The sequence below is a fragment of the Rubrivivax gelatinosus IL144 genome (assembly GCF_000284255.1).
Lineage (GTDB): Bacteria > Pseudomonadota > Gammaproteobacteria > Burkholderiales > Burkholderiaceae_C > Rubrivivax > Rubrivivax gelatinosus_A.
Genome location: NC_017075.1, coordinates 664,123 through 1,107,576 on the forward strand (window position 1 = coordinate 664,123; position 443,454 = coordinate 1,107,576).

Consider the following 443,454-nt stretch of genomic DNA (forward strand, 5'->3'; position numbering starts at 1 on the left):
CACGGTCTCGCGCCGGCCGATGATCGAGCTGGCGCTGCGCCGCGTCGGCCTCGGGCGCCACTTCGCCGACGTCTTCTGCTTCACCGAGCTCGGCCACCGCAAGAACGAGCCCGAGTTCTGGGACGCCGTCGAACGCCGCCTGGGCGTGCCACGCGAGCGCATCGCGATGGTCGGCGACTCGCTGGAGCACGACGTGCGGGCGCCACGGCGCTTCGGCGTGCAGGCGGTGTGGCTGAACCCGGCCGGTGCAGCGGCGACCGACGGCGACGAGGTGCCGGCCGTCGCCGACCTGCCGGCGTTTGCGCGCTGGGTGATCCTGGCGTCCTGAACGCGGGGACCGATCGGATGGGCATCGGCTTCTGGTTACGGCGTTTCGGGTTCGCGTTCGTCGTTGCCGGGCTGATGCTGTTTCTGGTGCGGCTCGCCAGGGGCGAGGCCGCGGCGCAGGCGGCGGTTTACGCGCTGGCCTGGGGCGCCGTCGCCGCGGCGGTCTACGCCGGCGTCATCTGGCTGCGCTGGCGGCGCAACCCGGCCTGCTTCCGGCACCCCGAGGGGCGCGGATGACGCAGCACACGCCCCCCGCGCTCGAGGTCCGCCCCGCGCGGCCCGAAGACCGCGCGCTGGTCGAGGCGATGATGGTCCCGTACCTGCGCGGCTTCGGCGCCGAGGCGCCGTATCCGGGGTTGGAGCGCTACGGGTCCGATGCGCGCTGCACGGCCTTGCTGCTCTGGCTGGACGGCGCCGCGGGCGGCTTCGCGCTGCTGGAGCAGGTGGACGCCGGGACCACCGAGCTGGTGGAGTTCTACGTCGCCGCCCAGCACCGTCACCAGGGCTGCGGGCGCCGTGCGGCCGAGGCGGTCTTCGCGCTGCGGCCGGGCCGCTGGCGTGTCGGCGTGCGGCAGGACAACGGCCCGGCGCTCGTCTTCTGGCGCGCGGTGCTGGCCGGCAAGCCGGGGCTCACAGTACGCGAACATGCGCGGCCGCCGGCGTGGATCTACGAGTTCGACGCCTCGTTCTAGCCGGACTGCCACGATGGAACTCCTCACCTCCGACCACTTCGTCCGGCTTGCCAACCCCGGCGTCGAGTCCTGGCAGCTGCTGTCCCCGCACAACTCCGCGTCGACGCGGCTGACGATCACGCGCGTCGTGCTCGCGCCCGGCGCCGAGCAGCCGCGCCATGTCCACGCGGCGTCGGAGCAGGTCTGGGTGGCCGTCGCCGGCCAGGGCACGCTGCTGCTGGCCGACGGCGCCCTGGCGGGGTTCGCGGCGGGCCAGGTCGCACGCTTTGCCGATGGCGAGGTGCATGGCCTGCGCAACACGTGCGCCGAACCGTTCGTCTACCTGTCGGTCACCTCGCCGCCGCTCGATTTTTCCGATGCCTATCGCGAACGCGCCTGAGATGAAGACGCTGCCCGAACCCTTGGCTCTCGACACCATCACGCTGCGCCCCGCCGTGCTCGCCGACGCCCCGGCCGTCTTCGACGCCCACCGCGACTCCGTGCTGCATCTCTGTGCCCGCGCCTACACGCCGGCGCAGATGGCCATCTGGTTCGACGGCCGCACGGCCGGCATCCACCACCCGGCGATCGAGGCCGGCCAGATGACGCTGGCCGAGCGCGACGGCCGTGTGCTCGGCTTCTGCGCCGCGGTGCCCGGCGAGGTGACGCTGCTCTTCGTGCGCCCCGAGGCCGCCGGCAGCGGCCTGGGCAGCCGCCTGCTGCACGTCGCCGTGGCGCATGCGCGGCGCGGCCACGACGGGCCGGTGACGGTGGTCGCGACGCGCAACTCGCAGCGCTTCTACGAGCGCCACGGTTTCGCGGCCGTCGAGCACAGCTTCTTCGTGCGCGGCGCCTCCGACACACGCTTCGAGGTCGTCGTCATGCGCGGCGCGCCGCCGGCCGCGCAGATCGTGCCGCTGGCCGAACGGCCCGATCTGGTGCCGCTGATCCGCGGCTGGTTCGAGGCCGAGTGGCCCGCCTGGTACGGCCCCGGCGGCCCCGGCAACGCGCTGCACGACCTGCAGGCTTACGCGCAGCACGACGCGCTGCCGCTGGGCCTGGTGGCACGGCTGGACAACCATCCCTGCGGCTTCATGGCGCTCAAGCGCGAGGGGCTCGCATCGCTGCCGCATCTCGGCCCCTGGGTCGGCGCCGCGCTCGTGCTGCCGGGGCTGCGCCGCCTGGGCATCGGCCGCGCGCTGCTGCTCGAGCTGGAGCGCCGCGCCGCGGCGCTGGGCGAGACGCGTCTGTACTGCGCTACCGCCACGGCCGCCTCGCTGCTGGAGCGCTGCGGCTGGCGCCGGCTGGAGCGCGTCGAGCATGGTGGCCAGACGCTGGCGCTGTACGACAAGCCGCTCGGCGGCTGATCCCCCGGTCGCGCGCCCGGCGCTTCCGCGGCGCCGGCCGTCCCGCTAGGCTGCAGGCCGACTCCGCCGGAGCGCCACGATGCCGTGCAACCGACTGCCCGAACAGCTCGAGACCGAGCGCCTGCTGATCCGCGTGCCCCGCCGGGGCGACGGGCCGGTGTTCAACGAAGCCGTGCTCGAGTCGCTGCCGCTGCTCGCGCCCTGGCTGGGCTGGGTGACGCCGCCGCCGACGCTGGAGCAGTCCGAGGCCAGTTGCCGTCGCTTCCACGCGCGCTGGCTGCTCGACGAGAGCCTGGTGGTCTTCTTCTTCCTGAAGGACTCGGGCCGCCTGGTCGGCGGCAGCGGCCTGCACGACGCCGACTGGACGCTGCGCCGCTTCGAGATCGGCTATTGGTGCCGCGCGGGCCACGAGGGCCAGGGCCTGATGACCGAAGGCGTGCGCGCGCTGGCCGAACACGCGCTCGGCGAGCTCGGCGCCAACCGCGTCTTCATCACCTGCGACGAACGCAACGTGCGCAGCTGGAAGCTGGCCGAGCGCGCCGGCTTCCGCCACGAAGGCACGCTGGTCAACGAACGGCTGGACCTGCAGGGGCGCTTGCGCACGACGAGGGTCTACGCGCGCACGCCGGCCTAGCATCGGCAGGCTCACCCGCGCAGGGGAGGCTCGGCGGCGCCGGCGGACGGTGGGGGGGCGGCGGCGCCTAAGCTGCGGGCCCATGCCGGCCGCCGTCGCCGGCCGGAGTGCGAGGGCCCGGACGCGGCCCCGCCAGCAAGAACTCGAACGGCCGCCGTGTCGGCCAGGGGGAATGAATGCTGTCGAAGAAGATCCTGCCGTGGCTGGGGGCCGCGGCCGTGGCCGGTTGTGCGTCGACCGGGGAGCCGCCGTACGCGGAGATCACCGTGGACCGCGTGCAGCGTGCCGATCCGCAGGAGGAGGCCGTCACGTTCGTCCTCCTCGACGGCGAGCGCGTCCTCTTGAACAAGGACACGCTGACGACGCCGCCGGGCGTGCACATCCTGCTCGTGGAGTCGAAGCGGCGCGGGGGGCCGGCGAACCGCAAGCCGATGAGCCTGTACCTGAACACGCTGCCCTGCCGGCGCTACGTGGTGGCGGCTCGGCACGAGAGCATGACGGCGGTCCTGCCCTGGCAGCCGGAGGTCAAGCGCATCGAGACGATCCCGGAATGCCAGACTGCGCCGTCGCCCGGCGCGCCGCCGGCCGCGCCCGCCGCATCCGCAGCCGGCGGGTGAGCTGCCGCCCCGTCATCTTGAGCGAGGCATGACATGTTCTCCCACGTCTTCCTCGGCACCGCCGACTTCGAACGGGCGCTCGCCTTCTACGAGCCGCTGATGGCCGTGCTCGGTCTGGAGCGGCGCTTCGTCGAACACGAACGCCCCTGGGCCGGGTGGCAGGCGCCGGGTGTCGCGCGGCCGCTGTTCCTGCTCGGCCGGCCCTACGACGGCCAGCCGCACGCGCCGGGCAACGGGCAGATGGTGGCTTTCCTCGCCGCCGACCGGGCGACGGTGGACCGGGCGCACGCCGTCGCGCTGGCGCACGGCGGGAGCTGCGAAGGGCCGCCGGGGCTGCGGCCCGAGTACCACGCGCACTACTGGGGCGCCTACTTCCGCGACCCCGACGGCAACAAGCTCTGCGTGGCCTGCCACGCGCCGCCGGCGCCCTGAGGCTGCCTCAGGCGCCGCGTTTGCGCGTCTTGAAGCGTTCCACCGCGTCCCAGTGGTCCGGGTGCACCCAGGCGTGCACGAAGTGGCGCTGCTCGATCTCGCGCCGCTCGCGGTAGGACTCGCCGCGGCGCAGCGCACGCGTCTGCTCGACGGCGCCGACCAGCGCGGCGCGCGTCTGGCGCAGGATCGGGGCGATGAACTCGTCGACCGCCGCCGGCATCGCCGCGGCGTCGGGCACGACGAGGTCGGCCAGGCCCCAGGCCAGCGCGGTCTGCGCCGGCACCAGCTCGCAGCGCGCCATCATGCGCAGCGCGCGTGCCGGGCCGACCAGCGAGGCCAGGTCGGGGCCGCCGCCCCAGGCCGAGGTGATGGCCAGCTTGCCGTGGATGAAACCGATGTGCGTGCCTTCGCGCATCAGGCGGAAGTCGCAGGCCACGGCCAGCTCGCTGCCGCCGCCGATGGCGTCGCCGTTGAGCACCGCGACCACCGGCACCGGGCAGTCGCGCACCGTGTCCAGCACCGTGCGGCCGCGGTCGGACATCAGCCGCGCTTCGTCGTCGCTGCGCACCGACTCGAGTTCGTGCACGTCGCCGCCGGCGGCGAAATAACGTTCACCGGCACCGGTGACGAGCACGCAGCGCAGCGCGGGGTCGTGGGCGTGGCGCAGCAGCGCTTCGCGCAGCGCGGTGAGCACCGCCATCGACAAGGGGTTGTGGCGCTCCGGCCGGTCGACGGTCAGGCGCAGGATCGCGCCGTCGCGCTCGACACGCAGCGGGGAGGGTTCGGCCATCGTGAGGGTTCTCCGGGGTGACGGCCGTCCGCACGACGGCCGGGAGCCGGGATTGTCCTCCCGCGGCCGGCGGGCTCAGCCGGCGAACGTGATCGCCGCCTGGTAGGCGCCCAGCAGCACGGCGCTGACGGCCAGGTTGGCCAGCAGGTGGCGCTCGCCCTGGCCGACGTGGATGCCGACACGCGCGCTCAGCGCGCCCCACAGCGCGACGACCAGCAGCGCGCCGGCGTCGGCCCGCTCCATCGCCATGCCGGTGGCGTGGGCCAGGCCGACGAGCAGCAGCCACAGCCCGCTGCCCATCACGGCGGCGGCGGTCACTTCGTCGAAGCTGGGCTTGCGCAGGGGGATGCCGATGAACTTCATGGGAACGCCGCGGCCGAATCGATGAAACCGTCAGCGTAGCGGCCCTGCAGCGCGGCGAGGCTTGAAATAGGTCAAGCTCGGCCGCGCTGTTCTCCGGCTCAGGTGCCGCGCAGGTAGGGGTTGTGGCGGCGTTCGTCGCCGAACGTGCTCTCCGGCCCGTGGCCGGGCACGAAGACGGTGTCCTCGCCCATCGGCCACAGGCGCTGGACAATGCTGTCGATCAGCGTCTGGTGGTCGCCGCCGGGGAAGTCGGTGCGGCCGATGCTGCCGGCGAACAGCACGTCGCCGACGAAGGCACGTTTGGCTTCGGCGTTGTGGAAGACGACGTGCCCCGGCGTGTGGCCCGGGCAGTGGCGCACCGCCAGCGTCGTGCGGCCGACGGCGACGGTGTCGCCGTCCTTCAGCCAGCGCACCGGCATGAAGGGCTCGGCCTGCGGGAAGCCGAACATCGCCGCCTGCTGCACGAGGCCGTCGATCCAGAACTTGTCGCCTTCGTGCGGGCCGACGATGGGCAGCGCCAGTTCGCGCGCCAGGCGGCCGGCGCCGCCGGCATGGTCGATGTGGGCGTGCGTCAGCAGGATCAGCCGCGGCGCGACGTCGAGTTCCTCGATCGCCGCCAGGATGCGCGGCACGTCGCCGCCCGGGTCCAGCACCGCGGCTTCGCGCGTCTCGTCGCACCAGAGGATGCTGCAGTTCTGCTGGAAGGGCGTGACGGGGACGGTTCGGTACTGGAGCATCGTGACGAGAGATCGGTTCGAGGCGGCATCTTGCCATCGGTGCACCGCCGCCAGACCCTGCGGTCTCTCGCCCCGGCCCCTCCTGCGACGTACATTCCGCCTCTGCGTTGATACCGTGGCCGGTATATTCGGCGGCTATCCCCCGTTGCCGGAGACGCCCCGATGAAGACCGCCCACGACCTCGTCGTCGCCGCCAAGGCGCGCATCCGCGAGGTCTCGCCGGATGAAGCCGAAGCCGCGATCGCGAAGGCCGACGTGCTGCTCGACGTGCGCGAGGCCGAGGAGTTCGCGGCCGGCCATCTGCCCGGGGCGCTGCACGTCTCGCGCGGCCTGCTGGAGTTCAAGCTCGGCGGCACGCCGGCGCTGGCCGACCGTGGCCTGAAGGTGGTGCTGTACTGCAAGAGCAGCGGCCGCGCCGCGCTGGCCGCGGTGGCGATGCAGGAGATGGGCTATACCGACGTCGTCTCGATCGCCGGCGGCTACGACGCCTGGCTGGCCGCCGGCAAGCCGGTCGTGCGGCCCGAGGCGCCGGCCTTCGACTGATCAGCCGGCCAGCGCCGGCACGCCGACGTTGATCGCCAGCCCGCCGACGGCCAGCCAGACCAGCAGCAGCGCCGCCAGCGCCAGCGGCCGCGCGCCGGCTCGGCGCAGCGCCGAGACGTGCGTCGTCAGCCCCAGCGCGGCCATCGCCATCGCCAGCAGCGCGCCGTCGATCGCCAGCAGCGTGTCGACCAGCGCCGGCGGCAGCGCCAGCCACGGGTGCAGCAGCACGACGGCGACGAAACCCAGCGCGAACCACGGCACGGTGATGCGGCGCGCGCCGCCGGCGTCGTCGGCATCGCCGCGTGCGTCCCAGGCCGAGAGCAGCAGCAGGAAGGGCGCGAGCAGCATCACACGCGCCAGCTTGGCCACCACCGCAGCGTCGGCCGCGCTCTCGCCCAGCGGGCGCGCCGCGGCGACGACCTGCGCCACCTCGTGCAGCGTCGAGCCGACATAAAGCCCGAAACGCGAAGCCTCCAGCCCGAGCAGCGGATAGGCCAGCGGGTAGGCGAACATCGCCAGCGTGCCGAAGACGACGACGGTGGAGACCGCCACCGCCACCTCGTCGGCGCGGCCGCGCACCACCGGCGCGCAGGCCATCACCGCGGCAGCGCCGCAGATCGAGCTGCCGGCGCCGATCAGCACCGTCGTGCGGTGGTCCAGGCCGAAGACGCGCCGGCCCAGCGCATAGGCCAGCGCGAAGGTCGTGCCGACCATCAGCAGGTCGATGACGAGGCCGGTGGCGCCCAGCGCACCCAGGTCCGCCAGCCCCAGCCGCAGCCCGTAGAGCACGATGCCAAGGCGCAGCAGGCGCTGCTTGGCGAACTCGATGCCCGGCCCGGCGGCCGCCCTGCGTGCCGCCGGCGCGTGGCCGACGGCGATGCCGAGCATGATGGCCAGCGTCAACGCACCCAGGCCGTGGGCCGCGAAGCCCGGCAGGCCGGCCGCCGCCGTGGCCGCCGCGGCGATGGCGCCGGCCAGCGCCAGCCCGGGCAGCAGCCGGCGCATCGAAGCCAGGAGGAGGGAAGGGGACACGGCGCGCATCGTGCGCTGCGCCGCGTTATTAGAAAAACGAGTTATATGCGTATGATCGATCGACCCAGTAACTCGATCGATCCATGCGTTTCACGCTGCGCCAGCTGGAAGTGCTGCTCGCGGTGGCCGATTGCGGCAGCACCGCGGCGGCCGGCGAGCGTGTGGCCTTGTCGCAGTCGGCCACCAGCGCCGCGCTGGGCGAGCTGGAGTCGCTGCTCGGCGCCCGGCTCTTCGACCGTGTCGGCCGCCGGCTGCTGCTCAACGAACGCGGCCGCGCCGTGCTGCCCGAGCTGCGCGAGGCGCTGGACCGTCTGCGCCGGCTGGAACGCCAGTTCACCGGCGGCGAGGCCGAGCCGCCGCTGGCGCTGCGCCTGGGCGCCAGCCGCACCGTCGGCAACTACCTCGTGCCGCCGCTCTTGGCGCGGCTGCTGCGCCAGCGGCCCGACGCGCAGATCGAGCTGCACATCGACAACACACGCGCCATCGCCGCCGCCGCGGCGCGGCTGGAACTCGACGTCGCGCTGGTCGAAGGCCATTGCAGCGAACCCGAGCTCGCCGTCGAGCGCTGGTCCGAGGACCGGCTGCTGCTCGTCGCCGCCGCCGACGACCAGCTGGCCGCCCCCGGCCGGCGGCTGGACTGTGCCGAGCTGCGCGACGCACGCTGGCTGCTGCGCGAGCCGGGCTCGGGCACGCGCGAAGCCGTCGAGCAGGCGCTGCTGCCGCGGCTGGACCACTTCTCGCGCACGCTGCAGTTCGACAGCAACGAAGCGCTGCTGCAGGGCGTGGCCGCCGGTCTCGGCGTCAGCTGCCTGAGCGCCTGGGTCGTCGCCGACGCGCTGGCGCTGGGTCGCATCCGGCTGCTGGACTGCGGGCTGCCGGCCATCGTGCGGCCGCTGTACCTGGTGCACCACCGGGCGCGCACGCTGTCGCCGGGGCTGCGCGAACAGCTCGCGCCGCCGGCCTGATCAGTGCGGCGCGTCGCCGCGGCGCGCGCGGGCGGCGGCCAGCGCCGCGGCCAGGCGCGCTTCGGCGTCGGCCGCGTCCGCCGGCTTGGGCGGCGGCGCCTGGCGCGCGGCGTGCCGTGCGGCGACGATCGCGCTGACGACGATGACGGCGAACAGCGCCACCGACGCCGCGTTCAGCGCCGCACCCAGCGCGCGCAGGCCGGCGTCCTCGACGCCGCCGAAGAGCCGCAGCAGCAGCGACGCGTGCAGCGCGACGATCGGCGCATAGAAACGCGCGCCGAAACGCAGCTTGACCTTGGCGACTGCCGGCAGGATCACCGGCGCGTGGCCCATCACCATGCTGAAGACGAAACCCAGGCCCAGCGCGTGCAGCGCCATGTCGCGCCCGGGGCAGCCGAGTGCGGTGCCCATCCAGGCCAGGCCGCCGATCACCAGCCAGGCGTAGCCCGACAGCAGGCACAGCGCCATGTAGCGCGGCAGCCCGGGCGCGCGCACCGTGCGCCGCGCGACGTCGTAGAGCGCGAACCAGACGCCCAGCGCCATCAGCGCCAGGCCGTAGAGCACGCCGCCGGCCGCCGGCTGCCAGGCCGACAGCAGCGCGCCCGCCAGCAGCGCCGCGACGATGCCCAGCAGCGCCGGTTCGGCGGCCGGTTTGCGCGGCGCGAAACGCGTCATCTCCAGCCGCTCGGCCCCGACCGTCAGCACGAGGAAGACGAACCACCAGACGGGCGCGTCGGCGCCGCGGCCGGCGGCGAAGAGCGCGTTGCCGGCCAGCCAGGCCAGCGCGGCGAGCGCCAGCAGCCGTGTGTGCGTCATCGCCTGGCGCTGGAGCAGCAGCGCGTGCACGGCGACGAACACCGCCGCGCCGGCCAGCGACAGCGCCGCCGCCAGCCCGGTGGCTCCGCCCAGCAGCGCCAGCGCCCCGGCGCCCGACAAGGCCGGTGCCGCGAAAGCCCAGCGCACCCGCGCCGCGACCGCACGTTCGACGGCGATCACGGTGCCGAAGAAGCCCGACAGCATCAGCGCCGCGTGGAACACCGCCGCGCGGCCGAAGACCGCCGCACCGGCGTCGCTGCCCAGCAGCGCCTCGCCGACACCCACCCGCAGCAGCCCGCCGATCACCGCCGAGACGAGCACGGTGACGACGGCGGTGGCGACCAGCGGGCGCGCGTATTTCATCGCGGCCTCACCAACCCATGAATTTGCGGGCGGCCGGACTCATGCGCTCCGGCGTCCACTCCGGCGTCCAGGTCAGCTCCAGGTCCACCGCCCAGCCGGCCGGCAGCACCTGCATCAGCTCGCTCTCGACGTCGTCGGCGATCGAGTCGGCCAGCGGGCAGGCGGCCGAGGTCGTGGTCAGCAGGATCGCGGCGATGCGATCCTGCAGCCGCACACCGTAGACCAGGCCGACGTCGACGATGGTCAGCGCGATCTCCGGGTCGACGACCCGGGCCAGCGCGTTCAGCACCGGCTCGCGCCACTCGGGCGGGCCTTCGTAGGGAATGCGGGCGAAGGCCGCGGCACGGCTCTCGTTCATGCGCAGGCCTCCAGTTCGTTCGTCTCGCGCCGGCGCTGCGCCAGCAGCGGGCGCAGGCCGACGACGCTGCCGATGACGATCAGCGCCGGCGTGCGCACCTTCTGCTGCGCCGCCAGCATCGGCAGCGTCGTCACCGTGCCGGTGAGGCAGCGTTCGTCGGGCATCGTCGCGCGCTCGACGATCGCCGCCGGCGTGTCGGCCGCCAGCCCGTGCGCGACGAGCTCGCGGCAGATGACCGGCAGCGTGCCGACGCCCATGTAGATCACCAGCGTCTGCCGCGGCCGCGCCAGCGCCTCCCAGTCCAGGTCGACGGCCTGGCGGTCGCTGCGCAGATGGCCGGTGGCGAAGACCAGCGCGCCGGCATGGTCGCGGTGCGTCAGCGGAATGCCGGCGCTGGCGCCCGCGCCCTGCGCCGCGCTCAGGCCCGGGATGACGCTGAAAGGAACGCCGGCTTCGGCCAGCGCGATCGCCTCTTCGCCGCCGCGGCCGAAGATGTAGCCGTCGCCGCCCTTGAGCCGCACCAGCGATCGGCCGCTGCGCGCCAGGCGCAGCATCAGCTCGATGATCTGCTCCTGCGGCAGCGCGTGCCGCGAAGCCTGCTTGCCGACGTACAGCCGTTCGGCCGTGGCCGGCGCCAGCGCCAGGATCTCCTCGCTCACGAGGTGATCGTAGAGAACCAGCGATGAGCGCTGCAGCGCTTTCGCGGCCTTGATCGTCAGGAGTTCGGGGTCTCCGGGGCCTGCGCCCAGCAGCGTCACATGCCCGTAGCGCGACGGGTCGGCCAAGAGGTACGGCGTCTCAGGGAAAGCGTTCATGCCGAGCTCCTTGCCGGGTGCTGTGTCGTGTGATGCCATTGTCGAAATGCGGCGGCGGGAGCGTCCTTGAACCAGTTTAAGGACGCCCCGGCAGCCGCTGCGGACCATGCCTTCCCACGGACGCGGCCTTCCCGCGCCGAGACACGTCACCGGTCTTGCGGCCGGGGCGACCTGCTGAAGAGAGAGAAGGAGAGAACATGATCCGTACGACGACGGTCGCGGGCGCCGTGGCGCTGCTGGCGACCCTGTTGGCGTCTCCCGCTGTGCTGGCGCAGGGCGCCGCCTCCGACGCCGCCGAGACCCACGGCACCATGCCGCCGGCCCAGCAGAGCTACCAGGGCGCGCCGTCGCCGCTGGCCAACGAGCCGATGTACCAGAGCGCCAACCCCAAGGCGCCGAAGATGACGCAGGCCGAGTTCGAACTCGGCCGCAAGACGTATTTCGAGCGCTGCGCCGGCTGCCACGGCGTGCTGCGCAAGGGCGCCACCGGCAAGCCGCTGACGCCGGACATCACGCTCTCCAAGGGCACCGACTACCTGAAGGTGTTCATCTCCTACGGCAGCCCCGCCGGCATGCCGAACTGGCTGACCTCGGGCGAGCTCGACGAGAAGACCGTCGACATCATGGCCCGCTACATCCAGCAGGACCCGCCGCAGCCGCCCGAGTTCGGTCTCGCGCAGATGAAGCAGACCTGGAAGGTGCTCGTCCCGCCCGAGAAGCGGCCGACGCGCAAGATGAACAAGTTCAACATCGAGAACATCTTCTCGACGACGCTGCGCGACGCCGGCGAGATCGCGCTGATCGACGGCGACAGCAAGCAGATCATCAGCGTCATCAAGACCGGCTACGCGGTGCACATCTCGCGCACCTCGGCTTCGGGCCGCTACCTGTTCGTCATCGGCCGCGACGCCAAGATCAACATGATCGACCTCTGGATGGAGCATCCGGAGACGGTGGCCGAGATCCGCGTCGGCCTGGAGGCGCGTTCGGTCGAGACCTCCAAGTACAAGGGCTACGAGGACAAGCTGGCGATCGCCGGCACCTACTGGCCGCCGCAGTTCACGATCATGGACGGCGACACGCTGGAGCCGAAGAAGATCGTGGCCACGCGCGGCATGGTCGTCGGCACGCAGGAGTACCACCCGGAGCCGCGCGTCGCGTCGATCGTCGCCTCGCACTACAAACCCGAGTTCATCGTCAACGTCAAGGAGACGGGCAAGACCTTGATGGTCGACTACTCCAACCTCGACGCGCTGAAGATGACCGAGATCGGCTCGGCGCCCTTCCTGCACGACGGCGGCTGGGACGCGACCAAGCGCTACTTCTTCGTCGCCGCCAACCAGAGCAACAAGATCACCGTCATCGACGCCAAGGAAGACAAGCTGGCGGCCATCGTCGAGGTCGGCAAGATCCCGCACCCGGGCCGCGGCGCCAACTTCGTGCACCCGAAGTTCGGCCCCGTCTGGGCCACCGGCCACCTGGGCGACGAGACGATCTCGCTGATCGGCACCGACCCGGTCAAGCACAAGCAGTACGCCTTCAAGGAAGTCGCCAAGCTCACCGGCCAGGGCGGCGGCAACCTGTTCCTGAAGAGCCATCCGAAGTCGCAGCACCTGTACGTCGACACGCCGCTGAACCCCGACCCGGCGCTGTCGCAGTCGGTCGCGGTCTACGACGTGAAGAACCTCGACAAGGGCTTCACCGTGCTGCCGATCGCGCAGTGGGCGGGCCTGGGCGACGACGGCGCCAAGCGGGTCGTGCAGCCGGAGTTCAACAAGGCCGGTGACGAGGTCTGGTTCTCGGTCTGGTCGGCCAAGAACAAGCAGAGCGCGCTGGTCGTCGTCGACGACAAGACGCTGAAGCTCAAGGCCGTCATCAAGGACCCGCGGCTGATCACGCCCACCGGCCACTTCAACATCTTCAACACGCAACACGACATCTATTGATGTCGCGCACCGGGAGCGGCACCGGCGCCGCTCCCGGCTCCCCCGCCCCGAAAGGACTCCCATGAAGAAGACCCTGCTGGTCGCGCTCGGCCTCGCGTTCGCCTGCGCCGGTGCCCTGGCCGCACCCGAGGACGCGATCACCAAGGCCGGCTGCAACGCCTGCCACACCAAGGACAAGAAGCTCGTCGGCCCCTCGTTCAAGGAGATCGCGACCAAGTACAAGGGCCAGGACGTCAGCGCCAAGCTCTTCGACAAGGTGCGCAAGGGTGGCTCGGGCAGCTTCGGCCCGATCCCGATGTCGCCGAACCCGCCCGAGAAGATCTCCGACGGCGACCTCAAGGACGTCATCGCGTGGATCCTCAAGCAGTCCTGAGGCTGCGCCGGTTGGCGGCCGTCGTGCTGACGACGGCTGCCGCCACGGCCGCGGCTGCCGAACCTGCGTCCGAGCCAGATGCCCCACGGCAGCAGCAGCTCGTGCGTTTGGTCCGGCAGGACTGCGGCTCGTGCCACGGCATGCGGCTCGGCGGCGGCCTCGGCCCCGCGCTGACGCCGCAGGCCCTGGCCGACAAACCCGTCGACGGCCTGGCCGCGACGATCTTCCACGGACGCCCCGGCACGCCGATGCCGCCCTGGCGCGCGATGCTCGACGAGGGCGAGGCGCGCTGGATCGCCGAACGGCTGCTCGCAGGCTTCCCCGAACTGCCCGCCTCCCGATGAAACGCCGCGACCTGCTCGCCGCGCTCGCGCTGCCGCCGCTGGCCGCGCTCGTGCCCGGCTGCGCCCAGACGCCCGCCCTGCGCGGCACCGGCGACCTCGGCCTCGTCGTCGAACGTGCCGCCGGTTCCGTCGTCGTCGTCGACACCAGCGCCCGCGCCGTGCTCGGCCGCGTCGGCGGGCTCGGCGACCTGTCGCACGCCTCGGCGGTGTTCTCGCGCGACGGCCGCTACGCCTACGTCTTCGGCCGCGACGGCGGCCTCACCAAGGTCGACCTGCTCGAGCGCCGCATCGCCGGCCGCGTGATGCAGGCCGGCAACTCGATCGGCGGCGCGATCAGCGCCGACGGCACCCTGGTCGCGGCGCAGAACTACACGCCCGGCGGCATCAAGGTCTTCGACGCCGCGACGCTGGCGCTGGTCGCCGACGTGCCGGCCGAAGTCGCGCCCGGCCAGCGCTCGCGTGTCGTCGGCCTCGTCGACCTGCCGGGCCGGCGTTTCGCCTACAGCCTGTTCGACGCCGACGCGATCTGGATCACCGACTGCAGCGACCCCGCGGCGCCGAAGACGACCAAGCTCGGCGGCATCGGCCGCCAGCCCTACGACGCGCTGGTCACGCCCGACGGCCGCCACTACGTCGCCGGCCTGTTCGGCGAGGACGGCCTCGCGCTCGTCGACCTCTGGGCCGAGCCGCTGCGCGCGCGCAAGGTGCTGTCGGGCTACGGCCGCGGCCAGGAGCCGCTACCGGTCTACAAGATGCCGCATCTGCGCGGCTGGGCCGTCGCCGGGCGCCGCGCCTACCTGCCGGCCATCGGCCGCCACGAGGTGCTGGTCGTCGACACCGAGAGCTGGCAGGAAGTCGGCCGCATCGCGGTCGCCGGCCAGCCGGTGTTCGTGATGGCACGGCCCGACGGCCGCCAGGTCTGGGTCAACTTCGCCGTGCCCGACTACGACCGCGTGCAGGTCATCGACACGCTGACGCAGCAGGTCGTGCAAACGTTCTCGCCGGGCAAGGCGGTGCTGCACCTGGAGTTCACGCCTCGCGGCGACGCGGTCTGGATCAGCAGCCGCGACGACCACCGCGTCAGCGTCGTCGACACCGCCAGCTTCACGACGCTGGCGACGCTGGCCGTCGATTCGCCGAGCGGCATCTTCTTCACCTCGCGCGCCAACCGGCTGGGGATGTAGGCGATGGACAGCAGCGCCGAACTGCTCAACCCCTGGCAGCAGCGTTTCCCGCTCGAACGCACGCCCTTCGCCGCCATCGCCGCGGCCACCGGCCGCCCGGCGCCCGAGCTGCTGGCGGCCTTCCGCGAGGCGCAACGCAGCGGCGCGCTGTCGCGCATCGGCGGCATCTTCGGCGCCGGTGCCGGCGGTGCCGGGCTGCTGGTCGCGATGGCCGTGCCGCCGGCGCGGCTGGACACGGTGGCGGTGCGCGTCTCGGCCGAGCCGCAGGTCAACCACAACTACGAGCGCGAGCACACGCTGAACCTGTGGTTCGTCGTCAACGCCGCCGACGCCGCGGCGGTGGAACTCGTCGTCACGCGCCTGGAACACGCCACCGGCCTCGCGGCGCTGCGCCTGCCGCTCTTGCGCCCGTACCGCATCGACCTCGGCTTCGACCTGCGCGCGCGCACCGCGCCCGAGGCGATGGCGCCGCAGCGCCGCGCGCCGGCGGTGCCCGCCGCCGACCGACCGCTGGCCGCGCTGGTCGAGCAAGGCCTGCCGCTGGTGGCGCGGCCTTACGACCTCTGGGCGCGTGAACTCGGCCGCGAGCCCGAGGCCGTGCTCGCCACGCTGGGCGGCTGGCTGATCGACGGCACCCTGAAGCGTTTCGGCGCCATCGTGCGCCACCACGAACTCGGTTTCGCCGCCAACGCGATGGCCGTGTTCGACGTGCCCGACGGCGAGGTCGACGCGCGCGGCGACACGCTGGCGCAGGTGCCCGGCGTCACGCTGGCCTACCGCCGCGCGCGCGGCGAAGGCTGGCCTTTCAACCTGTACTGCATGGTGCACGGCCGCGACCGCGACGCGGTGCATGCCGTGCTCGAGCGCGCCGCCGTGGCCGCCGGGCTGCAGCAGGTCCCGCGTTCGGTGCTGTTCTCGTGCCGGCGTTTCAAACAGACCGGTGCCTCGCGTTTCGGCGCCCCCGTCCTGGAGTCCGCGCATGCTCACGCCTGAGGACCTGCGGCTGATCGACCGCTTGCACGGCGGCCTGCCGCTCAGCGACCGGCCCTTCGCCGAGCTCGCCGCCGAACTCGGCTGCAGCGAGTACACGCTGATCGAACGTGTGCACGGCTGGCTGACGGCCGGCGTGCTGACCCGTTTCGGCCCGCTGTTCCAGATCGAACGCGCCGGCGGGCGTTTCGTGCTCGCCGCGATCGCCGTGCCCGAGGAGCGTTTCGACGCCGTCGCTGCGATCGTCAACGCGCGGCCCGAGGTGGCGCACAACTACCGCCGCGAGCACGCGCTGAACATGTGGTTCGTCGTCGCCGCCGAGACACCGGCCGCGGCCGACGCGGCACTGGCGCGCATCGAAGCCGAGACCGGCCTGCCGGTGCTCGCCTTCCCGAAGGAGCGCGAGTTCTTCGTCGAGCTGCGCCTGCCGCTGGCCGACGCCGCCGCGGCGCTGGAGACCGAGGAGGCCGACGATGCCGCTTGACGCCTTCGACCGCGAGCTGATCGCCGCCACGCAGGGCGGGCTGCCGCTGGTGCCGCGGCCTTACGAAGCCGTCGGCGCGATGCTCGGCGTGCCGGGCGAACGTGTGCGCGAACGCCTGGCGCAGATGCTCGAGCAAGGCCTGGTGCGCCGCATCGGCGCCGTGCCCAACCACTACGCGCTGGGTTTCACCGCCAACGGCATGAGCGTCTGGGACGTCGCCGACGACCAGGTCGACGCGCTCGGCGAACGCATCGGCGCGCTGGCCGGCGTCAGCCACTGCTACCGCCGCCCGCGCCATCTGCCGGCCTGGCCCTACAACCTGTTCGCGATGCTTCACGGCCGCAGCCGCGCCGAAGTCGAGGCCCAGGCCCGCGAGGTCGAAACGCTGCTCGGCAGCGCCTGCCGCGGCCACGACATCCTCTATTCCACCGCGATCCTCAAGAAGACAGGCTTGCGCTTGTCGGGAGCCTGACCATGTTCCGCATCAGCCAGTACCTGCGTGAACTCGACGCCGCGATCCGCTCCGGCGCCTGGCCGGCGGTGCGCACGCCGCGCCCCTCGGGCCCGGTCGTCATCTGGAACCTGATCCGGCGCTGCAACCTGACCTGCAAACACTGCTACGCGCTGTCGGCCGACCACGACTACGCCGGCGAGCTCTCCAAGGCCGAGGTCGACACGGTGATGGACGACCTGAAGGCCTATCAGGTGCCGGTGCTGATCCTCTCCGGCGGCGAGCCGCTGATGCGCCCGGACCTGTTCGAGATCGCCGAGCGCGCCAAGGCCATGCGCTTCTACACCGGCCTGTCGACCAACGGCACGCTGATCGACGCCCACTGCGCCGACCGCATCGCCGCCACCGGCTTCGACTACGTCGGCATCAGCCTGGACGGGCTGAAGGCCACGCACGACAAGTTCCGCCGCCTGGACGGCGCCTTCGACCGCAGCCTGGCCGCGGTGCGCCTGCTGCGTGCACGCGGCGTCAAGGTCGGCCTGCGCTTCACGATGACGGCGCTGAACCAGCAGGACCTGCCGGCGCTGCTGGCGCTGATGCGCGAGGAGCAGGTCGACAAGTTCTATTTCTCGCACCTGAACTACGCCGGCCGCGGCAACATCCACCGCGGCAAGGACTCGCAGTTCGCCGCCACGCGCCAGGCGATGGAGCTGCTGTTCGAACGCGCCTGGCAGAGCGTGCAGGAAGGCCGCGAAGAGGACTACGTCACCGGCAACAACGACGCCGACGGTCCCTTCCTGCTGCAGTGGGTGGCGGCGCGCTGGCCCGAGTGGGCCGAGGCGCTGCGCGAGCGGCTCGTCGCCTGGGGCGGCAACTCCAGCGGCGTCAACATCGCCAACATCGACAACCTCGGCAACGTGCACCCCGACACGATGTGGTGGCACCACTCGCTGGGCAACGTGCGCGAGCGGCCGTTCTCGGCGATCTGGAGCGACACCTCCGACCCGCTGATGGCCGGCCTGAAGGCGCACCCGCGCCCGGTCGGCGGCCGCTGCGCCGGCTGCCGACACTTCGCGATCTGCGGCGGCAACACGCGCGTGCGCGCCCAGCAGCTCACCGGCGACGCCTGGGCCGAAGACCCCGGCTGCTACCTCGACGACGAGGAGATCGGCCTGGCCGCCGGTGCCGATGCGGCGCGTGTCGCGCTGGCACCCTTCGGCCGCCGGGAGAGCGAGCATGCGTAGACGCGCGCTGAAGCTGCTGCTGGCCGCGGCCGTCGTCTGGATCGGCTGGGACGTCGCGCACGCCCAGGCCGCCAGCGAGCCCGCCGCCGCGCTGGCCGCCCCGGTGCTGTACACGACGCACTGCGCCGCCTGCCACGGCGCCCAGCGCACCGGCGCCATGGGCCCGGCGCTGCTGCCCGAGAGCCTGGAGCGCCTGCGCCCGGCCGAAGCGCGCAAGGTCATCGCCCAGGGCCGGCCGGCGACGCAGATGGCAGGGTTCGCCGACAAGCTGAGCGCCGCCGAGATCGACGCGCTGGCCGCCTGGGTCTACCAGCCGGTGAACCCGGCGCCGGCCTGGAGCGAGGCCGACATCCGCGCCTCGCGCGAAGAGACGCCGGGCGCGGCCAAGCTGCCGGCCAAACCGGTGTGGCGTGCCGACCCGATGAACCTCTTCGTCGTCGTCGAAGGCGGCGACCACCATGTCTCGCTGGTCGACGGCGACCGTTTCGAAGTCATCCACCGCTTCGCCAGCCGCTACGCGCTGCACGGCGGGCCCAAGTTCACGCCCGACGGGCGCTACGTCTTCTTCGGCAGCCGCGACGGCTGGATCACCAAGTACGACCTCTGGAACCTGACGGTGGTGGCCGAGGTGCGTGCCGGGCTCAACATGCGCAACATCGCCGTCAGCGGCGACGGCCGCTGGGTGATGGCGGCCAACTACCTGCCCAAGACCGTCGCGCTGTTCGACGCCGAGCTGAAGCTGGTGAAGACGATCCCCGCCCAGACGCTGGACGGCAAACAAGCCTCACGTGTCTCGGCCGTCTACGACGCCGCGCCGCGCCACAGCTTCGTCGTCGCGATGAAGGACATTCCCGAGGTCTGGGAGATCAGCTACGACCCCAAGGCCGAGCCGATCCACGACGGCTACGTGCACGACTACAAGATGGGCGAGGCGATCGCGACGCCGGGCTTCCTGAACCCGCGCCGCACCGTGCTCGACGAGCCGCTGGACGACTTCTTCTTCGACCAGGGCTACCGCCACCTGCTCGGCGCCACGCGGCCCAAGGCCGACGGGCAGGGCGCCAGCGCGCAGGTCGTCAACCTCGACATCCGGCGCAAGGTGGCCGACCTGCCGATCGCCGGCATGCCGCACCTGGGCTCGGGCATCACCTTCGGATGGAACGGCACGACGGTGCTCGCCAGCCCCAACCTCAAGGGCGGCGCGATCGACGTCATCGACATGAAGACCTGGAAGCCGGTGAAGACGATTCCGACGCCGGGCCCGGGCTTCTTCATGCGCAGCCACGAGGCCACGCCCTACGCCTGGACCGACTCGATGATGAGCCCGACGGCCAAGGACACGCTGACGCTGATCGACAAGGCGACGCTCTCGCCGGTGGCGACGATCCGCGAGCCCGGCAAGACGCTGGCGCACGTCGAGTTCACCAAGGACGGCCGCTACGCGCTGGCCAGCGTCTGGGAGCTGGACGGCGCGCTCGTCGTCTACGACGCCAGGACGCTGAAGGAAGTGAAGCGATTGCCGATGAGCAAGCCGGTCGGCAAGTACAACGTCTGGAACAAGATCACGCGCTCGGAGGGCACTTCGCACTAAGCGCAAAGCCCGTCCGGCGGCCTGTTCTTGATCAAAGCCAAATTGACCGGACTCAATACGATAAGAGTTCCCATTTGCATCGAGCCCCGGCGACCGTCACGCCAGAGGGCCCGGAAAGGAACCGTCCAGATGATCAAGCCCCTGCTGGCCGCGCTCGGCCTCGCCGTCGTGTCCGCCTCCGCGCTCGCCGCGCCCGAGGACATCGTCAAGAAGTCCGGCTGCCTGGCCTGCCACCAGGTCGACAAGAAGGTCGTCGGCCCGTCCTACAAGGAAGTCGCGGCCAAGTACAAGGGCAAGAAGGCCGACGCCCAGCTCTTCGACAAGGTGCGCAAGGGCGGCGGCGGCGTCTGGGGCCCGATCCCGATGATTCCGCACACGCCGCAGCAGATCTCCGACGCCGACCTGAAGACCGTCATCACCTGGATCCTGGCCCAGTGAGGCCGGGGCGCCGCCACTGCGGGCGGCGCATGCAGGTTCAGATCGGCGCGTAGCCGCCCAGGCCGTCGGGCCAGGGCGTCAGCACCTCGTAGCCGTCGCGCGTGACGGCCACCATGTGCTCCCACTGCGCCGACAGCGAGCCGTCGCGCGTGACGACGGTCCAGCCGTCGCCCGCGTCGCGGATCGCGGCGCTGCCGGCGTTGAGCATCGGCTCGATCGTGAAGATCATGCCTTCGGTCAGCCGCAGCCCCTGGCCACGCTGGCCGAAGTGCGCGACGTGCGGGTCACCGTGGTAGACGGTGCCGATGCCGTGGCCGCCGTACTCGCGCACGACGCCGAAACCTTCGCGCCGCGCGACGGTCTGGATCGCGTGGCCGACGTCGCCCAGCGTCGCGCCCGGGCGCACGCGGCGGATGCCGGCGCGCATCGCCTCGTAGGTGGTGTCCACCAGCCGCCGCGCCAGCGGCGAGATCTCGCCGACGCAGTACATGCGGCTGCAGTCGCCGTACCAGCCGTCGTGGATCACGGCGACGTCGATGTTGACGATGTCGCCGTCCTTCAGCACCGTGGCCGGCGACGGGATCCCGTGGCAGACGACCTCGTTCACCGAGGCGCAGACCGTCTTCGGGAAGCCGTGGTAGCCGACGTTCGCCGGCACCGCCTTCAGCGTGCCGACGATGTAGTCGTGGCACAGCGCGTCCAGCGCCTCGGTGCTGACGCCGGCGCGAACGTGCGGCGCGATCATCGCCAGCACCGACGCGGCCATCTGCCCGGCGACACGCGCCTTGGCGATCTCGGCCGGGTTGCGGCGCGGGATCGGGCCCCTCATTGCACCCTCGCTTCGGGCGCCCCGGCCACCTTGGCCAGGTCCAGCCCGCCGGCCAGTTCGGCACGCACCAGCATCCGGCACAGCTCGCCGTGCGGCAGGTCGGGGTGCAGCTCGGCGAGCATGCCGATGCGCATCCAGTGTTCTGCCTGGGCGTTGATCGAGCGCGACAGCGCGTTGGCCGCGATGCGCAGGTTCTCGTGCATCGGCTCGGAGATTTTGACGATTCCCATGCCGGCATCGTATACGAAACGTATACGAAGCGTATCGTCAGGGGTTTCAGACGGGCGGCAACAGCCCGGGCCCGGCCGCCGGCGGCAGCCAGGCCGCGGCCGGCCAGTCGCGCTCCAGGCCGGCGTGCGGCGCCAGCCCGCAGGGCAGCGGCGCCAGCGGCAGCGCCTGCGCCAGCGCGCAGGCGGCGGCGAAGCCGGTGTCACCGTCGAAGGAGTGGGTGACGATCAGGCCGATGCCGGCCGCAGCCGCCGCGTCGGCCAGCGTCAGGCAGCGCGCCAGGCCCAGCAGCGCCGGTTTCAGCACCCAGGCCGCCGGGCGTCGATCGGCCGGCAGCGCCAGCAGCGCGGCGGCCCGCGCCGGGTCGGCCAGCGACTCGTCGGCGGCCCAGGGCAGCGGCAGCGGCGGCGGCACGCCCAGGCAGGGCTCCTCGACCAGCTCGACGCCGTGGCGCGCCAGCGCCGCCAGCCGCGCCGGCGCTTCGCCCGGCGCCAGCGCGCCGTTGGCGTCCAGCCGCAGCCGCACGCCCGGCGCCGCGGCCTGCACCGCGGCCAGCAGCGCGTCTTCGTCGGCGTCGCTGCGCCCGGGGATCGCGATCTTCAGCTTCAGCACGCGGTGGCCACGCGCCGCGGCGGCGGCGGCGACTGCCGGTGCACGTTCGTCGTCGGGCAGCAGCACGCTCACCGCCACCGGCTGCAGCGTGCGGCCGTCGGCCAGCCAGGCGGCGGCACTGCGGCCTTCGGCCTGCGCGGCGGCGTCGAGCAGCGCGCATTCGAGCGCGAAACGCGCCGAGGGTGTGCGCTCCAGCCGCGCCGCGTGCGGTGCCAGCGCCGCGTCCAGCCGCGCCGCTGGCGAGCCCTCGGCGGGCAGGTGCAGCTCCACGCCGGCCAGCGTCGTCAACGTGTCTTCGACGCCGTCGGCGTCGTCGTGGCTGAAGCCGGGCAGCGGCAGCGCCTCGCCGTGGCCGCTCACCGCGCCCGCCGCCAGGGCAATGCGCAGGGCGATCCGCGGCCGTGCCGTGCCGCGCACGACGACGGTGCCGCAATCGACACGCTCGGGCGCGCCCAGCCTCAACCGCAGCGACGCGGCGTTCATGCGCCCAGCCGCGCCAGCGCCGCGGCCACGGCCTGCGGCGCTTCGAGCAGCAGGTTGTGGCCGGCACCCGCAACGCGTTCGTGCGTCACCAGCGGTGGCCGCGCCAGGCCGGCGGCCAGCGTGTCGAAACGCGTGTCCTCGGCGCCGGTCAGCCACAGCAGGCGCTGGCCGGTCGTGGCGACCGCCGCGCGGTAGTCGGGCATCTGCGCCAGCCCAGCGACCTCGAAGGCCCAGGCCAGCGCCTCGGCGTCGTGCGCCAGCCGCGCTGCGCGTTGCGCGGCCTGCGCCGCGGGCGGCAGCGCCCGCTGGCTGGCGAACAGCGGCAGCGCTTCCCAGGCATCGACGAAAGCCGCCAGCCCGTCGCGGCGCAAGGCCGCGGCACGCGCCGCGTCCTGCGCCGCACGTTCGGCGCGTTCGGCCTCGCCGGCCAGGCCGACGTGGCCGCCGACCAGCAGTACCGCGCGCACGTGGCCGGGCCGCGCCATCGCTGCGCCCAGCGCCAGCCGCGCGCCCATCGAGTAGCCGGCGAGCAGCGCGCCGGCTGGCAGCGTGGCGGCGATGGCCTGCACCGCCTCGGCCCAGCTGCGTGGTTCGGGCGCCGCCGGTCCGTGGCCGGGCAGCCAGGGGCACCAGGCTTCGCCGTGGGCGGGCAGGGCGGCGAGCACGCCGTCCCAGGCGCCGGGGTGGCCGAGAAAACCGTGCAGCAGCACCAGCGGCGGCCCGTCGCCGCGTGCGGCGTGGCGGGTGCCGGGCGCGTTCACGCCTGCGACACCGCCGCGGCGCCGGCTTCGGCCATCGCCGACAGCAGCGCCGCGCGCGTGGCGCTGCCGCCGTCGGCGACACGCGCCTCGATCAGCATCGGCCGGTTGGCGGCCAGCGCGCAGGCCAGCGCGTCGCGCAGCGCCGCCGGCGAGGCCACCCGTTCGTAGCCCAGGTCGTAGGTGGCGGCCAGGCCTTCGAAGCCGCGGCCGTGGCCGGCGACGAACAGCGCTTCGCAGTCGTCGGCCAGCGCCGCGTCGCGCCCGATCGGCAGGCGCTCGAAGATGCGGCCGCCGTCGTTGTGCACGGCGACGATGGCCAGCGGCCCGCGCACCGCGGCCGCCGCGGCCAGGCCGCCGGCGTCGTGCAGCAGCGAGACGTCGCCCAGCAGCAGCGCCAGCGGGCCGTCGAGCACGCGCCGGGCACCTGCGGCGCCGGCCACCAGGCCGTCGATGCCGGCGGCGCCGCGCTGGTGCAGCACGGCCAGCGGCTGCGCGTCGGGGCGCAGGTCGTGGTCCAGGTCGCGCACCGGGTTGCTGTTGCCGACCATCAGCGTCGCGCCGGCCGGCAGCGCGGCGCGCAGCAGCGCCGGGATCTGGTGCTCGTGCAGCGGGCCCTCGTCGGCCGTGGCGGCGGCGTCGGCGCGCGCCGCCCAGGCGCCGGCTTCGGCGAACTGCCAGCGCTGCGCGTAGTAGGTGGCGGTCTCGCGTTCGGCGAGCAGCCGGGGTTCGGCTTCCAGGCGTTCGGCGGCGGCGTCCAGCAGCGCGGCCACCGGGCCGAGCAGCATCGCCGCGGCGCCGCCGGCCGGGTCGGCCGGGCGTTCGCCGGGCAGCACGATGCGTTCGGGCGCGTCGTGGCCGGCACACAGCGCCAGCCATTGCGCCGACACCGCCGGCGCGCCGATCTCCAGCGCCAGATCGGGCTTCAGCGAAGCGCGCACCGGGCGCGAGCGCAGCAGCGCGTCGAAAGCGCCCAGGCAGCGCGGCAGCGCCTCGTCGGGCAGGCCGAAACGCAGCTGGCTGGTGGCCTCGGCCAGCAGCACGTAGCCGCTGGCGGCGATGAAACGCGCGACCGCGCGGCGCAGCGCCGGCGCCTCGGCCGCGGGCAGCGGGCCGGCGACGACGACGCCCTTGGGCGCGGCCTTCACGCGTTCGACCAGCAGCGCCACCGCCTCGGGCGAAGGCGTCGCGGCCGGGGGCAGCAGCTGCGGCGCGCCGGCGCGCGACAGGCGCTCGACCAGCGGCCGCCAGGGCTCGCCGCCCGGGCCGGGCTGCGGCTCCAGCGGCTTGCGAAAGCGCGCGTTGACGTGCACCGCGCCGGCCAGCGGGTAGTGCGTGGCCAGCACCGCCTGCGCGGCGATGCGCGGCACGGCGCGCAGCGCCGCCGGATGCTCGTCGGGCAGGCCCAGGTCGTAGAAGGCGCGCACGTGGCGGCCGAAGAGGTGCAGCTGGTCCACCGTCTGCGAGGCCTGCGCGTCCTGCACCTCCCAGGGCCGGTCGGCGCTGAGCAGCAGCAGCGGGATGCCGGCTTCGCGCGCTTCCATCGCCGCCGGCAGCCAGTGGCCGGGCGCGGTGCCGCTGGTGGCCAGCACCACCGCCGGCCGGCCGGTGGCACGGGCCTGGCCGAGTGCGAAGAAGGCCGCCGTGCGTTCGTCGTGCAGCAGCGTGTGCGGCAGCGCGCGCGCCAGCGCCAGCGCCAGCGGCGTCGAGCGTGATCCGGGGCTGATGACGGCGTGGCCGATGCCGGCGTCGCGCAGCGCGCCGGCAAACAGCCGCGCCCAGGCGGTGTGAAGGTCGCTCATGGGCGCACCCCGCGGCCGTCCTGAGCGCTCATGCCGCGACGAAAGCGCGCCAGGCGTCGAGCACGCTGCCCTGTTTGGCGCGGGTCTCGGCCAGTTCGCGTTCGCCGTCGGAGCCGTCGACGATGCCTGCCCCGGCCGGCAGCACCGCCAGCCGGCCGGCGAGCAGCGCGCCGCGCAGGCCGACGACGGCGTGCGCCGTGCCGTCGGCCGACAGGCGCAGCACCGGGCCGGCGTACAGGCCGCGGGCTTCGCCTTCCAGCGCCGCCAAGAGCGTCGCGGCGCGATCGGCCGGCAGGCCGCAGACGGCGGGCGTCGGGTGCAGCGCGTGCACCAGCGCCAGCGCGTCGGGGGCGGCGCTCAGCGTCGCCTCGATCGGGGTGTGCAGATGCGCCAGGCCGCGCGTGCGGCGCAGGCCGGGCGCGCGTGTCGGCGGCAGCGCCTGCACCCAGGGCGCGATCGCGGCGCGCACGGCGTCGACGACGACGGCGTGTTCGTGGCGTTCCTTGGCGTCGGCGTAGAGCTCTTCGGCGCGCGACTCGGGCCGCGTGCCGGCCAGCGCCTCGGTGCGCAGCGTGCGGCCGTCCAGGCGCAGCAGCGTCTCGGGCGTCGCGCCCAGCCAGGCCTTGCCGCCGCGGCACCAGGCGTAGCGCACGGCGCCGCTCTGGTGCGCCGACAGGCGGCGCATCACCGCCGCGGCCGAGGGCACGGCGCCGAAGGCGATGCGGGCGCGCCGCGCCAGCACCACCTTGACCAGTTCGCCGGCACGGATGCGCGCCACCGCGTCGCCGACGGCGGCGGTGTAGCGCGCCGCGGTCTCGGCGTCGTCGAACTCCTCGAAGTCCGGCAGCGCCTGGCTCTCGGTCGGCGGCAGCGCCGCCAGCTCGCGGGCGACGCTGGCCAGACGGCTGCGCAGCGTGTCGGCTTCGGCGGCCGGCAGCGTCAGCCGCAGCCAGGCGCGGCCGCCGCGCTGCACGACCAGGCGCTCGGGCAGCACGACGCCGCCGGGCAGCAGGCCGGCCCAGAGTTCGTCGGGCGCCTCGTGCGGCGAGAACGGCAGCACGCCCAGCGCGGTGGGCGGCGGCGCGTCGGGGCTGACGTCGGCGACGCCGGCCCACAGCGCGTGGCCGTCGCCCGGGCGGCCGGTCAGCCAGCGCACCGCGCCGATGCCGACCCAGGACTCGCCGTTGGGCGCCATGAACGCCGCCGTCGGCTCGCCTTGCACGGCGAGCAGGCGCTCGGGCGGCAGCGGGGCGATCTCCAGCGCGGCGCTGCACAGACGCAGCGGATGGCCGGGGGGCAGGGCGAGGTTCATCGGGTTCGGAACGGACTGGCGGATCGAAGGCTCGGCGGGACGATACACGCTGCCCCGGGCCCGGCGCAGGGTTGCGGCTAGACCTAGGTCAAGAGAGCGTGACGATGAGCCGGATGTGCAGCCGCGGACGTGACGCAACCCTCACCGCCGGGCGCCCCACGCGCCGCAGTCGCGCTCGAGGCCGGCGGCGAGCGGCGGAGCCTATAGACTGGGTCGTAACAACAAGATTCGGTTCGTGAGGTGCACCGGCCGTCAGCGGTGCACCGGTCCAGGCGGCAGACCTTGCACCCCGTGTGCCGGTCCGGCCGCGCCGGGTCGGTCACAGGAGAGACGTCTGATGCGTATCGGCACGAGTCGCCGGGCCTCCGTCGCGGGGCCCTGGTGTTCCTTCCTCTTCCTGCAGGCCCTGGGCGCGACGCCGGCCCTGGCGGCGCCGCCCGATGCCGGCAGCCTGCTGCAGGACCTTCGCCCGGCTCCCGCCGCTGCGCGTCCCGGCAACGCGGGCCTTCCCACCATCGCCGAGCCCGCCGCGCGCCAGCGTGACGCCGGACCGGCGATCGCCGTCGGCGCCATCCGCATCACCGGCGCCAGCGCGCTGCCTCTGCCGGAACTGCAGGCGCTGGTGGCCGACGCCGCCGGCCGCACGCTGACGCTGGCCGAACTCGACGAGCTCGCACGCCGCATCACGCGCCGCTACCGCGAAGCCGGCTACCTGCTCGCCCGCGCCTACCTGCCGGCGCAGGAGATCCGCGACGGCGTCGTCGAGATCGCCGTGCTCGAAGGCCGCCTGGGCGCGCTGAACGTGCACAACCGCAGCGGCCTGGACGACGATCTCGTCGCCGCGCGCCTGGCCGACCTGCGCCCCGGCGAGGCGCTGGCCGGCCCGCGCCTGGAGCGCGACCTGCTGCTGCTGTCCGACCTGCCCGGCGTCGAGCTGCGTTCGACGCTGCGGCCCGGCGCCTCGGTCGGCACCACCGACCTGGACGTGCAGCTCGAGGCCGGCCGGCGCTGGGCCACCGACCTGCTGCTCGACAACCAGGGCAACCGCTACACCGGCGAGTGGCGCGCCGGCGCCAACGTCTCGGGCGGCAACCTCGCCGGCCTGGGCGATACGCTGGCGCTGCAGACCGTGGTCTCCAGCGGGCTGCGCCACGGCCGCGTGGCCTGGCAGCTGCCGGTGGGCGCCGCCGGCACGCAGCTGGGCGCCGCCTGGTCGGGCATGCGCTACCGGCTGGGCGACGACTTCTCGCCGCTGGACGCGCACGGCACGGCCGTCATCGGCAGCGCCTACCTGCTGCACCCGCTGCTGCGCAGCCGCCGCGCCGACCTGGGCCTGCAGGCGATGGTCGAGCACAAGCGGCTGCACGACGATCTGGACGCTGCCGACACGCGCTCGCGCAAGAGCATCGACCTGCTGACGCTCGGCGCCTCGGGCCAGCGCCAGGACGACTGGCTGGGCGGCGGCCGCTCTCAGGGCAGCGCCTCGCTGGCCGTCGGCCACCTGGGCCTGGACGCCGCCGCCGAAGCCGGCGACGCCGCCGGGCACCGTACCGCCGGCCGCTTCGTGCGCCTGAACCTCGCCGCCGCGCGCACGCAGGCGCTGGGCGCCGCCACCAGCCTGCGCGCCGACCTGCGCGCGCAGGCCGCCAACGGCAACCTCGACAGCGCGGAGAAGATGAGCCTGGGCGGCGCCCAGGCGGTGCGCGCCTACCCGCAGGGCGAAGCTTCGGCCGACGACGCCTGGCTGGCGACGCTGGAGCTGCGCCGGGTGCTCTGGGCCGGCTGGCAGGCCAGCGTCTTCTACGACCTCGCGCACGGCCGCACCCAGCACGACCCGATCGCCGCCGACGGCGACAACTCGCGCCGCCTGGCCGGTGGCGGCCTGGGGCTGGCCGGCAGCGTCGGCGACTTCAGCGTCCAGTTCAGCATCGCCTGGCGCGACGGCAGCGCGCCCACGTCCGACACCGACCGCCACCCGCGCGCCTGGATGCAGGCCGTCCAGCGTTTCTGAGGAGATCCGCATGAACCGTTGCCACGCCACGCGCTACAACGAATCGCTCGGCGCCTGGGTCGCCGTCTCGGAGAAGACGCGCGGCTGCGCCGGGCGCGCCACGGCGCGCACGCGGCGCCGCGCCGTCGCCGCGGCCGCCGCCGCGGCCCTGGCCGCCCCGGCTTTCGCGCTCGACGCCGGCACCTTGCCCACCGGTGGCCGCATCAGCGCTGGCGCCGGCAGCATCGGCACCGGCGGCAGCACGCTGACGGTCCAGCAGTCCGGTGGCAAGCTCGCCATCGACTGGCAGAGCTTCAGCATCGGCTCGGACGCGACGGTGCGCTTCGTGCAGCCCGACCGCTCGTCGGTCGCGCTGAACCGCGTGCTCGGCTCCGACCCGACCCAGGTCTACGGCCGCCTCGACGCCAACGGCCAGGTCTTCCTGCTCAACCCCAACGGCGTGCTGTTCGCCAAGAGCGCGCAGGTGCAGGTGGGCGGGCTGGTGGCGACGACGCTGTCGCTCGCCGACGACGACTTCCTCGCCGGGCGCTACCGCTTCGCCGGCAGCGCCGGCAGCGTCGTCAACGAAGGCAGCCTGGGCGCCGCCAGCGGCGGCTACGTCGCGCTGCTCGGCGGGCAGGTGTCCAACCGCGGCACGATCAGCGCCCGCCTGGGCACGGTGGCGCTGGCCGCCGGCCGCGACATCACGCTGGACTTCGCCGGCGACGGGCTGATCGGCGTCGTCGTCAACCAGGGCACGCTGCAGGCGCTGGCCGAGAACCGCCAGCTGATCGAAGCCGACGGCGGCACCGTGCTGATGACCGCCAAGACCGCCGACCGCCTGGTGCAGTCGGTGGTCAACAACGACGGCGTCATCGAGGCCCGCACCGTCGACGGCTCGTCCGGCACGATCAAGCTGATCGCCGACATGGACGGCGGCGTCGTCGCCGCCGGCGGCCGGCTGGACGCCTCGGCGCCCGACGGCGGCAACGGCGGCTTCATCGATACCAGCGCCGCGCAGGTGCTGCTGGCCGAGGGCCTGCAGGTGTCGACGCTCGCCGCCTCCGGCCGCACCGGCACCTGGCTGATCGATCCCTACGACATCACGATCTCGGCGTCGGGCAGCAATTCGGTGTCGGTCTCCGTCTCGGGCAACCCCTGGACCGTCTCGCCGACGGCCTCGGGCGCCAACATCAACAACAGCACGCTGAGCGCCTACCTGTCGTCCAGCAACGTCGCCCTGTCGACGGTGGGCGCCGGCAGCGACGCGGGCAACATCACCGTCAACGCGCCGGTCAGCTGGTCGGCCGCGACGACGCTGACGCTCAACGCCGACAGCAGCACCGGCGGTGTCTTCGTCAACGCCGCGATCAACGGCAGCAATGCCGGCAGCGGCCTGGTGCTGAACGCCGGCTCCGGCGGCGTGTCGCAAAGCAGCGGCGGCACCATCCGGGCGGGCACGCTGGCCGTCACCGCGGCCAGCGGCGGCTCGGTCGACCTCACGCACGCCGTCAACCAGGTGACGACGCTGGCCGCCTCCAGCGCCGCGGGCGACTTCGCCTTCGTCGGCTCCACGGCGCTGAACGTCACCGGCGCCGTGTCCAGCGGTGGCGACCTACGTCTGGCCACCACCTCCGGCAACCTACGCATCGGCGCCGCGCTCGACGGCGGGTCGAGCTCGTCGCTGTCGCTGCAGGCCGGCGCCGACCTCGTGCTCGCGCACGCGCTCGCCTGGGACGGCGACGCCGTCGTGCTGGACTTCGGCGGCAGCTTCGATCTGGCCCAGGGCGCGCGCCTGACACTGCCGCAGCGCAGCGCGACGCTGGCGGTCAACGGCACCGGCTACACCCTGGTGCACGACGTCGCCGAGCTGCAGGCCCTGGGCGCGGACACGCACTACGCGCTGGCCGAGGACATCGACGCCTCGGCCACCGCGGCCTGGAACGGCGGCGCCGGCTTCGTGCCGCTGGCCAGCTTCAGCGGCGACCTGCTCGGTCTCGGCCACGCCGTCGACCGCCTGACGATCCAGCGCCCGGGGACCGACTCGGTCGGGCTGTTCAGCCGGCTCGACGGCACGGCGAGCGACCTGACCCTGTCCAACGTGCGCATCGGCGGCCGCAGCCAGGTCGGTGCCGTCGCCGGCGAGCTGCATGGCTCGCTGCTGGGCGTCAACGTCACCGGCGAGCTGAGCGGCACCGGCAACACGGTCGGCGGCGTGGCCGGCAGCGCCGACGGCGCGACGCTGCAGCAGGTCGCGTCCACCGCCGGCGTGCAGGGCAGCACGGCCGTCGGCGGCCTGGTCGGCCGTGCCACGGGCACCGGCGTCAGCGACGCCTACGCCACCGGGGCCGTGCAGGCCGACGCCGGCAGCGCCGGCGGGCTGATCGGCGAGGTTACCGGCAGCAGCACGCTGACACGCGTCTACGCCAGTGGCCGCGTGCAGGGCAGCGCGGCCGGCGGGCTGGTGGGCACCGGCGCCGCCGACACGACGGCCGCCAACGCCTATTGGGACTCGGGCTCGACCGCCCAGTCCGCGAGCGGCGGTGATGCCGCGGTGAGCGGCGCCAGCGACATCCAGGCCCAGCACTACACTCAGGCCAGCTACGCCGGCTTCGACTTCACGAACACCTGGGTGATGCTGGCCGGCCAGACGCGGCCGATGCTGCGCAGCGAATACTCGACGGCGATCTTCACGCCGCACGCGCTGCAGCTGATGGTGCTGGACCGGTCGGCCAGCTACAGCCTCGGCACCGACCTGGACCTGAGCGCCACGCTGGGCGGCGGTGATGTCTGGGGCGCCTCGGGCTTCGTGCCGGTGGGCAGTTCCGGCGGCACGTTCAGCGGTCGCTTCGACGGCCAGGGGCACCGGATCAGCGGCCTGAACATCGAGCGCGCCGGCACCAACTACGTCGGCCTGTTCGGCTACACGCAGGGCGCGACGATCGCCGACGTGCATCTGGTCGGCGGCAGCGTCACCGGCAACGACGACGTCGGCGCGCTCGTCGGCTACATGTCCGGCGGCACGCTGACGGGCGCGTCGGCGCAGACCGACGTCGACGCCCGGAGCACCGGCGAGAGCAACGTCGGCGGCCTGGTCGGCGCCAACGACGGCGGCGCGATCACCGCGTCCTGGGCCGGTGGCGACGTCACCGGCGCCGGCTACCAGGCCGGCGGCCTGGTCGGCTACAACTTCAACGGCGGCAGCATCAGCCGTTCCTACGCCACCGGCGACGTCACCGGCACCGGCACGCTCAGCGGCATGGGCTACGTCGGCGGCCTCGTCGGGGCCAACGGCTACTTCGGCGACGGCGGCAGCATCAGCGGCTCCTACGCCACCGGCACCGTCACCGGCAGTGCCGGCCCGGTCGGCGGCTTCGTCGGCCACAACGAAGGCAGCATCACCGACTCGTATGCCACCGGCAACGTCGTCGGCCTGGGCTCGGCCAGCAACATCGGCGGCTTCGTCGGCGTCAACTTCGCCAACGGCACGATCACCGGCGCGTACTCGACCGGGCAGGTCAGCGGCACGACCAACGTCGGCGGTTTCGCCGGCTACAACAACAACACCGCCTCGGCGATCTCCAACGCCTACTGGGACACCCAGACCAGCGGCCGCGCCATTGGCATCGCCGGCGGCACGGGCGGCGCCACCGGGCGCACGACGGCGCAGCTGCGGGCCGGCCTGCCCAGCGGCTTCTCGAGCACCGACTGGCGCATCTACCAGGGCTACACCTATCCGCTGCTGCGCAGCTTCCTGACGCCCCTGACCGTCACCGCGAACAGCGGCACCCGAACCTACGACGGCACGACCACCGGCCTGGGCCTGAGTTATTCGACGGCCGTCGACAGCAGCCTGTTGCTGGGCCCGACCACCGGCACCCTCGTCAGCAAGAACGCCGGTACCCGCAGCGCGACGGCGGCCGGGCTCTACTCCGGCCAGCAGGGTTACGACATCACCGCCGTCGACGGCACCGTGATCGTGACCCAGGCCGCCGCCACCGTCACCGCCGACAGCGGCCGCGTGACCTACGACGGCAGCACGCAGAGCATCAGCGGCTTCAGCGCCACCGGCCTGGTCGGCAGCGACACCGCGGCGTCGCTGACCGGCGTCAGCGTCAGCGGCTCCGGCCGCAACGCCGGCACCTACACGACGCATGCGAGCGGCAGCGACGGCAACTACACGCTCAGCTTCGTCGATGGCACGCTGACGATCGACAAGGCGGCGGCCACCGTCACCGCCGACAGCGCCCGCGTGACCTACAACGGCGGCACGCAGGGCGTGACCGGCTTCGGCGTCAGCGGGCTGGTCGGCAGCGACACCGCGGCGTCGCTGACCGGCGTGAGCGTCAGCGGCTCCGGCCGCAACGCCGGCACCTACACGACGCATGCCAGCGGCAGCGACGGCAACTACACGCTCAGCTTCGTCGACGGCACGCTGACGATCGACAAGGCGGCGGCCACCGTCACCGCGGACAGCGCCCGCGTGACCTACAACGGCGGCACGCAGAGCGTGACCGGCTTCGGCGTCAGCGGGCTGGTCGGCAGCGACACCGCGGCGTCGCTGACCGGCGTGAGTGTCAGCGGCTCCGGCCGCAACGCCGGCACCTACACGACGCATGCCAGCGGCAGCGACGGCAACTACACGCTCAGCTTCGTCGACGGCACGCTGACCATCGACAAGGCGGCGGCCACCGTCACCGCGGACAGCGGCCGTGTGACCTACAACGGCAGCACGCAGAGCATCAGCGGCTTCAGCGCCACCGGCCTGGTCGGCAGCGACACCGCGGCGTCGCTGACCGGCGTGAGCGTCAGCGGCTCCGGCCGCAACGCCGGCACCTATGCGACGCATGCCAGCGGCAGCGACGGCAACTACACGCTCAGCTTCGTCGACGGCACGCTGACCATCGACAAGGCGGCTGCCACCGTCACCGCCGACAGCGGCCGCGTGACCTACAACGGCGGCACGCAGAGCGTCAGCGGCTTCAGCGCCACCGGCCTGGTCGGCGGCGAGACGGCCGCAGTGCTGACCGGCGTCAGCGCCGGCGGCTCCGGCCGCAACGCCGGCACCTATGCGACGCATGCCAGCGGCAGCGATGGCAACTACACGCTCAGCTTCGTCGACGGCACGCTGACCATCGACAAGGCGGCTGCCACCGTCACCGCCGACAGCGGCCGCGTGACCTACAACGGCGGCACGCAGAGCGTCAGCGGCTTCAGCGCCACCGGCCTGGTCGGCGGCGAGACGGCCGCGGTGCTGACCGGCGTCAGCGCCGGCGGCTCCGGCCGCAACGCGGGCACCTACACGACGCACGCCAGCGGCAGCGACGGCAACTACGACCTGAGCTTCGTCGACGGCACGCTGACCATCGACAAGGCGGCCCTCACCGTGACCGCGCTCGACGCCAGCAAGGCCGCCGACCTCGTCGCCTACCGCGGCGGCAACGGCGTCTCGTACACCGGCTTCGTCGGCGGCGAGGGCGCCGACGTCCTGGGCGGCACGCTGAGCTACGGCGGCAGCTCGCAGGGCGCGCTGCAGCCGGGCGTCTACACGATCAGCCCGGGCGGTCTGAGCGCCGCCAACTACACGCTGCGCTACGTCGACGGCACGCTGACGATCACCGCGGCGCCTCGGCCGGTGACGCCGGCCGACGCCGGTCTCGGCCCGGCCTACGCCGCCGTCCTGGCCTGGCTGCCCGACGGCGCGGCCCGCGTCGATGCGCAGGCCGAACGCGGCGCGGCGCCGGTCGAGGTGGTCGATGGCGGCATCCGCCTGCCGCCTGGCCTGGCCGGGTGCGACGCCGCCGGCGACTGCCGGCCCGCGGACTGACGACTCCGGGCGGCGCCCGCCGGTTCGGCCCGCGGGCCCGCCCGGCGGGTTCAACCGTGCACCCGCGGCCCCGATCGGCGGCGCGAAACCCGTACTAATCCCGCGGCGAAACCTGCGCTGCTGGGCAGAATCGGCCGTCCCCCGTCGCGACCACGTCGCCTTCTGCGAGGTTCCCCGCATGCGATGGCTTCGACAAGCGTCCTGGCTGCCGGGCACGATCCGCGGCCGGCTGCAACTGCTGGTGGTGGCCTGCGTCGTGCCGGGCTGGCTGCTGGCATTGGCCACCGCGTTCACCCACTACCAGCGTGCACACGACGCGATGGTGCGCGAGGCCGCGGCCTCGGCCACGCGGCTGGTGCGGGCGCTGGAGTCGGAGATCGACAAACACGCCGTGGCGCTGCAGATGCTCGCCACCTCGCCCTACCTGGACAGCGGCGACCTGCGCCGCTTCTACGACCAGGCGCTGCTGGCGCGCGATCAGACCGACGCGCTGACCATCGTGCTCTTCGACGCCGAGGAGAACCAGCTGCTCAACCTGCTGGTGCCCTACGGCGGCCGGCTGCCGGCGCGCCGGCCGCTGGACATGTTCCCGCCGCCGGCCGACGACGGCCGCGCGCAGGTGTCGGACCTGTTCCTCGGCGCCGTCACCGGCGTGCGGCGCGTGTCGGTGCGGGTGCCGGTGCAGCGCGACGGCCAGCGCCGCTACTGGCTGGTGATGGTGCTGTCGGTCGAGACGCTGGCCGACTTCCTGCGGCGCCAGGGGCTGCCGCCGCAGTGGATCTCCAGCGTCGTCGACCGCCAGGGCATCACCGCGGCGCGCACCCACAACGCCGAGCGTTTCGTCGGCACGCCGCTGGTGGCCGAGCTGCGCCAGCGCGTGATGACGCAAGACAGCAGCAGCGTCTTCGTCACCTCGCGCGACGGCATCGAGGTGCTGGCCAGCCACGCCCGCTCCCGGCGCTACCAGTGGTCGGTGACGATCGGCGCGCCGCGCGCCGCGCTCACCGTCGAGCTGCGGCAGAGCGTCGCCGTCTTCACCGCGGTGGCGGCGGCGCTGCTGGCCGCCGGGCTGGCGCTGGCCGCCTTGCTGGGGCGCAGCATCGCCGGCCCGATCCTGGCGCTGACCGGCCCGGCGCGGCAGATCGGCGCCGGCCGGCGCGTGCAGATCCCGCGGCCGGACATGCTGGAAGCGCGCGAGCTGGCCGACGCGCTGGCCAGCACCCAGGGCCTGCTCGACGAGCGCGAGCAGGCACGCGACCGCGCCGAGGCCGCCCTGCGCCGCAGCGAGGCCGACCTGCGCCTGGCCATCGAAGCCAGCCGCATGGGCACCTGGGACCTGGACCTGAACACCGGCGAGCTGCACCACTCGCTGCAGCACGACCGCTGCTTCGGCCACGACACCCCGATCGCCGACTGGTCGCTCGAGGCCTTGCGCGCCGTGCTGCACCCCGACGACCGCGAGCGCGTCTTCGCGGCCTCCGAAGCCGCCGCGCGCCACGGCCAGCCGCTGAGCCACGAGTTCCGCGTCCTCTGGCCCGACGGCAGCGAGCACTGGGTGGCCTCGCACAGCCTGGTGCTGCGCGACGAGTTCGGCCGCCCGCAGCGTGTGATCGGCCTGGTGGCCGACATCACCGAGCGCAAGCAGGGCGAGGCGCTGCGCCTGCGCAGCGTCGAGCTGGAGGCGCAGAACCGCGAGATCCAGGCCGCCAGCCGGCGCAAGCAGGAGTTCCTGGCCACCGTCTCGCACGAGCTGCGCACGCCGCTCAACGGCGTGATCGGCTTCGCCAACCTGCTGCTGCAGGGGCTGGTGCCGCCGGGCTCGCCGCGGCACCGGCAGTACCTGGAGCACATCGCACGCGGCGGCCAGCACCTGCTGCAGGTGGTCAACGACCTGCTGGACCTGTCGCGCATCGAAGCCGGCCGGCTGGAGTTCGCCGCCGCGGCGGTGGACCTGCCGGCGCTGGTGGACGAGGCGCTGGCCCTGGTGCGCGCCCAGGCCGAGGCCAAGCGCATCGAGCTGCACACCGAGCTGCAGCCGCTGCCCGACCTGTGGCTGGACCCGCTGCGCCTGAAGCAGGTGCTGCTGAACTTCGTCTCCAACGCCGTGAAGTTCACGCCCGAGGGCGGGCGCATCGACGTGCGCGCGCGGGCGCTGGACGCCGGGCGCTGGCGGCTGGAGGTGCAGGACACCGGCGTCGGCATCGACGAGCAGGACCAGCTGCGGCTCTTCGGCCGCTACGAGCAGGCCGCCGGCGCCGGCGAACGCGACAAGGGCACCGGCCTGGGCCTGGACGTGACGCGGCAGCTGGTGGAGCTGCAGGGCGGCCGCATCGGCGTGCACAGCGCGCCCGGCCAGGGCAGCGTCTTCTGGGCCGAGCTGCCGATGCGCAGCGAGACGGCGCGCGCCTGAGGCCGCGCCGCCCGCCCGCGCTTTACAGCCGGAAGACGCTGACCGCGCTGGCCAGCCGCGTCGACTGGTCCTTCAGGCTGCCGGCCGCCGAGGCCGCTTCTTCCACCAGCGCGGCGTTCTGCTGCGTCATCTGGTCGAGCTGCGAGACGCCGGCGTTGAGCTGGCTGATGCCGTCGCTCTGCTCGCGCGTCGCGTTGCCGATCTCGCCGATCAGCTGGTTGACGCGCTGCACGCTGGCCACCAGCTCGGTCATCGTGCTGCCGGCCTCCTGCACCATGCGCGAGCCGGTCTCGACGCTGTCGACGGCGCTGCCGATCAGGCCCTTGATCTCGCGCGCGGCCTGGGCCGAGCGCTGGGCCAGGCTGCGCACCTCGCCGGCCACGACGGCGAAGCCGCGGCCCTGTTCGCCGGCGCGGGCCGCCTCCACCGCGGCGTTGAGCGCCAGGATGTTGGTCTGGAAGGCGATGCCGTCGATGACGCCGATGATGTCGCTGATGCGGTGCGAGCTGGTGCTGATCTCGTCCATCGTCGACACCACCTGGCTCACCACCTCGCCGCCGCGCTGCGCCACGCTGGCCGCGGTGTTGGCCAGCCCGCTGGCGGTGCCGGCGGCGTCGGCCGTCTGGCGCACCGTGCTGGCCAGCTGGGTCATCGAGGCCGCGGCCTGCTGCAGGTTCGACGCCGTCTGCTCGGTGCGCGCGGACAGGTCCATGTTGCCGCTGGCGATCTCGCTGCTGGCGGTGCCGATGCTGTCGGTGGAGGCGCGCACCTCGCCGATCAGCCGGCGCAGCGAGCTCTGCATGCTCTGCAGCGAGCGCAGCAGCCGGCCGGTCTCGTCTTCGCCGCGCGGCGTGATCGGGCGGCTCAGGTCGAAGCTGGCGATCGTGTCGGCCACTTCGACGGCCTCGTTCAGCGGCACCGTGATCGAACGCGTCAGCCACAGCGCCAGCGCCGCGCCGACCACCAGCGCGCAGGTGCCGAAGACCACCAGCGCGATGCGCGCCGCGCGGTTGGCGTCGGCCGCCTTCACGGCCTCGGCGTCGAGTTCGTCGCGCTGCATCTGCACCAGCGCGCGGATCGCGTCCTGGAACTGCGCCGCCGCCGGCTGGAACTTGTTCTGGAAGATGTCGTGGGCCTTCTCGGCCTCACCGGCCTGGCGCGCCGCGTAGACCTCGTCGCGCGAGCCGAGATAGATCTTGCGGGTCGCCGCCAGTTTTTCGTAGAGCGCTTTCTCGGCCTCCGTCTTCATCATCGGCTCGAGTTTCTTCTGCAGCTCCGTCGACTGTTTCGTCGATTCCGCCGAGACGTCGGCGAAGAATTTCCCGAGATTCGCATCGCTGCTCACCGCGATCGCCGTCGTGCGGTTGACGCCGCCGCTGATGTTGCGATACCAGTCGGACGCGAGGCGCTCGGAGACGAGCGAGTCCTCCAGCATGTCCTGGTTGGCGGCGGCCGTGCGGCTGAGGGCCCAGTAGCCGAAGCCCGAGCCGACGAACGAGATCAGCAGGACCAGGGCCAGCACGGTGGAAAGGCGCCGGCCAATCGACTTGGCGCCTGAGAGAGTTTTCAACATCACACTTCCCGATGAGGAGAGGACGCCGCCTCCGTGCTGGCGGCAAATACGAGCTCGTCTTTTGTCATCGGCCGTCACTTCCCACACTTGAGCGTCATCTCCGGCGGTGCCCGAGAAATATCCCCTGGGCTCTCAAATTCACCGTCGGGGCTTCAGAGCGATATTGCCGGCCTTATCTGTCAATACTGCCAGAGATATCAATAAGACGGCTTGCTGCGCCGGCCGCCCGTCCTGCAAACTCGGCGTGCCATGCCGGCTGCCACCACCCCGCTCGACCGCCTGCTGCCCGGGGCCATCGCCCGCCACCGCCACCAGGGCGCCTACGCCGCGCTGGTGCTGGAAGGCCGCTACGTCGAAGCCGGCGAAGGCGGCCGCTGGCAGGTGGAGCCGGGCGACGTGCTGGTGCACCCGGCCTTCAGCATCCACGCCGACTGGGTGGGCCGCGGCGGCGCCCTGGTCGTCAACCTGCCGCTGCGCAGCGCCGGGCGGCTGCCGCCGGCCTTCCGCGCCCGCGACCCGCAAGCCCTGCTGGACCTGGCCGCCCGCGGCCAGGCCATTGAGCTGCCCGAGCACGCCGACGCGCTGCCGCCGCTGCAGCAGGACTGGCCCGACGCCCTGGCCGCCGCCTTGCGCGCCGACCCCGGCCTGCCGCTGAAGACCTGGAGCCGCCACGCCGGGCTGGCACCGGCCACGCTGAGCCGCGGGTTCGCCGCCGCCTACGGCGTGACGCCGGCGCGCTACCGCGCCGACCTGCGCCTGGCGCGCGCGCTGGAACGCCTGGCCGGGCCCGAGCCGCTGGCGCAGCTGGCGCTGGCGCTGGGCTATGCCGACCAGGCACACCTGAGCCGCGCCGTGCGTGCGGCCACCGGCATGACGCCGCGGCAGCTGCGCCAGTCAAATCCGTTCAAGACCCGGCCCGACGCCCAGCCCTAGCCTCCGGGCTTCGCTTCGCCCGTCGAGGGGGCCGCATGTCCAACCGTTTGCCGGGGCTCGTCGCCCTGTTCGTGGCCCTGGCGCCCGCCATCGTCGGGGCCGCCGCGCCGGCCGGCGCCACGCTGAGCGCGGCCCAGAACGCCGTGCTGCAGGCCGACGGCCCGCGGGCGCTGGCGCTGCTGGGCGCGCTGCACCCGGCCAGCGCGGCCGAGGCGCGCCAACGCGTCTGCATGGCCGCGCGGCTGCAGGACCGGCCGTCGTTCCCCGCGGCGCGAACCACCGGCCACCCGCTGCCCGACGCCGTGCTGCGCGCCTACCGCCACTACTGGCGCGAGGCGCTGGACCCGGCGCACCGGGCGGCCGCCGAGAAAGCGCTGTTCGCCGACCTGCGCCGCCTGACCGACCAGCCCGCCCAGGCCACGCGCGACGCGCTGCAGGACGCCGTGTCGGCCCGCCTGGCCGCGCTGGGCCTGCACAGCCGCCTGGGCCGCACCGCCGAGCTCTACGACCTGATGCTGTACTTCCGCGAAGACGAGCGCCGCTACCCCGTGCTGCTGCCCGACGGCCAGCGCGAGACCGTGCGCGTGTTCCTGATGCGCGACCTGGTGAGCGGCGGCTGGGCCCGGCACCTGAACTGCGGCGGCCCCGGCACCGGCGGCTTCGCCACCGACGAGGGCCTGTACGCCGTGGCCGACGCCTACGACCTGGACGACGAGTCCTTCCGCATCAACTTCCTGGCCCACGAGTCGCAGCACTACGCCGACTACAAGCGCCTGCCCGGGCTGCAGGGCCCGGAGCTGGAATACCGCGCCAAGCTGGTGGAACTGGCGCAGGCCGAGCAGACGCTGGCCAAGACCCTGCGCGCCTTCGTCGCCAACCAGGGCGACGACCGCGCCAACCCGCACGCCTGGGCCAACCGGCGCGTGCTGGCGGCCCTGGCGCAGCGGCTGAAGCTGGCGGAGCCGGAGCGGCTGGTGGACGCGGCGGCTGATGAGGTGCGGGCGGCGGCGAGGGCGGTGCTGGTGCAGGACAACGCGGAGCGGGGTATCCCGGCGCCAGTGCAGTAGCCTGTTGGCGCGGTGCCCGGCAGCGCTTAAGCCGGAATCGCTTGCGTCGGGCGCGCGGCGAACGGTTCCAGCCAGCCCTCGTCTTGCAGGCGCTGCCATGCGGCGGCGACATGCTCGCGCTTCATCAGGCGGCGCTTGCGATCGTTCCATGCCTGCACGGCGGCCAGCGCGTCATCGGGCGACGTGACGCCATCCTCGCGCGCTAGATGGCGGTGCGGTGGGAGGCCGTCAGCGTCGGCTCATCCCCACCCGCGTGGGGAACGCCTCCGGGGACACCCATGATCGAACTCCTCAGCCGGTTCATCCCCACCCGCGTGGGGAACGCTCGCTGCGGTCGTTATCCAGCAGCGCCAGGCGCGGTTCATTCCCACCCGCGTGGGGAACGCCAGTACTTGACGAAGTAGCGCCAGCCGCCGGTCGGTTCATCCCCACCCGCGTGGGGAACGCGAGCTGGGCAAGGTCGAACACGTGCGCTACGTCGGTTCATCCCCACCCGCGTGGGGAACGCTCGCTCATCGCGCAGTGCCGCCCTCCAGTCGTCGGTTCATCCCCACCCGCGTGGGGAACGCCTCGAAGGCCCGCAGGGCATGGGGAAGTCGACCGGTTCATCCCCACCCGCGTGGGGAACGCCTCAACGAGATGACCTCGATCGTGCGCGAGGCCGGTTCATCCCCACCTGCGTGGGGAACGCGTTCGTCGGCAAGCCGGAGCCCTACCGGAAGTCGGTTCATCCCCACCCGCGTGAGGAACGCCTGGCCAAGGACGGCATCCGCGTCACGCACATCGGTTCATCCCCACCCGCGTGGGGAACGCTGGCCGGAAAGCTGCGACATCGTGGTCGACAGCGGTTCATCCCCACCCGCGTGGGGAACGCCGCCGGAGGCCGTCCTTCAGCTCCATCCAGCCCGGTTCATCCCCACCCGCGTGGGGAACGCACAGCATCGCGCAGCGCCGCGCGAAGCAGGTCCGGTTCATCCCCACCCGCGTGGGGAACGCGCCTCGGCCAGGGTCTTGGCGGTCTGCGCGCGCGGTTCATCCCCACCCGCGTGGGGAACGCGTCGTGGGTGGCACCTCGGCGCCCGACAGCTACGGTTCATCCCCACCCGCGTGGGGAACGCATCTACGATCAGGCCGACAGCCTCACGATCGACGGTTCATCCCCACCCGCGTGGGGAACGCGGCGCGTCGAGCGGGCTGCTCTTCCCCGTGTCCGGTTCATCCCCACCCGCTTGGGGAACGCATCCCCAACACCAGCGCCGGCACGCGCCCGAACGGTTCATCCCCACCCGCGTGGGGAACGCGGCGAGCTTGGCTTCAGACCAGCGGCCGTCCACCGGTTCATCCCCACCCGCGTGGGGAACGCTACCTGTGCCCGGCCGGCGTGCCGACGATCGGCGGTTCATCCCCACCCGCGTGGGGAACGCGCCACGAAGCACGGGACCACCATCGAAGGCGGCGGTTCATCCCCACCCGCGTGGGGAACGCCCAGTCGCCGCAGCACCCCCTTGGCCAGCACCGCGGTTCATCCCCACCCGCGTGGGGAACGCTGGCCGACCGTGACCGTGACGCCAAGGCGCTGCGGTTCATCCCCACCCGCGTGGGGAACGCAGCGCCGCCCCCTTGTCGCCGGCTTTGAACTTCGGTTCATCCCCACCCGCGTGGGGAACGCGTGCGCGCGAAGCGTGCGCTCGGCCTGGCCGACGGTTCATCCCCACCCGCGTGGGGAACGCAGCATCAGCAGCAGGGCCTGGCTGTCCTCCAGCGGTTCATCCCCACCCGCGTGGGGAACGCTCGGCGTTGTCGGCGGCGACCTCGGTTTCCATCGGTTCATCCCCACCCGCGTGGGGAACGCGCGATCGCGGCCGTTGATCTGGCGAGCCATGGCGGTTCATCCCCACCCGCGTGGGGAACGCTGGGCTACATGAAGGACCGCATTGACGCCGAGCGGTTCATCCCCACCCGCGTGGGGAACGCGTCTCCGCAGGCTCGACCGTCGTCGGCACGATCGGTTCATCCCCACCCGCGTGGGGAACGCTGGTGCGCTATGCGGCCGAGCGCGGGATCTCGCGGTTCATCCCCACCCGCGTGGGGAACGCCGCCGGCAAACGGCGTCCGCAGCATCTTCGATCGGTTCATCCCCACCCGCGTGGGGAACGCATCGCGTGATCGCGCTCAGTCATCTCGTGTCCCGGTTCATCCCCACCCGCGTGGGGAACGCCGCCGGCTGGCGCGCCGGCCTGGCGCACGGGGCGGTTCATCCCCACCCGCGTGGGGAACGCGCCCGCAACCCGATGCGCAGCGTCGCGCCGGTCGGTTCATCCCCACCCGCGTGGGGAACGCCTGCCGACGCGCCCAATAGGCCCGCATCCGCTCGGTTCATCCCCACCCGCGTGGGGAACGCGGCGCCATCGGCCAGCACCCACACATCGCAGCCGGTTCATCCCCACCCGCGTGGGGAACGCCTCGCGCACCAGCGGATCACGCATCGGCGACGCGGTTCATCCCCACCCGCGTGGGGAACGCCCGCCTTGCAGGGCGTGGGGCAGGTTGCGCCACGGTTCATCCCCACCCGCGTGGGGAACGCGGCGGACAGCGTCCACATCTGCGACTGCTTCACGGTTCATCCCCACCCGCGTGGGGAACGCCAGCGCGGCAAGCGCCTCTGAGTTGAGGATCACGGTTCATCCCCACCCGCGTGGGGAACGCTTCAACCCGCAGTCGCCGCACATGACGTCAAGGCGGTTCATCCCCACCCGCGTGGGGAACGCGTGTCCCGTGAACTCGATCTCTACGTAGGCGACGGTTCATCCCCACCCGCGTGGGGAACGCCGCTCTAGTCAGCGTTGATGGGGCAACGCCAACGGTTCATCCCCACCCGCGTGGGGAACGCTGCGAAATGGGTTGTTGGGCGACACGCAAAACTGCCCCCCTGGCGTCATTGAGAACTGACCCCCTTCGCTGACGAAGGAGAGGTCGATGGAGGAAGTGTTCCAAGCTCAGCCGGTCCAACGAGGCCCGGGGAGCGACACGATGCTGGCGCCACAGGAGGTGCAGAAGATGCTGGCGCTGCAGGCGCTGGGATGGGGAGCCAAGCGCATCAGCCGGGAACTGGGCTGCAGCCGCAACACGGTGCGCGAGTACCTGCGGCAAGGCGGCTGGCGGCCGATGCGCACGACGCACCGCGAGAGCGTCCTGGAGCCGCACCGGCAGTGGCTGGCCGAGCGGCTGCGGCAGCACCGCGGCAACGCCGACGTCGTGCGCCAGGACCTGCAGCGAGAGCTGGGCATCCGCGTGAGCCTGCGCACCGTCCAGCGTGCCGTCGAGCCGCTGCGTCGGGAGTTGCGGGCCGAGAGCGTGGCCACAGTGCGCTACGAGACCGCGCCCGGCCAGCAACTGCAAATCGACTTCGGCAGCACGTCAGTCATCGTGGACGGCGAGCCGCTGCGCATCCACCTGTTCGTCGCCACGCTCGGCTACAGCCGGCGCTGTCACGTCGCCGTCTTCCTGCATGAGCGCCAGTCGTCGTGGCTGCACGGCCTGGAAGGCGCCTTCCGGCGCTTCGGCGGCGTGCCGCACGAAGTCCTGCTGGACAACGCCAAGCCGCTGGTCACCGAGCACAACGCGCAGACGCGCGAGGTGCGCTTCAACGACCGCTTCCACGCGTTCTGCCGTTACTGGGACTTCACGCCGCGGGCCTGCGCGCCGTATCGCGCGCGGACCAAGGGCAAGGACGAGCGTGGCGTCGGCTACGTCAAGCGCAACGCCATCGCCGGGCACCGCTTCGCCAGCGTCGAGGAACTGCAGGCGCACCTGGAGCGCTGGGTGCGCGAAGTCGCCGACGTGCGCATCCACGGCAGCACCGGCGAGCCGCCGCTGCAGCGCTTCGAGCGGCACGAGCGCGCCGCGTTGCGGCCGCTGCCGTCCAAGGCGCCGTTCCTGCAGGTGCGCGAGGTCACGCGGCGCGTGCACACCGACGCCTGTATCGAGCTGGACACCAACCGCTACAGCGTGCCGTGGCGGCTCATCGGCGAGACGGTCACCGTCGTCGTCGCCGAGCGTCAGGTGCGAGTGCTCTACGCCGGCCAGGAAGTGGCCTGCCACGCGCAGAGCGCGCTGCGGCGCTGCAGCGTCATCGAGCGCAGCCACCTGGTGGGCATCGTCGGCGGCCAGTTGGCCGGGATGACGTGGCTACCGAAGATGCCGCCGCCGATAGCCCCGGTGCCTGGCGAGTTGCAGCGCCCGCTCGATCAGTACGAGGCCGTCGCCGGAGGAAGCTGGTGATGGCCGCGTCGAAGAAGACCGAGGAACTCGACGCGCTCGAGCCCATGCTTACGCGGCTCAAGCTCACCGCCATCCGAGACCAGCTCGACACGCTGTTGGACCAGGCCGCGCGGGCCGAGCTGAACCTGCGCGAGGCGCTGTCGATGCTGTGCGCGGCCGAGGTCGCCCGCAAGGACGAGCGGCGCATCCAGATGGGCATGTCCATCGCCAAGTTCCCCTGCGTGCGCACGCTGGAGGGCTTCGAGTACGACGCGCAGCCGTCGGTGGACCCCAAGCAGATCCGCGAGCTGGCCACCTCGCGCTGGGTTGCCAACGGCGACAGCGTGCTGCTGCTCGGGCCGCCCGGCGTCGGCAAGACGCACCTGGCTGTCGCTCTCGGGCGCGAGGCCATCGTGCGCGGCTACAGCACGCTCTTCGTGCCAGCGACGAGCCTGGTGACGCAGCTGGTGCGGGCGCACGTCGAAGGCCGGCTGGAGGAGAAGCTCGTGCACTTCGCCAAGCCCAAGCTGCTGGTCGTCGACGAACTCGGCTACCTGCCGTTCGAGGCCAACGCCGCACACCTGTTCTTCCAGCTCGTAAGCCGCCGCTACGAGCGCGGCTCGATGCTCGTGACCAGCAACCGCTCGGTGGCCGAGTGGGGCGGCGTCTTCGGCGACGCCGTCGTCGCCACCGCCATCCTCGACCGGCTGCTGCACCACAGCCACGTCCTCACCATCCGCGGCGACAGCTACCGGCTGCGGACCAAGCGCCGCTCCGGCCTGGTTAACCAGGCCGGAGCGAACCCCGCAACAACCAACTGAACCACCACCCGGGGGTCACTTCTGGATGTCGCCGGGGGGTCAGTTCTCGATGTCGCTTGACATGGGTCGCCGATGAGTATTCGGAGACGGTTCATCCCCACCCGCGTGGGGAACGCCCGCGTGGTCAACTCATGCTCACCTTTGGTGCCGGTTCATCCCCACCCGCGTGGGGAACGCTCGGCATCAGTGAAGATGCCGTGCTCAAACGCCGGTTCATCCCCACCCGCGTGGGGAACGCGCTGATCACGGCGCGCGCGCGCGACCCATTCGCGGTTCATCCCCACCCGCGTGGGGAACGCGATCGCGCCCTCTTCATCGGTTGCATTGCCGCCGGTTCATCCCCACCCGCGTGGGGAACGCTGCGACGCTGCTCAACCTGAACGCCCTGCTGCCGGTTCATCCCCACCCGCGTGGGGAACGCGACGAGTGGACCGCGCGCCAGCCCTGGGAGAGCGGTTCATCCCCACCCGCGTGGGGAACGCCGCTGCTGTTCGGCGTCGGTGTAGCGGCTGGGCGGTTCATCCCCACCCGCGTGGGGAACGCACTTCCTCCAACCCGTTGAAAACAAACAGGCTTTTGGGCGCGTCCAACGCTACCGAGCTGAGGCGCCCATTTCCAGTTTTTTAAAGAGCCCCGGTCGCCGGTACTTCCGGCAGGAAGCTGACCAACTGGACACCATCGAAGTCCGTTGGCATCCGCCTATTGCGACCCAGTGTCGTGAACTCGAACCCCGCTTCGGCGCTGCTGCGCCAAACGAGCACGGCGTTGCCGTCTTCCAGCCCCTCCTCGACCTGCGCCCAGATGTGTTCGCGCACGCGCCGGCTGTAGTTGCCGACGTAGACCCCGGCACGAACTTCCAGCAGCCACACCGCAAGCCGGCCGCGAAGGCGCGGTGGCGCATTCTCAAGAACGATGACCAGCATCGCCGATGTTCTCCTCGTTCGGCAGAGCAGGGCCCACTGCGTCTGGCGGTGCCTCGGGCGGTGCAACTTCTCCTGCCGCCAGTACGTCCTCGATGTCGGGGATGATCCGCTCGAGCAGTTTGGTCTGTCGGAAGATGTCTCGGCACCCAAGACGTACGGCCCGTTCCGGGTTGCCGGCTGGCTTCGCGGCCGCCACCTTGAATGCAACTGGGACCACCGTCTCGAACTTGTAGATGTCGGCCACGTCGTAGACGAATGACAGTGGTTTTCCCGTGTGGATGAAGCCTACGGCGGGCGCGTAGCCGGCGGCCAGCACTGCGGCTTCAGCCACGCCGTACAGACATGAGGTGGCCGCCGATAGGCAGCGGTTGGCGATGTCAGCGCTGTTCCAGTCCTCGTGGTCGTAGTCGCGTCCTGACCACTGGAGGCCGAACTGCCGCGCAATCAACTGATACGTCTTGCGTACGCGCACGCCCTCGATGCCGCGCAACTGCTCAACGCTGCGGCGCGCCGGCGGCTCTTCGCCGAAACGCAGCGCGTACATCTTGCGGACGACCTTGAGCCGCAGCGTCTCGTCCAACGCGAGCATGGCCTGGTAAAGCAATCGGTCGGACCGGGCTCCACCCGGCTGCCCAGAGGAGTACAAGCGCACGCCGGCTTCACCGACCCAGACTAGCAAGGTGCCCACGCGGGCAGCCAGCGCTGCCGCGCGGTGAGACAGGCGTGTCCCCGGTTCCAGCATGATGCAGGCGACACCGCCCACCGGGATGTGGGTGCGCACGCCGGTGACGTCAACAACCACGAACGCACCGTCGACCACGTCGATCTCACCGCGCTCGATGAAGACGACCGAGATGCGCTCACGGATCGGAATCGGTTTGAGCGGCGGCAGCGGCGTGTTGTTCATCGGGGCTCACGCGGGCCCGAGAGACAACAGGCCGAGCCCCATTGCCTTGGCCGGACCGATGCCACCCGTCAGTGCCGCTTGGAGGGCTGGCGCATCGCTGACCTCCAGCACGCCATTGAAGAGCACGGTGTCGATGGTGATGCGTGCTCCACCGCTTCGCTGCCGCGTGTCGAGCCGCGCCTTGCAGGAGCAATCCGCGCCGTTGATCCGGAAGCCGTGGCGGTCACCTTGCCGCTGCAGCCATTCCAGTTGTTCGGCACTGTCGTGAAGTCCCCAGCGGCGTCCGTTGCGCTTGACGGCGGGATTCGCGCGCAACCGGAACCGGAAGGTCCGACCGGGCTGCACCACCGACTTCAAGTCGATGTGTTTCGTCTGCACCGGTTCCAACAGGTAGCCCGCGCGGGTGTCTATCGAATCCCACTGACCTGGCACGATGGACTGCACGAGGACGCTGGGAGCGGCGAGCGCGGCGGCGTCTTCCAGCCGCCACAGGAAACGTGCGACACCGCTCCCATCTTCCGTGACGAACGCCCGCGACAAGGTGCGGTGCATCTCATAGGCGTCTGCCAGGTCGCGACGGCCGTCCGTCTTCGTCGGGTCAGGCTTGAGCAGGCTCAGGTACATGGTCGAGGACTCCGGAACTGACGAAACGGGGACCGAATTGCCGGGTCGAGAACGGTGCAATCGGCTGGTCGTGGCGAAGCGAGCCGACACCGGGGGTTTCGAGCAGCAGGCGCACCGGCTGGGCAAGGTGTTCCCGGCGCGGTGCGGCCACCCTGGCTCGCTGGGCCAACGCCTCCTCGAGTGCGGCAGGCACGACGGCCTGCGTGGCATCGGTTACCAACGGCCGCGATGGCGGGAATGCCTTGCGGCCAAGCGCCAGCGGCCAGCGGGGCCGTGTCAACGCTTCGGCGATGCGGGCCAGCAACGCGCCGTCTTCCCCTTCCAGGCCGACGAGGAAGGCCGCATCGGCGAGGTAGAAGCGCGGGCTCACGACGGTGCGTTCCCGATCGGGCTTGCCGGTGCCGGCGATCAGCACGCCTTGGGCAGTCTGGTAGTCGCGCATCAGCATCCCCTCGCGGTCCACCCTGACGCCCATGCGCAGACGCACAAGGTCGTCCACGGGCTCACCGCGGTCGCGTCCCAAGGCTGCGCAAATGAGTCCCAGCACGCCGGACTTGGATGGTTCGAGCTGGCTGTCGCGTTCGTCAAAGCGGCTCGTCGTGCCCCAGGACTGCATCGGCGCAACAAGCTCCAGCAGCAGCGTAGGCATTTCAGCCCCTGACGCCGGCAAGGTGCTGGCGGGTGGCCTGCACCACCCATTCGGCGAGCGCCCCGACCGTGGGTGCTACGGTCGCCGTGTCCTGCGGCCACTCGCCGGTGAGATCCAGCACGGCCCAACGGTCCCTCGGGTCGCCATAGGCTCCGCCAAGCTGTCGTTCCAGCGCGGCAAGCGCCCGCACCGACTTGCTGGTGATGGCCAACTGCCGTTCGGGCCAGATCGGTGTCTCGAAGGCGTTCGCCAGGTTCAGCGGGGCGGCATGGCGCAGCGCAATGCCGATGAAACTGGGAGGGTTGTGCGCCGCGAAGGTGTTCTGCTTGCCCGTCGGAATCGCACGCGCGATCGATTCGGTGAATCCGGCCACGCCGGCCAGCACCAGATCGCCATCGCCCTGAAGATTGGTGGCGAGCTTGTCCAGGTCGAGCACCGCGTAGCGGTAGAAGGTCGCGGAGTTGAACTCGACCTGCCCGATCATGCCGGCACCGGTCTCGTCTGCTGTACCGAGATCGTCGACAGCAGTGAAATAGTCGAACTCGCGCTCGACGCGGTGGGTGCTAATGGCGTGCGCGACCTGGCACGCAGCGTCCTGGTTTGCGCTCGGCAGGTCAGCGAGCATGCGCCCGAACAGCGCGACGTCAACCGCCTTGCCACCGTCCAGCACCTGGGTCACGGCCTTCTTCACGCCGTCTGGTGCTGCAGCCTTGGCCTGCTTTTTCGTCTTTGCACCCTTGCCGTCATCGGTGGGCGGGGCGAGTTCGTCCCAGTGCGTGTCGATGACCTCGGCAAGGCCGGAAATCTCGCGAACGCCGAGAAACAGAGCGTATTGGGTCGCGCCCTCGGGCGTGATCTGTAGCCCGACCGATGCCAGTGCAGTCCGGATCCTCGCTTCCGCTTCTTCCGGAGTTCTTCCGCGTGCGGCCAGTTGCTGTTGCACCTGTGCCAGCAGCTTCTTCGTGCGTACGCCGCGTGCCTGCTCATCGATGCGATCTGCGGCGGCGGCGTCGAGCCGGATCGCTCGCTTGAAGCACTGGCTGCTGACGCGGGCTCGACGGTGGCCGCCGAAGACGGCGTCCTTCGGTGCGCCGGTGTCGTCCCGGTTGAGGTTCGACGGCGCGAAGTTCTGGATCAGGTGGTACTCGACGAAGAGGGTCATGGAAGCTCCTTGGGAGGGTCAGGATTGGTCGTCAGCGGCGTCGGTGCCGGGCTCCGAGGCGTGCTCGTGTGCTGCCACGCGATAGAAGGCCCGTGCCCACCGCTGGCGTGCGCGGTCGCGGCGCTCCTCGTTCCAGGGGTCGAGCAGGTCCCGCAGGTCGGCGAGCAACAAGACGTAGTCCAAGCCCACGCCGTCGGCGGCCAGCAGCGATATGGCCTGTCGCAGGTGATCTGCCAGCGCGTCCGGATCTGCGCCGAGCAATGCGATGAAGCGCTTCTCGATGCTCGGGCTGTCGCGCCGGATCAGTGTCTCGCCCAGCCCTGTGGCCAATGCGCGGCCCGACGCGTGCGCCGGGTGGAGCGCGAACAGCCCTGCACAGAGATACAGCGCACGTCGCGCCGCTTCCCGATCCTCACCCTGTGCGGCGAAGCGCTCGACCGCCGGATAGGCTGGCGGGTAGGTTCCAGGTGCGAAAGCGAGGCTGCGCCGCAGCGCTGCGATGGCGCCGCGGTCACGCAGGGCAAGAGACTGAAGGTGCTGGACGAATGCGTTCGCGTGCTCGCTCACGATCTGGCCTCCTCGGTGGGCTGGTTGTCGGCGGTGTCGGGCAGCGCGTCGGCAATCGATGCCAGCGCTTGCTGGTACTTCGGATGCGCCAGCGCTTCGGCGCGTAGTGCGGCGGCGGAGTGACCCAGCAGTGCCCGGGCGACGGGCCATGCGGTGGCGGCCGCATTGCGCAGCGTCGCGGTCCAGTCGTCCCGTGCCCGCTCGGTATCTCCTTCTCCGACGGCTTTCAACAGCAAGCCAAGACCGCGTTCTGCCGCCGCGAAGAACGTGGCCGGGAACGCGCTCGTCTCCAGGATCGAACGTGCCCGCGCCCGCGTCTCCTTCGACTTCGAATCAGGCAGGGCGGCCGCCAGCATGCTGATGGCGGTCAGACGAAGGCGCTGGTAGAAGTCGTCTGCGCGTTTCAGTTGGTCGGCGATGACCGCGGCGACGTCGGCTTTGCACAGGCCGGCAACCGGCAAGTGAACGTGCTCGACCCGCCAGCGCACCAACTTGGCTTGATCGGAACGCAAGCCCGCTACGAGAACCGGTACATCGCTGTCCCAGTCGCCACGGATCTCTTGCAGGTCGGCTGCCCAAGCTACCGCCGCTGCCGGCTTCGAGTTCGGTCCGGCCAGTTCAGGCAGCAGCGCCGCCAGGTCGCGCCACAGCGGGCGGCCATCGGCGAACGTCATGCGCACAGGCCCCGAGGACCCGCCGCGGAATGCCGCCATCGGGTCTGGCGCGTTGACATCCTCGAGCAAGGCCAGTCCGGCACCGAAACGAAGGTGCCGGACGTGAAGGCCCGAGTCCACCGGCTCGGGCTTGAGCAGGATCGAACGACTCAACCGCGTGTAGCGGTCGCACGGGCCGGTGCTCGGCTTGGCCATGCCGGTGAGCTCTGCGACGGTCGGCGGGCTGCACTCCCATGCTGGCCGATCGCTGTCAGGCGTCTCGGGCGCCGGGTGCAAGGACAAAACGAGAGTGCGGGCGAGGCTGTTGCCGACCGGCATGATTGCGGCCGTGTTGGCGAGTGGGCCGGCGTTGTCAGCGCTGCGGAAGACCTTGACCAGCCCTCCCGGGGTGAACTGCAGAAAGCCGAGCATCGTGCGCGCGGCGTCTGCCGCCGTGATCGCGGGTGCCGAGTCATCCAGCATGTGGTCGAACACGACTGGGGTGTTGCCGCAAGCGCGTCCCAACGCGATCTGCGTCCAAGGCTTGAACTTGTCCAGCGTCTCCTCAGCCTGTGCGAGTGCCGGCACCTGCATGAATGGGCGCTCACCGCCGAGCAGCCAGAAGTTCTCCCGCCATTGCTCCAGGTAGTGCTCCACAGCGGCTTGCGGGAGGCCGTCGTCGTACCAAACGGCCCGGTCGCGGTCGTTCCAGCGCCCGAACTGTTGTGTCACCGCCCGATGCAGGATGGCCAGCAGCAGCCGGTGGATGGCCACCAGTGAGGGCGGCGACGGCTCTGCGATGGCGACGATACGCCCGGCCTCGGCGAACACCTCGCGCAAGCCAACGGCGGAGCTGCGCCCGTCGGCGTAAAGCACCGGGATCCAAGGCTCGTCCAATAGGTTGAAGGCCGGAGATGCTGGTGTTGGGCAGTGCATGTTCATGCGGCGCTTTCCTTTGCGGAAGAGGTCGCAGGGCGCTCGTAGACGATGCCCAGGACCTTGTCGAACCGGACCACGACCCGCCCGACGGTGGCGACACCGCCGCGCAAGCACAGTGGCCGGACGTCTCGTAGCCAGGGGTGCTCCTGGAACCCGGCGGGCGGGTCGCTGGCCAGCAGTTCCTTGACGATCGCCTTACTGGACAGCCTGACCTGCCGTGACAGCAGCCGTTTGGCTAGTTCCGGCATGGGTTTGAGCCCGGGATCGAACGGGGCGTCGTCTGGCGCCACCCGCCAGCCGCCGTCGTCGACATGGATCGGAACCACGGTGACCGATGCGTCGCCGAGTCGGGTCTGGTTGGTCAGGCCCAGGCCGCTGCCTTCTTCGCTACCGGGCTTGCCGCTGTAGGCGTTCGTGACGGCTGCGTCTGAGCTGACGGCAGCGTTGCGGGCGAAGCTTGATTCGATCTGCTCGCGTGCCAACTGATCACCCCAGGCATCGCCTTCGATCAGGTCGGCGGCGCCTGTGGGCAGACCGGCGGGTAGCGGGGCGTCGCCGTAGACGGTCTGCACCAGTCGGTCTATGTCCCGGGGCAGACGCCATTCAGCCTCACGCGAGGCGAAGGCCCAGGTCCGGTACAGCGGGTAAGGCCCGTACAGCGAGCCCCAGCCGGTGCGTTCCAGGTCCGGCAGTCGGTGCGCCAAGAGGCCGGCAACGATCAGGCGCGCGTCGGCATGTGCCGGTGGCCGCGCGCGTTCATGCCGGTGCAGACGCCCCGCTCGCTGCAGAAGCAGGTCGACGGGGGCGAGATCACTGATGAGAAAGTCGAAGTCGATGTCCAGGCTCTGTTCGACGACCTGTGTCGCGACGAGCAAGGCGCCGTCCGGTCGCGCGGCCATCTTGCCGAAGGCCTGCATCACGGTCTGCTCGCGAGCCGCGCGTTCATCCGCCGGAAAGCGGGCGTGGAACAGCAGCAGGCGGACGGACTCAGGCAGGCGCTGCCGCAGCAGTTCGTGCAGTTGCTGGGCGCGAGCCACGGTGTTGACGATCACGGCGCCACAACCGCCACCGCCGGCTCGGCGGGCCGCCTCGTCAGCGATGGTCTCGATGTCCTCGCCGAGCGCCTCGATGAGGATCGGTGCCTGATCGCGCGAAGCGAAGTGGCGCCCGTCGAGACCGCTGTCACTGGCCGCCAGCAGGCGGGGATATGGCAAGACAGGCGCAGCCGAGGGGCTGACGCCCCAGCGGCGCAGCAGCGCTTCCCGACGCGCCGCAGGCAATGTGGCGCTCATCAGAACGACCGAACAACCGAGGGCCTTCAACCAACCGAGCAGCTCTTCGATTAGCCCGCCGGTATAGGTGTCGTAGGCGTGCACTTCGTCTAGCACCACGACACGGTTTGCCAGGCCCCACAGGCGAACGAAGTGATGTTTGACGTTGAGCGTCGCGAACAAAGCCTGATCTACGGTGCCGACGCCGTACGGCGACAGCAGGGGCCGACGTCGCTGCGAGAACCAGACCGACGAGCGCACATCGGCGGCGCCCTCACCGTGTATGCCCCGCAGTTCGACGAGACGGTCGTCGAGCAGGGCGCCGCCATGAGCCAACTGGATGTCGAGCGACGTTTCGCGTCCGAAAGCTCGCAAGAACTGCAGCGTGCGATCGAACATCGCATTGCCGGTCGCCTGTGTCGGCAAGGCGACGTAGAGGCCACGGTGCCCAACAGCGGCCTGCAGGCGTAGATGCGCGAGGAAGGCGAGTTCGGTTTTGCCTTCGCCCATCGGCGCCTCGACGAGCAGTAGTGCTGGCCCGTGAGTGCCTGCCAGCAGTTCGTCGGCAGCCGACTGCAGCGGTCGTGCGCTGATGTCGTCACGTCCGACGATTGCGCGAATCAACTCGTCGGTGGTGCTTGCGTGCCGAAGGAGCGGGAGGTGTCGCGGCCAGCCGATGGCATCTAGCGCAACCTCCGCGCAAACCAAGGCGGCCGCATGGTGTTCCTCGAGCGTCGCACCACGTTCCCCGAGTGGGAACCACTCGATGTTCGAGCCGATCCAGTCGGCGACGCTCACCAGTCCGGCAAGCCAGGCGCAGACGGCCAGAGGCGGTTCGTCTTCGGATTCGCGACGAGCCCCGCCTTGGATCGAGAGGGCCCCCAAGTAGGCCGACAGCAGTTCTCGTCGTGCCAGTTCCCAGGCCGGTGGTTCGCCGACGCGGCGCCCGCCACGGATCTGCTGAGCGTCGAAGAAGTGCCCGTGGTGTGCGCCCAGCACTCTTGCCAACCAGCGTTCGTGGCCAGGCCAAGTCTCCGCCAGTACGCGCAGCAGTTCGAATGTGCCGACGAGATCATGTCGATCCGCCGTGAGCGTCGAGCGGGGGAACGACAGCCCCGCAGCAACCAAGGCGTTGTAGCCCGTGGGCCACTTGCACTGGAAGCCCGGTATCGCCTTGCCGTAGTCATGGAGCCCGGCCCAAGCTGCGATGGTTCGCAGCGCCTGCTTTGTGTCCAGCCCCAGCGCGGCTGCGGTTCGGTCTAGCGCTGCCGGAGGCTCGCGTTCAAGGATGCGCTGCGCGACGGCCGCGACATCCAGCATGTGTGCCAGTAAGCCATGTCCTTGCGTGTCGCCGCTCTTGGCCCATATCGCTCGAACCTGTACTGCCAGCTCATCGAACCGCACCGCGTTCCTCCCTGGAGCGCTTGTTTGCGGCGCATTCTGCGGATCGAGTGGCTCACCAGGGGAGCCTTGAATCGGGGTGTGCGCGTCGGGGCTGATATGGATCAGTCTGCGTCCCGACCGACTCATGTGGTCGGCTGTGTCGGCCTCAGTAACTCGCTCACGTCCACCCCCAGTGCGGTGGCTAGTCTCTCTACGGTGGCGACAGAGACGTTTCGCTCTCCACGTTCAACCGCCCCGACGTAGGTGCGATGAAGATCCGCCAGTTCTGCAAGGCGTTCTTGCGACAAGCCACGGAGAACTCGTAGACGGCGGACGTGTCGCGCGATACGGCTACGAGCGTCTTCGCGCATCGTCTGTCCTTGGCGGATTTCGCGCGTGCGCATATCCGCGCTGAGGTGTTGATTGGGCTTGTCTATGCAGGCTTCCCTGCCTGGACCGTATGTGGTGTCAACAACTCGGTGATGCGGTCTCTGTACTGTGGCGCATCGTCATCGAGAAGAGCATTCAGGGCAGCACGAAGCCCGCTCTTGTTCGTACAAGCGACCATTGCGTCTACGACAACGGGAAGCGCGATGGCGATGGGCGGGCGTAGTAGTGGCGGAAGATCCCGCCCGGAAGCGTGTTTTTGCGCCTCCGACGACGCGGCAAATAGATGCGCCAACTCGTGGATACCGAACAAGCGCGCGAGCGTCCGCTCGGTAATCGGCCTGTCGCCCCGAAGCATTTGGCCTACGAATGCACCGTCTTGGTATCCGAGTCGACGCCCAAGACGTGCTTTGCCCCCGAGCGCTCGCTGTGCCTGTTCAAGCAGCGCACGCCGTTCCTCTGCCGAAATGCTCCATGTAGCCATGGCAAAGACGGTAGCTACAGCTAGAGTAGCTTCGGCTACTCATATGCTGTAGCATTGGCTATCGATGTGCTTTGTGAGCACGTCGCTCGGGAGACGGCTCGTAGCCAGAGTTTCTGAGCCGCGGTGCTGCTGGGGCAACGTGACAAGGAGGCGCAGTGAACCTTGACTTAGTCCCAGCGACCATTGGCAGGCTTGCGACTCATCTTGCTGATCCTTCGCGCGCCTCAACGTGTCCGCACGCGGCACCTGGACGCTGATTCGATGCTCAAGGACTGGCACCCCGTCCTCTCCCGCGTCCGCGCGGCGTTGCTGCGCCGTGGCCGCACGGAGCACGATGCCGACGACCTGGTGCAGGAGGCCTGGATGCGGCTGGCCCACTACCAGCGCGAGCAGGCGGTGGACAACCCCGAAGGCTTCTTGATGCGCGCGGCGCTCAACCTGTCGATCGACGCGCACCGCGCCCGCGCCTGCCGGGGCGAGGAAGTGCTGCTGGACGACGAGGTGCTGGTCGACGCCACGCCCGGCGCCGAGGCGGTGCTGCTCGCCAAGGAGCGCATGGCGCGCCTCGGTGCCGGTTTGGGACGGCTGAACGACAAGACTCGCGCTATCTTGCTCGCCCATCGGGTGGACGGCCTCAGCTACCAGGACATCGCACGGCAGCACGGGCTCAGCGTCAGCACGGTGGAAAAGCACATCGCCAAGGCCACGCTGCAACTCACCCGCTGGATGGAAGGTTGGTAGACATGAACCAGCGGCCGCCCGCCGGCGACGGCGCGGCACGGGGCAAGGCGACGGTGACACCCCAGGTCGCCGCCGAGGCGGCGGTGTGGGTGGCCCGCCTGCACGGGCCCGACCGCTCGCCGCGCATGGAACGTGAATTCCTGGCCTGGCAGGCGCAGTCGGCCGCGCACCGCGAGGCTTTCGAGCGCTGCACGCAGACCTGGCAGGACGTGGCCGGCGTGTCGCTGGCCAGCGCCTACGCCGCTGGTGACCAGCAGGCTGCACAGCGCGCCGGCTGGCCGCGCCGCGCCCTGGCCGTGGGCCTGGCCGGGCTGCTGGCGGGTGCCGGGGTGCTGCTGTGGCGCGGTGCCGCAGGCGACGACTACCGCACCGTGGTGGGTGAGCAGCGCCAGGTGCAGCTGGCCGACGGCACCCGCCTGGCCTTGAACACCGACACCGAGCTGCGCGTGGCGCTGGGCGACACGCAGCGCACCGTCACCGTGGCGCGTGGTGAAGCGCTGTTCGAGGTGGCGCCTGACGCGCGCCGGCCCTTCGTGGTGCGCGCTGCCGGCCGCGAGGTGGTGGCGCTGGGCACGGTGTTCACCGTGCGCGTGGGCGATGCCGCAGCACCGGCCGGCAGCGCCGTGGCGGTCACCTTGCTGGAGGGCCAGGTGGCGCTGCGGCCGGCGGCTGGTGTTGGCGGCGACGCGGCAGCGCCGCCGCTGCTGCTGCACCCCGGTGAGCGGGCGCGTTTTGGCGCAGGGGCCGGGCAGGGCACTGCGGCGCGGGTGGACCGGCCGCGGCTGGACCAGGTGGTCGCCTGGCGGCGCGCCGAGGCGGTGTTCGACGCCACGCCGCTGGCCGACGCGGTGGCCGAGATGAACCGCTACAGCCGAACGCCCATCGTGTTGGTCGACGCGCCGGCCCTGGCCACGCTGCGTGTCAGCGGCCTGTACCGCACCGGCGACAACGCCGCTTTCGCCCAGGCGGTGGCGGCTTTGCACGGGTTGCAGCTGCGCACTGCCGAAGGACGCCTGGAACTCGCCCTGCCTCCGTAGGAAAAGCACCTGTGCGTGCGCTCTGGACAGGCTCGTCATCCCGTTGTCCGCCACACGGCAACGCTAGAAGGGCACCAGATGGGCTTGAACGCCAACGCCGCCACGGGCTCCCGTGGCGCTGACCTGATCAAGAGCGCACTGGCCGTGCTGCTGGCCGTGTGCGGCCTGGCGGCGCAGGCCGGGCCACCGGCACAGCGCCATGCCGTCGAGCAGCCGGCCCAGGCGCTGGCCGACACGCTGCACGGCATCGCCCGGCAGACGGGCGTGTCGGTGCTGTTCGATCCGGCGGCCGTGGGCGGCCGCAGCGCGCGGCCGGTGTCGGGCCGGCTGTCGGCCGCCGAGGCCGTGGCGCTGGCGTTGGAAGGCTCGGGCCTGGTGGCCGAGGTGATGGCCGACGGCGCCATCGTCGTGCGGCTGGCGCCGCCACCGGCGGCGGCCTCGGGCCTGGCGCCGCGCAGCACCCACGCGCTGCTGACGGTGGCCGACGCGTCGGTGCCGGCCGCGTGGCCGGTGGCGGGTGAGGCCGCGGCCGACGAAGCGGGCGCGCGCGCAGCGGCCGGGGCCGATGGTGCGCAGAAGATCCAGATCACCGGCTCGCGCCTCAAGCGCATCGCGGCCGAAGGGCCGGCGCCGGTGAACGTCTACACGAAGGAGGACATCGAGCGCAGCGGCCAGCCGACGCTGGAGCGCTTTCTGGCCGGGCTGAACGAGGCCTCGGTGGCGCCGGGCGAAGGCGCGCAGGGGGCGACCACGGGGCAGGGCGCGGTGCAACTGCGCGGGCTGCCGCTGGGCTCGACGCTGGTGCTGATCAACGGGCGGCGCGCGCAGGCGGTGGGCTCGTCGTCGGCCAACTTCTTCAACCTCAGCCTGATCCCGCTGGCCGCGGTGGAGCGCGTGGAGGTGCTGCCGGTGGGCTCGTCGGCGGTGTACGGCGGCGACGCGCTGGCCGGCGTGGTGAACGTGATCCTGAAGAAGTCGATCGATGGCCTGTCGCTGGCCGCGCGGGCCGGCGCCGGCCAGGGCAGCAGCGACAGCAGCCTGTCGCTGGCGGCGGGCGGGCAGACGGAGCGTGCCTCTTATCTGCTGCTGGGTTCGTACAGCCGCAATACGCCGCTGACGATGGCCGAGCGCGGCTTCTTCCGCAGCGGCGACTACCGGCGCGACGGCGGCCCCGACACGCGCACGCGCGGCTGCACGCCGGGCACGGTGTCCAGCACGACCGGCGCGGCACTGCCCGGGCTGGGTTCGCCGGTGGCCGGCATCCCGCGCGTGCCGGCGGGGCAGCCACTGGTGCCGGGCGACTTCGCCGCGCTGGACGGGCAGCCCAACCTGTGCAACAGCCTGGCCAACGGCCACGGCTACGCGCTGGTGCATGGCGACGAGACCTGGGGCCTGCATGCGGTGGGCGAGTGGCGGCTGGGCGAGACCTGGGCCGCCTTCGGCGAGCTGACCCACACCCGCGACACGCTGCGCGCCGAGCAGACCGGCCTGGCGCTGAACAACGTGCTGGTGCCGGCCGGCAGCCCGTACAACCCCTTCGGCGAGGCGGTGCGCGTGACGGGCCGCCTGGGCCTGGACAACGGCGCCGAAGGCCTGGCGCGCGACACGCGTTTCACCCGTGCGCTGCTGGGCCTGCGTGGCGAGCTGGCCGCCGGCTGGGACCTGGAAGCCACGCTGTCGACCTCGCGCGACGACGGCGAGCGCCGCCTGCTGAACGGCAGCGTGAACGCCGCCGCGCTGGCAGCGGCCCTGGGCGCGACGACGCCCGACGCCGCGCTGAACCCCTTCACCACCGGCCCGGCTGCCAGTGCCGACGTGCTGCGCGGCATCTGGCAGGACAGCGTGCGCCAGAACCACGGTCGCAAGGACATGGCGGCAGCCTTCGTGCGCGGGCCGCTGGCCCAGCTGCCGGCCGGGCCGGTGGAGGCGCTGGCGGGCGTGGAGGCCGCACGCGACTGGTACGAGACCACGCTGTCGGGCGTGACCACCCGGGACAGCCGCAACGCCGCCGCCGTGTACGGCGAACTGCGCCTGCCGCTGCTGCGCGCCGGCGCCGAAGAAGGCCGCGGCTGGCCGCTGACGACGCTGACGCTGGCCGGCCGCCGCGACCGCTACAGCGACTTCGGCAGCGCCGGCACCTACCAGGCCGGCGTGGAGCTGCGGCCTGCGCGCAGCGTGCTGCTGCGGGCGTCGACGGCCACCTCCTTCAAGCCGCCGACGCTGCTGCAGACCAGCGTCGACGACACCAGCATCCCGGCCGAAGCCTTCGGCCTGGTGGACCCGGCGCGTGGCGGCGAGGCGATCACCGGCGCCGAGGTGCTGCGCACGTCCAACCCCGACCTGGGCCCCGAGAAGGGCCGGGCCTGGTCGCTGGGCGCGGTGTGGGAGCCCGACGGCAGCCTGGGAACCCGGCTGGCGGTGACGGCCTGGCGCGTGTCGATCGACGGCCTGATCGCGCTGCTGTGGCCGCAGGTGACGCTGGACTACGAGAGCCGCTTTCCCGGGCTGGTGACGCGCGGGCCCTCGGTCGGCGGCCAGCCGGGTGCGGTGACGCAGGTGCTGTACTCCGAAGTGAACTTCGGCCGCCTGGACACCGCCGGCGTCGACCTGGATGCGGCCTACGCCTGGCGTGCCGCCGGGGCCCGCTGGACGCTGGCCGGCAGCGCCACCCGCACCAGCCGCTACGACGTGGCCGTGGCACCCGGTGCGGCGGCCGAAGACCGCGTGAGCCGGCGCGCGCTGGACTACTGGGCCCCGCGCTGGAAGGGCCGGCTGTCCGCCGGGCTGGACACCGGCACCTGGGGCCTGGGGCTGACCGGGCGCTACCTGGGCAGCTACCGCGACACCGCCGGCGACGGCCGCCGCCTGGGCGACGACTGGCAGTTCGATCTGGCCGGCCGGGTGGACCTCAAGCGTCTCGGCTGGGCGCCGGCCAGCGCGAAAGCGGCATCGCTGGGGCTGGCCGTCACCAACCTGGGCGACCGGCAGCCCGAGTTCGTCGCCGCGGCGCCGTACTACGACGTCACCCAGGCCGACTGGCGCGGGCGCTACGCCAGCCTGCGGCTGTCGGTCGACTGGTAAGCCGGGGCGCCTTCGCCCCGACGGGCGCCCGCACGGGCGCCGCCGCCTGCTTCACACGAGGAGTCCCATGTCCCGTTCTTCCCCGGGGCGTCGCCTGCGTGCGGCGTCCCGTCGTCTGCTGCGTCTGCTGGCGCCTTTCGTCCTGCCGGTGCTCGTGTCGGCCCCCGCCCGCGCCGAGGGCTACGCGGGCGGCCCGACGGTGCAGGACGTCGTCGAGTTCACGCGCATCGTGCAGCCCTTCAACCACGACGCCGACACGCTGCGGCAGCAGGTCTCGCCCGACGGCCGCCAGGCCTTCATCGTGACGCGCCGGGCCCTGGTGGCGCGCGACGTGAACCGCTTCGAGATCCTGCTGCTGGACGTGGCGCCCGAGCGGCTGGCCGCGGCGGGGCGCGACGCGCGCCGCGACCCGCCGCGCGCGGCCTGGGTGCTGGACGCCCACGACGACGGCGACGACGCCGACCCGCCGCTGCAGGACGTGCGCTGGGCCGGCAACCGCACGTTGGTCTTCCGCGCCCGCGTTCAGGGGCAGCCGTTCCAGGCTTACGCGCTGGACGTCGGCACGCGGCGGCTGCAGCAGCTGACGTACGACGCCGACGGCGTGGCGAGCTTCGACCTGTCGGCCGACCGGCGGCGCGTGGTCTACCTGGCGCCGGTACCCACCCCGCCGCTGAAGCCCGGCGCGCACGGTGTTGTGGTCGGCAACCAGTCGTTCTGGAGCGTGATGTTCGGCCAGCACGACCGGCGTGCGCAGCAGCGGCGCTACCAGTACCGGCTGGCCGACGGCGGCGGGCCCGGGCGCGCGCTGGGCGAGCCCTTCGCCGAAAGCAGCAGCCGATATCCGCGGCCCAGCGTGTCGCCCGACGGCCGCTGGGCGCTGCTGCCGCGCTACGACGCCGAGCGCCAGCCGACCTGGGCGCTGCGCTACCCGCTGGTGGCCGACGCCGCTGCGCGCTACGGTGCCGGTGCGTTGCAGGACCCGCTGCAGTACTACTCGCGCCCGTACTCCTACGTCGCGCGACGGCTGGTGGCGGTGCGCCTGGACAACGGGCGCGAGCAGGCGGTGTTCGACGCGCCCGACGACACGCTCCCCGGCCTGAGCCAGCTGCGGCCCGACCGGCTGTGGCGTGCCGACGGTGCTTCTGTGGTGATCGCCGGCACGAACCTGCCGCCGCCGGCCGACGGCCAGCCGGCGAGCCCGGCACCGCACGTCGTCGAGTACTGGCCCGACTCGGGGCGCTGGCACGCGTTTGCCGAGCTGAAGAGCCGGCTGGTGGCGGCCTGGCCGGTGGCGGGCCGCAGCGACGTGGTCGAGCTGCTCGACGGCGCCACACGGCGGCGCTTCGCGCGCTCGCCGGACGGGCGCTGGCGCGAGCTGGACGCCGCGGCCGAAGCGGCGAGCGGCTGGACGCTGCGCATCGACGAGGCCTTGAACCAGCCGCCCGACGTCGTGGCCGTGGCGCCCGACGGCCGCACGGTGCGCCTGACCGAGCTGAACCCGCGTTACCAGCCGGTCGTGTGGGGCACGATGCGCCCGTACGCCTGGCGCGACACGAAGGGCCGGCCCTGGCAGGGCGGGCTGATGACGCCGGCCGGCCACGAACGCGGTGCGCGCCACGCGCTGGTCATCCAGACCTACGGCTTCTCGCCCGAGCGCTTCTACCTCGACGGGCCCAACCAGTTCAGCGGCTACACCAGCGGCTTCGCAGGGCGTGCCTTCCTGCGTGAGGGCCTGCTGGTGCTGGCGATGCCGTGGGCAGCGTCCAGCGGCGCGCCCGACAACGAGCACGAAGGCATCGCTGCCTTCGCCGACGGCGTGGCCGGCGCGGTGGAGCAGCTGGTGGCCGAAGGGCTGGTGGACCGCGAGCGCGTCGGCATCATCGGCTGGAGCGCGACCGGCGAACGCGTGCTGAACCTGCTGACCTTCTCCGACGCCCCGATGCGCGCGGCCAGCATCCTGGACGGCGACGCCAACACGCTGTTCTCGCTGACGGTGACCTACGCGGTGAAGGACGGCATCCTGCGCCGCAAGGAGCAGGCGAACCAGGGCGGCCCGTTCGGCGAGGCGCTGCAGCGCTGGGTGCGCAACGACCCGTCGCTGCACACCGACTGCATGCGCGCGGCGCTGCGCATCGAGAGCTACGGCCCGCTGGTGCAGAACAACTGGGACATCTACGCGCTGCTGCGCCGCCAGTACAAGCCGGCCGAGATGATCGTCATCCCCGGCGGCGCCCACGCGCTGTCGCGCCCGGCCGAACGCCTGCTGTCGCTGCAGGGGAACGTCGACTGGTTCCGCTTCTGGCTGCTGGGCGGCGAGCGCCAGGCCCCCGTGCTGCCCGGCGAGACGGCCGCCGACCTGCAGGCGCAGTACACGCGCTGGCGGCAGATGGCGGACCTCAAGCGAGCGGACGAGGCGCGGCCGCGGTGTGAGCGGGAGGGTGCTGGCGGTTAGCGCATGGCGAAGCCGACGTCCATTGCGCCAGCCAGGCCTCGATGCCCAGGTAGACGTGGAGCTGGCTCACGTGCGCGGCGAGCGTGGTGGGCCGGTCCGACAAGGCTTGTTCGAGCCGCGCACGGTCGAGCAGCCCGCGCCGCGCGAGTTCGCCGTCGAGCAGCAGCTCTTTCGCGAAGCCGAGGTTGCGCAGCAACACGGCTTGCAGAAGCTCTTCCATGCCGCCCTTGGCGCGGCGGGTGCGGATCTCGGGCGGCAGTTCGTCGGCGAAGGCGCGCCGCGCCAGGGCCCGGCCGCGGCCGCCATGTGTCAGCACCCAGGTCGGCAGGCGAAGACAGAGTTCGATCAAGGGCTGCGACAGCAGCGGGTTGACGAGCTCCGGTGCTGCCTGGCGCTGGAAGGGGTCATAGAACGGTGCGGGGTGCAGCAAGGCACGTGTCTGGACCTGTTTGCCGATGGGCAGCACTCTGCCGTCGCGCAGCGCGGGATGCAGGAACTGCTGCAGCCGCGTGCGGTCGTCCGGGACCGCCGGGCCCAGCAGTGGCGGCCGGGGATCGTCCAGGAGTCTGGTCGGCCGCAGCCGCTGCCTGAAGGCGTAGGCCATCGCGCTCCACACCGACACGCGGCCCAGCCGCGCGGCGTCCATGGCTGCCGCCGGGAAACCGAAGTCCAGGCCGCGGCAGTGCAGGTAGTCGGCGGCGGGCCAGGGACGGCCGAACTCGAAGAACAGCTGGTCGCCGCCAGCGCCGGTGAACAGTGCGCCGCTGCCGTATTCAGCGGCCAGTTCGGCATCGGCACGAGCGCTCAGTCTCCCGACGTAGTTGCCCGGTGTCGGCGTGCGTGCGATCGTCAGCAGGTCTTGAAGTCGGAAGTCCGTGTTGCGCTCGCGTTCGACCAGCGGAAAGCCGGCGCTGTTGGCGGCCAGGCGCGCATAGCGGCGTTCGTCGCCATCGGCGCCGGCCGAGTGGTAGTTCACGCAGGTCACGTGGGTGTGCGTCCGCCCCCGCGACAGGCAGCTCAGCAGGATCGATGAGTCGACGCCGCCGGACAGGCGGAACAGCACCCGGTCGTGGCACCCTGCCCAGGCGCTGGCGCAGGCCTGCACTGTTTCGCGCAGCGCGATGACGGCCATGTCCGGGCCGTGCGTGAGCGGCTGCCTGGCGAACGAGGTGGCATCCCAGAGCAACTCGCCTGCGCTTGCCGTGTGGGCGAGATCGATGGCCTCGCCCGGTGCGACCTGTTGCACGCCGAACAAGGCGGTGTCTCGTCCACCGGGTTCGCCGATCAGCAGTTGCGCAGCGACGGCGGGCCAGTTCACGGCGAAGCCGACGGTGGCGGGAAGCAGCGCCAGCGCGTCTTCGAGCCAGGAGCAGACGATCCACACCCCTTCATGCCGCAGCAGGTAGCAGGGCAGGGCGCCGCTGGGGTCGCGCAGCAGGCGCGTGCGTCCGCCTTCGGTGCAGAGGAAAGCGACGTAGCGTCCCCAGAAGTCCTGCACCAGTGCGCGGCCACCGCCATGCGCGATGCGGTCCGACTCGGCGGCGTCCAGTCCGCTGGACGGCAGCGGCGCTCCACCGCCATCGTCGCGGCGGAAGAGCGTGCCGATGACGACGCCCCGTCGTTCGCGCAGCAGGTGCACGCGCGTGTGCCCGGGGGGCGAACCCGTCACATGGACCTGCAGGCCGGGTTGCCTGTGCGCCGCCTGCCAATGCGGCGCAAGCGACTGGGCGAGTCGTGCTGCCGCATCGACCCGCGGCGGGCAGGTGGCGTCCCAGACGAATGCGACGTACCGGAACATCGTGCTGCGACGCTAGACCACGAGGATCGGACTGAACGCGCGCACGTGTTCGGCCTGGTCGTTCAGCACCAGCGAACCGCTCTGGACCCAGGAGTGCGCGGCGAACGGCCGCGTGCGCACGCCGACGACCCAGCGCGGGCAGTGACCCTCGCTGGCGAGGAAGAGCAGCAGCGCCAGCGAGTCGTAAAGGCATCGGTCCTGCGCCGCGAACGCCAGAGGCCGGAGCTTGTCGTAGCGGGCGACCGCATGGCGCAGTGCTTCGAAGTCACAGAGAGCCTTCGCGTTCGTTCCCCTGCGTGCGGTCGCGGCCTCGACGATCCAGAGCAGCGAGTGCCACCGTAGCCAGGCCGAGGCCGATCCGGCGGCGTGGATGAAGCGGCCAACGTCCTTGGTGCGCACGCTGACGATCGCGTCGTCCGTGTCGAGCGCCGAGCGAGGTTCCTCCAGCTCGACGATCGGGGCTGGCTCGACGAGATGCTCCACGAGCAGGCCGCGGGCCAGCAGCGGCCGAACCAGTGAGTAGATGGCGATCGAGGTCGGTGCCGTCTCGCCTTCCTTCCGCGTCGGGTTCGGCCATCCCGCGACCCCTCCGGCGAGAGCGGCGAGACGGTCGCCCGCAAGGCCGAGGTAGGTGCCGCTGCGCAGGTCCAGCAGGATGACTTGGCCGCCGGTCGCACAGGCGCGGACATGCGGCGCCAGGGACAGTGCGCGGGGCGAGGTTGGCGCGGGCTGAATCAAGATCGGCCTCGGGTGTAGACGGCGTGTCGTTGCCGACACGCCGCCAGACCGTGCGCGTTGTTCAGACGCGCTGCGGGAAGGCCGGGTTGTCTTCCGAGTTGATCAGGCTCGGCGCGCCCTGCGTCAGTTCCTTGGCGTCACCCAGGTCGACGATCTCCAGTTCCAGCTCTTCGTCCATGGCGAACTCCTTCATGGTTGGGACGGGAAGCCAGCGGCGATGTGCCGCCGGCTTGGAAAACTTAGACGGGGCCGTCGGCCGACGACAACGCCAACCCGCGATGTCCCGCCCTGTTCGGTCTGGTGCGGCCTAAGTGCCCGTGCTCGATGCCGAGAACGAACGCCGTCATGGTCGTTCGGTCGCCGGCGTAAAGCGGGGCACGGTTTCGCGGCCAGAGACCGAACGAGGCAGGCGTCATTCGGGTTCGTACGGTGTGGATCGTGTTTCCGGATCCGTCACGGAGTCATGGGGAGAGCCGTCTCGATCGCGGAGGCGCCCATCGCAGCGCCGGGCGCTTGCTGGCACATCTGCTGGCAGGCGGCGCTGGGGCGCAACCTCTTTCCTCACCGCAGCTTGTACGCACAAGTGCGCAATCGCCTGATCGAGGCGCACCGGACGACCGGCCGCGCCCTCGTCTATTTCCTGACGGCGCCTGCCGAGATCCATGTGGTCTCCACCGTGCGCCAGGGCGAAGTTCCGGCCTGCATTGCCCGAGCCGTCGGCAACATCGTGTCGCGTTGGGTGCGCGCCGCACATCCTGTGCGCAGCCCTGTGTTCGCCGGCCGGTATCGCGCCTTTCCGCTGGACTCGCCGCAAGCGCTGCGACAGACCATGCGCATGCTGGCCTGGCGGCCCGTGTTCCTCGGGCTGTGCAGGGCGCCGTCGCACCACGCGCAGTCCGCGTTGCGCTGCTTGCTGGGCAGGTCACGGGTTCAGGGCTTCGACGTGCATCCGGCGCTGCAGCTCTTCGCGCCGTCGCTGCCGAGTGCACGTATCGCGTTGCGGGACTGGATATCGCAACGCCCGGCAGCGCGCGAGATGGCGCGGTGGGAACTGGCGTGCGGCCTCAAGTTGGCGACTGGCGCAGTGGGGCCCGTTGCTTCAGTCGCGCGGGAGGTCCGCACGGAGGCAGCGGCGAGTCTCGTTGCTGCCGGCGGCGCCGACGGTATCGACGGTGCGCTGCGGTTGATCGAAGCCTGGGTAGCGTCACGGCTCGACCTGTCGGGCGCACTCGACCTGCATGCCGGTCGCAGCCCGTTGGCCGCCAGGGGGCGTGCGCTCGTTGCCTGTCTCGCTGTCCACTACCGCCTGTGTTCGGCGGCAGCGGTTGCGCGCCACTTCCGGCGGGCCAAGTCGACGCTGAGCGAGCAGATGGCGGCCAGCCGCGCCCGGGCGGCGGATCGCGCACTGCTGCAGACCTCCGCCCAGCGCATCGTTGACGAAGCGCTCGATTTGATGCGCACAAAAGGGGGACTGGCTGCAGCGGCCCGCACCGCGAATGGTTGACTTGCTCCTGCGTGGGTGCTTCGCCTGCCGTGCTGGCGGATCGGGGATGGCTGGACGCTGTGCTGACGCAAATCGCGCCGACGCATCGCCATCGTCGATGATGATGTGCCAATCGCACCGCGCGGCGCGTCGTGCAGAGCATCCAGCGTGCCTCGCAGAACGCCAATGAAGACCTACGACTTCCAGTCCTCCAACGCATTCGTCGAGCTCTTCGAAATACCGCCCTATCGCTCCGGCGCGCTGGAGGGCTTGTCTTTTGCGGTCAAGGACAACATCGACATCCGCGATCGATCGACCTCCTACGGCAGCAAGCCGTGGCGTGAAACGCATCCGCCGGCTGCCCATCACGCCGTGTGCGTGGAGCAGTTGCTGATGGCCGGGGCGCGCTGTGTCGGCAAGACCGTGGCCGACGAGCTGACCTACAGCCTGGATGGCGAGAACCACTTCTACGGCACGCCGGTGAACCCGCGGGCACCGGATCGGATTCCGGGGGGCTCCTCCAGTGGTTCGGCGTCGGCCGTCGCCTGCGGCCTGGTCGACTTTGCCCTGGGCACCGACTGCGGCGGGTCGATCCGGGTTCCGGCCAGCCTGTGTGGCGTCTACGGCATGCGGCCGAGCCTGCATCGCATATCCGAAGCCGGGGTTCTGCCTTTCGCGCCCAGTGTCAGCACCGTGGGGGTACTGGCGCGGACTCTCCCTGTTCTGCGCCAGGCGATGCGTGTGCTTCTTCGCAGCCAGGCGCAGGCGCTGCCGCCCGTCAGGAACATCTATTTGCTGCAGGACGCTTTCGAGATCGCCGATCCGGCCATCCGGGATGCGCTGTCGGGCTGCGTCGCGAGTTTCGACGGCCTGCCACACGTCACGGTCAAATCCATTTCGCTGCGCGAGATCACCGGATTGGACCTGAGTCTGAGGTCGTACAACGAGGACGCACTCCGGGTGCTCCAGACGGCAGAAATCGCCAACGCCCTTGGTGGCTGGATTCGGGCCAGCCAGCCGGAGCAGGGGCCCAACTTCCGGGCGGGCTATCGCAATGTCGAGAGTTTCGATCGCAGTGCGATGAGTGATGCCTTGAACTTGTGCGAGGCCCTCTTTGCACGGGTTGCGGCATTCACTCGGCCGGGCGATGTCTTCTGCTATCCGACGGTGCCCGTGCTCGCCCCGAAGAAAGGCGTGCTGACCGGCCGCAACCTGGATGCCGTGCTCGATTACTACGACCGCACCATGGCCGTCACCTCGTTTGCCGGTGTCGCGCGCCTGCCCGAGATCACCGTGCCACTGGCTCAGGTCGACGGTCTTCCGGTCGGGCTTTCGCTGGCCGCCGGGCACTATCAGGACGAGTTTCTCCTCGATGCCAGCCTGCGCTTGTGGGGTTAGCAACCAATGAAGTGAGGCTCGTGTTCTCGACTACATCGACCAGACCTGCTGATGGATATGGGTTTGCACGCCTCATGGCAGTTCGACTTTTGCAGGGCCTGGTCCAGCACCGCTTCTACTGTTGCAACCCTCAAAGGCACGAACGCGTTCGACGTGACGCGTCACCGGACCGGCGTTGCTTGCCAAGCCGTGGCGTGGCGAGTCGCCGGGAAGGCCACCAAGGCCCCGTGGAACGCTGGTCTGCGTAGGCCTGCATGACGTTGACCCCAAGCCACTTCGTTCCGGCCTCGCACTGGACATCGCACCCCGTCGAACGTGAACAAGTTACTTTCCGTCACAAGCGATTTGCGCGAAAGTATCATTTATATCAACGCGATCACTTGCCGGGCCCTCGAGCGCTCGGGCGACATCCATGAACACTCTTTCCATTGCGCGACGCTTGCTGCTGGCCTTCGGTGTGGTCGTCGTCGTCTTCCTGATCGTGGGCGCCACGTCTCTTTTCAGCAGCTTGCGTCTCGGCGAGGCCGAGAGCTGGAACCGCCATACCGTTGAGGTGATGGGGACCGGCGACCGCATGCTCGAGTCGATGATCAACATGGAGACGGGCGCGCGTGGTTTCCTGCTCTCCGGCGAGGACGCCTTCCTCGCGCCCTGGGTCCAGGGCCAGACGGCTTTCGACAAGGCCTGGAACGAGGCGCGTACCTTGACTGCCGACAACGCCGAGCAGCAGAAGCGGCTGGAGGCCATGAAGGCCGCCAGTGCCGGCTTCGCCTCCGTCGCGGCCGGCATGATCCAGATGCGTCGCGACGTGGGCGCGGGCAAGGTCGAGATGGCGCAGCTGATGCGCGAGTTCAAGGCCGGCAAGGACAAGGCGGCGATGGACAGCTTCCGTGGCCTGCAGGCGGAGTTTGTCGGCGCGGAGGAAGGCCTGCTGAAGAGCCGCGCGGAGGCGGCCGACAGCCTGCGCAGCCTCAACCGCTGGGTGATCGTCTTCGGCTCGCTGGCGGCGATCGTGATCGCGGTGGGCATGGGCGTGTGGGTCACGCGTTCGATCACGGGGCAACTCGGCGGCGAACCGCTTTACGCGGCCGGCGTTGTCCGCGAGATCGCTGCCGGCAACCTGGCGGTGGACGTTCAGGTCAGCGGCGGCAACCCGGCCAGCCTGCTGGCCGCGATGCGCGAGATGCGAGACGGCCTGGCGCAAGTGGTGGCCCGAGTGCGCCAGGGAGCGGAGTCGGTGTCGATGGCTAGCGGCGAGATCGCCGTCGGCAACACCGACCTGAGCCAGCGCACCGAAGAGCAGGCCAGCGCGTTGCAGCAGACGGCAGCCACGATGGAGCAACTGGGCGGCACGGTGCGCAACAACGCCGAGAACTCGCGCCAGGCTCACCAACTGGCGCAGGGCGCGGCCGCCATCGCGGAGCAAGGTGGCGACGTGGTGGGCCAGGTGGTCACCACCATGCAGGGCATCAGCGAAAGCAGCCGCCGCATCGGCGACATCATCGGCGTGATCGACGGCATCGCGTTCCAGACCAACATCCTGGCGCTCAACGCCGCGGTCGAGGCCGCGCGCGCCGGCGAGCAGGGCCGCGGCTTCGCGGTCGTTGCCGGCGAGGTGCGTACGCTGGCCCAGCGCAGCGCCGAAGCGGCCAAGGAGATCAAGAGCCTCATCGGACGCAACGTCGAGCAGGTCGAGCAAGGCACGGGCCTGGTCGACCGCGCAGGCAAGACCATGGGCGAACTCGTCGAGGCCGTGCGCCGGGTCAGCGGCATCATGACCGAGATCTCCGCGGCGACGAACGAGCAGACCAACGGCATCCAGCAGGTCGGCGATGCCATCGGCCAGATGGACCAGACCACGCAGCAGAACGCCGCGCTGGTGGAGCAGAGCGCCGCTGGCGCCGAGAGCCTGAAGACGCAGGCGATTCAGCTCGTCGAATCCGTCGCCGTCTTCAAGCTGACCGGGCAAGCGGCCTGAGCGCAGGAGGGGGCGCAACCATGGAAATGACCGTCGAAGCTCAGCGTATCGCTCGCCAGGAAGCACCGCGCCAGAGCGCACGCAGCGGCGAGTACCTCACGTTCCGGCTCGGCGGCGAGGAGTACGGGATCGACATCCTGCGTGTGCAGGAGATCCGCTCCTACGAACCGCCGACCCGCATCGCCAACTCGCCGCACTTCATCAAGGGCGTGGTGAACCTGCGCGGCGTGATCGTTCCGGTCGTGGACCTGAGGCTCAAGCTCGGCTGCGACAAGGCGGACTACAACGCTCTCACGGTCGTCATCGTGCTGACCGTGCGGGGTCGTGTGGTGGGGGCGGTGGTCGACTCGGTCTCCGACGTGCTGGAACTCGGGGCCGACAACCTGAGGCCGGCGCCCGAGATGGCTTCGAGCGTCGACAGTGGTTTCATCACCGGCATCGGCAGCGTGAAGAGCGCCGAGGCGGAACGCATGCTGATCCTGATGGACATCGAGGGTCTGATGTCGTCTGCCGACATGGGTTTGATGGACCTGAACTGAGTCCGCCCTGTGCGGCCGCCGGGGTGCTCCGCCCTCGGCAACATACCCGGCCTCGCGCTGGCCTGGTACCGCGCGCTGGCGCCGCCGTGGCTGCTTCCGGCCGGAGGCTGTCTCCCCGTTTCCTGCGCGCAGTGGACACCATCTGCGGTTTCCAGATACCCCAAACCCACCCCGGTATATCAAGCGTCAATCCCCCACTCCGATAAGAGACATCACAGAAACAGTCCAACAGAACATCCATCGGAGGCCCCCGTGCGCCTGAACAGATTGACCGTGCGTGCCAAGCTGAGCTTGGCCTTTGCCAGCCTGATCACCATGCTCGCGCTGGTGTCCGGTTTTGCCTTGAAGGCCCTGAACGACGAGAGCCAGCAGTTCACCGACTACGTCAGCGGCATCAATGCGCGGCTGCTGCTGTCCTACGAGGTCCGCACCAACGTCGAGGAACGCGCCATCGCCGCGCGTGACCTGGTCAACGCCAGTTCGGCGCGCGACCGCGAGGCGATCAAGAAGGACGTCGAGGGCCACCACGCCGAGGTGCAGGCCGGCGTCGAGAAGCTGGTGCGCATGGCGGCGGCGCCCGACGTCAGCACGAAGGCGCGGGAGATGATCACCAGGATCGCCGACATCGAGCAGAAGTACGCCCCGGTGGCGCTGAACATCGTCGGCCTGGCGGCACAGGGCCAGCGCGACGAGGCCGTGGCGCAGATGAACGCCGAGTGCCGCCCGCTGCTGGCCGCGCTGGTGGAGGCTTCGCATGAGTACCGCGACTACACCGACAGCCATTCCCACGAGTTGCTGGCCGCGGCGGACGCCAAGTTCCGCCACCAGCGCAGCCTGTTGATCGGCGGCTTCGTGCTCGCCGTCGTCGTGGCCATCGCCGCCGGCCTGCTGATCACGCGCAGCCTGACGCGTGCGCTGGGCGCCGAGCCCGACAGCCTGGGCGACATCGCCCGGCGCGTGGCCGCCGGCAACCTGGCCTCGGTGCCCGAGGCCGCGGGTGCCGCCCGCGGCAGCGTGCTGGCCTCGCTGGCCGAGATGCAGCAAAGCCTGGCGGGCATCGTCAGCCAGGTGCGTGCCGGCAGCGACGGCATCGCCACCGGCACGGCGCAGATCGCCACCGGCAACGCCGACCTCAGCCAACGCACGGAGGAGCAGGCCAGCAACCTGCAGCAGACGGCGGCGTCGATGGAGCAGCTGGCCGGGACCGTCAAAGCCAGCGCCGACGTCGCCCGCGAGGCCGACCGCCTGGCGTCGCAGGCGGCCGACTCGGCGCGCCAGGGCGGCGAGAAGGTGCGCCAGGTGGTGGGTGCGATGCACGACATCGCCCAGTCCTCGCGCCAGATCGCCGACATCATCGGCACGATCGACGGCATCGCCTTCCAGACCAACATCCTGGCGCTGAACGCCGCGGTCGAGGCGGCACGTGCCGGCGAGCAGGGCCGCGGCTTCGCCGTCGTGGCTGGCGAGGTGCGCACGCTGGCGCAGCGCAGCGCCGCCGCGGCGCGCGAGATCAAGACGCTGATCGCGGCCAGCAGCGAACGTGTCGAAGCCGGCACGCGCCAGGTCGACGATGCCGGCGCGGCGATCGGCGAGATCGTCGCCCAGGCGCAGCGCGTCAGCCAGATGATCAACGAGCTGACCGCCGCGGCGGCCGAGCAGTCGCAGGGCATAGGCCAGGTCGGCAGCGCGGTGCAGCAGCTCGACCAGGTGACGCAGCAGAACGCCGCGCTGGTTGAAGAGACAGCCGCCGCCGCCGACAGCCTGCGCGGGCAGGCCGAGCAGCTGAGCCGCGCGATGAGCCGCTTCCAGCTGGACGAGATGGCGTCGGCCTGACCCCGGCGTGACGCGAGAATGGCGCCATGCCGACGACCGGTGCCCTGCGCTTTACCGCCCCCGAACGCGAAGTCCTGCTCGCCACGCGCGGCGTCGGGCCCAAGGTCGTCGAGCGGCTGGAGCAGATGGGCCTGCACACCCTGGCCGCACTGGCCGATGCCGACGCACGCGACCTGCTGGAACAGGGTGCACGCCTGAGCGGCAGCAGCTGCTGGAAGAACAGCCCGCAGGCCAGGGCCGCGATCCAGGCGGCCATCGCCTCGGCACTGGCTCACGTCGACGGCACGCGCTGAGCCGGCGGCCGCCGTCCCGCGCGCCCGGCCCCCGGTTCGAGTGGCTCGCTGAACCTTTCTGCGCAAACCTGATAGCTGCTGCGCCCGGGTTGTGCGCAGTGGCCGAGGCCGGCGATATAAGCCGCGCAAACGAGCGGCGCGCCACTGCACTGGACGCGCAGCCGGTGACCAGCACGGCAGCCCCGCCCGTCGGGGTTGAATCACCACCATGCGACTGGAACCCTGCGGCCCGTGGCCATTGCCGCGTCCGTTCGACGCCCAGGCCCCGGCGCGGGCCGGGCGTCCCGTTTCATCGGTTGTCGCCGGCTGAGGTGCCTCCGGTACCTGGGCCGCGAGGATGTCTCGGGATAAACCCGATGGCACGCAGACGAGATTTCGATGAAACAGTTGCCGGTCGTCGCCGATGACGACATATCGAGAATGGCGCGGGCCGATCCGCTGGGCTCCCTGGGAAACTCGTCGGTTTGTTCCGACGACGGTCTGGAGGGGGCGAGGTGTTTCGCCGGACGCCGTCCAGTGCGATCACCATCACCGACATCAAAAAAATGCCGCGAATGAACGGCGTCGAGACCCTCCGAATGATCCGTGCGGAAACTCGGCAGCGCGCCCTGCTGGTTTTCGTGCAGTCCCGCCCGGGTTTCGACGGCAGGTGGCCGCAGGCCCGCGCTTGTGCTGCCATCGGCGGGTTGTGCCGGCCGGTTGATCCGGTGCTGCTGGAGGCCGCGCTGCGTGTCCCCGGCGAGCGCTGAGTGCCAGACGACGATGAGGTCGAACGATCCCGCCGTCTTCCGATTCGTCACCGATCATCCGGCCGTGGCTGAAGCCTTCTTCTCCGGGCCTTATGCCCCGGTCAAGGTGCTGGTGCCCGGGCGCCGGCTGCACCTGGACATCACGAGCGCGCTCGGCGCGGGGCTGGGGCTTTATCGCACGCGCAGTTCGACCGGCCTGCGCTTCCAGACCGACTCGCTGTTCGACGGCTACAACGTCGCGGTGGCGACGAGCGGCCGCCATTCGCTGATTTCCGGCGGCCGGGAGCGGCAGGCACGTGCCGACGCCGGCCTGGTGTCCGACGGCGCCGTGGTCGAGTCGGTGGACCTGGGGCCCGACCTGAACTTGCAGGGCCTGTCGATCACCTCCGACGTGCTGCACCAGTGCCTGGCCGAGCTGATCGACGCCCCGGTGCTGGCCCGCGTGCGTTTCCAGCCGGTGCTGGAGCCGGGCTCCACCACGATGCGCACGCTGCTGCTGCTGTGCGAGGCGATGAGCACCGGGCTGTCGGGCGACGCGCCGCTGCAGCAGTCGCCGGCGGCGCTGTCCAGCCTGCGCAGCACGATCGCGCATCTGGTGCTGACCGGCATCCCCAACAGCTACAGCGATCAGATCGCCGGCCGGCTGCCGCGCCAGCTGTCGCCGGCGCACGTGCGCCGCGCGATGGACTACATGCAGGCCAACGCCTCGCAGCCGCTGACGATCGCCGATGTCGCGCTGGCGGCGGGCGCTTCGGCGCGCTCGCTGCAGACGGCGTTCCGCCAGTTCCGCGGCTGCACGCCGTCGGAGTACCTGCGCCAGATCCGGCTGGAACGTGTGCGCGCCGACCTGCTCGACGGGAGCCAACCGCGCTCGGTGTCGCGCATCGCGATGCACTGGGGTTTCGCGCACATGGGCCAGTTCGCCGAGCGCTACCGCAGCGCCTACGGCGAGGCTCCCAGCGCCACGCTGGCGCGCCGCGGCCGCTGAGCTTTCTGCTGCGCCGCAGCACCGCCGCGGGCCCTCCGCTCGTGCGCCAAACCGACCACTCCGGTGCCCAAACCGCCGCTCCGAATTCGGCCCGGCGGCGCGTTTTCGCATTCCTAGACTGCCCCTCAACCGTGCTCACCTTGACCGATCACGGTGCATCGAAGAGGAGTAGCAACAATGTCCGCCACCAGCAGAATAGACGTAGGCGCCGTACGCGCCCCCGTCGCTGAATCATCCTGGACCGCTCACGATCGGACGTGGGTTTTGGGTCTGTTCGCCACGGCCATCGGCGCGGGGACCTTGTTCCTGCCGATCAACGCGGGCTTGGGCGGCATCTGGCCGTTGCTCGTGATGGCCCTGCTGGCTTTCCCGATGACGTATCTAGCGCACCGGGGGCTGATCCGCTTCATTCTCTCTTCGTCCAAACCCGGCAGCGACATCACCGAAGTCGTGACCGAGCATTTCGGCCCGCTCGCCGGCAAGCTCATCACGCTGCTCTATTTCTTCACGATCCTCCCGATCCTGCTGCTCTACGGCGTCGGTCTGACGAATACCGTCGAATCGTTCATGACGCACCAGCTGCACATGGAGGCATGGCCGCGGGTGATCCTGTCGTTCGTGCTCACCGCCGGGCTGATCGCCGTCGTCGCGCTCAGCGAGAAGATCGTCGTCAAGGTGATGGGCTGGCTCGTCTACCCGTTCATCTTCGTGCTGATGGGTCTGGCGCTGTTCCTCGTGCCCGAATGGAACGGGGCCGTGCTGCAAGGCGGCGTGCCCTCGATGGGCAAGTTCAGCGTCACGCTGTGGCTGAGCATCCCGGTGCTGGTGTTCTCGTTCAACCACTCGCCGGTGATCTCGCGCTTCGCCGTCGCGCAGCAGCAGGAATACGGCAAGGACGCCGTCGGCAAGGCCGACCAGATCGAGAAGTACGCCGCGCTGATGATGGTCGTCGTGGTGATGTTCTTCGTCTTCAGCTGCGTCTTCGCGCTGTCGCCGGCCGACCTGGCCGCCGCCAAGCAGCAGAACATCTCGATCCTGTCCTACATCGGCAACAAGTTCCAGAACCCCTGGGCCGCCGTGATCGCGCCGCTGGTCGCCTTCGTCGCGATGAGCAAGTCCTTCCTCGGCCACTACCTCGGCGCCCGTGAAGGCCTCAACGGCTTCATCACGCAGCAGATGCAGGCCCGCAACAAGGTCGCCAATCTCTCGAAGATCAACCGCGGCACGATGCTCTTCATGTTCCTGACGATCTGGGGCGTGGTGACCATCAACCCGAGCATCCTCGGCATGATCGAATCGCTGTGCGGCCCGATCATCGCGGCGCTGCTCTTCCTGATGCCGATGTACGCCATCCGCAAGGTCCCGGCGATGCGCAAGTACGCGAACAACCCGACCAACGTGATCGTGGTGTTCATCGGCGCCGTGGCGATGTCGGCGATCTTCTACTCGCTGATCGGTCTCTGACATCCGGTTTGCTGCCCGCCGGCCTCCGTCCCTGAACTTGGACGGGCGGCGGGGTCCGGCGGGCAGCGTCTTCCCAACAAGGGGAACTCACCATGATCAGCATGTTCCAGCTCTACAAGGTCGGCATCGGCCCCTCGAGCTCCCATACCCTCGGCCCGATGAACGCCGCGCGGCGTTTCGTCGACGACCTTCGCGCCCTGGGCAAGCTGGCGCAGGTCGGCTCGGTGGTGATCGACGTCTACGGCTCGCTGGCACTGACCGGCCTGGGCCACAAGACCGACGTGGCGCTGCTGCTCGGCCTGATGGGCGAGCTGCCCGACACGGTCGACGTCGGCGCGATCCCGGGCCTCGTCCAGAAGGTGCGCAGCACGCAGCGCATCCGCCTGGGAGCCGACGGCCCCGAAGTCGAGTTCGGCCGCACGGCGATGACCTTCCATCACTCCAGCCTGCCGCGCCACGAGAACGGCCTGACGATGAAGGCCTGGGCCGGCGATCGCCTGCTGCTGGAGAAGAACTACTACTCGATCGGTGGCGGCTTCGTCATCGAGGACGGCGCCGCGGCCAACGCCGACGACGCCGAGGCCGCCGCGCCGTACCCGTACAAGACCGCCGCCGAGCTGCTGGCGCACTGCCGCAGCACCGGGCTGTCGCTGTCGGGGCTGGTGCTGCAGAACGAGCTGCAGCTGCACAGCGAGCAGGAGGTCACGCGCTACTTCGCCAACATCTGGGCGCAGATGTCGCAGTGCATGGAGCGCGGCATGAAGACCGAAGGCGTGCTGCCGGGCCCGTTCCGCGTGCCGCGCCGCGCGGTGGCGCTGCACCGGCGCCTGGCCGCCGCGGGGACGCTGTCCAAGGACCCGATGAACATCATCGACTGGGTCAACATGTTCGCGCTCGCGGTGTCCGAGGAGAACGCCGCCGGCGGCCGCGTCGTCACCGCGCCGACCAACGGCGCCTGCGGCATCGTGCCGGCGGTGCTGGCCTATTACGACCACTTCATCAACCCGGTCGGCGAAGACGACTGCACGCGCTTCTTCCTCGCCTCGGCGGCGATCGGCGCGCTGTTCAAGACCAACGCGTCGATCTCCGGCGCCGAAGTCGGCTGCCAGGGCGAGGTCGGCGTGGCCTGCTCGATGGCCGCCGCCGGCCTGGCCGAGCTGCTGGGCGGCTCGCCCGAGCAGGTGTGCATCGCGGCGGAGATCGCGATGGAACACAACCTCGGCCTGACATGCGACCCGGTGGGCGGGCAGGTGCAGATCCCCTGCATCGAGCGCAACGCGATGGGCGCGGTGAAGGCGATCAACGCCGCGCGCATGGCGCTGGGCCGCACCAGCCAGCCGATCGTGCCGCTGGACAAGGTGATCGAGGTGATGTTCGAGGTCGGCAAGGACATGGACCCGAAGTACCGCGAAACGTCCTGCGGCGGGCTGGCGCTGAAGGTCTCGGCGCCGATCCCGATCGCGGTTGCCGAACCCGAGCAGGAGTGCATCCGCTGGGCGCCCTGAAAACGCCCCGCGCCGGGCCGCCCACCGCAAAATAGCGTGGTGGGCGGCCTGTCGCGTACCGACGCCCCGAGCAGTCAAGAGGTACGCAGTTGACCCTGAGTTCGATCGTCTCGCTGTCGCTGTCGTTGCTGCAGCAGATGTGCGTCTATCTGGTGGTGGCCTACGCCCTCAGCCGGACGCGTTTGTTCATCCCGCTGACGCGCGCGACGATTCGCTGGCCGCACCGCATCGCGTGCTACCTTATCTTCTCGGCCTTCTGCATCATGGGCACGCTGCTCGGGCTGCCGGTGGTGCGCGGCAACGCGATCGCCAACACGCCGGCGATCGGCGCGGTGCTCGGCGGCCTGCTGGGCGGCCCGATCGTCGGGCTGGGCGTCGGCATCACCGGCGGCCTGCACCGCTACACGCAGGGCGGCTCCTTCGGCCTGGCCGCGGGCCTGGACATCGTGATGCAGGGCCTGGCCGGCGGCCTGACCCACCGCTACCTGATCCGCCGCGGCAAGACGCGGCTGCTGTTCAGCCCGACGCTGGCCGGCGGGCTGACCTTCATCACCATCCTGATCGAGCTGGGCATCGACCTGGCGCTGTCGCGGCCCTTCGACGAGGCGCTGCAGATCGTCAAGCTGATCGCGCTGCCCGAGCTGATCGCCAACACCGGCGGCGCGGCGATCTTCGTGAAGATCCTGCTCGACCGGCGCGACAGCATCGACCGCCAGTCGCGCGCGTTCTCGGCCAAGGGCTGGACATCGCGGCGCACGTCGACGGCGTGCTGCGCGACGGCTTCGACCACGAGAACAGCATGCGCGTGGCGCGCATCATCTACGAGCAGACCGGCGTCGGCGCGGTGGCCATCACCGACCGCGAGAAGCTGCTGGCCTTCATCGGCATCGGCGACGACCACCACCTGCCGGGCACGCCGATCTCTTCGGAGCAGACCTTCCAGGCGATCCGCGGCAACGAGGTCATCTTCGCCGACGGCAACGAGGTGCCGTTCCAATGCTCGATCAGCCCGCACTGCAAGCTGGGCTCGGCGCTGGTGATCCCGCTGGTCGGCGAGGAGCGCCAGGTGATCGGCACGATCAAGCTCTACGAGCCCAAGACGCGCATCTTCTCGACGATCAACCGCACGCTGGGCGAAGGCATCGCCAAGCTGCTGTCCAGCCAGATCCTCGACGGCCGCTACGAGCGCCAGAAGAGCCTGCTGCTCGAAGCCGAGCTGAAGCTGCTGCACGCGCAGGTCAACCCGCACTTCCTGTTCAACACGCTCAACACGATCATCGCCATCACCCACGACGACCCGGCCAAGGCGCGTTCGGTGCTCACCGACCTGGCGGTGTTCCTGCGCAAGAACCTCAAGCGCCCGACCGAGGACGTCGTGCTGTCCGAGGAGATCGCGCACATCAAGGCCTACCTGGGCATCCAGCTGACGCGCTTCGAGGACCGGCTGTCGGTGGAGATCGACATCCCCGATCAGCTGATGGCGCTGCGCGTGCCGGCGTTCACGCTGCAGCCGCTGGTCGAGAACGCGATCAAGCACGGCACGGCGCAGATCATCGGCGTCGGGCGCGTGTCGATCCGCGCGCACCTGGACGGGCAGGCGGTTTGTCTGGTGGTCGAGGACAACGCCGGTCGCTACGATCCGAAGCCCGGTGGCGGCGGCCTCGGCATGAACATCGTCGACCGTCGCCTGAAGAACCGCTACGGCGAGGCCTACGGCGTCACGATGAGCTGCGAGCGCCAGGTGTCCACACGCGCGACCGTCCGCATCCCCCTGGAGGCCTTGAGCTGATGATCACCGCCCTCATCGTCGACGACGAGCCGTTCGCGCGCCGCGACCTGCGCCGCGCGCTGGAGCCGGCCAAGGACATCCAGATCCTGGGCGAATGCGGCAACGCGATCGACGCGCTGACGCGCATCCACATCGACAAGCCCGACGTCGTGTTCCTGGACATCCAGATGCCGCAGATCACCGGCATCGAGATGATCGGCATGCTCGACCCGGAAACGATGCCGCACATCGTCTTCCTCACCGCCTACGACGAGTACGCGGTGCGCGCGTTCGAGAAGAACGCCTTCGACTACATGCTCAAGCCCGTGACGGCCGACCGCCTGGAGCTGACGCTGGAACGGCTGCGCAACAGCTTCTTCAAGCACGACTTCAGCGTGCTGCCGGAGGTGAACCACCTGCGCCAGATCCCGTGCTACGGGCAGCACAGCGTGGTCTTCGTGCAGGCCACCGACGTCGAGTTCGTCGAGGCGCGCACCACCGGCATCTACGTCAGCGACCTCGACGGCCAGGAGCACCCGACGGCGCTGCGGCTGAACATCCTGCAGCAGCGCACCAACCTGCTGCGCTGCCACCGCCAGTACCTGGTCAACGTCGACCTCGTGCACAAGCTGCAGTACCTGGAAAGCGGCCTGGCCGAGTTCGTCACCCGCCGCGGCCGCGTGATCCCGATCAGCCGCCGGCTGCTGCCGGAGATCAAGGAGCGGCTGGGGATCAGCTGAGGGCGGGGCGGCCGTTCAGATCAGCTCGATCGCGCGCTGCAGCCGGGTGCTCGTCGCCACGAGGCCGCTGCGCACGAAGCGCTCGACGAAGACTTCGGCCGTCAGCGCCGGGTTGCGCATGCGGCGCCGCATGTCCTTCAGCGCGCTCAGCACTGCCAGTTCGTCGAGGTCCATCTGGGCGACGAGAAAGTCGTCCGGATGCACGGCCTCGAGGCCGTGGGGCGCCAGAGCGGTCGCCGGGAAGTCCTTCAGGTTGCACGTCACGATGCAGTCGGCATGTCCCGCGATGGCCGCCGCGAGCACGTGCACGTCTCCGCTGTCGGGCAGGCGCAGCGCCGGTTCCAGCCGGGCACAGGCACCGGCATCGACTTCCCAGTCCGGCGTCGCCTGGCGCATCAGGTCGCGCCGGCGTTCGAAGCTGCCCGGCGGCCGGCCTCGGTCCCGTTCCAGACTGCGCATCCATTCGGCTTCGATGGCCGACGTCCACTTGGCGGCGAACAGGCCGGCGACGGAGACGCTGATCAGCGCGTCGCAGACGACGATCGGATAGAGCACGCAGGCGTCCAGGAGGGCGGTGTAGCGTGCGTGTCCGGCCATGGCCTCTGCCCGGTGCTGCGGCGCTGCTCGTCAGTAGTTGAGCCCTTGCTCGCGCAGGTCGTCGGCCATCGCCTGCAAGGCTTGATGGCGTTGCGCCATCGTCTTCTCGCGGTAGCGCTGCAGGTCCTCGAACGCGATGCGCCGATGCGTGCCCACCATGCGGTGCGGCAGGCGGCCGGCTTCGATCTCCTTGATCAGGAAGGGCCGACTCACGTTCAGCAGGTTGGCGGCTTCGACGGTCGTCAGCTCCTGCCGGGCCGGCATCAGCGCAACCGGCTTGCCTTCGCTCAGGGCGCCGAGCAGGTCGGCGATCAGGCGCAGTGCCGCCGGCGGCACGCTGATCGCAGGTGTCACACCGTCGTCGCTCTCGACGGTGATCGCCGCGGCGCGGGAGTGGTCCAGCGTCGCCATCAGGCAGCGCTGCGCCGCCCGCGCCAACTCGGCCTCGGCGGGCGTCAGCGGGCGATGCAGCAGGCGCTCCTTGTCGAGGGTGGCGTTGGACATGGCGGCTCTCCTGCGGGAACGATGGTGATGCCGCCGACTGTACCGAATAAATGAAATAAGTGAATCGAATGCAATCAATGAAGCGACGGATTTGTCGCTCGCCGCGCTGGAACGCGGTCTGCCCTACTGCAGGTTGTGCCCCGCCAGCCGCTTCGGGTCGGGGATGCGGATCTCGCGCTTGTCGATGACGATCAGCCCGGCGGCTTCCAGCTCGTGCAGCACGCGCGAGAAGTACTCGGGCGTCAGCGACAGCCGCGAGGCGATCGTCGCCTTGCTGACCGGCAGGCTGACACGCAGGTCGCGGCGCTGGGCCTGGGCGGCCGGGGTGACGCCGGCGTCGGCCAGCGAGAAGGCCGCGGCGTCCTCGGCCTCTTCGGGCAGGGCGCGCAGCAGGTAGCCGATGACACGCTGCATGCCGCTGTGCAGCGAGTAGGCCTGCACGTCGTGCACCAGCCCGTGCAGCCGGCGCGAGATGCCCGCCAGCATGCGCAGCGCGAAACGCGAGTCGCGGTCGATCTCGGCCAGCACCGCGGCCTTGCCGACGCTCAGCACCAGCGTGTCGGTCAGCGCCTGGGCGTTGATGATGTAGGGCTTGCCGGTGAACATCAGCGCCTCGGCGAAGGTGTTGCCCGGGCCGACCAGCTCGATGACCTTCTCCTGCCCGGCCGGCGAGATGGCGAACAGCTTGACCTGTCCCATCACGGTGACGTGCAGCTCCTCGCAGGGTTCGCCGACGCGGAACACCGTGTCGCCGCGCGAGTGGCGCCGCAGCCGGCAGCCTTCGGCCAGGCGCTGCAGCTCCTCGGGGCTCATCTCCTGGAACAGCGGCAGCACCGCCAGGTAGCGCGGGATGTCGAAGCTCCTCGTCTCCATTCGTTCTCCTGAGGCCGGCAGGCGCGCCGGCGGCGCGGGGTCGGAACCGAGGATGCGCCCGATTCCGATGCGGGCCAACTATTGATTGACGTCAATTCTGGCAGTCGGGGCTCCCGCGCTCAACCACGGGTCATGCGTGCGTAGACGGCGGCCAGGCGCTGCACCAGGTCCTGCGGGCGGTGCACCAGCGCCCAGCCGTGCTGGCCGAAGAGCATCGGCAGGTAGTCGTGCGCGCTCTCGTCGATGGTGACGCAGAAAGGTTGCAGCCCGGCGTCGCGCGCCACCTGCACCGCGTGGCGCGTGTCCTCCAGGCCGTAGCGGCCTTCGTAGACGTCCAGGTCGTTGGGTTTGCCGTCGGTCAGGATCAGTAGCAGCCGCTGGCGCTCGGGGCGGGCGGCCAGGCGCTGCGTCGCCAGGCGCAGCGCGGCGCCCATGCGCGTGTAGTAGCCGGGCTTGATGGCGCCGATGCGCGCGCGTGCCGCGCCGTCCCAGGGTTCGCCGAAGCCTTTCAGGTGCTGGATGCGCACGTTCTGGCGCCGCACCGACGAGAAGCCCAGCATCTCGAAGGCGTCGCCGCTGGCCGCCAGCGCCTCGCCGAAGACCCAGAGCGCGTCGCGGATCACGTCGACGATGCGTGCGTCGTGGCCGGCCCAGGCGTCGGTGGACAGCGACAGGTCGGCCAGCAGCAGCGTCGCCAGGCTGCGCTCGCCGCGCACGCGGCGCTGCCAGACGGCGGGCTGCTCGTCGACGCTGCCGGCGTCGGCCAACACGCGGTGGCGCAGCCAGGCGTCGAGGTCGAGCTCGTCGCCGTCGGCCTGGGCACGTGCGCGCACCGGCGCGGCGCGCAGCACCTCCATGCGCCGGCGCACGCGGCGCGCCACCGCGCGCAGCGCCGGCGGCGGCTGCCAGGGCGGCGGCGCGGCGGCGACCAGCACCTGGGCGGCGCAGTGATCCGGGATCAGCAGCTGCTTGCGCCAGTCCCATTCGGGCAGGCGCACGCCGGGGCCCAGCGGGCGGTCGTCGGCGGCGGCACTGGGCAGGTCGAGGTCGAAGCGCACGCGCGACGCGGCGCGGCTGCCGTCGGGCGCGATGGCCAGCGTGTCCATGTCGTCGGCGGCGGCCAGCGCGTTGCCGTCGTCGTCATCGTCGCTGGCACGGTCGACACGCACGAACTCGCCCCAGGACAGGATCGACTCGGCGCGGAAGAACATCATCAGCGGCGCCTTGCCGCGTTCGTCCTGCACACGTTCGGCGTGGCGGCGGCGGTCGCTGGTGGTCGGCTTGGCGCGGGCGGCTTCGTCGTCGCCCGCTGGGGCCGGGTCCTGGCGCGCGGCGGCGACGGCGGCTTCGGCGGCGTCCAGCCACAGCCAGACCGGCGCGGCGTCGGTGGGTTTCAGCCCGGCGGGCAGGGCGAGCGGCTCGCCGCGCAGCGCGCGCTGCACGCTGGTTTCGGCCACCGCGGCGGCGCCCCGCAAGCTGCCCGGCGCCGGGCGCAGCGCCAGTTGCGCGGCGACCAGCTCGGCGTGCGTGGCACCCAGCCCGGGGAACTGCGCCAGCGCGGCGGCGGTGGCGTGCAGGTTGTCGGCCAGCCAGTCGCCGTTCGGCGTGTAGTGCGCGGCGAGCGCTGCCAGCCACAGGTACAGGCGGCGGTTGAGCGCGGCGTCGGCGAACACCGACACCTCGGGCGGCAACGACAGCGCCTCGGCGTCCAGGCGTGCGGTGGCGGCGTGCGTGCCGCTGCCGGCCACCCGCTGCAGCCAGCCGCGCGGGCCGCCGGCGCGTGTGGCCGCAGCCGACGCGAAACGCAGCCCGGGCGCGCCGCCGCCGGCGCGGAACATCAGCGTGATCGTGCGCTGCACCTCGGGCAGCGTGACGGCGGCGTCGGCGTGGCGGCGCTCGGCCGCGCGGCTGATGAAACGGTGCCAGTGCTGGCCCACCCACTCTTCCATCTCAGACCACCTCTTCGGGTTGGGGCGCGGGGCGCTCGGCGCGCAGTTCGGCGGCGCGCAGGCGCAGCGTCTCGCGCAGCGCGTCGGCGCCGGTGCGCCATTCGAGCAGCGGCTCGCGCGCCTGGGCGGCTTGCGACTGCTCGCACTGGTCCAGGCAGCGGCCGCACTGCACGCAGGAGAACATGCGGCGCTTGATGTCGCGCGGCTTCAGCCGCATCGGGCAGACGGTGTCGCAGGCGCTGCCGCCGGGGGCGGCTGCGGTGCTGCAGCTGCGGCAGTCGCGTGCACGGGCACGGTCGTAGGCGACGACCATCGCGCGCGGGTTGGCCATCCAGGCCAGGCTCTGGAACAGCCCGACGGCGCAGCCGAAGCGGCAGAACAGGTGGCGCGCGAAGACGAACTCGGCGGTGAACGCCGCCGTCGCGACGGCGAGGAAACGCGCCTGGTTGGGCGTGGACTCGCCGGCCAGCAGCCGGCCCCAGACCTCGGCCGGCGGCAGCAGGTACGACAGCAGCGTCACCGCCCACAGGAAGCCGAGCCCGGCGGCGAGCAGCACGAACGGCGGCCACCAGCGCCAGTCGCCGCGTGCGGCGGGCGGGGCGGCGTCCCACAGGCTCGCGCGGCCCAGCGCGCGGTGCATCAGCCGGTCCAGCGTCTCGACGGCGCTGAAGTGCGGGCACAGCCAGCCGCAGTACAGCCGGCCCCAGCGCCAGGCGACATAGAGGAAACCGACGGCCAGCACGATGGCCGGCACGAAGGCGCGCAGCAGGATGGCGAGCGCGACCTCGGTGGCGCCAATGCGCCCGGCCGTGAAGTCGGCGATGCCCAGCGTCCACGGCCGGCCCAGCAGCCAGAGCTGGGCCTCGTGCAGGTCCCAGCGCAGCAGGTCCAGCGCCGGCGCGCTGACGAACAGCGCCAGGAAAGCGGCCTGGAAGAGCCGGCGGCGGCGTTGCAGGGCGGCGGACACGGGGCGGGGCGCAATGGAGGCGGCCGCACCGAGGCGGCCGCGGGTTTCAGGTGCCGAGCACCGCGCCGACGACCTCGTCGAGCGCGGCAGCGGTGTCGGCGTCGTCGGTCAGCGCGTCGACGATCGCGGCGCGGCAGGCCGCGCGCAGCGGCACGCCGCCGGCGGCCAGGCGGGCGGCCATCACCAGCAGCCGGGTGCTGGCCGTCTCGTCGAGGTCGTGCTCGGTCAGGCGGCGCAGCGCCTGCGCCAGGCGCACCAGGCGCGCGGCCAGGTCCGGCGCGACGCCGGACTCCATCTCGACGATGCGCGTCTCCAGCACCGGCTCGGGGTAGCCCAGCGTCAGCGCGACGAAACGCTGGCGCGTGCTGGGCTTCAGGCTCTTCAGCAGGTTCTGGTAGCCCGGGTTGTACGAGACGACGAGCATGAATCCCGGCGGCGCGGCGAGCAGCTCGCCGGTGCGTTCGATCGGCAGCACGCGGCGGTCGTCGGCCAGCGGGTGCAGCACGACGGTGGTGTCCTTGCGCGCCTCGACGACCTCGTCGAGGTAGCAGATCGCGCCCTGGCGCACGGCGCGCGTCAGCGGGCCGTCGGCCCAGACAGTGCCCTGCGCGCCGATCAGGTGGCGGCCCACCAGGTCGGCGGCGGACAGGTCGTCGTGGCAGCTGACGGTGACCAGCGGGCGGCCCAGGCGGGCCGCCATGTGCTCGACGAAACGGGTCTTGCCGCAGCCGGTGGGGCCCTTCAGCAGCAGCGGCAGCCGCTGCCGCCAGGCCTGCTCGAACAGCGCCGCCTCGCCCGCCTGCTCGGCGTAGAAGGGCAGCGCAGCCCCGCCGGTGCGGCCGGCGTCGGGCTGGAACAGGTCCAGCCCGAGGGCGCCGCGTTCGCTCATGTCCATGGCAGCGGCTCCTTCAGCTCAGGCTTGCGCCAGCTTGGCCGACGGCACCGTGTCGGCCTTCACCGGCTCGCCACCGACGAAGAAGCTGGAGAAGTAGGTGAACTGGCCGAGCAGGAAGGTCACGCCGCCGGCGATGCGCACCCAGTAGAAGAAGCGCAGCTGGTCCTGGGTGGACATGAAGCTCATCGCGCCTTCGGTGGGCATGCGTTGCAGCCAGATCTGCAGGATGCCGGCGCCGGTGAGCGCCAGCACCATCACGCCCATGCCGATCGACATGATCCAGAAGCTCCACATCTCGACGGCCTGGGCGCGCTGGCTGTTGGCGATGCGCCCGCGCAGCGTCGGCATCGCGTAGCTGATCAGCGTGATGACCACCAGCACGTAGGCGCCGTAGAAGGCCAGGTGGCCGTGGGCGGCGGTGACCTGCGAGCCGTGGGTGTAGTAGTTCACCGGGCTCAGCGTGTGGATGAAGCCCCAGAGGCCGGCGCCCAGGAAGCCCATCACCGCGGTGCCCAGCGCCCACAGCACGGCGGCCTGGTTCGGGTGCTCGCGGCGGCGGCGCTGCACCATGTTGAACGCGAACACCGTCATCATGAAGAACGGGATCGGTTCCATCGCGCTGAACACGCTGCCGATCCACTGCCAGTAACCCGGCAGGCCGATGAAGTAGAAGTGGTGGCCGGTGCCCAGGATGCCGGTCATCAGCGCGAAGGCGATGATCACGTACAGCCACTTGTCGATGACCTCGCGGTCGACGCCGGTCGTCTTGACGAGCACGTAGGCCAGCAGCGAGCCGAGGATCAGCTCCCAGACGCCTTCGACCCACAGGTGGACGACGAACCACCAGTACATCTTGTCGCGCACCAGGTTGTGCGGGTTCACGAAGCTGAACAGGAAGAACACCGCCAGCCCGGCCAGGCCCAGCAGCAGCACCAGCGTGATGCTGGTCTTGCGGCCCCTCAGCACCGTCATGCCGATGTTGAACAGGAAGCCGAGCGCGACGACGACGATGCCGACCTTGGTCGGCAGCGGCTGCTCGAGGAACTCGCGGCCCATGGTCTGCAGCAGGTCGTTGCCCGTCAGCTCGGCGAGCTTGGCGTAGGGCACGGCGAGGTAGCCGACGATGGTCAGCGCGCCGGCGACGAGGAAGATCCAGAACAGCGCCAGCGCCAGCTTCGGGCTCCAGAGCTCGGTCTCCGACTCCTCGGGCACGATGTAGTAGGCCGCGCCCATGAAGCCGAACAGCAGCCACACGATCAGCAGGTTCGTGTGGACCATGCGGGCCTGGTTGAACGGGATGTAGGGGAACAGGAAGTCGCCGATGACGTACTGCAGCCCGAGGCCGATGCCGAACAGGATCTGCCCGGCGAACAGCAGCATCGCGGCGATGAAGTACGGCTTCGCGACGGCCTGCGAGCGGTACTTGAGGACTTGGTGGGTGTTCATGGAGGGTGCTCCGGCGCTCAGCCTTCGATGTTGGGAGGCCACTTCTCGGTGTTGATCTCGCCGGTCCACTTCAGGAACTGCACGAGATCGTCGAGTTGCTGCTCGTTGAGGTCGAACTGCGGCATCTGCCGGCGGCCGGGGATGTGCGTCGGCTGGGCCTTGATCCAGGCCTTGATGAACTCGCCGCCGCGGCGCTGGTAGACGTTGCCCAGCTCCGGCGCGAAATACGCGCCTTCGCCCAGCAGCGTGTGGCAGCCGATGCAGTTGCGGGTCTCCCAGATCTTCTTGCCGGCGATGACCTGAGGCGTGATCGCGCTGGCGTTGGAGCGTTGCGGGATGCGCTGCTCCGTGTGGAAGACGAGTGCGGCGAACAGCAGTGCGAAGAACACTGCGCCGCCGTAGAACATGTTGCGGGCCATCTGCTTGGTGAACCCGCCCCGGACTTGGCTCATGGAAAGCGCCTCCTTGACTTCGGTGCGCTTATCCTCCTTTTTTGCTCGGGTACTTTCCTTGAACCGGTTCAAGGATTCGACCGGAGGGCCCGGGGGAGCATCCCGACATGGCCCGCGAGCGGCGGGCTGCCCTGTCCCACGCCGAGAGAATCCGACGATGAGCTCTTCCGACAAGGTCCCGCACGCGGTGGCCGACCTGATCGCCTACATCCTGGTGCGCTTCCACGAGACGCACCGCAGCGAAGTCCCCGAGCTGGTCGCGCAGGCGCGCGTGCTGGCCGACGCCGGCGTGCTGCCCGAGCTGGCCGACCATCTGGAGCTGATGGGCGAGGCGCTCGAGGAGCACATGTTCAAGGAGGAGATGCGGCTGTTCCCGATGATGGAGCAGGGCGGCGGCACGCTGATCGACCTGCTGCTCGACGACCTGGAACGCGAGCACCGCGCGCACGAGGTCTCGATCGCGCGGCTCGAGGAGCTGCTGGCCCAGCTGCCGGCCACGCCCGGGGCCGCGCTGCTGGCGGCCGGCTGCCGCAAGTTCGTCGACGACCTGCTGCAGCACGTGGCGGCCGAGGACGGCGACCTGTTCCTGCGCTTCGGGCCGCGGCGCACGACGGCGGTGGGGCGCGTCGTGCAGCCCTGATCGGGGCAGGGTGGCCGCAAGTCCCCTGGCATTCGGCGCGGCGGCTGCTATTCTTATCTGTACATCTTGTACAGAATGCCTGTCATGCCCACGCAAGTCCCACACGACACGCTGCCGCCCGACCCGGTGTCGATCGCCGTCGAGACCGATGTGCAGGTGCTCACGTTCGAGATCGCCGGCGGCGAGATGACGCTGGACGTCGAGCCGGTGGCCGTGGCGTCGGCACGCGCCGACATGCCGGCGCTGATGCGGCGCTCGGCCGAAACCGGGCGCGGATTCCTGATCCGCAACGCACGCAACCCGGCGGCGGCGTCGGCGCTGCTGATCGATCCCGAGGTGCTCAAGCGCCGCATCGCCGAGGCGCGGCCGCCGCGCACGCTGGGCCAGCTGGTCGAAGGCCTGCCGTTCCGCGGCCTCGGCGCCAACCCGCTGCTGGACGTGCCGGCGCTGCCGGATGACGTCCTGCCCGAACTCGAGATCCCGGTGCGATGAACTGGCTGCTGCCCGCCCCGACGCTGGCGCAGCTCGTCGCCTCGGTGCCGACGGCGGCCCAGCGATGGGCGCACGGCGTCGATGCCCGCGCGCTGCGCGTCAGCGTGATCTCCGTGGCCCAGCTGCGCACCCGCATCCAGCTCGAACCGGCGCCGGCCACGCGGGCCCGGCTGGACGTCGACCTGACGACGCTGCTGGCGCAGATCGAGGCCGACTCGGGCATCGCGCCGCTGGCCTTCAGCGCCGAGCACGCGCTGCTCTGGAGCCATCTGTGCCTGGAGCCGACGCTGGCCGGCCTGGCGCAGACCGAGCGCCAGATCTACGCCACGGCGATGTACGAAGGCCTCACCGTCGTCGAGCCGGCGCGGCCGCAGCACGCGGCGCTGCAGGCGCTGGGTGTTCGCCTGCATGCACTCTGACCCCGAGACGTCGCAAGGCGAGGGCCTGGAACTGCCGGCGCCGCGCAGCAACGCCGCCGACGCCTACGCGCCGCTGCGCGTGCTGTCGCTGACCGGTGGCGGCTTCCGCGGCCTGTTCACGGCGCGCACGCTGGTCACGCTGTGCCGCCAGGCGCGCCGCGAGGGCCCGCTCGACGGCTGTTTCGACGTCTTCGCCGGCACCTCGATCGGTGGCCTGATGGCCTGTGCGCTGGCGGTCGGTGTGCCGCCGATGCGGGTGCTCGACGCCATCGACGCCCATGGCCCGCGCGTGTTCCGCAAGCCGGCCGGGGCTTCGATCCGGCGGCTCTTCTTCGGTGCGCTGTACGACGCCGACAACCTCGCCAAGGCGATCCGCGACTGCCTCGGCGCGCATGCGAACACCCGCCTGTCGGCACTGGAACGCGGCCTGCTGGTGCCGGCGGTCGACTGGCTTGCGGGCGAACTGCAGGTCTTCCGCAGCGCCTGGTTCGGCCGCGCCCGGACGTCGGACGCGACGCTGCTCGAGGTCTGCCTGGCGACGTCGGCGGCGCCGACCTACTTCGACGCCGCGCAGATCGACGGCAAGCCGATGCTCGACGGCGGCCTGGCCGCCAACAACCCCGACGCGCTGGCTCTGCTGGAGATCCTGCGCCGCTTCCCGGCTGCGGCGGCCAGGATCGAGATGCTGAGCCTGGGCACCGCGGGCTTCGCCGCCACGCGCCAGGCCTCGCAGGCGCGGCGGTCGGCGCTGGGCTGGGCGCCCGACCTGCCGAACTGCATGATCGACCTGCAGGAACGCAGCGCCGCCCGCCAGGCGCAGGCGCTGCTGGGCACTCGCTACCGCCGCATCAACCACCCGGGTGACGCGAGCGAGGCCTTCACGACGCTGGACACGGCCGACGCCGGCGCCCGCGACCGCCTGCTGCGTGCCGCCGACGAGGCGGCCGCCGCCGCGTACCGCCAGGACGGTGTCTTCGTCGACCGGATGCTGAGCGCCTCGCGCGCCTGAGGCGCGGCCATGAAAAAAGCGCCCCGCGGGGCGCTTTCGTCTGAGCGGGCCGCCTCAGCGGCGCAGCACGGCCATCGGGTCGCCCGGCAGGCGCGCGTGGCTGCGCAGGTCGGCGAGTTCGGTCGCCGACAGGCGCTCGGCGCCTTGCGGCACGTCGGGGCGGTGCAGCGCGAGTTCACGCATGCGCGTGGCCAGCGTCAGCGCGAAGGCGCGGGCGAAGACCTCGTCGCTGTCGCAGGCCTCGAACAGCGATTCCAGCGGCAGCGCGAGCAGTTCGATCGGCTCGCGGATCACCGCGGCTTCGGCCCAGCCGCCCGGCAGGTCGAGTGCGCCGGTGACGTCGAACCATTCGCCGGGGCCGATCAGGCGGCGCTCGATGAAGCCGCCGTCGGCGCCCAGGCGGCCCAGGCTGGCGCAGCCGTGGCGCACCAGCCACCACGACGGCTCCGGCCGGCGCGGCGAGCCGAGCGTGAAGCGCCCGGCCGGGCAACAGATCATGCGCGAGGCGTCGCTCAGGCGCACCAGCGTCGAGTCCGGCACCGGCATCGGCGCGAAGGCGATGCGCAGCAGGGCGACGTCGTCTTCGAATGTGCCCGTGACGAAGCTCGCGTGGGTGGGCTGCGACGCCGAATCCGCGTCCTGACCTGTCGTGTCGGTCGAACACTTCATCATGTTGGTCTCCTGCATCGTGAAACGCTGCACCGGGTGGTGGCGTGTAGGGACTCTGGCGACGCCGAGGCGTCAGGGATTTGTCCCAGCACAACCCGCCGCGAACCAGGACCCCGGGGTATCCCTCGATCAGCGTTTTTTGCGGATTCGAACAGTTTACCCATGATGCCGTTGCGGGCAAACGGCATGCCGGCGCTTGGTCTTTGCGGATCGTGGGAGCGGCCGCGGCGGGCCGAAGCGGCGCCTCAGCGGGCGCCGAGACCGGTGACGTAGATGCGCGCCGAACGCTCGACCAGGCGGTCGATGTCGAGCGCCACGTCGACCGCGGGATCGGTCTCCAGACGGCCGTCGACCAGCAGTTGCGCCAGCCCGTGCGCGAAGCCCCAGGCGGCCATCGCTTCGTCGGTCGCAGGGGCCGGCACGCCGAGCGCGACGAGCGCGCGGCGCAGCGTGTCGAGCACGCGGTGGCCGGCTTCGGCCAGCACCGGATGGTCGGCCTTGCGCACCTCCGGCCCCAGCATCAGCCGGTACACCGCCGGATGGGCGAGGGCGAAAGCGACGTAGGCGCGCGCCATCGCGACGAAGCCGGCCGCCGGATCGGCCGGCGCGGGCAGCGCGGCGAAGACCGCGCGCAGGCGGTCGAAGCCGCCGGCGGCGATGTCGGCCAGCAGCGCCTCGCGGCTGGCGTAGTGGCGGTAGGGCGCGGCGTGCGACACGCCGACGGCGCGCGCCACTTCGCGCAGGCTGACCTCGGCCGCGCCGCGTTCGACCAGCACGCGTTCGGCCGCCTCGCGCAGCGCTGCGCGCAGGTCGCCGTGGTGGTAGGCGCGGCGCGGCGGCTCGTCGGTCGGGGTGGCGGAGCGGTCCATGCCTCAGTATAAGTCCATGTTGACAGCGTAAACATCGCTGGATATGGTGAACCCAGGGTGCTCGCCGTCGGGCGCCGCCTTGTCCAGGATTTGTCCATCCGCCCCCCCCGCTGCACCAGGAGCCGCGCATGAGCGTCATCTCGCCCGTTCCGCCGACCACGCCCGCCGAAGCGCTGCCGGGACTGCTCGAACGCCTGCAGCGCGCGCAGCGTGCCGACATGCTGCCTTCGCGCGCCGTGCGGCTGGACCGCCTGCGCCGGCTGGAACAGCTGATCGACCGCCACGCCGACGCCTTCGCCGCGGCGATCGGCGACGACTTCGGCAACCGCTCGCCGATCGAGATCCGCATCACCGAGACGATGCTGCTGAAGGCCGGGCTGCGCCAGGCGCGCCGCCACCTCGCGCGCTGGATGAAGCCGCGCCGCGTCGGCACCTCGCCGGCCTTCTGGCCCGGGCGCTCCTGGCTGCTGCCGCAGCCGCTGGGCGTGGTCGGCATCGTCAGCCCCTGGAACTACCCGCTGCAGCTGGCGCTGGCGCCGCTGGTCGGCGCGCTGGCCGCCGGCAACCGGGCGATGATCAAGCCGTCGGAGCTGACGCCGCGCTTCTCGGCGGCGCTGCAGGCCGCGTTGGCCGAGCACTTCGAGCCCGACGAGGTGACGGTGGTCACCGGCGACGCGGCGATCGGCCGCGCCTTCGTCTCGCTGCCCTTCGACCACCTCGTCTTCACCGGCTCGACGGCCGTCGGCCGCGAGGTCGCGCAGGCCGCGGCGAAGAACCTGACGCCGGTGACGCTGGAGCTGGGCGGCAAGTCGCCGGCGATCGTCGACGCCTCGGCCAGGATCGCGCGTGCGGCCGAACGCATCGCCTTCGGCAAGCTGGTCAACGCCGGCCAGACCTGCATCGCGCCCGACTACGTGCTGGTGCCCAACGCCCAGCGCGAGCGCTTCGTCGCCGCGTTGCGTGCCGCGATGGCCCGGCTGTACCCGAGCTTTCGCGCCAACCCCGACTACACCAGCGTCGTCAGCGAGCGCCATTTCCGCCGCCTGCGCGAGCTAGTCGACGAGGCGCGCGAGCGCGGCGCCACGGTCATCGAGCTGGAGGCGCCGGGCGAAGGCATCGGCCGCGCCAGCCGCCAGCTGCCGCCGACGCTGCTGCTGGACGTCGACCCGGCGATGCGCGTGATGCAGGAGGAGATCTTCGGCCCGGTGCTGCCGATCGTCGGCTACGACACGCTCGACGAGGCCATCGCCTTCGTCAACGAGCGCGACCGGCCGCTGGCGCTGTACTGGTTCGGCAGCGACGCGGCCGCGCGGCGCAAGGTGCTCTCGCAGACGATCTCCGGCGGCGTGTCGCTCAACGAGACGCTGCTGCACGTCGCCCAGGAAGGGCTGCCCTTCGGCGGCGTCGGCGCCTCGGGCATGGGTGCGTACCACGGCGAAGCGGGCTTCCGCCAGTTCACCAAGGACAAGCCGGTGTTCGAGCAGTCGGCGTTGGCGGCCACCGGGCTGATCGCGCCGCCGTACAAGCCCTCGATCGGCCGGCTGCTCGACTGGATCGGCCGCATCGCCTGAAAGCGCCGAGCCCGGCGCAAGGCCGGGCTCGTGGCGTGGGCTGCGGCGCCGTTCAGGCGGCGACCGGGATCATCGGCGTGAACGGGTCCAGCTCATCCAGGGCCAGCTTGCAGGCGCGGCCGATCAGCACCGCGGCGGCGGCGTAGTAGCCGGTCGCGGCCTTGGCGGCGAGCTGCTCGCAGTGCGCCGGCACCCAGGCCAGCACGTGGCGCGACAGGAAGCGCAACTGCTGCGCTCGCCAGCGCTGCGCCGCGGCGGCGTCGCCGGCCGCCAGCGCCTCGCCTTCCAGGCGGCACAGATGGGCGACGAAACGCAGCTCGTTGCCGAGGTGGTCCGGCGCGCCGAGCGCGGCCATCGCCTCGTAGCCGGCTTCCCGGTACGAGCGCAGCACGTCGAGCACGCGGTCGCCGCCGGGCGCGGCGCCCAGTGCCGCCGATTCGCAGGGCGGGCTGAGCGTCTCGCCGTGCATCACCATCGACAGCAAGCGCGTGCGGTCGACCGCGAGCACCGTGGCGCCGCCCGGGTGGCGGCGCGACTTTCGCAGCGCCACCAGCAGGCCGCTCAGTTGCGGCGCCAGGGGGCGCCCGGCTTCGACGGTGGCCAACTCGGTGTCCAGTTCGTCCAGCCATTGCGGCGTCGGCCGCTCGATCACGACCCGCGCCAGCAGGGCCCACAGGGCCGCCCGCGTCGGGGCCTCGTCTCCGTTATGTACTTGCATCTCGCTCATGTCGCTTTCACCGTGGCGTGAAGGGAGGGCATCGGGCGTCGAGCAAGGGACGGCCCCGGACTCGCCTCGCGGCTGGAGCGAGGAAAGAGGGGCCGTGACCTTGATGGAGCGCAGAGTCATTGAATCGCGTTTCCCGGCGGTTGCGGGGGCGTCGACATGAGCCAGATCAAGCGGTGGCGACAGATCATCACCCGGGCCGACCGCTGTGCCTTGCGGCACTGCCGAGTCTGTCCCCCTGTCGCCTTGCCGCTGCTGGCCCGTGCCGCCCGCCGGTGCACCACCGGAGTGAATGATCGTGGCGGACAGCCCACCATGTGGGATGTCACCCCCTAGTAAATAGGGGGTTGCGCCCACGAACACCCTCAGGGTTCGCCCCAGGTGAACACCGCGTCGGCGCCGTGGCGCGCGGCGGCGATGCGGCGGGCGTTGGGCTCGTCGGTCTGCTCGACCCAGGCGGCGGCGGCTTCGGCGCTGCGGCCGAAGTGCCGATGGCGTGCCGCCAGGCGTTCGCGGCGCAGGCCGTCGTCGACCTGGACGTACCAGACCTCGTCGAGCAGCGGCCGCACGCCGGCCCAGGCGCCGTCGAGCAGCAGGTAGTTGCCTTCGGTGATCACCAGCGGCACGTCGGCCGCGACGGCGATCGCACCGGCGACCGGCTCGCCGATCTCGCGGCGGAACTCGGGCGCCCAGACCGTGGTGTCGGCCTCGCGCAGCCGCGCCAGCAGCGCGACGTAGCCGGCGGCGTCGAAGGTGTCGGGCGCACCTTTGCGGCCGCGGCGGCCCAGGCGCTCCAGTTCGGCGTTGGCGAGGTGGAAGCCGTCCATCGGCACGACGGCCGCCAGCGGCCCGAGCGCGGCGGCCAGCGCCGCCGCCAGCGTCGACTTGCCGGCGCCGGGCGGCCCGGTCAGCCCCAGCAGGCGGCGGCCGCCGCGAGCGGCGAGTGCGCGGGCGCGCGCGATCCAGGCTTCGGGCACGGCGGGATGGTCCACCGTGCGAGCTTAACGGCCGTTGCCGCGCTCAGACGGCGCGCATGCTGTAGCCGTTCTCGCACTCGGCGGTGATCGTGAAGCCCAGGCGCTCGTAGAGGCTCAACGCCGGGTTGGTCTTCAGCACCGACAGGCTGACGCGCGCGCCGTCGCGGCGGGCCTCGGCCAGCACCTCGGCGATCAGCCGGCTGCCGATGCCGGCGCGGCGGTACTGCGGCAGCAGCTGCACCTGCTGGATCGCCCAGTCGCGGCTGCCGCGGTGCACGCGCAGCAGGCCGCCGGGCAGGCCGTCGACCAGCACGATGGCGCCACCGTCGAGCAGGACGCGCAGCGCGGCCAGCGCCTCGCCGTCGGGTGGGGCGGCGTCCGGCCCGTGGCGCAGCAGCGCGAGCCAGGGCAGGTCCTGCTCGGTGGCCGGGCGGGTGGCGAGGAGCGGGGCACGATCGGGCATGGCGGAGCCGATTCTGGCGGCTGCGGGTTATCCCTCCGCTTGTGGAGACCGCGTAGTCGCCGGCAGCTGTCCGCTGCGTGACATCCTCGCTCTCCGACCCCCGGGCCGCGGGCTTACAGTGGCCGCATGGCCACCCGTCACCCGCACCGCGGCCGCCCCCGGCTGCTGCATTCGGCGCTGGAGGCGCGTGTGCTCGCCGAACTGGCCGTGCTGCCCTGGACGCTGCCGGCGCTGTCGCTGGCCGCGCCGCGCGGCGACGGCCACCCGGTGCTGCTGCTGCCGGGCTTCATGGGCAGCGAGTTCTCGCTGATCGGCCTGGAGCGGTTCCTGCGCCACCGCGGCTACGCCGTCGAGACCTGGGGCCTGGGGCGCAACGTCGGCTTCAACCCGCGGCATGCGACCGCGCTGGAACAGAAGATCCGCCACATGGCGCACCGCGCCGGGCGCCCGGTCAGCCTGGTCGGCTGGAGCCTGGGCGGCGTGTTCTCGGTCTACGGCGCGCACCAGGCGCCGGAGTGCGTGCGCCAGGTCATCACGCTGGGCAGCCCGGTCAGCGTCGATGCCGGGGGCAGCGCCTCGCCGCCGCTGGTCAAGGCGATGTACCGCCTGATCGCCCACCCGCACGGGCCCACCGCGCACACGATGCAGCCGCGGGCCAAGAAGCTGCGCGAGCGCGCGCCGCTGGCGGTGCCGGTGTCCTGCCTGTATTCGCTCAGCGACGGCGTCGTGCCGCCGCAGGAGGCGACGGTCGAGGGCGACCCGGCGCGGCACGAGAACATCCGCGTGCCGGGCAGCCACCTCGGGCTGGGTTTCAACCCGGTGGTGCTGTGGATCGTCGCGGACCGCCTCGCGCAGCCGGACGGCCAGTGGCGGCCGTTCGTGCCGCACGGGGCCTGGGGCCAGGCCTACCGGCTGCTGACGCACCGCGTGCTGCCGGTCTGAGCGCCACCGGCTCGGCCGCGGCCAGCGCCAGGTACTCCTGGAAGCTGTCGCGCACCGCCTGGGTGAAGGTCTCGGGGTCGGGTACGAGCTCGCGGCAGGAGGTCGGCGAGACGACGATGCGGCCGTCGTACTCGGTGATCGCGAACACCAGCCCCATGCCGTCGGCGATCGGCAGGATGGCCGAGAAGTAGGTCATGCGCGCGCCGCACAGGTACAGCGGCTGGCGCGGGCTGCCGACCGCGGTGACGGTGCAGCAGGCCGCCGGCCGGCGCAGTTCGTTGGGGCGCAGGCCGAGCCAGCGCGAGGCGAGCTTCATCGTCGCCGCGGGCACGTGTTCGGCGAGCTCGGTCAAGCCGCGTGCCGCCTGCGAGCGCAGCCCGGCGCGCGCGCTCGCCGTCTGGCGCTGGATGTGGCGCAGGCGGGCGACCGGGTCCTCGATCGTCGTGCCCAGGTTCACCAGCTGCCATGGCGGCTCCACCCCCGGCTCGGGTGCGGCGCCGGCGATCGGCGCGATCGCTTCCAGGTCGGCTTCGGGCAGCTCGCCGTTGGCGTCCAGGTAACGCCGCAGGCCGCCGGCGCAGACCGCCAGCACCGCGTCGGTGACGGTGGCGCGCGGCAGCAGCGTGCGGATGCGCTCGAACTCGGCGACCATGAAGCGGCGCGTGTCGAAGACGCGGTGCGGCGAGACCACCGAGTTGAAGCGTGTCGCGTGGTGCTGCTCGGGCGCGACGACGTCGGCGGCGAAGGTCCAGGCCACCGGCGCCAGCCGCAGCAGCGGCGCGGCCAGCGACAGCGGCGACAGCGCGGTGTGCAGCGCGCCGCGCGCCAGCAGCTTCAGCGCGCCGGGCGCACGTTCGGGGAACCAGGGCTCGGGCGGCTCGGCACGCGGCGGTTCGGCGACGAGGTCGTGCAGCGCCTCGACGATCTCGTGGCGCCCGGCGACGTCGACCGCGGCGTGGTGGATCTTGGTCAGCACCGCGAAGCTGCCGGCCGGCAGGTCGACGAAGCTGTCCAGGCCCTCGATGACGTAGAGCTCCCACAGCGGCCGGTTCAAGTCCAGCGCGCGGGCGTGGATGCGCGAGGCCTGGATGCAGAACTGGCGCCAGTCGCCCGGCTTGGGCAGCGCGATGTGGCGCACGTGGTACTCGAGGTCGAAGTGCTCGTCCTCCACCCAGTACGGGTAGTCCAGCTCCAGCGGCACGCGCAGCAGGCGCTGGCGGAACACCGGCGAGCGCTGCAGCCGCCCGGCGACGTGCGCCAGGATGCTCTTGAAGCGCACCGTGCCGCCCGGCGCGGTGCTCTGGTCGTAGATCTGGACGAAGGTGACGTTCGCGTTGGCGTGCGTCGTGTCGGCGTAGAGGAAGCTGGCTTCGTGACCGCTCAACTGGCGCATGGACCCTCCGCGAAAGATCAGGACACCGGCAGGGCGCGTGCCGCCGTGCCGGTCCGTTTGCGCGGCGGCTTCGGGCGGCTGGCGGCGACCAGCTCGTCCAGCGACTCCAGCAGCGCCGCCCTCAGTTCGCCGGCGTCGGCCACCGCGGCCTGCGCGGCGGTGAAGCCGAAGCCCAGTTCGCCGGCATAGCTCATCACCGTGATGTTCAGGCCGATGCCGTGCTCGACGATGGACAGCGGCCAGTAGCTCGTCATGCGCGCGCCGGCCAGGTACAGCGGCTCGCGCGGGCCGGGCACGTTCGAGATGACGACGTTGGCCAGCGGCGGCAGCGTGCCGGCCAGGCCCGAGGCGCCGTACAGCGAGGCCAGGCCCTGCAGCAGCCAGGGCGCGCCGAGCGAGGGGAAGTCGGTCGGGATCACGCCTCGTGCGCGTTTGGCGACCGACTTCACCGCCCCGGCGGCGTCGCGGATCGCCAGCAGGCGCTTGAGCGGGTTCGCGATATCGGTGTGCAGGTTGACGAGCGACAGCGTGGCCTTGGTCGTGAACTCCTGGTCGCCGCTGGCGCGCAGCGAGATCGGCATCGAGGCCAGCAGCGGCTTCTTCGGCACGCCGCCGTGCGCCGCCAGCCAGCGCCTGAGCATGCCGCTGCACAGCGCGAGCACGATGTCGTTGAGCTTGGCCTCGTGCGCCGCAGCCAGCGCCTTCAGCGTGTCCATCGGCAGCGACACCGCGGCGAAGCTGCGTTCGGCGCCGATCGGCACGTTGAGCGCCGTCTTCGGGCCGAAGCCCAGGTTCTCGCGCAGATGGCCGTTGGCCTTGCCGGCGCCGCCCTGCGCCTTGCCCGGGCTGCCGAACAGCGTGCCGATCAGCTGCAGCGCCTGCGGCAGCTGGCGCGCGAGCTTGACGTAGAGCCCGGCGTCGCGCGCCAGCGCCGTGGCGGCGAGTGCCAGCGTGCCGGGGTTCTCGGCGAGGCGCGCCTTGCCGCGCGGCCGCGGCGGCGGTTCAGGCGACGGATCGAACAGCGTCTGCGCCAGCAGCACGCCGGCCTTGCCGTCGAGCAGCGCGTGGTGCACCTGCACGTAGTAGCCGACTTCGCCCGAGGCCAGCCCTTCGAGCACCCAGATGCGCCACAGCGGCCGCTCGCGGTCCAGGCGCTCGGCGTGCAGCCGGGCGACCGCGGCTTCCAGCTCGGCCTGCGTGCCGGGCGCCGGCACGGCGACACGCTGCACGTGCCAGTCCAGGTCGACCGTGCCGTCTTCGACCCACACCGGGTTGGCGAACTGCAGCGGCATCGTCGCCAGCCGGCGCGTCAGCACCGGCGCCAGGTGCAGGCGCTGCTTCATCAGCCGCCGCACCGCGGTGGCGAAGTCGCCGCGCGCGCCCGGTGGCCGCACGAACAGGTGCAAGGAGCCGACGTGCATCGGCGTCTGCGTCGTCTCCAGGTGGAGGAAGGCCCCGTCCACCCCGCTCAAGGCTTGCATGCCCTTTTCTCGCTTTCGCGCCGTGGGGGCCGTGGGCGGCCCGGCGTCGCGCCAACGTAAGCGGGCGGGCGCGCACGCGACGCGCATCCAGATCAAGCTTTCGTCAAGTCGGACACGGATTCCGGGTGCGCGGTGCGGCAGCCCCCGCGATCGCGGGACCCCCGCTGCGCGGCCGGCTTCGGACAATCGCGAAATGTCACGAGATGTACGTCCGGTCGGAGTACGCCGGTTCCAGGGCGTGACCGTCTTCGACAACGGAGCGGACCGCCCCAGCGAGTTCGGCGACCCGAGCACGCGTCCCAGCCTCTGGGACGAGCCCTCGCGCCTGCCCGAGTCGGAGCAGGAGCCGCGCCGCCGTTCGCGCGCCAAACGTCGCGCCGGTGGCAGCCTGTGGCCGGTGATGCTTGTGGTCGTCGGCCTCGGCGTCGCCGGCGTCGCGCTGCTGGCGAAGTTCTTCAACCGCTGACGGCAGCGGTCTCGGCTTCGGCGGCGGCCGCCGCCGGCAGCACGATCGGCAGCGCGAGCGTGAAACGCGCACCGTGGCCGTGTTCCGACTCGACGCGCAGCGAGCCGCGCATCAGCTGCGCCAGCGCTCGCGACAGCGCCAGGCCCAGGCCGGTGCCGCCGTGTTCGTAGCTCACGCGTGCGCTGCCCTGGCGGAAACGTTCGAAGATCGTCTCGTGCAGCTCGGGCGCGATGCCCGGGCCGGTGTCCTCGACGTGCATCAGCACTTGGTCGCCGACGCGCTCGACCATCACGTCCACGCGCCCGGCCGGGGTGAACTTGAGGGCGTTGGACAGCAGGTTGTTGAGGATCTGCTTGACGCGCAGCCCGTCGGCGACGATGACCGGCGGCGCCTCGGGGTCGATCTCGACGGCCAGCGTCAGCCCCTTGCCGGCGGCCGTCAGCGCGTAGAAGTCGGCCGTGCCCTGGACCAGCGCACGCAGGTTCACCGGCTCCGGCGACAGCGTCATCGAGCCGGCCTCGACCTTGGCCAGGTCGAGGATCTCGCCGAGCAGCTGGTTGAGGTACTCGGCGCCCTTACGGATCAGCCCGGCCTGCTCGCGGAACTTCGGATTGTCCAGGCGGTGCTCCATCAGCTCGGCGAAGCCGCGGATGCTGGTCAGCGGCGTGCGCAGCTCGTGCGAGATCGCCGCCAGGAACTCGCTCTTGGCGTTGTTGGCGGCGTTGGCCTGGGCCTCGCTGGCGCGCAGCGCGGCGTTGTTGGCCTCCAACCGGCGCAGGCCGGCGACGAAGACCACCGCGCCGGCGGCGACGGCGCCGCTGAGCAGCAGCGTCAGCACGACGGCGATGTCGCGCGTGGTGCGCCAGCCGGTCAGCGCTTCCTCGCTGGCGGTGGCCACCAGCACGTACAGCGGGTAGTCGGCGATGCGGTGGTAGGCGGTGTAGCGCTCCAGGCCGTCGAGCGTGCTGACGCCGCTGAACGTGCCTTCGCGCTGCAGCTGCTGCTGGGCGAAGACGCCGTTGCGCTTGAGCGTCTGGCCGATCTGGTTGGCGCTGTCGCCGCCGATGACCCGGGCGCGGATGCTCAGGTCCTGGCCGACCAGCGTCACCGTGCCCAGCGACCCGATCGCCGCGCGCTGGTAGACGTCCTCGAAATAGCCCGGGTCCAGCGAGGCGACGACGACGCCGAGGATGTGGCCGTCGGCGGCGGTGATGCGGCGCGAGATCTGGATCGTCCAGCGCTTGGAGACCTTGCCCAGCACCGGCTTGCCGATCCACAGTGCGTCGGGGCTGGCCAGGCCGCTGCCGGGCGCCAGCGTCGTCGGCGCCAGGTGCACGCGCACGTGCTCGCGCTCGGACAGGTCGACGTGGCCGGTCTTGCTGCCGTCGGGGTCGAGGTTGCTGCCGATGAAGCGCCCGTCGGCGCCGACCAGCGACAGCTGCACGAGGATGTTGGGCACCAGCCCGGTCTCGTTGGCGTAGCGGCCCAGGTCCAGCGAGGCGCCGCCGCGGCGCGCGTAGTCGTCGCGCGCACGCACCGTCGCCTGGTCGACCGCGGCCAGCACACGCAGCGTCTGCTCCTCGAAGGCGCGGGCCAGGTTGGTGTTCTGGCGCAGTTCGCCGACGACGGCGTCGTTCCAGCGAATCCACAGCACCAGCACCACCGTGGCCCAGGCCAGCAGGATCAGCACCGCAGCGGCGCTGATCGCCAGCTTGCGCAGGCGCTGCTCGGCGCCGGGAGCCGCGGAGGCGGCGAAACGCTGCAGAGCGGTGGAGAGGGGCGACATGGGGGGTGGCTTGTCGAGTCGAGCAAATCTAGCATTTCTATCGCTATTCGCCCCGCCAATACGTCACGCCTGCGGCCGGAAACGACGACGGCCGCCCCGCGGGCGGCCGTCGTGACGCGAGCCAGCTTCAGCCGATGCGGATCGGCACGAAGATCGTCTCGCCGTCACGCTGCACCAGCAGCGCGACGTGGCGGGGCTTGCTCTTGAGCACCGCCTGCACCTGCTCGATCGACTGTACCGGCTGGCCGTTGATCGCCAGCAGCACGTCGCCGCGTTCGACGCCGGCACGAGCCGCCGGGCCGTCGACGTCCTGCACCAGCAGGCCGCCGTCGACGTGCACCTGCCGCTGCTCGTCGCGCGTCAGCGGACGCAGCGCCAGGCCGAGCTGCATGCCTTCGGGGCGCGACGGGTCGTCGGCGCTGGCCGTCGTCGCTTCGGCGCTGCCGAGCTTGACCTCCAGCTCGCGCCAGCTCTTATCGCGCCAGACCTTGAGCTTCACGCGTTCGCCCGGCGCCGACATGCCGATCAGCGTCGACAGGCTGCCGCTGCGTTCGACCGCCTGGCCGTTGACCTCGGTGATCACGTCGCCAGGCTTCAGCCCGCCCTTGGCCGCGGCGCTGCCGGGCTGGACCGCGGCGACCAGCGCGCCGTCGGGCCGCTCCAGGCCGAAGGACTCGGCCAGGCCCTGGTTCAGGTCCTGGATCGAGACCCCCAGCCGGGCGTGCTGGGCGCGGCCGGTGGCGACGATCTGGTCCTTGACCTTCAGCGCGACGTCGATCGGGATCGAGAACGACAGGCCCTGGAAGCCGCCGCTCTGCGAATAGATCTGCGCGTTGATGCCGACGACGGCGCCGCCGCCGTCGAGCAGCGGGCCGCCCGAGTTGCCGGGGTTGACCGCGGCGTCGGTCTGGATGAACGGCACGACGGCGTCGCCGGGCAGCGAGCGGCCCTTGGCGCTGACGATGCCGGTGGTCGCCGTCTGCTCGAAGCCGTAGGGCGCGCCGATGGCCATCACCGGGTCGCCGACTTCCAGCCGGCGCGGGTCGCCCAGACGCACCGTCGGCAGGCCCTTGGCATCGATGCGCAGCACGGCGATGTCGGTCACCGGGTCGCTGCCCAGCACCTTGGCCGAGAACTCGCGCCGGTCGCCGAGCTTGACGGTCACTTCCTTGGCTTCGCGCACGACGTGGGCGTTGGTCAGGATCAGGCCGTCGGCGGCGACGATGAAACCCGATCCCTGGCCGCGGAACGGCACCGAGGGGTTGGCGCCGCGGCCGCGCTGGCCGAAGCCCGGCATGCCGCGGAAGAACTGGAAGAACGGGTCGTTCTCCAGCCCTTCGGGCAGGCCCTGCTCCTCGGCGCTGGCCTTGTGCATGCCCTCGACGGTGATGCCGACGACGGCCGGGCCGGCCTGCTTGAAGATCGCCCGGTAGTCGGGCACCGTGCCCTGGGCCGGGATCGGGGCGACCGGCGCGGCCGTGGCGGCGGTGGTGGCCGCCGCGGCACCGGCCGTCGCGGCGGCGGTGCTGGAGCGGTCCAGACGCAGCCACGGGGGCAGGTCGAAAGCGCTGGCCGCACTCGCGCCGAGCACGCCACCGGCCAGCAGGGCGGCGGCCAAAGGCTTCATCTTCATCGTGTCCATGTCCTTTTCGCGGAGAACGGGCCCTGGTCGAAGCCCGATGGACGCCAGCTTGGGACCGGACGATGAGTGCAGCGTTAGCGCTGCGTGAAGCGAGGATTAAGCGGCCGCCGGGAAACGCACGCTGGCGCGCAGCCCGCCCTGCGGCGAGTCGCCCAGCGTGACCGTGGCGCCGTGGCGTGCGGCGATCGTGCGCACGATCGCCAGCCCCAGGCCGCTGCCTTCGCCGGCGCCGGGGTCGCGGCGGTAGAAGCGGTCGAAGACGCGCTCGCGTTCGGCCTCCGGGATGCCCGGGCCGGCGTCGTCGACGACGAGCAGCGGCGCGCCGGCGTCCAGCACCGCGCGCACCTCGACCCGTGCGCCGGGCGGCGAGTGGCGCACCGCGTTGTCGACGAGGTTGCGCACCAGCACCGCCAGCGAGCCGGCGTCGCCCTGCAGCGGCACCGGTTCGTCGGCCTGCAGCGCCAGTTCGCTGCCGCGCGACACGGCCAGCGGCACGGTCGCGGCCAGCGCGCTGCGCGCGGCTTCGGCGAGGTCGACACGCGCCGTCGGCAGCGGCGGCGCGCCGGGTTCGTTGCGCGCCAGCACGAGCAGCTGCTCGACCAGCCAGGCGCTGCGCTCGACACCTTCGGCCAGCGCACGCACGGCCTCGGCGCGCGTGGCCTCGTCCTCGGCGCGTTCGAGCAGGCGGATCTGCAGCTTCAGCGCCTGCAGCGGCGAGCGCAGCTCGTGCGCGGCGTCGGCGACAAAGGCGCGCTGGGTGTCCATCGCCTGCGCGAGCTGGCCGAGCAGGCCGTTGAGCGCGGCGACCAGCGGCGACAGCTCGTCGGGCAGCTTGGCGGTCGGCAGCGGCGAGAGCGACTGCGGCTCGCGTTCGCGCACCGCGCGCGCGACGCTGCGCAGCGGCCGCAGCACGCGCGTCGCCGCGGCCCAGGTCAAGAGCGCGATCAGCGGCGCGATGCCGACCAGCGGCGCGACGCTGCGCAGCGCCGCGCCGGCAGCCAGGCGCTGGCGGATCTGGCGCGGCTGGGCGACCTGGATCACGCGCTGGCCGCGCAGCACGGTGAAGGTGCGCCAGGTCTGCTTGCCGGCCGAGACGTCGGCGAAACCGAGCAGCGCCCGCGCCGGCAGCTCGTCGTGCGGGCGCGAGGCGTAGATCGTCTGGCCGTCGGCGCTCCAGATCTGGATCACGAAGTCCAGCTCGCGGTCGGCCAGCGCGCCGGCCTGGTCGGGCGCGATCTCGCCCTGGTCGCGCAGCGACAGCGCCATCTGGCGCAGCTGGTAGTCGAACAGCGCCTCTGTCTCGGCGAGCACGTTGTGATAGGTCACCGTGCCCATCACTCCCGCGGCGAAGGCGAGCATCGCCAGCAGCAGCGCGAGCACGCGCGCGCGGATCGAGTTCACAGGAAGTAGCCGACGCCGCGCATGTTGCGGATGAAGTCGGCGCCCAGCTTGCGCCGCAGCTGGTGGATGTAGACCGAGACGGCGTTGCTCTCGACCGCGTCGCCCCAGCCGTAGAGCCGGTCCTCGAGCTGGGCGCGCGAGAGCACCGCGCCGGGGCGCTGCATCAGCGCTTCCAGCACCGCGAACTCGCGCGCCGACAGCAGCACCGGCTCGCCGTTGAGCGTCACCTGGCGCGTCGCCGGGTCCAGCGTGACGCCGCCGTGCGTCAGCAGCGGGCCGGCACGGCCGCCGTGGCGGCGCGTGACGGCGCGGATGCGCGCCGTCAGCTCGTCGAACTCGAAGGGCTTGACGAGGTAGTCGTCGGCGCCGCCGTCCAGGCCGCGCACGCGGTCGCCGCTGGCGTCGCGTGCGGTCAGCACGATGACCGGCGTGGTGTCGGCGCGGCCGCGCAGTTCGCGCAGCACGTCCAGGCCGTCGGCCGGCGGTGCGCCGGGCGGGCCGCCGGGCGGCAGGCCCAGGTCCAGCAGCACGCAGTCGAAACGTTCGCTGGCCAGCGAGGCGCGCGCGGCGGCGACGTCGCGCACCCAGTCCACGGCATGGCCTTCGAGCCTGAGCGCGGCGCGCAGGCTCTCGCCGATCATCCGGTCATCTTCGACGAGCAGCAGTCGCATGCGCCGAGCATACGGCGCCGCGCGCGGCCCGCCGCTCAGCGCACGGTGACCGGCGCCGCCGCGGGCTCGGTGTCGGGGTCGGCCCAGATCCAGGCGCTGACGACCGCCAGCACGATCGTGGCGACGGTCAGCCAGCCGTCCCAGTGCGGACGAGATCCTTTGCGGTTCATCGGCGGCCTCCTTTCGGTGGCATGACTCGATGCGGGCGGGGGCCGCGGACCCGTTCGCGGCCACGGGCCCGACGACGACGATCTTGCATGCCTTGGCGATCAGGTGGGGACGATCCCCCCAGAGCAAAGCTCGTGCCGCCAGCGCCGTGCCGTGAACAAGGCCGCGGCGACCGTCTTCTTCGGCGCTTTCGGCGGCCGCCCGGCCGGGAGAATCGGCCACGATGGAGCCCGAACGCCGCGACGAATGGGCCGCCCGCGTGGTGGCCTGGCATCACCGCGACCCGCTGGCGCTGCGCGTGACGCCGCAGCAGGTGGGCGAGTTCGGCTGGGTGGACCTGCCGTTCGCCGGCGGTGCACGCCGTGCGCGCTGGCGCCCGGTGTTCACCGAGAAGGTGCTGGAGGCCGTCTCGGCGCGCCGCCTGGCCGCCTGGGCCCGCCGCCACGGCCAGGAATCCCGCCCGGAGGCCGACGGCCTGCCGCTGCACCAGGTGGCGATCGACCGCGCCCTGGTGCCCGAAGACGGCGTCGCCGTCGTGCTCTGGCTCGGCCAGGCGACGCTGCAGACGCCGGCCGGGCCGGTGCAGGTGCTGCTGGACAGCCGTCCCGGCGGCGCGGTGCTGGGACGCCGCCGTCGCAGCCGGCGCCGCGTCGCGGTGGCCGTGATCGCCCTGGCCGCCGTCGCCGCGCTGGCCGGCGCCTTCGCCTGGGTGGTGCAGCGTGGGCGTGGCGACGAGTTCGCGGCGCCGCCGGTGGCCGCCGCGTCGGCACCGGTGGCGGCGTCTGCTGCTTCGGGGGCGGCGTCGTCGGCTTCGGCGCCGGCGGCCGCTTCGGCCCCTGCGTCGGCCGCCGCTTCGGCAGCGTCCGCGCCGACCACGGCCTCGTCGGCCGCGGCTGCCTCTGCGGCGTCTTCCGCCTCCCCGGCCTCGGCCGCTGCGGCGGCTTCGTCGCCGCTCCCCAAGCTCTCGGTGGCTCCGCCGACGCCGATCATCACGCCGCGTGCGCTCGACGCCGACGGCCACCGGCTGCGCGAGCCGCCGGCCTTCCTGCTCGGCGACGACGAACGCCGCGCGGCGCGCCGCGCCGGCGAGGCCGCACGGGCCGCGTCGGCGGCGCGCCGCGCCGACCGCCACGAGATCGTCTACGCGCTCGTCACGCGTGCGTCGCGCACGCCGGCCGAGTCGCGCCTGCTCGGCCGAGACCTGGAGGCCGCGCTCGGTGCGCTCAAGGGCACGCCGCGCTGCCCGCGTGTCGAGGTCCTGCCGGCGGGCGACGACTGGCGCGCGGTGTGCTGGCCGCTGCTCAAGCGCGACGAGGCCCAGCGCCTGCGCGATCTGCTCGTCGAGCGCGGCCAGCGCGTCGAGATGATCGAGTTCTGAGCGCCTCCGCCGCAGCCTTCGCGCACGCGTACACGGATCCGCGCCCGGAATCCGTTACGCTACGGGGTGCCGATCTGACTGAAGTCAAGGCCGCCCGCTGCCGGGCGCGATGCAATGCCGCACGCCGGACGCCCGTCCCGCGTGCCTGACCGCGAGAACCCACGATGTTGATGCCCACCTCGGTCGACCAGACCGTCGAAATCCTGCGCGACAAGCTCGAGCGCAGCGTGCTGCGCCCGCTGAAGCTGGCCGGCCGCGAACTGCTGCCGATCGTGCAAGGCGGCATGGGCGTCGGCATCTCGGCGCACCGCCTGGCCGGCAGCGTGGCCTCGCTCGGCGCCGTCGGCACGCTCTCCTCGGTCGACCTGCGCCGCCATCACCCCGACCTGATGGAGCGCACCCAGCACTGCCACAAGGGGCTGAACGGCGAGGCCGACAAGAAGGCGATCAACGACGCCAACCTCGAGGCCATCGACCGCGAGATCCGTGCCGCGCGCGAGATCTCCCAGGGCCGCGGCCTGCTGGCGATCAACGTCATGCGCGCCGTCGGCGAATACGCGCCGTCGGTGGTGCGCGCGCTGCGCTCGGGCATCGACGCGGTCGTCGTCGGCGCCGGCCTGCCGCTGGACCTGCCGGACCTGGCCAAGGAACACCCGAAGACCGCGCTGATCCCGATCCTGTCGGACGCGCGCGGCGTGCAGCTGATCGTCAAGAAGTGGGAGCGCAAGCAGCGCCGCCCCGACGCCATCGTCATCGAGCACCCGCGGCTGGCCGCCGGCCACCTGGGCGCGGCGCGTGTCGAGGACCTGAACGACCCGCGCTTCGAGTTCGAGAACGTGATCCCGGCGACGCGCGAGTTCCTGCGCACCGCCGGCATGGAAGACGTGCCGGTGATCGCCGCCGGCGGCATCCGCACGCACGAGGACATCGCCCGCCTGCAGAACCTGGGCGCCGCCGCGGTGCAGCTGGGCACGCCCTTCGTCGCCACCGAGGAATGCGACGCCCACCCGGCGTTCAAGAAGGTGCTGGCCGAAGCGCGCGACGAAGACCTGGTCGAGTTCACCAGCGTCGCCGGCCTGCCGGCGCGTGCGGTCAAGACGCACTGGCTGAAGAACTACCTCAACGCCGAGCCCAAGCTGCAGGAGATCGCGCACAAGAAGCCGCGCTGCGTCGTGACCTTCGACTGCCTGGCCCAGTGCGGGCTGCGCGACGGCTTCAAGGGCTGGGGCCAGTTCTGCATCGACACCCAGCTCGCCGCCGCGGTGCGTGGCGACGTCATGAAGGGCCTGTTCTTCCGCGGCGTCGGCCAGATGCCGTTCGGCAACCGCATCGTCCAGGTGCGCGAGCTGCTGGAGAAGCTGCTGACGCCGGTGCAGATGCCGGTGCACGTCGGCGCCCACGCCGCCGCCTGAGGCTGCGTCGCCGGCGGGCGCGGGCCTTGCCGGCACCGACCCGATGTCCCTGGCCGCCGCCTACGCCGAGATCAAGCTGGCGCACCTCGCGCTCGTCGCGGCCAGCGGTTTGCTGTTCGCCGTGCGCGGCGCGGCGGTGCTCGCCGGCCAGCGCTGGGCGATGGTCAAGCCGCTGCGCGTGGCCAGCTATGTCATCGACACGCTGCTGCTGGCCGCCGGCGCCACCTTGTGGACGCTTCTTGCGCTGCAGCCGTTGCGCGACGCCTGGCTCGGGACCAAGCTCGTGCTGCTCGTCGTCTACGTCGTGCTCGGCTCGATCGCGCTCAAGCGGGGCCGCACGCCGGCGGCGCGGGCCGCCGCCTATGCCGCCGCGCTGACGGTGTTCCTCTACATGGTGTCGGTGGCGCGGGCGCACCATCCGCTGGGCGTGTTCGCCGCCTGGTGGAGCTGATCCGGGAGGCGCGATGGCCACGTTCCCGCTGCACGACGGCCCGAGTGCCGGTTTCGACGCTCCGTTCGAGATGCTCGAAGCCTGCCACGACCGCGTCGAACGCATGCTGTCGCTGCTGGAGCGCCTGCGTGCGCACCTCGAGCAGCGCGGCGGCGCCGTCGACGACCAGGCGCGCCACGCCGCACGCGACGTGATGCGCTACTTCGACCTCGCCGCGCCCAACCACCACGAGGACGAGGAACGCCACGTCTTCCCGGCGCTGCGCGAGCAGGGCGAGGCCGCGCTGGCCGACCGCCTGCAGGCCGAGCACGCCCAGATGGCGACCGCCTGGTACGCGCTAAAGCCGACGCTGGCCGCGGTCGCCGACGGCCACTGGGACGCGGCCGTCGTGCCGCAGTGGGAGGCCTTCGTCGCGATGTACCGGCGCCACGTCGCCGACGAAGACGAGCGCGCCTACCCGGCCGCCGCCGCGGCGATCGACGACCGCTGCCTGGTGCGCATGGCCGAGGAGATGGCGCACCGCCGCGGCCTGCGCTGACCCCCCAACGCAACGTGGCGTCACAACCCGTTTCCTGACCTGGGCCGGATGCGCGGCCCGGGGCCGGGCGCACAATGCCCGCAGGAGGTCGACGGCATGTCGTCAGGCAAGATTCTCGTGGCCCAGGGTGGGGGGCCGACCGCAGTCATCAACCAGTCGCTCGTCGGCGTCGTGCTCGAGGCGCGGCGCTTTCGCGACGTGCGCCTGGTCTACGGCGCGCGCCACGGCGTGCGCGGCATCGTCGACGAGGACTTCGTCGACCTGACGCAGGAAACCAGCCACAACCTCGAGCAGGTCGCCAACACGCCGTCGTCGGCGCTGGGCTCGACGCGCGACAAGCCCGACCTGAAGTACTGCCAGGAGATCTTCAAGGTCCTGCAGGCGCACGAGATCGAGCACTTCTTCTACATCGGCGGCAACGACTCGTCGGACACGGTGCGCATCGTCAGCGAGCAGGCGATCAAGGCCGGCTACCCGCTGCGCGCGATCCACATCCCGAAGACGATCGACAACGACCTCGTCGGCAGCGACCACACGCCCGGCTTCCCGAGCGCGGCGCGTTTCGTCGCCCAGGCCTTCGCCGGCGCCAACCTCGACAACGCGGCGCTGCCGGGCGTCTACGTCGGCGTCGTGATGGGCCGCCACGCCGGCTTCCTGACCGCCGCCAGCGCGCTGGGCAAGAAGTTCCCCGACGACGGCCCGCACCTGATCTACCTGCCCGAGCGTGTCTTCGACATCGGCCAGTTCCTGCGCGACGTGAAGACGATGTACGAGCGCCACGGCCGCTGCGTCATCGCCGTCAGCGAAGGCATCCACGACGCCTCGGGCACGCCGATCGTCGTGCAGCTGGCCAAGGCCGTCGAGCACGACGCGCACGGCAACGTGCAGCTCTCGGGCAACGGCGCGCTGGCCGACCTGCTGTGCGAGGAGATCAAGTCCAAGCTGAAGATCAAGCGCGTGCGCGGCGACACCTTCGGCTACCTGCAGAGGAGCTTCATCGGCTGCGTCAGCGACGTCGACCAGCGCGAGGCGCGCGAAGTCGGCGAGAAGGCCGTGCAGTTCGCGATGTGGGGCAAGAGCGACGGCTCGGTGGCGATCAAGCGCACCGGCTTCTACTCGGTCGACTACGAGCTGCTGCCGCTGGCCGCGGTGGCCGGCAAGACGCGCACGATGGACGACGAGTTCATCACCGCCGAAGGCACCGACGTCACCGACGCCTTCCGCATGTATCTGCGGCCGCTGCTGGGCTCGCGCATGCCCGATGCCTACCGGCTGCGGCCGGCTCCCGTTCCCAAGGTGCTGAGGACCCCATGAACGCGGCACTCGACCCGGTGCTGGCCCGGCAGAGCCAGCCTCTCGGTCCGGCGCTGCCGGGCGATCGTCTGGCTTTTCCCGGCGGCCTGGTCTGCTACACGATGGGCAGCGGCGCGCCGCTGCTGCTCGTGCACAGCGTCAACGCCGCGGCCTCGGCCGCCGAGCTGCGGCCGGTCTACGAGCACTACGCCACCTGGCGCACGGTGTTCGCGCTCGACCTGCCGGGTTTCGGCCTGTCCGAGCGCAGCGACCGCGAGTACACGCCGCGGCTGATGACCGACGCGCTGCACGAGGCGGCGGCGCAGATCCGCCAGCGCTGCGGCCCCGGGCCGCTGGACGCGGTCGGGCTGTCGCTGGGCTGCGAGTTCCTGGCGCGTGCGGCCTGCGAGCGGCCGCGCAACTGGGGCCGGCTGGCCCTGGTCAGCCCGACGGGCTTCCGCGGCAGCAAGCCGCTGCGCGGCGCGCCGGGCTCGACGCGTGCGATCCCCGGCCTGCACGCCGTGCTGTCGGTGCCGCTGTGGGCGCCGTTCCTGTTCGACAACCTGACGCGGCCCAAGGTCGTGCGCTACTTCCTCGAGAAGACCTGGGGCGGCCGTCAGATCGACGAGCAGGCCTGGGCCTACGCGGTGGAGACCGCGCGCGCGCCCGGTGCGCGGCACGCACCGCTGGCCTTCCTGTCGGGCGGGCTGTTCAGCGCCGACATCCTCGACGTCTACGACAAGCTGCGCCAGCCGGTGTGGATGTGCCACGGCGTGCGCGGCGACTTCACCGACTACCGCGCGAAGAAGGAAGTCGAGAAGAAGCCCAACTGGCGCTTCAACGTCTTCCAGACCGGCGCGCTGCCGTACTTCGAGCGGCCGCAGGAGTTCTTCGCCGTCTGCGACCGCTTCCTCACGCGCTGAGCCCCGGCGGCGGCCACGCGCCGCCGGCCGGGCGTCACCGCGTCACAGGGTCTTGGCCGCCATCTTGAAGTCGGGGTCCTCGGGGAAGGGCGAGATCGTGAAGCCGAGGCTTCGCATCAGCCTGAGCATGTTGGCGTTGTTGGCCAGGATCAGGCCCTCGATCTCGGCCAGCCCCTTGGCGCGCGCGAAGTCGACGATCGACAGCATCAGCCGCGAACCCAGCCCCTGGCCCTTGAACTCGTCGGCCACCGCCAGCGAGAACTCGCAGGTCGTCTGGTCGGGGTTGGTGATGTAGCGCGAGACGCCGATGATGCGTTCGCTCTCGTGGAAGCTGCCGTCCTCGGCGACGTGGCGCTCGTGCAGCACGGCGACCAGCGCCATCTCGCGGTCGTAGTCGATCAGCGTGTAGCGCGCCAGCATGCGCGCCGGCAGCTCGGGCATCGTGCTGGCGAAGCGGAAGTAGCGGCTCTCCTCGGACAGCCCGCGCACGAAGGACTGCAGCATGTCGGCGTCGTCCGGGCGGATCGGGCGGATCGTGTACAGCCCGCCGCCCTTCATCGGCCACTCGCGTTCCTGGCTCGACGGGTAGGGCAGGATCGCCAGGTGGTTGTAGCTGTGCGGCGCCGCCGCCGAGTGGTCGATGACGATGCGCGCGTCGACCGCGACCGCGCCGTTCTCGTCGACGATGATCGGGTTGATGTCCATCTCGCGCAGCTGCGGCAGCTCGCAGACCATCTCCGAGACGCGCAGCAGCACCTGCTCGAGCGCCTGGATGTCCGCCGGCAGCGCGCCGCGCCATTCGCCGAGCGACTCGGCGACGCGCGCCCGTTCGATCAGCCGGTGGGCCAGGAACTGGTTCAGCGGCGGCAGCTCCATCGTGCGGTCGGCGATCAGCTCGATCATCGTGCCGCCGGCGCCGAAGGTGATGACCGGGCCGAACGGGTCGTCGGTGGTCAGGCCGACGTAGACCTCGCGCGTCTTGCCGCGCGAGTTGCGCCCGGCCATCGGCTGCACCGTGATGCCGTTGATGCGCGCGCTGGGCATCGCCCGGCGCACCGCGTCCATCATGTCGTTGAAGCGGTCGCGCACCTGGGCGGCGCTGTGCACGTCCAGCGCCACGCCCTTGACGTCGCTCTTGTGCGAGATGTCGGGCGAGTCGATCTTCAGCGCCACCGGGTAGCCCAGCTGGCTGGCGATCAGCATCGCCTCGTTGGGCGTGCGCGCGAGCATCGTGCGCGTCACCGGGATGTGGAAGGCCGCCAGCAGCGCCTTGCTCTCCATCTCGGTCAGCACGCGGCGGCGCTCGGTCAGCACGCCTTCGATCAGCAGCCGCGCGCCTTCGGTGTCGGGGTCGGCCAGGTGCGACAGCGAGGCCGGTGTCTGCTGCAGCAGCTGCTGGTTGCGGTAGAAGCTCGCGATGCTGTGGAAGGCGTCGACCGCGGCTTCCGGCGTGCGGAAGGTCGGGATCAGCCGTCCGGCCAGGTACTCGCGCGCCGGGCGCACGACGGTGTCGCCCATCCAGCACGACAGCACCGGCTTGCCGCTGGGCGAGTAGGCCTCGCCGACGCCGTGGGCGATGGCCAGCGGGTCCTCGCCGGCCTTGGGCGAGTAGATCAGCAGGATGCCGTCGGCGCCGCGATCGGCCAGCGCCTGCTGCAGCGCTTCGCGGTAGCGCGCGCCGTCGGCGTCTTCACCCAGGTCGGCGACGCCGGTGACGTCCAGGCCGATCTCGTCGGCCCAGTCGGCGGCCAGCACGCCCGGGCCGCCGCCGTTGGTGATGATCGCCAGCCGCTTGCCCACCGGGCGGAAGCGCGAGGCCAGGCACTTGGCGGCCGAGAACAGCTGCACGAAGGTGCGCACGCGCACGACGCCGGCGCGGCGCAGCGCGGCGTCGAAGACGTCGTCGGCGCCGACGATCGAGGCCGAGTGCGTCAGCGCGGCGTGCGAGCCGGCCGGCTTGCGCCCGGCCTTCATCACGACCACCGGCTTGGCGTAGGCCGCCGCGCGCAGCGCGCTCATGAAGCGGCGTGCGTGGCGGATGCCTTCCATGTAGACCAGGATGCTCTGCGTCTGGCCGTCGTTGGCCAGGAAGTCCAGCGCCTGCGGCAGGTCGACGGCGGTGTTCGGGCCCAGCGAGATGACGTTGGAAAAGCCGATGCCGTTGTGCTGCGCCCAGTCGAGGATCGAGGCCGTCAGCGCGCCCGACTGCGAAATCAGCCCCAGCGGGCCGGGCGCGGCCAGCGGCCCCAGCGCGCTGGCGTTGAGCTTGAGCGCCGGGCGCTGGAAGCCCAGGCTGTTGGGGCCCAGCAGGTGCACGCCGTAGCGCCGCGCGACCTGGTGCAGCTCGGCGCAGGTTTCCAGCGGCAGGCCGCTGGAGACGATCAGCGCGGCGCGGCAGCGGATGCGGCCGACGATCTCCATCGCCGCCGGGATCTGCTCGGGCGGCAGCGCGATCAGCGCCAAGTCGGCGCGAGAGGCCGCCAGGTCGGCCAGCGTGCCGGTCATCGAGATGTCCAGCCAGGTGATCGGGCCGGCGTAGCCGCCGTCGATCAGCGAACGGCGCAGCGTGCGCGCCAGCGGCGTCGGGGCCTCGTCGCTGTCCGGGTCGCCGGCGAAGACGACGATCGATTTCGGCGCGAAGAGCGAGCTGAGGATGTGACGGTCCACGATGGAGCTTTCGTCGTCTTGGGTTAACCGCGGAGGATAGGCGAGGGGCTCGTTTCGCGGTCGTGCGCTCTACACGGTCGCGGTGGGCGTGTTGATCTTGCGCAAGCGCCGCGTGGCGCCGGCGTCAGGGCTCCAGCGTGCCGCGTGCGGCCTCGACGACGCAGTCGGTCAGGCGCTGCAGCGCCGGCAGTGCGATGCGCGTGTGCTGCCAGGCCAGCGGCACGTCGAGCGCGCTGCCGGGCACCAGTTCGACCAGGGTGCCGGCGGCCAGCAGCGCGCGCACCAGCGGCTCCGGATTCATGCCCCAGCCCAGGCCGGCGAGCGTCGCGTCGACGAAACCCTGGCTCGACGGCAGCCAGTGGCGCGGCATCTCGACGGCCTGACCGGCGGCGCGCTGCGCCCAGCGCTGCTGCAGCCGGTCCTTGCGGTCGAAGACCAGCGCCGGCGCGCGCGCCAGCGTCGCGGCGTCGACGCCGTCGGCGAAATGGCGCGCGACGTAGGCCGGGCTGGCCGTGGCGACGTAGCGCAGCCGGCCCAGCGGCACGCGCCGGCAGCCGGGCGCCGGCTGCTCGTCGGCGCTGACGGCGGCCAGCACCTCGCCGGCGTGCAGGCGCTCTGCGGTGTGGTCCTGGTCGTCGACGCCCAGGTCCAGCAGCACGCGCGGTTCGGCCTGCGCGAAAGCCGCCGCGGCGCCGACGAACCAGGTCGCCAGGCTGTCGGCGTTGACGGCCACCGGCAGCGTCGCCCAGCCGGCGTCGCTCTGCAGCGCCGGCAGCTCGGCGCGCAGCGCGCCTTCGAGCAGCGCCACCTGCTCGGCGTGGCGGCACAGCAGCCGGCCGGCCGCGGTGGCGCTGCAGGGCTGGCCGCGCACGACCAGCACCTGGCCCAGGCGCTCCTCGAGCAGGCGCACGCGCTGCGAGACCGCCGAGGCAGTGACGTGCAGCGTTCGCGCAGCGCGTTCGAAGCTGCCTTCGCGCACGACGGCGGCCAGGGCTTCGAGCAGGGCGTAATCGAGCATGAATGAAGCAACGCTAATGACGGTGCAGGACGTTTTAGCACCGCTTCGGCCCGGACGCGGCATGCTGGCGCATGTCTTCCGCCTGGATCACCGGTTTCTCCCTCAGCATGGCGCTGATCGTCGCGATCGGCGCGCAGAACGCCTTCGTGCTGCGCCAGGGCCTGCGCCGCGAGCACGTCGGGCCGGTCGTGCTGTTCTGCGCCGCGATGGACGCGCTGCTGATCGCCGCCGGCGTCGCCGGGCTGGGCGGCGTCGTCGGCGCCGCACCGACGCTGACGACGCTGCTCTCCTGGGGCGGCGCGGCTTTCCTCACGGTCTACGGGCTGCGCGCCTTGTGGCGGGCCCGCCGGCCGGGCGCGCTGGCCGCGGCCGCCGGCGAGGGCTTGAGCCGGCGCCAGGCGCTGGCCCAGGTGGCGGCCTTCACGCTGCTCAACCCGCACGTCTATCTGGACACGGTGCTGCTGGTCGGCTCGGTCGGCGCGCAGCAGGCGGCGGCCCTGCGCCCGGCTTTCGTCGTCGGTGCGGCGTCGGCCAGCGCGCTGTGGTTCTCGGGCCTGGGCTACGGCGCGCGGCTGCTGGCGCCGGTGTTCGCGCGGCCGGGCGCCTGGCAGGTGCTGGACCTCGTGATCGGCGTCACGATGCTGGCGCTGGCGGCGGCCCTGCTGCGCTGAGCAGGAAATCGTCTGCCGCCGCACAATGCGCCGACCCAACCGCAAGGAGGAGCGGCCATGAAAGGCGACGCCGTCGTACTCGAGCACCTGAACCGCCAGCTCAAGAACGAGCTCACCGCGATCAACCAGTACTTCCTGCACTACCGCATGCTGAAGAACTGGGGCTTCGTGCGCATGGCCAAACACGAGTACGAAGAGTCGATCGAGGAGATGAAGCACGCCGACAAGATCGTCGACCGCATCCTCGTGCTCGAAGGCCTGCCCAATCTGCAGGACCTGGGCAAGCTGCTGATCGGCGAGACCGTCGTCGAGATCGTCGAATGCGACCTGAAGCTCGAACTGGGCTCGCAGGCGCAGCTGAAGGAGGCGATCGCGCACTGCGAGTCGGTGCGCGACTACGTCAGCCGCGAGCTGCTCGAAGAACTGCTGGAAGACACCGAGGAGCACATCGACCACCTCGAGACCCAGCTCGAACTGGTCGGCAAGGTCGGCGAGCCGAACTACCTGCAGTCGCAGATGGGCGAAGCCTCCTGAGGGCGGCGACGCCGGCCGCTACACCCTGTTGCTCGCCCAAGTATTGAGATGGATTCGCATTTAGCTTACGATCCGGCGCATTCCGACTGGAGCGCGCCCATGATCGTCTGCCTCTGCCACCGCGTCTCGGACCGCGACATCGCCGCGGCCGTCGAGTCGGGCACGCGCTGCTTCGACGTGCTGCAGGACGATTTGCGCGTCGCCTCCTCCTGCGGCTGCTGCCACGACTGCGCCCGCGAGGTCTTCGACACCGCGCTCGCGCGCCACGCCGGCGCGACGTCGTCCGGGGCCGCCCAGGCTGCCTGACGCGGCGGCGGGTACGCCGCTTGCCCTCGCGCTCCGCCACGGCCGTCCGTGCCGTACTCAGGAGCGACGATGCAAACGAAGAACACGTCCCGGTTCACGATGACGGCCGCGAGCTTCGCGGCCGTCTGCTTTTTGGCGGCCTGCGGCGGCAGCGGCGGCGGTGATGATGACTCGCCGAGCAGCGCCGGCATCTCCAACGAAGTCGCCGAAGGCTATGCCGCCGACTCCGCTTCGATGCCGGTCGTCGCCGCCGACGGTGTCGACCTGGCGGTCGAGACCGTCGAAGCCGGGCTGAGTGGCGCGGCCGGTGTTGGCCAGGTGACGGCGCAGTCGGTCGACGGCAGCCGGGCCTGCGCCGGCGGCGGCACCGTGAGCTGGACCGTGACCTCGGCCAACCCTTCGGACGAAGGCAACGGCCAGCTCGACGCCGGCGAGGTGGTCGACGTCGACTATGCCGGGTGCATCGCCGCCGACGGCACGACGACGCTGGACGGCTCGCTGAAGCTGACCGTCGTCGCGCGCGACGCCACCTCCAGCGACCTGACGCTGCTGGTCAGCGGCCTGAAGCTGACCAAGCCGGCCGGCAGCTTCACCGTCGGCGGCGGCCTGCGCCTGCAGCGCGAGACGGTGGCCGTGGACGGCGGCGGCAGCGAGCGCCACCGCACGCTCAGCGCCGAGTCGATCGCGATGGTCACGATGATCGGCCAGCGCGAGTCGAACTACCGGCTGCGCGACGTCGACTGGACCATCGTCAAGACCTACGACGCCGGCGGCGCCTTCGTCTCGCGCACCCACGACGGCGAGCTGACGCTGGAAGCCGACAACCCGCGCCGGCCCGACGCCCAGCTCGCGATCGCCACCGACGGCGCGCTGACCGTCGGCAGCGACGGTTACGTCGCCGCCGGCCGTCTCGTCGCCACCAGCCTCGACAACCAGCTCACCGCGACTTGGGCCGACGCCAGCGTGACGATCACGCTGGACCTGGGCCGCGACGGCAGCATCGACCGGACCTGGACGATCACGCGCGATACCTGGCTCGGCCGCGTCGGCTGAAGCCCGCAGACCGCAGGTGGCGCAAAGCGCGCCGCCGGCCCGCGCGCCAGAATGGTGGCAGTGCGTCGACGGAGGAGACCCGGATGAAGACGTCCCTGCTGCTGCTGCCCGGCCTGCTGTGCGATGCCGAGCTCTGGCAGCCCCAGGTCGCTGCCTTGCCGGCGGCCTGCAGCGTCGCCGAGTACGGCGACGCGCGTTCGATCGCCGCGATGGCCGAAGCCGCGCTCGCCGCCGCGCCGCCCGGGCCGCTGGCCGTCGCCGGCCACTCGATGGGCGGGCGCGTCGCGCTGGAGATCTGCCGCCGCGCGCCGGAGCGCGTGCAGCGCCTGGCGCTGCTCAACACCGGCTGCCTGCCGCTGCCCGAAGGCGAGGCGGGAGCCGCCGAACGCGCCGGCCGCCTGCGTTTCCTCGAACTGGCGCGCCGCGACGGCATGCGCGCGATGGCGCTGGACTGGGTGCAGGGCACGGTGCACGAGAGCCGCCGCCCCGGCCCGGTGGTCGACACCGTCGTCGAGATGTTCGCGCGGCGCACGCCGGCGGTCTTCGAGGCCCAGATCGAGGCCCTGCTGACGCGCCCCGACTACTCGCCGCTGCTGCCGCAGCTGCGCTGCACGACGCTGCTGCTGACCGGCAGCGACGACCGCCTGACGCCGCCGGAGACGCACGCCGAGATGCGCAAGCGCATCCCGGGCGCCTCGCACGTCGTCATCGGCCGCTGCGGCCACATGGCGCCGCTGGAGTCGCCGGCGGCCGTCAACGCCGCGCTGGGCGCCTGGCTGGCGGCCTGATCCCCCGCAGGGCGCCCCCGCGAGCGCACGGGCGACAATCCCGCCCCTCTTGAAGGGCGCCGCGGCGCCCCCACTGTGCATCGCCGTGCCCGGCCTCGCCGGGCGGAGCCACTCTTTCGCCGCCAACACCATGGACAAGCAAACCCTGTCGTTCCAGGCCGAGGTCAAGCAGATCCTGCACCTCGTGACGCATTCGCTGTACTCGAACAAGGAGATCTTCCTGCGCGAGCTCGTGTCCAACGCGTCGGACGCCTGCGACAAGCTGCGCTTCGAGGCGCTGGACAAGGCCGAGCTGTACGAGGACGACCCCGACCTGGAGATCCGCGTCAGCTTCGATGCCGAGAAGAAGACGATCACCATCCACGACAACGGCATCGGCATGAGCGCCGACGAGGCCGTGCAGCACCTGGGCACGATCGCCAAGAGCGGCACGCGCGAGTTCATGGCCGCGCTCGAAGGCGAGCAGAAGAAGGACGCCAACCTGATCGGCCAGTTCGGCGTCGGCTTCTATTCGGGCTTCATCGTCGCCGACCGCATCACCGTCGAGACCCGCCGCGCCGGGCTGCCGGCCGAGCAGGGCGTGCGCTGGTCCAGCGAAGGCACCGGCGAGTTCGAGGTCGAGACCATCCACCGCCCCGAACGCGGCACCGATGTCATCCTGCACCTGCGCGACGGCGAGGACGAGTTCCTCGCGGCCTGGAAGCTGCGCAGCATCATCAGCAAGTACAGCGACCACATCTCGCTGCCGGTGCTGATGCCCAAGCAGCGCTGGGACGACGAGAAGAAGGAGCAGGTCACCACCGACGAGTGGGAGGCCGTCAACAAGGCCGCCGCGCTGTGGGCGCGCTCCAAGAGCGACGTCACCGACGCCGAGTACCAGGAGTTCTACAAGCAGATCTCCTACGACAGCGAGGCGCCGCTGGCGTACACGCACAACCGCGTCGAGGGCCGCACCGAGTACACGCAGCTGCTGTACGTGCCGGCCAAGGCGCCGTTCGACCTGTGGAACCGCGACAAGCGCGGCGGCGTGAAGCTCTACGTCAAGCGCGTCTTCATCATGGACGACGCCGAGGCGCTGATGCCGGTGTACCTGCGCTTCGTCAAGGGCGTGATCGACTCGGCCGATCTGCCGCTGAACGTCAGCCGTGAGCTGCTGCAGGAAAGCCGCGACGTCAAGGCGATCCGCGAAGGTAGCACCAAGCGCGTGCTGGCGATGCTGGAGGACGTGGCCGAGAACCAGAAGGACAAGTACGCCGAGTTCTGGGAGCAGTTCGGCGCCGTGCTGAAGGAAGGCATCGGCGAGGACCACGTCAACCAGGAGCGTCTGGCCAAGCTGCTGCGCTTCGCCTCGACGCAGGCCGATTCGGGCGTCGGCTTCGCCGACTACGTGGCGCGCATGAAGGAAGGCCAGGAGGCCATCTACTACATCACCGCCGAGACGCTGGCCGCCGCCAAGAGCAGCCCGCAGCTGGAGATCTTCCGCAAGAAGGGCATCGAGGTCCTGCTGCTGACCGACCGCGTCGACGAGTGGATGCTCTCGCACCTCTACGAGTTCGACGGCAAGCCGCTGCAGAGCGTCGCCAAGGGCGGCGTCGACCTGGGCAAGCTGCAGGACGAGGAAGAGAAGAAGGCGGCCGAAGCCACCGCCGAAGCGCTCAAGCCGGTGCTCGAGCGCCTGAAGGAGGCGCTGAAGGAGCGCGCCAAGGACGTGCGCACGACGACCCGCCTCGTCGACTCGCCGGCCTGCATCGTCGCCGACGACGGCGACATGAGCGCGCACCTGGCGCGCCTGCTCAAGCAGGCCGGCCAGACGGCGCCGAAGTCGCTGCCGATCCTGGAGATCAACGCCGAGCACCCACTGGTCAAGCGGCTGGACGGCGACGCGCGTTTCGACGATCTGGCGCAGATCCTCTTCGACCAGGCCCTTCTGGCCGAAGGCGGCCAGCTGGAAGACCCGGCGGCCTACGTGCAGCGCGTCAACCGCATGCTCGTCGCCTGAGCCTCCTGCCGCGCCCCGCACGGCCCGGTCAAGGCCAGGGCCTTGCCGTTGGCGCGGCTGCAACGTCCTCTCTGACCGAGTGTGACGGGCCGGCCCGGCCGGCCTAGCATCGTCGGCGGCCGGAACGGTGCACAGGCACGAATCCGGCGCCAATGGTCCGGGCCCAGCCCGGCAGGAGGAACAGAGATGACGACGAAGACGGTCGGGCGCGACGCCCGGGCCGCGGGGTTCGCCTGGCGTTTCGCGGGCGCGGCCCTGGTCACGGGTTCGCTGGCGGCCTGCGGCGGCGGCGGTGGTGGCGGTTCGCCCTACGGTGACGACGTGAAGGCGCCGCCGACGGCGGCCGCGACGTTCACCGCCACGTCCGGCAGCGCCATCGGCGGCGTGCAGTCGGCCGTGGCTGCGTCCGACCGTGCGATCGACTCCCAGGCGTCCCTGGTGGGGCTGGACGTGCTGCTCGGCGACGCCGGTGCCTCCGGCAAGGTCAGTGCGAAAAGCGCGGGCACGGTGCACGCGCAGGCTTCGGACACGGCCTCCTGCTACGAACTGTTCCAGGTCACGCCTTGCGCCGGCCAGGTGGTGGTCAGCACCAATGCCGACGCGAACAGCAACGTCATCGCCGCTGGCAAGTACATCGCGTTCGACTTCCAGCAGATCGCGTTCGGCAGCGGCAACGCAGCCGTGGCGATCGACGGCGGTCTGCGTGTCGACTTCGAGACGGCCGTGAACTTCGACGTCGGCTTGCGCCCCGGCGACTCGCTGCGCATCGCCTTCGACGGGCTTCGCGGCAACTCCGGCGGCGTCGCCTTCGGCCCGGTCGACTTCAGTGCCCGTCTGCAGTATTCGACGGCCGGTTTCCAGCTGACGGCCGACGGCGTGCGCTACACCGCCCTGGACATCGGCAGTTCCGGTGGCGCGTCGGTCATCAGCAGCGGCGCAGCGCGCCTCGAGCATCCGGCCCAGCCCGGCACCTACGTCGACGTCGACTTCGCCAACTGGCAGCGCCTGAACGGCCGGCCGGTGAGCGGCAGCAGTGCGACGGTGTCCGCCGGCGTCTGGACGGTTCAGGTCACGGTCACCGCCACGACGACGACGACGGTCACCTACCGTGCCGTCGTCAGCGAATCGGGCGCGACGCGTGGCACCTACCTGATTCGCGCCACCTACCAGTCGACGACGGGCGGCACGCCGAGCTACGCCGAACTGCCTCCGACCTGAGCGGCCGCGGCCGAGCCAGCGGCCACGCGCCGCGGGTTGGGCCGGCGAGCCGGCTCAGCCCATCGCCTCGAGCTGCTCGCGCAACTGCGTCGTCTGCTGCGACCAGTAGGCCGAGCTGCCGAAGTAGGGGAAGTTGATCGGGAAGCTGGGGTCGCTCCAGCGCTCGGCCAGCCAGGCCGCGTGGCGCACCATGCGCAGCGTGCGCAGCGGCTCGATCAGCACCCGTTCGCGGTCGTCGAACTCGCTGAACTCCTCGTAACCTGCGATCAGCGTGTCGAGCTGGCGGGCGATCGTCGAGCGGTCGCCCGAGACCAGCATCCACAAGTCCTGCACCGCCGGGCCCTGCATCGCGTCGTCGAGGTCGACGACGTGCGGGCTGCCGTCGCGCCAGAGCACGTTGCCCGGGTGGCAGTCGCCGTGCAGGCGCAGCGTGGCCAGCGGCTGCGCAGCGTCGAAGGCGGCCTCGACGGCCGCGAGCGCCTGCTCGCAGCTGGCCTGCCAGGCGGGCAACTGGTCGGCGGGCACGAAGCCGCCCTCGACCAGCAGCGCCAGCGCCCGCCGGCCGTCGGCGCGTGCGTCCAGCCGGTGGCGGTGTTCGAACGGGCAGCGGCGGCCGACGGCATGCAGCCGGCCGATGAACCGCCCGATGCGGCGCAGCGTCTCGGGGTCGTCGAGCTCGGGCTCGCGCCCGGCGCAGCGCGCCGACACCGACCAGCGGTGCGCGCCCTGCAGCGCCAGCGTCGGCGGCGTGCCGGCCAGCGCCACGCCGTCCTCGGCGCCGGTCAGCACCAGCGGCGGCACGACCGGCACTTCGGCGGCCGCGAGTTCGAGCGCGAAGGCGTGTTCCTCGAGTATCTGCGCGTCGCTCCAGCGCCCCGGGCGGTAGAACTTGGCGACGACCGCGCTGCCGTCTTCCAGGAAGAGCTGGTAGACGCGGTTCTCGTAGGAGTTGAGCTGCAGGATGCGGCCGTCGCCGCGCAGGCCGACGGCGTCCAGCGCGTCGAGGACCTGCTGCGGCGTCAGGTCGGCATATCCGGGGCGTGGGTTCATCAGTGGCGCCGCGGTGGCGTGCCGCGGCCGCGCAGGTCGGACGCACGGCGCGTCGGCGTCACCCAGGGCGGCACCGGCGGTGACGGGGCGACCGCGGCCGGCTCGGGTTCGGTCGGCAGCTCGCCGACCCAGGAGTTCTCGACCAGCGGCGCCGGTGCGGTCTCGACCCAGACGTGACGCTCGCGCCGGCGCGACGGCGGTGGCGGGAGCTCCGCGGCGCGTTCGCGTGCCGCCGGCGTGGCGTCGAGCAGGCGCATCAGTTCCTCGGCATCGGGCATCGCGTCGGGGCTGCAGCGCAGGTAGCGCACGCGGCAGCCGGCCAGCACCTCGGCCTTGAAGCGGCGCTGCTCGGCGACGGCCGGGTCTTCGCTGCGTTCGAGGTCGATCGCACCGAGCACGCGGCCGCTCGGGCTGCAGACGAGGAAGGCGACGTCCAAGGTCGCCAGGCGTGACAGGAAAGGCCGGGCGCGCTCGTTGTCCAGGGCGCGGCAGAAACGCCGCAGCGGCACGCGTGCCAGCACCAGCAGTTCGGGCAGCGCGGCACGCAGCTCGCGGTGCACGCGCCGTTCGACGGCGTCGAACACCGGGCGGGCGGCGAACACCCCTTCGGGCGTCGGCGCGGGTTCGGGCCGCGTGCGCCTGTGAACGAACCACAGCGCCGCCGCGCCACCGAGCAGGGCGAAGGCGATGGAGCTGAGGATCCAGGGCAGGGCGGGCGGCATCTCGGAGGGCACCGCCGGACCGCGGCCGATGCGCCGGCGATCTTAAACCGGGGGCATGGTCCCGCGGTCGCGTGCACCCGCGGCGCGCGAGGCATGCGACACGGCCGCGTCGCCCAGGTCGGGCAGCGTGCCGACGCCGCCCCACAGGTTGAGCCAGCGGTCGAAGCGGCGGGCGTGGCGCTTGAGGCCGTAGTCGAAGTCGGCGACCTGCTGCTCGACCACCGCCTCGACCTGCGAAGCGAGGTCCTGCGGCGGCAGGTAGACGCGGGCCACCGCGTCCGGGCCGTCGAAGCCGACCTCGGCGCAGGCGTTGCGCGCGATGCGCAGCATCGCGGTGTTCTCGGCCAGCGCGTGGATCAGCAGCGTGTAGACGCCGCGGTTGCGCGCGTGGACCATGCAGAGCCCGAACAGGCGCGAGCCCCAGCCGCGGCCGCGCGCGCGGGCCGACACCGAGACGCCGAACTCGGCCTCGGCACCGGGCAGGCCGTCTTCGCACAGGTAGGCGAGGTGGGCCATCGCGACCAGTTCGAGGCGGCGGTTGAAGATGCCGAAGATCTCGTCGCGATCGAAGTCGAGGTGGGCGACGTACTGCTCGATCTGGTGGTTGCCGGCGGCATAGCCGAAACGCAGGTAGCGGTCACGCGGCTCCAGCCCCAGCAGGTGCTGCAGCACGCGCGGGCGGTGGCGCTCGGCGAGCTTGCGGATCGGGACCCACTGCTGCGCCGCCGCGGCTGCGGCGGCGGGTTCGTGCCCTGGAACTTCGGACTCGGACGTCATGGTGATCCCTAGCGACTGCTGTTGTGGGCGCATCCTATCCGAAGCCCTAGGGTTAACCCTTGACCCGTCTCCCCAGTTTGCCGTTCTAAACGGCGATAGTTGGCACGGCAGAACTGTGTATACTCGCGGGCTTTCCCGATTTCGGCTGGGAAAAGCACGTCCAGGTCGGGCGCCTTCGCGGGCGCTGCGGCCAGCCCCGAGAGGCCGCCCCAGACAAGCGGTGCCGAGGGGATGGCGGGAAGTTCAAGCCGATCCCACGCGTGCCGCGTTCGCGGTGCGCTCATTGTGAAGACCCCCTCATGAAGACCTTCAGCGCCAAGCCGGCCGAGGTGAAGCACGAGTGGTACGTGATTGACGCCACCGATAAGGTGCTCGGACGTGTCGCCAGCGAAGTGGCACTCCGTTTGCGCGGCAAGCACAAGGCCATCTACACGCCTCACGTCGACACCGGTGATTTCATCATCGTCGTCAACGCCGACAAGATCCGCGTCACCGGCACCAAGGCCACCGACAAGATCTATTACCGTCACTCGGGCTTCCCGGGCGGCATCTATGCCACCGCCTTCAAGGACATGCAGGCCAAGCACCCCGGCCGCGCGCTGGAGAAGGCCGTCAAGGGCATGCTGCCGAAGGGCCCGCTGGGCTACGCGATGATCAAGAAGCTGAAGGTGTACGCTGGTGACACGCACCCGCACACCGCCCAGCAACCCAAGCCGCTGGCGATCTGAGGACTGCGATGATCGGACAATGGAACTACGGCACCGGCCGCCGCAAGAGCTCGGTGGCCCGCGTCTTCATCAAGAAGGGCACCGGCCAGATCGTCATCAACGGCAAGCCGATCGAAGCCTACTTCGGTCGTCAGACGTCGATCATGATCGTCAAGCAGCCGCTGCTGCTGACGGCCAATGACGCGGCCTTCGACATCCAGGTCAACGTGCACGGCGGCGGTGAATCCGGCCAGGCCGGCGCGGTGCGCCACGGCATCACCCGTGCGCTGATCGACTACGACGCGGCGCTCAAGCCCGACCTGAGCCGTGCCGGCTTCGTGACGCGTGACGCGCGCGAAGTCGAGCGCAAGAAGGTCGGCCTGCACGGCGCTCGCCGTCGCAAGCAGTTCAGCAAGCGCTGATCGGGCGGGCCGGCTCCGCCGGCCTTCCTGCTGTACGACGCCGCGCGGCCTTTCCGGCCGGCGCGGCGTTTTGCCGTCCGTGCCGGGCGGTGCAAAGACCGCGTCGCCGTCGCGGTCGTCTTCCTGGTGTCCCGGGCTGCGAGGCCGTGGCGCCACAATTCCATCACCGGCGTTCCGCCGGCGGCGTGCCGTCACGCCCGAACTGGAGAACTCATGAACGCGATCGCCGATCTGGCCCCCACCGCCACCGAGGAAATGCCCGCGCCGCTGATCTTCACCGACAGCGCCGCCGCCAAGGTGAAGGAACTCGTCGACGAGGAAGGCAATCCGGACCTGAAGCTGCGCGTCTTCGTGCAGGGCGGCGGCTGCTCGGGCTTCCAGTACGGCTTCACCTTCGACGAAGAGATCAACGAGGACGACACGCAGATGACGAAGAACGGCGTCACGCTGCTGATCGACGCGATGAGCCTGCAGTACCTCGTCGGCGCCGAGATCGACTACAAGGACGATCTCCAGGGCGCGCAGTTCGTGATCCGCAATCCGAACGCCACGACGACCTGCGGCTGCGGGTCCTCGTTCTCGGTCTGAGTCCTGCGGGGCGGCTTCGGCCGCCTCGTTGCCACGGCACGCCGGCGTCCGCCCGCGTGCCGTTGTCGTTTCAGGCGGGGTAGAGCGCGCCGAGCACACGCTCGCCGCGTGCGCCGGTGACGGCGACACGGTTGCCGGCCTGACGCTCACGATGGGCGCGCGCCAGCCAGGCGAAGGCGATGGCCTCGACCTGGTCGGGCGGTACGCCGAGCGCGGCGCTGGAGATCACCCGCGCCCGCGGCAGCAGCGCCGCCAGCCGCGCCATCAGGTGGCCGTTGAACGCGCCGCCGCCGCAGACCACGAGCCGTGCCGTCGCCGGCGCATGGCGGGCCAGCGCGTCGGCGGCGCCGCGTGCCGTCAGCTCGGCCAGCGTGGCCATCACGTCCTGCGGCGCGACGCCGGCGATCGGCATCGCCGCCAGCCAGGCTTCGTTGAACAGGTCGCGCCCGGTGCTCTTGGGCGGTGTGCGCGCGAAGAAGGGTTCGGCCAGCAGTGCGGCCAGCAGCGCCGCATCGACGCGGCCGCCGGCGGCCCAGGCGCCGTCGGCGTCGTAGGCGCGGCCCAGGTGGCGCCGGGCCCAGTGGTCGAGCAGCGCGTTCGCCGGCCCGCAGTCGAAGCCGGCGACGCCGCCGGCTGCCGGCAGCAGGGTCAGGTTGGCGATGCCGCCGAGGTTCAGCACGGCGACGTCCTTGCCCGGCGCGCCGAAGATCTCGGCATGGAAGGCCGGCACCAGCGGTGCGCCTTCGCCGCCGGCGGCGACGTCGCGGCTGCGGAAGTCGCAGACGACGTCGATGCCGCTCAGTTCGGCGAGCAGCGCGCCGTTGAGCAGCTGCACGGTGTAGCCGGTGCCATCGAACTCGCGCGGCCGGTGGCGCACGGTCTGGCCGTGGGCGCCGATCGTGCGCACCGCCTGCACCGTGAGGCCTGCGGCCGCCAGCAGGGCCGCCGCGGTGGCGGCATAGGCGCGCGCGACGCCGTTGGCGGCGAGCGCGGCGCGGTGCAGTTCGTCGGGGCCGGAGCGGTTCAGTGCCAGCAGTTCGGCCTGCAGCGCGGCATCGAACGGGCGGTGCGCGTGCGCCAGCACACGCGGGGAGGGGGCGTCGAACTCGACCGCGACGGCGTCGATGCCGTCGAGCGAGGTGCCCGACATCAGCCCCAGCTCGATCGCCACGGCGGGCGCTCCTGGCGGTCTATTCGAAGCTCGGGCGTGCGGCGCGTGCCTCGGCGAGCGCCAGCTGCGAGCGCAGCCCCTGGGCGACCTGTGCCAGCCGCGCGCGGGCGGCGGCGTCCAGCGTCACCTGCTCGGCGCTGCGCGCCACGCGCAGCGGATCCTGCTGCGCGCCGTTGAGCTTGAACTCGAAATGCAGGTGCGGCCCGGTGGCCCAGCCGGTGGAGCCGACCGCGCCGATGCGCTGGCCCTGCTCGACGCGCTGGCCCTTCTTGACGTCGATGCGGCTCAGGTGCGCGTAAAGCGTCGCGCGGCCGTTGCCGTGCTGGATCTGGATGACGTTGCCGTAGCCGTTCTGGCGCCCGGCGAGGTCGACGATGCCTTCGGCGACGGTGCGCACCGGCGTGCCGGTCGGCGCGCCGTAGTCCACGCCCTTGTGCTGGCGCCAGGTGTTCAGGATCGGATGCAGGCGCATCGCGAAGCCCGAGGTCACGCGCGAGAACTCCATCGGGCTGGCCAGGAAGCTGCGCCGCAGGCTGCGGCCCTGCATGTCGTAATAGCCGCCCTTGCTGCCCGGGTTGAACCACACGGCCTGGTAGGCGCGGCCGCGGTTGACGAACTCGGCGGCGAGCACGCGGCCGACGCCTTCGTTCCAGGGCACGACCTCGCCGTCGGCGGTCAGCGCCTCGTAGACGACACTGAAGGTGTCGCCCTTGCGCAGTTCGCGGTGGAAGTCGATCTCGGCGCCGAACACGTCGGCGATCTGGATCGCCACCGCGTCGGGCAGCAGTGCGGCGTCGGTGGCGGCGAACAGCGAGCTCTGGATCGTGCCGCTGCCCAGGCGGGTCTGCACGGCCAGCGGCGCGGTCTCGAGGTGGCTGGTGAAGCCCGTGCCCTTGCGCTCGATCGTCAGGCGGGTGAAGTGCGTGCGCGCCTGGTCCGCGTTCTCGGCCGGGTAGCGCACGACGAGGCGGTCGAGTTCGCCGGAGTCGGTGGCGCGTGCCTGCACCATCTTGCCGCCGCGGCCGCCGACGACCTTGCGTGCGAGCGTGTCGTTGCGCAGGAATCGTGCGGCGGCTTCATCGGTGACGCCCAGTCGCGCCAGCAGGCTTTGCGGCGTGTCGGTGCCGCGCGTGATCTCGGTGCGGTCGAGCTTGAGCGAGTGGTCGGCCAAGGCGTCGGCCTGGGCCTGCACGTCTTCGGGCGTGACGGCTTCGGTGATCAGGCGTTGCGGCAGCAGCGCGGCATCGGGGGCCAGCGGTGCGATACCGAAGGCGGTGACGCCGAAGCCGCCGAGTGCGACGACGACCGACGCGATGACGCCGCGGCGATGGCGCTCCGTGAACGCCTGCGCCTGCTTGATCAGGCGCTCCGGGGAGATGCTCGGTCCCAACGTGTGATCCGGTCTCGTTGTAGGCCGTCTGGACGGTGTCGGCCTCGTGTCGTCCTCTAGAATCTTTCGCCCAGTCCTACAACGGGCCGCGCGAGTATAGCCAAGCCCCCCGCGAGCAAGGGGCCCGCCCGCATCAAAAAACTGCCATGTCCGAATCCTCTGCTGCCCCGTTGACGCCGATCACAGACCGCGTCAAGGAGGCGATGCGCGTTTCCCTTCGCGGCTGCGACGAACTGCTCCCCGAAGCCGACTGGCTGAAGAAGCTGGCCCGTGCCGAGGCCACCGGCACGCCGCTGCGCATCAAGCTGGGGCTGGATCCGACGGCGCCCGACATCCACATCGGCCACACCGTCGTGCTCAACAAGATGCGCCAGCTCCAGGATCTGGGGCATACGGTGATCTTCCTGATCGGCGACTTCACGTCGACGATCGGCGACCCCTCCGGCCGCAACACGACGCGCCCGCCGCTCACGCGCGAGCAGATCGAGACCAACGCCCAGACCTACTACAAGCAGGCCAGCCTGGTGCTGGACCCGGCGCGCACCGAGATCCGCTACAACAGCGAGTGGTGCGACGCGCTCGGCGCACGCGGCATGATCCAGCTGGCGGCGCGCTACACGGTGGCGCGCATGATGGAGCGCGACGACTTCAAGAAGCGCTTCGAGTCGAACACGCCGATCAGCGTGCACGAGTTCCTCTACCCGCTGATGCAGGGCTACGACTCGGTGGCGCTGAAGAGCGACCTCGAGCTCGGCGGCACCGACCAGAAGTTCAACCTGCTCGTCGGCCGCGCGCTGCAGGCCGAGTACGGCCAGGAGCCGCAGTGCATCCTGACGATGCCGCTGCTCGAAGGCCTGGACGGCGTCGAGAAGATGTCCAAGAGCAAGGGCAACTACGTCGGCATCACCGAGCCGGCGAACGACATGTTCGCCAAGATCCTGTCGATCAGCGACACGCTGATGTGGCGCTGGTTCACGCTGCTGTCCTTCCGCAGCGAGGACGAGATCGCCGCGCTCAAGCGCGAGGTCGAAGCCGGGCGCAACCCGAAGGACGCGAAGGTGATGCTCGCCAAGGAGATCACGACGCGCTTTCACAGCGCCGCGGCGGCCGAGGCCGCGCACGAGGACTTCCAGCGCCGCGCTGCGGGCGGTGTCCCGGACGAGATCCCCGAGTGCACGCTGTCCGGCGCGCCGCTGGGCATCGCCGCGCTGCTCAAGCAGGCCGGCCTGGTGCCCTCGACCAGCGAGGCGATGCGCCTCGTCGAGCAGAGCGGCGTGCGTGTCGACGGCGGCGTCGTCTCGGACAAGGGGCTCAAGCTCGCGGCCGGCACCTACGTCGTGCAGGTCGGCAAGCGCAAGTTCGCACGCGTGACGCTGGGCGCCTGAGCGCCCCGCCCGCCGCGTCCGCCCCGCGATGCAGGTCAGCAGCTACCTGAAGATCTCGATCGCGGTCGCCATCGCGACGATCGCGCTGAAGACCGGCGCCTGGTGGGTCAGCGGCAGCGTCAGCCTGCTGTCCGACGCGATGGAGTCGCTGGTCAACCTGGCCGGCGCCACCTTCGCGCTGGCGATGGTGACGATCGCCGCGCGCCCGGCCGACGAGGAGCACCCTTACGGCCACCACAAGGCCGAGTACTTCTCCAGCGGCTTCGAAGGCGTGCTGATCTTCGTCGCCGCGCTGGGCATCATCTGGGCGGCCGTCGAGCGTTTCCTGCACCCGCAGCCGCTGGAACAGCTGGGCCTGGGCCTGGCGCTGTCGATCGCCAGCTCGGTGCTCAACGGCGTGCTCGCGTGGTCGATGCTGAGCAAGGCGCGTGCGGTCGGCTCGATGGCGCTGGAAGGCGACGCTCGCCACCTGTTCACCGACGTCTGGACCTCGGCCGGCGTCGTCATCGGGCTGGCGCTGGTGCACTTCACGCACTGGCTCTGGCTGGACCCGGTGCTGGCGATCATCGTCGCGCTGAACATCCTGCGCGAAGGCGCGTCGCTGATCTGGCGTTCGGCCAGCGGCCTGATGGACGAGGCGCTGGAGCCCGCGGTCATCGCCAAGGTCGACGCCGCGCTGGCCGGTTTCGCCGCGCAGCCGATCCGCTTCGACCACGTCGTCACGCGCCGCGCCGGGCAGCGCCGCTTCGTCGACCTGCACCTGCACGTGCCGGGCGCCTGGACGCTGTCCCATGCCGCGCAGGTGCGCACCGAGGTCGAGGCGGCGCTGATGGCCGCGGTGCCCGGGCTGCGCGCCAGCATCCAGTTGCTGCCGGCCGACGCCGAGGCGATCGCGCTGCCGGGCGCGGAGGATCCCCACCCATGATCGCGCTGATCCAGCGCGCCGCCGGCGCGCGTGTCGAAGTCGCCGGCCGCGTCGTCGGCGAGATCGCGCAGGGCCTGCTGGTGCTGGTCTGCGCCGAGCCGGCGGACACGCCGGCGCAGGCCGCCAAGCTGGTCGACAAGCTGTTGAAGCTGCGCATCTTCAGCGACGAGGCCGGGCGCATGAACCGCAGCGTGCAGGACGTCGGCGGCGGGCTGCTGATCGTCTCGCAGTTCACGCTAGCCGCCGACACCGCCAGCGGCAACCGCCCGAGCTTCACCGGCGCCGCGCCGGCCGAACTGGGGCGTGCGCTCTACGAGGAGCTGCTGCGTCTGGCGCGCGAGCGCCACCCGGTCGTTGCCGCCGGCGAGTTCGGCGCCCACATGCAGGTGCACCTGGTCAACGACGGGCCGGTGACGATCCCGATGCGCGTCGCATAGAAACGAAAACGCCGCGCGGGGCGCGGCGTTGCGGTGGCGGACAGCCGCCTCAATCAGTCCGCCTTGCAGGCCGCGTCCTCGCAGAGCTCGGACCCTGACTGCAGCGTGTGACCGTGCGCAGGCACGGTCACACGTCCTCAGTCAGCGTACTGCCCGGCGGCCTTGATGATCGGGCCCCACTTGTTGATCTCGGCCTCGACGAACTTCTTGTGGTCGGCCGGGTTGTTGCGCGCGTCGTGCACGACGACGGCACCCAGCGCTTCTTCGCGCTTGATGAAGTCCGGGTCCTTCAGCGCCTTGCGCAGCGCGGCGTTCAGCGTCTCCAGCACCGGCTTGGGCGTGCCGCGCGGCGCGTAGACGCCGTGCCAGATCGTCACGTTGAAGCCCTTGACGCCCGACTCGTCCAGCGTCGGCAGCTTGGCCAGCGCCGGCGCCGTCAGGCGCTTGGTCGTCGTCACGGCGTAGGCCTTGACCTTGCCGCTCTCGATCTGGCCGGTGGTGTTGGTCGTCTGGTCGCACATGATGTCGACCTGACCGCCGAGCAGGTCGGTCATCGCCGGCGCGGTGCCCTTGTACGGCACGGTCGTCATGTCGATGCCCAGGCTCTGCTGGAACAGCACGCCGCACAGGTGCGAGGCGGCGCCCAGGCCGGCGTTGGCCAGGTTGATGCGGCCCTTGTTGGCCTCCAGCCACTTGCGCAGTTCGGCGAAGTTGTTGGCCGGCAGGTCGGGGCGGCCGATCAGCGTCATCGGCACCTCGTTGACCAGGCCGACGTACTCGAAGTCGTCCAGGGTCTTGTACGGCAGGTTGCGGTACAGCGCAGGCGAGGTCGCCATGCCGATGTGGTGCACCAGCAGCGTGTAGCCGTCCGGCGCCGCCTTGGCGACCTTGGCCGCGCCCAGCGTGCCACCGGCGCCGCCGACGTTCTCGATGACGATGGTCGTGTTGTTGAGCTGCTTGCGCAGGGCTTCTGCGAGGTCGCGCGCCACCTTGTCGGTCGGCCCGCCGGCGGCGAAGGGCACTACGACCGTGATCGGCTTGTCGGGGTAGGCGGCCGACGCGGCGGCGGCGATCGTGGCGGCGGCCACGGCGAACAGCATCTTCTTCATGAGAGCCTTGTCTCCTTCTGTGGTGGGCGGGTGCCTGAACCCGCGCATCCTAGGGCGCGCGCCTCGGCGCTGGCGTCGGGAAATACGTACTCTGGGGCATCGCCGTGACGGGTTTGACGCCGGTCAGGCGACGCAGGGCCGCGCGCCGTGACGGATGGCCGCTCGCCGCGAGCGCGTGGTGCGGCGTAGCGCAGGGGGCACCGGAGAATCCCTCGGGTCTGCACGCCATTGCCTTGCATCGACCGATGAAGCTTCCGATCCCGCGCCGTACCCTGCTGGCCGCCGCCGCGACCTTCGCGCTGCCGCCGGTATTCGCCCAGGGCCGTGCCCTGCGTTTCGTCATCGGCTTTCCGGCCGGCGGCTCCAGCGACGCGATGGGCCGGGCGCTGGCCGAGCGCCTGGCGCCGGCGCTGAAGCAGCCGCTGGTCGTCGAGAACCGCGACGGCGGCGGCGGCACGACGGCTGCGGCGATGGTCGCCAAGGCCCCGGCCGACGGCTCGACGCTGATGCTGGCGTCCTCGCACCACCTCGTCGCGCAGCAGGTGCAGCGTGGCCTGCCCTACGACTTCGCCACCGCCTTCGAGCCGGTCGCGGCGATGGCCGCGGTGCCTTCGGTGCTCGTCGTCTCGGCGCGTTCGAAGCTCGCCAGCGTCAAGGACCTGATCGCCGCCGCCGGCGCCACGCGCCTGCGCTACGGCTCGGTCGGCGCCGGCTCGACGCAGCAGGCGACGGCCGAACTGTTCCGCATCCGCGCCGGCATCAAGCTCGACGGCGTCGCCTTCGCCGGCGGCAACGCGATGATGAACGGGCTGGCCAACGGCGAGATCGATCTCGCCTTCGAGACCATCCCCTCGGCGCTGGCCCAGCTGCGCGCCGGGCGCGTCAAGGCGCTGGCGGTGTCGACGGCCAAACGCTCGTTCGCGCTGCCCGAGCTGCCGACGCTGGCCGAGGCCGGCCTGTCCAACTTCGACGCCCCGGTCTGGTACGGCGTCGTCGCCCCGGCCGGCACGCCGCGCGCGACGGTCGAGCGCCTGAACGAGACGATCAACCGGCTGCTCGACAGCGGCGAGTTCAAGGCCCAGCTGCTGCAGCTGGGCGCGACGCCGGTGACGATGTCGCCGCTGGAATGGGCCGGCGCCATCCGCCTGGACCTCAAACGCTGGGAGCGCCTGGCGCGCCAGGCCAACCTGGTGGCCTGAGCGCCTTCAGCCGACGCGGCGCAGGTCCTCGATGACCTTGCCGTCGTTGGGCAGCTGGCCCGGGTCGCAGAGCTCGACCTCGGCGCGCAGCTTGGTCACGTCGCGTACCGTCTGCACGATCGCCGCTGCCAGGCCCTCGGGCCGGCGCGCGCATTCGACCATCAGCGTCATGCGGTCGTCGGCCATCTCGCCTTCGACGACCAGGCGCGCGCGGCCCAGCTCCGGGTGCCGGCGCAGCACCTCGGCGACCTGCGCCGGGTGCACGAACATGCCGCGCACCTTGGCGGTCTGGTCGGCGCGGCCCAGCCAGCCGCGGATGCGTGCGTTGCTGCGGCCGGTAGGGCAGGCGCCGGGCAGGATGGCCGACAGGTCGCCGGTGCCGAAACGGATCAGCGGGTAGTCCGGGTTCAAAACCGTGACGACGACCTCGCCGACCTCGCCATCGGGCAGCGGCTCGCCGGTGCCCGGGCGCACGATCTCGACGATCACCGCCTCGTCGAGCACCAGCCCTTCGCGGGCTTCGGTCTCGTAGGCGACGAGGCCCAGGTCGGCGGTGGCGTAGCTCTGGAAGGCCTCGATGCCGCGCGCGCGAAAGGCGTCGCGCAGCGCCGGCGGGAAGGCCTCGCCGCTGACCGCGGCCTTGCGCAACGAGGGCAGGCGCAGCCCGGCGATGTCGGCCTTCTCCAGCAGGATGCGCAGGAAGCTCGGCGTGCCGGCGTAGGCGTCGGAGCGCAGCTCGGCCAGGGCCTGCAGCTGCAGCTCGGTGTTGCCGACGCCGCCGGGGAAGACCGCGCAGCCCAGCGCCAGCGCGCCGCCTTCCATCATCGAGCCGGCCGGCGTCAGGTGGTAGCTGAAGCTGTTGTGCACCAGGTCGCCGGCGCGGAAGCCGGCCGCGCGCAGCGCGCGGCCGAAGCGCCAGTAGTCGGCGGCCGCGCCCTCGGGTTCGTAGATCGGCCCCGGCGACTGGAAGACGCGCCGCGCGATGCGCACCGCGCCGACGCCGCGCCAGCCGATCGCCGCGAAACCGCCGAAGGGGTCGCCGCCGGCGGCCCGTTCGGCGGCCTGGCGTTCGAGCAGCTCGTGCTTGCGCGTCACCGGCAGCGCGGCGAGCGCGGCGCGGCTCGTCACCGCGGCCGGCTCGACGCCTTGCAGGCGTTCAGCGAATGCCGGCGTGCACAGCGCCGCGGCCACCTGGGCCGGCAGCGCCGCCATCAGCGCCGCCTCGCGTGCGGCGGGGTCGCGGGTCTCCAGCGGGTCCAGGGCGGTGTCGCTCATCGTCGAGGGCTCCTAGTCATCGCGGTCGCTCCAGGCGGCGAGCCGCTTCTTCAGGTCGGCGACGAAGTCGCGCGCGTCGGCGCTCGAGCGCAGCGTCTTCGATTGCCATTCCGGGCTGCTGCGCGACGGCCGCTTCACCGTCTGCGCCTTCAGCACCGTGTCGTCCAGATCCACCCGCGCGATCGCGCAGCCGCGGCGTTCGAACACCCCGGCGCGCTCCGCGAGCCCCAGCTCGCGCAAGTCGCGCCGCAGCCTCTGCAGCGCCTCGGCCGGGTTGAATGCCGGCGGGGCGAACCCCAGGAAGTCGTCGTCGTTCATGGCGGTGTCGTAGAGATCGAGGATCTGCGAATTTTCGGGCCGCGGTCAGCGAGCCCGCGACACCAGCACGGCGCTCGCCATCAAGCCATAGCCGCGGATCCGGCTCCGCCGGTCCGCCGGCGAGCGGCCCCCCTGGGGGGTAGCGAGCGATAGCGAGCTCGGGGGCTCAACTTAACCAGCGCTTGCGCCGCTTGTAGCTCTTCACGTCCCGAAAACTCTTGCGATCCCCGCCGCCCATGCCGAGGTAGAACTCCTTGACGTCCTCGTTCTCGCGCAGCGCCTCGGCGCTGCCGTCCATCACGACGCGGCCGTTCTCCAGGATGTAGCCGTAGTCGGCGTACTTCAGCGCGATGCTGGTGTTCTGTTCGGCGAGCAGGAAGGTCACGCCTTCGCGCGTGTTCAGGTCCTTCACGATCTCGAAGACTTCCTCGACGATCTGCGGCGCCAGGCCCATCGAGGGTTCGTCGAGCAGCACCATCTTCGGATTGGCCATCAGCGCGCGGCCGATGGCGCACATCTGCTGCTCGCCGCCCGAGGTGTAGGCCGCCTGGCTGGTGCGCCGCGTCTTCAGGCGGGGGAAGTAGGTGTAGACCTTGTCCAGCGTCTCGGCGACCGCGGCGCGCCCGTCGCGGCGCGTGTAGGCGCCGGTCATCAGGTTCTCCTCGATCGTCAGGTGGGCGAAGCAGTGCCGGCCTTCCATCACCTGCACGACCCCACGTTCGACCATCTGCGCCGTCGACAGCTTCTCGATGCGCTCGCCGCGCAGCTCGATCGCACCCTTGGTCACCTCGCCGCGTTCGCCCGCCAGCAGGTTGCTCACCGCACGCAGCGTGGTCGTCTTGCCCGCCCCGTTGCCGCCCAGCAGTGCCACCACGCCGCCCTCCGGCACGCGCAGCGACACCCCCTTCAGCACCAGGATCACGTGGTTGTAGATGACCTCGATGCCGTTGACGTTCAGCAGCACATCGCCCATGCCGTCCTCCAACTAGAGATAGGGGCCGCGCGCAGCGCGCCCCGCCCCTCAAGCGGCCGCCGCGGATCCGGCTTTGCCGGGCCGCCGGCGGCGCCCCCCTGGGGGGGAGCGGCGAAGCCGCTACGGGGGGGATCAACTCTGACAATCGGCAGGCGAGCGCCGCGTCAGCTTCTTCTCACCCGCATACCGGTCGGCCGCGCTCTTGATCAGCGGCTTCAGGATCTGCTCGTCGGCCTGGTACCAGTCGGAGCTGAAGCTCCACTTCGCGCCGTCCCAGGTCTGCACGCGTGCCCAGGTCGAGCCCTGGTGGTCCATGCACGAGGTGCTGATCGGACGGATCACGCCGGTCAGGCCCAGCTGCGCGAGCTTCTTGTCGTCCAGCGCCAGGTTCTCCAGGCCCCAGCGCACCTGCTCGCCGGTCATCACCTTGCCCTTGCCGAAACGCTCCTGCGCGCGGCGCACGGCCTCGACGCCCAGCGCCTGGATGATCACGCCGCGCGTGTACAGCACCGAGCCGACCTCGTCCTTCGGCCCCGTGCCCTGGCCCTTGTCGTGCACGTACTTCAGGATGTCCTGGATGACCTTGGGGCTGGTGCCCGAGGTGTTCAGCGCCAGCGCGTTGTAGCCCTTGGCACCCATGCCGACGTCCTTGACGTCGGGTTCGGCACCGGCCCACCAGACGCCGTACATCTTCTCGCGCGGGAAGCCGGTGGCCTGGGCCTCCTTCAGCGCGGTCGAGTTCATCACGCCCCAGCCCCAGAGCAGCACGTAGTCGGGGCGCTGCTGGCGAACCTGCAGCCAGGCCGACTTCTGCTCGACGCCCGGTGCCGTCACCGGGATCTTCACCAGCTCGAAGCCGTGCATCTTCTGGCGCTCGTCGAGCAGCGGGATCGGCTCCTTGCCGAAGGGGCTGTCGTGATAGACGAGCGCGATCTTCTTGCCCTTGAGCTTGTCGAAGCCGCCTTCCTTCTTCGCCAGGTGCTGGATCAGGATGTCGGCGGCAGTCCAGTAGCTGCCCATCAGCGGGAAGTTCCACTTGAAGACGCCGCCGTCGGCCGAGGACGACAGGCCGTAGCCCAGCGTCATCAGCGGCACCTTGTCGGCCGGCGCCTTGTCGGTCAGCGCGAAGGTGATGCCGGTGGCCTGCGGGTCGAAGAGCGACGCGCCCTTGCCCTTCAGGCGCTCGTAGCACTCGACGCCCTTGTCGGTGGCGTAGCCGGTCTCGCACTCCTCGAAGCTCAGCTTGACGCCGTTCACGCCGCCGTCGCGCGCGTTGATCATCTTCAGGTAGTCCTGCTTGCCGTTCGCCCACGGCGTGCCGTTGGGCGCGTACGGGCCGGTGCGGTAGACCAGCAGCGGGAAGAACTGCTCCTTGGCCTGGGCGAAGGCGCCCGTGGCGGCGAGCAGCGCCGCGGCGGCCAGGGTGTACGAGGCAAGCTTCATCGTGTCTCCGTGTGTGCTGTTGTCGTGAGGGCTGCGGGGGGGCTAGTGCGGGAAGGGCCAGAGGCGCAGCTTTTCCTTGGCCGTGGACCAAAGCCGCGCGATCCCATGCGGCTCGACGATCAGGAAGAAGACGATCAGCGCGCCGAAGATCATGAAGGTCAGGTGCGAGGCCAGCGCGGTGTCGATGGGGATGCCGAACCAGTACGGCAGGCTGTCGAGCACGATCGGCAGCACGACGATGAACGCAGCGCCGAAGAAGCTGCCCATGATCGACCCCAGGCCGCCGATGATCACCATGAACAGCAGGTCGAACGAGCGGTTGACGCCGAAGGCCGCCGGCTCCCAGGAGCCCAGGTGCACGAAGCCCCACAGCGCGCCGGCGACGCCGACGATGAACGAGCTGACCGCGAACGCGCTCAGCTTGGCGTAGACCGGGCGGATGCCGATCACCGCCGCGGCGACGTCCATGTCGCGGATCGCCATCCACTCGCGGCCGATGTGGCCGCGCACCAGGTTCTTGGCCAGCGTCGCGAACACGAGCACGAAGGCCAGGCAGAACAGGTACTTCTGCACCGGCGAGTCGATCGGAATGCCCAGGATCTGCAGCCCGGCGACGCTGACCGAGCCCGAGGACGAGCCGTTGGTCACGAACTTCAGCCGCAGCGCCGCCCAGTCGACGAAGAACTGCGCCGCCAGCGTCGCCACCGCCAGGTACAGGCCCTTGATGCGCAGCGAGGGCAGGCCGAAGAGCACGCCGACCGCGGTCGAGCACAGCCCGCCGAGCAGGATGGAGGCGACGACCGGCATGCCGTCGAAACGCACCTGGAAGTTGTAGGCCGCGTACGCACCGACCGCCATGAAGGCCCCGGTGCCCAGCGAGATCTGGCCGCAGTAGCCGACGAGGATGTTCAGCCCCAGCGCCGCCAGCGACAGGATCAGGAAGGGGATCAGGATCGCGCGGAACAGGTACTCCGGCGCCACCAGCGGCACGACGACGATCGCCAGCGCCAGCAGCAGCGCGATCGCGACGCGGTCCTGGCGGATCGGGAAGACCTGCAGGTCGGCGCGGTAGGACGTCTTGAACTGGCCGTTTTCTCTGTAGAGCATGCTGCGGCTCCGATCAGACGCGGTCGATGATCTTTTCCCCGAACAGCCCCTGCGGCCGCACGAAGAGGAAGACCAGCGCCAGCACGTAGGCGAACCAGATCTCGATGCCGCCGCCGAGCATCGGCCCGACGTAGACCTCGGACAGCTTTTCGCCGACGCCGATCAGCAGGCCGCCGACGATCGCGCCGGGCACCGAGGTCAGCCCGCCGAGGATGACCACCGGCAGCGCCTTCAGCGCCACCAGCGACAGCGAGAACTGCACGCCGAGCTTGCTGCCCCAGATGATCCCGGCGACCAGCGCGACGAAGCCGGCGACGCTCCAGACGATGACCCAGATGCGGTTCAGCGGGATGCCGATCGACTGCGCCGCCTGGTGGTCGTCGGCCACCGCGCGCAGCGCGCGGCCGGTGGCGGTCTTCTGGAAGAACAGGCTCAGCGCCGCGACTAGCGCGGCGGCGATCAGCGCGGCGTACAGGTCCTCCTTGTTGACCAGGATGCCGCCCTCGAAGGTGTTCTCCAGCAGGAACACCGGGTCCTTGGGCAGGCCGACGTCGATCGGATAGATGTCGTTGCCGAAGATCGTCTGGCCCAGGCCTTCGAGGAAGTAGGCGATGCCCAGCGTGGCCATCAACAGCGTCACGCCTTCCTGGTTGACCAGCTTGCCCAGCACCCAGCGTTCGATGCACCAGGCGACGGCGATCATCACCGCCATCGCCGCGACGATGGCCAGCAGGTTGGCCAGCAGCTGGCTCTCGAAGCCGAACCAGGCCGGAAACCAGGCCGAGAAGCGCGCCATCGCCAGCGCCGCGAACAGCACCATCGCGCCCTGGGCGAAGTTGAAGACGCCGCTCGCCTTGAAGATCAGCACGAAGCCGAGCGCGACCAGCGCGTACAGCATGCCGGTCATCAGGCCGCCGATCAGGGTTTCGAGGAAGAAAGCCATGCGATGCCGCTTTCGTTTCAGTTGTCGATGGCGCTGGCTGCCACCCGCGGATCACGAAGACACGAGGCCCGATCAAGCTTCCCGCCGCGGAACCGGCTCTGCCGGGCCGCTGGCGGACGGCCCCCTTGGGGGGTACCGAGCGAAGGCGAGGTCGGGGGCTTCACGTCAGTGGCCGGCGCCGAGGTAGGCGCGGATGACGTCGGGATTGCTGCGCACCTCGTCGGGCGTGCCGTCGCCGATCTTCTTGCCGTAGTCGAGCACGACGACGCGGTCGCTGATGTCCATCACCACGCCCATGTCGTGCTCGATCAGCACGATGGTCGTGCCGTACTCGTCGTTGACGTCGAGGATGAAGCGGCTCATGTCCTGCTTCTCCTCGACGTTCATGCCGGCCATCGGCTCGTCGAGCAGCAGCACCTGCGGCTCCATCGCCAGCGCGCGGCCGAGGTCGACACGCTTCTGCAGGCCGTAGGGCAGGCGCCCGACCGGCGTCTTGCGCCAGGCCTGGATCTCGAGGAAGTCGATGATCTTCTCGACCGCCTCGCGGTGCCGGCTCTCCTCGCGCTCGGCCGCGCCCCAGCGGATGGCCTGCTGGAAGATGTTGGTCTTCATCTTCAGGTTGCGGCCCGACATGATGTTGTCGAGCACGCTCATGCCCTTGAACAGCGCCAGGTTCTGGAAGGTGCGCGCGATGCCCATCTCGGCGACCTGGCGGCTGTTCATGTGCGCGAAGGTCTTGCCGCGGAAGCTGATCGAGCCCTCCTGCGGCGAGTAGACGCCGTTGATGCAGTTGAGCATCGAGCTCTTGCCCGCGCCGTTGGGGCCGATGATCGAGCGCACCTCGTGCTCGCGCACGTCGAAGCTGATGTCGGTCAGCGCCTTGACGCCGCCGAAACGCAGCGAGATGTTGCGCACGTCGAGGATCACCTCGCCGCTGCGGCGGCCGGTGGCCGCGGGCGGCGCCTCGGCGGCGTCCGCGTTCTGGGGTCGTTCGAGCACTGCTGCCACCTCAAGCCGCCTTTCGGGTCGCCGGGAAGACCTTGCTGTCGAGGATCGCCAGCGTCGCCGAGACGCTGCCGCTGCGCCCGTCCTCGAACTTCACCGCGGTCTCGATGTACTGCTCGCTGCGGCCCCCGTAGAGCGCGTCGACCAGCACCGCGTACTTCTCGGCGATGAAGCCGCGCCGCACCTTGCGCGTGCGCGTCAGCTCGCCGTCGTCGGCGTCGAGCTCCTTGTGCAGCACGAGGAAACGGTGGATCTGGCTGCCCGCCAGCAGCGCGTCGGCGGCGAGGTCGGCGTTGACCTGCTCGACGCACTCGCGCACCAGCTCCAGCACCTGCGGCTTGGCCGCCAGGTCGGTGTAGCCGGCATAGGGCAGGTTGCGGCGTTCGGCCCAGTTGCCCACCGCCTCGAAGTCGATGTTGACGAAGGCGCAGACCTTCTCGCGCCCGTCGCCGAAGGCCACCGCCTCCTTGACGAAGGGGAAGAACTTCAGCTTGTTCTCGACGTACTTGGGCGCGAACATCGCGCCGTCGTTGGCGCCGCCGGCCAGCCGGCCGACGTCCTTGGCGCGGTCGATGATCTTCAGATGGCCGTGGGCGTCGAGGAAGCCGGCGTCGCCGGTGCGGTACCAGCCTTCGGCGTCCAGCACCTCGGCGGTGGCCGCCGGGTTCTTGTAGTACTCCTTCAGCAGCCCGGGGCTCTTCACCAGGATCTCGCCGTTGCCGGCGACGCGGATCTCGACGCCGGCGATCGGCACGCCCACGGTGTCGGCGCGCACCTCGTGGTCGGGCTGCAGGCAGACGAAGACCGCGGTCTCGGTCGAGCCGTAGAGCTGCTTCAGGTTGATGCCGATCGAGCGGTAGAAGCTGAACAGGTCCGGCCCGATCGCCTCGCCGGCGGTGTAGGCCACTCGCACGCGCGAGAAGCCCAGCGTGTTGCGCAGCGGGCCGTAGACGAAGAGATTGCCCAGCGCGTAGGCGATGCGGTCGCCCAGGCCGATCGCCTTGCCGTCCATCCGCTGCGGGCCGACACGGCGTGCCACCGCCATCGCGCGCCGGTACATCCAGCGCTTGGGCGCCGAGGCGTCTTCCATCCGGATCGTCACGCTGGTCAGCAGCGCCTCGAAGACACGCGGCGGCGCGAAGTAGTAGGTCGGGCCGATCTCCTTCAGGTCGATCGTCACCGTGGCCTGCGACTCCGGGCAGTTGACCACGTAGCCGCAGGCCAGCCACTGGGCGTAGCTGAAGATGTTCTGGCCGATCCAGGCCGGCGGCAGGTAGGCCAGCACTTCCTCGTGTTCGCTCAGGCGGTCGAAGTCGCGGCCGGCGCCGGCGCGGTCGAGCAGCGAGAAGTGGGTGTGCACCACGCCCTTCGGGTTGCCGGTCGTGCCCGAGGTGAAGAACATCGCCGCGACGTCTTCCGGCGTGCCGGCTTCGACCGCGGCATCGAAGGCGCCGGGGTTCGCGGCGTCGTGCGCGCGGCCGGCTTCGATCAGCGTGTCCAGCGACTCCAGGCCGCGTTCGGCGTACTTGCGCAGGCCGCGCGGGTCGTCGTACCAGAGGCGCTCCAGCCGCGGGCAGGTCTCGCGCAGCTCGAGCAGCTTGTCGACCTGCTCCTGGTCCTCGACGACGGCGCAGCGCACGTCGGCGTTGGTGATCGGGAAGGCGTATTCGGGCGAGGCCGCGTCCTGGTACAGCGGCACCGGCACCGCGCCGATGGACTGCAGCGCGAGCATCGAGGCATACAGCCGCGGCCGGTTCTCGCCGACGACGACGACGTGCTCGCCGCGTGCGATGCCCGCCGCCGCGAAACCGCCGGCCAGCGCCCGCACCAGCGCCAGCAGCTCGCTCCAGGTGAGCGTCTGCCAGATGCCGTAGACCTTCTCGCGCAGCGCCGGGGCCTGCGGGCGGCGCTTCGCATGCTCCAGCAACAGACGCGGAAAAGTCGTCGGCATGGCGGGCTCCTGGCAGGGGTTGAAACCATTGTGCGAAGTGCTTTGACGTCCAGTTGTCGTTCTGACGACAATCTTCGGGAACGTCCCACCGGGTCTTTCCCGCACGCATGACGCCCACACCGCCGTCGCCGGGCTCCGCCGCACTCGCTTCGCGCTCGCGCGCGGCGACCTCCGAAGAACTCGCCGGCATTCCCTGGCTGGGCTGCCTGGACGATGTCGAACGCGAGCGTGTGCTCGCCGACCTGCGGGTGGTGCAGGTCGAGGCCGGCGAGTACGTCTGCCGCATCGGACGACCGGTGAGCTACTGGTTCGGGCTCATCGACGGCCTGCTGAAGATGAGCAACGACTCGGCGCTGGGCATGCCGATCACCTTCACCGGCGTGCCGCCCGGCGGCTGGTTCGGCGAAGGCACGGTGCTCAAGCGCGAGCCCTACCGCTACAACATCGAGGCGCTGCGGCGCAGCCACGTCGCCGGCATCGGCGCCGACAGCTTCCACTGGCTGCTGGGCCGCAGCATCGGCTTCAACCGCTTCGTGATGCTGCAGTTGAACGAGCGCCTCGGGCAGTTCATCGGCGCACGCGAGATCGACCGCCTGATCGACCCCGACGAACGGGTCGCGCGCAGCCTGGCCTCGCTGTTCCACCCGACGCTGTACCCCGGCGTCGGCGAGGTGCTGCACATCACGCAGCAGGAGCTGGGCTACCTCGTCGGCCTGTCGCGCCAGCGCGTGAACGAGGCGCTGCGCGCGCTGCAGGCGCGCGGGCTGATCCGCGTCGAGTACGGCGGCGTGCGCGTGCTGGCGCTGGAGGCGCTGCGCGGTTTTCGCGCCGGGAGCTGAGGCCCGGCCCCTGCAGCGCCAGTGGCCTGCGGGCGCAGGCCTACACTCGCCCGCTTCGTCCTAGCCTGTCCTTGCTGAAGATGATCAGAGCCTGGTTGAGTGCCGCGGCCTTCGCGCTGTCGGCGTCCTTCGTTCACGCCGCGCCGCCGCCCAAGGCCGCGCTTCCCGCCGGCGTCGCCGCCGTCACCAACGTCGAGGGCATCGCCGAGTACCGGCTGCCCAACGGCCTGCAGATCCTGCTGGTGCCCGACGAGTCCAAGCCGACGACGACGGTCAACGTCACCTACCGCGTCGGTTCGCGCCACGAGAGCTACGGCGAGACCGGCATGGCGCACCTGCTGGAGCACCTGCTGTTCAAGGGCACGCCGACGACGCGCAACGTGATGGCCGAGTTCAGCCGCCGCGGCCTGCGCGCCAACGGCACGACCTGGTTCGACCGCACCAACTACTTCGCCAGCTTCGCCGCCAACGAGGACAACCTGCGCTGGTACCTGTCCTGGCAGGCCGACGCGATGGTCAACAGCCTGATCGCCCGCCGCGACCTGGACAGCGAGATGACCGTCGTGCGCAACGAGATGGAGATGGGCGAGAACAGCCCCAGCGGCATCCTGCTGCAGAAGACGATGGCCGTCATGTACGACTGGCACGCCTACGGCAAGGACACGATCGGCGCGCGCGCCGACGTCGAGAACGTCGACATCCCGCGCCTGCAGGCCTTCTACCGCCGCTACTACCAGCCCGACAACGCGACGCTGATCGTCAGCGGCCGCTTCGACGTCGCCAAGACGCTGGGCTGGATCGCCCAGAGCTTCGGCAAGATCCCGCGTCCCAAGCGTGTGCTCGAGCCGACCTACACGCTGGACCCGGCGCAGGACGGTGAACGCACCGTCACGCTGCGCCGCAGCGGCGGCGCGCCGATGGTCTTCGCCGGCTACCACGTGTCCGCCGGCGCCAGCGCCGACTTCGCCGCCGCCTCGCTGCTGACCGGCATCCTCGGCGACTCGCCGGCCGGCCGGCTGCACAAGCGCCTGGTCGAAGGCAAGCTCGTCGCCTCCAGCTTCGGCGCCGCCTTCGGCCTCGCCGAGCCGGGCGTGATCTTCCTCGGCGTCGAACTGGCCCCGGGCCAGGACGTCGAGGCCGCGCGCAAGGCCATGCTGGACACGCTGGACGCGGTCGCCGCCGAGCCGATCACCGCCGAGGAGCTGGACCGCGCCCGCGTGAAGTGGCTCAACGGCTGGGAGAAGGGCTTCAGCGACCCGCAGGCCGTCGGCATCGAGCTGTCCGACGCGATCGCACGCGGCGACTGGCGCCTGTTCTTCGTCGAACGCGACCAGATCGAGAAGCTGACCGTCGAGGACTTGAACCGCGTCGCGCGCCAGGTGCTGCTGCGCGACAACCGCACCGTCGGCACCTACCTGCCGACCGAAGCCCCGCAGCGCGCGCCGGCGCCGGCGCGCGTCGACGTCGCCGCGCTGGTCAAGGACTACCGCGGCCGCCAGCAGCTCGCCCAGGCCGAGGCCTTCGAGGCGACGCCGGCCAACCTCGACCGCCGCACCCAGGTCTCGACGCTGCAGAGCGGGCTGAAGGTCGCGCTGCTGCCCAAGAGCACGCGCGGCAACGCCGTGCAGGCGCGGCTGCGGCTGCACTTCGGCACCGGCAAGGCGCTCGAAGGCCAGGAGACCGTCGCCAGCGTCGTCGCCGAGATGCTCGACAAGGGCGGCGCCGGTCTGACGCGCCAGCAGATCGCCGACCGCTTCGACGCGCTGCGCGCCCAGGTCGGCTTCAACGCCAACGGGCAGGACCTCGACGTCTTCGTCGTCACGGTGCGCGAGCACCTGCCGGCCACCGTCGCGCTGATCGGCCGATTGCTGCGCGAGCCGGCCTTCCCGGCCGAGGTGCTCGACGAGGTCAAGCGCCAGTGGGCGACGGCGATCGAGAACCAGAAGCACGAGCCCGAGGCGCTGGTCGCCAACGAGCTGATGCGCCACGGCAACCCCTACCCGCGCGGCGACCTGCGCTACGTGCCGACCTTCGACGAGATCGCCCAGGACATCGGCGCGGTCGACGCCGCCCAACTGGCCGCCTTCCACCGCCGCTTCTACAGCGCCGCGGCCGGCGAGTTCAGCGCCGTCGGCGACTTCGACGCCGAGGCCGTGCAGCGCGCGCTGGTCGTCGCCTTCGCCGACTGGCGTGCGCCGGCAGCTGGGCCGCAGGCCTACGAGCGCCTGCCCAACCCGCGCGTCGAGGTCGCGCCGGCGGCCTTCAAGCTGAAGACGCCGGACAAGCAGAACGCCAACCTGCGCACCACGCTGGCACTGCCGGTGTCCGACCGCGATGCCGACTACCCGGCGCTGCTGATGGCCAACTACCTGTTCGGCGGCAGCACCTCGTCGCGGCTGTGGACGCGTGTGCGCGAGACCGAGGGCCTGAGCTACGACGTGCGGTCCTCGATCGACTGGAACCGCATCGAGCAGAACTCGAACTGGGCGGTGAGCGCGATCTTCGCGCCGCAGAACCGCGCCAAGGTCGAGGCCGCGGTGATGGCCGAGCTCGACAAGGCGCGCCGCGAAGGCTTCAACCAGGCCGAGTTCGAAGCCGGCCGCAAGGGCCTGCTGAACACGCTGCGCCTGCAGCGGGCGCAGGACCCGGTGGTCGCCGCGCAGCTGACGTCCAACCTCTACCTGGGCCGCAGCTTCGCGTTCTCGCAGCAGGTCGACGACAAGATCTCGGCGCTGACGCTGGAGCAGGTGAACGCCGCGCTGCGCAAGTACCTGGACCCGTCGCGCTGGAGCATCGCCTGGGGCGGTGACTTCAAGGAAGGCAACTGAGAACCGCCGGGCCGCGTGCCCGGCATGTCCAGCGAACGGCCCGTCGACGACGGGCCGTTTTTCGTTTCAGCCGGCGATGAAGGCGCGCAGCCGCGCCAGCGCTTCGTCGGGCCGGTCGCGCCAGGTGCCGTGGCCGGCGCCTTCGATGACCGTGTACTGTACGAGCGCCGGCGGCAGCGCCGCGGCGATGTCCTCGGCGTCGGCCACCGGGCACACCGGGTCCTCGGCGCCGGCGAGCACCAGCACCGGGCAGCGCGCGGCGGCCAGGCCGGCGCGCAGGTCCATCGCCGCGTGCTCGGCCTCGTTCCAGCCGAACAGGATCTCGGGTCGGAACAGGCCGCGTTTGCCGGCGTCCGGGTCGGCCGGCCGTGTGGTGTTGTAGAGGTGGCGGCAGTGCTGTTCGTAGGCCGCCCAGGTGGCGGCGTCGGGCCGGGTCCAGAAGGCTTCGGCGGCGTCGCGCGCCGCGGCGCCGCCCAGGCGCTCGAACATCGCCAGCTTGCGCGCCAGCTCGAAACGCGGCGCGGTGCTCGACAGGATCACCTTGGCCGCGTGGCCCGGGTGGCGCGCGATGTAGCGCTGGGCGACGAAGCCGCCGAAGGACTGGCCGAGCACGATCGGGCGCTCGACGCCGAGCGCGTCGCACAGGCGCACGACGTCGTCGGCGAAGGTGTCCAGCGTCCATTCTTCGGCCGGGCGCGGGTCGCTGCGGCCGTGGCCGCGGTGGTCGACGTAGACGATCTGCGCCAGGTCCGCCAGGCGCGAGAACAGCGGCTTGAAGCTCGCGTGGTCGAAGCCGGGGCCGCCGTGCAGCAGCAGCAGCGTCGGCTTCTCGCGCAGCGTGGGGCCGTCGGGCACCAAGCCCGGGCCTTCGACGTCGACGAACAGGCGCACGCCGGGCTGGATCTCGATTCGCATCTCGGTAGGGAAGGGGAGAGGGCGGCGTCAGCGCGCCGCGTTGCTGATGCCGGCGGCGACGTGGCCCGCAGGCACGTGGCCGGCCGCGTGTTCGACGTGCCGGGTCTGGTCGTCGAAGAAGAAGTCGGGTTCGAACTGGCGCAGGAACTCGCCCTTGGGCAGGCCGCCGAGGAACATCGCCTCGTCGACCTCCAGCTGCCAGGCCATCAGCGTGCGGATCGCACGCTCGTGCGCCGGCGCGCTGCGCGCGGTGACCAGCGCCGTGCGCACGCGCATGCCGCTGGCCGCGGCCCGTTGCAGCCGGTGCAGCGCTTCGAGCAGCGGCTTGAACGGCCCCGGCGGCAGCGGCGTCGTGCTGCGCGCCACCTCGTGGGCCTGGAATGCGGCCAGGCCGCCTTCCTGCTGGTAGACGCGTTCGGCCTCGTCGGAGAACAGCACCGCGTCGCCGTCGAAGGCGATGCGCAGCTCGTCGGGGTGGGTCTCGGCGGCGTGCCGGCTGTGCGTGGCCACACGCGCCGCGGCGACGCCGGCGTCCAGCGCCGCGCGCACGTCGTCCTCGTTGGTCGACAGGAACAGGTTGGCCTTCAGCGGCCCGAGGTAGCGCCAGGGCGGGCTGCCACGCGAGAACATGCCGCGTTCGATCGGCAGGCCGTAGTGCTGGGCCGAGCGGAAGACGCGCATGCCCGACACCGGGTCGTTGCGCGAGAGCACGACGACGTCGACGCGCGGCGCGCCGGCGTTGAAGGCGAGCAGCTTGCGCACCAGCGAGAACGCGACGCCGGGGCGTGCCGGCACGTCCAGGCGCTCCAGCTGCAGCCGCATGTAGTCGCGGTCGTCGCCGCCGGCTTCGAAGACGCGGTTCTCCTCCTCGAAGTCGAACAGCGCGCGCGAGGAGATCGCGACGACGAGGCGGGCGTCGGCGGCGGCCGGCGCGAGGGCGGCGGTTTCGTCCATCGCGGGCGATGATACGGACGTATCTTCACAAGGCCTCGGCACAATGCGCCGCGTCTGCAGCCCACGCTGCGCCCGCCCCCGTCCGCGATGAAGCTCCCGTTCCTTGGCGCCTGCCTCGTGTCCCTGTTCGCCGCGTCGGCGGCCGTCGCGGCGCCGCCGCACGAACACGGCGTCGCCCGGCTCGACGTCGCCGTCGAAGCCGGCCGCATCACGCTGATGCTGGAGATGCCGCTCGATTCGCTGGTCGGCTTCGAGCGCGCGCCGCGCGACGAGGCCGAACGCGAGGCGGCCAAGGTCGCCGTCGCGCGCCTGCGCGACGCCGCGCGGCTGTTCCGCGCCGACCCGGCGGCGCAGTGCAAACCCGCCGTCGCCGAGATCGACGGCGGCCCCTTGACCGGCGGCGCTTCGCACGACGGCCATGCCGACGCCGACGCCAGCTACACGCTGGAGTGCGCGGCCGCCGAACGTGCGGCCTTCGTCGACACCGGGCTGCTGGAGAGCTTCCCGCGGCTGCGCATCGTCAACGTGCAGGTCGCCACGCCCAAGGGCCAGTGGAAGGCGATGCTGAGCCGGCCGATGACGCGCCTGCCGCTGGTGCGGTGAGCCCGGCGATCTCGATCCGCGGCCTGCGCTACCGCTGGCCGCGTGCCGCCAAGCCGACGCTGGCGATCGAGGCCTGGGACGTCGCCGCCGGCGAAGCCGTCTTCCTGCACGGCCCCAGCGGCGGCGGCAAGAGCACGCTGCTCGGCCTGCTGGCCGGCGTGCTGCTGCCCGGCGACGGCCGCGTCGAGGTCCTGGGCCAGGACTGGGCGGCGCTGGCCGCCGGCCGCCGCGACGCCTTCCGCGCCGACCACGTCGGCTACGTCTTCCAGCAGTTCAATCTGCTGCCGTACCTGAGCGTGCTGGACAACGTGCGCCTGCCGTGCCGCTTCTCGGCGCGGCGCCTCGAACGCACGGCCCCCGGCGACGCCGAGGCGCTGCTCGAACGCGTCGGCCTGCTGCGCGAGGCCTGGGCACGGCCGGCGGCCGAGCTGTCGGTCGGCCAGCAGCAGCGGGTCGCCGCGGCGCGTGCGCTGATCGGCCGCCCGGAACTCGTCATCTGCGACGAGCCGACCTCGGCGCTGGACGCGCCGCTGCGCGACGCCTTTCTCGACCTGCTGCTGGCGGCGGTGCACGAGGCCGGCGCGACGCTGGTCTTCGTCAGCCACGACGAACGCCTGGCCGGGCGTTTCGACCGCCGCGTCGCGCTGGCCGAACTCAACGGAGGCGCCCGATGACGCCGCTCGTCGGCCTGGCCGCACGCAGCGCCTGGGCGCGGCGCGGCACGCTCGTGCTCGTCGCGCTGTCAATCGCGCTGTCGACGGCGCTGCTGCTGACGCTGGAGCGGCTGCGCGAGGACGTGCGCGCCAGCTTCTCGCAGGCCGTCAGCGGCACCGACCTCGTCGTCGGCGCGCGTACCGGGCCGGTGCAGCTGATGCTGTACGCCGTGTTCCGCCTCGGCGGCGCGACCAACGACATCTCGATGGCCAGCGTCGACGCGATCGTGCGCCACCCGGCGGTGGCCTGGGTCGTGCCGATCGCGCTCGGCGACTCGCACCGCGGTTTCCCGGTGGTCGGCACCAGCACCGGCTACTTCGAGCACTTCCGCTACGGCGACGGCCAGGCGCTGGCGCTGGACCAGGGCCGGGCCTTCAGCGGCACGCTCGACGGGCTCTACGAAGCGGTGCTCGGCGCCGAGGTCGCGTCCCGCCTGGGTTACCGCGTCGGCCAGCGCATCGTGCTGGCGCACGGCGCCGGCGGTGAACTCGGCGCCGAGCATGCCGACAAGCCTTTCACCGTCGTCGGCATCCTGGCGCCCACCGGCACCCCGGTGGACCGCAGCGTGCACGTCGGCCTGCCCGCCATCGAGGCCATCCACCTCGACTGGGCCGGCGGCGCGCCGATGCCGGGCGTGCACATCGCCGCCGACCAGGCGCGCAAGTTCGACCTCGCGCCCAAGCGCGCGACGGCGGCCTTCGTCGGGCTGAAGAACCGCGTCGCCGTGTTCCGCGTGCAGCGCTGGGTCGCCGACTACGAAGCCGAGCCGCTGCTGGCGGTGCTGCCCGGTGTCGCGCTCGACGAACTCTGGGAGGTGGTCGGCGTCGGCGAACGTTCGCTGCTGGCGGTGTCGGCGCTGGTCGCCGTCGTCAGCCTGGCCGGGCTGGTGGCGGTGGTGCTGGCCGGGCTGGCCGAACGCCGGCGCGAGCTGGCGGTGCTGCGCGCCGTCGGCGCCGGGCCGCGCCACGTGCTGGCGCTGCTGGCCGCCGAAGCGGCGCTGGTGACGCTGGCCGGCGCCGCCGCCGGCGTGCTGGTGGCCGCCGCCGCGGTGGTGCTGGCCGGGCCCTGGGCGCAGCAGCATCTGGGCGTGGCGCTGTCGCACGGCGCGCCGACGCTGACGCAATGGGCCTGGCTGGGCGCGGTGCTCCTCGCCGGTATGCTCGCCGGGCTGGTGCCCGGCTGGCGCGCCTACCGGATGTCGCTGGCCGACGGGCTGAGCCCGCGCTGACCTCGAAGGACACGATATGCACAGACTCCTGGCCGCCGCGGCGACCGCGGCCCTGATCGGCTCGGCCGGCGCCCAGCCGGCCGCGGGCGTGCCGGCCTCGCAGCCGGCGCTGGCCGGCGCCGCGCCGGCCAAGGCCGCGCCCGGCGCGCCGCGCACCATCCGCTGGGAAGAGCTGGTGCCCAAGGACTGGGACCCGATGAAGGAGTTCAAGGACCTGAACCTCGCCGGCCTCGCCGACGGCGACCCGCGCGCCAACAAGCTGCTGCAGCGCATGCGCGAGGTCTGGGACGCGGCGCCGGCCAACCCGGCGATCGTCGGCCAGGCGGTGCGCCTGCCGGGCTTCGTCGTGCCGCTGGAGGAGTCCAAGCAGGGCCTGAAGGAGTTCCTGCTGGTGCCGTACTTCGGCGCCTGCATCCACAGCCCGCCGCCGCCGGCCAACCAGATCGTGCACGTGCTGCCGGCGCATCCGGCGGCCTTCAAGTCCATGGACACGGTCTGGGTCAGCGGCACGCTGGCCACCGTGCGCGGCGACAGCTACATGGGCGCCAGCAGCTACCGCATCGACGGCGCCGGCGTCGAGCGCTACACGGAGAAGGCGCGTTGAAGACCGCCGACGTCACCCGCACCAGCTTCGCGGTGCTGTTCCTGGCCGCGCTGGTCGGCGGCTCGCTGTGGATCCTCAAGCCCTTCGTCGGACCGACGATCTGGGCGACGATGGTCGTCGTCGCGACCTGGCCGGTGATGCTGCGTGTGCAGGCCGCGTTCGGCGGCCGGCGCGGCGCGGCGGTGGCGGTGATGACGCTGCTGCTGGTGCTGCTGTTCGCGGTGCCGCTGGCGCTGTCGATCGCGACGCTGGTCGAGAATGCCGACCGCATCGTGCAGACCGCGCGCGAGCTCGCCACCTGGCGGCCCTCGCGCGAGGCGCCGGGCTGGCTGCTGACGCTGCCGGTGGTCGGCGGCAAGCTGGCCGTGGCCTGGGAGCAGGCGGTGGCCGCCGGGCTCGAAGGCCTGATCGCGCGCGTCCAGCCGTATGCCGGCGGCTTCACGCGCTGGTTCGTCGGCGAGATCGGCGACTTCGGCAGCGTCGCGCTGCAGTTCATGCTGACCATCGTCATCGCCGCGGTGATGTACGCGCGCGGCGAGGTCTTCGGCGGCGCGGTGCGCGCCTTCGCCGGCCGGCTGGCCGGCGCGCGCGGCGAAGGCGCGGTGACGCTGGCCGCCGACGCGATCCGCGGCGTCGCGCTGGGCGTCGGCGTCACGGCCATCGTGCAGGCGGTGCTCGGCGGCATCGGCCTGGCGCTGGCCGGCGTGCCGCTGGCCGGGCTGCTGACGGCGCTGATGTTCATGCTCTGCATCGCCCAGATCGGCGCCTTGCCGGTGCTGCTGCCGGCCGCCGGCTGGGTGCTCTACGGCGGCGACGTCGGCTGGGGCGTGTTCCTGCTCGTCTGGTCGGCGGTCGTCGGCACGCTGGACAACTTCCTGCGCCCGGTGCTGATCCGCCTGGGCGCCGACCTGCCGCTGCTGCTGATCTTCGCCGGCGTCATCGGCGGCCTGCTGGCTTTCGGCCTCGTGGGCATCTTCGTCGGCCCGGTGGTGCTGGCCGTCGCGTTCACGCTGCTGGAGAGCTGGATCGAGGAAGGCGGCCCGCCGGCGGCGCCTTAAGGCGTGCCGATGAACAGGTAGGCGTTGGACGCGCCGTCGCGGCTGCGGCCGACGCCGACGTAGACCGCGCCGATCGGCGTGTCGCCGCCGAGGTAGGCGGTGGCCGAGTCCAGCCAGCCGGTGCGCTGGGTCTCGGTGTAGAGCAGCCCCAGGCGCGCACGCTCCCAGGCCATGCCGAAGCGCATGTCGCCGCGCAGCCCCAGCGGCAGGCGGCCGACGATGCGTTCGGCGCGCAGCTGGCCGTAGCGCAGGTCGTCGCCGCGCAGCTGGCCCGAGGCGTAGGCCGACAGGTTGAGGAAGCCGCCCAGCGTCGCCGAGTCCCAGACCGGCAGCGTGCCGCGCGTCGAGCCGGTCCAGGCGGCGCGCGTGCCCAGCACCCAGTCGCCGTAGGACCAGGCCAAACGCGCGTCGGCGTCCAGCCGCGTGTAGCCGCGGTCTGAGGACGAGAACCAGGCCAGGCGCGCCGCCCAGCCCGAGGTCGGGAAGTGCAGCTGGTCGAGCTGGTCGAGGTCCAGCGTCGCTTCCCAGCCGTCCAGCGGCTCGCGGAAGCTCGACAGCGAGGCGTCGCCGGTGTCAACGCGCGGGCGCAGTTCGCCGTTGCGGCGGCCGATGCTGGCCTGGCCGTAGAGGCCGAGGTTGAGCCCCAGGCGCAGCTCCAGCGTGTCGCGCGAGACCAGGTACTCGGCGGTGCGGCGGTCGTTCTGGAAGACGTCGGCACGTTCGCGCCGGTAGCCGGCGTTGGCCTGCACGAACCAGGTCTGGCTGGACTCCAGCGGCTGGTAGAGCTCCAGGCTGGCGGCGCTGACGTTGCCGACCTCCGCCTCCAGCAGCGCCTCGGCGCCCAGCGTGTTCAGCCAGGTCTTCTGGTAGCCGGCGCGCAGCGAGTAGGTCGAGCCCTGGCTGACGTTGGAGTCGAAGTTCAGGCCGAAGCGCAGGTAGTCCGGGCCCCAGGGCTTCTCGATCGGCGTGATGCGCAGCACGCGCTTGTCGTGCACCGTCAGCAGCGTGTAGTCCACGCCCTGGTAGTAGCCGTCGCCGTAGGCGCGCACGAGGTCGCGGTTCAGCGTCTCGGTGTCCAGCGGCTCGCCGACCCGCTGCTGCACGTGGCGCAGCAGCGCCTCGGGGTTGACGCGGTTCAGCCCGGCGACCTCGATCGCGTCGACGCGATCGACGTCGGGGCGGTGGTCTTCCAGCCGCCGCCGCCAGGCCGCGTACTGGGCCTCGGGCACGGCCAGCCGGGCCAGCGCCGGCGCCAGTGCCTCGGCGGCGGCACGGCCGCGGTCGGCAGCCTCGGCGCTGCGGTCGAAGTCGGCCGCGGTGATGCCGCTCAGGTCGGGCTTGATGTAGACGTCGCCCTCCTTCAGCGTCGCCAGCGACTGGGCGACGTTCTGCTCGGTCAGGATGGCCACCATCTGCGCCGTCAGCGACAGCACGCCGGTCACCTCCTCGGCGCGCAGCAAGGGCGAGCCGACGTTGACGGCGATGACGACCTCGGCACCGCAGCGCGCGCGCACCTCGCCGATCGGCAGGTTGTCGACGATGCCGCCGTCGACGAGGCGGCGGCCCTCCAGGTCCAGCGGCAGCAGCAGCCCGGGCACCGCCATCGAGGCGCGCATGGCCTGCGTCAGGCTGCCCGAGCGCAGCACGACGCGCTCGCCGGTGCCGATGTCGGTGGCGACCATCGACAGCGGCAAGGGCAGCTTGCCCAGGTCGCGCTCGCCGGCCTGGGCGCGCACGATCTGGTTGAAGAACAGCTTGATCTTCTGCCCGGTGACGACGCCCTGCGCGCCGATCAGCCCGGCGGTGCCGACGCCGCTCTCGGTGCCCGGCAGGAAGCGGCGCTCGATCTGCTTGTTGCGCACGTTCAGCTCGACGTAGTCCGGGTTGTCCTGGAACATGTCGTTCCAGTTGGCCTTGCCGAGCTCCTCGCGCATCGTCTGCGGCGGCACGCCGGCCACCCAGGCGCCGGCGACGAGCGCGCCCATGCTGGTGCCGGCGACGCAGTCCACCGGCACGTGCAGCCGGTCCAGCACCTCGAGCACGCCGACGTGCGCCGCGCCGCGCGCGCCGCCGCCGCTGAGCACCAGGCCGACCTTCGGGCGGGGTGGGATGTCGGCGGCCTGCAGCGTGGGCGGCAGGGCGAGCAGCAGGCCCGCGAGGGCGGCGAGGCGGCGCGAAGTCGGCGTCATGCGCGACATTCTCCCGTTCGCCGGCCGGTCTCCGGCCCGCGGCGTTCAAGCCGGAGTGCGGTGTTCCCGAAAAGCAGGCGCACATGTCCGGCCGTTCGTCCGCCATCACCGCCGTTTTCCGTCGGCTGCCGCCGCCGGTGGCGTGGGTTGCGGCGTGCCGGCGCGGGCTGCTGGCTGGGCTGCTGACCTGGCTGCTGATGGCCGCCGCCAGCGCGGCAGCGGCGCAGCCCTGGCTGGTGCTGAGCCCGGACCGCCAGGAGATCGACGCCTGGCCGCGCATGACGATGCTCGCCGATCCCGGCGGCCGGCTCGGCGTCGACGAGGTGCTGGTGCGCCGCGCCGAGTTCGTGCCTATGGCCGGGCGGCGCGCCAACCTGGGGCTGCGCGAGGGCGCCGTCTGGCTGCGGCTGCAGCTGGCGGTGCCGCTGGACGACGACGGCCGCTGGCTGCTGGACCTGGACTACCCGCCGCTGGACCGCATCGACGCCTACGTCGTTTCCGACGGCCTGGTCGTGCGCCATGCGCAGATGGGCGATGCGCTGCCCTTCGTGCAGCGGCCGCTGCAGACGCGCCCGCACGCGATGCTGCTGATCCTGGAGCGCGGGCTCGAGCACGAGATCCTGCTGCGCGTGCAGACGACGAGCACGATGCTGCTGCCGCTGCGGCTGATGAAGCCCGCCGCCTTCTACGCCGAGGAGGCGCGGCTGCAGATGCTGCAGGGGCTGGCGGCCGGCATCAGCGTCTGCCTCGTCACCTTCGCGCTGGTGCGCGCCATCGGCCGGCGCGAGCCGGTGTACCTGCACTACGCGCTGTCGACCGTCGGCTCGGGGCTGTTCCTGTTCTCGTTCGCCGGGCTGGGCGCACAGCACCTGTGGTCGAACAGCGCCTGGTTCGCCGACCTGGCGCCGCTGCTGTCGGTGCTGGTCGGGCTGGCCGGCGGGCTGTGGCTGGTCGACGGCCTGTTCGGCGCCCGCGTGCTGTCGCCGCGGCTGGCGCGCGCGACCCGCCTGGCCGGCGGCGTCGCGGCGCTGGCGGCGCTGCTGCTGGTGGCCGGGGTGCTCGACTACCGCCAGGCCCAGCTCGTCGCCAGCGTGCTCGGGCCGCTGCCGATGCTCGTCGCCTTGCCGATGGCCTGGCGGCGCTGGCATGCCGGCGACCACGCCGCGTCCTACGTCATCCTGGGCTGGGGCGCCAGCGCCGTCGGCGCCACCGTGCTGGCGCTGCTGCTGCACGGCTGGCTGGATCTGGACGTCTGGACGCACAACGCCTACCAGCTCGGCGCGCTGCTGCAGGCCCTGGCCTGGCTGCGCGTGCTGGACCTGCGCGACGTCGAGCAGCGCGAACGCGCCGAACACGCCGACCGCGAACGCCAGCGGCTGCAGGCGCTCGCCCACAGCGACGCCCTGACCGGGCTGCCCAACCGGCGAGGCCTCGAGCAGGCGCTCGACGCGGCGCTGGCGGGCGTCGACGAGACGCGGCCGCTGGCCGTCTTCCTCGCCGACCTCGACGGCTTCAAGGCCGTCAACGACGAACACGGCCACGAAGCCGGCGACGCCTTGCTGGCACTGGTCGCGCAGCGGCTGCGCGCCGCGCTGCGCCAGGGCGACCTCGTCGCCCGCCTGGGCGGCGACGAGTTCGTCGTGCTCGCCGAAGGGCTGGGCGACGGCGAGGCAGCGCGTGCCTTCGGCGAGCGTCTGGTGCAGGCCTTCGCCGCGCCGTTCGAGCTCGGGGCACTGCGCTGCACGATCGGTCTGACGGTCGGCGTCGCGCTGGCGCCGCAGGAAGGCCGCGACGCCGTCGTGCTGCTGCGCCGGGCCGACGCGGCGATGTACGCCGGCAAGCAGGCCGGCAAGGGCACGGTGCGGTGCGTCCCGTCGCCGGGGCTGGCCGCCTGAGCTACTGCAGGAAGCCGATGCCGCTGCGGCGTGCGCCGGCGCCCGGCAGGTCGGCGAGTTCGATCGTGTCGCGCCCGGCGAGCCGGGCGTTGCCGAAGCCGGTCATCCAGGCGCGGCGCATCTCGCGCGGCGCCATCTGCGCCATGCGCTCGAGCACCGCCTCGCCCGGCGTGTCCTCGAAGCGCTGGCCCCAGTCGTGGCGCGCGCGCAGGCTGCGGTACAGCCGCAAGGCGATCGAGCGCGCGGCGTCGGCGTCGGGCGCCTGGACCTCGAAGACGTTCATCCGGTTGAGGATGGGCTCGGGAATCGCGCGTTCGTCGTTGGCGGTGGCCACCCAGATCACCTGGCTGGCGTCGATCGCGACCTCGGCGAACTCGTCGGTGAAGTGGCAGGCCGTGTCGTGCTCGAGCAGGCTGTAGAGCGCGCCCAGCGGGTCGTAGGCGTGTTCGCCGCGCGCCTTGTCGATCTCGTCGACGACCATCACCGGGTTGGCGTACTGGCCCTCGACCAGGGTCTCGAAGACCTTGCCCGGGCGCGCGCCCTTCCACTGGCTGGACGCGCCCGACAGCACCCAGCCGGCGGTCAGCGAACTCATCGACACGAAGCCCAGCCCGGTGCCCAGCAGCTGCGCGACCTCGCGCGCGAAGTGCGTCTTGCCGATCCCGGGCGGCCCGAGCAGCAGCATCGGCGTGATCTCCAGCGCGTCGCGGCTGTCGTGGCACAGCGCGAGCTGGCGCCGCACGTCGTCGAGCACCTCGCCGAAATTGGGCAGCTCCTCGTACAGGTGCTCCATCGCCGGCAGGCCCGAGGGCTTGACCTGGAAGCGCTCGCCGCCCTTCTCGATCATGCGTTCGTAGGTGCTGCGCAGCGTCTCGTGCTCGCGCGGGGGCAGCTGGGTCAGGCGTTTCTCGACCTCGTCGGGCCGGTAGACGCTGCGCAGCTGCGCGATCGGGATCCGGCCGCGGCCGGCGGACACCGGGACGAGATCGTGCGATTCCGACATGCATACCTCCTGGGGCGAGGACAGGCTCGACATCATTCAAGCATGGTCGACCGCGCGGCAAGCCCGGAACCGTGCGGCAAAACCCGGCTTGTTTTGAAGGCGTCAGCAAGACACGCGCCCGCCGGCACCGTCACGCGGCGGACATCGTCGCGTCAAGACGCTGAAATCCCCATCGCCGACGATCTCGTCACGGCCCGCCGACGGGCCACGGAGACGACGATGCACGCTGCCACCGCCGCCACCCACGGTTGGATGCCCACCGAGGACCGCGCCCGCCCCGAGGCGCCGGCGCTGGACGTCTGCCGCCGCAGCGAGGCCTTCGCCGAGGATCTGCGCGAGCCGCCGCTGCCGCGCAGCCCGGTGCGCCGGGGCTGGCGTGCGCTCGGTCACGCTTCTGGATTTCAGCCAGGCTCGCGCGCGGTCGACTAAGCCTTCGTGACGCCCCCGATTCCGGCGGGGCGCACGCTGGAGGACCTTCGCATGCTGCAACGCCTTTCGATCGGCCGCCGGATGGCCGTCGTGCTCGCCGCCATCCTGACGCTGTCGCTCGTCTCGGCCGTCGCCTCGGTTCTGATGTTGCGGTCGCTTCAGGCCGAACTGGACACGATGCTGAACCGCCGTCTGGTCGTCGAACGCGCCAGCGCCGCCTGGCTGCTGCGCATCAACGCCGGCGCGCAGCGCGCCGCGGCCATCGCCAAGAGCCGCGACCCCAGCCTGGTCGAGTACTTCGCCGCCGTGTCGACGCAGTCGAGCAAGGAAAGCGGCGAGCTGCAGAAGAAGATCGGCGACTCGCTGGACAGCGACGAGGAGCGCGCGCTGTTCGAGCGCATCGGCGAGGTGCGCAAGCAGTACCTGGCGGCGCGCGACGAGGTCAGCGCGCTGAAGAAGTCCGGCGACGAAGCCGGCGCCGCACGCGCCTTCGCCGAACGTTTCGAGCCGGTGACGGCGAGCTTCATCGCCACCGTGCAGAAGCTGCTGGAACTGCAGGAGGCCAACCTGGACGCCGCGGCCGCGCGCGTCGAGGCGCTGCGCACGCGCACCGTGCAGGCGCTGGTCGGCTCCAGCCTGGTCGGCCTGCTGCTCGGCATCTTCCTGTCGTGGCGGCTGACGCTGAGCATCGTGCGCCCGGTCGTCGAGGCCGAGAAGGCCGCCGAGGCCATCGCCGCGATGGACCTGTCGGGCACGGCGCGCAGCCACTACCCGAACGACGAGACCGGCCGTCTGCTGCGCGCCGTCGATTCGATGCGCGAGGCGCTGCGGCGTACCGTGCAGCAGGTGCGCGGCGCCGCCGACGGCATCGCCACCGCCAGCTCGCAGATCGCCACCGGCAACCAGGACCTGAGCCAGCGCACCGAGCACACGGCGTCCAACCTGCAGCAGACGGCCAGCGCGATGGAAGAGCTGACCGGCACCGTCAAGTCCAGCGCCGACGCCGCCGCCCAGGCCAACCAGCTGGCCGGCTCGGCGGCCGACGTCGCGCGCCGCGGCGGCCAGGTCGTCGGCCAGGTCGTCGCGACGATGGGCGAGATCAGCGCCAGCTCGCACCGCATCGCCGACATCATCGGCACGATCGACGGCATCGCCTTCCAGACCAACATCCTGGCGCTCAACGCCGCGGTCGAGGCGGCGCGGGCCGGCGAACAGGGCCGCGGCTTCGCCGTGGTGGCCGGCGAGGTGCGCACGCTGGCCCAACGCAGCGCCGAGGCGGCGCGCGAGATCAAGGGGCTGATCGGCACCAGCGTCGACCGTGTCGAGTCGGGTGCGCGCCTGGTCGCCGAGGCCGGCAGCACGATGAGCGAGATCGTCGCCAGCGTGCAGCGCGTGACCGACATCATCGGCGAGATCAGCGCCGCCTCGCACGAGCAGAGCCAGGGCATCAACCAGGTCAACGGCTCGGTCACCGAGCTCGACCGCATGACGCAGCAGAACGCCGCGCTGGTCGAAGAGGCGACGGCCGCCGCCGGCAGCCTGCGCCAGCAGGCCGGGCAGCTGGCCGAGCTGGTGTCGACCTTCCGCCTGGGCCGCGAGTCGCACCTGGTGGCGTGACGGAAGTCGCGGATCGGGGCCGAGTCGTGACATAGATCACGACTCGCCGCTTTGCCGCGTGGTGGCGCTCAACTCTGGTGCGTCATGTGACGACTGAAGGGAACGAGCCCGGCGCCTGACCGGGCAGGATCCCCGCCGTCACATGTTCCATAGTCTCTCGATCGGCCGCCGCATGACGGCCGTGCTGGCCGCCATCCTGGCGCTGTCCCTTGTTTCGGCGGTCGTCTCCGTCCTGATGCTGCGCACGCTGCAAGGCGAGCTGCAGGACATGTTGGGCCACCGGCTGCAGGTCGAGCGCATGAGCGCCGAGTGGCTGCAGCGGCTGAACGTCGGCGTGCAGCGCGCCGCGGCGATCGCCAAGAGCAGCGACCCGACGCTGGCCGACTACTTCGCGCCGATCAACGCCGAGACGTCCAAGGGTTCGGCCGAGCTGCAAAAGCGTGTCGACCAGGCGCTGACGCTGCCCGAGGAGCGCGCGGTGTTCGAGCGCATCGGCACGGCGCGCAAGAACTACCTCACCGCGCGCGACGCGGTCAGCGAAGCCAAGAAGTCGGGCGACCCGGCCGCCGCCGAGCGCGCCTACGCCGAGCAGTTCGAGCCCGCGTCCAAGGCCTACGTCGCCGCGGTGCAGGCGCTGGTGGACCTGCAGCAGTCCAGCCTCAACGAGGCCGCCCAGCGCGCCGAGGCGCTGCGCGCGCGCACGGTGCAGGTGCAGATCGCCGCCAGCCTCTTCGGCCTGCTGATCGGCGCGCTGCTCGCCTGGCGGCTGACGCTGAGCATCGTGCGCCCGGTGGTCGAAGCCGAACTCGCCGCCGAAGCCGTCGCCGCGATGGACCTCTCGGGCCAGGCCCGCGCCCGCTACCCGCGCGACGAACTCGGCCGCCTGCTGCGCGCCATCGACACGATGCGCGAGGCGCTGCGCAGCACGGTGCAGCAGGTGCGCGGCGCGGCCGACGGCATCGCCACCGCCAGCGCCCAGATCGCCACCGGCAACCAGGACCTGAGCCAGCGCACCGAACACACCGCGTCCAACCTGCAGCAGACCGCGGCGGCGATGGAAGAGCTGACCGGCACCGTCAAGTCCAGCGCCGACGCCGCCACCCAGGCCAACCAGCTGGCGGTGGCCGCCGCCGACGTCGCGCGCCGCGGCGGCGAGGTCGTCGGCCAGGTGGTGACGACGATGGACGAGATCAGCGCCAGCTCGCGCCGCATCGCCGACATCATCGGCGTCATCGACGGGATCGCGTTCCAGACCAACATCCTGGCGCTCAACGCGGCGGTCGAAGCCGCCCGTGCGGGCGAGCAGGGGCGCGGCTTCGCGGTCGTGGCCGGCGAGGTCCGCCTGCTGGCCCAGCGCAGCGCCGAGGCGGCGCGCGAGATCAAGTCGCTGATCGGTGCCAGCGTCGACAAGGTCGAGTCGGGCACGCGCCTGGTGGCCGACGCCGGCGAAACGATGGGCGAGATCGTCGCCAACGCGCGCCGGGTGACGGACATCATTGCCGAGATCAGCGCCGCCGCGATCGAGCAGAGCCAGGGCATCGCCCAGGTCAACGGCTCGGTCGGCGAGCTCGACCAGATGACGCAGCAGAACGCCGCGCTGGTGGAGGAAGCGACGGCCGCCGCCGGCAGCCTGCGCCAGCAGGCCGGGCAACTGGCCGAGCTGGTGTCGACCTTCAGGCTGGGGAACGAAACACGGGCCGCCCTGACGTGATCTGAGTCCCGGACCACGGAATTGCGCAGGGCCAGCGCACCACTCCACAGGCCCGGATCGAGGTGGAGGACATCAGCCCGGCGTTTGCCCGGGCAAGTCCAAGACCATCGAATGCTCTCAAGTCTGTCGATCGGCCGTCGCATGACCGCCGTTCTCGCCGTCATCCTGACGCTGTCGCTCTTCTCCGCCGCGGCCTCCGTGCTGATGCTGCGCACGCTGCAGGGCGAGCTGGACGACATGCTCGCCCACCGCCTGCGCGTCGAGCGTGCGAGCGCCTCCTGGCTGCTGCTGATCAACGCCGCCGTGCAGCGCTCGGCGGCCATCGCCAAGAGCAGCGACGCCGGCCTGGTGAGCTACTTCGCCGCGACGTCGGCGCGCTCGACCCAGGAGGCCTCGGCGCTGCAGAAGTCCGTCGGCGAGGCGCTGCAGACGCCCGAGGAGCGCGCGCTTTACGAGGAGATCGGTGGCGCGCGCAAGGCCTATCTCGCGGCGCGCGAAGAGATCTCCGCGCTGAAGAAGGCCGGTGACGCCGAGGGTGCCGCCCGGGCCTTCGGCGAGCGCTTCGAGGCTGCCGCCGGGACGTACGTGGCCAAGGTCCAGGCGCTGCTCGCGCTGCAGCAGACTCAGCTGGACTCCGCCGCCGCGCGCGTCGAGGCGCTGCGCGCACGCACGGTGCAGGCGCTCGTCGGCTCCAGCGTCTTCGCCCTGCTGCTCGGCGTCTTCCTGGCCCGGCAGCTGACGCTGAGCATCGTGCGTCCGGTCGTCGAGGCCGAGAAAGCCGCCGAGGCGATCGCCGCGATGGACCTCTCGGGCCGGCCCCGCGCCGACTACCCGCGCGACGAGTTCGGCCGCCTGCTGCGCGCCATCGACACGATGCGCGAGGCGCTGCGCAACACGGTGCAGCAGGTGCGCGGCGCGGCCGACGGCATCGCCACGGCCAGCGCCCAGATCGCCACCGGCAACCAGGACCTGAGCCAGCGCACCGAACACACCGCGTCCAACCTGCAGCAGACCGCCGCGGCGATGGAAGAGCTGACCGGCACCGTCAAGTCCAGCGCCGACGCCGCCACCCAGGCCAACCAGCTGGCGGTGGCCGCCGCCGACGTCGCGCGCCGCGGCGGCGAGGTCGTCGGCCAGGTGGTGACGACGATGGACGAGATCAGCGCCAGTTCGCGCCGCATCGCCGACATCATCGGCACCATCGACGGCATCGCGTTCCAGACCAACATCCTGGCGCTCAACGCGGCGGTCGAAGCCGCCCGTGCGGGCGAGCAGGGGCGTGGCTTCGCGGTCGTGGCCGGCGAGGTGCGTTCCCTGGCTCAGCGCAGCGCCGAGGCGGCGCGCGAGATCAAGGCGCTGATCGGTGCCAGCGTCGACAAGGTCGAGTCGGGCACGCGGCTGGTGGCCGACGCCGGCCAGACCATGGGCGACATCGTCGCCAACGCGCGCCGGGTGACGGACATCATCGCCGAGATCAGCGCCGCGGCGGTCGAGCAGAGCCAGGGCATCCATCAGGTCAACGGCGCGGTCGGCGAGCTCGACCAGATGACGCAGCAGAACGCCGCGCTGGTCGAGGAAGCGACGGCCGCCGCCGGCAGCCTGCGCCAGCAGGCCGGGCAGCTGGCCGAGCTGGTGTCGACCTTCAGGCTGGGCCAGGAGGCCCGCGGGATCAGCGCACCCAGCTGTTGAGCTGGATGATCGGCAGCATCACCGCCAGCACGATCATCATCACCACGCCGCCCATCGCGACGATCAGCAGCGGCTCGAGCACGGTGGCCACGGCCATCGCGCGGCGCTGGACCTCGGCGCCGAGCTGGGTGGCGGCGCGCTGCAGCATCACCGGCAGCTGGCCGGTCTGCTCGCCCAGGCGGGCGAACATCGCCAGCAGGCCGGGGAAACGCTTCTTCGCGGCCAGCGCCGCGGCCAGCGGCGCGCCTTCGCGCACCTGCACCAGCGCGTCGAGTGCGTCGGCGCGCATCGCGCGGTTGCCCAGCGTCTCGGCCGCGGCCTGCAGCGCCTTCAGGATCGGCACGCCGGCGCCGGCCAGCATCGCCAGCGTGCCGGCGAAACGCGCCGCGTTGTAGCCGCGCGCCAGCCGGCCGACCAGCGGCAGGCGCAGGAAGGCGGCATCGCTGCGTTCGCGGAAACCGTCGTTGCGGCGCGCGAAGACGAAGGCCGAGACGGCCGCGACGACGCCCAGCGCGACGGCCCAGCCCCAGTGGCGCACGAAGTCGCTGATGGCCATCATCAGCACCGTCAGCAGCGGCAGCGACTGCTTGGTGTTGCTGAACACCGTCGCCACCTGCGGCACGACGTAGGTGACGAGGAAGGTCACGATGACCAGCGCGATCAGCGAGACGATGGCCGGGTAGAGCATCGCGCCGAGCAGCTTGCCGCGCAGCGCCTGGCGGTCTTCCAGGTCCTGCGCCAGACGTTCGAGCACCGCGCCCAGCGCGCCGCTCTGCTCGCCGGCGGCGACCACCGCGCGGTAGACCTCGTCGAACTCGCGCGGCGCGGTGCCCAGCGCGCGCGCGAACGGGCTGCCGGCGTTGACCTCGCTTCTCAGGTGCACCAGCAGCTCGCGCTGGCGCAGGTCCTCGGCTTCGTCGGCCAGCGCGGTCAGCGCACGTTCCAGCGGCAGCCCCGAGCCGACCAGCCCGGCGAGCTGGCGTGTCCAGACCGCCAGCCCGGTGGCGTTGAACACCCGGCGCGAGAAACGCGCCGCGTTCGTGCCTTCGGCGGCCGGCGCGCCGACCGGCGCCACCGACAGCGGCACCAGGTTGCGGGCGCGGATCTGGGCACGTGCGGCGCGTGCGTTGTCGGCGTCGAGCAGGCCGCTCTGGGCCTTGCCGGCGGCGTCCAGCGCCTCGAAGCGGTAGGCCGGCATCAGTCTCTCGTCACGCGGATGACTTCCTCGGCCGAGGTCAGGCCGGCGGCGATCAGGCGCTCGCCGTCCTCGCGCATCGAGCTGAGGCCGTTGGCGCGCGCGGCGGCGGCCAGGTCCTGCTCCGAGCCGCGTTCGTGGATCAGCGTCTGCACCTTCTCGTCGACGACCATCAGCTCGTAGACGCCGGTGCGGCCCTTGTAGCCGGTGTGGCTGCAGGCCGGGCAGCCGACCGGGTGCCAGCGGCCTTCGCCGTCCTGGCGCTTGCAGGCCGGGCAGAGCTTGCGCACCAGGCGCTGGGCCAGCGCGCCGAGCAGGCTGGAGGACAGCAGATAGGGCTCGACGCCCATGTCGATCAGCCGCGTGACCGAGGACGGCGCGTCGTTGGTGTGGATCGTCGCCAGCACCAGGTGGCCGGTCAGCGAGGCCTGGATCGCGATCTGCGCGGTCTCGTAGTCGCGGATCTCGCCGATCATGATGACGTCCGGGTCCTGGCGCAGGATGGCGCGCAGCGCCTTGGCGAACGTGAGGTCGATCTTCGGATTCACCTGCGTCTGGCCGATGCCGGGCAGCTCGTATTCGACCGGGTCTTCGACGGTCAGCACGTTGGTCGTCGCGGTGTCGACCCGGCCCAGCGAGGCGTACAGCGTCGTCGTCTTGCCGCTGCCGGTGGGGCCGGTGACGAGCACGATGCCGTGCGGCTGCTGGATCAGGCGCTCGAAGCGCTGCAGCACCTCGCCGTCCATGCCCAGGCCTTCGAGCGTGAACTTCGACTCGGCCTTGTCCAGCAGGCGCAGCACCGCGCGTTCGCCGTGCGCCGAGGGCAGCGTCGAGACGCGCACGTCGATCGCGCGGCCGCCGATGCGCAAGCTGATTCGGCCGTCCTGCGGCAGGCGTTTCTCGGAGATGTCGAGCTCGGCCATGATCTTCAGCCGGCTGATCAGCGCCGCGTGCAGCGCCTTGTTCGGCTGCACGACTTCACGCAGCGTGCCGTCGACGCGGAAACGCACGCTGGAACTGCGTTCGTAGGGCTCGATGTGGATGTCGCTCGCGCCGTCCTTGGCGGCCTGCGTCAGCAGCGCGTTGAGCATGCGGATGATCGGCGCGTCGTCGGCGGCTTCGAGCAGGTCCTCGACCGCCGGCAGCTCCTGCATCATGCGCGACAGGTCGACGCCGCTTTCGACCTCGCCGATGACGGCCGCGGCGCTGCTCTCGCCGCCGGCGTAGGCCGCGGCGATGCGCTGCGCGAGCGTCGCGCTCGGCTCGTGCTCGAAGGCCGAGACCTCGAACAGCCGCGTGACCTCGGCCAGCGCTGCCGGCGGCGTCGTCTCGCCGGCCCACAGCACGAGCTGGCCGTCGTCTTCCAGCAGCAGCGTGTTCGCCTTGGCGAACGCGTAGGGCAGCGGGTGTCGCGTGGCCATCGGCTTACTTCTCGCCGTTGGCCGGCGGCGTGACGTCGTTGGGCGCCGGTGCGACCGGCGTGACCATCGGCGCCTTGGCCGGGTTGGCGGGCTGCGGCGCGGCGTTGGGCAGCGGCGGCAGCACCGGTGCCTCGTTGATCGGCAGGATGCTGCTGGGCACCGGCTGCGAGTCTTCCTGGCGGGCGCGGATCTGGTCGTAGCGGTCCAGCGAGAGCTTGGCACTGCTGTCGGCGTCGCGCATCACGACCGGGCGCAGGAAGACCATCAGGTTGGTGCGCTTCTTGGTGCGGCTCTCGCTGCGGAACAGCGCGCCGATGACCGGGATGTCGCCCAGCAGCGGCACCTTGGACTTGTCCTCGACGAAGCTGTCCTGCACCAGGCCGCCGAGCACGATGATCTGGCCGTCCTCGACGACGACCTGCGACTCGATCGAACGTTTGGTCGTCGACGGGCCGGCGTTGGTCGTGCCGACGGTGGCCGTCGTCAGCACGCTGGACTGCTCCTGGTAGATCGTCATGCGCACCGTGCCGCTCTCGCCGATCTGCGGCCGGATGCGCAGCGTGATGCCGACGTCCTTGCGCTCGATGGTCTGGAACGGGCTGGTCGTCGAGTTGCCGGTGTTGGTGTACTGGCCGGTGATGAAGGGCACGTTCTCGCCGACGACGATCTTCGCTTCCTCGTTGTCCAGCGTGATCAGGTTCGGCGTCGAGACGATGTTCGTCTTGGTCTGGCTCTGCAGCAGATTGGCCAGCGCGCCCAGCGCGTAGGTGCCGCCGTAGCGCTTGAGCAGGCCGATGTTCAGACCCTCGCCGACCGAGAGGCCGGTGGTGCTGCCGGAGGCCGCGGCGGTGGTGATCGTCAGGATGTTGCCGTTGCCGGCAGCGTTGTTGTAGTTGGTGCCGGCGAACAGCCCGGTCGAGTCGCCGTTCTTGCCCAGCAGCCCCTGCCACTGGAAGCCGAACTCGGCGGCGTTGTCGCCGGCGACCTCGACGATCAGGCTCTCGATGTAGACCTGGGCGCGGCGCGAGTCGAGCTGGTCGATCATCGCGCGCACCTGGCGGTACAGCGGTTCGGGCGCGGTGATGATCAGCGAGTTGGTCGCCGGGTCGGCCTGGATGAAGCCGCCGGTCGTCGGCTGGCCCGACGGCGTGACCGGCGAGGTGGACTGCGTCGAGGCGCCGCTGGAGCCCAGGCCGGTGCCGGTGTTCGGCGCGGACGGGTTGGCGGGCGTCGTCGGCGTGCCGGTCGTGCCCAGGCCGGTCGGCGTCGTCGAGCCGCTGCCCGAGCCGCCGCTGTTGCCGAAAGCCGCGCGCAGCACGGTCGCCAGCTTCACCGCGTCGGCGTTCTTCAGGTGCACGACCCACAGGCCGCCGCTGGGGCCCAGGCCGCTGGCCGGGCGGTCGAGCTTGTCGATCGCGGCGCGCACCGCGGCCAGGCGCGCGGCGTTGGGGGCGCGGATGATCAGCGAGTTGCTGCGCGAGTCGGCGACCACCGTCGTGCCGCTGGCGCCGGCGGCGGCGCCGGGCGCGGTCACGGTGCTGCCGGTCTCGGCCAGGCGCTGCACCAGCGGCGCCAGGTCGGCGGCCACCGCGTGCTGCAGCGGCACGACCTCCAGGTCGGTCACGGTCGGCTGGTCGAGCGCGGCGATGATGCGGCCGATGCGCTGCAGGTTGTCGGCGTAGTCGGTGATGACCAGCGAGCTCGAGCCGGGGTTGGAGTTGATCGTGTTGTTGGCGCTGATCAGCGGCCGCAGCACGGCGACCAGGTTGTTCGGGTTCTCGTAGCGCAGGCGGAAGATCTGCGTGATGACCTGGTCGCCGCGCACCGGGACGTTGTCGACCGAGACCGTGCCGGTCTGCAGCTTGGCGTCGGCCTCGGGCACCACCTTCAGCAGCCCGCCGCTCTCGACGACCGCGAAGCCCAGCCCGCGCAGCGCCGACTGGAAGCTCTGATAGGCCTCCTGCACGCTCTGCGGCTGCTCGCTGTAGACGGTGATCTGGCCTTTGACGCGCGGGTCGACGACGATCTGGCGGTCGATCATCGCCGCGAAGGCGCGCGCCACGGCGTCGATGTCGGCGTTGACGAAGTTCACCGTGACCGGCGCACGCGGGCGCTGTGCTGCCGCCGGCAGCGGCGCCATCTGGGCGGCGGCGGCCATGCACAGCGCGACGGTGAGGAGGCGCGAGAATTTCATGCTCATCCGATCGAAATGACGGCCTTGGTGCCTTGGCGGCGGCCGATGATGTTCAGCAGGTTGTTCAGTACGGCTTCGGAGCCCGGCGCCGCGGCGGCTTCGCCGCGGAAACGCAGTCCGTGCGTGGACCACTGGCCGTCGCCTGACAGCATCAGCGGCCCCTGTTGCGTGGCCAGCGTCAGCCGCGGCACGTCGCCGCCGGACAGCGTCAGGCGGTAGCTGCCCAGGCGGTCCAGCGTCGAGACGCGCGAGGACATGTCGTCCAGCAACAGCGTCGCGCCGCCGGACAGGCTCCAGCGCCCGGCCGCCGACTCGGCCACCAGGCCCTGGCTGGCCAGCGCGACCGAGCCGCCCAGGCCCAGCGTGTTGAACGGCGTGCCCAGCCCGGCCAGCCAGGCGGCCGGCCAGCGGCCCACCGGGCCGGCCGGCAGCGTGACCTTCCAGCGCCCGAGGCCGAGGTCCACACGCAGCGCCAGTTCGCCGTCGATGCAGCAGGCCTGGCGCGCGCGCAGCACGACGCCGGTGGCGGCCGGGCGCAGCGTCCAGTGCAGCCGGCCGGGCAGGGCGGCGGCGTCGCGTGCGCCGGGGCCGCCGGTCAGCACCGGGACGGCACTGCCGTTCCAGATGCTGCCCTGGGCGTCGGCGAGCAGCAGGCGTTCGCCGCTGGCGCGGGCCAGCGCGCCGGTCAGCCAGGCGGCCGGCGCGAACGCGACCAGCGCCGCCGCGGCGCCCAGCGCGGCGCCGCCGACGGCCCAGCGCCGTCCGCCGCGCAGACGGCGAGACCAGTCGTTGGGCAGCGGGCTCAAACAGCGCCCCCCAGCGCGACGACGATCGTGCCGCTGTAGCCGGTCGCGCCGCGGGTCAGCGTCGCCTCGACCGGGCGCGCGCGGGCGCCCGAGCGCACCTCGGCCAGCCAGGCCTGCAGCTCGGCGGTGCCGGCGTTGTCCAGCGTCAGCACGGCGCGCTCGCCCTGCAGCGAGAGCTTGCCCTGCGGCCCCAGGCGCTCGCTGGCGGCGCGCAGCGCGGCGGCGGCCTGCTCGGCGTTGACCGGCGGCGCGGCGCGCAGCTCGCGCGCTTCGGCGGCCAGCCGGCCCATGGCCTGCAGCTCGGTGTCCAGCGCCTCCAGCTTGGCCGGCGCCGCGTTCAGCGTGCGCCAGGCCGGCTGCACCGCGACGGCGAAGACGAGGTAGAGCAGGACGACGGTGGTGGCGGCGGCGACGAGCACACGCTCGCGCGGCGCCAGCCGCGCCCACCAGACCTTCAGCGGTGCCAGGCGTGCGGCGTTCATGCGGCAGCTCCGGTGCGGCGCGACAGCGTGATGCGGCCTTCGGCGAGTTCGACGGCGTAGCCGGCCGGCCCGAGCCGGGCGCGGAAGCCGGCGATCTCGGGTTCGCTCCAGCCGGTGGCGGCCAGCGTCAGCCGGCCGGACTCGTAGCGCAGCGTCTGCACCGGGCCCTGGCCTTCGGGCCAGGCCGCGGCGGCGGCGCCGAGCAGCACCTCCAGGTCGCCGTCGCCGGCGCGTCCGGCGGCGGCGCGCAGGCGCTCGGCTTCGCGGCGCATCTGCAGCGGCGCGTCGACCACGGCGCGCACGCCGGGGAAGCTCTGCTGCAGCAGCGTCGTCATCGCCGCCTGGCGCTCGGCGATCGCGCGGCGCTGCTGCCAGGCCATGACGTTCAGGCCGACGATCTGCACGACGATCAGGGCGACCGCGCCCCAGCGCACCGGGCGCCATTCGGGGCTCATCAGCCGATGCGCCAGCTCGCGCAGCACGCGCAGGCCGCGGCGGCGCGGCGCCAGATCGAACTGGCGCAGGTTCCACGGCGAGCGCGCCGCGTCGAGCGCGCGCTCGGCCTCGGTGCGCACCGCGACCGGCTGGCCGACGAAACGTTCGGCGGCGGCGGCGGCGGCCGGCGTGGCCGTCCAGCGCGGCGACGCGGCCTCGGGCGGCAGCATCGCGCGTGCCAGCGAGCCTTCGGTGCGCAGCCGGGCGACGCCGTCCTCGCGCACCAGCGTCAGCCAGGGCGCGGCATCGGCGGCGGCGTCTTCGGGCAGCGAGAAGTGACCGCCCGGCGTGCCGGGCACGACCGCCGGCACGACGCGGTCGACGACGACGGCGGCGGCTTCGAGTTCGGCGACGACGCCGGCCAGCCAGCCGCGGTGCACGACGGCGACCCAGGTCTCGCCGCCGGCCGCGGCCTGCGGCGGCAGCGCGAAGTGCAGCGCGTCCTCGTCGTCGAGCAGCGCTTCTTCGAGCATGCCGGCCAGCGCCGCGCGCAGCCGCGCCGGCGGTGCCTTGGGCAGCACCAGGCGCTGCCAGGCGACGTCGGCATCGGCGAGCACGGCGACGACGCTGTCGGCGCGTGGCAGCAGCGCCGGCGCGGCGCGGCCCGACGAGCCGACGGCCAGGCCGTCGGGGCTGAAGACGTAATCGACCTCGCCGAGTGCGCGCGCGGGCGCCGGCTCGTCCGCCGTGCGCGAGCCTAGGCGCTGGCGGGGAGGGATCTGGAGCACGAGAACGGCCATGAGGTCCTATTGTGGCGGGCTCACTGTTGCGGAACGTAGAGGGGATGCCGCTCGCGGCGCAGCGTGACGACATCGCGGCCCTTGTCGGCGCCGCGGCGCTCGACCAGCGACTCTTCCTCGACGATGCGCTCTTCGAGCCGCAAGCGGCCGTGCACCTCGAAGTAGCTGCTGCTGACCGACAGCCGGCTGGCCACCGGTGCGACGACGCCTTGCGGCAGCAGCGCCTTCACCGCCTCCAGGCTGTCGAAGGGGCTGCGCTGGCGCGTCTGCACCAGGCGCTCGGCGCTGCCCAGGTCCAGGCCGTCGATCGCCGCGATCAGCACCTCGCGCGGCGCGGTGTTGGCGTTGACCGGCGTCGAGGTCGGCAGCAGCGTGACGAAGGGCGCGAGGCGGGCGACGGTGGCCGGGTCCAGGCCCAGCCAGGCGAGATCGGCGACCCGCTTGGGCGCCAGCGGCACGTCGCTGCGCTCGTCGCCGCTCTCGCCGGCCCAGGCCAGCGCCAGGCCCTGCGCCAGCCGCGCCGGCGTGTCGGTGGGCACGCCCGCGGCTTCGCACAGGCGCTGCAGTGCCTTGAGCTCCACCTGCGAGATCTTGCCGTTCGAGTCGATGAGGTTGCGCAGGTTGTACTTCGCCTGCGCGTCGCTGATGGCCCCCGAGATGAAGGCCTCGGGCCCGCCGGAGTCGGTGTTGTCGCGGTCGGCGGCGAGAAAACTCGACAGCCGCGCCTCGGCCAGCGGCGTCGCCCAGGGCTCGCCCAGATGGTCGATGCTGCCGGTGCGGCCGTCCTCGCGCAGGATCAGCCGCGCCCAGTCGAGCGAGGCGTCGAGAATCCACTGCGCCTGGACCGAGGCGCGTTCGGCGGCCTCGATCTGCACGGCGCGCGTCTGCTGCCAGGCCATGCCGGCGGCCAGCGTCGCCACCAGCGTCAGGATCAGCATCGCCAGCAGCAGGGCCGCGCCGCGCTGGCGCCCGCGCGCGCGGCTCACGTGCCGCCTCCGAGCATCAGGTCGCGCGTCAGGCGGCCGGTGGCGGTGTCGATCACCAGGCGCACGGCGTCGGGCAGGTCCGTGCCGGTCGGGGTGTTGGCCGTGCCGGCGCTGGACTGGGCGTTGGACCAGGCGTTGCCGCGGTAGTAGTAGAGCTGCCAGTCGCTGATGCCGTCGAGCAGCCGCACCTGCTGCGGCTCGGTGCCCAGCAGCTGCTGGCTGCGCAGCCAGGCCTGCTGCAGCGCCTGCATGTGCGTCGTCGGCGGGCTCGCCCAGCGCTGCCAGACGCCGTCGGCCAGCGTCCAGACGACGACCGCGATGCCGCCTTCGGCGCGCCGCGTCATGCGCAGGTGGCGGCCGTCGAACTGCAGCGCCGGTGCCGCGCCGGTGTCCTGCACCGACTCCAGGTCCTGCTGCCATTGCGACAGGATGGTGTTCAGGCGCGCGGCGCGGTCGACGGCCTGGGTCGTCGCCTCGCGGGCGCGCACCAGGCCGTCGATGCCGCGCCAGGCCAGGCCGGCGAGCACGGCCATGATCGCCAGCGCGACCAGCACCTCGACGAGCGTGAAGCCGCGTGGGCGGCGCGGGGCGCGGGCCATCGTCAGTAGCGCGAGACGACCGTCGACAGCGTCAGCAGCGGCCGCCCTTCGGGGTCGCTGACGCGGGCGTCGACGCGGCGGAAGTTCGGGTTCGGCGTCGGCCGGATCTGGACCACGCCCCGGTACTGGCGGCCGAGCTGCTCGCACTCGAAGTCGTTGTCGCCGATGCCGGGCAGCTGGTGCGCCAGGCGCAGCGCGACGAGCCGGTTCTCGGCGCACCACTGCGCGGCGCTGACGTCGGCCAGGCGCTGGGCGTTGTCGGTCAGCGCCCCGCCGGCACGCAGGCCGGCGGCCAGCGCGATGGCGACGATGGCCACCGCGACCAGCACCTCGATCAGCGTGAAGCCGCGGGCGTGTCTCATGGCGCCTCGGCCGGCGGCACGACGGCGAAGGCCGACAGGCCGTCGCTGGCGACCTCGAGCCGGCGGTCGTCCAGGCGCAGCACGATGCGCTGCGGCGGCAGGATGGCCTCGGGGCCGAGCACCACCCGGTTGGCGCCGACGATCTGGGCGCTGACCTCGGCGTCGAGCCAGCGCGTGGGCAGCGCCTGGCCGGGCGGCAGGCCGGCGAAGACGAAGGGGTCGCGCTGCGGGTCGTTCGTCGGGATCCAGGCCACCGCCAGGCGGCCGGTGCGCGCCTCGGTGCGCGCGGTCTCCAGCAGCGTGGCCAGGCGTGCGGCGTCGAGTTCGAGCCGGGTGCCGGCCGGGTCGCGGATGGCGAGTGTCGCCAGGCCGATGCCGATCGCGACGATGGCCATCACGACCATCACCTCGATCAGCGTGAAGCCGCGCGGGCGACGGGGCGTGCGCAGGCTACTGCCAGGAGCCCAGGTCGGCATCGTTGCCTTCGCCGCCGGCCTGTCCGTCCGCACCGTAGCTGAAGACGTCGATCTCGCCCTTCACGCCCGGGTTCAGGTACTGGTACGCGTGGCCCCAGGGGTCGTTGGGCAGCTTGTCGAGGTAGGGCTTCCAGTTCGGCGGCTGCGGCGCGGCGGTCGGCTTGTGCACCAGCGCGTCCAGGCCCTGCTCGGTCGTCGGGAAGCGCTGGTTGTCCAGCTTGTAGAGCTTCAGCGCCTGCATCAGGTTGTGGATGTCGGTGCGGGCTGCGGTCACGCGGGCGTCATCGGCACGGTTGAGAACGTTGGGCACGATGAGCGCCGCCAGCACGCCGAGGATCACCAGCACGACCATCAGCTCGATCAGCGTGAAACCGCGGCGGCGCGAACGGGAAGGGGAGATCATGGGAGGCGGAAGGCGGGGCCTTGCAGAGGGTTCGGTCAATCATAATCGGCGCATGACGACACGTTGGTGGGCGTTCGGTGTCTGGGCGGTGGTCGCCGCCAGCGCCGTCTACTGGGCCCTGAGGCTCGTGAAGCCGGCTCCCGCGCCGCAGGCGACGGTGGTCGCGGCCGCGGCCGCGCTGCGCGGCGACCTGTCGCGCGTGCTCGGCGCCGCGCCGCAGGACGCGGGGCCGGTGGAGTCGCCCGAGAGTTCGCGTTTCGCGCTGCTGGGCGTCGTCGCCTCGCGCAGCGCCGAGAGCGACGGCGTGGCGCTGATCGCCGTCGACGGCAAGTCGCCCAAGGCCTACCGCGTCGGCACCGCCGTCGACGGCGACACCGTCGTGCAGTCGGTGCGCCAGCGCGAGGTGCTGCTGGGCCCGCGCGGCGGCGAAGCCACCGTGTCGCTGGACCTGTCGACGCCGCCGCCGGCGAGCACCGGCCGCCTGCCCGCGCCGGGCGCGGCCGCGCAGCCGCCGGCCCGGGCGCTCGCGCTGCCGGGCGGCGCCCTGCCTCAGGGCGGGCTGCGTCCGGGCATGCCGGGCCGCGTGCCGATGGCCGGCCAGCCCGGCAACGCCGACGAATCCGCCGAGCCGGAAGTCCAGTCCGAATAGACGCCCCCTCGGGCGCGGGGTTCAGTACCCCAGGGTCGAGGGGAAGCCTTCGTCGCCGTCGTCGAACGGCCCCGGGCGCGTCGGACCCGCTTCCTCGCCTTCGGCGACTTCGGTCAGCAGCGCCGCGGCGCTGCGCACCAGCGGCCAGCCGAGTACGGCGCCGGTGCCGTCCAGGCCGTCCAGGCCCAGATCGGGCAGGACCGCGGCGCGGAAGTGCTTGTGCACCAGGTCCAGGCCGCGGTGCTCGCGGCTGCGGCTGAAGACGCAGTAGTCCAGCACCGGCGGCGCGATGCGTGTGGCCATCGCCAGCGCGGCACAGGCCGCCAGGCCGTCGATCATCAGCAGCTGGCGCTTGCTGGCGGCCATCAGCATCACGCCGACCATCACCGCGACCTCGAAGCCGCCCAGCGCGGCCAGCAGCTCCACCGGCTCGGCGACCTCGCGGTGGCGGGCGAGCGCCGCCTGCGAGACGGCGAGCTGGTGGGCGAGCTCCTCGGGCGACATCAGCGGCCCGGTCTCGAGCAGCGCCCGCAGCGGCAGCTCGGTGATGCGCGACAGCAGCAGCGCCGCGCTCTCCTGCGAGCCGACGCCCAGGCCGGCGCAGACCGTCAGGTTGCCGCGCAGCTGGTCGCCGATCTCCATGCCGGCGCGCATCGCGGCGTGGGCCTGCGGCACCGACATCGCCGCGGCGACACGCGGGTTGCGCGTGCCGTGCGCGATCTTGCGCGCCAGCAGGCGCTCGTGGGCCGGCAGCGTGTCGGCGACGCCGCAGTCGACGACGGTCAGCGCCAGGTCGCCGGCGCGCGCGAACACCGCCAACGGCAGCCGCCCGGCGAGCAGGCGGCGCACGAGTTCGTCGGTGGTGTAGCGCAGCGCGCCGTGCAGGCCGTCGACCGCGAGGCCGTGGTCGGCGGCGAAGATCAGCAGCTGCGGCTCGTGGAAACGCGGCTTCAGCGAGCCCTGCATCAGGCCGATGCGCAGCGCCAGCGGCTCGAGCTCGCCGAGGCTGCCGCTGTCGTCGTTGCGGCGCGCGAGCTTGTCGCGCAGCGCGCGTTCCAGCGGCGGATCGGCGGTCGGCGCGACGAGCGAACGGCTGTGGTCCATGGCGCCTTCAGTGTAGGCGCCGGGCTGTCAGCGCAGGAACAGCCGATAGACGGGGTTGTCGCTTTCCTCGACGCAGGGGTAGGCGAGTGTCTGCAGGAAGCGGCCGAACTCCGCGTCCTCGCCGGCCGGCACCTGCATGCCGACCAGGATGCGGCCGTAGTCGGCGCCCTGGTTGCGGTAGTGGAACAGGCTGATGTTCCAGTCCGGGTGCAGCGCGTCGAGGAAACGCATCAGCGCGCCCGGGCGCTCGGGGAAGACGAAGCGGAACAGGCGCTCGTCGCGCGCCAGCTCGCTGCGCCCGCCGACCATGTGGCGCACGTGCTCCTTGGCGAGCTCGTCGTCGGTCAGGTCGACGGTGGGGAAGCCGTGGCGCTCGAAGTTGGCGGCGATGCGCGCGGCCTCGTCGTGGCGTGCGATCGCGACGCCGACGAAGACGTGGGCCTGGCGCTCGTCGCTGATGCGGTAGTTGAACTCGGTCACCGCACGCGGGCCGATCAGGCTGCAGAAGCGGCGGAACGAGCCGCGCTCCTCGGGGATCGTGACCGCGAACAGCGCCTCGCGCTGCTCGCCGAGCTCGGCCCGCTCGGCGACGAAGCGCAGGCGGTCGAAGTTCATGTTCGCGCCGCAGGTGATCGAGACGAAGGTCTGGCCCTTCAGCTTGTGCTCGTGCACGTACTGCTTGATCGCCGCCACGCCCAGCGCGCCGGCCGGCTCGACGATGCTGCGCGTGTCCTGGAAGACGTCCTTGATCGCCGCGCAGACGGCGTCGGTGTCGACGACGACGTAGTCGTCGACCAGCGCGCTGGCGACGCGGAAGGTCTCCTCGCCGACGAGCTTGACCGCGGTGCCGTCGGAGAAGAGGCCGACGTCGTCGAGCGTCACGCGGTGGCCGGCGCGCACCGAGCGCAGCATCGCGTCGCTGTCGGCGGTTTGCACGCCGATGACCTTGATCTCCGGACGCACCGCCTTCAGGTAGGCGGCCACGCCCGAGATCAGGCCGCCGCCGCCGATGGCGACGAAGACGGCGTCGATCGGGCCCTGGTGCTGGCGCAGGATCTCCATCGCGATCGTGCCCTGGCCGGCGATGACGTCGGGGTCGTCGAAGGGGTGCACGAAGCTCAGGCCCTGAGCGGCCTGCAGCTCGACGGCGTGGGCGTAGGCGTCGGAATAGCTGTCGCCGTGCAGCACGACCTCGCCGCCGAGCGCGGCCACCGCATCGACCTTGAGCCGCGGCGTCGTCACCGGCATCACGACGACGGCGCGGCAGCCCAGCTTGCGCGCCGACAGCGCCACACCCTGGGCGTGGTTGCCGGCCGAGGCGCAGATGACGCCGCGCGCCAGCGCCTCGGGCGAGAGCTGCGCCATCTTGTTGTAGGCGCCGCGCAGCTTGAAGCTGAACACCGGCTGGCGGTCCTCGCGCTTCAGCAGCACCGTGTTGGCCAGGCGGCGCGACAGGCTCTTGGCCGGCGTCAGCGGGGACTCGACGGCGACGTCGTAGACGCGGGCGGTGAGGATCTTCTTCAGGTAGCCGGCCGCGATGCTCGCGACGTCGGTTTCGGGAGCGGACATCGGGACGGCGGGCAGACGGGGTGCACGCATAGCCGGGACAGGGGCCAGCATCATACGACGCGGCCGGACGGCGGCTCCCGGAAGAAAAGAAGCCCGGGACCTTGCGGCCCCGGGCCTGAATCCACCATTGGAGGAGGTGGAGGAGACAACCGGTGGGTCGGAGGCTGGAAGCCGTCAACGACCGATGGGCGGCAGTCTACCACCGCCTTGCTGCGGTGCAATATCCCGACTGGACTGCATGCCGACCTGACGCAAGCTTCGGCGACGCCCGCGCCGGACCTGCGCACAATGCACGCCTTTTCGCGCCGCGCACGGAGTTTCAAGCCATGGAATGCACGATCAACTGGATCCCGGCCTCGGGCATGGGCTTCGTCGCCGAGACCGGCAGCGGCCATCTGCTGACCATGGACGGTGCGCCCGACGGCGGCGGCCGCAACCTGGCCCCGCGGCCGATGGAAACGCTGCTCGCCGGTGCCGGCGGCTGCACCGCCTACGACGTCGTGCTGATCTTGAAGCGCGGCCGCCACGACGTGCGCGGCTGCCAGGTCAAGCTGCAGGCCGAACGTGCGGCCACCGAGCCGAAGGTGTTCACCAAGATCCACCTGCACTTCGTCGTCACCGGCCGCGGCCTGCCGGCGCAGGCGGTGGAGCGCGCGATCGCGCTGTCGCACGAGAAGTACTGCTCGGCGACGATCATGCTCGGCCGCACGGCCGAGATCACGACCGGCTTCGAGATCGTCGAGGGCTGATCAGACGCGGTGCGCGGTGACGGTCATCACCTTGGCCGCCGCGCGCATCGCCAGCCGCACCGGCATCGGCAGCGGGATGCCGCCGGCGTCCTCGGCGCCGTCGGCGTGGCGGCGCTCGTCGTCCTTCATCTGCTCGACGATGGCGCGCGAACGTTCGTCGCCCGCCGGCAGCCGGTCGAGGTGGCCGGCGAGGTGCTGCTCGACCTGACGCTCGGTTTCGACGACGAAGCCCAGGCTGACGCGGTCGCCCAGCCGGCCGGCGGCCAGACCGATGGCGAAGGCGCCGGCGTACCACAGCGGGTTCAGCAGGCTGGGCCGGTCGCCGAGCTCGTCCAGGCGCTGCTGGGTCCAGGCGAGGTGGTCGCTTTCCTCGCGTGCCGCGGCCGCCATCTGCTCGCGCAGCTCGGGGCTGCGCGCGGTCAGCGCCTGGGCCTGGTACAGCGCCTGGGCGCAGACCTCGCCGACGTGGTTCACGCGCATCAGCGCGGCCGACAGCCGGCGCTCGTCCTCGGCCGGCGGTTCGGCGTCGGTGCGCGGGCCGGCGGGGTTGGCACGGCCGGCGTGCACGGCGCCGGACAGGGTGCGCAGCGCGTTGTCGGCGCTGACGAGAAGGCGGTCGACGGTGCTCATGCAGCGCAGCATAGCGCCGCGGCCGGGGCGCCGCAGACCACCCGGCCCCGGGGGGCGCGCAGGTCGACATGAGGTCTTTACGCTTTGCCCGGGCACGGCTTTTGCGCATCATCGCCAGCTTTTGCCGCGCGCACCCCGCCGCCCTCGATGCTCGTCTTCGTCCTCCGCCGGCTCGCCCAGGCTCTCGTCGTGATGCTGGCGGTGGCGTTCATCGCCTTCATGCTGTTCCAGTACGTCGGCGACCCGGTGCTCAACCTGGTGGGCCAGGACGCGACGCAGGAGCAGCGGGCCCAACTGCGCCGCGACCTCGGGCTGGACCAGAGCTTCGTCGTGCAGTTCGCGCACTTCGTCGCCAACGCCGTGCAGGGCGAGTTCGGCCTCAGCCTGCGCCAGGGGCGACAGGTCTCGGCGCTGATCGCCGAACGGTTCCCGGCGACGCTGGAGCTGTCGCTGGTGGCGGCCGTGCTGGCGCTGGCGCTGGGCATCCCGCTGGGCGTCTACGCCGCGCTGCGCCGCGGCAGCGCCGGCGCGCAGCTGGTGATGACGCTGTCGCTGCTGGGCGTGTCGCTGCCGACCTTCCTCATCGGCATCCTGCTGATCCTGGTCTTCGCGGTGCAGCTGCACTGGTTCCCCAGCTTCGGCCGTGGCGAGGTCGTCGCGCTGGGCGGCTGGAGCACCGGGCTGCTGACGGTCGACGGCCTGAAGCACCTGGTGCTGCCGGCGGTGACGCTGTCGGTGTTCCAGCTGGCGCTGATCCTGCGCCTGGTGCGCGCCGAGATGCTGGAGGTGCTGCGCAGCGACTACATCAAGTTCGCGCGCGCCCGCGGCCTCAGCGACCGCGCCGTGCACTTCGGCCATGCGCTGAAGAACACCCTGGTGCCGGTGATCACGATCACCGGGCTGCAGCTGGGCTCGCTGATCGCCTTCGCGATCATCACCGAGACCGTCTTCCAGTGGCCCGGCATGGGGCTGCTGTTCATCCAGGCGGTGCAGTTCGCCGACATCCCGGTGATGGCGGCCTACCTCTGCCTGATCGCGCTGATCTTCGTGCTGATCAACCTCGTCGTCGACCTGCTGTACTTCGTCGTCGACCCGCGGCTGCGCATCGAGCGCGCCGCCGCCGCCCACTGAACCCGCGATGGCGCCCGTTCCCGACACCTCCCTGCCCAAGCCGCCCGGCCGCCTCGCGCGTTTCCTCGACGGCGACGTCTGGCACAGCTTCAAGCGCTCGCCGACGGCGATCCTCGCGGCGCTCATCGCCGCGGCCTGCGTCTTCTGCGCGCTGTTCGCCGGCTGGGTCTCGCCGCAGGACCCCTTCGACCTGACGACGCTGGACCTGATGGACTCGCGCCTGCCGCCGGCCTGGATCGACGGCGGCAGCACCAAGTACCTGCTGGGCACCGACGACCAGGGTCGCGACATCCTGTCGGCGCTGATGTACGGCGCGCGCATCTCGCTGCTCGTCGGCCTGGCCTCGGTGCTGCTGTCGCTGGTGCTGGGCGTGGGCCTGGGTCTGCTGGCCGGCTTCGTCGGCGGCCGCACCGACGCCTTCATCATGCGCGTCTGCGACGTGATGCTGTCGTTCCCGGCGATCCTCGTCGCGCTCTTGATCGACGGCGTCGGCCGGGCGCTGTTCCCGCAGGCCCACGAGACGCTGGCTTTCGGCGTGCTGATCCTGGCGATCGCGCTGACCGACTGGGTGCGATACGCACGCACGGTGCGCGGCTCGACGATGGTCGAGCGCCAGAAGGAGTACGTGCAGGCGGCGCGCATCATCGGCGTGCCCTCGCTGCGCATCATGCGCCGCCACGTGCTGCCCAACGTGATGGGGCCGGTGCTGGTGCTGGCGACGATCCAGGTCGCCACCGCCATCCTCACCGAGGCGACGCTGTCCTTCCTTGGCGTCGGCGTGCCGCCGACCTCGCCGTCGCTGGGCACGCTGATCCGCGTCGGCAACGACTTCCTGTTCTCGGGCGAATGGTGGATCACGATCTTCCCGGGCCTGATGCTGGTGCTGATCGCGCTGTCGGTGAACCTGCTCGGCGACTGGCTGCGTGACGCGCTGAACCCGAGGCTGCGCTGATGGACGCCCCGCTGCTCGAAGTCCGGCGCTTGAGCGTCGAGTTCCCGACGCGCCGCGGCACGCTGCTGGCGCTGGACGACATCTCCTTCGACATCCGCGCCGGCGAGATCCTCGGCGTCGTCGGCGAGTCCGGTGCCGGCAAGTCGCTGACCGGCGCGGCCATCATCGGTCTGCTGGAGCCGCCGGGGCGCGTCGCCGGCGGTGAGATCCGCCTCGAAGGACGGCGCATCGACAACCTGCCGCACGAGGCGATGCGCCGGCTGCGCGGGCGCTCGATCGGCGCCGTCTTCCAGGACCCGCTGACCTCGCTGAACCCGCTGTACACGGTGGGTCGGCAACTCGTCGAGACGATCCGCACCCATCTGCCGGTGTCGGCCGAGGAGGCGAGGGCGCGTGCGATCCGGCTGCTGGAGGAGACCGGCATCCCGGCGGCGCGCGAACGTTTCGAGCACTACCCGCACCAGTTCTCCGGCGGCATGCGCCAGCGGGTCGTCATCGCGCTGGCGCTGGCCGCCGAGCCCAAGCTGATCGTCGCCGACGAGCCGACGACGGCGCTGGACGTCTCGATCCAGGCCCAGATCATCACGCTGCTCAAACGCGTCTGCCGCGAACACGGCGCGGCGGTGATGCTGGTCACGCACGACATGGGCGTCATCGCCGAGACCTGCGACCGCGTCGCCGTGATGTACGCCGGCCGCATCGCCGAGATCGGCCCGGTGGCCGAGGTCATCCACCGCGCCCGCCATCCGTACACGGTCGGGCTGATGGGCTCGATCCCGGCGATGGACGTCGAGCGCGAGCGCCTGGCGCAGATCGACGGCGCGATGCCGCGGCTGGGGGCGATCCCCGCCGGCTGCGCCTTCCACCCGCGCTGCGAACACACGTTCGCACGCTGCCGCAGCGAACGGCCCGAGTTGATGGCGGCGGGCACGACCCGCGCCGCCTGCTGGCTGGTCGCCGCTGACGAGGAGGCGGCATGACGGCGCTGGTGCAGGTGCGCGAGCTGGCCAAACGTTTCGACGTCTCGCCGCCCTGGCTGGAGCGCGTCGTCGGCGGCAAGCCGCGCCAGGTGGTGCACGCCGTCGACGGCGTGTCCTTCGACATCGAACGCGGCACGACGCTGGCGCTGGTCGGCGAGTCGGGCTGCGGCAAGAGCACGGTGGCGCGGCTGCTGGTCGGGCTGTACGAGCCCAGCGCCGGCACGCTGCAGTTCGACGGCCGGCCGCTGGACGCGGCGGCGCGGCAGCGGCTGCAGATGATCTTCCAGGACCCCTACGCCAGCCTCAACCCGCGCTGGACGGTGCAGGACATCGTCGCCGAGCCGCTGGTCGAGCGCCGGCTGGCGCGCGGCGCCGAGCTGCAGGCGCGTGTCGCCGCGCTGCTGCAGTCGGTCGGCCTGGCGGCGGCCGACGCCGCCAAGTACCCGCACCAGTTCTCCGGCGGCCAGCGCCAGCGCATCTCGATCGCGCGCGCGCTGGCCACCGAGCCCGAGTTCCTGGTCTGCGACGAGCCGACCTCGGCCCTCGACGTCTCGGTGCAGGCCCAGGTGCTGAACCTGATGAAGGACCTGCAGCGCGAGCGCGGGCTCTCCTATCTCTTCATCTCGCACAACCTGGCCGTCGTGCGCCACGTCGCCGATGCCGTCGGCGTGATGTACCTGGGGCGGCTGGTCGAGCAGGCGCCCAAGCGTGCGCTGTTCGCCGCGCCGCGCCACCCGTACACGCGGCTGCTGCTCGACGCGATCCCCGACGTTTCCATGAGCGGCCGCGCGCGCACGCCGGTGCGCGGCGAAGTGCCCAACCCGCTGGCGCCGCCGACCGGCTGCGCCTTCCACCCGCGCTGCCCGCACGCCGCGTCGCGCTGCGCTGTCGAGCGCCCGCTGCTGCGCGACGACGGCAGCGGCGGCCGCACGGCCTGCCACGCCGTCGAGGAAGGGCGGATCTAGTCGAGCAGGCGTTCCAGCGCGAACAGCGCCCGGGCGTCCTCGCGCTCGCGCACGACGTGCACGGCGTCGCCGTCGAGCATGATCTCGGCGGCGCGCGGCCGGCTGTTGTAGTTGCCGGCCATCGCCATGCCGTAGGCGCCGGCGGACAGCACGGCGACGATGTCGCCCGGCGCCACGGCCAGCCTGCGGTCGCGGCCCAGCCAGTCGCCCGATTCGCAGACCGGGCCGACGACGTCCCAGGTGGCCGCCGCGGTGCCGGCGCTCGGCCGGCAGGGCTCGATCGCCATCCAGGCCTCGTACATCGCCGGGCGCACCAGGTCGTTCATCGCCGCGTCGACGATGCAGAAGTTCTTCGTCTCGCCGGGCTTCAGGTACTGCACCTCGGCCAGCAGCACGCCGGCGTTGCCGACCAGCGAGCGCCCGGGCTCGACGATCAGCTCGCGGTGGCCGTGGCCGCGCGCGCGCATCAGCTCGGCCAGGGCGCGCACCAGCGTCTCGGGCGCGGGCGGGGCCTCGTCGGTGTAGGTGATGCCCAGGCCGCCGCCGACGTCGACGTGGGCCAGCGCGATGCCCTCGGCCTCCACCGCCTCGACCAGGTCGAGCAAGCGGCCGAGCGCGTCGAGATAGGGCTCGAGCTGCGTGATCTGCGAGCCGATGTGGCAGTCGATGCCGATGACCTGCAGCGAGGGCAGCGCGGCGGCGCGCCGGTAGGCGGCCAGCGCTTCGTCGTGCGGGATGCCGAACTTGTTGTCCTTCAGCCCGGTCGAGATGTAGGGGTGGGTGCCGGCGTCGACGTCGGGGTTGACGCGCAGGCTGACCGGCGCGCGCCGGCCCATCGCTGCGGCGACCTCGGCCAGCCGTTCGAGTTCGCCCAGGCTCTCGACGTTGAAGCAGTGCACGCCGACCTCGAGCGCGCGGCGCATCTCGGCGGCGGTCTTGCCGACACCGGAGAACACGATCTTTGAAGGCTCGGCTCCGGCGGCCAGCACACGTTCCAGCTCGCCGCCGGAGACGATGTCGAAGCCGCAGCCGGCGCGTGCGAAGGTCTGCAGCACGGCGAGGTTGGAGTTCGCCTTCATCGCGTAGCAGATCAGGTGCGGCAGGCCTTCGAGCGCACGCTGGTAACCCGCCAGCGCGTCGAGCATCGCCGCGCGCGAGTAGACGTACAGCGGCGTGCCGTGGCGGCGCGCCAGGTCGGCGAGCGAATGGCCTTCCAGCCGCAGCTCGCCCTGGGCGTCGCGCGCCAGGTGGGGGTGGCCGGGCAGCGTCACTTCGCCGCTCCCGAGGCCGCGCCGGCCGGCGCCGGCAGCTTCAGCGGGCCCTTCTGGCCACATCCGGCCGTCAGGGTCAGGGCGAGGGCCGCCACGAGCGCCGCGGCGCCGCGCACTACACTGTTCCGAGAGGTTTGACGCATTTCGGGAAGATTCTATGAGCACGGTCCTGACCGACGCCGAGTACCACCGCCTGGCCCAGGAGGCGCTGGCGCGCATCGAGGCCACCGCCGACCGCCTGCTGCAGCAGGACGTCGTCGACATCGACACCACGCGCACCGGCGGCCTGCTGGAGCTGTCCTTCCCCAACGGCAGCAAGATCGTCGTCAACACCCAGCCGCCGCTGCAGGAGCTTTGGCTGGCGGCGCGTGGCGGCGGCTTCCACTACCGCTGGGTCGACGGCCGCTGGGCCGACACGCGCGACGGCAGCGAGTTCTTCGCCGCACTGAGCGAGCACGCCAGCACCCAGGCCGGCAAGCCCGTCGTTTTCTGAGCCGCCCGCCGGGCGCGGCCGGCGCTCAGCGGTTGAACAGGTCGAGGATCGTCTTGCGTTCCTCGCTGGTCGGCGCCTGAGGCACGGCGTCGCCCAGGCCGACGCTGGAAACGCCGGCGCCGTTGCGGTTCTCCTCGTACATCCAGACGCCTTCGGCCTGCACCACGCCCGGCGGCGCCAGCGGCTCGAACACCGGCACGCCGCGCAGCGCGGTCTGCATGTATTCGATCCACACCGGCAGCGCGCGGCCGCCGCCGGTCTCGCGGTCGCCGAGCTTCTTCGGCGTGTCGTAGCCGATCCAGACCACCGCCACCAGCGTCGGCTGGTAGCCGGCGAACCAGGCGTCCATCGAGTCGTTGGTCGTGCCGGTCTTGCCGAACAGGTCGGGGCGCTTCAGGGTCGCCTGGGCGCGCGCGGCGGTGCCGGCGCGCGCGACGTTCTGCAGCAGCGTGCCCATCACGAAGGCGTTGCGCTCGTCGAGCACGCGCATCGACTCGTCGCGCGGCTTCAGATGCGTTTCCTGTAGCACGCGGCCCTTGACGTCGGTGATGCGCGTGACGAGCACCGGCGTGACGCGGTAGCCGCCGTTGGCGAAGACGCCGTAGGCGGTGGCCATCTGCAGCGGCGTTACCGAACCGGCGCCCAGGGCCATCGTCAGGTAGGCCGGGTGGCGCTCGGCCTCGAAGCCGAAGCGTGTCGCCCACTGCTGGGCGTAGGGCGCGCCGATCGACTGCAGGATGCGGATCGAGACCATGTTCTTGGACTTGGCCAGCGCCGTCTGCAGCGTCATCGGGCCTTCGAACTTGCCGTCGTAGTTCTTCGGCTCCCAGGGCTGGCTGCCGGTGACGCTGGCGTCGAAGAACAGCGGCGCGTCGTTGACGACGGTGGCCGGCGTGAAGCCCTTCTCCAGCGCCGCCGAGTAGATGAAGGGCTTGAACGACGAACCCGGCTGGCGCCAGGCCTGGGTCACGTGGTTGAACTTGTTCTTGCCGAAGTCGAAACCGCCGACCATCGCGCGCAGCGCGCCGGTGCGCGGGTCGACGGCGACCAGCGCACCCTCGACCTCGGGCAGCTGGGTCAGCGCCCAGTTGCCCTTGGCGTCCTGCAGCGCACGCACGACGGCGCCGCGGCGGATCTCGGTCTTCGGGCCTGCCTTGTCCGACAGGCCCGAGGTCACCGGCTTCAGCCCGTCGCCGGTGACGGTGATCGTGTCGCCCGACTGCAGCATCGCCACGACCTTGCGCGGCGCGGCTTCGAGCACGACGGCGCTGCGCAGGTCGTCGTTGTCCGGATGGTCCGACAGTGCCTCGGCCACCCGTGCGTCGACCAGCGCCGGGTCGGCCGGCAGGTCGATGTAGGCCTCGGGGCCGCGGTAGACGCGCTTGAGCTCGTAGTCCATCAGGCCGCGGCGCAGCGCGCGGTAGGCTGCCATCTGCTGGGCCGAGTCGATCGTCACCCAGGCGTTGAGGCCGCGGGTGTAGGTCTCCTCGCCGTACTGGGCGAAGACCAGCTGGCGCACCTGCTCGGCGACGTATTCGGCATGCACCGCGACGTCGCTGGGCGTGCGGTAGTGCAGCTTCTGCTCGAGCGCGGCGTCGTGTTCGGCCTCGGTGATGAAGCCGTTCTCGAACATGCGCTCGATGATGTAGCGCTGGCGCAGCGTCGCGCGCTTGGGGTTGGCGATCGGGTTGTAGGCCGACGGCGCCTTGGGCAGGCCGGCGAGCATCGCCGCCTCGGCGATGTTGACGTCCGCGAGCTTCTTGCCGAAATAGATCTCCGAGGCCGCGGCGAAGCCGTTCGCGCGCTGGCCCAGGTAGATCTGGTTCATGTAGGCCTCGAGGATCTGGTCCTTCGAGAGCTGGCGCTCGATCTTCAGCGCCAGCAGGATCTCGTAGATCTTGCGCGTGAAGGTCTTCTCGGTCGACAGGTAGAAGTTGCGCGCCACCTGCATCGTGATCGTCGAGGCGCCCTGGCTGCGCGCGTCGCGCAGGTTCTCGATGGCCGCGCGGGCCACGCCCTTGTAGTCGACGCCGCCGTGTTCATAGAAGCGTGCGTCCTCGGCGGCGAGCACGGCGTTCTTCATCACCTGCGGGATCTGGGCGATCGGCGTGAAGTTGCGGCGCTCCTCGCCGAACTCGCCGAGCAGCACGCCGTCGCTGGAGAACACGCGCAGCGGCAGCTTGGGGCGGTAGTCGGTGAGGCTGGCGATCTCGGGCAGCTGCGGGTAGGCGACGGCCAGCGCGACGCCGGCGACGAGCACGACGCCGACGACGGCCGCCGCCGCCAGGCCGGCCAGCCAGGCCAGCATCAACAGCAGCAGGCTGCCGAAGGAGCGACGGGAGCGGGGGGTGGATGCGCCACCGGAAGGCGCCGGCGCGCGCTCGGGCGCGGGATCAGAAGAGGACATGGGGATCCCGAGGACAGGTCGGTCCGATTATAGGAAGGGGCGCCCGGCGGCGATTCCCGGGTCGCCGCCCGTGACATTCCTCACGGGCGGGCACGGGCCCTCGCGATCGCGGTGTTGCGGAGCCGCAAAGCGGCGCCGGTCATTCGTCGCCGTCCGTGCAGTAGTTGCGCCCGTTTCTCTGCGATTTACAAAGGCTTTACTGCTAGCATTCAAGTAACTCTTTAACAAGCTCGGGTTGGATCCCGCCTGCCTGGGGAGCGTGAGCTTTGAGCTTTCTCGACAATCTTCTGGGCCGCAAGCACCCACCCATGATCGGGCTGGACATCAGTTCCTCGAGCGTCAAGCTCGTCGAGCTGGGGCGTGCGCCGTCCGGCGAGTTCGTGCTCGAGCGCTTCGCCAGCGAACCGTTCGAGAAGGGCTGGATCACCGACGGCCAGATCGAGAAGTTCGACGAGGTCGCCGAAGCCGTTCGCCGCGTCGTCGCCAAGAGCGGCACGCGCAGCAAGAACGTCGTCATGGCGATGCCGCAGTCGGCCGTCATCACGAAGAAGATCATGCTGCCGGCCGGCCTGCGCGACGAGGAGATGGAGCTGCAGGTCGAGTCCGAGGCCAACCAGTACATCCCGTTCTCGCTCGACGAGGTGAGCCTCGACTTCTGCGTCATCGGCCCGAGCGCCACCTCCGCCGGTGACGTCGAGGTGCTGATCGCCGCCAGCCGCAAGGACCGCGTCCAGGACCGCCAGGGCCTGGCCGAAGCCGCCGGGCTGAAGCCGGTGGTGCTGGACATCGAGTCGCACGCCTCGCGCCTGGCGATGAGCCGGGTCGTCGCCGCGCTGCCCAACGAGGGCCGCGACGCGCTGGTGGCGTTGTTCGAGATCGGCGCCGACACCACCAGCCTCAAGGTGCTGCGCGACGACGACATGCTCTACGACCGCGACCAGGCCTTCGGCGGCTCGCAGCTCACGCAGCTCATCAGCCGCCAGTACGGCTTCTCGTTCGAGGAGGCCGAGGCCAAGAAGCTCACCGGCGACCTGCCCGAGGACTACGAGAGCGCGATCCTCGCGCCCTTCGTCGACAGCCTGTCGCAGGAGATCGGCCGCGCGCTGCAGTACTTCTTCACCAGCACGCCGCACCACAAGGTGCACTACGTGATGCTGGCCGGCGGCACCGCGACGCTGCCCGGGCTGAAGGACCGCGTCACCGAACTCACCGGCTTCGCCTCGCAGGTCGTGAACCCGTTCGACAACATGCAACTCGGCTCGGCCGTGCGCGAGAGCCGCGTGCGCCGCGAAGCGCCGTCGTACCTGACGGCCTGCGGCCTGGCGATGCGGAGGTTCATGCAGTGATCCTCATCAACCTGCTGCCGCATCGCGAGGAGAAGCGGCGCCAGCGCAAGCGGGCCTTCATCGCCACGCTCGGGCTGTCGGCGCTGGCCGGCGTCGGCATCGTCGGCGTCTGGTACACCGCGCTGCAGCAGATGACCTCGTCGCAGATCGAGCGCAACGAGTTCCTGAAAGCCAAGATCGGCCGTCCTCGACAAGGAGATCAAGGACATCGCGACGCTGCGCTCGGACATCGAGGCGCTGAAGGCGCGCCAGAAGGCGGTCGAAGACCTGCAGACCGACCGCAACACCCCGGTCTACCTGCTCAACGAGCTGGTCAAGCAGACGCCCGAGGGCATCTACCTGACGAGCATCCGCCAGACCGGCGAGACGGTGGCGATCTCGGGCGTGGCCCAGACCAACGAGCGGGTTTCGGAGTTCCTGCGCAACACGCTGTACAACTCGCCCTGGCTGGACCGCCCCGAGCTCATCGAGATCAAGGCGCGCACGCCGGCGTCGAACAGCCGCGATCCCGCGCGCCTCTTCGACTTCTCGATGCGCGTGACGCTCAAGCGCCCGCAAGCTCCGGCCGCAGCCGCATCCGCGCCCGCCAAGGCGGCGTCGGCGGCCGCCGTGGCCAAGTCTTCCTGAGGCGAGCATGGCCCGAAACGTCAACATCGACATCGGCAGCCTCTTCGAGCAGGCGGCCTCCCAGTTCCGCGGCCTGAACCGCAACGAGCCCGGCCAGTGGCCCTTGCTGCCCAAGCTGACGGCCTGGGCGGCGGCGGCGCTCGCGGTGGTGATCGTCGGCTGGTTCCTGCTGCTGTCGGCGGCCAACGATGACCTGCAGGCCGAACGCGACCGCGAGCCGGTGCTCAAGACCGAGTACCGCAACAAGCTCGGTCAGGCGGTCAACCTGCCCGAGCTGACCAAGCAGAAGGAGCAGGTGCAGGAGTACGTCACCCAGCTCGAGCGCCAGCTCCCGGGCAAGGCCGAGATGGACGCGCTGCTGTCGGACATCAACCAGGCCGGCCTCGGCCGCGGGTTGCAGTTCGAGCTGTTCCGCCCGGGCCAGGTCGAGGTCAAGGACTACTACGCCGAGCTGCCGATCGCGATCAAGGTCTCCGGCCGCTATCACGACATCGGGGCCTTCGCCGCCGACGTCGCCAACCTGTCGCGCATCGTGACGCTGCAGAACCTGACGATCACGCAGCTGCCCAAGGAAGCCAACGGCCTGCTGCAGATGGAAGCCACGGCGCGCACCTACCGCTACCTCGATTCGTCCGAGGTCGAGGCGCGGCGCAAGGAGAACCAGGCGCAGCAGAAGAAGGGGGGCCAGAAGTGAACGCCTCCCGGACCCTGATCGCCGCGACCGTCGGCGGCCTGCTGCTGGCCGGCTGCGGCAGCCAGAACGACGAACTCGAGGCCTGGATGAACCAGCAGCGGCAGGAGGTCAAGCCGACCGTGCAGCCGCTGCAGCCGCCCAAGCGTTTCAACCCCGAGGCCTATTCGCAGGGCCAGGGCGTCGAGCCGTTCAGCAGCCAGAAGCTGTCGGTCGCCCTCAAGCAGGAGGCGCGGCAGCCGAATTCCCTGCTTGCGGCCGAGATGAACCGGCGGCGCGAGCCGCTGGAGGCCTATCCGCTGGACAGCATGGCCATGGTCGGCAGCGTCGTGCGCAACGGCCAGCAGTTCGCGCTGCTGCGGGTGGACAACCTGCTGTACCAGGTGAAGGTGGGCGACTACCTGGGTCAGAACTACGGCCGGGTCACGCGCATCGCGGAGACCGAGGTCGCGCTGCGCGAGATCGTGCAGGACGCCGCCGGCGAGTGGGTCGAGCGCCCGGCCGTGCTGCAGCTGCAGGAGAGGGCGCGATGACGGCGTTGAAGAGCACCGAGGAGATTCGAACGATGTTCAACTGGCGTGCCGTGTTTGCGGCCTTCGCGACCAGCGGTCTGCTGCTTGCCCCGGCCGCCTGGGCCGAACCGGCGATCCAGTCGATCAGCAGCACCCAGCAGGCCGGGGGCGAGGTGGTGCGCATCGAGCTCAGCGAGCCGCTGGCTGCCGTGCCCAACGGCTTCGCGGTGCAGAACCCGCCGCGCATCGCCGTCGACCTGCCCGGCGTCGGCAACGCGATGGGCCGCAACAACGTCGAGGTCAACCAGGGCAACCTGCGTTCGGTCAGCGTCGCCCAGGCCGGCGAGCGCACGCGTCTGGTGCTCAACCTGAAGCAGGCGACGAACTACCAGGCGCAGATCCAGGGCAACGCGCTGCTGCTGGTGCTCAACAGCGTCTCGCCGCAGGTCGCTGCGGCCGAGCAGCCGGTGCACTTCGCGCCGTCGCAGAACGTCGAGACGCTCGGCATCCGCGGCATCGACTTCCGCCGCGGCGCCGACGGCGCCGGCCGCGTCGTCGTCAGCCTGCCCAGCGCCCAGATGGGCGTGGACCTGCGCCAGCAGGGCCAGAACCTGGTCGTCGAGTTCCCGCGTGCGTCGCTGCCCGATGCGCTGCGCCGCCGCCTGGACGTCACCGACTTCGGCACGCCGGTGCGCATGATCTCCACGGTGCAGGCCGGTGACCGCGTGCGCATGGTCGTCGAGCCGACCGGCGCCTGGGAGCACAGCGCCTACCAGACCGACGAGCAGTTCGTGCTCGAGGTCCGGCCGCTGAAGATGGACCCGAACAAGCTGACGCAAGGCCCCGGCTACCAGGGCGAGAAGCTGTCGCTGAACTTCCAGAACATCGAGGTCCGGGCGCTGCTGCAGGTCATCGCCGACTTCACGAACTTCAACGTCGTGACCAGCGACACCGTCACCGGCACCGTCACGCTGCGGCTGAAGGACGTGCCCTGGGACCAGGCGCTGGACATCATCATGCAGAGCAAGGGCCTGGGCGTGAAGAAGTCCGGCAACGTGCTCTGGATCGCGCCGAAGGAAGAGCTGGCGACCAAGGAGCAGATCGACCTGGAGGCCAGGAAGAAGGTCGCCGAGCTCGAGCCGCTGCGCACCCAGTCCTTCCAGCTGAACTACACCAAGGCCGAGGTCGTCGCCAAGGGCCTGCTCGGGCAGAACCAGGGCCAGGGCGGCACGTCCGGCACCTCGCAGACGACGCGCATCCTGTCGCCGCGCGGCAGCGTGATCTACGAGACCCGCACCAACCAGCTCTTCGTCTCCGACATCCCAGGCAAGCTCGAGGAGATCACCCAGCTGATCGCCAAGATCGACATCCCGGTACGCCAGGTGATGATCGAGGCGCGCATCGTCGAAGCCGACGACACCTTCGGCCGCGCGCTGGGCGTCAAGCTCGGGGCCACCGACATGCGCAGCAGCTTCGGCGACAAGGGCGGCGTCAGCATCGGCGGCAACTACAACGCCGTCGGCTACCAGACCGGCCAGGTCACCGACAAGATCGACTTCACGAACACGCAGTTCGTCAACCTGCCGGCCAACGTGTCGTCGTCCAACTTCGGCGGCGCCACCTCTGCGCCGACCTTCGCCGTCTCGCTGTTCAATTCCGGGCTGACGCGGTTCCTGAACCTGGAGCTCTCCGCGCTCGAGGCCGACGGCAAGGGCAAGATCGTTTCCAGTCCGCGTGTCATCACCGCCGACCAGGAGAAGGCGCTGATCGAGCAGGGCGAAGAACTGCCGTACCAGGAGAGCACCTCCAGCGGCGCGACCTCCATCAGCTTCCGCAAGGCCAGCCTCAAGCTGGAGGTGACGCCGCAGATCACGCCCGAGGGCAACGTGATCCTGGACGTCGACGTCAACAAGGACAGCGTCGGCCGAACCACGACCGCGGGTTTCGCGATCGACACCAAGCACGTGAAGACCAAGGTGCTCGTCGAGAACGGCGGCACGGTGGTCATCGGCGGCATCTACACGCAGAGCGACAAGAACGACGTCAGCAAGGTGCCGCTGCTCGGCGACATCCCGGTGCTGGGCGTGCTGTTCCGCAGTACGACTCGCACCTCCAGCAAGACCGAGCTGCTGGTGTTCCTGACGCCCAAGATCGTGACTGACCGCGCCGCGGTGCGCTGACCCGTCAGACGGAGATCCAATAGATGACGATGCTGAAGAGACTGTTCGCCGTCCTGGCGGTGGTGATGCTGGCGAGTTGCGGCGGTGGCAGCAGCAACTCCAAGGCGCCCGGCAACGACACCGATGGGGCCGCGTCGATCACGCTGTCGCTGTCGTCGAGCACGGTGACCGCGGCTTCTCCGGCCACCGTGAGCGCCAAGCTCAAGACCGCGACCGGCGCCTCGGCTTCCGGTGTCGTCGTCAGCTTCTCGACGACCAACGGCAACGGCAGCCTGAGCGCCGCGACCGCACTCTCCGACTCGGACGGCGTGGCGACGGTGACGCTGTCGCCGGCCTCCACGACCACCGCCGGCGCCGACACCGTCGTCGCCACCGCGGTGATCGGCAAGGAGACGGTGACCACCTCGAAGGGCTTCAGCCTCGTCGCCACCAACTCCAGCATCACCGGCTTCACGGCCGACAGCGGCACCAGCAGCAGCGTGCCGGTCAGCGCCTACGGTCAGACGGTGCTGAGCGTCGCGCTGAGCGGCGTCAGCACCACGGCCCCGGCGACGGTGTCGATCAACTCCACCTGCGTCGCCGCCGGCAAGGCGACGATCTCGCCGGCGAGCGCGACGACGACCACCAGCCCGGTCCTCTTCACCTACAAGGACAACGGCTGCGGCGCCACGCTGAGCACCGACACCGTGACGGCGTCGATCTCCGGCACCACGATCTCGTCCACGCTGGCGCTGTTCATCAACTCGCCCGAGGCCAACAACATCGTCTTCGTCAGCGCTTCGCCCGAGACGATCTACCTCCAGGGCTCGGGCCTGACGACCTCGTCGAACGTCGTCTTCCAGGTCAACGACCGCAACAACAGCCCGCTGCCCAACCAGTCGGTGACCTTGTCGCTGACGACCTTCACCGGCGGCCTGACCATCCAGGGCGGCCAGAGTGCGGTCACCCGCACGACCGACGGTAGCGGGCGTGTCAGTGTTCTCGTGAACTCGGGTACCGTGCCCACCCCGGTGCGCGTGACCGCCGCGCTGGCCAGTGGCGTGTCCACCGTGTCCAGCAACCTTGCCGTCGCCGTCGGCCTGCCGTCGCAGCTCAACTTCTCGCTGTCGCAGGGCACGATGAACATCGAGGGCTACAACATCGACGGCACGACGAACAGCTACACGATCTACGCCGCCGACCGCAGCGGCAACCCGGTGCCCGCCGGCACGACGATCAGCTTCTGGGCCGAAGGCGGCCAGATCTCCTCGAGTTCGCAGACCAAGCTCAACAACGCCATCGCCTCGACGACGGTGAGCTTCGTCTCCCAGGCGCCGCGGCCTGCCGACGGCCGGGTGACCGTGCTCGCTTACGCGATCGGCGAGGAGTCGTTCATCGACCTGAACGGCAACAACGTCTGGGACAGCGGCGAGCCGTTCCAGGACCTGGGCGACGTCACCAAGGACAAGCTGTTCGACGGCATCTTCGATCCGTCTTTCGACGAGTTCGTCTCGCTCAGCGGCACCGACAGCAGTGCCTGCGTCGACAACAGCGCCGCCTACCCGATCCTGAAGCTGATCCCGGCCGGTGCCGACGCCTGGATTCCGAGCCGTCCGTCCACCTGCGACGGTGCCTGGACCCAGCGGACCTACGTCCGCCGCGCCGTCGAGACGGTGCTGTCGACCTCCGAGGCCGGCGCCGTCTGGCTCGACACGAGGGCGCTGACCAGCGCCTCGTGCAGCGCCGCGGCCCACTTGGTCACCAAGAACAACGGCCCGACGCTGACGTCGCCGGCCACCTCGGTGACCAAGGTCGCCGTGGCTTCGGGTGACGTCGCCTACACCGGGTCGGCGGCGGGCAGCCTGTATTTCGCGGCCACCGACAACAACGCCTACCGCTTCAACCCGATGGCCGCGGGCACGGTCGTGACGGCCAGCGCCCAGACCACCGGCCTGACCACCAAGGTGGCGGGTGGTTCGCCGGTCATCAGCACCACGGCGCCGTTCCCGGGGCTCGGGGTGGCCTACGAGTTCAGCGACGACGCGACCATCCCGGGGGTGTTCACGCTGTCGTTCAAGTCGCCCAGCGGACTGACGACCAGCTACAACATCACCATCGAACCCCGGTCCGTCCCGACGACCCCTTGCACGATCCAGTGATCGTCTCCCTCGTCGGCATGCCCGGCAGTGGCAAGTCCACTGTCGGGCGCCATCTGGCCCGGCAACTCGGCCTGCGCTTCGTCGACAGCGACGCCGAGATCGAGCGCCAGCTGGGAACCAGCATCCGCGACTACTTCGCCGCACACGGCGAGGACGCGTTCCGCGATCTGGAACAGCGCATGATCGACGAGCTGACGCGCCAGCCGGGCTGCGTGCTGGCCACCGGCGGCGGCGCGGTGCTGCGGCCGGCCAACCGCGAGGCGCTGCACGCGCGCAGCCAGGTCTTCTATCTGCGTTCGACGCCGGAAGAGCTGTTCCGGCGCCTGCGCCACGACACGACGCGGCCGCTGCTGCAGGTGGGCGACCCGCAGCGCCGGCTGCGCGAGCTGTTCCGCGACCGTGATCCGCTGTACCGCCGCTGCGCGCATTTCGTCGTCGAGACGACCCGGCCTTCGGTGCCGGCGCTGATCGGCATGGTGCTGATGCAGCTCGAGCTGGCCGGCATCATCGACCCCGATCGCGTGCCGTCGCCGATCGACCATCCACCGGTCGAGCCGCCCGCGGCGCGGCACTGAATCGGTCACGGACCGGGCCGTACACTGGCGCCATGTCCGAGCCCGTCACCGTCTCCGTCGCCACTCCCGACTCGCGCTACGACATCCTGATTGGCGGCGGCCTGCTGGCCCGGGCCGATTCCTGGGCCGGCCTGCCGCGCTCGGCGTCGGCGGTCATCGTCACCAACACCACGGTCGACCCGCTGCACGGCGATGCGCTGCGCCGCGCGCTGGCGCCGCTGCACCGCGACGTCATCACCGTCGTGCTGCCCGACGGCGAAGCGCACAAGACCTGGCAGACGCTGAACCTGATCTTCGACCACCTGCTGGAGCGTGGCTGCGACCGCAAGACGGTGCTCTACGCGCTCGGCGGCGGCGTCGTCGGCGACATCACCGGCTTCGCGGCCGCCAGCTACATGCGCGGCGTGCCCTTCGTCCAGGTGCCGACGACGCTGCTGGCGCAGGTCGACTCCTCGGTGGGCGGCAAGACCGCGATCAACCATCCTCTGGGCAAGAACATGATCGGCGCGTTCTACCAGCCGCGCCGGGTGATCTGCGACCTCGACACACTGGACACGCTGCCGGCACGCGAGGTCAGCGCCGGTCTCGCCGAGATCATCAAGTACGGCCCGATCGCCGACGCCGGCTTTCTCGACTGGATCGAGGCCAACGTCGACGCCCTGCGCGCGCGCGATCGCGCCGCGCTGGCGTACGCCGTGCGGCGCTCCTGCGAGATCAAGGCCGAGGTCGTCGGCCAGGACGAACGCGAGGCCGGGCTGCGCGCGATCCTCAACTTCGGCCACACCTTCGGCCACGCGATCGAGGCCGGCCTGGGCTACGGCGAATGGCTGCACGGCGAGGGCGTCGGCTGCGGCATGGTGATGGCCGCCGAGCTGTCGGCGCTGCTGGGCCTGGTGCCGGCGGCTTTCGTCGAGCGCCTGCAGCGGCTGTGCGAACGCGCCGGCCTGCCGGTGCGCGGGCCGCGGCTGGGCATCGAGCGCTATCTCGAGCTGATGCGCGTCGACAAGAAGGCCGAAGGCGGCGAGATCCGCTTCGTGCTGATCGAGGCTCCCGGCCGCGCCGTCGTGCGCCCGGCCCCGGACGCGCTGGTCGCCCAGGCGATCGAGCGCCACCTGGCGGCGTGAACCCCACCGGCCTGGCCCCGTGGGCCGTCGACCCGTGGCGCAGCCGCGGGCGGCGCATCGACGAAGGTCCGGCGGCGCCGCGCACCGAGCACCAGCGCGACCGCGACCGCATCGTGCACAGCACGGCCTTCCGGCGCCTGGTCTACAAGACCCAGGTCTTCGTCAACCATGAAGGCGACCTGTTCCGCACCCGGCTGACGCATTCGCTGGAGGTCGCGCAGCTCGGGCGTTCGATCGCACGCCAGCTGCGCCTGAACGAAGAGCTGATCGAGGCGCTGGCGCTGGCCCACGACCTCGGCCACACACCGTTCGGCCACGCCGGCCAGGACGTGCTGAACCAGTGCATGGCCGATCACGGCGGCTTCGAACACAACCTGCAGAGCCTGCGTGTCGTCGACAAGCTGGAGCAGCGTTATCCGGAGTTCGACGGCCTGAACCTGAGCTTCGAGACGCGCGAGGGCATCCTCAAGCACTGCTCGCGCCACAACGCCGAGCTGATGTGCGCCGCCGAGCCCGACGGCCCGGCGCGGCGTTTCCTCGACGGCACCCAACCTTCGCTGGAGGCGCAGATCGTCAACCTCGCCGACGAGGTGGCCTACAACGCCCACGACGTCGACGACGGCGTGCGTTCCGGGCTGATCACGATGGAGCAGCTCGACGGCCTGGCGCTGTATGCACGCTTCCGCGACGAGGCGCTGGCCGCGCACCCCAAGCTGCTGGCGATGCCGCCGCGGCGCCTGCTCTTCGAGACGCTGCGGCGAATGCTGTCGGCGCTGGTCTACGACCTGATCGACGAGACCAACCGCCAGCTCGCGAAGCACCGGCCCGAGGACGCGGACGCCTTGCGACAGCTCCCGCGCATTGCCGCGTTCAGCGACGCGGTGCGCGAGCCCTTGTCGGAGCTGAAACGTTTCCTCTTCAAGGAGCTGTACCGGCACCCGCAGGTCGTCGACGTGACGGCGCGGGCACGCACCGTCGTCGCCGAACTGTTCGCCGCCTACGTCGCGGCGCCGCAGGAGATGCCGGCCGACTTCGCCGGCGCCAGCGACTTCCACCGTGCGGTCGCCGACTACATCGCCGGCATGACCGACCGCTTCGCGCTGCGCGAGCACCAGCGGCTGACCGGCCGCGACCTGTTCGCGCTCTGAACGATGGCCCGCCTGCCGCGCCTCGTGCTGCCCGGCTGCGGGCATCTGGTGGTGCAGCGCGGCCACGACGGCCGCAGCGTCTTCGCCGACGACGAGGACCGCAGCGTCTTCCTCGCCGCGCTGCGCGAAGCCGCCGCGGCGCAACGCGTCGCGATCCATGCCTACGCGCTGCCCGACACCGAGGTGCAGATCCTGGCGACGCCGCGGGCCGAGGACGCGCTTGGCCGCATGATGCAGTCGCTGGGGCGGCGCTACGTCGCCGCCTACCGCCAGCGCCACGGCGGGCGCGGCACGCTCTGGGACGGGCGTTATCGCTGCGCGCCGGTGGAGCCGGGCGACTGGCTGCTGGCCGCGCTGCGGCTGGTCGATGCCGCGGCGCCGTGTTCCAGCGCGGCGCACCGCACCGGCGGGCGCGACCCGCAGGTCACCGATCCGCCCGAGCTCTGGCAGCTCGGCAACACGCCGTTCGAGCGCGAAGCGGCCTACCGGCGCCTGCTCGAGGCGGGCGTCCCGCCCGCCCAGGCCGCTGCGCTGCGCGAGGCGGCGCTGGGCGGCTGGGCCGTCGGCGGGCCGGCCTTCCTGGCCCGGCTGGGCGAGCAGACCGCCCGACCCTTGCGCCCGCGCCCACGCGGACGCCCCGCGCGCCCGGTGCCTGGCGGTCGTTCGCCGGGCTGAACGCCGCATCGGCCGCGTCGTCGCGGCCCGTTCGGGCCTCCGGACTTTCCCGAAGTCCCGCCAGGGAGCTTGCGAGCTCCGGCATCGATCCTGGTGCGTGCCTGCTTTCGGCGACGCACCAGAGCAAGTCGACGCGGGTCCCGGCGACTCGCCGAAGTCCTTGCTCCGGGCCGTCATGCACCGGCCTGCGACGTCTCGCACCGTCCCGGATCATTACTCTGTCCCCAATAAATCCGATGTGGCCGCGACTTGCTCTGTTTGTTGGAGTCTGACCCTATTTATTCGTACTTGCCCTTATAAGGGTCGTGGGTTAGGCTCGCGCTCCCCCCTTGTCTGCCCGGAGATCGCCATGCGCGACGCAGCCCCCGCCACGCCCGCGACCGTCGACGAAGTCCAGCAACTCGCCGAAGGCGGCCTGTACGACCCGCGCAACGAACACGACGCCTGCGGTGTCGGTTTCGTCGCCCACATCAAGGGGCAGAAGGCGCACTCCATCATCGAGCAGGGCCTGAAGATCCTCGAGAACCTGGACCACCGCGGCGCCGTCGGTGCCGACGCGCTGATGGGCGACGGCGCGGGCATCCTGATCCAGATCCCCGACGACCTGTACCGCGCCGAGATGGCTGCGCAAGGCGTCGAACTGCCGCCGCCGGGCGAGTACGGCGTCGGCATGATCTTCCTGCCGAAGGAGCACGCCTCGCGCCTGGCCTGCGAGCAGGAGATGGAGCGTGCGATCAAGGCCGAGGGCCAGGTGCTGCTCGGCTGGCGCGACGTGCCGGTCGACCGCGAGATGCCGATGTCGCCGACGGTGCGCAAGAAGGAGCCGGTGATCCGCCAGGTCTTCATCGGCCGCGGCCACGACGTCATCGTGCCCGACGCGCTGGAGCGCAAGCTCTACGTGATCCGCAAGACGGCTTCGGCCGCCATCCAGCGCCTGAAGCTGACGCACAGCCGCGAGTACTACGTGCCCAGCATGAGCTGCCGCACGGTGATCTACAAGGGCCTGCTGCTCGCCGACCAGGTTGGCCTGTACTACCGCGACCTCGCCGACCCGCGCGCGACCTCGGCGCTGGCGCTGGTGCACCAGCGCTTCTCGACCAACACCTTCCCGGAATGGCCGCTGGCGCACCCGTACCGCATGGTCGCGCACAACGGCGAGATCAACACCGTCAAGGGCAACTTCAACTGGATGCGCGCCCGTGAAGGCGTGATGAAGTCGCCGGTGCTCGGCGACGACCTGAAGAAGCTATACCCGATCAGCTTCGAGCACCAGAGCGACACCGCGACCTTCGACAACACGCTCGAGCTCCTGACGATGTCGGGCTACCCGCTCGCGCACGCGGCGATGATGATGATCCCGGAAGCCTGGGAGAACCACGAGCTGATGGACGCGCGCCGCCGCGCCTTCTACGAGTACCACGCGGCGATGCTCGAGCCCTGGGACGGCCCGGCGGCGATGGTCTTCACCGACGGCCGCCAGATCGGCGCCACGCTCGACCGCAACGGCCTGCGCCCGGCGCGCTACATCGTCACCGACGACGACCTCGTCGTGATGGCCTCGGAGTCGGGCGTGCTGCCGATCCCCGAGAACCGGATCGTCAAGAAGTGGCGCCTGCAGCCGGGCAAGATGTTCCTGATCGACCTGGAGCAGGGCCGCATCGTCGACGACGAGGAACTGAAGAACCAGTTCGCCAACGCGCGCCCGTACCGGCAGTGGATCGACAACGTGCGCGTGCGCCTGGACGACGTGCAGGTCGGCGCCGAGCCGGCCTCGTTCGGCGAGACCCTGCTCGACCGCCAGCAGGCCTTCGGCTACACGCAGGAGGACATCAAGTTCCTGCTCGCGCCGATGGCCGCCAACGGCGAGGAAGCGATCGGCTCGATGGGCAACGACAGCCCGCTGGCCGTGCTGTCGGACAAGAACAAGCCGCTGTACAGCTACTTCAAGCAGCTGTTCGCCCAGGTGACGAACCCGCCGATCGACCCGATCCGCGAGGCCATCGTCATGTCGCTGAACAGCTTCATCGGCCCGAAGCCCAACCTGCTGGACATCAACGCGGTGAACCCGCCGATGCGCCTGGAGGTCACGCAGCCGGTGCTGGACTTCGACGACATGGCGCGCCTGCGCTCGATCGAGAAGCACACGCACGGCAAGTTCCGCTGCTACGAGCTGGACATCACCTACCCGCTGGCCTGGGGCCGTGAAGGCGTCGAGGCCAAACTGGCCTCGCTGTGCGCCGAAGCGGTGGATGCGCTGAAGAGCGACCACAACATCCTGATCATCACCGACCGCCGCATGGCGCGCGGCCAGGTGGCGATCCCGGCGCTGCTGGCGCTGTCGGCGATCCACCACCACCTGGTGCGCGAGGGCCTGCGCACGACGGCCGGCCTGGTCGTCGAGACCGGCTCGGCGCGCGAGGTGCACCACTTCGCCGTGCTCGCCGGCTACGGCGCCGAGGCCGTGCACCCGTACCTGGCGCTGGAAACGCTGGCGGCGATGCACGCTGATCTGCCCGGCGCGCTGTCGGCCGAGAAGGCGATCTACAACTACATCAAGGCCGTCGGCAAGGGTCTCTCGAAGATCATGTCGAAGATGGGCATCAGCACCTACATGTCGTATTGCGGTGCCCAGATCTTCGAGGCCATCGGCCTTCAGCGCGACTTCGTCGAGAAGTACTTCCGCGGCACCGCCAGCCAGGTCGGCGGCATCGGCGTCTTCGAGGTCGCCGAGGAAGCGGTGCGCATGCACCTGGCCGCCTTCGGCGACGACCCGGTGCTGGCCTCGATGCTCGACGCCGGCGGCGAATACGCCTGGCGCACGCGCGGCGAAGAGCACATGTGGACGCCCGACGCGATCGCCAAGCTGCAGCACGCGACGCGCGGCAACCGCTGGGAGACGTACAAGGAGTACGCCCAGATCATCAACGACCAGAACCGCCGCCACATGACGCTGCGCGGGCTGTTCGAGTTCAAGGTCGACCCGAGCAAGGCGATCTCCCTCGACGAGGTCGAGCCGGCTGCCGAGATCGTCAAGCGTTTCGCCACCGGCGCGATGTCGCTGGGCTCGATCAGCACCGAGGCGCATTCGACGCTGGCCCTGGCGATGAACCGCATCGGCGCCAAGAGCAACACCGGCGAAGGCGGCGAGGATCCGGCGCGCTACCGCAACGAGCTGAAGGGCATCCGAATCGCCGCCGGCACCAAGGTGTCGGACGTCGTTGGCAGCAAGGTCATCGAAGCCGATTACGTGATGCAGGAAGGCGACAGCCTGCGCTCGAAGATCAAGCAGGTGGCGTCGGGCCGCTTCGGCGTCACGACCGAGTACCTGGTGTCGGCCGATCAGATCCAGATCAAGATGGCCCAGGGCGCCAAGCCCGGCGAAGGCGGCCAGCTGCCGGGCGGCAAGGTCTCCGAGTACATCGGCTTCCTGCGCTACTCGGTGCCGGGCGTCGGCCTGATCAGCCCGCCGCCGCACCACGACATCTATTCGATCGAGGATCTGGCGCAGCTGATCCACGACCTGAAGAACGCCAACCCGCGCGCCTCGATCAGCGTCAAGCTGGTGTCCGAGGTCGGCGTCGGCACCGTCGCCGCCGGCGTCACCAAGTGCAAGGCCGACCACGTCGTCATCAGCGGCTACGACGGCGGCACCGGCGCGTCGCCGTGGAGCTCGATCAAGCACTGCGGCACGCCCTGGGAGCTGGGTCTGGCCGAGACCCAGCAGACGCTGGTGCTCAACCGCCTGCGCGGCCGCATCCGCGTGCAGGCCGACGGCCAGATGAAGACCGGCCGCGACGTCGTCGTCGCCGCGCTGCTGGGCGCCGACGAGTTCGGCTTCGCGACCGCGCCGCTGGTCGTCGAAGGCTGCATCATGATGCGCAAGTGCCACCTCAACACCTGCCCGGTGGGCGTGGCCACGCAGGACCCGGTGCTGCGCCGCAAGTTCGCCGGCAAGCCCGAGCACGTCGTCAACTACTTCTTCTTCGTCGCCGAGGAAGCGCGCCAGATCATGGCGCAGCTGGGCCTCCGCAAGTTCGACGAGCTGATCGGCCGCGCCGACCTGCTCGACATGAAGAAGGGCATCGAGCACTGGAAGGCCTGCGGCCTGGACTTCAGCCGCGTGCTGCACCAGCCCGACGCGCCGGCCGACGTGCCGCGCCTGCACTGCGAGCAGCAGGACCACGGCCTGGAGAAGTCGCTGGACCTGAAGCTGATCGAACGCTGCCGTCCGGCGATCGAACGCGGCGAGAAGGTGCAGTTCATGGAGGATGCGCGCAACCGCAACCGCAGCGTCGGCGCGATGCTGTCGGGCGAACTGGTGCGTCACCGCCCCGAAGGTCTGCCCGACCACACGATCTTCATGCAGATGGAAGGCACCGGCGGCCAGAGCTTCGGCGCCTTCCTCGCGCCGGGCATCACGCTGTACCTGATCGGCGACGCCAACGACTACACCGGCAAGGGCCTGTCGGGCGGCCGCGTCGTCGTGCGCCCGTCGATCGAGTTCCGCGGCGACGCGACGAAGAACATCATCATCGGCAACACCGCGCTGTACGGCGCGACCAGCGGCGAGGCCTTCTTCCGCGGCGTCGCCGGCGAACGTTTCGCGGTGCGGCTGTCGGGCGCCTCGACCGTCGTCGAAGGCACCGGCGACCACGGCTGCGAGTACATGACCGGCGGCACCGTCGTCGTGCTCGGCAAGACCGGCCGCAACTTCGCCGCCGGCATGTCCGGCGGCGTGGCCTACGTCTTCGACGAGGACGGCGAGTTCGCGCGTCGCTGCAACACCAGCATGGTCACGCTGGAGAAGGTGCTGCCGCGCGACGAGCAGCCCGGCGAGGCCGGTTCCTGGCATCGCGGCATGGCCGACGAGGCCCTGCTGAAGAAGCTGATCGAGGACCACCACCGCTGGACCGGCTCGCTGCGCTCGCGCGAGATCCTCGACGCCTGGGCCGCTTCGCGCGCCAAGTTCGTCAAGGTCTTCCCGAACGAATACAAGCGGGCGCTGACCGAACGCGCCGCCAAGGCCCAGGCCGAAGCCGCCACCGGCAAGGCCAAGGCCTCCGCCGCCGCCGTCGCCGCCAAGTAACCCGAACAGGACGAGAACCATCATGGGCAAGGTCACCGGCTTCCTCGAGTACGAGCGCCAGGAGGAGGGCTACGCGCCCGTCGCCGAGCGCCTGAAGACCTGGAAGGAGTTCGTCATCGGCCTGGACGAGCCGAAGGCGAAGATCCAGGGCGCACGCTGCATGGACTGCGGCACGCCGTTCTGCAACAACGGCTGTCCGGTCAACAACGTCATCCCGGACTGGAACGATCTGGTCTACCGCGGCGACTGGAAGAACGCGATCGCGGTGCTGCACTCGACGAACAACTTCCCCGAGTTCACCGGCCGCATCTGCCCGGCGCCCTGCGAGGCGGCGTGCACGCTCAACGTCAACGGCGACGCCGTCGGCATCAAGAGCCTGGAGCATGCGATCGTCGACCGCGCCTGGGCCGAAGGCTGGATCCAGCCGCAGCCGCCCAAGGCCAAGACCGGCAAGAAGGTCGCGGTCGTCGGCTCCGGCCCGGCCGGGCTGGCCGCGGCGCAGCAGCTCGCGCGTGCCGGCCACGAGGTGACGGTGTTCGAGAAGAACCACCGCGTCGGCGGTCTGCTGCGCTACGGCATCCCCGACTTCAAGTTCGAGAAGTCGCACATCGACCGCCGCGTCGAGCAGATGAAGGCCGAAGGTGTGGTCTTCCGCACCGGCGTGCTCGTCGGCGCGCTGCCCAAGGGCAGCAAGGTCACGAACGACGCCAAGGAGACGGTGTCGGCCGAGCAGCTGCAGGCCGAGTTCGACGCCGTCGTGCTGGCCGGCGGTGCCGAGCAGTCGCGCGACCTGCCGGTGCCGGGGCGCGACCTCGACGGCGTGCACTTCGCGATGGAGTTCCTGCCGCAGCAGAACAAGGTCGTCGCCGGCGACAAGGTCAAGGGCCAGATCCGGGCCGACGGCAAGCACGTCATCGTCATCGGCGGTGGCGACACCGGCAGCGACTGCGTCGGCACCAGCAACCGCCACGGCGCGGCCAGCGTCACGCAGTTCGAGCTGATGCCGATGCCGCCCGAGCAGGAAGACCGGCCGATGACCTGGCCGTACTGGCCGACCAAGCTGCGCACCAGCTCCAGCCACGAGGAAGGCTGCGTGCGCGAGTTCGCGATCGCGACCAAGGAGTTCGTCGGCGCCAAGGGCAAGCTCACCGGCCTGAAGACGGTGAACGTGCAGTGGCAGGGCGGCAAGATGGTCGAGGTGCCGGGCAGCGAGCGCGAATGGAAGGCCGATCTGGTTCTGCTGGCGATGGGCTTCACCAATCCCGTGGCCAGCGTGCTGGAAGCTTTCGGCGTCGCCAAGGACGCACGCGGCAACGCCGCGGCGACGACCGAGGCCGCCGGCGGCTACCGCACCAGCGTGGCCAAGGTCTTCGCCGCCGGCGACATGCGCCGCGGCCAGTCGCTCGTCGTCTGGGCGATCCGCGAAGGCCGCCAGTGCGCGCGCGCCGTCGACGAGTTCCTGACCGGCTCGTCGCTGCTGCCGCGCTGAACCGGCGCGCGTACTTCGCGCCGGCGTGTCGCCGTTCACAAGGCTTTACCGGGGGTTGAATTCGGGGGAACCCGCAGCCTCCGGAGCCTCGTGCGAAAATTACCGACCCACGATTCGTTAGGTCGGGGCCGCGAGGCCACGACAGGCCCCGCTTGAAGTCCGACACGCTCATCGAGATCGACCACGTCACGTTCGGCTACGACGCCGCACGGACGATCCTGCGCGGCGTCTCGATGACTTTCCGCCGCGGCCAGGTCACGGCCATTCTGGGCGGCTCCGGTTGCGGCAAGACGACATTGCTGCGACTGATCGGCGGCGTCTACCCGCCGAACCAGGGCCGCGTCGTTTTCGACGGCGAACTCGTCGACACGCGCGACAAGGAGCTGCTGTACCGCGTGCGCCGCCGGCTCGGCATGCTGTTCCAGTTCGGCGCGCTGTTCACCGACCTGACGGTGTTCGAGAACGTCGCCTTCCCGCTGCGCGAGCACACCGAGCTGCCCGAGTCGATGATCCGCGACATCGTGCTGATGAAGCTCAACGCCGTCGGCCTGCGCGGCGCGGCCTCGCTGCGCATCTCGCAGGTCTCCGGCGGCATGGCGCGGCGCATCGCGCTGGCGCGGGCTATCTCGCTGGACCCCGAGCTGATCATGTACGACGAGCCCTTCGCCGGGCTGGACCCGATCTCGATGGGCGTCACCGCCAACCTGATCCGCAAGCTCAACGACGCCACCGGCTCGACCTCGCTCGTCGTCTCGCACGACGTGCAGGAGTGTTTCCAGATCGTCGACTACGCCTACCTGATGGCGCCCGGCGGCCGCCTGGTCGCCCAGGGCACGCCGGCCGAACTCTCGCGCTCGGACGACCCCGAGGTGCGCCAGTTCATCCGCGGCGAGCCCGACGGCCCGGTCAAGTTCCACTACCCGGCGCCGCCGCTGGCGCAGGACCTGGGGATCCCGACATGACGGCCGCGCTGCAGTTCATCGGCCGTGTCACGCTCGAATGGCTTCGGGCGCTCGGCCACGCCGCCTACTTCTTCGCCGACCTGCTGCGCCACTCGCCGGCGGCGCTGCGCCGCTTCTCGCTCGTCGTCGCGCAGATCCACGCCATCGGCAACCGCTCGCTGGTCATCATCCTGGCCTCGGGCATGGCGGTGGGTTTCGTGCTCGCGCTGCAGATGTACTACGCGCTGGTGACCTACGGCGCTGCCGAGAGCCTGGGGCTGGTGGTCAACCTGTCGCTGGTGCGCGAGCTCGGCCCGGTGGTCGCCGCGCTGCTCTTCGCCGGCCGCGCCGGCACCTCGCTGACCGCCGAGATCGGCCTGATGAAGGCGGGCGAGCAGCTTGCCGCTATGGAGCTGATGGCGATCGACCCGCGCAGCCGCGTGCTCGCGCCGCGATTCCTGGGCGGCGTCATCTCGATGCCCCTGCTGGCCGCCCTGTTTTCGGCGATCGGCATTCTGGGGGCGTGGGTGGTCGCGGTGTTGCTGATCGGCGTCGACGCCGGCAACTTCTGGTCGATCATGCAATCCAGCGTCGACGTCTGGCGCGACGTCGGCAACGGCATCGTCAAGAGCTTCGTCTTCGGCGTCATCTGCACGTCGGTGGCGCTGTACCAGGGTTACGAGACGCAAGCCACGCCCGAAGGCGTGGCCCACGCGACGACACGCACCGTCGTCATCGCATCGCTGTCTGTGCTGGCAACGGACTTCCTGTTGACCGCGCTGATGTTCTCGACGCCGTGATCCGGCGCCGCTGAGGAAAAGAATGGGAAAGAAGGGTATCGAGACGCTCGTCGGGTTGTTCGTCCTGCTGGGCCTGTGCGGGTTCGTGTTCCTGGCGCTGAAGGCGGCCAACCTGGGCAGCTTCAGCAGCCACGGCACCACCTACTCGCTGACGGCGCGCTTCGACAACATCGGCGGGCTGAAGGTGCGTGCGCCGGTGCGCAGCGCCGGCGTCGTTGTCGGCCGCGTCAAGGCGATTTCGCTGGACCCCAAGACCTTCCAGGGCGTGGTCGAGCTCGACGTCGACCAGCGCTTCCAGTTCCCCAAGGACTCGTCGGCCAAGATCCTGACCTCCGGCCTGCTGGGTGACCAGTACATCGGCCTGGAGCCCGGCGGCGACGATCAGAACCTGAAGTCCGGTGACGTCGTCGCCCAGACCCAGTCGGCCGTGGTGCTGGAGAACCTGATCGGCCAGTTCATGACCGGCAAGGCCGCCGACGCCGGCAACGGCGCCGCGGGGACGGCACCGTGAAGCGCCTGTCCGTCGCGCTGGCCGTCGCCGCGCTCGCCGCGGGTTGTGCCACGACACCGGCGCCGTCCGCCGATGGCGCCTCGGCGCCGGTGCAGGCCGCGTCGCCGGTCGACCCGTGGGAGAACTGGAACCGCAAGGTCTTCGCGTTCAACGACAAGGTCGACGATGCCGTCGTGCGTCCGGTCGCGCAGGCGTACCGCGACAACGTGCCCGAGCTGGTGCGCACCGGCGTCGGCAACGTGCTGCGCAACATCTACGACGTCTGGTCGACGGTCAACCAGTTCCTCCAGGGCAAGCCCAAGGAAGGCCTGGAGATGGGCGCGCGGGTCGTCACCAACACGACGATCGGCCTGTTCGGCCTCGTCGACTGGGGCACCCAGGTCGGCCTGACGCGCAAGACCGAGGACTTCGGCCAGACGCTGGGCGTCTGGGGCTTCGGCCCGGGGCCCTACGTCGTGCTGCCTTTCCTCGGCCCGTCGACGCTGCGCGACACGATCGCGCTGCCGGCCGACCGGCTGTACTCGCCGTCGTCGCTGCCGGAAACCGACGCCGGCCAGTATTCGGTGCTCGCGCTGGAACTGTTGAACGCCCGCAGCGATCTGTTGGACACCACCAAGCTGCTCGACCAGGTCGCGCTCGACCGCTACTCCTTCGTGCGCGACGCCTATCTGTCGCGGCGGCTTGACCAGGTCTGGGACGGCGCTCCGCCGCTCCAGGACTACGACGACGGCGACGACGGGGCCGCGCCGGCGCAGTGAACCGCCGTCGCGGTTCGTGCGTTGAAGCGGCATCGCCTCATGGCGCCGTCGCAACCGAAAGGCAAACGATGTTCAAGAAGTTCCTCTCCGGCCTGGCCCTGCTGGGCTTCCTCGTCGCCGGCGCCCACGCCGAGCCGGGCGCGCCCGACGCGTTCGTGCGCACGATCTCCAACGACGTCATCAACACCGCCAAGACCGACAAGGCGATCCAGTCCGGCGACATCAACGCCGTCGTCGCGCTGGTCGACAAGAAGGTGATGCCTGCGGTGGCCTTCGAGGTCGTCACGCGTTCGGCGGTCGGCCCGCAGTGGCGCAGTGCCACACCCGACCAGCGCGCCAAGCTGCAGGCCGAGTTCAAGACGCTGCTGGTGAAGGTCTACGCCGGCGCGCTGACGCAGCTGAAGGACCAGACCGTCGAGATCACCAAGACCCAGCCGGTGCCCGGCGGCACCCAGGTCGTCGTGCAGTCCGAGGTGCGCGGCAAGGGCGAGCCGATCAAGCTCGACTACCGCCTCGACCAGCAGCAAGGCGCCTGGAAGATCATCGACGTCAACGTCGGCGGCATCTGGCTGGTGCAGAGCTACCGCTCGCAGTTCGCCCAGGAGATCAGCGCCGGCGGCATCGACGGCCTGATCGCCAAGCTGGTGGAGCGCAACAAGGCGCCCGCGCAGCCGGCCAAGAAGGGCTGAGATGAAGCTGCCCGCGACCGCCACGCTGGCCCAGGCCAACGAGCTGCTGCGTCAGCTCGGTGAGGACACCGAAGTCGTCGACGCCAGCGAACTCGCCGATTTCGACAGCTCGGCGGTCGCGCTGCTGCTCGAAGCCCGCCGCCGCGCCGCGGCCCGCGGGCGCACGCTGCGCATCGACGGCGCCCAGGCCCAGCTCGTCGAGCTGGCGCGCCTGTATGGCGTCGACGAGCTGCTGGGCCTGCCGGCCGCCGAAGCGGCCTGAGCCGGCTCAGCCGTCGGCGTCCTCGGCCAGCCGCTGGCCGTCGGAATAACGCCGGTTGCGCAGGTTCTTCTTGATCTCCGAGAGCGTCGGCCGCAGCGCGGCCGAGCCCAGGCGCAGCGCGACGCCGGTGGCCAGGATGTCGACGATCGTCAGGTGCAGCAGCCGCGAGACCATCGGGCTGTAGCGGTCGGCGTCTTCCGGATGGTCGGCGGCCAGCAGGATGTGGCCCGGCGAGCCCAGCGCCAGCGTCGCCAGCGGCGAGCCGCTGGCGGTGATGACGATCACCGTCGCGCCCTTGCGGCGCGCGATCTCGGCGACGTCCAGGATGTCGCGGCTGCGCCCCGAGTTGCTGATGACGACGGCGCAATCGCCTTCGGAGAGCATGGTCGCGCTCATCACCTGCACGTGGCCGTCGCTGATGGCCATCGAGTTGACGCCCAGGCGGAAGAACTTGTGCTGCGCGTCCAGCGCCACGATGCCGGAGTTGCCGACACCGTAGAACTCGATGCGCCGGCTGTGGCGGCCGGCTTCGGTGAGCGCGCCGATCGCGTCCTCGATCGCCTGGCTGGCGGCGGCGTTGCGGTAGCGCAGCAGCGCGGCGACGGCGTTGTCGACGACCTTGATGACCAGGTCGCCGGCCTTGTCGTCCTCCTCGACGGCGCGGTGCACGAAGGGTACGCCTTCGTTGACGCTGCCGGCGAGCTTGATCTTGAAGTCCGCCAGGCCGTCGTAGCCGACGCTGCGGCAAAAGCGCACGACGGTGGGCTTGCTGACGCGGGCGCGCTCGGCGAGTTCGCCGACCGGCAGGCTGGCGAAGCCGCGTGCGTCGGCCAGCAGCAGGCGTGCGACGCGCTGCTCGGCCGGCGGCAGGGCGGGGATCGAGGCCCGGATGCGTTCGAGCATCGGGCTCATCTCGGCGACCGGCTCCCGGACGGGGCGCGGTGTGGTGCTCGGAAAGTGGTTCATTGCTCTTCTGCCCAGGCGCAGCTGTCGCGCGCGACGAGCGCGCTGGCGGCTGCCGGGCCCCAGCTGCCGGCCGCGTAGGGGCGCGGCCCGGTCGGGTCGTTGTCCCAGGCGTCCAGCACCGGTTCGACCCAGCGCCAGGCCTGTTCCTGTTCGTCGCTGCGCACGAACAGGTTCAGCCGCCCGGCGATCGCGTCGAGCAGCAGGCGCTCGTAGGCGCCCACCCGCTCGCTCGGGAAAGCCTTGTCGAAGTCCAGGTCCAGCGACACCGGCGACAACACCTCGTTGGTGCTGCCGCCGGTCGCGGCCAGCAGGTGCAGCTCCAGCCCGTCCTCGGGCTGCAGCTTGATGACCAGGCGGTTGGCGCGCCGCGTGCCCGGGAAGATCGGGTGCGGCACCTCGCGGAAGTTGACGACGATGTGCGCGTCCTGCTCGGCCAGGCGCTTGCCGGTGCGCAGGTAGAAGGGCACGCCAGCCCAGCGCCAGTTCTGGATCTCGGTGCGCAGCGCGACGAAGGTCTCGCAGCGGCTGCCGGCCGGCACCTTGACCTCGTCGAGGTAGCCCGGCACCGCCTGGCCCTCGACGCTGCCGGCGCGGTACTGGCCGCGCACGACATCGCGCGCCACGGTCTCGGGCGTGAACGGGCGCAGCGAACGCAGCACCTTCAGCTTCTCGTCGCGGATCGCGTCGGCCGCGCTCGACGACGGCGGCTCCATCGCGATCATCGTCAGCAGCTGCAGCGCGTGGTTCTGGATCATGTCGCGCAGCGCGCCGGTGCGGTCGTAGTAGTCGCCGCGCGTGCCCACACCCAGCGACTCGGCCAGCGTGATCTGGATGTTGGCGATCCACTCGCGCCGCCACAGCGGCTCGAACAAGGCGTTGCCGAAGCGCAGCGCCATCAGGTTCTGCACCGCGGGCTTGCCGAGGTAGTGGTCGATGCGCAGCGCCTGGCGCTCGTCGAAGACCGAACGCACGACGCGGTTGATCTGCTGTGCGCTCGCCAGGTCGTGGCCCAGCGGCTTCTCCAGCACGATGCGCACGTGCGGGCCGACGATGCCGGCGGCGCCCAGCTGTTCGCAGATCACCGGGAACAGGTAGGGGCTGGTCGCCAGGTACATCAGCGCCGTGTCGGCGCCGCGTTCGGCCAGCCAGGCCTTGAGGCCGGCGTAGTCCTCGGGCTTGGACAGATCCATGCGCCGGTAGTGCAGCAGCTGCGCGAACTCGTCGAACTCGGCGTCGTTCGGGCGCTTGCTGCTCTCGACGGCGGCGAAACGCTCGCGCACGAAGGCGCGGTACTCGTCGTCGCTGCGTTCGTCGCGCGCGACGGCGAGGATGCGGCCGCCCTCGGGCAGCTTGTGGTGGCGCCAGGCCTGGAACAGCGCCGGCAGCAGCTTGCGCCAGGTCAGGTCGCCGGTGCCACCGAAAAAGACGAGGTCGAAGGACATGTCGGGGCGTGCATGTAACTAAGTTTCTTCCCGATCATGCTCCGCGGTTTCAGGCCGGTCAACCGCGGGGCGATCCGGACCCGCCGCGTGGCGGCCGGAGGCCCGCCGGCTAGTACGGTACCTCGTAGCGCAGTTCGCGCCAGCGCAGCACCGCCGAACGCGGGCCGATTCGCTCCAGTGTCACGCCGGGTGCGGCGGCATCGCCTTCGTGCAGCAGCTGGCCGCCGACGAGCAGCATGCGTGCGGCCGGCTGGTCGGAATAGATCGCGCCGCCGATCGTCAGCTGCGGCAGGCTGCGGCGCTGTTCGGCCGAAAGCTGGTCGATGGGGATCACGCGGTCGGCGCCCGGTGCCGTGGCGGCGACGCGGGCCGGGGCGACGACCGGGGCGGGCGCGGGCGGAGCCACTCGGCGCGGCGCCTCGGTCGTGGCGGCGGGCGGCGGCACGATGCGCGGCGGGCCGACCCGCGGCACCGCCTCGGCGCTCGCCGGCGCTGCCACCGGCGGCGTGTCGAGCCGGGCCGTGGGCGGCGCGGCCGGGGTCGCGGCCGGCACGGGCGCCGCCTGGGCCACGGTGGCGGCCGGTGCCGCCGGTGCAGCGGGGCGCTGCGTGCCCCACCAGGCGCCGGCGCCGATGGCGGCGAGGGCTGCCGCGCCGCCGGCCGCGATCCAGGGCCCGCGGCGCGGCGCGGGCGTCGCGGCGGCCGGGGCCGGCGCGGCGGGCTGGGAGTGCAGGCCGGGCACGGCGCCGCGCTCGCGTTCGGCGTCGGCCCGGCGCAGGGCGTCGAGGATGTAGGACATGGTCTCAGCGGGTCAGCGCGAGCCGCGGCGCGGTGTCGCCGTCGGGCCGCAGGATCTGCATCAGCGTCAGCGGGCCGGCGCGGCCGTCGGGCTGCAGCCCGTGCGCGACCTGGAAGGCGACGATGCGCGGTGCCAGCGCGCCGCGGCCGGGCAGGCGTTCGTCCAGCCAGGCCGCGAGCGTCGCCGCGCCGCCGGGCGCGCCCCAGCCGGGCGGCGGCCGCCACAGCGTCGCGAACTCGCCGCGCCACAGCGTGGCCAGCGTCGCCAGTTCGACGCTCGCTTCGCCGCCTTCGGCGAAGGCCAGCGTCGCGTGCTCGGCCGACAGGCCGGTCAGCAGCACGACGCCGCTGCGGCCGTCGCTGCCGTGCAGCGTCAGCAGGCCCGGACGGCCGAGGTCGCGCACCTGGGCCAGGCCGGTCTTCGTGCGCCAGCAGGCCAGGCCGCTGGCGGCCAGCGCGCTGCACGGTTCGCCGGCCCCGGGCTCGGCTTTCCAGCGTTTGGCGAGCGAGCGCACGCCGTCGGCCTCGCGCGCCGCGGCGCGCGCCAGCAGCGCCTCGGCGTCGAGTTCGTCGGCCACCGGGGCCGGCGCAGCCGATGCCGCGGCGACCGGCACCGAGGCGTTTGCCGAGGCCGCCGCTGGCGCCGGGGCCGCGTGCACGGCCGGGGCCACCGGCGCCGCGGCGACGCCGCCACGCCCGGCCTGCCAGGCCAGCGCGCCGACGGCCAGCGCCGCGAAGCCCAGCACGGCCGCCACGGCCGGCGCCCGCGACGGCGTCGGGGACGGCGGCACGGTGCCGAAGACCTCGTGCGCCGCACGTTCGACGACGGCGCGCCCGACACGCCGCTGCCCCTGCGCGTAGCCGCCGAGCAGCGCCCGGTCGGCGAGCAGGTTGATGCGCCGCGGCACGCCGCCGCACAGCCGGTGCAGCGCCGCCAGCGCCTCGTCGTCGAAAGGCGGCTCGCCGCTCAGCCCGGCCACCGCCAGGCGGTGGCGCACGTAGGCCGCGGTCTCGGCGGCGTCCAGCGCCGGCAGGTGGTAGCGCGCGATGACACGCTGGGCGAGCTGCTCCAGGTCGGGCCGCGCCAGCATCGTGCGCAGCTCGGGCTGGCCGATCAGCACGATCTGCAGCAGCTTGCGCTCGTCGGTCTCGAGGTTGGTCAGCAGGCGCAGCTGCTCCAGCACTTCGGGCGCCAGCGCCTGGGCCTCGTCGATGACCAGCACCGCGTGGCGGCCGGCGGCGTGCGCGGCCAGCAGGAAACGGTTCAGCGCGTCGACATAGGCCTTCACCGTCGCCGCGCCGGCCGGCACCTCGAGGCGGAACTCGTCGCAGACGGTCTGCAGCAGCTCCAGCGCGTCGAGCTTGGGGTTGAAGACGTAGGCCACGTCGCAGTGCGCCGGCACCTGCTCCAGGAAGCAGCGGCAGACGGTGGTCTTGCCGGCGCCGATCTCGCCGGTCAGCAGCACGAAGCCGCCGCCGCCGGACAGGCCGTAGAGCAGATGCGCCAGCGCCTCGCGGTGCGCTTCGCTCATGTAGAGGAAACGCGGGTCGGGGGCGATCGAGAAGGGCTCGCGCTGCAGGCCGTAGAAGCTCGCGTACATCGGGTTCCGGATCGGTCGTGGGGCGTGGCGGCGCGACGGGGGGCGCGAAGACGCCTAGCATAGCGAGGCCCGGCAACGCTCCATTTCGTATCCGTGTCACACGGTTGCGGGGGCGCAGGCGGTGCAATCCAGACTCTACGCCGATCCCCCATGAACCAGCTCGACCAGCTCCGCCAGTACACGACCGTCGTCGCCGATACCGGCAACTTCCACCAGCTCGCCCAGTTCGCGCCGCGTGACGCGACGACCAACCCCTCGCTGATCCTCAAGGCCGTGCGCCAGCCCGAGTACGCGCCGCTGCTGGCCGAGACCGTGGCCGCGCACGCCGCGCGGCCGCTCGACGAGATCGTCGACGAGGTGCTGGTGCGTTTCGGCCTGGAGATCCTGAAGGTCGTGCCGGGCCGCGTCAGCACCGAGGTCGACGCCCGCCTGTCCTTCGACACCGCGGCGACGATCGAACGCGGCCGGCGCATCGCCGCGCTGTACCGCGCCGCCGGCGTCGGCCCCGAGCGCCTGCTGGTCAAGATCGCGTCGACCTGGGAAGGCATCCGCGCCGCCGAGGTGCTGGAGCGCGAAGGCATCCACTGCAACCTGACGCTGCTCTTCGGCTTCGGCCAGGCCGTGGCCTGCGGCGACGCCGGCGTGACGCTGATCTCGCCCTTCGTCGGCCGCATCCTCGACTGGCACAAGGCGCGTGCCGGCGCCGCCTGGGACGCCGCGGCCCACAGCGGCGCCGCCGACCCGGGCGTGAAGTCGGTGACGACGATCTGGCGCCACTACAAGCGCCACGGCCTGGCCACCGAGGTGATGGGCGCGAGCTTCCGCAACGTCGATCAGATCCTGGCGCTGGCCGGCTGCGACCTGCTGACGATCAGCCCCGAGCTGCTGGCCCAGCTGCAGGCCGCCGACGCCCCGGTCGCGCGCGCGCTCGACCTCGCCGAGGCCCAGGCCGCCGACCTGCCCGCCGTGCACCTGGACGAAGCCGCGTTCCGCTGGACGCTCAACGAGGACGCGATGGCCACCGAGAAGCTGGCCGAAGGCATCCGCGCCTTCGCCGCCGACGCCCGCGCGCTGGACGCGCTGATCGAGGAAGCAAGACGATGACACGCTGCGACCGCACCGAAGCCTGGAGCGCGCTGGCCGGCCACTACGAGGCCCACGGCCGCACGCTGGACCTGCGCGAAGCCTTCGCGCGCGACGCCTCGCGCTTCGAGGCGCTGTCGCTGCAGGCGCCGGAGGTCTTCGCCGACCTGTCGAAGAACCTGCTCGACACGGCGACGCTGCACTTCCTCGCCGACCTGGCGCGGGAATGCGAGCTGCCGGCGCGCCGCGACGCGATGCTGGCCGGGGCGGTCGCCAACCTCACCGAAGGCCGCGAGGTGCTGCACACCGCGCTGCGTGCGCCGCTGGGCGCCGCGCCGCACGGCGAGCCGGTGCACGCGGTGCTGGCGGCGATGCTGGCCTACGCCGAGCAGGTGCGGCTGGACGCGCAGATCACCGACGTCGTCAACATCGGCATCGGCGGCAGCGACCTGGGGCCGCAGATGGTCGTCGCCGCGCTCGAGTCCTACGGCGACCCGGGCCGGCGGCTGCACTTCGTCAGCAACGTCGACGGCCACGACATCGCGCCGGTGCTGGCGAAGCTGGACCCCCAGCGCACGCTGTTCATCGTCGCCTCCAAGACCTTCACGACGCAGGAGACGATGGCCAACGCGCAGGTCGCGCGCGCCTGGTTCCTGGCCAATGGCGGCACGGTCGAGGAGATCGCGCGCCACTTCGCCGCGACGACGACCAACGTCAGCGCCGCGGCGGCCTTCGGCATCACGACGACCTTCGGCTTCTGGGACTGGGTCGGCGGGCGCTACTCGCTGTGGAGCGCGATCGGCCTGCCGATCGCGATCGCCATCGGCGCGGCCAACTTCGCTGCGCTGCTCGACGGCGCGCACGCGATGGACCGCCACTTCGCCGAGGCGCCGGTCGAGCGCAACTTGCCGATGCTGCTGGGCCTCGTCGACGTCTGGTACCGCAACTTCCACGGCTTCGCGAGCCGCAGCGTCGCGCCCTACCACCAGGGCCTGCGCCGGCTGCCGGCCTATCTGCAGCAGCTGGAGATGGAGTCCAACGGCAAGCGTGTCGACCTGGCCGGCGAGCCGCTGCCCTATGCCACCAGCCCGGTGGTCTGGGGCGAGCCCGGCACCAACGGCCAGCACGCCTACTTCCAGATGCTGCACCAGGGCACCGACGTGATCCCGGTGGAGTTCATCGCCGTGCGCCGGCCGACGCATGCGCACGCCGAGCTGCACGCCAAGCTGCTCGCCAACTGCCTGGCGCAGAGCCAGGCGCTGATGCTCGGCAAGACCGCCGAGGCGGCGCGCAGCGAAACGGTGCCGACGGCGTCGGCGACGCTGGACCGCGAGGTGCTGGCGCGCCACCGCACCTTCCCCGGCAACCGGCCGAGCACGACCTTCGTGCTGGACATGCTGACGCCGCGCGCGCTGGGCGCGCTGGTCGCGATGTACGAGCACCGCGTCTGGACCAGCGGCGCGCTGTGGGGCATCAACAGCTTCGACCAGTGGGGCGTCGAGCTCGGCAAGGCGCTGGCCAGCGACCTGCTGCCGCGCCTGGCTTCGGGCGACACCCGGGGGCTGGACGCCAGCACCGCGGGGCTGCTGGCGCGGCTGCGCGGCTGAACGCTCAGCTCGTGCCGCGATCGCCCGGGGCGGCGGCGCGCCGGCCGGGGTCTCCAAACCGGTAGATGCGCTCGTCGAGGTGGCGCGCGACGGCGTCGACGTCCTCTTCGCTCCAGCCCAGGTGGGCCGCGCCCTGCCAGCGCCGCACCTGGGCCTTCAGGCTGTCCCAGTCGGTGGCGATGCGTTTGTCGCGCCAGTGCATCTGCGTCGTGTGGCAGGCGACGCAGTGCGTGTCGTAGAGCAGCGCGCCGCGGTTCGCGGGCAGCGGCGGCAGCGTGTCCTGGGCGAATGCCGGCACGGCGGCCAGCAGCAGGGCGGGCAGGGTGGGGCGGCAGTTCATCGGCCCATCGTAGCGGCCGCTTCGCCCCGGCTACCCCGGGGTTTCAGCCGGTCGGCGGCGGGCACGCAGCCGGCGCCACTGGCGCGGGCCGCCGAGCCCGGCCTCGGCCACCGCCTGTTTGGTCGCGCGGCCCTCGCGCAGCGCACGTTCGGCGAGCGCGACGCGCAGGTCCTCGATCCAGGCGCGTGGGCTGCTGCCCACGTGTTCGGCGAACAGCCGCGCCAGATGGCGCGGCGAGACGTGGGCGATGGCCGCCAGCTTGTCCAGCGGCCATTCGGCGGCCGGGTCGTCGAGCACCGCGTCCTGCACGCGGTGCAGCGCCGGGTGCAGGTGCTCGCGGCCGGCGAGCAGCGCCGAGCGCTGCGGGTCCTCGCTGCCGCGGCGGTGGAACACGACCATGGTCTGCGCCACGGCCGCCGCCACCGCCTCGCCGCAGACACGCCCGACGGCGTGCAGCGCGAGGTCGATGCCGGCGGTGACGCCGGCGCTGGTGGCCACCGGGCCGTCGGCGACGAAGAGGCGGTTGGCCAGCACCTGGGCCGTCGGCGCCAGGCGCTGCAGATCGCCGAGCATCTCGTGGTGCGTCGTGCAGCGCCGGCCGGCCAGCAGCCCGGCGTCGGCGGCCAGCAGCGCGCCGGCGCAGACGGTCAGCACGTCGACGCCGTGGCCCAGCCGCGGCGCCACCGCTTCGGCCAGCCAGCGCCGTGTCGCCGCCCAGTGCGCCGGCAGCGGCTGCTGCAGCGCGCTCTCGCAGCCGCTGGGCTGGCCCAGCAGCAGGACCCAGCTCTCGCGCTCGAAGGCCGCCGGCAGCGGCTCCAGCCCGGCGATCGTCGCCCCGACCGAACTCGCGGCCTGCGGCTCGGGGCCGACGTGGCGCAGGCGGAAGGCCGGCGGCCGGCCGCGCCGCGCCAGCTGCTGGTTGGCCAGGCGGAAGACCTCGGCCGGGCCGGCCAGGTCCAGCAGCAGCGTGTCGGGCAGGACGACGAAGACCAGGTCGATCATGCGGCTCGCTGCAAAGCCTGCTCGACGCTGCAGATCGTCGCGAAACGCCCGGCGAGCACGGTCTCGGTGCGTTCGTAGAGCTCGGCAGGGCTCAGCGTGCGGCCGGCCGGCGTCGTCATCGCGAAGGTCAGCGTGGCTTCGGTGACGTAGTCGACCTCCCAGCCTTCGTCGCTGGCGTGGCGCGTCGTCGTCTCGCAGCACTGCTCGGTGCGGATGCCGGCGACGATCAGCCGGCGGATGCCCTGCTGATGCAGCCAGACCGTGAGGCCGGTGCCGACCAGCGCGCTGTGGCGCTCCTTCAAAAAGCTGGCCGCGGCGTCGTACGGCGCCAGGCCGTCCAGCGGCCGCACCAGGCCGCTTTCGAGCGCGAACGGGTTGTCGGCCGTCTTCGGGCCGTCGGTGTGCAGGATGCGCACGACCGGCAGGCCGCGTTCGGTGGCGCCGGCGACGAGCGCATTGACACGCGCCAGGAAGCCCGGCGCGGCCGCCGGGTCCCAGTAGGGGCGTGCGGTGAAGGATTGCTGGACGTCGATCAACAGGACGGCGGTGGACATCGGAAGGCCTCGTGCGGTGGTGGAAGGTGACCGCATCGTGCCTCTCGCAGTGTGCACGCGCCGGGCCCGAACCGGACGCGAGGCGGACGTTTCAGGACATCCGCCGTCGGCGCTTCAGGGCCGCGGCTGCGCCAGCCAGGCCTCGGCCAGGCGCACCCAGGCCGAGGCGCCGACGGGGATCAGCTCGTCGTTGAAGTCGTAGCTCGGGTTGTGCAGCATGCACGGCCCCAGGCCGTGGCCGGCCTCGCGGTGCGTGCCGTCGCCGTTGCCGATGACGAAGTAGCAGCCGGGCTTGTCCAGCAGGTAGAAGCTGAAGTCCTCGGCGCCCATCGTCGGCTCGAACTCGAGCACGTTCTCCGCGCCGACCACCTCGGTCAGCGTGCGGCGCACGAACTCGGTCTCGGCCGGGTGGTTGATCGTCGGCGGGTAGTTGCGGTGGAACTCGAACTCGCAGGCCGCGTCGTAGGCCGCGCAGGTGGCGTCGGCGACCTGCTTCATGCGGCGTTCCACCAGGTCCAGCACCTCGGTCGTGAAGGTGCGCACCGTGCCCTGAAGCTCGACGCTGTCGGGGATGACGTTGGTCGCTTCGCCGGCGTGGATCATCGTCGTCGAGATCACCGCGGTGTCGATCGGGCGCTTGTTGCGCGTGACGATGCCCTGCCAGGCGCTGACCAGCTGGCAGGCGACGAGCACCGGGTCGATGCCGTTGTGCGGCATCGCCGCGTGCGCGCCCTTGCCGCGGATCGTCACCTTGAACTCGTTGCTGCTGGCGAAGACCGGGCCGGTCTTGACCGCGAACTGGCCGGCTTCCAGCCCAGGCCAGTTGTGCGCGCCGAAGATCGCTTCCATCGGGAAACGTTCGAACAGGCCGTCGCGGATCATCTCGCGCGCGCCACCGCCGCCTTCTTCGGCCGGCTGGAAGACGAGGTAGACGGTGCCGTCGAAGTTCCGGTTCTTCGCCAGATGCTGGGCGGCGGCCAGCAGCATCGCGGTGTGGCCGTCGTGGCCGCAGGCGTGCATGCGGCCAGCGTGGCGGCTGGCGTGCGCGAAAGTGTTCTTCTCGGTGATCGGCAGCGCGTCGATGTCGGCGCGCAGGCCGACGGCGCGTGCCGAGCTGCCGTTCCTGACGATGCCGACGACGCCGGTCTTGCCCAGCCCGCGGTGCACCGGGATGCCCCAGCCTTCCAGCGTGGCGGCGATCAGGTCGCTGGTGCGCTGCTCCTCGAAACACAGCTCGGGGTGGGCGTGCAGGTCGCGCCGCAGCGTGGCGATGCCGGCGGCGTCGGCGACGATGGAATCGATCAGCTTCATCGGGCAGGGCAGGGGACGGCTCAAAAGCCGATGCTAGCCCCGTTCCCACGCCAGGTCGGGCGCCGGGGAGATCCCGCGCCGGCCGCCGGGCCGCCGCCTGCGTGGCACCATCTCGGCCTCCCGCGCCGCCACCTGCCACGCCCGCCCATGAACGCCGCCCCCGAGACCCGCGTCGTGCACGCCGCCTGCCCGCACGACTGCCCCGACACCTGCGCGATGCTGGTCACCGTCGAGAACGGCCGCGCGCTGCGCGTGCAGGGCGACCCGGAGCACCCGACGACGAACGGCGCGCTGTGCACCAAGGTCAGCCGCTACCCGGAACGCACCTACCACCCCGAGCGTGTGCTGACGCCGCTGAAGCGTGTCGGCCCCAAGGGCCGCGGCGAGTTCGTGCCCGTGTCCTGGGACGAGGCACTGGACACGATCGCCGCACGGCTGAAGGCCATCGCCGCACGCGATCCCGAGGCCATCCTGCCCTACAGCTACGCCGGCACGATGGGGCTGGTGCAGGGCGAGAGCATGGCGGCGCGTTTCTTCAACCGGCTCGGCGCCTCGCGCCTGGACCGCACGATCTGCGCCTCGGCCGGCAGCGAGGCGCTGCTGGCGACCTACGGCATCAAGGCCGGCATGCATGTCGAGCACTTCGCCGAGAGCCGGCTGATCCTGATCTGGGGCAGCAACTCGATCACGTCGAACCTGCACTTCTGGACCATCGCCCAGGTCGCCAAGCGCCAGGGCGCCAAACTCGTCTGCATCGACCCGCGCCGCACCGAGACCGCCGAGAAGTGCCACGAGCACCTGGCGCTGCGCCCGGGTAGCGACGGCGCGCTGGCGCTGGCGCTGATGCACGAGCTGATCGCCCACGACTGGCTGGACGCCGACTACCTGGAGCGCTACGTCGACGGCTGGCCGGCGCTGCGTGAACGTGCGCTGCAGTGGCCGGCCGAACGCGCCGCCGCGGTCTGCGGCCTGACGGTCGAGCAGATCCGCGGCCTGGCGCGCGACTACGGCACGACCAAGCCGGCGGCGATCCGCCTGAACTACGGCATGCAGCGTGTGCACGGCGGCGGCAATGCCGTGCGGCTGATCGCCTTGCTGCCCTGCCTGACCGGCGCCTGGCGGCATCGCGCCGGCGGCCTGCTGCTGTCGGCCTCGGGCTGGTTCGCCGGCCGGCGCGACGACGCCTGGCTGCAGCGCCCCGACCTGCTGGCCGGCCGCCAGCCGCGCACGATCAACATGAGCACCATCGGCGACGACCTGCTGCGCGAGGCCTCGCCCGGCTTCGGGCCGCGTATCGAGGCGCTCGTCGTCTACAACAGCAACCCGGTGGCGGTGGCGCCGGAGAGCCGCAAGGTCGTCGCCGGCTTCGCGCGCGAGGACCTGTTCGCCGTCGTGCTCGAGCATTTCCTCACCGACACCGCCGACCACGCCGACTTCGTGCTGCCGGCGACGACCCAGCTCGAACACTGGGACGCGCACACCGCCTACGGCCACACCTACGCGCTGCTGAACAAGCCTGCGATCGAACCGCTGGGGCAGGCGCGCTCCAACGCCGCGATCTTCCGCGCGCTGGCCGGACGGATGGGCTTCGACGACCCGTGTTTTGCCGACGACGACGAAACGCTGGCGCGGCGCGCCTTCCTCGCCGACCGCGTCGATCTCGATTCGCTGGAGCGGCGCGGCTGGGCCAGGCTGGACGTCGCCGAGGCGCCGTTCGCCAACGGCTTCCCGACGCCTTCGGGCAAGGCCGTCGTCGACGTGCCGGGGCTGGGTGTGCCCGACCACGTGCCGAACTACGAGTGCGCGGAGACGACGCCCGAGCTGGCGGCGCGCTTCCCGTTGGCGATGATCTCGCCGCCGGCGCGCCACTTCCTGAACTCGACCTTCGTCAACGTGATGAGCCTGCGTGCCGTCGAAGGCGAGCCGCTGCTGGAGATCCACCCCGACGACGCCGCCGCACGCGGCATCGCCGACGGCACCGAGGTGCGGGTGTTCAACGAACGCGGCGAATACCGCTGCGCCGCCGCCGTCAGCACGCGCGCGCGGCCGGGCGTCGTCGTCGGCCTGGGCGTCTGGTGGCGCAAGCTGGGCCGTGACGGTACCAACGTCAACGAGCTGACGCACCAGCGCCTGACGGACATCGGCCGCGCGCCGAGCTTCTACGACTGCCTCGTCGAGGTGGCGGCCGCCTGATGCAGGTTCGCCGTTTCGGCGGGCTCGTGCTGCTGGCCGCGATGCTCGGGCTGTCGGGCTGCAGCAACGTCGCCTACGTCGCCCAGGCCGTGCGCGGCCACCTGGACCTGCTGCAGCGCTCGCGCCCGGTCGAGGACTGGCTGGCCGACCCGGCGACGTCGCCGGCACTGCACGCCCGTCTGGAACTGGCGCAGCGCCTGCGGGCCTTCGCCGTTACCGAGCTGAAGCTGCCCGACAACCGCAGCTACAAGCGTTATGCCGAGCTCGACCGCAAGGCCGTGGTCTGGAACGTCGTTGCCGCGCCCGAGCTGTCGCTGATGCTGCAGACCTGGTGCTGGCCGGTGATGGGCTGCGTCGGCTACCGCGGCTACTTCAGCCGCGAAGGCGCCGACGCGCTGGCCGCCGAACTGCGCGCCGACGGCCGCGAGGTCTGGGTCTACGGCGTGCCGGCGTATTCGACGCTGGGCTGGAGCGAATGGCTGGGTGGCGACCCGCTGCTGTCGACCTTCATCGGCTGGTCCGAAGGCGAACTGGCGCGGCTGGTGTTCCACGAGCTCGCGCACCAGGTCGCCTACGCGCAGGACGACACGCCGTTCAACGAGTCCTTCGCCACCGCCGTCGAGCGCCTGGGCGTGCGGCGCTGGCTGGACCAGCGCGCCGACGCCGCGGCCCGTGCCGAGTACGAACGTTTCGACGCCCGCCGGCGTGCTTTCCGCGCGCTGGTCGGCGAGACGCGCGAGGCGCTGCGCACGCTGTACGCCAGCGATGCCGACGAGGCGACCAAACGTGCCCGCAAGGCCGAGCTGATGGCCGCGATGCGGGCGCGCCACGCGGCGCTGAAGGCCGGCGAGTGGGCGGGTTATGCCGGTTACGACGCCTGGTTCGACAATGCGAACAACGCGGCGCTGGGCGTGCAGGCGGCCTACGACGAGTGGGTGCCGGCGTTCGAGCGGCTCTTCGAGGCCGAAGGCGCCGATTTCAAACGTTTCTATGCCGAGGTGGCGCGGCTGGCCGCGCTGCCGAAAGCGGAGCGACGTGCGGCCCTGGCCGCCGTCGCGGCGACAGGAGTTGAAGAGTGAGCGACATCCGCATCCGACGCGAACACGATCTGGGCCTGGACGTGGCCCGCGCAGTGGCCGACGACTGGGCCGAACAGTGCCGTACCCAGTTCGACATGCAGTGCCGCATCGTGCGCGGCGAGAGCAGCGACACGGTCGAGTTCCGCCGCAGCGGCGTCAACGGCCGCCTCGTCGTCGCCGCCGATCATTTCGACCTCGACGCCAAGCTCGGTTTCCTGCTCGGCGCCTTCAGCAAGACGATCGAACGCGAGATCCGCAGCAACCTCGACCAGCAGCTCGCCCGCCATGCGGGCGATGCCAAGAAGAGCGGCTGAGGCCTTACTTCAAATCCTCGATGAGGTCGATGTACTGCTGCATCGCCTCGTTCGCGGACGTGCCCTTGAGCCCCGCCCAGGCGTCGTACTTCGCCCGGCCGACGAAGTCGGTGAAGCCCGGGCGGTCGCCTTCGACGTCGCCGACCGTGGCCTGCTTGTAGAGCGAATAGATCTTCAGCAGCGTCGCGTTGTCGGGCTTGGCCGGCAGCGACTTGCTCTCCGCGACGGCCTTTTCGAACGCAGCCTTGAGTTGCGGCATGGTGCAGGTCTCCTCTGACCCGTGATCCGGGCTTGACGCTCCCGATGTTAGCGGCCATCGTGCCGCGAAAAAGCGGAGGAGCGCATGAGTCTTGACGCCGAGCGCATGTCACGCGTGGACACCGCGTGGCTGCGCATGGACAACGACGTCAACCTGATGATGATCGTCGGGGTCTGGCTGCTCGAACCCGGCATCACGCTGGCGGCGCTGCGCCGCCGTGTCGAGGAGCGGTTCCTGCGCTACGCACGCTTTCGCCAGCGTGCCGTGCCCGACCTGCTGGGCGCCTCCTGGGTCGAGGACCAGGACTTCGACCTCTCGCGCCACGTCGTCGCCACCAAGCTGCCGCGCCGCCGCGGCCAGGACGAGCGCACCGCGCTGAAGGCCTTGTGCGCCGAACTCGCCGCCACTCCGCTGGACCCCCAGCGCCCGCTGTGGCAGTTCCACCTGATCGAACACTACGAAGGCGGTTCGGCCATCGTCGTGCGCCTGCACCACTGCATCGCCGACGGCATCGCGCTGATCTCGGTGATGCTGTCGATCACCGACGGCGGCGCCGAGCCGCCGAAGCACCCGCAGCACGCGCACGGCCACGACCACGCGCACGAGCACGAGCACGACTGGCTCGCCGACGCGGTGCTGCGCCCGATCACCGACCTCACGGTCAAGGCCATCGGCATGTACGGCAACGGCGTCGCACGCTCGATGGAGATGCTGGCGCACCCGCAGGCGCCGCTGTGGGGCTCGCTGGCGGTGGCTCGCCACGGCTGGCAGGTGGTGCACGACGCCGCCTCGCTGGCGCTGATGGCCGACGACTCGCCGACCGCGCTCAAAGGCAAACCCGGCGGCCTGAAAGCCGTCGGCTGGAACGAACCGCTGCCGCTGGACACCGTCAAGGCCGTCGGCAAGGCGCTGGGCTGCTCGATCAACGACGTGCTGCTGGCCTGCGTGGCCGGCGCCATCGGTCGCTACCTGCACGAATGCGGCGACGACCCTTCGGGCAAGGAGATCCGGGCGATGGTGCCGGTGAACCTGCGGCCGATGGACAAGGCCTGGCAGCTGGGCAACCGCTTCGGCTTGGCGCCGCTGGTGCTGCCGATCGGCATCGAGAACCCCATCGAACGCGTCTACGCCGTGCGCCAGCGCATGGCCGAGCTGAAGGGCAGCTACCAGCCGCTGCTGGCGTTCGCGGTGCTGGCGATGGCCGGTTTCCTCGTCAAGCCGGTGCAGGACGCGGTGCTGAACCTCTTCGCGCGCAAGACCACCGCGGTGATGACCAACGTGCCCGGCCCGCGCGAGCCGCTGAAGTTCTGCGGCTCGACGCTGCGCCAGACCATGTTCTGGGTGCCGGCCTCGGGCGACGTCGGCCTGGGCGTCAGCGTGCTCAGCTACGGCGGCGGCGTGCAGTTCGGCCTGATCGCCGACACCGCGCTGTGCCCCGACCCCGAGGCCATCGTCGAACGTTTCGAGCCCGAGTTCGAGAAGCTGCTCTGGCTGACGATGATGCTGCCCTGGCCGGGCGAGGAAGGCGCGGCCGCTTAAGCGTTCTGCAGCGCCAGCTTCGCCGCCTCGACCTCCAGCCGCTCGGTCGCATCCAGCGGCACGTGCCTCGCCGCTTCTTCCAGCAGCCGCCGTGCTTCGGGCCGCGCCGCCTCGCCTTCGAGGATCAGCAGCCCGCGCGCGACCTCGACCTTGACGATCGCGCTGGCCGGGTTCAGCGCCAGCGCCTGGCGGTAGTGCGCCAGGCCCTTGCCGGCATCGGCGCCTTCGGTCATCGCCAGCAGCCGGCCGACGCGCGCAATGGCTTCGGCGTGGAAGGTGGCCAGCGCCAGGTGGGCTTCGGGGTGCTTCGGTGCCAGCGCCAGCGTGCGCTCCAGCGACTGCCGCACCTGCGGCGCCAGGCGTTCGGCGACCAGCTTCAGCAGGTCCAGCGACTCGGCGCGGCGCCCCAGCGCGTAGGCGTGCCAGAACCAGCCCGCCGGGTTGGCGGGTTCGGCCTTCTGCTGGGCAAGAGCGCGGCGCGCGACCTCGTCGTACATCGCCAGCCGCGTGCGTTCGGTGCGTTCGAGGTAGGTGCCCTGCAGCGCCTGGGCCTTGTTGGCCAGCGTGACGCCGGCAGGCCCCAGCGCCAGCGCGGCGTCGTAGGCGGCGCGGAACTCGCCGGCGTGGAATCGTGCCCATGCCGCGAGCAGCGCCGCATCGCGCGGCAGCGGCTCGGCGTCGCCGACATGCAGCCGCTTCCAGCGCCGGCGCAGCGCTGCCGGCTCGTGCACGTAGCCCGCGTCGGGCCAGGGGAAACGCACCCAGCGCGCCATCAGGCGCGGTAGGGCGCGGCCAGCGCGTTCAGGTGCGCGCGTGACTCGACGTCCAGATAGGGCAGCAGCAGGCTCATCGTGTGCCAGGCGCCACGCGCCAGCGCCGCGCCGGCGCCTTCGGGCTCCAGCGCCCGGCGCGGGTCGCGCACGTATTCGTAGCTCAGCCAGTAGGTCAGCACGACGACCATCGCGGTGGCCAGCGGCTCGGCCTCCTCGGGCGTCAGCTTCACCGCGCCGGCACCCGACAGCCCGGCCAGCAGCTCGCGCACCGCCTCGCCCTTGTGGCGCAACACGAACTGGAAGTGCGTCTCCAGTCGCCGGTTCTTGCTGAGCAGGTCGTTCAGGTCGCGGTAGAGGAAGCGGTACTGCCACACCAGCTCGAAGAACATGTGCAGGAACAGCCACGCGTCCTCGACGTTGCGCACGCCGTCGGCGGCGCGCAGCAACTCGTCCAGCGCGCGTTCGTAACGGTCGAACAGCGCGTTGATCAGCTCGTCCTTGGCCGGGTAGTGGTAGTACAGGTTGCCGGGGCTGATGCCGAGCTCGGCCGAGATCAGCGTCGTGCTGACGTTCGGCTCGCCGAACCGGTTGAAGAGGTCCAGCGTCACCTCGAGGATGCGTTCCGCGGTGCGCCGCGGCTTCTTGGGCGTCGGCATGGTGCGGACCATTGTGCACCGAGGGGTCTGGAGCGCGCTGCCTACAATGCGCGCCCGATGCCCGCTGTCCGTTTCGACCACGTCACCAAGACCTTCCGCGGCGCACGCGGCACCGTCCAGGCCCTGGACGGCGTCAGTTTCGACATCGAGCCGGGCGAGTTCTTCGGCCTGCTCGGACCCAACGGCGCCGGCAAGACGACGCTGATCTCCATCCTCGCCGGGCTGGCGCAAGCCAGCGGCGGACGGGTCGAGGTCATGGGCCACGACGTCGTCTCCGACTTCGCCGCCGCGCGCCGGGCGCTGGGCATCGTGCCGCAGGAACTGGTCTTCGACCCGTTCTTCAGCGTGCGCGAGACGCTGCGCATCCAGAGCGGCTACTTCGGCCTGAAGCACAACGACGACTGGATCGACGAGCTGCTGGCCAACCTCGGCCTGGCCGACAAGGGCAGCGCCAACATGCGCCAGCTCTCCGGCGGCATGAAGCGGCGTGTGCTCGTCGCCCAGGCGCTGGTGCACCGGCCGCCGGTCATCGTGCTCGACGAGCCGACCGCCGGCGTCGACGTCGAGCTGCGCCAGACGCTGTGGCACTTCGTCGCACGCCTGAACCGCGAAGGCCACACGGTGCTGCTGACCACGCACTACCTCGAGGAAGCCGAGGCTTTGTGCGGCCGCATCGCGATGCTCAAGCACGGCCGCGTCGTCGCGCTGGACAGCACCTCGGCGCTGCTGTCGGGCATGGCGAGCACGATGCTGCGCTTCAAGACCGACGCCGCGCTGCCGCCGGCGCTGGCCGCACGCGCCCGCGTCACCGGCCGCATCGTGCAGCTGAAGGCGCACGATGCCGCCGAGGTCGAACGCGACCTGGGCGCGCTGCGCGAAGCCGGCGTTGCCGTCGAGGACCTGGAGATCGGCCGCGCCGACCTCGAGGACGTCTTCCTCGGCATCATGGGGGAGCAGGGCTGATGGCCGCGATCGACCTGGCCGGCGCCGGCACGCTGTTCCGCAAGGAGGTGCTGCGCTTCTGGAAGGTGGCCTTCCAGACCGTCGCCGCGCCGGTGCTGACGGCGGTGCTGTACCTGCTGATCTTCGGCCATGTGCTGGAGGACCACGTCGAGGTCTTCCCCGGCGTGCGCTACACGAGCTTTCTCGTGCCCGGGCTGGTGATGATGAGCGTGCTGCAGAACGCCTTCGCCAACACCAGCTCCTCGCTGATCCAGAGCAAGATCACCGGCAACCTCGTCTTCCTGCTGCTGACGCCGCTGTCGCACTGGGCCTGGTTCGTCGCCTACGTCGCGGCCTCGGCGGTGCGCGGGCTGGTCGTCGGGCTGGGCGTGCTGCTGGTCACCGTCTGGTTCGCGCCGCTGCACCTGGCCGAGCCGTGGTGGGTGCTGGTCTTCGCCGCGCTGGGCGCCGGCATGCTGGGCGCGCTGGGCCTGATCGCCGGGCTCTGGGCGGAGAAGTTCGACCAGCTCGCCGCGTTCCAGAACTTCATCGTCATGCCGATGACCTTTCTGTCGGGGGTCTTCTACTCGGTGAAGTCGCTGCCCGGCGTCTGGCAGGCGGTGAGCCACCTGAACCCCTTCTTCTACATGATCGACGGCTTCCGTCGCGGCTTCTTCGGCGCCAGCGACGTCTCGCCCTGGCTCAGCCTGGCGATCGTCGGCACGAGCTTCGTCGTCGTCTCGGCGATCGCCCTGCGCCTGCTGGCGTCGGGCTACAAGCTGCGCTCATGACGCCCTCCGCGGCGGCCTGAGATAATCGCCTCCCAACCCCTGCACGAGCCCCGAGCATGACGCACATCCACGCCGCCAGCGAAGCCAAGCCTGCCGAAAAGGACGCTGCCAAGCCCGCCGGCGGCCTGCAGGAACAGCTGTCGTTCAAGTCGCGCTTCGTCCTCGTCTTCGGCGAGATCGACGACAAGCTGGCGCGCGCCACCTGCGAGCGCCTGATCGCGCTGTCGCAGGACTCCGACGCGCCGATCCACATGCTGATCAGCAGCCCGGGCGGCCACGTGGAGAGCGGCGACGCGATCCACGACATGATCCGCTTCATCAACGCGCCGGTGACGACCATCGGCAGCGGCTGGGTCGCCAGCGCCGGCACGCACATCTACCTGGCCGCGCCCAAGGAGCGCCGGGTCTGCCTGCCGAACACGCGTTTCATGATCCACCAGCCCGCGGGCGGCGCCGGCGGCCGGGCCACCGACATCGCGATCCAGGCCAAGGAAATCATCAAGACCCGCGAACGCATCGCCCGCGTCGTCGCCACCCAGACCGGCCAGAAGATCGAGAAGGTCATGGCCGACATGGAGCGCGACTACTGGATGAGCGCCGACGAGGCCATCGCCTACGGCATCGTCTCGCGCGTCATCGAACGCCAGACGGAACTCGCCTGATGGCCGAGCCGACCGTCGCCGAGGTCCGCGGCTACATCGAGGCCGGGCTGCCCTGCGAGCACCTGCAGGTCGAAGGCGACGGCCGCCACTTCTTCGCCACCATCGTCTCGTCGGCCTTCGAGGGCCTGAACCGCGTGCGCCGCCACCAGCGGGTCTACGCCGCGCTGGGCGATAGAATGCGCGAGCAGATCCACGCGCTGTCGATGAAGACGCTCACGCCGGCCGAGTACTCGGCCCAAGGCGTTACCCACCACCCCTGACACGGCACCTGCGGCGCGCCGCGGGTGGCCGCGTGCTGCGCTGCCGCCCGTCCCGTGCCGCGTGCTTTTTCCGAGCACCAGCATGGACAAACTCCTGATCCGCGGCGGCCGCCGCCTCCAAGGCGAGGTGTCGATTTCCGGCGCCAAGAACGCCGCGCTGCCCGAACTCTGCGCCGCGCTGCTGTGCGCCGAGCCGCTGACGCTGGACAACGTGCCGCGCCTGCAGGACGTGGCGACGATGCTGTCGCTGCTGCGCCGCATGGGCGTCGCCGTCGAGCGCCCCGAAGACCAGCCGGCTCGCGTGACGCTCGCCGCGCCCGACAGCCTGGACCCGGTCGCGCCCTACGAGCTCGTGAAGACGATGCGCGCGTCGATCCTCGTGCTCGGCCCGTTGCTGGCGCGTTTCGGCCGCGCGACGGTGTCGCTGCCCGGCGGCTGCGCTATCGGCTCGCGCCCGGTCGACCAGCACATCAAGGGCCTGCAGGCGATGGGCGCGACGGTCAAGGTCGAGCACGGCAACATCGTCGCCAGCGCCGGCCGCCTGCGCGGCGCGCGCATCACGACCGACATGATCACCGTCACCGGCACCGAGAACCTGCTGATGGCCGCGGCGCTGGCCGAAGGCGAGACGGTGCTGGAGAACGCCGCCCAGGAGCCCGAGGTCACCGACCTGGCCGAGCTGCTGATCGCGATGGGCGCGAAGATCGAAGGCCACGGCAGCGGCCGCATCCGCATCCAGGGTGTCGAGCGCCTGCACGCGCCGGCCGCGCCGCACCGCATCGTGCCCGACCGCATCGAAGCCGGCACCTTCCTCTGCGCGGTGGCCGCCGCTGGCGGCGAGGCCGTGCTGCGCGATGCGCGTGCCGAGCACCTGGACGCCGTCATCACCAAGCTGCGCGAGGCCGGCGTCGCCATCGAGTCGGGCGAGGACTGGATCCGCGTGCGCGCCGATGCCCGCCCGAAGGCGGTGAGCTTTCGCACCAGCGAGTACCCGGCCTTCCCGACCGACATGCAGGCCCAGTTCATGGCCGTCGACTGCGTCGCCGAAGGTGCCGCCAAGGTCGCGGAGACGATCTTCGAGAACCGCTTCATGCACGTCAACGAGCTGGTGCGCCTGGGCGCACGCATCCAGGTCGACGGCCACACGGCGATGATCCAGGGCGTCGACACGCTCTCCGGCGCCACCGTGATGGCGACCGACCTGCGCGCCTCGGCCAGCCTGGTCATCGCCGGCCTGGTGGCCGAAGGCGAGACCACGGTGGAGCGCATCTACCATCTGGACCGCGGCTACGACCGCATGGAAGCCAAGCTGCGCGCCCTGGGCGCCGACATCGAGCGCGTCCGATGATCACCCTCGCACTGTCCAAGGGCCGCATCTTCGAGGACTCGCTGCCGCTGCTGGCGGCCGCCGGCATCGAGGTGCTGGAGGATCCGGAGAAGAGCCGCAAGCTGATCATCGGCACCACGCGGCCCGACGTGCGCGTCGTGCTGGTGCGCGCCAGCGACGTGCCGACCTACGTGCAGCACGGCGGCGCCGACCTGGGCGTCGCCGGCCTGGACGTGTTGCTGGAGCACGGCGACGGCCTGTACCGGCCGCTGGACCTGCGCATCGCGCGTTGCCGCATGAGCGTCGCCACACGCGCCGACTTCGACTACGCGCACGCCGTGCGCCAGGGCGCGCGCATCCGCGTCGCCACCAAGTACACCCAGATCGCGCGCCAGCACTTCGCCGCCAAAGGCGTGCACGTCGACCTGATCAAGCTCTACGGCTCGATGGAGCTGGCGCCGCTGACCGGCCTGGCCGACGCCATCGTCGACCTGGTGTCGACCGGCAGCACGCTGAAGGCCAACCAGCTCGTCGAGGTCGAGAAGATCATGGACATCTCGTCGCGCCTGGTCGTCAACCCGGCCGCGCTGAAGTTGAAGCGCGCCCCGCTGCGCGCGCTGATCGACGCCTTCGAGCAAGCCGTGGAGTCCCGCGCATGAGCCCCGTCGCCATCACCCGCCTGTCCACCGCCGACGCCGGCTTCGAGGCCGGCTTCCAGCGTGTGCTGCACTGGTCGGCCGAGACCGATGCCGAGATCGAGAACCGCGTCGCTGCGATCCTCGACGACGTGCGCCAGCGCGGCGACGCCGCTGTGCTGGAGTACACGGCACGTTTCGACCGCCTGCAGGCCGCTTCGGTCGCCGCGCTGGAGATCAGCGCCGACGAACTGCGCGGCGCATTGGCCGCGATCACGCCGGCGCAGCGCTCGGCGCTCGAAGCCGCCGCCGAACGGGTGCGCGACTACCACCAGCGCCAGCTCCAGGCCTGCGGCCAGAGCTGGAGCTACCGCGACGCCGACGGCACGCTGCTGGGCCAGAAGGTCACGCCGCTGGACCGCGTCGGCATCTACGTGCCCGGCGGCAAGGCGGCCTACCCGTCGAGCGTGCTGATGAACGCGATCCCGGCCCAGGTGGCCGGTGTCGGCGAGATCGTGATGGTCGTGCCGACGCCCGGCGGCGAGCGCAACGCGCTGGTGCTGGCCGCCGCCTCGGTGGCCGGCGCGCACCGCGTGTTCACGATCGGCGGCGCCCAGGCGGTGGCCGCGCTGGCCTACGGCACGGCCACCGTGCCGCGTGTCGACAAGATCACCGGCCCGGGCAACGCCTACGTCGCCAGCGCCAAACGCCGGGTCTTCGGCCAGGTCGGCATCGACATGATCGCCGGGCCGAGCGAGATCCTGGTGCTGGCCGACGGCACGACGCCGGCCGACTGGGTGGCGATGGACCTGTTCAGCCAAGCCGAACACGACGAACTGGCGCAGAGCATCCTGCTCAGCCCCGACGCCGGCTACATCGCCGCGGTGCAGGCCGAGATCGAGCGCCTGCTGCCGGCGATGCCGCGCCAGGCGACGATCCGCGCCTCGCTCGAAGGCCGCGGCGCGCTGATCCACACGCGTTCGATGGAAGAAGCCTGCGAGATCGCCAACCGCGTCGCGCCCGAGCACCTGGAAGTCAGCTCGGCCGAACCCGGCCGCTGGGAGCCGCTGCTGCGCCACGCCGGCGCGATCTTCCTCGGCGCCTTCACCAGCGAGAGCCTGGGCGACTACTGCGCCGGGCCCAACCACGTGCTGCCGACCTCGGGCACCGCGCGCTTCTCGTCGCCGCTGGGCGTCTACGATTTCCAGAAGCGCAGCAGCCTGATCGAGGTGAGCGAAGCCGGCGCCCAGGTGCTGGGCCCGATCGCCGCCGAGCTGGCCTACGGCGAAGGGCTGCAGGCCCACGCCCAGGCCGCCGAGTTCCGTCTGAAGCCCCGTTGAGCCCGGCCTGAGCTCACCCGGTGACCGTGTCGCAGACCCCCAGACCCGAAAGCCCGCGATGACTCCCGATCTCCCGTCCCTGATGGCCCGCGTCGTGCGCCAGGACATCCAGGGGCTGCACGCCTACGCGGTGCAGCCCTCGGCCGGCTTCGTCAAGCTGGACACGATGGAGAACCCGTACCCGCTGCCCGAGGCGCTGCAGCAGGCGCTGGGCGAGCGCCTGGGCCGCGTCGCGATCAACCGCTACCCGGCCGAACGCACCGAGGATCTGAAGGCCGCGCTGGCGCAGTTCGCCGGCCTGCCCGAAGGCTGCGCGCTGACCCTGGGCAACGGCTCCGACGAGATCATCACGATGCTCAGCCTGGCCTGCGCGGTGCCGGGCGCGGTCTTCATGTCGCCGCTGCCCAGCTTCGTGATGTACGGGCTGTCGGCGGCGCTACAGGGCGTGCGCTTCGTCGGCGTGCCGCTGGCGGCCGATTTCGAGCTCGATGAGCGCGCGATGCTGGCGGCGATCGCCGAGCACCGGCCTTCGCTGCTGTATCTCTCGTACCCGAACAACCCGACCGGCAACCTCTGGGACGATGCCGTCGTCGACCGCCTGATCGCGGCGATGGGCGAAGCCGGCGGCCTGGTCGTGATGGACGAGGCCTATCAGCCCTTCGCCGCACGCGACTCGATGGCGCGGCTGGCGGCGCATCCGCACGTGCTGGTGATGCGCACGATGAGCAAGTTCGGCCTGGCCGGCGTGCGCATCGGCTACCTGATGGGCCGCAGCGCGCTGATCGCCGAGATCGACAAGCTGCGCCCGCCGTTCAACGTCAGCGTGCTCAACGCCGAGGCCGCGTTGTTCGCGCTGGAACACGCCGACGAGTACGCGCGCCAGGCCGCCGAGATCCGCGCCCAGCGCCAGCGCCTGTACGAGGCGCTGCTGGCGATGCACGGCGTGCACCCCTGGCCCAGCGAGGCGAACATGATCCTCGCCCGTGTGCCCGACGCCGCAGCGGCCTTCGCCGGCATCAAGTCGCGCGGCGTGCTGGTGAAGAACGTCTCGGCACTGCACCCCTCGCTCGCCAACTGCCTGCGCCTGACCGTCGGTACCCCCGACGAGACGACCCGACTGATCGACGCGCTGCGCGCCAGCCTGTAGAAGGACGCCATGGACACCCGCACCGACGCCCGCACTGCCGAAGTCCGGCGCGACACCCGCGAGACGCGCATCCGCGTGCGCGTCGACCTCGACGGCCGCGGCGACGCCAAGCTCGCCACCGGCATCGGCTTTCTTGACCACATGCTCGACCAGGTGGCGCGCCACGGCATGATCGATCTGGAAGTCGAGTGCGAGGGCGACCTGCACATCGACGGCCACCACAGCGTCGAGGACATCGGCATCACGCTGGGCCAGGCGGTCGCCAAGGCCGTCGGCGACAAGCGCGGCATCACGCGCTACGGCCACAGCTACGTGCCGCTGGACGAGGCGCTGTCGCGTGTCGTCGTCGACTTCTCCGGCCGCCCCGGGCTGGCCTTCGACGTCAAGTTCAGCGCCGGCATGATCGGCGCGCTGGACACCCAGCTCGTCTACGAGTTCTTCCAGGGCTTCGTCAACCACGCGCTGGTCACGCTGCACGTCGACAACCTGAAGGGCGTCAACGCGCACCACCAGTGCGAGACGGTGTTCAAGGCCTTCGGCCGCGCGCTGCGCATGGCGCTCGCCGCCGACGAACGTGCGGCCGGCATCGTGCCGTCGACGAAAGGTTGTTTGTGAGCGCGCAGGACTTGTCCGGCGCTCACTCCCGCCTGGCGGGATCGGCCGTCAGGCCGGAGGGTGCGCAATGAGCACCGTCGCCGTCGTCGACTATGGGATGGGCAACCTGCGCTCGGTGTCGCAGGCGGTGATGCACGTCGCCGCCGGCACCGGGCACGAGGTCGTCGTCACCTCGCGGCCGGAGGAGGTCTTCGCCGCCGAGCGCATCGTGCTGCCGGGGCAGGGCGCGATCCGCGACTGCATGCGCGAGCTGCGCGATTCCGGCCTGCTCGAAGCGGTGCTCGACGCCGCCGCGAACAAGCCGCTGATGGGCGTCTGCGTCGGCATGCAGATGCTGCTGACGCACAGCGAGGAGCAGGACACGCCCGGGCTCGACCTGATCCCCGGCGAGGTGAAGCGTTTCCGCCTCGAAGGCCGGCTGCAGGAAGACGGCAGCCGCTTCAAGGTGCCGCAGATGGGCTGGAACCAGGTCTGGCAGCGCCCGCACGCGCTGTGGGACGGCGTGCCCGACGGCGCCTTCTTCTATTTCGTACACAGCTATTACGCGTTGCCGGCAGATCCCGCCCACACGGCGGGCGAAACCGACTACGGAGCGCGCTTTACCTGCGCTATCGCGCGGGATAACATTTTTGCCACCCAGTTCCACCCGGAGAAAAGCGCTGCGCACGGCCTCGCGCTGTACCGCAACTTCCTGGGCTGGAAACCGTGATCCGTCTTTCCCCTCTCCACGGCGCCGACGAGCCATGCTGCTGATCCCCGCCATCGACCTGAAGGACGGCAAGTGCGTCCGCCTGCAACAGGGCGATATGAACGCTTCCACGACCTTCGGCGACGACCCCGCCGCGATGGCGCGCCGCTGGCTCGACGCCGGCGCACGCCGTCTGCACCTGGTCGACCTCAACGGTGCCTTCGCCGGCCGGCCGATCAACGAGGCTGCCGTCAAGGCCATCCTGCGTGAGGTCGGCGACGAGATCCCGGTGCAGCTCGGCGGCGGCATCCGCGACCTGGACACGATCGAACGCCTGCTCGACGACGGCATCAGCTACGTCATCATCGGCACCGCGGCGGTCAAGAGCCCGGGTTTCCTGAAGGACGCCTGCACGGCCTTCGGCGGCCACATCATCGTCGGCCTGGACGCCAAGGACGGCAAGGTCGCCACCGACGGCTGGAGCAAGCTGACCGGCCACGAGGTCGTCGACCTGGCGAAGAAGTTCGAGGACTACGGCGTCGAAGGCGTGGTCTACACCGACATCGGCCGCGACGGCATGCTCACCGGCATCAACATCGAGGCCACCGTCAAGCTGGCGCAGGCGCTGTCCATTCCCGTCATCGCCTCGGGCGGCCTGTCGGACCTGGCGGACATCGAACGCCTGTGCGGCGTCGAGCCGGAGGGCGTCGAAGGCGTCATCTGCGGGCGCAGCATCTACACCGGCGCGCTCGACTTCGCCGCCGCGCAGGCGCGCGCCGACGAGCTCAACGGCGCCGCCTAACCTCTTTCGCGCCGCCCCTCGCCGGGCGTTCCCATGCTGGCCAAACGCATCATTCCCTGCCTGGACGTCACCGGCGGCCGGGTCGTCAAGGGCGTCAACTTCGTCGAACTGCGCGACGCGGGCGACCCGGTCGAGATCGCCGCGCGCTACAACGAGCAGGGCGCCGACGAGCTGACCTTCCTGGACATCACCGCGACCAGCGACGGCCGCGACCTGATCCTGCACATCATCGAGGCCGTGGCCTCGCAGGTCTTCATTCCGCTGACCGTCGGCGGCGGCGTGCGCACCGTCGAGGACGTGCGCCGGCTGCTCAACGCCGGGGCCGACAAGGTGAGTTTCAACTCGGCGGCGGTCGCCAACCCGCAGGTGATACGCGACGCGTCCGAGAAGTACGGCGCGCAGTGCATCGTCGTCGCGATCGACGCCAAGCGCCGCCAGGGCGAGGACCTGGCCGCGCGCGGCCCGGGCTGGGACGTCTACACCCACGGCGGGCGCAAGAACGTCGGTCTGGACGCCGTCGAATGGGCGCGCCGCATGGCCGAACACGGCGCCGGCGAGATCCTCTTGACCAGCATGGACCGCGACGGCACGAAAAGCGGCTTCGACCTGGAACTGACGCGTGCCGTCAGCGACGCGGTGCCGGTGCCGGTGATCGCCTCGGGCGGCGTCGGCACGCTGGAGCATCTGTCCGAAGGCATCCGCCTGGGCGGCGCCGACGCGGTGCTGGCCGCCAGCATCTTCCACTACGGCGAGTTCACCGTCGCCCAGGCCAAGGCGCTGATGGCGCGCGACGGCATCCCGGTCCGCCCGTGAAGCCGCCGCAGCGCGGCCGCCCGAACGAGGTGCGGCTGATCGGCGGCGCCTGGAAGCGCAGCAAGCTGCCGGTGCCCGACCGGCCCGGCCTGCGGCCGACGCCCGACCGTGTGCGCGAGACGCTGTTCAACTGGCTGGGCCAGGACCTCAGCGGCTGGCGCGTGCTCGACGCTTTCGCCGGCAGCGGCGCGCTCGGTTTCGAGGCCGCGTCGCGTGGTGCCGCGCAGGTGCTGCTGCTGGAGCAGGACGCGCAGCTCGTCGCCGGCTTCAAGGCCCATGCGCAACGGCTGGGCGCCACCGGCCTGGAGGCGCGCCGCGCCGACGCGATGGCCTGGATGGCCGCGGCCGCGCCCGAGGCCTGGGAACTGGTGCTGCTGGACCCGCCGTTCGCCGCCGGGCTGGCGCTGCCGGCCGCGCGGGCGGCGGCGCGCCTGGTGGTGCCGGGCGGTTTCGTCTACGTCGAGAGCGGCGAGGCGCTGGCCGAACCGCCGCCCGGGCTGGAGCTCTGGCGCGAAGGCCGCGCCGGCGCGGTGCACTACCAGCTGCTGCGCCGCGGCTACACTGCGCCGGTTTCCGTTACAGGACCCTGACGTGACCACCGTCAACCCGCTTGCCGCGGTCTATCCCGGCACCTTCGACCCGATGACGCTGGGCCACGAAGACCTGATGCGCCGCGGTTCGCGCCTGTTCGACCGGCTGATCCTGGCGGTGGCCGCCGGGCACCACAAGCGCACGATGTTCACGATCGAGGAGCGCCTGTCGATGGCGCGCGAGATCGCCGCGCCCTACGGCAACGTCGAGGTCGTCGCCTTCCGCGGCCTGTTGCGCGACTTCGTCGTCGCGAACGGCGCCAAGGTCATCGTGCGCGGGCTGCGCGCGGTCAGCGACTTCGAGTATGAGTTCCAGATGGCCGGCATGAACCGCCAGCTGATGCCCGACGTCGAGACGGTGTTCATGACGCCCTCGGACCAGTACCAGTTCGTCAGTGCGACCTTCATCCGCGAGATTGCCACCCTCGGCGGCGATGTCTCCAAGTTCGTGGCACCTTCGGTGCTCCAACGTCTGCAGGAGCGGGTCAACCAGCCCAGCACGTGACATGGCTTTGTGGATCACCGACGAGTGCATCAACTGCGACGTCTGCGAGCCCGAGTGCCCGAACCAGGCGATTTCGATGGGCGAGGAGCACTACGAGATCAACCCGGGCCGCTGCACCGAGTGCGTCGGTCATTTCGACGAGCCGCAGTGCGTGCAGGTCTGCCCGGTCGAGTGCATCCCGGTGAACCCGGCGCATGTCGAGACACGCGAGCAGCTGCAGCGCAAGTACGAGGCGCTGCAGGCCGGCCTCAGTCCGGCCGCTTCTTCTTCGCTTTCTTAGGCTTGGCCTTCGGCGTCTTCTTGAGCACGCTCTTGACGGCCGGCTTCTCCGGTTCGACGAAGCCGGCGGGCGCGGCGGCCGCCTCGCGTTCGCGCGCCTGACGCTCGGCACGCAGCTGGTCCGCGTGGGCGCGCTCCCGGCGGGCCACCTCGCGGGCCGCGGCCGTGTCTTCGGCGCTCGGCGTGTCCTCGCGCACCACGAGCGCCTGGCCGTCGTCGCAAGGGCGGTCCTGCAGCACGCGCCCGTCGGGCCCGCAGCGCCAGATGCGCTGCGCGTCGGCCGCGCTGCTGGCCAGCACGAGGATGGCGAAGGCGAGCGCGGCGCGCATGTCAGTCGTCCGTCGGCGCGTCCGGCGCCGGCGGCGCTTCGGGGCGCGGCGGCTTGGGTGGCTTGGGACGCGGCGGCTTGGCGTGGATCTTCTGCAGCGCGCGGTCCATCTCGCCGGCGAGCATCAGGTCCGAGGCGGCGAGCGACTGCTCGATGGCCTTGTCGATGGCCTCGCGGTGGTCGGGCGAGGGCTTCTTCAGCACCCAGTTGACGACCTCGGCGCGCACGCCGGGGTGGCCGATGCCCAGGCGCAGGCGCCAGAAGTCCAGCGTGCCGAGCTGGGTGTGGATGTCTTTCAGCCCGTTGTGGCCGGCGGCGCTGCCGCCGAGCTTGATCTTGGCCTCTCCGGGCTGCAGGTCGAGCTCGTCGTGCACGACGAGGATCTCGTTCGGCGCGATCTTGAAGAATCGCGCCAGCGTCGCGACCGAGAACCCGGAGCGGTTCATGTAGGTCATCGGCTCGAGCAGCCAGACCGGGCCGTTGGGCGTGTTCACGCGCGCAGCCAGCGCCTGGTAGCCACGCTCGGGCACGAGGCGTGCGCCGAGCTTGTCGGCCAGCGCCTCCAGCCACCAGAAGCCCGCGTTGTGGCGCGTGGCCTCGTACTCAGGGCCCGGGTTGCCCAGGCCGACGAACAAACGAATCATGGTCGAGGATTATCCGGAGGCCGGAAACGACAAGGCCCCACCGAGGTGGGGCCCCAAACAGTGTGCGAAGCCGGCATGGCCGGCCGCGACATCACTTCTTGTTCTGCTTCTCGTCCTTCTTGCCCTTGCCCTTCTTGTCGGCAGGCGCGGCAACCGGCGTCGCGATGACTTCTTCTTCTTCCTTCGGCGTCGCGACGGAGACGATCGCCGGGTTCATCGTGCCGTGGCGCACGGCCTTGATGCCGGCCGGCAGCTTCAGGTCGCTCAGGTGCAGGCTCTGGTTCTTCACCAGGCCCGACAGGTCGATCGTCACGAACTCGGGCAGCTGGGAAGCCAGGCACTCGATCTCGATTTCGTTGGCGACGTGGCTGACCAGGCACTTGTCGGTCTTCACCGCCGGCGAGTTCTCTTCGCCTTCGAAGTGCAGCGGCACCTTCTTGCGCAGCTTGGTCGTTTCGTCGACGCGCTGGAAGTCCACGTGCATGACGATCGGCTTCCACGCGTGCATCTGGAAGTCGCGCAGCAGAACCTTCTCGACCTTGCCGGCCAGTTCCATCTCGAGGATCGACGAGTGGAAGGCTTCCTTCTTCAGCGCGAAGAAGAGGGCGTTGTGATCGAGCTCGATCATCTTGGGCTCGCCGGCACCGTAGACGATGCCCGGAACCTTGGCGGCGTTGCGCAGGCGGCGGCTCGCTCCGGTCCCCTGGACGCTACGCTCGAAAGCGGTGAATTTCATGTGGACTCCACAGTTAGAGAAAAGGGGCCCGCGACCAGGCCCCCAACACGGAAAGGGCTCCCGAAGGGAGCCCGCTCTTCCATTCAGAAATTGTTGTTCTGCTCGGCGAAGAGCGAGGTCACCGACTCGCCGTCGCTGATGCGGCGGATCGTCTCGGCGAACAGGAAGGCGACGCTCAACTGGCGGATCTTCGGGCAGGTCTTGGCTTCCGCGCTCATCGGGATCGTGTTCGTGATCACGACCTCGTCGATGTGCGAATTGCGGATGCGCTCGACGGCCGGGCCGGAGAACACCGGGTGTGTGCAATAGGCGTAGACGCTCTTGGCGCCGCGTTCCTTCAGCACCTCGGCCGCCTTCACCAGCGTGCCGGCGGTGTCGATCATGTCGTCCATGATCACGCAGTTGCGGCCGTCGATCTCGCCGATGATGTGCATCACCTCGGAGACGTTGGCGGCCGGGCGACGCTTGTCGATGATCGCCAGGTCGCAGCCGAGTTGCTTGGCCAGGGCGCGGGCGCGCACGACGCCGCCGACGTCCGGCGAGACGACGACCAGGTCCTTGTAGGCCTTGCTCTTCAGGTCCGACAGCAGCACCGGGCTGGCGTAGATGTTGTCGACCGGGATGTCGAAGAAGCCCTGGATCTGGTCGGCGTGCAGATCCATCGTCAGCAGGCGCTCGACGCCCACCGTCTCGAGCAGGTTGGCGACGACCTTGGCGCTGATCGGCACCCGCGTGCTGCGCGGGCGGCGGTCCTGGCGGGCGTAGCCGAAGTACGGGATCACAGCAGTGATGCGGCGAGCGCTGGCGCGCTTCAACGCATCGACCATGATCAGGAACTCCATCAGGTTCTCGTTGGTCGGGCTGCAGGTCGGCTGCACGACGAAGACGTCGCGGGCACGCACGTTCTGCCGGATCTCGACCGTGACCTCGCCGTCGGAGAAGCGACCCACCGAAGCCCGCCCGAGCTCGACGCTCAGATGCGTGGCAATTTCCTGCGCCAGCACCGGGTTCGCGTTGCCGGTGAAGAGCACGGTATTGAACAGCACGATGGGATCTCCGGGAGCGCTGACGGCGAAGGTGCCGTCAGAGAGAATTTTGGCAGGGGAGGAAGGACTCGAACCCTCGCATGTCGGAATCAAAATCCGATGCCTTAACCAACTTGGCGACTCCCCTACACAGGACCCGGCTAGGCCGCGCCCTTGAAACTGTCTTAGTCACGAGCCCAGCCGACCAGCGGATGATGCTCCAGACTGCGGCACATTCGTCCGACCCAACCTTCCGGAAGCTCGGCTTCCGAAAATGTCGCCAGGGGTCGATCGCCCGTGCCTGCTCTCGAGAAGACTGCGCTGCCTGAGCCCGTCATGCGGCTGTTGCCGTAACGTCGCTCGAGGAAACGCAGGGCTTGCGCCACATCGTTGCATCGGTCCTGCGCGGGGGGCTGCATGTCGTTGCAACCGTATCCTGCACTGAATTCCGCGACAACTTTGTCCTCTGCGGGAGAGCCCAAGACTATAGCAGATGTATCCCGTTTGAGAAGGGGGTGTTCGAAGATTTCTTTCGTGGACAGCCCTTCGGCGGGTTTCACGACCGCGTACCACTGGCGCGGCAGCACGATCGGCGTGAGCTTTTCGCCGATGCCTTCGACGAAGGCGTTGCGGCCGCCGACGAAGAAGGGCACGTCGGCGCCCAGCGTCGCGCCCAGCGCCAGCAGGCGCTCGCGCGGCCAGTCCAGGCCCCACAGGCGGTTCAGCGCCAGCAGCACGGTGGCGGCGTCGGAGCTGCCGCCGCCCATGCCGGCGCCGGACGGCAACTGCTTGGCGATCGAGATGTCGACGCCCAGCGCCGTGCCGCTGGCGGTCTGCAGCGCCCGCGCAGCGCGCAGGCAGAGGTCGTCGGGCGGCAACGCGGTGCCGAGGTCGTGGCGGGCGATGCGGCCGTCGTCGCGGCGCTCGAAGTGCAGCGTGTCGGCCCAGTCGATCAGCACGAACGGCGACTGCAGCAGGTGATAGCCGTCGGCGCGGCGGCCGACGATGTGCAGGAACAGGTTCAGCTTGGCCGGGGCCGGGACGTCGAGCAGCGATCGCAAGGTCATGGGCCGCGACTCTAAGCCGTCGCCTGCCCCGGCGCGCTTGCGCGGCGCCAAGCGCTCGTCAGCCCGGAGCTTCCAGCCGCACGCGCACCATCACCGGCGGCGGCGCGGCGCGCGAGGCCTCGACCCAGCCGTCGGCGCGGCGCGCGAGGTCGATCGTCCAGCCGAGCTGCTCGAAGCCGCGCGCCGTCGGCTGCGACGGCGCGCCGGGCCAGGGGCGGCCGGCCAGCCAGTCGGGCAGGGCGGCCAGCGGCATCGCCTCGCCGAGCGCTTCGCGCGAGAGTTCGTCGAGGCCGCCGTAGCGCGTGCTGCCGTCGGAGGTCGTCAGCACCGCCTCGCCCGGCGCCCAGCGCGCCGTGGCGACGATGCTGCCCAGCGGCGAGGTCAGGCGCAGTTCGCCGCGCTCGCCGTCGCCCTGCAGCTCGAAGCCGCTGGCCATGCGCCGCAGCGGCGCGTCGGCCGGGCGCACCTCGACCGAGAGCTTGCCGCTGATCCAGCTGCCGGCCTCGTGCGGCACGCTGGCGCAGCCGGCCAGCGCCAGCAAGGCCGCGGCGGCGAAGAGGCGCCGCTTCATGCCGCGGCGCTCACAGCCGCACCTTCAGGCGCTTGAGCGTCTCGACCAGCACCTCGTTGCGGGCGTCGCGCCCGCGGGCCTCGGCCCAGACGCGGCGCGCCTCGTCCTGCCGTCCTTCGGCCCACAGCACCTCGCCCAGGTGGGCGGCGATCTCGGCGTCGGGGCGCGAGGCGTAGGCGCGCTGCAGCAGCTCCAGCGCCTTCGCACGGTTGCCGAGGCGGAACTCGACCCAGCCCAGGCTGTCGGTGATGAACGGGTCGTTCGGCGCGAGTTCGAGCGCCCGTGCGATCAGATCGCGCGCCTCGCCCAGGCGTTCGCCGCGATCGGCGAGCGAATAGCCCAGCGCGTTGTAGGCGTGCGCGTTGTCGGGCTTGAGCTCGATGACACGGCGCAGCAGGCGTTCCATCTCGTCGGCGCGGCCCAGCTTGTCGGCCATCATCGACTGCTCGTACAGCAGCTCCGGATCGTCGGGCGAGGTCTTCAGCGCCTTGGCCATGACGTCGTAGGCGTCCTGCCAGCGCTGGGCTTCGCGCAGTATCGCGGCCTCGGCGTCGAGCTTGGCGCGCGCGTCCTGCGGGCTGCGCTCGGGCGCCGCCTGCAGCAGCTTGCGCGCCTCGTCGATGCGGCCCTGGCGGGCGAGCATCGACGCGCGCCGGGCCTGCACTTCCAGCGCCCGTTGCGGGTCGTCGATCTTCGCGAGCCAGCGCTCGGCCGCGGCGTAGTCGCCGCGCTGGTCGGCCGAGGCGGCGAGCATCAGCCAGGCCTGCACGCGGCCCTGCGTCGGCGTCGAGGCGTCGTCGTCGCCCGTACTGGCGCTGTCGTCGGCCTTCGTGTCCGCGGCGCCCTCGGTCAGCGCCAGATAGCGCTGCAGCGCAGCTTCGCCCTGCGCCGGCTGCTTCAGGTCCAGGTACAGCGCGCCCAGCGTCAGGTAGGGCGGCGCGAGCTCGGGCTTGCGCCGGGTGACCGTCTCCAGCTGGTGCAGCGCGTCCGGGTAGCGCTGCAGCGTCATCAGCGCGCGGGCGTACAGCAGCATCAGCGCCGGTTCGGCGTCGGGCCGGGCGACGTACTCGCGCACGATGGGTTCGGCTTCGCTGCGCGTGGGCAGCAGCTCCAGCGCCAGCAGCACCGGCGGCTCGGCGGCCGGGTCGGCGGCGTGCGCCTGTTGCGCCAGGCCGAGCGCACGTTCGCCGTCGCCTGCCGCCGCCCAGCTGCGGCCGATCGCCACCTGGGCCGCGACACGGTGCGCCGGCTGCTCGAGATAGGGCTTGAGCACCTCCTCGACGAGGCGGGCGCTGTGCGCCGGGTCGGCAGGGCGTTGCAGGAAACGCGGCACCGCGGCGATCAGGCCGCTGCGTTCGGCCGGCGTGGCCAGCAGCAGCAGGGCGCGCAGCGGCTCGGCGGCCTGGTCCAGGCGGTTCATCGCCGAGAGGATCTGCAGCTCGGTGCGCAGCGCCTCCTGCGAGGTCGGCAGCGCACTGCGCCAGGCGCGTGTGGCGGTCAGCGCTTCTTCGCCGGCCCGCGCCTGCAGCGCGATCTCGACCGCGCGGCGGAACAGCGTCTCGTCGCGGCTGCGGCGCGCGGCGTCGAGGATCACCTGGTACGCGGCGCCGGGCTGGCCTTCGCGTGCTTCGATCTCGCCGATCAGCAGCTGGTAGAAGAGCGGCGCGTCGAGCAGCGAGTTGCGTACCGCCGCCGGCGGCGACGAGGCCGGTGCGGCCGGCGGCGCGGCGGCGTCCTGGGCCCAGGCGGAAACGGTGGCGAGCGCCAGCGCGGCGGCCAGCGGACGGAGGCCGCGGCGGGCGGCAGGGGAACGGACGGGCATCTCGACATAATGCCGCATGCCCGAATTGCCCGAAGTCGAGGTCACGCGCAGGGGCATAGACGAACCGCTGCGCGGCGCCCAGGTGCTGGCCGTGCGCCTGGGCAAGGCGCTGCGCTGGGGACTGGGCGTCGAGCCCGAAACCCTGATCGGCGCCCGCCTGCTGCCCGTGCAGCGGCGTGGCAAATACCTCTGGCTGCCGCTGCTCGGCGGCTGCGGCGGCGGGCTGCTGCTGCACCTGGGCATGTCGGGATCGCTCGCGCTGCAGGCCGAAGCGCCGCCGCCCGGGCCGCACGACCACTTCGACCTCGTCACGTCGCAAGGCACGTTGCGGCTGACCGACCCGCGGCGCTTCGGTGCCGTCGTCTGGTCGCCGTCGACCGTCGACCCGCCGGCGGCGAAGCTGCTGGCCGCGCTGGGCGCCGAGCCCTTCGACGACTCGCTGACGCCGGCCGCCTTCCACGCCGCGCTGCAGCGCCACCGTGCGCCGATCAAGGCGATGCTGCTGTCGGGCCGCATCGTCGTCGGTGCCGGCAACATCTACGCCTGCGAGGCGCTGCACGCCGCCGGCATCCACCCGGCGACACCCTGCCGGCGCATCGGCCCGGTGCGCGCCGCGCGCCTGCTGCAGGCGCTGCGCGAGACGCTGGCGCAGGCGATCGAGCTCGGCGGTTCGACGCTGCGCGACTTCCGCGACGCGCACGGCATGGACGGTGCGTTCCAGCAGCACGCGCGGGTCTATGGCCGCGCCGGCGAAGCCTGCCCGCGCTGCGGCGCGCCGGTGCGCCGCATCGTGCAGGCGCAACGCGCCACCTACTTCTGCGCCGGCTGCCAGCGGCCCTGATCGAGACGGATTGCGCAGCGGCGCCGTGGCGCGCCGCGGCGGCCGCAGGCGCTGCGCTAGCATCGGCCGGCCGATGAAGAGTTCCCTCGTCTCGACGCTCGAAACGCTCGCCGCCTGGCGCCACGACGTGGATCGCCGCGTCGGCGCGCTGGCGCGTTTCCTCGCCGACCACGAACTGGCCGACGCCCCCCAGGCCGAGCGCCTGGCCTCGCTGCGCGAACGCCTGGCCTCCGAACGCATCGTGCTGGCCTTCGTCGCCGAGTTCTCGCGCGGCAAGTCCGAGCTGATCAACGCGATCTTCTTCGCCGCCACCGGCCGGCGCGTGATGCCGGCGACACCCGGCCGCACGACGATGTGCCCGGTCGAGCTGTTCCACGACCCGGCGCTGCCGCCGCGGCTGTCGCTGCTGCCGATCGAAACCCGCCTGGCCGGCCAGTCGCTGGGCGAACTTCGCCGCCGCGACGAGGCCTGGCAGGTCCTGCCGCTGGACCCGCAGGACCCCGAGGCGCTGGCGCAGACGCTGGCCGCCGTCACGCGCACGCGCCGCGTGCCGGTCGGCGAGGCGCGTGCGCTGGGTTTCTGGCACGACGAGCGCCCCGAAGACAACCCGCCGGTGCTGGCCGACGGCCAGGTCGAGGTGCCGGCCTGGCGCCACGCGCTGATCAACTTCCCGCACGAGTTGCTGTCGCGCGGTCTGGTCGTCGTCGACACGCCGGGGCTCAACGCGATCGGCGCCGAGCCCGAGCTGACGCTGTCGCTGCTGCCTTCGGCGCACGCCTGCGTCTTCGTGCTCGCGGCCGACGCCGGCGTCACGCGGTCCGACCTCGCGATCTGGCGCGAGCACCTGGGCGGCGACGCGCTGGAGCGTTTCGTCGTGCTGAACAAGATCGACACGCTGGCCGACCCGCTGGCCGCGCCGGCCGTCGTCGCGGCGCAGATCGAGCACCAGCGCGACGCCAGCGCCGCGGCGCTGGGCATCACGCGTTCGCGAGTATTCCCGCTGTCGGCGCGCGAGGCGCTGGCCGCGCGTGTGTCCGGCGACGATGCGGCGCTGCAAGCCAGCCGCCTGCCGCTGCTGGAGGCGGCGTTGACCGCCGAGCTGATCCCACGCCAGCACGAGGTGCTGGCCCAGGCCACCGCCGGCAGCGCGCAGCAGATGCGCAGCGCCGCCGCGCGCCGCCTGGCCGACCGCCGCCGCCAGCTGGCCGAGCAGTTGCTCGAGCTGCGTGGCCTGCGCGGCAAGAGCGCCGCCAAGGTGCGGCTGATGCTCGAGCGCGTGGAAGCCGAGTCGGCCGAGTTCGACGGCTGCGTCAAGCGCCTGGCCGCGCTGCGCCTGGTGCAGTCGCGCCAGCTGACGGCGGTGCAGGAGCGCCTGGGCAGCGACGCGCTGCGCACCGAGGTCGCGGCGATGCTGTCGGCCATCGGCGGCCGGCCTTTCGCCGGCGGCGCACGCGAAGCCTTCGCGACGCTGTTCAAGCGCCTGCGTGCGGCGCTGTCCGAAGCCAGCGTGCGCAGCGACGAGATGCGCCGCATGCTGGATTCCAGCTTCGTGCAGCTCAACGCCGAACACGGTTTTGCCTTCGCGCTGCAGCCGCCGCCGCCGCTGAACGTGCACGTCGACGAGCTCGACGCGCTGGAGCAGACCTACGGCCGCCACCTCGGGCTGGCGCAAGCCTGGCGGCTGGCGCTGCCCGGCGCCACCGAGCAGCTGCGCCGCGTGCTGCTGGCGGCGCTGCGCACGGTGTTCGAACGCGCGGTGCACGACGTCGAAGGCTGGAGCCGCTCGCAGTCGGCGCAGGTCGACGAGCAGCTGCGCGAACGCCGCCGTGCCTTCCGCCGCCGCCGCGAGGCGCTGGAGCGCATCCAGTCCGCCGCCGGCGAGTTGGAAGGGCGCATCGCCGAGGTCGAGCAGCAGGACCAGCACCTGCTGGCGCTTCAGGTCGGGCTGGACCGTCTGGTCGACGAACTCGTGGCCAGCGCGCGCGAAGCCGTCACCGCCGCCGCGCCACGTGCGCTAGACGCCGCCTGATGCCGGCCGCCGGCATCGCCGCGCGCGTCGTGCGCTGGCAGCGCGAACACGGCCGCCACACGCTGCCGTGGCAGAACACGCGCGACCCGTACCGCATCTGGCTGTCCGAGGTGATGCTGCAGCAGACCCAGGTGGCGACGGTGCTGGGCTACTACGAGCGTTTCCTGCAGCGCTTCCCCGACGTCGCGGCGCTCGCCGCCGCGCCGCTGGACGAGGTGCTGGCGCTGTGGAGCGGGCTGGGCTACTACAGCCGCGCGCGCAACCTGCACCGCTGCGCGCAGGCCGTCGTCGCCGAGCACGGCGGGCGTTTCCCGCCCGACGCCGCGACGCTGGCGACGCTGCCCGGCATCGGCCGCTCGACGGCGGCGGCGATCGCCGCCTTCGCCTACGGCGAGCGCGCCGCGATCCTGGACGGCAACGTCAAGCGTGTGCTGACACGCGCGATCGGTTTCGCCGGCGACCTGGCGCGCCCGGCCGAGGAGCGGGCACTGTGGCGCGAAGCCGAGGCGCTGCTGCCGGAAGAAGGCATCGAGCGCTACACCCAGGGCCTGATGGACCTGGGCGCGACCGTCTGCCTGGCGCGCCGGCCGCAATGCCTGCTGTGCCCGCTGGCCGAGGTCTGCGTCGCGCGTATCGAAGGCACGCCCGAAAGCTACCCGGTGAAGACACGCACGCTGCGCCGCGGCCGGCGTCGCCACGCGCTGCTGTGGCTGCGGCGCGCCGACTCGGTCTGGCTGGTGCAGCGCCCCGATACCGGCGTCTGGGCGGGGCTCTGGAGCCTGCCCGAGTACGAATCGGCCGAGGCGCTGCAGGCGCTGGTCGCCGGCTGGCCGGGGCAGGGCGCCTGGCTGGACCCGTTCGTGCACGTGCTGACGCACCTGGACTGGACGCTGGAGCCGCTGCGCTGGACGCTGCCGCCGGCGCTGGCCGCCGAGCCGGGCGCCGTCGAAGCCGCCTTGCCGGCCGGTCGCTGGTTCACGCGCGCCGAGGCGCTGGCCGCCGGGCTGCCGGCGCCGGTGCGGCGCCTGCTGGAGGCGGATCAGCCGATGACGATGGACTTGTCGCGCAGGTAGCCGTCGACGATCGACAGCCGGATCACCGGGTCTTCGAGTTCCATCAGCTTCTGCTTGGCCGCCAGCGGCACCGGCAGCAGCTCGCACCAGCGGTTGGCCACCCAGCCGGCATCGTCGAAGCGGTAGGGCTCGGCAAACGGCTGGTGGCCTTGTTCGTCGAGTTTGTGGATCGCCTCCTGCAGCGCCTGCACCGTCGGCTGCATCGCTTCGCCGGGCGCACGCAGCGCGTCGGCGGCGATCTCCTCGACCTCGCAGGTCCACAGCCCGTCGGCCTGCTGCTCGGGTGTGGCCGCAAGACGGAAACGTTCCAGCCCGGTGCCGCGCACGCGCAGCAGCCCGGGGCCGTCGGCGTCGACTTCGTCGAGCCTCACGGTGACGCCGACCCGTTCGAGCTTGACGCCCTGCGCCGCGGTGCCGGTCTCGCGCCCCTGCTGCAGGCAGACGATGCCGAAGCCCGTGCCTTCGCGCAGGCAGCGCGCGACGAGGTCCAGATACCGCGCCTCGAAGACCTTCAGGCCCACCAGCCCGTCGGGGAAGAGCACGGCCCGCAGCGGGAACAGCGGCAGCGGTTCAGCCACGGGCGTCCAGTTCGCGGTGGCGGATCAGCGTCGCCTGACGGGCTTCGAAACGCTGCGCCAGCCACTCGACGCCGTAGACCGAGCGGTGCTGGCCGCCGGTGCAGCCCAGCGCCACCGTCAGGTAGCTGCGCTGGTTGTCCTCGAACGCCGGCAGCCAGCGGTCGATGAAGGCCGCGATCTGCTCCAGCATCTCGCCGACGTCGTTCTGCGCGCGCAGGTAGGCGGCCACCGGCTCGTCGCGGCCGGTCAGCGCGCGCAGCTCGCGCACGTAGTACGGGTTGGGCAGCGCGCGCATGTCGAAGACGTAGTCGGCGTCCAGCGGCACGCCCTGCTTGAAGGCGAAGCTCTCGAAGACCAGCGTCAGCGCCGATTCGCGGGCGCCGGCCAGGCCGCGCACCCAGGCGCGCAGCACGCCGGGGCGCAGCTGGCTGGTGTCGATGACGGTGGACTTCTCGCGCAGCTCGGCGAGCAGCTCGCGTTCGAGCTCGATCGCCTCGACCAGCGCACGTGCGGCGTCACCGCCGGCCGGCACCGAGGACAGCGGGTGCGGGCGGCGCGTCTCGGAGAAACGCCGCACCAGCGCGTCGGTGCTGGCGTCCAGGAACAGCGAGCGCACCTTCAGCCCTTCGGCGCGCAACTCGTCGATCAGCGGCAGCAGCAGCGGCAGCGAGCCGACGGTGCGCACGTCGACCGCGACGGCGACGCGCCGCGTCCAGCGTTCGTGCTCCAGGCGCACGAACTCGCGCAACAGCTCCGGCGGCAGGTTGTCGACGCAGAAGTAGCCGGCGTCTTCGAGCGCGTGCAGCGCGATCGACTTGCCCGAGCCCGAGATCCCGGTGACGAGCACGATCTCGTTGCCGTTGCCGTCGGGCAGCGGTGCCCATTCGCTGGGCGGGGGGTCGACGAAACCGCTCATCTGAGGTTCCCCGCGAGCATCGCCTCGGCATGCGCGCGGCTGGTGCTGGTGAGACGTTCGCCGCCGAGCATGCGCGCGACCTCGGCGACACGGGCCTCGCCGGCGACGGGGCGCACCTCGCTGACCGTGGCCTTGCCCTGCAGCGCCTTGGCGACGACGAAATGGTGGTCGGCGCAGGCCGCGACCTGCGCCAGATGGGTGACGGCCAGCACCTGCGTCGTGCCGCCGAGCTGCTTCATCAGCCGGCCGACGCTGTCGGCCACGGCGCCGCCGACGCCGGCGTCGATCTCGTCGAAGATCAGCGTCTGCGCGCCGTCGCCGGGTGCGTTGGCGGCCGTGGTGACGGCGATCGCCAGCGCCAGGCGCGACAGCTCGCCGCCCGAGGCGATCTTGGCGATCGCACGCGGCGTGCTGCCGGCGTGGCCGGCGACGCGCAGCTCGACGCTTTCCAGCCCGTAGGCCTGCGGCTCGTCCTGCGCCACCAGCGCGACCTCGAAACGCCCGCCGGCCATGCCCAGTTGCTGCATCGCCTGCGTCACCGCGTCGGCGAGCTTGGGCGCCGCCTTGGCGCGGGCGCGGCTGATCTTCTTCGCCTCGTCGCGCCAGGCGCGTTCGGCCGCGGTGGCGGCGCGTTCCAGGCCGTCGAGGTCGGCCGCGGCGTCCAGCGCCGCGAGTTCGGCCTTCCAGCCGGCCAGCAGCGCCGGCAGCTCGGGCGGCTGGCGCCGGTAACGCCGCGCCAGCGAGACCCAGGCGCCCAGGCGGGCGTCGAGATCGGCCAGGCGTTCGGGGTCGGGCTCGCTGCGCGACAGGTAGGCGCCCAGCGTGTGCGTGGCGTCTTCCAGCTGCGCCTGGGCGCCGCGCAGCACCTCGACGACCGAAGCCAGCTCGGCGTCGTAGCGCTGCACTTCCTCCAGCGCGTCGATGGCGCGGGAGATCAGGGCGTCGGCCGAGGGTTCGCCTTCGGCGGTGGCGTCGAGCGCGGTGCGTGCGCCGTCGAGCAGGGCCTGGCCGTGCGCCAGGCGCTGGTGTTCGGCGTTCAGCTCGTCCCACTCGTGTTCGCCGGGCGCGAGCTTGTCGAGTTCGCCGATCTGCCAGGCCAGGCGTTCGCGTTCACGCTCCAGCGTGTCGCGCTGCGCGCGGGCGGCGTCCAGCGCGGCCAGCGCCTGGCGCCAGGCGGCCCAGCGAGCGGCCATCGCCCGGGTGTCGGCGCCGGCCTGGGCGTCGAGCAGCGCGCGCACCGCGGCCGGGCGCGTCAGGCTCTGCCAGGCGTGCTGGCCGTGGATGTCGACGAGGTGGTCGGCGGCCTCGCGCAGCTGGGTGACGGTGGCCGGGCTGCCGTTGATCCACGCCCGGCTCTTGCCCTGGGCGTCGATCGTGCGGCGCAGCAGCAGCGCCGGCTCGGCGGCGAAGCCGGCTTCGTCCAGCCAGGCGGCCAGCGAGGGCGGGGCGTCGAATTCGGCGGCGACCTCGGCGCGTGGCGCGCCTTCGCGCACCAGCGTGGCGTCGCCACGCGCGCCCAGCGCCAGTTGCAGCGCGTCGATCAGGATGGACTTGCCGGCACCGGTCTCGCCGGTGAGCACGCTGAAGCCGGTGTCCAGCTCGATCTCCAGGCGTTCGACGATGACGACGTCGCGAAGAGAAAGTCGGCGGAGCATGTCAGTCGGTCAGGTTGCCAAGCAACAAGGCGGCGTCAGGACTTCGGCGTCTCAAGCTGCCGCCGTGGACCGGCTTCGCCGGGCCACTGGCGGCGCCCCCTAGGGGGAGGCGCCGAAGGCGCTTCGGGGGGGTCATACAACGCCTTCGTACCAGCGGAGTTTTCTGCGCAGCGTCGCGTAATAGCTCCAGCCGCGCGGATGAAGAAAACGCACCTTGTAGGCCGAGCGCCGCACCTGCACGCAGTCGCCGTGCGCCAGGCTGGCCAGGCTGTGCATGTCGAAGTGCGCCGAGGCGTCGCGGCCGGCGACCAGCGTAATGCGGATCGTCGCGCTGTCGGGCAGCACGATCGGCCGGTTCGACAGCGTGTGCGAGGCGATCGGCGCGAACACCAGCCCGGCGATGCCGGGGTGCAGGATGGGCCCGCCGGCCGACAGCGCGTAAGCCGTGGAGCCGGTGGGCGTGGCGATGATCAGGCCGTCGCAGCGCAGGTTGGCGACGAAGTCGTCGTCGACGTCCACGCGCAGCTCGACCATGCTGGCCGTGACGCCGCGCGCCACCACCACGTCGTTGAGCGACAGCGCCTCGTGGATCGGCAGGCCGTTGCGGAAGACCTGGCCCTCCAGCATCGAGCGGTGCTCTTCCTCGTAGTCGCCGGCGATCATCGTCGCCAGCGCTTCCTTGTACTGGCCCACCGGCACGTCGGTGATGAAGCCGAGCCGGCCCTGGTTGATGCCGACCAGCGGCAGGTTGTGGCGCGAGAACTCGCGCGCGATGCCGAGCATCGTGCCGTCACCGCCGACGACGACGGCGAAGTCGCAGCATTCGCCCAGCGCCTGCGCGTCGTGGGCGCCGAACTCGGTGATGCCGGTGGCTTCGGCGGTCTCGCGCTCGAAATACACCTCCACGCCCTGTTCCCGCAGGAAACGGGCAACCTCCAGCAGCACCGGGGCGATGCCCTGTGCCTGGTACTTTCCGACGATCGCGGCGTGGCGGAACGGGGCCGGCATGCGGCGCATTACACCATAGCGAAATGCGCTCTCTACAATCCGAAACCATGCTCGACGACCGCGCCAAGACGCTGCTGAAAGCCCTCGTGGAGCGCTACATCGCCGACGGCCAGCCGGTGGGGTCGCGCACGCTCTCGCGTGCCTCGGGCCTGGACCTGTCGCCGGCGACGATCCGCAACGTGATGGCCGACCTGGAAGAGCTCGGCCTCATCGCCAGCCCGCACACCAGCGCCGGCCGGATCCCGACGGCGCGCGGCTACCGGCTGTTCGTCGACACGATGCTCACCGCGCGCCCGATCGACCTGCAGACCGTCGCGCCCGAGCTGGCCGCGGCGCGCGAGCAGCTGCATCCCGACCAGCCGCAGCGTGTCATCGCCCAGGCGGCCTCGCTGCTGTCCAACCTGTCGAGCTTTGTCGGCGTCGTCAGCGCGCCGCGCAAGGCCGGGCTGATCCACCACATCGAGTTCCTGCGCCTGGGCGAACGCCGGGTGCTGGTGATCCTCGTCGCGCCCGACGGCGACGTGCAGAACCGCGTCATCTTCACCGCACGCGACTACACCCAGACCGAGCTGATCGAGGCCACCAACTTCCTCAACGCGCACTACACCGGGCTGGCGATCGAGGAGGTGCGCGAGCGCCTGAAGCACGAGGTCGACGCGCTGCGCGGCGAGATCGCGCAGCTGATGCAGGCCGCGGTGCAGGCCGGCGAGGAACTGGCCGACCGCAGCGAGAACGTCGTCGTCTCCGGCGAGCACAACCTGCTGGGCGTTCAGGACCTGGGCCACGACATGGCCGGGCTGCGCCGGCTGTTCGACGTCTTCGAGCAGAAGACCGAGCTGATGCGGCTGCTGGACGTCAGCAGCCGCGCCGAGGGCGTGCGCATCTACATCGGCGGCGAGAGCCAGGTCGTGCCGTTCGAGGAACTCTCGGTCGTCACCGCCCCTTATGAAGTGGACGGGCGTATCGTCGGCACGCTGGGCGTCATCGGCCCGACGCGCATGGCTTACGACCGCATGATCCGCATCGTCGACATCACGGCCCGGTTGGTCGGCAACGCCTTGTCCTCCCGTTGAGGGGCGGGCGCCCTGTGGGGCGAGGGTGTGAGGGATTGCCGGTGCGACATTGAGAAATGTCAGATAGCTTCGGGCCAGCCCGGTACACGCTGTAACACTGTGCCCGGTATAAGCGGCACCAGGAGGGCTCGGCGTCAGAGGCCCGGCCATCCAAACCTCCGGCAACGATTCCGCGCACGAGACGCAGGCCGGGGCGAATCAAGTGGGGCGCAAGCACCGGCGCCTTGCCTCGGGAGCGTCGTTGTCCGGATTCGTCGGGCGCTTTTGGGACCCTACACCGCGCCGGCCGTGCCGTAGTGCCGCCGCCGCGTTCGTCGCGCGGGTCCTGATCCTGCTGCTGGCCGCCTCGGCGCCGCTGGCCGGGTGGGCGTCCACCCAGCCGCCCGCGGCGGGCCGCGTGCTGCGCGTCGTCAGCGACGAGAACTACCCGCCGTTCCTGTTCCGCGACGTCGATGGCAACGTCCAGGGTTACCTCGTCGACTACTGGAAGCTCTGGGAACGCCGCACCGGCGTGCGCGTCGAGCTGATCGCCACCGGCTGGGTCGAAGCCCAGCGGCGCGTGCAGAGCGGCGAGGCCGACGTCATCGACCTGATCTACCGCACGCCGCCGCGCGAGGCGCTCTACGACTTCTCCGAGCCCTACGCCGAGCTCCCGGTCAACATCTACAGCCACGTCGGCATCAGCGGCGTCACCAATCCGGCGACGCTGAAAGGCATGCCCGTCGGCGTGCAACAGGGCGACGCCTGCGTCGACAAGCTGCACGAGTACGGCATCGACACGCAGGTCACCTACCGCAACTACGACGCGCTGATCTCCGGCGCCAAACGCGCCGAGGTGCGCCTGTTCTGCCTGGACCAGGCGCCTGCCAACTTCTACCTCTACAAGTTCGGTGCCGAACGCGAGTTCAGGCGCGCCTTCCAGCTCTACACCGGGCATTTCCACCGCGCCGTGCGCAAGGGCGACAGCGCGACGCTGGAACTGGTGCGCCGCGGCGTCGCCGCCATCGACCCGGCGGAAGACGAGGCGCTGCGCCAGGCCTGGTTCGGCGCGCCGCTGCGCGGCCCGTCCTACGCCGACGAGCTGTGGTGGATCGCCCCGGCGGTGCTGGCGCTGGGCGCGGCGCTGCTGCTGTGGAACGTCGCGCTGCGCCGACGTGTCGCCGGCCGCACCGCCGAGCTGCAGGACGCGCTGAGCGAGCTGCGCAAGGCTCACGAGGTCGCCGAAGGGGTGCGCGCCAACCTGTCGGCGACGCTGTCGGCCATCCCCGACCTGCTGTTCGAGTTCGACGCCCACGGGCGTTACCTGGACATCTATTCCGGCGCCAGTTCGCGGCTGCTGTACCGCCACTCCGACGAGGTCATCGGCCGCCGTGTCGACGAGGTGCTGCCGCCGGTGGCCGCGCACATCGTGCTGGAGTCGATCGCCGCGGCGCTGCGCGACGGTGCCGACTACGGCCGCACGATGGAGCTGGACATCGACGGCCGGCAGCACTGGTTCGAGCTGTCGACGACGCGCAAGGACGCCGGCCACGTGCTGACGCTGTCGCGCGACATCAGCCGCCGCCGCGCCGCCGAGGAGGCGCTGCTGCGCGCCCGCGAGCGCGAGGTCATCGTCGAGCGCGACCGCCGCCTGCGCGCGCTGAGCGACGCCGCGCCGGTGCCGATGCTCTATCTGCGCGGCGAGGTCGTCGAGTCGGCCAACCTCGCCTTCCGCGAACTCTTCGGCGTCGACGAGAACGACCTGGACGGCTTCGACGCCTGGTGGCGCCTGGTCTGCCCCGACGAGACGGCGCGCGCGGCGATGCAGGGCGCTTGGCGCGAGGCCGTGGAACGCGCCGCCGCCGAAGGCGGCCGGGTGCGCGAGATGGAGATCCGCGCCACCGCGCGCGGCGGCATCGGCCTGGTGCTGCTCGTCGGCGGGCAGCTGCTGGGCGACGGCATGGTCGTCACGATGGCCGACATCACGCCGCTCAAGCGCGCCCAGGAGCTGGCCGAGGCCGCCAGCGCCGCCAAGAGCAACTTCCTGGCGACGATGAGCCACGAGATCCGCACGCCGATGAACGCCATCATCGGCATGACGGCGCTGGCGCTGAACACCGACCTCAACCCGCGCCAGCGCGACTACCTGCACAAGATCCAGACCGCCGGGCGCAGTCTGCTGGCGACGATCAACGACATCCTCGACTTCTCCAAGATCGAAGCCGGCAAGCTGGAGATCGAGCGCCGCGAGTTCGAGCTCGAGGAGGTGCTCGGCGAGGTCTGCGACCAGCTCGCCGCGCGCGCCGCGGCCAAGGGGCTGGAGTTCGTCGTCGACCTGGGCACCGAGGTGCCGCGCCGCCTGATCGGCGACCCGCTGCGCCTGGGCCAGGTGCTGCTCAACCTGTGCGGCAACGCGGTCAAGTTCACCGAACAGGGCGGCGTCTGCGTGCGCCTGCACGTGCAGCGCCAGACCGAGGACTGCGTGATGCTGCGCTGCGCGGTGCAGGACAGCGGCATCGGCCTGGACGCCGAGCAGCGCTCGCGCCTGTTCCAGAGCTTCCAGCAGGCCGACAGCTCGATCACGCGGCGCTACGGCGGCACCGGGCTGGGGCTGGTCATCGCCAAGCGCCTGGTCGAGCTGCAGGGCGGCGAGATCGGCGTCGACAGCGAGCCGGGCGCCGGCTCGACCTTCTGGTTCACCGCCCACCTGGGCGTGGTCGCCGGGCGCGGCGCGCGCACCTGGGGCGACGCCGCGCTGCGCGGCCGCCAGGCGCTGGTGGCCGACGCGCATCCGCGGGCGCGCGAGGTGATGGTGTCGATGCTGCGCGGCTTCGGGCTGCAGGTCACGCTGGCCGAGGACTGGGCGGCCTGCGCACGGCTGCTGCGCGAGGCCGACGCTGCGGGCCGGGGGGTCGACGTCGCGGTGCTCGAGTGCCAGCTCGCCACGGCCGGGGGTGCCACGCCGGCGACGGCACTGGAGGCGCTGGCGCTGCAGCACCCGCCGCGGCTCGTCGCCGTCGCCGGGCCCAACGTCGTCGCCGAGGACGAGGACAGCGCCGAGCGCGCGGTGCTGCACCAGCCGGTGACGCCGTCGCGGCTGCTGGACACGCTGATGCGACTGCTCGTCGACCCGACCAGCTGGCGCCCTGCCTCGGCGGCGGCACCGGCCGCCGACGGCGGCCCGGCGGCGCTGCGCGGGCGGCGCGTGCTGCTGGCCGAGGACAACGACCTCAACCAGCAGGTCGCCGTCGAGCTGCTGAGCGAACTGGGGCTGGAGGTCGACGTCGCCGAGAACGGCCTCGTCGCTGTCGAGAAGGTGCGCAGCACGCACTACGACCTGGTGCTGATGGACATGCAGATGCCCGAGATGGACGGGCTGAGCGCCACGCGCGCGATCCGCGCGCTGCCGGGCGCGGCGCGGCTGCCGATCGTCGCGATGACCGCCAACGCGATGCAGGGCGACGTGCAGCGCTGCCTGAACGCCGGCATGGACGACCACATCGCCAAGCCGATCGACCCCAACCGCCTGGCCACGCAGCTGCTGGCTTGCCTGGTGCGCCGCCCCCCGGCCGCGCTGCCGGCGCCGCCGCCGGCACCGGCGTCGGCCGACCAAGGCGTGCTCGACATCGAGACCGGCCTGCGCCTGGCCGGCGGCCGCCGCGGCCTGTACGACCGCCTGCTGCGCCGCTTCGCCGAAGGCCGCGACAACACGGCCGGCCGCATCGCCGACGCCCTGGCCTCGGGCGACCTGGCGGCCGCACGCCTGGCCGCGCACACGCTCAAGGGCGGCGCGGCGCAGATCGGCGCCGCCGCCGTCAGCGCGCTGGCCGCGGCGCTGGAACAGTCGTTGCGCGAAGGCGCCGCCCCCGAGCGCCTGCAGGCCCAGCAGGCCGATCTGGCCGTGGCGCTGGCCGCGCTGGACGACGCCGTGCGCGCGGCACTGCCCCCGGCCGACGAGGCCTCCTAGAATCGCCGTCTTCCTGCACGGGGGCCGTTAGCTCAGTCGGTTAGAGCAGAGGACTCATAATCCTTTGGTCCGGGGTTCGAGCCCCCGACGGCCTACCACCTGCCACCGGCTTGTGTGCGGTGACGCCGCTTGGCGGCGTTCGTGAGCCACCTATGATCCTGCATCGACAACCGCGACCCATGCAGGACATCGTGACCGACTCGCTCCGAGATCTGGCGCAACAGCTCGACGCCTTTGCCCGCGAACGCGACTGGCAGACTTTCCACTCGCCGAAGAACCTTGCCTCCGCACTGATCGTCGAGGCCGGTGAGCTGCTCGAGCCCTTCCAGTGGTTGACCGAAAAGCAGAGCCGTGAGCTCTCCCCCGAACGTCGCGATGCCGTCGCCAGCGAGATCGCTGACGTGCTGCTCTACCTGATCCAGTTGTCCAGCGCGCTGGGCGTCGACCCGGTGGCCGCGGCGCAGGCGAAGTTGCGACTCAACGCCGAGCGTTATCCGGTCGACAAGGCGCGAGGCAACGCCCGCAAGCACGACGAACTGTGAGGTCGGGGCTGGCGGCGTGATCATCTATCAGGCATCAAAGAGCGAGTTTCTGCACCACGCGCTGCGGGACGACATCGAGGACATCGTGTCGCGTCAGTACCGGCACGCAACCGGACACGGCGTTGCCGCGCCGGAGATGCAAGCCTGGAAGCATTCGCTGCTCGAGATGGCCAAGGTACTCCAGGACGAGGAAATCCCGGCCGACGCCGGCGTCGCCATCGAGTACCAGTTGCCTCAGACGTCCAAGCGCATCGACTTCGTCATCACCGGCGAGGATGCCCAGGCGCGTAGCAAGGTCGTCATCGTCGAACTGAAGCAGTGGTCCGAATCCCGGCGCAGCGACAAGGACGCCATTGTCTGGGCACGCCGCGGTGGCAAGGCCGGCGAGCGCGAAGGACCGCATCCCTCCTACCAAGCCTGGTCTTACGCCGCGTATCTCCAGGACTTCAACACCGCGGTGCAGGAATGCGGCATGGCGCTTCAGCCTTGCGCCTATCTGCACAACCACCCGCGTGATGGGGAGATCGACCACCCGCATTACCGCGAGTACATGGAGCGTGCGCCGCTGTTCCTGGCGCGTGAGCGCGCACGGTTGCAAGCGTTCATCCGCCAGCACGTGCGCCATGGCGATCGCAAGGGCGTGCTGTACGCGATCGAGAACGGGCGAATCCGGCCGTCGAAGATGCTGGCCGATAGCGTGGCCGGGCTGCTGCAGGGCAAGCCCGAGTTCGTGCTGATCGATGACCAGAAGCTGGTCTACGAGAGCGTCCTGGCTGCCGACGCTCGCGCGGACGGCCGCCGTCAGGTGGTCATCGTTCAGGGTGGCCCCGGGACCGGCAAGTCGGTCCTGGCGATCAACCTGCTGGCCGCCCTGCTCAAGCGTGGCCGCAACGCGCGCTATGTCTCGAAGAACGCCGCCCCTCGCGCCGTGTACGAGGCCAAGCTGGCCGGCACGATGAAGAAGGGACGCATCAGCAACCTGTTCAGCGGTTCGGGCGCGTTCGTCGAAACGGAGCCCGACAGCTTCGACACCTTGATCGTCGATGAGGCGCACCGGCTCAACGAGAAGAGTGGCCTGTATCGCAATCTGGGCGAAAACCAAGTCAAGGAACTGATCCGCGCCGCTCGCTGCACGGTCTTCTTTGTCGACGACGACCAGCGTGTGACGCTGATGGATATCGGTCACACCGAAGAACTGAGGCAGAGAGCGCGTGCCGTAGGCGCCGAGATCACCGAGCTGGAGTTGTCGTCGCAGTTCCGTTGCAACGGAAGCGACGGTTACCTTGCCTGGCTCGACGACACGCTTGACATCCGAGCCACCGCCAACCCGCTGCTCGACACGGGCGACTACGACTTCCGCGTCTTCGACGATCCCGCCGAGATGCATGCGCTGATCGAATCGAAGAACCGCAGCAACAACCGCTCGCGTGTCGTCGCCGGCTACTGCTGGACCTGGCCGAGCAAGAAGAACCCGCAGGCCTGGGACATCGATCTGCCCGACTTCGACTATCGGCGCCGATGGAACCTCAATCAGGACGGCAGCCTGTGGATCGTCGCTCCGGGCTCGGTCGAGCAGGTCGGCTGCATCCACACTTGCCAGGGGCTGGAGCTGGATTACGTCGGCGTGATCATCGGACCGGACATGGTGTACCGCGACGAACGCGTCGTCACCGATGCCACCCGTCGCGCTTCTTCAGACCAGTCGGTCAAGGGTCTCAAGCAGATGCTGCGGAGCGAACCAGGCCCTGCGCGTGAACTGGCCGACCGCATCGTCAAGAACACCTACCGCACGCTGATGACGCGCGGCATGAAGGGCTGCTACGTCTACTGCACCGATCCGGTGCTGGCGCAGTATCTGCGGAGCCGATTGAAGTCCGCGACCACGATCGAGGCCGAGCCTCAACCTCAGGATGTCGCCAAGGTCGTGCCTCTGCGGCGCGTCACCGCCGCAGAGCGGGCAGCAGGCATGCCTGCCGTGCCCCTGCTCGACCTGCGCTTTGCCGCAGGGACGTTCTCCGACTTTCAGTCGCTGGACGATGGTGCGATCGACTGGGTTGCGCCGCCGGACTGGATTCGTCCCCAGCCGGGCATGTTCGTCGCGCAGGTCGTCGGCGAATCGATGAACCGGCGCATTCCCAATGGCGCCTGGTGCCTGTTCCGTGCCAACCCTGGCGGCACGCGCCAAGGCAAGGTCGTAGTCGCTCAACACCGGAGCATCGACGATCCCGAACTCGGCGGGCGCTACACCGTGAAGGTCTACTCCAGCGAAAAAGTGACGGACGGCGACGGTGGCTGGCGCCATCTTCGCATCACCTTGAGGCCGGATTCGGACCGGCCCGAGTATCGGCCGATCGAACTGGACCTGAGCGACGCTGACGACCCTGTGGTGATCGTGGCTGAGTTGCTGGACGTCCTGGAATAGCAGTCGTTAACGGCGCAGAGAGTTCTGCTGGCGCGAGTCGCACCGCGCTTCACTGCCCCTGCGGCGGCTCCCAAAGCTCGACCTTGTTCCCCTCCGGATCGATCACCCAGCCGAACTTGCCGTATTCGGAGTCGTCGCTCTTGTCCAGCACCTCGCAGCCCTCGGCGCGCAGCGCCTGCAGCAGCGCGGCCAGGTCGGCGACTCGGTAGTTCACCATGAAGGACGCGCGGCCCGGCGCGAAGGGGGCGTCGGCGGCGGCGCCGATCGACCAGATCGTCGTGCCGCCGGTCGGATGGCCCTCGTCGTCGCTCCAGCTGAAGGCGGCGCCGCCCCAGGGCTGCACGTCTATGCCCAGGTGGCGCTGGTACCAGGCGCGCAGCGCCTCGGGGTCCCGGGCGTGGAAGAAGATCCCGCCGATGCCGGTGACTCGTTTCATCTGACGCTCCTTCGGCCGCGTCAGGGGCCGCCGTGCAGTGTGCACGGCGGCGGCGGGGCCACCATCCCCTGGGCCAGGGCGGCCCGCGGGGCGCTCAGGCGGTCGCCAGGGCCGCGGGCGTGCGCAGCAAACGGCTGTTGGCGTCGGCCGCGGCCTCGTCCTCCCCTTCGGCCTCGTGGTCGTGCACGATGTGCGTTCCGGTCTCGCCCATCAGCGCTGGCACCGCGGTCTCCAGGCTGGTGATGATCACGCGCCGGCCGCCGGTCTCCAGGAAGCGGATCGCCGCCTCGATCTTCGGCCCCATGCTGCCGGCCGGGAAGTGACCCTGGGCCAGGTAGCGCTTCATCTCGCTCAGCGAGGCGCGCGCCAGGTCGAGCTGCTCGGGCTTGCCGAAGTGGATCGCGACACGCGGCACGGCGGTCAGGATCATCATGTCGCGGATGCCCAGCACGTTGGCCATCACCGCCGCCGTCAGATCCTTGTCGATGACGGCCTCGACGCCGCGCCGGCGGCCCGCCTCGTCGCGCAGCACCGGGATGCCGCCGCCGCCGCCGGCGATGACCACGGTGCGGCCGCACATCAGGGCCTCGACCAGCGAGACGTCGCAGATGTGCTTGGGCTTGGGCGAAGGCACGACGTAGCGCCAGCCGCGGCCCGAGTCCTCGCGCACCGTCACGCCCAGCTCGGCGGCCAGCGCCTTGGCCTGGGCCTCGCTGAAGAAGGGGCCGACGGGCTTGGTCGGGTTGGCGAACGCCGGGTCGTGGCGGTCGACCTCGACCTGCGTCACCAGGCCGACGACGTGGCGCGGGTTGCCGGCTTCGCGCAGCGCGTTCTCGAAAGCCTGGGCCAGGATGTAGGCCAGCGCCCCCTGGGTCTGCGCCACCAGGATGTCCAGCGACTGCGGCGCGACGCGGTCCTGCGCCGCGGCGTTGGCCAGCAGCAGCTTGCCGACCTGCGGGCCGTTGCCGTGCACGACGACGAGCTGGTTGTCGAGTTCGAGCAGCGGCAGCATCGCCCGGGCCGTGGCCGCGGCGATCGCCTTCTGCTCCTCGGGCGTGCCACGGCCCTCGGCCGGGTCGAGGGCGTTGCCGCCCACCGCGACGATCAGGCGGCGCGGAACGGAGAACGGTTGGGTCATCGCATGTACTCCTGCAGAACGGTCAGTCTTTGCAATGGCCATTGTCGAAACGGCGATTCCCCCGTTCGTTCGAATCGGTCTCACAGTGCAATGCCGATCTTTCGAATCGCCACGAGGCGCTGAAACCGGGCTTTCCGCGATTCGAACGGTCGCCATTGCATTGTTGAGAGCTGTTTGAAAGTCGCAGAAAACGATGCCGGACGGCTGCCCTGAGCGGGGCATCGTGATGACACTGGCTGCGTCGTCAACTGAACGCAGCACAGAGGTAGAAGCAATGTCATCGATCTCGACACCGGACCGCGGCCTGGAGGCCGCGACGGAGCGCAGGGCCGGGATTCCCGGTTGGTGGATCACCGTGGCCGTGTTCTGGCTCGGCTGGATCTTCATGTATGCCGACCGCACCATCCTCAACCCGGTGATGAAGGACATCCAGACCGAGTTCGGCCTGAGCGGCACGCAGCTCGGCATCATCAGCAGCGCCTTCTTCCTGTCGTACGCGCTGCTGCAGGTGCCGGCCGGCGTGCTCGGCGACCGCATCGGCCGCAAGAAGGTGCTGGTGCCCGGCTTCCTGCTGTTCGGCCTGTTCACCGCGGTCAGCGGCATGGCCAGGAGCTTCGTCGCCTTCGTCGCCGCGCGCATCGTCACCGGCGCCGGCCAGGGCACCTATTACGGCCCGCAGTACGGCATCGCGGCCGAGCAGATCCCGGCGCGCAACCGCTCGCTGGGCAGCGCGCTGATCAACTCGGGCATGGCCTTCGGCATCGCGCTCGGGCTGATGGTCTCGTCCTGGGTCGCGCACTCGCTGGGCTACGGCTGGCGCGCGCCGTTCTTCGTGATGGCCGTGCCGACGGTGGTGATGGCGCTGCTGATCTGGTGGCTGATCAAGGAGAACCCGCGCCCGACCGGCGCCCAGGCGCAGGCGCACTCGAACAAGGGCGCGTTCACCGCGCTGCTGAAGAACCGCAACCTGCTGGTCACCTACGTGATGGTGTTCTGCTCGCTGTTCGGCTTCTTCATGATCCTCACCTGGCTGCCGTACTACCTGCAGACCGAGCGCGGTATCCCGGTCAAGGAGATCGGCAACATCAGCTCGCTGGTGGCCTGGGTGTCCATCCCCGGCGGCCTGCTGTTCGCGCAGGTCTCCGACAAGCTCGGCAAGCGCAAGCCGCTGGTCTTCGTGCTGGTGCCGATCGCCGCGGCCAGCCTGATCAGCATCGCCTGGCTGCAGGACGTGAACCAGGTCATCGCCGCGATCTGCGTCTACGGCTTCTTCGGCAAGCTGGCGCTGGACCCGGTGCTGATCGCCACCGTCGCCGACAACACGCCCAAGGAGAACTACGGCACGGCCTTCGGCATCTTCAACTTCGTCGGCATGAGCTCGTCGATCCTGGCACCGACGATCGCCGGCTTCGTCTCCGACGCCACCGGCAGCCTGGCCGCCAACTTCTACATCTCCGCCGCGGTGCTCGCGGCCGGGATGATCGGCATGAGCTTCCTGCGCGAAGCTCCGAAACAGGCCGCTGCGGCGTGATCGTCGTGCCCGGTGCGGGCCGCCGGTCCCGGCCGCCCCGCACCGAGCCCCCTGCGACGGAGTAAACGATGACTGCCCCGATCTATCCCAAGCCGCTGCCGACCCGCGCGATCGACCGTCGCGTCGGCATCCCGGGCTGGTGGATCACCGTGTTCCTGTTCTGGCTCGGCTGGATCTTCATGTACGCCGACCGCACCGTGCTGAACCCGGTCATGAAGGACATCCAGACCGAGTTCGGCCTCAGCGCGACGCAGCTCGGTCTGGTCAGCAGTTCGTTCTTCCTGTCGTACGCGGTGCTGCAGATCCCGGCCGGCGTGCTCGGCGACCGCATCGGCCGCAAGAAGGTGCTGGTGCCCGGCTTCGTGCTGTTCGGCGTGCTGACGGCGGTCACCGGCGTCGTGCGCTCGTACTGGGAACTGCTGCTGGCGCGCATCGGCACCGGCGCCGCCGAAGGCACCTACTACGGCCCGCAGTTCGGCATCAGCGCCGAGCAGATCCCCGCCGCGCACCGCTCGCTGGGCATGGCGCTGATCAACTCGGGCATGGCCTTCGGCATCGCGCTCGGGCTGATGGCCTCGAGCTGGGTGGCGCACACGCTGGAGCTGGGCTGGCGCACGCCGTTCTATTTCATGGCCGTGCCGACCATCGTCACCGGGCTGCTGATCGCCTGGCTGATCAAGGAGAACCCGCGCCGCCCCGGCGCGCTGGCCGAGGCCCACACGCGCTCGTTCACCTCGCTGCTGAGGAACCGCAACCTGCTGGTCACCTACGTGATGGTGTTCTGCTCGCTGTTCGGCTTCTTCATGATCCTCACCTGGCTGCCGTACTACCTGCAGACCGAACGCGGCATCCCGGTCAAGGAGATCGGCAACGTCAGCTCGCTGGTGGCCTGGGTGTCGATCCCCGGCGGCCTGCTGTTCGCGCGCATCTCCGACAAGCTCGGCCGGCGCAAGCCGCTGGTCTTCGTGCTGGTGCCGATCGCCGTCGCCAGCCTGATCAGCATCGCCTGGCTGCAGGACGTGAACCAGGTGATCGTCGCGATCTGCGTCTACGGCTTCTTCGGCAAGCTGGCGCTGGACCCGGTGCTGATCGCCACCGTCGCCGACAACGCCCCCGAGGCGCGCTACGGCACGGCCTACGGCATCTACAACTTCGTCGGCATGTGCTCGTCGATCGTCGCGCCGACGATCGCCGGCTTCGTCTCCGACGCCACCGGCAGCCTGGCCGCCAACTTCTACATCTCCGCCGCCGTGCTGGCCTTCGGCATGGCGTGCATGGCCCTGCTGCGCGAGCGCCCCGGCGCGCGCGCCTGAACCCGATCCACGAAAGGATTCCCCATGTTGCACTGCTTCATCCTGAAAGGCAGTTTCCAGGACTCCGTCACCTTGATGGTGCTGTCGCGCGACCTGTCGGCGCTGCCCGGCGTCGCCAAGGCCTCGGTGATGATGGGCACGCCCGCCAACAAGGACGTGTTCCGCGAGACCGGCCTGTGGCACGACACGCTGGACGAGGCCACGCCCAGCGACGTCTGCGTCATCGTCGACTGCGAGGACGCGGCGCGTGCCGCCGGCGTGCTCGAGGAGCTGAAGACGCGGCTGGCCGACGTCGCCAAGAGCCGGCGCGCCTCGGGCTACCCGGTGGCGCGCAGCTGGCGCCGGGCGCGCCAGCTGGTGCCCGACGCCAACGTCGCGCTGGTCTCGGTGGCCGGCCACTACGCCGCCGACGTCGCGCGCCAGGCGCTGGACGACGGCTGCCACGTGATGATGTTCTCCGACAACGTGCCGGTCGAGGCCGAGGTCGAGCTCAAGCTCGCGGCGCGCCGCCGCGGCCTGATCGTCATGGGCCCGGACTGCGGCACCTCGGTCATCGGCGGCGTGCCGCTGGCCTTCGCCAACCGCATGCCCAAGGGGCCGATCGCGGTGATCGGCGCCTCGGGCACCGGCATCCAGGAGATCTGCTCGCAGATCGCCGCACGCGGCGCCGGCATCACGCACGCCATCGGCCTGGGCGGCCGCGACCTGTCGGCGGCGGTGGGCGGCATCAGCGCGCTGACGGCGATCGACTTCGTCGCCGCCGACGCCGCCAGCCGCGTCGTCGTCTTCGTCTCCAAGCCGCCGGCGCCGGAAGTCAAGGCGCGCGTGCTGGCCGCGCTCAAGCTGATGCAGCGGCCGGTGGTCGCGCTCTTCCTCGGTGACCGCCAGGCCGCGCGCCGCGACGGCAACGTGCACTTCGCGCAGACGCTGGACGGCGCCGCGGCGCTGGCGGTGGACCTGGCCAACGTCGACTCGCAGGCCTCGCACCAGCCTTCGGCCGCCGGCCTGGGCATCTGCGGCCTGTACACCGGCGGCACGCTGGCCGCCGAGGCGGCGCAGCTGCTGGCCGACGCGCTGGGGCTGCACGCCGACGAGACGCACGCCGAGGGCTACATGCTGCGCAGCGGCGGCCACCGCGTCATCGACCTCGGCGACGACCTCTACACCCGCGGCCGGCCGCACCCGATGATCGACCCGACGCTGCGCAACGAGATGATCCGCGCGCTCGCCGACGAGCCCACCTACGGCGTGCTGCTGCTCGACGTCGTGCTCGGCTACGGCGCCAACGCCGACCCGGCCGGCGTCACCGCACGCGCCGTCGCCGAGATGCGCGCTGCACGCGGCGGCGCGCCGATCACGGTCATCGCCACGCTGACCGGCACCGACCAGGACCCGCAGGACCGCGCCAGCCAGGCCGCGAAGCTGGAGGAGGCCGGCATCGTGATCGCCGAGAGCACGCGCACCGCGGTCGAGCTGGCGCTGCGCCTGGTGCAGCCGCCGGTGGCCGGCATCGGCGCGCCGCCGCCGCTGCTGGCCGCGCCGCCGGCGATCGTGAACATCGGCCTGCGCGGCTTCGCCGACGAACTGCAGGCCGGCGGCACGAACGTCGTCCATTACCTCTGGGAACCGATCGCGGGCGGCAATCAACGCCTGCAGCGGCTGGTCGCCGCACTGCAATGACGAAACGGAGCGATTCCATGTACGAAACCATCAACGAAGCCAACGAAGCCGTCCTCAACGAGATCAAGCGTGCGCGGCCCCGCCTCGTCGACGTGCGTCCTGCCGCCGACTGCATCCCGGTGCTGCGCGAAGGCAGGACGCTGCTGCACGCCGGCCCGCCGAGCGCCTGGGCCGACATGACCGGCCCGATGCAGGGCGCGGTGCTGGGCGCGGCGATGTTCGAAGGCTGGGCGCGCGACGCCGAAGAGGCCGAACGCCTGGCCGCCAGCGGTGAGATCCGCTTCACGCCCTGCCACGACCACTCGGCCGTCGGCCCGATGGGCGGCATCACCTCGGCGTCTATGCCGGTGCTGGTGGTGCTCAACGAGGTCCAGGGCAACACCGCCTTCTGCAACCTCAACGAAGGCATCGGCAAGGTGATGCGCTTCGGCGCCTTCGAAGGCGAGGTGCAGACCCGCCTGGCCTGGATGCGCGACGTGCTCGGCCCGGTGCTGTCGCAGGCGCTGGGCATGGTGCCCGGCGGCATCGACCTGTCGGTGCTGATGGCGCAGGCGATCACGATGGGCGACGAGTTCCACCAGCGCAACATCGCCGCCTCGGCGCTGCTGCTCAAGCTGCTGGCGCCGGACATCGCCGCCTGCGAGGCCAGCACCCAGCACAAGGAGGAGGTGCTGCGTTTCCTCGGCCGCACCGACCAGTTCTTCCTCAACGTCGCGATGGCCTATTGCAAGTGCGTGATGGACGCCGGCGCGGCGATCGAGGCCGGCAGCATCGTCACCGCGATGACGCGCAACGGCCGCGACTTCGGCATCCGCGTCAGCGGCACCGGCAAGCGCTGGTTCACGGCGCCGGTCAACACGCCGGCGGGCCTCTTCTTCACCGGCTTCAGCCAGGACGACGCCAACCCCGACATCGGCGACTCGGCGATCACCGAGACGCTGGGCATCGGCGGCGCGGCGATGATCGCCGCCCCGGGCGTCACGCGTTTCGTCGGCGCCGGCGGCTTCAGCGACGCGCTGGAGACCAGCGAGGAGATGCGCGAGATCTACGTCGACAGCTCGCCGATGTTCCAGATCCCGACCTGGGACTTCCAGGCCGCCTGCCTGGGGCTGGATGTGCGCCGCGTCGTCGAGACCGGCATCACGCCGGTCATCAACACCGGCATCGCGCACCGCAAGGCCGGCATCGGCCAGGTCGGCGCCGGCACCGTGCGGCCGCCGCGCGGCTGCTTCGAGAAGGCGCTGGAGGCGGTGGCCGAGACCGTCGGCGTCGCCGTCGACTGAGGGCCGGGCGAAGGCGGCGCGACGATCACCCTGCGCATCATGAGCACCGCCTTCGCCCCCCGCTCGACCGTGCTGGCGCTCAGCGAGGCGGCGGCGCGCGCGCTGGACGGCCGCGTCGCCACCGTCGTGGCGCTGCACCGACGCGGCTTGAGCGTCGTGCTGCCCGGCGGCGAGCCGATCTTCGTCGGCCCGCCGGGCGCCGGCCTGCTGCCGCTGCACGTCGTCGTGCGTCGCGAGGCGTTCGAAGCGCTGCGCGGCCTGGGCGTCGGCGCCCGCCTGCGCTGGGACCTGGCGGGCGCGCGGCGCTGGCGCCTGGGCCTGGGCGGCCGCCTTGCGCTGCCGGCGCTCGACGCCGGCGTGGCGCGGCTGGCGGCCGGGCTGCGCGCCCGGCCGCCCGGCAACGGCATCGGCGGCAGCCAGGCCGAGGTGCTGGCCGGCGACGGCCTCGTGCGCCGGGCCTTGCAGGCCGCGGCCGACGGCACCGCGGCGCCGGCCTTGGTGCGCCTCGTCGGCCGCGGCGCCGGGTCGACACCGGCCGGCGACGACGTGCTGATCGGCGCGCTGGCCCACGGCTGGCTCGTCGACGGCGCCGACAGCGCCTTGCGCCGGGCGCTGCTGCCGCAGCGCGAGGCGCTGGGCGCGCTGACCACGCCGCTGGGCGCGGCCTATCTGCGCCGCGCGCTCGACGGCGTCTTCGGCAGCCACCTGATCCAGCTCTGCCGGGCGCTGCCGGGCGCCGACGAGCGCCTGGACCGCCGTGCCGGGCGCGTGGCGCAGCACGGCGCCAGTTCCGGCATCGACACGCTGCTCGGCTTCGTCGCCGCGCACGAACTGCGCCGCTAACATCGACCGCTCCGTCCAGACCCCCGTCCGGCGCTGTCCGCGGCGCCGGGCGCGACCCGCCGATTCCCCGTGTCCCGCTCCCCGAACCTGGACCCCGAAGCCCTGCGCACCTTCGTCGCGGTCGCCCAGCTGCGCAGTTTTTCCGCCGCCGCCGACCTGCTGCACAAGACGACCTCGGCGATCTCCTACCGCATCAAGTCGCTGGAGGACAGCGCCGGCGTGCCGCTGCTGCAGCGCACCACGCGCACCGTGACGCTGACGCCCGCCGGCGAGGTGCTGCTGACGCGGGCCAGCCAGATCTTCGACTGGATGCAGAGCCTGCCGCGCGAGCTGGAGCAGGCCAACGCCGGCGTCGAGTCGGAGCTGGTCATCGTCGTCAACAACCTGCTGCACGACAGCGCCGCGATGTCCGAGCTGCTGGCGCACCTGCACGAGCGTTTCCCGTACACGACGATCAAGGTGCGCTTCGGCGTCTACATGGGCGTCTGGGACGAGCTGGTGCACAACGGCGCGCGCATCGGCATCGGCGCACCGGGTTTCCACACCATCAACGACGACTTCGCCACCTTGCCGCTGGGCGAGATCCGCTGGGTGTTCGTCGTCGCGCCCAGCCATCCGCTGGCGCGCCAGCGCGAGCCGCTGGGCAACGACGCGCTGCGGCCGTACCCGGCGGTCAACGTCGAGGACACCTCGCAGCGCATGAAGAAGCGCACCGCCTGGCGGCTGCCGGGCCAGCAGGAGCTGCTGGTGCCCGACCTGGCGACCAAGATCGCCTGCCACGAACGCGGCCTGGGCGTCGGCTTCCTGCCGGCGGCGAGGGCGCGCGCGGCGCTGCGCGCCGGCACGCTGGTCGAGCGCACGGTGAGTTATCCGCGTTCGTCGTCGCCGCTGTCGCTGGCCTGGCCGACGCAGGGTGCCGGCGCCGTCACGGCCCACATCCGCGAGCTGTTCGCGACGCGCGATCGGCTCGCGCTGCCGTTCCTGAGCCCGCTCGCGCCGCCGGCCGAAACCGTGCCCGCGGCCGCCGAGGGCGAGGAGCCGCAGGCCCCGGCCGGCTCGTCCTGACGCGGCCTCAGCGCCGGGCCTCGGCCCAGTCGCGGCGCAGCAGCCCGTAGATCGCGCTGTCCGAGACCTCGCCGTCGACGACCCAGCGCTCGCGCAGCAGGCCTTCGAGCTGGAAGCCCAGGCGGCGCAGCGTCGCCGCCGACGCTTCGTTGCGCGGGTCGATGTCGGCTTCGACGCGGTTCAGCTCCAGCAGCTCGAAGCCGTAGCGCAGCAGCGCCTGCAGCGCCTCGTGCATGTAGCCCCGGCCCCAGGCGGCGTGGGCGAGTGCGTAGCCCATCTCGGCGCGGCGGCAGCCGGCGACGATGTCGAACAGCGTGCACTGGCCGATCAGCGCGCCGTCGTCGCGGCGCTCGATGCCCAGCCGCAGATGGCGGCCGCTGTCGAGCGCACGCAGGTCGGACTCGATCGCCTCGTCGGCCTGCGCCGTCGAGGTCCACGGCGGCGTGCTCCAGTAGCGCATCACGCGCGGGTCCGAGAAGATCGCGAAGACCGCCTCGGCGTCGTCGGCGCGGTAGGGGCGCAGCGTCAGGCGTTCGGTCTGCAGCGGCAGCGCCGGGAAGTGCGTCATGGCTGCGTCATCGGCGGCTCAGGTCTTGCGATCCGCCGGGTGGTGCACGCCGTCGCTGACCGGCACGTTCTCGATCAGGAAGGGGTCGATGCCTTCCAGGCAGCCGACGTTGTAGCCGTACTGGTCGGGGCGCGAGCGCCGCTGGTGGTGGGTGTAGATGCCGCAGCGCGAGCAGAAGAAGTGCTTCGCGACGCGGGTGTTGAACTGGTAGAGCGACAGCATGTCTTCGCCCTGCACGATCCGGATCGCGTCCAGCGGCACCGAACCGACGACGGCGCTCTTGCGCCGGCACATCGAGCAGTTGCAGCGCCGCGGGTCGACGATGCCGTCGGGCAGGTGCAACTCGAGCACCACCGCGCCGCAATGGCAGGACAGCCGGTGCCGGGGCTGGACCGGCACGCCGCCGACGGACTTGATCATCTGCTGGTCTCCGGGCTGGACGGGGTGGCGGTCATCATAGGGCCCGGCCGCCAGGACCGTCGCCGAACGCTGAACCCCAGCGTGCTCGTTCACGGCGCCTTCGCCTCACCGCGCTGCAGCCGCCGCACCTCGCGGGCCGACGACGTGGCCGCGCGCGCCGCCATGCCCGGAGGCCGCAGCTCAGGCGCGCGCGGCGTGCAGCTCGCCGAGCAGGTCGACGAAACGCGCCACCTTGGCCGGCCGGAAGCGCGAGGCCGGATAGACGGCGTGGATGCCGCCGGAGGGCAGCGTCCAGCCGGGCAGCAGCTGCACCAGGCGGCCTTCGGCCAGCGCCTGGGCCACCGTGTAGTCGGGCAGCACCGAGACGCCGGCGCCCAGGCTGACGGCGGCCAGCACCGCCGGCGTCGCGTCCAGCGAGATCGAGGCCGCGAACTCCACCGCCTGCCGGCGGCCGTCGCCGGCCTCGAAGACCCAGCGCCGCGGCTCCTTCAGCGCCGCGTTGGCGACGAAAGGCAGGCCGGCGAGCTGCTCCGGGCCGGCCGCCGCGTCCACCTGGCGCGCCAGGGCCGGCGCCGCCACCAGCTTCTGCTCGAAGCTGCCGATGCGCCGCGCCGGCAGCTGCGAGTCGGCCAGCCAGCCGACGCGCACCGCGAGCTCCACCTCGTTGGACAGCAGGTCCAGCGGCTGGTCGGACAGCGCCATCTCCACCCGGCACTGCGGATGGCGCCGCGAGAACTCGACCACCGCCGGCACGACCATCGCCAGGCCGTAGTCGAAAGGCGCCGTCAGCCGCAGCGTGCCCGCCGGTTCGACCGAGACGTCGGCCAGTTCGTCGAAGGCGACCGCCGCTTCGCGCAGGATGCGCGCGCATCGCTCGTAGAAGGCCTGGCCGGCGTCGGTCAGCGCCAGGCGCCGCGTGGTGCGCGTCAGCAGCGTCGTGCGGAACTCGCGTTCCAGCCGCGCCACCTGCTGGCTGACGACGGCCTTGGTGATGCCCAGGCGGTCGGCGGCGGCGGTGAAGCTGCCGGTCTCGACGACGGCCGCGAAATAGGCCAGGCGCTTGAGGTTGGCGAGGTCCAGCGGGCCGGCGTCGCGCGGATTGTTTGCCATCGGCATACGAAGTGTCGGTTTGTGGAGGATTTTTCTACGGATCGACGCTTTCTACGATGACGCCATCGATTCACCGACACCAGGACGACACCATGATCTCCCGCCGCGACTTCATCCAGATCTCCGCCGTGGCCGGCTCCGCCGCGCTGTCGGGCGTGGCCCATGCCGCCGGCTCCGGCCTGCGCTGGCAGCACTTCCCGGCCGACCAGAACGGCTTCTTCCGTGCGCCGGTGCTCGTCACCGGCGAGCGCGAGGCGGTGCTGATCGACGCCGGCTTCACGCTGCCGGCCGGCCGCACGCTGGTCGACGCGATCCGCGCCAGCGGCAAGACGCTGACGACGATCTACGTCAGCCAGAGCGACCCGGACTACTACTTCGGCCTCGGTCCGGTGAAGGCCGCGTTCCCGGACGCCCGGGTGCTGGCGGCGCCGGCGACGATCGCCGCGATCCGCGCCAACGTCGAGAAGAAGCTCGCCGTCTGGGGCCCGCAGCTCAAGGACAAGGGCCCGCAGCGCCTGGAGGACATCGTCTTCCCGCAGCCTTTCGACGGCGAGGCGCTGCGCCTCGAAGGCCATGCGCTGCAGATCGTCCCGGTCGAGGGGCTGGAGAACCGGCGCTATCTCTGGGTGCCGGAGCTGCAGGCGGTGTTCGGCGGCGTGCTCGTCTTCTCCGGCCTGCACGTCTGGACCGCCGACACGCCGACGCCGGCGGCGCGCGCGGCCTGGGTCCGGGCGCTGGACACGATCGCCGCGCGCCAGCCGCGCATCGTCGTGCCCGGCCACCTGGCGGCCGGCGGCGCGCTGGACGCCTCGGCGCTGCGCTACACGCGCGACTACCTGGTCGCCTTCGAGGAGGAGTTCGCGCAGGCCGCCGACGGCGCGGCGCTGGTCGCGGCGATGAAGCGCCGCTACCCCGACGCCGGCCTGGCGCCGGCGCTGGAGATCGGCGCCAAGGTCGCCAAGGGCGAGATGAAGTGGGGCTGAACCCGGCTCAGGCCGCCAGCGCCGGCCGTGCGGCGCGGCGCGCGACGGCCCACAGCGCCATCGCGCGGCCCAGGAACAGGCCGCTGAACAGGCCGTAGGCGGCGCTGACGCCCAGCACGAAGGGCGCCGCCTCGCGGGCCTGCGGGTGCACGGCCAGCACGACGCCGGCGGCGAACTTGACGGCGAAGATCGCCATCATCAGCGCCAGCGGCAGCCAGCTGCCGGGCAGCGCGAACAGGCCGGTGGCCGGCGTGTAGCGCACGCCGCGGGTGTCGATGCGGCGCTGCATGGCCGTCAGCCCGGCGGCCAGCGCCAGCGCCCAGGCCAGCAGCGCCGCCGGCTGGGTGCCGAAGGCGCTGGTCGTGCCCGCCAGCGACACCGCGGCCAGCGCCAGCGGCAGGCCGACGCAGCGCCGCAGGCTGGCGTTCTGCGGCCGCGAGGCGCGCAGGCCCATCACGACGAGCACGGCGAGCACGACGAAGACCCAGCGCGGGGTGTGAAGCAGGATGTCGAGCAGCATGGCGGGCCTTTCGGTGGCGGGTGGGATGGACCCACTGTGCCGGCCGGCCCCGGCCGCCGCGACGATGCCGCGACGAAGCGCCGGCCGCCGTGACCGAAGCGTCGGTCACGGCCACCGAACGGCGGCTACATCGGCTTGAAGAGGTGGGCGAAGGCGCGGCTCACCTTCAGCGGCCGCGCCAGGCCGTCGACCGCCAGGCTGTAGTGGCCGAGTTCGTCGCGTGTGGCGCTGCGGATGCGGCGCGTGGCGACGTAGACCGCGCGGTGCACCTGCATGAAGTCCTCGCCTTCGAGCCGCGCCGCCAGCTCGCGCAGGCTCATGCGCACCAGCGCCTCGCCGCCGGTCGTGACGACGTTGACGTACTTGTCGGTCGCCTCCAGGCAGACGACGTCGGCCACCGGGATCATGCGCACCGTATTGCCGACGCCGGCGCGGATGACCTTGATGCGCTCCTGCTCGGGTGGCGGCGGCTCCGGTGGAGCCTGCAGCGCCTGCACCGTGCGCACCTGCTCGGCGGCGTCGCCGGCCTGCAGCTGCGGCGCGCGCGCCGCCAGGCGCTGCTGCAGCCGCGCGACCGTGACGCGCAGGCGCTCGGGCGTCACGGGTTTGAGCACGTAGTCGACCGCGGCGCGTTCGAAGGCGGCGACGGCGAACTCGTCGAAGGCGGTGACGAAGACCAGCAGCGGCAGCGGCCGGTCTTCGGGCCAGTCGTCGTTGACGGCTTCGGCGACCTCCAGCCCGCTGCGCCCGGGCATGCGGATGTCCAGGAACAGCAGGTCGGGCAGCAGCGCCAGCGCCTGCTCGGTGGCCGCGAGCCCGTCTTCGGCGACCTCGGCCAGGCGCAGCCCGGGCCAAGCCTCGGCGAGCTGGCGCTTCAGGCTGCGCGCCAGCAGGGCTTCGTCTTCGGCGATCAGCGCCAGCGGGGTGTCGTTCGTCGTCATGCGGGGATCCTCACGATGGCCCGGGTGCCGCAGGGCTGCTGGGCCTGCAGCCGCAGGCTGGCGGCGGGGCCGTACAGCGCCTGTAGCCGGCTGCGCACGTGCTCCAGGCCGTAGCCGCTGCCGCCGGTGGCTGCGGCGGGCTCGTCGCGCAGGCCGATGCCGGTGTCGGCGACGACCAGCAGCAGCCCGTCGGCGTCGCGTTCGGCGCTGACGCTCAGCGTGGCGCCGCCGACCTTGGGCTCGACGCCGTGTTTCAGCGCGTTCTCGACCAGCGGCTGCAGCAGCATCGGCGGCATCGCGGCCTGCTGCAGCTCGGCCGGCAGCTCCAGGCAGTAACGCAGGCGCCGGCCCAGGCGCAAGGCCATGATCTCGAGGTAGGCGTGCAGCTGCTCGAACTCGGCCTGCAGCGTGCTCGTCTCGGCACGCGAGCCGGCCAGCGTCGCGCGCAGGAAGGTAATCAGCAGGTCGATCATCTGCTGCGCCTGGCCCGGGTCCTCGTCGACCAGCGAGCGCAGGGTGGCCAGCGTGTTGAACAGCATGTGCGGCTCGAGCTGGGCGCGCAGCAGGCGCAGCTCGGCCTCGACGGCCAGCTTCTGCGCCAGCAGCCGCGCCGCCGCCTCGTCGGCCAGGCGATTGCGCAGCCAGACGAGGTAGAGCACGAAGCCGGTCGCCGACAGGCTGGCGATGACGGCAGCGAGCTGGTAGTCCAGCAGGCCGGCGATGCGCACCGGCTCGCCGAGCAGCGCGTAGCCGCAGCCAAAACCGAGCGCATAACCCGCCGGCAGGCCGAGCGCCAGGCGCAGCGGCAGCGACACGCGCCGCGGCCAGCGGCGCAGCCCCGGCAGCTGGCGCAACAGCTGCACCGTGACCACCGACCAGAAGCCGATCCATTCGGAGAACCACAGCGTGCGCCAGAAGTCGCCGCCGGTGGCCGGCAGCAGCGTCAGCACCGCGGCCACCAGCACGCACAGCGCCGCGGTCTGGCCGAGCAGCCGCAGCGTCTGGCGCGCGGCTTCGGCGCGGGTCGGGGGGCAGGCGGCAGGCGAGGGGGCGGCGGTCATGGCGGGCGTCGAATCGCCCGCGACTCTAGCCGCGGCCGCCCGCCGCCGCCGGCCCGGGGGCGCGAACGGTCAGCGGCGGTCGCCAGGCGTCGCCGGCGCCGACCGGACGGTGTTCAGGACGCCGCCGGCGCGCCCGCCGCGTCCCACTCGCCGCCCAGCACCTCGAACAGCCTCACGCGGTTGCTCTGCTCGGCCAGGCGCAGCGTGACCAGCGTCTGCTGCGCCGCGTACAGCGTGCGCTGGGCGTCCAGCGCGTCGAGGTAACTCGCCGCGCCGGCCTTCCAGCGCGCGTCGGCCAGGCGCCAGGCGCGTTCGCTGGCGGCCACCAGCGCCGTCTGGGCGTCCAGGCGCTCGGCGATCGTCGCGCGCACGGCCAGCGCGTCGGCGACCTCGCGGAACGCGGTCTGCAGCGTCTGCTCGTAGCTCGCGAGCTGCACCGCCTGCGTCGCGCGGGCCTGGTCGACGCCGGCGCGCGCGGCGCCGCCGTCGAAGATCGGCAGGCTGATCGACGGCGCGAACGACCAGGCGCGGCCTTCGAACAGCTCGCCCAGGCTGCGGCTGGCGGTGCCGGTGGCGGCGGTGAGCTGGATCGTCGGGAACAGCGCCGCCCGTGCCGCGCCGACGTCGGCGTTGGCCGCCTTCAGCTTGTGTTCGGCGGCCAGCACGTCGGGGCGGCGCTGCAGCAGCGCCGACGGCAGCCCGCCGGGCACGGCGACCAGCGCAGCGGCGTCTGCCTCGGCCTCGCCCGCGGGCAGGCAGTCGGCCGGCAGGTCGGTGCCGACCAGCAGGCGCAGCGCGTTCAGGTCCTGGGCGACGCTGGCCTCGTAGGCGGCGGCGTCGCGCCGCGCGGCTTCGACCGTGGTCTGCGCCTGGGCCAGCGTCAGCGCCGAGTCGGCGCCCAGCGCATGGCGCTGGCGCGTCAGCTCGTAGCTGCTGCGCTGGCTGTCCAGCGTGCGCCGCGCCAGCGCCAGCTGCTGCTGGTCGGCCTGCAGCGTCAGCCAGGCGGTGGCGACCTCGGCAACCAGCGCGATGCGCGTGCTGCGCGCCGCCTCCTCGGTGGCGAGAAAGCTCTCCAGCGCCGCGTCGGACAGGTTGCGCACCCGGCCGAAGAGGTCGATCTCGAAGGCGGCGATGCCGACGTTGGCGCTGTAGCTGCGCGAATGGACGACCTGGCCGCTGGTGCTGGCTTCGGCCGGCGTGCGCGAGGCGCTCTGCGACCCGCTGGCCTTCAGCGTCGGCAGGCGGTCGGCGGCTTCGATGCGGTAGGCGGCACGCGCCTGCTCGATGGCCAGCAGCGCCAGGCGCAGGCTGCGGCTGTTGCCCAGCGCCAGCTCGATCGTGCGGCGCAGGCGTGCGTCGGCGACGAAGTCGCGGCCGTCGGGCAGGCTGGCCGCGCCGTGACTGGCCGCTTGCGGCCAGGCCGTGGGCACCGGTGCTTCGGGCCGGGTGTAGTCGGGCGCCAGGTTGGCGCAGGCGGTCAGCGCGGCCAGCGCCAGCAGCGTCAGGCCGCGCGCGGCGGTTCGGGTCGTCGTGTTCATGCCCGCACCTCCGTGGTCGGGGCGGCGCCGCGGCGCCGGTCGAAGAAGCCGCGCACCAGCACGTAGAACACCGGCACGAAGAACAGGCCCAGCACGGTGGCCGTCGCCATGCCGCCGAGCACGCCGGTGCCGATGGCGCGCCGGCTGGCGGCGCCGGCGCCGCTGGCGATGGCCAGTGGCAGCACGCCGAACATGAAGGCCAGCGAGGTCATCAGGATCGGCCGCAGCCGCAGCCGCAGCGCCTCCAGCGTCGCGTCGAGCAGCGCCGCACCCTGTTCCTGGCGCTGCTTGGCGAACTCGACGATCAGGATCGCGTTCTTCGCCGACAGGCCGACGGTGGTCAGCAGCCCGACCTGGAAATAGACGTCGTTGTGCAGCCCGGCCAGCGTCGTCAGCGCCAGCGCGCCGACGACGCCCAGTGGCACCACCAGCAGCACCGAGAACGGCACCGACCAGCTCTCGTACAGCGCCGCCATGCAGAGGAAGACGAAGAGCACCGACAGCGCGTACAGCGCCGGCGCCTGCGCGCCCGACAGCCGTTCCTGGTAGGACTGGCCGGCCCACTCGATGCCCACGCCGGCGGGCAGCTGGGCGACGATCTGCTCGACGGCCTTCATCGCGTCGCCCGAGCTGACGCCCGCCGCGGCCTCGCCGACGATCTCGAAGGCGCCCATGCCGTTGTAGCGCTCCAGCTTGGGCGAGCCGTAGCTCCACTTCGTGCTGGCGAAGGCCGAGAACGGCACCATCTGGCCGGCGTCGTTGCGCACCCGCCATTGCATGATCGCGTCGGGCGCCATGCGGTAAGGCGCGTCACCCTGGGCGTAGACCTTCTTCACCCGGCCCTTGTCGATGAAGTCGTTGACGTAGGCGCCGCCCAGCGCCACCGACAGCGTGTTGTTGATGTTGCCGGTGGACAGGCCCAGCGCGCCGGCCTTGCGGTCGTCGATCTCGATGCTGAACTGCGGCGCGTCGTCCAGGCCGTTGGCGCGCACCTGCGCCAGCTTGGGGTTCTGGCGCGCGAGCTTCAGGAACTCGTCGCGCGCCGCCTTCAGGCCCTCGTGGCCGAGGCCGCCGCGGTCCTGCAGCTCGACGGTGAAGCCGCCCGAGGAGCCGAGGCCGCGCACCGTCGGCGGCTGCATCACGAAGACACGCGCGTCGCGCAGCGCCGCCAGCTCCCGGTTGGCGCGGCGCGCGAACTCGGCGGCGCTCTGGCCGCTGCCGCGGCGCTCGCTCCAGTCCTTGAGCCGGATGAAGGCGTTGCCGGTGGCCTGGTCGCCGCCGATGCCCGAAATCAGCGTGTAGCCGTCGACGTCGGCCTGCTGCGACAGCCAGTTCTCCATCTGGTCCAGCGAGGCGCGCAGGCGCTCGTCGGTGGCGCCGGTGGGCAGCCGGATCTCGGACATCAGCACGCCCTGGTCCTCGTCGGGCAGGAAGGAGGTGGGCAGCCGGGCGTAGAGCACGGCCATCGCCGCCAGCAGCAGCGCGTAGACCAGCATCACCCGGCCGCTGCGCCGCAGCAGCGTGCCGCCGGCGCGCTGCATGCCGGCGCTGCCGCGGTCGAAGCCGCGGTTGAAGGCGCCGAAGAAGCGCCCCAGCAGGCCCTTGTGCGCCGCGTGGTGTTCGCCCGGCGGCAGCGGCTTGAGCACCGAGGCGCACAGCGCCGGCGACAGCGTCATCGCCACCAGCACCGACAGCAGCATTGCCGACACCACCGTGATCGAGAACTGGCGGTAGATGACGCCGGTGGAGCCGCCGAAGAAGGCCATCGGGATGAACACCGCCGCCAGCACCAGCGCGATGCCGATCAGCGCGCCGGTGATCTCCTGCATCGACTCGCGCGTCGCCTCGCGCGGCGACAGCCCGCGTTCGGCCATCAGGCGCTCGACGTTCTCGACGACGACGATGGCGTCGTCGACCAGCAGGCCGATCGCCAGCACCATGCCGAACATCGTCAGGCTGTTGATCGAGTAGCCGAAGGCCGCCAGCACGCCGAAGGTGCCCAGCAGCACCACGGGCACCGTGATCGCCGGCACCAGCGTCGCGCGCCAGCTCTGCAGGAACAGGTACATGATCAGCACGACCAGCACCACGGCCTCGGCCAGCGTCTTGACGACCTCCTCGATCGAGATCTTCACGAACGGCGTCGTGTCGTAGGTCATCGCCGTCTGCAGCTGGTACGGGAAGCCCGGCTGCAGCTCGGCGAGCTTGGCCTTGACGGCGTTGGCCGTGGCGATGGCGTTGGCGCCCGAGGCCAGGCGCACGCCGATCGCCGCCGAGGCCTGGCCCTTGTAGCGCGTGCGGATCGTGTAGCTCTCGCCTCCGAGCTCGACGCGCGCGACGTCGGCCAGGCGCACGCTGGCGCCGTTCGTCGCCGACTTGACGACGATGGCCTCGAACTGCTCGACGGTCTGCAGCTTGCTGCGCGCGGTGATCGTCACGTTGAGCTGCTGGCCGGGCGCCGCCGGCAGGCCGCCGACCTGGCCGGCCGAGACCTGGGCGTTCTGAGCGGTGATCGCGCTCGTCACGTCCGAGGGCATCAGGCCGTAGCTGGCCAGCTTGTCCGGGTTCAGCCAGACGCGCATCGCGTGGCCGGTGCCCAGCGTCTGGACCTCGCCGACGCCGTCGATGCGGCTGATCGTGTCGACCAGGCTGGACTTGATGTAGTCGCCGATCTCGATCGCGCTGGCGCTGCCGTCGGCCGAGTACAGGGCGACGATGAGCAGGAAGTCGGTGCCGGCCTTGGTCACCGTCACGCCCTGGTCCTGCACCGCCTGCGGCAGCTGCGACATCGCCTGCTGCAGCTTGTTCTGCACCTGCATCTGGGCGACGTCGGGGTCGGTGCCCGAGACGAAGCTCAGCGTGATGCGCGCGCTGCCCGAGGAGGTGCTGGTCGAGGCCATCGACAGCAGCCCGTCCAGGCCGGTCATCTGCTGCTCGATGACCTGGGTCACCGAGTCCTCCAGCGTCTTGGCCGAGGCGCCGGGGTAGCTGGCGTTGACGCTCACGCGCGGCGGCGCGATGTCGGGGTACTGCTCCAGCGCCAGCGTGCTGATCGACAGCGCGCCGGCGAGCATGACGACGATGGCCAGCACCCACGCGAAGATGGGGCGGTCGATGAAGAAGCGCGGCATCGTGCGGCCCCCTTCAGCGCGACGCGGCCGAAGCCGGCGCCGACGCGGCCGACGCCGCGGCGCCTACCGCCTGCGGCTGCACGACGTCGCCCGGCCTGACCTTCTGCAGCCCCTCGACGACGACACGCTCGCCGGCCTTCAGCCCCGAGGTCACGAGCCAGCGGCTGCCGATCGTGCGCTCGGCGGCGATCGCGCGGCGCTCGAGCTTGTCGCCGGCCCCGACGACGAGCACGCTGGCCGAGCCGTCGGTGTTGCGCGAGACGGCCTGCTGCGGCACCAGCATCGCGTCGGCCACCGCCACCGTGGGCAGCAGCGCACGCACGTACATGCCCGGCAGCAGCAGGCCCTGCGGGTTGGGGAAGGTCGCGCGCAGCGTCACCGTGCCGGTGCCGGTGTCCACCGAGGCGCCGGTCACGCTCAGCCGGCCGGCCAGCGGGTAGGTGCTGCCGTCCTCCAGCCGCAGCGAGACCGCGGCGTCGCCGCCGGGCAGCTGCTTGACGCGGCCGGCCGCGATGTCGCGCTTCAACTGCAGCAGCTCGGCGCTGGACTGGGTGACGTCGACCTGCATCGGGTCGGTCTGGCGCACCGTGGTCAGCGCCGTCGTCTGGTTGGCGGTGACCAGCGCCCCGACGGTGACCGTGGAGACGTCGGCGCGGCCGGCGATCGGGCTGGTGACGCGCGTGCGCTCCAGGTCGATGCGGGCCGTCTGCAGCGTCGCCCGCGCGGCGGCGAGCTCGGCTTCGGCCTGCTTCAGCGCCGCCTGCGCGTCCTGCAGCGCCTGGCGGCTGACGGCGTCGATCTTCGCCAGCTCGGCCTGGCGCTGCGCCGTCAGGCGGTTGGTCTCGACGCTCGCCTCGGCCTTGGCGACCGCGGCCTCGGCGCTGGCGACGCTGGCGCGGTAGCTGGCGGCGTCGATCTCGTAGAGCAGCTGGCCGGCCTTGACCGGCCCGCCTTCGACGAAACGTCGCGCCTGCACGATGCCGCCGACCTGCGGCCGGATCTCGGCGCTCTGCAGCGCGGTCGTGCGGCCGGGCAGCTCGCTGGCCAGCGAGACGGTCTCGGCCTGCACGGTGAAGGTGCCGACGACCGTCGGCCGGCCCTGGCCGGGCCCTGCGGCGCCGTCCTGGCGGCCGCAGCCGGCGAGCGCGGCGGCCAGCGCCAGCGCGGCGACGGTGAACGGAAGGCGTGCGCGGCGCACGGCGCGGGAGGCGATGGCGGCCATCGGGTGAGTCCTGCTCATGGTTCTGCTGTCGCCGATGGTCGGCGGCGAATGTGGAGGAAAGTTGAAGTCCGTCCCGGCTGTGCCGCCAGTGCTTGCCTGTGCCAGGCCGCCCGTGCGCCAATTCCGACCGTGTCCACGCTCGCCCGTCTCAAACGCCCCGGCATCACCGGCAAGCTCTTCGTCGCCGTGCTCGCCACCGCGACGCTGGTCGCCGTGGCCGTCGGCGTGGCCGCGCAATGGAGCTTTCAGCGCGGCTTTCTCGGCTACCTGAACACGCAGGCCGTGCTGCGCATGGAAGTGGTGATGCCGCGCCTGACGGCGGCCTACGCCGAACACGGCGACTGGGACTTCCTGCGCAACCGGCGCGACCTCTGGTTCAGCCTGGTCGGCATCGGCCCGCCGCACCCGCCCGAGCCGCGCGAGCCGCCCGACTCGCCGCCGAAGCAGCGGCCCAGCGGGCCGATGGCCGAGCTGATCGCCTCGGACCTGCTCGGCGCCGGGCGGCGGCTGTCGCTGCTGGACGCGCAGCGCCAGCGGGTCGTCGGCTTCCCGTTCATCATGGCCAACTCCGAACAGCGCGAGATCGTCGTCGACGGCCGCACCGTCGGCTGGCTGGCGATGGCGCCGATCGAGACCGTCACCGACAGCGCGGCCGTGGCCTTCCTCGACCGCCAGCTGCTCGCCGCCGCGGCCGCCGTGGTGCTGGCGGTGCTGCTGTCTGCGGCCATCGCCTGGTGGGTGGCGCGGGCGCTGCTGGCGCCGGTGCGCGCGGTGGCCGGTGCGACGCACCGGCTGGCCGCCGGGGCCTACGACACGCGTGTCGAGCTGGCCGGCGAGGACGAGGTCGCCCAGCTCGCGCAGGACTTCAACCAGCTCGCGCTGACGCTGGAGCGCAACGAGCGCCTGCGGCGCGACTTCATGGCCGACGTCTCGCACGAGCTGCGCACGCCGCTGGCGGTGCTGCGCGGCGAACTCGAGGCGCTGGAAGACGGCGTGCACCAGCCGACGCCCGAGCTGCTGCGCCGGCTGCAGCAGGAGGTGGCGATGCTGGCCCAGCTCGTCGGCGACCTGCACGAGCTGGCGCTGGCCGACGTCGGCGCGCTGGCCTTCCGCCAAGACGAGCTGGACCTCGTGCCGCTGGTGCGCAGCGAGGTCGGCGCGCTGCAGGCCAAGGCCGCCGAACGTGGTCTCGAGCTGCAGGCGCGGCTGCCGGACGCGGCGCTGCCGGTCACGGGCGACGAGCGTCGCCTTCGCCAGCTGCTGCTGAACCTGCTGTCCAACAGCCTGCGATACACCGACCCGGGCGGCATGGTGCGCGTCGAGCTGGCGGCCGATGGCGCCGACGCGGTGCTCGACCTTCAGGATTCGGCGCCGGGCGTGCCCGAGGAACTGCTGCCGCGGCTCTTCGAGCGCTTCTTCCGCGTCGAGGCTTCGCGCTCGCGGGCCAAGGGCGGCAGCGGCCTGGGGCTGGCGATCGCGCGCAGCCTCGCCGAGGCCCACGGCGGCCGGCTCGAAGCCCGGCCCTCGCCGCTGGGCGGTCTGTGGATCCGCCTCATGCTGCCGCGGCTGCGGCCGCGCGGCGAAGGGGAGAGCGCGTGAACGCCGACCGCCGCTACGTGCTCGTCGTCGAGGACGAACCCTCGCTCGGCCGGCTGGTCGCCGACTACCTGGCCGCCGCGGGCTACGAGACCCACTGGATCGCCGACGGCCTGGCGGTGCTGCCCGCGGTGCGCGAGCGCCTGCCCGACCTGATCGTGCTCGACCTGATGCTGCCCGGGCAGGACGGGCTGTCGATCTGCCGCGAGCTGCGCAGCTTCAGCGACGTGCCGGTGCTGATGCTGACGGCGCGTGTCGAGGAGCTCGACCGCCTGGTCGGGCTGGAGGCCGGCGCCGACGACTACGTCTGCAAGCCCTTCAGCCCGCGCGAGGTGGTGGCGCGCGTCAAGGCCATCCTGCGCCGGCCCTGGAAGCGGCCGGCCGCGGCCGAGGCGGCGCCAGGGCTGCAGATCGACGCCACGCGCTACGAGGCGCGGCTGGACGGCGAGCTGCTGGACCTGACGCCGCTGGAGTTCCGCCTGCTGCAGGCGCTGGCCGAGCAGCCGGGGCGCGTGTTCTCGCGCGACCAACTGCTCGACCGCCTGCACGACGACCAGCGTGCGCTGAGCGACCGGGCGATCGACAGCCACGTGAAGAACCTGCGCCGCAAGCTCGAACGGGCCCGCCCGGGCGACGACGCGATCCGCTCGGTCTACGGCGTCGGCTACCGCTTCGAGCTGTGAGTCAGCTGCGTTCGATCTCGACCGCGGCGCGGTCGATCGCCTCGGCGATGCGGCGCAGCGTCTCCTCGGACGGCGCCTCGCCGGCAAACCGCAGGTGCAGCGCCATCTTCAGGTTGTGCATCGCGCGCTGCACGGCCGGCGAACGGCGCGCGTCGGCCGCGCCGCCCAGGTGCTGCAGGCGCGCCAGCACGCGCTCGAGCACGTCCTTCTGCGCGGCCAGCGCGTCTTCGCCGGCGGCGGTGATGCGGTACTGCTTGCGGCTGCCGCTCGTCTCGGCGAGTTCGGCCTGGCCCAGGTCCTCGAGCATCGACAGCGTCGGGTAGACGGTGCCGGGGCTGGGGCTGTACTGGCCGCCGGCCAGGTCCTCGATGGCCTTGATGACCTCGTAGCCGTGGCTGGGACGCTGGCGCAGCACGTGCAGCGCCAGCAGGCGCAGGTCGCCGCTCTCGAGCAGGCGCTCGCGGCGGCCTTCGCCGTCGGGGCCGCGGCGGGCGCCGCCGAAGTCACCGAAACCGCCCGGGCCGCCCATGCCGCCGAAACCGGGGCCGAAGCCGCCACCGCGGCGCCCGGCGGCGTGCATCGGATGGGTGTGGTGGCCGCCCATGACGGCCTCGTGATGGCAGCCGCGTTGCGGGCCGAAGGGGAAACGTGCGAAGTGCATCGTGGTTCCAAAGTTGTGTTGCGATGCACTCAAGATATATCGTAGACTTTCTTCCGTCAACCCTGAACCGAGACTTTTCATGAAGCAGCACCGCTACCGCATCAGCGTCGAACACCTCGCCGACCCGCAGGGCCGGCCGCCCGCCGACGCCACGCCGCTGGTCTTCGAGACCGGCAACCACGACGACATCCTGAAGATCGTCGAACGCCTGCGCGGCCACCCGGCGCTGCCGCCCGAATCGGCGGCCGCCTTCGGCGTCGGCCTCAAGCTCTTCAGCGAGGTGATGCTGGAGAACCGCCAGTCGCCGCTGTTCGCCGAGTTCGCGCCGCACTTCCGCGAGTTCATGCAGAAGCTGAAGTCCGGCGTGCGCGCCGAAGGCTGAGGCCGGCGGCACCCGCCTTGCCGGTGGCGGGCCCCGTCCCGCCGCCGAGCATGACCTCCGATCCCGCTGCCACCGCCTTCCCCGCCGCGCCGCCGCCGTTGCCGCGTTTCGCCCAGATCGAGCCGATCGGCCGCTGCAACCTGGCCTGCCGCATGTGCACCGTCAACCACCGCGGCGACGAGGTGGCCGAGCTGCCGCTGGAGCGTTACCTCGCCTGGCTGGACGAGCTGCCGCAGCTCGAGGAACTGCACCTGCAGGGCCTGGGCGAGCCGATGCTGCACCCGCGTTTCTTCGAGATGGTCGAGATCGCCGCGGCGCGCGGCATCCGCGTCAGCGCCAACACCAACCTGACGCTGCTGACGCCCGAACGCGCGCGGCGCTGCGCCGAAAGCGGGCTGGCGCAGCTGTCGGTGTCGCTGGACGGCGCGAGTGCCGCGGTCTACGAGTCGGTGCGCCGCGGCGCCTCGTTCGCCAAGGTGCTGCGCAACCTGGACCGGCTGGTCGCGGCACGCGACGCCGCCGGCGGCCGGCCGGAGGTCCGCGGCGTGATGGTGCTGATGCGCAGCAACCTGCCCGAGCTGCCGGCGCTGGTGCGCCTGCTGCACGAACACGGCGTGCATGAGTTGCTGCTGCAGCGCCTGTCCAGCGACCTGGAGCACCCGGGCCTGCCGGCGCGCTACGTGCCGATCCGCGACGTCGTGCGCGCCGAGGAACTGGCGCCGCCGGAGCTGCACGAGGCCGAGGCGGTGTTCGCCGAAGCCCAGGCGCTGGCGCAGGCCCTGGGCCTGCTGCTGCACCTGCCGCGGCTGGCGGCGCCGGGTGAGCCGGCGCCCGGAGGCCGGGGCTGCGACTGGCCCAGCCGCCAGCTCTACCTGACGGCGGCCGGCCAGATGCTGCCCTGCTGCATGGTGGCCACCGCCGACCGCGCGAGCTTCGGCCGCGTCGGCGACGGCGCCCAGGCGTTGGGCGAGGTCTGGCGCGGCGCGGCCGCGCAGGACTTCAGGCGCGCGCTGGCCGGGCCGCAGGCGCCGGATGTCTGCCGCTCCTGCGCCTTGTACGAGGGGCGTTTCTGAGCGGCAGGCCGATCAGAAGGTCTGCCAGTCGTCGTCGTCCGAAGCCGTGGCCTTGGCGACCGTGGTCGCCGGGGCGGGCTTGGAGGCCGCCGGCGGGCGGGGCGCGGCGGTCGACGCGGCGGACGGCGCCGCGGCCTTGGCCGGCGCCGGGCGTGCGATCGTCTTCGCCGCTGCGGAGGGTTTCGCGGCCGCGGGCGCGGCCTTGGGTGCCGCGGCCGGCGCCGCGCCGTTGGCGAGGCGGAACACGGCGACCACCTCGACCAGCTGCCGCGCCTGCGTGCGCAGGCTCTCGGCCGCGGCGGCGCTTTCTTCGACCAGCGCGGCGTTCTGCTGCGTCGCCTGGTCCATCTGCGCGACCGCGTCGCCGACCTGGCTGACGCCGTCGCTCTGCTCGGCGCTGGCGCTGCTGATCTCGCCGACGATGTCGGCGACGCGGCGGATCGAGGCCAGCACCTCGTCCATCTTCGAGCCCGCCTGGTGCACCAGCGCGTTGCCGGCCTCCACGCGTTCGACGCTGGTGCCGATCAGCGTCTTGATCTCGCGCGCCGCCTCGGCGCTGCGCTGGGCCAGCGTGCGCACCTCGCCGGCCACGACGGCGAAGCCGCGGCCCTGTTCGCCGGCGCGCGCCGCTTCGACCGCGGCGTTGAGCGCCAGGATGTTGGTCTGGAACGCGATGCCGTCGATGACGTTGATGATCTCGGTGATGCGCCGCGAGCTCTCGCTGATGCCGTCCATCGTCTGCACGACCTGGCCGACCATCGAGCCGCCTTCGGTGGCCACCGAGCTCGCCGCCGCCGCGAGCTGGTTGGCCTGCGTCGCGTTGTCGGCGTTCTGGCGCACGGTGGCGTTGAGCTGCTCCATCGACGCGGCGGTCTGCTGCAGCGCGCTGGCCTGCTGCTCGGTGCGTGCCGACAGGTCGGCGTTGCCGTGCGCGATCTCGTGGCTGGCGGTGGCGACGCTGTCGGCCGACTCGCGCACCTCGGCGACGATCTTCGCCAGGTTGTTGCGCATCGTCGCCAGCGCGTGCAGCAGCCGCGCGGCTTCGTCGCGGCCCTGGGCGTCGATGACGCTGGACAGGTCGCCGGCGCCGATCGCCTCGGCGGTCTGCACCGCGAGGTGGATCGGCCGCGTGATCGAGCGCGTCGCGAAGATGGCGAAGCCGGCGCCGAGCAGCGTCGCGAGCAGCGCACCGATCGCCATCAGCCACTGGCCGCGTGTCGTCGCCGTCGCCAGCTCTTCCTGGCGCGCGTCGAGCACGCGCTGCGAATGCGCGGCCACCGCGTCCAGCGCCTTCTGGTAGTTGTCGGCCACCGGCAGCAGCAGGGCATCGACGTCGGCGTAGACCGATTCGCCGCGGTCGGCACGTTCGGCGAGCTGGCGCCGCACTTCGGTGTAGCGCTGGCGCACCTCGCCGACCTTGGCGATCAGCGCCTTGCCTTCGTCGTCGTCGACCAGCGCCATCAGCGACTTCTGCACCACCGCGGTGTCGGCCGAGATCTGCTCGACGTCCTTCTTCATCTGCGCCTGCAGCGCCGGATCGGTGCTCTTCATCGACGCCGAGACCTTGGTCCAGCTGATGCGCAGGTTGGTCGCCCACTGGCTGGCGAGCTTGCTGCGCTGCTGCTCGTTCTGCACGATCGATTCGGACGCGGCTTTCAGCGCGCCGAGCTGCCAGATCGCCGTCGCCGCGAGGGCGAGCGTGATCGACAGCACCAGCGCGAAGGCCAGTCCGAGTCGTGTGCCGATGCGCAAGTGGTTCATGCTGATCCCGCTGACTTCTCTGGTGTGTTCAAGCGGCTCCGGCGGTCGCCCGAGCCCGTCCTTTCGGTATCGGCAACGCCTTGATTTACTTCATGCGTTTTTTGACGACCGGCCCCGGAACGTGACGAAGATCGCGCCGCAAATCCACGCTTTACTCGGATTTGGATAAATCGCAACCGACCCTCGGTCGGAACGCTGATCGGCGGCTTGATGGATGTCACGTGGGGCGGGCGGGAATCCTTGCTGTCGCCGCGCCCGACGACGGCGTACCTTGACCGGGTCGGAACGCGTGCGGAGCTGACCATGAGCCTGGAGACCGCCCTGTCCACCCGCAGCCTGGACACCGGCGCCGTGCTGGCGCAGGCCCAGCCCTGGCAGACCTTCCCGGTGACGCTGGACTCGGCGGCGGTGTCGGTGATGACCGACCTGACGCAGGTGAAGGCGGCGACGATCACGCCCGGCGCCTCGCTGCGCCAGGCCGAGCAGACGATGATCTTCCAGGGCGTGCGCCTGCTGTTCGTCGTCTCGGAGTGGCCCGGCATCGAAGGCCTGATCACGACCACCGACCTGCGCGGCGAGCGCGCGCTGCGGCTGGTGCAGGAGCGGGGGCTGCGCTGGGCCGAAATCACCGTCGGCGACGCGATGACGCCGCGCTCCAAGCTCGACGCGATCGACTTCGCCCGCCTCAACGGCGCCCGCGTCGGCCAGCTGGTGGCGACGCTGCAGCGAGTCGGGCGCAACCACCTGCTGGTGGTCGACGGCGGCGGCCCGGGCGTGCCGCCGCGCCTGCGCGGAATCGTCTCGCGCTCGCAGATCGAGCGCCAGCTCGGCCGCGCGATCGACATCGTGCCGGTGGCGAACAGCTTCGCCGACCTGCCGCAGATGCTGGCCTGAGCCGGCGGCGCGTCGCCCGGCGGGTGTTACGGCGTGCGCGTGACCTGCGGCGCCTTCGTCACGCGGACCTTGCCGCCGGTGGTGACGATGATCACCGGGTCGCCCGGCTGCAAGGTCTCGTTACCCTTGGCCTGGACGATCGCGCGGCGTTCACCGCTCTTCAACTGCACGAGGATCTCGACCGCGTCCTCGCGCGTGCCCATGCGTTCGGCCGCGTTGCCGACGACGGCGCCGGCCACCGCGCCGAGCACGCCGACGGCGACGCTCTCGCGCCGGCCGCCGACGCTGGAGCCGGCGATGCCGCCGATCACGCCGCCGCTGACGCCGCCGATGCCGCTTTGCTGGCCTTCGACGACCACCGGGCGCGTCGACAGCACGGTCGCGTCGATCACGGTGCTCATGCGTTGTGCGTCGCCCGGGCTGATGACGTCGGGGCTGGTGGTGGAACAGGCCGCCAGTGCCAGCACGGCGGCAGCGGCGATCATGCGCTTCATGGGGGAACCCTCCTCAGATCAGTCCAACGCCGCCGGTCGGCTGGCGTTGACAGGCCGATGGTGCCGGAAAGCCGGCACCCGGGCGGACCCGGGCAGCGGTAAAGAATCGTTGCAGGCGCGGGTTCAGCCGTGCAGCCGGCTGCTGCGGGGCACCGAGGCGAGCAGGAAGTCCATCTGATCGGCGACGATGCGCCGGCCGCGCAGGATCATGTCCTCGTGCAGGCTGGGCACGTAGGGCAGGTACAGCAGCGCCATGCGCGCTTCCTCGGGCAGGCGGTCGGCCTTGTGGCCGTTGCAGGCGCGGCAGGCGGTGATGCAGTTCATCCAGCTGTCCACGCCGCCGCGCGAGACCGGCACGATGTGCTCGCGCGTCAGCTCGTCGAAGGCGAAGTGGCCGCCGCAGTAGGCGCAGATGCCGCGGTCGCGAACGAACAGCTTGTGGTTGGTGATCGCCGGCGTGTGCCGCCAGGCGCGGCTGGGGATCGCGCCGCGCACCGCGATGATGGGGTGCACCTCGATGCGCGACTGCAGCCCGGTGGCGCGCTGGATGCCGCCTCGCAGCACCTGGAAGGCCTTGCCCAGCGTCCAGGCGATTCCGTCGCTGGCATAGAGGACCGCGGCCTCGCGAGGCGTGATCCACGCCTGTGGCCGACCCGAAACATCGAGTTGCAGCACATCCATGAACAGGCAGAGTAAACAAGATCCGTGCCTGCCGCAACCTCGCTTTGATGACAGGCAGCGAGGCGTCCCGCACCTCTAGGGACTTTCCCGAAGCAATGGCCCCAATCCCTGGTCGGCTCAAGCCCGAGTCGGCAAAATAGAACGACCGTTCGATTTTTTGCCCATCAAAACTTGGCCTCTTCCACTACCTCCCGCCAGCCGTCGGCGAAATCGCTGCAAAAGGGTCAGCAGACCCGGGCCGCGATCCTCGACGCGGCGCTCGGCCTCGCCTCGCACATGGGGCTGGAGGGGCTGTCGATCGGCACGCTCGCCGAGATGATGCAGATGAGCAAGTCGGGCGTGTTCGCCCACTTCGGCTCGCGCGAAGAGCTGCAGATCTCGGTGATCCGCGAATACCACACGCGTTTCGAGGAAGAGGTCTTCTTTCCTTCGATGGCCGAAGGCCGCGGCCTGCCGCGGCTGCGCGCGCTGTTCGAACGCTGGATCCGCCGCGTCTCGGTCGAGCTGGATTCGGGCTGCATCTACATCAGCGGCGCGGTCGAGTTCGACGACCGGCCCGGCCCGGTGCGCGACGCGCTCGTCTCGATGGTGCGCGCCTGGCATCTGGCGCTGCAGCGTGCGATCGCGATGGCCGTCGAGGAAGGCCATCTGCGCCCTGAAACCGATCCGTCGCAGCTCTTGTTCGAGATGCACGGCCTGATCCTCGCGCTGCACCACGACGCCCGGCTGCTGCGCAACACCGGGGTGCTCGACCGCGCGCGGCGCGGTTTCGAGCGCCTCGTCGCCGACTGGCAGCCCCAGCCGGCCCCCGAATCGCGGACCTGAACTCCCCGTCTCGCCCTTCCTCTCCAGGAGCGTTCCCATGTCCTACACCCCGCCGCTTCGCGACCTGCAGTTCGTCATGCACGAAGTGCTCGACGTCACCTCGACGCTGCAGCAGCTGCCGCGTCACGCCGAGATCGACGCCGACACGATCAACGCCGTCATCGAGGAGGCCGGCAAGTTCGCCGCCGGCGTGGCCGCGCCGCTGAACGCCAGCGGCGACGCCGAAGGCTGCACGCTGGACACCGCCACGCACGAGGTGCGCACGCCCAAGGGCTTCAAGCAGGCCTACGAGCAGTACGTCGAAGGCGGCTGGCCCAGCCTGAGCTGCGACCCGGCCTTCGGCGGCCAGGGCCTGCCGGTGCTGCTGAACCAGTGCCTGTACGAGATGCTGAACTCGGCCAACCAGGCCTGGACGATGTATCCCGGCCTGTCGCACGGCGCCTACGAGTGCCTGAGCGCGCACGGCACCGAGTGGCAGAAGAACACCTACCTGCCCAAGCTGACCAGCGGCGAGTGGACCGGCACGATGTGCCTGACCGAGCCGCATTGCGGCACCGACCTGGGCATGCTGCGCACCAAGGCCGAGCCGCAGCCCGACGGCACCTACAAGATCACCGGCCAGAAGATCTTCATCTCCGCCGGCGAGCACGACATCACCTCGAACATCGTGCACCTGGTGCTGGCCCGTCTGCCGGACGCGCCGGCCGGCAGCAAGGGCATCTCGCTGTTCGTCGTGCCCAAGTACAAGGTCGCGGCCGACGGCTCGATCGGCGAGCGCAACGGCATCTTCTGCACCGCCGTCGAGCACAAGATGGGCATCCACGGCAACGCCACCTGCCAGCTGACGCTGGAAGCGGCCTCCGGCACGCTGGTCGGCGAGCCCAACCGCGGCCTGCAGGCGATGTTCGTGATGATGAACGCCGCCCGCCTGGGCGTCGGCTGCCAGGCCCTGGGCCTGACCGAGACGGCCTACCAGATGGCCGTGGCCTACGCCAAGGACCGCATCCAGATGCGCAGCCTCACCGGCCCGAAGGCGCCGGACAAGCCGGCCGACCCGATCATCGTGCACCCCGACGTGCGCAAGATGCTGCTGACCGCGCGCGCCTACGCCGAAGGCGGCCGCGCGCTGGCGCTGTACACCGCGCTGCTGCTCGACCGCGAGATCGCCTCGGACGACGAGGACGAACGCGCCGAATGCGCCGATCTGGTGGCGCTGCTGACGGCGATCGTCAAGGCCTTCATGACCGACAACGCCTGGATCGCGACCTCGCACTGCATGCAGGTCTACGGCGGCCACGGCTACATCCGCGACAGCGGCATCGAGCAGTTCGTGCGCGACGCGCGCATCAACATGATCTACGAGGGCACGAACACCGTGCAGTCGCTGGACCTGCTGGGCCGCAAGGTGCTGGGCGACAACGGCAAGAAGCTGAAGAAGTTCGGCAAGATCGTCGCCGAGTTCATCGAGGAAGAAGGCGTCAACGAGGCGATGCAGGAGTTCGTCAACCCGCTGGCCGACCTGGGCGACAAGGTCACCAAGCTGACGACCGAACTCGGCATGAAGGCGATGCGCAACACCGACGAGGTCGGTGCCGCCGCGGTCGACTACCTGCGCGTCTGCGGCCACCTCGTGTTCGCCTACTTCTGGGCGCGCATGGCCAAGGTGGCGCTGGAGAAGCAGGGCTCGGGCGACCCGTTCTACACCGCCAAGCTGCACACCGCGCGCTTCTACTTCGCCAAGCTGCTGCCCGAGACCGCCGCCCTGATCCGCACGGCGCGTTCGGGTTCCGATGCGCTGATGGCGATGGACGAGTCGCTGTTCTGAGCCCCCGGCGGGCCGCGCGCGGCCCGCGACAACGAAGGAGACAAGGCATGCACAAGCGAAGCTGGATCGCCCTGGCGCTGGCCGCCGCCACCTCGGCGGCGATGGCCCAGGCCACGCCGCAGGGCCTGTGGCGCACGATCGACGACGAGACCGGCAAGGAGAAGTCGCTGGTGCGCATCGTCGACAACGCCGGCGTCTTCGGCGGGCGCATCGAGAAGCTGCTCGATCCGTCCAAGCAGGACGCCAAGTGCGACAAGTGCAGCGACGCCCGCAAGGGCCAGCCGGTGCTGGGCATGACGATCATCGAGAACGTGCGCAAGAACGCCGACGAGCCCTACTGGGACGGCGGCACGATCCTCGACCCGAACAACGGCAAGAGCTACCGCGTGCGCCTGACGCCCAAGGACGGCGGCAAGACGCTCGAGGTGCGCGGCTTCATCGGCCCCTTCTATCGCAACCAGACCTGGCAGCGGGTCGAATGAATACCAACCAGGAGCATTCCGTGAATCGATTCCACGTCCGCAAGGTCGCCGTGCTCGGCGCCGGCGTGATGGGCGCGCAGATCGCCGCCCATCTGGTCAACGTCAACGTGCCGGTCGTGCTGTTCGACCTGCCGGCCAAGGAAGGCCCGAAGAACGGCGTCGTCACCAAGGCCGTCGACGGCCTGAAGAAGTTGAAGCCCGCGCCGCTGGGCGTGCCCGAGGACGCCGCGCGCATCGTCCAGGCCAACTACGAGGAGCACCTGCACCTGCTCGCCGAATGCGACCTCGTCATCGAGGCCATCGCCGAGCGCATGGACTGGAAGCTGGCGCTGTACGAAAAGATCGCCGGCTCGCTGGCGCCGCACGCCATCGTCGCCAGCAACACCTCGGGCCTGTCGATCACCAAGCTCGCCGAGGCGCTGCCGGAATCGATCCGTCCGCGCTTCTGCGGCATCCACTTCTTCAACCCGCCGCGCTACATGTACCTCGTCGAGCTGATCGCCACCCCGGCGACGCAGCCCGAGGTGCTGGACCAGCTCGAGGCCTTCGTCACCACCGCGGTCGGCAAGGGCGTCGTTCGCGCCAAGGACACGCCGAACTTCATTGCCAACCGCGTCGGCATCGCCGGCATGCTGGCGACGATCCACGAAGCCGAGAAGTTCGGCCTCTCGGTCGAGGTCGTCGACGACCTGACCGGCAAGAAGCTCGGCCGCGCCAGCTCGGGCACCTTCCGCACCGCGGACGTGGTCGGCCTGGACACGATGGCGCACGTCATCAAGACGCTGCAGGACAACCTCGCCGAGGACCCTTTCTACCCCAGCTACGCGACGCCGCCGGTCCTCAAGGCGCTGATCGACAAGGGCGCGCTGGGGCAGAAGTCGGGCGCCGGCTTCTACCGCAAGGACGGCAAGACCATCCTGCGGCTGGACTTCGCCAGCGGCGAGTACGTGCCGTCCACCGGCAAGGCCGACGAGATCGTCGCGCGCATGCTGAAGAAGGCGCCGGCCGACCGTCTGAAGCTGCTGCGCGAGAGCAGCAATGCGCAGGCGCAGTTCCTGTGGGCCATCCTGCGCGACGCCTTCCACTACGCCGCGGTGCATCTGGAAGCGATCGCCGACAACGCGCGCGACGTCGACTTCGCGATGCGCTGGGGCTTCGGCATGCAGCAGGGCCCGTTCGAGCTCTGGCAGGCCGCCGGCTGGAAGCAGGTCGCCGAATGGGTCAAGGCCGACATCGAAGCAGGCAAGGCGCTGTCGTCGGCGCCGCTGCCGGCCTGGGTCTTCGAGGGCCCGGTCGCCGAGGCCGGCGGCGTGCACACCGCCGCCGGGTCGTGGAGCCCGTCGCGCCAGGCCTTCGTGCCGCGCAGCGCGCTGGCGGTCTACGGCCGTCAGCACTTCCCGGAGAACGTGCTCGGCTCGGGCGCCAAGGCCGCGCTCGAATCCGGCACCGAGGTCTTCCGCAATGAAGACGTGCGCGTCTGGACGCTCGACGGCGAGGTGCTGATCCTCAGCATCACCTGCAAGCTGCACCTGATCAGCCAGGCGGTGACCGAGGGCCTGGTGAAGGCCATCGAACTCGCCGAAGCCGGCTACAAGGCGCTGGTGATCTGGTCGCCGGACGACGTGTTCTCGGCCGGCGCCAACCTGGAATCGATGCTGCCGGTGTTCATGAAGTCCGGCTCCAAGGGCATCGCGCCCGAGGTCAAGAAGCTGCAGGACGCGGTGCTGAAGATGCGCTACGCGCAGGTGCCGGTGGTCGCGGCGATGCGCGGCCTGGCGCTGGGCGGCGGCTGCGAGCTGTCGGTCTACGCCTCGCGCCGCGTCGCGGCGATGGAAACCTACGTCGGCCTGGTCGAGGTCGGTGTCGGCCTGCTGCCGGCGGGCGGCGGCCTGACCTACATCGCGCGCCGCGCCGCGCAGATGGCCTCGGCCGGCAACGCCAACGCCGACATCCTGAAGTTCCTGACCGACGGCTTCACCAACGCCGCGATGGCCAAGGTCGGCACCAGCGCCATCGAGTCGCGCAAGCTCGGCTACCTGATCGACGGCGACGTCATCGTGCCGAACAAGGACGAGCTGCTGTACGTCGCCACGGCCCAGGCCAAGGCGATGGCCGACAGCGGCTGGCGCGCGCCGGCGAAGGTGGCCTTCCCGGCGGCAGGCCGCAACGCGCTGGCGACGATCAAGGGCCAGCTCGCCAACATGCGTGACGGCGGCTTCATCAGCGCGCACGACTTCCACATCGCGACGCTGATCGCCGAGGTCTGCTGCGGCGGCGACGTCGACGCCGGCTCGCTGGTGACCGAGGAGTACCTGATGACGATGGAGCGCGAGCGCTTCTGCTCGCTGCTGGACAACCCCAAGACCCAGGAACGCATCATGGGCATGCTCCAAACGGGCAAGCCGGTCCGGAACTGAACGGCACGACGAAGGAATCGACCATGAGCAAGCAAGTTCAAGACGCCTACATCGTCGCCGCCACGCGCACCCCGATCGGCAAGTCCGGCCGCGGCTATTTCAAGAACACGCGGCCCGACGACCTGCTGGTCGCCGCGGTGCGCCACGCGCTGTCGCAGGTGCCCTCGCTGGACCCGAAGGCCATCGAAGACGCGGTCATCGGCTGCAGCTTCCCCGAAGGCGAGCAGGGCATGAACATGGCGCGTGCCGCGATGGTGCTCGCCGGGCTGCCGCACTCGGTGGGCGGCGTCACCGTCAACCGCTTCTGCGCCAGCGGCATCACCGCGCTGCAGATGGCCGCCGACCGCATCCGCGTCGGCGAGGCCGACGTGATGATCGCCGGTGGCGCCGAGAGCATGAGCCTGGTGCCGATGGGCGGCAACAAGCCGAGCTTCAACCCCGAGGTCTTCGCCAAGGACGAGAACATCGGCATCGCCTACGGCATGGGCCTGACGGCGGAGAAGGTCGCCCAGCAGTGGAAGGTCGGCCGCGAGGCCCAGGACGCGTTCGCGCTCGAGTCGCATCAGCGTGCGATCCGCGCGATGGACGCCGGCGAGTTCGCCGACGAAATGACCCCGGTCACCGTCTACGACCGCCAGCCCGACCTGGCCACCGGCCAGGTGATCACGAAGACGCGCACCGTCGCGCTCGACGAAGGCGCCCGCCGCGACACCTCGCTCGAAGGCCTGGCCAAGCTGAAGCCGGTGTTCGCCGCCAAGGGCAGCGTGACCGCCGGCAACAGCTCGCAGACCAGCGACGGCGCCGGCGCGCTGATCGTCTGCAGCGAGAAGGCGCTGAAGACCTTCGACCTGAAGCCGCTGGCGCGTTTCGTCAGCTTCGCCGTGCGCGGCGTGCCGCCGGAGATCATGGGCATCGGCCCGATCGAGGCCATCCCGGCGGCGCTGCGGGCGGCCGGCCTCAGCCAGGACGACCTCGACTGGATCGAGCTGAACGAAGCCTTCGCCGCGCAGTCGCTGGCGGTGATCGATTCGCTCAAGCTCGACCGCGCCAAGGTCAACCCGATGGGCGGCGCGATCGCGCTCGGCCACCCGCTGGGCGCCACCGGCGCGATCCGCGCCGCCACCGTCGTGCACGCGCTGCGCCGCAAGCAGCTCAAGTACGGCATGGTGACGATGTGCATCGGCATGGGGCAGGGCGCCGCCGGTATCCTCGAACGCTGCTGAGCCGGGACGCGACCGGTCCACTGGACCGGTCGCGCCAGGCGAAGGGCCGGGCCACTGGCCCGGCGCGGCCTGCAAGGCTGTTCGCCCCGGGTCGCGCCGCGGGCGGCGCGGCCACCAGACAGGAGACACGCATGAGCATCAAGACCGCCACGCTCGCGGGCGTCGCGACGATCGAGATCGCACGCCCCGAGAAGAAGAACGCGCTGACGATCGCGATGTACGAGGCGATGGCCGCGGCACTGGAAGCCGCGGTCGCCGACCCGGCCGTGCGCGCGGTGCTGATCACCGGCCAGCCGGGGATCTTCACCTCGGGCAACGACATCGAGGACTTCATGGCGCGGCCGCCCGCCGAGGGCCCCGAGGCGATGGACTCGCCGGTGTTCCGCTTCATGCGCGCGCTGCTGAACTGCGACAAGCCGGTCGTCGCCGCCGTCACCGGCGCGGCCATCGGCATCGGCACGACGATGCTGCTGCACTGCGACTTCGTCTACGTCAGCGACGAGGCGCGGCTGGCGATGCCGTTCACCAGCCTGGGGCTGGTGCCCGAGTTCGCGTCCAGCCTGATGGTGCCGCAGCTGATGGGCCACGCTCGCGCGGCCGAGAAGCTGCTGCTCGGCGATGCCTTCACGCCCGAGCAGGCGGTGGAGTGCGGCATCGCCAACGCCGTGCTGCCGGCCGGCGAAGTGGTCGCTCACGCGCGCCGCGTCGCGGAGCGTTTCAACGCGCTGCCGCCGGGCGCCGTGCGCGAGAGCAAGCAGCTGCTGCGTGGCCCGCAGCGCAACGCCGTGCTCGAAGCGATGCGCACCGAAGGCGAGCGTTTCACGCGCCGGCTGCGCAGCCCCGAGGCGATGGAGGCCTTCCAGGCCTTCTTCCAGAAGCGCAAGCCCGACTTCAGCAAGTTCTGACCCGCGGGGCGCCCCCGTGCGGCGGCGCCCCCCTCGAACCGATTCCCGGTCTGGCACGCGCTTCGCATCGTGTGTCGTGACCGAACCGGCGCCCGCGTGGCGCCTTGCCAGGAGTTTTAGCCCGCCGCGAATCCCCGCGTTGACCCCGTCCACCGTCCTTCGGAAGGAGCTGACCATGTCCCGTGCCGTGACGCTGATGCTGACCCCGCTGCTGCTGGCCCAGGCCGTGCACACCCGCCAGCGAATGCCCAAGCTGCCTGAGGCCGACGGCGAACGACACGGGGTCTGCGGCGAGGGGCCGCGAATGCGGCTGCTGATCACCGGCGACTCGTCGGCGGCCGGCGTTGGCGTCGGCCACCAGCGCTCGGCGCTGGCCCACCCGCTGGCCGAGTTCGTTGCCGAACGCGCCCAAGCCCAGGTCGAGTGGCGCCTGGTCGCGCGTTCGGGCCTGACCACCGCGCAGACCCTGCACCTGCTGCAGCGCGAGGACCTGCCGAGCTTCGACGTCGCCGTCGTCGTCACCGGCGTCAACGACATCGTCGACCGCGTGCCGCTGCACCACGCGATCACCGCGCGCGAGCGCCTGGCCGACTGGCTGCGCGGCGCGCTGCACGTGCGCCACGTCGCTTTCGCCGCGCTGCCGCCGGTGCACCAGTTCCCCGGCCTGCCGCAGCCGCTGCGCTGGTGCGCCGGCAGCGAGGCGGTGCGCCACGACCGTGCACTGGAGCGCTGGGCCGCGGCCTACCCGGGCGTGTCGCGGGTCGACATGGGGCTGCAGCTCGAGCCCCAGGTCATGGCGGTCGACGGTTTCCATCCCGGCGAGCCGGCGTACCGCTATTGCGCCGCCGTCATCGCTGAACACGTCGCCAGCCGCGTCTGGCCGGCCATCAGAAAGAATGAGGAGACGACCGCATGAGCGAAACCCGCAGCCTGCAGGGCCGCACGCTGTTCATCACCGGCGCCAGCCGGGGCATCGGCCTGGCGATCGCGCTTCGCGCGGCACGCGACGGCGCCAACGTCGTGCTCGTCGCCAAGACCAGCGACCCCAACCCCAAGCTGCCCGGCACCGTGCACGAGGCCGCCGAGCAGGTGCGTGCCGCCGGTGGCCAGGCGCTGGCCGTGCCGACCGACATCCGCGACGACGCCGCCGTCGCCGCCGCGGTGGCGGCGGCCATCGAGCGTTTCGGCGGCATCGACATCCTGGTCAACAACGCCAGCGCGATCAGCCTGACGCCGACGGCGGCGACGCCTATGAAGCGCTTCGACCTGATGTTCGGCGTCAACGTGCGCGGCACCTACGCCTGCACCCAGGCCTGTCTGCCGGCGCTGACCGCCAGCGCACGCGCCGGGCGCAACCCGCACGTGCTGAACATGAGCCCGCCGCTTTCGATGAAGGAGCACTGGTTCAAGGGCCACGTCGCCTACACGATGGCCAAGTACGGCATGAGCGAGTGCACGCTGGGCCACGCCGGCGAGTTCCGCCCGCTGGGCATCGCCGTCAACAGCCTGTGGCCGCGCACCGCGATCGCCACCGCGGCGCTGCAGATGATCCCGGGCGTGGACGTCAAGCTCTGCCGCAAGCCCGAGATCCTGGCCGACGCGGCCTGGTTCATCCTGACCAGCGACGCCAAGGCGACGACCGGCAACTTCTTCATCGACGACGAGCTGCTGGCCGCCAACGGCGTGACCGACCTGGACGGCTATGCCGTGACGCCGGGCACCAAGCAGTTCATCCCCGACTTCTTCATCGACTGACTCAGAAGAAGCTGCCGACGTTCAGCAGCGTCAGCACGCCCAGCACCGCGAAGATCGTGGCGCTGATCGCGTGCACGACGCGCATCGGCACCAGGCGGCTGACACGGTCGCCGAGGAAGACCGCCGGCACGTTGGCCAGCATCATCCCGAAGGTGGTGCCGGCGACCACCGCCCACAGGTCCGTGAACCGTGCCGCCAGCGCGACGGTGGCGATCTGCGTCTTGTCGCCCATCTCGGCGAGGAAGAACGCGATCACCGTCGTGCCGAAGACGCCGAAACGCCCGGTGCCGCCTTCGACCTCGTCGACCTCGTCGGGGATCAGCATCCAGACCGCCATCGCCAGGAAGCTGCCGCCGATGACCCAGCGCAGCAGGTCCGGCCCCAGCCAGCGTGCGACGGTGTCGCCGACGACGCCGGCCAGCGCGTGGTTGACCAGGGTCGCGACCAGCACGCCGAGGATGATGGGCACCGGGCGCTTGAAGCGTGCGGCCAGCAAGATCGCCAGCAGCTGCGTCTTGTCGCCCATTTCGCCCAGCGCGACGACGCCGGTGGAGATCAGGAGAGCTTCCAAGGGAAATCCGATGCGGGCCGGCAAACCGGAACGTGACCACGCCGCGACCCCGGCCCGAATGCGGAAGTCGGCGCAGTCAACGGTCTTGCCAGGCTGGGAGCTGTCCGGACCATGGCCCGTGAAGGGCCAAGCGTGTTGGCGCGGACCCCTGCCGGGCGGCAGGGCGGCTACTCCCCGATGACGAGTGCGGGCGCGATTCTAGCCGCGCTCTTTGGCGCTCCGGTGACCTTAAGAGGACCCTAAGACGGCCTCGGCAGCATCCTGTTCCAAGGAGAGCTGCCATGAACCACCCGTCACGAACCCGCCGATTCCGCCTGCCCTCGCGCGCCGTCGTCGCGACCACCGCGGTCGCCTTCGTCGCCGTGCTGTCGGCCTGCCCGGCGCTGGCTGCGCCCAACGACCTGCTCGCGCGCTACGCCGCCGAAGCCGGCCGCGCGCCCGATGCCGCGCGCGGCCAGCAGTGGTACGCCGCGCGCCACGCCAACGACTGGAGCTGCGCTTCCTGCCACGGCGAGCGCCCCACCGCCGAAGGCCGCCACGCCAGCAGCAAACGCACGATCGCGCCGCTGGCGCCGTCGGCCAACGCCAAGCGCTTCAGCGACGAAGCCAAGGTCGAGAAGTGGTTCCGCCGCAACTGCAACGACGTGCTCGAACGCGCCTGCACCCCGGCCGAGAAGGCCGACGTGCTGGCCTGGCTGCTGACGTTGAAGTGAGGCCACGATGAAGAGACCTTCTGCTTCCCGAGTCGTCGCGCTGGCCACCGCCGCGCTGCTCGTCGCCGGCCTGGCCGGCGGTGCCGCCGCCTGGGCCCACCGCCACGGCGACGACGACGAGCACGAACGCCACGAGCGCCGCGAACACGGCGACCGCGACGGCCGCCGCGGCGCCGTCGCCGCCTTGCCGGCCTACGAGCAGGAATGCGGCGGCTCCTGCCACATCGCCTATCCGCCCGGCATGCTGCCGGCCGAGTCCTGGAAACGCGTGATGGCCGGCCTGGACAAGCATTACGGCAGCGACGCCTCGCTGGACGCCGCGACGCAGAAGTCGATCGCCGCCTGGCTGGACACCAACGCCAGCCGCCGTGCGCGCACGGCGCCGCCGGAAGACCGCATCACGCGCAGCGCCTGGTTCGAGCACAAGCACGACGAGGTGCGGCCCTCGGTCTGGCAGCGCAAGGCGGTCGGCAGCCCGGCCAACTGCGCCGCCTGCCACCCGCGCGCCGAGCAGGGCGACTTCGAAGAACACGACGTGAAGATCCCGAAATGAGCACCTCCACCGACCGCCAGCGCCGCCTGGTCTGGGACCTGCCGGTGCGCCTGTTCCACGGGCTCATCGTCGTCTGCTTCGCCGGCGCCTGGCTGAGCTCCGAGAGCGAACGCCAGGCGCTGCTGCACGAGACGCTGGGCTACACGCTCGCCGGGCTGATCGTCTGGCGTCTGGTCTGGGGCCTGGTCGGCACGCGCCACGCGCGTTTCGGCGACTTCGTCACCGGGCCGGGCGCGGTGCTGCGCTACCTGAAGAACGTCGCCCGGCGCACGCCCGAGCACCACGTCGGCCACAACCCGGCCAGCGCGCTGGCGATCGTCGTGCTGCTGGTGCTGGGCCTGGTGCTGGGTGCCAGCGGCTGGGCGCTGCAGCAGGACGTCGGCGGCGAATGGGTCGAAGGCGTGCACGAGCTCGCGGCCAACGTCTTCCTGCTGACCGCCGTGGCCCACGTCGTCGGCGTGCTGCTGGCCAGCCGCATGACCGGCGAGAACCTGCCGCGCAGCATGGTCGACGGGCTGAAGATCGCGCCGCCCGAGCAGGCCATCCGTTCGTCCTGGCGCAGCGTCGCGGCGCTGCTGCTGGCCGCGGTGCTGGGCTTCTGGGTGCTGCAGTGGCGCGACGCCGCAGCGTCGGCCGACGACGGCGCGGTGGCTTCGGCCGCCCCTGCCGCCGGCGACGAGGACTAGCATCACCACCATGCGCATCCTGCTCGTCGAAGACGATCCGCTGCTCGGCGACGGCCTGCGGGCCGGGCTCTCCCAGGCCGGCTTCCAGGTCGACTGGGTGCGCGACGGCGAGGCCGCGTCGCGCGAGCTGCGCTCGGCGGTGCACACCGCCGCGGTGCTGGACCTGGGCCTGCCGCGCAAGGACGGCCTGGAGGTGCTGGCCGAGACCCGCGCCGCCGGCGTGCGCCTGCCGGTGCTGGTGCTGACCGCGCGCGACGCCGTCAGCGACCGCGTCATCGGCCTGGACGGCGGTGCCGACGACTACGTCGTCAAGCCCGTGGACCTGGACGAACTCGCTGCGCGGCTGCGCGCGCTGATCCGCCGCGCCCACGGCCAGACGCAGGACCTGCTGGCCGCCGGCGAGGTCGTGCTCGACCCCGCGGCGCGCACCGTCACGCATGCCGGCGAGCCGGTCGTGCTGTCGCAGCGCGAGTTCGACCTGCTGCATGCGCTGATGCTCAACGCCGGGCGCGTGCTGACGCGCGAGCAGCTCGAACAGCACCTGTACCGCTGGGGCCGCGAGGTCGAGAGCAACGCCGTCGAGGTGCACGTGCACCACCTGCGGCGCAAGCTCGGCGCCGAGCTCGTGCAGACCGTGCGCGGCGTCGGTTACCTGCTGCCCGCCTGATGCGCCGTCTCGTGCCGCGTTCGCTGCAGGGCCGGCTGCTGCTGCTGGTGCTGGGGCTGGTCAGCGTGCTGTGGCTGGCGACGCTGGCCATCAGCTTCCGCGACACGCGGCGCGAGCTGAGCGAACTGCTCGACGCCCACCTCGCGCAGGCCGCGACGCTGCTCGTCGCCCAGCAGGTGCGCACGATCGAGGACGCGGACGACGACGATGACGACGACCATCGCGACCGTGCTGCCGAGCAGCGCCGGCGCGAAGCCCGCGACGCCGCGCACGCCGCGCGCCACGCCGCCAAACGCGAAGCCAAGCGTCAGCGCCACGAGCACGACGACGACGACCGTTTCGGCATCGCCGCGCTGCGCCACTACTCGCCGCGCGTGGCTTTCCAGGTCTGGCACGAAGGGCGGCTGGTGCAGCGCTCGGCCAACGCGCCCGAGACCCGGCTCGACGGCCTGGGCCCGGGCGGACGGCCGCTGCGCCAGGACCGCGACGGTTTCGGCCTGGTGCGCATCGACGGCGAGGTCTGGCGGATGTTCAGCGCCCGCGGCTCCGACCGCGACGTGCAGGTGCTGGTCGCCGAACACCTGGACTCGCGCCGTTCGATCCTGCACGCGCTGCTCTGGGGCACGCTGTGGCCGCTGGCGCTGGGCCTGCCGTTGCTCGGGCTGGGCGTCTGGTGGGCGGTGCGCACCGGCACCGCGCCGCTGCGCCGGCTGGGCGCGACGCTGGCCGAACGCGAGCCGCAGGCGCTGAAACCGGTCGAGGTGGCCGACGCGCCCAGCGAGATGCGGCCGATGATCGACGAGCTCAACGGTCTGTTCGGGCGCATCGCCCGGATGATGGAGACCGAACGCCGCTTCACCGCCGACGCCGCGCACGAGCTGCGCACGCCGATCGCCGCGATCCGCACCCAGGCCCAGGTGGCGCTGGGCGAAGCCGACGGCGAACGCCGCCGCCACGCGCTGCAGTCGACGATCGAAGGCTGTGACCGGGCGGTGCGTCTGGTCGAGCAGCTGCTGACGCTGGCCCGGCTGGACGCCGGCGGCGAGGCCCCCGCGGTGGCGCCGGTGGCGCTGGACGCGGTCGCGCGCCGGGTGGCCGCGGCGCTGGCGCCGCAGGCGCTCGCGCGCCGCCAGCAGCTGGAGCTGGAAGCCGACGGCGACCTGCGTGTCGACGGCGTCGAGGCGCTGCTGTCGGTGCTGATCCGCAACCTGGTCGAGAACGCGCTGCGCTACAGCCCCGCCGAAGCGACGGTGCGCGCCACGCTGGCGCGCCACGGCAGCACCGTCGTGCTGACGGTCGAGGACAGCGGCCCGGGCATGGCCGAGGCCGACATCGCGCGCCTGGGCGAACGTTTCTTCCGCGTGCTCGGCCAGGACGCCAGCGGCAGCGGCCTGGGCTGGTCCATCGTGCGGCGCATCGTCGCGCTGCACCACGCCCAGGTCGAGGTCACGCGCTCGGCCACGCTCGGCGGGCTGGCGGTGAGGGTGGTGCTGCCCGGCTGATCAGCGGGGGATCGTGCGCGGCTTGCCGTCGTCGGTGATCGCGACGTAGGTCAGGTTCGCCTCGGTCACCTTGACGATCTGCGGGTCGGCCGGGTTGCGTTCGGCCCAGACCTCGACATGCACGGTGACCGAGGTGTTGCCGATGCGTTCGACGTGGGCGTAGAAGCTCAGCAGGTCGCCGATCGACACCGGCTGCTTGAAGACGAACTGGTTGACGGCCACCGTCGCGATGCGGCCGCGGGCCACGCGGGCCGGCAGCACGGCGCCGGCGAGATCCACCTGCGCCATGATCCAGCCGCCGAAGACGTCGCCGTTGGCGTTGGCGTCGGCGGGCATCGGCATCACGCGCAGCACGAGTTCGGCACCGTCGGGCAGCGTGGCCGGGGGCATGTGCGGGACGGCCGGGGCTGCGGGGGCGTTCATACGGGCAGGGCTCCTGGGAAGACGACTGCCGGCATTGTGGCCTGCCGGGCCGCTGCCAGCGCCGCGGCGGCCGGGCGGTGACAATCCCCGCCCATGCGTTCCGCCTCCCGCTCCCTGCGTATGCCCCCCGCGCCGGCTCCCGAACCGGGCGCGCCGCGCTCGGACTGGAAGACGCTGGCACGCCTGCTGCCCTATCTGTGGGTCTACCGCTGGCGCGTGTCGATCGCGCTGGCCTTCCTGGTCGCCGCCAAGGTGGCCAACGTCGGCGTGCCGCTGCTGCTCAAGCAGCTCGTCGACGCGATGGCGATCAAGCCCGGCGACACCGCGGCGCTGCTGGTCGTGCCGGTCGGGCTGATCGTCGCCTACGGCGCGCTTCGCCTGTCGACCTCGATCTTCACCGAACTGCGCGAGCTGATCTTCGCGCGCGCTACCGAAGGCGCTTCGCGCAGCATCTCGCTGCAGGTGTTCCGCCATCTGCACGCGCTGTCGATGCGTTTCCACCTGGAACGCCAGACCGGCGGCATGACGCGCGACATCGAGCGCGGCACGCGCGCGGTGCAGGCGCTGATCTCGTATTCGCTCTACAGCATCCTGCCGACGCTGATCGAGGTCGGCCTCGTCCTCGGCCTGCTGGCCGTCAAGTTCGACGCCTGGTTCGCCTGGATCACCGCGGCGGCGCTGGTCTTCTACATCGGCTTCACGATCGTCGTCACCGAATGGCGCACGCAGTTCCGGCGCCAGATGAACGAGCTGGACTCGAACGCGCACACGCGCGCCATCGACTCGCTGCTGAACTACGAGACCGTCAAGTACTTCAACAACGAGGACTTCGAGACCCGGCGCTACGACGAGAGCCTGGAGCGGCTGCAGCGCGCCAAGATCAAGAGCCAGAGCACGCTGAGCCTGCTCAACACCGGGCAGCAGCTGATCATCGCCGCGGCGCTGGTGGCCATGCTCTGGCGCGCCACGGTCGGCGTCGCCGAAGGCCGGCTGACGCTGGGCGATCTGGTGATGATCAACGCCTTCATGATCCAGCTGTACATCCCGCTGAACTTCCTCGGCGTGATCTACCGCGAGATCAAGCAGGCGCTGACCGACCTGGACAAGATGTTCAACCTGCTCGAACGCGAGCGCGAGGTCGCCGACGCGCCGGGCGCCGCCGAGCTGCGCGTCAGCGACGGCGCGGTGCGCTTCGAGTCGGTCGACTTCGCCTACGACCCGGCACGGCCCATCCTGCACGGCGTCAGCTTCGAGATCCCTGCCGGGCGCACGGTGGCCGTGGTCGGCGCCTCGGGCGCCGGCAAGTCGACGCTGGCGCGGCTGCTCTACCGCTTCTACGACGTCAGCGGCGGGCGCATCACGATCGACGGCCAGGACATCCGCGGCGTCACGCAGCAGAGCCTGCGCCGCGCGATCGGCATCGTCCCGCAGGACACGGTGCTGTTCAACGACAGCGTCGAGTTCAACATCGCCTACGGCCGCCCGGGCGCCAGCCGGGCCGAGGTCGAGGCCGCGGCGCGCTCGGCGCACATCCACGACTTCATCGCCGCCACGCCCCAGGGCTACGAGACGGTGGTCGGCGAGCGCGGGCTGAAGCTCTCCGGCGGCGAGAAGCAGCGGGTCGCGATCGCGCGCACGCTGCTGAAGAACCCGGCGATCCTGATCTTCGACGAAGCGACCTCGGCGCTGGACTCGGCCAACGAACGTGCGATCCAGGCCGAGCTGAAGAGCGCAGCCCAGGGCAAGACCGCGCTGGTCATCGCCCACCGGCTGTCGACGGTGGTCGACGCGCACGAGATCGTCGTGCTCGACCACGGCCGCGTCGTCGAGCGCGGCGCGCACGCCGAGCTGCTGGCGCGCGACGGCCGCTACGCCGAGATGTGGCGGCTGCAGCAGGCGGCGCGCGACGCCGACGAGCCGGCCGACGCCTGATTCCCCCTTCACCACGCACCCGATGGAAACCAAGTGGCTCGAGGACTTCGTGAGCCTCGCCGAGACCCGCAGCTTCTCGCGTTCGGCGCAGCTGCGCCACGTCACGCAGCCGGCGTTCTCGCGCCGCATCCAGGCGCTGGAAGCCTGGGCCGGCATCGACCTCGTCGACCGCTCCTCTTACCCGACGCGGCTGACGCCCGCCGGCGAGACCTTCCACGCCCAGGCGCTGGAGATCCTGGGCTCGCTGGCTTCGGCGCGCAACATGATGCGTTCGTACCAGGCCGCGGGCCTGGACATGATCGAGTTCGCGGCGCCGCACACGCTGGCCTTCACCTTCTTCCCGCACTGGCTGATGGACCTGCGCCAGCGCTTCGGCAACATCAAGAGCCGGCTCACCGGGCTGAACGTGCACGACGCGGTGCTGCGCCTCACCGAAGGCGGCTGCGACCTGCTGATCGCCTACCACCACCCGTCGCAGCCGCTGCAGCTGTCGACCGACCGCTACGAGATGCTCAGCCTGGGCAGCGAGACGCTGTCGGCCTATGCCAAACCCGACGCCGACGGCCAGCCGCTGTTCCGCCTGCCCGGCCACGAGCGTGTGCCCTGCCTGAGCTACGCCTCGGGCGCCTACATGGCGCGCCTGGTCGAGCTGATCCTCAAGCAGGCGCCGGTGCCGGCGCAGCTGGAGCCGATCTACGTCACCGACATGGCCGAGGGGCTGAAGTCGATGGCGCTCGAAGGCCACGGCCTGGCCTTCCTGCCGGCCAGCTCGGTGCACAAGGAGCTGGAGTTGTGCCGCCTCGTGCCGGCCGCGCCGGCGGGCAGCTTCGAGGTGACGATGGACGTGCGCATCTACCGCGAGCGGCCGGAGTTCGTGCGCCATCCCAAGCCCGGCGTGCAGGCCTTGTGGGACTTCCTGCGGCGCGGCTGACGCGCGACGATCGGGGCGCTTCGTGGCCCGTTTCGTGCATTCCCTGAGGGCGGGCGCATCGGGCGCCCTTTTGTCATCCCTAAAATGAGCAGTTCCGCCTTTCACCTGCTTCCCACTGCGAAGGAGAGTTCATGAAGAAGACGTTGCTGGCTGCAGCCGCGCTGCTGGCCGTCGGCGCTGTCCAGGCCGATACGCTGTCCAAGATCAAGGAGACCGGCACGGTCACGATGGGCGTGCGTGAGTCGTCGGGCCTGTCGTACACGCTGGGCGATGGCAAGTACGTCGGCTACCACGTCGACGTCTGCCAGAAGGTGCTCTCCGACATCCGCAAGAAGCTGGGCCTGTCGAGCCTGACCATCAAGTACCAACCGGTCACCTCGCAGAACCGCATCCCGCTGGTGCAGAACGGCACCGTCGACATCGAGTGCGGCTCGACGACGAACAACGTCGCGCGCCAGAAGGACGTCGCCTTCGCCGTCACGACCTACGTCGAGGAAGTGCGCATCGCCGTCAAGGCCGACTCCGGCATCACCTCGATCGGCCAGCTGACCGGCAAGACCGTCGCCACGACCACCGGCACGACCTCGGTGCAGACCCTGCGCAAGCACGAGCGCGCCAACGGCGTCGACTTCAAGGAGGTCTACGGCAAGGACCACGCCGACAGCTTCCTGCTGCTCGAGTCGGGCCGCGCCGACGCCTTCGTGATGGACGGCTCGATCCTGGCGAAGAACATCGCCACGTCGAAGAACCCGAAGGGCTTCAAGATCGTCGGCGAAGTGCTGTCGGTCGAGCCGATCGCGATCATGCTGCGCAAGGACGACGCCGCCTTCAAGGCCGCCGTCGACGAGAGCATCAAGGCGCAGATCAAGAGCGGCGACCTGGCCAAGACCTACGACAAGTGGTTCCTGCAGCCGATCCCGCCGACCAACACGACGATCGGCATGCCGCTGAACGCGGCCACCAAGGCGGCTTGGGCGACTCCCAACGACAAGCCGATGGAAGAGTACGCCAAGCGCTGACGCGTTTCGCGCCGGGCCCGCTTCCGTCTCGGAGCGGGCCCTCGTTTCGTCTTTGAGGAGAGCGCGTGACCTGGGACTGGCAGATCTTCTGCACCGAGACCGTCACTGGTGAGGTGCTGCCGGGCTGCTTCGGCCGCGGCGGCGACATCACCTACCTGAACTGGCTGATGTCGGCCTGGGGCTGGACGCTGTCGGTGTCGGCGCTGGCGCTGATCGTGGCGCTGGTCTTCGGTTCGCTGATGGGCATCCTGCGCACCACGCCGGATCGCCGCCTCGTCTTCTTCGGCAATGCGTGGACCGAGCTGTTCCGCAACATCCCGCTGCTGGTCCAGATCTTCCTCTGGTACCACGTGCTGCCGTCGCTGTTCAAGCCGCTGCAGGCCTTCCCGAGCTTCGTGCTGGTGGTCTTCGCGCTCGGCTTCTTCACCTCGGCGCGCATCTCCGAGCAGGTGCGTGCGGGCATCCAGAGCCTGCCGCGCGGCCAGCGCTACGCGGGCCTGGCGATGGGCCTGACGCTGCCGCAGACCTATCGCTACGTGCTGCTGCCGATGGCCTTTCGCATCATCGTGCCGCCGCTCACCAGCGAGGCGATGAACATCATCAAGAACTCGTCGGTGGCCTTCGCGGTGAGCATCGCCGAGCTCACGATGTTCGCGCTGCAGGCCGGCGAGGAGACCTCGCGCAACATCGAGATGTACCTCGCGGTGACGGTGCTGTACTTCGTCTCGGCGTTCGCGATCAACCGCGCGGCGCTGTTCATCGAGAACCGTGTCCGCGTGCCGGGCATGATCGGCGGGAAGTGAAGCGATGAATCTCGACTTCAGCTTCTTCAGTGCCGACGTCATCTCCGGCTTCATCGTCAAGGGCCTGCTGTTCTCGCTGCAGCTGACCGTCTTCGCGATGATCGGCGGCATCGTGCTGGGCACCCTGCTGGCGCTGATGCGCCTGTCGGGCAAGCGCTGGCTGGTGATGCCCGCCGCGGCCTACGTCAACACCATGCGCAGCGTGCCGCTGGTCATGGTGATCCTGTGGTTCTTCCTGCTGATCCCGCTGCTGCTGGGCCGGCCGCTGGGCGCCGAGCTGTCGGCCTTCGTCACGTTCACGCTGTTCGAGGCCGCCTACTACTCGGAGATCATGCGCGCGGGCATCCAGAGCGTGCCCAAGGGCCAGGTCTACGCCGGCTACGCGATGGGCATGACCTACCGCCAGACGATGCAGCTCGTGGTGCTGCCGCAGGCCTTCCGCAACATGCTGCCGGTGCTGCTGACGCAGACCATCATCCTCTTCCAGGACACCTCGCTGGTCTACGCGATCGGCGCCTACGACCTGCTGAAGGGCTTCGAGATCGCCGGCAAGAACTTCAACCGGCCGGTCGAGACCTATCTCGTCGCCGCCGTCGTCTATTTCGTGATCTGCTTCGGCCTGTCGATGCTCGTGCGGCGGCTGCAGGCGCGGATCGCCATCATCCGCTGAGGAATTTCCGAATGATCCAGATCCAGAACGTGAGCAAGTGGTACGGCTCCTTCCAGGTGCTGACCGACTGCACCACGTCGATCAGCAAGGGCGAGGTCGTCGTCGTCTGCGGCCCGTCGGGCTCGGGCAAGAGCACGCTGATCAAGACCGTCAACGCGCTCGAACCCTTCCAGAAGGGCGACATCGTCGTCGACGGCATCAGCCTCAGCGACCCGAAGACCAACCTGCCCAAGCTGCGCGCGCGCGTCGGCATGGTGTTCCAGCACTTCGAGCTGTTCCCGCACCTGTCGGTGACCGAGAACCTGACGCTGGCGCAGGTCAAGGTGCTCGGCCGCTCGGTCGACGAGGCCAAGACGCGCGGGCTGAAGATGCTCGAGCGCGTCGGCCTGACGGTGCACAAGGACAAGTACCCCGGCCAGCTCTCCGGCGGCCAGCAGCAGCGTGTGGCGATCGCGCGCGCGCTGTCGATGGACCCGATCGTCATGCTCTTCGACGAGCCGACCTCGGCGCTCGACCCCGAAATGGTCGGCGAGGTGCTCGACGTGATGGTGCAGCTCGCCAACGAGGGCATGACGATGATGTGCGTGACCCACGAGATGGGCTTCGCGAAGAAGGTCAGCCACCGCGTGATCTTCATGGACCACGGCAAGATCGTGGAGGACTGCACGAAGGCCGACTTCTTCGGCAACCCGGACGCGCGTTCGGCACGCGCCAAGGACTTCCTCTCGAAGATCCTGTCGCACTGAGCCGGGACGTGCAGGGCCGGAAGGCCGTGCACGCCAGGCTCAGGCCCGAGCGCGGTTTCACGCGCGAGGGCTGAGTCGTGCACGCCGGCCGGCGTGCCCCCTGACCCTCCCCGCCGGGTGCGCGGGGCTCCGTCGATGACGCTGCACCCGCCGACCATCCTCGTCATGCTGCTGCTGGGCTACGCCATGCTGGGCTTGCAGCTGGCGATTGTGCGCCGGCGCCTGCTCGAGGAAGAAGCGCTCAGGCGCTGGAGCTGGGGCAACAGCCTGCTGATGCTCGGGCACCTGATGCTGCTGGCGCGCGTCGTCGTGCCGCTGCCGGTGTCGGTGATCGCCGGCAACGGCCTGATCCTGCTGGGCGAGTGCGCCTACGTCACGGCGCTGCAGCACTTCATCGAGGACCGGCCGATGCCGCGCTGGGTGCGCCGGCTGTGCCTGGCCTGCGTGCTGGCGATGGTGCCGATGGCGCTGTTCGACACGCCGACGCGGGTCTTCATCGCCTCGTTGCTGACGCCGCTGCCGGCGCTGTGGGGCGTGTGGCTGGTCTGGCGGGCGCGCCACCGCATCGAACGCTCCTTGTGGCCGGTCGGCGCCGGCATGGCGCTGATCGCGGCGGCGCTGCTGGCGCGGGGCGCGCACGCGGCGCTGCACCCGCACTATTACGCCGACCCGACGCTGCCGCACGGCTTGCAGGCGGCGCTGCTGGTCACGAGCTTCGTCGCGCTGCTGGGCGCCGGCTTCGGCTTCGTGCTCGCCTGCACCGAACGCGCCACGCGTTCGCTCGAACGCCTGGCCTCGCACGACCACCTGACCGGCGCGCTGAACCGCCAGCCCGCCGAGCTGATGCTGGACAACGCGCTGCAGCGCGCCCGCCGCGAGCGCACGACGGTGGCTTACGTGCTGCTCGACCTGGACCGCTTCAAGTCGGTCAACGACCGCCACGGCCACGTCTTCGGCGACGAGGTGCTGCGCCGCTTCGCGCACACCGTCGCCGCGCGGCTGCGCGCCTCGGACGTCTTCTCGCGCTGCGGCGGCGAGGAGTTCGCGCTGGTGCTGCCCGACAGCGACGCCGCCGGCGCGCTGGGCGTGCTCGACGAGCTGCGCCGGGCCTGCGCGGCGATGGGCCTGATGACCGACGACGGCCGGCCGTTCACGATCACCTTCTCGGCCGGCGTGGCGCTCAGCCCGGCCGGCAGCGTCGGCGCCGGCACGCTGTACCGCGAGGCCGACCGGGCGCTCTACGAGGCCAAGCATGGCGGCCGCGACCGCGCGGTGCTGGCCCAGCCGGCGGCCGCGGCCAGCGCCTGAACGCGGGCGCCGTGGCCCCGACGCCGGTCGTCCCCGTGGCGAGCGTGCAGGAGTGCACGGCGTGTCGCGGCTTCTTTCACCGCGGCTTGCGCCCGGCGAAGGTGTTTCTGATGTTTTTGGAGATGCTGTCGGCTTGAACCATCCCCTCGACGGCTGATGCCGTTCAGGGAGCCCTGGCCCGCGGGTGTGCGGGCACGCCGCGATGACCCTGCACGAGCCGACCCTCTTCGTCCTGCTGCTGATCGGCTACGCCATGCTCGGCCTGCAGCTCGTGACAGCCAGCCGGCGGCTGTTCGGCGGTGACGCGCTGCGCCGCTGGGGCTGGGGCAATGCCCTGATGCTGGCCGGCTACCTGTTCCTGCTGGCCGACCTGGTGACGCCGTGGTCCTTGTGGGTCGTCGCCAGCAACACCCTGATCGTGCTCGGCGAGTTCGTCTTCGTCGCCGCGCTGCAGCGTTTCGTCGACGAGCGCCCGGCGCCCCGGCTGCTGACGCTGGGCGGCGTCGTCTGCGCGCTGTCGCTGACGCCGCTGATGCTGCTGCCGACGCCGACGCGCATGGCCCTCATGTCCTTGATCGCCGCGGCTCCGCTGGCCTGGGCCGGATGGGTGGTCTGGCGCCGGCGCAGGCGCATCGAACGCTCCTTGTGGCCGGTCGGCGCCATCCTCGCGCTGGCGGCGGCGACGCTGCTCGTGCGCTGCGTGCACGCCGTGATCGAGCCCGCGGCCTACGCCGACCTGACGCAGCACAACCCGGTGCAGACCCTGGTCGCGCTGGCGGCCTACGTCGCGCTGCTCGGCGCCGGCTTCGGCTTCGTGCTCGCCTGCACCGAACGCGCGACCCGTTCGTTCGAACGCCAGGCCTCGCACGACCACCTGACCGGCGCGCTGAACCGCCAGGCCGGCGGGCCGCTGCTCGAGCAGGCCCTGCTGCGCGCGCGCCGCGACCGCAGCAGCCTCGCCTTCGTGCTGATCGACCTGGACCGTTTCAAGCAGGTCAACGACGAACACGGCCACGTCTTCGGCGACGAGGTGCTGCGGCGCTTCGCGCAGATGGTGCGCCAGCGGCTGCGGGCCTCGGACCTGTTCGTGCGCCTGGGCGGCGAGGAGTTCGCGCTCGTGCTGCCCGGCAGCGACGCCGCCGGCGCGCTGGGCGTCGTCGATCAGCTGCGCGCCGACAGCCGCGCGCTGGACCTGCGCACCGAGGCCGGCCGGTGCTGCATGCTGAGCTTCTCGGCCGGCATCGCGCTCAGTGCCGCCGGCCGGCGCGGCGCCGAGGCGCTGTACCGCGCCGCCGACGACGCGCTGTACCGCGCCAAACGCGCCGGCCGCGACCAGGCGGTGCTCGCCGGGGGCGATGAGACAATTCCCGCATGAGCCCTGCGCCGACCACGCTGACGATCACCCGCCCCGACGACTGGCATCTGCACCTGCGCGACGGCGCGGCGTTGGCCGCGGTGTTGCCGTACACGGCCCGCGAGTTCGCGCGGGCGATCGTCATGCCCAATCTGCGCCCGCCGGTGACCACTGCGGCCCAGGCCACGGCCTACCGCGAACGCATCCTCGCGGCGCGGCCCGAAGGCTCGGACTTCGAGCCGCTGATGACGCTGTACCTGACCGACAACACGCCGCCCGACGAGATCACGAAGGCCCAGGCGGCCGGCGTCGTCGCGCTCAAGCTCTACCCGGCCGGGGCGACGACCAACAGCGACGCCGGCGTCACCGACATCCGCCGCACCTACCCGACGCTGGAGGCGATGCAGCGTGCCGGCCTGCCGCTGCTGGTGCACGGCGAGGTCACCGACCCCGAGGTCGACGTCTTCGACCGCGAGGCGGTCTTCATCGACCGCGTGATGCGCCCGCTGCGCGCCGACTTTCCCGAACTGAAGGTCGTCTTCGAGCACATCACGACGAAGGAGGCGGCCGAGTACGTGGCCGGCGCCGACGAGTTCACCGCCGCGACGATCACCGCCCACCACCTGCTGTACGACCGCAATGCGCTGTTCGTCGGCGGCCTGCGCCCGCACTACTACTGCCTGCCGGTGTTGAAGCGCGCCGTGCACCGCCACGCGCTGCTGGCCGCCGCCGCCTCGGGCAGCCGCAAGTTCTTCCTCGGCACCGACAGCGCGCCGCACGCCGCGGCGCTGAAGGAGCAGTCGGTCTGCGGCGCAGGCTGCTTCACCGCGCCGGCGGCGCTGGCGCTGTACGCCGAGGCCTTCGAGCTGGCCGGCGCGCTGGACAAGCTCGAAGCCTTCGCCGCCTTCAACGGCCCCGATTTCTACGGCCTGCCGCGCAACACCGGCACCGTGACGCTGCGCCGCGAGCCCTTCACGCTGCCCGAGGCCCTGCCTTTCGGCGACGCGACGATCAAGCCGCTGCGCGCCGGCGAAACCCTGCCCTGGAGCCTGCAATGAGCGCTGGCGTGATGCTGCTGATCGACGCCGACAACGTCTCCGTCGACGTGATGGAACAGGCCGTCGAGCTGATGATCGAGCGCCACGGCGCGCTGCACGTGCGCCGCGCCTACTGCACCGCCGAGAGCGCGCTCAAGCACCAGACGACCTTCAAGCGCCTGGGCATCAAGCCGATGGTCAACCTGGCCGCCGGCAAGAACTCCACCGACATCGCGATGGCCGTCGACGCGATCGACCTCGTGCTTGCGCTGCGGCCCGAAGTCGTCGCCATCGCCTCGTCGGACTCCGACTTCGCGCCGCTGGTGCAGCGCCTGCGCGAGAAGGGCTGCCGGGTCGTCGGCATCGGCCAGGACGGCAAGACCGGCGACGAGACGATCTCCGTCTACGACGAGTTCACCGTGCTCGCCCACCGCCGCGGCGGCGTCGCCAAGGCGCCGGCGCGTGGCCGCGGCACGCGCACCAGCACCCGGCGCGAACCGCCGACGCCGCCGCCGCGCCGGGCGCCGGCTCCGGTGGCGCCGGTCGTCGCTGCGGCGCCCGTCGTGGCGCCCCAGCCGGTCGCCGAACCGGAGCCGGTCGATGTGCCGGTGGTGGAGGCCGCGCCCGCGGTCGAGCCGCCCGCGCCCGAACGTGCCCCGCGTCGCCGCCGTGGCCGCCGTGATGCCGAGCTGCCGGCCGAGGTGCCCGTCGCCGCCGAGGCGCCGATGCCCGAACCCGAGCCCGAAGTGCCCACGCCCGCTGCGGTCCCCGAGCCGGCGCCCGAAGCGCCCGCCGCCGAAGCCCCGGCGCCGCGCCGTGCTCCGCGCCGTCGCAAGACCGCCGAGCCGGTAGCCGAGGCCGCCCCGGCCCCGGAGCCGGCACGCCCGGCGCCCGCGCCGGCCGCCGCCTACCCCGACGAGATCCGCCAGATCCTGGCCGCACTGCCCGAACTGCTGCGCGGCGACGCGATCGAGCTGCGCCTGGCCGCCGAACGCCTGCGCGACGCCGATCTGCTCGGCCCGCGCGCCTCGTCGACGCGCTTCTTCGCGCCGCACGCCGACCGCTTCGAGCTGCTGCCGGCCGGCCAGCCGAACAAGGTCCGGCTGCGCCCGATCGAAGGCTGATCGGTCTGGCCATGCCCCCGGTCCGTCGAGGGCAAGGCTTGAACTGCGGGTGCGAGCCCTAACATGCCGCCCTGTTTAGGCAACCCCCGCGCTGGCAGAAAGGCGCAACCCAAATGAAACGAGTGCTGCTGTTCGTCCTGACCAACCTGGCGGTCATGCTGGTGCTGGGCATCACGGCCAGCCTGCTGGGCGTCAACCGTTTTCTCACGGCCAACGGCCTGAACCTGGGCTCGCTGCTCGCGTTCGCGGCCATCTTCGGTTTCGGCGGCGCGATCATCTCGCTGCTGATCAGCAAGCCGATGGCCAAGATGAGCACCGGCGCCCAGGTCATCAACGGCTCGAACGACCCGACGCACCGCTGGATCGTCGGCACCGTCGAGCGCTTCGCGCAGAAGGCCGGCATCGGCATGCCCGAGGTCGCGCTCTACGAGGGCGAGCCCAACGCCTTCGCCACCGGCGCGTTCAAGAACTCGGCGCTGGTCGCGGTGTCCACCGGACTGCTGCAGAACATGACGCGCGAGGAGGTCGAGGCCGTCATCGGCCACGAGGTCGCGCACGTCGCCAACGGCGACATGGTGACGATGACGCTGATCCAGGGCGTGATGAACACCTTCGTCGTGTTCCTGTCGCGCGTCATCGGCTACTTCGTCGACAAGGTGATCCTGAAGAACGACCGCGACGGCGTCGGCATCGGCTACTACGTCACGACCATCGTGCTCGACATCGCGCTGGGCCTGGTGGCCGCGATCATCGTCGCCTGGTTCTCGCGCTACCGCGAGTTCCGCGCCGACGCCGGTGCCGCGCAGCTGATGGGCCGCAAGCAGCCGATGATCAACGCCCTGGCGCGCCTGGGCGGCGTCGAGCCGGGCCAGCTGCCGCAGCAGGTGCAGGCGATGGGCATCGCCGGCAAGCCCAGCGGCTTCATGGCGCTGTTCTCCAGCCACCCGCCGATCGAGGAGCGTATCCGCGCGCTGCAGCAGGCGCAGTGACGCGCCTTGCCCGGCCGCGGCGCCGCGCCGCATACTGCCGGCCATGAAGATGCGCTGGTGGTTGCTCGGCTGCGTCGCGGCGGCTGCTGCGGGCGTGCTCGCCGCCCACTGGTGGGCGCCCCGGGTGGTGCTGGTGCCGGCCTCGGCCCAGCCCGACGACGCGGCGCCGTTGCCCGTGCCGCCGATCCAGGCGGCCACCGCGCCGGCCCCCGAGGTCTAGAAACGACGAAGCCCCCCGCACGCGGGGGCTTCGTCATTCATGCGGGGCAGGGCGCTCAGGCCGGCAGGAAACCGTCGATCGACAGGTAGCGCTCGCCGGTGTCGTAGTTGAAGCCCAGCACACGCGCGCCGGCCGGCAGCTCGGGCAGCTTCTGCGCGATCGCGGCCAGCGTCGCGCCGCTGGAGATGCCCACGAGCAGGCCTTCCTCTCGCGCGCTGCGGCGCGCCATCTCGCGTGCGGCCTCGGCCTCGACCAGGATCACGCCGTCGAGCAGCTCGGTCTTCAGGTTCTTCGGGACGAAGCCGGCGCCGATGCCCTGGATCGGGTGCGGCGAGGGCTGGCCGCCGCTGATCACCGGGCTGGCGGTCGGCTCGACGGCGAAGACCTTCCGCTTCGGCCAACGGGTCTTCAGCACCTGGGCGCAGCCGCTCAGGTGGCCGCCGGTGCCGACGCCGGTGATCAGCGCGTCCAGGCCTTCGGGGAAGTCGCGCGCGATCTCCTCGGCCGTGGTGCGCACGTGCACGTCGATGTTGGCCGGGTTCTCGAACTGCTGCGGCATCCAGGCGCCGGGGATCTCGGCGACGAGCTCCTGCGCGCGTGCGATCGAGCCCTTCATGCCCTTTTCGCGCGGCGTCAGCTCGAACGTCGCGCCGTAGGCCAGCATCAGGCGGCGGCGCTCGACGCTCATGCTGTCGGGCATCACCAGGATCAGCTTGTAGCCCTTGACCGCGGCGACCATCGCCAGGCCGATGCCGGTGTTGCCCGAGGTCGGCTCGACGATCGTGCCGCCGGCTTTCAGTGCACCGGAGCGCTCGGCGTCCTCGACCATCGCCAGCGCGATGCGGTCCTTGACCGAGCCGCCGGGGTTGGCGCGCTCGCACTTGACCCACACCTCGTGCGAGCCGCCGAACAGGCGGTTGATGCGGACGTGGGGCGTGTTGCCGATGGTGGCCAGAACGTTGTCGGCTCTCATTCTTGCTCTCCGGGGATAATGTCGCGGTGAAGCGGACCAGACCGCCGCCGGTGCATCAGCGGAAACGCCGCACGGGAGGAAGGTCCGGACTGCACAAGGCAGCGTAGCAGCTAACGGCTGTCCACCGCGAGGTGAGGATTAGAGCAACAGAGACGAGTCCGGGCGGATGCAAGTCCGCCTGGGGTGAAACGGGCAATCTCTACGCGCAGCAACACCGAATAGGCCGGCGATGATGTCGCCTGCGGAGCCGGCGGGTAGGTGGCACCGAGCCGTGGAGCGATCCACGGCCAAGAGGAATGGCGGTCACGCCGCGCCCTGAAAGGGGTGCGGTGCACAGAATCCGGCCTATCGGTTCGCTTCACACTTTTTCTGCGCCCGGCGCGTCGTCGCCGGGTGCCGGGCTTGCCCCTGGGCGGGCACGCTGACGACGCCGCCGATAGACTCGCCGGCTTTTCGCCCCCTGATGAACCCCGACGCGCCCCTGCTCTGGCGCGGCCCGCGCTGGGCGCTGGCCGTGCTGCTCGCCTGCCTGGGCATGCTCGGGCCGTTCTCGATCGACACCTACCTGCCGGCCTTCGCCGGCATCGCGCGGGCGCTGGACGCGACGCCGCTGCAGATGCAGCAGACGCTGTCGAGCTACCTGCTCGGCTTCGCGGTGATGAACCTGTTCCACGGCGCGCTGGCCGACAGCTTCGGCCGCCGCCCGGTGGTGCTGGCCGGGCTGGGCCTGTTCACGCTGGCTTCGCTGGGCTGCGCGCTGTCGCCGTCGATCGGCTGGCTGGTGTTCTTCCGCGCCGTGCAGGGCATGTCCGCCGGCGCCGGCGTCGTCGTCTCGCGCGCCATCATCCGCGACATGTTCCCGCCGGCCGACGCGCAGCGCGTGATGTCGCAGGTGACGATCTACTTCGGCGTCGCGCCGGCCATCGCGCCGATGATCGGCGGCTTCCTCTTCGTGCATGCCGACTGGCACTCGATCTTCTGGCTGCTGGTGCTGATCGGCGCGGCGCTGTGGCTGGCCAACTGGCGCTGGCTGCCCGAGACGCTGCACGCCGACGCGCGCCAGTCCTTCCACCCGACGCCGCTGCTGCGCGGCTACTGGGACATGATGCGCAGCGCGCGTTTCATGGCGCTGGTCTTCGCCAGCGGCGTGCCGTTCAACGGCATGTTCCTCTACGTGCTGTCGGCGCCGGTCTTCGTCGGCGAGCACCTGGGGCTGCCGCCGCAGCAGTTCTTCTGGTTCTTCCTGTTCACCATCGGCGGCATCATGGGCGGCGCCTGGGCCTCCGGGCGCGCCGCCGGCAAGCTGAAGCCCCACCGCCAGATCCGCTACGGCTTCACGATCATGGCCGTGGTCTCGTTGCTCAACGTCGGCCTGAACCTCGCTTTCAAGGCCCAGGCCTGGTGGGCGATGCCGCTGATCGGCATCTTCTCGTTCGGCTGGGCGCTGATGGTCCCGGTGGTCACGCTGATGGTGCTGGACCTGGTGCCCGAGCGGCGCGGCATGGCGTCGTCGGTGCAGGCCTTCGTCGGCAGCGCGGCCAACGCGGTGGTGGCCGGGGTCGTCGCGCCGCTGGTGATGCACTCGACGGCGACGCTGGCGCTGGCCTCGTTCGGCCTGATGAGCGTCGGCATCCTGGCCTGGGTCTGGGTGCGCCCGCGCCTGGCCTGACTCAAGCACCACCCCGCGGCGGCCGATATCCGGGGCGGAGACCCCGCGATGAACCGTTCCCGATCTGCTGCCGGCCGCGACGCCGGCCTCCTGCCGCGCTGTGCCTGGGCGACGCTGCCGCTCGCGGCGGCGCTGCTGTTCGCGCCGCGTGTGCACGCCGCGGGCGAGCACGGTGCGCCGGCGGCCAAGGCGGCCGCGCCGGCTGCTGCTGCGGCGGCGTCCGAGCCGCAGGATCCGCTGGACCGCGTGCGCGAGCGCCTGGCCGAGAAGCTGGGTGCGATGAAGGCGCCCGACACGCCGGGCAACGTGATGCGCGTCACGGCGCGCCCCGCCGGCGAGGCGCCTGTCGCGCGCAAGCCCGCGGCGCGGCCGCGCCCGGAGACCAGGCCAGAGCCGCCGCACGACATCCACTGGGCCTACGCCGGCGAAGGCGGCCCGGCGCGCTGGGGCGCGATCAAGCCCGAGTTCGGGCTGTGCGCCACCGGCCAGCGCCAGAGCCCGATCGACATCCGCGGCGGCATCGCGGTCGACCTGGAGCCGGTGCAGTTCGACTACCGGCCGGTCGGCTTCGCGGTGCTGGACAACGGCCACACGGTGCAGGTCAACGTCGGCCCCGGCAACTTCATCGCCGTCGGCGGGCGCCGCTACGAGCTGGTGCAGTTCCACTTCCATCGTCCGTCCGAGGAGCGCATCGACGGCCGCCAGACCGACATGGTCGCGCACCTCGTGCACAAGGACCCGGAAGGCCGGCTGGCCGTCGTCGCCGTGCTGCTGCAGCGCGGCGCCGAGCAGCCGGTGATCCAGTCGGTCTGGAACAACCTGCCGCTGGAGAAGAACGAGGAGGCGCGGGCGCCGGGCGCGCTGGAGATCGACCGCCTGCTGCCCGTCGACCGCGGCTACTACACCTACATGGGCTCGCTGACGACGCCGCCCTGCACCGAAGGCGTGCTGTGGATCGTGATGCGCCAGCCGGTCGCGCTGTCGCAGGAGCAGATCGACATCTTCGCGCGGCTGTACCCGATGAACGCGCGGCCGGTGCAGTCGGCCGCGGGGCGGCTGATCAAGCAGTCCCGCTGAGGTCGCCGCCACTGCGGCGGCGCAGCACCAGCAGCGCCGGCCACAGCCACAGGCTGGTGAACCAGAGCGCGACGCGCCCGGCCGACACCGGCCGCGTCTCGTGGCGCGCGACCTTCATGAACAGCACCACTGCGCCGGCCACGACGTAGGCCAGCAGCGCGGCGTAGGCGCCGGCGCGCCAGGCGTAGTCGTCGCCGATCGCGTCGCCGATCCAGCGCCCGGCCAATGCCGCGGCCGGCACCGACAGCAGCAGGGCCAGCAGCAGCCCGACCAGCGCATGGCGCAGCCGGTACAGCGGATCGTGGTCGTAGGGCGAGCTCATCGGGCGGCGAGTATGCCCGGGCCGGCGCCGGCCCCGGGCCCAGCCAGGGCTCTTCGCGGCGGCGGCCGCCCCACTGCGTCCCCGCGTGACCCACCGTCACGGCCGGTCGCGGTGTGAAATCGTGGGGGGATCCACGATTCCCCACGCCTTTTCCGCCCGCGGCTGTCAAGGGCCTCGTCGCTCACAAACCACTTTCAGTGCGCGGCCCAAGTCCTTCATTTGCAAGCACTTTCCGGTTGCAAAAGTGCTTGCGAGAGCGCCGGTAAGTCCTTGATTCCACTGAATTTTTACGTTTCCGCGCCATTGACCCGGGCTTGGTGGCTCAGGTAGAGTGCAGAAAAGTAGATTTCTGTGGGGTTTCGTGCCTTCATTTGCCTTCCGTGGTGGTCCGGTGCTCACGCTGGACGCGAAGGGGCGGATTACCGTCCCGGCGCGTTGGCGTGACGTGCTGATGTCCACCGTCCAGGGGCAGATGGTCGTCGCGAAGAACTCCGCCGGCTGCCTGACGCTGTACCCGCGTCCCGTCTGGGACGCGTTCGAAGCCGAACTCGTCCGCCTGCCGATGAAGTACGAAGGGTGGCGACGCATGTACATCGGTTCGGCCACGGAAGTCGAGATCGACGCCGCCTCGCGCGTGCTGGTGCCGCCGGAACTCCGGAGCTGGGCCGGCCTGGAGCGCGAGGTCGTCTTCATGGGCGTCGGAGACAAGTTCGAATTGTGGGACAAGGCCCGCTACGAGGCTGCCGAGGCGCTGACGATCGCCGGTGGCATGCCCGAAGAGCTGCAGAACCAGGTCGCAGGATGACCGCCGTGACGCAGACGGGTCGCCCCCACACGACCGTCTTGCTCCCTGAGGCCGTCCAGGCCCTCGTGACGCAGGAAGACGGCCTCTACGTCGACGGCACTTTCGGCCGCGGCGGCCATACGCGTGCGCTGCTGGCGGCGCTGTCGCCGCGCGCGCGCGTCGTCGCCTTCGACCGCGACCCCGAGGCCATCGCCGCCGCGGCGGCGATCGACGACGGCCGCTTCTCGATCTGCCACGCCAGCTTCGGCGCGATGCGCGAGGAACTCGCCGCACGCGGCGTCGAGCGCGTGCAGGGCGTGCTGCTCGACCTGGGCGTCAGCTCGCCGCAGATCGACACGCCCGAACGCGGGTTCAGCTTCCGCTTCGACGCGCCGCTGGACATGCGCATGGACACGACCCGCGGCGAGACCGCCGCGGACTTCCTGGCCCGCGCCGACGAGCGCCACATCGCACAGGTGATCCGCGACTATGGGGAAGAACGGTTTGCTCTACAGATTGCAAAGGCGGTTGTTGCTCGCCGGCAGGGCGGGGATCCACTTCGAACCACCGGGGAGCTTTCCGCGCTCGTGGCTCGTGCAGTCAAGACCCGCGAGCCGGGCCAGGACCCTGCAACGCGCACATTTCAGGCTCTTCGGATTTTCGTCAACGCCGAGCTTGAGGCGCTCGAACAGGGACTGAGCGCCGCGCTGCAACTGCTCGCGCCGGGCGGGCGGCTGGTCGTCATCAGCTTCCATTCGCTCGAGGACCGCATCGTCAAGAACTTCATCACGCGCGAGAGCCGTGAGGAGTTCGACCGCCGCGCGCCGATGGCGCCGCCGCAGGCGCTCAAGCTCAAGGCCATCGCCCGCGTCAAGCCCGGCGACGAGGAGCTGCGTGCCAACCCGCGCGCCCGCTCGGCGGTGATGCGCGTGGCCGAACGCACCGAGGTGCCGGCGTGATGAAGCTGCTCAACGCCGTGCTGCTGGTGCTGCTGCTGGGCAGCGCCTTCTTCCTCGTGCGCAACGCCTACGAGAGCCGGCGCCTGTTCGCGGCGCTGGACCGCGCCAAGAACGAGCAGGTCCAGCTCGAGGCCGACTACAAGCGCCTGGACGCCGAGCGCCAGGCGCAGGCGACCAACCTGCGCGTCGAGCGCGTCGCGCGCGAGAAGCTGGCGATGCGCCCGGCCTCGCCGGCGGTGACGCAGTACGTCGCCGACGGCGCCGCCGCGGCCTCCGGAGGCGCCCGATGAGCAGTCGGCGCAAGTCCGGCGGCGCCAGCGTGCGCAGCGTGAACTACGCCACCAGCCCGCTGCTGGCGAGCAAGACGCCGCCCTGGCGCTCGCGTTTCGTCGTCGCGATGGTCGCCGCCTCGTTCGCGCTGCTGCTCGGCCGCGCCGTCTGGGTGCAGGTCGTCGGCAACGATTTCTATCAGAAGCAGGGCGAGAAGCGCTACGCGCACACGCTGTCGCTGCAGGCCAGCCGCGGCCGCGTGCTCGACCGCAACGGCCTGGTGCTGGCGTCGAGCGTGCCGTCGCCGTCGATCTGGGCGATCCCCAAGGACCTGCAGGCCGACGCCGGCGAGCGCCGGGCGCTGGCGCGCGTGCTGGGCATCACGCCGACCGAGCTCGACACGCGGCTGTCGGGCAACCCGAACTTCGTCTGGCTGCGCCGCCAGGCCGACGACGCCACCTGGGACGCCGTCAAGGCGATGGGCCTGAAGGGCGTCTACCAGGTGCGCGAGTACAAGCGCAGCTACCCCGAGGGCGAATCGGCGGCGCACGTCGTCGGCTTCACCAACGTCGAGGAGCACGGCCAGGAAGGCATCGAGCTGCGTTTCGACAAGGAGCTGCAGGGCCGCGACGGCCTGCGCGCCGTGGTGCGCGACCGCCTGGGCCGCGTCGTCGAGGACATCGGCGACCAGACCGCCGCGCTCGACGGCCGCGACGTCACGCTGGCGATCGATTCCAAGGTCCAGTTCTTCGCCTACCAGCGCATCCGCGACATGGTCACGCAGCAGGCCGCCAAGGCCGGCAGCGTCGTCGTGCTGGACGCCCAGACCGGCGAGGTGCTGGCGCTGGCCAACTATCCCAGCTACGACCCCGGGCAGCGCCGCAACCTGAGCGGCGCACAGCTGCGCAACCGCGCGCTGACCGACACCTTCGAGCCCGGCTCGACGATGAAGCCCTTCGTCGCCTGCCTGGCGATGGAGACCGGCCGCGTGACGCCGTCGACGGTCATCGACACCGCGCCCGGCAGCATCACGATCACCGGCTCGACGATCCGCGACTCGCACCCGCACGGCGCGCTGACCGTCGCCCAGGTGATCCAGAAGTCGAGCAACGTCGGCACCGTCAAGATGGCGATGCAGATGCAGCCGCGCGAGATGTGGGAGGTGTTCTCCGGCATCGGCATCGGCCAGCGGCCGCAGATCGACTTCCCCGGCGCCGTCTCCGGCCGGCTGCGCCCGTACAAGACCTGGCGCCCGATCGAGCAGGCGACGATGAGCTACGGCTACGGCCTGTCCGCGAGCCTGCTGCAGATCGCGCGCGCCTACACGGTGTTCGCCCGTGACGGCGACATCGCGCCTGTCTCCATCCTGCGCCAGGACGGCCCGGTCGCCGGCGTGCCGATCTTCAAGCCCGAGACCGCGCAGACGATGCGCGCGATGCTGAGCCTGGTGACCCAGCCCGGCGGCACGGCCCCGAAGGCCGCCGCGATCGGCTACTCCACGGGCGGCAAGTCCGGGACTGCGCGCAAGCAGGAAGGCAAGGGCTACAGCAACAAATATCGCGCCTGGTTCGTCGGCATCGCGCCGATCTCCGCGCCGCGCATCGTCGTGGCGGTCATGGTCGACGAACCGGGAAAGGGCGTGTTCTACGGCGGCGACATCGCCGGGCCGGTATTCAGCCAGGTCGTGCAGAACACGCTGCGCATGATGGGCGTGCCGCCGGACATCCCGGTCCAGGCGCAGATCGTCGCTCCGGTCGCCGCCGAGCCAGAAAGCTTCTGATGCAGATTCCGTCCCAGCCCTTCGTCGTCACCGGGGAGGCCGCATGCCGCTGACGCGCCTGAAGTCCCCCGAGGCCGCCGCCCGCTGGCTCTCGTCCTGGGTGACCGGCACGCTGCGCACCGACAGCCGTCTGGTGCAGCCCGGCGACGCCTTCATCGCCTGGCCCGGCTACGCCAACGACGGCCGCCGCTTCGTCCAGCAGGCGCTGGACGCCGGCGCCTCGACCTGCCTGGTCGAGCTCGACGGCGTCGAGGCCTTCGGTTTCGAGGATGCGCGTGTGGCCACGCTGCCCGAGCTGAAGGCCGTCACCGGCGACATCGCTCACGCCTATTTCGAGCACCCCAGCCAGCGGCTGAAGGTCGTCGCCACGACCGGCACCAACGGCAAGACCTCGACCGCCTGGTGGACCGCCCAGGCGCTGACCCGCCTGGGCCAGCGCTGCGGCGTGATGGGCACGCTGGGCGTCGGCGAGCCCGGCGCGGTGCGCGCCACGGGCCTGACGACGCCCGACCCGGTGACGCTGCACGCCGCCTTCCGCGGCTTCGTCGACCAGGGTTTCGCCGCCTGCGCGCTGGAAGCCTCGTCGATCGGCATCGTCGAGCACCGCCTGGACGCCGCCAAGATCGACGTCGCGTTGTTCACCAACTTCACCCGCGACCACCTGGACTATCACGGCTCGATGGCCGCGTACTGGGAGGCCAAGCGCCGCCTGTTCGCCTGGCCGGGGCTGAAGGCCGCGGTGGTCAACGTCGACGACGAACAAGGCGCGCTGCTGGCTGCCGAGCCGCTGGCGCTGGACGTCTGGACCTATGCCGTCGGCGGCGACGCGCGCCTGGTGGCGCGCGAGGTGCGCTACGTCGACGGCGGCCTGGCCTTCACGCTGCACGAAGGCGACGCCGCCGTCGAGGTGCGCAGCACGCTGATCGGCGAGTACAACGTGCACAACCTGCTGGCCGTCATCGGCGGCCTGCGTGCGCTGGGCGTGGCGCTGGCCGATGCCGCGGGCGTCGTGCCGGCGCTGACGCCGGTGCCCGGGCGCATGCAGCGCGTGCCCGGCGAGGACGTCGAGGTCGTCGTCGACTACGCGCATACGCCCGACGCGCTGGAGAAGGTGCTGCAGGCGCTGCGCCCGCTGGCCGCCGCACGCGGCGGCAAGCTGTGGTGCGTGTTCGGCTGCGGCGGCAATCGCGACGCCACCAAGCGGCCGCTGATGGGCGCCATCGCCGCACGCCTGGCCGACCGTGTCGTCGCCACCAGCGACAACCCGCGCGACGAGGCGCCGTGCTTCATCCTGTCGCAGATCCTGGCCGGCGTCGCCGGCCACGACGAGGTCGACGTCATCGAAGACCGCCACGAGGCGATCGCCTTCGCGGTGGCCAAGGCCGCGCCGGGCGACGTCGTGCTGCTGGCCGGCAAGGGCCACGAGGATTACCAGGAGATCAAGGGCGTTCGGCGCCCGTTCTCCGACGAGACCGAGGCGCGCGCCGCGCTGGCGCGCCGCACGGAGGCCCGAGCATGAGGTTGACGCTGGCCCAGGCGCTCCCGTTCGTGCCCGGCGCGACGCTGGTCGGCGACGGCGCGACGAAGTTCTCGCGCGTGCACAGCGACACGCGCACGCTGCGCGCCGGCGACCTGTTCGTCGCGCTGCGCGGCGAACGTTTCGACGGCCACGATTTCCTCGCGTCCGCGCGCGAGGCCGGCGCCGTCGCGGCGATCGCCGAACACGGCCTGTCCGACTCGATGCCCGGCCTGCTGGTGCCCGATGCGCTGCGCGCGCTGCAGCAGCTGGCCGCCGGCTGGCGCGCGCGTTTCCTGCTGCCGCTGGTGGCCGTCACCGGCAGCAACGGCAAGACGACCGTCACGCAGATGGTCGCCGCGATCCTGCGCGCCGCGCACGGCGACGCCGCGTTCGCCACGCGCGGCAACCTCAACAACCACATCGGCGTGCCGCTGACGCTGCTCGGGCTGCTGCCCTCGCACACCGCCGGCGTCGTCGAGCTGGGCATGAACCACCCGGGCGAGATCGCCGAGCTGGCGGCCATCGCCCGGCCGACGATCGCGCTGGTCAACAACGCCCAGCGCGAGCACCAGGAGTTCATGGCCACGGTCGAGGCCGTCGCGCGCGAGAACGGCCAGGCGATCGCGATGCTGCCGCCCGACGGCGTCGCCGTCTTCCCGGCCGACGACGAGTACACGCCGCTGTGGCGCCAGCTCGCCGGCGCGCGCCGCACGATCAGCTTCGCGCTCGACGGTGCTGCCGACCTGACGGCACGTGCCGAATGGCAGGGTGAGCGCTGGCAGGTCGAGATGGCGACGCCGGCCGGCGCGCTGACGACGACGCTGGCCGTCGCCGGCCTGCACAACGTGAAGAACGCGCTCGCCGCCGCCGCCTGCGCGCTGGCCGCGGGCGTCAAGCCGGCGGCGATCGCGGCCGGCCTGGCGGCTTTCCAGCCGGTGGCCGGGCGCTCGCAGGCCGCGCGTGTGGCCACGGCGCAGGGCGAGATCACGCTCGTCGACGACAGCTACAACGCCAACCCCGACTCGGTGCTCGCCGCCGTCGCGGTGCTGGCGGCGCTGCCCGGCCCGCGCTGGCTGGTGCTGGGCGACATGGGCGAGGTCGGCGAACGCGGCCCCGAGTTCCACGCCGAAGTCGGTGCCGCGGCGCGGGCCGCGGGCATCGAGACGGTGTGGACCGCCGGCACGCTGTCGCGCCACGTCGGCGCGCAGCGCCATTTCAACGATGCCGCGGCGATGGTCGCCGCGCTCGCCGACGCGCCCCAGGCGGCGTCGGTGCTGGTCAAGGGTTCCCGGTTCATGCGGATGGAGCAGGTGGTGCGCGTTCTGAAGGAAGGGGTGCGCTGATGCTGCTCACGCTCAGCCAGTGGCTGCTGACGCTGTTCCCCGAGCAACTCGGTTTCCTGCGCGTCTTCCAGTACCTCACCTTCCGCGCGGTGCTCGCGGCGATGACGGCGCTGCTGATCGGCCTGGCGCTGGGCCCCTGGGTCATCCGTCGGCTGACCGAGATGAAGATCGGCCAGCCGATCCGCGAGTACGGCGTGCAGACCCACCTGGGCAAACGCGGCACGCCGACGATGGGCGGCGTGCTGGTGCTGCTGGGCATCGCGGTGTCGACGCTGCTGTGGTTCGACTGGAGCAACCGCTTCGTCTGGGTCGTGATGATCGTGACCTTCGGCTTCGGCGCCGTCGGCTGGGTCGACGACTACCGCAAGGTAGTGCGCAAGGACCCGGAAGGCATGCGCTCGCGAGAGAAGTTCTTCTGGCAGACGCTGATCGGCCTGTTCGCCGCGATCTACCTCGCGTTCAGCGTCTCGGAGACTTCCAACCTGCGGGTCGTCGAGCTGTTCCTGCGCTGGGTGACGAGCGGCTTCTCCAACGACCTGCCGCCCAAGGCCGACCTGATCGTGCCGTTCTTCAAGACCGTCAGCTACCCGCTGGGCGTGTTCGGCTTCATGGCGCTGACCTGGTTCGTCATCGTCGGCGCCAGCAACGCCGTCAACTTCACCGACGGCCTGGACGGGCTGGCGATCATGCCGGTGGTGCTGGTGGGTTCGGCGCTGGGCGTGTTCGCCTACGTCACCGGCAACTCGGTGTTCTCGCGCTACCTGCTGCTGCCCTACATCCCGGGCGCCGGCGAGCTGCTGGTGTTCTGCGCCGCGCTGGCCGGCGCGGGCCTGGCCTTCCTCTGGTTCAACGCCAACCCGGCGCAGGTCTTCATGGGCGACGTCGGCGCGCTGGCGCTGGGCGGAGCGCTGGGCACCATCGCCGTCATCACGCGCCAGGAGATCGTGCTCGGGATCATGGGCGGGGTCTTCGTCGCCGAGGCGCTGTCGGTGATGACCCAGGTCGCCTGGTTCAAGTACACGAAGAAGCGCTACGGCGAAGGCCGGCGCATCTTCCTGATGGCGCCGCTGCACCACCACTACGAGAAGAAGGGCTGGACCGAGAGCCAGGTCGTGGTGCGCTTCTGGATCATCACGATGCTGCTGTGCCTGGTCGGCCTGGCCAGCCTGAAGCTGCGGTGAACACGATGAACGGTTTCGCCGAAAGAACGGTTCTGGTGCTGGGCCTCGGGGATTCGGGACTGGCGATGGCGCGCTGGGCCTGGACCCACGGCGCCGTCGTGCGCGTCTGGGACTCGCGCGAGAACCCGCCGCAGGCCGTCGGCCTGCGCGAGCACTGCCCGGGCGCCGAGCTGATCGGCGGCGAGCTCGAGGTCACCGTCTTCGAAGGCGTGGACCGCGTGCTGAAGAGCCCCGGCCTGTCGCCGCACGATGCGCGCATCGCCTCGGTGCTGGCCGCCGCGCGTGCCGACGGCGTGCCGGTGCAAGGCGAGCTCGAGGTCTTCGCCGAGGCGCTGGCGGCGCTGAAGGCCGAACGCGGCTACGCACCGCAGGTCATCGCGATCACCGGCACCAACGGCAAGACGACGACGACGACGCTGACCGGGCTGCTGGTCGAACGCGCCGGGCGCAGCGTCGTGCTGGCCGGCAACATCGGCCCGACGATGCTCGACACGCTGGCCGCGCGGCTGGACGACCTGCCCGAGGTCTGGGTGCTCGAGCTCTCCAGCTTCCAGCTCGACGGCGTCAGCGGCTTCGAGCCGGCCGCCGCCGCGGTGCTCAACGTCACCCAGGACCACCTGGACTGGCACGGCTCGATGGACGCCTATGCCGGCGCCAAGGCGCGTGTCTTCGGCCGCGACGCGGTGATGGTCATCAACCGCGACGACCCGCTGGTCGAGGCCATGGTGCCGCCGCCGCCGCCGGCCAAGGGCCGCGCCAAGCCGGTGGGCCGCAGCGTGCAGCGCTTCGGCCTGGACGCGCCGCGCCGCCCCGGCGACTGGGGTCTGGTCGTCGAGAACGGCATGGCCTGGCTGGTGCGGGCGCTGCCGGCCGACGAGACCGTCAAGCTGCGCCGCGACGAGGAACACGAGATCCATCTGCAGCGCCTGATGCCGGCCGACGCGCTGCGCATCCGCGGCCGCCACAACGCCGCCAACGCGCTGGCCGCGCTGGCGCTGGCCACCGCGATCGGCTGCCCGCTGGCGCCGATGCTGCACGGCCTGCGCGAATACTCCGGCGAGCCGCACCGCGTGCAGTGGATCGGCACCGTCGGCGAGGTCGAGGCTTTCGACGACAGCAAGGGCACGAACGTCGGCGCCACCGTCGCCGCGCTCGACGGCCTGGGCGCCGACAAGGCGCCGGCCAGGCTGGTCGTCATCCTCGGCGGCGACGGCAAGGGCCAGGACTTCGCGCCGCTGGCCGAGCCGCTGGCGCGCTGGGCGCGTGCGGTGGCCACCATCGGCCGCGACGCGCCGGCGATCGAGCCGCACGTGCGCGGCCCGGTGCTGGCGCGCCACGAGACGCTGGAGGCCGCCGTCGCCTGGTGCTTCGAGCAGGCCGAACCCGGCGACGCCGTGCTGCTGAGCCCGGCCTGCGCCAGCATGGACATGTTCCGCAACTACGCCCACCGCGCCGAGGTCTTCGCCGCCGCGGTGCAGGCGCTGGCCGCGGAGAAGGGCCAGGCATGAAGGCCATCGGCGCGATCCGCGAATGGTGGGCGTCCCGGCGCGAGAGCGTCGGCACGCTGCCGGTGCGCGACCGCGTCGTCGCCGGCGGCCGGCCCGCGGCGCTGCGCGCCTTCGACCAGACCTTCGTCGCCGTCGTCGCGACGCTGCTGCTGCTCGGTCTGGTGATGGTCTATTCGGCGTCGATCGCGCTGCCCGACAACCCGAAGTTCAGCAACTACTCGCCGGCCTACTTCCTGACGCGCCACGTGTTCTCGCTGGTGCTGGGCGCGGTCGTCGCGTTCGCCGTCGTGCAGGTGCCGGTGACCTTCTGGGAGAAGCACGCCGAGAAGATCTTCGTCGTCTCGCTGGTGCTGCTGGTGCTGGTGCTGCTGCCCTTCATCGGCAAGGTGGTCAACAACTCGCGCCGCTGGATCCCGCTGGGCGTCATGAACTTCCAGCCCTCGGAGCTGGCGAAGATCACGATCTCGATGTACGCGGCCAGCTACATGGTCCGCAAGATGGACGTGAAGGAGAACTTCTTCCGTGCCGTCTGGCCGATGGTCGTCGCGGTGTTCTTCATCGGCGTGCTGCTGCTGCGCCAGCCCGACATGGGCGCCTTCATCGTCATCGCGACGGTGGCGATGGGCATCCTGTTCCTGGGCGGCGTCAACGGCCGCATGTTCTTCCTGATCGCGGCCGCGGCGGTCACCGCCTTCGCCACGATCATCGCGTTCGACGACCTGCGCCGCGAGCGCATCCTGGCCTACCTGAACCCCTGGGACCCGGCCTACGCGCAAGGCAAGGCCTACCAGCTGACGCACTCGCTGATCGCCTTCGGCCGCGGCGAGCTCTTCGGCCAGGGCCTGGGCGCCAGCGTCGAGAAGCTGCACTACCTGCCCGAGGCGCACACCGACTTCCTGCTCGCCGTCATCGGCGAGGAGCTGGGTTTCGTCGGCGTCGCCGCGGTCATCGCGCTGTTCTTCTGGCTGACGCGGCGCATCTTCGTCATCGGCCGCCAGGCGATCGCGCTGGACCGCGTCTTCGCCGGGCTGATGGTGCAGGGCGTCGGCATCTGGATGGGCGGCCAGGCCTTCATCAACATGGGCGTGAACCTGGGCGTGCTGCCGACCAAGGGCCTGACGCTGCCGCTGATGAGCTACGGCGGCTCGGCGATCCTGATGAACCTCGTCGCTTTGGCGATCGTCGTGCGCGTCGACATCGAGAATCGGACGCTGATGCGGGGAGGGCGGGCATGAGCGGCCGCCACCTCGTCGTGATGGCCGCCGGCACCGGCGGTCACGTCATACCCGGCATCGCCGTCGCCCGCGAGATGCAGCGCCGCGGCTGGAGCGTGAGCTGGCTGGGCACGCGCAGCGGCATGGAGAACAAGCTGGTGCCGCCGACCGGCCTGCCGCTGGACACGATCGGCTTCGCCGGCCTGCGCGGCAAGGGCGCGATGGGTGCGCTGACCGGCGGCCTGCGCCTCCTGAAGGCCTTCGGCGACTGCCTGGGCATCCTGCGCCGGCGCCGCGCCGACGCCGTGCTCGGCATGGGCGGCTACGTCTGCTTCCCCGGCGGGCTGATGGCCTCGCTGCTGTCCAAGCCGCTGGTGCTGGTCAACGCCGACGCCGCGATGCTGCTGTCCAACCGCTCGCTGCTGCCGGTGGCCGACCGCGTCGCCTTCGGCTTCGACGGCGCCGCGGCGCACTCGACGAAGAACGCCGTCGTCACCGGCAACCCGGTGCGCGCCGAGATCGAGGCGCTGCCGGCGCCGGCCGAACGTTATGCCGGCCGCAGCGGCGCGCTGAAGCTGCTCGTCGTCGGCGGCAGCCTGGGCGCCAAGGTGCTCAACGAGACCGTGCCGCAGGCGCTGGCCCGGCTGGCACCGCACGAGCGTCCTCTCGTCACGCACCAGACCGGCGCCGCCCAGCTCGAGGCCGTGAAGGCCGCCTACGCCGCGGCCGGCGTCGCGGCCGAGGTGCTGCCCTTCATCGACGACATGCCGCGCCGCCTGGCCGACTGCGACCTGATGCTGTGCCGTGCCGGCGCGATCACGGTCAGCGAACTGTGCGCCGCCGGCGTTGCATCCATCCTGGTGCCGCTGATCGTCAGCACCACTTCGCACCAGCGCGACAACGCCGAGATGATGGCCGCCCGAGGTGCCGCCAAGCACCTGCCGCAATCCGAACTGAACCCCGAACGCCTCGCCGACGAGCTGCGCACGCTGGACCGCGCCGCGCTCGCCGCGATGGCCGACCGCGCCCGCGCCCTGGCCCGCCCGCAGGCCGCCGCGCGCGTTGCGGACCTCATAGAGAACCTGAGCAAGCGATGAAACACGCCGTCAAGCAGATCCACTTCGTCGGCGTCGGCGGCGCCGGCATGAGCGGCATCGCCGAGATCCTGCACAACCTGGGCTACCGCGTCACCGGCAGCGACCAGGCCGCCAGCGCGACCACCGAGCGCCTGGCCGGTCTCGGCCTGCGCATCGCGATCGGCCACGACGCCGCCAACATCGAGGGCGCCGACGCCGTCGTCATCTCGACCGCGGTGAAGGGCGACAACCCCGAGGTCATCACCGCCCGTGCGCGCCGCATCCCGGTCGTGCCGCGTGCGGTGATGCTGGCCGAACTGATGCGCCTGCGCCGCGGCATCGCCATCGCCGGCACGCACGGCAAGACGACGACGACCTCGCTGGTGGCCAGCGTGCTCGCCGAAGCCGGCCGCGACCCGACCTTCGTCATCGGCGGCAAGCTGCTGAGCGCCGGCGCCAACTCGCGCCTGGGTTCGGGCGAGTACATCGTCGTCGAGGCCGACGAGAGCGACGCCTCGTTCCTGAACCTGATGCCGATCATGGCCGTCGTCACCAACATCGACGCCGACCACATGGAGACCTACGGCCACGACCTGTCGCGGCTGCGTTCGGCTTTCGTCGACTTCATCCACCGCATGCCGTTCTACGGCGCGGCCATCGTCTGCGGCGACGACCCCGGCGTGCGCGCGATCCTGCCGATGCTGTCGCGCCCGGTGGTCAGCTACGGCCTCGGCGAGGACGTTCAGGTGCGCGCCGTCGACGTCGAGGCGCTGCCCGGCGGGCGCATGAAGTTCACCGCCCAGCGCCGCAACGGCGTGCCGCTGCCCGACCTGGCGATCACGCTGAACCTGCCCGGCGTGCACAACGTGCGCAACGCGCTGGCCGCGATCGCCGTCGCGATGGAACTGGAGCTGCCCGACGAGCCGACGGTGCGTGCGCTCGCCGGCTTCACCGGCGTCGGCCGGCGCTTCCAGCGCTGGGGCGAGCTGCCGGTGTCGGCAGCGCGTGGCGGCGGCACGTTCACGCTGATCGACGACTACGGCCACCACCCGGCCGAGATGGCGGCGGTGATCGCCGCGGCGCGCGGCGCCTTCCCGGGCCGGCGCCTGGTGCTGGCCTTCCAGCCGCACCGCTACACCCGCACGCGCGACTGCTTCGAGGACTTCGTCAAGGTCATGGGCAGCGCCGACGCGGTGCTGCTGACCGAGGTCTACGCCGCCGGCGAGGCGCCGATCGTCGCCGCCGACGGTCGCGCGCTGGCGCGTTCTCTGCGTGTGGCCGGCAAGGTCGACCCGGTGTTCGTCGACTCGATCGCCGAACTGCCGGCGGCGGTCGCCGCGTTCGCGCAGGACGGCGACGTGGTCATCGCGATGGGCGCCGGATCGATGGGCGGGGTGCCGCAGAAGGTGGTCGAGATGACGCAACAAGGAGCCGTGGCATGAATCACCTGGGCAAGGTCGCCGTCCTGATGGGCGGATCCAGCGCCGAGCGGCAGGTGTCGCTGATGTCGGGCAACGGCGTGCTCGAGGCGCTGCGCCGCGCCGGCGTCGACGCGCAACCGTTCGACCCGGCCGAACGCGAGCTGGCCGAACTCAAGCACGCCGGCTTCGAACGCGCCTTCATCGCGCTGCACGGCCGCCACGGCGAGGACGGCACGGTGCAGGGCGCGCTGGAGCTGCTGCGCATCCCCTATACCGGCTCGGGCGTGATGGCCAGCGCGATCGCGATGGACAAGGTCATGACCAAGCGCATCTGGGCCGCCGAAGGGCTGCCGACGCCGCGCTGGGCCTGGCTGTCGCCGGAGCACCAGGCGCGCGAGGACGTCGTCGCCGTGCCCGACAAGCTGGGCCTGCCGCTGATCGTCAAGCCGCCGCGCGAGGGCTCGTCGATCGGCATCACCAAGGTCGCCGGCTACTCCGAGATGCAGGACGCGGTGAAGCTGGCCTCCGAGTACGACGCCGACGTGCTCTGCGAGGAGTTCATCGACGGCATCGAGGTCACCTGCGCGGTGCTCGGCGAAGGCGCCTCGGCGCGCGCGCTGCCGGTGATCCGCATCGTCGCGCCCGGCGGCAACTACGACTTCGAGCACAAGTACTTCTCCGAGGAGACCGGCTACCACTGCCCGAGCGGCCTGCCGCCGGCCGAGGAGGCCGAGATCCAGCGCCTGACGCTGGCCGCCTACCGCCTGCTCGGCTGCCGCGGCTGGGGCCGCGCCGACTTGATGATCCGCGAGAGCGACCGCAAGCCCTTCCTGCTGGAGATGAACACCAGCCCGGGCATGACGAGCCACTCGCTGGTGCCGCTGGCCGCGCGCGTGGCCGGCATGAGCTACGAACAGCTGTGCGTGCACGTGCTCGAGTGCGCCGCGCTGGACCACCCGGGAGTCTGAGGACGCCATGAGCCGCGCCGCCGCCCTGCCGCTGGCCGAACAACCGATGGACGTGCGCCTGATGAACGGCGTCGCCAGCGGCGTGTTCGTGCTCGCCGGCGCGGCGCTGGCTGCCGCCGCGCTGATGTGGCTGGTGCGGGCGCCGCTGTTCACGATCCGCGGCATCGAGATCGACGGCGACCTGGGCCGCAACAGCGTCAACACGATCCGCGCCAACGCGATGCCGCGGCTCAAGGGCAACTTCTTCAGCCTGGACCTGCAGCAGGGGCGCGAGGCCTTCGAGGCCGTGCCCTGGGTGCGCAACGCGGTCGTGCGCCGCGTCTGGCCCGACCGGCTCGCGGTGCGCCTGGAGGAGCACCGTCCGGCCGCCGTCTGGCAGGGCGAGGACGGCAACGACCGCCTCGTCAACACGCACGGCGAACTCTTCGACGCCAACGTCGGCGACGTCGAGGACGACGGGCTGCCGGTGTTCTCGGGCCCCGACGAGGAGGCGGCGACGGTGCTCGCGATGTACGCCAAGCTGCAACCGGTGTTCAAGCCGCTGGACGCCGAGCTCAGCGAGCTGCACCTGTCGCACCGCGGCTCGTGGAGCGTGGAGCTGGACAACGGCGCGACGCTGGAACTGGGCCGCGGCAGCGACGACGAGGTGCTCGCCCGCGCGGCGCGTTTCGTGCGCACGGTGCCCGAGGTGACGGCGCGCTGGCGCGCGCCGCTGGAATACGCCGACCTGCGCCACACCGACGGCTACGCCGTGCGGCTGCGCGGGGTGACGACGAAAACGAAGACGACCAACTGACACGAACATGGCCAAGGAATACAAGGATCTCGTCTTCGGCCTGGACATCGGCACCGCCAAGGTGATGGTGGTGGCCGCCGAAGTGCTGCCCGACGGCGAGCTGCGCGTCGCCGGCCTCGGCGTGGCGACGACGCATGGCCTGAAGCGCGGCGTCGTCGTCAACATCGACGCCACGGTGCAGAGCATCCAGCAGGCCTTGAAGGAGGCCGAGATGATGGCCGCCTGCAAGATCGACCGGGTCTACACCGGCATCACCGGCAGCCACATCCGCGGCCAGAACTCCACCGGCATGGTCATCGTGCGCGACAACCGCGAGGTGACGACGGTGGACGTGGCGCGCGTCGTCGAGACCGCCAAGGCGATCAACATCCCCAACGACCAGCGCCTGCTGCTCGTCGAGCCGCAGGAGTTCGTGATCGACGGCCACGAGGTCAAGGAGCCGATCGGAATGAGCGGCTCGCGGCTGGAGGTCAAGGTCCACATCGTGACCGGTGCCCAGAGCGCGGCCGAGAACATCCTGAAGTGCGTGCGCCGCTGCGGCCTGGAAGTCGAGCGCCTGGTGCTCAACCCCAGCGCCAGCGCCGCCGCGGTGCTGACCGACGACGAGAAGTCGCTGGGCGTGGCCGTCGTCGACATCGGCGCCGGCACCACCGACGTGCAGATCTACACCGACGGCAGCGTGCGCCACACCGCGGTGATCCCGATCGCCGGCGACCTGATCACCAGCGACATCGCGATGGCGCTGCGCACGCCGACCAAGGACGCCGAGGAGATCAAGGTCGAGCACGGCGTGGCCAAGCAGCTGCTGGCCGACCCGGCCGACCAGGTCGAGGTGCCGGGGCTGGGCGACCGTGCGCCGCGCATGCTGAGCAAGCAGGCGCTGGCCGGCGTCATCGAGCCGCGCGTCGAGGAGATCTTCACCCTCGTGCACCAGGTCATCCGCGAGAGCGGCTACGAGGAGCTGCTGTCCTCGGGGATCGTCATCACCGGCGGCTCGTCGGTGATGCCCGGGATGATCGAGCTCGGCGAGGACATCTTTCTGAAGCCGGTGCGGCGTGGTCTGCCCACGTACCACGCCGCGCTCGGCGACATGGTCGCGAATCCGCGGTCGGCCACCGTCATGGGGCTGCTCGAGGAGGCGCGTCTGGCACGGCAACGCGGTCACAAGGCCGCGGCCCAGGCGGGGTCGGTGACGACGCTGCTCGGCCGCGCCAAGGACTGGTTCCTGGGCAATTTCTGAGAAGGACCCGTGACGAGGTCCCGTTTCATTCCGTCAAGTCAACCGTCTGGCAACTGCATTCATTAGGAGGCTCCACATGCCCATCGAAATGATCGAGGAATTCGACCAAGGCACGCAGATCAAGGTGATCGGCGTCGGGGGCGGCGGCGGCAATGCCGTCGAACACATGATCGCCCAGGGCGTGCAGGGCGTGGACTTCATCTGCGCCAACACCGATTCGCAGGCCCTGCACCGCAGCGGCGCGGCCACCCTGGTGCAACTGGGCACCAGCGGCCTGGGCGCCGGCGCCAAGCCCGAGGTCGGCCGCTCGGCCGCCGAGGAGGCCGTCGACCGCATCCGCGAATCGATCACCGGCGCGCACATGCTGTTCATCACCGCCGGCATGGGCGGCGGCACCGGCACCGGCGCGGCGCCGGTCATCGCCCGCGTCGCCAAGGAGATGGGCATCCTGACGGTGGGTGTCGTCACCAAGCCCTTCGAGTTCGAAGGCAAGCGCCGCGGCAAGCAGGCCGACGACGGCGTCAGCGAGCTCGAAGCCAACGTCGACAGCCTGATCGTCGTGCTCAACGAGAAGCTGCTCGACGTGATGGGCGAGGACGTGACGCAGGACCAGGCCTTCGCGCACGCCAACGACGTGCTGAAGAACGCCGTCGGCGGCATCAGCGACATCATCCACATCCCCGGTCTCGTCAACGTCGACTTCGAGGACGTGAAGACGGTGATGAGCGAGCCCGGCAAGGCGATGATGGGCACGGCCACGGCCAGCGGCCCGGACCGCGCGACCAAGGCCGCTGACGCCGCCGTCGCCTGCCCGCTGCTCGAAGGCATCGACCTGTCGGGCGCGCGCGGCGTGCTGGTGCTGATCGCCGCGAGCAAGGCGACCTTCAAGCTCGCCGAGAGCCGCAACGCGATGAACACCATCCGCCGCTACGCCGCCGACGACGCCCACGTCATCTACGGCACGGCCTACGACGAGAGCCTGGGCGACCAGCTGCGCGTCACCGTCATCGCCACCGGCCTGAACTCGGCGCGCCGCCAGGAAACCCGCCCGGCGCCGCCGCTGGCCGTCGTGCAGCAGGCGCCTGTCGCGCAGCCCGTGCTGCGCACCGGCACCGACAACCTGCCGATCCTGACCCAGGCCGCCGTCGGCGCGGCGGCCCCGGCGCCGGCGCACGACTACGCCGGGCTGAACACGCCCAGCGTCTGGCGCAGCGGCCGCAGCCAGGCCGCGGCCAAGGTCGACGCGCTGGCCAGCAACGGCATGGACGAGATCGAGATCCCGGCCTTCCTGCGCAAGCAGGCTGACTGAGATCCGGCGCAGTCACGGTTGACCAGACGGGAAGGGGCGGCCCCCAGGGCCGCCCCTTCGTCGTTTGTGCGCCAGCCTAGCCGCGCGTGACGGGCAGCGCCCGCCGTGCCGCCGCGGCGCGCAGCGCGACGTTGACCGGCTGGCGGTGCAGGAAACCTTCGACGAAAGGCGCCGGCACCTGCGGCAGCGCGTCGCGGTGCACCCAGTCCAGCGCCGTCGCCAGGCAGCGCTGCGCGGCGTCGCCGCGGCCGCCGCGTTCGTAGGCCTCGGCGCAGCGCAGCAGCAGCGCCGGCAGGTAGTAGTGGGCAGAACGCGCCTGCAGCGTGCGGTGCTCGGCCGCCGCCGCGGCCGCCGCGGCCTGCCGGTCGGCCAGCAGCGCCAGCGTGCGTGTCGCCACCTCCGCGGCCTGCGGGAACAGCGCCGCCGCGTCGGCGCGGCGCTCCAGCTCGTGCAGCAGGTCCAGGCGCCCGGCTTCGCAGGCCAGCTCGACTTCGGCCTGGATGCGGTGGGGGTCCTCGGCGACGCCGGTCGCGGCGGCCTCCTGCCACAGCGGCGCCGCCGGCTGTCCGGTGGCCGCGGCGACCGCGGCGCGCAGCACGAGCTGGGCGGTGCGCAAGGCCCCGGGCGGCGCCTCGCTCAGGCCCTGCACGCAGCGGTGGGCGCGTGCGCCCTGGCCCAGCGTCAGCCAGACGCGCGCCAGCAGGCCGAGCGCCAGGTTCTGCTGCAGCGGGCTCGTCGCCAGCGCCCCGGCGGCCGCCTCCAGCAGCTGCAGCGCCTCGGCATAGCGTCCCAGCCCGCCCAGAAAAAAGCCCAGCGACGCCCGGTTCCACCAGGCCAGCGTCGCGGTCAGCTCGATCTCGGTGGCCAGCCGGTCGGCCTCGCGGCCGTGCTCCACCGCCCGCGCCAGGTCGCCGCGCCGCGCGTGCAGGTTCGACAGGTTCATCAGCGCCGCCAGCTGCTCGGTCGCCGAGCGCGTGGCGCGCGCCAGCGCCAGGTGCTGCTCGGCCACCGGCAGCGCCTCGCCGCTGCGGTTCACGCGGATCAGCAGCGTCGCCAGGTTGCCGTGGAACTCGCAGCGCAGCACCGGGTCGGCGAGCTCGGTGATGCGCGTGCGCCAGCGCTGCATCAGCGCCAGCGCCGCCTCGGCGTGGCCGCGCATCGCCTCGATGTTGGACAGCAGCGAGCTGGCGCGCACCTGCACCTCCTCGCTGGCGTCGGGCGTGGCCAGCGCCTCGCGCGCGGCCTGCTCGGCCTCGTCCTGGCGCCCGCCCCAGAACAGCGCCATCGCCAGCGCGGTCAGCGCCAGCGCCGCCGACGGCCGGCCGCGGCTGGCCTGCACCAGGGCCTGCGCCTCGTCGATCGCCGCGCCGACGCCGGCGCTGGGCAGCAGCGCGCCGACGCGGCGGATGCGCGTCTGCAGCGCCGCCTCGTCGTCGCCGGCGGCCTCGTGCGCCTGGGCGCAGGCTTCGAGCAGTTCGCCTTCCTCGCGCGGCCGGCAGGCGGCCCGCGCGTCCTGGGCCGCAGCCGCGAAAGCCGCCGCCGCGGCGCGGTGTTCGCCGGCGTCGCGCCAGTGCCGCGCCACGCGTCCCGGCGCCACGCCGCGCCCGGCCAGCGCCGCGGCCACCTGGCGGTGCGTGTGGCGGGCGATGACCTGCGGGATCGCGGCCAGCACCGCGTCCTGGATCAGGTCGTGCGCGAACTGCTCGCCGCGCAGTACCTGGCTCTGCTCCAGCTCGTGCCAGGCGCCGGCCAGGCGCAGCGCGGGCGCGCCCAGCACCTGCTCGGCCAGCGGCAGGTCGAAGTCGGGCGCGGCGATCGCCGCCACGCGCGCCAGCGCCAGCGCGTCGGGCGACAGCCGTGCCAGGCGCAGCTCGACCAGGTGCGCCAGCGCCCGCGGCACCGGCAGCGTGCCCTCGGGCAGGCCGTCGCGCCAGGCGGCGCGCAGCGTCTCCAGCACGAACAGCGGGTTGCCGCCGCAGCGCTGCAGCAACTGGCCGGCCAGGGCCTGCGCCTGCGAGGGCGCCAGGTCCAGCCCCTGCAGCAGCTCGGCGAGTTCTGCCGCCTCCAGCGGCCCGAGCAGCAGGCGGCGCGTGCTGCCGCTCTCGATCAGCGCGGCGAGCGGGTCGTCGGCGCCGTGCGGCGGTGGCCGGCGGGCGAGGATCCAGTGCAGCGCCGCCTCGCCGGCCAGCGTCAGCAGCGTCTCGATGCTGGCGCGGTCGGCGAAGTGCAGGTCGTCGACGGCGACGACGCTCAGCCCCTGCCGCTGCGCCGCGGCGAGGCAGTGGCGCAGCAGCGCCGGCAGGCGCTCGGGACGGGCCGGCGCGGCCTCGGCCTCGGCGGCGTCCAGCCGCTGCAGCAGCCGCATCAGCGTCGCATAGGGCAGGCCTTCGTCGCCGGGGCGGGCCTGCACGTGCAGCGCGTCGGCGCGGCCGGCCAGGTGCTCCTGCAACAGCCGCGTCTTGCCGATGCCGGCGTCGCCGACCAGCAGCACCACGGTGCCGTCGCGTTCGGCCGCGGCGAGCTGGGCCAGCGCCTCGCGGCGCCCGGCCAGCCGCGGCGGCCGCAGCAAGGCGGCGGGCACCGGCCGCACCGGCGCCAGCTCGCCGCCGCGGCCACGTTCGACGGTGGCCAGCAGCGCGCGTGGCTCGGCGTCGGGCCTCAGGCCCAGTTCGTCCTTCAGCAGGCGTTCGCAGCGCTCGAAGGCGGCCACGGCGCCGGCGCGGTCGCCGCGCAGGTGGTGCAGGCGCATCAGGCGGCGGTGGGCGTGCTCGCTCAGCGGCTCCAGCGCCAGCAGGCGCTCGGCGCAGCGCAGCGCCAGCACCAGGGCGCCGCCGTGTTCGGCGGCCGCGGCGTGTGCGGCCAGGGCTTCGCGCCAGGCGGCGCGGCGCGCCTCGCGCTGGCGGTCCAGCCAGTCGGCCAGCGCCGGACGGGCGCTGAAGTCGCAGCCGGCCAGCCATTCGCCCGGCACGGCCTCGGGGTCGGCGGCCAGCGCGCCGAAGTCCTCGGCCGGCAGTTCCAGGTCGGCGGCGAGCGCGAAGCGGGCGCCGGTCTCCACCAGCCGGGCGCCGCTGGCCTTGCGCAGCCGGTGCACACGCTGGTGCAGGTTGTTCAGCGCGCCGCGTTCGCCGGCGTCGGGCCAGACCAGCAGCGCGACCTGGCGGCTGTCACGGCCCTCGGGCGCGGCGGCCAGCGCCAGCCAGGCGGCGTCGGGCGCGATCAGCGCCAGCGTGCGGCCCTCGGGCGTGGCTTCCCGCAGCCGCGGCGCGCCGCTCAACAGCAGCTGCCAGCGGCGGGGCAGGGCGACGGGCTCAGCCATCGCATCGGGCGCCGCCCGGTGCCGGGCGGCCTGCAGTGGGGTGCATTCAAGAATCTCCTTGCGCACAGCGGCGACCGGGTCGGTGTACGCGCCGGGCGCTTACCCGCCTCTTATCGGCTGCCGTGCAGCATGCCCAGCCGCCGGCCGCAGCGAAATCCCCAGGCGGCGCAAACGAAAACGGCCGCCCGAAGGCGGCCGTTCCAGGCGCTGCGAAAGCCTCAGAGCGCCTGCACGGCCTGGCTGCGCGCGAGCGTGCCGGCGGTGGCGTTCTGCGCGTCCATGCAACGGCCTTCTGCGGCCGGCGTGGCGCGCAGCACGCCCAGCGCGACCTGCTGGGCCTGCGGCTTGGCCGCGCCCAGCGCCTGCAGCGAGCGCACGCCGAAGGCGTCGGCCTGCAGTTCGAAGCGCTTGTTCAGGCCGGCGACCAGGCAGGTGCCGAAGCCCAGGCCGGCGTCGGCGGCGGCGCCGCTGGCGACGACCGAGGCGCTGATCGTCGGCAGCATGCCGAAGCCCAGCACGCTGGTGGCGTAGAAGCCGGTGGACAGCAGGCGCAGCGCGGCGGTGCGGGTGCCGTGGCGGTAGACGCCGTGGCCGAGTTCGCGCGACAGCGAGAAGGTCAGCGCGTCGGGCGTGGCCTTGTCGGCCAGCGCGGTGCTGACGGTGACGACGTAGTGCGGCGCACGCAGGCGGCTTTGCTGCAGATCGGTGGCGGGCTTGCCCTGGGCCGGGTCGACGGCGGAGACGATCACGTCGCCGAGCCAGTCGCGGTCCATCCAGCCGTCGTCGTCCACGCGCTGTGCGGCGTAGATGCTGCGGCAGGCCGGCGCGCGCAGGCGTTCCAGGCGCGCGGCGGCGGGGTTGGCCGATTCGTCGACCAGCAGCACCGTCAGTTCACCCGGGGCGAGCGTCAGGCCGGGCAGGCCGGCGCAGTCGACACGCTGGGCGAGGTACTTGGGGGTGCTCGCGGGGACGGCAGGCGTGGTGGCGAGCAGGGCCGGGGCGGCCAGGGCCGTCACGGCCGCTGCTCGGATTGCGTTTTTCATGAGGTCCTTCCTTACTGCTGCGGGTGTGGCCGCCTGCAGGCCACGAATGCTTGCCAGTAGATGAAAATTTCTGTCAAGCTGCCGTTACAGTCTATCGACTGTTATCCATCAATTATCTGGGCTCATATCAAAGGACTTGTCCCAACGCAGGATAGACGCGCATTCGAGGGTTTGCGCGCGTGGTCCTGGCGCCACGGTGGTCGCCCGCGCCGCAATGGGGCGTGACGGCGGGGCGTCGGCGCCACGCCGGCCGGCCGGTGTCTTAAGACCGCCTTCACCTCGCCCGCGCAGCATGACGGTATCGACTTCCGAGAGACCGTCATGAAAACGATCCGCACCACCTTCGTCGCGCTCGCCGCCGGGCTGAGCGCGCTGTGGCTGGCGGCCGAGGCCTCCGCGCTGCCGGCCGCGCAAGGCGTCTTCCCGTGGCGCAACCTGCTCGTGCAGTACAGCGGCGTGCTGGGCATGGGGCTGATGAGCGTCGGCATGCTGCTGGCGCTGCGCCCGGCCTGGCTGGACGAACGCCTGCACGGCATGGACAAGGGCTACCGCCTGCACAAGTGGCTGGGCATCGCCGGGCTGGCGCTGTCGGTGGCGCACTGGCTGTTCGCCAAGGGCCCGAAGTGGCTGGTCCAGGCCGGCTGGCTGGAGCGCCCGCAGCGCGGGCCGCGGCCGCAGTTCGAGCCCGACAGCCTGCTCGCCCTGCTGCAGGGCCTGCGCCACCCGGCCGAGGAGATCGGCGAGTATGCCTTCTACGCGATGCTGGCGCTGATCGCGATCGCGCTGATCAAGCGCTTCCCGTACCGGCGTTTCTTCCAGACCCACCGCGCGATGGCGCTCGTGTACCTGGTGCTCGTCTTCCACTCGGTGGTGCTGACCAAGCCCGAATACTGGCTGCAGCCGGTCGGCCTTGTGCTGGCCGCGCTGATGGCGGTGGGCACGGTGTCGGCCTTCATGAGCCTGGCGCGCCGCATCGGCCGTGCGCGCCGTGTCGAAGGCCGGGTCGAGAGCGTCGAGTTCCAGCCGGGCACCCAGGTCACCGCGGTGACGGTCCAGCTCGGCGAGGGCTGGCGCGGCCACGACGCCGGCCAGTTCGCCTTCGTCACCTTCGACGCCGCCGAGGGCGCGCACCCGTTCACCATCGCCTCGGCCTGGGCCGGCGACGGCCGGCTGCGCTTCCTGATCAAGGCGCTGGGCGACTACACGCGCACGCTGCCGCAGGCGCTGAAGGCCGGCGACGCGGTCGCCGTCGAAGGCCCTTACGGCCGCTTCCGCTTCGAAGGCGAGCAGCGGCGCCAGGTGTGGATCGGCGCCGGCATCGGCGTCACGCCTTTCGTCGCCCGGCTGCAGGCGCTGGCGCGCCGGCCCGACGGCCGCACGATCGACATGTTCCACCCGACCGCGGCGGTCGACCCGGTGGCGCTGGCCCGGCTGGAAGCCGATGCCGGGGCCGCCGGCGTGCGCCTGCACGTGCTGCAGGACGGCCGCGACGGTCGCCTCGACGCCACCCGGCTGCGCCAGCTGGTGCCCGACTGGCTGCACGCCGACTTCTGGTTCTGCGGCCCGGCCGCCTTCGGCGAGGCCCTGAAGCGCGACCTGGCCGCCGCCGGCCTGCCGGCGGGGCGTTTCCACCAGGAGCTGTTCGAGATGCGCTGAGCGTGCAGGACGCACGCCCGCTGACCCGCGCGAATGAGGGGGGCGGCGGCGCGCTCGGGCATCGCGCCGGGGGGATCATCGGCCGGGGCGGCCTGCCGCCCGCCGTCGCGTGGCAACCAGGCTCCGCGGCGGGCCAGACGACCGCCCTCCGATGACCGACTCCCGCCTCCTCCGCGCCCTGGCCACCGGCCTGCTGCTGGCCGTCGTGATGCCGTTGCGGGCCCAGGAGCTGTCTCCGGTGGCCGAGAGCCGCTCGGCGCTGAGCCCGGCGGCCATCGTGCTGGGCATCGTGCGCTACACACGCTGGCCGTCCGACGCGCCGCTGCGGCTGTGCGTCGGCGAAGGCAGCGGCGCCGAGCTGCGCGCCCAGCTCGAACGCACGCCCGACCCGCGCGGCCTGGAGATCGTCGAGACGCCGCGCCACCTTCCGCCGCCGGCCGCCTGCTCGGTGTTGCTCTTCGACGGCTGGCCGCCGGTGGCGCACCGCGAGACGCTGCGCCGCCTGGCCGGGCAGCCGGTGCTCACCATCGGCTGGGGCCACGAGTTCTGCAGCGACGGCGGCATGTTCTGCCTGCAGCGCATCGGCGACCGCCACAGCTTCGAGGTCAACCTCGACGTCGCCGCACGCAGCGGCCTGCGCGTGCATCCGCAGGTGCTGCGCCTGGCGCGCCCGGGGCCCAAGGCATGAGCACCGCCGGCGCCACCAAGCTGCCGCTGGCCACCGTGCTGCGCCAGGGGCAGCTGCGTGTCGCGCTGGCGGCGCTGCTCGTCGTCTGCAGCGTGGTCACGCTCGGGGCGGCCTGGCAGCTCAAGGGCGAGCAGCGCCACAGCCTGGACCTGATCGGCCGCTCGATCGCCTACTCGACCGAAGCTGCCGTCGCCTTCGCCGACGACGCCGAGGCCTCGCGCCTGCTGGCCGGCATCGGCAGCGCCGAGCGCCTGGACTCGGCGCGCATCGTGCTGGGCGACGGCCGCGAGTTCGCGCACTACGAACGTGCGCCGGCCGGCGCGCTGGACGGGCTGCAGCGCCGGCTGTCGCCGACGCTGGAACTGCCGATCGTCGTCGACGGCCGCGACGCCGGGCGCCTGGTGCTCAGCGGCGACGCCGGCTTCCTGCGTGCGCTGCTGCTGTGGGCGGGTTTCGGCGCGCTGTTCGGCGTCGCGGTCACCGCGCTGGCCGTGGCGGCCACCGCGCGCCGGCAGGACGCGCTGGTGCTGCAGCCGCTGCTGGCGCTGTCGCGCACCACGCGCTCGATCCGTCAGGCGCGGGCTTTCGGCCGCCGCGTCGAGCCGGTCGCGGTGGCCGAGCTCGACGCGCTGGCCGGCGACTTCAACGCCCTGCTCGACGAGGTGCAGGCCTACGAGGCCGAGCTCGTCGCGCGCAACGAGGCGCTGCGCCAGGCCTACGAGGCGGCGGCGCAGCAGAGCCGGCGCGACGCGCTGACCGGCGTGGCCAACCGCCACGCTTTCGAGGAGCGGCTGGCCGAGGCGCTGAGCCGCGCCCGCCGCGAGGGCGAGCGTGTCGGCCTGCTGTTCGCCGACGCCGACCGCTTCAAGGCCGTCAACGACGAGCACGGCCACGAGGCGGGCGACGCCGTGCTCTGCGCGATCGCGTCGCGCCTGAACCGCGGCGTGCGCCAGCACGACCTGGTTGCGCGGCTGGGCGGCGACGAGTTCGTCGTGCTCGTCGCGCCGCTGCACTCGCGCGACGAGCTGGAGCCGATGCTGACCCACCTCGAGGCGCTGGTGCGCGAGCCGCTGCCGCTGCCCGGCGGCCTGCTGCTGCGTCCGTCGGCCAGCCTGGGCGCCGCCGTCTTCCCCGACGACGGCGACGGCGCGGCCGAGCTGATGGCCGCCGCCGACCGCGCGATGTACCGCCGCAAACACGCCGGCCGCAACCGCCCCGCCGCCACCGACGCCCCGCCATGACCGACTGCCGTCTGTACCCCCCGTCTCCCGTGCCTGACCGCCGCCGCCGCGCGGCGCTGATCGCCCTGGCGGCGGCCGCCGTCGCCGGCTGCCAGGCAACACCGCCCGCGGCGCCGCCGCGCCCGCGCTTCAGGCCCGAGCAGGTGCGCACGCTGCAGGATCTGGGTTTCCGGCCCGAGGGCGAGGACTGGCAGCTCGATTTGTCGATGGCGCTGCTGTTCGGCTTCGACGCCGACCGCCTGCAGCCGCCGCAGACCGAACGTCTGGGCCGCATGGGGCGGGCGCTGGCCGAGGCCGGCATCCGCCGCATGCACGTCGAAGGTCACACCGACAACGTCGGTGCCGCGGCCTACAACCAGGCCTTGTCGCTGCGCCGCGCCGCCAGCGTCGCGCGCGCGCTGGCCGGCGCCGGATTCGACGCCGCCGGCCTGCAGGTGCGCGGCCTGGGCGCCGAGCGCCCGATCGCCGACAACGACAGCGAAGCCGGCCGCGCGCAGAACCGGCGGGTGACGCTGATCGTCGTCGCGGACTGAGGCCTCAGCGCCGCTCCAGCGCCCGCGCGATGCGCCCGCGCGGCACCGTCGGCTTGGGCACACGCTGGTCGAACCAGCTGCGCACGTCGGCGTCCAGGCCGATGCCGTGCATGTAGTTGTAGATCGCCTTCTTCAGCGCCGTGCCCAGGCGGTCGTGGTCGACGCCGGTGGGGTCGACGAAACCGACGTCGTTGCGCGCGAACGTCGTCGGCGGCAGCGGCTGCAGCGTCACGCCGTAGGCCGCCGGGTCGCGGCCGACCGGCGAGTGCACGGTGCAGGTGAAGCGGTGGAAGAAGCCCGACTGGATGCAGCCGGCCTCGAACAGCTGGCGCACGTACTCCAGCGCGTCGACCGTGTCCTGCACGGTCTGCGTCGGGAAGCCGTACATCAGGTAGGCGTGCACCAGCACGCCGGCGTCGCTGAAGGCGCGCGTGACACGCGCCACCTGCTCGACCGACACGCCCTTCTGCATCAGCCCCAGCAGCCGGTCCGACGCCACTTCCAGCCCGCCGCTGATCGCGATGCAGCCGCTGTCGGCGAGCTGGCGGCACAGTTCGGGACTGAAGCTCTTCTCGAAGCGCACGTTGCCCCACCACGAGATCGACAGCTGCCGGCGCTGCAGCTCGGCGGCCAGCGCCTTCAGCGACTTCGGCGGCGCGGCTTCGTCGACGAAGTGGAAACCCGTCTGCCCGGTCTCGGCGACGATGGCCTCGATGCGGTCGACCAGCGTCGCCGCGCCGGCGGCGTCGTAGCGCGAGATGTAGTCCAGGCTGGTGTCGCAGAAGCTGCACTTCTTCCAGTAGCAGCCGTGCGCCACCGTCAGCTTGTTCCAGCGCCCGTCGCTCCACAGCCGGTGCATCGGGTTGAGCATGTCCAAGAGCGACAGGTAGCGGCCCAGCGGCAGCCCGTCCCAGGTCGGCGTGCCGACTTCGGCGAAGGGCACGTCGGCCTCGCCGATGTCGTGGTGGCGCACCACGCCGCCTTCGTCGCGCATGAAGGTGCGCACCAGGCGCTGGCGCGAGCGTTTGCCGGCCCAGTGCTCCAGCAGCGCCAGCAGCGGGCGCTCGCCGGCGTCCAGCGTCACCGCGTCGACGTAATCGAACAGCCGCGCGTCGGACAGCTCGCGCAGCTCGGTGTTGACGAAGCCGCCGCCCAGCGCCACGCGCAGCCCGGGCTGCACGGCCTTCATCGCCTGGGCGATGCGCAGCGCGCCGTAGACCGAGCCGGGGAAGGGCACGCTCAACAGCACGACGTCGGGCCGGTGCTCGGCCAGCGCGTCGCGCGCCAGGCGCTCGAGCGTCGCGTCGACGAGATTCGGCGGCGCCGCCAGCGCCTGCGCCAGCGGCTCGAAGCTCGGCTGGCTGGCGGCCAGCGATTCGGCATAGCGCACGAACTCGAAACGGGCGTCGACGGCGTCGCGCAGCACGTCGGCCAGATCGTCCAGGTACAGCGTTGCCAGGTGGCGCGCGCGGTCCTGCGTGCCCAGCGCGCCGAAGGCCCAGGCCAGCGGGTCGCCACCTTCGGGGTCGTCGGGGTCGACGTAGACGTCCAGCGAGCAGAAACGCGCGCCTTCGGGCAGGAAGGCGCGGCCGGCGATGCGGTGCGCCAACGTCGCGTCGCCGCCTTGCAGGAAGCGGATGGTCGGCGTGATCGTCGACGCGTAGCGCTCGAACTGCGCCTCGAAGGCGTCCAGCCGCGGCGTGCGGCGTTCCGGCGGCAGCGCGGCGGCGGCCGCGCGCACGGCGGCGAGTCCTGCCGGCGTGAACAGCTCCAGCACCAGCGCCAGCGCGAGGTCGGTCTGCATCGCGGCGATGCCGCGCGAACGGAGGAAGCCGGTCAGGTAGGCGGTCGAGGGGTAGGGCGTGTTCAGCTGCGTCATCGGCGGGATGACGGCGAGCACGCGGAGGTCTTGGGCGCTCATCGGTGGCGGGATTCTCGCCCGCGGCGGCCGGGCACGTCGCGCGGGCGCAAGACATGCCTGTTCCGGCAAGTCTGAAAGCTGCGGCGCTCGGCTAGGCGCAAGGCTGCCGGCTCCCTAGAGTGCATGTTCCCGGCCTGCCGGACCTGCCCCCGAGGCAGGCTGCGCAGGCCGCCAAGAGAACCAGGAGACAAGATGAAGCAATGGTTGCGGGCCACCCTGGCCCTGCTGCTGGCCGCGCCGACGGCGGCGGCGCTGGCCCAGGCGGCGACATTCCCCGAACGCGACAAGCCGCTGCGCATCGTCGTGCCGTTCGCGGCCGGCGGTGGTGTCGACGCTGCCGCGCGGCTGCTGGGCACCCAGCTGCAGAAGCAGCTCGGCGTCAACGTCATCGTCGAGAACCGCGCCGGCGGCAGCGGCACGATCGGCGGCCGGGCGGTGCTGTCGTCGCCGGCCGACGGCCAGACGCTGCTGTTCTCGGCGGCCACGCACGTGCTCGCGAAGCAGGTGCTGAAGAACGCGCCCTACGACCCGCAGACCGACTTCGCGCCGGTGGCGCGTGTCGGCGAGGCGCCGCTGATGCTGGTGCTGGCTCCCAGCCGCACGCAGACCCGGCTGGCCGACGTGATCACCACGATCCGCCGGCAGCCCGACAAATGGACGGCCGGCATCCCCGCCGCCGGCGCGCCCAGCCATCTGGCGACGCTGCTGATGGCGCGCGACGCCGGGCTCAAGCTCGCCTACGTGCCCTACAAGGGCACGCAGCCGGCGCTGATGGACGTCGCCGGCGGCCACACCGACCTGGTTCTGGACTCGATGATCTCGCTGCTGCCGATGGCCAAGTCGGGCAAGGTCAGGCCGGTCGCCATCACCTCGGCGCGGCGCAGCGCGCTGGCGCCCGAGGTGCCGACCTTCAAGGAAAGCGGGCTGCCCGAGTTCGCCTACGCCTCCTGGTACGGCGTCTGGGCGCCTGCCGCCACGCCGCCGGCCCGCGTGGCGACCTTGAACGCCGCGATCAACGCCGCCACCACCGAGCTGGCGCGCAGCGGCGCCTGGGCCAAGCTGGGCATCACGCCGGTCACCGAGAGCGCCGAGCAGTTCAAACGCTTCGTCGCGCGCGACGTCGCGCAGGGCGCCGAACTGCTGCGCAGCGCCGGCTTCCAGCCGGAGTGACGGCGGCGCGCAGCTGCGCCGCGGCGCATTTCCCGGCCCGCCAGGGCCGCCGGCGCCCGGCGGCTCGGCCCTCCCCCGAGCCTCGGGGGCGACCGGCGCTTGCATGCAACGGCCGGGCGCATGGCGAGGACCGCCGGTGAAATACTCGGAAACCCGGCGTGACCGCCGGTCACCAAGGACGCTGGCGAAACAGCCGGCGCGTGCGTGCAGGGAGGGAAACCATGGTTTCGATGGGCGTGCGCCGCTGGGCGCGCGGGGCGGCGCTTTGTCTGGCCGCGGGGCTCGCGGCCTGCGGCGGCGGCGGTGGGGGCTCCACGCCCGAGGTGAGCTTCTCGCCTTCGACGGTGAGCGCCAATGTCCAGTCGGGAAGTTCGGCCACGCTGACGGTCCGCGCCAAGGCCCGTGACCCGGAGAAGTTCAGGCGCCTGGGCTACGTCTACCTGGTCGATCCCGACCAGGTGCTGCTGAACAGCCTGGAGCTGGCGGCCGTCGACCAGAACACGATCTCGGCGACGCTGCACACCTCGCCGTCGTTGACGGCGGGCCGCCACCAGGGCCGGATCCAGGTCCAGCTGTGCGAGGACCCCGGATGCCAGGTGCAACTGCCCGGTTCGCCGTACGAACTGGACTACGACCTGAACGTCAGCGAGATGCCGCTGTCGGCCTCGCCGATCGGCCCGACCGCGCTGACGGTGCACCGCGGGGGCTCGCTGCCTGACGCGATCGCGGTGCAGGTCAAGGGGCCGACGCAGGTCTGGACGGCCACGGCCAGCGAGAGCTGGCTGGAAGTCACGCCCTTGTCCGGCACCGGGCCTGGCGTGCTGGCGGTCGGCGTCCCGGCGTCGGCGCTGGCCGAAGGCCACTACAGCGCCGAGGTGATCGTGCGAACCAGCGACGGCCAGACCGCCAGCGTGCCGGTGACGCTGGACGTGCTGCCGACGCAGTTCGTGCTGACCTCGGGCGTGCCCGGCTTCGCCGCGGTGAACGGCGCGCCCATCGCCGCGCAGCCGCTCGGTTTCGCGCTCGACAACGACGTCGCCACGCCGTGGAGCGCCAGCACCTCGGCGGCCTGGCTGCTGGCCACCCCGACCAGCGGCATGACGCCGGCCACCGTCTCGCTGCAGCCCGACCCGTCGCGCAGCCGGCTGGCCAGCGGCAACTACCAGGCCGATCTGGTGCTGTCTTCCGTCGGCGTGCCCAACAAGACGGTGACGACGCAACTCGCGCTGACCAGACCGACGCTGTCGGCGGCGTCGCCCACGGTGACGCTGGGCGGGCCGAAGGGGCGTGATCTCGACACGCCGCAGACGCTGGCGCTGGGCCTGAACACCGAGGGCAACACCTGGCCGTTCACGCTGTCCACGCTGCCGGCCTGGCTGAGCAGCAGCACGGCCAGCGGCCGGGTCGGCGGCAGCGGCAGCCTGCTGTCGCTGCAGGCGGTGGCCGCTGCGGCGACGCCTGGCTCTTCGAGTGCCACGGTCACCGTCAGCGCGGTCGTCAACGGCGACACCGTGACGCTGCCGCTGACGGTCAACCTGAACGCCGACCAGCGCCGCCTGCTGCCATCGGCCTGGGGCGTGGGCCTGGCCAGCACGCCCGCAGGCAGCGTGCTCAGGCGCACGCTGACGCTGCGCGACAACTTCGGCGGCGCGCTGGCCTGGACCGCCAGCTCCGACGCCAGCTGGCTCGCCGTCACCGCCAGCGGCAACACGGCCGGCGCATCCACGCTCACGCTCAGCGCCGACCCCGCGACGCTGCCCGACGCCACCCTCGCCGTCGCCACCGTGACGGTCAGCACGAGCACCGGCGGTGTCGCGCCGGCAAAGATCCGCGTCGGACTGTGGAAGAGCGCCACCGGGCCGGCTGCCGTGACGACGCTCGGCTCGACCTACACCGAACTGGTGGCCGACCGCATCCGGCCCTACGTCTACGCCCACAACGGCGGCGCGACGATCGACGTCTACAACGCCTACACGGCGCAGAAGATCGCGACCGTCAGGCGGGTCGGCTCCGCGCTCGGGCGCATGACGGTCTCGCCCGACGGCTCGCGGCTTTATGCGCTCGACACGGCGGAGCGCTCGCTGGCCGTGGTCGACCTGGACACTCTCGCCCGCAGCGACACCTGGCCGCTGGAGAACGCCGTCAACGGCTACATGCCGCTGGTGGCAGCACGCCCGAACGGCGTCGAGGTGGTCTTCGTCGGCGACGGTACGGCCTACTCCGGCGGCCGCAGCCTGGGGCGGGGCTACGTGACGGAGATGATCGGTTTCGCCACCACCCCCGACGCGCAGCGCGTCTACGGTGTGGGCACGCGCTACGACGTCGACTACTCGTCGATGGCCAAGGGCGTGCTGTTCAGCGGCCCGCCCTCGGGGCTGGACACGCGCTCCGGTGGCAACCCGATCGACGTCGCCGTCAGCCCCGACGGCAGCCGCGTGTACGCGGCGTCGGGGGGCGGTGTTTCCGGCAGTGGTTACCGGTGCGCGGTCGTCGACGGCAACGACGGCAGCTTCATCGGCGCGCTGCCCGGCGGCGACGCTTACCCGAACAACGTCGAGGTCACCAGCGACGGCCGGTCGCTGTGCGGCATCGCGGGTGCCTACTCGGGCCACGACTTCTGGGTCTACACGCCGCGCGGCGAACTGCTGCAAAGCTACAAGTTCAGCGGCTACTCCAACTCGCTGCTGAACCGGCAACTGGTCGTCACGCCCGACGGCGTGCTGGTGGTGGCGCTGAGCAACGACCCGATGATCGCCTTCGTGACCATCGGCGCGCCCTGAGGGCGTCGGACCTTCTTTTGACCGTTTGGTCAAAAAAGGCGTAGAGTTCGGCCCATGCCGCGCGAACGCTGTTTCTCCGAAGCCGAGGTGCTGGAGCGTCTGACCGACGTCTTCGCCGCCCACGGCTACACCGGCACCAGCCTCGCGCTGCTGCAGCAGGCCACCGGCCTGGGCAAGCAGAGCCTGTACAACGCCTTCGGCGACAAGCAGGCGATGTATCTGCAGGCCATCGACTGCGCGACGCGGCGAGCGGCGCACGTCGCCGCCGCGATGCAGGGCGCCGCCGACGGCCGAGCCGCGCTGCAGGCCTTCTTCGCCGCGATGCTCGACGACTGCGCCAGCCCCGACCCCGGGCGCAAGAGCTGCATCGTCACCACCGGCCTCGTCGAAGGCCTGGACGAAGCGCCGCTGGCCTGGGCGCTGACCAGCCGCTGGCAGGCCACGCACGAACTGCTGCGCGCCACCGTCGAACGTGGCCAGCGCGACGGCTCGGTCGCCAACCCGGCACCGTCGGCCGACCTGGCCGAACTGCTGGCCGCGCTGGTCAGCGGTCTGCGTGTCGCCGCCCGCGCCGGCCGCAGCCGCCAGCAGATGCAGCGCCTGGTGGCGCTGACCCTCGGAGTTCTCGACGGGGCCTGAGCCGCCCTGTGCCTGGCCGGCCGCGCGAGCGGCTTTTCTTTCACCCTTTATTGACCAAACGGTCAAGTTTGAGTTCATGATGAACAAGCCTCTGGACGGAAAGATCGCGCTGGTCACCGGCGCCTCGCGTGGCATCGGCGAAGCGATCGCGCGGCGGCTGGCCGCCGACGGCGCCGAGCTGGTGCTGCACTACGGCAGCGGCCGCGCCGAAGCGGAAGCGGTGGCCGCGGCCCTGCGCGACGGCGGCCACCGCGTGCACCTGCTGCAGGCCGACCTGGCCGCTGCCGACGGCGCCCGGCGTCTCGTCGACGGCCTGAAGGCTCTGCCGCTGCCGCGTGTGGACATCCTCGTCAACAACGCCGGCGTCGCGCCCTTCGCGACGCTCGCCGAGACCGAGCCCGAGGTCTTCGACAAGCTCCTCGCCGTCAACGTGCGCAGCCTGTTCTTCGTCACCCAGGGCGTGCTGCCGCTGATGCCCGACGGCGGCCGCGTCATCAACATCGGCACCGCGGTGACACGCGCCGCCTTTCCCGGCATCACCGCCTACGCCGCCAGCAAGGGTTTCGTCGACGTGCTGACGCTGCAGCTGGCCGCCGAACTGGGCCCGCGCGGCATCACCGCCAACGTCGTCGCGCCGGGGGCGATCGACACGCGCATGAGCACCTGGATCCACGCCCCGGGCGGCCAGGAGACGCTGGCCCAGGTGCAGGCGCTGCCCGGCATCGGCCAGCCGGCGCAGGTTGCTGGCGTCGTCGCCTTCCTCGCCGGGCCCGACGGCGCCTGGACCACCGGCCAGGTCGTCGACGCCAGCGGCGGCACCAAGCTCTGAGTTCCGAGGCCCACGGCCGGAGCCTGGTCTGTTCCGCGCTCCGGCCTTCGCATTCGGGACCTCGCGGGCATTCCCGGGCCCGAGGGCGGGGTGGCCGCCGAATAATGCGGCAGCGCATCCACCGGCGGCTCACCTGCCGGTGCGAGGCCTGGCCCGAGTGACTGGAGCGCGCCGTGACCCGACCCGCCGTTCGTTCTCCTGCCGCAGCGCATGCGTGAGCGTGCGCCGGCTGCACCCCGCGGGCCGCGCCGCTGGCCCTACCTGCTCGCGCTGTTGGCGACCCCGGCCGTGCTGCTCGCCTGGCGCCAGGCGGGGGCGCCCGCCGACATGCTGTTCCTGCCCTTGCTGCTGCCCGTCATCGCCTGCGGGTGGACCGGCGGCGTCGGGCCGGGCCTGGTGGCGACGGCGCTCGGTGCCGCCGGGGCGGTGTATGCGGCGCCCGGCGCCGGCGCGCTGGCCTGGGGCGTGTTCCTGCTGGAGGCGCTGCTGATCTGCGCGCTGGCCGCGTTCCGGCCACGGCCCGCAGCGCCGCCGGCCGCCCCGGCGCCCGACGACACGCAAGAGCGCCTGCGGCAACTGGCCGCCGAACGCGACGCGCTGGCCGAACGGGAGCGTTTCATGCGCGCCATCGCCGACGCGCTGCCGGGCATGGTCGGCTACTGGGACGCCGACCTGCGCTGCCGCTTCGCCAACGTCGCCTACCTGAAGTGGTTCGGCCGCACGCCCGAGCAGATGCTGGGCATTCGCATGCAGGACCTGCTGGGCGAGGAGCTGTTCCGCGCCAACGAGCGCTACATCCGCGGCGCGCTGGCCGGCGAGCAGCAGCGCTTCCAGCGCACGCTGCGGCTGGCCGACGGCAGCACCGGCTACACGCTCGCCTCCTACATCCCCGACCGCGTCGGCGGCCGGGTGCGCGGCTTCAACGTCATCGTCGCCGACATCACCGACGTCAAGCGCGCCGAGCTCGAACTGGAGCGCGTCAACGCGCAGCTGGTCCAGCGCGCCGCCGAAGCCGAGGCCGCGACGCGAGCCAAGAGCGCCTTCCTGGCCAACATGAGCCACGAGATCCGCACGCCGATGAACGCCATCATCGGCCTGTCGCACCTGCTGGCGCGCGACGCCACCGACGAGCAGCAGCGCAGCCGCCTGGCCAAGGTCGACGGCGCCGCGCGCCATCTGCTGCAGGTGATCAGCGACATCCTCGACCTGTCCAAGATCGAGGCCGACAAGATGAGCCTGGAGCGCGAGGAGTTCCGGCTCGACGAGGTGCTGGAGCGCTCGCTGTCGATGGTGCGCACCAAGGCCGCGGAGAAGGGGCTGGAGCTGGCCGTCGACACCGCGGCGCTGCCTCAGCGCCTGATCGGCGACCCGACGCGGCTGGCGCAGGTGCTGATCAACCTGCTGGCCAACGCGGTGCGCTTCACCGAGCGCGGCAGCGTGCGCCTGCAGGGCCGCGTGCTGCGGCGCGACGAGCACCGGCTGCAGGCACGCTTCGAGGTCCGGGACACCGGGCCGGGCATCGCGCCGGAGCAACTGCCGCGGCTCTTCGCCGCCTTCGACCAGGGCGACAACTCGATGACCCGCCGCCACGGCGGCACCGGCCTGGGCCTGGCGCTGACGCGCCGCTTCGCCGCGCTGATGGGCGGCGAGGCCGGTGTCGACAGCCGCCTGGGCGAAGGCAGCACCTTCTGGTTCAGCGCCGAGTTCGAACTGCCGCCGGAGGGCGCGCCGCAGCCGCCTGCGCTGCACCCGCAGCCGTGGGCGCACGCCGGCCTGCGCGGCCGGCGCGTCCTGCTGGCCGAGGACAACGTCATCAACCAGGAAGTGGTGGTCGACCTGCTGCAGGCCGCCGGCCTGCAGGTCGACACCGCCGACAACGGCCGCCAGGCGCTGGAGATGGCGCTGCGCACGCCTTACGCGCTGATCCTGATGGACGTGCAGATGCCCGGGCTGGACGGCCTGGCCGCCACGCGCCAGATCCGCGAGCACCTCGGCAACGCGGTGCCGATCGTGGCGATGACCGCCAACGCCTTCGCCGAGGACCGTGCGGTCTGCCTGGACGCCGGCATGAACGATCACCTGTCCAAGCCGGTGGAGCCGCAGCGCCTGTTCGACACCTTGCGGCGCTGGCTGGAGAAGGCGCCCGAGCCGGGCTGATCGCCGGCGGCGGGTTTGCCGTTTGCCGCCCCGCGCGCCGCCACCCCCCGCCAGGAGCCGCCATGCCCGAGTTCAAGCGCCTGTTCTTCGCCATCGACATCGCCGCACCGCCGGCGCTGGTCTGCGAGCGCATGCTGGCACCCGACAGCTACCGCGACTGGACCACGGCCTTCTGCGAAGGCTCGCGCTACGAAGGCCGCTGGCGCGAGGGTGAACGCATCCGCTTCCTGGGGCCCTCCGGCGACGGCATGCTGTCCGAGATCGCCGAGTACCGCCCCGGCGAGTACACCTCGGTGCGCCACGTCGGCGTGTTGTCCAACGGCGAGGAAGACACCAGCGGCGACGCCGCCGAAGCCTGGGCCGGCGCGCTGGAGAACTACCGTTTCGTGCCGACGCCCGAGGGCACGCGCGTCGAAGTGGAGCAGGACGTCACCGCAGCCTACGAGTCCTACCTGGCCGCCGCCTGGCCCGAGGCGCTGCAGCGGCTGAAGGCGCTCTGCGAGCGCGGCGCGCCGGGCTGAAGGCGTGCGCGGCGGGCCGACAATGGCCGCCCCACGCCACCCGCCCGCGACCATGTCCCGCCCCGTCACGACCCTCTTCATGCTGTCCTCGGTGGACGGCAAGATCTCCACCGGCGATGTCGACGCCCGCGACTTCGACCGCGACCTGCCGGCGCTGCCCGGCGTCGGCGAGGGCCTGGCGCAGTACTACGAGCTGGAACGCTGCACCGACCTGTTCGCGCTGAACAGCGGCCGCGTGATGGCCAAGACCGGCGTCAACGAGGCCGGGCCGGCGGCCGTGCGGCTGCCGGTCAGCTTCGTCATCGCCGACGACCACCACCTGACGCTGGCCGGCATCGACCACCTGCTCGGCCGCTGCCGCCGGCTGTTCCTGGCGACCGCCAACCCCGAGCACCCGGTGTTTGCCCGCCAGGGCGCCGAAGGGCTGGAGATCCTGCCGTTCGACGGCCGCATCGACTTCGGCGAGCTGCTGCGCACGCTGAAGGCGCAGCACGGCGTCGAGCGCCTGACGATCCAGACCGGCGGCACGCTGAACGCGCTACTGCTGCGCCAGGGCCTCGTCGACCGCGTGTCGCTGGTGCTGGCCCCGGCCCTGGTGGGCGGCGCGACGACGCCGACGCTGGTCGACGGCCCGCCGCTGCGCGACGCCGCCGAACTGCGCCAGGTGAAGGCCCTGGTGCTCGACGAGGTGCGCCGGCTGCAGCACTCGTGGCTGCTGCTGGACTACGAGGTGATCAACGGCGAAGGCGCGGCCTAACGCGGCGGCGCCAGCTCCTCGCCCAGCGCGCGCCGCCACAGCCAGTCCAGGCCGGCGCGCAGCTCGGGGCTCTCGCTGCGCTGCTCGGGGCGGGCCAGCGGCTGCACCGGGCTGTGGCGTTCGGCGACGGCGAAGTTGAAGACGTAGGCCGGCTCCTGGCCCATGCGCAGGTCGGTGACGAAGAGCTCGTCGCCTTCGGCGTGCAGCTTGTAGAAGCCCTTGCTGAACGCGGCGACCTGCTGCACGCCGTCGATGTCGCGCAGCGCCGGGGCCAGCGCGCTGCCGCGGTCGAAGGCGTCGAAGTGCATAGCCCGGCCGCCGTCGAGCAGCGAATAGAAGCCCTCGTGGTAACGGCTCCCGTCCAGCGCGACGACGCGCCAGAGCACGGTGTTGAAGGCCGTCGGCGTGACCAGCAGCTGCTCGGCGGCGATGCCCTGCACCGCCAGCGAGGCGCGCGCCATGCGCTCGACCTGGGCCTGCGCCGCCACCGTCCAGGCCAGGTAGGCGCCGGCCAGCAGCAGCCCGGCGGCGTTGGCCTGCAGCGCGCGGCCGCCGCCGCGCGAAGCCAGCGCCCAGGCGGCGCCGGCCAAAAGCGGCAGCGTGAACAGCGGGTCGATGATGAAGATGCTGCCGACGGCGAACGGCCAGTCGCTGAACGGCAGCGCCAGCCGCGTGCCGTAGACCGTCATCAGGTCCAGCAGCGGGTGCGTGACCAGCGCCAGCCAGATCGCCAGCCACCAGCGCCGCCAGAGTGCCTGCTCGCCGTGCAGCCGCGCGATGGCGGCGCCCAGCGGCAGCGACAACAGCGTCAGCCAGAACAGCGAGTGCGTCGCGCCGCGGTGCAGCACCATGTTGCTGATCGCGTCGCCGTGCTCGGTCAGCACGTCCAGGTCGGGCAGCGTGTTGGCCGCCGCGCCCCACAGCGCCGCCTTCCACACCGCCGTGCGCCGGCCCATCACCGCCATGCCGACGGCGGCGCCCAGCGCCAGATGCGTCACGGAGTCCATGCCCGATTCTGGCCACCGCGCCGGCACGCCCGCCGATGACCGTGCCCGGCGCGGGCTTGCAGGAACCCGGCTTGCTCCGCCTGGTGCACCACCAGAAGGAGACGACCATGTCCTACGTCGACGGTTTCGTCATCGCGGTGCCCACCGCGAACAAGCAGCAGTTCATCGACCACGCCAGCCGCTTCGACGCCCTGTTCATCGAGCAGGGCGCGACGCGCATCCTGGAGTGCTGGGGCGACGACGTGAAGGTCGGCCAGTGGACCGACTTCCGCCGCGCGGTGCAGGCCACCGACGACGAGACCGTCGTCTTCGCCTGGGTCGAATGGCCCGACAAGCCGACGCGCGACGAGGCGATGGCGCGGCTGGACGAGATGATGAAGACCGACCCGCGAGTCGCCCCGGCCGAGAACCCGATGCCCTTCGACGGCAAACGCATGATCTTCGGCGGCTTCGAGCCGGTGGTCGTGCTGGAGCAGGGGACTTAGCGTGCCCCCGGCCGACGCCGGCCGCCGCCGCTGGCTGGCCGGCACCGCGGCGGCCGCCGCCTGGCCGGGGCTCGTATCGGCCGCGCCCGCCGCCGCGCCGGCGCGCGCCATCCCGTCCAGCGGCGAGCCGCTGCCGCCGGTCGGTCTGGGCAGCTGGATCACCTTCAACGTCGGCCAGGACGCGCCGGCGCGCGAAGCCTGCACCGAGGTCGTGCGCGCCTTCTTCGCCGCCGGCGGACGGCTGATCGACAGCTCACCGATGTACGGCTCGTCGCAAGCGACCATCGGCCACGCGCTGGCGCGCCTGGGGCGGCCGCCGGCGCTGTTTTCTGCCGAGAAGGTGTGGATCGGCGACGCCCGGCGCGGCGCGGCGCAGATGGAGGCTTCGCGCGCCTTCTGGGGCGTGCCGCGTTTCGACCTGATGCAGGTGCACAACCTGCTGGCCTGGCAGGAGCACGTGCCGCGCCTGCTGGAGATGAAGGCCGCCGGCCGGCTGCGCTACGTCGGCATCACCACCTCCGAAGGGCGGCGGCACGGCGAGATCGAACAGATCCTGCGCAGCCAGCCGGTCGACTTCGTGCAGCTCAGCTACAACCTGCTCGACCGCGAGGCCGAGCGCCGCCTGCTGCCGCTGGCGCAGGAGCGGCGCATCGCCGTCATCGTCAACCGCCCGTTCCGCCAGGGCCAGCTGCTGGATGCGCTGCAGCGCCACCGGCTGCCCGGCTGGGCGGCCGAGATCGGCTGCGACGGCTGGGCCCAGGTGGCGCTGAAGTTCGTGATCTCGCACCCGGCCGTCACCTGCGTGATCCCCGCGACGAGCCAGGTGGCGCACCTGCGCCAGAACATGGGCGCGATGCAGGGCCGCCTGCCCGACGCCGCGCTGCGCGAGCGCATGGCCGCCGAGGTGGCCGCGCTGTGACGGCCGCACGATGAGCGAGTGGTGGACCTACCGGCCGTCGGACTTCCTGATGTTCGCGCCGGCCACCTACTGGCGGCTGTTCGAGCTGCACAACCGGGCCTGGTGGCCGCTGCAGCCGCTGCTGCTGGCGGCCGGCCTCGCCTGGCTGGTGGGCGCACTGCGCGGGGCACGTCTGGCGCCGCGGGCCGCGGCGGCGGGGCTGGCGGCGGCCTGGGCCTTCGTCGCTTTCGCGTTCCTGCGGCCGCTGTACGCGCCGATCAACTGGGCAGCCTCGGGTTTTGCGGCCGGTTTCGTCGTCCAGGCCGCGCTGCTGGCGCTGCTGGCCACGCGTGCCGACCTGCGGCCGCTGGGCCCGGGCCCGCGCCGCAGCCTCGGGCTGCTGCTCTGCGCCGCGGCGCTGCTGGTGTATCCGCTGCTGGCACTGGTGTCAGGTCGGCCCTGGCGCCAGGCCGAGATCTTCGGCCTGGCGCCGGACCCGACCGCGATCGGCACGCTGGGCGCGCTGCTGATGGCAGGCGCCGCGAGCCGACTCACGCGCTGGCTTGTGGCCGGCGCGTGCACGCTGGCGCTGGGGTGGTGTGCGCTAAGCGTGACGACCTTGCTGACGATGGGCGCCGGGCAGGGCTGGGTGCTGCTGGGCGCCGCGGGGCTGGCGCTGGCCGGCCTGGCCGCGGGGCGACCCGGGCGATCCGGCCCGCGCCGGCCTAGCCCGCCGCCCCCAGCCGCGCCGCCGCGCTGAGCACCGCCAGCACGCCGGCAGTGGCGATGTCGGCGTGGCGCCCGGCGCCGAAGCGGGTGCCGGCCACGCCCGGCGCGGCGGCCTCGACCAGCGCCCAGGCCTGGGCGTCGGAGCCGCCGCCGATCGAACGCTCCTCGAAGTGCACGATCTCCAGCGCGATGCCGGAGGCGCTGCGCACCGCCTGCGCCGCCGCGTCCACCGGGCCGGCGCCGCGGCCGACGAGGCGGCGCGCGCTGCCGTCGGCGCCGGTGACGTCCAGGCTGATCTCGACGCCGCCCGGCACTGCCGCCAGTGCATGGCCGTGCCAGGCCAGCGCGCCGCCGGCGGCCGTCGGCGCCAGGTAGGCGGCGTCGAACAGCTGCCACAGCGTGTCGGCGTCGACCTCGGCTTCGGCGGCGTCGGCGTGCGCCTGCACGACGCTGCTGAACTCCACCTGCATCCGGCGCGGCATCGCCAGGCCGTGGTGGCGCTCCATCAGCCAGGCGATGCCGCCCTTGCCCGACTGGCTGTTCACGCGGATCAGGCCGTCGTAGGTGCGGCCCAGGTCCTGCGGGTCCACCGGCAGGTAGGGCACCTGCCACAGGCCGCCCGGCTCCTGCGCCGCCATGCCCTTGCGGATGGCGTCCTGGTGCGAGCCCGAGAAGGCCGTGAAGACGAGGTCGCCGGCGTACGGGTGGCGCGGGTGCAGCGGCAGGCCGGTGCAGGCCTCGACCTCGCGCGCGACGTGGCCGATGTCCGAGAAGTCCAGCCCCGGCGCCACGCCCAGCGCGTAGAGGTTCAGCGCCAGCGTCACCAGGTCGACGTTGCCGCTGCGCTCGCCGTTGCCGAACAGCGTGCCCTCGACACGCTGCGCGCCGGCCAGCAGCGCCAGTTCGGCGCAGGCCACGCCGGTGCCGCGGTCGTTGTGCGGGTGGATCGACAGCACGACGTGCTGGCGGCGCGGCAGGCGCCGGTGCATCCACTCGATCTGGTCGGCGAAGACGTTGGGCGTGGCCACTTCCACCGTCGTCGGCAGGTTCAGAATCACCGGGCGGCCGGGGCCGGCGTCCCAGGCTTCCAGCGCCGCGGTGCAGGCGGCCAGCGAGACCTCGGGCTCGGTCATGCAGAAGGTCTCGGGCGAGTACTGCAGCACCCATTCGGTCTCGGGCGCGGCGTCGGTCAGCGTGCGCAGCAGGCGCACGTGGCGGTCGACGAAGGCCAGCACCTCGTCCACGCCCATGCCGAAGACGACGCGGCGCCACAGCGGCGCGGTGGCGTTGTAGAGGTGCACGATGGCGCGGCGCGCGCCGCGCAGCGACTCGACGGTGCGCACCAGCAGGTCTTCGCGCGCCTGGGTCATCACCATCGGCGTCACGTCGGCGGGCAGGCGCTGCTCGTCGATCAGGCGGCGCACGAAGGCGTGGTCGCTGGCCGACGCGGCCGGGAAGCCGACCTCGATCTCCTTGAAGCCGACGCCGACCAGCAGCTCGAACAGGCGCAGCTTGCGCTCGGCGTTCATCGGCTCGAACAGCGCCTGGTTGCCGTCGCGCAGGTCGGTGGACAGCCAGACGGGCGCCTGGGTGAGCGTCTGCGACGGCCAGCGGCGGTCGGCCATCACGGGGGCGGGATAGGGGCGGTACTTGGTCTCGGGGGTTTGCAGCATCGGGGCCTCGAAGCGGTGCGCCGCGCGGCCAGCAAAAGCGGCGGCGTGCGGACGCGGGACAACGGACGACAGGGCGAGGGGAACGTGCTGTGGATGCCGGCGAACGGCACGACGCTCCCCTGCGGTGCCCTGGGGGCGCCGCTTCGAGGCCGGGATCTGGGGGAGTGTCTAGCGACCCGCGAACGGGGTCGTGTCAGCCGCGCGCACGTGCGGATCCCGGCCCAGCGTCAGGCATAGGCGTAGGGAGTGCGGGAGGCGGGCGGGCATGGGGGGATTATGGGGCAGTCTCGTTGGGGGGCTCGAGTGACGGCTTCAGACTGATCTGGGGCACTCGTCCGCGATAACTCGACGGACTGCAATCGACCCAAAGCGGTCGCTCATAGCGCCGGCCCTTTGGACCAAAAAGCAGACGCCTAGCGTTTGATTTCAGCGGAGCGACCAGCTTAGCTAGTGCAAATACGCTGCAACGATGAGTTGGCCATCAACGCTCGCGCCGCTGCGCATTCTGCCATTCTGGATGGGCACAGCAGATTGCCGCAACAAGTTCATGTGCCTCGGATAAGGCAGATGGATCGATGAGTCAGGGGCCATGAAATAACAAAGCCGCTGGCATTTTTGGCGTCGGCCTGATCAATATATTAAGGCCCGCCATTTATGCCAAGATACATAGCTAATGCCTTGGCAATTCCTGCAGATGCTATCTCGATGCCGACCCCAGATGCGCCAGACGCCGCCTTCCCTACCAAGCGGCCAAGCCAAGTGCTTAAGGTCGTTGTTTTCTGGTCAGGTGACGTAGAAGCGCGTGCTCGGTCGAGGTCATCTCTCAGGCTGTTCGCGTCTTCGATATTTATGCCTAGTTCGATTAGCCGCTTTTGGAGCATCGGCCAGTCTCCGGCTTCGATTGATTGTGCGGAGGACTGGTTGACTCCTGTGCTGGCATTTGCGATGTTGCCGACATTGCCATGTATGTTGGTATTAAAAATCTGGGTCATTCTTTCTCTGGTTAGTGGAGGTGCGCTACCGATTGGAAGTTCGCCTGCATTTGGGGCTTCGCGCTCAAGATCGATTGCAAAACCAAGAACTCTGGTTTTAACGGAGTCCATCAAACGAACGATTGCGCCAATGGGTATTTCTTTCCATGCCGAAACACACTGCATGCCTGGAGTTATCTTGGAGGCGTGATGCACAGCCAGGGAAACAGGCCAGGCTTCTTGAGCGGAGCCTGACTTGTTGTTTGACACCAAGTCCGTGTACGCGCTGATGCCGCTACCCATGTATGCATGCCTAAACGAGTCTTGGAGCTCCTCAGGCAGGATGGAGACGGGTATTTGAAGCTTGTCGGCTCTTGAAAAGGAGCCAATGAATGAGCCGTAGGAATCGACACGAACAACACGATAGTCGGGAAGATCTTCAACCCGAGGATAGCCGTTTAACTCCCTGTCCACCCATTCAGCAAACTCCGTGTGCGAGATGCGAGCAGCCAGGAGCTTGCACATCCGTAGCAAGGTTGGGATGTCGGAGTTTTGTGCTATCGCAGCAGCTTGAATGTCGTGGATTAGTGACATGTTTAGAGGTTTTGAAAACTTCTATGCGGTCGGCTTTACGATCTAATATGCTAGCTATATCGGCTGCCTACTGCAACGGGTCAGTTCGAGAAAGGGGCGAGGTATCGGTGTGTCACTCAGGAGGTATCGAGCGCTCGGGCTTTTGACTCTGTTGATTGTCCGTCACAGGTTTCGTTCGAACCGTGTATAAGGTGCCTTTCGGTTGCGAAGGATCCGCCTTGTGTCTTTCTATGATGTTGACTTGAGCCAATTGCTGTGCGCATTGACTTGTGTGATCGATTGCCTTGGTAATTTCAGTGCACTCGACTCCTGACAAGGTCAGGAAGAGGGCTCGAACGAAGTGTTCCATTCGAACCGTTGCGTTATACAGAGCCTGTCCTTCAAGCGTGTTTGAAAGGAGATCTTTGTCCCAGTGCGTGAAGTAGTTCCTGGTGTCAATCCAGGCTCTTGGTATTTTGGTGGAAACCCCAAAAACTCTTATGGAGACGTCATCTCCTAGCAGGCTCGCTAGTTCTGTTAGTCTTCTGCTGAGTGAGAGCTGATTGCCGTAGCGGATCCTAGATCGGAGGGAGTCCTTGTGGTCACTCGCAAGAGTTTTAGGCAATGCACTATTTAGTGCTGCCTTTATTGCGTCATACGCTTCCGCATCTAGATATTCGCCGGCGAATCTCCCTCTGTGAAATCCTTCAAGAACTTGGATCAAAGACAAGAACTTGACATGCAACCAGAGCCCGGATGAGTTTAGAGTACTTACAGCAAGTTGGCTGGGGACAAGCACTGAGTCAATTTCTTGAAACCATCTCTGAACGAGTTCGGAGAGGGGAATTTTTGTGAAATTACGAGGGAAGTAGAAGTCTCCTGGGTGCCGCAGTCGGCAGTACTTGGCTGGCTTCATGCAAACCAAAAGCTCGGCACTGTAGTCAGAGTCTGTTAATCGCAGAGTGATGCTCTCCGCTGGAATTGAATCTCCCGCCAGAATGGTAAGCATGGCCGATAGCTTTTCGTACTGCTCGAAGAACCACTCCAACGACTGAGGATGGTCGGGTACGATTTCGATCCAGCCGAGCACATCGATGTGCACACGCTCAAAGACATTGATGCTTGAACTTGTTCCGGCGCCCCAGCGCACCGTCATGCTGCTCGTGTCAACGCGCGTAGCTTCCGGCTTCTGAGGGGTTCGAACTATGTGCTCTGAGTAGGCCTGTTCGCCCTCAGCGTGAACATACGAGCAGTTGATGGGCGTCTGGCCGAGCCATGCAGCTAATCCGGGAATGAAGAACGTGAGAGAGCGATAGGTCTCGTCAGCGCGCACGTGTGCGCCTACGACGAGCCAGGAGGATGTAACAGTCTCGGGCTGACGAACTCCAGCTGGGCCGAAACTCAGGCCTACTGAGGCACGCGCTGCACGAAGAAGCGTGAGCAGTTCTCCCTTCGTGGAAGCTCCGTGCAGTGCAGGGTAAGTAGTGACAGGGTCCGCGATTGACACATCACCATCGATCGCGCTGAAGGCATCGTTGAGATCAAGTCTGATGTGATCAGGCGAAAAGGCGAGGCTTCCCGGCACATGGATGTGTGGCCGATCGGGCTGGTACCACTCGCTGTGGCGCGTGAACTCTTCGTGTAGGGGCAGTCTGGGCATTGGCTGACGAGTGCTGTGACGGTGGTCTTGGACGCCTAATGTTCGAGTCTCTGCGGCTGCTGGGGCTGTTCGCTGGAACGAAGGGTATGGCGTATGTGCCGAACTCGAGCGCTTGATGAGGAATATGGCCGACGAATGCGATTCATGGCATGCTGCCACTAATTAACGCGTTGACGCCACCCCGCAAGCAACTGCATAGAGTGACCTAACCATCGTGTAACCAGCAAGTGCCGAGACTCCGTGGGCGGCGAGGGCCGGGAGTTTCTGTTTGTGGCTGTGGACGACCACGCACGCGTCGCTTTCACGGGCCCGCCTGCCACCAAGCTACCGCATAGCGGACCTTCATGAGGTTCCCCTCTTGGCCGACAGCAGTCACTCAGCCGCCTGCTGCGAGAGGCCGCAGCCGCTGCATAGCGGACCAGATGGTCACGCGTTCAGCAGCGCGGGCGTGACTCCGCCAATCCCTGACCTTCGCCTCCCGCCCCCTCCAGATACCCCCACACCATCCCCACCACCTCCTCCCCCATCGCGCGCACCTTCGCCTGAGACCTCCCCGTCTCCGACACCCGCTTGCCCACCGCACTCAGCGTCGTCGTGATCAGCTCCGCCGCCAGCGCACGACGCGCTTCGGGCGCCTGCGGCATCACCTCGTCGACAAACGCCCGCAGCGCACGTTCGCCGGCGGCGCGCGTGTCCAGCGCCTCGGGCGCGTCGCGGTACAGCGGTGCGGCGTCGTCCAGCGCGCCGCGGATCGCCGCTTCTTCGCATTCGGACTTCAGGAAGGCGTGCACCAGCCGCCGCAGGCGCTCGCGCGGCGGGCGGCGGCGGTCGTCCAGCAGGCGCGCCAGCATCTCGCTGGTGGCGCGCCACTCGTCGCTCTGCAGCCGGAACAGGATGGCCGCCTTGTTCGGGAAGTACTGGTAGATCGAGCCGACGCTGACGCCGGCACGTTCGGCCACGCGGGTCGTCGTGAAGCGGCGTGCGCCTTCCTTGGCCAGAACCTGAACCGCCGCCTCCAGGATGGCGGCGACCAGGTCGTTGCTGCGGGCTTGTTTCGGCTTGCGCCGCGAGGTGATCGCGGGCTGGCGCGGTTCGGTCATCGTCGGCTCCCGGAACGCGAATGGCGAATGTGAAGGGTGCTTCATATTATTCGCGGCACTTTCCCTCTTGAAGGACCTTGCCATGAACACCCTGGACACCGCGCCGCTGGCGCCGCTGCTGGACCGCCTGTTCGCCGAAGCCGACGCCGCCTTGCCGGCGCTGCACGCGCTGCTGGCCGAACTCTCCCCCGACGAACTGGCCCCCGCCGTGCGCAGCCGTAGCGGCTACCGCGAGCTCTACACCCGCCTGAAGGACCAGCCGCTGCCCGTCTCGCGCGAGACCGGCCGCTTGCTCTACCTGCTGGCGCGTGCCACCGGCGCACGCACGGTGGTCGAGTTCGGCACCTCGTTCGGCCTGTCGACGCTGCACCTGGCCGCGGCGCTGCGCGACAACGGCGGCGGCCGGCTGATCGGCACCGAGTTCGAGCCCGGCAAGGTGGCGCGCGCCCGCCAGAACCTGGCCGCCGCCGGCCTGGCCGATGGCGTCGAGATCCGCGAAGGCGACGCGCTGCAGACGCTGGCCGAAGGCTTGCCGCCGGTGGTCGACCTGCTGCTGCTGGACGGCGCCAAGGCGCTGTACCCCGACGTCCTGGCGCTGGTGCTGCCGCGGCTGCGGCCGGGCGCGCTGGTCGTCGCCGACAACGCCGACGACAGCCCCGACTACCTCGCCCAGGTGCGTGCGCCGGGCGCGGGCTGGATCTCGCTGCCGTTCGGGGCCGACGTCGAGCTGTCGATGCGGCTGGGTTGAGCCGGCGGCTGCCAGGCAGCGGGCCCCGGCGTCACAGCGCGACGGCGTCGGCCAGCACGCGCTCGCGCAACGCCGGATGCAGGCTGGCCTCGGTGACGACGTCCACCCGGCGGCCCAGCAGTTCCTGGGCGTCCAGCAGCAGGCCACCGAGCGCCAGCGCACTGACGCCGGGGCGCAGGCTGACCAGCAGATCGACGTCGCTGTCGTCGTTGGCGTCGCCCCGGCTCATCGAGCCGAACACGCGCACCCCCGTCACCCCACGCCGCCGGGCGAGGGCCAGCAGTTGTTCCCGGTGGGTTTCGATCAACGGGTGCATGGCCGCAGTTTATCCCGCCACCCCTGCACCCTGAGGCACCGACGCCGGTGCCTCTCCCCGCGCCCGCCCTCAGCGCCCGGTGCTCTTCAGGTACTGCTTGAGCGTCGGCACCGCGGTGTTGGCGAAGTCGGTGAACACGCCGTCGACGCCGGCCTTGAAGTAGGTCGTCAGCTCGGCCGCCGGGTCGTTGTTGAAGACGCCGGCCAGGTACTTGCTCTCGTTGCGGAAGGTGTAGACGTGCACGAAGAGCCCGGCCTTGTGGGCGTCGGCGATCACGCTGGTCGGGGTGGCGCTGGTCACGCCCTTCAGGCTGCCGTCGGCGCTGCCGGAAAGCTTCATCACCTGCGGCTTCCACGGGCCGATGCCGTCGGCGTAGGTCTTGATCTCGGCCAGGCCGGCGGGCGTCAGCAGGCTGTCGAAGTAGCGGCCGTCGCCGGCCACCGTCCAGCTGTAGGGCCGGCCGTCGACGAAGGTGTACACGTCGTTCGGGCCGGAATAGATCATCTTGCCGGTCTTGTAGTCGACGTCGTCGCCGTCGATCAGCTGCACGACCTTGGTCGCCAGGCCGATCGAGCGCATGTACTTCAGGCTCGCCGGGTCGAAGCTCTGCACGAAGATCGGTGCGGTCTTGCTGTTCAGGCCGTTGTCCTTGATCAGCTTGACGATGGCGTCCTCGAACGGGTGGCCGGTGCCGGCGACGTCGCAGCCGTTGGCGACGGCCTGCGCGTTGTTCCAGTACGGGTTCTTGGCCTCGGGGTAGACGCTGATCGTGCGCCCGGTGAGCGCGCTCTTGGCCTTGGCCAGGTCGATGATCTCCTGCATCGTCAGCACCGGGTACTGGCCGTTCAGGTTGGACGGGCGCTGGTCGCGCGCGTCGTAGGTCGTGCCGCCGATCCAGGCCTTCAGCTCGGCGACGGTGAAGTCGGTGATCGACCAGTCGCCGGTGTGGTCCTCGCCGTCGACGACCAGGGCCTTCAGCACCGACTTGGGGTCGGACGGGTCGATGCGGTCGCTCAGGTACTGCGACGGGCCGCCGTACTGGGCGACGTCGTAGCCGACGTTCACCAGCACGCCCGGCGTCGTGCGCTTGCGCGCCGCCACCTCGGGGATCAGCGCGGCGATGTCGGCGATGTTGGTGTTGTCGCTCAGCCAGGGGTTGTGGCGCGCGACGAGCACGCAGTCCTTGGTGAGGTGCAGGTCTTCTTCCAGCGAGTCGGCGCCGGCGTCGACCGCGCCTTCGTAGGCCGGCAGCGTCTCCTCGGGGTACAGGCCCGGCAGGCCGCGGTGGCCCAGGATCAGCGGCGCCTTGCCGTCCAGGGTGTTCAGGTCTTCGGTGTCGTCGCCGCTGCCGCCGCAGGCGGCCAGCGAGGCGGCCAGCGCCACGAGGGCGAACGAAGCGGGCAGGCGGGAACGGGTGATCGAACGGGTGGCCATGGGGCGGAGCCTTGTCGTGGGTGGCGCACGTCCGGGCGCCGCGGGGGGCCGGCGTCATGCGCTCTCACGCGGCGTCACGGCCCGCAAGATCATCCGCGGCGCCGGTGTCCGGCGCATGACATCGCGCCGCCATCCCCCCAACCCATGCCGGCGCGTGGCCGGCCCGCTCGACGCTGCGGCGTCAGACGACGCGCAGCACGACCATCGTCTGGTTCAGCAGCTGGTAGGCGATCTCGCCGAAAGTCGCCGGGCCCTCGACGCCGCCGATGGCCTTGCCCTCGAGTTCGCCGAACAGGAAGTTCAGCACGCAGTTGCAGGCCAGCACGGCACCGGCGTGGTCCTGCGCGGCCAGCTGGGCGCGGAAGGCGGCGGCGTAGTCGTCGATCGGGCGCGCGACGCGGTAGTCGACGCCCGGGAACACCGGCGCGTAGAGCTGCACGCGGCCGCCCGCCGCCGGCACGCTCTGCAGCGAGGCGTTGATGCGCGCGCCGGCGAAGTCGCCCACCAGCGGCAGCTGGCCGTGCTCCAGCCCGCGCGAGCGCAGGTAGGCGGCGAAGTCGACGGTCTCGCCGTTGACGCGGCAGCTGCCGACCTCGAAGCTCGTCTCGTCGAAACGCAGCACGTCGCCGTCGTCGGGCTCGAAGAGGTTGACGATGTCGATGCAGGCCAGCTTGTCGGCCGGCAGCGCGATGTAGGCGACGACGGCGCGGTCTTCGTGGCGGGTGGCGGTGCGGCCGTCGTAGACGGTGGGCTTGACGTGGCCGATGTCCTCGACGCGGCAGCCGGCGATCCAGCCGACGGTGGGCTTGACGAAGGCGTCGTCGTAGCTCGCGGCCTCGGCGGCGAAGCGCTGGTGCGCGGCGCTGCCGCCGGGGATGATGGTCAGCGACACGCCGTTGTCCGGCGCGTTGCCGGCGATGGCCGCCAGGCCGTCGGCGCCGTAGCTGGCGATGGTCACGGTGCCCAGCGGCGACAGCTCGGTGACGAAGACCTGCTGATCGTTGGCGACAGTGCCGCCGTCGGCGACCATGAAGTACGGGATCGAGCCACCGATCCACTGCCCCGGCGGCAGGGCGCGCAGCGCGGCGTCGGGGCCGGCGATGCTCAGCGCGGCACCGGAGCGGATCAGGTCGGAGGCGACCTGCAGCGAGACGAGTCGGTTCATCGGGTGCCTCAGACGGTGGTGAGCTGCTGGACTTCGTTCGGAAGGATGCGCTCCCACTTCGTGAAGAAGGCGTGCATGTCGGCCACCTTGGCGGTGATCGGGTCGGTGCTGCGCTCGATGCGTTTGCACAGCAGCTGCGTGCCCAGGTGCTGCGTCTTGATGCGGGTGATCGCGCCGTCGGCGAGCCGCTTCCAGCAGGGATGGTTCGGATCGGGAATGGCCATGTTGTCTCCGTTGCGCGCGCAGGCGCGGTGTGCGCGTCCCCGGCGCACGGCGCGGGGGACGGACCTCATTGGAACGGGACAAACCGGCAAAGTCGACCGGTTTCACCACCAAAACGGCAAAAATGATTCTTTTGCGTGACCGAAGTGGTGTTTGGCCCGGGCCTGGCCGGGCGCGCCGTGCGGCTGTTCAGCTGATGCCGTATTCCTGCAGCTTGTAGAGCAGGGCGCGCCGGCTGATGCCCAGCCCGGCGGCGGTGCGTGCGCGGTTGCCCTGGTGGCGCGCCAGCGCGCGGCGGATGGCCTCGGCCTCGAACTCGCCGACCTGCTCGCGCAGCGGGCGGTCGCCTTCGTCGCGCGCCGCGGGTTCGTCGCGCTCCAGGCCGCAGCCGTCCTCGGGCCCGCATTGCAGGCTCTCGGGCAGGTCCTCCGGCATGATCTGGCTGGAGGTCGTCATGACGACGGCACGTTCCACCGCGTTGGCCAGTTCGCGCACGTTGCCCGGCCAGTGGTAGGCCGCCAGGCACTTCAGCGTCGCCGGGTCGAAGCCGCGCAGCTCGACGTCGTTCTCGGCGCAGAAGCGGTCGAGGAAGTGGTGCGCCAGCAGGATCACGTCCTCCGGCCGCTCGCGCAGCGGGATCGTGCGCAGCGACACGACGTTCAGGCGGAAGAACAGGTCCTGGCGGAACGTGCCTTCGCGCACCATCGCCTCCAGATCGCGGTTGGTGGCGGCGACGATGCGCACGTCCACCTTCACCGGCTTGCTGCCGCCGACGCGCTCGAACTCGCGCTCCTGCAGCACGCGCAGCAGCTTGACCTGCAGCGCCGGCGTGATCTCGCCGATCTCGTCGAGGAACAGCGTGCCGTGCTCGGCCATCTCGAAGCGGCCGCGGCGCTGCGTGGTGGCGCCGGTGAAAGCGCCTTTCTCGTTGCCGAAGAACTCGGTCTCCAGCAGCGTCTCCGGGATCGCGGCGCAGTTCACCTTGACGAAGGGCCCGGCGGCGCGCGGCGACCAGTAGTGGATGGCCGCGGCCACCAGCTCCTTGCCGGTGCCGCTCTCGCCGTGCACCAGCACCGTGGCGTGGCTGCGCGCCACCTTGGCCACCGTCTGCTTGAGCCGGATCATCTGCGGGCAGTCGGTGAGGATGGCCTCGGAGCCGATGCGCTCGGACAGCTCGCGGCGCAGCGAGGCGTTCTCCTCGCGCATCGAGCGGATCTCCAGCACGCGGCGCACCAGCACGCGGATCTCGTCGAGGTCGAAGGGCTTGATGACGTAGTCGAAGGCGCCGTCCTTGATCGCGCGCACCGCGGTGCCGACCTCGGCGAAGGCGGTCATCAGGATCACCGAGGCGCGGCGGTCGGCGGCGCGGATCGCCGACAGCGCCTCCAGCCCGCTCATGCGCGGCATGCGGATGTCCATCAGCACGACGTCGGGGCGCTCGCGCTGGTAGGCCTCGACGGCCTCGGCGCCGTCGTTGGCGGTGACGACGCGCAGGCCCTCCTTGCCGAGCACCGCCGACAGCATGCGGCGGATCGCCTCGTCGTCGTCGCAGACGATGGCGGTGGGGACGTTGGGGGTCATCGTGGGTCCTCGCTCGGGGGTTCGGGCTGCAGCCGCACCGGCAGCCGCATCTCCACCGTCGTGCCGGCGCCGGTGCGGCTCTGCACGCTGATCGTGCCGCCGTGGGCGTCGACGATGCGGTGCACCATCGCCAGGCCCAGGCCGGTGCCCGAGGCCTTGGTGGAGAAGAAGGGGTCGAAGACCTTGGACAGGTTCTCCGGGGCGATGCCGACGCCGTTGTCGCGCACGCGCACGGCCACCTGGTCGGCGTCGGCGGCGGCCAGTTCGATGTCGACGCGCCCGCCGCCGGGCAGCGCCTGGATGGCGTTGATGACGAGGTTGAGGATCGCCTGCTTCAGCGCCTCGCGGTCGCCGTCGATCGCCGGCAGGCCGGGCTCGATCTCCACGCTGACCTGGGCGTCGGAGCGCCCGCGCGCCAGGAAGGCGGTCTCCTTGACCAGCTCGCCCAGGTCGATGGCGTCGATCTGCGGCGGCCGCGGCCGGCCGAAGGCGAGCAGCTCGCCGACGATGTGGTTCAGGCTGTCGACCTCGCGGATGATCAGCGGGCCGTAGTGGCGCCATTCCTCGACCGACTCGCACTCCTGCAGGTACTGCAGGAAGCCGCGGATCGAGGTCAGCGGGTTGCGGATCTCGTGGGCGATGCCGGCGGTCAGCTCGCCCAGCGCGGCCAGGCGGTCGGCGCGCATCACCTGCACCATCAGCCGGTCGCGTTCGCTGACGTCCTTCAAGACGACGACGGCGCCGATCGGCCGGCCGTCGCCGTCGCGCAGCACGGTCGACGAGGCGTCGACCCTGAAGGTGTGCTCGCCGCGCCGCAGCTCGACCGAGATGCCCAGCTGAGGCCGGCCGCTGTCCAGCGTCTCCAGCAGCGCGCTGTGGCGGGCGTCGGTGTTGAACAGCTTGCTGTACGGACGGCCCAGCACCTGGCGCGCGCTGACGCTGTACAGGCGCTCGGCGGCCGGGTTGATCGCGGTGACGACGCCGCGCCGGTCGACGGCGACGATGCCGTCGGCGACGCTGGACAGGATGTTCTCGGTCAGCGAGCGTGCGTCCAGCAGCGCCTTGGCCATGCCGTTGATCGCGTCGACGACCTCGCCGAGCTCGTCGCGCAGCGGCGGGATGCGCCGGCGCAGGTCGGTCTTCATCGCCGCCAGGCCGTGCACGACGACGTCGACCTCGCTGGACAGGCGCTTGGACGTCACCCAGACGAGCACGAAGGCGACGCCGAAGCCGAACAGGCTGGTGACGAAGACCGCCAGGTCGATCAGCCGCTGCTGCAGGCCGATGGCCTCGGTGGTCTCGTTGGCCCAGACGTAGCCGATGACCTGGCCGCGGCGCTCGATCGGGTACATCGCGTTGAGGATCGAGCCGCGCACCAGGCTGCCCTGGGTGATCTGCGGCCGGTTCTCGGCCATCACCTGGCGGCCCGGGTGGTCGGCCGGGATCGAGCGGCCCACCGTGTAGGCGTAGTCGCGGCTGGGGCCGTAGGTGACGATGGCGTCGAGCCGGCGCACGTAGTAGCCGACGCCGACGCCGGGGTCCGACGCGGCGATGCGGTCGGTGAGCGGCGTCAGCCGCTGCGCGAGGCGCTCGATCGCGCCGTCGCGGTTGTCCCAGCCGCCGTTCAGGCCGTCCAGGTAGGCGTCGAAGCCGGGGCCGAGCTCGGAGTCGAGGATGCGCGTGATCGCGAAGAGCTTCTTCTCCTTCTCCAGCAGCACCACCTCGCGCTCCTGGTAGACCAGGACCACGGCCACGGCGCTGATCGGCAACGCGACGATCAGCAGCGAGGTCGCGATCAGCCGTTGGCGCAGCGTGCGCAGCGGCCGCAGCAGCGCGGGCAGGCGGCGGCGTTTCGGGCCGCGGTCAGGGCCGGGCTGAGGGTCGGGAGAGGTCATGCGCAGGCCTTTACATCTGGCCGGCGACATTGTCGCCGGTCAAGCCGGGCAGGTGGGCGATAGGCCGGCAAAACCGGTGTGCAGTTCTTTGCGCAGGTGCGCATCGGATTTCACGGGGATATTTCGCCGGAATATCCGACTTAATTATTAAGTCCTTGTAAATCAACGACTTGGTTATTGGCACGGGGTTTGCGAATGGGTTTTCGCCCCTCGCCAGATCCGAGGGAGATGACGCAAAACGTCCCCACGCCACCGCGCTCCCGACCGGAAGCGCGGCGCACAACGGAGAACCAAGACAATGTCCAAAGTAACCGCTCTCGCGGATGCCGTCGCCCGAATCCCGGACGGGTCCACGCTGATGATCGGCGGCTTCATGGGGGTCGGGTCGCCGCACCGCCTGATCGACGAACTCGTTCGTCAAGGCAAGCGCGACCTGACGGTGATCGCCAACGACACCGCCCGCAAAGGTGTCGACATCGGCAAGCTGATCGCCGCCGGCGCCGTCAAGCGCCTCGTCGCGTCGCACATCGGGCTGAACCCCGAAACCCAGCAACGCATGATCGCCGGCGAGATCGAGGTCGAACTCGTCCCGCAGGGCACGCTGGCCGAGCGCATCCGCGCCGGCGGCACCGGCCTCGGCGGCGTGCTCACGCCCACCGGCGTCGGCACCGTGGTCGCCGACGGCAAGCCGACGCTCGAAGTGCAGGGCAAGACCTTCCTCGTCGAGACGCCGCTGCGCGCGGACTTCGCGCTCGTCGCCGCCTGGCGCGCCGACTACTTCGGCAACCTCCAGTACGAGCTCACGGCGCGCAACTTCAACCCCGTGATGGCGCTGGCCGCCGACCACGTGATCGCCGAAGCCGGCGAGATCGTGCCGGTGGGCGTCATCGCGCCCGACCAGGTGGAGACCGTCTCGGTCGTCGTCGACACCCTCGTGGCCAAGGAGGCCTGACATGGACGAAAAGACCCTCATCGCCAAGCGCGTCGCCCAGGAACTGCGCGACGGCCAGCTCGTCAACCTCGGCATCGGCCTGCCGACGCTCGTGGCGCGCTACCTGCCTGCCGGCGTCAACGTCTTCTTCCAGTCGGAGAACGGCGTCATCGGCATGACCCCGCTGCCCGAAGCCGGCCTCGCCGCCGACGCGCTCACCGATGCCGGCGGCACGCCGACCAGCATCGTCCCGGGTGCGGCGGCCTTCGACAGCGTCTCCTCGTTCGGCTTCATCCGCGGCGGCCACCTCGACGTCACGGTGCTCGGCGGCCTGCAGGTCGACGAGAAGGGCCAGCTCGCCAACTGGATGGTGCCGGGCAAGATGGTCCCGGGCATGGGCGGCGCGATGGACCTCGTGAGCGGTGCCAAGCGCGTGATCGTCGCCATGACGCACACCGCCAAGGGCGAGCCCAAGATCATCCCGAGCTGCCAGCTGCCGCTGACCTCGGTGCGCCGCGTCGACCTGATCGTCACCGAGATGGCCGTCATCGAGCCCACCGAAGAAGGCCTGGTGCTGCGCGAAGTGGCCCCCGGCTTCACGGTCAAGGACGTGCTCGCCGCCACGGCCGCGCGCCTGATCGTGCCCGCCGACGTCAAGACGATGGCGCTCGACGCCTGACCCCACCCCTTCCAGGAAGACAACCATGTCAGCAGTTCTCGACAAAAACGGGGTTCCCCAGACCGAAGGCGACGGCCCGCGCGGCCTCGCCCGCCTGGCCTACGCCTTCACCGGCTGGGCCGAGAAGTGGTTCCCCGACGCCTTCGTCTTCGTCATCCTGACGCTGTTCGCGGTGGTGCTCGGCGATCTGGCCATCGGCGCCTCGCCGCTGGCCATCGCCAAGGGCTTCGGCGACGGCTTCTGGTCGCTGATCCCGTTCACGATGCAGATGGCGATGGTCGCCATCGCCGGCTACGTCGTCGCCGCGTCGCCCCCGTGCACGCGACTGATCGACCGCCTGGCCGCGGTGCCCAAGACCGGCCGTGGCGCGATCGCCTTCGTGGCCTTCGTCTCGATGATCGCCTCGCTGTTCAACTGGGCCCTGAGCCTGGTGCTCGGCGGCCTGCTGGTGCGTGCCCTGGCGCGTCGTGCCAACCTGAAGATGGACTACCGCGCCGCCGGCGCCGCGGCCTACCTGGGCCTGGGCGCGACCTGGGCGCTGGGCCTGTCCTCGTCTTCGGCGATGCTGCAGGCCAACCCGGCTTCGCTGCCCAAGTCGATCTCCGAGATCAGCGGCGTGATCCCGCTGTCGGACACGATCTTCCTGCCGCAGTCGATCCTGATGTGCGTGATCATCATGGCCTGCACGATCGCGGTGGCCTACTTCTCGGCCCCGAGCGGCTCGACCGTCAAGACCGCCCAGGACATGGGCTGCGACGTGTCCGCCGACGCCAAGGTCGAGGAGAAGGCCGGCCGTCCCGGTGACTGGTTCGAGTTCTCGCCCGTCCTGCCGATCCTGGTCGTGCTGCTGGCCGCCGGCTTCATCTGGACCGAGTTCCAGGCCAAGAGCCCGCTGAACGTCATCTCGAACCTGAACACCTACAACTTCGTGTTCCTGATGATCGGCCTGCTGCTGCACCGCAACATCCGCTCCTTCCTGAAGGCGGTGGCCAAGGCGGTGCCGACGACGGCCGGCGTGCTGATCCAGTTCCCGTTCTACGGCGCGATCGCGGCGATCCTGACGCACGTGACCGGCTCCGACGGCGTCTCGATCTCGCACCACATCTCCGAGCTCTTCGTCTCGATCGCCAACGGCAGCACCTTCCCGGTCGTCATCGGCATCTACTCGGCGATCCTCGGCTTCCTGGTGCCCTCGGGCGGCGGCAAGTGGATCATCGAAGCCCCGTACGTGCTGCAAGCCGCCAAGGACCTGCATGCGCACATGGGCTGGGCGGTCCAGGTCTACAACGCCGCTGAAGCGCTGCCGAACCTGATCAACCCGTTCTGGATGCTGCCGCTGCTCGGCGTGCTCGGCCTGCGTGCCCGCGACATCGTCGGCTTCTGCTTCACGCAGCTGATCTTCAACGCCCCGCTGGTGATGTTCCTGCTCTGGGGCCTGGCGCTGACGCTGTAGTGCCCTGCACGGGCGGGGCGCGATCCCCGCCCGTTTCTCCTTCTTCCTTCCGACCCTCCTTCAGCCTACCCACCGGGAGCGCGCCGCGATGCGCTCCCGCCACTGGAGTCCCACCATGACCGACATCGTCATTGCCGCCGCCGCCCGTACGGCCATCGGCTCGTTCAACGGCACGCTCGCATCGCTGGAAGCGGCCGAACTCGGCACCATCGCCATCCGCGCCGCGCTGGAGCGCGCGCAGCTCGACGCCGCCCTCATCGACGAGGTGATCCTCGGCCAGGTCCTGGCCGCCGGCCAGAGCCAGAACCCGGCGCGCCGCGCCGCCGTCAACGCCGGCATCCCGCAGGAAGCCACGGCCTTCGGCCTGAACCAGGTCTGCGGCTCCGGCCTGCGCGCCGTCGCGCTGGGCGCGCAGCAGATCGCCTGCGGCGACGCCAAGTACATCGTCGCCGGCGGCATGGAGAGCATGAGCCGCGCCCGCCACGTCGCGCACCTGCGCAACGGCGTGAAGATGGGCCCGCTGGAGTTCGTCGACAGCATGATCTACGACGCGCTGACCGACACCTTCAACGGCTACCACATGGGCATCACGGCCGAGAACATCGCCCGCCAGTACGGCATCACGCGCGAGGAGCAGGACACGTTCGCCGTGGGCTCGCAGAACAAGGCCGAGGCGGCGCAGAAGGCGGGCCGCTTCGCCGCCGAGATCGTGCCGGTGACGATCAAGTCCAAGAAGGGCGACGTCGTCTTCGACCAGGACGAGTTCGTGCGCCACGGCGCGACGCTGGAAGCGCTGGCCAAGCTGCGCCCGGCCTTCGAGAAGACCGGCACGGTGACCGCCGGCAACGCCTCGGGCATCAACGACGGCGCCGCCGCCGTGGTGCTGATGACGGCCCAGGAAGCCGAAGCCCGCGGCATCCGCCCGCTGGCGCGCATCGCGTCCTGGGCGACGGCCGGTGTCGACCCGACGGTCATGGGCACCGGCCCGATCCCGGCGTCGCGCAAGGCGCTGGCCAAGGCCGGCTGGACCGTCGGCGACCTCGACCTGATCGAAGCCAACGAAGCCTTCGCCGTGCAGGCCATCTCGGTCGCGCGCGAACTCGGCTTCGACCCGGCCAAGGTCAACGTCAACGGCGGCGCGATCGCGCTGGGCCACCCGGTCGGCGCCTCGGGCGCGCGGGTCCTGACCACGCTGCTGTACGAGATGCAGCGCCGCGAAGCCCGCAAGGGCCTGGCGACGCTGTGCATCGGCGGCGGCATGGGCGTCGCGATGTGCCTGGAACGTGCCTGAAGATGTGAGTACTTGACATTCGTCGCCTGCCGCCCATACCGCGGCGGGCGCCGATCGGGTATATATCGCGACTTCCGGTATGCGGGTTTACGTGCACTCGCAGCATCAGCCGGATCGCCCGCAGGCAGACAGGAGTGTCGTCATGCCGCGCGTTAGTCCCGAGATGGGCGCCCTTCCCAGCAGGCGATTTGCACGATCCTGATCCGACCCCTTGCCGGTGTCGGGCCTGCAAGCCCCTGTTCGAAAGAATTCAGATGTCCATCTCCACGCCGCTGACGCTGGTCGTCAACTGCGGCTCCTCCTCCCTCAAGTTCGCGCTGTTCGATCCGCGCGAGTCCGAAGCCCTGCTCGGTGGCCTGGCCGAATGCCTGGACGCCGCCGACGCGCGCATCCGTTTCGACGCCGACGGCGAACGCACGGTCGCCCAGCTCAACGGCGGCGGCCACCGCGAAGCGCTGGACGCGCTGCTCGCCTTCCTGTCCGCGCGTGGCCTGCTCGAGCGCGTGGCCGCCGTCGGCCACCGCGTCGTGCACGGCGGCGAGCGTTTCACGCAGTCCGTCGAGATCACGCCCGAAGTGCTGGCCGACATCGAGGCCTGTGCCGATCTGGCGCCGCTGCACAACCCGGCCAACCTGATCGGCATCCGCGCGTCCATCGCCGCGCTGCCGGCGGCGCGCCAGGTCGCGGTGTTCGACACCGCCTTCCACCAGACGATGCCGGCCGAGGCCTATCTGTACGCGCTGCCGCAGCAGTACCGCCGCGAGTACGGCGTGCGCCGCTACGGCTTCCACGGCACCTCGCACCGCTGCGTCTCGCAGCGTGCGATCGAGCGCCTGGAGCTCGACCCCACCGACAACGCGCTGATCGTGCTGCACCTGGGCAACGGCGCCTCGGCCACCGCGATCCGCAACGGCCGCAGCATCGACACCTCGATGGGCCTGACCCCGGTCGAAGGCCTGGTGATGGGCACGCGCTGCGGCGACGTCGACGCCGGCGCGCTCCTGTACATCGCGCGCCGCGCCGGGCTGGACCTGGACGGCGTCGACACGATGATCAACAAGAAGAGCGGCCTGCTCGGCCTGTCCGAGCTGTCCAACGACTGCCGCACGCTGGAGCAGGCGGCCGCTTCCGGCCACGAAGGCGCGCGCACCGCGCTGGACGTGTTCTGCTTCCGCATCGCGCGCACCGTCGGCGCGCTGGCCGCGTCGCTGCCGCGCCTGGACGCCGTCGTCTTCACCGGCGGCATCGGCGAGAACTCGGCCAACGTGCGTGCCAAGGTGCTCGAACGCCTGTCGATCTTCGGCCTGGACGTCGACCACGAACGCAACGACGTGACGCGCGGCGGTGCCTGCGCCGTCATCAGCCGCTCGCGCCGCCCGGCCGCGATCGTCGTGCCCACCGACGAGGAAGGCACGATCGCACGCGACACCGCCGACATCGCCTTCGGCCAGTCGGCTTCGGCCGCGGAGGTGGCGTGATGCAAAGCCCCCGCCATACCCGACTGCTGTACGTGGCGCCGACGGCGCCCGGCTACGGCGCCTCGTCGATCGCGATCGGCCTGGTGCGTGCGCTGCAGGCCGCCGGCGTGCGCGCCGGCTACGTCAAGCCGATCGCCGACCCCGGCGTCGCGCGTGACGCCGAGGACCGCTCGGTCGTCTTCGCCCGCAGCCTGCTGGGCCTGGACCTGCCCAAGGCGCTGCCGATGGACACCGCCGAGGCGATGACGCGTGCCGGCGAGATCGACACGCTGCTCGAGGACGTCGTCGCCCTGGTGCAGGGCGCCGCCGAGAGCGCCGACGTCGTCGTCGTCGAAGGCGCGACGCTGGCCGACGGCCACCCGCTGGTCGCCGATCTGGACCTGGCCGTGGCCAAGGCGCTGCGCGCCGAGGTCGTGCCGGTCGTGCCCGGCCAGGAGAACGACGCGGCGGCGCTCACCGCCCGCATCGCCGACGTCGTGCACCGCTACGAGCGCGAAGGCGCGTCGCCGGTGGGCATCGTCATCTCGCGCGCCACGGCCGCGCTGGCCGCCGGCGTCGAAGCCTCGGTGCCGGTGCTGGGCGTGGTGCCCGAAGACTCGGCGATGGCCGCGCCGCGCGTCGCCGACGTCGTCGAGGACCTCGGTTTCGAGGTCGTCGAAGCCGGTGACCTGAACGGCGCGCGCGTGCAGAACGTCGTCGTCGCCGCGCGCAGCCCCGAGCACCTGGTCGTGCGCCTGGGCCCGGGCACGCTGGTCGTGACGCCAGGCGACCGCGCCGACGTCGTGCTGACCACCAGCTTCGCCAAGGCCACCGGCATGCCGATCGCCGGCGTGCTGCTGACCTGCGGCGAGCAGCTCGCGCCCGAGCTGAAGACCTTCCTCGAGCCGCGCCGCGCCGGCCTGAACATCCTGCGCACCGAGCTGCAGACCTTCGAGGCCGTGACCCGCCTGGCCAACCTCGACCGCCGCGTGCGTGCCGACGACCTGGAGCGCATGGAGCGCCTGGTCGAACACGCCGCCGACCACCTGGACGTCGGCAGCCTGGCCGCCACCGCGGATGCGCCGCGTTCGGCGACGATGACGCCGCCGATGTTCCGCCATGCGCTGATCCACTCGGCGCGTGCGGCGCAGAAGCGCATCGTGCTGCCCGAGGGCGACGAGCCGCGCACGCTGGCCGCCGCCGCGATCTGCGCGCGCAAGGGCATCGCCCGCTGCGTGCTGCTGGGCGCGCCCGACACGGTGCGTGCCGCGGCGACGCTGCACGGCATCGAGCTGCCCGACTCGGTCGAGATCCTCGATCCGGACGTCGTGCGCGAGCGCTACATCGGCCCGATGGTCGAGCTGCGCAAGTCCAAGGGCCTGACGCCGCAGCAGGCGACGGTGCAGCTGGAAGACACCGTCGTGCTCGGCACGATGATGCTGGCCACCGGCGACGTCGACGGCCTGGTCTCGGGTGCGGTGCACACGACGGCCAGCACGGTGCGTCCGGCGCTGCAGCTGATCAAGACGGCCCCGGGTTCGTCGATCGTCTCGTCGGTGTTCTTCATGCTGATGCCCGACCAGGTGCTGGTCTACGGCGACTGCGCGATCAACCCCGATCCGAGCGCCGAGGAACTGGCCGAGATCGCGATGCAGTCGGCCGACAGCGCCGCCGCCTTCGGCATCGAGCCGCGTGTGGCGATGATCTCGTACTCGACGGGTTCGTCGGGCACGGGCGCCGACGTCGACAAGGTCCGCGAGGCGACGCGCATCGTCAAGGAGCGCCGTCCGCAGTTGGCCGTCGACGGCCCGATGCAGTACGACGCCGCCTCGGTGGAGAGCGTGGGCCGCCAGAAGGCCCCGAACTCGCCGGTGGCCGGCCGCGCCAACGTGTTCGTGTTCCCGGACCTCAACACCGGCAACACGACCTACAAGGCGGTGCAGCGCTCGGCCGGGGTCATCTCGGTCGGCCCGATGCTGCAGGGCCTGCGCAAGCCGGTGAACGACCTGTCGCGCGGCGCCCTCGTCGACGACATCGTCTACACGATCGCGCTGACCGCGATCCAGGCCGCGACGGCCTGATCGCAAGCCCGGAGCGCCGCCAGGCGCTCCGGCGCTACAGCCGCGTGCGGTACACGGCCGGCGTCTCGCCGAACGTGCGCTTGAACAAGCCGATGAACGCGCTGGCCGTGGCGTAGCCCAGGTCGAGCGCGATCGTGCCGACCGGCACGCCGGCGGCCAGCATCTCCAGCGACTTCAACAGCCGTGCGCGCTGCCGCCAGGCGGTGAAGTTGAAGCCGGTCTCGGCGACGAAACGCCGGCTCAGCGTGCGCGCGCTGAGCGAGGCCCAGGCGGCCCATTGCTCCAGCTCGCGCGTGTCGGCCGGGTCGGCGATCAGCGCCCGGGCGACACGCTGCGCGCGTGCGTCGCGCGGCAGCGGCAGACCCGGCGGTTCGACCGGAAGCGTGCGGATCTCGTCGAGGATCAGCTCGGCGATCCGCGTGCGCGCCGCATCCATCGGGCCGGGCGGCCAGGTGCTGGCGCGCAGCACCGCTTCGCGCAGCAGCGCCGAGCTGCGCAGCGTGCAAGGCCGCGACGGCAGATCGTGGCAGGCCGATTCGGCGACGTAGGCGCTCCAGCCGTGGAACGGGCCGTGCGCCCGGCCACTGTGCCATTGGTGCGGCGGCAGCCAGACCGCGTGGATCGCGGAGACGACCCAGAGGCCGTCTTCGAGCCCGAAGGTCAGCAGACCACGCTGCGAACCGACCAGCTGGCCGCGTGCATGGCGGTGCGCTTCGGACGACAGTTCCTCGACGCCGGCGGCCGCGATGGCGAACACGACGGGGCCGTCGGCACTGTTCGTGGCGTCCAGGTCGATCTGCAATCCCATGGCGGCTGCGTGATATTGGTTGGCCGATCCAGTTTACGGCCGCCAGGCCGATGCCGCCTAAGCTGTCGCCGGCATCAGCGCAGCGGCGCAGGAGACGGTGGATGACGGACGGCAGCAAGACTCTTCAACAGGCTTCGGCTCCCCTGGGGCCGCAGGCGGGCCTCGACCTGGACACGCTCTACGACCCGCCGTCCGAGCGCATCCAGAAAGCGGTGACCGACCGCCTTTACGCCTTCCACGAGGCCTACCTGAAGGCGGCCAGCTTCTTCTGCCTGGCGACCGGCAGCGAGCACGGGCTGGACGCCTCGCCACGCGGCGGGCGGCCGGGTTTCGTCCAGGTGCTCGATGAGCGCCACGTGGTCTTTGCCGACTGGCCCGGCAACAACCGCATCGAGTCGCTGCGCAATCTGCAGCGCGACGAACGCCTGGGCATGGTGTTCCTGTTCCCGGGGCTGGAAGTCTTCCTGCGCATCAACGGCCGCGGCCGCATCAGCACCGACCGCGTGCTGCTGGAGCGGCTGAAGGAGGGCGAGCGTGTGCCGAAGACGGCCACCGTGGTCGCCGTCGACGAGGTGCTGTTCCACTGCGGCAAGGCGATCAACCGCGCGCGGCTCTGGCATCCGGAGTCGCGGCTGGACGCCGCGGCGCTGCCTTCGGTGGGCAGCGTGATGGCCGAGCTGAGCCGGCTGGCCGACGCACGCGCGACGATGGACGCGGCGCAGATCGCCCAGGTCGACGCGCACTACGCGCAGGCCGTGCGCCAGGACCTCTACTGAACCGGCCTCAACCCGCCAGCCGCCGCAACACGTCCAGCAGCACGTTCGCACCTTGCGCGAGCTGCTCGGCCGGCGTGTGCTCGCGCGGGTTGTGGCTCAGGCCGCCCGCGCTGGGCACGAAGATCATCGCCGCCGGGCAGACACGCGCCAGCATCTGCGCGTCGTGGCCGGCGCCCGACGTCATGCGGCGCACGCCGTAACCGCGCGCCGCGGCGGCGGCTTCGATCGTGCGCACCAGGCGCTCGTCGAAGACCACCGGCTCGAAACGCGCCAGGCGGCGCGAGCTCACCGTCAGGCCGCGTTCGGCGGCCAGGCCTTCGAGGAATGACGCGAGTTCGGCTTCGGCCTGCTGCAGCCGGGCCTCGTCGGTGTGGCGCAGGTCCACGGTCAGCGTCGCGCGTGCCGGGATCACGTTGATCAGGTCCGGGTTCAGGCGCAGCCGGCCGACGGTGGCGACCTGCGGTTCGCCGAAACGCAGCGCGAGCTCACGCACGAAGACGGCGACCTCGGCCGCCGCGGCGCCGGCGTCGCGGCGCAGCCGCATCGGCGTCGTGCCGGCGTGGTTGGACTGGCCCTCGACGGTGATCTCCTGCCAGGAGATGCCTTGCAGGTCGGCGACGGCGCCGATGGCCAGGCCTTCGGCTTCCAGCACCGGCCCCTGCTCGATGTGCAGCTCGACGAAGGCGTGCGGGCGGATCGCACCGACGGCCAGATCGCCGGCGTAGCCGATGCGCGCCAGCTCGTCGCCCAGGCGGCTGCCGTCGATGCCGACCGTGTCCAGCGCGGTCTGCAGCGCCAGGCCGCCGGCGTGCACCAGCGAGCCCATCATGTCGGGCTGGTAGCGCACGCCTTCTTCGTTGCTGAACGCGGCGACGACGATCGGCCGGCGCGTCACGAGACCCAGTTCGTCGAGGCGGCGCATGGCTTCCAGCGCCGCCATCACGCCGTAGACACCGTCGTAACGCCCGCCGGTGGCCACCGTGTCGAGGTGCGAACCGGTCATCACCGGCGCCGCGCCGGGCTCGCGGCCGGCACGGGTGCCGAAGATGTTGCCGATGCGGTCGACCTGCACCACGAGCCCCAGCTCGTGCATCCAGGCGACGAGGCGGTCGCGGCCGTCCCGGTCGGCGTCGCTCAGCGCCAGGCGGCAGACGCCGCCGTCGGGCGTGGCGCCGATCTCGGCGTGTTCGGCGATTCGTGAGGCGAGACGGTCGGCGGCGACGCCGTCGTGCGCCAGTCGCTCGTGCCGCGCGGCCAGCACCTCGCGCGCATCGCGGCCGACGAGGCCGGCGTAGACGCCCGGCGCGGTCGCGCCTTCGCTGTTGATCAGCAGCACGCGGGCGTGATGGTCCAGCCCCAGCCGCTCGCGCGCCGTGGGGTCGGCGCACAGCGCCTGCAGTGCCGCCAGCCCGGCGACCCCCGACTCGCCGCCGACCAGCGGCAGGTCGCCGTGCGCGCCGTCGGCGAGTTCACGCATCGCCTCCGCCGCGGCCTCGTCGGGCACGGTCAGGAAGGTGTCGACCGCCGGCGCGAGGACACGCCAGGCCAGCGGCGAGGGCTCGCCGCAAGCCAGCCCGGCCATCAGCGAGTCGGTGCTGCCGCTGGCGCGCACCGGCCGGCCGGCGAGCGCGCTCTGCAGCAGGCAGTCGGCCTGCTCGGGTTCGACGACGATGAAACGCGGCCGCGCCGCACCGGCGGCTTCCCACATCCGGCTGACGACACCCGCGGCCAGCCCGCCGACGCCGCCTTGCAGCACGACGTGGGTGTAGGGCCGGTCCACCAGCTCCAGCACCTCGTCGGCGATCACCGCGTAGCCCTGCATCACGTCGCGCGGCACGGCTTCGTAGCCTTCGTACGAGGTGTCGGAGACGACCTCCCAGCCGTTGGCCGCGGCCAGGCGCGCGGCCTCGACGACCGAAGCGTCGTAGTCGCCGGCGATGCGCACGATCTCGGCGCCGAAGGCGGCGATCGCGTCCTCGCGCTCGCGGCTCACCTGGGCGTGCAGCACGATGACGCAGCGGCAGCCCAGGCTTTGCGCCGCGGCGGCGAGCGCGCGGCCGTGGTTGCCGTCGGTCGCGGCGATGACGCTGAAGCCGGCGAGCGCGGCGGCGTGCCGTCCGGCGAAGATCTCGGCGGCGCTCCAGCCGGCACCGTCGAAGCGGCGCTGCACCAGGCGCAGCAGCGCATACGGCGCCCCCAGCGCCTTGAAGCTGGCCAGCGGCGAACGCCGGCTCTCGTCCTTCAGGTCGACGGCGGCCAGGCCCAGCGCGGCGGCGCGGCCGGGCAGGGACCACAGCGGCGTCGGCTGGCGCGCCAGCAGTGGCCAGTGGGCGAGCGCTTCGCGGGCGGCGCGTGCGTTGTCGGCGTTCAGCAGGGCGGCGAGTTCGGCGTCGTAAGGGCGGCGCGTGGCCTGCGGGTTGTGGACGATCACGGGCGGGTCTCGGAGGCGGTGGCGGGCAGGCGCAGGCGAACCAGTTCGGCGAACCAGCGCGCGCCGACGGGCAGCAGGGCGTCGTTGAAGTCGTAGCCGGCGTTGTGCAGCGGCGTTGCGCCGGGCTCGCTGCCGGCGCCGTTGCCGAGGAAGACGAAGGCGCCGGGGCGGTGCAGCAGGAAACGGCCGAAGTCCTCGGACGCCATCACCGGCGGCGTGTCGCCGTCGACCTGCGCAGCGCCGACGACACGCCGTGCGGCCTCCAGCGCCGCGGCCACCGGCGCGGCGTGGTTGATCGTCGGCGCGAACTCGTGCGTGTACTCGACTTCGCAGCGCGCGCCGTGGGCCTGCGCGATGCCTTCAGCGATCTCGCGGATGCGGCGTTCCAGCAGCGACTGGACTTCCGGCGCGTAGCTGCGCGTGTCGCCTTTGATCACCACCTCGGAAGGCACGGCGTTGCGGATGCCGTCGGTGTGGAACTCGGTGCACGACAGCACCGCCGGCTGCTGCGGGTCGACCGAACGTGCGACGACGCTCTGCAGCGCCAGCACGATCTCGGCGCCGACGACCAGCGGGTCGACCAGCTGGTGCGGCCGCGCCGCGTGGCCGCCGCGGCCGTGCACGCGGATGACGAAGTTGTCCTCGCTGGCCATCAGGCCGCCGACGCGTGTGGCGATCTGCCCGGCCGGCAGCCCCGGCATGTTGTGCACGCCGTAGATCTCGTCGAAGGGGAAACGCTCCAGCAGCCCGTCGGCCAGCATCGCCGCGGCGCCGCGGCCGTGCTCCTCGGCCGGCTGGAAGACGAAACGCACCGTGCCGTCGAAGCCGCCGTCTTCGGCGAGCAACTGCGCCGCCGCCAGCAGCATCGCCATGTGGCCGTCGTGGCCGCAGGCGTGCATGCGGCCGGCGTGTTGCGACGCGTAGGCGCGGCCGGGCGCGTGTTCGTGGATCGCCAGCGCGTCCATGTCGGCGCGCAGCGCGACGATGCCGGCCCCGCTGCCGCGGCGCAGCGTGCCGACGAGGCCGGTGCCGCCGATGCCGCGCGCGACCTCGATGCCGAGAAGCGAGAGCACCTGGGCGACACGGTCGGCGCTGCGGTGTTCGTCGAAGCCGGTCTCGGGGAAGCGGTGGAAGTCGTGACGCCAGCGGCGCCAGGTGGTCTCGGGGTCGGCGGTGGGTGTGGGGCTGCTCATCGGCGTGCGGCGAGAGGCGGTGACCGTCATTGTTGGCGGGGCCGTCCGGGTCGAACTCGCCAGGTTGGCGGCTGTGCTGCTATCTTTGTCTCATGACGACCGCTGTCGACGAGACGAAACCGCCAACTGTGGCGCTGGACGCCTTGGACCTGCGCCTGCTCGACCTGCTGCAGGACGACGCCACGCTGCCGATGCGCACGCTGGCGGCCAAGGTCGGCTCGTCGCCGGCGACCTGCCAGCGCCGCGTCGCGGCGATGCGCGCTTCGGGCGTGCTGTTGCGCGAGGTGGCGATCGTCGACCGCCAGCGTGTGGGGCGGCCGCTGACGGCTTTCGTCTCGGTCGAGCTGGACCGCCAGAACGACGCGCTGCTGCGCCAGTTCGAGCAGCGCATGGCCGCCGAGCCGGCGGTGCAAGCGTGTTACGAGGTCTCGGGCGAGTTCGACTTCCTGCTCGTCGTCACCGCGGCGTCGATGCAGGAGTACCACGCGTTCACGCGCGCGGTCTTCTCGTCGAACCACAACGTGCGCAACTTCAAGAGCATGTTCGCGATGCACTGCTCGAAGTTCGAGACGCGGGTGCCACTGGCGCCGGCCGACGAGGCATGACGTCCAGGCTCTGGAGCGTCGCCTCGACGGCCTCGTCCAGCGGCGTGTGCGGCTCCTCGCCGAGCAGTGCGACGAGGCGGCGGTTGTCCAGGCGCGCCGGCTGCTGCCACAGATAGCGCATCTCCAGCAGCTCGCGCAGCGTCGTCACGAAGGGCGCGGCCAGCCGCACCTGCCACCACGGGAAGTCGGCCAGCCGGGCGGCGCCGCCGTGTGCGGCGACGACGCGCTGCACCGCGCGGCCGAGTTCGTGGCCGTCGGCGTCCCAGTGGCCGCCGAAATGCAGCCGCGTGAAGGCCGGCAGTGTCGGCCGGCGGGCGAGCAGCCGCTCCACGGTGCAGGCCAGGTCGGGCAGGTAGGCGTACTGGTGGCCGACGCCCGGGCCGGGCAGGCGCACCTCGCGCACCGGCCGGCCCGGGCGCACGATGGCCTGGCCGAACCAGTTGTTGCGCGCGCCCGGGCCGAAGAAGTCGCCGGCGCGCAGGATCAGCACGCGCAGCGCGCCCGCCGCGGCGGCGGCTTCGAGCCGGCGCTCCATCTCGACGCGGATCGCGCCCTTGCGGGTGTGCGGCCGCTGCGGCGCGTCCTCGGCGATCAGCGGGAAGGCCTCGGGCCCGTAGTTGTAGACGGTGCCGGGCAGCACGACGGTGGCGGCTTCGGCGCGCGCGGCGGCGATCGCGTTGTCCAGCATCGGCAGCACCAGCTCGCCCCAGCGCCGGTAGCCGGGCGGGTTGACGGCATGCACGAGGACCGCGCAGCCACGCGCGGCGGCGCGCACGTCTTCGGCGCGCATCGCGTCGCCGCGGCGCCAGTCGAGGCCGTCGTCCCGGGGCGGTGCGCCGCGGCCCAGCGCGCGCACCGTCCAGCCCGCGGCCAGCAGCCGCCGGGCGATCGCGCCGCCGGCGCCGCCGCTCGCGCCCAGGACCAGCGCCGTTTCCGTGTGGACCATCTCGTGCTCCAGCCGATGTCGATGGCCCATTCTGGAAACGGCAGGGATAAAAGAGAATTGTCGAACTCTGGCTATTGGCTATACGGATTCGTATGGACGAGACGATCGGCTGGGAGCTCTACCGCTCCTTTCTCGGCGTGCTGCACGAAGGTTCGCTGTCGGGCGCGGCGCGCGCGCTGGGTCTGACGCAGCCGACCGTCGGCCGCCACGTCGCGGCGCTGGAGCAGGCGCTGGGCCAGGCGCTGTTCACGCGTTCGCACGCCGGCCTGCTGCCCACCGAGGCGGCGCGTGCGATGCAGGCCTCGGCCGAGGCGATGGCCAGCCAGGCGGCGGCGCTGCAGCGCGTGGCACGCGGCTTCGGCGAGATCCGCGGCGCGGTGCGCGTCTCGGCCAGCGAGGTCGTCGCCGTCGAGCGGCTGCCGCCGGTGCTGGCGGCGCTGCGGCGCGCGCATCCCGGGCTGGAGATCGAACTGGTGCCCAGCAACCGCCTGCAAGACCTGGTGCAGCGCGAGGCCGACGTGGCGGTGCGCATGGCCGCGCCGCAGCAGGAGGTGCTGGTGGCCACGCGGGTGGCCGACATGGCGCTCGGCCTGTTCGCGCACCAGGACTACCTGGCGCGCCACGGCCGGCCGGCGACGGTGGACGAGCTGCGGGGGCACGCGCTGATCGGCTTCGACGTCGAGACCCCGTTCCTGCGCGAGGCGCGCCGCAGCTTCCCGTTCTGGACGCGCGAACGTTTCGCGCTGCGTTGCGACAGCGACCTCGCGCAGCTGGCGCTGATCCGCGCCGGCGCCGGCATCGGCGCCTGCCAGGTCGGCGTCGCCGGGCCGGGCCTGGTGCGGGTGCTGCCCGAGGCTTTCGAGCTGCGGCTGCCGGCCTGGGTGGTGATGCACGGCGACCTGCGCGCCAGCGCACGCTGCCGCGTCGTCTACGACGCGCTGGTCGCCGCGCTGCGCGCCGGCTGAATCAGACCGAGCGCACGACTTCCGCGCCGGCGGCTTCCAGCGCTGCGCTGGCCTCGTGCGCCGCAGCTTCGTCGCGCGGGTGGGCGACGACCGCCGTGCGGCCGTGGCGCAGCGCGTGGCGCACGCGGCGGATGACCAGCGCGCGGTCCGGGCGCAGCGTCAGCAGGCCGGCGACCAGCATGCCGGCGATGGCCATGAAGCCGGCGGCGGCGGTGGTGGTCGCCCACGGCGAAGCCACCGCGGCCGCCCAGCCGCCGACGATCAGCGCCGCGGCCAGCAGCAGGCCCAGGCCGAAGCCCAGCGCGCCGAGCAGCGCGTGGCTGCGCAGCATCGTGTGCCAGATGCCGCGCTGCTCGGGTTCCAGCGTGCGCGCGATGTCGGGGTCGCCCGGGGCGACGACGGTGATCTCGCGTTCGTCGGCCGACAGCCGCGTGCGCAGCGCCTCGGCGGCGCGGCGCGCGGCGACGGGTTCGGGGAAGAGGCCGGCGACGAGCGTCAGCGAACGTTCGCCGAACAGCGGGGCGTGGGTCGTGGTCATCTCGTGCTCCTGTGGAGGGTGGGCGGCGTGCGGACGTCGCCGGTGTGCCATTGCAGCCCCGCGGCGCGCGGGCGGCCATCGCCGGACACCGCGTCCGCGTGTGGGCACCGGCCTACACCTCGCCGCGGGGCTTAAGCTGCGCCGCCTCGAGACACCGCCGCACCGTCCATGTCCGTCCGCTATCTGCCGTTGCCGCTGCTCTGCGCCTGGGCCGCCGCCGTCGCCCAGACGCCCGACGAACGCCTCGCCGCCTGCGCGGAGATCGCCGCCGCGCCCGACCGCCTGGCCTGCTACGACCGCCTGGCCGGCCGCGCCCCGGTGGCGCCGCTGCCGGCCACCGAGACGCCGCCGACACAGCTCGCCGCGCGCGGCGCGCCGGTGGAAGACCCGGCCAAGCCGCCGTCCGGCAGCCTGCTGTCGCGCTATTGGGAGCTCGACCGCGCCGACAAACGCGGCATCTTCAACTTCGTCGGCTACCGGCCGAGCTACGTGATGCCGGTGCACTACACCGACCGCATCAACCGGCGACCGAAGTCGCCGACGCAGCCCGAGGTCGACCAGCCGAACTACCGCAACGTCGAAGCCAAGTTCCAGCTCTCGGTGCGGGCCAAGCTGGCCCAGGGGCTGCTGCTGCCCGACGCCGACCTGTGGTTCGGCTACACCCAGCAGGTGCTCTGGCAGATCTGGAACACCACGGACTCCAAGCCCTTCCGCAACGCCGACTACGAGCCCGAGCTGATCTACATGGTGCCGACGCCGCAGGGCCTGCAGCAGCTGCCGCTGGGCTGGCGCTGGCGCTACACCGAGCTCGGCCTGGCGCATCAGTCCAACGGCCAGAGCGACCCGCTGTCGCGCAGCTGGAACCGCAGCTACCTGGGCGCCGGCTTCGAGCGTGGCCCCTGGACGCTGCAGGCGCGCATCGCCAAGCGCATGAGCGAGTCGCGTGCCGACGACGACAACCCAGACCTCGTGCACTACCGCGGCCGCGCCGACTTCACGCTCGGCTGGGCCTCGGGGCCGCACGCCGCGTCGCTGCTGTACCGCACGACGCTGCAGGAAGGCCGCACCGGCGCCTTCCAGTTCGAGTACAGCTACCCGGTGTTCTCGGACCAGCCCAACGGATTGCGCTGGTATCTGCAGCTTTTCAGCGGTTACGGCGAGACGCTGACCGACTACAACTTCCGCCAGAACAGCATCGGCCTGGGGCTGAGCTTCCTGCAATTCTGACGATCACGATGTCTATCCTGCTGCTCGATCTCGACTCCGCGCCACCGGCCGAGCTGGCGCGCCGCCTGGACGAGGCCTTGCGCGCCGACGGTTTCGTCGCCGTCACCGGCCACGGCGTGCCCGAGGCCGTGATCGCCGCCGCCTTCGACGCCAGCCGGCGCTTTTTTGCGCTGGCCGAGGCCGACAAGCGCCGCTGGCACATCGACCACTGGCCGCTGCAGCGCGGCTTCGACCCGGTGGGCTGGCAGGCGCTGGACCCCAACCGCCCGGCCGATCTGAAGGAGAGCTTCTACCTCGGCGTCGAGGCGCTGGGCCCCAACCAGTGGCCCGACGAAGCGCTGGTGCCGGGCTTTCGCGCCGCGCTCGACGCGTACTCGGCGGCGCTGCGCACGCTGGCCGCGCGCATGATGGGCTTGTTCGAGCTGGCGCTGGCGCTGCCAGCGGGCCATTTCGACGCCTACACGCGCCAGCCGACCTGCGTCACCCGGCTGCTGCACTACCCGCCGGCACCGGCCGTCGTGCTGCCCGGGCAGATCGGCTGCGGCGCGCACACCGACTGGGGCGCGCTGACGCTGCTGGCCCAGGACGACGCCGGCGGCCTGCAGGTGCAGCGTGCCGACGGCCGCTGGCTGGACGTCGAGCCGGTGCCCGGCGCCTTCGTCGTCAACATCGGCGACATGACTCGGCGCTGGACCAACGACCGCTGGCGCTCGACGATGCACCGCGTCGTGCCTCGCCGCGTCGGCATCGAGCGCTGGTCGATCGCCTACTTCTTCGACCTGGACGTCGACGCCGTGGTCTCGCCGCTGCCGAGCTGCGTCGACGCCGCGCACCCGCCACGCTACGCGCCGATCACCGCCGGCGAGCACCTGGCCGAGATGTACCGGCGCACGACGGTCGGCTGAGCCAGCGCACGGGACGGCCGGCGCGGCGGGCGGATACTCGCCGCCGTTCCCGTCCCTGCCTCCCTCCCATGACCGACTTCCTCGTCCGCGGCGCCGCCGAACTGTGGACCGGCCGCCGCGACGCGATGCGCGTGCGCGGGCCGGTGGACCTGCGCGTGCGCGCCGGCCGCATCGCCGCGATCGGCTCGCTGGAGCCCGAACCCGGCGAACGTGTGCTCGATGCCGCCGGCTGCATCGTCTACCCGGCCTGGGTCAACACCCACCACCACCTGTTCCAGAGCCTGCTCAAGGGCATCCCCGAGGCGATCGACCTGCCGCTGGTGCCCTGGCTGGGTGCGGTGACGGTGCCTTACCGCGCCGGCTTCCGCGACGAGGACGCGTTCCGCGTCGCGGTGCGCGTCGGCCTCGTCGAGCTGGCGCTGTCGGGCTGCGGCACGGTGGCCGACCACCAGTACCACGTCTACCCGGGCATGGACTACGACCCGTCGGCGGTCTGCTTCGAGGAAGCCGAGCGTCTGGGCCTGCGTTTCGTGCTCTGCCGCGGCGGCCAGACCCTGCCCAGCGCCGACGCCCCGCCCGAGGCGGTGCCCGAGACGCTGGAGCAGTTCCTGGCCGGCGTCGAACACGACGCGGCACGGTTCCACGACCCCTCGCCGCACGCGATGCGGCGCGTCGTCAGCGCGATCACGACGCCGCACACCAGCTGCACCTCCGGCGAGCTGCGCGAGATCGCGCGCCACGCGCGCGGCCTGGGGCTGCGCCTACACAGCCATCTGTCGGAGACCGACGACTACCTGCGCTGGGCGCGCGAGCACCACGGCTGCTCGCCGATCGAGTTCGCCGAGCGCCACGAGTGGCTGGGCCCGGACGTCTGGTACGCGCACATGGTGCACCTGGACGACGACGAGCTGCGCCGCTGCGCCGACACCGGCACCGGCATCGCCCACTGCCCGCAGAGCAACGCCCGCCTGGGCTCGGGCATCGCGCGCATTCCCGAGGCGCTGGCCGCCGGCGTGCCGGTCGGCCTGGCGGTCGACGGCGCGGCGTCCAACGAAGCCTGCGACATGCTGAGCGAAGCCCACGCCTGCTGGCTGACGCACCGCGCCGACCCGCGTTCGGGCCGTTTCGCCGGCCAGCCAGGCGGCCATGCCGGGGCGATGACGGTCGAGGACGTGGTGCACGTCGGCACCGCCGGCGGCGCGCGCGTGCTGGGGCTGGACGGCGTCGGCACGCTGGCTGTGGGCCAGGGCGCCGACTTCGCGGTCTACGACCTGCGCGAGCCGCGCCACTTCGGCCTGCACGACCCGGCCGTGGCGCCGGTGGCCAGCGGCGGGCGCACGCCGCTCAAGGCGCTGGTCGTCGCCGGGCGCGTCGTCGTCGAGGACGACGCTGTTCCCGGTCTGGACCTGGCGGGCCTGCGTGATGACGCGGCGCGCTGGGTGCGCGCGCTGCGCCGCTGATCAGGCCGACTGCAGGCGGAAACGCGCCACCAGCGCCTGCAGCGCCTCGGCCTGGCGGTGCAGGCTCTCGGCGGCCGAGGCGCTCTGCTCGACCAGCGCGGCGTTCTGCTGCGTCACGTCGTCCAGCGCCGTGACGGCCTGGCCGACCTGGTCGATGCCGGCACGCTGTTCCTGGCTGGCATTGCCGATCTCGCCGACCAGCGTGTTGACGCGTTCGACCTGGGCGACGATGGCGGCGATGCGCTCGCCGGCGTCGGCGACCTGCCGGCTGCCCGACTCGACCGTGTCGCGGCTCTGGCCGATCAGCGTCTTGATCTCGCGCGCAGCCTCGGCGCTGCGCTGGGCCAGCAAGCGCACCTCGCCGGCGACGACGGCGAAACCGCGGCCCTGCTCGCCGGCGCGCGCCGCTTCCACCGCGGCGTTCAGCGCCAGGATGTTGGTCTGGAAGGCGATGCCGTCGATCGTGCCGATGATGTCGCCGATGCGCTGCGAGCTGCTGCCGATCTCCTGCATCGTCGCCACGACGCGCTGCATCGCCTCGCCGCCGGCGCCGGCGCCGGTGCTGGTCTCGGCGGCCAGGCGCGCGGCCTCGCCGGCGGTCTCGGCGTTGCTGCGCACCGTCGAGGCCAGTTCCTCCATCGACGCGGCGGTCTGCTGCAGGCTGCTGGCCTGCGACTCAGTGCGCCGGCTCAGATCGCCGTTGCCGGTGGCGATCTCGGAGCTGCTGGTGGCGATCGAATCGGCGGCGCCGCGCAGCTGGCCGACCAGCTCGACGAGCGCGGCGTTCATGCGCGCCAGCGAGTTCAGCAGGTGGCCGGTCTCGTCGCGCCCGCCTTCGGGGATGCGGCTGCTCAGGTCGCCGGCGGCGACGCGGTCGGCCACCTCGACGGCGGTGTTCAGCGGCACGGTGATCGAGCGCGTGATCAGCCAGGCCAGCAGCGCGCCGGTGCCCAGCGCCAGCGCGGCGGCGACCATCATCATCACGCGCGCCCGGGCGTAGGCCGCGGCGTCCTCTTCGGTGGCGTCCTGCATCGCCTTCTGGCTGAACTTCTGCAGATCGCGCAGCGCGCCGGCGAAGGCGTGCAGCGACTCGTAGGTGACGCCGAAGAGCTGCGCCGCGGCGGCGCCTTCGTCGGCGTTCTCGACGGTCTTGAAGACCTGGGCGACCTCGGACTTGTAGCGTTGGCGCGCCGCCTCGGCCTTGTCGAACAACGCCACGGCTTCGGCGTCGTCGAGCAGCGGCTTCAGTTCGGCCATCGCGTCGTCGAAGGTCTTGACGTTGGCCTCCAGCCGTTCCCGCGCCTTGCCCAGGCGCTCCGGGCTGGTGTCGCCGACGATCTGCATCACGCGGCCGATGCTGCCGCGCACGTTGTCCAGTGCGGCGCCGACCAGCGCCACCTTGCGGTACTCGGTGACGGCGATGTGCTCGGTGCGCGCGTGCATGCCGGCCATCGTCCAGCCGGCCAGCGCCAGCGTGGCGACCATCATCAGCAGCACGGCGACGAAGGCGACACCCAGACGTGCGCCGATACGGAGATCACGGAAAAAGCTCATGTCCAGCCCTTCGGCCTTTGGGGATTAGCCGGCCTATCGGCCAGGAAGTGCACCGGCTTTAGCCTGGGGTGAGGGTATTTCCATCAATTTCGCCAATTACGGCGATGTTGACCCGGCGCCACCCGGGGCGCCGCCCATGCGGGACAATACGGAGATGATCCAACAGCGCACCCTGAAGAGCCTCACGAGGGCCGTGGGCGTCGGTGTCCACAGCGGGCAGAAGGTCGAGCTGACCCTTCGCCCGGCCCCGCCGGACACCGGCATCGTCTTCCGCCGCACCGACTTGCCGGTGCCGGTGGACATCCCGGTGCGCCCCGACACCGTCAGCGACACGCGCATGGCGACGACGATCAGCCCCGACGGCGACCCCGGCGCGCCCAAGGTGCAGACCATCGAGCACCTGCTGTCGGCCTGCGCCGGCCTCGGGCTGGACAACGTCTACATCGACATCACCGCCGAGGAGGTGCCGATCCTCGACGGCTCGGCGGCGAGCTTCGTCTTCCTGCTGCAGAGCGCCGGCATCCAGCTGCAGAACGCGCCCAAGCGCTTCCTGCGCGTGAAGAAGCCGGTCGAGCTGCGCGAAGGCGAGGGCGCGTCGCTGAAGTGGGCGCGGCTGGAGCCCTACCACGGCTACAAGCTGAGCTTCGAGATCGAGTTCCACCACCCGGCGCTCGACGCCACCGGCCAGCGCCACGAGTTCGACTTCGGCAGCGGCCGCTACAAGACCGACATCGCGCGTGCGCGCACCTTCGGCTTCACGAAGGACGTCGAGATGATGCGTTCGCGCGGCCTGGGGCTGGGCGGCAGCATGGACAACGTCATCGTCGTCGACGAGTACCGCGTGCTCAACGCCGACGGCCTGCGCTACGACGACGAGTTCGTGAAGCACAAGATCCTCGACGCGATCGGCGACATGCACGTCGCCGGCAAGCCGCTTTTGGCCAGCTACACCGCCTTCAAGGGCGGCCACGCGCTGAACAACAAGCTGCTGCGCAAGCTGCTGGCCGACCAGAGCGCCTACGAGATCGTCAGCTTCGAGCGCGAGAGCGACGCCCCGCGCGGCTTCGCCGAGCTGGCACCGGCCTGGTGACGCGGGGCCGATGCTGATCTTCCGTCTCGTCTTCGGCCTGCTGCTGCTGGCCGGGCTGCTCTGCTTCGCGATGTACATCGCCACCGGCCAGGCCGGCTGGCGGCGGCGCGGCATCGTCATCGTCAAATGGACGGTGCTGGCGGCGATCGGCTTCTTCGCCGTGCTGATCCTCGAACGCCTGGCGCTGATGCTGTAGCGCGTAGCGCGGCGGTTATGCTCGCCGCGCCATGAACGTCGAGTCCTTCTTCGGCCTGGCGCGCGAGCCTTTCTCGATCGCGCCCGATCCGCGTTTCCTCTACCCCGCCGAGCAGCACCGCGAAGCGCTGGAGCTGCTGAACTACGGCCTGGCGCGCGGCGCGAGCTTCGTGCTGCTGACCGGGGAGATCGGTGCCGGCAAGACGACGCTCTGGCGCACGTTCCTGGAGCAGCTGCCGTCCAACGTCGACGTCGCCAGCGTCGTCAACCCGAAGCTGGGCGTCGACGCGCTGATCGCGCGCGTCTTCGAGGACCTGCAGGTCGAGCTGCCGGCCGGCGACGGCCCGGTGGACATGATCGACGCGCTGCACGGCCATCTGCTGCTGGCGCATGCGCAGGGGCGGCGCACGCTGATCGTCATCGACGAGGCGCAGGCGCTGTCGCACGAGGTGCTGGAGCAGCTGCGCCTGCTGACCAACCTGGACTCCAGCGGCCGCAAGCTGCAGGTGCTGCTGATCGGCCAGCCCGAGCTGCGCGAGATGCTGACGCGGCCCGAGCTGGAGCCGCTGGCGCAGCGCATCGTCGTCCGTTTCCACCTCGGCGCGCTGTCGGAGACCCAGACCGCGGCCTACATCGAGCACCGCCTGGCGGTCGCCGGCTACGAAGGCGCGCTGCCTTTCGACGGCGAGTCGCTGGGCCTGGTGCAGCGTTTCAGCGGCGGCGTGCCGCGGCGCATCAACGTGCTCTGCGACCGCGCGCTGGCGATCGCCGCCGAGACCGGCACGCGCCGCATCGGCCGCGAGATCCTGGAGCGCGCCGCGCACGACGTCGCCGGGCCGCCGGTGCTGCCGGCCGCGCGCCACGCGCCGGCCCCGGCGCTCGCCCCGGCGCCGGCCGTTGCCGGCGGCACGGCGGCGACGTGGGCCTTCGGCGCCGGCGTCGCCGCGGCCATCGCCGGCGGGCTGCTTCTGGCACCGGCCTGGCGCGACCCGGCGCCGGCGGCGAAGCCGGCGGTGGCGGCAGCGCCCGTGCCCGCACCGGCCTCGGCGGCCCCCGTGGCCATCGCCGCGGCGTCGCAGGCCTCGGCGCCCGAGACCGCGCCGGCGGTCGAGGCTGCCGCGGCCGCTTCGGCACCGTCGTCCGAGGCCTGGTTCACGCCGCTGGCTGCCGACGAAGCGCTGGCCTGGCGCGCGCTGGCGCGGCTGTGGGGCGCGACGCCGGCCGCCGGCGAACCCTGCGCGGCGCTGGCGGCCACCGGCCTGTCCTGCTGGAGCGGGCGCGTCGGTCTGCCGACGCTGCGCCAGCTCGACCGTCCCGGCCTGCTGCACCTGATCGACGAACGCGGCCGCAGCGCCCACGTGCTGCTCGTCGGCCTGTCCGAGGACAGCGCGACGCTGCAGCTCGGCGAGCACCGCGAACGTGTGCCGCTGCTGGCGCTGGCGCGCTGGTGGCGCGGCGACTTCGCGACGCTGTGGAAACCGCCGGCGGCCGCCGACACGCTGGCGCGCCGGCTGCATGCGCTCGACGGCGAGCCGGCCGAGGACGCCGACGCCGCGTCGATCGCACGCCGCGTGTCCAACTTCCAGCGTGCGCGCGGCCTCGCGGTCGATGGCATCGCCGGGCCGCAGACGCAGATGCTGCTGGCGCGCGCCGAACGCCGCGGCGAGCCGCGGCTGGGCGACTGAATCAGCCGTTCAGCGCGGCTGCCAGGAACTGCAGCGCACGCCCGTGCGCCAGCGCCGCGGCACGCGGCTCGTAGCTCTCGCGCGACCAGCAGTTGAAGCCGTGCGGCGTGCCGGGGTAGACCTGCACTTCGGCGCCGTCGTGGCCGGCGAACGCGGCCCGCACCGCGTCGACGGCCGCCGGCGGGATGTAGGCGTCGTCGCCGGCGTAGTGGAACTGGATCGGCGCCTTCACCTGCGGCGCCAGCGCCAGATGGTCCTGGATGCGGCCGCCGTAGTAGGCCACCGCGGCGTCGGCGCCGGCGGTCGCGGCGGCGAAGAAGGCCAGCCGGCCGCCCATGCAGTAGCCGAGCGCGCCGCAGCGCTGTCCCGCGGCTTCGGGCAGCGCCCGCGCCGCGGCCATCGCGGCGGCGACGTCGGCGAGCTGCTCCTCGTGCGTGTAGGCCTGGTGCAGCGCCATGCCTTGCGCGTGGTCGTCGCCGGAGTAGCCGAGCTCGATGCGCGGCGCGCGGCGGTGGAACAGGTCCGGCGCGAGCACGATGAAGCCGTCCAGCGCCCACTGGCGCGCGACGGCGCGGATGTGCGTGTTGACGCCGAAGATCTCCTGGAACAGCACGATCGCCGGGCCGCGGCCCGCGGGCGGCAGCGCCAGGTAAGCGGCGAAGCCGGGCGCGATGTCGAGCCAGCGCGTGGCGACGGGGTCTTCGGCGGTGTTCGGGATCATCGGCTTCTCCGTGGGGGCGCGGCGCGGTAGGCGCGGCCGCGGCGGTACTGTGCGTGGGCGCGGCGCGCCAGCGGCGTGGCTTCGGCCAGCGCGGCCAGCGTGCCGCCGGCGTGGGCATGTGCGATCGCCAGGCCCAGCGCGTCGGCGGCGTCCTTGCCGGGCACGCCGGGCAGCGCGAGCAGGCGTTTGACCATCTCCTGGATCTGGGCCTTGGCCGCCAGGCCGTGGCCGGTGACGGCCTTCTTCATCTGCACCGCGGTGTACTCGGCCACCGGCAGCCCTGCCGAGACCAGCGCCGCCAGCGCGGCGCCACGCGCCTGGCCGAGCAGCAGCGTGCTCTGCGGGTTGACGTTGACGAAGACGATCTCGGCCGACGCGGCCTCGGGCTCGTAGCGCGAGACGACCTCGGCGACGCCTTCGAAGATGATCTTCAGCCGCAGCGGCAGGTCCCCGCGCGGCGCTTCGGCGGTGTCGATGACGCCGCTGGCGACGTAGGCCAGCCGCGGGCCGTCGGCGTCGATGACGCCGAAGCCGGTGCGTTGGAGGCCGGGGTCGATTCCGAGGATGCGCATGGGGCGGGCCGCCGGGGGGCGGCGCGGCCCGCAGTATCTCAGACGCCCCCTGCCGGCCTTCAGCGCGCCGCGCCGCCGACCACCAGCCGGTTGTCGACGCGCACGACGCCGTCGGGTGCCGCGGCCAGCGTCGTCGCGCGCTCGCGCGCGGCGGCGTCGGGCGCCGGGCCTTCGAGGCGCACGACGCCGGCTTCGGTCGTGACGTCGATGCGCAGCGCGCTCAAGGCCGGGTCGGTGGCCAGCGCGGCCTTCACCGCGGTGGTGATGCGCGCATCGCCCACCGCGCCGGCGGCGTTGGCGGTGGCGCGTTCGGTCGCCAGCGCGCCGTCGCGGGCGGCTTCGCGGGCGTCCTGGCGCAGCTCGGCGGTGCCGCCGCGCACCTGGTCTCCGGCGGCGGCCAGGCCGGCGTCCAGGCGCTGGCCCAGCGTGCGGTCGTCGTAGTGGTTGGACATCAGCAGCGCGCCGATGGCGGCGCCGACCAGCAAGGCGGCCAGCAGCCCAGGCCAGCGGCGCCGGGGCAGCGGGCGGCGGGCTCTCATCGCCTCGGCGTCCGCCCGGGCGCGGGCGGCGTCGGCTTCGGCGCGGGCGGCGTCGCGGCGCAGCGCCGAGGTCTCGGTGTCGTGCAGGGTGGTGCTCATCGCGGCTCCTGTCGTGGCCCGCGGAACGGGCCTCGAGGTCGATGGTCGGTGCCGGCGCCCGAGGCCACCATCGGCCGTGGCGCGGCGGGCACGTCCGCCCGAGGTCGCGCCATGATGTCAGCGCCGTCCTACGCGGCCGGCGTGCCGGGCTCGATAGACTGGGCCGCAAAGAAGCCGCTGCGACGGCCACGCCCCATCACTCCCACGCCCCCGATGTCCTTGATCAGAGCCTTCGTCGTCGAGGACAGCCCCGTCATCCGCGACAACCTCGTGTCGGCACTGGAGGAACTGGTGCCGCTCAAGGTCGTCGGCTGGGCCGACGACGAGGCCGGCGCGCTTCGCTGGCTGGGCGACCCGGCCAACGGCTGCGACCTGGCGATCCTCGACATCTTCCTGCGCACCGGCTCGGGCACCGGCATCCTGCGTGCGCTGCGCGACGCCGGCAGCCCCTTGCGGCGCGTGGTGCTGACGAACTACGCCTCGCCCGACCTCGCGCGCCAGTGTCTGGACCTGGGTGCGGTGCGGGTGTTCGACAAGTCGCGCGACATCGACGCGCTGATCAACTACTGCGCCGCGCTGCCGCCGCCGCCGGCCTGAGCCGGCCGGGCTACTGGATCAGCCCGTTCTTCAGCGCGTAGTAGGTGAGGTCGCTGTTGCTGGCGAGCTTGAGCTTCTCCAGCACCCGGGTGCGGTAGGTGCTGACCGTCTTGACGCTGAGGAACATGCTCTCGGCGATGTGGCCCACCGTCTCGCCCTTGGCCAGGCGCAGGAAGACCTGCAGTTCGCGTTCGGACAGCGACTCGTGCGGCAGCTTGTCGGTGCCGCCGGCCATCGTGTCGGCCAGCAGCTCGGCGACCTGGCTGGTGATGTAGCGCCGGCCGCGTGCGACGGTGCGGATCGCCTTGACGATCTCCTCGGGGTCGCACTCCTTGTTCAGGTAGCCGCTGGCGCCCTGGCGCAGCAGCGTCGTCGCGTAGTGCGTCTCGGGGAAGCCGCTGAGGATGAGGATCGGCAGCTCGGCGGCGCGGGCGCGGATCGCGGCCAGCGCGTCGACGCCGCTCTGGCCGGGCATCGACAGGTCCATCAGCAGCACGTCGACCTCGCCGCGGCGCACGAGATCCAGCGCCTCGGTCCCGTTGGCCGCCTCGCCGGTGACACGCAGGTCCACCTGCTCGGACAGGAACTGGCGCAGCCCGGTACGCACGATGGCGTGGTCGTCGACGATGCCCACCCGAATGATCAACGGCTTCTCCTTGGTCGCAGCCGGCGCAGCGGCCCCGAGGCAGTGTAGCGAGGCTCAAATCCCGTCCGCAGGCGGGGTCGGACGTGGCGGGCGCGCGGCGTCGGCCGTGTCCGACCGGTCGCGGGGCCGACGGCCGACGGCGCCGGCCGGGCCGGGCGACGAAGCTGGAGTCAAGGAGACTGCCATGACATCCCGCATCGCTTTTCCTGCCGCGCTCGTCCCGGGTCTCGCTGCCGCCGCCCTGGTGGCGGCCTGTGCCGGCACGGCGCCGGGCGCCACGCGCGCCGTCTACACCGAACGCGGCGCCGACGGCCGCCCGGTCGAGGTGACCGTCGTCTTCGACGCCGCCGGCCGCGTCGTGCGGACCGAGTCGGAACTGATCGCGACCGCCGCGCGTTAGCCGCGGAACTGGAAGTACCAGCGCACCGAGTGGAAGAACACCGGCGCCGCGAAGCACAGCGGCGCGACGCGGTCGAGCAGGCCGACGGCGCCGGTGATCGCGCTGCGGTTGCCCCAGGACGGCACGCCGGCGTCCTTCTTCAGCGCCTTCATGACGAACTCGCCGAAGCTGCCGGCGCCGGCGGCGATGAAGGCCATCACCAGCGCCTGGCCGGCCTTGAACGGCGTCGTCCAGTACAGCGCGGCGCCGACGATGGCGGCGGTGGTCGCGCCGATCGCCCAGGCGCGGTAGGAGAACGAGCGGTCGATGTGGCGCGCCACCGGCCGCCGCCGCAGCCAGCGCGACGCGCCTTCCTGCGTGCGCTGCGCGGTCGCCACGACGACGACGAGGAAGAACACGAGGAAGGCGCCGCGGCCCTCGTAGTTCTTGAACTCCAGCAGCAGCAGCGCCGGCGCGTGGCTGAGGCCGTAGACGCAGACCATCACGCCCCACTGGATCTTCGCGTTGCGCTCCAGGAAGCGCTCGGGGTCGCCGGCCAGCGCGCTGATCACCGGGATCGCGATGAACACGTAGACCGGGATGAAGACCGTGAACAGGTCGAAGGTGCGGAATCCGACCAGCAGGTACTGCGCCGGCAGCACGATGAAGAACGACAGGATCAGGCTGCGGTGGTCGCTGCGCCGGGTGTGCGCGATGGTGATGAACTCGCGCAAGGCGAAGAACGAGAACACCGCGAACAGCAGCGTCGCCCCCAGCGCGCCCGAGACCCAGGCCAGCCAGAAGACGATCGCGCCGGCCCAGATCGCGCGCAGCTCGGCCTTCACGCGGATGTGGCGGCTGCTGCCCTCCTCTTCGGAGCGGCGCAGCATCACCAGGCCCGAGATCGCGCTGACGACGATCAGCGCGCCGAACAGGATGACGAACAGCAGGCCGACCTGCTGGTCCACGGTGAGCGCTCGCAGGTGTCCCATCTCAGCTCAGGTGCGGGCGCAGCGCGACGACGGCCTCGCGGGCGCGTTCGAGGAAGGCGCGTTTGTCCTCGCCCGGTTCGAGCTGGATCGGCGCGCCGAAGGTCACGGTGCACAGGATCGGCACCGGCACCACTTCGCCCTTGGGCATCACGCGGTTGACGTTGTCGATCCAGGCGGGGATCAGTTGCACGTTGGGGAACTGCTCGGCGAGGTGGTAGAGCCCGGTCTTGAACGGCTGCGGCAGCCCTTTGTTGCTGCGCGTGCCTTCCGGGAAGATGACCAGCGAGTCGCCGGCGTCGAGCACCTCGACCAGCGGCTCCAGCGGGTCCTGGTCCTCGCTGCGCTGGCGGCTGACGTAGACGGCGTGGAACACCTCGCGCGTCAGCCAGGCCTTGAACTTCGACGAGGTCCAGTAGTCGCGCGCCGCGATCGGGCGCGTCGTCGCGCGCAGGTCGCTGGGCAGCGCCGCCCAGATCAGCATCCAGTCGAGATGGCTCTGGTGGTTGGCGAAGTAGATGCGCTGCTCGGCCTTCGGCGGACAGCCTTTCCAGTGCCCCTGGGCGCCGGTGATCAGCCGCACGAGTGCCGTCAGCAGCAAGCCCATCAGGTCGGCTTTTGAAGCCATCGGGAGAGGTCCGGGGCCTTGCGGCCCCGGCAGACGTCAGTGGCGGAAGTGGCGGGTGCCCGTGAGCACCATCGCGATGCCGCGTTCGTTCGCGGCGTCGATGACCTCCTGGTCGCGCATCGAGCCGCCCGGCTGGATGACGCAGGTGGCGCCGGCATCGACGACGACGTCCAGGCCGTCGCGGAACGGGAAGAAGGCGTCGCTGGCCACGGCCGAGCCGTCCAGCGTCAGACCGGCGTTGCCGGCCTTGATGCCGGCGATGCGTGCGCTGTCGACGCGGCTCATCTGGCCGGCGCCCACGCCCAGCGTCATGCCGCCGCCGCAGAAGACGATGGCGTTGCTCTTGACGAACTTGGCGACCTTCCAGGCGAACAGCAGGTCTTCCATCTGCGCCGGCGTCGGTGCCAGCGTCGTGACGACACGCAGCTCACCCGGCTCGACGTTCTTCGCGTCCTGGCTCTGCAGCAGCACGCCGCCGCCGACCCGCTTGAAGTCCAGCGTGTTCATCGCGCGTGCCAGCGGCACCTCGAGCAGGCGCACGTTCTGCTTGCCGGCGAAGACCGCACGCGCCGCGGCGCTGATCTTCGGCGCGATCAGCACCTCGACGAACTGCTTGACGACGAGCTGCGCGGCGGCTTCGTCGAGCTCGCGGTTGAAGGCGATGATGCCGCCGAAGGCCGAGGTCGGGTCGGTCTTGAAGGCCTTGGCGTAGGCCTCGGCGCAGTCGGCGCCGATCGCCACGCCGCAGGGGTTGGCGTGCTTGACGATGACGCAGGCCGGCACGTCGAAGGTCTTCACGCACTCCCAGGCGGCGTCGGAGTCGGCGATGTTGTTGTAGCTGAGTTCCTTGCCCTGCAGCTGCGTCCAGCCCGACAGCGTGCCTTCGGCCGGCTTGGCGTCGCGGTAGAAGGCGGCGCTCTGGTGCGGGTTCTCGCCGTAGCGCAGGGCCTGGGTGCGCGTGAGCTGCAGGTTGAAGACCGCCGGGTACTCGGTCTTCGCCGGCACCGCTTCCAGCGCGTCCTCGACGCCGGGCTCCAGCGCCGTCAGGTAGTTGGTGATCATGCCGTCGTAGGCCGCGGTGTGGGCGTAGACCTTCTTGGCGAGCATGAAGCGCGTGCTGCGCGTCGTCGCGCCGGCGGCCAGTTCGGCGAGCACACGCTCGTAGTCGGCCGGGTCGATGACGACGGCGACGTCGGTCCAGTTCTTGGCTGCCGCGCGCAGCATCGCCGGGCCGCCGATGTCGATGTTCTCGATCGCGTCGGCCAGCGTGCAGTCGGCCTTGGCCGTCGCCTGCGCGAAGGGGTAGAGGTTGACGACCAGCAGGTCGATCGTGCCGATGCCGTGCTCGGCCAGCGCCGCCATGTGCGCCGGCACGTCGCGGCGCGCCAGCAGGCCGCCGTGGATGCGCGGGTGCAGCGTCTTCACGCGGCCGTCGAGCATCTCCGGAAAGCCGGTGACCTCGGCCACCTCGGTGACCGGCAGGCCGGATTCGGCCAGCAGCTTGGCGGTGCCGCCGGTGGACAGCAGCTTGACGCCCAGGCCGTGCAGCGCACGCGCGAAGTCGACGATGCCGGTCTTGTCGGATACGGAGAGGAGGGCGGTGGTCATCGGTGGTCTCAGATCAGCTTGTGTTCGAGAAGTTTGCGGCGCAGCGTGTTGCGGTTGATGCCCAGCCACTCGGCGGCCTTGCTCTGGTTGCCGTCGGCATGTTTCATGACGACGTCGAGCATGGGCTTCTCGACGGCGGCCAGCACCATCGCGTGGATGTCGTGCGGCTCGGTCCCCTTGAGGTCCTTGAAGTACTGTTCGAGCGTCGCGCGGATGCACTCGTCGATGTGTTTCTTGCTCATGCGCTTCTGACGACGAGGTCGTCGTTGGCGGCTGTCGCGCAGGGCAGCTGCGGGTGATGTTCGGCCAGTTCGGCGAACCAGCGGTCGACGGCGCGCCACTGCGCGCCGGCTTCGGCGATGGTGTTCATCGCGGCGCGGAAGTCCTCGCCGCCGGGCAGGCCGCGCACGGCCCAGCCGATGTGCTTGCGCGCGCTGCGCACGCCGGCGTGCTCGCCGTACAGCGCGTAGTGCTCTTCCAGGTGCTCGAGCAGCCAGCCGCGCACTTCGTGCGTGGCCGGCGGCGCCAGCAGCGTGCCGGTGGCCAGGTAGTGCGCGATCTCGCGGAAGATCCACGGCCGGCCCTGCGCGGCGCGGCCGATCATCAAGGCGTCGGCGCCGGTGCGTGCGAGCACCGCGGCGGCCTTGGCCGGCGAGTCGATGTCGCCATTGGCGACGACGGGAATCGCGAGCGCGGCCTTCACGGCGGCGATCGTGTCGTACTCGGCCTGGCCCTGATAGCCCTGTTCACGGGTACGCCCGTGCACGGTGACCATCGCGATGCCGGCGGCCTCGGCGGCACGCGCCAGGCGCAGCGCGTTGCGTTCGGCGGCGCACCAGCCGGTGCGCATCTTCAGCGTCACCGGCACGCCCAGCGGCGCGCAGGCGCCGACGACGGCCTCGACGATCGCGATCGCCAGCGCCTCGTCCTGCATCAGCGCCGAGCCCGCCCACTTGTTGCAGACCTTCTTGGCCGGGCAGCCCATGTTGATGTCGACGATCTGCGCGCCGCGGTCGATCTCGTGGCGCGCGGCGTCGGCCATCATCGCCGGCTCGGTGCCAGCGATCTGCACCGCGATCGGCGCGCCTTCGCCGCTGTGGTCGGCGCGGCGCGAAGTCTTGCGCGAATCGCGCAGATCCGGCCGCGACGTGATCATTTCGCTCACGGCGTAGCCAGCGCCCAGGCGCTTGCACAGCTTGCGGAATGCCCGGTCGGTGACCCCGGCCATCGGGGCGACGAACAGGCGATTCGGCAGCTCGAAAGCGCCGAGTCTCATCATCGGGGGGTGCTGAAAAAGGAGGCAAGAGTATACCGGCCGGCACCGGGGCCTCCCCAGTCCTGAGGAGGCCGGGCGGATAATCGGCGGCGAGATGGAAGCATGGTTCTCCGCGCTGCTGGCGGCGCTGGCGTTGCCGCAGTACGGCCTGTCGACGGTCTTCGTCGTCGCCCTGGTGTCGGCCACGCTGCTGCCGATGGGCAGCGAACCCGCGGTCTTCGGCCTGATCAAGCTCGACCCCACGCTGTTCTGGCCGGCCATCCTGGTGGCCACTGCCGGCAACACCGTCGGCGGCGCGATCACCTGGTGGATGGGCTACGGCAGCGAAGTCGCCTACGAACACGCGACGCACCGCCGGCCCAGCGAGGCGCGGCCGCTGCAGTGGCTGCGCCGCTTCGGCGCCAAGGCCTGTTTGCTGTCGTGGCTGCCGATCGTCGGCGACCCGCTGTGCGCGGTGGCCGGCTGGCTGAAGCTGCCGTTCTGGCCTTGCGTGTTCTACATGGCCGTCGGCAAGTTCCTGCGTTATCTCGTCATGACCGGGGCCCTGGTCTGGGCCTTCCCGGGCAAGCTCGCCTATTGACCGCGGGCGGCAGAATCGCCGCCTGCTCGATTCCGGACACCTGAATGACCGCCACGCCCGCCTACGACGCGCTCGCCACCACCTGGACCCGTCTGCACCGCCTGGGACACCTGCAATCCATCGCCGGCTGGGACCAGTCGGCCAACATGCCGCCCAAGGGCAACGAGGCGCGTGCCGCGGCCATGGCCGAGATGGCCGCGCTGCTGCACGGCATCGTCACCGACCCGGCGCTGGCCGCGCGCCTGCAGGCCGCCGAAGCCGAGCCGCTGGACGAGCCGCGCCGCGCCAACCTGCGCGAGATGCGCCGCCGCTGGCGTGCCGCCAACGTGCTGCCGACCGACCTCGTCGAACGCCAGCAGATGGCCACCGCACGCTGTGAGCACGCCTGGCGCACGCAGCGCGAGGCCAACGACTGGGCCGGCCTGGTGCCCAAGCTGAAGGAAGTCGTCGCGCTGGCGCGCGAGGAAGCCGCGCTGCTGTCCGACACGCTGGGCGTGTCGCGCTACGAGGCGCTGATGGACCGCTACGAGCCCGGGCTGACGACGGCCCAGGTCGACCGCGTCTTCGGCGAGCTGCGCCAGTGGCTGCCGGGGCTGATCCGCAAGGTCGTCGAACGCCAGTCGCGCGAGACCGTGCTGGTGCCCCAAGGCCCGTTCGCCCGCGACGCGCAGCGCCGGCTCTGCGAGGAGACGATGCGCCTGCTGGGCTTCGACTTCGACGCCGGCCGGCTGGACGTCAGCACGCACCCGTTCTGCGGCGGCGTGCCCGAGGACGTGCGCCTGACGACACGTTTCCGCGACGACGAGTTCCTCGGCAGCCTGATGGGCACGGTGCACGAGACCGGCCACGCGCGCTACGAGCAGAACCTGCCGCGCGAGTGGCTGGGCCAGCCGCTGGCCGAGGCGCGGTCGATGGCCATCCACGAGAGCCAGTCGCTGTCCTTCGAGATGCAGCTCGGCTGCCACCCGGGCTTCGTCGCCGGCATGGCGCCGCGCATCGCCGCGGCCTTCGGCGAGCAGCCGGCCTTCGCCCCGGCCAACCTGCAGAAGCTGCTGACGCGCGTGAAGCCGGGCTTCATCCGCGTGGACGCCGACGAGGTGAGCTACCCGGCGCACGTGATCCTGCGCTACGAGATCGAACGCCCGCTGGTCGAAGGCGAGATCGAGGTCGAGGACATCCCGGCGTTGTGGGACGCCAAGATGGCCGAGCTGCTGGGCGTGGACACGCGCGGCAACTTCAAGGACGGCCCGATGCAGGACGTGCACTGGCCGCTGGGGCTGATCGGCTACTTCCCCTGCTACTCGCTGGGCGCGATGTACGCCGCGCAGTGGTTCGCGGCGATGCGCCGTGGGATGCCCGACCTGGATGCGCGCATCGCCGCCGGCGAGCTGGCGCCGGTCTTCGACTGGCTGCGCGACAACATCTGGACCCAGGCCAGCCGCTGGAGCACCGACGAACTGGCGCGCCGCGCCAGCGGCGAGGTGCTCAACCCGGCGCACTTCCGCGCCCACCTCGAGGCGCGGTACCTGGGCTGAGTCAGCGCGCGGCGGCCAGCCGGCGTTCGAGCTCGTCGAGCACCTCGTCCAGGCGGCGCATAGCCTTCGCGGTGGCGCCGCGCGCCGGGCGTTCGCGGCGTTTCAACGGGATCAGCCGGCGCGTCTCGTCGTCGAGCGCGGCGTCGTCCAGGCGGATGCCGTGCGCGGCCAGCCGCGGCGCCAGCGTCTCGCGGCGCGCACGCAGGTCGGCACGCGTCTGCTGATAGGCGTGTTCGGCCATCGCCCGGCGCTGCGAGTAGCCGAAGGTGTTGGCCAGGAACATCTCCGGGTCGCGCTGGTCGGGCTCGAAGAGCACGATCTCGGTGTCCGGGTGGGTCTGCTCGTAGCCGCGCATGCCGAGTTCCAGCCGCGAGTGGATCAGCGTGCGGAAGGTCTGGCTCAGCACCACCGGCAGTCCGCCGTCGGCCAGGCGCGGGATGCGCTGGCCGGCGCGTGCCGTCGGCGTCGCGTGGCGCCCGAGGTGGCCCGACTCGAAAGGCACGAGCGGGTTCAGGCACAGCACCAGGTCCATGTCCAGGTCGAGCAGCACGCGAGTGTGCAGCGTCTTCTTCAGCGCGCCGTCGACGTAGCAGCGGCCGTCGATGGGCACCGGCGGGAACAGCCCGGGCAGCGCCGCGCTGGCGGCCACCGCGCGCGAGATCGGCACGTGCTCCCAGCCCGGCCGGCCGAAGGGCGCCGACTGGCCGCTGTCGAGGTCGGTGGCGACGATGACCAGCGGCCGCGCGACCTGGCGGAAGTCGTTGCTGCGCCCCGGCGCCGACAGCATGCGTGCGACCTGGCGCTCCAGCGCCTCGTGGCCGAACAGCCCGGCCGGCAAGGCGCGGCCCAGGCGTTCGAGCGCGGTCAGCAGCGAGCGGCGCTCGAAGGCGTAGTCCCAGGCGGCGTGCGCCACCAGCGCCGGCAGCATCGCCAGCCGGCGCGCGTACTCGCGCCAGGCGGGCTGCACGAACAGCCCCGGGTGGATGACGTCGTCGTCGGGCCCCTGGTTGAGGATGAACGAGGTGCAGAGCTGGCGCGGCGTGATGCCGTTGGCCAGCCCGGCGGCGATGAAGCCGCCGGCGGAGACGCCGACGTAGCCGTCCAGCCGCGTGAAGTCGACGCCGACGAAGGACTCGTCGAGCGCGCACAAGGCGCCGATCTCGTAGATCGCGCCCAGCGGGCCGCCGCCGGCGAGGGCCAGGCCGATGCGCTTGGAATCGGTTGTCGTCATCGCTTGCCGGGGCGACGCGGCCCGTGGCGGGCCTGGGCCCCGCTCCGTTCAGAGGGTGATCAGGCGGTCTTGGCGCGGCGCACGCGCTTCTTCGCCGGGGCCGGCGCCTCGGCGGGCGCTTCGGCAGCGGCCGTGGCGGCCGGGGCTTCGGCCACCGGCGCGGGCTTGGCGGCGGCCTTGCGCGCGGTCTTGCGCGGCGCGGGGGCGGGCCTGGCCGGTGCCGCGGCGGCGTTCAGGCGCTCGACGGCGGCGGCCAGCGCGTCGACCCGGTCGACCAGCGCCTGCACGTCCTTGGCCGTCGGCACGCCCAGGCGCGACAAGGCCTTGGCGGTGCGCTGCTCGAAGATCGCTTCGAGCTTGTCCCAGTTCTGCCCGGCGCGTGCGGTGACGCTGCCGGCCATCGCCGACATGCGGTCGGTGACCTCGCCCAGCTTCTCCTCGGCGACGGCCTGGGTCTTGCGCTGCAGGTGCACGCCTTCCTTGACCAGGGCCTCGAAGACGCGGCCGCCTTCTTCCTGCGCCTTGGCGAAGGCGCCCATGCCGGCCAGCCAGATCTGCTGCGCCGAGTCGCGCACTGCGCCGGCCATCGCCTTGTCGGGCCGTTCGGCGTCGGCCGTCTTGCGGGCGGGCTTCGCCGCCTTCTTCGTCGCGGCTTTCACTGCCGTCGGGGCCTTCTTGCTTGCCATCGTCGCTCCTCGTCGTTCGGGGGGTGCCCTCGTCAATCTTGGCGCAGGTCGGGCGGCCTGCAGCCGTTAACTCTAGTGAGACGGCTCTACCCGCGCGGGCAGCCGTCGCCGCAGCCTTCGCAGCGGTGCACCTCGACCGTCACGTGGCGCAGCGGTGCGATCTCGGCCAGGCGCGCGCGGTAGACGGCCGCCGGCAGCGGCCGGTCGGCGACGATCGCGATGGCCGCCGACCAGGCTTGCGCGCCGACCTGCCAGACGTGCAGGTCCGACAGCCGGGCGTCGCCGTCGGCTTCGATCAGCGTGCGGATGCGGCCGCTGATCTCGGGGTCGGCGGTGGCGTCGACCAGCGCGCTCGAGCTCTGCCGCAGCACGCCCAGCGCCCACTGGCCGACGACCAGCGCGCCCAGCAGGGCCACTGCCGGGTCCAGCCAGCGCCAGCCGGCCCACAGCCCGCCGGCCAGCGCGGCGATCGCCAGCACCGAGGTCATCAGGTCGGCGAGCACGTGCAGGTAGGCGGCGCCGAAGTTGGCGTCGTGGTGGTGGTGGCCGTGAGGGTGGTCGTCGTGATCGTGGTCGTGATCGTCCGCGTGGCCATGGTGGTGGTCGTGGTGATGGTGGTGGTCGTGCCCGCCGCGCGACAGCAGCCAGGCGCTGACGAGGTTGACGACCAGCCCGAGCAGCGCCACGCCCATCGCCTCGCCGAAGGCGATCGGGCGCGGTTCGCGCAGCGTGGCGATCGCGTCCCAGGCGATGCCCGCGGCGGCGGCCAGCAGCAGCAGGCCGCTGGTGTAGGCCGCCAGCACCTCGATCTTCCAGCCGCCGAAGGCGTAGCCGCCGTGCGCCGAGGCCCGCCGGGCCAGCCGGTAGGCGAGCACTGCGCCGCCCAGCGCCAGCGCGTGCGTGCCCATGTGCCAGCCGTCGGCCAGCAGCGCCAGCGAGCCGGTCCACCAGCCGGCGCCGACCTCGATGGCCATCGTCACCAGCGTCAGCAGTGTCACCTGCAGCAGCGCCTTCTCGCGCCGGGCGACGCCTTCGTCGGCGAAGGCGTGCGGGTGCAGGAACGGCGAGAGATCCTGGTGGTGCGAACTCATGGCGCCCGACTGTACGACGGGGGCGCAGGCGCCGCCCTCGGGGCCGCCGGCAGGGCGCGGACCGCGTCCCTACAATGCCCGCCACCCCTGTTTTTGCCGACGGAAGCCACGATGTCCACCGCCTCCCCCGCCGAGACCCCCACCGCCCACATCACGCCGCGCGAGAAGGCCGAGATCCTGGCGCAGGCGCTGCCCTACATCCGCAAGTACCACGGCAAGACGCTGGTCATCAAATACGGCGGCAACGCGATGACCGACCCGGCGCTGCAGCAGGACTTCGCCGAGGACATCGTGCTGCTGAAGCTGGTCGGCATGAACCCGATCGTCGTGCACGGCGGCGGCCCGCAGATCGACGAGGCGCTGTCGCGCCTGGGCAAGAAGGGCACCTTCATCCAGGGCATGCGCGTCACCGACGAGGAGACGATGGAAGTCGTCGAATGGGTGCTCGGCGGCGAGGTGCAGCAGGACATCGTCGGCCTGATCAACGCCGCCGGCGGCAAGGCCGTGGGCCTGACCGGCCGCGACGGCGGCATGATCCGCGCGCGCAAGCTGAAGATGCTCGACAAGAACGACCCGTCGATCGAACACGACGTCGGCCAGGTCGGCGAGATCACCGCGATCGACCCCTCGGTCGTGCAGGCGCTGCAGGACGACCAGTTCATCCCGGTCATCAGCCCGATCGGCTTCGGCGAGAAGAACGAGAGCTACAACATCAACGCCGACCTCGTCGCCAGCAAGCTGGCCACGGTGCTGAAGGCCGAGAAGCTGATGCTGCTGACGAATACGCCGGGCGTTCTCGACAAGAACGGCACGCTGCTCACCGACCTGACGGCGCGCGAGATCGACGGCCTGTTCGAGGACGGCACGATCAGCGGCGGCATGCTGCCCAAGATCGCCGGCGCGCTGGACGCCGCCAAGAGCGGCGTCAACGCGGTGCACATCATCGACGGGCGGGTGCCGCACGCGACGCTGCTGGAGATCCTGACGGAGCAGGCTTTCGGCACGATGATTCGTTCCCACTGAGCGCGAATGCCGTGACGACCCGAGGCACTGCCCCCGCCATGGCCGCCGCCTGCGGCGCCGGCTTCCTGTGGGGCACCGGGGCGCTGGTCGTCAATCTGCTGATCGCGCGTTTCGGGCTCAGCCCGGAGAACGTTTCGTTCTGGCGCTTCGTCGTCGGCGCGGCGCTGCTGCTGGCGGTCTTCGGCCGGCCGGGGCTATGGCGGGCGATGCGGCCGCATCTGGGGCTGCTGGCGGCCGCCGGCGCCTGCATGGCGCTCTACGTCTCGTTCTGGTTCCTGGGCATCGCGCGCATCGGCGCGGCGGTGCCGACGCTGATCGCCTTGTGCCTGCCGCCGGTGCTGGTGACGCTGCTGGCGGCGGCGCGTGGGCGCGAGCGGCTGGACGCGCCGCTGGTCCTGGCGCTGGCCGCGGCGCTGGGCGGCACGGCGATGGTCGTCGCACGTCACGAAGGCGCAGGCGAGGTGTCGACCGCGACGCTCGCCGCCGGCGTCGGCTTCTCGGTCGCTTCGGCGCTGCTGTACGCCGGCTTCACGCTGGTCACCGGGCGGCTGTCGACGACGCTGGGCCCGGGCCAGGCGACGACCGGGCTGACCGTCGTCGCGGCGGCGGTGATGGGCCTGTCGGCGCTGTACACGCCGCTGGCCTGGCCGAACGAGCTGCCGCCCGAGGCCTGGCTGCTGTACCTGGGCCTGGTGACCGCGGCGATCGCGCTCTTGTGCTTCAACTGGGGTGCGCAGCGCCTGTCGCCGACGGCGCTGACGGTGGCCACGCTGGTCGAGCCGCTGACCGCGGTGCTGCTGGCCGCGCTGCTGCTCGGCCAGGACCTGTCGGCCACGCAATGGCTGGGTGCGGTGCTGATGATCGCCAGCATCGGCGCGCTGGGCCGGCGCGACGCGCGCCGCGCCGCCGGCGGCGCATGAGCCGCGCTGCGCCGCACGACCGGGTCTGGCTGTTCGACCTGGACAACACGCTGCACGACGCGTCGCACGCCGCGTTCGGCCAGCTGAACGTCGGCATGACCGACTACATCGAGCGCGAGCTGGGGCTCACCCGCGCCGAAGCTGACGCGCTGCGCCGGCGCTACTGGCTGCGCTACGGCGCCACGCTGCTCGGGCTGATGCGCCACCACGGCGTCGACGCCGCGCATTTCCTCGAGCAGACCCACGTGCTGCCCGGGCTGGAGGAGCGTGTGCGCGGCCACGCCCACGACTTCGCCGCGCTGGCGCGCCTGCCAGGGCGCAAGGTGCTGCTGACCAACGCCCCGGCGCTGTACACGCGGCGCGTGCTCGGCGTGCTGGGCATCACGCACTTGTTCGACCTCGTCATCCCGATCGAGGACATGCGCGTCTTCGGCCAGCTGAGGCCCAAGCCCGACACGCGCATGCTGCGCCGCGTCGCCGCGCGGCTGAAGGTGCCGCCCGAGCGCTGCATCCTCGTCGAGGACACGCTGGGCCACCTGAAGGCCGCACGCTCGGTGGGCATGGGCACGGTGTGGATGCAGCGCTTCGCACGCCGGGCGCGCGTCGCGATGCCGGTGGCCTCGCGGCTGACGCTGGCTCCCCCATACGTCGACCGGCGGATCTCGCGCCTCGCCACGCTGCTGCGGGGATAAGCCGGCCGGCCGTATGCCAGAATCCGAAAGCCCCCTCCCGACCGAACGACATCCGCCCTTCGCCGCCCGCATGGAAGACCAGAGCGCCCACGCCGACCCGGTGGCCCCGGCGGCGGTCTCCGAGCCGGCGACGCCGGCGGTCGCCACCGCCGCACCCGCGCGCAAACGCCCGCGTCCGGGCGAACGCCGCGTGCAGATCCTGCAGACGCTGGCGCGCATGCTCGAGCAGCCCGGTGCCGAACGCATCACGACGGCGGCGCTGGCCGCCAAGCTCGAGGTCAGCGAAGCGGCGCTGTACCGCCACTTCGCCAGCAAGGCGCAGATGTTCGAGGGGCTGATCGAGTTCATCGAGTCCAGCGTCTTCACGCTGGTCAACCAGATCGCCGAACGCGAGCCCTCGGGCGCGGCGCAGGCCCAGCGCATCGTCGCCGTGCTGCTGCAGTTCGGCGAGAAGAACCCGGGCATGACGCGGGTGATGGTCGGCGACGCGCTGGTCTTCGAGCACGAGCGCCTGGCCGCGCGCATGAACCAGTTCTTCGACCGCCTGGAGTCGCTGCTGCGCCAGAGCCTGCGCGCCGCAGCCGACGAACGCGGCTCGACGACGCCCACCGTCGACGCCAACGCGATCGCCTCGGCGCTGGTCGCGTTCGCGGTCGGCCGACTGCACCGCTACGCGCGCTCGGGCTTCCGCCGCTCGCCGACCGAGCTGCTCGAGCCGGCGCTGCAACGCCTCGTCGCCTGAGACGGCGGTGGTCCAGATCGAGGTCGCCGGGCAGGCGCTCGTCCTGCTGCCCGAACGTGCCGCCTTCCTGCCGGCCGAGAACGCGCTGCTCGTCGCCGACGCCCACCTGGGCAAGGCGCAGAGCTTTCGCAGCCTGGGCGTGCCGGTGCCCGCGGGCACCACGAGCCAGACGCTGGAGGCGCTGGACGCCGCGCTGGCGCGCACCGGCGCCGGCCAGGTGATCTTCCTCGGCGACCTGATCCACTCCTCGCGTTCGCGCACCCCGGGCACGGCCCAGGCCGTGGCGCGCTGGCGCGCACGCCACCCCGGCCTGGCGCTGACCCTGGTGCGCGGCAACCACGACCGCCACGCCGGCGACCCGCCGCCGGACTGGGGCATCGAGTGCGTCGACGGCCCGCTGCGTTTCGGCGCGCTGGCGCTGGCGCACGAGCCCGAGCCGATCGCGGGCGCCTACGTCATCGGCGGCCACCTGCACCCGGCGGCTTCGCTCGGCGGCCCGGCGCACGACCGGCTGCGGCTGCCGTGTTTCCACTTCGGTCCCGAGGTCGGGGTGCTGCCGGCTTTCGGCGCGTTCACCGGCTGCGCCAGCGTCGAGCGCCGTCCGGGCGACCGCACCTGGGTCGTCGTCGACGATTCGCTGCGCCCCCTACACTCGGTTCCATGATCCCGACGTCTTCCGTGGAGGCGCTGCTCGCACGCGCCGAATCGCTGCTCGCGCGGCTGGAGTCGGTGCTGCCGCACCCGCCGGCCGCGCCCGACTGGGCCGCCTCGCCCGCCTTCCGCTACCGCCGCCGCGGCAACGCCGGCGTTCTCGAACCCGTGCGCCACGTCGCGACGATCCGCCTCGCCGACCTCAAGGAGATCGACGGCCAGAAGGAACGCCTGGTGCGCAACACCGAGCAGTTCGTCGCCGGCCGCGGCGCCAACAACGTGCTGCTGACCGGCGCGCGCGGCACGGGGAAAAGCTCGCTGATCAAGTCCTGCCTGAACGAATACGCGCCGCGCGGGCTGCGGCTGATCGAGGTCGACAAGGCCGACCTCGTCGACCTGCCCGACATCGTCGACCTGGTCGCCGACCGGCCCGAGCGTTTCGTCGTCTTCTGCGACGACCTCAGCTTCGACGAGGGCGAGCCCGGCTACAAGGCGCTGAAGAGCATGCTCGACGGCTCGGTGGCGCAGACCGCCGACAACGTGCTGATCTACGCCACCAGCAACCGGCGCCACCTGCTGCCGGAGTACATGTGCGAGAACCTCAGCTACACCCACACCGACGACGGCGAGGTGCACCCGGGCGAGGTCGTCGAGGAGAAGATCTCGCTGTCCGAACGTTTCGGGCTGTGGATCAGCTTCTACCCCTTCAGCCAGGGCGAGTACCTGGCGATCGTCGCGCAGTGGCTGCGTGCGTTCGGCGTCGGCGAGGATGCCATCGCCGCGGCGCGCCAGGAGTCGCTGGTCTGGGCCCTGGAGCGCGGTTCGCGTTCGGGCCGTGTCGCGCAGCAGTTCGCTCGCGACTACGCCGGGAGGCTGGCCGATGTCTGAGGCGAGCGAGCGCACGCCGGTCGACGTCGCGGTCGGAGTGCTGGTGGCCCCGGATGGCCGCTTCCTGCTGACCAGCCGCCCCGAAGGCAAGGTCTACGCCGGCCACTGGGAGTTCCCGGGCGGCAAGCTGGAGGCCGGCGAGACCGTCGAAGAGGCGCTGCGGCGCGAGCTGCACGAGGAACTCGGCATCACGATCGGCCCGGCCGAGCCCTGGAAGATCGAGCTGATGGACTACCCGCACGCGCGTGTGCGGCTGCACTTCTGCAAGGTCTACGCTTGGCAAGGCGAGTTCGAGATGCGCGAGCGCCAGCAGATGGCCTGGCAGACGCTGCCCGTCGAGGTGGTGCCGGTGCTGCCCGGCACGGTGCCGGTGCTCGCCTGGTTCGCCGAGGAACGGGGTTTCACCGGCGCGACGCACACGGCTGCGTAAACTGCCCGCATGGACTGGCTCGACAGCGTGAAGTGGGGCGGCGACGGCCTGGTGCCGGCGATCGCCCAGGAAGCGACCACCGGCGACGTGCTGATGGTCGCGTGGATGAACCGCGAGGCCCTGGCCGAGACCGCGCGCCGCGGCGAGGCGGTCTACTGGAGCCGCTCGCGAAAGCGCCTGTGGCACAAGGGCGAGGAATCGGGCCACGTGCAGACCGTGCACGAGCTGCGCCTGGACTGCGATGCCGACGTGATCCTGATGAAAGTCACGCAAACCGGGCACGAACCGGGCATCGCCTGCCACACCGGTCGGCACAGCTGCTTCTTCCGGCGTTACGAGAACGGGGCCTGGCAGACGGTGGAGCCGGTGCTGAAGGACCCCGAGAGCATCTACAAATGAACGAACCCCTGAGCATGCCGGTCGCCGGCGACGACACGCTGGCGCGGCTGGCCGACGTCATCGACTCGCGCCACGGCGGCGACCCGGACAAGAGCTACGTCGCGCGCCTGTTCCACAAGGGCACCGACGCGATCCTGAAGAAGGTCGGCGAGGAAGCCACCGAGGTCGTCATGGCGGCCAAGGACGGCGTGCCCGAGCGCCTGGTCGGCGAAGTCGCCGACCTGTGGTTCCACAGCCTGGTCGCGCTGTCGCACTTCGGGCTGCGGCCCGAGCAGGTGCTGGCGGAACTGCGGCGCCGCGAAGGACTCTCCGGATTGGAGGAGTTCGCGCTGCGCAAGCTGCGCCAGCGCGAGAACTCCGAAGGAGGATGACGATGGACGAGGTGGTGGCCAACGCCGAGCGCGAGGCGTCGCTGAAGACGCTGGGGCATATCAGCTACCTGCTGCACGCGATCGTCGCGGTCGGCGCGGTGGTGCCGGGCATCCAGGCCAGCGTCGGGCTGCTGCTCATCGCGTTCATCATCGACCTCGTCAAACGCGGCGACGCGCTGGGCTCCTGGCAGGAGTCGCATTTCCGCTGGCGCATCCGCAGCGTGATCTTCGCCGGGCTGGCCTACCTGCTGACCGCGCCGCTCTGGGTGCTGGTGCTGCCGGGCTGGGTCGCCTGGACGCTGATCTCGATCTGGTTCCTCTACCGCATCTTCCGCGGCTGGAGCGCGCTCATTTCCAACCAGGCCCTTCCGGCATGAAGCACGACCCGAACTGCCTCTTCTGCAAGATCGCCGCCGGCCAGATTCCGGCGAAGAAGGTCTACGAAGACGAGGAACTGCTCGTCTTCCACGACATTAACCCCTGGGCGCCGGTGCACGTGCTGGTGATCCCGAAGCAGCACGTCGCGACGCTGGCCGACACCGGCCCGGAGCACGAGGCGCTGCTGGGCCGCATGCTGGCGCTGGCGCCCAGGCTGATGCGCGACCTGGGCGTGACGAACGGCTTCCGGGTCGTCGTCAACAACGGGCCCGACGGCGGGCAGGAGGTCTATCACCTGCACATGCACGTGATGGGCGGCCCGCGTCCCTGGGCCAAGGGCTGACCTCACCCGTTCCAGGGTGCCCGGCAGGCTCGCCATAGAATCGAAGGTTCCTCCAAAGGAGTTAAGACATGGGTTCCATCAGCATCTGGCACTGGCTCATCGTGCTGCTGGTCGTGGTGTTGATCTTCGGCACGAAGAAGCTGAAGAACATCGGCGGCGACCTCGGTGAAGCGGTGAAGAGCTTCAAGGACGGCGTCAAGGGCGCCGGCGACGTGGCCGACGAGAAGCAGGCCCCGCCGCAGCAGGTGACCGCGCAGCGCAACGACGCCAACACCGTGGACGTCGAAGCCAAGACCAAGCACTGATCCCGTGCTCGACTTCGGTTTCGACAAGATCGCGCTGATCGGCGCGGTCGCGCTGATCGTCATCGGGCCGGAAAAGCTGCCCAAGGTGGCGCGCACGCTCGGACATCTGTTCGGCAAGGCGCAGCGTTACGTCGCCGACGTCAAGGCCGAGGTCAACCGCTCGATCGAGCTCGACGAGCTCCGCAAGATGAAAGACCAGTTCCACGACGCCGCGCGCGACGTCAGCCAGACGGTGCAGCGCGAGGTGCAGGCGGCGGGCACGGCGGTCGAGTCGCAGTGGCGCGACGCGGCCGACGCCTATGCCGGCGGCACGCCCGCGGACTCGTCGCAGGCGCTGTCGACGCCGGTGCCCGCCTACCGGCCGCCGAAGAAGAACTGGCGCCTGAAGCGCGGCGCGACGCCGCTCTGGTACAAGCAGCGCCACGGCGTGCGCACCCGCGCGCAGTCGGGCGCGGCGCGCGTCGCGCGCTTCCGTCCGCCCGGCATCGGGCCGCGTCGATGAGCGCCCCGGACCCGAAGGACGACGAACTCGCCGGCACCGAAGCCCCGTTCGTCTCCCACCTGATCGAACTGCGCGACCGGCTGATCCGGGCGCTGATCGCCGTCGGCATCGCCTTCGCCGTGCTCGTGTTCTGGCCCGGGCCGTCGGGCATGTACGACCTGCTGGCCGCGCCGCTGGTCGCGCACCTGCCCAAGGGCGCAACGCTGATCGCCACCAACGTCATCTCGCCGATCCTGGTGCCGCTGAAGATCACGCTGATGGCGTCGCTGATGCTCGCGCTGCCGGTCGTGCTCTACCAGGTCTGGGCCTTCGTCGCGCCGGGGCTGTATTCGCACGAGAAGAAGCTGGTGCTGCCGCTGGTCATCAGCAGCACGGTGCTGTTCGTCGTCGGCGTCGCGTTCTGCTACTTCATCGTCATCCCCGGGATGTCGAAGTTCATCCAGGCCTTCGCGCCGACGACGATCACCGCCGCGCCGGACATCGAGCAGTACTTCGGCTTCGTGCTGACGCTGTTCCTGGTCTTCGGCGTCGCCTTCGAGGTGCCGGTGGCCGTCGTCGTGCTGGCGCGCGTCGGCATCGTGTCGATCGAGCAGCTGCGCAAGGCGCGCGGCTACTTCATCGTCGGCGCTTTCATCGTCGCCGCGGTCGTGACGCCGCCGGACGTGATCTCCCAGCTCGCGCTGGCGATCCCGATGATCCTGCTCTACGAGGCCGGCATCGTCGCCGCCCAGCTCTTCATCAAGCACACGCAGGCGCCGCAGGACGCCGCCGAAGAGAGCAAGAAGGCCGGCTGAGCGCGCCCGGCGCGGGCCGCGTTCAGCGCGGCGTGCGCCGCATCGCGGCCGGACGTTCGCCGATCACCAGGCGCACGTCGAGCGCGCGTTCGCCGCGCTGCACGCCGATCACCGCTTCCGAGCGCGGCTTGAGCGCCGCGACCGCCGACATCAGCTCGGTGGTGTTGCCCACCTCGGCGTCGCCGATGCGCACGACGACGTCGCCCGGCTTCAGCCCGCCGCGGCTGGCCGGGCCGTCCTGCAGCACGCCGGTGATCAGCACGCCGCTGACCACCCGCAGGCCCAGGCTCTGCGCGATCTCGGGCGTCAGGTCGCGCGGCTCGACGCCGATCCAGCCGCGCGTCACGCGGCCCTCGCGCACGATGGCCTCCATCACCTGGCGCGCGGTGTCGACGGGGATCGCGAAGCCGATGCCCATGCTGCCGCCGCTGCGCGAGAAGATCGCGGTGTTGATGCCGACCAGGTTGCCCGCGACGTCGACCAGCGCGCCGCCGGAGTTGCCGGGGTTGATCGCGGCGTCGGTCTGGATGAAGTTTTCGAAGGTCGACAGGCCGAGCTGGTTGCGGCCCAGCGCGCTGACGATGCCGGCGGTGACGGTCTGGCCGACGTTGAACGGGTTGCCGATGGCCAGCACGACGTCGCCGACCTGCAGCGAGGGCGCGTCGCCGAAGGCGACGATCGGCAGCTTGTCGAGGTCGATCTTCAGCACCGCGAGGTCGGTCTCGGGGTCGGCGCCGATGACGCGCGCGCGCACCTGGCGGCCGTCAGCGAGCTGGACCTCGATCTCGTCGGCGCCTTCGATGACGTGGTTGTTCGTCAGCAGGTAGCCCTCGGGCGAGACGATGACGCCCGAACCCAGGCCGGTCTGCGCCCGCTGGCGCGCGGCCTCGTCGCCGAAGAAGAAGCGGAAACGCGGGTCGTCGGCGTGCGGGTTGCCTCGCGCCATCTTCGTCGCCACGATGCTGACCACCGCCGGCGTCGCCCGGCGCGCCGCGGCGCTGTAGCCGCCGGCGTGCACGCCGCCCGGGGCCGAGGCGGCCGGGGCGCTGGCCTGGACGATCGTCGGCCCGGGCAGCACCGGGGCACTGCGCGGCAGCCACTCGGGCTTGAGCGTTTCGACGACGAAGAGCCCGCCCAGCGCGACGGTGACCGCCTGCGAGAATACGAGCCAGGTTCTGCGCAACATGGAAGAGAAGGAGGCGGCGCCGGTGGCCGAGCTGAAAGAGATCGACGCCTTTCTCAAGGGGCTGCTGAAGCCCGAGGCGTTCCGGGATTATGGGCCGAACGGCCTGCAGGTCGAGGGCCGCCCCGAGGTGCGCCGCATCGTCTCGGGCGTCAGCGCCAGCCGCGAGTTCATCGACGCCGGCATCGCCGCCGGCGCCGACCTGCTGTTCGTGCACCACGGCCTGTTCTGGCGCGGCCAGGACGGGCGCCTGACCGGCTGGCTGGGCGAGCGAGTGCGCCGGCTGATGAAGCACGACCTCAGCCTCGTCGCCTACCACCTGCCGCTGGACGCGCATGCCGAGTTCGGCAACAACGCCCAGCTGGGCTTGCGCCTCGGCCTCGTGGCCGACGCACGTTTCGGCGAGCAGGACATCGGCTTCATCGGCCCGGCAGCCGGCATCGCCGACGCCGCGGCGCTGGCGGCACGCGTCGAGCAGGCGCTGGCGCGCACGCCGCTGCTGCTGCCCGGCGACGGCCGGCCGCTGCAGCGCATCGCCTGGTGCACCGGCGGCGGCCAGGGCTACTTCGAGGCCGCGATCGCCGCCGGCGCCGACGCCTTCCTGACCGGCGAGGTCTCCGAGCCGCAGGCGCACCTGGCGCACGAGACCGGCGTCGCCTTCCTGGCCTGCGGCCACCACGCGACCGAACGCTACGGCGCGCCCGCGGCGGCGGCGGCGGTGGCGGCGCATTTCGGCCTGGAGCACCGCTTCATCGAGATCGTCAACCCGGTATGAGCGCGCCGCTGCTGATCACGATGGGCGACGCCGCCGGCGTCGGCCCGGAGATCATCGCCGCCGCCTTCCGCCAGGGCGAGGCCGAAGGCTGCGTCGTCGTCGGCGACCCGGCGGTGCTGCGCCGCGCCGGTGCCGGCATCGTCGCGGTGATCGACTCGCCGGCCGACCTGGCCGCGGTGCCGCCCGGTTGCGTGCCGGTGCTGGTGCCACCCGGCCTGCCCGAGGGCCTGGCGGCGCTGCCCTGGGGGCGCATCGACGCGCGTGCCGGCGCCGCGGCCGCGGCCTGCATCGAGGAAGCCGTGCGCCGCGTGCGCGCCGGCGAGGGCGGGGCGGTCGTCACCGCGCCGATCCACAAGGAGGCGCTGGCGGCCGCCGGCGTGCATTTCCCCGGCCACACCGAGATGCTGCAGGCGCTGGCCGCCGACGGCGGCGAGCCGCCGCCGGTGCGCATGATGCTGGCCAACGACGAGCTGCGCGTCGTGCTGGTGACGATCCACGTCGCGCTGCGCCAGGCGATCGAGCAGGTGAGCTACGACGCCGTGCTGCAGACGCTGCGCATCGCCCACGCCGCGGCGGCCGCCTGGGGCCAGGCGCGGCCGCGCATCGCGGTGGCCGGGCTGAACCCGCACGCCGGCGAAGGCGGGCTCTTCGGCCGCGAGGAGATCGAGATCATCGCCCCGGCCATCGAGGCGGCGCGCGTCGAAGGCGTGGACGCCAGCGGCCCGTTCCCGCCGGACACGGTGTTCATGCGCGCCCGCCGCGGTGCCTTCGACCTCGTCGTCGCGATGACGCACGACCACGGCCTGATCCCGGTGAAGTACCTGGGTGTGGAGCAGGGCGTCAACGTCACGCTGGGCCTGCCTTTCGTGCGCACCAGCCCCGACCACGGCACCGCGTTCGACATCGCGGGGCAGGGCCGGGCCGATCCTTCCAGCCTGGTGGCGGCGATCCGCTGGGCGCGCGCCGCGCTGGCCGCGCGGGCCTGATTCAGGCCCCGGCGCTGCCCATCGCGGCGAGCTGGCGCCGCGCGCGTGCCGTCGCGCGTTCGAGCAGGTAGGCGTTCTCGTAGGCGCGCAGGCGCCCGGTCTCGCACAGCCGCACGAGCATGCGCTGGGTCAGCGAGACCGTCTCCTTGTGGCGCGTGCCGTGGTGGAAGACGAAGAACGTGCGCCCGGCGCTGACGTGCACCAGCCGCACCTTCTGCCAGGCCTCGCCGATGTGCATGCGGTAGGCGAAGCCGACCTGCACGTGTTCGGCCAGCGCCCGGCCTTCGGTCGGCTCCACCGGCTCGGACGGCGTCGGCAGGCCGCCGATCGCGGTGTCGGCCGTGGTCACCGGCGCGTCCTCGCCGATGACGATGTCGATCTGGCCGTTCCAGTCGATCTGGCTTTCGTCGACGAGGCCGACACGCGCGGCTTCCTCGGCGCTGAAGCTGGGCTCGGCGATGACCTCGTCGAGCACCGGCAGGTTGGCCGGCGCGGCCCGCAGCGCCTCGCGCGAGGGCAGCGGGCGCTGCAGCGCGCCGTCGACTTCGCGCGCCAGCAGGTTGATGTCCAGCGGCCGCACCGGCTGCGCCTTCAGCGACTCGGCGTGCGCCGGCAGCAGCCGGCCGAAGAACTCGCGCCGCGAGGCCTCGGGCCAGCCGATCAGGTCCAGGCCTTCGCCCAGGTCCTTCATCAGCTTGGGCAGCTCGGCGAGAAAACTCTTGCGCTGCGCCGACGAGGTCTTGGGCTGCACGCTCATGAAGAGCTCGCGGCCGACCTGGCGCAGGCGGCGCACCGACTCGGCCTCGGCGCCGTCGCGCTCGCTGGCGGCGACGACGGCCTGGCTCCAGACCTGGCTGATGAAGTCGCGCAGGAACTCCGGCGCCGACAGGCCCTTCAGCTCGCCGTGCAGCTGCTGCGCGTAGAGCTGGCGCAGGCGCAGCTCGTCTTCCTTGGCGGCCAGCAGTTCGGCGGCGTCGCCCTGCGCGCGCACCTCGTCGCGGCCCTGCTCGGCGACGAAGGCCTCGAGCGCCGCGAGCTTGCTCTGGTAGAGCTCGAGCTGGTCGAAGTCGCCCTGCACGACCTCGTCGACGAGTTCGCGGATGCGGCCCAGCACACGCTGCGCGCCGGCGTCGCCGATGTCGTCGAAGCCCGCGCCCAGCGAGGCGATGCGGTTGACGAAGCGGCGCACCGGGTGGCGGCGCGACGAGAAGAAGCTGGGGTCGCCGAGCGCCGCACGCAGCACCGGCAGCTGCAGCCGCGCGATCTCGCGTGCGATCTGCGGCGGCACCTTCGGGTCCGACAGGATCTGGTCGAACAGGCTGCCGATGACGTCGATGACCATCAGGTCGAGCGAGCCGCCGGCGGCCTGGCGCAGCTCGTCGCGATGGGCGTGGATCAGGTTGGGCAGCGCCGGCCCGCCGGCCAGGCCGGCGTCGGCGGCATCGGCCATCGCCGCGGCTTCGGCGAAGGCGATGCGGCGCATCAAGGCCATCATCGCCGGGTCGACGTCGCCCAGCGGCGTGCCGCGGCCGGCGGCGTGGCCGGAGCGTGTGCTCGGGCCGAAGCTGCTGCCGCTGCGGCGGCTGCCCCAGCGGCTGTCGACCTCGGGGCCGAGCGCCGCGCGCTCGGATTCGGCGGCGCGTTCGGAGGCGCCGAAGCCGGTGCTCGGCGCGCCGCTGCGCGACTCGGTGTTGCGCACGGTCAGCCCGGCCGGCTGCACGCCGGCGCGGCGCAGGTCGGCGACGATCTCGGCATAGGTGCTGCGCAGCAGCGTGCCCAGCGAACGCGCCATCTCCCGGGCCAGCGCGTCGCGCACCTCGGGGCGGTCGGAGACGGTCTCCACCGCCTGGTACATCGCGTGGCCGACGACTTCGGGGCGCAGCGGGTTGCGCTCGCGCTCGCCGCCGGCGCTGCCCAGCAGCGCGCCGACGTAGGCGCCTAGTTCGCGCAGCTCCCATTCGCAGGCGTGCGCGGCTTCCAGGCCGAAACGTTCGGCGGCGACCTCGATCTCGAGTTCGCGGTCCTCGACGAGGCGCAGCGACTCCCAGCTCGGGCTCTGCGTGGAGTCCTCGCCGCTGCGCGGCGCGACCTCGCGCAGCACGCGGCGGTCGAACTCCTCGTTGAAGGCCAGCGCGAAGACGGCCGACTTGCGGTTGAGCTCGAACTGCGCGCCGAGCAGGCCGTCGCGCTGGAACGCGTTGTTGGACGCGAGGGCGGCGAGGCCCAGGCTCTCGATCGTGCGTTCGGTGGCCTGACGCGCCGCCAGCTTGATGCGCTGGACGGCGGCCTCGAGGGCGGCGGGCAGGCGGTGGACGGGGTGCGGGTTCATTCGGGCGGCAGTCCCCCGAGTATGCGGCAACTGCCGCCGGCCGCCCCCGGTTTACTTGCGCGCCAGCGCGTCGCGGATCTCGCGCAGCAGCAGCACGTCCTCGGGTGTCGGCGCGGGCGCCGGCGGCGGGGGCGGCGGCGCGTTGCGCTTGATGCGGTTGATCTGCTTGACCATCACGAAGATGATGAAGGCCAGGATCACGAAGTTCACCGACACGGTGATGAAGCTGCCGTAGGCGAAGACCGCGCCGCCCTTCTTGGCCTCGGCCAGCGTCGTCGCCGTCTGGCCCGCCAGCGGGATGAAGTAGTTGCTGAAGTCCAGCCCGCCGACGACGCGACCGACCAGCGGCATGATGACGTCGCCGACGAGGGACTCGACGATCTTGCCGAAGGCGCCGCCGATGATCACGCCGACGGCGAGATCGACGACGTTGCCCTTGGTGGCGAACTCCTTGAATTCCGATGCGAAGCTCATCCGAGCCCCCTCCTGCTGGTCTTGAATCGGTGGATCGGCCCCGGTCGGCAAGTGGCCCGGAGCCTCGCGACGACGGTAGGACGAGGCATAGACCGCGTCAAGCACGCCAGTGAGCGGCGGATGCCCCTTCGGCGTCGGCTAGAATCACGGGTTGACCCGAATCTCCCCTCCCGAGCAACACCCGAGGACATCCATGAGTGACGCTGCCGTCGACCAAGGACGACGCACCTGGATCGCCATCACCTGCGGCGCTGGTGCCGTTGGTGGCGCGGCGGTCGCCGTTCCGTTCGTCAGCACTTTTGCGCCTTCCGAACGGGCCCGCGCCGCGGGCGCGCCGGTCGAAGTCGACATCAGCAAGCTGGCCCCCGGTGACCGCATGACCGTCGAATGGCGCGGCAAGCCGGTCTGGATCCTGCGCCGCACGCCGGAGCAGATCGACCAGCTGAAGACGCTCGACAGCCAGCTGGCCGACCCGAACTCCGAGCGCAAGGCTTACCCGATCCCGGATTACGCCAAGAACACGGGCCGCTCGATCAAGCCCGAGTACCTGGTCGTGATCGGCATCTGCACGCACCTGGGCTGCTCGCCCGGCGGCGTCGCCAAGGGCAGCGGCAACGCCAGCGTGCCCGCCGACTGGCCGGGCGGCTTCCTGTGCCCCTGCCACGGCTCGACCTTCGACCTGGCCGGCCGCGTCTTCAAGAACAAGCCCGCGCCGGACAACCTCGAAGTGCCGCCGCACATGTACCTGTCCGACACCGTTCTGCTGATCGGTGAGGACAAGAAGGCCTGACGCCGCAAACCACGAAGTCCGAGGTCAATTCGATGGCTGAATTCAAGCAAGCGCGGCCGGGTGCGCCGATGGCCGAGCAGTTCATGACATGGGTGGACAACCGGTTCCCGGCCACCAAGCTCTTCAAGGAGCACATGTCGGAGTACTACGCGCCGAAGAACTTCAACGTCTGGTACTTCTTCGGCTCGCTGGCGATGCTGGTCCTCGTGATCCAGATCGTCACCGGCATCTTCCTCGTGATGCACTACAAGCCTGACGCGGCGGTCGCCTTCGCGTCGGTCGAGTACATCATGCGCGACGTGCCCTGGGGCTGGCTGGTGCGCTACATGCACTCGACCGGCGCCTCGGCGTTCTTCATCGTCGTGTACCTGCACATGTTCCGCGGGATGATCTACGGCAGCTACCGCAAGCCGCGCGAGCTGGTGTGGATCTTCGGCTGCGCGATCTTCCTCGCGCTGATGGCCGAAGCCTTCATGGGCTACCTGCTGCCGTGGGGCCAGATGAGCTACTGGGGCGCGCAGGTCATCATCAACCTGTTCTCGGCGATCCCCTTCGTCGGCAACGACCTGTCGCTGCTGATCCGCGGCGACTTCGTCGTCGGCGACGCGACGCTCAACCGCTTCTTCAGCTTCCACGTCATCGCCGTGCCGCTGGTGCTGCTGGGCCTGGTCGTCGCGCACATCATCGCGCTGCACGAAGTGGGTTCGAACAACCCCGACGGCATCGAGATCAAGGCGCTGAAGGACGACAAGGGCATCCCGCTGGACGGCATCCCCTTCCATCCGTACTACACGGTGCACGACATCTACGGCGTGGCGATCTTCCTGATCCTCTACAGCGCCGTGCTGTTCTTCGCGCCCGAAGGCGGCGGCTACTTCCTGGAGTTCAACAACTTCATCCCGGCCGACCCGCTGAAGACCCCGGCGCACATCGCCCCGGTGTGGTACTTCACGCCGTTCTATTCGATGCTGCGCGCGGTGACCGACGACATGGTCACGGTGCTCGTCGTGCTGATCGCGATCGCCGGCGTGCTGGGCTTCGTCAAGGGCGGCTTCAAGGGCATCTGGAAGTTCGCCCCGCTGGTCGGCGCGATCGTGCTGGTGGCGCTGCTGAAGACCTTCGACGCCAAGTTCTGGGGCGTCGTCGTGATGGGCGTCGCGGTGCTGATCCTCTTCTTCCTGCCCTGGCTGGACCGCAGCCCGGTGAAGTCGATCCGCTACCGTCCGGCGTGGCACAAGGCCGTCTACGCGGTGTTCGTCGTCAACTTCCTCGTCCTCGGCTACTACGGCATCCAGCCGCCGTCGGCCGCCGGCTCGATCATCTCGATGGTCGGCACGCTGTTCTACATGGGCTTCTTCCTGCTGATGCCCTGGTGGAGCCGCATCGGCGAGTTCAAGCCGGTGCCTGAGCGCGTGACCTTCCGCGCCCACTGAGCCGACGAGAGCGGAGTCCTAGACACCATGAAGAAACTGATCCTCTCCCTGCTCGCCAGCCTGGCGCTCCTCGGTGCGGCTCACGCCAACACCGGCGGGCCGGCCTGGGACAAGTTCCCCAGCGAACGCCTGAACGACCAGGCGGCGCTGCAGCGCGGTGCGCAGACCTTCGTCAACTACTGCCTGAACTGCCATTCGGCGTCGTACGTGCGGTACAACCGCCTGCGCGACATCGGCCTGACCGAGCAGCAGATCCGCGACAACCTGATCCTCACCGGCGTGAAGGTCGGTGAGCTGATGAACAGCGCCATCGATCCGCGCGACGCCAAGGAATGGTTCGGCGCCACGCCGCCGGACCTGTCGCTGGTGGCGCGTTCGCGTGCCGACGGCTCCAAGGGCAGCGGCGCCGACTACCTCTACACCTACCTGCGTGGCTTCTACCGCGACGACAGCCGTCCCACCGGCTGGAACAACCTCGTCTTCCCGGCCGTCGGCATGCCGCACGCGCTGTGGGAACTGCAGGGCACGCAGCGTGCGGTGTTCGAGGAAGAGAAGGACGCGCACGATCCGGCCAAGGTCACGCACGTGTTCAAGGGCTTCGAGCTCGAGACCCCGGGCAAGATGAACAAGGCCGAGTACGACGCCACCGTCGCCGACCTCGTCGCGTTCATGACCTGGATGTCCGAGCCGGTCCGCAGCACCCGCACCCAGTTGGGCATCGGCGTGCTGATCTTCCTGGCGATCTTCACCGTGATCGCCTGGCGCCTGAACGCGGTGTATTGGAAGGACGTCAAGTAGACGTCCGCCACGCCCGGCGGTCGGCCGGGCCATGGAGCGCAGTGGCAGCCTTCGGGCGACCACTGCGTTTGCTTCTTTTGACGCGGGGCCCGTCTGGCCCCCAACTGACGATTGAGGGCCCCACGCCATGATGGTGCTTTACTCCGGAACGACCTGCCCCTACTCGCACCGCTGCCGCTTCGTGCTGTTCGAGAAGGGCATGGACTTCGAGATCCGCGACGTCGACCTCTTCGCCAAGCCCGAAGACATCGCGATGATGAATCCGTACAACGAGGTGCCGATCCTCGTCGAACGCGATCTCATCCTCTACGAGTCGCACATCATCAACGAGTACATCGACGAGCGCTTCCCGCATCCGCAGCTGATGCCGGGCGACCCGGTGGCGCGTGCGCGCGTGCGGCTGTTCCTCTTCAACTTCGAGAAGGAACTGTTCGCCCACGTGAACCTGCTCGAAGGCCGCGGCATCAAGGCGACCGACAAGCAGCTCGAGAAGGCGCGTTCGCAGATCCGCGACCGCCTGACGCAGCTCGCGCCGATCTTCGTCAAGAACAAGTACATGCTCGGTGACGACTTCTCGATGCTCGACGTCGCGATCGCCCCGCTGCTGTGGCGCCTGGACTACTACGGTATCGACCTGTCGAAGAACGCCGTGCCGCTGCTGAAGTACGCCGAGCGCATCTTCTCGCGTCCGGCCTACATCGAGGCGCTGACGCCGTCCGAGAAGGTGATGCGCAAGTAAGCCGGCAGGGCCTCGACCGATGAGCGCGACCAGCGACAACCAGGGTTCCTCGACGCGCCCGTACCTGCTGCGGGCGCTGCACGACTGGTGCACCGACAACGGCTTCACGCCGTACATCGCCGTCTACGTCGACGCGAGCGTGCAGGTGCCGATGGAGTACGTGAAGAACCACGAGATCGTGCTCAACGTCGGCTTCGAGGCCACGTCCGGGCTCAAGCTCGGCAACGAGTTCATCGAGTTCAAGGCCCGCTTCGGCGGCGTGCCGCGCGACATCGTCGTGCCGGTCGACCACGTCGTCGCGATCTACGCCCGCGAGAACGGCCAGGGCATGGCCTTCCCGGCGCCGGCCGAAGCGGCGCCCGCCGCACCGCCGGTGTCTCCGGCCGCCGAGGCGCGGGCGCCGACGCCGCTGCGCTCCGGGCTGCGCCTGGCCTCCGAGGCTCCCGAGCCGCCGGAGGCAGACGCCGAGACCCCGCCTCCGTCCGACGAGCCGCCCGAGCCCGCCGGGCCCGGCGGCCGCCCGTCGCTCAAGCGGATCAAGTAGGCGCTCCTACAATCCGCAGCTCGCGCCGGCTTAGCTCAGTTGGTAGAGCACCCGCCTTGTAAGCGGAAGGTCGTCAGTTCGACTCTGACAGCCGGCACCAGCCCCCTGGCGCGGCCGTGGCTCAGCGCCGCAGGCCGGGCTCGGGCGGCAGCACCCGCACCTTGATCGCCACCGGCGCCCAGCCGGCGTTGCGCAGCCGCGTGTCCAGCCGCGGCAGCAGCTGGCGCAGCTTGGCCGCCGCTGCGCCGTGCGCGGCCAGCAGCGTCCAGCCTTCCTCATCGAGCGGCCCGGGCCGCACCGCGGTGCGCAGGCCGCCGGCCAGCAGCGGCGCGATCGCGTCGTAGCGCGCGCGCGACTCGCGCGCCCGCTGCAGCAGCCCCGCCAGCGGCGCGTGGCCGCTCAGCGCGTCGCTGAACGAGAGCGTGCCGGCGAGAGGGGAGCGGGGGGCCATCACGACAGTCTAGCCCTATGGCCGCGCGAGCGCGGGGGCGCCGATGTCGCGCCATGACCGGGTGCTAAACTCGTCGGCTTCGTGTCCGTGCGCCAGCGCGACGCCCGAGCGCCCCGAGCGAATCGCCCGATCCCTCTCGGCCCTTCGGCATCGCGGGGTGCCGGCACCGCATCACATCTCGAGCGCGGACTTCATGTTTCCCAAGATCCTGACCCAGATTTTCGGCAGCCGCAACGAACGCCTGCTGAAGGGCTACCGGCGCACGGTCGACAAGATCAACGCGCTGGAGTCGCAGCTGCAGAAGCTCGACGACGCCGCGCTGCGTGCCAAGACCGACGAGTTCCGCCAGCGCCTGGCCCAGGGCACCTCGCTCGACGACCTGCTGCCCGAGGCTTTCGCCGTCGTGCGCGAGGCCGGCAAGCGCGTGCTGAAGATGCGCCACTTCGACGTCCAGCTGATCGGCGGCATGGCGCTGCACGAAGGCAAGATCGCCGAAATGCGCACCGGCGAAGGCAAGACGCTGGTCGCCACGCTGCCGGTGTACCTGAACGCGCTGCCGGGCAAGGGCGTGCACGTGGTCACCGTCAACGACTATCTCGCGCGCCGCGACGCCGAATGGATGGGCCGGCTCTACGGCTTCCTGGGGCTGACCGTCGGCGTCAACGTGCCGGGCCTGTCGCGCGAGGAGAAGCAGGCCGCCTTCGCCGCCGACGTCACCTACGGCACGAACAACGAGTTCGGCTTCGACTACCTGCGCGACAACATGGTCTACGACGTGCGCGAGCGCGTCGCGCGCGGCCTGAACTACGCCATCGTCGACGAGGTGGACTCGATCCTCATCGACGAGGCGCGCACGCCGCTGATCATCAGCGGCCAGGCCGAGGACCACACCGAGCTGTACGTCAGTGTCGACGCGGTGATCCCGAAGCTGAAGAAGCAGATCGGCGAAGCCGATCCGCGCACCGGCGAAGGCGTCATCGAGCCGGGCGACTTCACCGTCGACGAGAAGGCGCACCAGGTCTTCCTGACCGAAGCCGGCCACGAGAAGGCCGAGCAGATCCTCGCCGAGGCCGGCCTGCTGGCCCCGGGCGCGAGCCTGTACGACCCGGCCAACATCGCGCTGATGCACCACGTCTACGCGGCGCTGCGGGCCCACCAGCTCTACAACCGCGACCAGCACTACGTCGTGCAGAACGGCGAAGTGGTCATCGTCGACGAGTTCACCGGCCGTCTGATGACGGGCCGGCGCTGGAGCGACGGCCTGCACCAGGCCGTGGAAGCCAAGGAAGGCGTCCGGATCCAGAGCGAGAACCAGACGATGGCCTCGGTCACCTTCCAGAACTACTTCCGCATGTACGGCAAGCTGTCGGGCATGACGGGCACGGCCGACACCGAGGCCTACGAGTTCCAGGAGATCTACGGCCTCGAGACGGTGGTCATTCCGCCGAACAAGCCGACCGTCCGCCAGGACGAGAACGACCTGATCTACAAGACGGCCAAGGAGAAGTACGACGCCGTCATCGCCGACATCCGCGACTGCTACGAGCGCGGCCAGCCGGTGCTGGTCGGCACGACCTCGATCGAGAACTCGGAGCTGATCTCCGAGCTGCTGAAGAAGGCCGATCTGCCGCACCAGGTGCTCAACGCCAAGCAGCACGCCAAGGAAGCCGAGATCGTCGCCCAGGCCGGCCGGCCGAAGATGGTGACGATCGCGACCAACATGGCCGGCCGCGGCACCGACATCGTGCTCGGCGGCAACGTCGAGAAGCAGATCCAGTTCCTCGAAGCCGACCCGGCGCTGTCCGAGGACGAGAAGAAGGCCCGCGCCCAGCAGCTCACCGACGAGTGGCAGGGCCTGCACGAGAAGGTCAAGTCGCTGGGCGGGCTGCGCATCGTCGCCACCGAGCGCCACGAGAGCCGGCGCATCGACAACCAGCTGCGCGGCCGTTCGGGCCGCCAAGGCGACCCGGGTTCCAGCCGCTTCTACCTGAGCCTGGACGACCCGCTGATGCGCATCTTCGCCGGCGACCGCGTGCGCGCGGTGATGGACCGGCTGAAGATGCCCGAGGGTGAGGCCATCGAGGCCGGCATCGTCAACCGCTCGATCGAGAGCGCGCAGCGCAAGGTCGAGGCGCGCAACTTCGACATCCGCAAGCAGCTGCTCGAGTACGACGACGTCTCCAACGACCAGCGCAAGGTCATCTACCAGCAGCGCAACGAGATCCTCGAGTCCGAGTCGCTGGACCAGCAGATCTCGAACCTGCGCCGCGCGACGATGACCGAGGTCGTGCGCACCTACGTGCCCGCCGAGAGCCTGGAAGAGCAGTGGGACCTGGCCGCGCTCGAACGCGTGCTGACCGAGGAATGGCAGCTCGAGCTGCCGCTCAAGAGCATCGTCGAGGGCAGCGAGAGCATCACCGACGAGGAGATCGTCGACAAGGTCATCGCCGCCGCCGACGCGCAGTTCCAGGCCAAGATCGACCTGGTCGGCAGCGAACAGTTCACGCCCTTCATGCGCATGGTGCTGCTGCAGGCGATGGACTCGCACTGGCGTGATCACCTCGCGGCGCTGGACTACCTGCGCCAGGGCATCCACCTGCGCGGCTACGCCCAGAAGAACCCGAAGCAGGAATACAAGCGCGAGGCCTTCGAGCTCTTCAGCCAGCTGCTCGACGTCGTGAAGATGGAAGTCACGCGCGTGCTGATGACGGTGCGCATCCAGTCGCGCGACCAGGCCAGCGAAGCCGCCGAGGCGATCGAGGAGCAGGCCGGCCAGGTCAGCAACGTGACCTACACCCATCCCAACGAGGACGGCAGCGTCTCGCAGGAAGCCGATGCCGCCACGGCCGTGGCCGAGGTGCCGCGCGTCGGCCGCAACGATCCCTGCCCCTGCGGCAGCGGCAAGAAGTACAAGAGCTGCCACGGCAAGCTGGCCTGACGGCCGGCATCGCCGCGACGACGACGGGGCCCGCGGGCCCCGTTTCCATTTCCGGCGGACATGAAAAAGGGGCCCCGAGGGGCCCCTTCGTGCAGGCTCGCGCCGCTTATTGCGGGCGGGCGATCGTGATCACCGGCGAGGTCCAGGTCTCCCAGTCGGTCGCGATGCCCTCGTCGCCCAGCGCCTTGAGCACCGAGATCTTCACGACGTAGCGGCCGTTGGGCACCGTCTTCCAGGCCTTCGGGTTCTCGCCCTTGCCGCGGAAGGTCGTGCCGTCCCAGGAGTAGGTGAAGAAGCCGCCCGGCGTCGAGTTGCGGGTGACGTACTCCTCCATGCTCACGCGGTGCCAGGACTTGCCGGTGTCGGCCTCGAAGGCTTCCAGGATCACCTTGCGCGACAGGTGGTCGTAGTGCACGAGGAAGTACGGGATGTTCCCGTCGGCCATCGTGAACGTCGCACCCGAGGGCTGGTTGGTGTAGCTGCCGCCGGCCAGCGTCGCCAGCCACGGGAAGCCGTTGGCCGTCGGCGTCAGCACCACGGTCGACTGGTAGTCGCCCTTGAAGCCGGCGTAGGGCACGCGCAGCGGCGCGGTGCCGTTGGTCGGCGTCAGGACGATGTAGCCGCCGTAGAGGCTGCGGTCGGGCAGCGAGCTGTTGGCGGTGATCGTCGCCGAGAACTTGCCCGTGCCGCGGGCCGGCACCGTCAGCGTCGTCTGGCTGAAGCTCACCGTCGCCGGGCCGTCGAAGACACCGCTGACGTTGTACGAGCTGCCGGTCGTGGTGTTCGGGCCGGCGGCCAGCGACGCGACGTGGCTGATCGTGTAGGTGACCGGCGCGCCCGAGCGGTTGCTGACGGACAGCGTCTTCAGCGAACTGCCGGCGGCGCTCTCGCCCAGCGCAAGCTGGCTCGGCGAAACCGTCGCGGTGTTCTGGATCACGCCGATGATGTCCAGCATGCCCGAGCCCTGGCGGAACGAGAAGTCCAGCAGCCCCAGACCCGCGTTGCCCGACCAGTTCTTCGGGTCGGCCGTGTTGTAGATCCGGTCGGCCACCTGGCCCGGCTTGAGCTTGGGGTTGGACTCCAGGATCAGCGCGACGCCGCCGGCGACGTGCGGCGCGGCCATCGAGGTGCCCGACAGCGTCGTCGTGCCGCCGAGTTCCAGCGGATAGGTCGACAGGATCGCGCCACCCGGCGCGCCGACGTTCGGCTTGAAGCCGAGCTCGGCGTCCAGGCCGTAGGAGCTGAAGCCCGAGATCAGGCCGCCCGTGCCGTAGGGATAGCTGACGTAGGTGCCGGACCAGTTCAGCGTCGTCGTGCCCGCGGCGATCGCGGCGTCGAGCTTGGCGCCCTGGTCGGCGGTGATCGCGACCACCGGGATCGTGATCGCCGGCGTGCCGGCCACCGTCGGCGACAGCGCGCCGGCCTGGTTGTTGTAGAGCACGACGGCCGCCGCGCCGGCGTTCTGCGCGTTGAGGGCCTTCTGGTAGAACGAGCAGGTGCCGCGACGGATCAGCACCGCCTTGCCGGTCAGGCTGCCGGCCGCCGGCGCCACGCAGGCGTCGTCGGCGGTGGTGGTGGTGCCGGTCTTGGCCATCGTCAGCGAGCCGCTGGTCGGCGCCACCGGCGAACCGCTGGCCGGCGTGAAGCCAAACGGCGTGCCGCCGACGGTGAACGACAATTGGGCGTTGTCGTAGGAGGCGACGCTGATCGCCTTGTCGGCCACGCCCGGCGCGCCGGTGGCGAACAGCGCGTCCGGCGACGAGCCGCCGGGGCCGTTGTTGCCGGCCGAGGCGACGACGATGACGCCCTTGGCGACGAGCTTGTTGGAGGCCTTGGCGGTCGGGTACTCGGGCCACTGGCGCGCCGCGCCCAGGCTCATGTTGATGACCTGCATGCCGTCCTCGTAGGCGCGCTCCAGCGCCGCGAGGATGATGTCCGACGAGGTCGTGCCGGTGCAGCCGAAGACGCGGTAGGCGCCAAGCGAGGCCTTGGGCGCGACGCCGAGAACGCCGCCGCCGTTGGCGCCGACGATGCCGGCGACGTGGGTGCCGTGGCCGGCGCAGTCGTCGGGCACGTCGTCGGGCACCGGGGTCAGCGCGTCGCCGCTGCCGCTGCTGTCGTAGGCGTCGCCGACGAAGTCGTAGCCGGCGATGACGCGCGCGGTCGGGAAGGAGGTCGAGCCGTTCGTGCCCTTGCCGCCGAAGGCCGGGTGGTCGATGTCGATGCCGGTGTCGATGATGCCGACCTTGACGCCGGCGCCACTCAGGCCGAGCTGCTGCTGGGCCACCGAGGCCCCGGTCATCGTGATCGCGGCCACCAGGTCGGGCGAGGCTTCGCCGTTCTTCACCGGTTCGGGCGCAGCGACGTTGAGCACCGGGTAGATCGCCTTCACGCCGGGCAGCATGGCCAGCTTGGCGCGATCGCGCTGGTCGACCTTGACGACGAAGCCGTTGAACAGCTTGTCGAAGCTGCGGCGCTCGGTCACGCGCAGCTTGGCGTTCTTGATCGCGGTGCGCAGCGACGCTTTTTCGGTACGCACCGAGGCCAGGGTGTTGCCGTCGGCGACGGGCTTGCCGTCGAGTTCGACGAACCAGAGCGTGCCGGACTCGGCGGCGGAGACCGGGACCGAGCTTTGCGCGGCCAGTGCCGGTGCTCCTGCGAGCGCGGCTGCCGCGGCGATCGCGGTCAGCATCGGCACGAGGTTGTGCTTTCTCATGAGGTCGTTCACTCCTGTGCGGGCGCCGTCCTGCGGCGCCTCTGTGGCGGCCATGGGAGATGCGAGCGAGAGCTGCGGCGCGGGGGGCCGCGCGGCAGCTTTCGGAGGCGTTTCAGGGGGCAGGCTGCCGGTCCGTCCCCCCGAGGTGCGAACGATTATGGGTAGCCCCTCAGGGCCCGGGCAGGGGGCTGGACGCCCGCGTGCAAGCCGCATCCCGCGACTGCGGGGGCGGGTTCCACCGGGGTTCCCCGAGCCGGCGCAGCGGCGCACCGCGCGGGGGCAGGGTCGCACCGGATGCGCTCCTAGAATCGGCGCTCCATCCGCCTCACCGTTGCGCCGCCGCCATGCCCGTGAACCTCGCCGCCCCTGTCCCCGAGTCCCTGCTGCCGGTCGCCGGCGTGCGCCTGGGCGTCACGATGGCCGGCATCCGCAAGGCCGGCCGGCGCGACCTCGTCGTCTTCGAGCTGGCCGAAGGCTCGGCCGTCGCCGGCGTCTTCACGCAGAACCGCTTCTGCGCCGCGCCGGTCCAGATCTGCCGCGAACACCTGGCCGCCGGCGAAGGCATCCGCGCGATAGTCGTCAACACCGGCAATGCCAACGCCGGCACCGGCGCCGACGGCCTGGCGCGGGCCCGCCGCAGCTGCGACGCGCTGGCCGCGGTGGCCGGCGTCGCGCCGCGCCAGGTGCTGCCGTTCTCGACCGGCGTCATCATGGAGACGCTGCCGGTCGAACGCATCGAGGCCGGCCTGCCGGCCGCCTGGGCCGCGCTGCGCGCCGACGGCTGGGCCGAGGCCGCCGAAGGCATCATGACCACCGATACCCTGCCCAAGGCGGCGTCGCGCCAGCTGCAGATCGGCGGCCGCACGGTCACCGTCACCGGCATTGCCAAGGGCGCCGGCATGATCCGCCCGAACATGGCGACGATGCTGGGCTTCGTCGCCACCGACGCCGCAGTCGATGCGGCGCTGCTGCAGCCGCTGCTGCGCGAGGCCGCCGACCTGAGCTTCAACCGCATCACGATCGACGGCGACACGTCCACGAACGACTCCTTCGTGCTGATGGCCACCGGCCAGGCCGGCCACGCGCCGATCACGACGCTCGACTCGGCCGAAGGCCGCGCGCTGCGCGAGGCGGTCGTCGCGGTGTCGCAGCATCTGGCGCAGGCCATCGTGCGCGACGGCGAGGGCGCGACCAAGTTCATCACCGTCACCGTGCAGGGCGGGCGCGACGAGGCCGAGTGCCGTGCCGCGGCCTATGCGGTGGCGCATTCGCCGCTGGTCAAGACGGCGTTCTTCGCCAGCGACCCCAACCTCGGCCGCATCCTGGCGGCCGTCGGCTACGCCGGCATCGGCGACCTCGACCAGGGCCTGATCGACCTCTTCCTCGACGACGTGCACGTCGTGCGCGAAGGCGGCCGCCACCCCGGGTACCGCGAGGAAGACGGCCAGCGCGTGATGAAGCAGGCCGAGATCACCGTGCGCGTCGACCTGCACCGCGGCGCCGCGGCGGCGACGGTCTGGACCTGCGACTTGTCGCACGACTACGTCAGCATCAACGCCGACTACCGCTCCTGATCCCTTCTCCTGCGGTCGTGCCGCCGGTCCAGGGCTGCTAGGATCGCTGCCCCTTCCCCCCGATGGCCGGCCGGCGTCCACCGCCCGAGCGGCCATCGACAGGCCGGCGCGCCGCGTGCCGGCCGCGGGCCGCCGATCGTGTCGTCTTGGCGTCGCCCGTGATCCGCGGCTTGACCGCGCCGACGACCGGAGACCTGCACGATGACCCGCGCGCTGCTCGCCCGCCTGCGCGCCGCCCTGACGCTGCCGCCGGGCGACCTGCTTCGAAACGCCACCTACCGCCGCCTGTGGAGCTCGATCCTGATCAGCTCGCTGGGCGGCCAGGTGACGATGCTCGCGCTGCCGCTGACCGCAGCCGTGCTGCTGCATGCCACGCCGACCCAGATGGGCCTGCTGACGGCGATGGAGATCGCGCCCTTCGTGCTGTTCTCGCTGCCGGCCGGCGTCTGGCTGGACCGCGTGCGCAAGCTGCCGGTCTACATCGCCGGCGAACTGCTGATCGGCGTCGCGGTCGGCAGCGTGCCGCTGGCCTGGGCGATGGGCTGGCTGGCGATGCCCTGGCTGTACGCCGTCGGCTTCTTCATCGGCTGCGTCTTCACGGTGGCCGGCACGGCCTCGCAGATCGTGCTGACCCAGGTCGTCGAACGCGACCGGCTGGTCGAGGCGCACGCCAAGAACGCGCTCGCGACCTCGGGCTCGGACGTCGCCGGGCCGGGTTTCGCCGGCCTCTTGATCAAGCTCTTCGGCGCGCCGCTGGCGCTGCTGGTCGACGCCGTGCTGGTCGTCGTCTCGGCGGCCATCCTGCGCGGCATCCACGTCGACGAGCGCCGCACGCCGCGGCCGGACGCGCGTTTCGGCCGCGAGCTCGCCGAAGGCCTGCGTTTCGTCGCCGAGCACAAGCTGCTGGTCGCGCTGGCGGTGGCCGTCGGCACCTGGCAGCTGTGCCAGAACGCGGCGCAGGTGGTGCAGATCCTGTTCGCGACGCGCACGCTGGGCCTGTCCGAACACGCCGTCGGCCTGTGCTACATCGGGCTGGGCGCCGGCACGGTGACGGCCAGCGTCTGGGGCAACCGCATCAGCCGGCGCATCGGCCCGGGGCCCAGCATGGTGCTGGGCTTTCTGGTCTGCGGCAGCGGTTGGCTGCTGCTCGCGGTTGCACCGGTCGGCCCCTGGGGCGTCGCCGCCTTCGCCGCGACGCTGGCGCTCTACGGCGCCGGCGCGGTGCTGGCCTTCATCAACTTCCTGGCGCTGCGCCAGGCGGTGACGCCGGAGCCGATGCTCGGCCGCATGACGAGCACGATGCGCTGGCTGATCCTGCTGCCGGCCGGCCCGGGTGCGCTGATCGGCGGCTGGCTCGGCGAGCACCACGGCCTGCGCTCGGCGCTGGCCTTTGCCGGCGGCGTCTCGATGCTGCTCGTCGTCGCCGCCTGGTGGCACCCGGTGATCCGCGGCGTGCGCTCGCTGCCGAGCACGGCCAAGCCGGTGACGGCCGGCGGCGCCTGAGCCGCGGCCTCAGTCGACGACGCGCGTCGCGTCGGGCGAGAAGCGGTCGACGGCGTCGGTGATCAGCCCGGCGACGCCGGCGGCCAGCAGCCGGTGCGCCTCGGGCGGGTCGTTGACGGTGTAGCAGAGCACGCGCATGCCGTCGGCGCGGGCACGATCGACCAGCGCGGCGTCGACCGTCATGTAGTTCGGGATGAGGGCCACGCAGCCGAGCTCCAGCGCCGCCTCGTACCAGCCGTCCCAGAAGGCGTCGACGAGCAGCGCCCGCGGCAGCTCGGGCGCCACGTCGCGCGCGCCGGCCAGCGCCTCGGCCTTGAAGGAGCTGAGCAGCGGCGGCAGGTCCTGGCCGGCCCACAGCCGGCGACAGGCCGCGGCGACGACCTGGCCGGTGTGGCGCTCGGTGCCCGGTGTCGGCTTGATCTCCAGGTCGAGCCGGAAGCCGTTGCGCAACAGGTAGGTGGCCAGCGCGTCGAGGCTCACCGGCGGCTCGCCGGCGTAGGCGCGCGAGTGCCAGCCGCCGGCGTCCAGCCGCGACAGCTCGCTCCAGGGGCGTTCGCCGGCGATGCCGCGTTCGGGCGTCGTGCGCTCCAGCGTCGTGTCGTGCATCAGGAAGGGCACGCCGTCGGCGCTGAGCTTCACGTCGCATTCGAAGGCGCGGTAGCCGTAACTTGCGCCGAGACGGAAGGCGGCCAGCGTGTTCTCCGGCGCCAGCTTGCCGGCGCCGCGGTGCGCCAGCCACAGCGGGTAGGGCCAGGGCTGCATCAGCCCACCCGCTTGCCGCTCGCGGCGTCGAACCAGTGCAGATGGCGGCCTTCGACGAGCAGGCTCACCGTGTCGCCGACGGCCGGCGGCACCAGCGTGCCGTCGATGCGCAGCGTGAACGCCGCTTCGCCGACGCGGCCGTAGACCAGGCGCTCGGCGCCCAGCATCTCCAGCATCTCGACCTTCAGCGGCCAGCCGCCTTCACCCAGCACCGCGTGCTCGGGCCTCACGCCCAGCGTCAGCGCGCCGTCGCGCGGCGCCGCGGCCGGCAGGGCGATGGCCGTGCCGCCGAGCTCGAAACGGCCGCCGACGGCCTGGCCCGGCATCAGGTTCATCGGCGGCGAGCCGATGAAGCCGGCGACGAAGGTCGAGGCCGGCCGGCCGTAGACGTCCTCGGGCGTGCCGATCTGCTCGATGCGTCCGGCGTTCATGACGATCAGCCGCTGGCCCAGCGTCATCGCCTCGACCTGGTCGTGGGTGACGAAGAGCGAGGTGACGCCGAGCTCGCGGTGCAGCTTCTGGATCTCCAGCCGGGTCTGGGCGCGCAGCTTGGCGTCGAGGTTGGACAGCGGCTCGTCGAACAGGAAGACCGCCGGCTGGCGCACGATCGCACGCCCCATCGCGACGCGCTGGCGCTGGCCGCCGGAGAGTTCACGCGGGCGGCGCTGCAGCAGCGTGCCGAGCTCGAGGATCTTGGCCGCCTTCTGCACGCGGCGCTCGATCTCGTCCTTGGACACCTTGGCGATCTTCAGGCCGTAGGCCATGTTGTCGTAGACCGTCATGTGCGGGTACAGCGCGTAGTTCTGGAAGACCATCGCGATGTCGCGCTGCGCCGGCTCCAGCCGGTTGACGACGCGCCCGCCGATGTCGATCTCGCCGCCGGAGATGTCTTCCAGCCCCGCGACCATGCGCAGCAGCGTGCTCTTGCCGCAGCCCGAAGGCCCGACGATGACGATGAACTCGCCGTCGGCGATCTCGGCGTCGACGCCGTGGATCGCCTTGAACGTGCGCGCGCCGGCGCCGTAGGTCTTCTCGACCTGTCTGAGGGATATCGAACCCATGTTTCTGTCGTTCTGGAGTCAGGCCGTGGCCGGCGTCACTTCTCGCTGTCGGTGAGGCCCTTGACGAACCACTTCTGCATCAGGATGACCACCGCCGCCGGCGGCAGCATCGCCAGGATCGCGGTGGCCATCACCGCGTTCCACTCGGTGTAGGCATCGCCGCCGGAGATCATGCTCTTGATGCCGAGCACGACCGGGTACATGTCCTCGCTGGTCGTGATCAGCAGCGGCCACAGGTACTGGTTCCAGCCGTAGATGAACTGGATCACGAACAGCGCCGCGATCGAGGTGCGCGACAGCGGCAGCAGCACGTCCTTGAAGAAACGCATCGGCCCGGCGCCGTCGATGCGCGCCGCCTCGACCAGCTCGTCGGGAATCGTCAGGAAGAACTGGCGGAACAAAAAGGTCGCGGTCGCCGAGGCGATCAGCGGCACCGTCAGCCCGGCGTAGCTGTTGAGCAGGCCCAGGTTGGAGACGACCTCGTAGGTCGGGCCGATGCGCACCTCGACCGGCAGCATCAGCGTCACGAAGATCATCCAGAAGACGATGCCGCGGCCGGGGAAGCGGAAGTAGACGACGGCGAAGGCCGACAGCAGCGAGATGACGATCTTGCCGATCGAGATGACCAGGGCCATCACCAGGCTCACCTCGAGCATCGGCAGCACCGGCGCGATGTTGGCGCCGTAGGCCGTCTTGCCGCCGAACAGCGCCAGCCGGTAGCTCTCGAGCATGTTGTCGCCGGGCAGCAGCGACATCGGCACGTTCTGCACGATCTGCTCGGCGGTCTGCGTGCTGGCGATGAAGGTGATGTAGACCGGGAAGGCGACGATCATCACCCCCAGCACCAGCACCAGGTGCGACAGCGTCGTCGCGACGGGGCGGTTCTCGACCATCAGTAGTTCACCCGTTTCTCGACGTAGCGGAACTGGATCACCGTCAGCGCGACGACGATGACCATCAGCACCACGCTCTGCGCGGCCGAGCCGCCCAGGTCCAGCGCCTTGAAGCCGTCGTAGTAGACGCGGTAGACGAGGATCGCCGTGTCCTTGCCCGGGCCGCCGTGCGTCGCCGCGTCGACGATCGCGAAGGTGTCGAAGAAGGCGTAGACGATGTTGATGACCAGCAGGAAGAAGCTGGTCGGCGTCAGCAGTGGGAACTGCACCGTCCAGAAGCGCCGCCAGGGGCCGGCGCCGTCGATCGCGGCGGCCTCGATCAGCGACTTCGGGATCGACTGCAGCCCGGCGAGGAAGAACAGGAAGTTGTAGGACACCTGCTTCCAGACCGCTGCCATCACGATCAGCGCCATCGCGTCGCCGCTGTCGAGCAGGTGGTTCCAGTCGTAGCCCAGCCGGCGCAGCCAGTAGCTGACGATGCCGATCGACGGCGCGAACATGAACAGCCACAGCACGCCGGCCAGCGCCGGCGCCACCGCGTAGGGCCAGATCAGCAGCGTGCGGTAGAAGCGTGCGCCGCGCACGACGCGGTCGGCCATCACCGCCAGCACCAGCGACACCGAGATGCCGACGACGGCCACCAGCGTCGAGAACATCGCGGTGGTCTTGAACGACTGCAGGTAGCTCTCGTCGTCGATCAGGCGGCGGAAGTTCTCCAGCCCGACGTACTCGACGCTGGTGCCGAACGCGTCCTGCTGCAGCAGGCTGTAGTGCAGCGCCTGCGCGGCGGGCCAGAAGAAGAAGACGAGGATGACCGCCATCTGCGGTGCGATCAGCACCCAGGGCAGCCACCCGTTCTTGAAGCGGACTCTTTTTTCTGCAGCCAAAGCTGGCTTCCCGTCACGACGACGGCGGGCGCCCGCCTGGGGAACACCCGCCGTCCAGAGCGCCCCCGAGGGCGCGATGCCAAGACCGCGAGCCTAACAGGCGCGCGGCCCGCGTCCGCCCGGCGATGGACGCGCGGGCGTCGCGGCGGCGTTCAGCGGTTGGCCTTCTCGAAGCGTTCGAGCTGCTCGTCGCCGCGCTTCTTGGCCGCGTCCAGCGCCTCCTTGGCGCTCTTCTTGCCGGCCCAGACCTGTTCCATCTCCTCGTCGACGATGGTGCGGATCTGCACGAAGTTGCCCAGGCGCACGCCGCGCGACTTGTCGGTGACCTTGCGGATCATCTGCGTCACGGCGACGTCGGTGCCCGGGTTCTCCTTGTAGAAGCCGGACTTGTCGGTCAGCTCGTAGGCCGCGGTCGTCGTCGGCAGGTAGCCGGTGCGCTGGTGGCTGGCGGCCTGCACCTTCGGGTCCGACAGGTACTCGAAGAACTTGGCCACGCCCTTGTACTCGGCCGGCTTCTTGCCGCTCATCACCCAGAGGCTGGCGCCGCCGATGACGGTGTTCTGCGGCGCGCCTTGCACGTCGGGGTAGTAGGGCAGGGCGCCGATGCCGCCGCTGAACTTGGCGTTGCGCTTGACGTTGCCGTACAGGCCCGAGGAGCCGGTCATCATCGCGCACTCGCCCGAGACGAAGGTCGCGTCGGCGGCGTTGCCGCGGCCCTTGTAGACGAACAGGCCCTGCTTGGCCATGTTGGCCAGGTTCTCGATGTGGCGCACGTGCAGCGGCGTCGTGAAGGCCAGGCGCGTGTCCAGGCCGCCGAAGCCGTTGCGCTTGGTCGCGTACTCGACGTTGTGCCAGGCCGAGAAGCTCTCCAGCTGCGTCCAGCTGACCCAGCTCGTCGTGAACGGGCACTTGTGGCCGCTGGCCTTGAGCTTGGCGGCGGCCAGCGCCACTTCAGGCCAGGTGGTCGGCGGCTTGTTCGGGTCCAGGCCGGCGGCCTTGAAGGCGTCTTTGTTGTAGTGGAAGACGGTCGTCGAGCTGTTGAACGGCAGGCTCATCATCTGGCCGTTCGGCGCCGTGTAGTAGCCGGCCACGGCGCTGATGTAGCGCGTCGGGTCGAACTTGACGCCGGCTTCGGACATCAGCGTGGCCACCGGCTTCACCGCGCCCTTGCTGGCCATCATCGTCGCGGTGCCGACTTCGAAGACCTGCAGGATGTGCGGCGCGTTGCCGGCGCGGAAGGCGGCGATCGCGGCGGTCATCGACTCGTCGTAGCTGCCCTTGAACACCGGCACGACCTTGTAGTCCTTCTGCTGGGCGTTGAAGTCCTTGGCCAGGTCGTTGACCCATTCGCCCAGCGCGCCGCCCATCGAGTGCCACCACTGGATCTCGACCTGGGCCTGCGCGGGCAGGGCAAAGAGTGCCGCCACCGCGGCGGCGGCGGCGAACATCGGCTTCTTGATCATGAAAGAGGGCTCCTGCAGCGAGAGTTGTACGTACGCGAAAGGATGCGTGCGTTTTGTGACAGTTCCCGGTTCTGTCACGCGCCGTCCGGCGCGGGCACCCGGGTTTACCCGGTGGCGCACAAGACCCGTCTGCGGTCTCGATGCTGCACTGCGGTAGGATGCGAGGTTCGCCATGAACGCGCCGCAAGCCTTTGCCACACCTCAAGTCCCGGCCGACGCCGCCCCTCGTGGCGCCCCGGACCGTGGCGACGACGCACCCGCGCGCCTGCGCGAGATCCCGTACAACTACACCTCGTTCTCGGACCGCGAGATCGTTCGCCGCCTGCTCGGCGAGCGCGCCTGGGAGTTGCTGGACCGCCTCCGCCAGGAACGCCGTACCGGGCGCTCGGCGCGCATGCTCTACGAGGTGCTGGGCGACATCTGGGTCGTCCAGCGCAACCCGTACCTCGAGGACGACCTTCTCGACAACCCGGCGCGCCTGCGCCTGCTGACCGACGCGCTGGAGCACCGGCTGCGCGAGATCGAGCGCCGCCGCCAGCCCGACGACGCCGAGCGCGACGCCCACGTCGGCGAACTGCTGGACGCCGCGCGCGCCGCGGTCGCGCGTTTCTCCGACCGATTCGAGGAAGTGCGCGCGCTGCGCCACCGCACGCGCCGCGTGCTCGGCCGCGTGACGGCCAAGGACAACATCAAGTTCGACGGCCTGTCGCGCGTGGCCCACGTCACCGATGCCACCGACTGGCGCGTCGAGTACCCCTTCGTCGTGCTGACTCCCGACACCGAGGCCGAGATGGCCTTGCTGGTCAAGGGCTGCATCGAACTCGGCCTGACGATCATCCCGCGGGGCGGCGGCACCGGCTACACCGGCGGCGCCGTGCCGCTGGCCTGGAACAGCGCGGTCATCAACACCGAGAAGCTCGAGGCGATGACCGAGGTCGAGCACGTGACGCTGCCCGGGCTGGACGCGCCGGTGGCCACGATCTGGACCGAAGCCGGCGTCGTCACGCAGCGTGTGGCCGACGCCGCCGAGCGTGCCGACCACGTCTTCGCCGTCGACCCGACCTCGGCCGAGGCCTCGTGCATCGGCGGCAACATCGCGATGAACGCCGGGGGCAAGAAGGCGGTGCTGTGGGGCACGGCGCTGGACAACCTGGCGTCCTGGCGCATGGTCACGCCCGAGGCCAAGTGGCTGGAGGTGGTGCGCGTCGGCCACAACCTCGGCAAGATCCACGACGTCGAGATCGCGGTCTTCGAACTGCGCACCTACGACACCAGCGGCCGCACGCTGGAGCACACCGAGCGCCTGGAGATCCCGGGCCGCGTGTTCCGCAAGGAAGGCCTGGGCAAGGACGTCACCGACAAGTTCCTCGCCGGCCTGCCCGGCATCCAGAAGGAAGGCTGCGACGGCCTGATCACCAGCGCGCGCTGGGTCGTGCACCGCATGCCGGCGCACACGCGCACCGTCTGCCTGGAGTTCTTCGGCAATCCGAAGGAGGCGGTGCCCTCGATCGTCGAGATCAAGGACTTCCTCTTCGCCGAAGCCAAGAAACCCGGCGGCGCGATCCTGGCCGGCCTCGAGCACCTGGACGACCGGTATCTCAAGGCCGTCGGCTACGCGACCAAGAGCAAACGTGCGCTCAAGGGCAAGGGCCTGCCGAAGATGGTGCTGATCGGCGACATCGTCGGCGACGACGAGGACGCCGTCGCGCGCGCCACCAGCGAGGTCGTGCGCATCGCCAACAGCCGCAGCGGCGAGGGTTTCGTCGCCGTCAGCGCCGACGCGCGCAAGAAGTTCTGGCTCGACCGCAAGCGCACCGCGGCGATCGCGCGCCACACCAACGCCTTCAAGGTCAACGAGGACGTCGTCATCCCGTTGCCGCGCATGGGCGAGTACACCGAGGGCATCGAGCGCATCAACGTCGAGCTCTCGCTGCGCAACAAGCTGGCGCTGGTCGACCGCCTGAAGGCCTTCTTCTCCGAAGGCGCGCTGCCGATCGGCCCGGGCGGTGAAGCCGGCGAGATCCCCAGCGCCGAGATCCTGGAAGACCGCGCCGCCGAGGCGCTGACGCTGCTGTCCGAAGTCGGCGTGCTCTGGCGCTTCTGGCTCGAGCACCTGGACGTCGTGCAGGCCGACAGCGGCCGCTCGGTGTTCTCGCTGCTGCAGGACGACACGCTGCGTGCGTCGTGGAAGCGGCAGATCCTCAAGCCGCTGCAGGCCATCTTCGCCGGTGGCGCCTTCGCGCCCATCCTCGACGCCTGCAAGTCGATCCACAAGGAGGTGCTGCGCGGGCGGGTCTGGGTGGCGCTGCACATGCATGCCGGCGACGGCAACGTGCACACCAACATCCCGGTCAACAGCGACAACTACGAGATGCTGCAGACGGCGCACGAGGCCGTCGCACGCATCATGGCGCTGGCGCGCCGGCTGGGCGGCGTCATCAGCGGCGAGCACGGCATCGGCAT

The 443,454-nt window shown here is 71.4% G+C and carries 413 protein-coding genes, 3 tRNA genes, 1 other RNA gene, 4 pseudogenes, 2 CRISPR repeat arrays and 1 riboswitch (2 of these 424 cut by a window edge); of the genes and pseudogenes, 252 read left to right on the forward strand and 169 right to left on the reverse strand.

Annotation, left to right across the window (positions count from 1 at the left end):
• The 8 genes from RGE_RS24980 to RGE_RS03200 all read left to right on the forward strand — a co-directional run.
• Positions 1 to 328, forward strand: the 3' portion of a protein-coding gene (locus RGE_RS24980) for an HAD family hydrolase (RefSeq protein WP_409077222.1). 95 nt of this gene lie to the left of the window's left edge; only the last 328 of its 423 coding nucleotides appear in the window; the start codon falls outside the window, past its left edge; the stop codon is at positions 326 to 328.
• Positions 329 to 345: 17 nt separating this feature from the next.
• Positions 346 to 564, forward strand: a complete 219-nt coding sequence (locus RGE_RS03170; RefSeq protein ID WP_014426863.1) for a hypothetical protein — start codon at positions 346 to 348, stop codon at positions 562 to 564.
• On the forward strand, positions 561 to 1,019 hold the full coding sequence (locus tag RGE_RS03175; RefSeq protein WP_014426864.1) for a GNAT family N-acetyltransferase: 459 nt from the start codon (positions 561 to 563) through the stop codon (positions 1,017 to 1,019). Before RGE_RS03170 ends, RGE_RS03175 begins: the two co-directional genes overlap by 4 nt.
• A gap of 13 nt (positions 1,020 to 1,032) precedes the next feature.
• Complete coding sequence (locus RGE_RS03180; RefSeq protein WP_014426865.1) at positions 1,033 to 1,398, forward strand: cupin domain-containing protein; 366 nt, start codon at positions 1,033 to 1,035, stop codon at positions 1,396 to 1,398.
• A gap of 1 nt (position 1,399) precedes the next feature.
• Positions 1,400 to 2,365 (forward strand): GNAT family N-acetyltransferase, encoded by a 966-nt coding sequence (locus tag RGE_RS23010; RefSeq protein ID WP_014426866.1) that lies wholly within the window; start codon positions 1,400 to 1,402, stop codon positions 2,363 to 2,365.
• Positions 2,366 to 2,444: 79 nt separating this feature from the next.
• Entirely contained in the window at positions 2,445 to 2,999 is a 555-nt protein-coding gene (locus tag RGE_RS03190) for a GNAT family N-acetyltransferase (protein WP_014426867.1), read from the forward strand.
• Positions 3,000 to 3,175: 176 nt separating this feature from the next.
• The gene (locus tag RGE_RS03195) at positions 3,176 to 3,616 is read left to right on the forward strand and encodes a hypothetical protein (RefSeq protein ID WP_014426868.1); all 441 of its coding nucleotides are present in this window, start codon (positions 3,176 to 3,178) and stop codon (positions 3,614 to 3,616) included.
• A gap of 33 nt (positions 3,617 to 3,649) precedes the next feature.
• Complete coding sequence (locus RGE_RS03200; RefSeq protein WP_014426869.1) at positions 3,650 to 4,048, forward strand: VOC family protein; 399 nt, start codon at positions 3,650 to 3,652, stop codon at positions 4,046 to 4,048.
• A gap of 7 nt (positions 4,049 to 4,055) precedes the next feature.
• Here RGE_RS03200 and RGE_RS03205 read toward each other — a convergent pair whose 3' ends face one another.
• The 3 genes from RGE_RS03205 to RGE_RS03215 all read right to left on the reverse strand — a co-directional run bounded on the left by RGE_RS03205 (position 4,056) and on the right by RGE_RS03215 (position 5,938).
• A complete protein-coding gene (locus RGE_RS03205; RefSeq protein ID WP_014426870.1) occupies positions 4,056 to 4,838 on the reverse strand; it encodes an enoyl-CoA hydratase/isomerase family protein in 783 nt (260 codons plus the stop codon).
• A gap of 75 nt (positions 4,839 to 4,913) precedes the next feature.
• Entirely contained in the window at positions 4,914 to 5,201 is a 288-nt protein-coding gene (locus tag RGE_RS03210; RefSeq protein WP_014426871.1) for a hypothetical protein, read from the reverse strand.
• Positions 5,202 to 5,299: 98 nt separating this feature from the next.
• A complete protein-coding gene (locus tag RGE_RS03215; RefSeq protein ID WP_014426872.1) occupies positions 5,300 to 5,938 on the reverse strand; it encodes an MBL fold metallo-hydrolase in 639 nt (212 codons plus the stop codon).
• Between the two features lie 162 nt (positions 5,939 to 6,100).
• Here RGE_RS03215 and RGE_RS03220 point away from each other — a divergent pair, with 162 nt between their 5' ends.
• On the forward strand, positions 6,101 to 6,481 hold the full coding sequence (locus tag RGE_RS03220) for a rhodanese-like domain-containing protein (RefSeq protein ID WP_014426873.1): 381 nt from the start codon (positions 6,101 to 6,103) through the stop codon (positions 6,479 to 6,481).
• Here RGE_RS03220 and RGE_RS03225 read toward each other — a convergent pair whose 3' ends face one another.
• Positions 6,482 to 7,522 (reverse strand): YeiH family protein, encoded by a 1,041-nt coding sequence (locus RGE_RS03225; protein WP_014426874.1) that lies wholly within the window; start codon positions 7,520 to 7,522, stop codon positions 6,482 to 6,484. It lies immediately after the preceding gene.
• Between the two features lie 74 nt (positions 7,523 to 7,596).
• Here RGE_RS03225 and RGE_RS03230 point away from each other — a divergent pair, with 74 nt between their 5' ends.
• Positions 7,597 to 8,478, forward strand: a complete 882-nt coding sequence (locus RGE_RS03230; protein ID WP_014426875.1) for a LysR substrate-binding domain-containing protein — start codon at positions 7,597 to 7,599, stop codon at positions 8,476 to 8,478.
• On the opposite strand, the gene RGE_RS03235 is transcribed toward RGE_RS03230, so the two are convergent.
• From RGE_RS03235 to cobA, 3 genes are read right to left on the reverse strand one after another with little or no spacing between them, the layout of a single operon-like run.
• The gene (locus RGE_RS03235) at positions 8,479 to 9,657 is read right to left on the reverse strand and encodes a hypothetical protein (RefSeq protein ID WP_043783759.1); all 1,179 of its coding nucleotides are present in this window, start codon (positions 9,655 to 9,657) and stop codon (positions 8,479 to 8,481) included.
• Between the two features lie 7 nt (positions 9,658 to 9,664).
• On the reverse strand, positions 9,665 to 10,015 hold the full coding sequence (locus RGE_RS03240; protein WP_014426877.1) for a metal-sulfur cluster assembly factor: 351 nt from the start codon (positions 10,013 to 10,015) through the stop codon (positions 9,665 to 9,667).
• Entirely contained in the window at positions 10,012 to 10,830 is an 819-nt protein-coding gene (gene cobA, locus RGE_RS03245; RefSeq protein WP_014426878.1) for a uroporphyrinogen-III C-methyltransferase, read from the reverse strand. The genes RGE_RS03240 and cobA overlap by 4 nt, the downstream gene beginning before the upstream one ends.
• 197 nt (positions 10,831 to 11,027) lie before the next feature.
• On the opposite strand from cobA, the gene RGE_RS03250 reads away from it, so the two are divergent.
• The 10 genes from RGE_RS03250 to RGE_RS03295 all read left to right on the forward strand — a co-directional run bounded on the left by RGE_RS03250 (position 11,028) and on the right by RGE_RS03295 (position 19,875).
• The gene (locus RGE_RS03250) at positions 11,028 to 12,776 is read left to right on the forward strand and encodes a nitrite reductase (protein ID WP_014426879.1); all 1,749 of its coding nucleotides are present in this window, start codon (positions 11,028 to 11,030) and stop codon (positions 12,774 to 12,776) included.
• A 61-nt stretch (positions 12,777 to 12,837) separates the two neighbouring features.
• Positions 12,838 to 13,149, forward strand: a complete 312-nt coding sequence (locus tag RGE_RS03255) for a c-type cytochrome (RefSeq protein WP_014426880.1) — start codon at positions 12,838 to 12,840, stop codon at positions 13,147 to 13,149.
• 23 nt (positions 13,150 to 13,172) lie between these two features.
• A complete protein-coding gene (locus tag RGE_RS03260) occupies positions 13,173 to 13,493 on the forward strand; it encodes a c-type cytochrome (RefSeq protein ID WP_043784578.1) in 321 nt (106 codons plus the stop codon).
• Positions 13,490 to 14,677 carry a cytochrome D1 domain-containing protein gene (locus RGE_RS03265; RefSeq protein ID WP_014426882.1) on the forward strand — a complete coding sequence of 396 codons (1,188 nt, stop codon included), beginning with the start codon at positions 13,490 to 13,492 and terminating at the stop codon, positions 14,675 to 14,677. Before RGE_RS03260 ends, RGE_RS03265 begins: the two co-directional genes overlap by 4 nt.
• A gap of 3 nt (positions 14,678 to 14,680) precedes the next feature.
• Entirely contained in the window at positions 14,681 to 15,670 is a 990-nt protein-coding gene (gene ahbB / locus RGE_RS03270; RefSeq protein WP_014426883.1) for a siroheme decarboxylase subunit beta, read from the forward strand.
• On the forward strand, positions 15,657 to 16,151 hold the full coding sequence (locus RGE_RS03275; protein ID WP_014426884.1) for an Lrp/AsnC family transcriptional regulator: 495 nt from the start codon (positions 15,657 to 15,659) through the stop codon (positions 16,149 to 16,151). Before ahbB (RGE_RS03270) ends, RGE_RS03275 begins: the two co-directional genes overlap by 14 nt.
• Positions 16,141 to 16,623, forward strand: coding sequence for a siroheme decarboxylase subunit beta (ahbB, locus tag RGE_RS03280; protein WP_014426885.1), 483 nt, complete (start codon positions 16,141 to 16,143; stop codon positions 16,621 to 16,623). Before RGE_RS03275 ends, ahbB (RGE_RS03280) begins: the two co-directional genes overlap by 11 nt.
• A 2-nt stretch (positions 16,624 to 16,625) precedes the next feature.
• A complete protein-coding gene (gene nirJ, locus RGE_RS03285; protein WP_014426886.1) occupies positions 16,626 to 17,846 on the forward strand; it encodes a heme d1 biosynthesis radical SAM protein NirJ in 1,221 nt (406 codons plus the stop codon).
• Positions 17,839 to 19,437: a nitrite reductase gene (locus RGE_RS03290; RefSeq protein WP_014426887.1), complete on the forward strand. Its 1,599-nt coding sequence runs from the start codon at positions 17,839 to 17,841 to the stop codon at positions 19,435 to 19,437. The genes nirJ and RGE_RS03290 overlap by 8 nt, the downstream gene beginning before the upstream one ends.
• Before the next feature lie 129 nt (positions 19,438 to 19,566).
• Complete coding sequence (locus tag RGE_RS03295; RefSeq protein WP_014426888.1) at positions 19,567 to 19,875, forward strand: c-type cytochrome; 309 nt, start codon at positions 19,567 to 19,569, stop codon at positions 19,873 to 19,875.
• Positions 19,876 to 19,912: 37 nt separating this feature from the next.
• Here RGE_RS03295 and map read toward each other — a convergent pair whose 3' ends face one another.
• Genes map through RGE_RS03325 form a run of 6 tightly spaced genes read right to left on the reverse strand, consistent with a single transcriptional unit; the run spans position 19,913 to position 25,899 of the window.
• On the reverse strand, positions 19,913 to 20,704 hold the full coding sequence (map, locus tag RGE_RS03300) for a type I methionyl aminopeptidase (protein ID WP_014426889.1): 792 nt from the start codon (positions 20,702 to 20,704) through the stop codon (positions 19,913 to 19,915).
• Positions 20,701 to 20,934, reverse strand: a complete 234-nt coding sequence (locus RGE_RS03305; protein WP_014426890.1) for a ParD-like family protein — start codon at positions 20,932 to 20,934, stop codon at positions 20,701 to 20,703. Before RGE_RS03305 ends, map begins: the two co-directional genes overlap by 4 nt.
• A 46-nt stretch (positions 20,935 to 20,980) precedes the next feature.
• On the reverse strand, positions 20,981 to 22,027 hold the full coding sequence (locus RGE_RS03310; protein WP_014426891.1) for an enolase C-terminal domain-like protein: 1,047 nt from the start codon (positions 22,025 to 22,027) through the stop codon (positions 20,981 to 20,983).
• Positions 22,024 to 22,788: an alpha/beta fold hydrolase gene (locus RGE_RS03315; RefSeq protein WP_014426892.1), complete on the reverse strand. Its 765-nt coding sequence runs from the start codon at positions 22,786 to 22,788 to the stop codon at positions 22,024 to 22,026. The genes RGE_RS03310 and RGE_RS03315 overlap by 4 nt, the downstream gene beginning before the upstream one ends.
• Positions 22,785 to 24,587, reverse strand: coding sequence for a 2-succinyl-5-enolpyruvyl-6-hydroxy-3-cyclohexene-1-carboxylic-acid synthase (gene menD / locus RGE_RS03320; protein WP_014426893.1), 1,803 nt, complete (start codon positions 24,585 to 24,587; stop codon positions 22,785 to 22,787). The genes RGE_RS03315 and menD overlap by 4 nt, the downstream gene beginning before the upstream one ends.
• A 28-nt stretch (positions 24,588 to 24,615) precedes the next feature.
• Positions 24,616 to 25,899 (reverse strand): isochorismate synthase, encoded by a 1,284-nt coding sequence (locus RGE_RS03325; protein ID WP_014426894.1) that lies wholly within the window; start codon positions 25,897 to 25,899, stop codon positions 24,616 to 24,618.
• Between the two features lie 337 nt (positions 25,900 to 26,236).
• Here RGE_RS03325 and RGE_RS03330 point away from each other — a divergent pair, with 337 nt between their 5' ends.
• The 3 genes from RGE_RS03330 to RGE_RS03340 all read left to right on the forward strand — a co-directional run bounded on the left by RGE_RS03330 (position 26,237) and on the right by RGE_RS03340 (position 36,126).
• Positions 26,237 to 27,910, forward strand: a complete 1,674-nt coding sequence (locus RGE_RS03330) for a ShlB/FhaC/HecB family hemolysin secretion/activation protein (protein WP_014426895.1) — start codon at positions 26,237 to 26,239, stop codon at positions 27,908 to 27,910.
• Between the two features lie 10 nt (positions 27,911 to 27,920).
• Complete coding sequence (locus RGE_RS03335) at positions 27,921 to 33,716, forward strand: MBG domain-containing protein (RefSeq protein ID WP_014426896.1); 5,796 nt, start codon at positions 27,921 to 27,923, stop codon at positions 33,714 to 33,716.
• 178 nt (positions 33,717 to 33,894) lie between these two features.
• The gene (locus tag RGE_RS03340) at positions 33,895 to 36,126 is read left to right on the forward strand and encodes a sensor histidine kinase (RefSeq protein ID WP_014426897.1); all 2,232 of its coding nucleotides are present in this window, start codon (positions 33,895 to 33,897) and stop codon (positions 36,124 to 36,126) included.
• Positions 36,127 to 36,148: 22 nt separating this feature from the next.
• Here RGE_RS03340 and RGE_RS03345 read toward each other — a convergent pair whose 3' ends face one another.
• A complete protein-coding gene (locus tag RGE_RS03345; protein ID WP_043783764.1) occupies positions 36,149 to 37,699 on the reverse strand; it encodes a methyl-accepting chemotaxis protein in 1,551 nt (516 codons plus the stop codon).
• A gap of 249 nt (positions 37,700 to 37,948) precedes the next feature.
• On the opposite strand from RGE_RS03345, the gene RGE_RS23015 reads away from it, so the two are divergent.
• Together RGE_RS23015 and RGE_RS03355 are read left to right on the forward strand one after the other, a co-directional pair.
• On the forward strand, positions 37,949 to 38,632 hold the full coding sequence (locus tag RGE_RS23015) for a helix-turn-helix domain-containing protein (protein ID WP_014426899.1): 684 nt from the start codon (positions 37,949 to 37,951) through the stop codon (positions 38,630 to 38,632).
• 35 nt (positions 38,633 to 38,667) lie between these two features.
• Complete coding sequence (locus RGE_RS03355) at positions 38,668 to 39,699, forward strand: hypothetical protein (RefSeq protein ID WP_014426900.1); 1,032 nt, start codon at positions 38,668 to 38,670, stop codon at positions 39,697 to 39,699.
• A gap of 26 nt (positions 39,700 to 39,725) precedes the next feature.
• Here the strand turns inward: RGE_RS03355 and RGE_RS24805 are convergent, their stop codons facing one another.
• On the reverse strand, positions 39,726 to 39,857 hold the full coding sequence (locus RGE_RS24805) for a hypothetical protein (RefSeq protein ID WP_259376271.1): 132 nt from the start codon (positions 39,855 to 39,857) through the stop codon (positions 39,726 to 39,728).
• Between the two features lie 77 nt (positions 39,858 to 39,934).
• A CRISPR array of direct repeats spans positions 39,935 to 42,589; the repeat unit is 29 nt; unit sequence CGGTTCATCCCCACCCGCGTGGGGAACGC.
• Positions 42,590 to 42,675: 86 nt separating this feature from the next.
• Here RGE_RS24805 and istA point away from each other — a divergent pair.
• Together istA and istB are read left to right on the forward strand one after the other, a co-directional pair.
• Complete coding sequence (istA, locus tag RGE_RS03360) at positions 42,676 to 43,980, forward strand: IS21 family transposase (RefSeq protein ID WP_014427981.1); 1,305 nt, start codon at positions 42,676 to 42,678, stop codon at positions 43,978 to 43,980.
• The gene (istB, locus tag RGE_RS03365) at positions 43,980 to 44,780 is read left to right on the forward strand and encodes an IS21-like element helper ATPase IstB (protein ID WP_014426902.1); all 801 of its coding nucleotides are present in this window, start codon (positions 43,980 to 43,982) and stop codon (positions 44,778 to 44,780) included. Before istA ends, istB begins: the two co-directional genes overlap by 1 nt.
• Before the next feature lie 87 nt (positions 44,781 to 44,867).
• Positions 44,868 to 45,323: a CRISPR direct-repeat array (repeat unit 29 nt; unit sequence CGGTTCATCCCCACCCGCGTGGGGAACGC).
• Between the two features lie 80 nt (positions 45,324 to 45,403).
• Here istB and cas2e read toward each other — a convergent pair.
• The 9 genes from cas2e to RGE_RS23535 all read right to left on the reverse strand — a co-directional run bounded on the left by cas2e (position 45,404) and on the right by RGE_RS23535 (position 54,262).
• The gene (cas2e, locus tag RGE_RS03370; RefSeq protein ID WP_014426903.1) at positions 45,404 to 45,703 is read right to left on the reverse strand and encodes a type I-E CRISPR-associated endoribonuclease Cas2e; all 300 of its coding nucleotides are present in this window, start codon (positions 45,701 to 45,703) and stop codon (positions 45,404 to 45,406) included.
• Positions 45,684 to 46,610, reverse strand: a complete 927-nt coding sequence (cas1e, locus tag RGE_RS03375; RefSeq protein ID WP_014426904.1) for a type I-E CRISPR-associated endonuclease Cas1e — start codon at positions 46,608 to 46,610, stop codon at positions 45,684 to 45,686. Before cas1e ends, cas2e begins: the two co-directional genes overlap by 20 nt.
• Positions 46,611 to 46,616: 6 nt before the next feature.
• Positions 46,617 to 47,234 (reverse strand): type I-E CRISPR-associated protein Cas6/Cse3/CasE, encoded by a 618-nt coding sequence (cas6e, locus tag RGE_RS03380; protein ID WP_014426905.1) that lies wholly within the window; start codon positions 47,232 to 47,234, stop codon positions 46,617 to 46,619.
• Positions 47,209 to 47,883 carry a type I-E CRISPR-associated protein Cas5/CasD gene (gene cas5e, locus RGE_RS03385; protein ID WP_014426906.1) on the reverse strand — a complete coding sequence of 225 codons (675 nt, stop codon included), beginning with the start codon at positions 47,881 to 47,883 and terminating at the stop codon, positions 47,209 to 47,211. The genes cas6e and cas5e overlap by 26 nt, the downstream gene beginning before the upstream one ends.
• Before the next feature lies 1 nt (position 47,884).
• A complete protein-coding gene (gene cas7e, locus RGE_RS03390; protein WP_014426907.1) occupies positions 47,885 to 49,045 on the reverse strand; it encodes a type I-E CRISPR-associated protein Cas7/Cse4/CasC in 1,161 nt (386 codons plus the stop codon).
• A gap of 18 nt (positions 49,046 to 49,063) precedes the next feature.
• Positions 49,064 to 49,612: a type I-E CRISPR-associated protein Cse2/CasB gene (gene casB, locus RGE_RS03395; protein ID WP_014426908.1), complete on the reverse strand. Its 549-nt coding sequence runs from the start codon at positions 49,610 to 49,612 to the stop codon at positions 49,064 to 49,066.
• On the reverse strand, positions 49,609 to 51,207 hold the full coding sequence (gene casA / locus RGE_RS03400) for a type I-E CRISPR-associated protein Cse1/CasA (RefSeq protein WP_014426909.1): 1,599 nt from the start codon (positions 51,205 to 51,207) through the stop codon (positions 49,609 to 49,611). Before casA ends, casB begins: the two co-directional genes overlap by 4 nt.
• On the reverse strand, positions 51,204 to 53,879 hold the full coding sequence (locus tag RGE_RS03405; protein ID WP_014426910.1) for a CRISPR-associated helicase/endonuclease Cas3: 2,676 nt from the start codon (positions 53,877 to 53,879) through the stop codon (positions 51,204 to 51,206). Before RGE_RS03405 ends, casA begins: the two co-directional genes overlap by 4 nt.
• A 122-nt stretch (positions 53,880 to 54,001) precedes the next feature.
• Positions 54,002 to 54,262, reverse strand: coding sequence for a helix-turn-helix domain-containing protein (locus RGE_RS23535; protein ID WP_014426911.1), 261 nt, complete (start codon positions 54,260 to 54,262; stop codon positions 54,002 to 54,004).
• 728 nt (positions 54,263 to 54,990) lie between these two features.
• Between RGE_RS23535 and RGE_RS03410 the strand changes: the two genes are divergently transcribed.
• The 4 genes from RGE_RS03410 to RGE_RS03425 all read left to right on the forward strand — a co-directional run bounded on the left by RGE_RS03410 (position 54,991) and on the right by RGE_RS03425 (position 62,040).
• Positions 54,991 to 55,470, forward strand: coding sequence for an RNA polymerase sigma factor (locus tag RGE_RS03410; protein ID WP_014426914.1), 480 nt, complete (start codon positions 54,991 to 54,993; stop codon positions 55,468 to 55,470).
• 2 nt (positions 55,471 to 55,472) lie between these two features.
• On the forward strand, positions 55,473 to 56,507 hold the full coding sequence (locus RGE_RS03415; RefSeq protein ID WP_014426915.1) for a FecR family protein: 1,035 nt from the start codon (positions 55,473 to 55,475) through the stop codon (positions 56,505 to 56,507).
• Positions 56,508 to 56,585: 78 nt separating this feature from the next.
• Complete coding sequence (locus RGE_RS03420) at positions 56,586 to 59,588, forward strand: TonB-dependent receptor plug domain-containing protein (RefSeq protein ID WP_232504980.1); 3,003 nt, start codon at positions 56,586 to 56,588, stop codon at positions 59,586 to 59,588.
• 67 nt (positions 59,589 to 59,655) lie between these two features.
• Complete coding sequence (locus tag RGE_RS03425) at positions 59,656 to 62,040, forward strand: hypothetical protein (protein ID WP_014426917.1); 2,385 nt, start codon at positions 59,656 to 59,658, stop codon at positions 62,038 to 62,040.
• Here RGE_RS03425 and RGE_RS03430 read toward each other — a convergent pair.
• The 3 genes from RGE_RS03430 to RGE_RS23925 all read right to left on the reverse strand — a co-directional run bounded on the left by RGE_RS03430 (position 61,985) and on the right by RGE_RS23925 (position 64,754).
• The gene (locus tag RGE_RS03430; RefSeq protein WP_014426918.1) at positions 61,985 to 63,838 is read right to left on the reverse strand and encodes an asparagine synthase-related protein; all 1,854 of its coding nucleotides are present in this window, start codon (positions 63,836 to 63,838) and stop codon (positions 61,985 to 61,987) included. The genes RGE_RS03425 and RGE_RS03430 overlap by 56 nt on opposite strands.
• 12 nt (positions 63,839 to 63,850) lie before the next feature.
• Entirely contained in the window at positions 63,851 to 64,576 is a 726-nt protein-coding gene (locus RGE_RS23020; RefSeq protein ID WP_014426919.1) for a lasso peptide biosynthesis B2 protein, read from the reverse strand.
• 61 nt (positions 64,577 to 64,637) lie between these two features.
• Positions 64,638 to 64,754 carry a rubrivinodin family lasso peptide gene (locus RGE_RS23925; RefSeq protein WP_014426920.1) on the reverse strand — a complete coding sequence of 39 codons (117 nt, stop codon included), beginning with the start codon at positions 64,752 to 64,754 and terminating at the stop codon, positions 64,638 to 64,640.
• Positions 64,755 to 65,147: 393 nt separating this feature from the next.
• On the opposite strand from RGE_RS23925, the gene RGE_RS03440 reads away from it, so the two are divergent.
• The 13 genes from RGE_RS03440 to btsR all read left to right on the forward strand — a co-directional run bounded on the left by RGE_RS03440 (position 65,148) and on the right by btsR (position 79,314).
• Entirely contained in the window at positions 65,148 to 66,080 is a 933-nt protein-coding gene (locus tag RGE_RS03440) for a hypothetical protein (protein ID WP_232504981.1), read from the forward strand.
• 165 nt (positions 66,081 to 66,245) lie between these two features.
• Complete coding sequence (locus RGE_RS03445) at positions 66,246 to 67,457, forward strand: amidase family protein (RefSeq protein ID WP_014426922.1); 1,212 nt, start codon at positions 66,246 to 66,248, stop codon at positions 67,455 to 67,457.
• 412 nt (positions 67,458 to 67,869) lie between these two features.
• Complete coding sequence (locus RGE_RS24880) at positions 67,870 to 69,435, forward strand: methyl-accepting chemotaxis protein (protein ID WP_014426923.1); 1,566 nt, start codon at positions 67,870 to 67,872, stop codon at positions 69,433 to 69,435.
• A gap of 20 nt (positions 69,436 to 69,455) precedes the next feature.
• Positions 69,456 to 69,974 carry a chemotaxis protein CheW gene (locus tag RGE_RS03455; RefSeq protein ID WP_014426924.1) on the forward strand — a complete coding sequence of 173 codons (519 nt, stop codon included), beginning with the start codon at positions 69,456 to 69,458 and terminating at the stop codon, positions 69,972 to 69,974.
• Between the two features lie 273 nt (positions 69,975 to 70,247).
• On the forward strand, positions 70,248 to 71,807 hold the full coding sequence (locus RGE_RS03460) for a methyl-accepting chemotaxis protein (protein ID WP_232504982.1): 1,560 nt from the start codon (positions 70,248 to 70,250) through the stop codon (positions 71,805 to 71,807).
• A gap of 26 nt (positions 71,808 to 71,833) precedes the next feature.
• A complete protein-coding gene (locus RGE_RS03465) occupies positions 71,834 to 72,100 on the forward strand; it encodes a hypothetical protein (protein ID WP_014426926.1) in 267 nt (88 codons plus the stop codon).
• Between the two features lie 494 nt (positions 72,101 to 72,594).
• Positions 72,595 to 72,849 carry a response regulator transcription factor gene (locus RGE_RS03470; protein ID WP_014426927.1) on the forward strand — a complete coding sequence of 85 codons (255 nt, stop codon included), beginning with the start codon at positions 72,595 to 72,597 and terminating at the stop codon, positions 72,847 to 72,849.
• A gap of 64 nt (positions 72,850 to 72,913) precedes the next feature.
• Positions 72,914 to 73,837: a helix-turn-helix domain-containing protein gene (locus RGE_RS23025; RefSeq protein ID WP_052310964.1), complete on the forward strand. Its 924-nt coding sequence runs from the start codon at positions 72,914 to 72,916 to the stop codon at positions 73,835 to 73,837.
• Positions 73,838 to 74,188: 351 nt separating this feature from the next.
• On the forward strand, positions 74,189 to 75,301 hold the full coding sequence (locus RGE_RS03480; protein ID WP_310732388.1) for an SLC5/6 family protein: 1,113 nt from the start codon (positions 74,189 to 74,191) through the stop codon (positions 75,299 to 75,301).
• 92 nt (positions 75,302 to 75,393) lie between these two features.
• A complete protein-coding gene (locus RGE_RS03485) occupies positions 75,394 to 76,806 on the forward strand; it encodes an L-serine ammonia-lyase (RefSeq protein WP_014426930.1) in 1,413 nt (470 codons plus the stop codon).
• 125 nt (positions 76,807 to 76,931) lie between these two features.
• On the forward strand, positions 76,932 to 77,846 hold the full coding sequence (locus tag RGE_RS24490) for a LytS/YhcK type 5TM receptor domain-containing protein (protein WP_232504983.1): 915 nt from the start codon (positions 76,932 to 76,934) through the stop codon (positions 77,844 to 77,846).
• Positions 77,847 to 77,872: 26 nt separating this feature from the next.
• Positions 77,873 to 78,595 (forward strand): sensor histidine kinase, encoded by a 723-nt coding sequence (locus RGE_RS24495; protein ID WP_232505015.1) that lies wholly within the window; start codon positions 77,873 to 77,875, stop codon positions 78,593 to 78,595.
• Positions 78,595 to 79,314 (forward strand): two-component system response regulator BtsR, encoded by a 720-nt coding sequence (gene btsR, locus RGE_RS03495; protein WP_014426931.1) that lies wholly within the window; start codon positions 78,595 to 78,597, stop codon positions 79,312 to 79,314. Before RGE_RS24495 ends, btsR begins: the two co-directional genes overlap by 1 nt.
• A 15-nt stretch (positions 79,315 to 79,329) precedes the next feature.
• Here btsR and RGE_RS03500 read toward each other — a convergent pair whose 3' ends face one another.
• The 8 genes from RGE_RS03500 to RGE_RS03535 all read right to left on the reverse strand — a co-directional run bounded on the left by RGE_RS03500 (position 79,330) and on the right by RGE_RS03535 (position 86,997).
• Positions 79,330 to 79,911, reverse strand: a complete 582-nt coding sequence (locus tag RGE_RS03500; RefSeq protein WP_014426932.1) for a PIN domain-containing protein — start codon at positions 79,909 to 79,911, stop codon at positions 79,330 to 79,332.
• 30 nt (positions 79,912 to 79,941) lie between these two features.
• On the reverse strand, positions 79,942 to 80,415 hold the full coding sequence (locus RGE_RS03505) for an excisionase family DNA-binding protein (RefSeq protein WP_014426933.1): 474 nt from the start codon (positions 80,413 to 80,415) through the stop codon (positions 79,942 to 79,944).
• A gap of 123 nt (positions 80,416 to 80,538) precedes the next feature.
• Positions 80,539 to 81,288: a Crp/Fnr family transcriptional regulator gene (locus RGE_RS03510; protein WP_014426934.1), complete on the reverse strand. Its 750-nt coding sequence runs from the start codon at positions 81,286 to 81,288 to the stop codon at positions 80,539 to 80,541.
• A gap of 119 nt (positions 81,289 to 81,407) precedes the next feature.
• The gene (locus RGE_RS03515) at positions 81,408 to 83,237 is read right to left on the reverse strand and encodes a nitric oxide reductase activation protein NorD (RefSeq protein ID WP_014426935.1); all 1,830 of its coding nucleotides are present in this window, start codon (positions 83,235 to 83,237) and stop codon (positions 81,408 to 81,410) included.
• A gap of 1 nt (position 83,238) precedes the next feature.
• Positions 83,239 to 84,204: a 4Fe-4S binding protein gene (locus tag RGE_RS03520; protein ID WP_014426936.1), complete on the reverse strand. Its 966-nt coding sequence runs from the start codon at positions 84,202 to 84,204 to the stop codon at positions 83,239 to 83,241.
• A gap of 46 nt (positions 84,205 to 84,250) precedes the next feature.
• Complete coding sequence (locus RGE_RS03525) at positions 84,251 to 85,099, reverse strand: CbbQ/NirQ/NorQ/GpvN family protein (RefSeq protein WP_014426937.1); 849 nt, start codon at positions 85,097 to 85,099, stop codon at positions 84,251 to 84,253.
• Between the two features lie 18 nt (positions 85,100 to 85,117).
• Positions 85,118 to 86,545 carry a cbb3-type cytochrome c oxidase subunit I gene (locus RGE_RS03530; RefSeq protein ID WP_014426938.1) on the reverse strand — a complete coding sequence of 476 codons (1,428 nt, stop codon included), beginning with the start codon at positions 86,543 to 86,545 and terminating at the stop codon, positions 85,118 to 85,120.
• A gap of 17 nt (positions 86,546 to 86,562) precedes the next feature.
• Positions 86,563 to 86,997 carry a c-type cytochrome gene (locus RGE_RS03535; RefSeq protein WP_014426939.1) on the reverse strand — a complete coding sequence of 145 codons (435 nt, stop codon included), beginning with the start codon at positions 86,995 to 86,997 and terminating at the stop codon, positions 86,563 to 86,565.
• Between the two features lie 157 nt (positions 86,998 to 87,154).
• Here RGE_RS03535 and RGE_RS03540 point away from each other — a divergent pair, with 157 nt between their 5' ends.
• The 4 genes from RGE_RS03540 to RGE_RS23030 all read left to right on the forward strand — a co-directional run bounded on the left by RGE_RS03540 (position 87,155) and on the right by RGE_RS23030 (position 89,557).
• The gene (locus tag RGE_RS03540) at positions 87,155 to 87,637 is read left to right on the forward strand and encodes a hemerythrin domain-containing protein (protein ID WP_043783773.1); all 483 of its coding nucleotides are present in this window, start codon (positions 87,155 to 87,157) and stop codon (positions 87,635 to 87,637) included.
• Between the two features lie 84 nt (positions 87,638 to 87,721).
• On the forward strand, positions 87,722 to 88,129 hold the full coding sequence (locus RGE_RS03545) for a hypothetical protein (protein ID WP_014426941.1): 408 nt from the start codon (positions 87,722 to 87,724) through the stop codon (positions 88,127 to 88,129).
• Positions 88,126 to 88,548, forward strand: coding sequence for a PIN domain-containing protein (locus RGE_RS03550; protein WP_014426942.1), 423 nt, complete (start codon positions 88,126 to 88,128; stop codon positions 88,546 to 88,548). Before RGE_RS03545 ends, RGE_RS03550 begins: the two co-directional genes overlap by 4 nt.
• Positions 88,538 to 89,557: a CBASS cGAMP-activated phospholipase gene (locus RGE_RS23030; RefSeq protein WP_148280115.1), complete on the forward strand. Its 1,020-nt coding sequence runs from the start codon at positions 88,538 to 88,540 to the stop codon at positions 89,555 to 89,557. Before RGE_RS03550 ends, RGE_RS23030 begins: the two co-directional genes overlap by 11 nt.
• Before the next feature lie 54 nt (positions 89,558 to 89,611).
• On the opposite strand, the gene RGE_RS03560 is transcribed toward RGE_RS23030, so the two are convergent.
• Both RGE_RS03560 and RGE_RS03565 read right to left on the reverse strand, forming a co-directional pair.
• Positions 89,612 to 90,259: a Crp/Fnr family transcriptional regulator gene (locus RGE_RS03560; RefSeq protein ID WP_014426944.1), complete on the reverse strand. Its 648-nt coding sequence runs from the start codon at positions 90,257 to 90,259 to the stop codon at positions 89,612 to 89,614.
• Positions 90,260 to 90,471: 212 nt separating this feature from the next.
• Complete coding sequence (locus RGE_RS03565; RefSeq protein ID WP_014426945.1) at positions 90,472 to 91,095, reverse strand: TetR/AcrR family transcriptional regulator; 624 nt, start codon at positions 91,093 to 91,095, stop codon at positions 90,472 to 90,474.
• Between the two features lie 128 nt (positions 91,096 to 91,223).
• Between RGE_RS03565 and RGE_RS03570 the strand changes: the two genes are divergently transcribed.
• Complete coding sequence (locus RGE_RS03570) at positions 91,224 to 92,666, forward strand: coniferyl aldehyde dehydrogenase (RefSeq protein WP_014426946.1); 1,443 nt, start codon at positions 91,224 to 91,226, stop codon at positions 92,664 to 92,666.
• A 52-nt stretch (positions 92,667 to 92,718) separates the two neighbouring features.
• On the opposite strand, the gene RGE_RS03575 is transcribed toward RGE_RS03570, so the two are convergent.
• The 5 genes from RGE_RS03575 to RGE_RS03600 all read right to left on the reverse strand — a co-directional run bounded on the left by RGE_RS03575 (position 92,719) and on the right by RGE_RS03600 (position 98,646).
• Positions 92,719 to 93,393: a molecular chaperone TorD family protein gene (locus RGE_RS03575; protein WP_014426947.1), complete on the reverse strand. Its 675-nt coding sequence runs from the start codon at positions 93,391 to 93,393 to the stop codon at positions 92,719 to 92,721.
• Between the two features lie 362 nt (positions 93,394 to 93,755).
• Positions 93,756 to 94,382 (reverse strand): nucleoside/nucleotide kinase family protein, encoded by a 627-nt coding sequence (locus RGE_RS03580; protein WP_014426948.1) that lies wholly within the window; start codon positions 94,380 to 94,382, stop codon positions 93,756 to 93,758.
• A gap of 28 nt (positions 94,383 to 94,410) precedes the next feature.
• Positions 94,411 to 94,830 (reverse strand): GNAT family N-acetyltransferase, encoded by a 420-nt coding sequence (locus tag RGE_RS03585; RefSeq protein WP_014426949.1) that lies wholly within the window; start codon positions 94,828 to 94,830, stop codon positions 94,411 to 94,413.
• Positions 94,831 to 95,641: 811 nt separating this feature from the next.
• Positions 95,642 to 97,165 carry a wax ester/triacylglycerol synthase family O-acyltransferase gene (locus tag RGE_RS03595; protein ID WP_014426951.1) on the reverse strand — a complete coding sequence of 508 codons (1,524 nt, stop codon included), beginning with the start codon at positions 97,163 to 97,165 and terminating at the stop codon, positions 95,642 to 95,644.
• 17 nt (positions 97,166 to 97,182) lie between these two features.
• Positions 97,183 to 98,646, reverse strand: coding sequence for a wax ester/triacylglycerol synthase family O-acyltransferase (locus RGE_RS03600; protein ID WP_043783778.1), 1,464 nt, complete (start codon positions 98,644 to 98,646; stop codon positions 97,183 to 97,185).
• A gap of 238 nt (positions 98,647 to 98,884) precedes the next feature.
• On the opposite strand from RGE_RS03600, the gene RGE_RS03605 reads away from it, so the two are divergent.
• Complete coding sequence (locus RGE_RS03605) at positions 98,885 to 99,112, forward strand: hypothetical protein (RefSeq protein WP_014426953.1); 228 nt, start codon at positions 98,885 to 98,887, stop codon at positions 99,110 to 99,112.
• On the opposite strand, the gene RGE_RS03610 is transcribed toward RGE_RS03605, so the two are convergent.
• From RGE_RS03610 to RGE_RS24815, 5 genes are all read right to left on the reverse strand, one after another.
• Positions 99,102 to 100,898, reverse strand: a complete 1,797-nt coding sequence (locus RGE_RS03610) for a sensor histidine kinase (protein ID WP_014426954.1) — start codon at positions 100,896 to 100,898, stop codon at positions 99,102 to 99,104. The genes RGE_RS03605 and RGE_RS03610 overlap by 11 nt on opposite strands.
• 127 nt (positions 100,899 to 101,025) lie before the next feature.
• A complete protein-coding gene (locus RGE_RS03615) occupies positions 101,026 to 102,540 on the reverse strand; it encodes a Do family serine endopeptidase (RefSeq protein ID WP_043783780.1) in 1,515 nt (504 codons plus the stop codon).
• 96 nt (positions 102,541 to 102,636) lie between these two features.
• Positions 102,637 to 103,941, reverse strand: coding sequence for an ATP-binding protein (locus tag RGE_RS03620; RefSeq protein ID WP_014426956.1), 1,305 nt, complete (start codon positions 103,939 to 103,941; stop codon positions 102,637 to 102,639).
• Complete coding sequence (locus RGE_RS03625; protein ID WP_014426957.1) at positions 103,938 to 104,612, reverse strand: response regulator; 675 nt, start codon at positions 104,610 to 104,612, stop codon at positions 103,938 to 103,940. Before RGE_RS03625 ends, RGE_RS03620 begins: the two co-directional genes overlap by 4 nt.
• A gap of 35 nt (positions 104,613 to 104,647) precedes the next feature.
• A complete protein-coding gene (locus RGE_RS24815; protein ID WP_014426958.1) occupies positions 104,648 to 104,782 on the reverse strand; it encodes a hypothetical protein in 135 nt (44 codons plus the stop codon).
• 221 nt (positions 104,783 to 105,003) lie between these two features.
• Between RGE_RS24815 and RGE_RS24240 the strand changes: the two genes are divergently transcribed.
• From RGE_RS24240 to RGE_RS03655, 6 genes are all read left to right on the forward strand, one after another.
• Complete coding sequence (locus RGE_RS24240; protein ID WP_014426959.1) at positions 105,004 to 106,158, forward strand: hypothetical protein; 1,155 nt, start codon at positions 105,004 to 105,006, stop codon at positions 106,156 to 106,158.
• Between the two features lie 170 nt (positions 106,159 to 106,328).
• Positions 106,329 to 107,570, forward strand: a complete 1,242-nt coding sequence (locus tag RGE_RS03635; RefSeq protein WP_043783782.1) for an NAD(P)H-dependent flavin oxidoreductase — start codon at positions 106,329 to 106,331, stop codon at positions 107,568 to 107,570.
• Between the two features lie 43 nt (positions 107,571 to 107,613).
• Positions 107,614 to 108,021 carry a SirB2 family protein gene (locus RGE_RS03640; RefSeq protein ID WP_014426961.1) on the forward strand — a complete coding sequence of 136 codons (408 nt, stop codon included), beginning with the start codon at positions 107,614 to 107,616 and terminating at the stop codon, positions 108,019 to 108,021.
• Positions 108,022 to 108,034: 13 nt separating this feature from the next.
• A complete protein-coding gene (locus RGE_RS03645) occupies positions 108,035 to 108,559 on the forward strand; it encodes a hemerythrin domain-containing protein (protein ID WP_014426962.1) in 525 nt (174 codons plus the stop codon).
• 96 nt (positions 108,560 to 108,655) lie between these two features.
• Positions 108,656 to 109,873: a 6-phosphofructokinase gene (locus tag RGE_RS03650; RefSeq protein WP_014426963.1), complete on the forward strand. Its 1,218-nt coding sequence runs from the start codon at positions 108,656 to 108,658 to the stop codon at positions 109,871 to 109,873.
• Positions 109,870 to 110,775, forward strand: coding sequence for an alpha/beta fold hydrolase (locus RGE_RS03655; protein WP_014426964.1), 906 nt, complete (start codon positions 109,870 to 109,872; stop codon positions 110,773 to 110,775). The genes RGE_RS03650 and RGE_RS03655 overlap by 4 nt, the downstream gene beginning before the upstream one ends.
• A 42-nt stretch (positions 110,776 to 110,817) precedes the next feature.
• Here RGE_RS03655 and RGE_RS03660 read toward each other — a convergent pair whose 3' ends face one another.
• Positions 110,818 to 113,442: a bifunctional acetate--CoA ligase family protein/GNAT family N-acetyltransferase gene (locus tag RGE_RS03660; protein WP_014426965.1), complete on the reverse strand. Its 2,625-nt coding sequence runs from the start codon at positions 113,440 to 113,442 to the stop codon at positions 110,818 to 110,820.
• A gap of 124 nt (positions 113,443 to 113,566) precedes the next feature.
• Entirely contained in the window at positions 113,567 to 114,460 is an 894-nt protein-coding gene (locus tag RGE_RS03665; protein ID WP_014426966.1) for a LysR family transcriptional regulator ArgP, read from the reverse strand.
• A gap of 71 nt (positions 114,461 to 114,531) precedes the next feature.
• Between RGE_RS03665 and RGE_RS03670 the strand changes: the two genes are divergently transcribed.
• From RGE_RS03670 to RGE_RS03700, 7 genes are all read left to right on the forward strand, one after another.
• Positions 114,532 to 115,131 carry a LysE/ArgO family amino acid transporter gene (locus tag RGE_RS03670; protein WP_014426967.1) on the forward strand — a complete coding sequence of 200 codons (600 nt, stop codon included), beginning with the start codon at positions 114,532 to 114,534 and terminating at the stop codon, positions 115,129 to 115,131.
• Between the two features lie 57 nt (positions 115,132 to 115,188).
• Positions 115,189 to 115,665 carry a bacterioferritin gene (gene bfr / locus RGE_RS03675; protein ID WP_014426968.1) on the forward strand — a complete coding sequence of 159 codons (477 nt, stop codon included), beginning with the start codon at positions 115,189 to 115,191 and terminating at the stop codon, positions 115,663 to 115,665.
• A gap of 99 nt (positions 115,666 to 115,764) precedes the next feature.
• The gene (locus tag RGE_RS03680; protein ID WP_014426969.1) at positions 115,765 to 115,971 is read left to right on the forward strand and encodes a (2Fe-2S)-binding protein; all 207 of its coding nucleotides are present in this window, start codon (positions 115,765 to 115,767) and stop codon (positions 115,969 to 115,971) included.
• A 69-nt stretch (positions 115,972 to 116,040) separates the two neighbouring features.
• A complete protein-coding gene (locus RGE_RS03685; RefSeq protein ID WP_014426970.1) occupies positions 116,041 to 117,024 on the forward strand; it encodes a hypothetical protein in 984 nt (327 codons plus the stop codon).
• Between the two features lie 83 nt (positions 117,025 to 117,107).
• The gene (locus RGE_RS03690) at positions 117,108 to 117,812 is read left to right on the forward strand and encodes an alpha/beta fold hydrolase (protein ID WP_014426971.1); all 705 of its coding nucleotides are present in this window, start codon (positions 117,108 to 117,110) and stop codon (positions 117,810 to 117,812) included.
• A 130-nt stretch (positions 117,813 to 117,942) separates the two neighbouring features.
• Positions 117,943 to 119,811 carry a molecular chaperone HtpG gene (htpG, locus tag RGE_RS03695; protein ID WP_014426972.1) on the forward strand — a complete coding sequence of 623 codons (1,869 nt, stop codon included), beginning with the start codon at positions 117,943 to 117,945 and terminating at the stop codon, positions 119,809 to 119,811.
• A gap of 186 nt (positions 119,812 to 119,997) precedes the next feature.
• Positions 119,998 to 121,029, forward strand: a complete 1,032-nt coding sequence (locus RGE_RS03700) for a hypothetical protein (protein ID WP_014426973.1) — start codon at positions 119,998 to 120,000, stop codon at positions 121,027 to 121,029.
• Positions 121,030 to 121,083: 54 nt separating this feature from the next.
• Here the strand turns inward: RGE_RS03700 and RGE_RS03705 are convergent, their stop codons facing one another.
• The 3 genes from RGE_RS03705 to RGE_RS03715 are packed head-to-tail and all read right to left on the reverse strand — an operon-like array spanning position 121,084 to position 123,578.
• The gene (locus tag RGE_RS03705) at positions 121,084 to 122,079 is read right to left on the reverse strand and encodes a serine/threonine protein kinase (RefSeq protein ID WP_014426974.1); all 996 of its coding nucleotides are present in this window, start codon (positions 122,077 to 122,079) and stop codon (positions 121,084 to 121,086) included.
• On the reverse strand, positions 122,079 to 122,801 hold the full coding sequence (locus tag RGE_RS03710) for a DUF2726 domain-containing protein (RefSeq protein WP_014426975.1): 723 nt from the start codon (positions 122,799 to 122,801) through the stop codon (positions 122,079 to 122,081). The genes RGE_RS03705 and RGE_RS03710 overlap by 1 nt, the downstream gene beginning before the upstream one ends.
• A 42-nt stretch (positions 122,802 to 122,843) precedes the next feature.
• On the reverse strand, positions 122,844 to 123,578 hold the full coding sequence (locus RGE_RS03715) for a GNAT family N-acetyltransferase (RefSeq protein ID WP_014426976.1): 735 nt from the start codon (positions 123,576 to 123,578) through the stop codon (positions 122,844 to 122,846).
• A gap of 299 nt (positions 123,579 to 123,877) precedes the next feature.
• On the opposite strand from RGE_RS03715, the gene rplM reads away from it, so the two are divergent.
• The 3 genes from rplM (at position 123,878) to erpA (ending at position 125,295) form a co-directional block, all read left to right on the forward strand.
• Positions 123,878 to 124,306: a 50S ribosomal protein L13 gene (gene rplM, locus RGE_RS03720; protein WP_009858097.1), complete on the forward strand. Its 429-nt coding sequence runs from the start codon at positions 123,878 to 123,880 to the stop codon at positions 124,304 to 124,306.
• An 8-nt stretch (positions 124,307 to 124,314) separates the two neighbouring features.
• Positions 124,315 to 124,707 carry a 30S ribosomal protein S9 gene (gene rpsI, locus RGE_RS03725; RefSeq protein ID WP_009858096.1) on the forward strand — a complete coding sequence of 131 codons (393 nt, stop codon included), beginning with the start codon at positions 124,315 to 124,317 and terminating at the stop codon, positions 124,705 to 124,707.
• 213 nt (positions 124,708 to 124,920) lie between these two features.
• Positions 124,921 to 125,295, forward strand: coding sequence for an iron-sulfur cluster insertion protein ErpA (gene erpA, locus RGE_RS03730; RefSeq protein WP_014426977.1), 375 nt, complete (start codon positions 124,921 to 124,923; stop codon positions 125,293 to 125,295).
• A 70-nt stretch (positions 125,296 to 125,365) separates the two neighbouring features.
• On the opposite strand, the gene RGE_RS03735 is transcribed toward erpA, so the two are convergent.
• Together RGE_RS03735 and RGE_RS03740 are read right to left on the reverse strand one after the other, a co-directional pair.
• Positions 125,366 to 126,466: an anhydro-N-acetylmuramic acid kinase gene (locus RGE_RS03735; RefSeq protein ID WP_014426978.1), complete on the reverse strand. Its 1,101-nt coding sequence runs from the start codon at positions 126,464 to 126,466 to the stop codon at positions 125,366 to 125,368.
• A 19-nt stretch (positions 126,467 to 126,485) separates the two neighbouring features.
• A complete protein-coding gene (locus RGE_RS03740) occupies positions 126,486 to 127,856 on the reverse strand; it encodes a M23 family metallopeptidase (RefSeq protein WP_014426979.1) in 1,371 nt (456 codons plus the stop codon).
• A 146-nt stretch (positions 127,857 to 128,002) separates the two neighbouring features.
• On the opposite strand from RGE_RS03740, the gene tyrS reads away from it, so the two are divergent.
• The 3 genes from tyrS to dtd are packed head-to-tail and all read left to right on the forward strand — an operon-like array spanning position 128,003 to position 130,603.
• The gene (tyrS, locus tag RGE_RS03745) at positions 128,003 to 129,241 is read left to right on the forward strand and encodes a tyrosine--tRNA ligase (RefSeq protein ID WP_014426980.1); all 1,239 of its coding nucleotides are present in this window, start codon (positions 128,003 to 128,005) and stop codon (positions 129,239 to 129,241) included.
• Between the two features lie 28 nt (positions 129,242 to 129,269).
• Positions 129,270 to 130,166 (forward strand): cation diffusion facilitator family transporter, encoded by an 897-nt coding sequence (locus RGE_RS03750; protein ID WP_014426981.1) that lies wholly within the window; start codon positions 129,270 to 129,272, stop codon positions 130,164 to 130,166.
• Positions 130,163 to 130,603: a D-aminoacyl-tRNA deacylase gene (gene dtd, locus RGE_RS03755; protein WP_014426982.1), complete on the forward strand. Its 441-nt coding sequence runs from the start codon at positions 130,163 to 130,165 to the stop codon at positions 130,601 to 130,603. The genes RGE_RS03750 and dtd overlap by 4 nt, the downstream gene beginning before the upstream one ends.
• A 137-nt stretch (positions 130,604 to 130,740) precedes the next feature.
• Here dtd and RGE_RS03760 read toward each other — a convergent pair whose 3' ends face one another.
• On the reverse strand, positions 130,741 to 131,712 hold the full coding sequence (locus RGE_RS03760; RefSeq protein WP_014426983.1) for a tripartite tricarboxylate transporter substrate-binding protein: 972 nt from the start codon (positions 131,710 to 131,712) through the stop codon (positions 130,741 to 130,743).
• 245 nt (positions 131,713 to 131,957) lie between these two features.
• On the opposite strand from RGE_RS03760, the gene RGE_RS03765 reads away from it, so the two are divergent.
• Positions 131,958 to 132,911: a tripartite tricarboxylate transporter substrate binding protein gene (locus tag RGE_RS03765; RefSeq protein WP_014426984.1), complete on the forward strand. Its 954-nt coding sequence runs from the start codon at positions 131,958 to 131,960 to the stop codon at positions 132,909 to 132,911.
• 6 nt (positions 132,912 to 132,917) lie between these two features.
• On the opposite strand, the gene RGE_RS03770 is transcribed toward RGE_RS03765, so the two are convergent.
• From RGE_RS03770 to RGE_RS03805, 8 genes are all read right to left on the reverse strand, one after another.
• Entirely contained in the window at positions 132,918 to 134,186 is a 1,269-nt protein-coding gene (locus tag RGE_RS03770) for a phenylacetate--CoA ligase family protein (protein WP_014426985.1), read from the reverse strand.
• Positions 134,187 to 134,198: 12 nt separating this feature from the next.
• Positions 134,199 to 134,504 carry a hypothetical protein gene (locus RGE_RS03775; RefSeq protein ID WP_014426986.1) on the reverse strand — a complete coding sequence of 102 codons (306 nt, stop codon included), beginning with the start codon at positions 134,502 to 134,504 and terminating at the stop codon, positions 134,199 to 134,201.
• Between the two features lie 166 nt (positions 134,505 to 134,670).
• A complete protein-coding gene (locus tag RGE_RS03780) occupies positions 134,671 to 135,477 on the reverse strand; it encodes an ABC transporter ATP-binding protein (protein ID WP_014426987.1) in 807 nt (268 codons plus the stop codon).
• Between the two features lie 132 nt (positions 135,478 to 135,609).
• The gene (locus tag RGE_RS03785; RefSeq protein ID WP_014426988.1) at positions 135,610 to 136,920 is read right to left on the reverse strand and encodes an ABC transporter substrate-binding protein; all 1,311 of its coding nucleotides are present in this window, start codon (positions 136,918 to 136,920) and stop codon (positions 135,610 to 135,612) included.
• A 42-nt stretch (positions 136,921 to 136,962) separates the two neighbouring features.
• On the reverse strand, positions 136,963 to 138,027 hold the full coding sequence (locus tag RGE_RS03790; RefSeq protein ID WP_014426989.1) for a branched-chain amino acid ABC transporter permease: 1,065 nt from the start codon (positions 138,025 to 138,027) through the stop codon (positions 136,963 to 136,965).
• A 13-nt stretch (positions 138,028 to 138,040) separates the two neighbouring features.
• Positions 138,041 to 138,970 (reverse strand): branched-chain amino acid ABC transporter permease, encoded by a 930-nt coding sequence (locus tag RGE_RS03795; protein ID WP_014426990.1) that lies wholly within the window; start codon positions 138,968 to 138,970, stop codon positions 138,041 to 138,043.
• A 165-nt stretch (positions 138,971 to 139,135) separates the two neighbouring features.
• Entirely contained in the window at positions 139,136 to 139,897 is a 762-nt protein-coding gene (locus tag RGE_RS03800; RefSeq protein WP_043784627.1) for an ABC transporter ATP-binding protein, read from the reverse strand.
• An 82-nt stretch (positions 139,898 to 139,979) separates the two neighbouring features.
• A complete protein-coding gene (locus RGE_RS03805; RefSeq protein ID WP_014426992.1) occupies positions 139,980 to 141,926 on the reverse strand; it encodes an AMP-dependent synthetase/ligase in 1,947 nt (648 codons plus the stop codon).
• A 107-nt stretch (positions 141,927 to 142,033) separates the two neighbouring features.
• On the opposite strand from RGE_RS03805, the gene RGE_RS03810 reads away from it, so the two are divergent.
• Positions 142,034 to 142,765, forward strand: coding sequence for a Crp/Fnr family transcriptional regulator (locus RGE_RS03810; RefSeq protein ID WP_014426993.1), 732 nt, complete (start codon positions 142,034 to 142,036; stop codon positions 142,763 to 142,765).
• An 80-nt stretch (positions 142,766 to 142,845) separates the two neighbouring features.
• Complete coding sequence (locus RGE_RS03815) at positions 142,846 to 145,593, forward strand: M16 family metallopeptidase (RefSeq protein ID WP_043784629.1); 2,748 nt, start codon at positions 142,846 to 142,848, stop codon at positions 145,591 to 145,593.
• Between the two features lie 66 nt (positions 145,594 to 145,659).
• Here the strand turns inward: RGE_RS03815 and RGE_RS03820 are convergent, their stop codons facing one another.
• Positions 145,660 to 146,508 (reverse strand): alpha/beta fold hydrolase, encoded by an 849-nt coding sequence (locus tag RGE_RS03820; protein WP_014426995.1) that lies wholly within the window; start codon positions 146,506 to 146,508, stop codon positions 145,660 to 145,662.
• Between the two features lie 27 nt (positions 146,509 to 146,535).
• Positions 146,536 to 147,462, reverse strand: a complete 927-nt coding sequence (locus RGE_RS03825) for a 5'-nucleotidase (protein ID WP_014426996.1) — start codon at positions 147,460 to 147,462, stop codon at positions 146,536 to 146,538.
• An 87-nt stretch (positions 147,463 to 147,549) separates the two neighbouring features.
• Here RGE_RS03825 and RGE_RS03830 point away from each other — a divergent pair, with 87 nt between their 5' ends.
• Genes RGE_RS03830 through ydiK form a run of 5 tightly spaced genes read left to right on the forward strand, consistent with a single transcriptional unit; the run spans position 147,550 to position 151,669 of the window.
• Positions 147,550 to 148,065 (forward strand): DUF2796 domain-containing protein, encoded by a 516-nt coding sequence (locus tag RGE_RS03830; protein ID WP_014426997.1) that lies wholly within the window; start codon positions 147,550 to 147,552, stop codon positions 148,063 to 148,065.
• Positions 148,062 to 148,739, forward strand: coding sequence for an ABC transporter ATP-binding protein (locus tag RGE_RS03835; protein WP_014426998.1), 678 nt, complete (start codon positions 148,062 to 148,064; stop codon positions 148,737 to 148,739). Before RGE_RS03830 ends, RGE_RS03835 begins: the two co-directional genes overlap by 4 nt.
• On the forward strand, positions 148,736 to 150,007 hold the full coding sequence (locus RGE_RS03840; protein WP_014426999.1) for an ABC transporter permease: 1,272 nt from the start codon (positions 148,736 to 148,738) through the stop codon (positions 150,005 to 150,007). Before RGE_RS03835 ends, RGE_RS03840 begins: the two co-directional genes overlap by 4 nt.
• Positions 150,008 to 150,023: 16 nt before the next feature.
• Complete coding sequence (locus RGE_RS03845) at positions 150,024 to 150,611, forward strand: DUF3299 domain-containing protein (RefSeq protein WP_014427000.1); 588 nt, start codon at positions 150,024 to 150,026, stop codon at positions 150,609 to 150,611.
• On the forward strand, positions 150,608 to 151,669 hold the full coding sequence (ydiK, locus tag RGE_RS03850) for an AI-2E family transporter YdiK (RefSeq protein ID WP_014427001.1): 1,062 nt from the start codon (positions 150,608 to 150,610) through the stop codon (positions 151,667 to 151,669). Before RGE_RS03845 ends, ydiK begins: the two co-directional genes overlap by 4 nt.
• On the opposite strand, the gene RGE_RS03855 is transcribed toward ydiK, so the two are convergent.
• Complete coding sequence (locus RGE_RS03855) at positions 151,666 to 153,858, reverse strand: patatin-like phospholipase family protein (RefSeq protein WP_198408840.1); 2,193 nt, start codon at positions 153,856 to 153,858, stop codon at positions 151,666 to 151,668. The two genes, ydiK and RGE_RS03855, sit on opposite strands and share 4 nt — an antisense overlap.
• Before the next feature lie 83 nt (positions 153,859 to 153,941).
• Between RGE_RS03855 and RGE_RS03860 the strand changes: the two genes are divergently transcribed.
• Positions 153,942 to 155,753, forward strand: coding sequence for a diguanylate cyclase (locus RGE_RS03860; protein WP_014427003.1), 1,812 nt, complete (start codon positions 153,942 to 153,944; stop codon positions 155,751 to 155,753).
• A gap of 1 nt (position 155,754) precedes the next feature.
• Here RGE_RS03860 and RGE_RS03865 read toward each other — a convergent pair whose 3' ends face one another.
• Complete coding sequence (locus RGE_RS03865) at positions 155,755 to 156,756, reverse strand: AAA family ATPase (protein WP_014427004.1); 1,002 nt, start codon at positions 156,754 to 156,756, stop codon at positions 155,755 to 155,757.
• 219 nt (positions 156,757 to 156,975) lie between these two features.
• Between RGE_RS03865 and RGE_RS03870 the strand changes: the two genes are divergently transcribed.
• From RGE_RS03870 to RGE_RS03885, 4 genes are all read left to right on the forward strand, one after another.
• The gene (locus RGE_RS03870; RefSeq protein WP_014427006.1) at positions 156,976 to 157,185 is read left to right on the forward strand and encodes a hypothetical protein; all 210 of its coding nucleotides are present in this window, start codon (positions 156,976 to 156,978) and stop codon (positions 157,183 to 157,185) included.
• A gap of 51 nt (positions 157,186 to 157,236) precedes the next feature.
• The gene (locus RGE_RS03875; protein WP_014427007.1) at positions 157,237 to 158,802 is read left to right on the forward strand and encodes a methyl-accepting chemotaxis protein; all 1,566 of its coding nucleotides are present in this window, start codon (positions 157,237 to 157,239) and stop codon (positions 158,800 to 158,802) included.
• 142 nt (positions 158,803 to 158,944) lie between these two features.
• Positions 158,945 to 160,513 carry a methyl-accepting chemotaxis protein gene (locus RGE_RS03880; protein ID WP_014427008.1) on the forward strand — a complete coding sequence of 523 codons (1,569 nt, stop codon included), beginning with the start codon at positions 158,945 to 158,947 and terminating at the stop codon, positions 160,511 to 160,513.
• A gap of 111 nt (positions 160,514 to 160,624) precedes the next feature.
• Entirely contained in the window at positions 160,625 to 162,202 is a 1,578-nt protein-coding gene (locus RGE_RS03885) for a methyl-accepting chemotaxis protein (protein WP_014427009.1), read from the forward strand.
• Here RGE_RS03885 and gspF read toward each other — a convergent pair.
• Genes gspF through gspG form a run of 11 tightly spaced genes read right to left on the reverse strand, consistent with a single transcriptional unit; the run spans position 162,183 to position 172,361 of the window.
• On the reverse strand, positions 162,183 to 163,400 hold the full coding sequence (gene gspF / locus RGE_RS03890) for a type II secretion system inner membrane protein GspF (protein ID WP_014427010.1): 1,218 nt from the start codon (positions 163,398 to 163,400) through the stop codon (positions 162,183 to 162,185). The genes RGE_RS03885 and gspF overlap by 20 nt on opposite strands.
• Positions 163,400 to 164,818 (reverse strand): type II secretion system ATPase GspE, encoded by a 1,419-nt coding sequence (gene gspE, locus RGE_RS03895; protein WP_014427011.1) that lies wholly within the window; start codon positions 164,816 to 164,818, stop codon positions 163,400 to 163,402. The genes gspF and gspE overlap by 1 nt, the downstream gene beginning before the upstream one ends.
• 4 nt (positions 164,819 to 164,822) lie before the next feature.
• Positions 164,823 to 167,018: a type II secretion system secretin GspD gene (gspD, locus tag RGE_RS03900; RefSeq protein ID WP_014427012.1), complete on the reverse strand. Its 2,196-nt coding sequence runs from the start codon at positions 167,016 to 167,018 to the stop codon at positions 164,823 to 164,825.
• Complete coding sequence (gene gspN / locus RGE_RS03905; RefSeq protein ID WP_014427013.1) at positions 167,015 to 167,818, reverse strand: type II secretion system protein N; 804 nt, start codon at positions 167,816 to 167,818, stop codon at positions 167,015 to 167,017. Before gspN ends, gspD begins: the two co-directional genes overlap by 4 nt.
• Complete coding sequence (gspM, locus tag RGE_RS03910) at positions 167,815 to 168,300, reverse strand: type II secretion system protein GspM (RefSeq protein ID WP_014427014.1); 486 nt, start codon at positions 168,298 to 168,300, stop codon at positions 167,815 to 167,817. The genes gspN and gspM overlap by 4 nt, the downstream gene beginning before the upstream one ends.
• Entirely contained in the window at positions 168,297 to 169,535 is a 1,239-nt protein-coding gene (gene gspL, locus RGE_RS03915) for a type II secretion system protein GspL (protein ID WP_014427015.1), read from the reverse strand. Before gspL ends, gspM begins: the two co-directional genes overlap by 4 nt.
• Before the next feature lie 20 nt (positions 169,536 to 169,555).
• Positions 169,556 to 170,521: a type II secretion system minor pseudopilin GspK gene (gene gspK / locus RGE_RS03920; RefSeq protein WP_014427016.1), complete on the reverse strand. Its 966-nt coding sequence runs from the start codon at positions 170,519 to 170,521 to the stop codon at positions 169,556 to 169,558.
• Positions 170,518 to 171,120 carry a prepilin-type N-terminal cleavage/methylation domain-containing protein gene (locus tag RGE_RS03925; RefSeq protein ID WP_014427017.1) on the reverse strand — a complete coding sequence of 201 codons (603 nt, stop codon included), beginning with the start codon at positions 171,118 to 171,120 and terminating at the stop codon, positions 170,518 to 170,520. The genes gspK and RGE_RS03925 overlap by 4 nt, the downstream gene beginning before the upstream one ends.
• A 2-nt stretch (positions 171,121 to 171,122) precedes the next feature.
• On the reverse strand, positions 171,123 to 171,482 hold the full coding sequence (gene gspI / locus RGE_RS03930; RefSeq protein WP_014427018.1) for a type II secretion system minor pseudopilin GspI: 360 nt from the start codon (positions 171,480 to 171,482) through the stop codon (positions 171,123 to 171,125).
• On the reverse strand, positions 171,479 to 171,958 hold the full coding sequence (locus tag RGE_RS03935; RefSeq protein ID WP_014427019.1) for a prepilin-type N-terminal cleavage/methylation domain-containing protein: 480 nt from the start codon (positions 171,956 to 171,958) through the stop codon (positions 171,479 to 171,481). The genes gspI and RGE_RS03935 overlap by 4 nt, the downstream gene beginning before the upstream one ends.
• Positions 171,933 to 172,361 carry a type II secretion system major pseudopilin GspG gene (gene gspG / locus RGE_RS03940; RefSeq protein ID WP_014427020.1) on the reverse strand — a complete coding sequence of 143 codons (429 nt, stop codon included), beginning with the start codon at positions 172,359 to 172,361 and terminating at the stop codon, positions 171,933 to 171,935. The genes RGE_RS03935 and gspG overlap by 26 nt, the downstream gene beginning before the upstream one ends.
• Positions 172,362 to 172,413: 52 nt before the next feature.
• Here gspG and RGE_RS03945 point away from each other — a divergent pair, with 52 nt between their 5' ends.
• Positions 172,414 to 173,010, forward strand: coding sequence for a type II secretion system protein N (locus RGE_RS03945; RefSeq protein ID WP_014427021.1), 597 nt, complete (start codon positions 172,414 to 172,416; stop codon positions 173,008 to 173,010).
• A gap of 21 nt (positions 173,011 to 173,031) precedes the next feature.
• Here RGE_RS03945 and RGE_RS03950 read toward each other — a convergent pair whose 3' ends face one another.
• Entirely contained in the window at positions 173,032 to 174,114 is a 1,083-nt protein-coding gene (locus tag RGE_RS03950; protein WP_014427022.1) for a nicotinate-nucleotide--dimethylbenzimidazole phosphoribosyltransferase, read from the reverse strand.
• 27 nt (positions 174,115 to 174,141) lie between these two features.
• Positions 174,142 to 175,683 carry a threonine ammonia-lyase, biosynthetic gene (gene ilvA, locus RGE_RS03955; protein ID WP_014427023.1) on the reverse strand — a complete coding sequence of 514 codons (1,542 nt, stop codon included), beginning with the start codon at positions 175,681 to 175,683 and terminating at the stop codon, positions 174,142 to 174,144.
• A gap of 326 nt (positions 175,684 to 176,009) precedes the next feature.
• Between ilvA and RGE_RS03960 the strand changes: the two genes are divergently transcribed.
• A complete protein-coding gene (locus RGE_RS03960; RefSeq protein ID WP_014427024.1) occupies positions 176,010 to 176,432 on the forward strand; it encodes an OsmC family protein in 423 nt (140 codons plus the stop codon).
• Here RGE_RS03960 and coq7 read toward each other — a convergent pair whose 3' ends face one another.
• A complete protein-coding gene (gene coq7, locus RGE_RS03965; RefSeq protein WP_014427025.1) occupies positions 176,433 to 177,074 on the reverse strand; it encodes a 2-polyprenyl-3-methyl-6-methoxy-1,4-benzoquinone monooxygenase in 642 nt (213 codons plus the stop codon).
• 135 nt (positions 177,075 to 177,209) lie between these two features.
• Between coq7 and RGE_RS03970 the strand changes: the two genes are divergently transcribed.
• The 4 genes from RGE_RS03970 to RGE_RS03985 are packed head-to-tail and all read left to right on the forward strand — an operon-like array spanning position 177,210 to position 181,090.
• Complete coding sequence (locus RGE_RS03970) at positions 177,210 to 178,193, forward strand: ABC transporter permease (protein ID WP_014427026.1); 984 nt, start codon at positions 177,210 to 177,212, stop codon at positions 178,191 to 178,193.
• 7 nt (positions 178,194 to 178,200) lie between these two features.
• Positions 178,201 to 179,145, forward strand: coding sequence for an ABC transporter permease (locus tag RGE_RS03975; RefSeq protein WP_014427027.1), 945 nt, complete (start codon positions 178,201 to 178,203; stop codon positions 179,143 to 179,145).
• The gene (locus tag RGE_RS03980; protein ID WP_014427028.1) at positions 179,145 to 180,125 is read left to right on the forward strand and encodes an ABC transporter ATP-binding protein; all 981 of its coding nucleotides are present in this window, start codon (positions 179,145 to 179,147) and stop codon (positions 180,123 to 180,125) included. Before RGE_RS03975 ends, RGE_RS03980 begins: the two co-directional genes overlap by 1 nt.
• Positions 180,122 to 181,090: an ABC transporter ATP-binding protein gene (locus RGE_RS03985; RefSeq protein ID WP_014427029.1), complete on the forward strand. Its 969-nt coding sequence runs from the start codon at positions 180,122 to 180,124 to the stop codon at positions 181,088 to 181,090. The genes RGE_RS03980 and RGE_RS03985 overlap by 4 nt, the downstream gene beginning before the upstream one ends.
• On the opposite strand, the gene lysA is transcribed toward RGE_RS03985, so the two are convergent.
• Together lysA and lptM are read right to left on the reverse strand one after the other, a co-directional pair.
• Entirely contained in the window at positions 181,087 to 182,361 is a 1,275-nt protein-coding gene (gene lysA, locus RGE_RS03990; protein ID WP_014427030.1) for a diaminopimelate decarboxylase, read from the reverse strand. The genes RGE_RS03985 and lysA overlap by 4 nt on opposite strands.
• Positions 182,358 to 182,504: an LPS translocon maturation chaperone LptM gene (lptM, locus tag RGE_RS23935; RefSeq protein ID WP_232504986.1), complete on the reverse strand. Its 147-nt coding sequence runs from the start codon at positions 182,502 to 182,504 to the stop codon at positions 182,358 to 182,360. Before lptM ends, lysA begins: the two co-directional genes overlap by 4 nt.
• 26 nt (positions 182,505 to 182,530) lie before the next feature.
• On the opposite strand from lptM, the gene cyaY reads away from it, so the two are divergent.
• Positions 182,531 to 182,854 carry an iron donor protein CyaY gene (gene cyaY / locus RGE_RS03995; protein WP_043784657.1) on the forward strand — a complete coding sequence of 108 codons (324 nt, stop codon included), beginning with the start codon at positions 182,531 to 182,533 and terminating at the stop codon, positions 182,852 to 182,854.
• Positions 182,855 to 182,879: 25 nt separating this feature from the next.
• Here cyaY and RGE_RS04000 read toward each other — a convergent pair whose 3' ends face one another.
• Positions 182,880 to 185,261: a penicillin-binding protein 1A gene (locus tag RGE_RS04000; protein WP_043783792.1), complete on the reverse strand. Its 2,382-nt coding sequence runs from the start codon at positions 185,259 to 185,261 to the stop codon at positions 182,880 to 182,882.
• A gap of 308 nt (positions 185,262 to 185,569) precedes the next feature.
• Here RGE_RS04000 and RGE_RS04005 point away from each other — a divergent pair, with 308 nt between their 5' ends.
• The 18 genes and pseudogenes from RGE_RS04005 (at position 185,570) to RGE_RS04090 (ending at position 206,813) form a co-directional block, all read left to right on the forward strand.
• Positions 185,570 to 186,607 carry a pilus assembly protein PilM gene (locus RGE_RS04005; protein ID WP_050985448.1) on the forward strand — a complete coding sequence of 346 codons (1,038 nt, stop codon included), beginning with the start codon at positions 185,570 to 185,572 and terminating at the stop codon, positions 186,605 to 186,607.
• Positions 186,604 to 187,234: pseudogene (locus RGE_RS24985) on the forward strand (PilN domain-containing protein). Before RGE_RS04005 ends, RGE_RS24985 begins: the two are co-directional and overlap by 4 nt.
• Positions 187,235 to 187,241: 7 nt before the next feature.
• Complete coding sequence (locus RGE_RS04015; RefSeq protein WP_014427034.1) at positions 187,242 to 187,928, forward strand: type IV pilus inner membrane component PilO; 687 nt, start codon at positions 187,242 to 187,244, stop codon at positions 187,926 to 187,928.
• Positions 187,925 to 188,458, forward strand: a complete 534-nt coding sequence (locus RGE_RS04020) for a pilus assembly protein PilP (protein WP_014427035.1) — start codon at positions 187,925 to 187,927, stop codon at positions 188,456 to 188,458. Before RGE_RS04015 ends, RGE_RS04020 begins: the two co-directional genes overlap by 4 nt.
• The gene (pilQ, locus tag RGE_RS04025) at positions 188,455 to 190,617 is read left to right on the forward strand and encodes a type IV pilus secretin PilQ (protein WP_014427036.1); all 2,163 of its coding nucleotides are present in this window, start codon (positions 188,455 to 188,457) and stop codon (positions 190,615 to 190,617) included. Before RGE_RS04020 ends, pilQ begins: the two co-directional genes overlap by 4 nt.
• 29 nt (positions 190,618 to 190,646) lie before the next feature.
• Positions 190,647 to 192,755 carry a hypothetical protein gene (locus RGE_RS04030; RefSeq protein WP_148280116.1) on the forward strand — a complete coding sequence of 703 codons (2,109 nt, stop codon included), beginning with the start codon at positions 190,647 to 190,649 and terminating at the stop codon, positions 192,753 to 192,755.
• Entirely contained in the window at positions 192,752 to 193,330 is a 579-nt protein-coding gene (locus RGE_RS04035; protein WP_014427038.1) for a shikimate kinase, read from the forward strand. Before RGE_RS04030 ends, RGE_RS04035 begins: the two co-directional genes overlap by 4 nt.
• Positions 193,331 to 193,362: 32 nt before the next feature.
• On the forward strand, positions 193,363 to 194,454 hold the full coding sequence (aroB, locus tag RGE_RS04040) for a 3-dehydroquinate synthase (protein ID WP_014427039.1): 1,092 nt from the start codon (positions 193,363 to 193,365) through the stop codon (positions 194,452 to 194,454).
• Positions 194,451 to 195,602, forward strand: coding sequence for a deoxyguanosinetriphosphate triphosphohydrolase (locus RGE_RS04045; protein WP_014427040.1), 1,152 nt, complete (start codon positions 194,451 to 194,453; stop codon positions 195,600 to 195,602). The genes aroB and RGE_RS04045 overlap by 4 nt, the downstream gene beginning before the upstream one ends.
• Before the next feature lie 3 nt (positions 195,603 to 195,605).
• Positions 195,606 to 196,277 (forward strand): transposase, encoded by a 672-nt coding sequence (locus RGE_RS04050; protein WP_014427041.1) that lies wholly within the window; start codon positions 195,606 to 195,608, stop codon positions 196,275 to 196,277.
• Positions 196,278 to 196,626: 349 nt separating this feature from the next.
• Positions 196,627 to 201,363 carry a glutamate synthase-related protein gene (locus RGE_RS04055; protein ID WP_014427042.1) on the forward strand — a complete coding sequence of 1,579 codons (4,737 nt, stop codon included), beginning with the start codon at positions 196,627 to 196,629 and terminating at the stop codon, positions 201,361 to 201,363.
• Between the two features lie 22 nt (positions 201,364 to 201,385).
• Entirely contained in the window at positions 201,386 to 202,852 is a 1,467-nt protein-coding gene (locus tag RGE_RS04060; protein WP_014427043.1) for a glutamate synthase subunit beta, read from the forward strand.
• 152 nt (positions 202,853 to 203,004) lie between these two features.
• On the forward strand, positions 203,005 to 203,814 hold the full coding sequence (locus RGE_RS04065) for an ABC transporter ATP-binding protein (protein ID WP_014427044.1): 810 nt from the start codon (positions 203,005 to 203,007) through the stop codon (positions 203,812 to 203,814).
• Positions 203,811 to 204,593, forward strand: a complete 783-nt coding sequence (gene mlaE, locus RGE_RS04070; RefSeq protein ID WP_014427045.1) for a lipid asymmetry maintenance ABC transporter permease subunit MlaE — start codon at positions 203,811 to 203,813, stop codon at positions 204,591 to 204,593. Before RGE_RS04065 ends, mlaE begins: the two co-directional genes overlap by 4 nt.
• Positions 204,594 to 204,615: 22 nt before the next feature.
• Positions 204,616 to 205,104, forward strand: coding sequence for an outer membrane lipid asymmetry maintenance protein MlaD (gene mlaD / locus RGE_RS04075; protein ID WP_014427046.1), 489 nt, complete (start codon positions 204,616 to 204,618; stop codon positions 205,102 to 205,104).
• Positions 205,101 to 205,862 carry an MlaA family lipoprotein gene (locus tag RGE_RS04080; protein WP_014427047.1) on the forward strand — a complete coding sequence of 254 codons (762 nt, stop codon included), beginning with the start codon at positions 205,101 to 205,103 and terminating at the stop codon, positions 205,860 to 205,862. The genes mlaD and RGE_RS04080 overlap by 4 nt, the downstream gene beginning before the upstream one ends.
• 68 nt (positions 205,863 to 205,930) lie before the next feature.
• Positions 205,931 to 206,551: an MlaC/ttg2D family ABC transporter substrate-binding protein gene (locus RGE_RS04085; RefSeq protein WP_014427048.1), complete on the forward strand. Its 621-nt coding sequence runs from the start codon at positions 205,931 to 205,933 to the stop codon at positions 206,549 to 206,551.
• Between the two features lies 1 nt (position 206,552).
• Positions 206,553 to 206,813, forward strand: coding sequence for an STAS domain-containing protein (locus RGE_RS04090; RefSeq protein ID WP_014427049.1), 261 nt, complete (start codon positions 206,553 to 206,555; stop codon positions 206,811 to 206,813).
• A gap of 6 nt (positions 206,814 to 206,819) precedes the next feature.
• Here RGE_RS04090 and RGE_RS04095 read toward each other — a convergent pair whose 3' ends face one another.
• The 4 genes from RGE_RS04095 to RGE_RS04110 all read right to left on the reverse strand — a co-directional run bounded on the left by RGE_RS04095 (position 206,820) and on the right by RGE_RS04110 (position 211,620).
• Complete coding sequence (locus RGE_RS04095) at positions 206,820 to 207,716, reverse strand: MurR/RpiR family transcriptional regulator (protein ID WP_014427050.1); 897 nt, start codon at positions 207,714 to 207,716, stop codon at positions 206,820 to 206,822.
• Between the two features lie 59 nt (positions 207,717 to 207,775).
• Positions 207,776 to 209,221 carry a glucose-6-phosphate dehydrogenase gene (zwf, locus tag RGE_RS04100; protein WP_014427051.1) on the reverse strand — a complete coding sequence of 482 codons (1,446 nt, stop codon included), beginning with the start codon at positions 209,219 to 209,221 and terminating at the stop codon, positions 207,776 to 207,778.
• Positions 209,222 to 209,330: 109 nt separating this feature from the next.
• Complete coding sequence (locus tag RGE_RS04105; RefSeq protein WP_014427052.1) at positions 209,331 to 210,020, reverse strand: general secretion pathway protein GspB; 690 nt, start codon at positions 210,018 to 210,020, stop codon at positions 209,331 to 209,333.
• A 4-nt stretch (positions 210,021 to 210,024) separates the two neighbouring features.
• Positions 210,025 to 211,620 carry an ExeA family protein gene (locus RGE_RS04110; protein WP_014427053.1) on the reverse strand — a complete coding sequence of 532 codons (1,596 nt, stop codon included), beginning with the start codon at positions 211,618 to 211,620 and terminating at the stop codon, positions 210,025 to 210,027.
• Between the two features lie 150 nt (positions 211,621 to 211,770).
• Here RGE_RS04110 and tal point away from each other — a divergent pair, with 150 nt between their 5' ends.
• Positions 211,771 to 212,724 (forward strand): transaldolase, encoded by a 954-nt coding sequence (gene tal / locus RGE_RS04115; protein WP_014427054.1) that lies wholly within the window; start codon positions 211,771 to 211,773, stop codon positions 212,722 to 212,724.
• Positions 212,721 to 214,310: a glucose-6-phosphate isomerase gene (gene pgi / locus RGE_RS04120; protein ID WP_014427055.1), complete on the forward strand. Its 1,590-nt coding sequence runs from the start codon at positions 212,721 to 212,723 to the stop codon at positions 214,308 to 214,310. Before tal ends, pgi begins: the two co-directional genes overlap by 4 nt.
• A 4-nt stretch (positions 214,311 to 214,314) precedes the next feature.
• Here pgi and RGE_RS04125 read toward each other — a convergent pair whose 3' ends face one another.
• From RGE_RS04125 to RGE_RS04140, 4 genes are all read right to left on the reverse strand, one after another.
• The gene (locus RGE_RS04125; RefSeq protein WP_014427056.1) at positions 214,315 to 214,650 is read right to left on the reverse strand and encodes a c-type cytochrome; all 336 of its coding nucleotides are present in this window, start codon (positions 214,648 to 214,650) and stop codon (positions 214,315 to 214,317) included.
• Positions 214,651 to 214,680: 30 nt separating this feature from the next.
• Positions 214,681 to 215,652: a GlxA family transcriptional regulator gene (locus tag RGE_RS04130; protein ID WP_014427057.1), complete on the reverse strand. Its 972-nt coding sequence runs from the start codon at positions 215,650 to 215,652 to the stop codon at positions 214,681 to 214,683.
• The gene (locus tag RGE_RS04135) at positions 215,649 to 216,206 is read right to left on the reverse strand and encodes a cysteine hydrolase family protein (RefSeq protein WP_014427058.1); all 558 of its coding nucleotides are present in this window, start codon (positions 216,204 to 216,206) and stop codon (positions 215,649 to 215,651) included. The genes RGE_RS04130 and RGE_RS04135 overlap by 4 nt, the downstream gene beginning before the upstream one ends.
• Positions 216,207 to 216,320: 114 nt before the next feature.
• Positions 216,321 to 217,517 (reverse strand): M20 aminoacylase family protein, encoded by a 1,197-nt coding sequence (locus RGE_RS04140; RefSeq protein ID WP_014427059.1) that lies wholly within the window; start codon positions 217,515 to 217,517, stop codon positions 216,321 to 216,323.
• Positions 217,518 to 217,664: 147 nt separating this feature from the next.
• Between RGE_RS04140 and RGE_RS04145 the strand changes: the two genes are divergently transcribed.
• From RGE_RS04145 to RGE_RS04155, 3 genes are read left to right on the forward strand one after another with little or no spacing between them, the layout of a single operon-like run.
• Entirely contained in the window at positions 217,665 to 219,710 is a 2,046-nt protein-coding gene (locus RGE_RS04145; RefSeq protein ID WP_014427060.1) for a molybdopterin-containing oxidoreductase family protein, read from the forward strand.
• Positions 219,710 to 220,789, forward strand: a complete 1,080-nt coding sequence (locus RGE_RS04150; RefSeq protein WP_014427061.1) for an aminopeptidase — start codon at positions 219,710 to 219,712, stop codon at positions 220,787 to 220,789. Before RGE_RS04145 ends, RGE_RS04150 begins: the two co-directional genes overlap by 1 nt.
• Entirely contained in the window at positions 220,786 to 221,103 is a 318-nt protein-coding gene (locus tag RGE_RS04155) for a polyhydroxyalkanoic acid system family protein (protein WP_014427062.1), read from the forward strand. Before RGE_RS04150 ends, RGE_RS04155 begins: the two co-directional genes overlap by 4 nt.
• A gap of 4 nt (positions 221,104 to 221,107) precedes the next feature.
• Here the strand turns inward: RGE_RS04155 and RGE_RS04160 are convergent, their stop codons facing one another.
• Positions 221,108 to 221,362 (reverse strand): acyl-CoA-binding protein, encoded by a 255-nt coding sequence (locus RGE_RS04160; RefSeq protein WP_014427063.1) that lies wholly within the window; start codon positions 221,360 to 221,362, stop codon positions 221,108 to 221,110.
• 84 nt (positions 221,363 to 221,446) lie between these two features.
• On the opposite strand from RGE_RS04160, the gene RGE_RS04165 reads away from it, so the two are divergent.
• A complete protein-coding gene (locus tag RGE_RS04165; RefSeq protein ID WP_014427064.1) occupies positions 221,447 to 222,901 on the forward strand; it encodes a wax ester/triacylglycerol synthase family O-acyltransferase in 1,455 nt (484 codons plus the stop codon).
• On the opposite strand, the gene RGE_RS04170 is transcribed toward RGE_RS04165, so the two are convergent.
• Both RGE_RS04170 and RGE_RS04175 read right to left on the reverse strand, forming a co-directional pair.
• Complete coding sequence (locus tag RGE_RS04170) at positions 222,898 to 223,674, reverse strand: tetratricopeptide repeat protein (RefSeq protein ID WP_014427065.1); 777 nt, start codon at positions 223,672 to 223,674, stop codon at positions 222,898 to 222,900. The two genes, RGE_RS04165 and RGE_RS04170, sit on opposite strands and share 4 nt — an antisense overlap.
• A complete protein-coding gene (locus RGE_RS04175) occupies positions 223,674 to 224,330 on the reverse strand; it encodes a TetR/AcrR family transcriptional regulator (RefSeq protein WP_014427066.1) in 657 nt (218 codons plus the stop codon). The genes RGE_RS04170 and RGE_RS04175 overlap by 1 nt, the downstream gene beginning before the upstream one ends.
• A 57-nt stretch (positions 224,331 to 224,387) precedes the next feature.
• Between RGE_RS04175 and RGE_RS04180 the strand changes: the two genes are divergently transcribed.
• From RGE_RS04180 to RGE_RS04250, 15 genes are all read left to right on the forward strand, one after another.
• The gene (locus RGE_RS04180; protein WP_014427067.1) at positions 224,388 to 225,293 is read left to right on the forward strand and encodes an ABC transporter ATP-binding protein; all 906 of its coding nucleotides are present in this window, start codon (positions 224,388 to 224,390) and stop codon (positions 225,291 to 225,293) included.
• Complete coding sequence (locus tag RGE_RS04185; RefSeq protein ID WP_014427068.1) at positions 225,293 to 226,063, forward strand: ABC transporter permease; 771 nt, start codon at positions 225,293 to 225,295, stop codon at positions 226,061 to 226,063. The genes RGE_RS04180 and RGE_RS04185 overlap by 1 nt, the downstream gene beginning before the upstream one ends.
• A gap of 56 nt (positions 226,064 to 226,119) precedes the next feature.
• On the forward strand, positions 226,120 to 226,725 hold the full coding sequence (locus RGE_RS04190; RefSeq protein ID WP_014427069.1) for a ClpP family protease: 606 nt from the start codon (positions 226,120 to 226,122) through the stop codon (positions 226,723 to 226,725).
• Positions 226,725 to 226,985, forward strand: a complete 261-nt coding sequence (locus RGE_RS04195) for a BolA family protein (protein WP_014427070.1) — start codon at positions 226,725 to 226,727, stop codon at positions 226,983 to 226,985. Before RGE_RS04190 ends, RGE_RS04195 begins: the two co-directional genes overlap by 1 nt.
• A gap of 82 nt (positions 226,986 to 227,067) precedes the next feature.
• Positions 227,068 to 228,333, forward strand: coding sequence for a UDP-N-acetylglucosamine 1-carboxyvinyltransferase (gene murA, locus RGE_RS04200; protein ID WP_014427071.1), 1,266 nt, complete (start codon positions 227,068 to 227,070; stop codon positions 228,331 to 228,333).
• Positions 228,330 to 228,971 (forward strand): ATP phosphoribosyltransferase, encoded by a 642-nt coding sequence (gene hisG, locus RGE_RS04205; protein WP_009858299.1) that lies wholly within the window; start codon positions 228,330 to 228,332, stop codon positions 228,969 to 228,971. The genes murA and hisG overlap by 4 nt, the downstream gene beginning before the upstream one ends.
• Entirely contained in the window at positions 228,968 to 230,287 is a 1,320-nt protein-coding gene (gene hisD / locus RGE_RS04210) for a histidinol dehydrogenase (RefSeq protein ID WP_014427072.1), read from the forward strand. The genes hisG and hisD overlap by 4 nt, the downstream gene beginning before the upstream one ends.
• Positions 230,288 to 230,345: 58 nt before the next feature.
• Complete coding sequence (hisC, locus tag RGE_RS04215; protein ID WP_014427073.1) at positions 230,346 to 231,434, forward strand: histidinol-phosphate transaminase; 1,089 nt, start codon at positions 230,346 to 230,348, stop codon at positions 231,432 to 231,434.
• 9 nt (positions 231,435 to 231,443) lie between these two features.
• Positions 231,444 to 232,049: an imidazoleglycerol-phosphate dehydratase HisB gene (hisB, locus tag RGE_RS04220; RefSeq protein WP_014427074.1), complete on the forward strand. Its 606-nt coding sequence runs from the start codon at positions 231,444 to 231,446 to the stop codon at positions 232,047 to 232,049.
• Positions 232,050 to 232,116: 67 nt separating this feature from the next.
• Complete coding sequence (gene hisH / locus RGE_RS04225) at positions 232,117 to 232,758, forward strand: imidazole glycerol phosphate synthase subunit HisH (RefSeq protein WP_014427075.1); 642 nt, start codon at positions 232,117 to 232,119, stop codon at positions 232,756 to 232,758.
• Between the two features lie 34 nt (positions 232,759 to 232,792).
• Positions 232,793 to 233,539, forward strand: coding sequence for a 1-(5-phosphoribosyl)-5-[(5-phosphoribosylamino)methylideneamino]imidazole-4-carboxamide isomerase (gene hisA / locus RGE_RS04230; RefSeq protein WP_014427076.1), 747 nt, complete (start codon positions 232,793 to 232,795; stop codon positions 233,537 to 233,539).
• A gap of 33 nt (positions 233,540 to 233,572) precedes the next feature.
• Complete coding sequence (gene hisF / locus RGE_RS04235) at positions 233,573 to 234,352, forward strand: imidazole glycerol phosphate synthase subunit HisF (protein ID WP_014427077.1); 780 nt, start codon at positions 233,573 to 233,575, stop codon at positions 234,350 to 234,352.
• Complete coding sequence (gene rsmD, locus RGE_RS04240) at positions 234,349 to 234,942, forward strand: 16S rRNA (guanine(966)-N(2))-methyltransferase RsmD (RefSeq protein WP_014427078.1); 594 nt, start codon at positions 234,349 to 234,351, stop codon at positions 234,940 to 234,942. The genes hisF and rsmD overlap by 4 nt, the downstream gene beginning before the upstream one ends.
• Before the next feature lies 1 nt (position 234,943).
• Positions 234,944 to 235,447: a pantetheine-phosphate adenylyltransferase gene (gene coaD / locus RGE_RS04245; protein WP_014427079.1), complete on the forward strand. Its 504-nt coding sequence runs from the start codon at positions 234,944 to 234,946 to the stop codon at positions 235,445 to 235,447.
• Between the two features lies 1 nt (position 235,448).
• Complete coding sequence (locus tag RGE_RS04250; protein ID WP_014427080.1) at positions 235,449 to 235,727, forward strand: YfhL family 4Fe-4S dicluster ferredoxin; 279 nt, start codon at positions 235,449 to 235,451, stop codon at positions 235,725 to 235,727.
• Here the strand turns inward: RGE_RS04250 and RGE_RS04255 are convergent.
• From RGE_RS04255 to RGE_RS04290, 8 genes are all read right to left on the reverse strand, one after another.
• Positions 235,696 to 236,055 (reverse strand): hypothetical protein, encoded by a 360-nt coding sequence (locus RGE_RS04255; RefSeq protein WP_014427081.1) that lies wholly within the window; start codon positions 236,053 to 236,055, stop codon positions 235,696 to 235,698. The genes RGE_RS04250 and RGE_RS04255 overlap by 32 nt on opposite strands.
• A 1-nt stretch (position 236,056) precedes the next feature.
• Positions 236,057 to 236,698, reverse strand: coding sequence for an aminoacyl-tRNA hydrolase (gene pth, locus RGE_RS04260; protein ID WP_014427082.1), 642 nt, complete (start codon positions 236,696 to 236,698; stop codon positions 236,057 to 236,059).
• A gap of 91 nt (positions 236,699 to 236,789) precedes the next feature.
• Positions 236,790 to 237,434 carry a 50S ribosomal protein L25/general stress protein Ctc gene (locus tag RGE_RS04265; protein WP_014427083.1) on the reverse strand — a complete coding sequence of 215 codons (645 nt, stop codon included), beginning with the start codon at positions 237,432 to 237,434 and terminating at the stop codon, positions 236,790 to 236,792.
• Positions 237,435 to 237,517: 83 nt separating this feature from the next.
• A complete protein-coding gene (locus tag RGE_RS04270; RefSeq protein WP_014427084.1) occupies positions 237,518 to 238,480 on the reverse strand; it encodes a ribose-phosphate pyrophosphokinase in 963 nt (320 codons plus the stop codon).
• Between the two features lie 50 nt (positions 238,481 to 238,530).
• Positions 238,531 to 238,607 (reverse strand) — tRNA-Gln (locus tag RGE_RS04275).
• Positions 238,608 to 238,644: 37 nt separating this feature from the next.
• Positions 238,645 to 239,526, reverse strand: a complete 882-nt coding sequence (ispE, locus tag RGE_RS04280) for a 4-(cytidine 5'-diphospho)-2-C-methyl-D-erythritol kinase (RefSeq protein WP_014427085.1) — start codon at positions 239,524 to 239,526, stop codon at positions 238,645 to 238,647.
• 58 nt (positions 239,527 to 239,584) lie between these two features.
• On the reverse strand, positions 239,585 to 240,097 hold the full coding sequence (locus RGE_RS04285) for an outer membrane lipoprotein LolB (protein WP_014427086.1): 513 nt from the start codon (positions 240,095 to 240,097) through the stop codon (positions 239,585 to 239,587).
• Between the two features lie 10 nt (positions 240,098 to 240,107).
• Positions 240,108 to 241,919: a tetratricopeptide repeat protein gene (locus RGE_RS04290; protein WP_232504987.1), complete on the reverse strand. Its 1,812-nt coding sequence runs from the start codon at positions 241,917 to 241,919 to the stop codon at positions 240,108 to 240,110.
• 16 nt (positions 241,920 to 241,935) lie between these two features.
• Here RGE_RS04290 and mutM point away from each other — a divergent pair, with 16 nt between their 5' ends.
• The 3 genes from mutM to mutY all read left to right on the forward strand — a co-directional run bounded on the left by mutM (position 241,936) and on the right by mutY (position 245,862).
• Complete coding sequence (gene mutM, locus RGE_RS04295; RefSeq protein WP_014427088.1) at positions 241,936 to 242,760, forward strand: bifunctional DNA-formamidopyrimidine glycosylase/DNA-(apurinic or apyrimidinic site) lyase; 825 nt, start codon at positions 241,936 to 241,938, stop codon at positions 242,758 to 242,760.
• 73 nt (positions 242,761 to 242,833) lie between these two features.
• Positions 242,834 to 244,789 (forward strand): dynamin family protein, encoded by a 1,956-nt coding sequence (locus tag RGE_RS04300; RefSeq protein WP_043784663.1) that lies wholly within the window; start codon positions 242,834 to 242,836, stop codon positions 244,787 to 244,789.
• On the forward strand, positions 244,789 to 245,862 hold the full coding sequence (gene mutY / locus RGE_RS04305) for an A/G-specific adenine glycosylase (RefSeq protein WP_014427090.1): 1,074 nt from the start codon (positions 244,789 to 244,791) through the stop codon (positions 245,860 to 245,862). The genes RGE_RS04300 and mutY overlap by 1 nt, the downstream gene beginning before the upstream one ends.
• On the opposite strand, the gene RGE_RS04310 is transcribed toward mutY, so the two are convergent.
• The 4 genes from RGE_RS04310 to RGE_RS04325 all read right to left on the reverse strand — a co-directional run bounded on the left by RGE_RS04310 (position 245,829) and on the right by RGE_RS04325 (position 250,019).
• The gene (locus RGE_RS04310) at positions 245,829 to 246,440 is read right to left on the reverse strand and encodes an LON peptidase substrate-binding domain-containing protein (RefSeq protein ID WP_014427091.1); all 612 of its coding nucleotides are present in this window, start codon (positions 246,438 to 246,440) and stop codon (positions 245,829 to 245,831) included. The genes mutY and RGE_RS04310 overlap by 34 nt on opposite strands.
• A complete protein-coding gene (gene rapZ, locus RGE_RS04315) occupies positions 246,433 to 247,356 on the reverse strand; it encodes an RNase adapter RapZ (RefSeq protein WP_014427092.1) in 924 nt (307 codons plus the stop codon). Before rapZ ends, RGE_RS04310 begins: the two co-directional genes overlap by 8 nt.
• Entirely contained in the window at positions 247,353 to 249,011 is a 1,659-nt protein-coding gene (gene recN, locus RGE_RS04320) for a DNA repair protein RecN (RefSeq protein WP_014427093.1), read from the reverse strand. The genes rapZ and recN overlap by 4 nt, the downstream gene beginning before the upstream one ends.
• A gap of 132 nt (positions 249,012 to 249,143) precedes the next feature.
• On the reverse strand, positions 249,144 to 250,019 hold the full coding sequence (locus tag RGE_RS04325) for an NAD kinase (RefSeq protein ID WP_014427094.1): 876 nt from the start codon (positions 250,017 to 250,019) through the stop codon (positions 249,144 to 249,146).
• Between the two features lie 47 nt (positions 250,020 to 250,066).
• On the opposite strand from RGE_RS04325, the gene hrcA reads away from it, so the two are divergent.
• The 5 genes from hrcA to RGE_RS04350 all read left to right on the forward strand — a co-directional run bounded on the left by hrcA (position 250,067) and on the right by RGE_RS04350 (position 258,002).
• A complete protein-coding gene (hrcA, locus tag RGE_RS04330) occupies positions 250,067 to 251,092 on the forward strand; it encodes a heat-inducible transcriptional repressor HrcA (RefSeq protein ID WP_014427095.1) in 1,026 nt (341 codons plus the stop codon).
• A gap of 241 nt (positions 251,093 to 251,333) precedes the next feature.
• Positions 251,334 to 255,038 carry a response regulator gene (locus RGE_RS04335; protein ID WP_232504988.1) on the forward strand — a complete coding sequence of 1,235 codons (3,705 nt, stop codon included), beginning with the start codon at positions 251,334 to 251,336 and terminating at the stop codon, positions 255,036 to 255,038.
• A 21-nt stretch (positions 255,039 to 255,059) separates the two neighbouring features.
• Positions 255,060 to 255,136, forward strand: a tRNA-Ile gene (locus RGE_RS04340).
• Positions 255,137 to 255,217: 81 nt separating this feature from the next.
• Positions 255,218 to 255,580 carry a nucleotide pyrophosphohydrolase gene (locus tag RGE_RS04345; protein WP_014427097.1) on the forward strand — a complete coding sequence of 121 codons (363 nt, stop codon included), beginning with the start codon at positions 255,218 to 255,220 and terminating at the stop codon, positions 255,578 to 255,580.
• A gap of 16 nt (positions 255,581 to 255,596) precedes the next feature.
• Positions 255,597 to 258,002 carry a DNA/RNA helicase domain-containing protein gene (locus tag RGE_RS04350; RefSeq protein WP_014427098.1) on the forward strand — a complete coding sequence of 802 codons (2,406 nt, stop codon included), beginning with the start codon at positions 255,597 to 255,599 and terminating at the stop codon, positions 258,000 to 258,002.
• Positions 258,003 to 258,051: 49 nt separating this feature from the next.
• On the opposite strand, the gene RGE_RS04355 is transcribed toward RGE_RS04350, so the two are convergent.
• Positions 258,052 to 258,438 (reverse strand): VOC family protein, encoded by a 387-nt coding sequence (locus tag RGE_RS04355; RefSeq protein WP_014427099.1) that lies wholly within the window; start codon positions 258,436 to 258,438, stop codon positions 258,052 to 258,054.
• Positions 258,439 to 258,532: 94 nt separating this feature from the next.
• Positions 258,533 to 259,576 (reverse strand): carbamate kinase, encoded by a 1,044-nt coding sequence (locus tag RGE_RS04360; RefSeq protein ID WP_014427100.1) that lies wholly within the window; start codon positions 259,574 to 259,576, stop codon positions 258,533 to 258,535.
• 274 nt (positions 259,577 to 259,850) lie between these two features.
• On the opposite strand from RGE_RS04360, the gene RGE_RS04365 reads away from it, so the two are divergent.
• The 6 genes from RGE_RS04365 to allS all read left to right on the forward strand — a co-directional run bounded on the left by RGE_RS04365 (position 259,851) and on the right by allS (position 267,291).
• Complete coding sequence (locus RGE_RS04365; protein ID WP_052310965.1) at positions 259,851 to 261,107, forward strand: MFS transporter; 1,257 nt, start codon at positions 259,851 to 259,853, stop codon at positions 261,105 to 261,107.
• Positions 261,108 to 261,175: 68 nt separating this feature from the next.
• The gene (locus RGE_RS04370; protein ID WP_014427102.1) at positions 261,176 to 262,420 is read left to right on the forward strand and encodes an MFS transporter; all 1,245 of its coding nucleotides are present in this window, start codon (positions 261,176 to 261,178) and stop codon (positions 262,418 to 262,420) included.
• A gap of 24 nt (positions 262,421 to 262,444) precedes the next feature.
• A complete protein-coding gene (gene fdrA, locus RGE_RS04375) occupies positions 262,445 to 264,100 on the forward strand; it encodes an acyl-CoA synthetase FdrA (RefSeq protein ID WP_014427103.1) in 1,656 nt (551 codons plus the stop codon).
• A 17-nt stretch (positions 264,101 to 264,117) separates the two neighbouring features.
• Positions 264,118 to 265,383 (forward strand): YlbE family protein, encoded by a 1,266-nt coding sequence (locus RGE_RS04380; protein ID WP_014427104.1) that lies wholly within the window; start codon positions 264,118 to 264,120, stop codon positions 265,381 to 265,383.
• 39 nt (positions 265,384 to 265,422) lie between these two features.
• A complete protein-coding gene (locus RGE_RS04385) occupies positions 265,423 to 266,226 on the forward strand; it encodes a DUF2877 domain-containing protein (protein ID WP_014427105.1) in 804 nt (267 codons plus the stop codon).
• A gap of 69 nt (positions 266,227 to 266,295) precedes the next feature.
• Positions 266,296 to 267,291, forward strand: coding sequence for an HTH-type transcriptional activator AllS (gene allS, locus RGE_RS04390; RefSeq protein ID WP_014427106.1), 996 nt, complete (start codon positions 266,296 to 266,298; stop codon positions 267,289 to 267,291).
• A gap of 7 nt (positions 267,292 to 267,298) precedes the next feature.
• On the opposite strand, the gene RGE_RS04395 is transcribed toward allS, so the two are convergent.
• The 3 genes from RGE_RS04395 to RGE_RS04405 all read right to left on the reverse strand — a co-directional run bounded on the left by RGE_RS04395 (position 267,299) and on the right by RGE_RS04405 (position 269,395).
• Complete coding sequence (locus RGE_RS04395) at positions 267,299 to 267,859, reverse strand: GNAT family N-acetyltransferase (protein ID WP_014427107.1); 561 nt, start codon at positions 267,857 to 267,859, stop codon at positions 267,299 to 267,301.
• Between the two features lie 18 nt (positions 267,860 to 267,877).
• Positions 267,878 to 268,279 carry a GFA family protein gene (locus RGE_RS04400; RefSeq protein WP_014427108.1) on the reverse strand — a complete coding sequence of 134 codons (402 nt, stop codon included), beginning with the start codon at positions 268,277 to 268,279 and terminating at the stop codon, positions 267,878 to 267,880.
• Between the two features lie 180 nt (positions 268,280 to 268,459).
• Complete coding sequence (locus RGE_RS04405) at positions 268,460 to 269,395, reverse strand: LysR substrate-binding domain-containing protein (protein WP_014427109.1); 936 nt, start codon at positions 269,393 to 269,395, stop codon at positions 268,460 to 268,462.
• Positions 269,396 to 269,481: 86 nt separating this feature from the next.
• On the opposite strand from RGE_RS04405, the gene RGE_RS04410 reads away from it, so the two are divergent.
• A complete protein-coding gene (locus RGE_RS04410; RefSeq protein ID WP_014427110.1) occupies positions 269,482 to 270,372 on the forward strand; it encodes an MBL fold metallo-hydrolase in 891 nt (296 codons plus the stop codon).
• Between the two features lie 7 nt (positions 270,373 to 270,379).
• Here the strand turns inward: RGE_RS04410 and RGE_RS04415 are convergent, their stop codons facing one another.
• The 6 genes from RGE_RS04415 to RGE_RS04440 form a co-directional block, all read right to left on the reverse strand.
• Positions 270,380 to 270,958 carry a DUF6622 family protein gene (locus RGE_RS04415; RefSeq protein ID WP_310732395.1) on the reverse strand — a complete coding sequence of 193 codons (579 nt, stop codon included), beginning with the start codon at positions 270,956 to 270,958 and terminating at the stop codon, positions 270,380 to 270,382.
• A 59-nt stretch (positions 270,959 to 271,017) separates the two neighbouring features.
• A complete protein-coding gene (locus RGE_RS04420; protein ID WP_014427112.1) occupies positions 271,018 to 271,833 on the reverse strand; it encodes a LytR/AlgR family response regulator transcription factor in 816 nt (271 codons plus the stop codon).
• A complete protein-coding gene (locus tag RGE_RS04425) occupies positions 271,830 to 272,894 on the reverse strand; it encodes a sensor histidine kinase (RefSeq protein WP_014427113.1) in 1,065 nt (354 codons plus the stop codon). The genes RGE_RS04420 and RGE_RS04425 overlap by 4 nt, the downstream gene beginning before the upstream one ends.
• A 113-nt stretch (positions 272,895 to 273,007) precedes the next feature.
• A complete protein-coding gene (locus RGE_RS04430; protein ID WP_014427114.1) occupies positions 273,008 to 274,432 on the reverse strand; it encodes an efflux transporter outer membrane subunit in 1,425 nt (474 codons plus the stop codon).
• Positions 274,429 to 277,563, reverse strand: coding sequence for an efflux RND transporter permease subunit (locus RGE_RS04435; RefSeq protein ID WP_014427115.1), 3,135 nt, complete (start codon positions 277,561 to 277,563; stop codon positions 274,429 to 274,431). The genes RGE_RS04430 and RGE_RS04435 overlap by 4 nt, the downstream gene beginning before the upstream one ends.
• 13 nt (positions 277,564 to 277,576) lie before the next feature.
• Positions 277,577 to 278,785: an efflux RND transporter periplasmic adaptor subunit gene (locus tag RGE_RS04440; RefSeq protein WP_014427116.1), complete on the reverse strand. Its 1,209-nt coding sequence runs from the start codon at positions 278,783 to 278,785 to the stop codon at positions 277,577 to 277,579.
• Positions 278,786 to 278,914: 129 nt separating this feature from the next.
• Between RGE_RS04440 and RGE_RS04445 the strand changes: the two genes are divergently transcribed.
• Complete coding sequence (locus RGE_RS04445; RefSeq protein WP_014427117.1) at positions 278,915 to 280,384, forward strand: ATP-binding protein; 1,470 nt, start codon at positions 278,915 to 278,917, stop codon at positions 280,382 to 280,384.
• On the forward strand, positions 280,381 to 281,064 hold the full coding sequence (locus RGE_RS04450; RefSeq protein ID WP_014427118.1) for a response regulator: 684 nt from the start codon (positions 280,381 to 280,383) through the stop codon (positions 281,062 to 281,064). The genes RGE_RS04445 and RGE_RS04450 overlap by 4 nt, the downstream gene beginning before the upstream one ends.
• A 1-nt stretch (position 281,065) precedes the next feature.
• Here the strand turns inward: RGE_RS04450 and RGE_RS04455 are convergent, their stop codons facing one another.
• Entirely contained in the window at positions 281,066 to 281,725 is a 660-nt protein-coding gene (locus tag RGE_RS04455; RefSeq protein WP_014427119.1) for a PadR family transcriptional regulator, read from the reverse strand.
• A gap of 79 nt (positions 281,726 to 281,804) precedes the next feature.
• Between RGE_RS04455 and RGE_RS04460 the strand changes: the two genes are divergently transcribed.
• Both RGE_RS04460 and RGE_RS04465 read left to right on the forward strand, forming a co-directional pair.
• Positions 281,805 to 282,107, forward strand: coding sequence for a DUF3861 domain-containing protein (locus RGE_RS04460; protein ID WP_014427120.1), 303 nt, complete (start codon positions 281,805 to 281,807; stop codon positions 282,105 to 282,107).
• A gap of 50 nt (positions 282,108 to 282,157) precedes the next feature.
• Positions 282,158 to 283,180 carry a radical SAM protein gene (locus RGE_RS04465; RefSeq protein ID WP_014427121.1) on the forward strand — a complete coding sequence of 341 codons (1,023 nt, stop codon included), beginning with the start codon at positions 282,158 to 282,160 and terminating at the stop codon, positions 283,178 to 283,180.
• Positions 283,181 to 283,192: 12 nt separating this feature from the next.
• Here the strand turns inward: RGE_RS04465 and RGE_RS04470 are convergent, their stop codons facing one another.
• Positions 283,193 to 284,941 carry a methyl-accepting chemotaxis protein gene (locus RGE_RS04470; protein WP_014427122.1) on the reverse strand — a complete coding sequence of 583 codons (1,749 nt, stop codon included), beginning with the start codon at positions 284,939 to 284,941 and terminating at the stop codon, positions 283,193 to 283,195.
• Positions 284,942 to 285,244: 303 nt separating this feature from the next.
• Here RGE_RS04470 and RGE_RS04475 point away from each other — a divergent pair, with 303 nt between their 5' ends.
• A complete protein-coding gene (locus RGE_RS04475; protein WP_014427123.1) occupies positions 285,245 to 285,835 on the forward strand; it encodes a CBS domain-containing protein in 591 nt (196 codons plus the stop codon).
• A gap of 26 nt (positions 285,836 to 285,861) precedes the next feature.
• Here the strand turns inward: RGE_RS04475 and RGE_RS04480 are convergent, their stop codons facing one another.
• Positions 285,862 to 286,329, reverse strand: a complete 468-nt coding sequence (locus RGE_RS04480; protein ID WP_014427124.1) for an outer membrane lipoprotein — start codon at positions 286,327 to 286,329, stop codon at positions 285,862 to 285,864.
• Positions 286,330 to 286,452: 123 nt separating this feature from the next.
• The gene (locus tag RGE_RS04485) at positions 286,453 to 287,010 is read right to left on the reverse strand and encodes an HNH endonuclease (protein ID WP_014427125.1); all 558 of its coding nucleotides are present in this window, start codon (positions 287,008 to 287,010) and stop codon (positions 286,453 to 286,455) included.
• A 171-nt stretch (positions 287,011 to 287,181) separates the two neighbouring features.
• Here RGE_RS04485 and RGE_RS04490 point away from each other — a divergent pair, with 171 nt between their 5' ends.
• The 8 genes from RGE_RS04490 (at position 287,182) to RGE_RS04525 (ending at position 296,442) form a co-directional block, all read left to right on the forward strand.
• Positions 287,182 to 287,835: a TetR/AcrR family transcriptional regulator gene (locus tag RGE_RS04490; RefSeq protein ID WP_014427126.1), complete on the forward strand. Its 654-nt coding sequence runs from the start codon at positions 287,182 to 287,184 to the stop codon at positions 287,833 to 287,835.
• Between the two features lie 37 nt (positions 287,836 to 287,872).
• A complete protein-coding gene (locus RGE_RS04495) occupies positions 287,873 to 289,660 on the forward strand; it encodes an acyl-CoA dehydrogenase C-terminal domain-containing protein (protein WP_014427127.1) in 1,788 nt (595 codons plus the stop codon).
• 47 nt (positions 289,661 to 289,707) lie between these two features.
• Complete coding sequence (locus tag RGE_RS04500) at positions 289,708 to 290,142, forward strand: DUF2147 domain-containing protein (RefSeq protein WP_014427128.1); 435 nt, start codon at positions 289,708 to 289,710, stop codon at positions 290,140 to 290,142.
• A 20-nt stretch (positions 290,143 to 290,162) separates the two neighbouring features.
• A complete protein-coding gene (locus RGE_RS04505; protein WP_014427129.1) occupies positions 290,163 to 292,559 on the forward strand; it encodes a 3-hydroxyacyl-CoA dehydrogenase/enoyl-CoA hydratase family protein in 2,397 nt (798 codons plus the stop codon).
• 23 nt (positions 292,560 to 292,582) lie between these two features.
• The gene (locus RGE_RS04510; RefSeq protein ID WP_014427130.1) at positions 292,583 to 293,782 is read left to right on the forward strand and encodes an acetyl-CoA C-acyltransferase; all 1,200 of its coding nucleotides are present in this window, start codon (positions 292,583 to 292,585) and stop codon (positions 293,780 to 293,782) included.
• Between the two features lie 131 nt (positions 293,783 to 293,913).
• On the forward strand, positions 293,914 to 294,687 hold the full coding sequence (locus tag RGE_RS04515) for an enoyl-CoA hydratase (RefSeq protein WP_014427131.1): 774 nt from the start codon (positions 293,914 to 293,916) through the stop codon (positions 294,685 to 294,687).
• A gap of 175 nt (positions 294,688 to 294,862) precedes the next feature.
• Positions 294,863 to 295,603: an SGNH/GDSL hydrolase family protein gene (locus RGE_RS04520; protein WP_014427132.1), complete on the forward strand. Its 741-nt coding sequence runs from the start codon at positions 294,863 to 294,865 to the stop codon at positions 295,601 to 295,603.
• On the forward strand, positions 295,600 to 296,442 hold the full coding sequence (locus RGE_RS04525; RefSeq protein WP_014427133.1) for an SDR family oxidoreductase: 843 nt from the start codon (positions 295,600 to 295,602) through the stop codon (positions 296,440 to 296,442). Before RGE_RS04520 ends, RGE_RS04525 begins: the two co-directional genes overlap by 4 nt.
• A 1-nt stretch (position 296,443) precedes the next feature.
• Here the strand turns inward: RGE_RS04525 and RGE_RS04530 are convergent, their stop codons facing one another.
• Positions 296,444 to 297,013: a TMEM165/GDT1 family protein gene (locus RGE_RS04530; protein ID WP_014427134.1), complete on the reverse strand. Its 570-nt coding sequence runs from the start codon at positions 297,011 to 297,013 to the stop codon at positions 296,444 to 296,446.
• A 12-nt stretch (positions 297,014 to 297,025) separates the two neighbouring features.
• A riboswitch (yybP-ykoY riboswitch) is annotated at positions 297,026 to 297,201 on the reverse strand.
• 93 nt (positions 297,202 to 297,294) lie between these two features.
• On the opposite strand from RGE_RS04530, the gene RGE_RS04535 reads away from it, so the two are divergent.
• The 5 genes from RGE_RS04535 to RGE_RS04555 are packed head-to-tail and all read left to right on the forward strand — an operon-like array spanning position 297,295 to position 301,134.
• Entirely contained in the window at positions 297,295 to 297,726 is a 432-nt protein-coding gene (locus RGE_RS04535) for a DUF1924 domain-containing protein (RefSeq protein ID WP_014427136.1), read from the forward strand.
• A 7-nt stretch (positions 297,727 to 297,733) separates the two neighbouring features.
• A complete protein-coding gene (locus tag RGE_RS04540; protein WP_014427137.1) occupies positions 297,734 to 298,279 on the forward strand; it encodes a diheme cytochrome c in 546 nt (181 codons plus the stop codon).
• On the forward strand, positions 298,276 to 298,965 hold the full coding sequence (locus RGE_RS04545) for a cytochrome b/b6 domain-containing protein (RefSeq protein WP_014427138.1): 690 nt from the start codon (positions 298,276 to 298,278) through the stop codon (positions 298,963 to 298,965). Before RGE_RS04540 ends, RGE_RS04545 begins: the two co-directional genes overlap by 4 nt.
• A gap of 10 nt (positions 298,966 to 298,975) precedes the next feature.
• Positions 298,976 to 299,632, forward strand: coding sequence for a winged helix-turn-helix domain-containing protein (locus RGE_RS04550; protein ID WP_014427139.1), 657 nt, complete (start codon positions 298,976 to 298,978; stop codon positions 299,630 to 299,632).
• Complete coding sequence (locus RGE_RS04555; protein WP_014427140.1) at positions 299,632 to 301,134, forward strand: ATP-binding protein; 1,503 nt, start codon at positions 299,632 to 299,634, stop codon at positions 301,132 to 301,134. The genes RGE_RS04550 and RGE_RS04555 overlap by 1 nt, the downstream gene beginning before the upstream one ends.
• Here the strand turns inward: RGE_RS04555 and RGE_RS04560 are convergent, their stop codons facing one another.
• Positions 301,135 to 301,557 carry an acyl-CoA thioesterase gene (locus RGE_RS04560; protein ID WP_014427141.1) on the reverse strand — a complete coding sequence of 141 codons (423 nt, stop codon included), beginning with the start codon at positions 301,555 to 301,557 and terminating at the stop codon, positions 301,135 to 301,137. It abuts the gene before it with no gap.
• Positions 301,558 to 301,650: 93 nt separating this feature from the next.
• Here RGE_RS04560 and RGE_RS04565 point away from each other — a divergent pair, with 93 nt between their 5' ends.
• The 12 genes from RGE_RS04565 to RGE_RS24370 all read left to right on the forward strand — a co-directional run bounded on the left by RGE_RS04565 (position 301,651) and on the right by RGE_RS24370 (position 313,690).
• The gene (locus tag RGE_RS04565) at positions 301,651 to 303,489 is read left to right on the forward strand and encodes an ABCB family ABC transporter ATP-binding protein/permease (RefSeq protein WP_014427142.1); all 1,839 of its coding nucleotides are present in this window, start codon (positions 301,651 to 301,653) and stop codon (positions 303,487 to 303,489) included.
• A gap of 22 nt (positions 303,490 to 303,511) precedes the next feature.
• Positions 303,512 to 304,420 (forward strand): LysR family transcriptional regulator, encoded by a 909-nt coding sequence (locus tag RGE_RS04570; protein WP_014427143.1) that lies wholly within the window; start codon positions 303,512 to 303,514, stop codon positions 304,418 to 304,420.
• 131 nt (positions 304,421 to 304,551) lie between these two features.
• A complete protein-coding gene (locus RGE_RS04575; RefSeq protein WP_014427144.1) occupies positions 304,552 to 305,439 on the forward strand; it encodes an amino acid ABC transporter substrate-binding protein in 888 nt (295 codons plus the stop codon).
• Positions 305,440 to 305,504: 65 nt separating this feature from the next.
• Positions 305,505 to 306,242, forward strand: coding sequence for an amino acid ABC transporter permease (locus RGE_RS04580; protein ID WP_014427145.1), 738 nt, complete (start codon positions 305,505 to 305,507; stop codon positions 306,240 to 306,242).
• A gap of 4 nt (positions 306,243 to 306,246) precedes the next feature.
• A complete protein-coding gene (locus tag RGE_RS04585; protein ID WP_014427146.1) occupies positions 306,247 to 306,912 on the forward strand; it encodes an amino acid ABC transporter permease in 666 nt (221 codons plus the stop codon).
• Positions 306,913 to 306,923: 11 nt separating this feature from the next.
• Complete coding sequence (locus RGE_RS04590; protein WP_014427147.1) at positions 306,924 to 307,658, forward strand: amino acid ABC transporter ATP-binding protein; 735 nt, start codon at positions 306,924 to 306,926, stop codon at positions 307,656 to 307,658.
• Positions 307,659 to 307,793: 135 nt separating this feature from the next.
• Positions 307,794 to 308,966: a GGDEF domain-containing protein gene (locus RGE_RS04595; RefSeq protein ID WP_014427148.1), complete on the forward strand. Its 1,173-nt coding sequence runs from the start codon at positions 307,794 to 307,796 to the stop codon at positions 308,964 to 308,966.
• A 202-nt stretch (positions 308,967 to 309,168) separates the two neighbouring features.
• Positions 309,169 to 310,341, forward strand: coding sequence for a GGDEF domain-containing protein (locus tag RGE_RS04600; RefSeq protein ID WP_014427149.1), 1,173 nt, complete (start codon positions 309,169 to 309,171; stop codon positions 310,339 to 310,341).
• Positions 310,338 to 311,378, forward strand: coding sequence for a dihydroorotase (pyrC, locus tag RGE_RS04605; RefSeq protein WP_014427150.1), 1,041 nt, complete (start codon positions 310,338 to 310,340; stop codon positions 311,376 to 311,378). Before RGE_RS04600 ends, pyrC begins: the two co-directional genes overlap by 4 nt.
• Positions 311,375 to 312,481 carry an NYN domain-containing protein gene (locus tag RGE_RS24435; RefSeq protein ID WP_014427151.1) on the forward strand — a complete coding sequence of 369 codons (1,107 nt, stop codon included), beginning with the start codon at positions 311,375 to 311,377 and terminating at the stop codon, positions 312,479 to 312,481. Before pyrC ends, RGE_RS24435 begins: the two co-directional genes overlap by 4 nt.
• Before the next feature lie 113 nt (positions 312,482 to 312,594).
• Complete coding sequence (gene htpX / locus RGE_RS04615; RefSeq protein ID WP_014427152.1) at positions 312,595 to 313,470, forward strand: protease HtpX; 876 nt, start codon at positions 312,595 to 312,597, stop codon at positions 313,468 to 313,470.
• Between the two features lie 43 nt (positions 313,471 to 313,513).
• Positions 313,514 to 313,690: a hypothetical protein gene (locus tag RGE_RS24370; protein WP_014427153.1), complete on the forward strand. Its 177-nt coding sequence runs from the start codon at positions 313,514 to 313,516 to the stop codon at positions 313,688 to 313,690.
• 55 nt (positions 313,691 to 313,745) lie between these two features.
• On the opposite strand, the gene cysK is transcribed toward RGE_RS24370, so the two are convergent.
• Positions 313,746 to 314,663 (reverse strand): cysteine synthase A, encoded by a 918-nt coding sequence (cysK, locus tag RGE_RS04620; RefSeq protein ID WP_014427154.1) that lies wholly within the window; start codon positions 314,661 to 314,663, stop codon positions 313,746 to 313,748.
• 28 nt (positions 314,664 to 314,691) lie between these two features.
• Here cysK and rnpB point away from each other — a divergent pair.
• From rnpB to RGE_RS04630, 3 genes and pseudogenes are all read left to right on the forward strand, one after another.
• An RNA gene (gene rnpB, locus RGE_RS23450) (RNase P RNA component class A) lies at positions 314,692 to 315,027 on the forward strand.
• 99 nt (positions 315,028 to 315,126) lie between these two features.
• Positions 315,127 to 316,384, forward strand: a pseudogene (locus tag RGE_RS04625) (multidrug effflux MFS transporter).
• Entirely contained in the window at positions 316,381 to 317,409 is a 1,029-nt protein-coding gene (locus tag RGE_RS04630) for a carbonic anhydrase (protein WP_081528201.1), read from the forward strand. Before RGE_RS04625 ends, RGE_RS04630 begins: the two are co-directional and overlap by 4 nt.
• On the opposite strand, the gene RGE_RS04635 is transcribed toward RGE_RS04630, so the two are convergent.
• Positions 317,393 to 317,731 carry a hypothetical protein gene (locus RGE_RS04635; RefSeq protein ID WP_014427157.1) on the reverse strand — a complete coding sequence of 113 codons (339 nt, stop codon included), beginning with the start codon at positions 317,729 to 317,731 and terminating at the stop codon, positions 317,393 to 317,395. The two genes, RGE_RS04630 and RGE_RS04635, sit on opposite strands and share 17 nt — an antisense overlap.
• A gap of 361 nt (positions 317,732 to 318,092) precedes the next feature.
• Here RGE_RS04635 and mraZ point away from each other — a divergent pair, with 361 nt between their 5' ends.
• From mraZ to ftsZ, 15 genes are all read left to right on the forward strand, one after another.
• A complete protein-coding gene (gene mraZ, locus RGE_RS04640) occupies positions 318,093 to 318,536 on the forward strand; it encodes a division/cell wall cluster transcriptional repressor MraZ (protein WP_014427158.1) in 444 nt (147 codons plus the stop codon).
• Complete coding sequence (rsmH, locus tag RGE_RS04645; protein ID WP_043783802.1) at positions 318,533 to 319,474, forward strand: 16S rRNA (cytosine(1402)-N(4))-methyltransferase RsmH; 942 nt, start codon at positions 318,533 to 318,535, stop codon at positions 319,472 to 319,474. Before mraZ ends, rsmH begins: the two co-directional genes overlap by 4 nt.
• On the forward strand, positions 319,474 to 319,764 hold the full coding sequence (gene ftsL, locus RGE_RS04650; protein WP_014427160.1) for a cell division protein FtsL: 291 nt from the start codon (positions 319,474 to 319,476) through the stop codon (positions 319,762 to 319,764). The genes rsmH and ftsL overlap by 1 nt, the downstream gene beginning before the upstream one ends.
• Positions 319,761 to 321,524, forward strand: coding sequence for a peptidoglycan D,D-transpeptidase FtsI family protein (locus RGE_RS04655; RefSeq protein ID WP_014427161.1), 1,764 nt, complete (start codon positions 319,761 to 319,763; stop codon positions 321,522 to 321,524). The genes ftsL and RGE_RS04655 overlap by 4 nt, the downstream gene beginning before the upstream one ends.
• Before the next feature lie 43 nt (positions 321,525 to 321,567).
• Positions 321,568 to 323,043, forward strand: coding sequence for a UDP-N-acetylmuramoyl-L-alanyl-D-glutamate--2,6-diaminopimelate ligase (locus RGE_RS04660; protein ID WP_014427162.1), 1,476 nt, complete (start codon positions 321,568 to 321,570; stop codon positions 323,041 to 323,043).
• The gene (locus RGE_RS04665) at positions 323,040 to 324,386 is read left to right on the forward strand and encodes a UDP-N-acetylmuramoyl-tripeptide--D-alanyl-D-alanine ligase (RefSeq protein ID WP_014427163.1); all 1,347 of its coding nucleotides are present in this window, start codon (positions 323,040 to 323,042) and stop codon (positions 324,384 to 324,386) included. The genes RGE_RS04660 and RGE_RS04665 overlap by 4 nt, the downstream gene beginning before the upstream one ends.
• Entirely contained in the window at positions 324,386 to 325,567 is a 1,182-nt protein-coding gene (gene mraY / locus RGE_RS04670; RefSeq protein WP_014427164.1) for a phospho-N-acetylmuramoyl-pentapeptide-transferase, read from the forward strand. The genes RGE_RS04665 and mraY overlap by 1 nt, the downstream gene beginning before the upstream one ends.
• Positions 325,568 to 325,572: 5 nt before the next feature.
• On the forward strand, positions 325,573 to 327,075 hold the full coding sequence (gene murD / locus RGE_RS04675) for a UDP-N-acetylmuramoyl-L-alanine--D-glutamate ligase (protein ID WP_014427165.1): 1,503 nt from the start codon (positions 325,573 to 325,575) through the stop codon (positions 327,073 to 327,075).
• Positions 327,072 to 328,310, forward strand: a complete 1,239-nt coding sequence (gene ftsW / locus RGE_RS04680; protein ID WP_014427166.1) for a putative lipid II flippase FtsW — start codon at positions 327,072 to 327,074, stop codon at positions 328,308 to 328,310. Before murD ends, ftsW begins: the two co-directional genes overlap by 4 nt.
• Complete coding sequence (gene murG, locus RGE_RS04685) at positions 328,307 to 329,386, forward strand: undecaprenyldiphospho-muramoylpentapeptide beta-N-acetylglucosaminyltransferase (protein ID WP_014427167.1); 1,080 nt, start codon at positions 328,307 to 328,309, stop codon at positions 329,384 to 329,386. Before ftsW ends, murG begins: the two co-directional genes overlap by 4 nt.
• Positions 329,383 to 330,807, forward strand: a complete 1,425-nt coding sequence (murC, locus tag RGE_RS04690) for a UDP-N-acetylmuramate--L-alanine ligase (RefSeq protein ID WP_014427168.1) — start codon at positions 329,383 to 329,385, stop codon at positions 330,805 to 330,807. The genes murG and murC overlap by 4 nt, the downstream gene beginning before the upstream one ends.
• On the forward strand, positions 330,804 to 331,754 hold the full coding sequence (locus RGE_RS04695) for a D-alanine--D-alanine ligase (RefSeq protein WP_014427169.1): 951 nt from the start codon (positions 330,804 to 330,806) through the stop codon (positions 331,752 to 331,754). The genes murC and RGE_RS04695 overlap by 4 nt, the downstream gene beginning before the upstream one ends.
• 7 nt (positions 331,755 to 331,761) lie before the next feature.
• Positions 331,762 to 332,550: a cell division protein FtsQ/DivIB gene (locus RGE_RS04700; RefSeq protein ID WP_014427170.1), complete on the forward strand. Its 789-nt coding sequence runs from the start codon at positions 331,762 to 331,764 to the stop codon at positions 332,548 to 332,550.
• Between the two features lie 7 nt (positions 332,551 to 332,557).
• On the forward strand, positions 332,558 to 333,790 hold the full coding sequence (gene ftsA / locus RGE_RS04705; RefSeq protein WP_009858061.1) for a cell division protein FtsA: 1,233 nt from the start codon (positions 332,558 to 332,560) through the stop codon (positions 333,788 to 333,790).
• A gap of 76 nt (positions 333,791 to 333,866) precedes the next feature.
• A complete protein-coding gene (gene ftsZ, locus RGE_RS04710) occupies positions 333,867 to 335,099 on the forward strand; it encodes a cell division protein FtsZ (RefSeq protein WP_014427171.1) in 1,233 nt (410 codons plus the stop codon).
• A gap of 76 nt (positions 335,100 to 335,175) precedes the next feature.
• Here the strand turns inward: ftsZ and RGE_RS04715 are convergent, their stop codons facing one another.
• Entirely contained in the window at positions 335,176 to 338,415 is a 3,240-nt protein-coding gene (locus RGE_RS04715) for an AAA family ATPase (RefSeq protein ID WP_014427172.1), read from the reverse strand.
• Positions 338,416 to 338,633: 218 nt separating this feature from the next.
• Positions 338,634 to 339,431, reverse strand: a complete 798-nt coding sequence (locus RGE_RS04720) for a M48 family metalloprotease (protein ID WP_014427173.1) — start codon at positions 339,429 to 339,431, stop codon at positions 338,634 to 338,636.
• A 348-nt stretch (positions 339,432 to 339,779) separates the two neighbouring features.
• Here RGE_RS04720 and RGE_RS04725 point away from each other — a divergent pair, with 348 nt between their 5' ends.
• The 4 genes from RGE_RS04725 (at position 339,780) to RGE_RS04740 (ending at position 343,576) form a co-directional block, all read left to right on the forward strand.
• Complete coding sequence (locus RGE_RS04725) at positions 339,780 to 341,114, forward strand: ferredoxin reductase family protein (RefSeq protein WP_014427174.1); 1,335 nt, start codon at positions 339,780 to 339,782, stop codon at positions 341,112 to 341,114.
• Between the two features lie 151 nt (positions 341,115 to 341,265).
• Positions 341,266 to 341,802: a YfiR family protein gene (locus tag RGE_RS04730; RefSeq protein WP_014427175.1), complete on the forward strand. Its 537-nt coding sequence runs from the start codon at positions 341,266 to 341,268 to the stop codon at positions 341,800 to 341,802.
• Positions 341,799 to 343,043, forward strand: coding sequence for a sensor domain-containing diguanylate cyclase (locus tag RGE_RS04735; RefSeq protein WP_014427176.1), 1,245 nt, complete (start codon positions 341,799 to 341,801; stop codon positions 343,041 to 343,043). The genes RGE_RS04730 and RGE_RS04735 overlap by 4 nt, the downstream gene beginning before the upstream one ends.
• A 29-nt stretch (positions 343,044 to 343,072) precedes the next feature.
• The gene (locus RGE_RS04740) at positions 343,073 to 343,576 is read left to right on the forward strand and encodes an OmpA family protein (RefSeq protein ID WP_043783805.1); all 504 of its coding nucleotides are present in this window, start codon (positions 343,073 to 343,075) and stop codon (positions 343,574 to 343,576) included.
• Between the two features lie 4 nt (positions 343,577 to 343,580).
• Here the strand turns inward: RGE_RS04740 and RGE_RS04745 are convergent, their stop codons facing one another.
• Positions 343,581 to 345,497 (reverse strand): B12-binding domain-containing radical SAM protein, encoded by a 1,917-nt coding sequence (locus RGE_RS04745; RefSeq protein ID WP_014427178.1) that lies wholly within the window; start codon positions 345,495 to 345,497, stop codon positions 343,581 to 343,583.
• 192 nt (positions 345,498 to 345,689) lie between these two features.
• Between RGE_RS04745 and RGE_RS04750 the strand changes: the two genes are divergently transcribed.
• The 7 genes from RGE_RS04750 to RGE_RS04780 all read left to right on the forward strand — a co-directional run bounded on the left by RGE_RS04750 (position 345,690) and on the right by RGE_RS04780 (position 354,350).
• Positions 345,690 to 346,667: a Bug family tripartite tricarboxylate transporter substrate binding protein gene (locus tag RGE_RS04750; protein ID WP_014427179.1), complete on the forward strand. Its 978-nt coding sequence runs from the start codon at positions 345,690 to 345,692 to the stop codon at positions 346,665 to 346,667.
• Between the two features lie 221 nt (positions 346,668 to 346,888).
• On the forward strand, positions 346,889 to 349,447 hold the full coding sequence (locus RGE_RS04755; RefSeq protein ID WP_014427180.1) for a BACON domain-containing protein: 2,559 nt from the start codon (positions 346,889 to 346,891) through the stop codon (positions 349,445 to 349,447).
• Between the two features lie 54 nt (positions 349,448 to 349,501).
• Positions 349,502 to 350,086, forward strand: a complete 585-nt coding sequence (locus RGE_RS04760) for a TetR/AcrR family transcriptional regulator (protein ID WP_014427181.1) — start codon at positions 349,502 to 349,504, stop codon at positions 350,084 to 350,086.
• Positions 350,087 to 350,165: 79 nt separating this feature from the next.
• Positions 350,166 to 350,915 (forward strand): SDR family oxidoreductase, encoded by a 750-nt coding sequence (locus tag RGE_RS04765; RefSeq protein WP_052311044.1) that lies wholly within the window; start codon positions 350,166 to 350,168, stop codon positions 350,913 to 350,915.
• 210 nt (positions 350,916 to 351,125) lie between these two features.
• Complete coding sequence (locus RGE_RS04770; RefSeq protein WP_014427183.1) at positions 351,126 to 353,072, forward strand: hybrid sensor histidine kinase/response regulator; 1,947 nt, start codon at positions 351,126 to 351,128, stop codon at positions 353,070 to 353,072.
• 62 nt (positions 353,073 to 353,134) lie between these two features.
• The gene (locus RGE_RS04775) at positions 353,135 to 353,593 is read left to right on the forward strand and encodes an SRPBCC family protein (protein WP_014427184.1); all 459 of its coding nucleotides are present in this window, start codon (positions 353,135 to 353,137) and stop codon (positions 353,591 to 353,593) included.
• Positions 353,594 to 353,645: 52 nt separating this feature from the next.
• Positions 353,646 to 354,350: a dihydrofolate reductase family protein gene (locus RGE_RS04780; RefSeq protein ID WP_043783809.1), complete on the forward strand. Its 705-nt coding sequence runs from the start codon at positions 353,646 to 353,648 to the stop codon at positions 354,348 to 354,350.
• Here the strand turns inward: RGE_RS04780 and RGE_RS04785 are convergent.
• Positions 354,347 to 355,357 (reverse strand): metal-dependent hydrolase, encoded by a 1,011-nt coding sequence (locus RGE_RS04785; RefSeq protein WP_014427186.1) that lies wholly within the window; start codon positions 355,355 to 355,357, stop codon positions 354,347 to 354,349. The two genes, RGE_RS04780 and RGE_RS04785, sit on opposite strands and share 4 nt — an antisense overlap.
• Before the next feature lie 107 nt (positions 355,358 to 355,464).
• On the opposite strand from RGE_RS04785, the gene RGE_RS04790 reads away from it, so the two are divergent.
• The 3 genes from RGE_RS04790 to RGE_RS04800 are packed head-to-tail and all read left to right on the forward strand — an operon-like array spanning position 355,465 to position 357,500.
• Positions 355,465 to 355,842, forward strand: coding sequence for a DUF1428 domain-containing protein (locus tag RGE_RS04790; RefSeq protein ID WP_014427187.1), 378 nt, complete (start codon positions 355,465 to 355,467; stop codon positions 355,840 to 355,842).
• A gap of 1 nt (position 355,843) precedes the next feature.
• Positions 355,844 to 356,761 (forward strand): aldo/keto reductase, encoded by a 918-nt coding sequence (locus RGE_RS04795; protein WP_014427188.1) that lies wholly within the window; start codon positions 355,844 to 355,846, stop codon positions 356,759 to 356,761.
• A 10-nt stretch (positions 356,762 to 356,771) separates the two neighbouring features.
• Positions 356,772 to 357,500, forward strand: coding sequence for a DUF6064 family protein (locus RGE_RS04800; RefSeq protein ID WP_014427189.1), 729 nt, complete (start codon positions 356,772 to 356,774; stop codon positions 357,498 to 357,500).
• Here RGE_RS04800 and RGE_RS04805 read toward each other — a convergent pair.
• The 3 genes from RGE_RS04805 to RGE_RS23940 all read right to left on the reverse strand — a co-directional run bounded on the left by RGE_RS04805 (position 357,466) and on the right by RGE_RS23940 (position 362,346).
• On the reverse strand, positions 357,466 to 359,142 hold the full coding sequence (locus tag RGE_RS04805) for a 2-isopropylmalate synthase (RefSeq protein ID WP_014427190.1): 1,677 nt from the start codon (positions 359,140 to 359,142) through the stop codon (positions 357,466 to 357,468). The genes RGE_RS04800 and RGE_RS04805 overlap by 35 nt on opposite strands.
• Before the next feature lie 638 nt (positions 359,143 to 359,780).
• Positions 359,781 to 360,707 (reverse strand): AbiTii domain-containing protein, encoded by a 927-nt coding sequence (locus tag RGE_RS23545; RefSeq protein ID WP_014427192.1) that lies wholly within the window; start codon positions 360,705 to 360,707, stop codon positions 359,781 to 359,783.
• A 112-nt stretch (positions 360,708 to 360,819) separates the two neighbouring features.
• Positions 360,820 to 362,346 (reverse strand): ApeA N-terminal domain 1-containing protein, encoded by a 1,527-nt coding sequence (locus RGE_RS23940; RefSeq protein ID WP_148280119.1) that lies wholly within the window; start codon positions 362,344 to 362,346, stop codon positions 360,820 to 360,822.
• 204 nt (positions 362,347 to 362,550) lie between these two features.
• Between RGE_RS23940 and RGE_RS24500 the strand changes: the two are divergent.
• Positions 362,551 to 362,670, forward strand: a pseudogene (locus tag RGE_RS24500) (IS481 family transposase); the annotation flags it as partial.
• Positions 362,671 to 362,780: 110 nt separating this feature from the next.
• On the opposite strand, the gene RGE_RS04810 reads toward RGE_RS24500, so the two are convergent.
• Positions 362,781 to 363,446, reverse strand: a complete 666-nt coding sequence (locus RGE_RS04810) for a TetR family transcriptional regulator (RefSeq protein WP_014427194.1) — start codon at positions 363,444 to 363,446, stop codon at positions 362,781 to 362,783.
• Between the two features lie 82 nt (positions 363,447 to 363,528).
• Here RGE_RS04810 and RGE_RS04815 point away from each other — a divergent pair, with 82 nt between their 5' ends.
• A complete protein-coding gene (locus RGE_RS04815; protein ID WP_043783811.1) occupies positions 363,529 to 364,194 on the forward strand; it encodes an O-methyltransferase in 666 nt (221 codons plus the stop codon).
• A gap of 31 nt (positions 364,195 to 364,225) precedes the next feature.
• Here the strand turns inward: RGE_RS04815 and RGE_RS04820 are convergent, their stop codons facing one another.
• From RGE_RS04820 to atoS, 6 genes are all read right to left on the reverse strand, one after another.
• The gene (locus RGE_RS04820; RefSeq protein ID WP_014427196.1) at positions 364,226 to 364,510 is read right to left on the reverse strand and encodes a nucleotidyltransferase family protein; all 285 of its coding nucleotides are present in this window, start codon (positions 364,508 to 364,510) and stop codon (positions 364,226 to 364,228) included.
• A 69-nt stretch (positions 364,511 to 364,579) separates the two neighbouring features.
• Complete coding sequence (locus RGE_RS04825) at positions 364,580 to 365,944, reverse strand: glycerophosphodiester phosphodiesterase family protein (RefSeq protein WP_014427197.1); 1,365 nt, start codon at positions 365,942 to 365,944, stop codon at positions 364,580 to 364,582.
• A gap of 181 nt (positions 365,945 to 366,125) precedes the next feature.
• Complete coding sequence (locus RGE_RS04830) at positions 366,126 to 367,109, reverse strand: DUF6976 family protein (protein ID WP_014427198.1); 984 nt, start codon at positions 367,107 to 367,109, stop codon at positions 366,126 to 366,128.
• 8 nt (positions 367,110 to 367,117) lie between these two features.
• Positions 367,118 to 367,333 carry a hypothetical protein gene (locus RGE_RS04835; protein ID WP_014427199.1) on the reverse strand — a complete coding sequence of 72 codons (216 nt, stop codon included), beginning with the start codon at positions 367,331 to 367,333 and terminating at the stop codon, positions 367,118 to 367,120.
• A 187-nt stretch (positions 367,334 to 367,520) separates the two neighbouring features.
• Positions 367,521 to 368,912: an acetoacetate metabolism transcriptional regulator AtoC gene (atoC, locus tag RGE_RS04840; protein WP_014427201.1), complete on the reverse strand. Its 1,392-nt coding sequence runs from the start codon at positions 368,910 to 368,912 to the stop codon at positions 367,521 to 367,523.
• Positions 368,909 to 370,807: a two-component system sensor histidine kinase AtoS gene (gene atoS, locus RGE_RS04845; protein ID WP_014427202.1), complete on the reverse strand. Its 1,899-nt coding sequence runs from the start codon at positions 370,805 to 370,807 to the stop codon at positions 368,909 to 368,911. The genes atoC and atoS overlap by 4 nt, the downstream gene beginning before the upstream one ends.
• Positions 370,808 to 371,105: 298 nt before the next feature.
• Between atoS and RGE_RS04850 the strand changes: the two genes are divergently transcribed.
• From RGE_RS04850 to pta, 6 genes are all read left to right on the forward strand, one after another.
• Positions 371,106 to 371,759, forward strand: coding sequence for a CoA transferase subunit A (locus RGE_RS04850; RefSeq protein WP_014427204.1), 654 nt, complete (start codon positions 371,106 to 371,108; stop codon positions 371,757 to 371,759).
• A 1-nt stretch (position 371,760) separates the two neighbouring features.
• Positions 371,761 to 372,417, forward strand: coding sequence for a 3-oxoacid CoA-transferase subunit B (locus RGE_RS04855; protein ID WP_014427205.1), 657 nt, complete (start codon positions 371,761 to 371,763; stop codon positions 372,415 to 372,417).
• Between the two features lie 25 nt (positions 372,418 to 372,442).
• The gene (locus RGE_RS04860; RefSeq protein ID WP_014427206.1) at positions 372,443 to 373,870 is read left to right on the forward strand and encodes a short-chain fatty acid transporter; all 1,428 of its coding nucleotides are present in this window, start codon (positions 372,443 to 372,445) and stop codon (positions 373,868 to 373,870) included.
• A 115-nt stretch (positions 373,871 to 373,985) separates the two neighbouring features.
• On the forward strand, positions 373,986 to 375,161 hold the full coding sequence (locus RGE_RS04865; RefSeq protein WP_014427207.1) for an acetyl-CoA C-acetyltransferase: 1,176 nt from the start codon (positions 373,986 to 373,988) through the stop codon (positions 375,159 to 375,161).
• Positions 375,162 to 375,415: 254 nt separating this feature from the next.
• On the forward strand, positions 375,416 to 376,639 hold the full coding sequence (locus tag RGE_RS04870) for an acetate/propionate family kinase (protein ID WP_014427208.1): 1,224 nt from the start codon (positions 375,416 to 375,418) through the stop codon (positions 376,637 to 376,639).
• Entirely contained in the window at positions 376,639 to 378,699 is a 2,061-nt protein-coding gene (gene pta, locus RGE_RS04875; RefSeq protein WP_014427209.1) for a phosphate acetyltransferase, read from the forward strand. Before RGE_RS04870 ends, pta begins: the two co-directional genes overlap by 1 nt.
• Before the next feature lie 34 nt (positions 378,700 to 378,733).
• On the opposite strand, the gene RGE_RS04880 is transcribed toward pta, so the two are convergent.
• Positions 378,734 to 379,507 (reverse strand): AraC family transcriptional regulator, encoded by a 774-nt coding sequence (locus tag RGE_RS04880; RefSeq protein ID WP_014427210.1) that lies wholly within the window; start codon positions 379,505 to 379,507, stop codon positions 378,734 to 378,736.
• A 101-nt stretch (positions 379,508 to 379,608) separates the two neighbouring features.
• On the opposite strand from RGE_RS04880, the gene RGE_RS04885 reads away from it, so the two are divergent.
• Positions 379,609 to 380,283: an MSMEG_1061 family FMN-dependent PPOX-type flavoprotein gene (locus RGE_RS04885; RefSeq protein WP_014427211.1), complete on the forward strand. Its 675-nt coding sequence runs from the start codon at positions 379,609 to 379,611 to the stop codon at positions 380,281 to 380,283.
• A gap of 7 nt (positions 380,284 to 380,290) precedes the next feature.
• Here the strand turns inward: RGE_RS04885 and RGE_RS24505 are convergent, their stop codons facing one another.
• The 3 genes and pseudogenes from RGE_RS24505 to RGE_RS04895 all read right to left on the reverse strand — a co-directional run bounded on the left by RGE_RS24505 (position 380,291) and on the right by RGE_RS04895 (position 383,907).
• Positions 380,291 to 381,541, reverse strand: a complete 1,251-nt coding sequence (locus tag RGE_RS24505) for a Zn-dependent hydrolase (protein WP_409077216.1) — start codon at positions 381,539 to 381,541, stop codon at positions 380,291 to 380,293.
• Positions 381,542 to 381,553: 12 nt separating this feature from the next.
• A pseudogene (locus tag RGE_RS24510) lies at positions 381,554 to 382,714 on the reverse strand (diaminopropionate ammonia-lyase); the annotation flags it as partial.
• A complete protein-coding gene (locus RGE_RS04895) occupies positions 382,711 to 383,907 on the reverse strand; it encodes a M20 aminoacylase family protein (RefSeq protein ID WP_043783814.1) in 1,197 nt (398 codons plus the stop codon). The pseudogene RGE_RS24510 and the gene RGE_RS04895, both read right to left, overlap by 4 nt.
• Positions 383,908 to 384,035: 128 nt before the next feature.
• Between RGE_RS04895 and RGE_RS04900 the strand changes: the two genes are divergently transcribed.
• A complete protein-coding gene (locus tag RGE_RS04900) occupies positions 384,036 to 384,512 on the forward strand; it encodes an Lrp/AsnC family transcriptional regulator (RefSeq protein ID WP_043783816.1) in 477 nt (158 codons plus the stop codon).
• On the opposite strand, the gene RGE_RS04905 is transcribed toward RGE_RS04900, so the two are convergent.
• Positions 384,439 to 385,458 (reverse strand): NAD-dependent epimerase/dehydratase family protein, encoded by a 1,020-nt coding sequence (locus tag RGE_RS04905; RefSeq protein WP_043783818.1) that lies wholly within the window; start codon positions 385,456 to 385,458, stop codon positions 384,439 to 384,441. The two genes, RGE_RS04900 and RGE_RS04905, sit on opposite strands and share 74 nt — an antisense overlap.
• Before the next feature lie 92 nt (positions 385,459 to 385,550).
• Between RGE_RS04905 and RGE_RS04910 the strand changes: the two genes are divergently transcribed.
• Positions 385,551 to 386,423 (forward strand): LysR family transcriptional regulator, encoded by an 873-nt coding sequence (locus RGE_RS04910; RefSeq protein ID WP_014427216.1) that lies wholly within the window; start codon positions 385,551 to 385,553, stop codon positions 386,421 to 386,423.
• 1 nt (position 386,424) lies between these two features.
• Here RGE_RS04910 and RGE_RS04915 read toward each other — a convergent pair whose 3' ends face one another.
• Positions 386,425 to 386,961, reverse strand: a complete 537-nt coding sequence (locus tag RGE_RS04915) for a hypothetical protein (RefSeq protein WP_014427217.1) — start codon at positions 386,959 to 386,961, stop codon at positions 386,425 to 386,427.
• A gap of 168 nt (positions 386,962 to 387,129) precedes the next feature.
• On the opposite strand from RGE_RS04915, the gene RGE_RS04920 reads away from it, so the two are divergent.
• From RGE_RS04920 to RGE_RS04930, 3 genes are all read left to right on the forward strand, one after another.
• Complete coding sequence (locus RGE_RS04920) at positions 387,130 to 388,188, forward strand: phospholipase A (protein WP_014427218.1); 1,059 nt, start codon at positions 387,130 to 387,132, stop codon at positions 388,186 to 388,188.
• Positions 388,189 to 388,196: 8 nt separating this feature from the next.
• Positions 388,197 to 389,093, forward strand: coding sequence for an isopenicillin N synthase family dioxygenase (locus tag RGE_RS04925; RefSeq protein ID WP_014427219.1), 897 nt, complete (start codon positions 388,197 to 388,199; stop codon positions 389,091 to 389,093).
• Positions 389,094 to 389,161: 68 nt separating this feature from the next.
• The gene (locus RGE_RS04930; protein ID WP_014427220.1) at positions 389,162 to 390,553 is read left to right on the forward strand and encodes an amidohydrolase family protein; all 1,392 of its coding nucleotides are present in this window, start codon (positions 389,162 to 389,164) and stop codon (positions 390,551 to 390,553) included.
• Here the strand turns inward: RGE_RS04930 and RGE_RS24890 are convergent, their stop codons facing one another.
• Positions 390,554 to 392,107: a methyl-accepting chemotaxis protein gene (locus RGE_RS24890; RefSeq protein ID WP_014427221.1), complete on the reverse strand. Its 1,554-nt coding sequence runs from the start codon at positions 392,105 to 392,107 to the stop codon at positions 390,554 to 390,556.
• 154 nt (positions 392,108 to 392,261) lie between these two features.
• Between RGE_RS24890 and lpxC the strand changes: the two genes are divergently transcribed.
• Genes lpxC through RGE_RS04950 form a run of 3 tightly spaced genes read left to right on the forward strand, consistent with a single transcriptional unit; the run spans position 392,262 to position 395,077 of the window.
• On the forward strand, positions 392,262 to 393,197 hold the full coding sequence (gene lpxC / locus RGE_RS04940; RefSeq protein WP_014427222.1) for a UDP-3-O-acyl-N-acetylglucosamine deacetylase: 936 nt from the start codon (positions 392,262 to 392,264) through the stop codon (positions 393,195 to 393,197).
• A 10-nt stretch (positions 393,198 to 393,207) separates the two neighbouring features.
• Positions 393,208 to 393,393 carry a hypothetical protein gene (locus RGE_RS04945; RefSeq protein ID WP_014427223.1) on the forward strand — a complete coding sequence of 62 codons (186 nt, stop codon included), beginning with the start codon at positions 393,208 to 393,210 and terminating at the stop codon, positions 393,391 to 393,393.
• 31 nt (positions 393,394 to 393,424) lie between these two features.
• Complete coding sequence (locus RGE_RS04950) at positions 393,425 to 395,077, forward strand: ExeA family protein (RefSeq protein ID WP_014427224.1); 1,653 nt, start codon at positions 393,425 to 393,427, stop codon at positions 395,075 to 395,077.
• 1 nt (position 395,078) lies between these two features.
• Here RGE_RS04950 and RGE_RS04955 read toward each other — a convergent pair whose 3' ends face one another.
• Genes RGE_RS04955 through RGE_RS04965 form a run of 3 tightly spaced genes read right to left on the reverse strand, consistent with a single transcriptional unit; the run spans position 395,079 to position 397,008 of the window.
• Complete coding sequence (locus RGE_RS04955) at positions 395,079 to 395,798, reverse strand: dienelactone hydrolase family protein (protein WP_014427225.1); 720 nt, start codon at positions 395,796 to 395,798, stop codon at positions 395,079 to 395,081.
• Positions 395,795 to 396,370 carry a crossover junction endodeoxyribonuclease RuvC gene (gene ruvC / locus RGE_RS04960; protein ID WP_014427226.1) on the reverse strand — a complete coding sequence of 192 codons (576 nt, stop codon included), beginning with the start codon at positions 396,368 to 396,370 and terminating at the stop codon, positions 395,795 to 395,797. Before ruvC ends, RGE_RS04955 begins: the two co-directional genes overlap by 4 nt.
• Positions 396,371 to 396,429: 59 nt before the next feature.
• Positions 396,430 to 397,008: a BON domain-containing protein gene (locus RGE_RS04965; RefSeq protein WP_014427227.1), complete on the reverse strand. Its 579-nt coding sequence runs from the start codon at positions 397,006 to 397,008 to the stop codon at positions 396,430 to 396,432.
• A gap of 213 nt (positions 397,009 to 397,221) precedes the next feature.
• Here RGE_RS04965 and RGE_RS04970 point away from each other — a divergent pair, with 213 nt between their 5' ends.
• Entirely contained in the window at positions 397,222 to 397,605 is a 384-nt protein-coding gene (locus tag RGE_RS04970) for a response regulator (protein WP_043783820.1), read from the forward strand.
• Between the two features lie 10 nt (positions 397,606 to 397,615).
• Here the strand turns inward: RGE_RS04970 and RGE_RS04975 are convergent, their stop codons facing one another.
• Complete coding sequence (locus RGE_RS04975) at positions 397,616 to 398,248, reverse strand: response regulator (RefSeq protein WP_043784718.1); 633 nt, start codon at positions 398,246 to 398,248, stop codon at positions 397,616 to 397,618.
• Between the two features lie 187 nt (positions 398,249 to 398,435).
• On the opposite strand from RGE_RS04975, the gene RGE_RS04980 reads away from it, so the two are divergent.
• A complete protein-coding gene (locus RGE_RS04980) occupies positions 398,436 to 398,651 on the forward strand; it encodes a hypothetical protein (protein ID WP_043783822.1) in 216 nt (71 codons plus the stop codon).
• Here the strand turns inward: RGE_RS04980 and RGE_RS04985 are convergent.
• Genes RGE_RS04985 through dusB form a run of 5 tightly spaced genes read right to left on the reverse strand, consistent with a single transcriptional unit; the run spans position 398,648 to position 403,131 of the window.
• A complete protein-coding gene (locus RGE_RS04985; RefSeq protein ID WP_014427231.1) occupies positions 398,648 to 399,622 on the reverse strand; it encodes a phosphatidate cytidylyltransferase in 975 nt (324 codons plus the stop codon). The genes RGE_RS04980 and RGE_RS04985 overlap by 4 nt on opposite strands.
• 1 nt (position 399,623) lies before the next feature.
• Positions 399,624 to 400,247 (reverse strand): lysophospholipid acyltransferase family protein, encoded by a 624-nt coding sequence (locus RGE_RS04990; protein ID WP_014427232.1) that lies wholly within the window; start codon positions 400,245 to 400,247, stop codon positions 399,624 to 399,626.
• Between the two features lie 36 nt (positions 400,248 to 400,283).
• Complete coding sequence (gene purH, locus RGE_RS04995; RefSeq protein WP_014427233.1) at positions 400,284 to 401,855, reverse strand: bifunctional phosphoribosylaminoimidazolecarboxamide formyltransferase/IMP cyclohydrolase; 1,572 nt, start codon at positions 401,853 to 401,855, stop codon at positions 400,284 to 400,286.
• Between the two features lie 8 nt (positions 401,856 to 401,863).
• Positions 401,864 to 402,097, reverse strand: a complete 234-nt coding sequence (locus tag RGE_RS05000) for a Fis family transcriptional regulator (protein WP_014427234.1) — start codon at positions 402,095 to 402,097, stop codon at positions 401,864 to 401,866.
• Positions 402,094 to 403,131: a tRNA dihydrouridine synthase DusB gene (gene dusB / locus RGE_RS05005; RefSeq protein WP_014427235.1), complete on the reverse strand. Its 1,038-nt coding sequence runs from the start codon at positions 403,129 to 403,131 to the stop codon at positions 402,094 to 402,096. Before dusB ends, RGE_RS05000 begins: the two co-directional genes overlap by 4 nt.
• A 94-nt stretch (positions 403,132 to 403,225) precedes the next feature.
• On the opposite strand from dusB, the gene RGE_RS05010 reads away from it, so the two are divergent.
• Both RGE_RS05010 and RGE_RS05015 read left to right on the forward strand, forming a co-directional pair.
• A complete protein-coding gene (locus RGE_RS05010) occupies positions 403,226 to 403,711 on the forward strand; it encodes a YqaA family protein (protein WP_014427236.1) in 486 nt (161 codons plus the stop codon).
• A 44-nt stretch (positions 403,712 to 403,755) separates the two neighbouring features.
• Positions 403,756 to 405,246 (forward strand): carboxypeptidase M32, encoded by a 1,491-nt coding sequence (locus RGE_RS05015; RefSeq protein ID WP_014427237.1) that lies wholly within the window; start codon positions 403,756 to 403,758, stop codon positions 405,244 to 405,246.
• Position 405,247: 1 nt separating this feature from the next.
• Here the strand turns inward: RGE_RS05015 and RGE_RS05020 are convergent, their stop codons facing one another.
• The 3 genes from RGE_RS05020 to dmeF all read right to left on the reverse strand — a co-directional run bounded on the left by RGE_RS05020 (position 405,248) and on the right by dmeF (position 408,254).
• Positions 405,248 to 406,477, reverse strand: coding sequence for a patatin-like phospholipase family protein (locus RGE_RS05020; protein WP_014427238.1), 1,230 nt, complete (start codon positions 406,475 to 406,477; stop codon positions 405,248 to 405,250).
• A 59-nt stretch (positions 406,478 to 406,536) separates the two neighbouring features.
• Positions 406,537 to 407,163 (reverse strand): phasin family protein, encoded by a 627-nt coding sequence (locus tag RGE_RS05025; RefSeq protein WP_014427239.1) that lies wholly within the window; start codon positions 407,161 to 407,163, stop codon positions 406,537 to 406,539.
• Positions 407,164 to 407,249: 86 nt separating this feature from the next.
• The gene (gene dmeF, locus RGE_RS05030; RefSeq protein WP_014427240.1) at positions 407,250 to 408,254 is read right to left on the reverse strand and encodes a CDF family Co(II)/Ni(II) efflux transporter DmeF; all 1,005 of its coding nucleotides are present in this window, start codon (positions 408,252 to 408,254) and stop codon (positions 407,250 to 407,252) included.
• A 111-nt stretch (positions 408,255 to 408,365) separates the two neighbouring features.
• Here dmeF and argB point away from each other — a divergent pair, with 111 nt between their 5' ends.
• From argB to tatC, 14 genes are all read left to right on the forward strand, one after another.
• Complete coding sequence (gene argB, locus RGE_RS05035) at positions 408,366 to 409,277, forward strand: acetylglutamate kinase (RefSeq protein WP_014427241.1); 912 nt, start codon at positions 408,366 to 408,368, stop codon at positions 409,275 to 409,277.
• A gap of 38 nt (positions 409,278 to 409,315) precedes the next feature.
• Positions 409,316 to 410,197, forward strand: coding sequence for a DMT family transporter (locus RGE_RS05040; RefSeq protein WP_014427242.1), 882 nt, complete (start codon positions 409,316 to 409,318; stop codon positions 410,195 to 410,197).
• Positions 410,194 to 410,889, forward strand: a complete 696-nt coding sequence (locus tag RGE_RS05045; RefSeq protein WP_014427243.1) for a pyrimidine 5'-nucleotidase — start codon at positions 410,194 to 410,196, stop codon at positions 410,887 to 410,889. Before RGE_RS05040 ends, RGE_RS05045 begins: the two co-directional genes overlap by 4 nt.
• A 70-nt stretch (positions 410,890 to 410,959) precedes the next feature.
• Positions 410,960 to 411,631, forward strand: a complete 672-nt coding sequence (gene slmA, locus RGE_RS05050; protein WP_014427244.1) for a nucleoid occlusion factor SlmA — start codon at positions 410,960 to 410,962, stop codon at positions 411,629 to 411,631.
• 7 nt (positions 411,632 to 411,638) lie between these two features.
• Entirely contained in the window at positions 411,639 to 412,295 is a 657-nt protein-coding gene (pdeM, locus tag RGE_RS05055) for a ligase-associated DNA damage response endonuclease PdeM (RefSeq protein WP_014427245.1), read from the forward strand.
• Positions 412,292 to 413,170, forward strand: a complete 879-nt coding sequence (locus tag RGE_RS05060; RefSeq protein WP_014427246.1) for an ATP-binding protein — start codon at positions 412,292 to 412,294, stop codon at positions 413,168 to 413,170. The genes pdeM and RGE_RS05060 overlap by 4 nt, the downstream gene beginning before the upstream one ends.
• Complete coding sequence (locus tag RGE_RS05065) at positions 413,163 to 413,600, forward strand: NUDIX domain-containing protein (RefSeq protein ID WP_014427247.1); 438 nt, start codon at positions 413,163 to 413,165, stop codon at positions 413,598 to 413,600. The genes RGE_RS05060 and RGE_RS05065 overlap by 8 nt, the downstream gene beginning before the upstream one ends.
• A gap of 9 nt (positions 413,601 to 413,609) precedes the next feature.
• Positions 413,610 to 413,999, forward strand: a complete 390-nt coding sequence (hisI, locus tag RGE_RS05070; protein WP_014427248.1) for a phosphoribosyl-AMP cyclohydrolase — start codon at positions 413,610 to 413,612, stop codon at positions 413,997 to 413,999.
• A 14-nt stretch (positions 414,000 to 414,013) separates the two neighbouring features.
• Positions 414,014 to 414,370 (forward strand): phosphoribosyl-ATP diphosphatase, encoded by a 357-nt coding sequence (locus RGE_RS05075; protein WP_043784725.1) that lies wholly within the window; start codon positions 414,014 to 414,016, stop codon positions 414,368 to 414,370.
• Positions 414,371 to 414,372: 2 nt separating this feature from the next.
• Positions 414,373 to 414,747 carry a DUF4870 family protein gene (locus RGE_RS05080; protein ID WP_014427250.1) on the forward strand — a complete coding sequence of 125 codons (375 nt, stop codon included), beginning with the start codon at positions 414,373 to 414,375 and terminating at the stop codon, positions 414,745 to 414,747.
• Positions 414,744 to 415,091 carry a histidine triad nucleotide-binding protein gene (locus tag RGE_RS05085; protein WP_014427251.1) on the forward strand — a complete coding sequence of 116 codons (348 nt, stop codon included), beginning with the start codon at positions 414,744 to 414,746 and terminating at the stop codon, positions 415,089 to 415,091. Before RGE_RS05080 ends, RGE_RS05085 begins: the two co-directional genes overlap by 4 nt.
• 68 nt (positions 415,092 to 415,159) lie before the next feature.
• The gene (tatA, locus tag RGE_RS05090) at positions 415,160 to 415,396 is read left to right on the forward strand and encodes a Sec-independent protein translocase subunit TatA (RefSeq protein ID WP_014427252.1); all 237 of its coding nucleotides are present in this window, start codon (positions 415,160 to 415,162) and stop codon (positions 415,394 to 415,396) included.
• Positions 415,397 to 415,400: 4 nt separating this feature from the next.
• Positions 415,401 to 415,898: a Sec-independent protein translocase protein TatB gene (gene tatB, locus RGE_RS05095; RefSeq protein WP_014427253.1), complete on the forward strand. Its 498-nt coding sequence runs from the start codon at positions 415,401 to 415,403 to the stop codon at positions 415,896 to 415,898.
• A complete protein-coding gene (gene tatC, locus RGE_RS05100) occupies positions 415,895 to 416,692 on the forward strand; it encodes a twin-arginine translocase subunit TatC (RefSeq protein WP_014427254.1) in 798 nt (265 codons plus the stop codon). The genes tatB and tatC overlap by 4 nt, the downstream gene beginning before the upstream one ends.
• Before the next feature lie 22 nt (positions 416,693 to 416,714).
• Here the strand turns inward: tatC and RGE_RS05105 are convergent, their stop codons facing one another.
• A complete protein-coding gene (locus RGE_RS05105) occupies positions 416,715 to 417,878 on the reverse strand; it encodes a S1C family serine protease (protein WP_014427255.1) in 1,164 nt (387 codons plus the stop codon).
• Between RGE_RS05105 and RGE_RS05110 the strand changes: the two genes are divergently transcribed.
• Both RGE_RS05110 and pdxA read left to right on the forward strand, forming a co-directional pair.
• Positions 417,877 to 418,650 (forward strand): Nif3-like dinuclear metal center hexameric protein, encoded by a 774-nt coding sequence (locus RGE_RS05110; protein ID WP_070099444.1) that lies wholly within the window; start codon positions 417,877 to 417,879, stop codon positions 418,648 to 418,650. The genes RGE_RS05105 and RGE_RS05110 overlap by 2 nt on opposite strands.
• Positions 418,647 to 419,636, forward strand: a complete 990-nt coding sequence (pdxA, locus tag RGE_RS05115) for a 4-hydroxythreonine-4-phosphate dehydrogenase PdxA (protein WP_014427257.1) — start codon at positions 418,647 to 418,649, stop codon at positions 419,634 to 419,636. The genes RGE_RS05110 and pdxA overlap by 4 nt, the downstream gene beginning before the upstream one ends.
• A gap of 1 nt (position 419,637) precedes the next feature.
• On the opposite strand, the gene RGE_RS05120 is transcribed toward pdxA, so the two are convergent.
• Positions 419,638 to 421,965, reverse strand: coding sequence for a DUF1631 family protein (locus tag RGE_RS05120; protein ID WP_014427258.1), 2,328 nt, complete (start codon positions 421,963 to 421,965; stop codon positions 419,638 to 419,640).
• A gap of 51 nt (positions 421,966 to 422,016) precedes the next feature.
• Positions 422,017 to 422,439 (reverse strand): large conductance mechanosensitive channel protein MscL, encoded by a 423-nt coding sequence (gene mscL / locus RGE_RS05125; RefSeq protein WP_014427259.1) that lies wholly within the window; start codon positions 422,437 to 422,439, stop codon positions 422,017 to 422,019.
• Positions 422,440 to 422,632: 193 nt separating this feature from the next.
• Here mscL and petA point away from each other — a divergent pair, with 193 nt between their 5' ends.
• The 6 genes from petA (at position 422,633) to RGE_RS05155 (ending at position 426,843) form a co-directional block, all read left to right on the forward strand.
• A complete protein-coding gene (petA, locus tag RGE_RS05130) occupies positions 422,633 to 423,229 on the forward strand; it encodes a ubiquinol-cytochrome c reductase iron-sulfur subunit (protein ID WP_014427260.1) in 597 nt (198 codons plus the stop codon).
• 32 nt (positions 423,230 to 423,261) lie between these two features.
• Positions 423,262 to 424,662: a cytochrome b gene (locus RGE_RS05135; RefSeq protein ID WP_014427261.1), complete on the forward strand. Its 1,401-nt coding sequence runs from the start codon at positions 423,262 to 423,264 to the stop codon at positions 424,660 to 424,662.
• Between the two features lie 27 nt (positions 424,663 to 424,689).
• Positions 424,690 to 425,460, forward strand: coding sequence for a cytochrome c1 (locus RGE_RS05140; protein ID WP_014427262.1), 771 nt, complete (start codon positions 424,690 to 424,692; stop codon positions 425,458 to 425,460).
• A gap of 127 nt (positions 425,461 to 425,587) precedes the next feature.
• Complete coding sequence (locus RGE_RS05145) at positions 425,588 to 426,199, forward strand: glutathione S-transferase N-terminal domain-containing protein (RefSeq protein ID WP_014427263.1); 612 nt, start codon at positions 425,588 to 425,590, stop codon at positions 426,197 to 426,199.
• A 19-nt stretch (positions 426,200 to 426,218) separates the two neighbouring features.
• Complete coding sequence (locus RGE_RS05150; protein WP_014427264.1) at positions 426,219 to 426,743, forward strand: ClpXP protease specificity-enhancing factor; 525 nt, start codon at positions 426,219 to 426,221, stop codon at positions 426,741 to 426,743.
• A 24-nt stretch (positions 426,744 to 426,767) separates the two neighbouring features.
• Positions 426,768 to 426,843: transfer RNA gene (locus RGE_RS05155), tRNA-Thr, on the forward strand.
• 21 nt (positions 426,844 to 426,864) lie between these two features.
• Here the strand turns inward: RGE_RS05155 and RGE_RS05160 are convergent.
• Positions 426,865 to 427,194 (reverse strand): hypothetical protein, encoded by a 330-nt coding sequence (locus RGE_RS05160; protein ID WP_014427265.1) that lies wholly within the window; start codon positions 427,192 to 427,194, stop codon positions 426,865 to 426,867.
• A gap of 193 nt (positions 427,195 to 427,387) precedes the next feature.
• Here RGE_RS05160 and secA point away from each other — a divergent pair, with 193 nt between their 5' ends.
• Entirely contained in the window at positions 427,388 to 430,132 is a 2,745-nt protein-coding gene (secA, locus tag RGE_RS05165) for a preprotein translocase subunit SecA (RefSeq protein WP_014427266.1), read from the forward strand.
• 106 nt (positions 430,133 to 430,238) lie between these two features.
• Here the strand turns inward: secA and RGE_RS24895 are convergent, their stop codons facing one another.
• On the reverse strand, positions 430,239 to 432,848 hold the full coding sequence (locus tag RGE_RS24895; protein WP_014427267.1) for a S8 family serine peptidase: 2,610 nt from the start codon (positions 432,846 to 432,848) through the stop codon (positions 430,239 to 430,241).
• Between the two features lie 344 nt (positions 432,849 to 433,192).
• Between RGE_RS24895 and argJ the strand changes: the two genes are divergently transcribed.
• On the forward strand, positions 433,193 to 434,422 hold the full coding sequence (argJ, locus tag RGE_RS05175) for a bifunctional glutamate N-acetyltransferase/amino-acid acetyltransferase ArgJ (protein ID WP_014427269.1): 1,230 nt from the start codon (positions 433,193 to 433,195) through the stop codon (positions 434,420 to 434,422).
• A 201-nt stretch (positions 434,423 to 434,623) separates the two neighbouring features.
• Entirely contained in the window at positions 434,624 to 435,925 is a 1,302-nt protein-coding gene (locus RGE_RS05180) for an MFS transporter (RefSeq protein ID WP_014427270.1), read from the forward strand.
• 9 nt (positions 435,926 to 435,934) lie between these two features.
• Here the strand turns inward: RGE_RS05180 and ugpQ are convergent, their stop codons facing one another.
• The 5 genes from ugpQ to ugpB all read right to left on the reverse strand — a co-directional run bounded on the left by ugpQ (position 435,935) and on the right by ugpB (position 440,991).
• Positions 435,935 to 436,687 carry a glycerophosphodiester phosphodiesterase gene (ugpQ, locus tag RGE_RS05185; protein ID WP_014427271.1) on the reverse strand — a complete coding sequence of 251 codons (753 nt, stop codon included), beginning with the start codon at positions 436,685 to 436,687 and terminating at the stop codon, positions 435,935 to 435,937.
• On the reverse strand, positions 436,687 to 437,748 hold the full coding sequence (locus RGE_RS05190; protein WP_014427272.1) for a sn-glycerol-3-phosphate import ATP-binding protein UgpC: 1,062 nt from the start codon (positions 437,746 to 437,748) through the stop codon (positions 436,687 to 436,689). The genes ugpQ and RGE_RS05190 overlap by 1 nt, the downstream gene beginning before the upstream one ends.
• Before the next feature lie 35 nt (positions 437,749 to 437,783).
• Complete coding sequence (gene ugpE, locus RGE_RS05195) at positions 437,784 to 438,641, reverse strand: sn-glycerol-3-phosphate ABC transporter permease UgpE (RefSeq protein ID WP_014427273.1); 858 nt, start codon at positions 438,639 to 438,641, stop codon at positions 437,784 to 437,786.
• The gene (ugpA, locus tag RGE_RS05200) at positions 438,641 to 439,462 is read right to left on the reverse strand and encodes a sn-glycerol-3-phosphate ABC transporter permease UgpA (protein ID WP_052311045.1); all 822 of its coding nucleotides are present in this window, start codon (positions 439,460 to 439,462) and stop codon (positions 438,641 to 438,643) included. Before ugpA ends, ugpE begins: the two co-directional genes overlap by 1 nt.
• A gap of 218 nt (positions 439,463 to 439,680) precedes the next feature.
• The gene (ugpB, locus tag RGE_RS05205) at positions 439,681 to 440,991 is read right to left on the reverse strand and encodes a sn-glycerol-3-phosphate ABC transporter substrate-binding protein UgpB (protein WP_014427275.1); all 1,311 of its coding nucleotides are present in this window, start codon (positions 440,989 to 440,991) and stop codon (positions 439,681 to 439,683) included.
• A 172-nt stretch (positions 440,992 to 441,163) separates the two neighbouring features.
• Between ugpB and RGE_RS05210 the strand changes: the two genes are divergently transcribed.
• Positions 441,164 to 443,454: the 5' portion of a DUF3683 domain-containing protein gene (locus tag RGE_RS05210; RefSeq protein ID WP_014427276.1), read on the forward strand. 1,648 nt of this gene lie beyond the right edge of the window; only the first 2,291 of its 3,939 coding nucleotides appear in the window; the start codon lies at positions 441,164 to 441,166; its stop codon lies off the right edge, out of view.

What these genes read in the sequence shown, in the direction of transcription:
- RGE_RS04725 (WP_014427174.1), top strand. Translation starts at nt 339,780, where the DNA reads ATGAAAACGATCCGCACCACCTTCGTCGCGCTCGCCGCCGGGCTGAGC.
- RGE_RS04735 (WP_014427176.1), top strand. Translation starts at nt 341,799, where the DNA reads ATGAGCACCGCCGGCGCCACCAAGCTGCCGCTGGCCACCGTGCTGCGC.
- RGE_RS04660 (WP_014427162.1), top strand. Translation starts at nt 321,568, where the DNA reads ATGCCGCTGACGCGCCTGAAGTCCCCCGAGGCCGCCGCCCGCTGGCTC.
- RGE_RS04810 (WP_014427194.1), bottom strand. Translation starts at nt 363,446, where the DNA reads ATGACCGAACCGCGCCAGCCCGCGATCACCTCGCGGCGCAAGCCGAAA.
- RGE_RS04160 (WP_014427063.1), bottom strand. Translation starts at nt 221,362, where the DNA reads ATGCCGCAACTCAAGGCTGCGTTCGAAAAGGCCGTCGCGGAGAGCAAG.
- mscL (WP_014427259.1), bottom strand. Translation starts at nt 422,439, where the DNA reads ATGAGCTTCGCATCGGAATTCAAGGAGTTCGCCACCAAGGGCAACGTC.
- RGE_RS03250 (WP_014426879.1), top strand. Translation starts at nt 11,028, where the DNA reads ATGATCCGTACGACGACGGTCGCGGGCGCCGTGGCGCTGCTGGCGACC.
- gspE (WP_014427011.1), bottom strand. Translation starts at nt 164,818, where the DNA reads ATGGCCACGCGACACCCGCTGCCCTACGCGTTCGCCAAGGCGAACACG.
- RGE_RS04090 (WP_014427049.1), top strand. Translation starts at nt 206,553, where the DNA reads ATGAAGCTGCCCGCGACCGCCACGCTGGCCCAGGCCAACGAGCTGCTG.
- RGE_RS04265 (WP_014427083.1), bottom strand. Translation starts at nt 237,434, where the DNA reads ATGAAATTCACCGCTTTCGAGCGTAGCGTCCAGGGGACCGGAGCGAGC.
- RGE_RS04560 (WP_014427141.1), bottom strand. Translation starts at nt 301,557, where the DNA reads ATGAACGCCCCCGCAGCCCCGGCCGTCCCGCACATGCCCCCGGCCACG.
- RGE_RS04460 (WP_014427120.1), top strand. Translation starts at nt 281,805, where the DNA reads ATGAAGCAGCACCGCTACCGCATCAGCGTCGAACACCTCGCCGACCCG.
- mutY (WP_014427090.1), top strand. Translation starts at nt 244,789, where the DNA reads ATGCCGGCCGCCGGCATCGCCGCGCGCGTCGTGCGCTGGCAGCGCGAA.
- RGE_RS04030 (WP_148280116.1), top strand. Translation starts at nt 190,647, where the DNA reads ATGCTGAAGAGACTGTTCGCCGTCCTGGCGGTGGTGATGCTGGCGAGT.
- RGE_RS04545 (WP_014427138.1), top strand. Translation starts at nt 298,276, where the DNA reads ATGAGCACCTCCACCGACCGCCAGCGCCGCCTGGTCTGGGACCTGCCG.
- RGE_RS03505 (WP_014426933.1), bottom strand. Translation starts at nt 80,415, where the DNA reads ATGTCCAACGCCACCCTCGACAAGGAGCGCCTGCTGCATCGCCCGCTG.
- RGE_RS03970 (WP_014427026.1), top strand. Translation starts at nt 177,210, where the DNA reads ATGCTCGTCTTCGTCCTCCGCCGGCTCGCCCAGGCTCTCGTCGTGATG.
- RGE_RS03175 (WP_014426864.1), top strand. Translation starts at nt 561, where the DNA reads ATGACGCAGCACACGCCCCCCGCGCTCGAGGTCCGCCCCGCGCGGCCC.
- RGE_RS03530 (WP_014426938.1), bottom strand. Translation starts at nt 86,545, where the DNA reads ATGAACACCCACCAAGTCCTCAAGTACCGCTCGCAGGCCGTCGCGAAG.
- RGE_RS23010 (WP_014426866.1), top strand. Translation starts at nt 1,400, where the DNA reads ATGAAGACGCTGCCCGAACCCTTGGCTCTCGACACCATCACGCTGCGC.
- RGE_RS23925 (WP_014426920.1), bottom strand. Translation starts at nt 64,754, where the DNA reads ATGGACGAAGAGCTGGAACTGGAGATCGTCGACCTGGGTGACGCCAAG.
- RGE_RS04955 (WP_014427225.1), bottom strand. Translation starts at nt 395,798, where the DNA reads ATGATCCCGAACACCGCCGAAGACCCCGTCGCCACGCGCTGGCTCGAC.
- RGE_RS03480 (WP_310732388.1), top strand. Translation starts at nt 74,189, where the DNA reads ATGGCCCTGCTGGCTTTCCCGATGACGTATCTAGCGCACCGGGGGCTG.
- RGE_RS04970 (WP_043783820.1), top strand. Translation starts at nt 397,222, where the DNA reads ATGTCCTTGATCAGAGCCTTCGTCGTCGAGGACAGCCCCGTCATCCGC.
- RGE_RS03865 (WP_014427004.1), bottom strand. Translation starts at nt 156,756, where the DNA reads ATGTCGGAATCGCACGATCTCGTCCCGGTGTCCGCCGGCCGCGGCCGG.
- cas1e (WP_014426904.1), bottom strand. Translation starts at nt 46,610, where the DNA reads ATGAACAACACGCCGCTGCCGCCGCTCAAACCGATTCCGATCCGTGAG.
- RGE_RS04540 (WP_014427137.1), top strand. Translation starts at nt 297,734, where the DNA reads ATGAAGAGACCTTCTGCTTCCCGAGTCGTCGCGCTGGCCACCGCCGCG.
- RGE_RS04630 (WP_081528201.1), top strand. Translation starts at nt 316,381, where the DNA reads ATGAACCGTTCCCGATCTGCTGCCGGCCGCGACGCCGGCCTCCTGCCG.
- RGE_RS04285 (WP_014427086.1), bottom strand. Translation starts at nt 240,097, where the DNA reads ATGAAGCGGCGCCTCTTCGCCGCCGCGGCCTTGCTGGCGCTGGCCGGC.
- RGE_RS05020 (WP_014427238.1), bottom strand. Translation starts at nt 406,477, where the DNA reads ATGACGACAACCGATTCCAAGCGCATCGGCCTGGCCCTCGCCGGCGGC.
- RGE_RS04825 (WP_014427197.1), bottom strand. Translation starts at nt 365,944, where the DNA reads ATGGCCACCCGTTCGATCACCCGTTCCCGCCTGCCCGCTTCGTTCGCC.
- cas6e (WP_014426905.1), bottom strand. Translation starts at nt 47,234, where the DNA reads ATGTACCTGAGCCTGCTCAAGCCTGACCCGACGAAGACGGACGGCCGT.
- RGE_RS03810 (WP_014426993.1), top strand. Translation starts at nt 142,034, where the DNA reads ATGACGCCCACACCGCCGTCGCCGGGCTCCGCCGCACTCGCTTCGCGC.
- RGE_RS04855 (WP_014427205.1), top strand. Translation starts at nt 371,761, where the DNA reads ATGGACGAAAAGACCCTCATCGCCAAGCGCGTCGCCCAGGAACTGCGC.
- RGE_RS04600 (WP_014427149.1), top strand. Translation starts at nt 309,169, where the DNA reads ATGACCCTGCACGAGCCGACCCTCTTCGTCCTGCTGCTGATCGGCTAC.
- RGE_RS04175 (WP_014427066.1), bottom strand. Translation starts at nt 224,330, where the DNA reads ATGCCGACGCCCAAGAAGCCGCGGCGCACCGCGGAACGCATCCTCGAG.
- RGE_RS03710 (WP_014426975.1), bottom strand. Translation starts at nt 122,801, where the DNA reads ATGCCGCCCGCCCTGCCCTGGATCCTCAGCTCCATCGCCTTCGCCCTG.
- slmA (WP_014427244.1), top strand. Translation starts at nt 410,960, where the DNA reads ATGGAAGACCAGAGCGCCCACGCCGACCCGGTGGCCCCGGCGGCGGTC.
- RGE_RS04110 (WP_014427053.1), bottom strand. Translation starts at nt 211,620, where the DNA reads ATGTACGCGAGCTTCTACGGCCTGCAGCGCGAGCCCTTCTCGATCGCC.
- RGE_RS04430 (WP_014427114.1), bottom strand. Translation starts at nt 274,432, where the DNA reads ATGAACACGACGACCCGAACCGCCGCGCGCGGCCTGACGCTGCTGGCG.
- RGE_RS03860 (WP_014427003.1), top strand. Translation starts at nt 153,942, where the DNA reads ATGTCCGGCCGTTCGTCCGCCATCACCGCCGTTTTCCGTCGGCTGCCG.
- RGE_RS05060 (WP_014427246.1), top strand. Translation starts at nt 412,292, where the DNA reads ATGATCCCGACGTCTTCCGTGGAGGCGCTGCTCGCACGCGCCGAATCG.
- RGE_RS04800 (WP_014427189.1), top strand. Translation starts at nt 356,772, where the DNA reads ATGAGCGAGTGGTGGACCTACCGGCCGTCGGACTTCCTGATGTTCGCG.
- RGE_RS04950 (WP_014427224.1), top strand. Translation starts at nt 393,425, where the DNA reads ATGAACGTCGAGTCCTTCTTCGGCCTGGCGCGCGAGCCTTTCTCGATC.
- RGE_RS24895 (WP_014427267.1), bottom strand. Translation starts at nt 432,848, where the DNA reads ATGAGAAAGCACAACCTCGTGCCGATGCTGACCGCGATCGCCGCGGCA.
- argJ (WP_014427269.1), top strand. Translation starts at nt 433,193, where the DNA reads ATGCCCGTGAACCTCGCCGCCCCTGTCCCCGAGTCCCTGCTGCCGGTC.
- RGE_RS03680 (WP_014426969.1), top strand. Translation starts at nt 115,765, where the DNA reads ATGATCGTCTGCCTCTGCCACCGCGTCTCGGACCGCGACATCGCCGCG.
- RGE_RS24890 (WP_014427221.1), bottom strand. Translation starts at nt 392,107, where the DNA reads ATGAGCTTTTTCCGTGATCTCCGTATCGGCGCACGTCTGGGTGTCGCC.
- RGE_RS03615 (WP_043783780.1), bottom strand. Translation starts at nt 102,540, where the DNA reads ATGGACACGATGAAGATGAAGCCTTTGGCCGCCGCCCTGCTGGCCGGT.
- RGE_RS05190 (WP_014427272.1), bottom strand. Translation starts at nt 437,748, where the DNA reads ATGGGTTCGATATCCCTCAGACAGGTCGAGAAGACCTACGGCGCCGGC.
- RGE_RS04000 (WP_043783792.1), bottom strand. Translation starts at nt 185,261, where the DNA reads ATGTCCTCTTCTGATCCCGCGCCCGAGCGCGCGCCGGCGCCTTCCGGT.
- RGE_RS04880 (WP_014427210.1), bottom strand. Translation starts at nt 379,507, where the DNA reads ATGGGATTGCAGATCGACCTGGACGCCACGAACAGTGCCGACGGCCCC.
- RGE_RS03830 (WP_014426997.1), top strand. Translation starts at nt 147,550, where the DNA reads ATGAAGCTCCCGTTCCTTGGCGCCTGCCTCGTGTCCCTGTTCGCCGCG.
- RGE_RS03950 (WP_014427022.1), bottom strand. Translation starts at nt 174,114, where the DNA reads ATGGACCACAGCCGTTCGCTCGTCGCGCCGACCGCCGATCCGCCGCTG.
- RGE_RS03355 (WP_014426900.1), top strand. Translation starts at nt 38,668, where the DNA reads ATGTCCAACCGTTTGCCGGGGCTCGTCGCCCTGTTCGTGGCCCTGGCG.
- secA (WP_014427266.1), top strand. Translation starts at nt 427,388, where the DNA reads ATGTTTCCCAAGATCCTGACCCAGATTTTCGGCAGCCGCAACGAACGC.
- RGE_RS24370 (WP_014427153.1), top strand. Translation starts at nt 313,514, where the DNA reads ATGAAGATGCGCTGGTGGTTGCTCGGCTGCGTCGCGGCGGCTGCTGCG.
- rsmH (WP_043783802.1), top strand. Translation starts at nt 318,533, where the DNA reads ATGACCGCCGTGACGCAGACGGGTCGCCCCCACACGACCGTCTTGCTC.
- RGE_RS04760 (WP_014427181.1), top strand. Translation starts at nt 349,502, where the DNA reads ATGCCGCGCGAACGCTGTTTCTCCGAAGCCGAGGTGCTGGAGCGTCTG.
- RGE_RS04190 (WP_014427069.1), top strand. Translation starts at nt 226,120, where the DNA reads ATGACGCACATCCACGCCGCCAGCGAAGCCAAGCCTGCCGAAAAGGAC.
- RGE_RS03500 (WP_014426932.1), bottom strand. Translation starts at nt 79,911, where the DNA reads ATGGCCGGACACGCACGCTACACCGCCCTCCTGGACGCCTGCGTGCTC.
- murA (WP_014427071.1), top strand. Translation starts at nt 227,068, where the DNA reads ATGGACAAACTCCTGATCCGCGGCGGCCGCCGCCTCCAAGGCGAGGTG.
- RGE_RS03980 (WP_014427028.1), top strand. Translation starts at nt 179,145, where the DNA reads ATGGACGCCCCGCTGCTCGAAGTCCGGCGCTTGAGCGTCGAGTTCCCG.
- pyrC (WP_014427150.1), top strand. Translation starts at nt 310,338, where the DNA reads ATGAGCCCTGCGCCGACCACGCTGACGATCACCCGCCCCGACGACTGG.
- RGE_RS03540 (WP_043783773.1), top strand. Translation starts at nt 87,155, where the DNA reads ATGAGCTCTTCCGACAAGGTCCCGCACGCGGTGGCCGACCTGATCGCC.
- RGE_RS04850 (WP_014427204.1), top strand. Translation starts at nt 371,106, where the DNA reads ATGTCCAAAGTAACCGCTCTCGCGGATGCCGTCGCCCGAATCCCGGAC.
- htpX (WP_014427152.1), top strand. Translation starts at nt 312,595, where the DNA reads ATGAAACGAGTGCTGCTGTTCGTCCTGACCAACCTGGCGGTCATGCTG.
- RGE_RS04920 (WP_014427218.1), top strand. Translation starts at nt 387,130, where the DNA reads ATGTCCGTCCGCTATCTGCCGTTGCCGCTGCTCTGCGCCTGGGCCGCC.
- RGE_RS04425 (WP_014427113.1), bottom strand. Translation starts at nt 272,894, where the DNA reads ATGACCGCCGCCCCCTCGCCTGCCGCCTGCCCCCCGACCCGCGCCGAA.
- RGE_RS04150 (WP_014427061.1), top strand. Translation starts at nt 219,710, where the DNA reads ATGCAGGTTCGCCGTTTCGGCGGGCTCGTGCTGCTGGCCGCGATGCTC.
- rpsI (WP_009858096.1), top strand. Translation starts at nt 124,315, where the DNA reads ATGATCGGACAATGGAACTACGGCACCGGCCGCCGCAAGAGCTCGGTG.
- RGE_RS04910 (WP_014427216.1), top strand. Translation starts at nt 385,551, where the DNA reads ATGGACGAGACGATCGGCTGGGAGCTCTACCGCTCCTTTCTCGGCGTG.
- RGE_RS03775 (WP_014426986.1), bottom strand. Translation starts at nt 134,504, where the DNA reads ATGAACGACGACGACTTCCTGGGGTTCGCCCCGCCGGCATTCAACCCG.
- RGE_RS04655 (WP_014427161.1), top strand. Translation starts at nt 319,761, where the DNA reads ATGAGCAGTCGGCGCAAGTCCGGCGGCGCCAGCGTGCGCAGCGTGAAC.
- RGE_RS03945 (WP_014427021.1), top strand. Translation starts at nt 172,414, where the DNA reads ATGACGACACGTTGGTGGGCGTTCGGTGTCTGGGCGGTGGTCGCCGCC.
- RGE_RS03820 (WP_014426995.1), bottom strand. Translation starts at nt 146,508, where the DNA reads ATGCGAATCGAGATCCAGCCCGGCGTGCGCCTGTTCGTCGACGTCGAA.
- RGE_RS04410 (WP_014427110.1), top strand. Translation starts at nt 269,482, where the DNA reads ATGATCTCCCGCCGCGACTTCATCCAGATCTCCGCCGTGGCCGGCTCC.
- ftsL (WP_014427160.1), top strand. Translation starts at nt 319,474, where the DNA reads ATGAAGCTGCTCAACGCCGTGCTGCTGGTGCTGCTGCTGGGCAGCGCC.
- ilvA (WP_014427023.1), bottom strand. Translation starts at nt 175,683, where the DNA reads ATGTCCGCTCCCGAAACCGACGTCGCGAGCATCGCGGCCGGCTACCTG.
- RGE_RS03640 (WP_014426961.1), top strand. Translation starts at nt 107,614, where the DNA reads ATGTCCCTGGCCGCCGCCTACGCCGAGATCAAGCTGGCGCACCTCGCG.
- RGE_RS03655 (WP_014426964.1), top strand. Translation starts at nt 109,870, where the DNA reads ATGAACGCGGCACTCGACCCGGTGCTGGCCCGGCAGAGCCAGCCTCTC.
- cas2e (WP_014426903.1), bottom strand. Translation starts at nt 45,703, where the DNA reads ATGCTGGTCATCGTTCTTGAGAATGCGCCACCGCGCCTTCGCGGCCGG.
- RGE_RS03785 (WP_014426988.1), bottom strand. Translation starts at nt 136,920, where the DNA reads ATGAAGCTTGCCTCGTACACCCTGGCCGCCGCGGCGCTGCTCGCCGCC.
- RGE_RS04775 (WP_014427184.1), top strand. Translation starts at nt 353,135, where the DNA reads ATGCCCGAGTTCAAGCGCCTGTTCTTCGCCATCGACATCGCCGCACCG.
- lptM (WP_232504986.1), bottom strand. Translation starts at nt 182,504, where the DNA reads ATGCGTCAAACCTCTCGGAACAGTGTAGTGCGCGGCGCCGCGGCGCTC.
- RGE_RS04780 (WP_043783809.1), top strand. Translation starts at nt 353,646, where the DNA reads ATGTCCCGCCCCGTCACGACCCTCTTCATGCTGTCCTCGGTGGACGGC.
- RGE_RS03855 (WP_198408840.1), bottom strand. Translation starts at nt 153,858, where the DNA reads ATGACGCCGACTTCGCGCCGCCTCGCCGCCCTCGCGGGCCTGCTGCTC.
- RGE_RS03465 (WP_014426926.1), top strand. Translation starts at nt 71,834, where the DNA reads ATGCCGACGACCGGTGCCCTGCGCTTTACCGCCCCCGAACGCGAAGTC.
- RGE_RS04325 (WP_014427094.1), bottom strand. Translation starts at nt 250,019, where the DNA reads ATGCCGGCCCCGTTCCGCCACGCCGCGATCGTCGGAAAGTACCAGGCA.
- RGE_RS04945 (WP_014427223.1), top strand. Translation starts at nt 393,208, where the DNA reads ATGCTGATCTTCCGTCTCGTCTTCGGCCTGCTGCTGCTGGCCGGGCTG.
- RGE_RS04570 (WP_014427143.1), top strand. Translation starts at nt 303,512, where the DNA reads ATGGAAACCAAGTGGCTCGAGGACTTCGTGAGCCTCGCCGAGACCCGC.
- menD (WP_014426893.1), bottom strand. Translation starts at nt 24,587, where the DNA reads ATGAGCGACCTTCACACCGCCTGGGCGCGGCTGTTTGCCGGCGCGCTG.
- argB (WP_014427241.1), top strand. Translation starts at nt 408,366, where the DNA reads ATGTCCACCGCCTCCCCCGCCGAGACCCCCACCGCCCACATCACGCCG.
- RGE_RS03210 (WP_014426871.1), bottom strand. Translation starts at nt 5,201, where the DNA reads ATGAAGTTCATCGGCATCCCCCTGCGCAAGCCCAGCTTCGACGAAGTG.
- RGE_RS04915 (WP_014427217.1), bottom strand. Translation starts at nt 386,961, where the DNA reads ATGACCACGACCCACGCCCCGCTGTTCGGCGAACGTTCGCTGACGCTC.
- RGE_RS05150 (WP_014427264.1), top strand. Translation starts at nt 426,219, where the DNA reads ATGAGCGCGACCAGCGACAACCAGGGTTCCTCGACGCGCCCGTACCTG.
- zwf (WP_014427051.1), bottom strand. Translation starts at nt 209,221, where the DNA reads ATGTCCTTCGACCTCGTCTTTTTCGGTGGCACCGGCGACCTGACCTGG.
- RGE_RS04985 (WP_014427231.1), bottom strand. Translation starts at nt 399,622, where the DNA reads ATGGGACACCTGCGAGCGCTCACCGTGGACCAGCAGGTCGGCCTGCTG.
- RGE_RS03975 (WP_014427027.1), top strand. Translation starts at nt 178,201, where the DNA reads ATGGCGCCCGTTCCCGACACCTCCCTGCCCAAGCCGCCCGGCCGCCTC.
- RGE_RS04930 (WP_014427220.1), top strand. Translation starts at nt 389,162, where the DNA reads ATGACCGACTTCCTCGTCCGCGGCGCCGCCGAACTGTGGACCGGCCGC.
- RGE_RS04060 (WP_014427043.1), top strand. Translation starts at nt 201,386, where the DNA reads ATGGGCAAGGTCACCGGCTTCCTCGAGTACGAGCGCCAGGAGGAGGGC.
- RGE_RS03985 (WP_014427029.1), top strand. Translation starts at nt 180,122, where the DNA reads ATGACGGCGCTGGTGCAGGTGCGCGAGCTGGCCAAACGTTTCGACGTC.
- RGE_RS03290 (WP_014426887.1), top strand. Translation starts at nt 17,839, where the DNA reads ATGCGTAGACGCGCGCTGAAGCTGCTGCTGGCCGCGGCCGTCGTCTGG.
- RGE_RS23940 (WP_148280119.1), bottom strand. Translation starts at nt 362,346, where the DNA reads ATGCCCAGACTGCCCCTACACGAAGAGTTCACGCGCCACAGCGAGTGG.
- RGE_RS04180 (WP_014427067.1), top strand. Translation starts at nt 224,388, where the DNA reads ATGCCCGCTGTCCGTTTCGACCACGTCACCAAGACCTTCCGCGGCGCA.
- cobA (WP_014426878.1), bottom strand. Translation starts at nt 10,830, where the DNA reads ATGAACGCTTTCCCTGAGACGCCGTACCTCTTGGCCGACCCGTCGCGC.
- RGE_RS03255 (WP_014426880.1), top strand. Translation starts at nt 12,838, where the DNA reads ATGAAGAAGACCCTGCTGGTCGCGCTCGGCCTCGCGTTCGCCTGCGCC.
- RGE_RS04565 (WP_014427142.1), top strand. Translation starts at nt 301,651, where the DNA reads ATGCGTTCCGCCTCCCGCTCCCTGCGTATGCCCCCCGCGCCGGCTCCC.
- gspL (WP_014427015.1), bottom strand. Translation starts at nt 169,535, where the DNA reads ATGGCCGTTCTCGTGCTCCAGATCCCTCCCCGCCAGCGCCTAGGCTCG.
- RGE_RS04290 (WP_232504987.1), bottom strand. Translation starts at nt 241,919, where the DNA reads ATGCCCGTCCGTTCCCCTGCCGCCCGCCGCGGCCTCCGTCCGCTGGCC.
- RGE_RS03430 (WP_014426918.1), bottom strand. Translation starts at nt 63,838, where the DNA reads ATGTTCCGGTACGTCGCATTCGTCTGGGACGCCACCTGCCCGCCGCGG.
- RGE_RS03665 (WP_014426966.1), bottom strand. Translation starts at nt 114,460, where the DNA reads ATGCTCGATTACGCCCTGCTCGAAGCCCTGGCCGCCGTCGTGCGCGAA.
- RGE_RS03690 (WP_014426971.1), top strand. Translation starts at nt 117,108, where the DNA reads ATGAAGACGTCCCTGCTGCTGCTGCCCGGCCTGCTGTGCGATGCCGAG.
- RGE_RS03760 (WP_014426983.1), bottom strand. Translation starts at nt 131,712, where the DNA reads ATGAAGAAGATGCTGTTCGCCGTGGCCGCCGCCACGATCGCCGCCGCC.
- RGE_RS04405 (WP_014427109.1), bottom strand. Translation starts at nt 269,395, where the DNA reads ATGCCGATGGCAAACAATCCGCGCGACGCCGGCCCGCTGGACCTCGCC.
- RGE_RS04830 (WP_014427198.1), bottom strand. Translation starts at nt 367,109, where the DNA reads ATGAACCGACTCGTCTCGCTGCAGGTCGCCTCCGACCTGATCCGCTCC.
- RGE_RS03570 (WP_014426946.1), top strand. Translation starts at nt 91,224, where the DNA reads ATGAGCGTCATCTCGCCCGTTCCGCCGACCACGCCCGCCGAAGCGCTG.
- RGE_RS03770 (WP_014426985.1), bottom strand. Translation starts at nt 134,186, where the DNA reads ATGAGCGACACCGCCCTGGACCCGCTGGAGACCCGCGACCCCGCCGCA.
- RGE_RS04165 (WP_014427064.1), top strand. Translation starts at nt 221,447, where the DNA reads ATGAGTCTTGACGCCGAGCGCATGTCACGCGTGGACACCGCGTGGCTG.
- RGE_RS04925 (WP_014427219.1), top strand. Translation starts at nt 388,197, where the DNA reads ATGTCTATCCTGCTGCTCGATCTCGACTCCGCGCCACCGGCCGAGCTG.
- RGE_RS04715 (WP_014427172.1), bottom strand. Translation starts at nt 338,415, where the DNA reads ATGGCTGAGCCCGTCGCCCTGCCCCGCCGCTGGCAGCTGCTGTTGAGC.
- RGE_RS03420 (WP_232504980.1), top strand. Translation starts at nt 56,586, where the DNA reads ATGGGCTTGAACGCCAACGCCGCCACGGGCTCCCGTGGCGCTGACCTG.
- RGE_RS03550 (WP_014426942.1), top strand. Translation starts at nt 88,126, where the DNA reads ATGAACTGGCTGCTGCCCGCCCCGACGCTGGCGCAGCTCGTCGCCTCG.
- RGE_RS04185 (WP_014427068.1), top strand. Translation starts at nt 225,293, where the DNA reads ATGGCCGCGATCGACCTGGCCGGCGCCGGCACGCTGTTCCGCAAGGAG.
- RGE_RS03685 (WP_014426970.1), top strand. Translation starts at nt 116,041, where the DNA reads ATGCAAACGAAGAACACGTCCCGGTTCACGATGACGGCCGCGAGCTTC.
- RGE_RS03535 (WP_014426939.1), bottom strand. Translation starts at nt 86,997, where the DNA reads ATGAGCCAAGTCCGGGGCGGGTTCACCAAGCAGATGGCCCGCAACATG.
- RGE_RS04835 (WP_014427199.1), bottom strand. Translation starts at nt 367,333, where the DNA reads ATGGCCATTCCCGATCCGAACCATCCCTGCTGGAAGCGGCTCGCCGAC.
- RGE_RS03585 (WP_014426949.1), bottom strand. Translation starts at nt 94,830, where the DNA reads ATGCCCGATCGTGCCCCGCTCCTCGCCACCCGCCCGGCCACCGAGCAG.
- RGE_RS04395 (WP_014427107.1), bottom strand. Translation starts at nt 267,859, where the DNA reads ATGACGCACTTCCCGGCGCTGCCGCTGCAGACCGAACGCCTGACGCTG.
- RGE_RS04485 (WP_014427125.1), bottom strand. Translation starts at nt 287,010, where the DNA reads ATGGATGTGCTGCAACTCGATGTTTCGGGTCGGCCACAGGCGTGGATC.
- istA (WP_014427981.1), top strand. Translation starts at nt 42,676, where the DNA reads ATGGAGGAAGTGTTCCAAGCTCAGCCGGTCCAACGAGGCCCGGGGAGC.
- RGE_RS05045 (WP_014427243.1), top strand. Translation starts at nt 410,194, where the DNA reads ATGAGCCGCGCTGCGCCGCACGACCGGGTCTGGCTGTTCGACCTGGAC.
- RGE_RS24815 (WP_014426958.1), bottom strand. Translation starts at nt 104,782, where the DNA reads ATGAACCGCAAAGGATCTCGTCCGCACTGGGACGGCTGGCTGACCGTC.
- RGE_RS04055 (WP_014427042.1), top strand. Translation starts at nt 196,627, where the DNA reads ATGCGCGACGCAGCCCCCGCCACGCCCGCGACCGTCGACGAAGTCCAG.
- hisC (WP_014427073.1), top strand. Translation starts at nt 230,346, where the DNA reads ATGACTCCCGATCTCCCGTCCCTGATGGCCCGCGTCGTGCGCCAGGAC.
- ugpA (WP_052311045.1), bottom strand. Translation starts at nt 439,462, where the DNA reads ATGGCGGTCATCCTCGTCTTCTTCTTCTGGCCCGCCGCGCAGGCGCTG.
- rapZ (WP_014427092.1), bottom strand. Translation starts at nt 247,356, where the DNA reads ATGAGCGGTTTCGTCGACCCCCCGCCCAGCGAATGGGCACCGCTGCCC.
- map (WP_014426889.1), bottom strand. Translation starts at nt 20,704, where the DNA reads ATGAGGGGCCCGATCCCGCGCCGCAACCCGGCCGAGATCGCCAAGGCG.
- RGE_RS04525 (WP_014427133.1), top strand. Translation starts at nt 295,600, where the DNA reads ATGAGCGAAACCCGCAGCCTGCAGGGCCGCACGCTGTTCATCACCGGC.
- murG (WP_014427167.1), top strand. Translation starts at nt 328,307, where the DNA reads ATGAGCGGCCGCCACCTCGTCGTGATGGCCGCCGGCACCGGCGGTCAC.
- RGE_RS03455 (WP_014426924.1), top strand. Translation starts at nt 69,456, where the DNA reads ATGGAAATGACCGTCGAAGCTCAGCGTATCGCTCGCCAGGAAGCACCG.
- ftsZ (WP_014427171.1), top strand. Translation starts at nt 333,867, where the DNA reads ATGCCCATCGAAATGATCGAGGAATTCGACCAAGGCACGCAGATCAAG.
- RGE_RS03705 (WP_014426974.1), bottom strand. Translation starts at nt 122,079, where the DNA reads ATGAACCCACGCCCCGGATATGCCGACCTGACGCCGCAGCAGGTCCTC.
- RGE_RS04665 (WP_014427163.1), top strand. Translation starts at nt 323,040, where the DNA reads ATGAGGTTGACGCTGGCCCAGGCGCTCCCGTTCGTGCCCGGCGCGACG.
- RGE_RS24880 (WP_014426923.1), top strand. Translation starts at nt 67,870, where the DNA reads ATGAACACTCTTTCCATTGCGCGACGCTTGCTGCTGGCCTTCGGTGTG.
- RGE_RS04555 (WP_014427140.1), top strand. Translation starts at nt 299,632, where the DNA reads ATGCGCCGTCTCGTGCCGCGTTCGCTGCAGGGCCGGCTGCTGCTGCTG.
- RGE_RS24435 (WP_014427151.1), top strand. Translation starts at nt 311,375, where the DNA reads ATGAGCGCTGGCGTGATGCTGCTGATCGACGCCGACAACGTCTCCGTC.
- RGE_RS24240 (WP_014426959.1), top strand. Translation starts at nt 105,004, where the DNA reads ATGGAGCCCGAACGCCGCGACGAATGGGCCGCCCGCGTGGTGGCCTGG.
- RGE_RS03700 (WP_014426973.1), top strand. Translation starts at nt 119,998, where the DNA reads ATGACGACGAAGACGGTCGGGCGCGACGCCCGGGCCGCGGGGTTCGCC.
- RGE_RS04420 (WP_014427112.1), bottom strand. Translation starts at nt 271,833, where the DNA reads ATGACGACGAACGACACCCCGCTGGCGCTGATCGCCGAAGACGAAGCC.
- nirJ (WP_014426886.1), top strand. Translation starts at nt 16,626, where the DNA reads ATGTTCCGCATCAGCCAGTACCTGCGTGAACTCGACGCCGCGATCCGC.
- dmeF (WP_014427240.1), bottom strand. Translation starts at nt 408,254, where the DNA reads ATGAGTTCGCACCACCAGGATCTCTCGCCGTTCCTGCACCCGCACGCC.
- RGE_RS03600 (WP_043783778.1), bottom strand. Translation starts at nt 98,646, where the DNA reads ATGCAAGCCTTGAGCGGGGTGGACGGGGCCTTCCTCCACCTGGAGACG.
- RGE_RS04465 (WP_014427121.1), top strand. Translation starts at nt 282,158, where the DNA reads ATGACCTCCGATCCCGCTGCCACCGCCTTCCCCGCCGCGCCGCCGCCG.
- RGE_RS04520 (WP_014427132.1), top strand. Translation starts at nt 294,863, where the DNA reads ATGTCCCGTGCCGTGACGCTGATGCTGACCCCGCTGCTGCTGGCCCAG.
- RGE_RS03525 (WP_014426937.1), bottom strand. Translation starts at nt 85,099, where the DNA reads ATGGACATGAGCGAACGCGGCGCCCTCGGGCTGGACCTGTTCCAGCCC.
- gspG (WP_014427020.1), bottom strand. Translation starts at nt 172,361, where the DNA reads ATGATCTCCCCTTCCCGTTCGCGCCGCCGCGGTTTCACGCTGATCGAG.
- RGE_RS04515 (WP_014427131.1), top strand. Translation starts at nt 293,914, where the DNA reads ATGAGCATCAAGACCGCCACGCTCGCGGGCGTCGCGACGATCGAGATC.
- RGE_RS03575 (WP_014426947.1), bottom strand. Translation starts at nt 93,393, where the DNA reads ATGAGCGAGATGCAAGTACATAACGGAGACGAGGCCCCGACGCGGGCG.
- RGE_RS03645 (WP_014426962.1), top strand. Translation starts at nt 108,035, where the DNA reads ATGGCCACGTTCCCGCTGCACGACGGCCCGAGTGCCGGTTTCGACGCT.
- RGE_RS03935 (WP_014427019.1), bottom strand. Translation starts at nt 171,958, where the DNA reads ATGCCGACCTGGGCTCCTGGCAGTAGCCTGCGCACGCCCCGTCGCCCG.
- RGE_RS03180 (WP_014426865.1), top strand. Translation starts at nt 1,033, where the DNA reads ATGGAACTCCTCACCTCCGACCACTTCGTCCGGCTTGCCAACCCCGGC.
- RGE_RS04170 (WP_014427065.1), bottom strand. Translation starts at nt 223,674, where the DNA reads ATGGCGCGCTGGGTGCGTTTCCCCTGGCCCGACGCGGGCTACGTGCAC.
- RGE_RS03650 (WP_014426963.1), top strand. Translation starts at nt 108,656, where the DNA reads ATGTCGTCAGGCAAGATTCTCGTGGCCCAGGGTGGGGGGCCGACCGCA.
- fdrA (WP_014427103.1), top strand. Translation starts at nt 262,445, where the DNA reads ATGTTGCACTGCTTCATCCTGAAAGGCAGTTTCCAGGACTCCGTCACC.
- RGE_RS04695 (WP_014427169.1), top strand. Translation starts at nt 330,804, where the DNA reads ATGAATCACCTGGGCAAGGTCGCCGTCCTGATGGGCGGATCCAGCGCC.
- RGE_RS05145 (WP_014427263.1), top strand. Translation starts at nt 425,588, where the DNA reads ATGATGGTGCTTTACTCCGGAACGACCTGCCCCTACTCGCACCGCTGC.
- RGE_RS04550 (WP_014427139.1), top strand. Translation starts at nt 298,976, where the DNA reads ATGCGCATCCTGCTCGTCGAAGACGATCCGCTGCTCGGCGACGGCCTG.
- RGE_RS04355 (WP_014427099.1), bottom strand. Translation starts at nt 258,438, where the DNA reads ATGAAACGAGTCACCGGCATCGGCGGGATCTTCTTCCACGCCCGGGAC.
- RGE_RS03595 (WP_014426951.1), bottom strand. Translation starts at nt 97,165, where the DNA reads ATGCGCCAGTTGAGCGGTCACGAAGCCAGCTTCCTCTACGCCGACACG.
- RGE_RS03205 (WP_014426870.1), bottom strand. Translation starts at nt 4,838, where the DNA reads ATGGCCGAACCCTCCCCGCTGCGTGTCGAGCGCGACGGCGCGATCCTG.
- RGE_RS04125 (WP_014427056.1), bottom strand. Translation starts at nt 214,650, where the DNA reads ATGAACTGCCGCCCCACCCTGCCCGCCCTGCTGCTGGCCGCCGTGCCG.
- RGE_RS04980 (WP_043783822.1), top strand. Translation starts at nt 398,436, where the DNA reads ATGACATCCCGCATCGCTTTTCCTGCCGCGCTCGTCCCGGGTCTCGCT.
- RGE_RS04455 (WP_014427119.1), bottom strand. Translation starts at nt 281,725, where the DNA reads ATGCACTTCGCACGTTTCCCCTTCGGCCCGCAACGCGGCTGCCATCAC.
- RGE_RS03925 (WP_014427017.1), bottom strand. Translation starts at nt 171,120, where the DNA reads ATGGCCCGCGCCCCGCGCCGCCCACGCGGCTTCACGCTCGTCGAGGTG.
- pilQ (WP_014427036.1), top strand. Translation starts at nt 188,455, where the DNA reads ATGACGGCGTTGAAGAGCACCGAGGAGATTCGAACGATGTTCAACTGG.
- RGE_RS03170 (WP_014426863.1), top strand. Translation starts at nt 346, where the DNA reads ATGGGCATCGGCTTCTGGTTACGGCGTTTCGGGTTCGCGTTCGTCGTT.
- murD (WP_014427165.1), top strand. Translation starts at nt 325,573, where the DNA reads ATGAACGGTTTCGCCGAAAGAACGGTTCTGGTGCTGGGCCTCGGGGAT.
- hisI (WP_014427248.1), top strand. Translation starts at nt 413,610, where the DNA reads ATGGACTGGCTCGACAGCGTGAAGTGGGGCGGCGACGGCCTGGTGCCG.
- RGE_RS03220 (WP_014426873.1), top strand. Translation starts at nt 6,101, where the DNA reads ATGAAGACCGCCCACGACCTCGTCGTCGCCGCCAAGGCGCGCATCCGC.
- RGE_RS03565 (WP_014426945.1), bottom strand. Translation starts at nt 91,095, where the DNA reads ATGGACCGCTCCGCCACCCCGACCGACGAGCCGCCGCGCCGCGCCTAC.
- RGE_RS05075 (WP_043784725.1), top strand. Translation starts at nt 414,014, where the DNA reads ATGCCGGTCGCCGGCGACGACACGCTGGCGCGGCTGGCCGACGTCATC.
- tal (WP_014427054.1), top strand. Translation starts at nt 211,771, where the DNA reads ATGAACCAGCTCGACCAGCTCCGCCAGTACACGACCGTCGTCGCCGAT.
- RGE_RS03305 (WP_014426890.1), bottom strand. Translation starts at nt 20,934, where the DNA reads ATGGGAATCGTCAAAATCTCCGAGCCGATGCACGAGAACCTGCGCATC.
- RGE_RS04815 (WP_043783811.1), top strand. Translation starts at nt 363,529, where the DNA reads ATGAACACCCTGGACACCGCGCCGCTGGCGCCGCTGCTGGACCGCCTG.
- recN (WP_014427093.1), bottom strand. Translation starts at nt 249,011, where the DNA reads ATGCTCCGCCGACTTTCTCTTCGCGACGTCGTCATCGTCGAACGCCTG.
- RGE_RS04495 (WP_014427127.1), top strand. Translation starts at nt 287,873, where the DNA reads ATGTCCTACACCCCGCCGCTTCGCGACCTGCAGTTCGTCATGCACGAA.
- cas7e (WP_014426907.1), bottom strand. Translation starts at nt 49,045, where the DNA reads ATGACCCTCTTCGTCGAGTACCACCTGATCCAGAACTTCGCGCCGTCG.
- RGE_RS03445 (WP_014426922.1), top strand. Translation starts at nt 66,246, where the DNA reads ATGAAGACCTACGACTTCCAGTCCTCCAACGCATTCGTCGAGCTCTTC.
- lpxC (WP_014427222.1), top strand. Translation starts at nt 392,262, where the DNA reads ATGATCCAACAGCGCACCCTGAAGAGCCTCACGAGGGCCGTGGGCGTC.
- RGE_RS03880 (WP_014427008.1), top strand. Translation starts at nt 158,945, where the DNA reads ATGTTCCATAGTCTCTCGATCGGCCGCCGCATGACGGCCGTGCTGGCC.
- RGE_RS04300 (WP_043784663.1), top strand. Translation starts at nt 242,834, where the DNA reads ATGAAGAGTTCCCTCGTCTCGACGCTCGAAACGCTCGCCGCCTGGCGC.
- RGE_RS05180 (WP_014427270.1), top strand. Translation starts at nt 434,624, where the DNA reads ATGACCCGCGCGCTGCTCGCCCGCCTGCGCGCCGCCCTGACGCTGCCG.
- ruvC (WP_014427226.1), bottom strand. Translation starts at nt 396,370, where the DNA reads ATGCGCATCCTCGGAATCGACCCCGGCCTCCAACGCACCGGCTTCGGC.
- gspD (WP_014427012.1), bottom strand. Translation starts at nt 167,018, where the DNA reads ATGAGCATGAAATTCTCGCGCCTCCTCACCGTCGCGCTGTGCATGGCC.
- RGE_RS03545 (WP_014426941.1), top strand. Translation starts at nt 87,722, where the DNA reads ATGCCCACGCAAGTCCCACACGACACGCTGCCGCCCGACCCGGTGTCG.
- RGE_RS04745 (WP_014427178.1), bottom strand. Translation starts at nt 345,497, where the DNA reads ATGAGCGCCCAAGACCTCCGCGTGCTCGCCGTCATCCCGCCGATGACG.
- btsR (WP_014426931.1), top strand. Translation starts at nt 78,595, where the DNA reads ATGATCACCGCCCTCATCGTCGACGACGAGCCGTTCGCGCGCCGCGAC.
- RGE_RS04095 (WP_014427050.1), bottom strand. Translation starts at nt 207,716, where the DNA reads ATGCTCGAACGCATCCGGGCCTCGATCCCCGCCCTGCCGCCGGCCGAG.
- RGE_RS03310 (WP_014426891.1), bottom strand. Translation starts at nt 22,027, where the DNA reads ATGAACGCCGCGTCGCTGCGGTTGAGGCTGGGCGCGCCCGAGCGTGTC.
- RGE_RS03425 (WP_014426917.1), top strand. Translation starts at nt 59,656, where the DNA reads ATGTCCCGTTCTTCCCCGGGGCGTCGCCTGCGTGCGGCGTCCCGTCGT.
- RGE_RS04765 (WP_052311044.1), top strand. Translation starts at nt 350,166, where the DNA reads ATGAACAAGCCTCTGGACGGAAAGATCGCGCTGGTCACCGGCGCCTCG.
- aroB (WP_014427039.1), top strand. Translation starts at nt 193,363, where the DNA reads ATGTCCGAGCCCGTCACCGTCTCCGTCGCCACTCCCGACTCGCGCTAC.
- RGE_RS04730 (WP_014427175.1), top strand. Translation starts at nt 341,266, where the DNA reads ATGACCGACTCCCGCCTCCTCCGCGCCCTGGCCACCGGCCTGCTGCTG.
- RGE_RS04575 (WP_014427144.1), top strand. Translation starts at nt 304,552, where the DNA reads ATGAAGAAGACGTTGCTGGCTGCAGCCGCGCTGCTGGCCGTCGGCGCT.
- RGE_RS04595 (WP_014427148.1), top strand. Translation starts at nt 307,794, where the DNA reads ATGACGCTGCACCCGCCGACCATCCTCGTCATGCTGCTGCTGGGCTAC.
- atoC (WP_014427201.1), bottom strand. Translation starts at nt 368,912, where the DNA reads ATGACCCCCAACGTCCCCACCGCCATCGTCTGCGACGACGACGAGGCG.
- RGE_RS04820 (WP_014427196.1), bottom strand. Translation starts at nt 364,510, where the DNA reads ATGCACCCGTTGATCGAAACCCACCGGGAACAACTGCTGGCCCTCGCC.
- RGE_RS03845 (WP_014427000.1), top strand. Translation starts at nt 150,024, where the DNA reads ATGCACAGACTCCTGGCCGCCGCGGCGACCGCGGCCCTGATCGGCTCG.
- casA (WP_014426909.1), bottom strand. Translation starts at nt 51,207, where the DNA reads ATGAACATGCACTGCCCAACACCAGCATCTCCGGCCTTCAACCTATTG.
- RGE_RS04885 (WP_014427211.1), top strand. Translation starts at nt 379,609, where the DNA reads ATGACGGACGGCAGCAAGACTCTTCAACAGGCTTCGGCTCCCCTGGGG.
- ahbB (WP_014426883.1), top strand. Translation starts at nt 14,681, where the DNA reads ATGGACAGCAGCGCCGAACTGCTCAACCCCTGGCAGCAGCGTTTCCCG.
- RGE_RS03795 (WP_014426990.1), bottom strand. Translation starts at nt 138,970, where the DNA reads ATGGCTTTCTTCCTCGAAACCCTGATCGGCGGCCTGATGACCGGCATG.
- RGE_RS04255 (WP_014427081.1), bottom strand. Translation starts at nt 236,055, where the DNA reads ATGCGCGCCGCGCTCGCCTTCGCCATCCTCGTGCTGGCCAGCAGCGCG.
- RGE_RS04365 (WP_052310965.1), top strand. Translation starts at nt 259,851, where the DNA reads ATGTCATCGATCTCGACACCGGACCGCGGCCTGGAGGCCGCGACGGAG.
- htpG (WP_014426972.1), top strand. Translation starts at nt 117,943, where the DNA reads ATGGACAAGCAAACCCTGTCGTTCCAGGCCGAGGTCAAGCAGATCCTG.
- RGE_RS03345 (WP_043783764.1), bottom strand. Translation starts at nt 37,699, where the DNA reads ATGTTGAAAACTCTCTCAGGCGCCAAGTCGATTGGCCGGCGCCTTTCC.
- RGE_RS03765 (WP_014426984.1), top strand. Translation starts at nt 131,958, where the DNA reads ATGAAGCTTCCGATCCCGCGCCGTACCCTGCTGGCCGCCGCCGCGACC.
- hisH (WP_014427075.1), top strand. Translation starts at nt 232,117, where the DNA reads ATGAGCACCGTCGCCGTCGTCGACTATGGGATGGGCAACCTGCGCTCG.
- dusB (WP_014427235.1), bottom strand. Translation starts at nt 403,131, where the DNA reads ATGAGACTCGGCGCTTTCGAGCTGCCGAATCGCCTGTTCGTCGCCCCG.
- RGE_RS03610 (WP_014426954.1), bottom strand. Translation starts at nt 100,898, where the DNA reads ATGTCGCCCCTCTCCACCGCTCTGCAGCGTTTCGCCGCCTCCGCGGCT.
- RGE_RS03410 (WP_014426914.1), top strand. Translation starts at nt 54,991, where the DNA reads ATGCTCAAGGACTGGCACCCCGTCCTCTCCCGCGTCCGCGCGGCGTTG.
- RGE_RS03625 (WP_014426957.1), bottom strand. Translation starts at nt 104,612, where the DNA reads ATGCGACTGCTGCTCGTCGAAGATGACCGGATGATCGGCGAGAGCCTG.
- RGE_RS05015 (WP_014427237.1), top strand. Translation starts at nt 403,756, where the DNA reads ATGACCGCCACGCCCGCCTACGACGCGCTCGCCACCACCTGGACCCGT.
- RGE_RS03815 (WP_043784629.1), top strand. Translation starts at nt 142,846, where the DNA reads ATGATCAGAGCCTGGTTGAGTGCCGCGGCCTTCGCGCTGTCGGCGTCC.
- RGE_RS03335 (WP_014426896.1), top strand. Translation starts at nt 27,921, where the DNA reads ATGAACCGTTGCCACGCCACGCGCTACAACGAATCGCTCGGCGCCTGG.
- RGE_RS23030 (WP_148280115.1), top strand. Translation starts at nt 88,538, where the DNA reads ATGCACTCTGACCCCGAGACGTCGCAAGGCGAGGGCCTGGAACTGCCG.
- cas5e (WP_014426906.1), bottom strand. Translation starts at nt 47,883, where the DNA reads ATGCCTACGCTGCTGCTGGAGCTTGTTGCGCCGATGCAGTCCTGGGGC.
- gspI (WP_014427018.1), bottom strand. Translation starts at nt 171,482, where the DNA reads ATGAGACACGCCCGCGGCTTCACGCTGATCGAGGTGCTGGTCGCGGTG.
- RGE_RS03190 (WP_014426867.1), top strand. Translation starts at nt 2,445, where the DNA reads ATGCCGTGCAACCGACTGCCCGAACAGCTCGAGACCGAGCGCCTGCTG.
- RGE_RS04965 (WP_014427227.1), bottom strand. Translation starts at nt 397,008, where the DNA reads ATGAGCACCACCCTGCACGACACCGAGACCTCGGCGCTGCGCCGCGAC.
- RGE_RS05120 (WP_014427258.1), bottom strand. Translation starts at nt 421,965, where the DNA reads ATGAACCCGCACCCCGTCCACCGCCTGCCCGCCGCCCTCGAGGCCGCC.
- hrcA (WP_014427095.1), top strand. Translation starts at nt 250,067, where the DNA reads ATGCTCGACGACCGCGCCAAGACGCTGCTGAAAGCCCTCGTGGAGCGC.
- RGE_RS04380 (WP_014427104.1), top strand. Translation starts at nt 264,118, where the DNA reads ATGTACGAAACCATCAACGAAGCCAACGAAGCCGTCCTCAACGAGATC.
- RGE_RS05085 (WP_014427251.1), top strand. Translation starts at nt 414,744, where the DNA reads ATGAAGCACGACCCGAACTGCCTCTTCTGCAAGATCGCCGCCGGCCAG.
- mlaE (WP_014427045.1), top strand. Translation starts at nt 203,811, where the DNA reads ATGACGGCCGCGCTGCAGTTCATCGGCCGTGTCACGCTCGAATGGCTT.
- coq7 (WP_014427025.1), bottom strand. Translation starts at nt 177,074, where the DNA reads ATGCTGCGCTGCATGAGCACCGTCGACCGCCTTCTCGTCAGCGCCGAC.
- hisD (WP_014427072.1), top strand. Translation starts at nt 228,968, where the DNA reads ATGAGCCCCGTCGCCATCACCCGCCTGTCCACCGCCGACGCCGGCTTC.
- erpA (WP_014426977.1), top strand. Translation starts at nt 124,921, where the DNA reads ATGAACGCGATCGCCGATCTGGCCCCCACCGCCACCGAGGAAATGCCC.
- RGE_RS04130 (WP_014427057.1), bottom strand. Translation starts at nt 215,652, where the DNA reads ATGATCGACCTGGTCTTCGTCGTCCTGCCCGACACGCTGCTGCTGGAC.
- RGE_RS04590 (WP_014427147.1), top strand. Translation starts at nt 306,924, where the DNA reads ATGATCCAGATCCAGAACGTGAGCAAGTGGTACGGCTCCTTCCAGGTG.
- RGE_RS03870 (WP_014427006.1), top strand. Translation starts at nt 156,976, where the DNA reads ATGCACGCTGCCACCGCCGCCACCCACGGTTGGATGCCCACCGAGGAC.
- RGE_RS04400 (WP_014427108.1), bottom strand. Translation starts at nt 268,279, where the DNA reads ATGATCAAGTCCGTCGGCGGCGTGCCGGTCCAGCCCCGGCACCGGCTG.
- mutM (WP_014427088.1), top strand. Translation starts at nt 241,936, where the DNA reads ATGCCCGAATTGCCCGAAGTCGAGGTCACGCGCAGGGGCATAGACGAA.
- RGE_RS04250 (WP_014427080.1), top strand. Translation starts at nt 235,449, where the DNA reads ATGGCTTTGTGGATCACCGACGAGTGCATCAACTGCGACGTCTGCGAG.
- RGE_RS05010 (WP_014427236.1), top strand. Translation starts at nt 403,226, where the DNA reads ATGGAAGCATGGTTCTCCGCGCTGCTGGCGGCGCTGGCGTTGCCGCAG.
- RGE_RS04470 (WP_014427122.1), bottom strand. Translation starts at nt 284,941, where the DNA reads ATGAACCACTTGCGCATCGGCACACGACTCGGACTGGCCTTCGCGCTG.
- RGE_RS05135 (WP_014427261.1), top strand. Translation starts at nt 423,262, where the DNA reads ATGGCTGAATTCAAGCAAGCGCGGCCGGGTGCGCCGATGGCCGAGCAG.
- RGE_RS03750 (WP_014426981.1), top strand. Translation starts at nt 129,270, where the DNA reads ATGCAGGTCAGCAGCTACCTGAAGATCTCGATCGCGGTCGCCATCGCG.
- RGE_RS04510 (WP_014427130.1), top strand. Translation starts at nt 292,583, where the DNA reads ATGAGCAAGCAAGTTCAAGACGCCTACATCGTCGCCGCCACGCGCACC.
- RGE_RS04790 (WP_014427187.1), top strand. Translation starts at nt 355,465, where the DNA reads ATGTCCTACGTCGACGGTTTCGTCATCGCGGTGCCCACCGCGAACAAG.
- RGE_RS04785 (WP_014427186.1), bottom strand. Translation starts at nt 355,357, where the DNA reads ATGGACTCCGTGACGCATCTGGCGCTGGGCGCCGCCGTCGGCATGGCG.
- RGE_RS05080 (WP_014427250.1), top strand. Translation starts at nt 414,373, where the DNA reads ATGGACGAGGTGGTGGCCAACGCCGAGCGCGAGGCGTCGCTGAAGACG.
- RGE_RS03265 (WP_014426882.1), top strand. Translation starts at nt 13,490, where the DNA reads ATGAAACGCCGCGACCTGCTCGCCGCGCTCGCGCTGCCGCCGCTGGCC.
- RGE_RS23015 (WP_014426899.1), top strand. Translation starts at nt 37,949, where the DNA reads ATGCCGGCTGCCACCACCCCGCTCGACCGCCTGCTGCCCGGGGCCATC.
- RGE_RS03805 (WP_014426992.1), bottom strand. Translation starts at nt 141,926, where the DNA reads ATGCCGACGACTTTTCCGCGTCTGTTGCTGGAGCATGCGAAGCGCCGC.
- pdxA (WP_014427257.1), top strand. Translation starts at nt 418,647, where the DNA reads ATGAGCGCGCCGCTGCTGATCACGATGGGCGACGCCGCCGGCGTCGGC.
- RGE_RS04535 (WP_014427136.1), top strand. Translation starts at nt 297,295, where the DNA reads ATGAACCACCCGTCACGAACCCGCCGATTCCGCCTGCCCTCGCGCGCC.
- ahbB (WP_014426885.1), top strand. Translation starts at nt 16,141, where the DNA reads ATGCCGCTTGACGCCTTCGACCGCGAGCTGATCGCCGCCACGCAGGGC.
- RGE_RS04140 (WP_014427059.1), bottom strand. Translation starts at nt 217,517, where the DNA reads ATGAAGCTGATCGATTCCATCGTCGCCGACGCCGCCGGCATCGCCACG.
- ugpQ (WP_014427271.1), bottom strand. Translation starts at nt 436,687, where the DNA reads ATGCAGCCCTGGCCCTACCCGCTGTGGCTGGCGCACCGCGGCGCCGGC.
- RGE_RS04990 (WP_014427232.1), bottom strand. Translation starts at nt 400,247, where the DNA reads ATGGCTTCAAAAGCCGACCTGATGGGCTTGCTGCTGACGGCACTCGTG.
- cysK (WP_014427154.1), bottom strand. Translation starts at nt 314,663, where the DNA reads ATGAGAGCCGACAACGTTCTGGCCACCATCGGCAACACGCCCCACGTC.
- RGE_RS03330 (WP_014426895.1), top strand. Translation starts at nt 26,237, where the DNA reads ATGCGTATCGGCACGAGTCGCCGGGCCTCCGTCGCGGGGCCCTGGTGT.
- RGE_RS04750 (WP_014427179.1), top strand. Translation starts at nt 345,690, where the DNA reads ATGAAGCAATGGTTGCGGGCCACCCTGGCCCTGCTGCTGGCCGCGCCG.
- RGE_RS03225 (WP_014426874.1), bottom strand. Translation starts at nt 7,522, where the DNA reads ATGCGCGCCGTGTCCCCTTCCCTCCTCCTGGCTTCGATGCGCCGGCTG.
- RGE_RS04585 (WP_014427146.1), top strand. Translation starts at nt 306,247, where the DNA reads ATGAATCTCGACTTCAGCTTCTTCAGTGCCGACGTCATCTCCGGCTTC.
- istB (WP_014426902.1), top strand. Translation starts at nt 43,980, where the DNA reads ATGGCCGCGTCGAAGAAGACCGAGGAACTCGACGCGCTCGAGCCCATG.
- ugpE (WP_014427273.1), bottom strand. Translation starts at nt 438,641, where the DNA reads ATGGTCGAGAACCGCCCCGTCGCGACGACGCTGTCGCACCTGGTGCTG.
- RGE_RS05040 (WP_014427242.1), top strand. Translation starts at nt 409,316, where the DNA reads ATGGCCGCCGCCTGCGGCGCCGGCTTCCTGTGGGGCACCGGGGCGCTG.
- RGE_RS03240 (WP_014426877.1), bottom strand. Translation starts at nt 10,015, where the DNA reads ATGAACGAGAGCCGTGCCGCGGCCTTCGCCCGCATTCCCTACGAAGGC.
- RGE_RS03780 (WP_014426987.1), bottom strand. Translation starts at nt 135,477, where the DNA reads ATGGGCGATGTGCTGCTGAACGTCAACGGCATCGAGGTCATCTACAAC.
- RGE_RS03275 (WP_014426884.1), top strand. Translation starts at nt 15,657, where the DNA reads ATGCTCACGCCTGAGGACCTGCGGCTGATCGACCGCTTGCACGGCGGC.
- pgi (WP_014427055.1), top strand. Translation starts at nt 212,721, where the DNA reads ATGACACGCTGCGACCGCACCGAAGCCTGGAGCGCGCTGGCCGGCCAC.
- ftsW (WP_014427166.1), top strand. Translation starts at nt 327,072, where the DNA reads ATGAAGGCCATCGGCGCGATCCGCGAATGGTGGGCGTCCCGGCGCGAG.
- RGE_RS04475 (WP_014427123.1), top strand. Translation starts at nt 285,245, where the DNA reads ATGAGCCTGGAGACCGCCCTGTCCACCCGCAGCCTGGACACCGGCGCC.
- RGE_RS04480 (WP_014427124.1), bottom strand. Translation starts at nt 286,329, where the DNA reads ATGAAGCGCATGATCGCCGCTGCCGCCGTGCTGGCACTGGCGGCCTGT.
- RGE_RS04360 (WP_014427100.1), bottom strand. Translation starts at nt 259,576, where the DNA reads ATGACCCAACCGTTCTCCGTTCCGCGCCGCCTGATCGTCGCGGTGGGC.
- gspM (WP_014427014.1), bottom strand. Translation starts at nt 168,300, where the DNA reads ATGAACGCCGCACGCCTGGCACCGCTGAAGGTCTGGTGGGCGCGGCTG.
- RGE_RS04085 (WP_014427048.1), top strand. Translation starts at nt 205,931, where the DNA reads ATGTTCAAGAAGTTCCTCTCCGGCCTGGCCCTGCTGGGCTTCCTCGTC.
- RGE_RS03485 (WP_014426930.1), top strand. Translation starts at nt 75,394, where the DNA reads ATGATCAGCATGTTCCAGCTCTACAAGGTCGGCATCGGCCCCTCGAGC.
- tatC (WP_014427254.1), top strand. Translation starts at nt 415,895, where the DNA reads ATGAGCGCCCCGGACCCGAAGGACGACGAACTCGCCGGCACCGAAGCC.
- RGE_RS04385 (WP_014427105.1), top strand. Translation starts at nt 265,423, where the DNA reads ATGAGCACCGCCTTCGCCCCCCGCTCGACCGTGCTGGCGCTCAGCGAG.
- RGE_RS04440 (WP_014427116.1), bottom strand. Translation starts at nt 278,785, where the DNA reads ATGGCCGCCATCGCCTCCCGCGCCGTGCGCCGCGCACGCCTTCCGTTC.
- RGE_RS03215 (WP_014426872.1), bottom strand. Translation starts at nt 5,938, where the DNA reads ATGCTCCAGTACCGAACCGTCCCCGTCACGCCCTTCCAGCAGAACTGC.
- pta (WP_014427209.1), top strand. Translation starts at nt 376,639, where the DNA reads ATGCAAAGCCCCCGCCATACCCGACTGCTGTACGTGGCGCCGACGGCG.
- RGE_RS03960 (WP_014427024.1), top strand. Translation starts at nt 176,010, where the DNA reads ATGGAATGCACGATCAACTGGATCCCGGCCTCGGGCATGGGCTTCGTC.
- pth (WP_014427082.1), bottom strand. Translation starts at nt 236,698, where the DNA reads ATGATTCGTTTGTTCGTCGGCCTGGGCAACCCGGGCCCTGAGTACGAG.
- RGE_RS04895 (WP_043783814.1), bottom strand. Translation starts at nt 383,907, where the DNA reads ATGAGCAGCCCCACACCCACCGCCGACCCCGAGACCACCTGGCGCCGC.
- mlaD (WP_014427046.1), top strand. Translation starts at nt 204,616, where the DNA reads ATGGGAAAGAAGGGTATCGAGACGCTCGTCGGGTTGTTCGTCCTGCTG.
- RGE_RS05000 (WP_014427234.1), bottom strand. Translation starts at nt 402,097, where the DNA reads ATGAGCAAGAAACACATCGACGAGTGCATCCGCGCGACGCTCGAACAG.
- RGE_RS23545 (WP_014427192.1), bottom strand. Translation starts at nt 360,707, where the DNA reads ATGTCACTAATCCACGACATTCAAGCTGCTGCGATAGCACAAAACTCC.
- RGE_RS04865 (WP_014427207.1), top strand. Translation starts at nt 373,986, where the DNA reads ATGACCGACATCGTCATTGCCGCCGCCGCCCGTACGGCCATCGGCTCG.
- RGE_RS05110 (WP_070099444.1), top strand. Translation starts at nt 417,877, where the DNA reads ATGGAAGAGAAGGAGGCGGCGCCGGTGGCCGAGCTGAAAGAGATCGAC.
- RGE_RS05160 (WP_014427265.1), bottom strand. Translation starts at nt 427,194, where the DNA reads ATGGCCCCCCGCTCCCCTCTCGCCGGCACGCTCTCGTTCAGCGACGCG.
- RGE_RS04195 (WP_014427070.1), top strand. Translation starts at nt 226,725, where the DNA reads ATGGCCGAGCCGACCGTCGCCGAGGTCCGCGGCTACATCGAGGCCGGG.
- RGE_RS03415 (WP_014426915.1), top strand. Translation starts at nt 55,473, where the DNA reads ATGAACCAGCGGCCGCCCGCCGGCGACGGCGCGGCACGGGGCAAGGCG.
- RGE_RS04345 (WP_014427097.1), top strand. Translation starts at nt 255,218, where the DNA reads ATGCAGGACATCGTGACCGACTCGCTCCGAGATCTGGCGCAACAGCTC.
- RGE_RS05065 (WP_014427247.1), top strand. Translation starts at nt 413,163, where the DNA reads ATGTCTGAGGCGAGCGAGCGCACGCCGGTCGACGTCGCGGTCGGAGTG.
- RGE_RS23535 (WP_014426911.1), bottom strand. Translation starts at nt 54,262, where the DNA reads ATGCGCACGCGCGAAATCCGCCAAGGACAGACGATGCGCGAAGACGCT.
- RGE_RS03875 (WP_014427007.1), top strand. Translation starts at nt 157,237, where the DNA reads ATGCTGCAACGCCTTTCGATCGGCCGCCGGATGGCCGTCGTGCTCGCC.
- ispE (WP_014427085.1), bottom strand. Translation starts at nt 239,526, where the DNA reads ATGACCTTGCGATCGCTGCTCGACGTCCCGGCCCCGGCCAAGCTGAAC.
- RGE_RS03825 (WP_014426996.1), bottom strand. Translation starts at nt 147,462, where the DNA reads ATGGACGAAACCGCCGCCCTCGCGCCGGCCGCCGCCGACGCCCGCCTC.
- RGE_RS05140 (WP_014427262.1), top strand. Translation starts at nt 424,690, where the DNA reads ATGAAGAAACTGATCCTCTCCCTGCTCGCCAGCCTGGCGCTCCTCGGT.
- RGE_RS03235 (WP_043783759.1), bottom strand. Translation starts at nt 9,657, where the DNA reads ATGAAATACGCGCGCCCGCTGGTCGCCACCGCCGTCGTCACCGTGCTC.
- ftsA (WP_009858061.1), top strand. Translation starts at nt 332,558, where the DNA reads ATGGCCAAGGAATACAAGGATCTCGTCTTCGGCCTGGACATCGGCACC.
- RGE_RS04370 (WP_014427102.1), top strand. Translation starts at nt 261,176, where the DNA reads ATGACTGCCCCGATCTATCCCAAGCCGCTGCCGACCCGCGCGATCGAC.
- RGE_RS03670 (WP_014426967.1), top strand. Translation starts at nt 114,532, where the DNA reads ATGTCTTCCGCCTGGATCACCGGTTTCTCCCTCAGCATGGCGCTGATC.
- RGE_RS03340 (WP_014426897.1), top strand. Translation starts at nt 33,895, where the DNA reads ATGCGATGGCTTCGACAAGCGTCCTGGCTGCCGGGCACGATCCGCGGC.
- RGE_RS05105 (WP_014427255.1), bottom strand. Translation starts at nt 417,878, where the DNA reads ATGTTGCGCAGAACCTGGCTCGTATTCTCGCAGGCGGTCACCGTCGCG.
- hisF (WP_014427077.1), top strand. Translation starts at nt 233,573, where the DNA reads ATGCTGGCCAAACGCATCATTCCCTGCCTGGACGTCACCGGCGGCCGG.
- RGE_RS04905 (WP_043783818.1), bottom strand. Translation starts at nt 385,458, where the DNA reads ATGGTCCACACGGAAACGGCGCTGGTCCTGGGCGCGAGCGGCGGCGCC.
- RGE_RS04500 (WP_014427128.1), top strand. Translation starts at nt 289,708, where the DNA reads ATGCACAAGCGAAGCTGGATCGCCCTGGCGCTGGCCGCCGCCACCTCG.
- RGE_RS04145 (WP_014427060.1), top strand. Translation starts at nt 217,665, where the DNA reads ATGAACGCCGCCCCCGAGACCCGCGTCGTGCACGCCGCCTGCCCGCAC.
- RGE_RS04755 (WP_014427180.1), top strand. Translation starts at nt 346,889, where the DNA reads ATGGTTTCGATGGGCGTGCGCCGCTGGGCGCGCGGGGCGGCGCTTTGT.
- hisA (WP_014427076.1), top strand. Translation starts at nt 232,793, where the DNA reads ATGCTGCTGATCCCCGCCATCGACCTGAAGGACGGCAAGTGCGTCCGC.
- tyrS (WP_014426980.1), top strand. Translation starts at nt 128,003, where the DNA reads ATGTCCGAATCCTCTGCTGCCCCGTTGACGCCGATCACAGACCGCGTC.
- RGE_RS03515 (WP_014426935.1), bottom strand. Translation starts at nt 83,237, where the DNA reads ATGGAAGAGTGGGTGGGCCAGCACTGGCACCGTTTCATCAGCCGCGCG.
- atoS (WP_014427202.1), bottom strand. Translation starts at nt 370,807, where the DNA reads ATGACCTCTCCCGACCCTCAGCCCGGCCCTGACCGCGGCCCGAAACGC.
- RGE_RS03510 (WP_014426934.1), bottom strand. Translation starts at nt 81,288, where the DNA reads ATGGAGACGAGGAGCTTCGACATCCCGCGCTACCTGGCGGTGCTGCCG.
- RGE_RS03635 (WP_043783782.1), top strand. Translation starts at nt 106,329, where the DNA reads ATGCCCACCTCGGTCGACCAGACCGTCGAAATCCTGCGCGACAAGCTC.
- RGE_RS03230 (WP_014426875.1), top strand. Translation starts at nt 7,597, where the DNA reads ATGCGTTTCACGCTGCGCCAGCTGGAAGTGCTGCTCGCGGTGGCCGAT.
- RGE_RS03295 (WP_014426888.1), top strand. Translation starts at nt 19,567, where the DNA reads ATGATCAAGCCCCTGCTGGCCGCGCTCGGCCTCGCCGTCGTGTCCGCC.
- RGE_RS03195 (WP_014426868.1), top strand. Translation starts at nt 3,176, where the DNA reads ATGCTGTCGAAGAAGATCCTGCCGTGGCTGGGGGCCGCGGCCGTGGCC.
- RGE_RS03840 (WP_014426999.1), top strand. Translation starts at nt 148,736, where the DNA reads ATGACGCCGCTCGTCGGCCTGGCCGCACGCAGCGCCTGGGCGCGGCGC.
- RGE_RS03715 (WP_014426976.1), bottom strand. Translation starts at nt 123,578, where the DNA reads ATGACGTCCGAGTCCGAAGTTCCAGGGCACGAACCCGCCGCCGCAGCC.
- RGE_RS04015 (WP_014427034.1), top strand. Translation starts at nt 187,242, where the DNA reads ATGGCCCGAAACGTCAACATCGACATCGGCAGCCTCTTCGAGCAGGCG.
- RGE_RS05025 (WP_014427239.1), bottom strand. Translation starts at nt 407,163, where the DNA reads ATGGCAAGCAAGAAGGCCCCGACGGCAGTGAAAGCCGCGACGAAGAAG.
- RGE_RS03885 (WP_014427009.1), top strand. Translation starts at nt 160,625, where the DNA reads ATGCTCTCAAGTCTGTCGATCGGCCGTCGCATGACCGCCGTTCTCGCC.
- RGE_RS04005 (WP_050985448.1), top strand. Translation starts at nt 185,570, where the DNA reads ATGATCGGGCTGGACATCAGTTCCTCGAGCGTCAAGCTCGTCGAGCTG.
- RGE_RS03325 (WP_014426894.1), bottom strand. Translation starts at nt 25,899, where the DNA reads ATGAACCTCGCCCTGCCCCCCGGCCATCCGCTGCGTCTGTGCAGCGCC.
- RGE_RS04770 (WP_014427183.1), top strand. Translation starts at nt 351,126, where the DNA reads ATGCGTGAGCGTGCGCCGGCTGCACCCCGCGGGCCGCGCCGCTGGCCC.
- ugpB (WP_014427275.1), bottom strand. Translation starts at nt 440,991, where the DNA reads ATGATCAAGAAGCCGATGTTCGCCGCCGCCGCCGCGGTGGCGGCACTC.
- dtd (WP_014426982.1), top strand. Translation starts at nt 130,163, where the DNA reads ATGATCGCGCTGATCCAGCGCGCCGCCGGCGCGCGTGTCGAAGTCGCC.
- purH (WP_014427233.1), bottom strand. Translation starts at nt 401,855, where the DNA reads ATGACCACCGCCCTCCTCTCCGTATCCGACAAGACCGGCATCGTCGAC.
- RGE_RS04805 (WP_014427190.1), bottom strand. Translation starts at nt 359,142, where the DNA reads ATGCTGCAAACCCCCGAGACCAAGTACCGCCCCTATCCCGCCCCCGTG.
- RGE_RS03790 (WP_014426989.1), bottom strand. Translation starts at nt 138,027, where the DNA reads ATGCTCTACAGAGAAAACGGCCAGTTCAAGACGTCCTACCGCGCCGAC.
- RGE_RS04700 (WP_014427170.1), top strand. Translation starts at nt 331,762, where the DNA reads ATGAGCCGCGCCGCCGCCCTGCCGCTGGCCGAACAACCGATGGACGTG.
- RGE_RS04635 (WP_014427157.1), bottom strand. Translation starts at nt 317,731, where the DNA reads ATGAGCTCGCCCTACGACCACGATCCGCTGTACCGGCTGCGCCATGCG.
- RGE_RS04870 (WP_014427208.1), top strand. Translation starts at nt 375,416, where the DNA reads ATGTCCATCTCCACGCCGCTGACGCTGGTCGTCAACTGCGGCTCCTCC.
- petA (WP_014427260.1), top strand. Translation starts at nt 422,633, where the DNA reads ATGAGTGACGCTGCCGTCGACCAAGGACGACGCACCTGGATCGCCATC.
- bfr (WP_014426968.1), top strand. Translation starts at nt 115,189, where the DNA reads ATGAAAGGCGACGCCGTCGTACTCGAGCACCTGAACCGCCAGCTCAAG.
- RGE_RS04135 (WP_014427058.1), bottom strand. Translation starts at nt 216,206, where the DNA reads ATGTCCACCGCCGTCCTGTTGATCGACGTCCAGCAATCCTTCACCGCA.
- RGE_RS04435 (WP_014427115.1), bottom strand. Translation starts at nt 277,563, where the DNA reads ATGCCGCGCTTCTTCATCGACCGCCCCATCTTCGCGTGGGTGCTGGCC.
- tatA (WP_014427252.1), top strand. Translation starts at nt 415,160, where the DNA reads ATGGGTTCCATCAGCATCTGGCACTGGCTCATCGTGCTGCTGGTCGTG.
- gspF (WP_014427010.1), bottom strand. Translation starts at nt 163,400, where the DNA reads ATGCCGGCCTACCGCTTCGAGGCGCTGGACGCCGCCGGCAAGGCCCAG.
- RGE_RS03200 (WP_014426869.1), top strand. Translation starts at nt 3,650, where the DNA reads ATGTTCTCCCACGTCTTCCTCGGCACCGCCGACTTCGAACGGGCGCTC.
- RGE_RS04105 (WP_014427052.1), bottom strand. Translation starts at nt 210,020, where the DNA reads ATGTCCTACATCCTCGACGCCCTGCGCCGGGCCGACGCCGAACGCGAG.
- RGE_RS04860 (WP_014427206.1), top strand. Translation starts at nt 372,443, where the DNA reads ATGTCAGCAGTTCTCGACAAAAACGGGGTTCCCCAGACCGAAGGCGAC.
- murC (WP_014427168.1), top strand. Translation starts at nt 329,383, where the DNA reads ATGAAACACGCCGTCAAGCAGATCCACTTCGTCGGCGTCGGCGGCGCC.
- rplM (WP_009858097.1), top strand. Translation starts at nt 123,878, where the DNA reads ATGAAGACCTTCAGCGCCAAGCCGGCCGAGGTGAAGCACGAGTGGTAC.
- hisB (WP_014427074.1), top strand. Translation starts at nt 231,444, where the DNA reads ATGGACACCCGCACCGACGCCCGCACTGCCGAAGTCCGGCGCGACACC.
- hisG (WP_009858299.1), top strand. Translation starts at nt 228,330, where the DNA reads ATGATCACCCTCGCACTGTCCAAGGGCCGCATCTTCGAGGACTCGCTG.
- mraY (WP_014427164.1), top strand. Translation starts at nt 324,386, where the DNA reads ATGCTGCTCACGCTCAGCCAGTGGCTGCTGACGCTGTTCCCCGAGCAA.
- RGE_RS04050 (WP_014427041.1), top strand. Translation starts at nt 195,606, where the DNA reads ATGGCCCGCCTGCCGCGCCTCGTGCTGCCCGGCTGCGGGCATCTGGTG.